At 61.5% G+C, this 415,144-nt stretch carries 399 protein-coding genes (1 of these 399 running past the window's edge); 202 read left to right on the top strand and 197 right to left on the bottom strand.

Translation table 11 applies throughout. From position 1 onward, the window contains the following. The first annotated feature begins 139 nt into the window (after positions 1-139). Entirely contained in the window at positions 140-1,681 is a 1,542-nt protein-coding gene (locus AC2A1F_RS12035) for a lipopolysaccharide biosynthesis protein (RefSeq protein ID WP_484208987.1), read from the top strand. Here the strand turns inward: AC2A1F_RS12035 and AC2A1F_RS12030 are convergent. Both AC2A1F_RS12030 and AC2A1F_RS12025 read right to left on the bottom strand, forming a co-directional pair. Continuing rightward, entirely contained in the window at positions 1,678-2,550 is an 873-nt protein-coding gene (locus AC2A1F_RS12030) for a glycosyltransferase family 2 protein (protein ID WP_484208986.1), read from the bottom strand. The genes AC2A1F_RS12035 and AC2A1F_RS12030 overlap by 4 nt on opposite strands. Beyond that, positions 2,547-3,287 carry a methyltransferase gene (locus AC2A1F_RS12025; protein WP_484208985.1) on the bottom strand — a complete coding sequence of 247 codons (741 nt, stop codon included), beginning with the start codon at positions 3,285-3,287 and terminating at the stop codon, positions 2,547-2,549. The genes AC2A1F_RS12030 and AC2A1F_RS12025 overlap by 4 nt, the downstream gene beginning before the upstream one ends. Here AC2A1F_RS12025 and AC2A1F_RS12020 point away from each other — a divergent pair. Then, positions 3,269-4,201, top strand: a complete 933-nt coding sequence (locus AC2A1F_RS12020; RefSeq protein ID WP_484208984.1) for a retropepsin-like aspartic protease — start codon at positions 3,269-3,271, stop codon at positions 4,199-4,201. The two genes, AC2A1F_RS12025 and AC2A1F_RS12020, sit on opposite strands and share 19 nt — an antisense overlap. Before the next feature lie 64 nt (positions 4,202-4,265). Then, on the top strand, positions 4,266-6,107 hold the full coding sequence (locus tag AC2A1F_RS12015) for an ABCB family ABC transporter ATP-binding protein/permease (RefSeq protein WP_484208983.1): 1,842 nt from the start codon (positions 4,266-4,268) through the stop codon (positions 6,105-6,107). A gap of 130 nt (positions 6,108-6,237) precedes the next feature. On the opposite strand, the gene AC2A1F_RS12010 is transcribed toward AC2A1F_RS12015, so the two are convergent. Further along, positions 6,238-6,438, bottom strand: coding sequence for a DUF1737 domain-containing protein (locus AC2A1F_RS12010; protein ID WP_484208982.1), 201 nt, complete (start codon positions 6,436-6,438; stop codon positions 6,238-6,240). Between the two features lie 78 nt (positions 6,439-6,516). Between AC2A1F_RS12010 and AC2A1F_RS12005 the strand changes: the two genes are divergently transcribed. Continuing rightward, positions 6,517-7,914 (top strand): peptide MFS transporter, encoded by a 1,398-nt coding sequence (locus AC2A1F_RS12005; protein ID WP_484208981.1) that lies wholly within the window; start codon positions 6,517-6,519, stop codon positions 7,912-7,914. A 21-nt stretch (positions 7,915-7,935) separates the two neighbouring features. On the opposite strand, the gene AC2A1F_RS12000 is transcribed toward AC2A1F_RS12005, so the two are convergent. From AC2A1F_RS12000 to AC2A1F_RS11985, 4 genes are all read right to left on the bottom strand, one after another. Further along, on the bottom strand, positions 7,936-8,340 hold the full coding sequence (locus AC2A1F_RS12000; RefSeq protein WP_484208980.1) for a GFA family protein: 405 nt from the start codon (positions 8,338-8,340) through the stop codon (positions 7,936-7,938). 54 nt (positions 8,341-8,394) lie between these two features. Next, positions 8,395-9,696, bottom strand: a complete 1,302-nt coding sequence (hslU, locus tag AC2A1F_RS11995; RefSeq protein WP_484208979.1) for an ATP-dependent protease ATPase subunit HslU — start codon at positions 9,694-9,696, stop codon at positions 8,395-8,397. Positions 9,697-9,792: 96 nt separating this feature from the next. Further along, positions 9,793-10,368, bottom strand: a complete 576-nt coding sequence (gene hslV / locus AC2A1F_RS11990; protein ID WP_484208978.1) for an ATP-dependent protease subunit HslV — start codon at positions 10,366-10,368, stop codon at positions 9,793-9,795. 45 nt (positions 10,369-10,413) lie between these two features. After that, a complete protein-coding gene (locus AC2A1F_RS11985; protein ID WP_484208977.1) occupies positions 10,414-10,905 on the bottom strand; it encodes an outer membrane protein assembly factor BamE in 492 nt (163 codons plus the stop codon). A 239-nt stretch (positions 10,906-11,144) separates the two neighbouring features. Between AC2A1F_RS11985 and AC2A1F_RS11980 the strand changes: the two genes are divergently transcribed. Genes AC2A1F_RS11980 through AC2A1F_RS11970 form a run of 3 tightly spaced genes read left to right on the top strand, consistent with a single transcriptional unit; the run spans position 11,145 to position 13,676 of the window. Next, entirely contained in the window at positions 11,145-11,663 is a 519-nt protein-coding gene (locus AC2A1F_RS11980) for a ubiquinol-cytochrome C chaperone family protein (protein ID WP_484208976.1), read from the top strand. After that, a complete protein-coding gene (locus tag AC2A1F_RS11975; protein WP_484208975.1) occupies positions 11,660-12,187 on the top strand; it encodes a YceD family protein in 528 nt (175 codons plus the stop codon). Before AC2A1F_RS11980 ends, AC2A1F_RS11975 begins: the two co-directional genes overlap by 4 nt. A gap of 16 nt (positions 12,188-12,203) precedes the next feature. Then, the gene (locus tag AC2A1F_RS11970; protein ID WP_484208974.1) at positions 12,204-13,676 is read left to right on the top strand and encodes an MATE family efflux transporter; all 1,473 of its coding nucleotides are present in this window, start codon (positions 12,204-12,206) and stop codon (positions 13,674-13,676) included. Here the strand turns inward: AC2A1F_RS11970 and AC2A1F_RS11965 are convergent, their stop codons facing one another. From AC2A1F_RS11965 to AC2A1F_RS11945, 5 genes are all read right to left on the bottom strand, one after another. Continuing rightward, positions 13,677-15,344, bottom strand: a complete 1,668-nt coding sequence (locus AC2A1F_RS11965; RefSeq protein ID WP_484209037.1) for an ATP-binding protein — start codon at positions 15,342-15,344, stop codon at positions 13,677-13,679. 136 nt (positions 15,345-15,480) lie between these two features. After that, positions 15,481-16,260 carry a TIGR02186 family protein gene (locus AC2A1F_RS11960; protein WP_484208973.1) on the bottom strand — a complete coding sequence of 260 codons (780 nt, stop codon included), beginning with the start codon at positions 16,258-16,260 and terminating at the stop codon, positions 15,481-15,483. Next, entirely contained in the window at positions 16,257-17,171 is a 915-nt protein-coding gene (locus tag AC2A1F_RS11955) for a sulfite exporter TauE/SafE family protein (RefSeq protein WP_484208972.1), read from the bottom strand. Before AC2A1F_RS11955 ends, AC2A1F_RS11960 begins: the two co-directional genes overlap by 4 nt. 85 nt (positions 17,172-17,256) lie before the next feature. Beyond that, complete coding sequence (locus AC2A1F_RS11950) at positions 17,257-18,354, bottom strand: hypothetical protein (RefSeq protein WP_484208971.1); 1,098 nt, start codon at positions 18,352-18,354, stop codon at positions 17,257-17,259. Continuing rightward, the gene (locus AC2A1F_RS11945) at positions 18,351-19,784 is read right to left on the bottom strand and encodes a glycosyl transferase family protein (RefSeq protein WP_484208970.1); all 1,434 of its coding nucleotides are present in this window, start codon (positions 19,782-19,784) and stop codon (positions 18,351-18,353) included. The genes AC2A1F_RS11950 and AC2A1F_RS11945 overlap by 4 nt, the downstream gene beginning before the upstream one ends. Positions 19,785-20,139: 355 nt before the next feature. Here AC2A1F_RS11945 and AC2A1F_RS11940 point away from each other — a divergent pair, with 355 nt between their 5' ends. Next, positions 20,140-20,595 carry a Dps family protein gene (locus tag AC2A1F_RS11940; RefSeq protein ID WP_484208969.1) on the top strand — a complete coding sequence of 152 codons (456 nt, stop codon included), beginning with the start codon at positions 20,140-20,142 and terminating at the stop codon, positions 20,593-20,595. 171 nt (positions 20,596-20,766) lie between these two features. On the opposite strand, the gene gspN is transcribed toward AC2A1F_RS11940, so the two are convergent. From gspN to AC2A1F_RS11900, 8 genes are all read right to left on the bottom strand, one after another. Further along, positions 20,767-21,405, bottom strand: a complete 639-nt coding sequence (gene gspN / locus AC2A1F_RS11935) for a type II secretion system protein N (RefSeq protein ID WP_484208968.1) — start codon at positions 21,403-21,405, stop codon at positions 20,767-20,769. An 83-nt stretch (positions 21,406-21,488) separates the two neighbouring features. Continuing rightward, the gene (gene gspM / locus AC2A1F_RS11930; RefSeq protein WP_484208967.1) at positions 21,489-21,989 is read right to left on the bottom strand and encodes a type II secretion system protein GspM; all 501 of its coding nucleotides are present in this window, start codon (positions 21,987-21,989) and stop codon (positions 21,489-21,491) included. Then, entirely contained in the window at positions 21,989-23,077 is a 1,089-nt protein-coding gene (gene gspL / locus AC2A1F_RS11925) for a type II secretion system protein GspL (RefSeq protein WP_484208966.1), read from the bottom strand. The genes gspM and gspL overlap by 1 nt, the downstream gene beginning before the upstream one ends. A 39-nt stretch (positions 23,078-23,116) precedes the next feature. Next, entirely contained in the window at positions 23,117-23,584 is a 468-nt protein-coding gene (gene gspG, locus AC2A1F_RS11920) for a type II secretion system major pseudopilin GspG (protein WP_484208965.1), read from the bottom strand. A 17-nt stretch (positions 23,585-23,601) separates the two neighbouring features. After that, positions 23,602-24,831 carry a type II secretion system inner membrane protein GspF gene (gene gspF, locus AC2A1F_RS11915; protein ID WP_484208964.1) on the bottom strand — a complete coding sequence of 410 codons (1,230 nt, stop codon included), beginning with the start codon at positions 24,829-24,831 and terminating at the stop codon, positions 23,602-23,604. After that, positions 24,831-26,336, bottom strand: coding sequence for a type II secretion system ATPase GspE (gene gspE, locus AC2A1F_RS11910; protein ID WP_484209036.1), 1,506 nt, complete (start codon positions 26,334-26,336; stop codon positions 24,831-24,833). Before gspE ends, gspF begins: the two co-directional genes overlap by 1 nt. 40 nt (positions 26,337-26,376) lie before the next feature. Further along, positions 26,377-28,587, bottom strand: coding sequence for a type II secretion system secretin GspD (gene gspD, locus AC2A1F_RS11905; protein ID WP_484208963.1), 2,211 nt, complete (start codon positions 28,585-28,587; stop codon positions 26,377-26,379). A gap of 47 nt (positions 28,588-28,634) precedes the next feature. Then, entirely contained in the window at positions 28,635-29,474 is an 840-nt protein-coding gene (locus tag AC2A1F_RS11900) for a type II secretion system protein N (RefSeq protein ID WP_484208962.1), read from the bottom strand. A gap of 221 nt (positions 29,475-29,695) precedes the next feature. On the opposite strand from AC2A1F_RS11900, the gene AC2A1F_RS11895 reads away from it, so the two are divergent. Next, positions 29,696-30,160 (top strand): NUDIX domain-containing protein, encoded by a 465-nt coding sequence (locus AC2A1F_RS11895; RefSeq protein ID WP_484208961.1) that lies wholly within the window; start codon positions 29,696-29,698, stop codon positions 30,158-30,160. Here AC2A1F_RS11895 and dinB read toward each other — a convergent pair. Then, positions 30,139-31,275: a DNA polymerase IV gene (gene dinB, locus AC2A1F_RS11890; protein ID WP_484208960.1), complete on the bottom strand. Its 1,137-nt coding sequence runs from the start codon at positions 31,273-31,275 to the stop codon at positions 30,139-30,141. The genes AC2A1F_RS11895 and dinB overlap by 22 nt on opposite strands. 74 nt (positions 31,276-31,349) lie before the next feature. Here dinB and AC2A1F_RS11885 point away from each other — a divergent pair, with 74 nt between their 5' ends. Beyond that, complete coding sequence (locus AC2A1F_RS11885) at positions 31,350-32,627, top strand: multidrug effflux MFS transporter (RefSeq protein WP_484208959.1); 1,278 nt, start codon at positions 31,350-31,352, stop codon at positions 32,625-32,627. Between the two features lie 9 nt (positions 32,628-32,636). Here AC2A1F_RS11885 and AC2A1F_RS11880 read toward each other — a convergent pair whose 3' ends face one another. The 3 genes from AC2A1F_RS11880 to apaG all read right to left on the bottom strand — a co-directional run bounded on the left by AC2A1F_RS11880 (position 32,637) and on the right by apaG (position 35,954). Next, a complete protein-coding gene (locus AC2A1F_RS11880) occupies positions 32,637-34,679 on the bottom strand; it encodes a putative bifunctional diguanylate cyclase/phosphodiesterase (RefSeq protein WP_484208958.1) in 2,043 nt (680 codons plus the stop codon). A 66-nt stretch (positions 34,680-34,745) separates the two neighbouring features. Next, positions 34,746-35,543 (bottom strand): LysR family transcriptional regulator, encoded by a 798-nt coding sequence (locus AC2A1F_RS11875; protein WP_484208957.1) that lies wholly within the window; start codon positions 35,541-35,543, stop codon positions 34,746-34,748. Between the two features lie 12 nt (positions 35,544-35,555). Further along, a complete protein-coding gene (apaG, locus tag AC2A1F_RS11870) occupies positions 35,556-35,954 on the bottom strand; it encodes a Co2+/Mg2+ efflux protein ApaG (RefSeq protein ID WP_484208956.1) in 399 nt (132 codons plus the stop codon). Positions 35,955-36,050: 96 nt separating this feature from the next. On the opposite strand from apaG, the gene recO reads away from it, so the two are divergent. Genes recO through AC2A1F_RS11855 form a run of 3 tightly spaced genes read left to right on the top strand, consistent with a single transcriptional unit; the run spans position 36,051 to position 38,895 of the window. Beyond that, the gene (gene recO, locus AC2A1F_RS11865) at positions 36,051-36,659 is read left to right on the top strand and encodes a DNA repair protein RecO (RefSeq protein WP_484209035.1); all 609 of its coding nucleotides are present in this window, start codon (positions 36,051-36,053) and stop codon (positions 36,657-36,659) included. 40 nt (positions 36,660-36,699) lie between these two features. Beyond that, complete coding sequence (gene leuB, locus AC2A1F_RS11860) at positions 36,700-37,758, top strand: 3-isopropylmalate dehydrogenase (RefSeq protein WP_484208955.1); 1,059 nt, start codon at positions 36,700-36,702, stop codon at positions 37,756-37,758. A 12-nt stretch (positions 37,759-37,770) separates the two neighbouring features. Then, positions 37,771-38,895 (top strand): glycosyltransferase, encoded by a 1,125-nt coding sequence (locus tag AC2A1F_RS11855; RefSeq protein ID WP_484208954.1) that lies wholly within the window; start codon positions 37,771-37,773, stop codon positions 38,893-38,895. Between the two features lie 139 nt (positions 38,896-39,034). Here the strand turns inward: AC2A1F_RS11855 and AC2A1F_RS11850 are convergent, their stop codons facing one another. After that, a complete protein-coding gene (locus AC2A1F_RS11850) occupies positions 39,035-40,369 on the bottom strand; it encodes a phospholipid carrier-dependent glycosyltransferase (RefSeq protein WP_484208953.1) in 1,335 nt (444 codons plus the stop codon). A gap of 52 nt (positions 40,370-40,421) precedes the next feature. Between AC2A1F_RS11850 and AC2A1F_RS11845 the strand changes: the two genes are divergently transcribed. After that, a complete protein-coding gene (locus AC2A1F_RS11845; RefSeq protein ID WP_484208952.1) occupies positions 40,422-41,630 on the top strand; it encodes a trans-sulfuration enzyme family protein in 1,209 nt (402 codons plus the stop codon). On the opposite strand, the gene AC2A1F_RS11840 is transcribed toward AC2A1F_RS11845, so the two are convergent. The 4 genes from AC2A1F_RS11840 to AC2A1F_RS11825 form a co-directional block, all read right to left on the bottom strand. Beyond that, positions 41,603-41,926, bottom strand: coding sequence for a hypothetical protein (locus tag AC2A1F_RS11840; RefSeq protein WP_484208951.1), 324 nt, complete (start codon positions 41,924-41,926; stop codon positions 41,603-41,605). The two genes, AC2A1F_RS11845 and AC2A1F_RS11840, sit on opposite strands and share 28 nt — an antisense overlap. Positions 41,927-42,009: 83 nt before the next feature. Further along, on the bottom strand, positions 42,010-42,261 hold the full coding sequence (locus AC2A1F_RS11835) for an accessory factor UbiK family protein (RefSeq protein WP_484208950.1): 252 nt from the start codon (positions 42,259-42,261) through the stop codon (positions 42,010-42,012). Between the two features lie 77 nt (positions 42,262-42,338). After that, entirely contained in the window at positions 42,339-42,893 is a 555-nt protein-coding gene (locus AC2A1F_RS11830) for a TspO/MBR family protein (protein ID WP_484208949.1), read from the bottom strand. Positions 42,894-43,027: 134 nt separating this feature from the next. Continuing rightward, positions 43,028-43,810, bottom strand: coding sequence for a TlyA family RNA methyltransferase (locus AC2A1F_RS11825; protein WP_484208948.1), 783 nt, complete (start codon positions 43,808-43,810; stop codon positions 43,028-43,030). A 70-nt stretch (positions 43,811-43,880) separates the two neighbouring features. Between AC2A1F_RS11825 and AC2A1F_RS11820 the strand changes: the two genes are divergently transcribed. The 3 genes from AC2A1F_RS11820 (at position 43,881) to AC2A1F_RS11810 (ending at position 47,012) form a co-directional block, all read left to right on the top strand. Then, the gene (locus AC2A1F_RS11820) at positions 43,881-44,360 is read left to right on the top strand and encodes a hypothetical protein (protein ID WP_484208947.1); all 480 of its coding nucleotides are present in this window, start codon (positions 43,881-43,883) and stop codon (positions 44,358-44,360) included. A gap of 418 nt (positions 44,361-44,778) precedes the next feature. After that, a complete protein-coding gene (locus AC2A1F_RS11815) occupies positions 44,779-45,879 on the top strand; it encodes a branched-chain amino acid aminotransferase (RefSeq protein WP_484208946.1) in 1,101 nt (366 codons plus the stop codon). A gap of 224 nt (positions 45,880-46,103) precedes the next feature. Further along, entirely contained in the window at positions 46,104-47,012 is a 909-nt protein-coding gene (locus tag AC2A1F_RS11810) for an SDR family NAD(P)-dependent oxidoreductase (RefSeq protein WP_484208945.1), read from the top strand. Between the two features lie 87 nt (positions 47,013-47,099). Here the strand turns inward: AC2A1F_RS11810 and AC2A1F_RS11805 are convergent, their stop codons facing one another. From AC2A1F_RS11805 to argH, 4 genes are all read right to left on the bottom strand, one after another. Continuing rightward, a complete protein-coding gene (locus tag AC2A1F_RS11805; protein ID WP_484208944.1) occupies positions 47,100-47,879 on the bottom strand; it encodes a precorrin-2 dehydrogenase/sirohydrochlorin ferrochelatase family protein in 780 nt (259 codons plus the stop codon). Between the two features lie 218 nt (positions 47,880-48,097). Then, a complete protein-coding gene (gene lysA, locus AC2A1F_RS11800; protein ID WP_484208943.1) occupies positions 48,098-49,357 on the bottom strand; it encodes a diaminopimelate decarboxylase in 1,260 nt (419 codons plus the stop codon). 8 nt (positions 49,358-49,365) lie between these two features. Next, positions 49,366-49,617, bottom strand: a complete 252-nt coding sequence (locus AC2A1F_RS11795; protein ID WP_484208942.1) for a hypothetical protein — start codon at positions 49,615-49,617, stop codon at positions 49,366-49,368. Then, a complete protein-coding gene (argH, locus tag AC2A1F_RS11790; protein WP_484208941.1) occupies positions 49,614-51,023 on the bottom strand; it encodes an argininosuccinate lyase in 1,410 nt (469 codons plus the stop codon). The genes AC2A1F_RS11795 and argH overlap by 4 nt, the downstream gene beginning before the upstream one ends. A 19-nt stretch (positions 51,024-51,042) precedes the next feature. Here argH and AC2A1F_RS11785 point away from each other — a divergent pair, with 19 nt between their 5' ends. From AC2A1F_RS11785 to AC2A1F_RS11770, 4 genes are all read left to right on the top strand, one after another. Then, entirely contained in the window at positions 51,043-51,606 is a 564-nt protein-coding gene (locus AC2A1F_RS11785) for a TlpA family protein disulfide reductase (protein WP_484208940.1), read from the top strand. A 227-nt stretch (positions 51,607-51,833) separates the two neighbouring features. After that, on the top strand, positions 51,834-52,973 hold the full coding sequence (locus tag AC2A1F_RS11780) for a phosphoserine transaminase (RefSeq protein WP_484208939.1): 1,140 nt from the start codon (positions 51,834-51,836) through the stop codon (positions 52,971-52,973). Positions 52,974-53,088: 115 nt separating this feature from the next. After that, the gene (gene serA, locus AC2A1F_RS11775) at positions 53,089-54,675 is read left to right on the top strand and encodes a phosphoglycerate dehydrogenase (protein ID WP_484208938.1); all 1,587 of its coding nucleotides are present in this window, start codon (positions 53,089-53,091) and stop codon (positions 54,673-54,675) included. Between the two features lie 212 nt (positions 54,676-54,887). Next, complete coding sequence (locus AC2A1F_RS11770) at positions 54,888-56,006, top strand: ATP phosphoribosyltransferase regulatory subunit (protein ID WP_484208937.1); 1,119 nt, start codon at positions 54,888-54,890, stop codon at positions 56,004-56,006. 828 nt (positions 56,007-56,834) lie between these two features. Here AC2A1F_RS11770 and AC2A1F_RS11765 read toward each other — a convergent pair. Then, complete coding sequence (locus AC2A1F_RS11765; protein ID WP_484208936.1) at positions 56,835-57,764, bottom strand: alpha/beta hydrolase; 930 nt, start codon at positions 57,762-57,764, stop codon at positions 56,835-56,837. A 172-nt stretch (positions 57,765-57,936) separates the two neighbouring features. Then, complete coding sequence (locus AC2A1F_RS11760) at positions 57,937-60,108, bottom strand: TonB-dependent receptor (protein WP_484208935.1); 2,172 nt, start codon at positions 60,106-60,108, stop codon at positions 57,937-57,939. Between the two features lie 78 nt (positions 60,109-60,186). On the opposite strand from AC2A1F_RS11760, the gene AC2A1F_RS11755 reads away from it, so the two are divergent. From AC2A1F_RS11755 to AC2A1F_RS11695, 13 genes are all read left to right on the top strand, one after another. Next, positions 60,187-62,004, top strand: a complete 1,818-nt coding sequence (locus AC2A1F_RS11755) for an ArnT family glycosyltransferase (protein ID WP_484208934.1) — start codon at positions 60,187-60,189, stop codon at positions 62,002-62,004. A 232-nt stretch (positions 62,005-62,236) separates the two neighbouring features. Beyond that, positions 62,237-63,010, top strand: coding sequence for a glucose-1-phosphate cytidylyltransferase (gene rfbF, locus AC2A1F_RS11750; protein WP_484208933.1), 774 nt, complete (start codon positions 62,237-62,239; stop codon positions 63,008-63,010). Then, positions 63,011-64,114, top strand: coding sequence for a CDP-glucose 4,6-dehydratase (rfbG, locus tag AC2A1F_RS11745; protein ID WP_484208932.1), 1,104 nt, complete (start codon positions 63,011-63,013; stop codon positions 64,112-64,114). It abuts the gene before it with no gap. Then, entirely contained in the window at positions 64,111-65,487 is a 1,377-nt protein-coding gene (gene rfbH / locus AC2A1F_RS11740; RefSeq protein ID WP_484208931.1) for a lipopolysaccharide biosynthesis protein RfbH, read from the top strand. The genes rfbG and rfbH overlap by 4 nt, the downstream gene beginning before the upstream one ends. After that, on the top strand, positions 65,484-66,422 hold the full coding sequence (locus AC2A1F_RS11735) for an NAD-dependent epimerase/dehydratase family protein (protein WP_484208930.1): 939 nt from the start codon (positions 65,484-65,486) through the stop codon (positions 66,420-66,422). The genes rfbH and AC2A1F_RS11735 overlap by 4 nt, the downstream gene beginning before the upstream one ends. A gap of 67 nt (positions 66,423-66,489) precedes the next feature. Then, positions 66,490-67,608, top strand: coding sequence for an N-acetylneuraminate synthase family protein (locus tag AC2A1F_RS11730; RefSeq protein WP_484208929.1), 1,119 nt, complete (start codon positions 66,490-66,492; stop codon positions 67,606-67,608). 67 nt (positions 67,609-67,675) lie between these two features. Further along, complete coding sequence (locus AC2A1F_RS11725; protein ID WP_484208928.1) at positions 67,676-69,529, top strand: thiamine pyrophosphate-binding protein; 1,854 nt, start codon at positions 67,676-67,678, stop codon at positions 69,527-69,529. Continuing rightward, on the top strand, positions 69,529-70,230 hold the full coding sequence (locus AC2A1F_RS11720) for an HAD family hydrolase (RefSeq protein ID WP_484208927.1): 702 nt from the start codon (positions 69,529-69,531) through the stop codon (positions 70,228-70,230). Before AC2A1F_RS11725 ends, AC2A1F_RS11720 begins: the two co-directional genes overlap by 1 nt. After that, the gene (locus tag AC2A1F_RS11715; RefSeq protein WP_484208926.1) at positions 70,230-72,176 is read left to right on the top strand and encodes an SLBB domain-containing protein; all 1,947 of its coding nucleotides are present in this window, start codon (positions 70,230-70,232) and stop codon (positions 72,174-72,176) included. The genes AC2A1F_RS11720 and AC2A1F_RS11715 overlap by 1 nt, the downstream gene beginning before the upstream one ends. After that, on the top strand, positions 72,173-73,255 hold the full coding sequence (locus tag AC2A1F_RS11710) for a GumC domain-containing protein (protein WP_484208925.1): 1,083 nt from the start codon (positions 72,173-72,175) through the stop codon (positions 73,253-73,255). Before AC2A1F_RS11715 ends, AC2A1F_RS11710 begins: the two co-directional genes overlap by 4 nt. After that, a complete protein-coding gene (locus AC2A1F_RS11705; RefSeq protein ID WP_484208924.1) occupies positions 73,252-74,211 on the top strand; it encodes a glycosyltransferase family 2 protein in 960 nt (319 codons plus the stop codon). The genes AC2A1F_RS11710 and AC2A1F_RS11705 overlap by 4 nt, the downstream gene beginning before the upstream one ends. Next, a complete protein-coding gene (locus AC2A1F_RS11700) occupies positions 74,211-74,639 on the top strand; it encodes a GtrA family protein (RefSeq protein ID WP_484208923.1) in 429 nt (142 codons plus the stop codon). Before AC2A1F_RS11705 ends, AC2A1F_RS11700 begins: the two co-directional genes overlap by 1 nt. Continuing rightward, positions 74,629-75,984, top strand: coding sequence for a hypothetical protein (locus AC2A1F_RS11695; protein ID WP_484208922.1), 1,356 nt, complete (start codon positions 74,629-74,631; stop codon positions 75,982-75,984). The genes AC2A1F_RS11700 and AC2A1F_RS11695 overlap by 11 nt, the downstream gene beginning before the upstream one ends. A gap of 10 nt (positions 75,985-75,994) precedes the next feature. Here the strand turns inward: AC2A1F_RS11695 and AC2A1F_RS11690 are convergent, their stop codons facing one another. The 12 genes from AC2A1F_RS11690 to AC2A1F_RS11635 form a co-directional block, all read right to left on the bottom strand. Further along, positions 75,995-77,158, bottom strand: a complete 1,164-nt coding sequence (locus AC2A1F_RS11690; protein WP_484208921.1) for an FkbM family methyltransferase — start codon at positions 77,156-77,158, stop codon at positions 75,995-75,997. A gap of 104 nt (positions 77,159-77,262) precedes the next feature. Next, positions 77,263-78,069 carry a class I mannose-6-phosphate isomerase gene (locus AC2A1F_RS11685; protein WP_484208920.1) on the bottom strand — a complete coding sequence of 269 codons (807 nt, stop codon included), beginning with the start codon at positions 78,067-78,069 and terminating at the stop codon, positions 77,263-77,265. Then, on the bottom strand, positions 78,066-79,106 hold the full coding sequence (locus tag AC2A1F_RS11680; protein ID WP_484208919.1) for a mannose-1-phosphate guanylyltransferase: 1,041 nt from the start codon (positions 79,104-79,106) through the stop codon (positions 78,066-78,068). Before AC2A1F_RS11680 ends, AC2A1F_RS11685 begins: the two co-directional genes overlap by 4 nt. 83 nt (positions 79,107-79,189) lie before the next feature. Continuing rightward, positions 79,190-80,428, bottom strand: a complete 1,239-nt coding sequence (locus tag AC2A1F_RS11675) for a glycoside hydrolase family 130 protein (protein WP_484208918.1) — start codon at positions 80,426-80,428, stop codon at positions 79,190-79,192. Positions 80,429-80,459: 31 nt separating this feature from the next. Beyond that, a complete protein-coding gene (locus AC2A1F_RS11670; RefSeq protein WP_484208917.1) occupies positions 80,460-82,874 on the bottom strand; it encodes a glycosyltransferase family 4 protein in 2,415 nt (804 codons plus the stop codon). 169 nt (positions 82,875-83,043) lie between these two features. Further along, complete coding sequence (locus tag AC2A1F_RS11665; protein WP_484208916.1) at positions 83,044-83,784, bottom strand: TonB family protein; 741 nt, start codon at positions 83,782-83,784, stop codon at positions 83,044-83,046. 58 nt (positions 83,785-83,842) lie between these two features. After that, complete coding sequence (gene fdhD, locus AC2A1F_RS11660; protein WP_484208915.1) at positions 83,843-84,628, bottom strand: formate dehydrogenase accessory sulfurtransferase FdhD; 786 nt, start codon at positions 84,626-84,628, stop codon at positions 83,843-83,845. Beyond that, the gene (locus tag AC2A1F_RS11655; protein ID WP_484208914.1) at positions 84,618-84,842 is read right to left on the bottom strand and encodes a formate dehydrogenase subunit delta; all 225 of its coding nucleotides are present in this window, start codon (positions 84,840-84,842) and stop codon (positions 84,618-84,620) included. The genes fdhD and AC2A1F_RS11655 overlap by 11 nt, the downstream gene beginning before the upstream one ends. Beyond that, on the bottom strand, positions 84,839-87,691 hold the full coding sequence (gene fdhF, locus AC2A1F_RS11650) for a formate dehydrogenase subunit alpha (protein ID WP_484208913.1): 2,853 nt from the start codon (positions 87,689-87,691) through the stop codon (positions 84,839-84,841). Before fdhF ends, AC2A1F_RS11655 begins: the two co-directional genes overlap by 4 nt. Then, positions 87,681-88,214, bottom strand: a complete 534-nt coding sequence (gene mobA / locus AC2A1F_RS11645) for a molybdenum cofactor guanylyltransferase (RefSeq protein WP_484208912.1) — start codon at positions 88,212-88,214, stop codon at positions 87,681-87,683. The genes fdhF and mobA overlap by 11 nt, the downstream gene beginning before the upstream one ends. Before the next feature lie 118 nt (positions 88,215-88,332). After that, positions 88,333-89,871 carry an NADH-ubiquinone oxidoreductase-F iron-sulfur binding region domain-containing protein gene (locus AC2A1F_RS11640; RefSeq protein ID WP_484208911.1) on the bottom strand — a complete coding sequence of 513 codons (1,539 nt, stop codon included), beginning with the start codon at positions 89,869-89,871 and terminating at the stop codon, positions 88,333-88,335. Next, the gene (locus AC2A1F_RS11635; protein ID WP_484208910.1) at positions 89,868-90,281 is read right to left on the bottom strand and encodes an NAD(P)H-dependent oxidoreductase subunit E; all 414 of its coding nucleotides are present in this window, start codon (positions 90,279-90,281) and stop codon (positions 89,868-89,870) included. Before AC2A1F_RS11635 ends, AC2A1F_RS11640 begins: the two co-directional genes overlap by 4 nt. 259 nt (positions 90,282-90,540) lie before the next feature. Between AC2A1F_RS11635 and bioB the strand changes: the two genes are divergently transcribed. Genes bioB through bioD form a run of 3 tightly spaced genes read left to right on the top strand, consistent with a single transcriptional unit; the run spans position 90,541 to position 93,370 of the window. Beyond that, complete coding sequence (gene bioB / locus AC2A1F_RS11630; protein WP_484208909.1) at positions 90,541-91,605, top strand: biotin synthase BioB; 1,065 nt, start codon at positions 90,541-90,543, stop codon at positions 91,603-91,605. Then, positions 91,605-92,753, top strand: a complete 1,149-nt coding sequence (locus AC2A1F_RS11625) for an 8-amino-7-oxononanoate synthase (protein ID WP_484208908.1) — start codon at positions 91,605-91,607, stop codon at positions 92,751-92,753. The genes bioB and AC2A1F_RS11625 overlap by 1 nt, the downstream gene beginning before the upstream one ends. Further along, positions 92,750-93,370, top strand: a complete 621-nt coding sequence (bioD, locus tag AC2A1F_RS11620) for a dethiobiotin synthase (protein ID WP_484208907.1) — start codon at positions 92,750-92,752, stop codon at positions 93,368-93,370. Before AC2A1F_RS11625 ends, bioD begins: the two co-directional genes overlap by 4 nt. Before the next feature lie 213 nt (positions 93,371-93,583). Here bioD and AC2A1F_RS11615 read toward each other — a convergent pair whose 3' ends face one another. From AC2A1F_RS11615 to AC2A1F_RS11600, 4 genes are read right to left on the bottom strand one after another with little or no spacing between them, the layout of a single operon-like run. Further along, positions 93,584-94,363 (bottom strand): cyclase family protein, encoded by a 780-nt coding sequence (locus AC2A1F_RS11615; protein WP_484208906.1) that lies wholly within the window; start codon positions 94,361-94,363, stop codon positions 93,584-93,586. Beyond that, positions 94,360-95,517 carry an alpha/beta hydrolase family protein gene (locus AC2A1F_RS11610; protein ID WP_484208905.1) on the bottom strand — a complete coding sequence of 386 codons (1,158 nt, stop codon included), beginning with the start codon at positions 95,515-95,517 and terminating at the stop codon, positions 94,360-94,362. Before AC2A1F_RS11610 ends, AC2A1F_RS11615 begins: the two co-directional genes overlap by 4 nt. Positions 95,518-95,520: 3 nt before the next feature. After that, positions 95,521-96,423 carry a VOC family protein gene (locus AC2A1F_RS11605; RefSeq protein ID WP_484208904.1) on the bottom strand — a complete coding sequence of 301 codons (903 nt, stop codon included), beginning with the start codon at positions 96,421-96,423 and terminating at the stop codon, positions 95,521-95,523. A 23-nt stretch (positions 96,424-96,446) separates the two neighbouring features. Continuing rightward, positions 96,447-97,562, bottom strand: coding sequence for an FAD-dependent oxidoreductase (locus tag AC2A1F_RS11600; protein WP_484208903.1), 1,116 nt, complete (start codon positions 97,560-97,562; stop codon positions 96,447-96,449). Between AC2A1F_RS11600 and AC2A1F_RS11595 the strand changes: the two genes are divergently transcribed. The 10 genes from AC2A1F_RS11595 to AC2A1F_RS11550 all read left to right on the top strand — a co-directional run bounded on the left by AC2A1F_RS11595 (position 97,525) and on the right by AC2A1F_RS11550 (position 107,358). Continuing rightward, the gene (locus AC2A1F_RS11595; protein ID WP_484209038.1) at positions 97,525-97,803 is read left to right on the top strand and encodes a hypothetical protein; all 279 of its coding nucleotides are present in this window, start codon (positions 97,525-97,527) and stop codon (positions 97,801-97,803) included. The genes AC2A1F_RS11600 and AC2A1F_RS11595 overlap by 38 nt on opposite strands. Positions 97,804-97,848: 45 nt before the next feature. Beyond that, complete coding sequence (locus AC2A1F_RS11590) at positions 97,849-98,376, top strand: hypothetical protein (RefSeq protein WP_484208902.1); 528 nt, start codon at positions 97,849-97,851, stop codon at positions 98,374-98,376. A 278-nt stretch (positions 98,377-98,654) separates the two neighbouring features. Beyond that, positions 98,655-100,976 (top strand): TonB-dependent receptor, encoded by a 2,322-nt coding sequence (locus tag AC2A1F_RS11585; RefSeq protein WP_484208901.1) that lies wholly within the window; start codon positions 98,655-98,657, stop codon positions 100,974-100,976. 79 nt (positions 100,977-101,055) lie between these two features. Then, positions 101,056-102,273, top strand: coding sequence for an amidohydrolase family protein (locus AC2A1F_RS11580; protein ID WP_484208900.1), 1,218 nt, complete (start codon positions 101,056-101,058; stop codon positions 102,271-102,273). Next, on the top strand, positions 102,270-103,787 hold the full coding sequence (locus AC2A1F_RS11575) for a bifunctional 3-(3-hydroxy-phenyl)propionate/3-hydroxycinnamic acid hydroxylase (RefSeq protein ID WP_484208899.1): 1,518 nt from the start codon (positions 102,270-102,272) through the stop codon (positions 103,785-103,787). The genes AC2A1F_RS11580 and AC2A1F_RS11575 overlap by 4 nt, the downstream gene beginning before the upstream one ends. Next, the gene (locus AC2A1F_RS11570) at positions 103,784-104,212 is read left to right on the top strand and encodes a GlcG/HbpS family heme-binding protein (RefSeq protein ID WP_484208898.1); all 429 of its coding nucleotides are present in this window, start codon (positions 103,784-103,786) and stop codon (positions 104,210-104,212) included. The genes AC2A1F_RS11575 and AC2A1F_RS11570 overlap by 4 nt, the downstream gene beginning before the upstream one ends. Continuing rightward, positions 104,209-105,117, top strand: a complete 909-nt coding sequence (locus tag AC2A1F_RS11565; RefSeq protein WP_484208897.1) for a VOC family protein — start codon at positions 104,209-104,211, stop codon at positions 105,115-105,117. Before AC2A1F_RS11570 ends, AC2A1F_RS11565 begins: the two co-directional genes overlap by 4 nt. Positions 105,118-105,217: 100 nt before the next feature. Next, complete coding sequence (locus AC2A1F_RS11560) at positions 105,218-106,051, top strand: fumarylacetoacetate hydrolase family protein (RefSeq protein ID WP_484208896.1); 834 nt, start codon at positions 105,218-105,220, stop codon at positions 106,049-106,051. Positions 106,052-106,074: 23 nt separating this feature from the next. Further along, on the top strand, positions 106,075-106,521 hold the full coding sequence (locus tag AC2A1F_RS11555) for a hypothetical protein (RefSeq protein ID WP_484208895.1): 447 nt from the start codon (positions 106,075-106,077) through the stop codon (positions 106,519-106,521). Positions 106,522-106,527: 6 nt separating this feature from the next. Continuing rightward, positions 106,528-107,358: an alpha/beta hydrolase gene (locus AC2A1F_RS11550; RefSeq protein ID WP_484208894.1), complete on the top strand. Its 831-nt coding sequence runs from the start codon at positions 106,528-106,530 to the stop codon at positions 107,356-107,358. Here the strand turns inward: AC2A1F_RS11550 and AC2A1F_RS11545 are convergent. The 6 genes from AC2A1F_RS11545 to AC2A1F_RS11520 form a co-directional block, all read right to left on the bottom strand. After that, on the bottom strand, positions 107,345-108,691 hold the full coding sequence (locus AC2A1F_RS11545; RefSeq protein WP_484208893.1) for a family 1 glycosylhydrolase: 1,347 nt from the start codon (positions 108,689-108,691) through the stop codon (positions 107,345-107,347). The genes AC2A1F_RS11550 and AC2A1F_RS11545 overlap by 14 nt on opposite strands. Before the next feature lie 93 nt (positions 108,692-108,784). Next, positions 108,785-109,696: a LysR family transcriptional regulator gene (locus AC2A1F_RS11540; protein WP_484208892.1), complete on the bottom strand. Its 912-nt coding sequence runs from the start codon at positions 109,694-109,696 to the stop codon at positions 108,785-108,787. A 43-nt stretch (positions 109,697-109,739) separates the two neighbouring features. Then, the gene (locus AC2A1F_RS11535; protein ID WP_484208891.1) at positions 109,740-113,123 is read right to left on the bottom strand and encodes a glycosyl hydrolase; all 3,384 of its coding nucleotides are present in this window, start codon (positions 113,121-113,123) and stop codon (positions 109,740-109,742) included. Between the two features lie 36 nt (positions 113,124-113,159). Further along, on the bottom strand, positions 113,160-114,449 hold the full coding sequence (gene rhaI, locus AC2A1F_RS11530; RefSeq protein ID WP_484208890.1) for an L-rhamnose catabolism isomerase: 1,290 nt from the start codon (positions 114,447-114,449) through the stop codon (positions 113,160-113,162). Beyond that, positions 114,446-115,369, bottom strand: a complete 924-nt coding sequence (locus tag AC2A1F_RS11525; protein ID WP_484208889.1) for an alpha/beta hydrolase — start codon at positions 115,367-115,369, stop codon at positions 114,446-114,448. The genes rhaI and AC2A1F_RS11525 overlap by 4 nt, the downstream gene beginning before the upstream one ends. A 22-nt stretch (positions 115,370-115,391) precedes the next feature. Continuing rightward, positions 115,392-117,500 (bottom strand): bifunctional rhamnulose-1-phosphate aldolase/short-chain dehydrogenase, encoded by a 2,109-nt coding sequence (locus AC2A1F_RS11520; RefSeq protein ID WP_484208888.1) that lies wholly within the window; start codon positions 117,498-117,500, stop codon positions 115,392-115,394. Between the two features lie 123 nt (positions 117,501-117,623). Between AC2A1F_RS11520 and AC2A1F_RS11515 the strand changes: the two genes are divergently transcribed. Genes AC2A1F_RS11515 through AC2A1F_RS11500 form a run of 4 tightly spaced genes read left to right on the top strand, consistent with a single transcriptional unit; the run spans position 117,624 to position 122,109 of the window. Next, positions 117,624-119,054 (top strand): FGGY-family carbohydrate kinase, encoded by a 1,431-nt coding sequence (locus tag AC2A1F_RS11515; RefSeq protein ID WP_484208887.1) that lies wholly within the window; start codon positions 117,624-117,626, stop codon positions 119,052-119,054. Further along, positions 119,051-120,196 carry an FMN-dependent L-lactate dehydrogenase LldD gene (lldD, locus tag AC2A1F_RS11510; protein WP_484208886.1) on the top strand — a complete coding sequence of 382 codons (1,146 nt, stop codon included), beginning with the start codon at positions 119,051-119,053 and terminating at the stop codon, positions 120,194-120,196. Before AC2A1F_RS11515 ends, lldD begins: the two co-directional genes overlap by 4 nt. Positions 120,197-120,234: 38 nt before the next feature. Beyond that, on the top strand, positions 120,235-121,308 hold the full coding sequence (rhaT, locus tag AC2A1F_RS11505; RefSeq protein WP_484208885.1) for an L-rhamnose/proton symporter RhaT: 1,074 nt from the start codon (positions 120,235-120,237) through the stop codon (positions 121,306-121,308). Positions 121,309-121,332: 24 nt separating this feature from the next. Then, on the top strand, positions 121,333-122,109 hold the full coding sequence (locus tag AC2A1F_RS11500; RefSeq protein ID WP_484208884.1) for a DeoR/GlpR family DNA-binding transcription regulator: 777 nt from the start codon (positions 121,333-121,335) through the stop codon (positions 122,107-122,109). Between the two features lie 9 nt (positions 122,110-122,118). Here AC2A1F_RS11500 and AC2A1F_RS11495 read toward each other — a convergent pair whose 3' ends face one another. Continuing rightward, a complete protein-coding gene (locus AC2A1F_RS11495) occupies positions 122,119-122,745 on the bottom strand; it encodes a TetR/AcrR family transcriptional regulator (RefSeq protein WP_484208883.1) in 627 nt (208 codons plus the stop codon). Positions 122,746-122,893: 148 nt separating this feature from the next. Here AC2A1F_RS11495 and AC2A1F_RS11490 point away from each other — a divergent pair, with 148 nt between their 5' ends. The 3 genes from AC2A1F_RS11490 to AC2A1F_RS11480 all read left to right on the top strand — a co-directional run bounded on the left by AC2A1F_RS11490 (position 122,894) and on the right by AC2A1F_RS11480 (position 127,695). After that, positions 122,894-125,248: a TonB-dependent receptor gene (locus AC2A1F_RS11490; protein ID WP_484208882.1), complete on the top strand. Its 2,355-nt coding sequence runs from the start codon at positions 122,894-122,896 to the stop codon at positions 125,246-125,248. 88 nt (positions 125,249-125,336) lie between these two features. After that, positions 125,337-126,656 carry a glycoside hydrolase family 1 protein gene (locus AC2A1F_RS11485; RefSeq protein WP_484208881.1) on the top strand — a complete coding sequence of 440 codons (1,320 nt, stop codon included), beginning with the start codon at positions 125,337-125,339 and terminating at the stop codon, positions 126,654-126,656. A 79-nt stretch (positions 126,657-126,735) separates the two neighbouring features. Continuing rightward, a complete protein-coding gene (locus AC2A1F_RS11480; RefSeq protein WP_484208880.1) occupies positions 126,736-127,695 on the top strand; it encodes an alpha/beta hydrolase in 960 nt (319 codons plus the stop codon). Between the two features lie 42 nt (positions 127,696-127,737). Here AC2A1F_RS11480 and AC2A1F_RS11475 read toward each other — a convergent pair whose 3' ends face one another. Together AC2A1F_RS11475 and AC2A1F_RS11470 are read right to left on the bottom strand one after the other, a co-directional pair. Continuing rightward, on the bottom strand, positions 127,738-130,050 hold the full coding sequence (locus AC2A1F_RS11475; RefSeq protein ID WP_484208879.1) for a putative bifunctional diguanylate cyclase/phosphodiesterase: 2,313 nt from the start codon (positions 130,048-130,050) through the stop codon (positions 127,738-127,740). A 32-nt stretch (positions 130,051-130,082) separates the two neighbouring features. Further along, the gene (locus AC2A1F_RS11470) at positions 130,083-130,727 is read right to left on the bottom strand and encodes a cupredoxin domain-containing protein (RefSeq protein WP_484208878.1); all 645 of its coding nucleotides are present in this window, start codon (positions 130,725-130,727) and stop codon (positions 130,083-130,085) included. A 122-nt stretch (positions 130,728-130,849) separates the two neighbouring features. On the opposite strand from AC2A1F_RS11470, the gene AC2A1F_RS11465 reads away from it, so the two are divergent. Then, complete coding sequence (locus AC2A1F_RS11465) at positions 130,850-131,758, top strand: DUF3034 family protein (RefSeq protein ID WP_484208877.1); 909 nt, start codon at positions 130,850-130,852, stop codon at positions 131,756-131,758. A 13-nt stretch (positions 131,759-131,771) separates the two neighbouring features. Next, positions 131,772-132,338 carry a group I truncated hemoglobin gene (locus AC2A1F_RS11460; protein ID WP_484208876.1) on the top strand — a complete coding sequence of 189 codons (567 nt, stop codon included), beginning with the start codon at positions 131,772-131,774 and terminating at the stop codon, positions 132,336-132,338. Between the two features lie 3 nt (positions 132,339-132,341). On the opposite strand, the gene mutM is transcribed toward AC2A1F_RS11460, so the two are convergent. After that, entirely contained in the window at positions 132,342-133,154 is an 813-nt protein-coding gene (gene mutM / locus AC2A1F_RS11455) for a bifunctional DNA-formamidopyrimidine glycosylase/DNA-(apurinic or apyrimidinic site) lyase (protein ID WP_484208875.1), read from the bottom strand. A gap of 60 nt (positions 133,155-133,214) precedes the next feature. On the opposite strand from mutM, the gene AC2A1F_RS11450 reads away from it, so the two are divergent. The 3 genes from AC2A1F_RS11450 to AC2A1F_RS11440 all read left to right on the top strand — a co-directional run bounded on the left by AC2A1F_RS11450 (position 133,215) and on the right by AC2A1F_RS11440 (position 136,750). Continuing rightward, a complete protein-coding gene (locus AC2A1F_RS11450; RefSeq protein ID WP_484208874.1) occupies positions 133,215-133,952 on the top strand; it encodes a class I SAM-dependent methyltransferase in 738 nt (245 codons plus the stop codon). A 4-nt stretch (positions 133,953-133,956) separates the two neighbouring features. Next, complete coding sequence (ubiB, locus tag AC2A1F_RS11445; RefSeq protein WP_484208873.1) at positions 133,957-135,519, top strand: 2-polyprenylphenol 6-hydroxylase; 1,563 nt, start codon at positions 133,957-133,959, stop codon at positions 135,517-135,519. Positions 135,520-135,643: 124 nt separating this feature from the next. Further along, complete coding sequence (locus tag AC2A1F_RS11440; protein WP_484208872.1) at positions 135,644-136,750, top strand: acyltransferase family protein; 1,107 nt, start codon at positions 135,644-135,646, stop codon at positions 136,748-136,750. Here the strand turns inward: AC2A1F_RS11440 and AC2A1F_RS11435 are convergent. After that, positions 136,747-137,145: a hypothetical protein gene (locus AC2A1F_RS11435; RefSeq protein ID WP_484208871.1), complete on the bottom strand. Its 399-nt coding sequence runs from the start codon at positions 137,143-137,145 to the stop codon at positions 136,747-136,749. The two genes, AC2A1F_RS11440 and AC2A1F_RS11435, sit on opposite strands and share 4 nt — an antisense overlap. Before the next feature lie 103 nt (positions 137,146-137,248). Here AC2A1F_RS11435 and AC2A1F_RS11430 point away from each other — a divergent pair, with 103 nt between their 5' ends. Beyond that, positions 137,249-138,541, top strand: coding sequence for a bifunctional phosphopantothenoylcysteine decarboxylase/phosphopantothenate synthase (locus tag AC2A1F_RS11430; protein ID WP_484208870.1), 1,293 nt, complete (start codon positions 137,249-137,251; stop codon positions 138,539-138,541). Beyond that, positions 138,528-138,995 (top strand): dUTP diphosphatase, encoded by a 468-nt coding sequence (gene dut / locus AC2A1F_RS11425; RefSeq protein WP_484208869.1) that lies wholly within the window; start codon positions 138,528-138,530, stop codon positions 138,993-138,995. The genes AC2A1F_RS11430 and dut overlap by 14 nt, the downstream gene beginning before the upstream one ends. 79 nt (positions 138,996-139,074) lie before the next feature. Here dut and AC2A1F_RS11420 read toward each other — a convergent pair whose 3' ends face one another. The 4 genes from AC2A1F_RS11420 to secB form a co-directional block, all read right to left on the bottom strand. Then, positions 139,075-139,797: a DUF4136 domain-containing protein gene (locus AC2A1F_RS11420; protein WP_484208868.1), complete on the bottom strand. Its 723-nt coding sequence runs from the start codon at positions 139,795-139,797 to the stop codon at positions 139,075-139,077. Between the two features lie 202 nt (positions 139,798-139,999). Then, positions 140,000-141,019 (bottom strand): tryptophan--tRNA ligase, encoded by a 1,020-nt coding sequence (trpS, locus tag AC2A1F_RS11415; RefSeq protein ID WP_484208867.1) that lies wholly within the window; start codon positions 141,017-141,019, stop codon positions 140,000-140,002. Between the two features lie 10 nt (positions 141,020-141,029). After that, the gene (murJ, locus tag AC2A1F_RS11410; protein ID WP_484208866.1) at positions 141,030-142,601 is read right to left on the bottom strand and encodes a murein biosynthesis integral membrane protein MurJ; all 1,572 of its coding nucleotides are present in this window, start codon (positions 142,599-142,601) and stop codon (positions 141,030-141,032) included. Between the two features lie 50 nt (positions 142,602-142,651). Beyond that, a complete protein-coding gene (gene secB, locus AC2A1F_RS11405; RefSeq protein WP_484209034.1) occupies positions 142,652-143,170 on the bottom strand; it encodes a protein-export chaperone SecB in 519 nt (172 codons plus the stop codon). Between the two features lie 293 nt (positions 143,171-143,463). Between secB and AC2A1F_RS11400 the strand changes: the two genes are divergently transcribed. From AC2A1F_RS11400 to AC2A1F_RS11390, 3 genes are read left to right on the top strand one after another with little or no spacing between them, the layout of a single operon-like run. After that, the gene (locus AC2A1F_RS11400; RefSeq protein ID WP_484208865.1) at positions 143,464-144,147 is read left to right on the top strand and encodes a Tim44/TimA family putative adaptor protein; all 684 of its coding nucleotides are present in this window, start codon (positions 143,464-143,466) and stop codon (positions 144,145-144,147) included. A 15-nt stretch (positions 144,148-144,162) separates the two neighbouring features. Continuing rightward, a complete protein-coding gene (gene mltA / locus AC2A1F_RS11395; protein WP_484208864.1) occupies positions 144,163-145,380 on the top strand; it encodes a murein transglycosylase A in 1,218 nt (405 codons plus the stop codon). Next, positions 145,380-145,955: a Smr/MutS family protein gene (locus AC2A1F_RS11390; RefSeq protein ID WP_484208863.1), complete on the top strand. Its 576-nt coding sequence runs from the start codon at positions 145,380-145,382 to the stop codon at positions 145,953-145,955. The genes mltA and AC2A1F_RS11390 overlap by 1 nt, the downstream gene beginning before the upstream one ends. Here the strand turns inward: AC2A1F_RS11390 and AC2A1F_RS11385 are convergent. After that, a complete protein-coding gene (locus AC2A1F_RS11385; RefSeq protein WP_484208862.1) occupies positions 145,952-147,214 on the bottom strand; it encodes an RsmB/NOP family class I SAM-dependent RNA methyltransferase in 1,263 nt (420 codons plus the stop codon). The genes AC2A1F_RS11390 and AC2A1F_RS11385 overlap by 4 nt on opposite strands. Positions 147,215-147,287: 73 nt before the next feature. On the opposite strand from AC2A1F_RS11385, the gene AC2A1F_RS11380 reads away from it, so the two are divergent. Continuing rightward, complete coding sequence (locus tag AC2A1F_RS11380; protein ID WP_292631990.1) at positions 147,288-147,464, top strand: DUF1674 domain-containing protein; 177 nt, start codon at positions 147,288-147,290, stop codon at positions 147,462-147,464. Here AC2A1F_RS11380 and AC2A1F_RS11375 read toward each other — a convergent pair. The 4 genes from AC2A1F_RS11375 to dksA all read right to left on the bottom strand — a co-directional run bounded on the left by AC2A1F_RS11375 (position 147,461) and on the right by dksA (position 150,598). Beyond that, entirely contained in the window at positions 147,461-147,901 is a 441-nt protein-coding gene (locus tag AC2A1F_RS11375) for a DUF4112 domain-containing protein (protein ID WP_484208861.1), read from the bottom strand. The genes AC2A1F_RS11380 and AC2A1F_RS11375 overlap by 4 nt on opposite strands. A 5-nt stretch (positions 147,902-147,906) precedes the next feature. Next, complete coding sequence (locus AC2A1F_RS11370; protein ID WP_484208860.1) at positions 147,907-149,388, bottom strand: ABC transporter substrate-binding protein; 1,482 nt, start codon at positions 149,386-149,388, stop codon at positions 147,907-147,909. 211 nt (positions 149,389-149,599) lie between these two features. Beyond that, positions 149,600-149,959, bottom strand: coding sequence for a PilZ domain-containing protein (locus AC2A1F_RS11365; RefSeq protein ID WP_484208859.1), 360 nt, complete (start codon positions 149,957-149,959; stop codon positions 149,600-149,602). Positions 149,960-150,139: 180 nt separating this feature from the next. After that, positions 150,140-150,598: an RNA polymerase-binding protein DksA gene (gene dksA, locus AC2A1F_RS11360; RefSeq protein ID WP_484208858.1), complete on the bottom strand. Its 459-nt coding sequence runs from the start codon at positions 150,596-150,598 to the stop codon at positions 150,140-150,142. A 321-nt stretch (positions 150,599-150,919) separates the two neighbouring features. Here dksA and AC2A1F_RS11355 point away from each other — a divergent pair, with 321 nt between their 5' ends. Further along, positions 150,920-151,264 (top strand): SEL1-like repeat protein, encoded by a 345-nt coding sequence (locus AC2A1F_RS11355; protein ID WP_484208857.1) that lies wholly within the window; start codon positions 150,920-150,922, stop codon positions 151,262-151,264. Between the two features lie 86 nt (positions 151,265-151,350). Then, the gene (locus AC2A1F_RS11350) at positions 151,351-153,033 is read left to right on the top strand and encodes a DCC1-like thiol-disulfide oxidoreductase family protein (protein ID WP_484208856.1); all 1,683 of its coding nucleotides are present in this window, start codon (positions 151,351-151,353) and stop codon (positions 153,031-153,033) included. A gap of 434 nt (positions 153,034-153,467) precedes the next feature. Here AC2A1F_RS11350 and AC2A1F_RS11345 read toward each other — a convergent pair whose 3' ends face one another. Genes AC2A1F_RS11345 through AC2A1F_RS11320 form a run of 6 tightly spaced genes read right to left on the bottom strand, consistent with a single transcriptional unit; the run spans position 153,468 to position 156,988 of the window. Beyond that, positions 153,468-153,770 carry a ribbon-helix-helix domain-containing protein gene (locus AC2A1F_RS11345; protein ID WP_484208855.1) on the bottom strand — a complete coding sequence of 101 codons (303 nt, stop codon included), beginning with the start codon at positions 153,768-153,770 and terminating at the stop codon, positions 153,468-153,470. A 26-nt stretch (positions 153,771-153,796) separates the two neighbouring features. Next, on the bottom strand, positions 153,797-154,927 hold the full coding sequence (locus AC2A1F_RS11340) for a GNAT family N-acetyltransferase (RefSeq protein ID WP_484208854.1): 1,131 nt from the start codon (positions 154,925-154,927) through the stop codon (positions 153,797-153,799). A 7-nt stretch (positions 154,928-154,934) separates the two neighbouring features. Further along, complete coding sequence (locus AC2A1F_RS11335) at positions 154,935-155,714, bottom strand: glycerophosphodiester phosphodiesterase family protein (RefSeq protein WP_484208853.1); 780 nt, start codon at positions 155,712-155,714, stop codon at positions 154,935-154,937. Next, positions 155,695-156,162, bottom strand: a complete 468-nt coding sequence (locus AC2A1F_RS11330) for a RidA family protein (protein ID WP_484208852.1) — start codon at positions 156,160-156,162, stop codon at positions 155,695-155,697. The genes AC2A1F_RS11335 and AC2A1F_RS11330 overlap by 20 nt, the downstream gene beginning before the upstream one ends. Further along, complete coding sequence (locus AC2A1F_RS11325; protein WP_484208851.1) at positions 156,159-156,788, bottom strand: HAD family hydrolase; 630 nt, start codon at positions 156,786-156,788, stop codon at positions 156,159-156,161. Before AC2A1F_RS11325 ends, AC2A1F_RS11330 begins: the two co-directional genes overlap by 4 nt. Then, positions 156,785-156,988 (bottom strand): DUF3572 family protein, encoded by a 204-nt coding sequence (locus AC2A1F_RS11320; protein ID WP_484209033.1) that lies wholly within the window; start codon positions 156,986-156,988, stop codon positions 156,785-156,787. The genes AC2A1F_RS11325 and AC2A1F_RS11320 overlap by 4 nt, the downstream gene beginning before the upstream one ends. Positions 156,989-157,136: 148 nt before the next feature. Between AC2A1F_RS11320 and AC2A1F_RS11315 the strand changes: the two genes are divergently transcribed. Both AC2A1F_RS11315 and AC2A1F_RS11310 read left to right on the top strand, forming a co-directional pair. Then, positions 157,137-157,499, top strand: coding sequence for a response regulator (locus AC2A1F_RS11315; protein ID WP_484208850.1), 363 nt, complete (start codon positions 157,137-157,139; stop codon positions 157,497-157,499). A gap of 306 nt (positions 157,500-157,805) precedes the next feature. Continuing rightward, positions 157,806-158,522, top strand: a complete 717-nt coding sequence (locus AC2A1F_RS11310; RefSeq protein ID WP_484208849.1) for a hypothetical protein — start codon at positions 157,806-157,808, stop codon at positions 158,520-158,522. Positions 158,523-158,541: 19 nt separating this feature from the next. Here AC2A1F_RS11310 and AC2A1F_RS11305 read toward each other — a convergent pair whose 3' ends face one another. Beyond that, positions 158,542-159,150 (bottom strand): Pycsar system effector family protein, encoded by a 609-nt coding sequence (locus tag AC2A1F_RS11305; RefSeq protein ID WP_484208848.1) that lies wholly within the window; start codon positions 159,148-159,150, stop codon positions 158,542-158,544. 147 nt (positions 159,151-159,297) lie between these two features. Between AC2A1F_RS11305 and AC2A1F_RS11300 the strand changes: the two genes are divergently transcribed. The 3 genes from AC2A1F_RS11300 to AC2A1F_RS11290 all read left to right on the top strand — a co-directional run bounded on the left by AC2A1F_RS11300 (position 159,298) and on the right by AC2A1F_RS11290 (position 161,657). Further along, the gene (locus tag AC2A1F_RS11300; protein ID WP_484208847.1) at positions 159,298-159,537 is read left to right on the top strand and encodes an acyl carrier protein; all 240 of its coding nucleotides are present in this window, start codon (positions 159,298-159,300) and stop codon (positions 159,535-159,537) included. A gap of 123 nt (positions 159,538-159,660) precedes the next feature. Then, positions 159,661-160,860 (top strand): serine palmitoyltransferase, encoded by a 1,200-nt coding sequence (gene spt, locus AC2A1F_RS11295; RefSeq protein ID WP_484208846.1) that lies wholly within the window; start codon positions 159,661-159,663, stop codon positions 160,858-160,860. Continuing rightward, positions 160,860-161,657 carry an SGNH/GDSL hydrolase family protein gene (locus AC2A1F_RS11290; protein ID WP_484208845.1) on the top strand — a complete coding sequence of 266 codons (798 nt, stop codon included), beginning with the start codon at positions 160,860-160,862 and terminating at the stop codon, positions 161,655-161,657. Before spt ends, AC2A1F_RS11290 begins: the two co-directional genes overlap by 1 nt. Before the next feature lie 2 nt (positions 161,658-161,659). Here AC2A1F_RS11290 and AC2A1F_RS11285 read toward each other — a convergent pair whose 3' ends face one another. Next, positions 161,660-162,268, bottom strand: coding sequence for a pseudouridine synthase (locus AC2A1F_RS11285; protein WP_484208844.1), 609 nt, complete (start codon positions 162,266-162,268; stop codon positions 161,660-161,662). A gap of 174 nt (positions 162,269-162,442) precedes the next feature. Here AC2A1F_RS11285 and AC2A1F_RS11280 point away from each other — a divergent pair, with 174 nt between their 5' ends. Next, a complete protein-coding gene (locus AC2A1F_RS11280) occupies positions 162,443-163,318 on the top strand; it encodes a MipA/OmpV family protein (RefSeq protein WP_484208843.1) in 876 nt (291 codons plus the stop codon). Here the strand turns inward: AC2A1F_RS11280 and AC2A1F_RS11275 are convergent. Then, a complete protein-coding gene (locus AC2A1F_RS11275) occupies positions 163,315-163,956 on the bottom strand; it encodes a YqaA family protein (RefSeq protein WP_484208842.1) in 642 nt (213 codons plus the stop codon). The genes AC2A1F_RS11280 and AC2A1F_RS11275 overlap by 4 nt on opposite strands. Positions 163,957-164,184: 228 nt before the next feature. Between AC2A1F_RS11275 and AC2A1F_RS11270 the strand changes: the two genes are divergently transcribed. The 19 genes from AC2A1F_RS11270 (at position 164,185) to AC2A1F_RS11180 (ending at position 180,098) form a co-directional block, all read left to right on the top strand. After that, the gene (locus tag AC2A1F_RS11270; protein ID WP_484208841.1) at positions 164,185-164,682 is read left to right on the top strand and encodes a hypothetical protein; all 498 of its coding nucleotides are present in this window, start codon (positions 164,185-164,187) and stop codon (positions 164,680-164,682) included. Positions 164,683-164,734: 52 nt separating this feature from the next. Next, positions 164,735-165,994, top strand: a complete 1,260-nt coding sequence (locus tag AC2A1F_RS11265) for a DNA-packaging protein (RefSeq protein ID WP_484209032.1) — start codon at positions 164,735-164,737, stop codon at positions 165,992-165,994. A gap of 79 nt (positions 165,995-166,073) precedes the next feature. Further along, on the top strand, positions 166,074-167,237 hold the full coding sequence (locus AC2A1F_RS11260; protein ID WP_484208840.1) for a phage portal protein: 1,164 nt from the start codon (positions 166,074-166,076) through the stop codon (positions 167,235-167,237). Continuing rightward, positions 167,234-167,542: a DUF6127 family protein gene (locus AC2A1F_RS11255; protein WP_484208839.1), complete on the top strand. Its 309-nt coding sequence runs from the start codon at positions 167,234-167,236 to the stop codon at positions 167,540-167,542. The genes AC2A1F_RS11260 and AC2A1F_RS11255 overlap by 4 nt, the downstream gene beginning before the upstream one ends. Further along, positions 167,539-167,970, top strand: a complete 432-nt coding sequence (locus tag AC2A1F_RS11250) for an HK97 family phage prohead protease (RefSeq protein ID WP_484208838.1) — start codon at positions 167,539-167,541, stop codon at positions 167,968-167,970. Before AC2A1F_RS11255 ends, AC2A1F_RS11250 begins: the two co-directional genes overlap by 4 nt. Before the next feature lie 96 nt (positions 167,971-168,066). Next, on the top strand, positions 168,067-169,212 hold the full coding sequence (locus AC2A1F_RS11245) for a phage major capsid protein (protein ID WP_484208837.1): 1,146 nt from the start codon (positions 168,067-168,069) through the stop codon (positions 169,210-169,212). A gap of 101 nt (positions 169,213-169,313) precedes the next feature. Then, positions 169,314-169,865 (top strand): head-tail connector protein, encoded by a 552-nt coding sequence (locus AC2A1F_RS11240; RefSeq protein ID WP_484208836.1) that lies wholly within the window; start codon positions 169,314-169,316, stop codon positions 169,863-169,865. Then, on the top strand, positions 169,862-170,023 hold the full coding sequence (locus tag AC2A1F_RS11235) for a hypothetical protein (protein WP_484208835.1): 162 nt from the start codon (positions 169,862-169,864) through the stop codon (positions 170,021-170,023). Before AC2A1F_RS11240 ends, AC2A1F_RS11235 begins: the two co-directional genes overlap by 4 nt. A 4-nt stretch (positions 170,024-170,027) precedes the next feature. Continuing rightward, positions 170,028-170,423, top strand: a complete 396-nt coding sequence (locus tag AC2A1F_RS11230) for a DUF3168 domain-containing protein (protein ID WP_484208834.1) — start codon at positions 170,028-170,030, stop codon at positions 170,421-170,423. A 28-nt stretch (positions 170,424-170,451) separates the two neighbouring features. Next, the gene (locus AC2A1F_RS11225; RefSeq protein WP_484208833.1) at positions 170,452-170,859 is read left to right on the top strand and encodes a phage major tail protein, TP901-1 family; all 408 of its coding nucleotides are present in this window, start codon (positions 170,452-170,454) and stop codon (positions 170,857-170,859) included. After that, positions 170,859-171,173, top strand: coding sequence for a gene transfer agent family protein (locus AC2A1F_RS11220; protein WP_484208832.1), 315 nt, complete (start codon positions 170,859-170,861; stop codon positions 171,171-171,173). The genes AC2A1F_RS11225 and AC2A1F_RS11220 overlap by 1 nt, the downstream gene beginning before the upstream one ends. Further along, positions 171,170-171,367, top strand: a complete 198-nt coding sequence (locus AC2A1F_RS11215) for a phage tail assembly chaperone (RefSeq protein WP_484208831.1) — start codon at positions 171,170-171,172, stop codon at positions 171,365-171,367. The genes AC2A1F_RS11220 and AC2A1F_RS11215 overlap by 4 nt, the downstream gene beginning before the upstream one ends. Further along, the gene (locus tag AC2A1F_RS11210) at positions 171,357-171,932 is read left to right on the top strand and encodes a tail tape measure protein (RefSeq protein ID WP_484208830.1); all 576 of its coding nucleotides are present in this window, start codon (positions 171,357-171,359) and stop codon (positions 171,930-171,932) included. The genes AC2A1F_RS11215 and AC2A1F_RS11210 overlap by 11 nt, the downstream gene beginning before the upstream one ends. A gap of 16 nt (positions 171,933-171,948) precedes the next feature. Continuing rightward, the gene (locus AC2A1F_RS11205; protein WP_484208829.1) at positions 171,949-174,288 is read left to right on the top strand and encodes a DUF2460 domain-containing protein; all 2,340 of its coding nucleotides are present in this window, start codon (positions 171,949-171,951) and stop codon (positions 174,286-174,288) included. After that, positions 174,285-175,100: a DUF2163 domain-containing protein gene (locus AC2A1F_RS11200; RefSeq protein ID WP_484208828.1), complete on the top strand. Its 816-nt coding sequence runs from the start codon at positions 174,285-174,287 to the stop codon at positions 175,098-175,100. The genes AC2A1F_RS11205 and AC2A1F_RS11200 overlap by 4 nt, the downstream gene beginning before the upstream one ends. 418 nt (positions 175,101-175,518) lie before the next feature. Next, positions 175,519-177,711, top strand: a complete 2,193-nt coding sequence (locus tag AC2A1F_RS11195) for a GTA baseplate fiber-binding domain-containing protein (protein WP_484208827.1) — start codon at positions 175,519-175,521, stop codon at positions 177,709-177,711. Between the two features lie 25 nt (positions 177,712-177,736). Further along, positions 177,737-178,198: a DUF2793 domain-containing protein gene (locus tag AC2A1F_RS11190; RefSeq protein WP_484208826.1), complete on the top strand. Its 462-nt coding sequence runs from the start codon at positions 177,737-177,739 to the stop codon at positions 178,196-178,198. Between the two features lie 189 nt (positions 178,199-178,387). Then, a complete protein-coding gene (locus AC2A1F_RS11185; protein ID WP_484208825.1) occupies positions 178,388-179,467 on the top strand; it encodes an OmpA family protein in 1,080 nt (359 codons plus the stop codon). 181 nt (positions 179,468-179,648) lie between these two features. Continuing rightward, entirely contained in the window at positions 179,649-180,098 is a 450-nt protein-coding gene (locus AC2A1F_RS11180; protein WP_484208824.1) for a superoxide dismutase family protein, read from the top strand. Between the two features lie 4 nt (positions 180,099-180,102). Here AC2A1F_RS11180 and AC2A1F_RS11175 read toward each other — a convergent pair whose 3' ends face one another. The 7 genes from AC2A1F_RS11175 to AC2A1F_RS11145 form a co-directional block, all read right to left on the bottom strand. Then, entirely contained in the window at positions 180,103-181,695 is a 1,593-nt protein-coding gene (locus AC2A1F_RS11175; RefSeq protein ID WP_484208823.1) for a spinster family MFS transporter, read from the bottom strand. Next, positions 181,667-182,368: a 7-cyano-7-deazaguanine synthase QueC gene (gene queC / locus AC2A1F_RS11170; protein ID WP_484208822.1), complete on the bottom strand. Its 702-nt coding sequence runs from the start codon at positions 182,366-182,368 to the stop codon at positions 181,667-181,669. Before queC ends, AC2A1F_RS11175 begins: the two co-directional genes overlap by 29 nt. Positions 182,369-182,515: 147 nt before the next feature. After that, positions 182,516-182,854: a DUF3617 domain-containing protein gene (locus tag AC2A1F_RS11165; RefSeq protein ID WP_484208821.1), complete on the bottom strand. Its 339-nt coding sequence runs from the start codon at positions 182,852-182,854 to the stop codon at positions 182,516-182,518. A 237-nt stretch (positions 182,855-183,091) separates the two neighbouring features. After that, a complete protein-coding gene (gene hslO, locus AC2A1F_RS11160) occupies positions 183,092-183,994 on the bottom strand; it encodes an Hsp33 family molecular chaperone HslO (protein WP_484208820.1) in 903 nt (300 codons plus the stop codon). A gap of 15 nt (positions 183,995-184,009) precedes the next feature. Further along, complete coding sequence (gene argF / locus AC2A1F_RS11155) at positions 184,010-184,936, bottom strand: ornithine carbamoyltransferase (protein ID WP_484208819.1); 927 nt, start codon at positions 184,934-184,936, stop codon at positions 184,010-184,012. Continuing rightward, a complete protein-coding gene (locus AC2A1F_RS11150) occupies positions 184,933-186,126 on the bottom strand; it encodes an acetylornithine transaminase (RefSeq protein ID WP_484208818.1) in 1,194 nt (397 codons plus the stop codon). Before AC2A1F_RS11150 ends, argF begins: the two co-directional genes overlap by 4 nt. A gap of 187 nt (positions 186,127-186,313) precedes the next feature. Next, the gene (locus AC2A1F_RS11145) at positions 186,314-187,138 is read right to left on the bottom strand and encodes a cold-shock protein (RefSeq protein ID WP_484208817.1); all 825 of its coding nucleotides are present in this window, start codon (positions 187,136-187,138) and stop codon (positions 186,314-186,316) included. 335 nt (positions 187,139-187,473) lie between these two features. Here AC2A1F_RS11145 and AC2A1F_RS11140 point away from each other — a divergent pair, with 335 nt between their 5' ends. From AC2A1F_RS11140 to AC2A1F_RS11125, 4 genes are all read left to right on the top strand, one after another. Beyond that, the gene (locus tag AC2A1F_RS11140) at positions 187,474-187,908 is read left to right on the top strand and encodes a protein tyrosine phosphatase family protein (protein ID WP_484208816.1); all 435 of its coding nucleotides are present in this window, start codon (positions 187,474-187,476) and stop codon (positions 187,906-187,908) included. A gap of 11 nt (positions 187,909-187,919) precedes the next feature. Then, positions 187,920-188,369 carry a hypothetical protein gene (locus AC2A1F_RS11135; protein WP_484208815.1) on the top strand — a complete coding sequence of 150 codons (450 nt, stop codon included), beginning with the start codon at positions 187,920-187,922 and terminating at the stop codon, positions 188,367-188,369. After that, entirely contained in the window at positions 188,366-189,256 is an 891-nt protein-coding gene (locus AC2A1F_RS11130; RefSeq protein ID WP_484208814.1) for a sterol desaturase family protein, read from the top strand. Before AC2A1F_RS11135 ends, AC2A1F_RS11130 begins: the two co-directional genes overlap by 4 nt. Before the next feature lie 78 nt (positions 189,257-189,334). Continuing rightward, on the top strand, positions 189,335-189,643 hold the full coding sequence (locus AC2A1F_RS11125; protein WP_484208813.1) for a hypothetical protein: 309 nt from the start codon (positions 189,335-189,337) through the stop codon (positions 189,641-189,643). A gap of 228 nt (positions 189,644-189,871) precedes the next feature. Here the strand turns inward: AC2A1F_RS11125 and AC2A1F_RS11120 are convergent, their stop codons facing one another. Continuing rightward, entirely contained in the window at positions 189,872-190,483 is a 612-nt protein-coding gene (locus tag AC2A1F_RS11120) for a TetR/AcrR family transcriptional regulator (RefSeq protein ID WP_484208812.1), read from the bottom strand. Positions 190,484-190,648: 165 nt separating this feature from the next. On the opposite strand from AC2A1F_RS11120, the gene AC2A1F_RS11115 reads away from it, so the two are divergent. After that, positions 190,649-192,994: a TonB-dependent receptor gene (locus AC2A1F_RS11115; protein WP_484208811.1), complete on the top strand. Its 2,346-nt coding sequence runs from the start codon at positions 190,649-190,651 to the stop codon at positions 192,992-192,994. 315 nt (positions 192,995-193,309) lie between these two features. Beyond that, complete coding sequence (locus AC2A1F_RS11110) at positions 193,310-194,065, top strand: YkgJ family cysteine cluster protein (protein WP_484208810.1); 756 nt, start codon at positions 193,310-193,312, stop codon at positions 194,063-194,065. 178 nt (positions 194,066-194,243) lie between these two features. Here AC2A1F_RS11110 and AC2A1F_RS11105 read toward each other — a convergent pair whose 3' ends face one another. From AC2A1F_RS11105 to AC2A1F_RS11095, 3 genes are all read right to left on the bottom strand, one after another. Beyond that, entirely contained in the window at positions 194,244-194,789 is a 546-nt protein-coding gene (locus AC2A1F_RS11105; protein WP_484208809.1) for a hypothetical protein, read from the bottom strand. A 114-nt stretch (positions 194,790-194,903) separates the two neighbouring features. Next, positions 194,904-195,902: an SDR family NAD(P)-dependent oxidoreductase gene (locus tag AC2A1F_RS11100; protein ID WP_484208808.1), complete on the bottom strand. Its 999-nt coding sequence runs from the start codon at positions 195,900-195,902 to the stop codon at positions 194,904-194,906. A 174-nt stretch (positions 195,903-196,076) separates the two neighbouring features. Continuing rightward, the gene (locus AC2A1F_RS11095; protein ID WP_484208807.1) at positions 196,077-197,402 is read right to left on the bottom strand and encodes a nucleotide sugar dehydrogenase; all 1,326 of its coding nucleotides are present in this window, start codon (positions 197,400-197,402) and stop codon (positions 196,077-196,079) included. Between the two features lie 106 nt (positions 197,403-197,508). Here AC2A1F_RS11095 and wecB point away from each other — a divergent pair, with 106 nt between their 5' ends. Both wecB and wecC read left to right on the top strand, forming a co-directional pair. Then, positions 197,509-198,630, top strand: coding sequence for a non-hydrolyzing UDP-N-acetylglucosamine 2-epimerase (gene wecB, locus AC2A1F_RS11090; RefSeq protein ID WP_484208806.1), 1,122 nt, complete (start codon positions 197,509-197,511; stop codon positions 198,628-198,630). Next, positions 198,620-199,924: a UDP-N-acetyl-D-mannosamine dehydrogenase gene (wecC, locus tag AC2A1F_RS11085; protein ID WP_484208805.1), complete on the top strand. Its 1,305-nt coding sequence runs from the start codon at positions 198,620-198,622 to the stop codon at positions 199,922-199,924. Before wecB ends, wecC begins: the two co-directional genes overlap by 11 nt. A gap of 127 nt (positions 199,925-200,051) precedes the next feature. Here wecC and AC2A1F_RS11080 read toward each other — a convergent pair whose 3' ends face one another. Continuing rightward, complete coding sequence (locus AC2A1F_RS11080) at positions 200,052-201,044, bottom strand: agmatine deiminase family protein (RefSeq protein WP_484208804.1); 993 nt, start codon at positions 201,042-201,044, stop codon at positions 200,052-200,054. A gap of 13 nt (positions 201,045-201,057) precedes the next feature. Beyond that, a complete protein-coding gene (locus tag AC2A1F_RS11075; RefSeq protein ID WP_484208803.1) occupies positions 201,058-202,725 on the bottom strand; it encodes a M28 family metallopeptidase in 1,668 nt (555 codons plus the stop codon). A gap of 113 nt (positions 202,726-202,838) precedes the next feature. On the opposite strand from AC2A1F_RS11075, the gene glnE reads away from it, so the two are divergent. The 11 genes from glnE (at position 202,839) to AC2A1F_RS11020 (ending at position 214,212) form a co-directional block, all read left to right on the top strand. Beyond that, positions 202,839-205,550 carry a bifunctional [glutamate--ammonia ligase]-adenylyl-L-tyrosine phosphorylase/[glutamate--ammonia-ligase] adenylyltransferase gene (gene glnE, locus AC2A1F_RS11070; RefSeq protein WP_484208802.1) on the top strand — a complete coding sequence of 904 codons (2,712 nt, stop codon included), beginning with the start codon at positions 202,839-202,841 and terminating at the stop codon, positions 205,548-205,550. Next, positions 205,547-206,020: a peroxiredoxin gene (locus AC2A1F_RS11065; RefSeq protein WP_484208801.1), complete on the top strand. Its 474-nt coding sequence runs from the start codon at positions 205,547-205,549 to the stop codon at positions 206,018-206,020. The genes glnE and AC2A1F_RS11065 overlap by 4 nt, the downstream gene beginning before the upstream one ends. Positions 206,021-206,064: 44 nt before the next feature. Next, positions 206,065-206,916 carry a ferritin-like domain-containing protein gene (locus AC2A1F_RS11060; RefSeq protein ID WP_484208800.1) on the top strand — a complete coding sequence of 284 codons (852 nt, stop codon included), beginning with the start codon at positions 206,065-206,067 and terminating at the stop codon, positions 206,914-206,916. A 133-nt stretch (positions 206,917-207,049) separates the two neighbouring features. Further along, positions 207,050-207,769: a M23 family metallopeptidase gene (locus tag AC2A1F_RS11055; protein WP_484208799.1), complete on the top strand. Its 720-nt coding sequence runs from the start codon at positions 207,050-207,052 to the stop codon at positions 207,767-207,769. A gap of 355 nt (positions 207,770-208,124) precedes the next feature. Then, on the top strand, positions 208,125-208,835 hold the full coding sequence (locus tag AC2A1F_RS11050; RefSeq protein ID WP_484208798.1) for a CoA transferase subunit A: 711 nt from the start codon (positions 208,125-208,127) through the stop codon (positions 208,833-208,835). Continuing rightward, complete coding sequence (locus AC2A1F_RS11045; protein ID WP_484208797.1) at positions 208,832-209,761, top strand: hypothetical protein; 930 nt, start codon at positions 208,832-208,834, stop codon at positions 209,759-209,761. Before AC2A1F_RS11050 ends, AC2A1F_RS11045 begins: the two co-directional genes overlap by 4 nt. Before the next feature lie 33 nt (positions 209,762-209,794). Further along, the gene (locus AC2A1F_RS11040) at positions 209,795-210,454 is read left to right on the top strand and encodes a CoA transferase subunit B (RefSeq protein ID WP_484208796.1); all 660 of its coding nucleotides are present in this window, start codon (positions 209,795-209,797) and stop codon (positions 210,452-210,454) included. A gap of 26 nt (positions 210,455-210,480) precedes the next feature. Beyond that, entirely contained in the window at positions 210,481-211,029 is a 549-nt protein-coding gene (locus tag AC2A1F_RS11035) for a glutathione peroxidase (protein ID WP_484208795.1), read from the top strand. 207 nt (positions 211,030-211,236) lie between these two features. Further along, positions 211,237-211,920 (top strand): glutathione S-transferase family protein, encoded by a 684-nt coding sequence (locus AC2A1F_RS11030; protein ID WP_484208794.1) that lies wholly within the window; start codon positions 211,237-211,239, stop codon positions 211,918-211,920. 82 nt (positions 211,921-212,002) lie between these two features. After that, the gene (locus AC2A1F_RS11025; RefSeq protein ID WP_484208793.1) at positions 212,003-213,223 is read left to right on the top strand and encodes an MFS transporter; all 1,221 of its coding nucleotides are present in this window, start codon (positions 212,003-212,005) and stop codon (positions 213,221-213,223) included. Then, the gene (locus AC2A1F_RS11020; RefSeq protein ID WP_484208792.1) at positions 213,223-214,212 is read left to right on the top strand and encodes a sugar phosphate isomerase/epimerase family protein; all 990 of its coding nucleotides are present in this window, start codon (positions 213,223-213,225) and stop codon (positions 214,210-214,212) included. The genes AC2A1F_RS11025 and AC2A1F_RS11020 overlap by 1 nt, the downstream gene beginning before the upstream one ends. Before the next feature lie 321 nt (positions 214,213-214,533). On the opposite strand, the gene AC2A1F_RS11015 is transcribed toward AC2A1F_RS11020, so the two are convergent. The 3 genes from AC2A1F_RS11015 to sucC all read right to left on the bottom strand — a co-directional run bounded on the left by AC2A1F_RS11015 (position 214,534) and on the right by sucC (position 217,709). After that, positions 214,534-215,463: an electron transfer flavoprotein subunit alpha/FixB family protein gene (locus AC2A1F_RS11015; protein WP_484208791.1), complete on the bottom strand. Its 930-nt coding sequence runs from the start codon at positions 215,461-215,463 to the stop codon at positions 214,534-214,536. 99 nt (positions 215,464-215,562) lie between these two features. Beyond that, positions 215,563-216,309, bottom strand: coding sequence for an electron transfer flavoprotein subunit beta/FixA family protein (locus AC2A1F_RS11010; RefSeq protein ID WP_484209031.1), 747 nt, complete (start codon positions 216,307-216,309; stop codon positions 215,563-215,565). A 200-nt stretch (positions 216,310-216,509) separates the two neighbouring features. Then, positions 216,510-217,709 (bottom strand): ADP-forming succinate--CoA ligase subunit beta, encoded by a 1,200-nt coding sequence (gene sucC / locus AC2A1F_RS11005; RefSeq protein WP_484208790.1) that lies wholly within the window; start codon positions 217,707-217,709, stop codon positions 216,510-216,512. Positions 217,710-217,919: 210 nt separating this feature from the next. On the opposite strand from sucC, the gene AC2A1F_RS11000 reads away from it, so the two are divergent. Further along, entirely contained in the window at positions 217,920-218,696 is a 777-nt protein-coding gene (locus tag AC2A1F_RS11000; protein WP_484208789.1) for a 3'(2'),5'-bisphosphate nucleotidase CysQ, read from the top strand. A gap of 91 nt (positions 218,697-218,787) precedes the next feature. Here the strand turns inward: AC2A1F_RS11000 and AC2A1F_RS10995 are convergent, their stop codons facing one another. Then, positions 218,788-219,783, bottom strand: coding sequence for an aldo/keto reductase (locus AC2A1F_RS10995; RefSeq protein WP_484208788.1), 996 nt, complete (start codon positions 219,781-219,783; stop codon positions 218,788-218,790). 156 nt (positions 219,784-219,939) lie between these two features. Continuing rightward, complete coding sequence (locus tag AC2A1F_RS10990) at positions 219,940-220,632, bottom strand: YiaD family glycine zipper/OmpA-like lipoprotein (RefSeq protein WP_484209030.1); 693 nt, start codon at positions 220,630-220,632, stop codon at positions 219,940-219,942. A 195-nt stretch (positions 220,633-220,827) separates the two neighbouring features. On the opposite strand from AC2A1F_RS10990, the gene AC2A1F_RS10985 reads away from it, so the two are divergent. Beyond that, positions 220,828-222,156 (top strand): hemolysin family protein, encoded by a 1,329-nt coding sequence (locus AC2A1F_RS10985; protein WP_484209029.1) that lies wholly within the window; start codon positions 220,828-220,830, stop codon positions 222,154-222,156. Between the two features lie 173 nt (positions 222,157-222,329). Here AC2A1F_RS10985 and AC2A1F_RS10980 read toward each other — a convergent pair whose 3' ends face one another. The 4 genes from AC2A1F_RS10980 to AC2A1F_RS10965 form a co-directional block, all read right to left on the bottom strand. Continuing rightward, the gene (locus tag AC2A1F_RS10980) at positions 222,330-223,763 is read right to left on the bottom strand and encodes a glutamate synthase subunit beta (RefSeq protein WP_484208787.1); all 1,434 of its coding nucleotides are present in this window, start codon (positions 223,761-223,763) and stop codon (positions 222,330-222,332) included. Positions 223,764-223,776: 13 nt separating this feature from the next. Further along, on the bottom strand, positions 223,777-228,417 hold the full coding sequence (gltB, locus tag AC2A1F_RS10975) for a glutamate synthase large subunit (RefSeq protein ID WP_484208786.1): 4,641 nt from the start codon (positions 228,415-228,417) through the stop codon (positions 223,777-223,779). A 297-nt stretch (positions 228,418-228,714) separates the two neighbouring features. After that, a complete protein-coding gene (locus AC2A1F_RS10970) occupies positions 228,715-230,736 on the bottom strand; it encodes a hypothetical protein (RefSeq protein ID WP_484208785.1) in 2,022 nt (673 codons plus the stop codon). A 47-nt stretch (positions 230,737-230,783) separates the two neighbouring features. Then, positions 230,784-232,010 (bottom strand): TIGR04063 family PEP-CTERM/XrtA system glycosyltransferase, encoded by a 1,227-nt coding sequence (locus tag AC2A1F_RS10965; protein WP_484208784.1) that lies wholly within the window; start codon positions 232,008-232,010, stop codon positions 230,784-230,786. Between the two features lie 66 nt (positions 232,011-232,076). On the opposite strand from AC2A1F_RS10965, the gene AC2A1F_RS10960 reads away from it, so the two are divergent. From AC2A1F_RS10960 to AC2A1F_RS10950, 3 genes are all read left to right on the top strand, one after another. Then, positions 232,077-232,238 carry a hypothetical protein gene (locus AC2A1F_RS10960; protein ID WP_484208783.1) on the top strand — a complete coding sequence of 54 codons (162 nt, stop codon included), beginning with the start codon at positions 232,077-232,079 and terminating at the stop codon, positions 232,236-232,238. Further along, positions 232,231-233,598 (top strand): putative O-glycosylation ligase, exosortase A system-associated, encoded by a 1,368-nt coding sequence (locus AC2A1F_RS10955; protein ID WP_484208782.1) that lies wholly within the window; start codon positions 232,231-232,233, stop codon positions 233,596-233,598. The genes AC2A1F_RS10960 and AC2A1F_RS10955 overlap by 8 nt, the downstream gene beginning before the upstream one ends. 80 nt (positions 233,599-233,678) lie before the next feature. Further along, complete coding sequence (locus AC2A1F_RS10950) at positions 233,679-234,140, top strand: MaoC family dehydratase (RefSeq protein ID WP_484208781.1); 462 nt, start codon at positions 233,679-233,681, stop codon at positions 234,138-234,140. Here AC2A1F_RS10950 and AC2A1F_RS10945 read toward each other — a convergent pair. Both AC2A1F_RS10945 and AC2A1F_RS10940 read right to left on the bottom strand, forming a co-directional pair. Then, the gene (locus tag AC2A1F_RS10945) at positions 234,121-235,086 is read right to left on the bottom strand and encodes a glycosyltransferase family 2 protein (protein WP_484208780.1); all 966 of its coding nucleotides are present in this window, start codon (positions 235,084-235,086) and stop codon (positions 234,121-234,123) included. The two genes, AC2A1F_RS10950 and AC2A1F_RS10945, sit on opposite strands and share 20 nt — an antisense overlap. A 317-nt stretch (positions 235,087-235,403) precedes the next feature. Beyond that, a complete protein-coding gene (locus AC2A1F_RS10940) occupies positions 235,404-235,724 on the bottom strand; it encodes a hypothetical protein (RefSeq protein ID WP_484208779.1) in 321 nt (106 codons plus the stop codon). Between AC2A1F_RS10940 and AC2A1F_RS10935 the strand changes: the two genes are divergently transcribed. Further along, positions 235,723-236,367 carry a family 16 glycosylhydrolase gene (locus tag AC2A1F_RS10935; protein ID WP_484208778.1) on the top strand — a complete coding sequence of 215 codons (645 nt, stop codon included), beginning with the start codon at positions 235,723-235,725 and terminating at the stop codon, positions 236,365-236,367. The two genes, AC2A1F_RS10940 and AC2A1F_RS10935, sit on opposite strands and share 2 nt — an antisense overlap. A gap of 150 nt (positions 236,368-236,517) precedes the next feature. On the opposite strand, the gene AC2A1F_RS10930 is transcribed toward AC2A1F_RS10935, so the two are convergent. Further along, the gene (locus AC2A1F_RS10930) at positions 236,518-237,774 is read right to left on the bottom strand and encodes a polyhydroxyalkanoate depolymerase (protein ID WP_484208777.1); all 1,257 of its coding nucleotides are present in this window, start codon (positions 237,772-237,774) and stop codon (positions 236,518-236,520) included. A 174-nt stretch (positions 237,775-237,948) separates the two neighbouring features. Between AC2A1F_RS10930 and AC2A1F_RS10925 the strand changes: the two genes are divergently transcribed. The 9 genes from AC2A1F_RS10925 to ribA all read left to right on the top strand — a co-directional run bounded on the left by AC2A1F_RS10925 (position 237,949) and on the right by ribA (position 245,907). Beyond that, the gene (locus tag AC2A1F_RS10925; RefSeq protein WP_484208776.1) at positions 237,949-239,763 is read left to right on the top strand and encodes an ABC transporter transmembrane domain-containing protein; all 1,815 of its coding nucleotides are present in this window, start codon (positions 237,949-237,951) and stop codon (positions 239,761-239,763) included. Between the two features lie 42 nt (positions 239,764-239,805). Beyond that, on the top strand, positions 239,806-240,627 hold the full coding sequence (locus AC2A1F_RS10920; protein ID WP_484208775.1) for an undecaprenyl-diphosphate phosphatase: 822 nt from the start codon (positions 239,806-239,808) through the stop codon (positions 240,625-240,627). A gap of 136 nt (positions 240,628-240,763) precedes the next feature. After that, positions 240,764-241,030: a GlsB/YeaQ/YmgE family stress response membrane protein gene (locus AC2A1F_RS10915; RefSeq protein ID WP_484208774.1), complete on the top strand. Its 267-nt coding sequence runs from the start codon at positions 240,764-240,766 to the stop codon at positions 241,028-241,030. 71 nt (positions 241,031-241,101) lie between these two features. Next, positions 241,102-241,371, top strand: coding sequence for a hypothetical protein (locus AC2A1F_RS10910; protein WP_484208773.1), 270 nt, complete (start codon positions 241,102-241,104; stop codon positions 241,369-241,371). A 252-nt stretch (positions 241,372-241,623) separates the two neighbouring features. Beyond that, the gene (gene rpmG / locus AC2A1F_RS10905; protein ID WP_054106051.1) at positions 241,624-241,791 is read left to right on the top strand and encodes a 50S ribosomal protein L33; all 168 of its coding nucleotides are present in this window, start codon (positions 241,624-241,626) and stop codon (positions 241,789-241,791) included. A gap of 103 nt (positions 241,792-241,894) precedes the next feature. Next, positions 241,895-242,566 carry a LolA family protein gene (locus AC2A1F_RS10900; protein ID WP_484209028.1) on the top strand — a complete coding sequence of 224 codons (672 nt, stop codon included), beginning with the start codon at positions 241,895-241,897 and terminating at the stop codon, positions 242,564-242,566. Between the two features lie 826 nt (positions 242,567-243,392). Next, complete coding sequence (locus AC2A1F_RS10895; RefSeq protein WP_484208772.1) at positions 243,393-243,683, top strand: HigA family addiction module antitoxin; 291 nt, start codon at positions 243,393-243,395, stop codon at positions 243,681-243,683. Positions 243,684-244,054: 371 nt separating this feature from the next. Next, entirely contained in the window at positions 244,055-244,846 is a 792-nt protein-coding gene (locus AC2A1F_RS10890; protein WP_484208771.1) for an exodeoxyribonuclease III, read from the top strand. Further along, positions 244,843-245,907: a GTP cyclohydrolase II gene (ribA, locus tag AC2A1F_RS10885; protein ID WP_484208770.1), complete on the top strand. Its 1,065-nt coding sequence runs from the start codon at positions 244,843-244,845 to the stop codon at positions 245,905-245,907. Before AC2A1F_RS10890 ends, ribA begins: the two co-directional genes overlap by 4 nt. 47 nt (positions 245,908-245,954) lie before the next feature. Here ribA and AC2A1F_RS10880 read toward each other — a convergent pair whose 3' ends face one another. The 6 genes from AC2A1F_RS10880 to AC2A1F_RS10855 all read right to left on the bottom strand — a co-directional run bounded on the left by AC2A1F_RS10880 (position 245,955) and on the right by AC2A1F_RS10855 (position 249,201). Next, positions 245,955-246,260, bottom strand: a complete 306-nt coding sequence (locus tag AC2A1F_RS10880; RefSeq protein WP_484208769.1) for a hypothetical protein — start codon at positions 246,258-246,260, stop codon at positions 245,955-245,957. Positions 246,261-246,311: 51 nt separating this feature from the next. After that, positions 246,312-246,650 carry a hypothetical protein gene (locus AC2A1F_RS10875; protein ID WP_484208768.1) on the bottom strand — a complete coding sequence of 113 codons (339 nt, stop codon included), beginning with the start codon at positions 246,648-246,650 and terminating at the stop codon, positions 246,312-246,314. A gap of 40 nt (positions 246,651-246,690) precedes the next feature. Then, the gene (locus AC2A1F_RS10870; protein WP_484208767.1) at positions 246,691-247,692 is read right to left on the bottom strand and encodes a right-handed parallel beta-helix repeat-containing protein; all 1,002 of its coding nucleotides are present in this window, start codon (positions 247,690-247,692) and stop codon (positions 246,691-246,693) included. 79 nt (positions 247,693-247,771) lie between these two features. Beyond that, positions 247,772-248,062 carry a hypothetical protein gene (locus AC2A1F_RS10865; RefSeq protein WP_484208766.1) on the bottom strand — a complete coding sequence of 97 codons (291 nt, stop codon included), beginning with the start codon at positions 248,060-248,062 and terminating at the stop codon, positions 247,772-247,774. Then, the gene (locus AC2A1F_RS10860; protein ID WP_484208765.1) at positions 248,062-248,280 is read right to left on the bottom strand and encodes a type II toxin-antitoxin system antitoxin; all 219 of its coding nucleotides are present in this window, start codon (positions 248,278-248,280) and stop codon (positions 248,062-248,064) included. Before AC2A1F_RS10860 ends, AC2A1F_RS10865 begins: the two co-directional genes overlap by 1 nt. A gap of 12 nt (positions 248,281-248,292) precedes the next feature. Continuing rightward, entirely contained in the window at positions 248,293-249,201 is a 909-nt protein-coding gene (locus tag AC2A1F_RS10855) for an SPFH domain-containing protein (RefSeq protein ID WP_484208764.1), read from the bottom strand. A 440-nt stretch (positions 249,202-249,641) separates the two neighbouring features. On the opposite strand from AC2A1F_RS10855, the gene AC2A1F_RS10850 reads away from it, so the two are divergent. Together AC2A1F_RS10850 and AC2A1F_RS10845 are read left to right on the top strand one after the other, a co-directional pair. Next, positions 249,642-249,818: a DUF465 domain-containing protein gene (locus AC2A1F_RS10850; protein ID WP_484208763.1), complete on the top strand. Its 177-nt coding sequence runs from the start codon at positions 249,642-249,644 to the stop codon at positions 249,816-249,818. A gap of 61 nt (positions 249,819-249,879) precedes the next feature. Continuing rightward, positions 249,880-250,908, top strand: a complete 1,029-nt coding sequence (locus tag AC2A1F_RS10845) for a TerC family protein (RefSeq protein WP_484208762.1) — start codon at positions 249,880-249,882, stop codon at positions 250,906-250,908. Between the two features lie 108 nt (positions 250,909-251,016). Here AC2A1F_RS10845 and recQ read toward each other — a convergent pair whose 3' ends face one another. The 6 genes from recQ to AC2A1F_RS10815 form a co-directional block, all read right to left on the bottom strand. After that, positions 251,017-252,819, bottom strand: a complete 1,803-nt coding sequence (gene recQ / locus AC2A1F_RS10840) for a DNA helicase RecQ (protein WP_484208761.1) — start codon at positions 252,817-252,819, stop codon at positions 251,017-251,019. Between the two features lie 127 nt (positions 252,820-252,946). After that, positions 252,947-254,170 carry a cation:proton antiporter gene (locus tag AC2A1F_RS10835; RefSeq protein WP_484208760.1) on the bottom strand — a complete coding sequence of 408 codons (1,224 nt, stop codon included), beginning with the start codon at positions 254,168-254,170 and terminating at the stop codon, positions 252,947-252,949. 270 nt (positions 254,171-254,440) lie between these two features. Beyond that, on the bottom strand, positions 254,441-257,083 hold the full coding sequence (metH, locus tag AC2A1F_RS10830; RefSeq protein ID WP_484208759.1) for a methionine synthase: 2,643 nt from the start codon (positions 257,081-257,083) through the stop codon (positions 254,441-254,443). Between the two features lie 94 nt (positions 257,084-257,177). Beyond that, a complete protein-coding gene (locus tag AC2A1F_RS10825; RefSeq protein ID WP_484208758.1) occupies positions 257,178-258,239 on the bottom strand; it encodes a homocysteine S-methyltransferase family protein in 1,062 nt (353 codons plus the stop codon). Beyond that, a complete protein-coding gene (gene metF, locus AC2A1F_RS10820; RefSeq protein ID WP_484208757.1) occupies positions 258,236-259,192 on the bottom strand; it encodes a methylenetetrahydrofolate reductase [NAD(P)H] in 957 nt (318 codons plus the stop codon). The genes AC2A1F_RS10825 and metF overlap by 4 nt, the downstream gene beginning before the upstream one ends. Beyond that, positions 259,189-260,229, bottom strand: coding sequence for an ArsR/SmtB family transcription factor (locus AC2A1F_RS10815; RefSeq protein ID WP_484208756.1), 1,041 nt, complete (start codon positions 260,227-260,229; stop codon positions 259,189-259,191). The genes metF and AC2A1F_RS10815 overlap by 4 nt, the downstream gene beginning before the upstream one ends. 206 nt (positions 260,230-260,435) lie before the next feature. Between AC2A1F_RS10815 and AC2A1F_RS10810 the strand changes: the two genes are divergently transcribed. Next, positions 260,436-260,732, top strand: coding sequence for a hypothetical protein (locus tag AC2A1F_RS10810; RefSeq protein WP_484208755.1), 297 nt, complete (start codon positions 260,436-260,438; stop codon positions 260,730-260,732). Positions 260,733-260,754: 22 nt separating this feature from the next. Continuing rightward, complete coding sequence (locus AC2A1F_RS10805; RefSeq protein ID WP_484208754.1) at positions 260,755-260,973, top strand: hypothetical protein; 219 nt, start codon at positions 260,755-260,757, stop codon at positions 260,971-260,973. Here AC2A1F_RS10805 and AC2A1F_RS10800 read toward each other — a convergent pair. From AC2A1F_RS10800 to AC2A1F_RS10790, 3 genes are all read right to left on the bottom strand, one after another. Next, a complete protein-coding gene (locus tag AC2A1F_RS10800; protein WP_484208753.1) occupies positions 260,943-261,221 on the bottom strand; it encodes a ribbon-helix-helix domain-containing protein in 279 nt (92 codons plus the stop codon). The two genes, AC2A1F_RS10805 and AC2A1F_RS10800, sit on opposite strands and share 31 nt — an antisense overlap. A gap of 164 nt (positions 261,222-261,385) precedes the next feature. Beyond that, positions 261,386-262,108, bottom strand: a complete 723-nt coding sequence (gene phbB, locus AC2A1F_RS10795) for an acetoacetyl-CoA reductase (RefSeq protein WP_484208752.1) — start codon at positions 262,106-262,108, stop codon at positions 261,386-261,388. Positions 262,109-262,298: 190 nt separating this feature from the next. After that, positions 262,299-263,132, bottom strand: coding sequence for a hypothetical protein (locus AC2A1F_RS10790; RefSeq protein ID WP_484208751.1), 834 nt, complete (start codon positions 263,130-263,132; stop codon positions 262,299-262,301). 600 nt (positions 263,133-263,732) lie between these two features. Here AC2A1F_RS10790 and AC2A1F_RS10785 point away from each other — a divergent pair. The 6 genes from AC2A1F_RS10785 to AC2A1F_RS10760 all read left to right on the top strand — a co-directional run bounded on the left by AC2A1F_RS10785 (position 263,733) and on the right by AC2A1F_RS10760 (position 269,865). After that, complete coding sequence (locus AC2A1F_RS10785; RefSeq protein ID WP_484209027.1) at positions 263,733-264,140, top strand: DUF3576 domain-containing protein; 408 nt, start codon at positions 263,733-263,735, stop codon at positions 264,138-264,140. A 49-nt stretch (positions 264,141-264,189) separates the two neighbouring features. Next, positions 264,190-266,727 carry a leucine--tRNA ligase gene (leuS, locus tag AC2A1F_RS10780; RefSeq protein WP_484208750.1) on the top strand — a complete coding sequence of 846 codons (2,538 nt, stop codon included), beginning with the start codon at positions 264,190-264,192 and terminating at the stop codon, positions 266,725-266,727. A 58-nt stretch (positions 266,728-266,785) separates the two neighbouring features. Then, positions 266,786-267,217 (top strand): LPS assembly lipoprotein LptE, encoded by a 432-nt coding sequence (gene lptE / locus AC2A1F_RS10775; RefSeq protein WP_484209026.1) that lies wholly within the window; start codon positions 266,786-266,788, stop codon positions 267,215-267,217. Positions 267,218-267,237: 20 nt separating this feature from the next. Continuing rightward, entirely contained in the window at positions 267,238-268,272 is a 1,035-nt protein-coding gene (gene holA, locus AC2A1F_RS10770) for a DNA polymerase III subunit delta (RefSeq protein ID WP_484208749.1), read from the top strand. A gap of 188 nt (positions 268,273-268,460) precedes the next feature. Further along, positions 268,461-268,964 carry a hypothetical protein gene (locus tag AC2A1F_RS10765; RefSeq protein ID WP_484208748.1) on the top strand — a complete coding sequence of 168 codons (504 nt, stop codon included), beginning with the start codon at positions 268,461-268,463 and terminating at the stop codon, positions 268,962-268,964. Further along, positions 268,876-269,865, top strand: coding sequence for a sugar transferase (locus AC2A1F_RS10760; RefSeq protein WP_484208747.1), 990 nt, complete (start codon positions 268,876-268,878; stop codon positions 269,863-269,865). Before AC2A1F_RS10765 ends, AC2A1F_RS10760 begins: the two co-directional genes overlap by 89 nt. A 101-nt stretch (positions 269,866-269,966) precedes the next feature. On the opposite strand, the gene AC2A1F_RS10755 is transcribed toward AC2A1F_RS10760, so the two are convergent. Beyond that, positions 269,967-270,899: a PDZ domain-containing protein gene (locus AC2A1F_RS10755; protein WP_484208746.1), complete on the bottom strand. Its 933-nt coding sequence runs from the start codon at positions 270,897-270,899 to the stop codon at positions 269,967-269,969. A 56-nt stretch (positions 270,900-270,955) separates the two neighbouring features. Between AC2A1F_RS10755 and AC2A1F_RS10750 the strand changes: the two genes are divergently transcribed. After that, a complete protein-coding gene (locus AC2A1F_RS10750; protein WP_484208745.1) occupies positions 270,956-271,402 on the top strand; it encodes a glucuronosyltransferase in 447 nt (148 codons plus the stop codon). After that, positions 271,399-271,887 (top strand): glycosyltransferase, encoded by a 489-nt coding sequence (locus AC2A1F_RS10745; protein ID WP_484208744.1) that lies wholly within the window; start codon positions 271,399-271,401, stop codon positions 271,885-271,887. Before AC2A1F_RS10750 ends, AC2A1F_RS10745 begins: the two co-directional genes overlap by 4 nt. On the opposite strand, the gene AC2A1F_RS10740 is transcribed toward AC2A1F_RS10745, so the two are convergent. Continuing rightward, complete coding sequence (locus tag AC2A1F_RS10740; RefSeq protein ID WP_484208743.1) at positions 271,843-272,490, bottom strand: hypothetical protein; 648 nt, start codon at positions 272,488-272,490, stop codon at positions 271,843-271,845. The two genes, AC2A1F_RS10745 and AC2A1F_RS10740, sit on opposite strands and share 45 nt — an antisense overlap. A 350-nt stretch (positions 272,491-272,840) precedes the next feature. Here AC2A1F_RS10740 and AC2A1F_RS10735 point away from each other — a divergent pair, with 350 nt between their 5' ends. Both AC2A1F_RS10735 and AC2A1F_RS10730 read left to right on the top strand, forming a co-directional pair. Continuing rightward, on the top strand, positions 272,841-273,557 hold the full coding sequence (locus AC2A1F_RS10735; protein WP_484208742.1) for a polysaccharide biosynthesis/export family protein: 717 nt from the start codon (positions 272,841-272,843) through the stop codon (positions 273,555-273,557). A 79-nt stretch (positions 273,558-273,636) separates the two neighbouring features. Then, complete coding sequence (locus AC2A1F_RS10730; protein ID WP_484208741.1) at positions 273,637-275,832, top strand: GumC family protein; 2,196 nt, start codon at positions 273,637-273,639, stop codon at positions 275,830-275,832. A 239-nt stretch (positions 275,833-276,071) separates the two neighbouring features. Here AC2A1F_RS10730 and AC2A1F_RS10725 read toward each other — a convergent pair whose 3' ends face one another. Next, positions 276,072-277,370, bottom strand: coding sequence for a lipopolysaccharide biosynthesis protein (locus AC2A1F_RS10725; RefSeq protein ID WP_484208740.1), 1,299 nt, complete (start codon positions 277,368-277,370; stop codon positions 276,072-276,074). 170 nt (positions 277,371-277,540) lie between these two features. On the opposite strand from AC2A1F_RS10725, the gene AC2A1F_RS10720 reads away from it, so the two are divergent. Next, entirely contained in the window at positions 277,541-278,443 is a 903-nt protein-coding gene (locus AC2A1F_RS10720) for a glycosyltransferase family 2 protein (RefSeq protein WP_484208739.1), read from the top strand. Between the two features lie 214 nt (positions 278,444-278,657). Then, positions 278,658-279,572 (top strand): acyltransferase family protein, encoded by a 915-nt coding sequence (locus AC2A1F_RS10715; RefSeq protein ID WP_484208738.1) that lies wholly within the window; start codon positions 278,658-278,660, stop codon positions 279,570-279,572. A gap of 26 nt (positions 279,573-279,598) precedes the next feature. Here the strand turns inward: AC2A1F_RS10715 and AC2A1F_RS10710 are convergent, their stop codons facing one another. Then, positions 279,599-280,600, bottom strand: coding sequence for a glycosyltransferase family 2 protein (locus AC2A1F_RS10710; protein ID WP_484208737.1), 1,002 nt, complete (start codon positions 280,598-280,600; stop codon positions 279,599-279,601). 16 nt (positions 280,601-280,616) lie between these two features. Then, positions 280,617-281,117, bottom strand: coding sequence for an acyltransferase (locus tag AC2A1F_RS10705; protein WP_484208736.1), 501 nt, complete (start codon positions 281,115-281,117; stop codon positions 280,617-280,619). Between the two features lie 256 nt (positions 281,118-281,373). On the opposite strand from AC2A1F_RS10705, the gene AC2A1F_RS10700 reads away from it, so the two are divergent. Next, a complete protein-coding gene (locus AC2A1F_RS10700) occupies positions 281,374-282,483 on the top strand; it encodes an acyltransferase family protein (protein ID WP_484208735.1) in 1,110 nt (369 codons plus the stop codon). On the opposite strand, the gene AC2A1F_RS10695 is transcribed toward AC2A1F_RS10700, so the two are convergent. The 8 genes from AC2A1F_RS10695 to AC2A1F_RS10660 form a co-directional block, all read right to left on the bottom strand. Beyond that, positions 282,461-283,870, bottom strand: a complete 1,410-nt coding sequence (locus AC2A1F_RS10695; protein WP_484208734.1) for a hypothetical protein — start codon at positions 283,868-283,870, stop codon at positions 282,461-282,463. The genes AC2A1F_RS10700 and AC2A1F_RS10695 overlap by 23 nt on opposite strands. A 75-nt stretch (positions 283,871-283,945) precedes the next feature. Beyond that, entirely contained in the window at positions 283,946-284,782 is an 837-nt protein-coding gene (locus AC2A1F_RS10690) for a 2OG-Fe(II) oxygenase (RefSeq protein WP_484208733.1), read from the bottom strand. A gap of 99 nt (positions 284,783-284,881) precedes the next feature. Further along, positions 284,882-285,286 carry a VOC family protein gene (locus AC2A1F_RS10685; protein ID WP_484208732.1) on the bottom strand — a complete coding sequence of 135 codons (405 nt, stop codon included), beginning with the start codon at positions 285,284-285,286 and terminating at the stop codon, positions 284,882-284,884. Between the two features lie 7 nt (positions 285,287-285,293). Beyond that, a complete protein-coding gene (locus AC2A1F_RS10680) occupies positions 285,294-286,340 on the bottom strand; it encodes a hypothetical protein (protein ID WP_484208731.1) in 1,047 nt (348 codons plus the stop codon). A 7-nt stretch (positions 286,341-286,347) separates the two neighbouring features. Further along, entirely contained in the window at positions 286,348-287,901 is a 1,554-nt protein-coding gene (locus AC2A1F_RS10675) for an MBOAT family O-acyltransferase (RefSeq protein WP_484208730.1), read from the bottom strand. A 15-nt stretch (positions 287,902-287,916) separates the two neighbouring features. Further along, positions 287,917-288,849, bottom strand: coding sequence for a class I SAM-dependent methyltransferase (locus tag AC2A1F_RS10670; RefSeq protein WP_484208729.1), 933 nt, complete (start codon positions 288,847-288,849; stop codon positions 287,917-287,919). Positions 288,850-288,902: 53 nt separating this feature from the next. Further along, positions 288,903-290,807, bottom strand: coding sequence for an HAD-IIIC family phosphatase (locus AC2A1F_RS10665; RefSeq protein WP_484208728.1), 1,905 nt, complete (start codon positions 290,805-290,807; stop codon positions 288,903-288,905). A 40-nt stretch (positions 290,808-290,847) separates the two neighbouring features. Further along, the gene (locus AC2A1F_RS10660) at positions 290,848-291,105 is read right to left on the bottom strand and encodes an acyl carrier protein (protein WP_484208727.1); all 258 of its coding nucleotides are present in this window, start codon (positions 291,103-291,105) and stop codon (positions 290,848-290,850) included. 302 nt (positions 291,106-291,407) lie between these two features. Here AC2A1F_RS10660 and AC2A1F_RS10655 point away from each other — a divergent pair, with 302 nt between their 5' ends. Both AC2A1F_RS10655 and AC2A1F_RS10650 read left to right on the top strand, forming a co-directional pair. Beyond that, entirely contained in the window at positions 291,408-291,677 is a 270-nt protein-coding gene (locus AC2A1F_RS10655; protein WP_484208726.1) for a spike base protein, RCAP_Rcc01079 family, read from the top strand. Continuing rightward, positions 291,677-296,101, top strand: coding sequence for a hypothetical protein (locus tag AC2A1F_RS10650; protein ID WP_484208725.1), 4,425 nt, complete (start codon positions 291,677-291,679; stop codon positions 296,099-296,101). Before AC2A1F_RS10655 ends, AC2A1F_RS10650 begins: the two co-directional genes overlap by 1 nt. On the opposite strand, the gene AC2A1F_RS10645 is transcribed toward AC2A1F_RS10650, so the two are convergent. From AC2A1F_RS10645 to rfbA, 5 genes are read right to left on the bottom strand one after another with little or no spacing between them, the layout of a single operon-like run. Then, positions 296,023-296,805, bottom strand: coding sequence for an SGNH/GDSL hydrolase family protein (locus AC2A1F_RS10645; protein WP_484208724.1), 783 nt, complete (start codon positions 296,803-296,805; stop codon positions 296,023-296,025). The genes AC2A1F_RS10650 and AC2A1F_RS10645 overlap by 79 nt on opposite strands. A gap of 4 nt (positions 296,806-296,809) precedes the next feature. Then, a complete protein-coding gene (gene rfbB / locus AC2A1F_RS10640) occupies positions 296,810-297,871 on the bottom strand; it encodes a dTDP-glucose 4,6-dehydratase (protein ID WP_484208723.1) in 1,062 nt (353 codons plus the stop codon). Next, positions 297,864-298,724: a dTDP-4-dehydrorhamnose reductase gene (gene rfbD, locus AC2A1F_RS10635; protein WP_484208722.1), complete on the bottom strand. Its 861-nt coding sequence runs from the start codon at positions 298,722-298,724 to the stop codon at positions 297,864-297,866. The genes rfbB and rfbD overlap by 8 nt, the downstream gene beginning before the upstream one ends. Continuing rightward, positions 298,721-299,266, bottom strand: coding sequence for a dTDP-4-dehydrorhamnose 3,5-epimerase (rfbC, locus tag AC2A1F_RS10630; RefSeq protein ID WP_484208721.1), 546 nt, complete (start codon positions 299,264-299,266; stop codon positions 298,721-298,723). The genes rfbD and rfbC overlap by 4 nt, the downstream gene beginning before the upstream one ends. Further along, positions 299,263-300,204 (bottom strand): glucose-1-phosphate thymidylyltransferase RfbA, encoded by a 942-nt coding sequence (rfbA, locus tag AC2A1F_RS10625; protein ID WP_484208720.1) that lies wholly within the window; start codon positions 300,202-300,204, stop codon positions 299,263-299,265. Before rfbA ends, rfbC begins: the two co-directional genes overlap by 4 nt. 204 nt (positions 300,205-300,408) lie before the next feature. Here rfbA and AC2A1F_RS10620 point away from each other — a divergent pair, with 204 nt between their 5' ends. Beyond that, positions 300,409-301,209: a hypothetical protein gene (locus tag AC2A1F_RS10620; protein ID WP_484208719.1), complete on the top strand. Its 801-nt coding sequence runs from the start codon at positions 300,409-300,411 to the stop codon at positions 301,207-301,209. 41 nt (positions 301,210-301,250) lie between these two features. On the opposite strand, the gene AC2A1F_RS10615 is transcribed toward AC2A1F_RS10620, so the two are convergent. The 5 genes from AC2A1F_RS10615 to AC2A1F_RS10595 form a co-directional block, all read right to left on the bottom strand. Continuing rightward, positions 301,251-301,526 carry a PqqD family protein gene (locus AC2A1F_RS10615; RefSeq protein WP_484208718.1) on the bottom strand — a complete coding sequence of 92 codons (276 nt, stop codon included), beginning with the start codon at positions 301,524-301,526 and terminating at the stop codon, positions 301,251-301,253. Further along, positions 301,523-302,356: a hypothetical protein gene (locus AC2A1F_RS10610; protein ID WP_484208717.1), complete on the bottom strand. Its 834-nt coding sequence runs from the start codon at positions 302,354-302,356 to the stop codon at positions 301,523-301,525. The genes AC2A1F_RS10615 and AC2A1F_RS10610 overlap by 4 nt, the downstream gene beginning before the upstream one ends. 32 nt (positions 302,357-302,388) lie before the next feature. Beyond that, positions 302,389-303,513 (bottom strand): methyltransferase domain-containing protein, encoded by a 1,125-nt coding sequence (locus tag AC2A1F_RS10605; RefSeq protein WP_484208716.1) that lies wholly within the window; start codon positions 303,511-303,513, stop codon positions 302,389-302,391. Positions 303,514-303,547: 34 nt separating this feature from the next. Next, entirely contained in the window at positions 303,548-303,796 is a 249-nt protein-coding gene (locus tag AC2A1F_RS10600; protein ID WP_484208715.1) for a hypothetical protein, read from the bottom strand. A 388-nt stretch (positions 303,797-304,184) separates the two neighbouring features. Continuing rightward, entirely contained in the window at positions 304,185-306,071 is a 1,887-nt protein-coding gene (locus AC2A1F_RS10595) for an asparagine synthetase B family protein (protein ID WP_484208714.1), read from the bottom strand. Between the two features lie 361 nt (positions 306,072-306,432). Here AC2A1F_RS10595 and AC2A1F_RS10590 point away from each other — a divergent pair, with 361 nt between their 5' ends. From AC2A1F_RS10590 to AC2A1F_RS10570, 5 genes are all read left to right on the top strand, one after another. Further along, the gene (locus AC2A1F_RS10590) at positions 306,433-306,804 is read left to right on the top strand and encodes a lasso peptide biosynthesis B2 protein (RefSeq protein ID WP_484208713.1); all 372 of its coding nucleotides are present in this window, start codon (positions 306,433-306,435) and stop codon (positions 306,802-306,804) included. 149 nt (positions 306,805-306,953) lie between these two features. Next, positions 306,954-308,204, top strand: a complete 1,251-nt coding sequence (locus AC2A1F_RS10585; RefSeq protein WP_484208712.1) for a nucleotidyltransferase family protein — start codon at positions 306,954-306,956, stop codon at positions 308,202-308,204. Positions 308,205-308,513: 309 nt separating this feature from the next. Further along, a complete protein-coding gene (locus AC2A1F_RS10580) occupies positions 308,514-308,768 on the top strand; it encodes a hypothetical protein (protein ID WP_484208711.1) in 255 nt (84 codons plus the stop codon). Positions 308,769-309,196: 428 nt separating this feature from the next. Further along, entirely contained in the window at positions 309,197-310,549 is a 1,353-nt protein-coding gene (locus tag AC2A1F_RS10575) for an O-antigen ligase family protein (RefSeq protein WP_484208710.1), read from the top strand. Next, positions 310,549-311,253: a hypothetical protein gene (locus AC2A1F_RS10570; RefSeq protein WP_484208709.1), complete on the top strand. Its 705-nt coding sequence runs from the start codon at positions 310,549-310,551 to the stop codon at positions 311,251-311,253. Before AC2A1F_RS10575 ends, AC2A1F_RS10570 begins: the two co-directional genes overlap by 1 nt. 51 nt (positions 311,254-311,304) lie before the next feature. On the opposite strand, the gene AC2A1F_RS10565 is transcribed toward AC2A1F_RS10570, so the two are convergent. The 3 genes from AC2A1F_RS10565 to AC2A1F_RS10555 all read right to left on the bottom strand — a co-directional run bounded on the left by AC2A1F_RS10565 (position 311,305) and on the right by AC2A1F_RS10555 (position 313,217). Beyond that, a complete protein-coding gene (locus tag AC2A1F_RS10565; protein WP_484208708.1) occupies positions 311,305-311,853 on the bottom strand; it encodes an LptA/OstA family protein in 549 nt (182 codons plus the stop codon). Positions 311,854-311,914: 61 nt separating this feature from the next. Further along, positions 311,915-312,559: an LPS export ABC transporter periplasmic protein LptC gene (locus AC2A1F_RS10560; RefSeq protein WP_484208707.1), complete on the bottom strand. Its 645-nt coding sequence runs from the start codon at positions 312,557-312,559 to the stop codon at positions 311,915-311,917. Between the two features lie 40 nt (positions 312,560-312,599). Continuing rightward, entirely contained in the window at positions 312,600-313,217 is a 618-nt protein-coding gene (locus AC2A1F_RS10555) for a ribonuclease D (protein WP_484208706.1), read from the bottom strand. Positions 313,218-313,363: 146 nt separating this feature from the next. Between AC2A1F_RS10555 and AC2A1F_RS10550 the strand changes: the two genes are divergently transcribed. Beyond that, positions 313,364-313,636: a DUF2061 domain-containing protein gene (locus tag AC2A1F_RS10550; protein ID WP_484208705.1), complete on the top strand. Its 273-nt coding sequence runs from the start codon at positions 313,364-313,366 to the stop codon at positions 313,634-313,636. A gap of 62 nt (positions 313,637-313,698) precedes the next feature. On the opposite strand, the gene AC2A1F_RS10545 is transcribed toward AC2A1F_RS10550, so the two are convergent. The 3 genes from AC2A1F_RS10545 to AC2A1F_RS10535 are packed head-to-tail and all read right to left on the bottom strand — an operon-like array spanning position 313,699 to position 315,740. After that, positions 313,699-314,547 carry a metallophosphoesterase family protein gene (locus AC2A1F_RS10545; protein ID WP_484208704.1) on the bottom strand — a complete coding sequence of 283 codons (849 nt, stop codon included), beginning with the start codon at positions 314,545-314,547 and terminating at the stop codon, positions 313,699-313,701. Between the two features lie 34 nt (positions 314,548-314,581). Then, positions 314,582-315,424: a diacylglycerol kinase family protein gene (locus tag AC2A1F_RS10540; RefSeq protein ID WP_484208703.1), complete on the bottom strand. Its 843-nt coding sequence runs from the start codon at positions 315,422-315,424 to the stop codon at positions 314,582-314,584. A gap of 49 nt (positions 315,425-315,473) precedes the next feature. Continuing rightward, positions 315,474-315,740 (bottom strand): hypothetical protein, encoded by a 267-nt coding sequence (locus AC2A1F_RS10535; RefSeq protein WP_484208702.1) that lies wholly within the window; start codon positions 315,738-315,740, stop codon positions 315,474-315,476. 268 nt (positions 315,741-316,008) lie between these two features. Between AC2A1F_RS10535 and AC2A1F_RS10530 the strand changes: the two genes are divergently transcribed. Continuing rightward, the gene (locus tag AC2A1F_RS10530; protein WP_484208701.1) at positions 316,009-316,386 is read left to right on the top strand and encodes a UrcA family protein; all 378 of its coding nucleotides are present in this window, start codon (positions 316,009-316,011) and stop codon (positions 316,384-316,386) included. 82 nt (positions 316,387-316,468) lie between these two features. Here AC2A1F_RS10530 and AC2A1F_RS10525 read toward each other — a convergent pair whose 3' ends face one another. Further along, complete coding sequence (locus tag AC2A1F_RS10525; protein ID WP_484208700.1) at positions 316,469-316,963, bottom strand: winged helix-turn-helix transcriptional regulator; 495 nt, start codon at positions 316,961-316,963, stop codon at positions 316,469-316,471. Between the two features lie 168 nt (positions 316,964-317,131). Here AC2A1F_RS10525 and AC2A1F_RS10520 point away from each other — a divergent pair, with 168 nt between their 5' ends. The 5 genes from AC2A1F_RS10520 (at position 317,132) to AC2A1F_RS10500 (ending at position 321,401) form a co-directional block, all read left to right on the top strand. Continuing rightward, a complete protein-coding gene (locus tag AC2A1F_RS10520) occupies positions 317,132-317,497 on the top strand; it encodes a DUF8200 family protein (RefSeq protein ID WP_484208699.1) in 366 nt (121 codons plus the stop codon). Further along, positions 317,466-318,320 (top strand): hypothetical protein, encoded by an 855-nt coding sequence (locus AC2A1F_RS10515; RefSeq protein ID WP_484208698.1) that lies wholly within the window; start codon positions 317,466-317,468, stop codon positions 318,318-318,320. The genes AC2A1F_RS10520 and AC2A1F_RS10515 overlap by 32 nt, the downstream gene beginning before the upstream one ends. A 46-nt stretch (positions 318,321-318,366) precedes the next feature. After that, positions 318,367-318,765 carry a peptide-methionine (R)-S-oxide reductase MsrB gene (gene msrB, locus AC2A1F_RS10510; protein WP_484208697.1) on the top strand — a complete coding sequence of 133 codons (399 nt, stop codon included), beginning with the start codon at positions 318,367-318,369 and terminating at the stop codon, positions 318,763-318,765. Positions 318,766-318,914: 149 nt separating this feature from the next. Continuing rightward, a complete protein-coding gene (locus AC2A1F_RS10505) occupies positions 318,915-321,077 on the top strand; it encodes a transglycosylase domain-containing protein (RefSeq protein ID WP_484208696.1) in 2,163 nt (720 codons plus the stop codon). 81 nt (positions 321,078-321,158) lie between these two features. Further along, positions 321,159-321,401 (top strand): hypothetical protein, encoded by a 243-nt coding sequence (locus AC2A1F_RS10500; RefSeq protein WP_484208695.1) that lies wholly within the window; start codon positions 321,159-321,161, stop codon positions 321,399-321,401. A 4-nt stretch (positions 321,402-321,405) separates the two neighbouring features. Here AC2A1F_RS10500 and panC read toward each other — a convergent pair whose 3' ends face one another. Further along, positions 321,406-322,293, bottom strand: a complete 888-nt coding sequence (gene panC / locus AC2A1F_RS10495) for a pantoate--beta-alanine ligase (protein WP_484209025.1) — start codon at positions 322,291-322,293, stop codon at positions 321,406-321,408. Positions 322,294-322,393: 100 nt separating this feature from the next. Here panC and AC2A1F_RS10490 point away from each other — a divergent pair, with 100 nt between their 5' ends. The 6 genes from AC2A1F_RS10490 (at position 322,394) to AC2A1F_RS10465 (ending at position 331,057) form a co-directional block, all read left to right on the top strand. Next, entirely contained in the window at positions 322,394-323,245 is an 852-nt protein-coding gene (locus AC2A1F_RS10490) for a division plane positioning ATPase MipZ (RefSeq protein WP_484208694.1), read from the top strand. Further along, positions 323,245-323,535 (top strand): J domain-containing protein, encoded by a 291-nt coding sequence (locus AC2A1F_RS10485; RefSeq protein ID WP_484208693.1) that lies wholly within the window; start codon positions 323,245-323,247, stop codon positions 323,533-323,535. The genes AC2A1F_RS10490 and AC2A1F_RS10485 overlap by 1 nt, the downstream gene beginning before the upstream one ends. 7 nt (positions 323,536-323,542) lie before the next feature. Next, positions 323,543-324,949: a phosphoglucomutase/phosphomannomutase PgmG gene (pgmG, locus tag AC2A1F_RS10480; RefSeq protein WP_484208692.1), complete on the top strand. Its 1,407-nt coding sequence runs from the start codon at positions 323,543-323,545 to the stop codon at positions 324,947-324,949. Between the two features lie 70 nt (positions 324,950-325,019). Continuing rightward, a complete protein-coding gene (locus AC2A1F_RS10475; protein WP_484208691.1) occupies positions 325,020-326,750 on the top strand; it encodes an Hsp70 family protein in 1,731 nt (576 codons plus the stop codon). 31 nt (positions 326,751-326,781) lie between these two features. Beyond that, positions 326,782-328,620 carry a hypothetical protein gene (locus AC2A1F_RS10470; RefSeq protein WP_484208690.1) on the top strand — a complete coding sequence of 613 codons (1,839 nt, stop codon included), beginning with the start codon at positions 326,782-326,784 and terminating at the stop codon, positions 328,618-328,620. Between the two features lie 22 nt (positions 328,621-328,642). Further along, a complete protein-coding gene (locus tag AC2A1F_RS10465; protein ID WP_484208689.1) occupies positions 328,643-331,057 on the top strand; it encodes a ligase-associated DNA damage response DEXH box helicase in 2,415 nt (804 codons plus the stop codon). A gap of 113 nt (positions 331,058-331,170) precedes the next feature. On the opposite strand, the gene AC2A1F_RS10460 is transcribed toward AC2A1F_RS10465, so the two are convergent. Beyond that, complete coding sequence (locus AC2A1F_RS10460; RefSeq protein WP_484209024.1) at positions 331,171-331,380, bottom strand: hypothetical protein; 210 nt, start codon at positions 331,378-331,380, stop codon at positions 331,171-331,173. Positions 331,381-331,424: 44 nt separating this feature from the next. Beyond that, positions 331,425-333,959, bottom strand: a complete 2,535-nt coding sequence (gene gyrB / locus AC2A1F_RS10455; protein ID WP_484208688.1) for a DNA topoisomerase (ATP-hydrolyzing) subunit B — start codon at positions 333,957-333,959, stop codon at positions 331,425-331,427. 193 nt (positions 333,960-334,152) lie between these two features. On the opposite strand from gyrB, the gene AC2A1F_RS10450 reads away from it, so the two are divergent. Both AC2A1F_RS10450 and AC2A1F_RS10445 read left to right on the top strand, forming a co-directional pair. Continuing rightward, the gene (locus AC2A1F_RS10450) at positions 334,153-335,598 is read left to right on the top strand and encodes a M20/M25/M40 family metallo-hydrolase (RefSeq protein WP_484208687.1); all 1,446 of its coding nucleotides are present in this window, start codon (positions 334,153-334,155) and stop codon (positions 335,596-335,598) included. Between the two features lie 235 nt (positions 335,599-335,833). Further along, a complete protein-coding gene (locus tag AC2A1F_RS10445; protein WP_484209023.1) occupies positions 335,834-336,391 on the top strand; it encodes an HNH endonuclease in 558 nt (185 codons plus the stop codon). A 74-nt stretch (positions 336,392-336,465) separates the two neighbouring features. Here the strand turns inward: AC2A1F_RS10445 and AC2A1F_RS10440 are convergent, their stop codons facing one another. Further along, positions 336,466-337,713 carry an MFS transporter gene (locus AC2A1F_RS10440; RefSeq protein WP_484208686.1) on the bottom strand — a complete coding sequence of 416 codons (1,248 nt, stop codon included), beginning with the start codon at positions 337,711-337,713 and terminating at the stop codon, positions 336,466-336,468. Positions 337,714-337,718: 5 nt separating this feature from the next. After that, on the bottom strand, positions 337,719-338,744 hold the full coding sequence (locus tag AC2A1F_RS10435; RefSeq protein WP_484208685.1) for an NAD(P)H-dependent flavin oxidoreductase: 1,026 nt from the start codon (positions 338,742-338,744) through the stop codon (positions 337,719-337,721). A gap of 303 nt (positions 338,745-339,047) precedes the next feature. Here AC2A1F_RS10435 and AC2A1F_RS10430 point away from each other — a divergent pair, with 303 nt between their 5' ends. Continuing rightward, positions 339,048-339,752, top strand: a complete 705-nt coding sequence (locus AC2A1F_RS10430) for a pentapeptide repeat-containing protein (protein WP_484208684.1) — start codon at positions 339,048-339,050, stop codon at positions 339,750-339,752. Positions 339,753-339,837: 85 nt separating this feature from the next. Here the strand turns inward: AC2A1F_RS10430 and AC2A1F_RS10425 are convergent, their stop codons facing one another. Together AC2A1F_RS10425 and AC2A1F_RS10420 are read right to left on the bottom strand one after the other, a co-directional pair. Then, complete coding sequence (locus AC2A1F_RS10425; RefSeq protein WP_484208683.1) at positions 339,838-340,626, bottom strand: porin family protein; 789 nt, start codon at positions 340,624-340,626, stop codon at positions 339,838-339,840. Positions 340,627-340,834: 208 nt separating this feature from the next. Next, entirely contained in the window at positions 340,835-342,091 is a 1,257-nt protein-coding gene (locus tag AC2A1F_RS10420) for an aspartate kinase (protein ID WP_484208682.1), read from the bottom strand. Between the two features lie 84 nt (positions 342,092-342,175). Here AC2A1F_RS10420 and ubiG point away from each other — a divergent pair, with 84 nt between their 5' ends. Both ubiG and AC2A1F_RS10410 read left to right on the top strand, forming a co-directional pair. Continuing rightward, positions 342,176-342,913: a bifunctional 2-polyprenyl-6-hydroxyphenol methylase/3-demethylubiquinol 3-O-methyltransferase UbiG gene (gene ubiG, locus AC2A1F_RS10415; protein WP_484208681.1), complete on the top strand. Its 738-nt coding sequence runs from the start codon at positions 342,176-342,178 to the stop codon at positions 342,911-342,913. 3 nt (positions 342,914-342,916) lie between these two features. Beyond that, positions 342,917-343,099, top strand: coding sequence for a hypothetical protein (locus AC2A1F_RS10410; protein ID WP_292629705.1), 183 nt, complete (start codon positions 342,917-342,919; stop codon positions 343,097-343,099). Between the two features lie 110 nt (positions 343,100-343,209). Here AC2A1F_RS10410 and AC2A1F_RS10405 read toward each other — a convergent pair whose 3' ends face one another. After that, the gene (locus AC2A1F_RS10405; protein ID WP_484208680.1) at positions 343,210-343,617 is read right to left on the bottom strand and encodes an acyl-CoA thioesterase; all 408 of its coding nucleotides are present in this window, start codon (positions 343,615-343,617) and stop codon (positions 343,210-343,212) included. Positions 343,618-343,687: 70 nt separating this feature from the next. Then, positions 343,688-344,401: an NAD-dependent deacylase gene (locus AC2A1F_RS10400; protein WP_484209022.1), complete on the bottom strand. Its 714-nt coding sequence runs from the start codon at positions 344,399-344,401 to the stop codon at positions 343,688-343,690. A 35-nt stretch (positions 344,402-344,436) separates the two neighbouring features. On the opposite strand from AC2A1F_RS10400, the gene dapB reads away from it, so the two are divergent. Genes dapB through AC2A1F_RS10385 form a run of 3 tightly spaced genes read left to right on the top strand, consistent with a single transcriptional unit; the run spans position 344,437 to position 346,272 of the window. Beyond that, positions 344,437-345,165: a 4-hydroxy-tetrahydrodipicolinate reductase gene (dapB, locus tag AC2A1F_RS10395; RefSeq protein ID WP_484208679.1), complete on the top strand. Its 729-nt coding sequence runs from the start codon at positions 344,437-344,439 to the stop codon at positions 345,163-345,165. Between the two features lies 1 nt (position 345,166). Continuing rightward, positions 345,167-345,871, top strand: a complete 705-nt coding sequence (gene nth, locus AC2A1F_RS10390; RefSeq protein ID WP_484208678.1) for an endonuclease III — start codon at positions 345,167-345,169, stop codon at positions 345,869-345,871. Beyond that, a complete protein-coding gene (locus tag AC2A1F_RS10385; protein ID WP_484208677.1) occupies positions 345,868-346,272 on the top strand; it encodes a hypothetical protein in 405 nt (134 codons plus the stop codon). Before nth ends, AC2A1F_RS10385 begins: the two co-directional genes overlap by 4 nt. 188 nt (positions 346,273-346,460) lie before the next feature. Here AC2A1F_RS10385 and AC2A1F_RS10380 read toward each other — a convergent pair whose 3' ends face one another. From AC2A1F_RS10380 to AC2A1F_RS10370, 3 genes are all read right to left on the bottom strand, one after another. Beyond that, complete coding sequence (locus AC2A1F_RS10380; protein ID WP_484208676.1) at positions 346,461-347,780, bottom strand: dicarboxylate/amino acid:cation symporter; 1,320 nt, start codon at positions 347,778-347,780, stop codon at positions 346,461-346,463. 250 nt (positions 347,781-348,030) lie between these two features. Continuing rightward, the gene (locus AC2A1F_RS10375; RefSeq protein WP_484208675.1) at positions 348,031-348,321 is read right to left on the bottom strand and encodes a type II toxin-antitoxin system RelE/ParE family toxin; all 291 of its coding nucleotides are present in this window, start codon (positions 348,319-348,321) and stop codon (positions 348,031-348,033) included. 1 nt (position 348,322) lies between these two features. After that, positions 348,323-348,568 (bottom strand): type II toxin-antitoxin system ParD family antitoxin, encoded by a 246-nt coding sequence (locus AC2A1F_RS10370; RefSeq protein WP_484208674.1) that lies wholly within the window; start codon positions 348,566-348,568, stop codon positions 348,323-348,325. A gap of 241 nt (positions 348,569-348,809) precedes the next feature. Here AC2A1F_RS10370 and AC2A1F_RS10365 point away from each other — a divergent pair, with 241 nt between their 5' ends. Then, positions 348,810-349,511, top strand: a complete 702-nt coding sequence (locus tag AC2A1F_RS10365) for a YfbU family protein (RefSeq protein WP_484208673.1) — start codon at positions 348,810-348,812, stop codon at positions 349,509-349,511. A gap of 213 nt (positions 349,512-349,724) precedes the next feature. Here the strand turns inward: AC2A1F_RS10365 and AC2A1F_RS10360 are convergent, their stop codons facing one another. Continuing rightward, positions 349,725-349,913, bottom strand: a complete 189-nt coding sequence (locus AC2A1F_RS10360) for a hypothetical protein (RefSeq protein ID WP_484208672.1) — start codon at positions 349,911-349,913, stop codon at positions 349,725-349,727. Positions 349,914-349,943: 30 nt separating this feature from the next. Further along, on the bottom strand, positions 349,944-351,011 hold the full coding sequence (aroC, locus tag AC2A1F_RS10355; protein ID WP_484208671.1) for a chorismate synthase: 1,068 nt from the start codon (positions 351,009-351,011) through the stop codon (positions 349,944-349,946). Positions 351,012-351,099: 88 nt separating this feature from the next. Here aroC and AC2A1F_RS10350 point away from each other — a divergent pair, with 88 nt between their 5' ends. From AC2A1F_RS10350 to AC2A1F_RS10330, 5 genes are read left to right on the top strand one after another with little or no spacing between them, the layout of a single operon-like run. Next, positions 351,100-351,411: an antibiotic biosynthesis monooxygenase family protein gene (locus tag AC2A1F_RS10350; protein ID WP_484208670.1), complete on the top strand. Its 312-nt coding sequence runs from the start codon at positions 351,100-351,102 to the stop codon at positions 351,409-351,411. Continuing rightward, positions 351,408-351,755 carry an arsenate reductase gene (locus tag AC2A1F_RS10345; protein WP_484208669.1) on the top strand — a complete coding sequence of 116 codons (348 nt, stop codon included), beginning with the start codon at positions 351,408-351,410 and terminating at the stop codon, positions 351,753-351,755. The genes AC2A1F_RS10350 and AC2A1F_RS10345 overlap by 4 nt, the downstream gene beginning before the upstream one ends. Next, a complete protein-coding gene (locus tag AC2A1F_RS10340; RefSeq protein ID WP_484208668.1) occupies positions 351,740-352,804 on the top strand; it encodes a glycerophosphodiester phosphodiesterase family protein in 1,065 nt (354 codons plus the stop codon). The genes AC2A1F_RS10345 and AC2A1F_RS10340 overlap by 16 nt, the downstream gene beginning before the upstream one ends. After that, on the top strand, positions 352,801-353,364 hold the full coding sequence (pnuC, locus tag AC2A1F_RS10335) for a nicotinamide riboside transporter PnuC (protein WP_484208667.1): 564 nt from the start codon (positions 352,801-352,803) through the stop codon (positions 353,362-353,364). Before AC2A1F_RS10340 ends, pnuC begins: the two co-directional genes overlap by 4 nt. Next, on the top strand, positions 353,337-353,876 hold the full coding sequence (locus AC2A1F_RS10330; RefSeq protein WP_484208666.1) for an AAA family ATPase: 540 nt from the start codon (positions 353,337-353,339) through the stop codon (positions 353,874-353,876). The genes pnuC and AC2A1F_RS10330 overlap by 28 nt, the downstream gene beginning before the upstream one ends. Before the next feature lie 66 nt (positions 353,877-353,942). Here the strand turns inward: AC2A1F_RS10330 and AC2A1F_RS10325 are convergent, their stop codons facing one another. From AC2A1F_RS10325 to AC2A1F_RS10305, 5 genes are all read right to left on the bottom strand, one after another. Continuing rightward, positions 353,943-354,383, bottom strand: coding sequence for an ExbD/TolR family protein (locus tag AC2A1F_RS10325; RefSeq protein WP_484208665.1), 441 nt, complete (start codon positions 354,381-354,383; stop codon positions 353,943-353,945). Positions 354,384-354,427: 44 nt separating this feature from the next. Then, positions 354,428-354,916, bottom strand: coding sequence for an ExbD/TolR family protein (locus tag AC2A1F_RS10320; RefSeq protein WP_484208664.1), 489 nt, complete (start codon positions 354,914-354,916; stop codon positions 354,428-354,430). A gap of 167 nt (positions 354,917-355,083) precedes the next feature. Then, positions 355,084-355,833: a MotA/TolQ/ExbB proton channel family protein gene (locus AC2A1F_RS10315; protein ID WP_484208663.1), complete on the bottom strand. Its 750-nt coding sequence runs from the start codon at positions 355,831-355,833 to the stop codon at positions 355,084-355,086. A 104-nt stretch (positions 355,834-355,937) separates the two neighbouring features. Further along, a complete protein-coding gene (locus AC2A1F_RS10310) occupies positions 355,938-356,600 on the bottom strand; it encodes an energy transducer TonB (protein WP_484208662.1) in 663 nt (220 codons plus the stop codon). 251 nt (positions 356,601-356,851) lie between these two features. Next, on the bottom strand, positions 356,852-357,055 hold the full coding sequence (locus AC2A1F_RS10305) for a hypothetical protein (RefSeq protein WP_484208661.1): 204 nt from the start codon (positions 357,053-357,055) through the stop codon (positions 356,852-356,854). Here AC2A1F_RS10305 and AC2A1F_RS10300 point away from each other — a divergent pair. Together AC2A1F_RS10300 and AC2A1F_RS10295 are read left to right on the top strand one after the other, a co-directional pair. Next, positions 357,054-357,851: a hypothetical protein gene (locus tag AC2A1F_RS10300; RefSeq protein ID WP_484208660.1), complete on the top strand. Its 798-nt coding sequence runs from the start codon at positions 357,054-357,056 to the stop codon at positions 357,849-357,851. The two genes, AC2A1F_RS10305 and AC2A1F_RS10300, sit on opposite strands and share 2 nt — an antisense overlap. Positions 357,852-357,952: 101 nt before the next feature. Further along, a complete protein-coding gene (locus AC2A1F_RS10295; protein ID WP_484208659.1) occupies positions 357,953-359,260 on the top strand; it encodes a homoserine dehydrogenase in 1,308 nt (435 codons plus the stop codon). A 14-nt stretch (positions 359,261-359,274) separates the two neighbouring features. On the opposite strand, the gene AC2A1F_RS10290 is transcribed toward AC2A1F_RS10295, so the two are convergent. Further along, positions 359,275-359,682: a hypothetical protein gene (locus AC2A1F_RS10290; RefSeq protein WP_484208658.1), complete on the bottom strand. Its 408-nt coding sequence runs from the start codon at positions 359,680-359,682 to the stop codon at positions 359,275-359,277. A 271-nt stretch (positions 359,683-359,953) separates the two neighbouring features. On the opposite strand from AC2A1F_RS10290, the gene glpX reads away from it, so the two are divergent. Beyond that, positions 359,954-360,961 (top strand): class II fructose-bisphosphatase, encoded by a 1,008-nt coding sequence (gene glpX / locus AC2A1F_RS10285; protein ID WP_484209021.1) that lies wholly within the window; start codon positions 359,954-359,956, stop codon positions 360,959-360,961. A gap of 93 nt (positions 360,962-361,054) precedes the next feature. Here the strand turns inward: glpX and AC2A1F_RS10280 are convergent, their stop codons facing one another. From AC2A1F_RS10280 to rpoB, 3 genes are all read right to left on the bottom strand, one after another. Then, on the bottom strand, positions 361,055-362,857 hold the full coding sequence (locus tag AC2A1F_RS10280; protein WP_484208657.1) for a methyl-accepting chemotaxis protein: 1,803 nt from the start codon (positions 362,855-362,857) through the stop codon (positions 361,055-361,057). A gap of 192 nt (positions 362,858-363,049) precedes the next feature. Further along, positions 363,050-367,336, bottom strand: coding sequence for a DNA-directed RNA polymerase subunit beta' (gene rpoC, locus AC2A1F_RS10275; RefSeq protein ID WP_484208656.1), 4,287 nt, complete (start codon positions 367,334-367,336; stop codon positions 363,050-363,052). 89 nt (positions 367,337-367,425) lie between these two features. Then, positions 367,426-371,598, bottom strand: a complete 4,173-nt coding sequence (gene rpoB, locus AC2A1F_RS10270) for a DNA-directed RNA polymerase subunit beta (RefSeq protein ID WP_484208655.1) — start codon at positions 371,596-371,598, stop codon at positions 367,426-367,428. 605 nt (positions 371,599-372,203) lie between these two features. Between rpoB and rplJ the strand changes: the two genes are divergently transcribed. From rplJ to AC2A1F_RS10255, 3 genes are all read left to right on the top strand, one after another. Beyond that, positions 372,204-372,716 (top strand): 50S ribosomal protein L10, encoded by a 513-nt coding sequence (gene rplJ / locus AC2A1F_RS10265; RefSeq protein WP_292629681.1) that lies wholly within the window; start codon positions 372,204-372,206, stop codon positions 372,714-372,716. A 72-nt stretch (positions 372,717-372,788) separates the two neighbouring features. Beyond that, entirely contained in the window at positions 372,789-373,160 is a 372-nt protein-coding gene (gene rplL, locus AC2A1F_RS10260) for a 50S ribosomal protein L7/L12 (RefSeq protein ID WP_264421051.1), read from the top strand. A gap of 149 nt (positions 373,161-373,309) precedes the next feature. Next, entirely contained in the window at positions 373,310-373,786 is a 477-nt protein-coding gene (locus AC2A1F_RS10255) for a hypothetical protein (protein ID WP_484208654.1), read from the top strand. A gap of 4 nt (positions 373,787-373,790) precedes the next feature. Here the strand turns inward: AC2A1F_RS10255 and AC2A1F_RS10250 are convergent, their stop codons facing one another. Continuing rightward, positions 373,791-375,221, bottom strand: coding sequence for an ATP-binding protein (locus AC2A1F_RS10250; protein WP_484208653.1), 1,431 nt, complete (start codon positions 375,219-375,221; stop codon positions 373,791-373,793). Between the two features lie 169 nt (positions 375,222-375,390). On the opposite strand from AC2A1F_RS10250, the gene AC2A1F_RS10245 reads away from it, so the two are divergent. From AC2A1F_RS10245 to groL, 3 genes are all read left to right on the top strand, one after another. After that, a complete protein-coding gene (locus AC2A1F_RS10245) occupies positions 375,391-376,770 on the top strand; it encodes an MATE family efflux transporter (RefSeq protein WP_484208652.1) in 1,380 nt (459 codons plus the stop codon). A 144-nt stretch (positions 376,771-376,914) separates the two neighbouring features. Continuing rightward, positions 376,915-377,202, top strand: coding sequence for a co-chaperone GroES (groES, locus tag AC2A1F_RS10240; protein WP_231466322.1), 288 nt, complete (start codon positions 376,915-376,917; stop codon positions 377,200-377,202). Positions 377,203-377,302: 100 nt separating this feature from the next. Beyond that, a complete protein-coding gene (gene groL / locus AC2A1F_RS10235; RefSeq protein ID WP_292937178.1) occupies positions 377,303-378,946 on the top strand; it encodes a chaperonin GroEL in 1,644 nt (547 codons plus the stop codon). Between the two features lie 108 nt (positions 378,947-379,054). Here the strand turns inward: groL and AC2A1F_RS10230 are convergent, their stop codons facing one another. The 6 genes from AC2A1F_RS10230 to AC2A1F_RS10205 form a co-directional block, all read right to left on the bottom strand. Then, positions 379,055-379,573, bottom strand: coding sequence for a GNAT family N-acetyltransferase (locus tag AC2A1F_RS10230; protein WP_484208651.1), 519 nt, complete (start codon positions 379,571-379,573; stop codon positions 379,055-379,057). Continuing rightward, the gene (locus tag AC2A1F_RS10225) at positions 379,570-380,775 is read right to left on the bottom strand and encodes a DUF445 domain-containing protein (protein WP_484208650.1); all 1,206 of its coding nucleotides are present in this window, start codon (positions 380,773-380,775) and stop codon (positions 379,570-379,572) included. Before AC2A1F_RS10225 ends, AC2A1F_RS10230 begins: the two co-directional genes overlap by 4 nt. A 104-nt stretch (positions 380,776-380,879) precedes the next feature. Further along, positions 380,880-384,110: an efflux RND transporter permease subunit gene (locus tag AC2A1F_RS10220; protein WP_484208649.1), complete on the bottom strand. Its 3,231-nt coding sequence runs from the start codon at positions 384,108-384,110 to the stop codon at positions 380,880-380,882. 21 nt (positions 384,111-384,131) lie between these two features. Further along, positions 384,132-385,310 carry an efflux RND transporter periplasmic adaptor subunit gene (locus AC2A1F_RS10215; RefSeq protein WP_484208648.1) on the bottom strand — a complete coding sequence of 393 codons (1,179 nt, stop codon included), beginning with the start codon at positions 385,308-385,310 and terminating at the stop codon, positions 384,132-384,134. Positions 385,311-385,704: 394 nt separating this feature from the next. Then, complete coding sequence (gene sciP / locus AC2A1F_RS10210) at positions 385,705-386,004, bottom strand: CtrA inhibitor SciP (protein ID WP_292629673.1); 300 nt, start codon at positions 386,002-386,004, stop codon at positions 385,705-385,707. Position 386,005: 1 nt separating this feature from the next. Next, positions 386,006-386,344, bottom strand: a complete 339-nt coding sequence (locus AC2A1F_RS10205; protein ID WP_484208647.1) for a hypothetical protein — start codon at positions 386,342-386,344, stop codon at positions 386,006-386,008. Between the two features lie 158 nt (positions 386,345-386,502). Here AC2A1F_RS10205 and mnmA point away from each other — a divergent pair, with 158 nt between their 5' ends. Beyond that, positions 386,503-387,681: a tRNA 2-thiouridine(34) synthase MnmA gene (gene mnmA / locus AC2A1F_RS10200; protein ID WP_484208646.1), complete on the top strand. Its 1,179-nt coding sequence runs from the start codon at positions 386,503-386,505 to the stop codon at positions 387,679-387,681. Here the strand turns inward: mnmA and AC2A1F_RS10195 are convergent. Further along, the gene (locus AC2A1F_RS10195) at positions 387,639-388,007 is read right to left on the bottom strand and encodes a hypothetical protein (RefSeq protein ID WP_484208645.1); all 369 of its coding nucleotides are present in this window, start codon (positions 388,005-388,007) and stop codon (positions 387,639-387,641) included. The genes mnmA and AC2A1F_RS10195 overlap by 43 nt on opposite strands. 31 nt (positions 388,008-388,038) lie before the next feature. On the opposite strand from AC2A1F_RS10195, the gene AC2A1F_RS10190 reads away from it, so the two are divergent. Continuing rightward, a complete protein-coding gene (locus AC2A1F_RS10190; protein ID WP_484208644.1) occupies positions 388,039-389,163 on the top strand; it encodes a serine hydrolase domain-containing protein in 1,125 nt (374 codons plus the stop codon). A gap of 181 nt (positions 389,164-389,344) precedes the next feature. Here AC2A1F_RS10190 and AC2A1F_RS10185 read toward each other — a convergent pair whose 3' ends face one another. From AC2A1F_RS10185 to pdxH, 3 genes are read right to left on the bottom strand one after another with little or no spacing between them, the layout of a single operon-like run. Then, the gene (locus AC2A1F_RS10185) at positions 389,345-390,157 is read right to left on the bottom strand and encodes a PhzF family phenazine biosynthesis protein (protein ID WP_484208643.1); all 813 of its coding nucleotides are present in this window, start codon (positions 390,155-390,157) and stop codon (positions 389,345-389,347) included. Further along, the gene (locus tag AC2A1F_RS10180; protein ID WP_484208642.1) at positions 390,154-391,128 is read right to left on the bottom strand and encodes a cation diffusion facilitator family transporter; all 975 of its coding nucleotides are present in this window, start codon (positions 391,126-391,128) and stop codon (positions 390,154-390,156) included. The genes AC2A1F_RS10185 and AC2A1F_RS10180 overlap by 4 nt, the downstream gene beginning before the upstream one ends. Before the next feature lie 11 nt (positions 391,129-391,139). Continuing rightward, positions 391,140-391,763: a pyridoxamine 5'-phosphate oxidase gene (gene pdxH, locus AC2A1F_RS10175; RefSeq protein WP_484208641.1), complete on the bottom strand. Its 624-nt coding sequence runs from the start codon at positions 391,761-391,763 to the stop codon at positions 391,140-391,142. Positions 391,764-392,006: 243 nt separating this feature from the next. On the opposite strand from pdxH, the gene AC2A1F_RS10170 reads away from it, so the two are divergent. The 3 genes from AC2A1F_RS10170 (at position 392,007) to fabI (ending at position 394,846) form a co-directional block, all read left to right on the top strand. Further along, positions 392,007-392,963 (top strand): DnaJ C-terminal domain-containing protein, encoded by a 957-nt coding sequence (locus AC2A1F_RS10170; protein ID WP_484208640.1) that lies wholly within the window; start codon positions 392,007-392,009, stop codon positions 392,961-392,963. Between the two features lie 78 nt (positions 392,964-393,041). After that, the gene (locus AC2A1F_RS10165) at positions 393,042-394,046 is read left to right on the top strand and encodes a YihY/virulence factor BrkB family protein (protein WP_484209020.1); all 1,005 of its coding nucleotides are present in this window, start codon (positions 393,042-393,044) and stop codon (positions 394,044-394,046) included. Beyond that, complete coding sequence (gene fabI / locus AC2A1F_RS10160) at positions 394,043-394,846, top strand: enoyl-ACP reductase FabI (RefSeq protein ID WP_484208639.1); 804 nt, start codon at positions 394,043-394,045, stop codon at positions 394,844-394,846. The genes AC2A1F_RS10165 and fabI overlap by 4 nt, the downstream gene beginning before the upstream one ends. Before the next feature lie 92 nt (positions 394,847-394,938). Here the strand turns inward: fabI and AC2A1F_RS10155 are convergent, their stop codons facing one another. The 9 genes from AC2A1F_RS10155 to AC2A1F_RS10115 all read right to left on the bottom strand — a co-directional run bounded on the left by AC2A1F_RS10155 (position 394,939) and on the right by AC2A1F_RS10115 (position 402,390). Continuing rightward, positions 394,939-395,490 (bottom strand): hypothetical protein, encoded by a 552-nt coding sequence (locus AC2A1F_RS10155; RefSeq protein WP_484208638.1) that lies wholly within the window; start codon positions 395,488-395,490, stop codon positions 394,939-394,941. A 190-nt stretch (positions 395,491-395,680) separates the two neighbouring features. After that, positions 395,681-396,193, bottom strand: coding sequence for a demethoxyubiquinone hydroxylase family protein (locus AC2A1F_RS10150; RefSeq protein WP_484208637.1), 513 nt, complete (start codon positions 396,191-396,193; stop codon positions 395,681-395,683). A 1-nt stretch (position 396,194) separates the two neighbouring features. Further along, positions 396,195-396,683, bottom strand: coding sequence for a disulfide bond formation protein B (locus tag AC2A1F_RS10145; protein ID WP_484208636.1), 489 nt, complete (start codon positions 396,681-396,683; stop codon positions 396,195-396,197). Between the two features lie 13 nt (positions 396,684-396,696). After that, the gene (locus tag AC2A1F_RS10140; RefSeq protein ID WP_484208635.1) at positions 396,697-398,040 is read right to left on the bottom strand and encodes a S41 family peptidase; all 1,344 of its coding nucleotides are present in this window, start codon (positions 398,038-398,040) and stop codon (positions 396,697-396,699) included. Positions 398,041-398,161: 121 nt separating this feature from the next. Beyond that, on the bottom strand, positions 398,162-399,379 hold the full coding sequence (locus AC2A1F_RS10135) for a murein hydrolase activator EnvC family protein (RefSeq protein ID WP_484208634.1): 1,218 nt from the start codon (positions 399,377-399,379) through the stop codon (positions 398,162-398,164). 8 nt (positions 399,380-399,387) lie between these two features. Beyond that, a complete protein-coding gene (locus AC2A1F_RS10130; protein WP_484208633.1) occupies positions 399,388-399,813 on the bottom strand; it encodes a 23S rRNA (pseudouridine(1915)-N(3))-methyltransferase RlmH in 426 nt (141 codons plus the stop codon). Positions 399,814-399,966: 153 nt separating this feature from the next. After that, a complete protein-coding gene (gene rsfS / locus AC2A1F_RS10125; protein ID WP_292629652.1) occupies positions 399,967-400,359 on the bottom strand; it encodes a ribosome silencing factor in 393 nt (130 codons plus the stop codon). A gap of 109 nt (positions 400,360-400,468) precedes the next feature. Continuing rightward, positions 400,469-401,149, bottom strand: coding sequence for a nicotinate-nucleotide adenylyltransferase (locus AC2A1F_RS10120; RefSeq protein ID WP_484208632.1), 681 nt, complete (start codon positions 401,147-401,149; stop codon positions 400,469-400,471). Beyond that, on the bottom strand, positions 401,113-402,390 hold the full coding sequence (locus AC2A1F_RS10115) for a glutamate-5-semialdehyde dehydrogenase (protein WP_484208631.1): 1,278 nt from the start codon (positions 402,388-402,390) through the stop codon (positions 401,113-401,115). The genes AC2A1F_RS10120 and AC2A1F_RS10115 overlap by 37 nt, the downstream gene beginning before the upstream one ends. 268 nt (positions 402,391-402,658) lie before the next feature. Here AC2A1F_RS10115 and AC2A1F_RS10110 point away from each other — a divergent pair, with 268 nt between their 5' ends. The 3 genes from AC2A1F_RS10110 (at position 402,659) to AC2A1F_RS10100 (ending at position 405,002) form a co-directional block, all read left to right on the top strand. Then, a complete protein-coding gene (locus AC2A1F_RS10110; protein WP_484208630.1) occupies positions 402,659-403,810 on the top strand; it encodes a M23 family metallopeptidase in 1,152 nt (383 codons plus the stop codon). Further along, complete coding sequence (locus AC2A1F_RS10105) at positions 403,794-404,168, top strand: bactofilin family protein (protein WP_484208629.1); 375 nt, start codon at positions 403,794-403,796, stop codon at positions 404,166-404,168. The genes AC2A1F_RS10110 and AC2A1F_RS10105 overlap by 17 nt, the downstream gene beginning before the upstream one ends. Positions 404,169-404,297: 129 nt before the next feature. Beyond that, positions 404,298-405,002: a DUF1013 domain-containing protein gene (locus AC2A1F_RS10100; protein ID WP_484208628.1), complete on the top strand. Its 705-nt coding sequence runs from the start codon at positions 404,298-404,300 to the stop codon at positions 405,000-405,002. Positions 405,003-405,210: 208 nt separating this feature from the next. Here AC2A1F_RS10100 and AC2A1F_RS10095 read toward each other — a convergent pair whose 3' ends face one another. Continuing rightward, on the bottom strand, positions 405,211-406,209 hold the full coding sequence (locus AC2A1F_RS10095) for an NAD(P)H-quinone oxidoreductase (protein ID WP_484208627.1): 999 nt from the start codon (positions 406,207-406,209) through the stop codon (positions 405,211-405,213). 83 nt (positions 406,210-406,292) lie between these two features. Between AC2A1F_RS10095 and AC2A1F_RS10090 the strand changes: the two genes are divergently transcribed. From AC2A1F_RS10090 to AC2A1F_RS10060, 7 genes are all read left to right on the top strand, one after another. Next, a complete protein-coding gene (locus AC2A1F_RS10090; RefSeq protein WP_484208626.1) occupies positions 406,293-406,523 on the top strand; it encodes a DUF1192 family protein in 231 nt (76 codons plus the stop codon). Positions 406,524-406,691: 168 nt separating this feature from the next. Next, positions 406,692-409,055 (top strand): ATP-dependent Clp protease ATP-binding subunit ClpA, encoded by a 2,364-nt coding sequence (gene clpA / locus AC2A1F_RS10085; RefSeq protein WP_484208625.1) that lies wholly within the window; start codon positions 406,692-406,694, stop codon positions 409,053-409,055. A 133-nt stretch (positions 409,056-409,188) separates the two neighbouring features. Beyond that, positions 409,189-410,196: a ligase-associated DNA damage response exonuclease gene (locus AC2A1F_RS10080; RefSeq protein WP_484208624.1), complete on the top strand. Its 1,008-nt coding sequence runs from the start codon at positions 409,189-409,191 to the stop codon at positions 410,194-410,196. Positions 410,197-410,305: 109 nt separating this feature from the next. Beyond that, positions 410,306-411,901: a cisplatin damage response ATP-dependent DNA ligase gene (locus AC2A1F_RS10075; protein WP_484208623.1), complete on the top strand. Its 1,596-nt coding sequence runs from the start codon at positions 410,306-410,308 to the stop codon at positions 411,899-411,901. A 185-nt stretch (positions 411,902-412,086) separates the two neighbouring features. Continuing rightward, on the top strand, positions 412,087-412,275 hold the full coding sequence (locus tag AC2A1F_RS10070) for a hypothetical protein (RefSeq protein ID WP_298282072.1): 189 nt from the start codon (positions 412,087-412,089) through the stop codon (positions 412,273-412,275). 70 nt (positions 412,276-412,345) lie between these two features. Further along, positions 412,346-412,756, top strand: a complete 411-nt coding sequence (locus AC2A1F_RS10065; protein ID WP_484208622.1) for a group II truncated hemoglobin — start codon at positions 412,346-412,348, stop codon at positions 412,754-412,756. Positions 412,757-412,918: 162 nt separating this feature from the next. After that, complete coding sequence (locus AC2A1F_RS10060) at positions 412,919-413,572, top strand: YoaK family protein (protein ID WP_484208621.1); 654 nt, start codon at positions 412,919-412,921, stop codon at positions 413,570-413,572. On the opposite strand, the gene AC2A1F_RS10055 is transcribed toward AC2A1F_RS10060, so the two are convergent. The 3 genes in view from AC2A1F_RS10055 to hemB are tightly spaced (each overlapping or abutting the next) and all read right to left on the bottom strand, a layout consistent with a single transcriptional unit that may run on beyond the window. Beyond that, on the bottom strand, positions 413,553-413,837 hold the full coding sequence (locus tag AC2A1F_RS10055) for a DUF167 domain-containing protein (RefSeq protein ID WP_484208620.1): 285 nt from the start codon (positions 413,835-413,837) through the stop codon (positions 413,553-413,555). The two genes, AC2A1F_RS10060 and AC2A1F_RS10055, sit on opposite strands and share 20 nt — an antisense overlap. Then, on the bottom strand, positions 413,818-414,384 hold the full coding sequence (locus AC2A1F_RS10050) for a gamma carbonic anhydrase family protein (RefSeq protein ID WP_484208619.1): 567 nt from the start codon (positions 414,382-414,384) through the stop codon (positions 413,818-413,820). Before AC2A1F_RS10050 ends, AC2A1F_RS10055 begins: the two co-directional genes overlap by 20 nt. Then, positions 414,385-415,144, bottom strand: the 3' portion of a protein-coding gene (gene hemB / locus AC2A1F_RS10045; RefSeq protein ID WP_484208618.1) for a porphobilinogen synthase. Its footprint extends 233 nt past the window's final position; only the last 760 of its 993 coding nucleotides appear in the window; its start codon lies off the right edge, out of view — the gene reads right to left on this strand; the stop codon is at positions 414,385-414,387. It lies immediately after the preceding gene.

Genomic DNA, 415,144 nt, shown 5'->3' with positions numbered 1-415,144 from the left:
GTCGTTTTGACTTTTTTCTGAAATTTCTCACTTTGCCCCCGTTCGGCCCTATCCAAACCGTGTGGCGGCAGGTGGCCAGCTACCCGCCACGCTGGCCGTAACACCGGGTTAACGGCCCCTGCTGTAGAGGCGGTGAGGCATGAACAAGATATCGACACCTGCAATAACGCCAACGCCCCCTCGTGAGTCGTTCGAACCTGCACAGCTTGCCGGGCAGGAGTCACTCGCGGGTGATGTAAAGAAAGCAATCATCTGGCGATCAGGCAGCCAGATTGCCGCGCAGATCGTCAGCTGGTCGTCCACATTGATCGTGATGCGGCTACTGTCACCTGCAGACTATGGCCTGTTTGCCATGTCGCTCGTCATGCTGAGCTTCCTGACGTTCCTCAACGGCTATGGCTTTGCCAGCGCCCTTATACAGGAGCGCAATCTCGATCAGTTCCGCATCCGACAGGCATTCGGCCTGCTCCTGTCAGCAAATGCGCTGATTGCCGCTGTGCAGTGGTTTTCGGCTCCGTCAGTCGCTGCGTACTACGGCCAACCTGTCGTCGCCGATATGCTGCGCGTGCAGACGCTGATCTATATCTCAACGCCTTTCATCGCGATTCCCGAGGTATTGATGGGCAGACGCCTCGATTTCCGCAGCCAAGCCGTGGTCAATCTCACATCGGCCATGACGGGCACAGTTATCTCGCTGGCCATGGCTTGGGCATACTTTGGCGTGTGGACGCTGGTCTATGCGCCGATCGTGATGTTCTGGGTGCGCGCCATCGGCCTGACGATCCTTGCGCGATCGCTGGTTTGGCCAAGTTTCGACTTTCGCGGGTGCGGGAATATCTTCCGCTTTGGCCTTGCCATCCTGTTGACCCAACTGTTCTGGCTCGTGCAGACGCAGAGCGACATCTTTGTGATTGGGCGCAAGCTGACCCCGCACGAAGTCGGCGTTTATTCACAGGCCGTGTTCCTGGCGACGATCTTCTATTCGCGTTTCGTGCCTCCGCTTAACGAAGTGGCGTTCCCGGCCTATTCGCGTTTGCAGGACGATCTGCCAGCGCTGCGCTGGTCCTTCCTGCGGTCAGCCCGCCTGATTATGCTGATTGCCGCGCCGCTTTATGTGGGCATGGCTGTGAGTGCCAAGCCGCTGGTCGCGACTCTGTTCGGCCCGACGTGGATCGAACTTCCGCCGCTGATCGAGTTCATGGCTTTGGCAATGCCCTTCATGACATTGCAGATCCTGTTTGCCCCAGCACTCAATGCCATCGGCAAACCGGAGGTGCCGGTACGCACGGCGATTGCCGGAGCCGTGATTTTCGCTGCCTCATTCATCGGTGCCGCGCAATTTGGAATTATGGCGGTGGCTGCGATCTGGTGCGTGGCGGCACCCCTGCTGCTGCTAGCAACCATTCTGCTTTCGCGCCCGGCGCTGGGTATAGGCCTTATCGACATGTGGGGGCCGCTGGCTTTGCCAGTGGGTAGCAGCATCGCAATGGGCGTAGTTGTGTGGGCCACAGATCGCTGGGTGATCGCGACTCGGCTCGATGCTCTGCCCTTGCTGCATCTGGGCTTGCTCGTGGCAATCGGCATCGCTGCCTATGCAACGGTCATCCACACCACCGACCGACAAGCGCTTGCCCAAATCTGGGCGCTGATCCGCCGCAAGCCCGAAGCGGCGGCTGCCTAAGGCGCGCTTGCCTGCATCCGGGCGAGAGCGCGCCGGTCAAACCAAGACCATAGGCCACCGCGCGGCTTGAATCCGGTTAGATGCTGCGGATAGAGGCTAGCCAGCCGTTCCGGCAAGCCGTTCGGCCCTCGATCACGCAAAACGTGAGTAATGATGCGGTCCTGAAAGTGGCGCACCGCATAGTTTATCATGCGGCCATGCTGCATGCGCCAGCTGCGCAGATTGAGCGGAGCAAACGGCTCACACCGAAAGCCTGCCGTCATCACCGGACACACCCGGTCTTCATGCCATTGCGAGAGCGGGCCAAGATCGGTCTTCGCGAGCGCACCGACAAGGCCATCGTCACCGACAAGGTCGACCGGCAAGCGGATGCCGCTGGTACGCAGCCTGTCCACAAAGCTGCCGCGCAGGGCATAAAGATCGCCGAACACACCGTGCGATTGGACCATGAGGCGACGATAGTAATCAGCACGGCGGCCATTGAGAGGCGGCGCTGAGGCCAGATTCGCTTCGGGGTGTGTATCAAGCGCAGCCAACAGGGCAGGAATCGATCCGGGCGCAACTTCAGCATCGCCATCGACTAGCACCACTGCGGGCGAATCGGACGGCAGTGTATCGAGGACAATGCGGTTCCAACTGCGTGCCTTGCCCGGCTCGGGCAAATCATGCAGCGTCAGATTGTTGTGCTGCGCGGCAATACTGGCAACGATGGCCGCCGTATTATCGCGCGCGCCATTGACGACCACATGGATCGCAAACCCAGCATAAGACAGTGGTAGTGTTGCAAGGCAGCGGGCAATGCGGCGCTCCTCATTGTGCGCGAGGACAACCACTGCGACTGGCGCAGCATCTGCGCCGCCGTTGGTCATACTTCAGCCATTGCCCAGATCGTCACCGGGAAACGCTCATCATTGGCAAAACGCTTTTGCCACCCCGCACGCGCCCAGCGGAACAGGTTGCCCCGCACCGCAGCAGCATTGCCCCAGCCACCGGTCTCGATTTTGGCCGGATCAAAGCCGCACTCTTCAAGGAAATGCACCATCCCCAACTGCGTCCAGCGCGAACAGTCGGTGGGGATAGGGTGATAGCGGATCAGGAACGGCGTGATGTTGATGAACACGCCGCCGGGCTTCAGCATCGCGCGGACGTTCTTTGCCGCGCGATAAGGATACAGCAAATGCTCCCACACATTGTCGGCGATGATCACGTCAAACTTGGCGTCCATCACATCGTTGCAGATGTCATGCTCGGGCCAGTTCATTTCGGTATAGCTGCCCCACTGGCGCTGCCGCCACTTCCAGCCCGCTGAAATCTCCAGCGCATCCAGGTTTTGGGTGCCGCGCCGATCAAGCCAGGCATCGATCTCGCGATAGGCCACCACACGGGTAATATGCGTCTTGTCATACCCCACGGCGCGCGCCGCCGTTTCTGCCATGCCTATGGCGCGCGCGCGCCAATTGGGTGATGCCGAATCCATGCTCATGCTGCCCAAATAGCGGCAGGGGGTTGCCACGGCGTTAAGCACCCGATCGAACAGGCTGGTGGCATTGTCAAAACCGGCGTAAACTTCTCGCCGGGAGACGTAAGATGCGCTTGGGATTGGCATGGTGGACTGCAGTTGCGATGTTGGCGAATGCGCCAGCACTGGCGGCTGACGATCCGCTGCTTCCGCCGGGCCAGACCGATCTGGTCAAGATAACCGACGACCGATACGACCGGATGACCGTGCCCGTGCAGATCGGAACGCACGGCCCGTTCCGCTTTCTGATCGACACAGGCTCTGAACGCACCGTGCTTTCCCGGCAAGTTGCCACCACCATGGGCTTGCCTGTTTCCGGCAATGGCGTGGTGGTGGGCGTGGCCGGATCGCAAGCAGTCGAGCTGGTCGATGTGGACGAGATCAGCCTGGGCAAGCGCACCTATTACACGCTGACCGCGCCGCTGCTGGAACAGCAGCACATCGGGGCGGACGGCATTGTCGGGCTCGACAGTCTGCAGGAACAGCGCGTCCTGATCGATTTCCCGAAGGATACGATCACCATCGGCGATGCCGCATCACTGGGCGGATCGAAGGGGTTCGAAATCGTCGTCAATGCCCGGCGGCGTTCGGGCCAGTTGATCATGACCAATGCCGTGGTCGATGGCGTGCGCACCGACATCGTGATCGATACCGGGTCTGACAGTTCGATCGGCAACATGGCACTGCGCAATGCGCTCACGCGGCGTCGCAAGGCCGAACAGACCGTACTCTATTCGGTCACCGGACAACAATTGAGTGCCGATCTGATCATGGCCTCCACCATCGAGGTTACCGGACTGCAAATGCACAACACATTCCTTGCCTTTGCCGATTCGCCTGCGTTCCACCGGCTGGGGCTGGCAAAGCGTCCGGCGATGCTGATGGGCATGGCGCAGTTGCGCATGTTCCGGCGCGTGGCGATAGACTTTTCAACGCGACGCATCCTGTTCGATTTGCCCACCGGCATTGCCAGCGCAGATCGCGGGAGCCTTAACTATTGATGCGGCAACCCTGAGCTTGCCCAAAGCTCTGGTATAGTTGCGCACGGCCCCTATGTGAGAAGCCATGCCACCCGATACCTATACGAGTCCCAAGGACGCCCGCCACGATGGCTGGGCCACGCTCAAGCGCTTTCTGCCCTATTTGTGGCCTGCCGATAACGCAGTGCTGCGCCGCCGGGTGGTGGGCGCGCTGCTGATGGTGCTGGCGGGCAAGGCGACGACGCTCGCCCTGCCCTTCGCCTACAAAAAAGCGGTTGATGCCATGACGCTTCCGGCCGGTCTTGGGCGAGAAGGCGCACAACCCGCGCTGACGGTAGCGATGGCGTTCGTGCTGGCTTATGCGCTGGGGCGCTTTGCGGGCGTGTTGTTCGACAACTTGCGCAACATCGTGTTCGAACGCGTCGGCCAGGACGCGACCCGGCATCTGGCCGAAAACGTGTTCGGGCGGCTGCACCGCCTGTCTTTGCGCTTCCACCTCGCCCGCCGCACCGGCGAGGTGACCAAGGTGATCGAGCGCGGGACCAAGAGCATCGACACGATGCTCTATTTCCTGCTGTTCAACATTGCGCCGACCGTGATCGAGCTGACCGCCGTGATCGTGATCTTCTGGATCAACTTCGGGCTCGGGCTGGTGGGCGCGACGGTCTTGGCCGTGATCGCGTATGTCTATGTCACGCGCACGATCACCGAGTGGCGCTCTGCCCTGCGCGAGAAGATGAACCGGCTTGATGGGCAAGCCTTGTCACGCGCGGTCGATTCGCTGCTCAATTACGAAACGGTGAAGTACTTCGGCGCGGAGTCGCGTGAAGAAGCGCGCTATGCCTCAGCCGCGCGCGCCTATGCCGATGCGGCGGTGAAGAGCGAAAACAGTTTAGGCCTGCTCAACATCGCACAGGCTGTAATCGTCAACCTGCTGATGGCAGGCGCGATGGCGTGGACGGTGTGGGGCTGGTCGCAGGGGAAGCTCACTGTGGGCGACCTCGTGTTCGTCAACACCTACCTTACCCAGCTTTTCCGCCCACTCGACATGCTGGGCATGGTCTATCGCACGATCCGGCAGGGCCTGATCGACATGGCCGAAATGTTCCGCCTGATTGATACCCCAGTCGAAGTGGCCGATGTGCCGGGCGCACCGGCACTGGTCATCCAGCGCCCAAGCGTGACTTTTGACAATGTCGTGTTCGGCTATGATCGGGACCGCGAAATCCTGCACGGTCTCTCGTTCGAGGTGGCTGCTGGCAGCCGTGTGGCTATCGTCGGCCCCTCGGGCGCAGGCAAATCCACCATCGCGCGGCTGCTGTTCCGCTTCTACGATCCATGGGAAGGGCGCATCCTGATAGACGGGCAGGATATATCGCACATCACGCAGGCCAGCCTGCGCGCTTCGCTGGGCATCGTACCGCAGGATTCAGTGCTGTTCAACGACACCATCGGCTACAACATCGCCTATGGCCGCGATGGCGCGGGCATGGCCGAAGTCGAAGCCGCCGCGCGCGGTGCGTCGATTGGCGAATTCATCGCCCGCCTGCCCAAGGGCTATGACACCGAAGTCGGCGAACGCGGCTTGAAGCTCTCGGGCGGCGAAAAACAGCGCGTGGCCATTGCCCGCACGTTGGTGAAGAACCCGCCCATCGTGCTGTTCGACGAGGCGACCAGCGCCTTGGACAGCCGCACCGAGCAGGACATCCTCACCACGATGCGCGATGTTGCCAGTCAGCGCACGACGATCTCGATTGCGCACCGGCTCTCGACTATCGCGGATTCGGACACGATTCTGGTGCTGGATCAGGGGCGTCTGGCCGAACAAGGCAGCCATGCCGACCTGCTGCGCCGTGATGGGCTCTATGCCGAAATGTGGGCTCGGCAGGCGCAGGAAAGCGCCGAGGTCAGCGAGGCGGCGGAGTAAGCTTACGACGAACCCAAAAACTCTCGTCGCCGCGGACTTGATCCGGGGCCACCTTTTTTGGCCATGGCCGAAAGAACAAGGGAGGATCACGGATTTAGTCCGGGATGACGAGAAATTGAATGCATGAAGCCTACTTCACCACATCAGCCTCATGCCACACCACGGCCTGCGCGACCTTTATACAGTCCATGCCTGCGTCAAAAGTCATCGCGGGTGAGCCATAGAGCTGCCAGCCTTGCTCCAATGCTTCGGACACGCGCTCGCAAAAGGCGCGGTCGTCCTTGCCGGTGAGAAGGCGGTATACGGGGCGGTCTTCTGGAGTCTGGTACATCGCCTGAATCATAGCAGCCTCATACATACTGGCAATTCTTGGCTTGCGCACTTGCCCGGCGCAGGTCACGAAACAGACATGACAAAAAGCAGTCACGATACTGAACGGTTCGGCCAGCCAAAGGGCCTGTGGACTCTTGCCGGCACCGAGTTCTGGGACCGCGTGTCGTTCCACGGCATGGTCTCGATGCTGGTGCTCTATATGACCGGTGATCTCCTCGTGGGATCGCGGGCAGACTCGGTTGCCGGGTTCGCTACCTATCGAGATTTTCTGCAGAGCCTTGGGGTAGACATGACCCCCACGGCTATCGCGACGCAGACATTTGCGTTCTATTTCGCCGGTGTAACCTTCTTGCCGCTGGTCGGCGGCTGGCTCGGAGACAGGGTGATCTCGCGCCGATTTGCCGTGGCGGCTGGTGCGCTGTTGATGACTGCCGGGCATTTCTGCATGGCATACGATGCCACTTTTCTTCTGGCGCTACTGCTGCTGGTGTTTGGTGCAGGCTTGCTGCGCGGCAATCTGATGCCGCAGATTCGTGCGCTCTACGCAGACGGCGACCGGCGCCTCGCCGATGCGTTTCAGGCTTACAGCTTCTGCATCAATATCGGAGCGTTTCTGGCACCGCTTGCCAGCGGTGCCGTGGCCAAAGTCTATGGATGGCACGCCGGATTCGCGGTGGCTGGCCTCGGAATGTTGGTGGGGCTGGTCTGGTATCTGGCAGGATCGCGCCATTTACCGCTGCAGCCGACCCGCGCACAACGCAAAGGACCGCGCGCAGCCTTCACGCCAAGGGAGCGGCGCGGCTTGATCGGCTTGGCGCTGGTCTGGCCAGTCAGCCTCGCCTTCTGGACGACGCAAGCCCAAGTCTGGAATGTCTACAGCATCTGGGTGCGAGACCATATTCGCATGGAATTTGGCAATTTCGCCGTTCCCATTCCCTGGCTTCAATCGCTCGATGGGCTGGCCCCCGCCATTGCCGCGCCGATCCTGATCGTGCTGTGGCGCTGGCAGGCCGCCCGCGGCACGGAACCCGCAACCTTGACCAAGGCGGCTTTCGGCTGCCTGATAATGGCGGGTTCTACACTCTTGCTGGCTCTGGCCCCCCTCTTGGCAGGCCCTGACGGACGCGGACCACTGTGGCTCGTTGTCCTGTTCCACATGATTTCAAATTTCGGAGCCATCAGCTTTGCCCCTGTGATTCGCTCGTTCTTTGCCGAACAAGCGCCGGAATCAATCAGGGGCACCGTGATTGGCCTTGAGTCTCTATCGGTAACCGGTGCCAGTCTGATCAGCGGCCTCATGGGTGGATGGTATCAATCGGTCTCACCGCCGGTGTTCTGGGTGGTAAGTGCATCGATTGCTGGAACTGCCGGCATCGCGCTGCTGATCGTGCGTCATGGTCTGGTCCGCTGGATCGTGGGTGATACCGCCGTTCAGACCGACGAACCCTCGCAACCGGCGAATGCGCCAGCTTGAAGCAGGATTTCAAACTTCTTCCTATTCCTCCCCGGGAAACCGGGCAAACTCGGGCAGTCTGTGCGCATGCACCACCCAGCCCAAACGTTCTGCCGTCTGGATATGGACTTGCGCGGGTAACTGATCGGGATCGTCGAACGTGGCGGATTGCACATCGACGATGCCGGGCAGGTTGTCTTCATTGGTGAAGAACAGTCCGGTCCCGCATGTCGGGCAGAAGCTGCGCAGCGAAGCGCCCGAGGAATTGAAGGTCGTTACTGCCCCTTGCGTCAGCGCGAACTGATCTGCTTTGAACATCGCCCATGAAACCATCGGCGCGCCCGCGCTCTTGCGGCAATCGATGCAGTGACAGATTGCCACGTGCATCGGCGGGCCATCCACCGTGTAACGCACTGCGCCGCATTGGCATCCACCGGCAAGTTCCATCAACGCTCTCCCATCCGAGTCGGCGATAAGAACATTAAAAGAACAAACCAACCCTCACAAGATATACTTGGAAAGGTCTGCGTTACCCGCCAGCGCGGTCAGCTTGCCTGCTACATAGGCCTCATCGATCAGCACTGTCTCGCCCACGCGGTCTTCGGCTTCGAAGCTCACTTCTTCCAGCAGCTTTTCCATCACCGTCTGCAATCGCCGCGCGCCGATGTTCTCGACGCTTTCGTTCACTTGCGCCGCTGTTCGGGCAATCGCGCGGATGGCTTCGGGCGTGAACTCCAGCGTCACGTTCTCGGTGGCAATCAGTGCGCGGTATTGCTCAACCAGATTGGCCCGCGTTACCGAAAGGATGCGCACGAAATCGTCTTCGGTCAGCGCCTGCAATTCCACGCGGATCGGCAAACGCCCCTGCAATTCGGGCAGCATATCGCTCGGCTTGGCCACATGGAAAGCACCGCTGGCGATGAACAGCACATGGTCGGTCTTCATCGGGCCATACTTGGTCGCCACGGTCGTGCCCTCGATCAGCGGCAGCAGATCGCGCTGCACGCCCTCACGGCTGACCGACCCACCGCGCACATCGGACACGGCAATCTTGTCGATTTCATCCAGAAACACGATGCCGTTGGTTTCGGCATTGCGGATCGCCTCACGCTGGACATCATCCTGATCCATGCGCTTTTCGGCTTCTTCCTCGACCAGCTTGTCCCACGCATCGGCCACGCGCATCTTGCGGCGCTTGAGGTTCTGCTTGCCGAATGCCTTGCCCATCATGTCCGACAGATTGATCATGCCAACACCGCCGCCCATGCCCGGAATCTCCATCGGCATCGAAGGCGCATCTTCCACCTCGATCTCGACCTCGACCTCGTTCATCGAACCATCGGCCAGCCGCGCCTTGAAGCTTTCGCGCGTCGCCTCGCTCGCGCCATCGCCGACCAATGCTTTGAGCAGCCGGTCCATCGCGGCCTTGCTGGCAGCCTCGCGCACCGCATCGCGGCGGCGCTCCTTTTCCAGCCGGATCGCCTCTTCCACCAGATCGCGCGCAATCTGCTCCACATCGCGGCCAACATAGCCGACCTCAGTGAACTTGGTCGCCTCGACCTTGATGAACGGCGCGTCGGCCAACTTGGCCAGACGGCGGCTGATTTCGGTCTTGCCGCAACCCGTCGGCCCGATCATCAGGATGTTCTTCGGCGTCACCTCGTCGCGCAGTTCGGCCGACAGGCGCTGCCGCCGCCAGCGGTTGCGCAGCGCCACGGCGACGGCCTTCTTGGCGTCGGTCTGGCCGACGATATGCTCGTCCAGCGCACGGACGATGGCTTTGGGGGTAAGGAATTCGGTCATGGCAATCTCACAACATCCGTTCGTGTCGAGCGAAGTCGAGACACTTCGGCGCTCGCGTGTCTCGACTTCGCTCGACACGAACGGGGACAGATCGGATTAGATTTCTTCCAGCGTCACTCGGTCGTTGGTGAAGACGCAGACTTCGGCGGCCACTTGCATGGCACGGCGGGCGATCTTTTCTGCATCGTCTTCGTAATCGGTCAGCGCTTTAGCTGCGGCGAGCGCATAGTTGCCACCCGAACCGATGGCAGCGATCCCGCCTTCAGGCTCCAGCACGTCGCCGTTCCCGGTCAGGATGAGAAGCGTCTCCGCATCGGCCACAATCATCAGCGCTTCAAGATTGCGCAGATACTTATCGGTGCGCCAGTCTTTGGCAAGTTCCACTGCGGCCCGCATCAGCTGGCCGCGATGCTGCTCCAGCTTGCGTTCCAACCGTTCGAACAGGGTGAAAGCATCAGCGGTAGCGCCGGCAAATCCGGCGATGACCTTGCCCTTGCCGCTTTCATCCAGCGCGCCAATCCGGCGCACTTTGCGGGCATTGGGCTTCATCACCGTGTTGCCCATGGAAACCTGACCGTCACCAGCGATGACGGTGCGGCCGTTCTTCTTCACCGCGATGATGGTGGTGCCGTGCCACTGGATAAGGCCGTGGCTCGCCCTGCTATCGTCCATGCTCTGCGATATGAGGCGCAGTGCATGGATTTCAAGCGGTACTGATTAGCTGCCGTTCGGACCAGTGCCGCCCGGAGCCTGCCCTTGCCCGCCCGGAATCGCGCCGACCGCGCCGATATTGCCGAACAGATCCTGGAAGAATGACCGGTCACGGCCCAGCGTCTCGGTCTTGTCGCTCTCGGGCGAAAGGCGGGCGACCTTTTCCATGCCTTCGCGGCTGAGCGAGGCGACATTGCCCTTGGGGTCAAAATCAACCACCAGAATGCTCTGGTCCGAAGTGCGCGGGCGGTTGAACGGGCGCTGCTTCGTGTTCATCGCCACGTAGTACCACGCTTCCTTGCCATACTGGCTCGTGAAGGTCGGGCGGCCAAGCGCGCGTTCCACCGATTGCTTGTTGTCCACGCCTGGCTGGACCGAGGACACCAGCACTTCATCGATGATGTAGCCGCGGTGGTCCTTGATGCTGGTGCAACCTGCCGCCACCACGCACAGTGCGATCATTGCCGCACCCTGCACCATCAGCCGACTGTTCCGCATTCGCAAACTCCGCTCTTTACTTGGCCTGTGTCATGCCCATTTGCATAGGCAACAGACAGTCACTATCGCCCATTTTTTCGCCAGGCCCAATTTCAGGACCCTTAGGGTCCAATCGGGATTACCGCAATGCCAGCCGCACAAGCATCAACCCCGCATCAACAAGCGCGTGCTGGACGGCATTGATTTAATCGCCCCTGAACAACCAAAGCTGAACGGGCGAACACCAAGGATCAAGCGTAATGTCAATTTTAGGAAAGCTGTTCGGACAGAAGGACGATGACCGCGCCGTGGCCCGTCCGCTGTGGCATCGCACGGTGGAGATTGCGCGCGAGAAGGAATGGTACCGCGATTGCGGCGTGGCCGACACGGTGGCCGGACGCTTCGACATGATCACCCTGATCCTATCCATCGTGATGATCCGCATGGAGCGGGATGCCGAACTGGTCGAGCCATCCGTTCGCCTGACCGAACTGTTCGTGGATGACATGGACGGCCAATTGCGCGAAAGCGGCGTGGGCGATCTGGTGGTGGGCAAGCGCATGGGCAAATTGATGAGCGTTCTGGGCGGCCGCCTTGGGGCCTATCGCGAAGGGCTCACCTCAAGCGATGAAACCGTGATGGCCGATGCTGTCCTGCGCAATGTCAGCCTGCACGAAGGCACCGATCCGCTGCTTGTCGCCCGCCGCGCCCGTGCCTTTGCAGCCGGACTTGATCTTGTTCCCGCCTTTCGCGTTCTGGACGCAGAGATCGGAAAATGAGCACGCATAATCTGCCAGAGCAGGAATTCTCGCATGTTCTTGATTTGCGCCAGATCGGGGATGCGCCAGTGCTGCTTGCACCCAATGAAGACGACCGCCGCCGCCTTGCGGGCCGCTTCGGCATCACCGCTATCGATTCGATGCGCGCGGAACTGCGTCTGACTGTCGACGGGCAGAATGTGGAGGCCAAGGGCCATCTGAGTGCCAGCATCGTGCAGATGTGCGCCATCTCGGGCGAGGACTTCCCAGTAAAGGTAAGCGAACCTGTGGCCTTGCGGTTTGTTCCCATCAGCGCGCCGAGCGCGCCTGATGAGGAAATCGAGATCACCGCCGACGATTGCGACGAGATAGAATACGAGGGCACCACGTTCGATCTTGGCGAAGCGGTGGCGCAAAGCCTTGCTCTTGCGATCGATCCTTTTGCCGAGGGGCCCAATGCCGAAAAAGCGCGGGCCGAACATAAGCTTGGTGGCGATGTGGCTTCCGGCCCCTTCGCGGCGCTGGCTGCGCTGAAAAAGGACTGAGCAGTTGGCAACCACCATGACAGACCACGGTCCAACCGGCACCCGGCCAGCGGGTAGATCGGGTGGCCGTGACCTGACCAGTGGTCCGATCCTGAAGACGCTTGTACTCTTTGCAGCTCCCACCCTCGCATCCAATATCCTGCAATCACTAAACGGTTCGATCAATTCGATCTGGGTGGGCCAATTGCTCGGCGAAGGCGCGCTGGCCGCCACGGCCAATGCCAACGTGGTGATGTTCCTGGTGTTTGCCGCCGCATTCGGTTTCGGCATGGCTGCCACAGTCAAGATCGGACAGGCCTTTGGCGCAGGTGACGTGCTGGCAGCGCGCCGCACGTTCGGTTCTGCTGTGGGCTTTTGCGTGCTGCTTTCGCTGGTGATCGGCGCGCTGGGGTGGATCTTCGCGCCAGAACTGCTGACCGCGATGGCTGCGCCGGGCGAGACGTATGGCATGGCGCTCATCTACTTGCGCGTGATCTTCGTGGCGATGCCCGCATCGATGATCACCGTGATGCTGGGCATGGGCCTGCGCGGCGGGGGTGATGCGGCCACGCCTTTGAAGTTCATGATCCTGTCGGTCGTCCTCGATATCGCGCTTAATCCGCTGCTGATTGCAGGCTTCGGCCCGGTTCCGGCCATGGGCATTGCCGGATCGGCGCTCGCCACCGCCATCGCCTCGATCGCATCAATGATCGGCATTGTCGGCTATGTTTACTGGAAGGACCTGCCGCTGCGCCTGCGCGGAGCGGAATGGGCATGGCTTTGGCCGCGCCGGGATGAGCTGGGCTATATCCTGACCAAAGGCCTGCCGATGGGCGCACAGATGCTGGTGATTTCAGCGGCTGGCATCGTCGTCATTGGCCTTGTGAACCGCGAGGGCTTGCTGATCAGCGCGGCTTATGGCGCGGCGTTGCAGTTGTGGACTTATCTGCAGATGCCCGCGATGGCGATTTCCGCTGCCGTCAGTGCCATGGCCGCACAGGCAATCGGTGCGGGCCTCAACGCACGGCTTGGCCGGATCACGCGCTGGGGCGTCTTGCTCAACCTGACTGTCACCGGCCTGTTGTGCGCGATGATCCTGCTGTTTGACCGCCCTGCGCTCGAACTGTTTCTTGGCGCAGGCAGCCCGGCGGTGGACGAAGCCCGGCATATCCAGATCCTTGCCAGCTGGAGCTACATCCTGTTCGGCGTGACCGTTGTCCTGTTCGGCACGATGCGCGCAGGCGGCGTGGTCTGGACGCCGTTGATTATCCTGTCGTTCGTTATGTATCCTGTGCGATTGGGCTTTTATTACGCCCTGTACCCACAGATCGGTGCGGATGCGCTGTGGCTGGCTTTCCCAGTCAGCTCATTGGTCGCCGTCGCGCTTTCCGCCTACGCATACAGCAGGCCGCAATGGCTTCAGCGCGCGCGCGTAGTGCCTGCAAGCCAATGTGAGGAAGAGACGAAAGCGGACGCCGATCCTGCAGGCAGGATGGCACCCAACCTCTGACTACCTGCTTTGCGCGCGCCAGCGCTGGACCGTGCGTTCCACTGCGCGCTCCTCGCCCCCGCTCTTGCTCCACAGTTCATAAAACGAAGGATCGTTTGAAGCCGGGCGCTTCATCACTTCAAGTTCATCGAACGAGACTCGCATCGGGATCGAAACGCCCTCGCCCGAAATGATGCATTCGCGGTTTCGCAGCGCCGGAATCGTATCAACAAAGCCACGCGCGCCTTCAGGCATGGCCGCCTTGACGAACGCCTGATCGCGATCATTGTTCAGGCGCATCGAAATGATCGTGCCGCACTGCGACAGCACACCTTCGGCCAGATCGGAGGGTCGCTGCGTGATCAGGCCCAGCGAAATGCCGTACTTGCGCCCTTCCTTGGCGATGCGCGAAAGGATGCGGCCCACCGATGAGCCATCGGAATTCCGCTCGTTCGGAACGTAACGATGCGCCTCCTCGCACACCAGCAGCACGGGCCGCGTCTCTTCCTCACGCGCCCAGATCGCATAGTCGAACACCAGACGGCTGAGCACGGCGACCACCGTTGTGGTGATTTCCGATGGCACGCCCGAAACATCGATGATCGAAATCGGCTTGCCGTTGGCCGGCATACGGAAAATGCGCGAGATGAACTCCACCATCGTATCGCCCACCAGCATGCCCGAGAACATGAACTGATAGCGCGGATCGCTGCGGATCTCGTCAATCTTGGCCTTCAGCCGCATATAGGGGATCGAATTGGTGCCCTTGTCCAGGCGGCCCATTTCATTTTGCAGGATAATCAGCAGATCGGACAGCAGATAGGGGATCGGCGAATCGACCGTGATCTTGCCAATCTGTTCGGCCAGCCGGTTCTTGCTGCGCGCAGCCAGCAAGCACTTGGCTAGAATGTCCGAATCCAGCTGGCGTTCTTGCCCGGTGGTAGTGATGAACACCTCGCAGTGTTCCTCGAAATTCATCAGCCAATAGGGCATCTGCAGGTTTGATACATCGAGCAGCTGGCCGGTCGTCTTGAAGGCACTGCCATATTCGCCATGCGGATCGATCATCACGATGTGGCCCGAAGGAGCCATTTCGCAAATCCGGTGCAGGATCAGCGCGGCGGCAGTCGACTTGCCTGTCCCGGTCGATCCCAGCAAAGCAAAATGCTTGCCCAGCAGAGCGTCGACATAGATCCCGGCACGGATGTCACGTGTGGGGAAAACTGTGCCTACCGATATGTTGGTGCGCCCGTCACTTGCATAGATCTGCCGCAGATCGCTGGATGTAGCGGGGTAGACCAATGCGCCGGGGACCGGAAACCGCGTAATGCCGCGGCGGAACCCATAGATGCGCCCGGTCAGCCGTTCTTCTTCGCCCTCGCCCAGAAAATCGATCATCGCGACAATGCCGCCTTCGACAGACGTGTCCTGCCGCTGGGTGCGTACGCTGGCGAGCAGCCACGAATTGCCGACGCGAATTTTGATTTGGCTGCCAACTTTGCCTGAAAGCGCAATCGAAGGATCGGTATCGTTAGAGCACTGTTCCAGCCGCGAAAGATCGAGCGCGATGGCCGAACTTGACCCTGCAATCTCGCGGACATGGCCAATAGGAATGTGCGAGTTCTCCGATATCGGCGCGTCCGCTGGCAGGATACGCGGCGCACGCGCATCGGTGCGCTCGGTGCCCATGTCGTCACGCGTTGTAAAACCCTGCATCCCCATTTCGGACATTACGCGTCAAACCCCTTGGCCGGATGTGGCATGTGGGCAAAGCATATCGGCGCAGGGTTAATAACGGCTAAACCTTAGATAGTGCGCCGAGCCATCAGACCAGCGCAAAGAGTCGTCCGGCAATCCATCCCATGCCCACCGAAAGGAGCACAGCAAACAGGCCATAAATCCAGCCATTGCGATCGGCGGCTACAGCCACGAAGCGCTCGAAACCCTGCTTCCTCACCTCAACCCGCGTGATCGCCGAAGCCACCACCTTGCCACCGCGAATGGCAAAGGTCTCGGCCGTGTAGGTGCCGGTCTGAACGCTGGAAGGCAGGCTGATCCGGGCCTGATAGAGCACTTGGCCACTGATCTTCACGCCGCCCTGTTCCTCGCGATAAAGCCCTTGGCGGCGCATCAGATCAACCAGCCCTTCCGAAAAGCGCCGCTGCTCCTTGGGATCAATCACGCCAATCGGGGAAAGCTGCAGCCATTTCAGCCCCAGTTCGTAAATGGCAGCCGTCTTGTCATCCACAATCTCGGCAATTGGCCGCGATGAAGCTACCGCAAAATAGGCAGGAGCCGACCGGAATTCGAGCGAATCGGCATTGATCCAGATCCCGGCAAGTTTCTGCTTTTCGCGCAAGACGATCGATTGCAACGGCCCTTCGAGGACCACCACAATGTCGTATTCCTGCGCCGCACGGCTGCCTTCGGGGCTAAGGATCGCGCCGAACAGCAGCAGATCAGCCCCCGTGAAGCCCTGACGGACCTGAATTTCGTGCTGCGAGATTTCCGGCACGAGAATCGGATCGCGTGCGCCAAGCAGAAACATGCACACCAGCAGCGCGATCAACCGCAACCGCCCGCTGGCCTGCGCCTTTGCGATCATAGCGGCACCACGGAATATATCTCGTCCGGGCGATAGCCGAGGCGCAGCGCCATTTGCATCGCCACCAGCAGCACGATGGCCGCCAGAATCAGCCGCAGATGTTCTGGCTTGGCCTTCTGCGCAAACTGCGCGCCAACCTGCGCACCGGTGACTGATCCGATCAGCAGCATCACCGCCAGCACGATGTCCACCGCGCGTGTGGTCAGTGCATGCATCATCGTGGTGGCCATGGTCACAAACAGGATCTGGAACAGCGATGTGCCCACCACCACGTTTACCCCCATGCCAAGGATATAGAGCAACGCGGGCACGAGGATGAAGCCACCGCCGATGCCCATCAGCATGGTCAGGATGCCGGTCAGTATTCCCAGCAGCAGCGGCGCGAGCGGAGATATGTACAACCCGGACCGGTAAAACCGCCAGCGCAGCGGCAGGCTGGCCACCAACGGATGATGCCGCCGCTTGCGCGCGGGCATCGGCAGCCCGGATTTCTGCGCACGCAAGGTCGTAATGCTCTCATGCGCCATCAACCCGCCGATGCCGCCCAGCATTAGCACGTAGAGGATATTGATCACCGTATCGATCTGCCCCAGCGATTGCAGCAGGCGGAACAGCAGCGAACCAAGGCCAGTGCCGATTACGCCTCCTGCCACCAGCACCGCACCGATATGATAATCGATCCCGCCGCGCCGGGCATGGGCAAAAGCGCCTGAAACGCTTGCACCTGTCACCTGGCTTGCTGCGGATGCCGCGGCCACGGTGGGCGGCACACCATAGAATATCAGCAGGGGCGTGGTCAAAAAGCCGCCGCCGACACCGAACATGCCGGACAGCAGCCCCGTCAACGCGCCCAGACCTATGATCACCAGCCCGTTGACCGAAAGGTTCGCGATCGGAAGATAAACATCCATTGCAACACTGACGCTAGGCCCGGTGTGCGCTGCCAGCAACCCCGGCGGGCTGCTTTTGCGGCAAAAAGCTGTAGCTGGTCTCACGTCAGAACGATGATGCAACCGTCAAAGCAGGCCCGCTGGCCGGTCGGGCATTGCCGGCAAGGCGGAACCGCCAGTCAATCGCGATCCGTGCGGGGTTGGTATCGCCCAGATCCAGCCGAAAAGAAGCGCGCGGCCCTGCATCAAGGCGCACCGCCCCTTCTTGCCCGCCCGACCAGACACCTGCGCCAACGCGCACATCACGCGTGGGGCCACCGATCCCGGGAAGCGCACGCTCCACAACCAGTTGCGCATCATAGAATGCCGTTGCTTCGCGCCCTCCAGCATAGCCCGCCTGCGCATAGGCTTCAGCCGTAAATCCAAGCGGCAAGGCTTTTGGGGGCAGTTCCGTAATCACAGTCGCCACCGGGCGCATCTGCATCGGGCTGGCCACCGTATCTTGCAATCGCACCTCGGCCAGCACCCGTAGCGGCAGCCGCACGATGGGCCTTATACCAAAGCCAAGCGCGATTTCCTTGTCCTTGCCCGGCGCGTTGATCGCAAGCGAAGTGCGCAGATAGCCATAGCTTTCGTGCAGTTCGCCTCGCCCCAAACGATAGCGCACGACAGCGCCAGCCTGGCTCGCCCCATAGGACGCAGCCCCCGGCGCTTGCGCTGCCGCGCCACTACCAGCGCGCATCAAAAGCCAGTTGTCTCCGCTCCAGCGCGGATCATCCTTTACAGATGCCCGTGGCGGTTGCGGGTCCGATAGAGCCTCGGTTTTTTCTGTTATTACGCTTTTCAGCCTGCGGGCAGGCGGTGACAAGGCTGGGTTGAAGTTGCTCAGGAAGCTGATCTTTACCAACGCAGGAAACGCCTGCCGACTTTCGTTGCTTGCAACTGGCGCAGCCTTGGGCGGAGCGCTACCTTGCAAGCGTGCCGACTTTTCAAGAGCAACCAACTGCGGCTTCACCTCAGGCGTCAGGGTGCGAAGCAAAGGCCGCGCAGCGGGTTTCATGAACCCGGTTCGCACCACACCGCTGCTCTCGTCGCGCGCTTCACCCTTCCAGATGGACACTCTTGCACCAGTCCAGACCATCACGACCAGCGCCAGCACAGCAACCGGCTGGCCCTGCCATTGGCGCTCACCCGGCCCCATCACGCGGTTGGCAGCGGGATGGCCGCAGCGTCGGCTTTGCCCCCACACACTTGGGCAACATGCACACGGTGCACCGTATGCTCCCAGCGCAGTCGCCCCCCGGCCAACACGCGCAGATAGGCGATCAGCGCGCGGCGTGTGGCGATGATCGAGATGATGTTGCCCACCGGGAACCGCAGCACGGCCCGCACACCCTCAGGCCAGCCATATTCCCGCCCGGAAAAAAACGCGCGCATGGCCAGTCGCCAGATCAGACTGACAATGTTGAACGCCAGCAATCCCCGCAACACGCTGTCAGGCTGAACCGGCCTCACTAGCCCAAAAGCTTCGAGCACAAGCATGATCGGCCACAGCCCAACAAGCAGATAGGCTACGGCCAGCACCATCGCGACCAATGGCCCGCGCCTGTCACGCAATCGCATCCACAGGTCGCTGGGCCGTCGGTTCCAGCCCAGCCTGTCCCAACCCTGAAACGCGATGCCGTGAATCCAACGGGTCTTCTGGCGCACAGACGTTGTCAGCGAGCCGGGAAAATATTCGCGCGTGGCGATCAGTGCGCCGTGCTCGTCGCGCATGCGCAGAAAGATCGATTGCCCCCCTGTCTCATTCACCAGCAACCCGCACTCGTAATCTTCGGTGAGGCATTCTGCAGCGAAAGGCTCGGCACTTGCCCGGTGTTGCAGAATGCGATCAATCGCAGCGCGTGAAAATGCACAGCCGACCCCGGCAGCGGGCAACGCCGCACCGATCCAGTCGCGCACCACCATGTCGCGCGCATGCGCTTCGGCGAATTCATCGCAATAATGCCCGCCAATCCAGCGCGATTGCGCATCTGGTTCGGGCCGCACCGGCAGTTGCACAAAATCGGCGTGATCCAGTGCCCGGTCCATCAGCGAGAGCGCCGAGGGATGCACCATGTCTTCGGCATCATGCAGGATCACCGCACGCACCCGCTGCCCGCTGCGCCGCTCATCCTCGCAAATTGCGCGATAGAGCCGGTTCAGACAGTCGGCCTTGGTGGTTGGCCCATCGCAATCGTGCAACACCACACGAAGACGTTCGTCTCCACCTGCCGCGACCAATGCCGCCAGGGTGGCCTCGTCATTGCGATAGCATCCCACATAGATGCGCAATTTGCGCTGTGGCCACGATCGGAATGAATGGCGGACCATTTCGCCGATCACACCAAATTCCTGCCACGCCGGAACCAGCACGGCCGCCATTCCGGTCAATTCCTCAAGTGCGGGCGCAGATAGCTGCTGCGCGCGCAGCCCCCCGGTGAACCGCAACCGGAACCAGATGATATCAACCAGCAATTCGTCGATCGCAAAAACGGCAAACCAGATTGCCGCAAACAGCAACAGTTCATGCTCGGCAACAGCGAGCCATTGCAGTGCGGTGTAACATGCCCCGGGTACAACAGGCCCTGACATGAAAGGCCCAGATATGGACGGACACGCCAGCAAGATTCTGACCCCGTTTGACGCGCCGCATCACCAACAGCACAAAATCAACGGTATGCCTGCTTGGCACCGTTCAGGAACCAAGGGATGATTCGAAAATGGCAGAATTTAAGCGGAGCCAGTCAATGCGGCAGCGACTGGAAACAAAACCTTGCATCCTTGGCAGGCACGCCGCGGAGCACGCCTTAACTGCGGCAATTTGACGAAAAATTCACTGAATGATCGTCTGTGTCGATCACCCTTTCCGCAACATTGCATGAAACCTTTTGCGACTTTCGCCGTATGGAAGTCTCTAGCAAACTTAATCTGAGTTAAGGGGAACATCATGCCAGGCGATAATGCGAAGAAGGCTCTGATTGACAGCCTCAACGGCCTGCTGGCCGATTACTTCACGCTCTATCTCAAGACCAAGAACTACCACTGGCATGTTGCCGGACCGCAGTTCCACGATCTTCACCTCCTGTTTGATACGCAAGCAACCGAGCTTTTCGCGCTGACCGACATTATCGCCGAACGCGTGCGCAAAAATGGCGGCGCTACGCTGACCGGCATTGGCGCAATCGCCGACAAGGCCAGCATCAAGGACGACGACCGGGCCAAGGTTGATGCGATGGACATGGTCAAGGCCCTGCGCGACGATAACGTGGCGCTGGTGAAAGCCATCCGCGCAGTCAAGGACGCAGCCACCGCCGCGGGTGACAATGCCACCGAAGGCATGGCCGATGACTGGACCGATCAGGCCGAACAGCGCGCCTGGTTCCTGACGCAGATCGCGGCCTGAGTCACCGCACCCAAATAACAACCCCGCACCCCCGCGCAGGCGGGGGCCTCGTGGTTGCTACAGAAAATCTGCAGAAATTGCCTGAGGCCCCCGCCTGCGCGGGGGCGCAAGGTTCGGCAAAATCATTGAATCCATTCGTGTCGAGCGAAGTCGGGATACGGACCTGCCCGCTCAAAACGTCCCGCTGGTCGCAATACCGATCCCGCCGGGCCGCGTATCAAATCCGCCCGCGCGCAAAGCATCTGCCGTCTCTTGCGACAGCCCGGACAGTGTCAGATCAGCCTGCCAGCGCCCATCTCCGGTCAGGCGCAGCGTCAGTTGCTCCATGCCTTGCGCGCCGCGCATCGGCACCACCAGCGCGCCCTTTTCGCACCGCGCCTTGCCCGACAGCATGATAGCATCGGGCAACAGCGGCCCAAGCGAGGCCAGCGTCAGGCCCAATGTGCCTTCGGCTTGCACGCAGGTTCCACCTGCAAATCCGGCTGAGAAGTCGGTAAAGTTGATCGCCGTCACTGGCAGACCGCCCAGCCCGCCCGGCAGGGCAAGGCTACCATTGGCGCGTGAAACTCCGCCCCCGGCATAAGCCGTGGCCGAAAACTCTTCGCGCATGACCGAAAACTGCGCGCGCCCGATCAGCAAAGGCAGCGGATCCAGCCCTGCTTCGACCGTACCCAGCGGCAACGGCCCCAGATTGAGATCGGCGATTCGCCCATCCCACACGGTCCCTTCAACACTGCGGGCTGAAACATTCTCCGGCGCAGCCAGCCCCAGCACCAGCCGCAGCGGCAACAGCACAATCAGCGCCAGCACTACCGCCCCGACCAGGGCAAATCTGCCCCAACGGCTCCCTGAGCCCTTTAGCGCGGCATCGCGCACAAATATCCAGCGCCCGATCACGATCCGCCCCGTCCAGCACTTTGGCTACCCACCCGGCGCAACGTGACGTTGACCGAGATCGTGCCATCGGGCGCAGGCGTCATCGTCAATTGCTCCACCGCCAGCCCTTGCCCGCCCAGTCCATCGAGCCACGCGAGGGCTGCGGTGGCGCGGGCCGTTGGGATCGTCAGCACCACCATGTCGCTGCCCTGCCGCTGGCTGGACTGGACGACAAACCCTGCGGCCTGCGCGCTGGCACCGGCTACTTGCTCAACCGGCCCGGCCAGCGCCGCAGCCTTGGCTGCAGGCGCGCGCTTCAACACTTCAATTCCCGCGACGATGCGCCCGGCGCGCATGGTCACCTCGCGATGGCGCAGGGCGGCTTCGTTCAATGCGGTGCCCAGCGGCAGGATAATGCCATAGACCAGCACGATCAGCGCCGTCAGCCCGACCGCTACACCAACAAGCCAGCGCTCACGCCCGGTCAAGCCGATAAACCACGCAGAAACCCGGCCCATCATGGTGCCCTTACCGTAATGGCGGCAACCGTTGCGCCGGTAGGATCAGGGGCCAATGATGGTGGCACGGTCACTTTCCAGCCCTGATTTTGCAGCGCGATCAGCACGGCATTCACATCATCGGCGCGCGGCGCTGCGGCGGTAAAGCGCAATGTGCCGTCTGCGCCATAACCCAGATCGCGCAAGGTCACCCCCGGAACGTCGCGCAGAATATCCAGCAAAGCCGCAGCGGGCGCAACAAAGCTTGCCCCGCCTTCGCCGCGCTGAGCAAGCTCGGCATTCAACAGCCGTTCTGCCGCATCAAGATTGGTCGCCGCCGGGAACCGCACTTGTGCCAATTCCAGCGCGCGCGCCTCTTCGGCATTGCTGTCGATGTTCCACTTCACCACCCACACCAGCATCAGTGCCAGCGCCAGCAGCGCCGCAATGGCTGCCATGCGGGCAAGGCCGATCCAGTTGGCACTGCGGAACACTGAAACCCGGCGCGGCGCATATTGCCCTTGCCGCAGGTTCAGCGGCGGCGCTGTATGCAATGCGGCCAAGCGGCCCAGCAGTTCATCGCCGGTCAGCGCCGATTGCTCCTGCCCCTCGGCCAGCACGGCCACCAGACCCGGCTCTGCCGCAAAGGCCGCCTCGGCCGTACGCGCCACCAATTTCCCGCCCAGATCAGCCAGCATCAGGCCACGCTCTGGGCGCGGTAGCAAAAGGGCCGCTGGCACAATCGCCTGCGGATCAATTCCCCGCTCCGCCAGCAATGCCAGCCAGCGGTCCATGGTGGCGGTGCCAACACGGCAGGCAAGCAAGCGCCCTTTGTCTGCGCCCACGGCCAGATGCTGCACGGCTTCAAGCCCGCCCTGCGCCAGCCCAAGCCGCTCTGCCGCCAGCGCTTGCGCCACCGGCATATCAGGCAAGGGTTTGTCGATCACCGGGGTGTCTGCCGCCGGAACCAGCACCGTCACCGCACCATGATCGCCCCACGGCGCCGCCTCGGCAGCCGCATCAAACGCCATTTCGCGCCCAACGCCGCCCTGCCCAACGCGCCACCAGTGCCAAGGCGCGTCAGCCTGTGCAGGCAGCAAAACGATCAAGCCGTCAGTTACAGGTGGGGCAGCAGCCATCGCAGGCGTTCAGTTCTGCCCGGCGTAGATATCGGCGTTCAGATCGGTCCCGCCCGGCTGGCCATCGGCCCCCAGCGAAAAGATCTCGAACGGCTTCCCGTCACGCCCGGGCACCTGATACTGATAGGGGCGGCCCCATGGATCGTTCGGCACGTCTTTCACATAGCCGCCCGAACGGTAATTCTGCGGCATCGAAAGATTGGCAGGCGGCGTCCGCAACGCATTCAGCCCTACGCCTAGCCCTGGATAGCTGGACAGATCGAGCCGGTACATTTCCATGCCCTGTTCCAGCGTGGCAATATCGCTGCGCGCCTTCACCACCATGGCCTTGTCCTGGCTTGGCAGCACGTTGATCAGCACCACGGTTGCCAGCAGGCCGATGATGAAGATCACCACCATCAGTTCGACAAGGCTGAAACCGTTGCGGCGGCGCTTGTTTTCGGGTTCGGGTGTCTGGGTTGCGGTATTTTGAGTCATGATCCCATTTGGCATAATCAAAGTCCGGTAAGGTTCTGAAGCTGCAAAATCGGCAGCAGGATGGCGAGGATGATCAGCGCCACCACCGTGCCCATCACCACGATGATCGCAGGCTCAAGCAGCGCCATCGCAGCGGCGGTAAAGGCTTCGAATTCGCGCTCAAGATAATCGGCGGCGCGCTCCAGCATCGGCCCAAGCTGGCCCGCTGCCTCCCCGCTCGCCGCCAGATAGACCAGCAGCGGCGGGAACGTGCCTGCTTCACGCAATGCGGTGGACAGTGATCCGCCTGCCCGCACTTTCTCACTGATCCCGGCCAGCGATTGCGCCTGCACGGCGTTGGAAACAGTGCGAGTCGATAGCCGCAATCCGTCCACCAGCGGCAACCGGGCCTCAATCATCGTGGCCAGTGTGCGCGCCAGCGATGCGGCATGAACATCGCGGATCAGCTTGCCGATAAAGGGCAGGCGGAGCAGACCGCGATCGAACCGCAGCTTGAACGCTGGTTGGCGCAAACCGCGCACAAACCCCAGCACGCTCAGCGCGATGAGCAACAGCAATGCCCACCACCATGCACTAAGGAACTGCGAAATCCCGATCACCAAGCGCGTCAGCATCGGCAATTGCCGCGCGGCGTTGTCAAACTGCTCCACCACGCGCGGCACGACTGAAACCATCAGCCCGACGACGACGCCGATGGCCACCAGCGACAGCACGATGGGATAGGCCAGCGCTGCGATGATCTTGCCGCGCACTTGCGCCTGTTTTTCCAGCATGTCGGCCAGCCGGTCGGCAATGGCGGGCAGGCTGCCCGAGTTCTCGCCTGCAGCAATCATCGCGCGGTAGATCGGCGGGAAGCTCGGCTCCTCCCGCCGCATCGCCTCGGCCAAGGGCAAACCCTCGGTCACCCCGGCATGGACGTTGGCCAGTATGCCTTGAGCCTTGGGTTTTTCGGTCTGCCGCGAAATCGTGCGCAGCGTTTCCTCCAGCGGGCTGACCACCATCAGCGATGACAATTGCCGGGTAAACAGCGCGAGCTGCTTGGCCGAAAGCTTCGTGGCGAACCACGCGATGCCGCTGGTGCTCGTCGCCGCGCGCCGGGCCGATGTGGCGGCATCGGCGCTCACGCTGACAACGTAATACTCCCGCGCCGCCAACTTCTCGCGCGCCGCAGCCTCGCTCACCGCTTCAATCGCGCCGCGCCGTTCGGTCCCTTTCGGGTCAATCGCGTGATAGGCAAAGCGCGCCATCAGCCGTCCCGCCGCATGATGCGCGCGGCTTCTTCCGCACTGGTCACGCCATCGCGCACCATGCGCCGCACCGCCTTGGCCAGTGTGGGCGAATCGGCAAAGGCGTGGCGTGCAATCGCCGCTTCATCGGCATTATCGTGGATCATCTGGCGGATGGTGTCATCCACCCGCACCGCCTCGAACACGCCAACACGGCCCTGATACCCGGTCTGCGCGCACTGATCACAGCCCTTGGCCGTCCACACCGTGCGCACTTTTTTCAGGCCCAGCACTTCGGCCATGCCTGCATCGATCTCACGGCTTTCCCGGCAATGCGGACACAGCCGCCGCACCAGGCGCTGCGCAATCACCGCGCGCAAGGTGGAGGCGAGCAGGAACGGCTCCACCCCCATATCGCGCATCCGCGTGATCGCCCCTGCCGCATCGTTGGTGTGCACGGTGGACAGCACCAGATGCCCGGTAAGCGATGCCTGCACCGCGATGTCCGCCGTCTCCTTGTCGCGGATTTCGCCGACCATCACCACGTCCGGGTCCTGCCGCAGAATGGCACGCAAACCGGCGGCAAACGTCAGTCCCACCTTGGAATTGACCTGCGTCTGGCCCACGCCATCCACAGCATATTCCACAGGGTCTTCCACAGTCAGGATATTGCGCGCGCCATCATTCAGCCCGCGCAGCGCGGCATAGAGCGTCGTCGTCTTGCCCGATCCGGTGGGGCCGGTCACCAGCACGATGCCGTTGGGTTCGGCCAGCGCGCGGCGCAGCGTGTCTTCGGCCTTCGGATCAAGGCCCAGCTGGACCAGATCGATCCCGGCGTTGTCCTTGTCCAACAGGCGCATCACCACGCGCTCGCCCGCGCGGTTGGGCAGGGTAGAGACGCGCACGTCCACCAGTTTTCCGCCCAGACTCAGTGATATGCGCCCATCCTGCGGCACGCGCCGCTCGGCAATATCGAGCCGCGCCATCACCTTGATGCGGCTGACCAGCACCGGCGCAACGTGCGGCGGCATCCGCAATTTCTCGGTCAGCACGCCATCGACGCGCATCCGCACCACCAGCGCGGTTTCATAAGGTTCGATGTGAATGTCCGACACGCCTTGGCGCAGGCTTTCGGCGATCAGACCGTTGATCAGGCGGATCGCAGGAGCATCGTCGGCACTGTCCAACAGGTCTTCGGCCGATGGCAGACCGAGCGCGAGCGGGTCCAGCCCATCGCCTGCAATCCCCATGTCACCGGCCACTGCGGCAGCCGCACCGTCGACCGCGTAAACATCGGACAAGAGGCGTTCAAAGTCGGCTTGGTGCACTTTATGTGCAGTTAGGTGTCGTTCAGAAACGCGCCTGATTTCGAGCAAGGCCAGCGGATCGCCCCCTTCACGCATGGCCACGACCACTTCGGTGTCGGTCACGCTTTCCACCAGCACACCCCGGTCCCGCGCAAAGGCATAGGGCACAGAAATAGGCACCGAGAGCGGCACTATGCTGGCCACCGCATCCGGCACCATCACGGTCAGCCCTGCAATGTCCTGCGCTTCGTCCATCGGCTCAATTCTGCGCGTTGCTGGGAGGAAGTTCGGCCTGTTCCAGCGGCGCAGGCGTTGCGCGCGGGCGGATCAGCGTATCGCCGGGGGCCACCACCGCCACTTGCGCCGTAGGCGCGGCCGGCAGGGTTGCGCCCATGTAATCAACGATCAACTCGTCGATGCTGGGTTCCCGCTTGGGTTCAAAGGCAACCTGCGCATCACGTACCGTGCCATAGCGGCGGGCAGACAGCGCCTGACGATCTGCAGCATTGCGCAGGATCGTGGGGCGGATGAACACCATCAGATTCGTCTTCACCCGGCTGCGCGCGCGCGATTTGAAAGCCTCACCGATGATCGGAATGTCGCCCAGGAACGGCACTTTCTGCAAAGTGCGCTGTTCGTTATCGTCCAGCAAGCCGCCAAGCGCCACGATCTCGCGGTCACCCACGGTCACCGTCGTCTTGATCTCACGCTTGTTGATGATGAGTTCGTTCGAGGTGCGCGATACAGTGCCCGCAATCGAGCTAACTTCCTGCCGCAAGTCCAGCCGCACAAGGTTTCCGGCATTGATCTGGGGCGTCACGTCCAGCTCGATACCCACGTTTTGCCGCTGGATCGTGCGGAAGGTATCGCTGAAATTGCCGCCCGAAAGCGCCTCTCCGGTGGTAATCGGCACTTCCTGCCCGAACAGGATCGAGGCGGGAACATTGTTGTTGGTGGTGATGTGCGGGGTGGAAAGGATGTTGGAATCCTTGTCCGTCTGCACCGCTGTGATCAGCGCGCCGAGGTAGGTGCTATTGCCAAGATCGGTCAGGAAGCCGGAATAGCCACCGCGAGCCGAGCTGATGGCATTGACCGCATTCTGGCGCAGCAGATCGCCTGCTGCGCTGTTGGTAGAGGTGGTGACGGTCTGCCCGTTGATCAGCGTGGTCGTCTGGTCAAAATTGTCGGCCAGCAAACCGCCTGCAATATCGATGATGTTGGGCGACGAGTTGGAGAAGTTGGTGACGGTGAACGGCTTGTTTTCCCCACCGAACAGAAGCTGGACACCCAGTTCGCGCGCCACATTGTTGGAAACTTCGACGATGATCGCTTCGACCAGCACTTGCTGCTGCGGAATATCAAGCTGGCGGATCACTTCGGAAATGCGGCGCTGTTCATCGGCCGGCGCGGCGATGATGATCGCGTTGGCCCCCGGATAGCGCGTGACCGTGGCATTGCCGCGCCCGTTGGCTAACTTGATCGGGCCGCTGCCCAGCCCGCCTGCAGTTGCGCCGATGGGACTGGTGGCGTTGCCTCCCGTGGCCGCAGAAGGCCCGGTGGAGCCTTGCGTTCCGGCAGAAGACGTGCCGCTGCCGCCCACGCCGCCAAGCGAAATGGGGGCCGCACTGGCCGAAACCACCTCGCCGCCGCCCTGCCCGCCAAGCAAGCGTTCGAGCACCGGCACCAGTGCCGCGGAATCGGCATGGTCGAGCCAGACGACCTTGATTTCGCCGCCCAAGGCCGCCTTTTCATCCAGTTGGCGGGCCATGGCTGCAAGCTTTGCCAACGTGGCCGGTTCGCCGCGCATCAGCACGGCATTGGCGCTGTCTACCGCAACGACTGTGGCCAGCGAACGCCCGCCTTCACCGCCTGCGGGCACCAGTTGCGTGAGCGCCGTGGCAATTTCGCGCGCGCCAGCGTGTTCGAGCATCACGGTCTGCGTGGCGGCATTATCCCGATCGATGTCGGCCAGCAGTGCGCGGATACGGCGCATGTTGTCGGCGTAATCGACCACGACCAGCGAATTGCCCGATTTGTTGGCGGTAATCGCCCCGTCCTTGCTGATCAATGGACGCAGCGTTTCCACCGCTTGCACCGCATCGATGGCGCGCAGGCGGATCACTTCGGTGACCATCTGGCTTTGCATCGCGCCCCGGCTGCCGATGCGGCTTGGATTGCTGGCCGCACCATCGGCGGGCTGAATGCGGAACGCGCCATTACCGGTAGGCACCGCGATCAGGCCATTGGCGCGCAGGGTGGAGAGGAACACCTCGAAATACTCCGACCGGCTAAGCGCCCGGTCGGACACGACACTGACCTTGGTCTGCACGCGGCTGTCGACAATGAAAGTGCGCCCGGTGACTTCGGCGGCATCGGCCACGAAGGCCCGAATATCCGCCTCACGCACATTGAGCGTATACTGCGCCAATGCGGCCTGCGGAACGGCAAGCGCGAGAGCGGCGGCACCCAACAGAAGTTTCGGAGAGCAAATTGAGCGCATTTTCATGGTGAAGTCGTTCATGGCGCGAGCGTGATCGCAAGGGGAAGCTGGCGATCACCGCGCTTGACGGTGACCGCAATCGAAGCGCCGGGACGCAGCGCGGCAGACAGGGTGGCAGCATCGGGAGCACCGGTTATCGGCTTGCCATCGATGGCCTGGATCACATCGCCCGGCTGAAACCCTGCAGCACGGAAGGTAGCACCATCGCCCGATGACAGCACTTCAAGGCCCACCACACGGCCCCCTTCGGCGCGCGGGCCGAAGTTCACCCCGGTACGCAGCGCTTCCACGCTGATGGGGCCACCTGCAGAGCTGGCTCCGGGCGGCGGCGCAACGGGGTTTGCCGCAACCACATTGGCCGCATCGGGCGCGGTGCCGGACTGATCAAGATAGAGCAGTTCCTTGGCACCATTATGTGCAAGTTCAACATGATCGAAGGCCACAGCCGCAAGCGTTACTCCCGGCTGGACTTCGGCCCCCACGCGGTAGACCTGCTGCATGCCATCCGCTCCGGCGATGATGGCAGTGCCGCCCCCACCGGGCGTTGCGCGCGTGGCAAAGAGCGTGAGCGAAAGTGAAGTGACCGCGCCGCTCGATTCGGCCTGAGCCGCAGGTGCGGCATTGCGGTTGAAAGGATCGACGCTGGCAAACAGGGCCGCGCGCGCAGAGGGCGACATGATTCGCACGCCCTGGGGCAGCCATTGGCCCACCGGCGATACGGGGGTGACGATAGCCCAGAACAACGCTGCACCAAGCACGGCGATAGTCACAGCCAGCAACCACCACAGCACCGCGTGCAGTGATGGCAGACCCGGCGCATTGCCCGGCTTTATCAGCGTGATTCCCCCGAATCTCAAACGCGTTTCCCTTCCGATGGGACAGGCATAGCCGCGTGGCGCCGATTCACAAACGCCTGCCGCCAATCGATCTTCCAACTGGCCCAAGCAGCCATTTGCTACGGTGGTGTGACAAGACCGTGGCAATCGCGGCTGGGCGGTCTCTGGCTGGATGACAAGCCGCTTAGGTTAGGCCAGACATACCTGCGATGCTACATTTCCTGCCCTTCCCGGTTCATCGCATGGCGCTGCGCACGGCCCACGCCCTGCGCCTGCGCTGGTGGCGGCTGACAAAGCGGACGGTGCGTGGCTGCAGTGTGATTGCCATCGATTCAGAAGGCCGCATCCTGCTGGTGCGCCACAGTTATCACGCCTGTGATACATGGATGTTGCCGGGCGGAGGCGTGGGCCGGGACGAAAACCTGCTGTCTGCCGCGGTGCGCGAACTGGCCGAGGAGACCGGCTGCGTTCTGACAGGGGCTGCACATATCGGATCGGTCACTCTGGACCGCAGCGGATGGACCAATCTGATCGAATTGATCTGCGGTCACGCGGAAGGCAAACCTGCGCCGGACGGGCGCGAGATTGAGGAGGCGCGCTTTTTTGCGCCTGATGCCCTGCCTGAGCGGACGAGCGGGCCGACTCACCAAATGATAGCGAAGTGGCAGGATTACAAAGCGAAGCTTCAAAACGGCAATTCGGCCTGAAGCACCGGCAGCGCCGCATCCTGTGCGGCTTCGTCGGCCTCTTCCCCTTGAAGCGCGGACAGCGTTAATCCCATCAGGCGGATCGGTTTGGGCAGCGGCAATTGCGCATCGAGCAGATCGCGCGAAAGAGTGGCAAACTCAGCCTTGTCTGCAATCACGCGCGGCAGCGATTTGGCCCGGGTGCAGGGGGTGAAATCGTTGAACTTCATCTTGAGCGTGACCGTCCGGCCCTTTGCCCCACTGCGTTCGATCCTCTCCCACACGATCTCGATGATGTGCTCCAGCGTCTCACGCAGGGCCGAACCTGACGAGATATCCCGCTCGAAGGTGCGTTCGCCGCCCACCGATTTGCGGGCGCGGTCTGCTTTCACCTGCCGCAGGTCAATGCCGCGCACAGCGCGATAGAGGTAATCGGCCTGACTGCCGAAGTTTTCGCGCAGGAAGGCAAGGTCTTTGGCGCGCAAGTCTGCCCCGGTTTCGATGCCCAGCCTGGCCATTTTCTCCGCCCCGCGCGGGCCGATGCCGTGGAAGCGGCGGACCGGCAGGGCCGCAACAAAGGCAGCGCCCTCACCGGGACGGATCACGCACAGGCCATCGGGCTTGTTCTGATCGCTGGCGATCTTGGCCAGAAACTTGTTGTAGGAAACGCCCGCGCTGGCGGTAAGGCCCGTTTCGGCGTGAATGCGCTGGCGGATCAGTTCGGCGATGCGGGTGGCAGAGCCGATGCCGCGAATGTCATCGGTCACATCGAGATAGGCCTCATCGAGCGAGAGCGGTTCGACATGCGGGGTGAAGTGCAGGAAAACGCTGCGGATCTGCTGCGACACCGCCTTGTAAACATCGAATCGGGGCCGGCAAAAGATCAGGTCGGGGCACAGTTGCACCGCGCGAGCCGACGGCATGGCCGAGCGCACACCAAACTTGCGTGCTTCATAGCTGGCGGCGGCCACAACCCCGCGGCCCGATGATCCGCCAACCGCCACTGGCAATCCGCGCAACGACGGATCATCCCGCTGTTCCACGCTGGCAAAGAATGCGTCCATATCGACATGGATGATCTTGCGGATGCCAGTGGCTGTCCGGTCGGGTTCAAGATCATCGGGTGAGAGCGCCATTCGGGCACGATACGCTGTTTTGCAACGCAACATAAAGGGTAGGAATCATCCGCGATCTGGGCCACTAGATCGTTATGTCTTCGAACAAAATTCCAGATACCTCACTGGCAGTGGGTCCGCGCGCAATGGGGGAGCGGGAGACCATTGCGATGATGGCGCTGGTCATGGCGCTGCAGGCTTTGGCGGTGGACGCAATGCTGCCTGCGCTGGGCTTCATCGCTGGCGATCTGGGGGTGACCGATCCTAACCAGCGGCAACTGGTGATCGGCGCATTCATGCTGGCCTCGGGCTTTGCATCACTGTTTCCCGGATCGCTGGCGGACCGTTACGGGCGCAGGCCCGTGCTGCTTTCATGCATCGGACTGTACATTCTGTTTTCGCTGGGCTGCGCGCTCGTGACATCGTTCGATGCACTGCTGGTGATGCGTGTGCTCCAGGCGATTGGCTGCGGTGGCCTTGCCGTGTTGCCGGGCGCAATCATCCGCGATCGGTTTTCGGGCGATCAGATGGCCAAGCAGATGTCGATCATATCGATGGTGTTTCTGGTGGTGCCAATGCTGGCCCCCAGCATTGGTCAGATCGTGCTGCTGTTTGCCGGGTGGCGCTGGATCTTTGTGTTTCTTGCCGTCATGGCCGTGTTGATGGCATCATGGGTGTTCATCCGCCTGCCAGAAACGCTGCATCCTGAATTTCGCCAGCCGATCCGCCCGATGGCGATTGCGGTGAACATGGCGGGAGCCGCCACCAATCGTTCGGCCATCGGCTATGTGCTGGGCGGGGCAATGACGTTTGGCGGGCTGATCGGCTACGTGAACTGTTCGCAGCAACTGGTGGCCGAGCACTTCGGCGCAGGCGAGACATTCCCGCTGCTGTTCGGCCTTTCGGCGCTGATGATGGCGATGGCGAACTTTTCAAATTCGCGCATCGTGGAGCGGTTTGGCGCACGGCGCGTGTCGCACACGGCGGTTCTGGCGTTCATCGTGGTCAGTGCGGTGCAAGTGTGGTTTGCCAGCGGAACGGGCCAGACACTGTGGCAGTTCATGCCGCTGATGATCATGAACATGATCCTCATCGGCTTCATCGGTGCCAACTTCGGATCGATTGCTCTGCAGCCCTTTGCCAGCACGGCGGGATCGGCCAGTTCGATGCATGCTTTCTTGCGCATGGTCATCGGATCGGTCATCGGCATTGTTGTGGGCCAGGCTTATGACAACACCGCCCTGCCGCTGGCCATTGCCCTGCTGGTGTCCGGTCTGATCAGCCTTTCGCTGGTGATGTACAGCGAGAAGGGGAAATTGTTCCGCCGTGTCCACCCGCCGGGCACGCCGCGCCCAATCGTGCTGGAGCATTGAGCGAGAGCTTCAAGCGCTCCCGGTCATCGCCGTTTTCGGCAAGCGAGAATGCACCGCGCAGGCCTGCATTGCTGCAACAGCAGCTTCGGCGGTGTCTGGTCGGCCAAAGTGGAAGCCCTGGACCAGCCGGATACCCAGCGCGTGGGCTGTTTGCGCCTGAGTTTCATCTTCGACACCTTCGATCGTGCAATCGATACCAAGCTGCCATGACAACGAGATGATCGTGCCGACCAGTGTGCGCGCGCCCGGATCGGTCACAAGGGCGCGGGACAGCTCCTGATCGATCTTGATCATGTCAAGCGGGAGCCGGTGCACCTGGCTGAGGCTGGACCAGCCTGCGCCGAAATCATCGAGCGCGATGCGGAAGCCCTTGGCACGAAACGTCTGCAATTGCGCCTCGGCGCGCTTGGCATCGGCCAGCAGAGCCCGCTCGGTCACTTCCAGAATGATGGACCCGGCAGGCGCGCCAGCCTCTTGCGCCAGCCGCCACAGAGCGTCTGCCGTGCCAGACCGCATCACATCACGCGGGGCAAGATTGATCGAAAGCGTGCGGCCATAGTCCCACGCGCGACATTCGTGCAGCGCGCGGGCCATGATCATGCGAGTAAGTTCGCCGGTACGCCCCGTGGCTTCGGCCAGTGCCATGAACTGCCCCGGGGCCAGCCAGCGTTCGCCATCGGGGCTCCAGCGGACGAAAGCTTCGTACCCGGAAATTGCCCCTGATTGCCCATCGATTATCGGCTGGTAAAGCAGGCGCAAGCGGCTGGCCAGATCGCTGTCGTTGAACAGCCTGGTAATGGCAGCGCGGTTTTGCAGTTCCGCTTCATCATCCGGGCTGAACACCACTACTGTGCCGTCGGATTGCTCCTTGGCCTTGTAGAGCGCGGCATCTGCCCGTTCAAGGCAATCGCTGGCGCTGGGGCCATCCATGCGATGCACGCCGACTGAACCGGACAGACGCAAGACAACCCCGCCGTGCAGAACGGGCGCACGCAGCGCTTCGGAAAGCTCCGTAGCCAGCTTATGAACCATTTGCTGATCGAGATCGGCATCGAAAATCGCTGCGAACTCATCTCCGCCAAGGCGGCCGAAGCAGCGAATGCGTTCAAACGTGGCCAGACGCTGTGCCACAGATGCAAGGACCGTATCGCCGGCAGCGTGGCCATAGGTATCGTTTATGTGCTTGAAGCCATCAAGATCGATTAGCGCAAGCCATGCCTTGCCTGCTTCGTGGCGCGGAGCGACAAGCTCCTGATCCAGCCGGGCGAGTATCGCCCGCCGGTTGAGCGCACCTGTCAATGGATCGATAGTCGCTTGCTGAAGGTTTTCATGCGCCAGTTGCGCCGCTTCACGCTCACGCCGGGCAAGCTGCTGGCGGGACAGTTCAAGCCGCACGAAATCGCGATGGTGGCCATTGGTGACAAGCAGCAGGATCGAGGTGATGACGACCTGCACCAGCAGCACCATTAGCGTGTTCGGATGGCCGCTGAACAGGATCTGTCCAGTTGTCGGAATCGTGATCGCGATGGCAATACGCAGGGCCGTGAGTGGGGAGTGGCCGAGCCCGAGAATTCCAGAAAAAAGCGTTATGGCAGTTACATAGTGAATGAAAGACTGCTGGGCTGTATCGCCATGAGCGTAAAGGAGCATAGTCCAGCCAGCGAACACAAATGCGGAAACGGCGCCGACCCAGCTCATGGCGCGCAGATCGCGGCGCAAGATGGCCAGTGGCCGTTTTTCCACGGCCCCCGGTCGCCAATGGATCGCTCTCCATGCTGCGAAGCTGCCGATGATCGTTGGTCCGAACAATGTAAGCCAGACCGGAGCGTGCCCGTAAAACTTCAGTGAAGTTAAAGACGTGATGAACACCACAACCGTGTAAAGCAGCGGCAGGCGATGGGATAGGCTTCTGGCATAGGCAATGGTGAAGCCATCGCCTTTGTGCATATCCCATCGGCTGAAGGATCCCCGCCCAAGCCGGAACAACCGGCCCAACACGCCCGACCGCGCAGGACCGTTGATATGAGCAAATAGGTTTGGCCGCGTGGTCATTCCCGCGCGGTCTAGCAGGCTCTGGTTAACACTGGGTAAGGGACAAATACTTGGAAAAACGCGAGTCTATTGTGAGAGAGCTTCGACCAGCGCTTTGACTTTTTTCTGTCGCCACTGCGGCAATGGTGCCACCAGCCAATACCCGCGCCGTGATCGTTCAGCCTCGCCAATGGTCACAACTCGGCCCGAACTGATCGAACCTTCGGCCAGCTGAAACGGCACATGCGCCCGGCCCAGCCCCGCCCGTGCAGCGCTTATGGCAGTACCGGCATCACCCACCGAAAAGCCGACATCGCCTCCACCCGGCGCAGGATCGCCGGGCCAGCCGATCCAAGGACAATCTGCGGCCGCATCTGGCGCGCACACCGTGACCATCACCGGTTGCCCAAGAGCAATCCCTTCAAGATCACCGGGCCCTTCGGACCAGCGCACCGCAAGATCGAGGTTCGCTTCGGTGAAATCAATGTCAGCATCACCGCCTACAAGCGAAAAGCGCATCTGCGGATTGCCTGCCCGAAATGCCGCAAGCCGGGGCGAAAGCCACGCGGCAAAGAAATCGCGTGGGCAGGCAATGGTGTAGACGTGGCTCGATTGCCCCGCCTGCATGGATTGCACGCCTTCTTCAAAACGCAGAAAGCCTTCACGGATGGCATCGAGTCCGGCACTCGCCTCGTCGGTCAGCTCCAGTCCTTTGGACGTGCGGCGGAACAGGACCACGCCCAGCAGATCCTCAAGCGCGCGGATCTGCTGGCCAACGGCAGCAGGCGTTACCGCCAGTTCGTCTGCCGCGCGGGTAAAAGACAGATGGCGCGCCGCTGCGTCCAGCACGCGCAGGCCATTGAGGGGGAGATGTGTCCGCTTCATTGCGAACCGGCTTTAGTTGGCAGGAGCGGGCGCTGCCAGCGGAAAGAACGGTATGGCCACATCAAACAGCGAACCATCGGCGCGCTGCATTGTGTAATGCCCCTCCATGCTGCCGTGATGCGTGCCGAGCGGACAGCCGGAGACATAGTCATGGCTTTGCCCTGGCTGGAGCACCGGCTGTTCTCCGACCACGCCATCGCCATCAACGAAATTCACCATGCCCCGCCCATCGGTGATCCGCCAGTGGCGTGAGAGCAGGTGCACGGGCTGATCCGAATCGTTTTCGATGCGAATATGATAGACCCAGAACCACTTGCCGGCCTCTACCCGTGATTGTTCGGGCAGAAAGTTGACGGCGACTCGCACCGTGACCCCATCGGTCATCGCGGCATGCTGAAAAAGCTGCTTCATATCCCCTAAACTATCGCAGAACGCCGCGCGTTCCAATCCGCTTGTGCAACTTTGTGGCGCTTGCCCGAAAAGGCAATGCAGCGCAGAGCAGAGGCGATGTTGATCCGCGCGTCTGCCATTGTCTGTTCGGTCCGCCCTCACGGTGAACATGGCGCAATCGTGCGGGTAATGACCTCCGAGCACGGCCTGGCCGCCGCATTCGTATCGGGTGCGCGCGGACGGGAGTTGCGGCCTGTGCTGATCCCGGGAAACCTGATTACCATCGAAGTGCGCGCACGCGCCGGAGCGCAACTGCCCTCTGCCCGAGTCGAACTGGTGGCTAGCCGTGGGCCGTGGCTGTCTGAACCTCTGCCGAGCGCCGGGATTACGTGGGCCTGCACCTTGACTGCATCCACCCTGCCCGAGGGCCACGCCTATCCGCTGCTGCATGATTCGCTGGCGGCACTGCTCGATGCCATTTGCCACGCGCCCTCCGCGCGCGGTTGGGCGCGTGTCATGGCTGGGTATGAAGTTCTGCTGCTGCGCGAAGTTGGTTATGGCGCGGCTCCGGCCCCACCGCCTGAGGAAGATTGGGAGAGCCTGCTCGCGCGGCTGGAACGGCAGGGCAAGGCCATTGCCAACCGCCTGCTTGCCGAACGGGCGCGCGATGTTATGGGGGCGCGCACGATTCTGCTGGACCGCCTGCGCCGCATCGGCGGCGGGTGAAGGCCGAGCGGCTGACGGGAACGACAAAAAGGGGTCGATGATGAAGATTGCGGTTCTGCCGGGCGATGGCATTGGCCCCGAAGTGACACATGAAGCCGTGCGCGTGATCGAAGCACTGGGCATTGCCGGGATCAAAATGACGCAAGGTCTGGTCGGCGGCGCGGCTTACAAGGCCCGTGGCCACCCCTTGCCTCCCGAAACACTCGATATTGCGCGCGAAGCTGATGGTATCCTGTTCGGCGCGGTGGGTGATCCCGATTGCGACGCGCTGGACCGTCATCTTCGCCCCGAACAGGCGATCCTTGGCCTGCGCAAGGCGCTGACCCTGTTTGCCAACCTGCGCCCGGCCAAAGTCTTTGCAGGGCTCGAAGGCCACTCCGCGCTGCGCCCCGAAGTGGCAGGTGCCATCGACATGGTGATCGTGCGCGAGCTGAACGGCGATGTCTATTTTGGCGAAAAGGGCTTCCGCACCGCCGCCAATGGCGACCGCGAAGGTTATGACGTGATGTCCTATTCGGAAAGCGAAGTGCGCCGCATCGCGCATGTCGGCTTCCGCACCGCGATGGGCCGCGCCAAGCGTCTGTGCTCGGTTGATAAGGCCAACGTGTTGGAAACCAGCCAGTTGTGGCGCGATGTGGTGGTCGAAGTGGCCAGGGACTACCCCGAAGTCGCGCTCGAACACATGTACGTCGATAATGCCGCGATGCAGCTTGTCCGCGCGCCGGGCAAGTTCGACGTGGTGCTGACCGGCAACCTGTTTGGCGACATCCTCTCGGATCAAGCCTCGATGTGCGTCGGCTCCATCGGTCTTCTCGCATCGGCCTCGCTAGGTGAACGTGAAACGGCATACGGCACGTTCGGCCTTTATGAACCGATTCACGGTTCTGCCCCAGACATTGCGGGTCAAGGCCTTGCCAACCCGATGGCGACGATCCTTTCGGCGGCCATGCTACTGCGCCATTCGCTCGGCCTTGCTGCCGAAGCGGACCGCGTGGAAGCCGCAGTGGCGAAGACTTTGGCCGATGGCGTGCTCGGCGGCGACCTTGGCGGGACGGCGGGCACCACAGAAGTTGGTGACGCGGTGCTTGCAAGGCTCTAAGGGCCGCGCACTATGCTCCAGCTTGCCGTCATACTACCCACCTATCGCGAACGCGCCAATATCGCGCCAATGGTCGCGCGCCTTGATGCCGCGCTGCAGGGCGTGGTGTGGGAAGCGATCTTCGTTGATGACAACAGTCCTGATGGCACCGCCGAGGAAGCGCGCCGCATCAGCCTGTCTGATCCGCGCATCCGCGTGATCGAGCGCATCGGACGGCGGGGCCTCGCCTCTGCCGCCATCGAGGGCATGTGCGCCACCGCCGCGCCGATTGTGGCGGTGATGGACGCCGACCAGCAGCACGATCCGGCGCTGCTGCCGCAGATGCTGGCCGCAGTTGCAGGGGGCGAATACGACATCGCCTATGCCTCACGCTTTGCCGAAGGAGCGAGCACCGCAGAATGGGGGCGCCCAGACCGCGTGAAGGCATCGGGCCTTGCCAACCGCATCGCCAACAAGGTGACCGGCGTGGAACTGTCCGACCCGATGAGCGGTTACTTCATGCTGCGGGCTGAAACCTTGCGCGCCGATGCGCACCGCCTTTCCGGTGTTGGGTTCAAGATTCTGCTCGACATTCTGGCCACGGTGGACAAGCCGCTCAGGGTCAAGGAATTCCCCCTCAATTTCGTCGCCCGAACCGAGGGTGAGAGCAAACTGGACCAGACCGTGATCTTCGAATTCCTGGTAGGCCTTTACGACAAGTGGCTGGGCCGCATCATTCCGACACGCTTTGCTCTGTTTGGAACCGTGGGTGCGATGGGCGTTGTCGTCCAGTTGGGCGCTCTATGGATACTGCTAAAGCTCGTTGCGGGCGAGCGCTTCGTCTATGGCAACTGGTCGGAGAGCGCTACGTTCAACACCGCCAACACGCTGGCGGCGATCATCGCGATGAGCTTCAACTTCGTGCTGAACAACGAACTGACCTATTCCGACAAGCGTCTGCGCGGCTTTGGCCCGCTGCTGCGCGGCTGGGCACAGTTTGCGCTCACCTGCTCGCTTGGGCTTTTGACCAACGTGGGATCGGCCGCTGTGCTGAAAACCATCGGCTTTCCGGCGGTCATCGCCGTGATCGTGGGCATTGTGCTGGGTTCGGTGTGGAACTTCGCGCTGTCGTCACGCTTCGTCTGGGGCAAGTACTAAGCCTTGGTCTCCTTTTTTGCGCAACCTGCAGGACCTTCGACATTTGCTCCAGGTGGAGCCGAAAAGTGTGATTTCCGAGCACTGGAGCGCAGGACATCGTGCTTCGCAGGCCCGCATGGGGCGAATGTCGAAGGTCCTGCTACTTCCAGCTATCGAGCCAGGTGTAGTCCCGGTACGAATCCCTGCGTGGCAGTTCTGCGGCTGAGATGATCGGGTAGAAGCCGATGAACAGGCCGAAGGCGAGGACCAGCGTCACTTTGGCAGGCCAGCGCAGGCCAATGTCCCACCATTCCGCCAGCACCAGCGCCAGCGCGGCATAGAGGAAGCAACTGGCCAGCATGTAGTGGTAGTAGAACTGCACCGGCTTGCCATTGATCGCCCAGAACCCAACGAGCAGAGCATAAGCGGCAAACACCAGCAGGCGCAGGCGGTTACCTTTGAAGCCATCCCATGCGCAGAACAGCAGCGCGGGCAGGCCGGCCAGCATCGTGAACGGATTGCCCAGCATCAACACGCCGCGCTGCGCGCCGTCGACATTTTCATAGAGGAACCAGATCGGCCGGATGTTGGCCATCCACTGCCACCACACGCTCATGTAAGTGTGGGGCTTCTTCACACTGTCCTGCAATTGCAGCATATATTGCTGCCATTCGATCAGGCGGCCCACCGTCATCGGGTCCTTGTCATAGAAGAATGCAGGCAGGAACGTCGCGAAATAGACCAGCAGCGGCAGCCCGCCCAGCCACAGTGCCGCCTCGATCAACGACACGCCGGGGATGGGCCCCGCCTGCCGGGACACCCAGAGCAGACCCATGCGGCGGCCTTTCAGCGCTTCCCAGCGGTTCAGCGCAAAGATCAGCCCCGGCAGCGGCACCAACAGCGCTCCGTTCCACTTGGCCCCCAGCGACAGGCCCATGAACAGGCCAGTGAGCATCAGATGCATCCGCGCGCGACCGATCCGCCCCGATGGATTGCGCCAGGCCAGCGCCCATTGCCACATAGCCAGCGCCATGAACCCGCCCATCGCCATGTCGAGCAGGGCAATGCGCGACATAATGAACCAGATGAAATTGGTAGCCAGCAGCAGGCCGAACACAATCGTGGCAGTACGTGAAAGGCTCGCCCACCACAGGCTGCGCATCATCGCCCACAGGCCGATCACGCCCAGCAAGGCTGAAGGAAAGCGCCAGCCGAACGCGGTATCGCCGATCAGTTGCATCGACCACGCAATCAATTGCTTGGCCAGCAGCGGGTGTTCGGGATTGAGCCGCTCTGTCAGTTCGATCAACCGCCGCGCGGCGGGAAGATAGTGAATCTCGTCAAACATCATCGTCGAAGGGATGGCGATGCGGTGCATCACCACGACGAAAAATGCAGCGGCGATGCCCGCACACCAAAGGGCGGGGTCATTTTCGCGCGGACGATCAGTAGAGGAGAGCATCATCTGCGCGGTGGAATAGGGCCGCCACGCCAAGTTCGCAATCCTGCTGCTTGCGCAGGCCCCCGCGCAAAACTAAGGCAGGCTCATGAAACGCACCACCGGCCAGGACCGTTCGATCACCCGCAATTGGCGCCCCGCAACGCAAGCCATCCGTGGCGGCACGTGGCGTTCGGAAATGGGCGAGACGTCCGAAGCACTGTTCCTGACCTCGGGCTTTACCTACGACGATGCCGCCACCGTCGCCGCGCGCTTTGCGGGCGAGGCTGAGGGCATGACCTATTCGCGCCTGCAGAACCCCACCGTGCAGATGCTGGAAGAGCGAATCGCGCTGATGGAAGGGGCCGAGGCCTGCCGCACGCAGGCCACCGGCATGGCCGCGATGACCACCGCCCTACTATGCCAGCTTTCGGCAGGCGATCACATAGTTGCCGCCAAGGCCGCGTTTGGATCGTGCCGCTGGCTGGTGGATAACCTGCTGCCGCGCTTCGGCATCACCGGGACGACCATCGACGCTTCGGATAACGCTGCGTGGGAAGCCGCAATCCAGCCCAACACCAAGGTATTCTTCTTCGAAAGCCCCGCCAACCCGACGATGGACGTGGTCGATCTGGAGTTCGTCTGCGGTCTGGCCAAAAGCCATGGCATCACCACCGTGGTCGACAACGCCTTTGCCACTGCCGCGCTCCAGCGTCCGATGGACTTTGGTGCCGATGTCGTCGCCTATTCCGCCACCAAGATGATGGACGGTCAGGGCCGCGTGATGGCAGGGGCGGTCTGCGGATCGGCGGACTGGATCAACAATGTGCTGCTGCCGTTCCAGCGCAACACCGGCCCGAACATCGCCGCGTTCAACGCATGGGTAGTGCTCAAAGGCCTCGAAACGCTCGACTTGCGCATCCAGCGGCAGAGCGAGAATGCGCTCAAGGTCGCCAGCTTCGTCGAGGCCCGAGTGCCGCGCCTGCTCTATCCGCACCTGCCCAGCCACCCGCAGTATGATCTGGCAATCAAGCAGATGAAAGCAGGCGGCACAATCTTCTCGTTCCACCTCGATGGCGGACTGACACAGGCCCATGCGCTGCTCGATGCGCTAGAACTGATCGACATTTCCAACAATATCGGCGATTCGCGTTCGCTGATGTGCCACCCGGCCTCGACCACGCACTATGGCGTCGGCCCCGAAACCCGCGCCGACATGGGCGTGGGTGAGGGCATGCTGCGATTGAACGTCGGACTCGAAGACCCGGATGACTTGATTGAGGATCTCGATCAAGCGCTGCTTAAGGCAGGGCTTTGATCTTCAGCGACTGATCGTTGCCCGAGCGGAGTTTGATCAAGTGCGCCCTCATCTGGGTGCGCATCTGCAGCGTCCATTTTGTCCTGCGTGATCAGGCAGTTCTCTGCTCGCCCCATCGTCCAGTTCTTGCCAAGACGCACCTTGGCATTTGGGGCACACCAGATTTCCCCGGATTCATCCAGCGCGGTGACCCAGATCAGATTGTGCTCCTGCCCATAATCAATCAGGCCAATGGCATAGCCGTCCCCCTTGCCAAGCACGTGCAGGGGGATCGTCGGGTTGAGTTGAGTGAACACGGACCGCTCCTGACCGCCCAGAACGGGCAGTCTTTTGCTCGATCAATCCACAAAATCGGTGGGAAGTTCCCACCGGTTTGCAATCACTCGGTTCTGGCGGCAGCTTCCAGCGCTTCGATGCGGGCTTTCAGCAGTTCCACTTCTTCGCGCGCCGTAGCGGCAAGTTCCTTTACCGCGTCAAATTCCTCGCGGCTGACCAGATCGAGGCCACCGAAAATCTCGCGGGCTTTTTCGCGTGCGTTTTCTCCCGCTTCGCGCCCCATCCCCGCAATCGTTCCGGCGGCGCTGTTCAGCAGCTTGACGAAATCGGCGATCACGGGGTTTTCACTTTGCATCGGGCTTAGGTCCTGCTTGGCGTTGTAGCTGCTATGTGGGCAGGAAGGCCGCGCGTCGCAAGTGCCAATCAGTGCAATCAGATTTCTACCCGGACCGTGTTGGAGGGCCCGAACTTACCATCAGCATCGGGGTTCAATTGCACAAACTGGTATGTGAGCACCGCCGCAAAGCAGACCCAAGCCAGATAAGGCAGCATCAGCATCCCGGCGACAGGACGAATCCGCCAGAACAAGGCAATCGTGATGACGATGGCCACCGCCATCGCAACAGTGATCCAGAACGCCGCGGTAATCTGGTGCAGCGCAAAGAACGTGGGCGACCACGACAGGTTGATAATCAATTGCACCACGAAGGCTGCCGCCGCCATTGCCCGCCCCTGTGCACCGCGCGCCGAAAGGATCATCGCCAAAGCAATGCCGATCATCACGTAGAGGATCGACCAGACGATCCCGAAAGCAGCCGGGGGTGGATAGATCGACGGCTTTTGCAGCGCATCGAACCACGGATTGCCTGGCCCGCTGCCAGCTGCCTGGCCGGACAGAAAACCAAGGGCGACAACGAGCGGCACCGTGAACAGAGACCAACGCAGAAGGCTGGCACGAAGTTGGCCGGAAGAAGCAAGGTAGTTCATGTCACCCGTTGGTTGTGCGCCTGTTCACCATCATGCGGCGCGATTCGCTGCCGATATTGGCCGGGTGCAGCGTCGTGCGCAATGCGAACTCGATCCTGCCGCAATCCCGGACGGATACAATAACGGGGGAAAACTCAGCTCCGTTGCGCACAGATAAGAAATTCGACGTTTCCTTCCGGGCCCGTGATCGGGCTTTGTACGATACCCTGCACCACCCAGGTGCCGCTTTCCAGCCAGCCACGCACTTCGTTGCAAACACGGTCATGCAAAGCGGGATCGCGCACGACGCCTCCTTTACCAACTTCGACCTTCCCTACTTCGAACTGCGGCTTGATGAGCGCGACCAGTTGTGTAGGTCGCGCTGCCAGTGCCAAAGGTACTTCCAGCACCTTGTGAAGCGCAATGAAGCTGGCATCGCAGACAACCCATGTTGCCGGGCGATTGATGTGTGCCAAGGTCAGTATCCGCGCGCTGGTCTGCTCCAGCACTGTCACGCGCGGATCCTGACGCAGCTTCCAGGCCAGTTGGTTTGTGCCTGAATCCACAGCAAAAACATGCTCTGCGCCACCCTGCAGCAGCACATCGGTAAATCCGCCGGTCGAACTGCCGATATCCATCGCGGTCACGCCTGCCGGATCAAGTCCGAAGTGCGCGATTGCGTGCGCCAACTTTATCCCGCCGCGCGAAACCCACGGGTGGTCGCGTCCGCGCACGTCCAGTGGGGCTTCAGCCGGCAGTAGTTGCCCGGCCTTGGCGATCTTTGTTTCGCCCGTGAACACCAGCCCCGCAAGGATCAGCGCCTGTGCGCGGGCACGGCTTTCCACAAGGCCGCGTTCGACCAGCAACTGGTCCACGCGCATTTTGTGTTTTGGGGAATGGGTTGAGGTCACGCTGCATCCCTTCCATACCTGCCCCATGAAAATCAATCGCGCTCCACGCCTCGCCCCGTTTTTTTCGTCCCCCGCTTTTTCCTGTGCGTTGGCCCTGTTGGCAAGCGCGTGCAGCACGCCGCAGGTTGTGCCGCCGCCTGCGCCGCAACCTGCATCTCGCCCCAAAACACCCCCGCCACCCATTCCGCAATCACCGCCTATCAAGGACTGGCGCGATGCGCCGCAGACTCCGGGCGACTGGCGTTACGAGGGCGGCACCGCGCAATTCGGTTCGGCAACATCAACCTTGTTCGCACTTCGCTGCAACCGCGCCAACCGCGCGATCAGCGTCATCCGCACCGGAAATGCACCGCAAGACCTGCCGATGACCATCTCAACCACCAGCGAAACCCGCTCACTTTCAGCCACCCCGCAAGGGACGGTGCAACTGGTAGTGCCTCTGCCAGCCAATGATCGGCTGCTCGATGCGATGGCCTTTAGCCGGGGCCGCTTTGCGGTAGAGGTCAACGGCCTGCCAACGCTCTATCTTCCAGCCTGGCCTGAAGTGGCGCGCGTGATCGAGGATTGCCGGAGATAACACGCGATTGCGGGGGCGTTTCGCAACTGCGAAGGCGCGCATACTGACGCCAAAATAATTTCATGCAAGACTTGTTGTTTGCGAGCGAATGAATCACATTCGAACCAAGTCAGCCAGTCAATGCACCGGCGGCCCAGCAGCCTGAAAGGGCTGCGATTTGGCTCAACAGCGCGAAAGGAGGTGATCCGATGTCTCATGGTTCAGCACAGAGGTCGGTACAGTCCCGCGCGAGGCATTATCGCTAAGTTTCGATTAAGCGATAGAGGCTTCGTGGGCGGCACTTCCGGCCGCTGACCATGCGAAGGGCCGCTTCGGATTGACCGACGCGGCCCTTCACATTTATTACATTCCTCTTGCGTTTCACGCAACAATAGTTCACGGCGCGGCATCTTCGATTCTAGCGCAAGGACTGCCTCTCATGGCGAGCATCGCCGAAAACAGCCTCACCTTTACACACCATCCGCACCCTGCCCCGGTTGCTGCGGACGTGCGCGAGGCTGTGCTGGCCAACCCCGGCTTTGGTGCTGCCTTCACCGATCATATGGTCGAGATCGACTACACCGAAGGGTCCGGCTGGCACGATGCCCGCGTAATTCCTTATGGCCCGATCGCTCTCGATCCAGCAGCAGCCGTGCTGCACTATGCGCAGGAAATCTTTGAAGGCTTGAAAGCCTATCGCCTTGCAGACGGGGGCATCTCGCTGTTCCGGCCCGAAGCCAACGCCGAACGCTTCAACGCCTCGGCCCGCCGTCTCGCCATGCCAGAACTGCCCGAAGACCTGTTCATCGAGGCGGTGCGTCAGCAGGTGCTGGTCGATAAGGACTGGTTCCCCACCGTCGAAGGCGGTTCTATGTACTTGCGCCCCTTCATGTTCGCCAGCGAAGCCTTCCTCGGCGTGCGCCCGGCCAAGCAGTACAAGTTCATGGTCATCGCCAGCCCGGCAGGGAACTACTTCAAATCGGGCGCGCCTGCGGTGTCGATCTGGGTTTCGGACTATACCCGCGCAGCACCGGGCGGCACGGGCGCGGCCAAGTGTGGCGGCAACTACGCCGCCAGCCTCGTCCCCACAGCCGAAGCATTCTCGCGCGGGCACGATCAGGTGCTGTTCCTGGATGCCGCCGAACACAAGTGGGTCGAGGAACTGGGCGGCATGAACCTGTTCTTCGTGTTCGATGACGGCTCGATTCTTACGCCGGAACTCACCGGCACGATCCTGCCCGGCATCACCCGCTCCAGCCTGCTCAAACTGGCCGCTGAAGAAGGCCTGACGGTGCGCGAAGGCCGCTACAGCCTTGACCAGTGGCAGGCCGATGCTGCTTCAGGGCGTTTGCTGGAAACCTTTGCCTGCGGCACGGCGGCAGTGGTCACCCCGGTGGGCAAGGTCGCCAGCCAGACGGGCGAATTCACCATCGGATCGGGCGGCCCCGGCCAGTTGACTCAAAGCTTGCGGAGCAAGCTCGTCGGCATCCAGCGCGGCGAAATCACCGACACGCATGGTTGGGTAAAGCGCATCGCCTGAAGGCCAATCCGCAAACTACACACGCAAACAAAGCACCTTGCGCCCCCGCGCAGGCGGGGGCCTCAGGCCATTTACGCCAATGTTCCGCAACACCCCTGAGGCCCCCGCCTTCGCGGGGGAGCGGAGTTGCAGGATGTTTTGATGCGGTTGCCTTGCCGCGAACGTCATGGCATCGCTGCGCTTATATTAGACGCTCAGTTAGCGCGTCTACGGAGTCACAGCACATGAGCATTTCCTTCGAAGGCCGCGTGGCCATCGTCACTGGCGCAGGCGGCGGACTTGGCCGGGCCTATGCGCTCGAACTGGCGCGTCGCGGCGCGAAGGTGGTGGTCAACGACCTCGGCGGATCGCGCGATGGCACCGGCCATTCGGACGCGGCACTGAAAGTGGTCGAGGAAATCGAGGCCGCTGGTGGCGAGGCGATGCCGAACGGCGGCTCGGTCAGCGAGTACGAACAGATGGTCGAGATGGTCGCCCGCGCAAAGGAACGCTGGGGCGGCGTCCACGTGCTGATCAACAACGCCGGCATCCTGCGTGACAAGAGCTTCACCAAGATGGACCCCGCCGATTTCGAAACGGTGGTCAAAGTCCACCTGATCGGCTCAGCCTTCGCCACCAAGGCGTGCTGGGACCTGATGCGCGAACAGAACTACGGTCGCATCCTGATGACCGCCTCGTCCTCCGGACTGTTCGGCAACTTCGGCCAAGCCAACTATGGCGCGGCCAAACTCGGCGTCGCAGGCCTTGCCAAGACACTGTACCTTGAAGGCGCAAAGAACAACATCAAGGTCAACACGCTGGCCCCCGTCGCCGCCACGCGCATGACCGAGGACATCTTCCCCGAAGAAGCCTTCAAGCTGTTCAACCCCGAGAGCGTCGTCCCCGCCGCGCTGTTCCTCGTCTCCGAAGACGCCCCCACCAACGCCATCGTCGGCGCAGGTGCAGGCGGCTATCATTCGGCGTGGGTGACGATGAACAAGGGCGTGCTCTTGGCACCGGCTGAACAGACCGTCGAAGGCTTCGCCGCCAACTGGGGCAAGATCAGCGACCGAGCGGATGATTTTGTCCCCCGCTCCGGCCCCGAACAGGCACATGTGATTATCAGCCAGTTGCAGGCGGCGATGAAGGGCTAGCGCCCCATCCCCCAACCCCGTTCGTGTCGAGCGAAGTCGAGACACGATACGGAGTGTCTCGACTTCGCTCGACACGGACGGATGTCTCTAGGTTAGCCGCAACACCACCACGATCCCACCCTCAGGCACCTGCCCCCCCGCCAGCACCCGCACCGCATCGGCCCTCGCCCGCGCCAAAATCTCCGGCGCAATGCCAGCATCATGCACCACAACGTCCGCCTGCCCCAGCAAGCGCGCCGCGCGCAGCGTCAGGTCTTCAGGATCGTTAGAGGCCAGCACAATTTCGAACCGCCCGGACTGCCCTTCCGCACCCGATGCCAGCCACTCCCCCACCTTCGCCTCGCTCCCGGCCCGGAACAGGTCCAGTTCTCCGCCCTCATCCAACGCCGCGTCCAGCGCGCGCCGCCGATCCGCCACCGAAGCCCAACGCGCCCGCATCCCCTCGCGCGCCTCTTCCAGCGCGCGGGCGAGCGCGCCCAGCCCTTGCGGCAACAGGCGCTCCAGCCGCAAGCGCAGGATTTTGGCCAGCCCTGCCGAAGCCCCGCCCGTGCCCACCGCGATCAGGACCGGATCGCGGTCCAAAATCGAAGGCGTGGTGAAATCGCAAAGTTCGGGCCGGTCGACCACATTGACCAGCAGCCCCGCACAGCGCAGCCGGATCGCATCGCCCTGCGCCATGTCGGGGTTGTCGTGTGCAATGAAGGCAAGGCGCGCGCCGTCGTCGATCCCGGCATTGATCTCGCGATAGATCACCCCGCCCGCGCGTTCGATCAGGCGCTGCTTGGCGGCGGCGGCGTCCCCCTCGCCCAGCAGGATCACCGGCTGGCCCGCGATGCGGTGGAAGAGGGGGAGGCTGTGGAGGGTCATGGCGTTGCAATCGCGGTTTGCGCCAGCGTCCTTCGACAGGCTCAGGACGAGCGGAGGTGGGTTCTCGATTCCCTTATCCGCTCATGCTGAGCTTGTCGAAGCATCCCGCGCAAGGCCAGCGTCCTTCGACAAGCTCAGGACGAGCGGATATTGAGGCACACTTCTGTCTCAAACCCGCTCATGCTGAGCTTGTCGAAGCATGCTCGCACCAACTCGCATCAGGCAAGCCAATCCGGCACCCGCTCAGCCGCAAGAATCGTCGCCGGATCGATCCGGTCCGCCACCACGGCCCACTTGTCCCCATCGACCATCACTTCGGGCACCAAGGGCCGCGAGTTGTAGGTATTGGCCATCGTCGCGCCATAAGCGCCCGCAGTGCGAAACACCGCCAGATCGCCGCGCTCCACCGCGTCGATAGTCCGCGCCATCGCAAAGGTGTCCGAGCTTTCGCAGATCGGGCCGACGATGTTGGCCTCGAACGTCTCGCCCTTCGGTTCCACCGCCGCGAAATCGTGCCACGCATCGTACATCGCAGGCCGTGCCAGATCGTTCATCGCGGCATCGACCACGACCCACGGCGCGCCTGCGCCTTCCTTCACGCGGATCACTTGCGTCAGCAGCACGCCGGTGTTGCCCGTGATCACGCGGCCCGGTTCGAACATCAGCGTAACGCCCCAGTTGCCGGTCACGCGCGCGACCATCGCCGCATATTCATCGGGCTGCGGGAACACCTCGCCCGCCCGGTAGGGCACGCCGATCCCGCCGCCCAGGTCCATGTGCGTGACGGTATGACCCGCCGCGCGGATCTCTTCCATCAGCCCGCCGACCTTGGCGAACGCGGCTTCCAATGGCTCTAGCTTGGATAGCTGGCTGCCGATGTGCAGCGTCAACCCACGCATATCCAGCCCCGGCGTGCCCGAAAGCCGCGCATAGATCGCCGCTGCCCGGTCAAACGGAACACCGAACTTGTTTTCCGCCTTGCCCGTGGAAATCTTGCCATGCGTTCCTGCATCGACGTCGGGATTCACGCGCAGTGCAGCAGACGCCACCTTGCCCATCGACGCGGCAATTTCCGCAAGTTCCAGCCCTTCTTCCTCGCTTTCGAGGTTGAACTGCCCGATCCCCGCCTCAATCCCTCGGCGCATTTCGGCAGCGGTCTTGCCCACGCCGGAAAACACGATGCCATCGGGGTCCATGCCCGCCGCCAGCGCGCGTTCCATCTCGCCACCCGAAACCACGTCTGCGCCATAGCCTTCTGCCGCCAGCACTTTCAGCACCGACAGGTTGGGATTGGACTTCACCGCAAAGGCGATCTTCGCATTGCGCAAGATGCCCAGCGCATCGCGGAACACGCGGGCATGGCGCGTCAGCGTGGCGCGCGAATAGACATAGACAGGGGTGCCGACTTCTGCGGCAATCACCGGCAGCGGCACGTTTTCGGCATGCAGCACGCCGTTCTTCAATTCAAAATGGTCCATCGGAAAACTCAGCCTTCGGGTGGCAGATCAAAAGGATCGTCTTCACGATCCTGCGAGCGGCGACGCGGCTCGACATTGCGCGCAGGGGCGGCCTGCGCGGGAGGTTTGAGCAAATCATCCGCACCCGGCTGCACTTCGCGGCCATAGGGGATCGGCGGCGAGGTCTGGTCCGGGGCCAGCTTCAACTCAGCCCGGTTGCCACACGCGCCCAGGGCAAGCGCGGCCAGCGTAACAACCAAAGATGTGCGCAAAACGCTCAAGCCGATTCCTCCAGACCCAGCGCCACACGCGCCTCGGCCACGCGCTTCCTTACTTCGTCCGGCGCAGTTCCGCCATGGCTGCAACGGGCCGCTACGCTCGCCTCCACCGAAAGCGCGGCATAGACGCGGTCGTCGATGCGCGCGTCGACGGCTTTGAGGTCGTCAATCGAGAGCTGATCGAGCGCAATCCCGCGCGATTCGGCCAGCTTCACCGCGCTGCCGGTGATGTGGTGCGCTTCACGGAACGGGATATTCGCCTGCCGCACCAGCCAGTCGGCAAGGTCCGTTGCCGTGGCATAGCCCAGTTCGGCAGCAGCGCGCATCCGGTCAGTGCGGAACTTCGCCTCGGCCACCATCCCGGTCATCGCCGCGATAGACAGCGCGAGCAAGCTGGCGGCTTCGAAAACCGGCGGTTTGTCGTCCTGCATGTCCTTCGAATAGGCCAGCGGCAGGCCCTTCATCGTAATCATCAGCGCGGTCAGGCACCCCACGATCCGGCCCGAATGGCCGCGCACCAGTTCAGCGGCATCGGGGTTCTTCTTCTGCGGCATGATGCTGCTGCCGGTCGAAAGACTGTCAGGCAGCGTCACGAAGCCAAAGGGCTGGCTCGCCCAGATGATGAACTCCTCAGCCAGCCGCGAAAGGTGCAGCGAGCATTGCGCGGCGGCCATCAGGTAATCGAGCGCGAAATCGCGGTCGGACACCGAATCGAGGCTGTTGTCGGTCGGCCCGTCAAAGCCCAGCGCCTCTGCCGTGCGAAAGCGGTCGATGGGAAAGCCTGTTCCGGCCAGCGCCGCTGCGCCCAGCGGGCTGCGGTTCATCCGCACCCGCGCATCGGCAAAGCGCGAACGATCCCGCCCAGCCATCTCGTAATAGGCCATCAGATGATGCCCCAGCGTCACCGGCTGCGCAGTCTGCAAGTGCGTAAACCCGGGCATGATCGACGCGGCATGTTCGCCCGCACGGCCCACCAGCGCCCCCTGCAACTGCTTCAGGCCAAGCTCTGCCTGATCCATCGCATCGCGCACCCACAGGCGGAAATCGGTCGCCACCTGATCGTTGCGGCTGCGCGCAGTGTGCAGGCGTCCCGCCACCGGGCCGATCAATTCGGCAAGGCGGCTTTCGGTGGTCATGTGAATGTCTTCGAGGTCCCAGTTTTCGGGCACCCCGTTGGCTTCATATTCGGCAGCAACCGCATCCAGACCATCAGCAATGGTGGCCGCATCCTTGGCTGAAACGATGCCTTGCGCGCCCAGCATGGCCACATGGGCCTTTGACGCAGCGATATCTTGCCGCCACAGCGCCTTGTCGAAGGGAATCGAGGCGTTAATCTCGCGCATGATCGCCGAGGGACCGCCTGCGAAGCGCCCGCCCCACATCTGGTTGGAGCCTGAATTGCCGCTCATATCCGTCCGTTCGCCCCAAATGGTGGTCTTGGTTGCAGCGCTTGCCGCAGCGGGGTGCGATAAGCAAGCCACGCCCGACTCGCAACCGCAGAGCAGCGTGACGCCAGCGGAATCTGCGCCGAAGAATGAATTCAACGGCACACTCGACATCACCAATCGCGGCAAGGCCATGCCCGATTTCACCGTGACCGACCCATCGGGCAAGGCGCTCAAGCTGACCGACCTCAAAGGCACGCCGGTTCTTTTGAACGTCTGGGCCACTTGGTGCGGCCCCTGCAAACTGGAAATGCCGGAGCTGGACAAGCTGGCTGTCGACAACGTGGGCAAGCTTCGCGTCCTCACGGTGTCACAGGACATCGACGGCGCAGCCAAGGTTGCGCCCTACTATGCCGAAAACAAGTTCGCGAAGCTGGAGCCCTGGCTTGATCCCGAAAACAACGTCGGCTTCTTTTACGAAACCGGGATGTTGCCCACAACCGTGCTCTACGACGCGCAGGGCAAGGAAGTGTGGCGCATGATCGGCGCGCGCGACTGGTCGGGGCCACGGACGGCGGCGATGCTGGCAGAGACTTTGGGGAAGTAGAGGCTAAGCAAAGGGCCCACCCCCGACCCCTCCCGCAAGCGGGAGGGGAGCAAGACAGCGCGACGTTCGCATTCCCCTCCCGCAAGCGGGAGGGGGCAGGGGTGGGCAACAGCACCCCACCCGAAAGACCACCCAACAACAGTTTGACAAAACCCACCGCGCCGCTAGGGCCGTAGACGGGCCACGCGGTCCCAACGCCGCGCGTGCTCTCTGTAAGGAGAGACTACATGACTGTTGCTGTACCGGCTCGTAAGCCTGCGCGCCCCTTCTTCTCGTCCGGTCCCTGCGCAAAGCCGCCCGGATACTCCCCCGAAAAGCTCGCCACTGAATCGCTGGGCCGGTCACACCGCGCCAAGATCGGCAAGGCGCGTCTGCAGTACAGTATCGATCTGATGCGCGAAGTGCTGCAACTTCCCGATACGCACCGCATTGGCATCGTTCCGGGGTCTGATACCGGCGCTTTCGAAATGGCGATGTGGACGATGCTCGGCGCTCGCCCCGTCACCACGCTGGCATGGGAATCGTTCGGTGAAGGTTGGGTCACCGATGCGGTAAAGCAGCTCAAGATCGATCCCACGGTCATGCGCGCCGATTACGGCCAGATTCCCGATCTGAACGCCATCGACTGGAGCAATGACGTGCTGTTCACCTGGAACGGCACCACCTCTGGCGTGCGCGTTCCCAACGCTGATTTTATTCCCGCCGACCGTGAAGGCCTGTCCTTTGCAGACTCCACCTCGGCAGTTTTCGCTTACGACATCGACTGGTCGAAGATCGACGTCGCCACCTTCTCCTGGCAGAAGGTGCTGGGCGGCGAAGGCGGCCACGGCGTCCTGATCCTTGGTCCCCGCGCAGTCGAACGGCTTGAAACTTACACCCCCGCATGGCCCCTGCCCAAGGTGTTCCGCCTCGTGTCCAAGGGCAAGCTGACCGAAGGCGTGTTCAAGGGCGAGACAATCAATACGCCCTCTATGCTTGCGGTCGAAGATTCGATCTTCGCGCTAGAATGGGCCAAGGGCCTCGGCGGTCTCGAAGGCCTCAAGGCCCGTAGCGACGCCAATGCAGCAGCGCTCGACAAGATCGTGGCAGAACGCTCGTGGCTCTCGCACCTCTGCGACGATGAAGCGACCCGGTCAAAAACCTCGGTCTGCCTCTCGGTCGAAGGCGCGGATGCGGACTTTATCAAAAAGTTCGCAGGCCTGCTCGAAAAGCAGAACGCCGCTTATGACATCGCCGGATACCGCGATGCCCCTGCGGGCCTGCGCATCTGGTGCGGCGCGACCGTCAATGCCGAGGATATCGAAGCCCTCGGCCCATGGCTCGACTGGGCCTATGCGACGGTTCAGGCCGAACTGGCTGCCGCATAACTTCTCTACCCTCTTGGCGTCACCCCGGACTTGATCCGGGGTCCCGCTTTCTTTTCTCCGCCCGCGTGAACAAGCGGGACCCCGGGTCAAGCCCGGGGTGACGAAGGAATTTCCAATGACAAAGCCCAAAGTCCTCATTTCCGACAAGATGGACCCCAACGCCGCCCGCATTTTCACCGAAATGGGCTGCGACGTAGACGTCATCACCGGCGAAACCCCCGAACAGCTGATCGCCCGCATCGGCGAATACGATGGCCTCGCCATCCGCTCCTCGACCAAGGTGACCAAGGCCATCCTCGATGCCGCCACCAACCTGAAAGTCATTGGTCGCGCTGGCATCGGCGTTGATAACGTCGATATCCCCTATGCCTCGGGCAAGGGCGTGGTGGTGATGAACACCCCGTTCGGCAACTCGATCACCACGGCTGAACACGCCATCGCGATGATGTTTGCCCTCGCCCGCCAGATCCCCGAAGCCAATGCGCAGACCCAAGCTGGCTTGTGGCCCAAGAACGGCTTCATGGGCATCGAAGTGACCGGCAAGACGCTGGGCCTGATTGGCGCAGGCAACATTGGTTCCATCGTCGCCAGCCGCGCATTGGGCCTCAAGATGAAGGTCGTCGCCTTCGACCCGTTCCTGACGCCCGAACGCGCTGTGGAAATGGGCGTGGAAAAGGCCGATCTCGATACGCTGCTGGCCAAGGCAGACTTCATCACGCTGCACACCCCGCTGACCGACCAGACCCGCAATATCCTGTCGGCGGAAAACATCGCCAAGTGCAAGAAGGGCGTGCGCATCATCAACTGCGCGCGTGGCGGGCTGATCGATGAAGTGGCGCTGAAAGCCGCACTCGATTCAGGCCAGGTCGCAGGCGCTGCGCTCGATGTGTTCGAAACCGAACCCGCCAAGGAATCGCCGCTGTTTGGCACGCCAAACTTCATCTGCACCCCGCATCTGGGCGCCAGCACCACCGAAGCGCAAGTAAACGTCGCGCTGCAAGTGGCTGAACAGATGGCCGATTTCCTCGTCACCGGCGGCGTCACAAACGCGCTCAACATGCCCTCGCTTTCGGCTGAGGAAGCGCCCAAGCTCAAGCCCTACATGGCGCTGGCCGAAAAGCTGGGCAAGCTGGTGGGCCAGCTGGCGCATGACAACCTGACCAAGATCGCTATCGAGGTCGAAGGTGCCGCCGCGCAGCTCAACCAGAAGCCGATCACCGCCGCCGTGCTGGCCGGTCTGATGAGCCAGTATTCGCAGGCCGTGAACATGGTCAACGCGCCGTTCCTCGCCAAGGAGCGCGGGCTGGACGTGCGCGAAGTGCGCCATGATCGTGAAGGCGTATACCACACGCTGGTTCGCGTCACCGTCAGCACCTCGCAGGGCGATCGTTCGGTTGCGGGCACGCTGTTCGGCAACAGCCAGCCGCGCCTTGTCGAAATCTTCGGCATCGGCATCGAAGCCGATCTCGATGGCGACATGCTCTACATCGTGAACTCCGACGCACCGGGCTTCATCGGCCGCATTGGCACGCTGCTGGGTGAAAACAGCATCAACATCGGCACCTTCCACCTCGGTCGCCGCGAAGCCGGTGGCGAGGCCGTGCTGCTGCTCTCGCTCGACAATCCGGTGCCGCAGGACGTGCTCAAGCAAGCCTGCGACCTGCAGGGCGTGCGCACGGTCAAGGCGCTGAAGTTCGTCTGACGACGTTTCAGATGAGCGGGGCTGGTTGACTGCCAGTCCCGCTCATCCTGAGCTTGTCGAAGGATGCCCGCCCTGCGCCGGATGGTTCGACAGGCTCACCATGAGCGGGCCTTTGCGCCACACTCACCCACTCCGCTCATCCTGAGTTTGTCGAAGGATGCACACGCACCCCTTCATCGACACGCCGCCAAGTTCAAGCTAAGCGCCCACCCATGACCGACCTCGATTCCAGCCTCCTGCCCGAAGGCCTCGAAGACCGCCTGCCCCGAGAAGCAGCGACCGCCACGCGCGTGATGCGCAGCCTTCAGGATGTGATGCACGGCCACGGCTATGATCGCGTGCTGCCGCCGATGATCGAGTTCGAAAAGAGCCTCGCCACGCGCATGGCGGGCATCCAGTCACGCCGCATGTTCCGCTTCACCGATCCGTCCAGTTTGCGGATGATGGGCCTGCGGTCAGACCACACCCCGCAGATCGGCCGCATCGCGCAAACCCGCCTTGCCGAAGCCGCGCGCCCCTTGCGCCTGATGTATGCAGGGCAAGTCCTCACCATCAAGAGCGACGGGTTGAACCCCGCACGCGAAAAGCTGCAGTGCGGTGCCGAACTGATCGGCGCAGACAATGTCGCCGCCGCCACCGAAATCGTCTCGCTCGCGGTCGAAGCCTTGCAGGCCACCGGCATTTCCGGCGTGAGCGTCGATTTCACCCTGCCCGATCTGGTCGATACGCTGGCCGCCAAGGCCTTCCCGCTCGAACCCGGCCAGATCGAGGCGGTGCGCCGCGAACTCGATACCAAGGACGCAGGGGGCCTGCGCGATGTGGGCGGCGAGGCTTACGTGCCCCTGCTCTACGCTACCGGTGAATTCGAAAGCGCCATCGAAAAGCTCTTCGCCATCGATGCTGGCGGAGCGCTCGCCAGCCGCATCCGCGCCTTGCGCGAAATCGCCGCCAGCCTCAACGGCACCGCCCGCCTCACGCTCGACCCCAGCGAGCGCCACGGCTTCGAATACCAGACCTGGTTCGGCTTCACGCTCTATGCAGCAGGCGTGCGCGGCCCGGTCGGCCGCGGCGGCACCTACCGCATCGCCGGGGCCGGTGAGGGCGAAGTCGCCACCGGCTTCTCACTCTACCCCGACGCCCTGATCGACCTCCTCTCCGCCAGCGAACCCGCCGAAGACCGCGTATTCCTCCCGCTGGGCCACAACCGCGCCGAGGCTGCACGGCTTCGCGCGATAGGCTGGCGGACGGTTGCGGCTTTGACGGAGGCAGACAGCGCGGAGGCGTTGGGCTGCACGCATGTGTTGGGGGCTAGTGGGCCGGAGAAGGTTTGAAATTCAGCGGTCGGCTTTGGCCAAGGTTGCAAGTTAGCAGATATTCCGATGACGACCCCATTGCTGACATTCGCAACGGGTGGCATCTTCAAAATTCGCGGCATAAGCATTGTCGGAGGTGGTCGACCCAAGCCATGTATAGCAACGACTACTCAGCCTACCCTCAGATACTCGGTTACACGATCGGAATCGCGCTCGTCGGCGGCAGCGCAATAGCCCTTATTCCCAAAGATCGGCTCAGAAAATTGTGCGCGACAGCGCTTGGCCTAGTTCCCGTATTCATGGTGATATACGTTCTGATCATGGAGCAGATTACGGATTTGTACGTGATTGGCCTCTCAGTAGTGGTCAGCCTTTTCTTTATGACCGTTTGGTGTTTACCTGCGCTAGTGTCGTACAAGCTCGTTAGACATTTCTGTCGACGGATTGCTCGAAGACATCAAAAACTGAACTAGGGTCCGCCTACCATCCATCAACAGTCATTTTGATCCACCCGGCGCGATCTTGAAATCGACTCGGCAACGTCGGCAGTTCTTTCGCCAAAACCTGATTTCTTCCAACCGACGCGGTGGCGGACGTTGCCTACAAGAAAAAATCCACATCCTCGTCGCCCCGTGCTTGACACGGGGCTTGGCTACCTTTCAGCGTGGCCTTGTTGCGCTCCCACCACCGGATATCGCTGGTCCCAAAGGTCCAGCCAATCGGGATTTTCCGCCTCGATCAGCGCCATCGGGCTGTTGTGCCAAACGTGAGGTCGCAAGGGAAGCCAAGCCCCGTGTCAAGCACGGGGCGACGGAAGGTTTGTTCGAGGGTTTGGTCGAACCAAACCTACACCCCAAACACTCCCTTCAACCAGGCATCCATAACCGGCGTCGCCGCATAGTCCGGTTCGCCCAGCTTGCGGTTGATCTCGGCGTGGCCCTGCAGGCCCTTGCCCGGAAAGCTGCCCACTTCCACGCTCGATCCGCCGCGTTTCAGGGCCGCCGCCAGTTCACCCGCCTGCGCCACGCCATCCTCGCGCTGCACGTGCAGCAGCAGGAAGCGCGGTGCGTTGGGGGCGGCGGCATGGAACACAGGCGAAAGCGCCTTCTGCCGCGCTGGATCGGTGCCGAAGGCCTGCTTGTAGGTTTCACCCATGAACCGGCCCGCCTGCGCCATCTGTTTGGGCACATCATAGGCCGCGCCATCATTGGGCATCACGCCGTCCACATCGGCAAACGATAGCCCCGCCTTGCGCAGATACTGCTCGTCCGTGCCCACCAGCGCCACCAGATGCGCGCCCGCGCTGTGGCCGGTGATGACCACGCGGCTGCGGTCGATCCCCAAGCCCGCCGCCTTGCCCAGCACGAAGGCCAGCGCCTGCGCCACGTCGCTGGCCTGCTGCTCCACCGTGGCTTGCGGCACCAGCCGGTAATTGATCGAGGCAAAGGCATAGCCCTGCCCCACCAGATGCCCCGGCAGCGCATTGCCCATCGCGGTGTCCTTGCTCCCGCGCTTCCACCCGCCGCCGTGGACATAAAGCACCAGCGGTGCAGCATTCGCGCCCTTCGGGACCCAGAGGTCCAGCACTTGCGCCGGATCGCTGCCATAGCTCAGCGTCTGCGCGCCCGGAGCGCGGCGCTTTTGGCCCTCGCCCTGCGCGCGCTGCTCCATGCGTTTGGCAATCCGCTCGCGCAGCCGCTCACCGGGTTGCGCTTGCGCAATACCGACAGAAAGGACCGCCACGCCCAGCAGCCCGGCCAACCATGCTTTTGCCATAAGATCACCTCACCGTCCCTGACCTTCGAGCGAAAACTGCGCGCGGTCAGCTTTACGATGGGTGAACCGCAGACCAACGCAACTCCCGTTCGTGTCGAGCGAAGTCGAGACACCACGCGCGGTGTCTCGACTTCGACCCGAACGGGGGTTGGGTCAATCCAAAGTCATCGCGTCAGAAACTAAACCGCGCGCTCAGCCGGAAATCGCGGCCGAACAGCGGGGCCACATCCTTGAGGAAGCTGGTGTGGCGGCGTGCCTCCACATCAAAGATGTTGTTCGCCTGCAGCATCAGCGTGGTCGGTGACGCAGCGCCAAACGGCTTCCACGAAACACTGGCGTTGACCATCGTCCATGCCGGAGTCTCGGTTTCGAACGCGGTAATGCGGCGTTGCGCGGTGGCATGTTCCACTTCCACACGGCCGCCGATGTCACCACCGCCGGCCTGCAGCCCGCCGATCAGGCGCAGCGGCGGAATGCGCGGCACCGCGCCGCCCCCGTTCAGCACATCGGCGCGCGTGTAATCGACCAGTCCCGTGGCCTCCACCTTCGTATCGCCCGTCTGCGCCAGCGTGACCGCGCCTTCCACTTCAAAGCCATAGAAGCGCGCATCAACCTGCGTGTATTGGAACACGTCCAGTCCATCCTCTTCCTCTCCGGTCGGATTGAGGAAGATGTAATTGTCGAACCGGTTGATGAAGCCCGCCACTTCGATCCGCCAGCCATCACCGCGCCCGCGCAGCACGGCTTCTGCGCCCAGCTGGCGCTCCTTGCGGAAATCGGGATTGCCGATTTCGAACGCGCGTGTGGCGGCATGGGCACCATTGGCGAACAGCTCTTCTGCTGCTGGCGCACGTTCACTGCGCGCGCCGCTCAGTGCCAGACGGAAGCCACTGCCAAGATCGACTGAGCCACCGAGCGAAACCGAGATCGAATCGAATGTGCGTTCACGTCCGATCAGGGCAGATTTTATATTGGTATGCTCGTACCGCGCACCGCCTTCAAGCCGCGCAACGCCCAGATCGAACTCCTGCAGCGTGAACAGGCCAATCTGCCGCGTTTCGTTGGCCGGGATATAGTCTTCGCCCACCGTGCTGAAATTGCGGCTGAAATACTGTACGCCGCTGGCTCCCTGCCAGCCGTTCTGTTCAGCTTGCACCAGTTCCACGCGCGCTTCCCAGCTCCTGTTGAAAAAGCTGGTGCCGATCTCACCCGTCGATTCGATCTCATCATGGCGGTAATCGGCCCAGCCGCCGCGCAGCTTCAGTTCCTTGAACGCACCACCCAGCGGCACCGCACCGCGCACATCGACGCGGGTCTGGCGCATGTTCAGCGTGATGTCTTCGTGGCTGTGGCCCTCTTCGTGGTCATGATCTTCCTCATGATCATGATCATGGTCCTCATCTTCGCCATGCTCATCGTGATGTTCGATCTCAAGGCCGTTCGGAATGCCATAGCGGTTTTCCAGATGGCTCACCGCAAAGCCGAAGTTCGCACCATCCTGCCCGATCCAGCCAAGGCCACCCGCAATGTCCCACGTGCGCGCCGCCGTATTGCCCAAACGCCCGCGCGCCTGCGCCTCTTCGGCCACTTCGCCGCCCTCTTCGGCAGCTTCATCGCGCAGGTTCCGGCTGAACACGAAGCCCCCGGTGCGGTAATTGCCCGATTCAAAGAAGCTGCCATCCAGATGCGCCACGAACCCGCCACCCAGCGGTGCATTGACCGAGGCGGCAATGTTGCGCTCCTCCGCTGCCGAGGCGACGCCCGCCACGGCATCCACGTGCGGCCCTGCTTCGGGCACTTCACGCGGGATGCGCAGATCGCGCATGTTCACCACGCCACCAATCGCGCCCGAGCCATAGAGCAGCGCGGCAGGCCCACGCAAAATCTCGATCCGGTCCGCCAGCAGCGGATTCACCGCCACGGCATGGTCGACCGAAGTGTTGGACACGTCAAAGCTGCCGATCCCATCAGTCAGCACGCGCACCCGCTCTGCATCCAGCCCGCGCAGGATCGGGCGCGAGGCATTGGGGCCAAAGAACGTGGACGATACGCCGGGCTGCCGCGCCAGCGTCTCGCCAATGGTAGACCGCTGCTGCAATTGCAGATCGTCGCCCTGCAGCACGGTAACGGCGGTGGCCACGACCTGCCGATCCCGTTCATAAGGAGCAGAAACCACGATTTCGGTGGATGTAACGGAGTGACCATCAGCCCGCCCATCGACCCCCTTGGCAGTCTGTTCAGATTCTGCCGCAGCGACTGCGGTAGGTGCCTCAGCAGCATAAGCATGGGATGCGGTGGCTAGGCCGGCAATGGCCGAACCTGCGAGCAGAGCGATCAAACGCATGAAATCCTGACCTTTCGGAAGAGCTTTATTGACAACCAGGCGTAGCGCGCCGCCGGGCCGCATAACGGCTTCGTTGTATTGATACAAGATATCATAACAAAAAAGATGGAAGGATTCCGACCATCTGGCGACACTCGGTCGGCGCGCCGCGCCACAAGTTGCTCCGATCCGAAGCGATCAACTCTGCAGAAATCCAAATGTACCGCTACGCCAATGGCCCAAGCAGGCCGGTCGTTGAAGATTGGTGTGTATTTCTTGCTAAACTTGGTACCGATGCTCTTGAAACCGCGCTTCTTGCTGGTTGTCATTTTGCTGGTTGCGGCGCTGTTTCGGCTTCATCACATCGGCTTTGGCCTGCCTGCGGTAAACGACCCGGATGAACTGATGTTTGAACTTGGTGCCTTGCGCATGCTGCGCACGGGCACGCTCAACCCTGGCTGGTTTGGACATCCGGCCACGACGACTATGTACGGCCTTGCCCTTGCCAACGTGGCCACTTTTGCCGTCGGCCGGCTGCTGGGCTGGTATCAATCGCAGCGTGAATTTGCGGATGCGGTTTTCGCCGATCCCACGCTGATTGTCCTGCCCGGCCGCGTCCTGATGGCTGCGTTCGGTGTGTTGACTGTAGGTTTGACGGCGCGCTTGGGAATGATGCTGTGGGATTGCAGGACAGGTCTTGTAGCCGCCCTGATCCTCGCAATCAGCCCGGTTGCAGTGCAATGGTCACAAGTGATCCGGTCAGACATGATGGCCTGCGCCTTCATGCTGCTGTGCCTTATTTCAACCCTGCGATACGCCCGCGACGGGTCGTTGCGCGCACTGGTAGTTAGTGCAACCTGGCTTGGCATTGCTGTGGCAACCAAATGGCCTTTTGCGATTGCCGGATCAGCCATGCTGACCGTGCTTATCAGCGAATTTCGCGCAGGATCGGCATCATCCCGGCAAACAGTGGTTCGCGCCATAGTGTTTTCCGGGGTGACCCTTTCGACACTCCTGCTCATCTCGCCCTATCTTGTGCTCACCCACGATGTGGTCATACGCAATCTTCTGGGCGAGGCGCAGCAGCAGCATCTTGGCGCGACGGGGGGATCGCCGGGATACAACGCGATCTGGTACTTGAAAGGGCCATTCCTAGTCGCACTAGGCTGGAGCGGCACAATGATGTCAATCGTCGGGCTGGCCTTGTCATTCCACCTTTATGCTGCGCGGATCACCCTGTTGCCGGTCCTGGCGCTATTTGTCCTTGTGCTTGTTTCGCAAAGCCTTGTCTGGGAGCGCTGGGCATTGCCACTGCTTCCCATCATGGCGCTGTTGGCGGCCGTTGGTATCCTGCGAATTGCAGCATGGCTGGGCAGACGCTTTGGTAACCGGCATGGCCACAATGCAATGATCATCACAGCGCTGATGATCATCATAGCCCTGCCGCCGGCCATCACAGCAACGCAGCAAGCTAGGGCGCGGGCAAATGACACGCGCCAGTTGGCTTCGCGCTGGGCCGCAGATCATATTCCACCGGGATCCACTGTTCTGATCGAACACTTTGGCTTCGACCTTTATGACAAACCCTGGCGGATTCTCTTCCCGCTCGGAAAAGCTGGATGCGTCGATGCCAGGGCCATGCTGGCAGGCAAGATTGATTACGCCAAAATTGAAGAGGCCAGAGGTGACCGGTCAAATGTTGATTATGGCACTGTCGATCCAAACCTTGCCCGCAGTTGCCGATCGGACTTTGCCATAATCACGCAAGCGGATCGCTACTTTGCAGAAAAGGATCGCTTCCCGGCGCAAGCAGCCGCCTATCGAAAGCTCATCCTTGGTGGAAAAACAAAAGCCACGTTCCACCCTTCTGATTGCCGATCGCATGGGCCTTTTACAAGAATAATCCAATATCAATAGAGTTTGTTCCAATTCCGATGTGGATAAATAAATATCGGTAATGGGTAGTGTTGAAGGTTCAAATCCGACTTATTTTTTTACGTGTTATTGAAAGAATCTTTTGGAATAATTGAAATCTCACTTTCTTTCACACCAAACCGAACCAATAGCTATTTGCATTTCAGACCTCAAAACTTATTCGCAGTGCAACATCCATCGGTAGCGATGAAGCAACTGTTTGTGCGAGGCACTGTTGACGAAAGCGGTTATCCTTGCTGGCGGATTGGGGACGCGTCTGGGTGAGGAAACCTCACTCCGCCCAAAGCCTATGGTCGATGTTGGCGGGATGCCCATCCTCTGGCACATCATGAAACTCTATGCCGCGCACGGCGTGAATGATTTCGTGATCTGTCTTGGCTACAAAGGCTATGTAATTAAAGAGTTCTTTGCGAACTACTTCCTTCACGCCGCCGACGCCACGATCGATCTGTCGGACAACAGCATTCAGGTTCACCGCGCCAAAAGCGAGCCGTGGAAAGTCACACTGGTCGATACAGGTCCCACCACGCAAACCGGTGGACGCCTTAAGGCCGTGCGCAGTTATCTGAATGAAGGCGAGCCGTTCTGCTTCACTTACGGTGACGGCGTGGCAGACATTGATATCTCTGCCGAAATTGCCTTTCACAAAGACCATGGCCAGAAGGCCACGATCGCTGCCGTCGCGCCCCCGGGCCGGTTTGGTGCGCTGCAGTTCAAGGGCAACCGCGTTACCGACTTCATGGAAAAGCCAGCCGGAGACGGCGGGCTCATCAACGGCGGCTTTTTCGTGCTCGACCCGTCAGTGATCGATCTGATCGAAGAGCCGGGCACGATCTGGGAACAAGGCCCGCTGGAGACACTTGCCCGTAGCGGCGAACTGGTTGCCTTTCACCACGCCGGCTTCTGGCAGCCAATGGACACGCTGCGAGACCGTCAGTTGCTCGAACGCCTGTGGGCAGAGGGCACAGCCCCTTGGAAAGTCTGGTAAGTGCCAGTGCCAGTCGTTCACGATTCAGGGTTCTGGAACAAACGTCGTGTGCTCCTGACAGGGCACACCGGCTTCAAGGGCAGTTGGCTGGCGCTCTGGCTTAAACAGATGGGAGCGCAGGTTACCGGCTTGTCGCTCCCGGCTGAACCCGTCAGCCTGTTCCGTCAGGCCCGGATTGAAGGGTTGGTCCACCATCACGAAGCCGACATTCGCGATCTGGAAATGGTGCGCCGGGCGGTCGATCAGGCAGCGCCCGAGGTGGTCTTCCATCTGGCCGCACAGCCACTCGTGCGGCTGTCCTACGATCAGCCGGTAGAAACATTTGCTACCAATGTTCAGGGCACTGTCCACGTGCTGGAAGCCTGCCGCAAGGTGCAAGGTCTGCAGGCCATCGTCTGCATTACATCGGACAAGGCTTATGAAAACCGCGAATGGGTGTGGCCCTATCGCGAGAGTGATCCGATGGGCGGGCATGATCCCTATTCTGCCAGCAAGGGTGCGGCAGAACTGGTGATCGCCGCCTACCGGCGCAGTTTTTTCAGCCACGCGGGCGCACCACTGATCGCTTCGGTGCGGGCAGGAAACGTGATCGGCGGGGGTGACTGGGCACAAGATCGCCTGATCCCCGATATCATCCGCGCCCTTGCTGCCAATCGCATGCCTTTCATTCGCAATCCGGCTGCAGTGCGCCCTTGGCAACACGTGCTCGAAGCCTTGGGCGGTTACCTGTTGATCGCACAAGCATTGGCCAATGGCGACGATTGGGCCGCCAGCGCATGGAACTTCGGTCCGGCCGAAGATGACACAAGGCCCGTGGCCTGGATCGCTGATCGATTGACGCAAGCATGGGGTGCACGCGGTTGGGATAGTCCCGAAATCGCATCCGGCCCGCATGAAGCAAACCTGCTCACGCTCGATTGCGCAAAGGCCCGTAGCACGCTCGGCTGGCGCCCGGTCTGGCGGCTCGATGAAGCGCTGGGGCGCATCGTGGCCTGGCACAAAAGCGTCCTCTCAGGCGCTGATGCCCGCACTGTGACCTTCCAGCAGCTCGAAGAATACCGGGCATGTTTCAACCAATTTGACCGGGTGGCTATAACGGCATGACCAGCACACTGACCGCATCCCTCGACACACTGGTAAACACTGCCGTCGGCACCACCGACGAAGCCCAATTGCGTGAATTGATCGTCTCTCTATCGGGCGAATATGCCCGCCGGTATCACGCGCCCCGCACATTCATCCCCGGCGAAAGCATGGTGCCGGTTTCGGGCAAAGTCGTGGGTGAGCGCGAACTTGCCAACCTCGTCGATGCCAGCCTCGACATGTGGTTGACCACTGGTCGCTACAACACGGAATTCGAACAAAAGCTGGCTGCACGCATGGGAGTGGCCCACGCACTGACCACCAATTCGGGCTCCTCAGCCAACCTTCTCGCGCTCGCTGCGCTCACCTCGCACTATCACCGATCCGAAGCGCTCAAACCGGGCGATGAAGTGATCACGGTGGCCACAGGTTTTCCCACCACGGTCAACCCCTCGCTCCAGTATGGCCTCGTCCCGGTCTTCGTCGACGTTGATATTCCCACCTACAACATCAAGCCTGAAATGATCGAAGCGGCTGTCTCGGAAAAGACCCGCGCCATCATGATCGCTCATACGCTCGGCAACCCGTTCAACCTGGCCGAAGTGATGCGTGTGGCGGAAAAATACAATCTGTGGGTGGTTGAAGACACCTGCGATGCCCTTGGCGCAACCTATGATGGCAAGCCTGTCGGCACATTTGGCCATCTCGGCACACTTTCGTTTTATCCCGCCCACCACATCACCATGGGTGAAGGCGGCGCGGTGTTTACCGACAAGCCGCGGCTCAAGCGGGTGGTCGAATCAATCCGTGATTGGGGCCGCGATTGCTGGTGCGCCCCGGGGCAGGATAACACCTGCGGCAAACGCTTTGCCCGCCGCCTTGGCACCCTCCCGGTCGGCTATGATCACAAATACACGTACGGCCATGTCGGCTATAACCTGAAGATCACCGACATGCAGGCTGCCGTAGGTCTTGCCCAGCTGGAAAGCCTTGACGGGTTCATTGCCGCCCGCCAGCGCAACTTCGAAAGCCTCAAAGCGCTGCTTGCCCCGCTTGAGGATGTATTCATTCTTCCGCAAGCCACACCGCGTAGCAATCCGTCGTGGTTCGGCTTTCCGATCACGATCCGGCCGGGAAGCGGGATCGATCGCGAAGATCTGGTGCAACATCTCAATGAAATGAAGATTGGCACTCGCCTGCTGTTCGGCGGCAATCTGCTGCATCAGCCGTACATGAAAGGCCGCAATGTCCGCGTGGTCGGTGATCTGACCAATGCTGATCTGGTCACCACCAACACTTTCTGGATCGGCGTCTATCCAGGTCTTACCGAAGATCACCTCAGCTATATGTCTGATGTGCTGGCCAAATATACTGCAGGGCACCGTAGCCGTTGAAGCCTGCACTGCGCCTTGATCCACATATACGCATCGTCCTGACCGGGCCTTCGGGCTGGATCGGACAGGCGATGCTGGCGCATCTGGCGAACCGCCTGGGCCCAGACAATGAAGCGCGCAGCCTTTCAAGACAGGTCATCGCCTTCGCTTCGACCGAGCGTGAGATGATGCTTCCGTGGGGCGAGGCTTTGCACGTCCGCGCGCTCAAGACCATCACGCCCGAGGATGTCGCTGGCGCGCATGTCTTTCACCTTGCTTATCTGACCAAGGAAAAGGCCGATCAACTGGGCGAGCGGCACTTCATTGATGCCAACCTTGCCATCGACGATGCGCTGATGGCCGCCATCGATGCCAGCCGCCCCGTCAGCCTTTTTGTGGCATCATCCGGCGCAGCCAAGCTCGCCGCACAAGGCATGGATCTACATCCTTACGGCTTGGCCAAGCTTCGTCAGGAAGCCCGCTTTCTCGACTGGGGAAGGCGCAACGGCATCCCGGTCATTGCCGGGCGGATATTCAATCTTGCCGGGCCTTATATCAACAAGGTCGGCGCCTACGCCCTTTCGAACATGCTGATCGAAGCAATGGAACAGCGCTCGATCACCATTGCAGCCCGCGTGCCGATTTTCCGCTCCTTCCTTCATGTCGATGATCTGTGCGGTTTGATGTTGAATGCTGCAATCGGCGGCATCGGACGGCACACGCCAATCGATCTTTGCGGCGCGCAGATTGTCGAGATGGACGATCTGGCCATGGCCATCGCCAAGCAAGTCGGCGGCTCTGTAACAATCACTCGCGGCCCGTTGGATACCGCCGAGCCGAGCGCCTACCTCGGCGATTTTCCGCAGACGAAAGTACTGGCCATCGAAACAGGCCATACGCTTCGGCCATTGGCAGCTTGCATCGAAGATACGCAGCAATGGTTGGCAAACCCATGATCAGCCACCTGCACCACTAAACGCGAACGCAGAATTCGCGAGACAATACAAGAAAGCCGGTAAGACCATGACTCAAGAAATTTTCGAAGACTTGTTCGTTCTCGAACTTGCCAACAACCATTGGGGAAAGCTCGAACGCGGGCTCAAGATCATTGATGATTTTGCCGAAGTGGTAGCGCGCAATGGCATAAAGGCATCAATCAAGCTCCAGTTCCGCGATGTCGACAGCTTCATTCACCCCGCTTATCGCGACCTGTCGGACGTCCGCTATATCAAGAAAACGCTTGCCACGCAGATGCCGTGGGAGAACCTGCGCAAAATGGTGGATGCGGTGCGCGACCGCGGCATGTTGACGATGGTTACGCCTTTCGATGAAGCCTCCGTCGACAAATGCGTCGAATTCGGCGTCGACATCCTTAAGATTGCCAGCTCCGATATCCGCGACAAGACCTTGTTGCGCACGATCGCCTCAACCGGAAAGCCCGTGATTGCATCATCAGGCGGCGCGGCCGAACACCACATCGACAAGCTGGTGTCCTTCTTCACGTCTCGCGACATCCCCTTCGCTCTCAACCACTGCGTTTCGCTCTATCCCTCGCAGGACAGCGATCTCGAACTGAACCAGATCGATTATCTGCGGGCTCGCTATCCCGGCGTCACGATTGGCCTGTCCACGCACGAACAACGCGATTGGCACGATTCCATCCTGATCGCTTATGGCAAAGGTGCCCGCACATTCGAACGGCACATCGATATTGATTACGAGGGCGTGCCCGTCAGCGCGTATTGCACCAGGCCGGAACAGGCCGACATCTGGTTCAAGGCCTTTTTGACAGCCAAGGAAATGTGCGGGGGTTCGCCCTACGTGCGCCGGGAAGTTCCTGCAGAAGAACGCGAATATCTCGATGCACTGGTGCGCGGCGTCTATCTCAAGCACGATGTCCCCGCAGGCCACGTGTTGACCGAGGACGACGTGTTTCTCGCCGTTCCGCTGCTGCAGGGACAGATTTCCACGCGCGAATTCGAAAGCGGTGAAAGGACCAAGGCTCCGCTCACGGCCCACGCCCCGGTCCTGCTTGAGGCCATCGAGGCCCCCTACAGCAGCGACATCGAAGTCCGAAATCTGGTCCCCACACGCGGCCTTGCCCCCACAGCATCGGCGCATGTGGCCACGGCTGTCGGCTGACGGCGCATACCGACCAATCAAAAGTGCAAGGCCCGACACGAGGCCGCTGCTTCAGGAATTGCCACAAATGCCCACCGTTCGCTTGTCTGATTACGTTGCTCAGCGCCTGCACCAGCACGGCGTGCGCCATGTCTTCATGCTCACGGGCGGCGGGGCTATGCACCTGAATGATGCGATGGGCCGCGTGGATGGGTTGCAATATGTGTGCTGCCATCACGAACAGGCGCTCGCCATGGCGGCCGAAAGCTACACCCGGCTTTCCGGCCGCCTTGCTGCCGTCAACGTAACGACCGGGCCCGGCGCCATAAATGCGCTCAACGGCGTGCATGGTGCCTTCACCGATTCCATCGCGATGTTCGTTGTGTCGGGTCAGGTAAAGCGCGAGACTCTGGCCAGCCGCGCGCCGGTGCGCCTGCGTCAGCTTGGCGATCAGGAAGTGGACATCGTCTCGATGGTCACCCCGATCACGAAGTTTGCGGTTACTGTCACCGATCCCCTTGATATCCGCTATCTTGTCGAAAAAGCATTGTGGCTGGCCGAAACCGGTCGGCCCGGCCCAGTCTGGCTCGATATTCCAATCGATGTGCAGGCCGCGCCGATTGACCCTTCGGTCCTGCGTGGATTTGATCCGGTGCGCGAAGGCTATGGCCGACCCTTCGCCCTGCCCGCCGAATATGGCTGGCTTCAAGGTCCGGCACTGGATGCTGCCGCCCGGCAGGTTGTAGCAGCCATCGCCGCGGCGGAACGACCGGTTCTGCTTCCCGGCACCGGCATCCGCATCAGTGGCGAATACGAAACTTTCCTGCGCGTGGCCGACATGCTGGGCATTCCGGTGGCTCCGGCGTGGAACGCGCAGGATTTGATAGCAGAAGATCACCCGCTCTATGTCGGGCGTCCCGGAACTGTGGGTGATCGCGCGGGCAACTTTGCCGTACAGAACGCAGACTGTGTGCTGGTGCTGGGTTGCCGGCTGAACATCCGCCAGATCAGCTATAACTATGCGTCCTTCGCGCGTGCAGCAATGAAGATCATGGTTGATGTCGATGCGGCTGAACTCGCCAAACCCACCCTTTCGATCGACATGCCTATCCATGCCGACCTGAAGCAGTTCCTGCCTGCGATGGAGCGCGCACTTGCCGGATATTCCACCCCGGCTCCCCACCGCAACTACCTGAACTGGGCAATCGAGCGCCGCCGCAAATACCATCCGGTGCTGCCCGAATACTGGGACACGAAAGGCGTGGTGAACCCCTATTGCTTCACCGAGGCGCTGTTTGACCAGCTTTCCGAAGATGACGTGATCGTGATGGCCGATGCCACGGCAGCCGTAGTCACCGTGCAGGCCGCCCGCCTGAAGCAGGGGCAGCGCCTCTATTCCAACTCGGGCGCGGCTTCCATGGGTTATGATCTTCCGGCAACCATCGGCGCTTGGCATGCCATGCCCGCCGGATCACTCCGCGTAATCTGCATGGCCGGTGACGGTTCCATCATGCAGAACCTACAGGAATTGCAGACCATCGTCGGCCAGAAGATTCCCGCCAAAATCTTTCTTTACAACAACTCCGGCTACCACTCGATCCGTCAGTCCCAGCAAGCACATTTTGCCGGCTTTTCGGTAGGCTGCGGGCCGGATTCCGGCGTTACTTTCCCCGATTTTGAAAAAATCGCCACCGCCTTCGGCTTTGCCTACCGCCGCACCAGCGACCACGCCGATATCCGCGCGGCGATTGCCGAAACACTGGTCGCCGATGGCCCGGCAATCTGCGAAATCATGGTCGACAAGGAGCAGGCCTTCTCGCCCAAGCTTTCATCGCGCCGCCTTGATGATGGCACGATGGTCACCGCCCCGCTCGAGGATCTTGCCCCGTTTCTTCCCCGGGACGAATTCATGGCGAACATGCTGATTGCGCCGATGAGCTGATGCCAGCCCCTGCGCCCCTCCTCTTCGATCTTGACGGCACACTTGTGGACAGTGCGCGTGGCATCGCCGCTGCGCTGACCATGGTGATGGACCAACGCGGCGGCGACCATGTCAGGCCAGAACACGTACGCCCGCTGGTCAGCCAAGGCGCTGACGTGCTGGTAGCAACGGTGCTGGGCGATCTGGCTGGTGATCCACAGGCCGATTTGGCTGCATTCCGCTCCGCTATTGTCGCACAGCCCGCTGATCACACCGATCTCTATCCGGGGGTGGGCGACACACTACAGGCGCTGCGTGCTGCCGGGCATCCAATGGCCGTCGTGACGAACAAGCCGGAAGCCCTTGCTCGCAGTCTGTTGCGCCAAGTCGGCCTCTATGGCCTGTTTGGCGCAATTATCGGGGGCGACACATGCACTGCACCCAAACCATCCGCCCTGCCGCTGCAGATGGCCCTCGTCACCATCGCCCCCAATTGCGAACCGCGCGATGCGATCATCGTGGGCGACAGCGATGTTGATGGCCTTGCTGCACTGGCTGCGGGTTGCCGGTTCATCAGCTTCGATGGTGGCTATGGTCCGGTAACAGCAGGCCGCTACCCGTTCCATGCCCGGTTTTCATCGTTCGCTCATCTGGCCGCCATGCTTGTCGCACAACAGCCATTGGCCGGATCAGGCCTGCAAGTCACAGTCAGGACCGCATGATGAACACGCTGTATCTCAGCCGGGCTGCCATGATGGCCCTCGTCTGCATGGCATCACTGGTGCTGCCGCAACGTCCGGTCCTTGCGCAAATCAATATTCCCAGCGGGTCTCCTCTGGCGATTGGTCAGGTCAGCCAAAGCGAAGACCCACGCATGCCAAGCAGCACTGCAGGAGGCTATGCCGTTGGCGGATCGGACTATGAACCATACGCCGCCGTCAACATCAACGATGCCGAAAGCAGCCGCACCTCGCCCACTCCCGGGCCCGACGGCACATCTGGCCGCAATAACGGCACAGGGATTCTCGAATCGCAGGGCAAAACCCTCGTCAAACCCGCCAAGCCGGGCGAATACGAACGCTACATCGAAAGCGCTGTCGGCCGCAAAGTGCCACGCTTTGGTGCCAACTTGCTGACCGAGGCCGCACGCGATTTTGCTGTTCCGGCGCAGGCCACCATTCCGCCAGACTATCCCATCAATGTCGGCGATACGATTGCCGTCTCGCTGACAGGCTCGGTCGAAGGCAGCGCAAATTTCGTGGTTGATACCGATGGCCGGATCACCATCCCAAAGGTAGGGCCAGTCTCGCTTGCCGGAGTGCGCTATCGCGACGTGCGCGGCCGCATCGCCACCGCCATCGGCCGCCAGTATCGCGGCTATGAAGTCAGCGTCAGCATCCCTCGGCTGCGCGGATTACGGGTCTATGTCACCGGCTTTGCCAGCAGCCCCGGTGCCTATTCGCTGAACAGCCTGTCAACGCTGGTCAACGCCGTGCTGGCGGCCGGAGGCCCGAACGCCGGTGGCAGCTTTCGTTCGGTCCAGTTGATCCGCAATGGACAGGTCGTGGCTGATTACGATCTCTATGATCTGATCCGCAGCGGTGACCGTTCGCGCGATCCGGTGCTGCAGAACGAAGATGTGCTGTTCATCCCGCCAGTTGGCAAACAAACCGCTGTCATCGGCAGCGTGAATGAAGAGGCCATCTATGAATTGAGGGCCACTGAAAACGTGGGCGATGCCTTGGGTTTTGCTGGCGGCGCCAATGCACTGGGCGATGCCACTCGCGTGATCCTGTATCGCTTGTCCGAAAAGCAGACGCTGGGCAGCCGCGAAGTGCCCTATGCGCAAACCGCCGACTATACCATCGAGGCAGGCGACATCGTGCAGGTTTTGTCCCAAGGATCGCTCATCATGCCGTTGGAACGCCAGCAGGTCATCGTGCGGATCGAAGGGGAAGTGAATCGGCCCGGAAACTACTTCGTCGCGCCCAACACGCCGCTGGCCACGGTGGTTGAAATGGCGGGCGGGCTCACCCCTCGGGCCTATGTTTATGGAACCCAGCTCACGCGGGGCAGCATCGCAGCCCAGCAGCGCGTGTCATTGAAAGAGGCCATAGACCAGTTCGAAGTGGCCCTCACCACTGCGCCGCTTACCAACACCTCTGTTGCCAGCAACGCGGCCAATCGCACCGATCAATTGTTGGCTGGTCGCATGATGCTTGAAAAACTGCGCAGTGCCGAACCCGATGGGCGGCTGGTCCTGCCAATCGATTATGGCGCAAATGCGCTCCCCGGTGACCTGCTGCTCGAAAACAATGATCAGCTGATCATTCCGCCGGTTGTTCCCACGGTCGGTGTATTTGGCTCGGTCTTCCGTCCGGCGTCGTTTCTGCTGGATGTCGCCAATCCGCCGCGCGTGAAGGACATTGTCGAAAAGGCTGGCGGTGTTCAGCGGGCGGGCGACAAGGGTGCGATCTTCGTCGTGCGCGCCAATGGTGATGTGGTCACCCGCAGCCGCGGCGCGATGAGCGCGCGCGTGCAGCCCGGCGATGTGGTTTTCGTTCCGGTAAAAACCCAATCGACATCGCTGCTCGAAAGGCTGACGGCGATCAGCCAGATAATCTTCCAACTGGGCTTGGGCGCTGCAGCCGCAGTTGCAATCCAATGACCAAGCGCCCCGCAAGCCTGATGAGCATGATTGGCAGCGCGCTCTCTCCGGGAAGGCGCCGCATCCTTTTTGCTACAGCCTTTTTGGTATGTGCGGTGCTGGCACTCTTCCCAGAGAGATATCGCGCCGTTGTATCACTCACGCCCACCGATCCCGGCAGCCTTGGATTGTCGGGAACCTTGGGCCAGCTTGGCGCGGTGCAGAGCGTCTTTGGCAATCAAGCCGCCATTGAAGTCAGCCTTAAAGTTGCCAATGGCGACTACGTGCGCGGGTCTGTCGCAGATAAACTCGGTCTGGAGCAAACCTTGGGCAAGGATCGAGTGCATACGCTGCGCTGGCTTCAGGACAAGGTCGATGTCTACGCCTTGCGAGGCGGCATCATCGAATTCGAAATGAAGCATGATGATCCGCAAATGGCCAAAAAAATTGTAGGCCAATATGCAGACGCGGTACGCGAACAGCTGGGCAAGGTTTCTCGAAATCAGACCACTTACAAGAAAAATATCTTAAACGGGTTGGTGGAAGAAGCCAGCCAACGGCTGGCGGAGTCGCGTGCCGCTTACGATACCTTCCGCCTCCGCACTCGGTACAGTTCGCCCCAAGCTGCCATCATGGCTGTTGGCGATCGTGTTCCCAGACTGGAGAATGAGATCAAGAACAAGCAGGTGCAATTGAACGCAGCCCGCGAATTCTTTACCGAAGACAACCTGCAAATCCGGCAAATTGTTGCAGAAATCAGCGCTCTCAATGCTCAGCTTGAAAAGGCCCGCTCGGTCTCTCCGGTAGACGTGAACTCCGTCGGCAGCGTCGTCCGGGAATCCACCGAAGCGGACAAGCTGCGCCGCGATCTCGATCTTGCCCAGGCACTCTACGATACATACCAGCGGTATCTGAAAGGCACGTCTGCCGAAGAAATGACGGCCAATGCCAATGTCCGCATTCTCGAGCCTGCGTACGTTGACAGCAAAAGGCAGTATAACCTGCCATTCATCATTCTGGCAGCCCTGATCGCACTGCTGGCACTTGCTGTCGAAGCCTACGCGTTGAGACCATCGCCATCATCGCGCGCAAGCCAATGACGAAAACGCAATCTGCTACCACCCCGGATATCTCGGTCATCATTCCTTGCTTCAACGAGGAGGAGAACGCTGAAGCGATCTGCGCCGCCGCCGTGCACGAGCTTGAAGCTGCAAAAGTGAGCTTCGAGATCATATTCATCGACAATCATTCCGCCGATTCCACTGTGCCGATCATCAAGCGCCTCTGCGACGCTGATCTGCGCATCAAGCTGATCGTCAACAGCCGGAATTTCGGCCAGATGCGCTCGCCCACACATGCGATCTATCAGGCCCGTGGACGCGCCGTTATCGGCCTCTGCGCCGATTTTCAGGACCCACCTGCGATGATCCCCCAGTTCATCGAACGCTGGCGCGCGGGGGCAGATATCGTGCTGGGTGTACGTCACGAAGAAAAGGTTAGCGTTTTGCACGCCGCCTTGCGCAAACTGTCCTATGCACTGGCGAGCAAATTCGGCGACTACCCGATCGTGCCGCAGGCCACGGGCTTTGGCCTATACGATATGCGCGTAGTTGATGCCACGCGGGGTCTGGCAGAGCCTGAGCCGTTTTTCCGCGGCATGCTGGTGGAAACAGGCTATCGGCTCGAAACGATTGCCTACAATCGCCCACCACGTGCGGCTGGAGCATCGAAGAACAACTTCTTTGCACTGTTCGATTTTGCAATGTCAGCCCTTGCCGGGTCATCGAAGAAACTGCTGCGCGTGCCGATGTACATCGGCGCTTTCGGCATCGCGATGACCGTTCTGATGCTGCTAGGCGGTTTGATCGCATTTTTTGCTGGCCGTCCAATTGCAGGCTGGCTGATCGCATCGGTGGTACAGTTTGAATTCGCGCTGCTGTTTGCGTTCCTCGGCCTGCTGGGAGACAACGTGCGGATCATCTCGGAACGCACCCGCCGCACCCCGCTGGTGATAGAACGCGAACGGGTCAACTTTACCGACCATGGCAACGCCTGATGCCGGGCAAGGGCACATTCATTGCCAAGGCACGGCGCGTGCTGAACTGGCATGAATTGCGGCAGATAGCGCGATTTTATCAGGCCGCCATTGCCAATACCGTGTTCGGCTTTTCCCTTTATGCTCTGCTGGTCTGGCTTGGCATGAACCTGTTCGCCGCACAGGCACTTTCCCATGTGCTGGGCACAGCCTTCAACTATTTCACATATTCCCGGCACGTTTTCACCGGGACGAACCCCGTCAAATCTCGCTTTGTCGCGTCCTACATCGGCTCCTACCTGCTAAGCCTTGCGGTGCTCTTCGCGCTCTCACAGTTGATCGCATCGCCTTACTTTGGAGGCGTGCTGACAACGCTGGTCGTATCGGCGACAAATTATGTTGTGCTGCGTCACCTCGTGTTCCGAAGGCGGGCGCGCGATGGCAACTGAAACCGCGCGGCGACCGTACAACGTCTATGTCGAGTATCTGCTGGTCCTCACGATATTCGCCGGTATCGCCCATGTGGCGTGGTTCTTCTTCGAATATGGATATCTGCGCCAGCCGTTCTTCTATGAGCCCAGCGGTACGTGGATGGACTGGTTCTCGCTCAGCTACTTTTCGCACCACTTTGGTGCCTACGATGTTGAACGGACAATCTATCCGCCGCTGTCGTTCGTCCTGATGAAGATATTCGGCATAAGCCAATGCTATGTCGACAATGGATCAGAACCTGTACGCGAATGTGATTGGCTGGGCCAAGTCGCGCTGATTTCGTTCTACGCCATGCTGATCCCTGTCGCAGTATTCACGTTCAGGAAGATTGACCGGGCAACCTATATCCCCCGATCCCTTTGCGTCATTTTCGGGTTCCCTACCCTGCATGCGTTCGAACGGGGAAATCTGATCTTTCTCGCGCTGTCATTTTATCTGCTGGCTTATGGGCCGCTGCTCGCCTCTGCTCGTCTTCGCTGGATTGCAGCAGCTGTCGTGGTCAACCTGAAGATCTACATGATCGCCTCCGTCTTCGCGACGCTCACCAAACGACGCTGGCTGGCATTCGAAGGCACCATCATCGCCATCCTTGGAGTATACCTTGTCACCTGGCTCATTCTGGGCGAAGGCAGCCCTAGCCAGATCTTGCGCAATCTCGTCGGCTACTCTGAAACATTCGGCGCACAGCGCGTACTCGACCTGTGGTTTGCGTCCAGCCTCGTCCCTGTAAAGACGCTGGTTTCGGGAAACTTCCCGGTTTTTTCGGTCTTCAGTTCCCAGCAGGTTGTTCTGATCTATGTCTTTGCCACGGCTTACACACTGTTGACGCAAGGCATGGCAATTGCAGCACTAGTGGCAACCTACCTTAAGCCCGAAGTCGTGCCGGTCCACCGCGTCATCTTGTTCGGAGCCATTGTCGCAACATCGGCAAAGGAGGCAGGCGGCTATACCGAGATGTTCCTGATCGCCTCGATCATGATGGAGAAATGGCGCGGTGTCGGGCGGATAAGCGCCATTGTGATCGCTTATTTGCTGTCGATCCCGGAAGACATCGTCATTCCCATTGGCGTTCCCCCGATGCTCCGCGACAGCTTTCTGGGAGGACGCAGGGTTGCCACGGAATATGGCCTGGGCCTGTTCTCATTGCTTCGGCCTGTTGCGATGTTTGCAGCATGCAATTGCCTCGCCGCGGTAACGCTGGCGGATGTCTGGCGAGATGCCACAGCCAGCGACCAGACCGTCAGAAAGCGCTTTCTACGTGACGCGCGTCTATTGCCCCACTGGCTCGGCAAGCACGCGTGAACTGCCCCACTCAATCCCAATCGGCGTAAAGCACCGTATCGTACCCGTTGTAGCCATGCTGGCGCAGCGCATAACGCCCGCCCGGCAGCATCGCATCGATCTTCAGCGGCAATTCCCACAGATCAGTAGGCTTGTGGTAAACCGCTATAGCAATGCGGGGCCGATGCTGTTTTAGCAGGCCGGCCATCCCATCCAGCGCATCGGCTTCGAAGCCCTCGATGTCCAGCTTCACCATGTCGAGCCGGTCAAGCGTCAGCACATCGTCCACCCGCACCACCGGCACCACTTCAGCATCGGCATCCGCCGCCGGATCAGCCGCGCGCGATGCGTCGGCATTGCCCGAAGCAAAAGTAATCACCCCGGTCTGTGCGCCAACGCCGCAGGGAAACAGCACCGCCTCACTCAGATCGGCCTGACGCGATTTCACGAAGGCCACAAGATGGCGGAAATTTGTCCGATCGGGTTCAAAGGCATACCACCTGCCCAGCCGCACCCCGGCCTTCGCCGCCGTTTCCAGCAGGTCACCGGGATAGGCGCCGCAGTCGATCACCGCGATATCTGCCTTGGTCATCGGCAGGTCTGCGGGAAAGTACTGCCAGTCCCGGTCTACAGCCGGATGCTCGTCGGGCTGCCCGGTGATGCGATAAGCGATAAGTTGCCGTAGCACCGTGCGCGAAGCATCGTCAGCCAGCAGCGCAGCAAAGCGCGCAATCCGCTCCTTCTGATCCACGGCTAGCGTGCGAGACGCCTGCCAGTAATTGCCCAGCGCCGGATCGACCAGATCGGGCAGTTCGGGCACGAACACCAGTTGGGCAAACCTGCTCGCCCGCGCCCAGCTAACCACTTCGTCCACCGGGGTGCGGAAGTTGTTTATGGCAATGACCAGCACGGCCTGCGCTGCCCGCACGCTATCAACGCCGCTCCGCATCATCACAGGGAAACCATCGATCAATTGATCGGGCGCAGCGTTGCCATCAATGAAACCCTGCACGAGGTAGCCGTGCTGCGTCAGGCTTGCTGCCACCTGACGGCCATATCCCCCTGCGCCATAGATCAGGCAGCCCTCGTCCTGCATCGCCTGTTGCAAGACCGCGCTACCCCGGTGCGCCATCGCCCAGGAAAAGCGGTCCTCGATCAACTGCTCGATTGTCATCTGCCCGCAAGTCTCGCCCATTTTTGATCCCTGCGCGCAGCGGCATCAAGGATCGAACGCCCAAGATAATCAGGCCTATGGGGTGGGTCTGGATGTTGTCCAGAACACTTGGCACGGGATCGGACCTAGATCGGCTGGCGCACCACGATGCAATGGCTTTCAGCGCTGAACACGATGTCGCAAGCATCGGAGACACAGGCTGCCTCACCGGGCTTCACACTGCAGCCATCCACCACAGCATCGCCGTAAACAGGGATCACAATGCACGGAACCCTGCCCAATTGCAGCGTAGCGGCAGCCCCCGGTCCTGAAACCAGATCGGCGTAGAAATAGCTGCCGCGCACGATCGCAGCTGCGCCTTGTTCGGGCCAGTTCAGCTTCGTGCCACCGGCAAAAGGCTCACCCTTGGCAACCGTCAACCCGCGCTCCAGATGCAATTCGCGGGGGCGTCCGTAATCAAACAACCGATAGGTAATGTCGCTGGCCTGCTGGATCTCGATCAGGCTAACGCCCGCGCCAATCGCATGAACGGTGCCTGCGGGAATATAAAAAAAGTCCCCCGCAGCCACCGGATGCCATTGCATCAGGTCTTCGATGCTGCCGTCCAGCGCCGCCCGGCGCATCGCCGCTTCATCCAGCGGTTGCTTGAACCCGATGCCCAGAACCGCATCGGGTTCGGCATCAATCACGATCCAGCATTCCTCCTTGCCACGGTCGCTTTCGCCCAGTGCCACCGCCTGCTCATCGCTGGGGTGGACCTGCACTGAAAGCTTCTCGCTGGTGAACAGGTACTTGATCAGGATATCGGGCAGTTCGGTCGGCGGTTCGAACCACACCTCACCGATCCGCTTGCCCGCCGGTGCTGCAAATGGGGGCGGAAGCACATCCTTGCCCCAAGGCTTTTCCACGATCCTCGTGGTCAGCAGTTTCACTGGTTGGCCGCCCCGGAAAGCTTGCCCACCTGCTGGGCTCCAGCAGGTGTGCAGACCAGCACTTCTGTACCATCCACCACCACGATCAAATCCGATGCCCCCACAACCGAAACACGCGGCCCGTCAGTCATCACCAGAACATTGCTGCAATCGCGCAATTCCGCCGATCCGACCGTAGCATTGCCCGCCTCATCGCTGTCCAACGCTTCGTGCAAAGCCTGCCAGTTGCCGATATCGGACCACGCCATGACCGCCGGGACCATGGCGGCACGATGGGTGTTTTCCATCACGGCATAGTCCACCGATTCGCTGGGCACCTTGGCAAAGGCGGCGGCATCGGGAAGGAACCGCTGCCCATCATTTTGCCCGGCGGCCACGGCGGCGCGCACAGCATCCAGAATTAACGGGCGATGCCGCCCCAGTTCCTCCAGGAACGTGCCCACGCGGAAGCCGAAAATGCCGCCATTCCAAGCGTATTGTCCGCTTTGCAAAAACTCCAGCGCGCGTGCCAGATCGGGTTTTTCAACAAAGCGTTCCACTTTGAACGCGCACGATCCCGCGATCGGTTCACCCTGCTTCAAATAGCCAAAACCGGTTTCAGGCGCGGTTGGCATGATTCCGAACGACACCAGCCAACCTTCTGCCGCCAGTCGCGCTGCCTCCTTTGCAGCGGCCCGAAAGGCATCGCCATCACCAATATGATGGTCGCTCGGGCAAACCAGCATCACGGCATCTTCGGGCAGGCACAACGCTGCCAATGCAATGGCAGCGGCCGTATTGCGGCCTTCGGGTTCAACGATGATCCGGGTGTTGTCCCGGTCAGGCAGCTGTTGCTCGACATGATCGAGATGGGCCGCTCCGGTCACAATCATCGGCGCCGCAAAGCCGTGCTCGGGCGGGCAGCGCAACACCGTGGCCGTAAACAGCGTGTTATCGCCCACCAGTTGCAAAAATGGCTTGGGTTTGGGCCGACGTGACCGCGGCCAGAGGCGTGTGCCACTGCCGCCGCAAAGAACAACAGGAACAATTTCGATCATGTTCGGCCCGGACAAGATTGTGACTTTCTGGATGACCTGTTGGTCTTTGCTTTTCTGCATGCTGCAAATCGACGCTAGGCGAACTATCTCATCTGCGCCAACAAGTCTGCTACCGATTGGGTTGCAAACCCTACTGCACTGTCAGAGATTCCATATGGTACAAATATTTGCTCACCCACCAACAGCGCTCCACAAGTATAGACCACATTTGGCACGTAGCCGAAGCGATCAGCATCGGTTGCAGTGAGCAAGGGTTTGGTCGAGCGCGCGATTACCTTCGATGGATCATCCCGGTCAAGCAGTGCGCACCCAAGCGAATAGCGGCGCATTGCGCCCACCCCGTGTGTAAGGAGCAGCCAGCCCTCGTCAGTCAGCAAAGGACTGCCGCAGTTGCCGATCTGCACAAACTCCCATGGAAATTCGGGCTCCATCAGCAGCACGCCCTCATCATCCCACCGCTCAAGGCGGTCAGATTTCAGCAGATAGAGGTTCTTGCCGTCCTGCCGGCCAACCATGCAGTATTGCCCGTCGATCTTCTGCGGGAACAGTGCCATGCCCTTGTTGCGTCCTGCGCGGCCCTCGATGGGCTCGAGCATGATGCTCCGAAAATCGCGCGTCCTCAGCAGTTCGGACCGGATGGCAGAGCCGGAATAGGCAGTATAAGTCCCGATCCATTCATAATCCCCGCCACCATGATCAAAGCGGACCAGCCGCAGGTCTTCCAGCCCGCCAGCCTGCTTTTCGGTAATCGGAAAGATCACGCTGTTTGAAAGGGTGCTGTCAGGATCACGATGCACCGTAACGGCGCATTCCCCGCCCTTGCAGGCAACACCGCTGTCATCGGGCAACATTGATGTGGCAAAATGGCTTTGCGGCCAAAGATCGAACTTGCCATCTGCCGTCGCAATGCCTTCGCGAAACGCGATGGAACTGATGTGCCCTTCGCCCACTGCGCGCAGGCTCATCACAAACCGCACGGCACCGTCGTTCATGCCGGACTGGTCGGGATGTGGCACGATGCTGGGGTTCATCAAGGCAGCGGCCGCATAAGTGTACTCGTGGCAGAAATAAGCCCCGATCAACCGCTTGCGCGCCAACGAAACCTGTTGACCCTGCAATTCCAGCATCGCCTCGATTTCGGCATAGCGATCTTCGAACAGCTTTTCAGTCTGCCAGTGCCGTTCGGCAAAATCGCGCAGCACTTCGGCATACTCGTCCGCCGCCTCATCCTCGGTCAGCGCGATGATATCATCCACCAGCTTGGCCGCGCGGGCACGGTCGCCGCCCATGCCCTGCCAGCCTAGATGAAACGGTCGAAGCACAACCCGCGATGGATCAGCGTGCAATCTTAGATCAAGCACCTGCAAGATTGTGCGCACCTTTTCTGTTTACTGGTTCGGTTTTTATCGCCTCAGCCATACCGGCACGCAATGATCTGGCTGGCGGTCTGGCACTTCCTTGGTCGGTCACGCCCAGTCCCAGAACATGTTGAGCGCCCGCCAGTTGGCGCAGGCTGCAAAGCGTATAGTGTGCCAACTGAAAAGCCAGAATGGATTCTGCTCCACAGTTGAGGTTGACCCCTTGCGGGGTCACACCATCGCGGCAGCGCCCGCTGGCAAAATCGGCCAGCACCACACCGCGGTCATTGCTGCCCATAAACCAGCGGAAGGCCGTCTCCGCATAGCTCAGCCAAGCCTCGTTGCCCGTGGCCGCCCACGCAGCGGCACTCACATCAACTGCCGCCCATGCCTCGACCGGCTGTTGATCAAACGGCAAGGCTTCACGACATTTGCCAAATGTGTCTGATCCCACCGGGCGGAAATGCCCTTGGGCGGACTGCTGCTGATCGGCCAGAAAGCCAAGGGCGGCAAGCCCGCGTTCCAGCCAGGTGTCATTGCAAATCACACCCGCACCCGCAATCAGCGCCTGAGCCATGCGGGCGTTGTCATATCCCAGTCCGGCCTCAAACCAATCCCATCCGGTCCGGCGCGATGTATCGTACAACCTGCACAATTCGGTCCCGCCTAGCTCCAGTGCCATTCGCGCGCCTTTGTGCGCAGGATTTGCCTTCAATGCCTCGACACACCCCAACATGACAAACGCGATAGTGCGCGGTGATTTCAGCGTCGCTACCGATGGCAGCGCAATGTCGAACCACTGCGCCGCCCAGCCACGCAGGCCCTCGTCTGGTGCATTGATCATGGCGCTGCCCAGCGCCCATATCGCCCGGCCATTGCTGTCTTCAGACCCGATGCTTTCGCACCACGTGCGGTCATAGTTCATGAAGTTGCGGAACAGGCCAACATCAGGATTCCACGCATATTGTATGAATGCGGCGTAGATTGTCGCCCAGCGTTGGCGCTCGGCCAGCGGCACTGCATCGGCCACGCCCATCAGCATCAGCGCGCGCACATTGTCATCCAGGCAATAGCCATGCCGGCGATCAGGGATCGTGCCAATGGCGTGCTGCAACATGCCGGTCGCATCAGACATGGCAGCCACACCCGCAAATCCCGGCGTTGCCAGCAATGGCATCGGCCGCACGGGCCTTGGCACCACACTATCGACCAGCGCCTGCGTAGCTTCGGCAAAGCGCGGCCAGATCGTTTCGCGCCCCTTTTCCCAGGCCCGTCGCTGCATGGCCTGCAGGTTTTCGGAATTATCCAGAAGTCCGTTAACCGCCTGCGCAATTTGCCCGGCACTGTGCGGTTCAACCAGCACCCCCACGTCATCGGCCAGGAGTTCGCGCGCATGGACATACGGCGTGGAAACTACTGCCTTGCCCAGCGCCACGGCATAACTCAGCGTGCCAGAGGTTGACTGTTGCAGGTTATGGTAGGGCGTCAGGTAAACGTCGCAGGCTTCTAATTGGTCGAGCAGTTCATCGTTATCGAGAAAGCGATTGTCCCACTCCACGTGTGCGGCAACGCCCAGCCTGTCGGCCAGTGCCGCCAGTCTTTCGCGATAACGCTCGCCCTCGCTGGCCAGCAGATTGGGATGCGTGGCACCCACAATGCGATAAAGAACATCAGGGTGCCGCTCTACGATTGCCGGAAGCGCCCCAATGACAGTCTCCAACCCCTTGCCCGGGCCAAGCAGGCCAAAGGTCATCAACACCTTGCGCCCGCTTAACCCCGCGCTGGCCTTGAATCCCTCACCGCGCCCAAACGGGCGATCCGGTGCGCCATGCGGGATAACCACGATCTGTCTGGAATCCACCTGATGGCGGTCCTGTAGCAGTTGCGCAGACTGCTGCGACATAACCATCACTCGGGATGCGCGGCGCAGGATATGTTCCAGCACGGCACGCTGTTCCGGGGAAGGTTCGGCCAATACGGTGTGCAGCGTCACGATCAGCGGGGCGGCCAGGCGGTCCACAAGTTCCAGTACCATCGCCCCGGCCTCTCCGCCGAAGATACCATATTCGTGCTGCAGCCACACGGCATCCACACCATCGTCATTGATGATGCGTGCAGCCGTACGGTAATCGTTGATATTATCGGCGCAAATCGTATTGCGCACGCCTTCATAGATCAGGCCGGAACGCCCATCGTCGATCACATGCAGGTCAATTTCCGAAGTGCCGCAAGATGCACCTAGCTGCACATAGATATCGGTTGTGAAGGTTGCGATGCCACATTTGCGTGGCCTGAACCCCCCAATCAACGCAATCCGCCGCACACCTTTGGCGCGCGGGTGGTTGCGGAAGGAAAGCACATCTGCGGGTAGCGCGCTGGCAAAACCCGACACATCGTTGCTGGCAATCATGGACAGTGGTCTTCCAATGGGCAGGCTGTGCCGTGCTGGCAAAGCCCTTGACCGTCACTGACCAAACGCTGCTGGCCCCGCCCGGTTGCAACACTTTGCAACAAGCAGTCGATTTTTCTGTACGATCCACCGCAAAGCTGTGCGGAAACCCTGTAAATTCAGGCTTCAATCACGGTGCGAACCAGCGCTGTTCCCAGCCATAGCTGGAAGCCACCGGATTGCCAGCAGCATCGGTGGCGGGGCGAAAGCGGAACCGCTCCCGTGCCAGCTTGCAGGTGATCGCATCGGCCTCGGGTACCCCGCTTGCCCGCCAGACTTTGCACTCCGACACTCGCCCATCGGCTTGAACTGTAAGGAGAATGACCACCCGTTTGCCAATACGCGCATCGCGGCTGGCGGCGGGATAATCGCGGGTAGAGCGGATATCGCCCGCAATTTTTTCAGCCTTGCGCGCCAATCCGCCGCCCGATCCACTGCCACTGGCACCGCTGCCGGTTCCCATACCTGCACCCCCGCCGCCAGTCCCCTGCCCCTGCGCTGCAGCACCCGATTGATCGGAATTGCCGGTGGATGCGACCGGTGGAGCAGGCTTGGGCTTGGCGGGAACACGCGCCTTGGCAATAACCGCCTTGGCCACCGCCTTCTTCCCTTCAGCGCCAGATGCACCCGCCGGTTCGGGTGTGGTTGGGGTGGGTTTAGGTGTGGGTTTTTCCAGCGGCACATCAAAGGTTTGGGTGGTAAAGCGGTCTTGTTCCAGCAGGGGCAGCACTGGCACACCGCCAAAACCATGCACCACACCCCAGATGACCAACAAGTGCAGGACGACTGCCAGCCCGGTTGCGGCCATGCGGCTTTGCCCGGACCCGGTCTGGTCGGCATAGCGCGGCGAATCGGATCGTTGCTCTCCCACAATACCTGCTTAACGCAGATTGCCGCGCTTCTGCTCCAAAGGAATGGTCTGACGCGGATCAGGATTCCAGCATGCTGTCTTGCCGCGCCAGACTCACTAGCCGCAGCCCATGCGCCGCGGCCTGCTCCACCGCCAGCGTCGATGCGGCAGAGATCGTGACCAGCAGCGGCACGCCTGCGATTACCGCCTTCTGCACCAGTTCAAAGCTGCACCGCGCGGTTAGCAGCACAAAGTGTTCCGCCGGTTCAAACCCCGCCCGCGCCGCTGCACCCAGCAGCTTGTCGAAGGCGTTGTGCCGGCCCACGTCTTCGCGCACCAGCAGGATCGTGCCATCGGGCGCGCAGAGCGCCGCTGCATGCGCCGCACGGGTTTCGCGGCCCAGAAGCTGGTGCTCGCCGAGAGCTTCGACCGCCCGAAACAGGGCCGCGCTTTCAACGTCCAGCTTTGCGGTGACGGGCAACAAGGGCCGCATCACCTGCTCTAGGCTCTCGATCCCGCACAGCCCGCAACTGCCCTCGGACAGCCGTAGCCGCGCGCGTTCGAGCAACGGCCCCGCGCCAGATGCAGTAAGTTGCACACGCAGCATCCAGCCGCCTGCCTCAACCGGCGCGGCGTCGGCAGACAGGAATTCGTCAGCAGAAGCAATCAACTGTTCGGAAAGGCAAAAACCCAGCGCATAATCGTGCAAATCGGTTGGCGTTGCCATCATCACAGCATAGCCCACTCCGTTGATCTCGATGGCTACAGGCGCTTCTTCTGCCAGGGCGCGGGTTATCTCTTGCGCAGGGCGGTCATCGGCAAAATGTTCGCGGAACAGAAAAGGGCGCGCGCCCTCAACCGGCATGAGTTGCCCGCATCGCCTTCACCCGCTCCATCGCTTCTGCCGCCACTGGCTCCAGCGCCGAGGTGCCTTCGGCCAGCAGCGTATCGATCATGCGCGGTGTCCAGAAGGTGACGATATGGTCTGCCACGGCGGCCACCGGCGCTGCATCAAAACCCAAATTGCGCGCGATCTGGTTGACCATATAGGCCAGCTTTTCCGCCGTCTGCCCGCTCATTCAGCAGGCTCCATCGCAGTGCCAGCAATCCGGCGCGAGCGCATGGCTTGCGCATCATAGTCTTCCTGCCATTCGGTCGGCCCATTGCTGGGCGTGATCTGCACGGCGGTAACCTTGTATTCCGGGCAATTGGTGGCCCAGTCAGAATAATCGGTGGTCACGACATTGGCCTGCGTGGCGGGGTGGTGGAACGTGGTGTAGACCACGCCCGGAGCCACGCGATCGGTCACCGTCGCGCGCAAGGTCGTTTCGCCCGAACGACTGGCGAGCTTTACCCAGTCGCCCGATTTGAGGCCCCGGTTTTCCGCATCGGTCGGGTGGATTTCCAGCAGATCTTCCTCGTGCCAGATCACGTTAGCCGTGCGCCGCGTTTGCGCGCCGACGTTGTACTGGCTGAGGATGCGGCCCGTGGTCAGCAGCAGCGGGAAACGCGGGCCAGTGCGCTCGTCAGTCGGCACGTAGTCGGTGACGACAAACTTGCCCTTGCCGCGCACGAAGCCATCGACGTGCATGATGGGGCTGCCATCGGGTGCCTTGTCATTGACGGGCCATTGCAGCGACCCTTCGGCATCGAGCCGCGCATAGTTCACGCCCGCAAAGGTGGGCGTCAGCCGCGCAATTTCGTCCATGATTTCAGACGGGTGGGTGTAGTTCCAGTCCAGCCCGACGGCGCGGGCCAGTTCCTGCGTGACCTGCCAGTCTTCATACCCGTTGAGCGGTTCCATCACCTTGCGCACCGGCTGAATGCGACGTTCGGCGTTGGTGAAAGTGCCGTTCTTTTCAAGGAAGGTCGATCCCGGCAGGAACACGTGTGCATAGTTCGCGGTCTCGTTCAGGAACAGGTCGTGGACGATCACGCATTCCATCGCGGCCAGGCCAGCCATCACATGCTTCGTATCAGGGTCGGACTGCAGGATGTCCTCGCCCTGAATGTAGATCGCCTTGAATTCCCCATCGGTGGCGGCATCAAGCATGTTGGGGATGCGCAGACCCGGTTCGGGATCGATCGGCACGCCCCATTCGGCTTCAAACAGCGCGCGGGTGGCCGCATCGGACACGTGGCGGTAGCCGGAAAGCTCGTGCGGGAAGCTGCCCATATCGCAGGCGCCCTGCACATTGTTCTGGCCGCGCAAGGGGTTCACGCCCACACCGCGCCGCCCGATATTGCCGGTCACCATCGCCAGATTGGCAATCGCCATCACGGTCGAAGAGCCTTGGCTATGCTCGGTCACGCCCAGCCCGTAGTAAATCGCCCCGTTGCCGCCAGTCGCAAACAAACGCGCCGCTCCGCGAATAGCCTCGGCATCCACGCCGATGACGGGTGCAAGAAATTCCGGGCTATTTCGCTCTGCCGAAACGAACTCGGCCCAGTGCTGGTATTCGTCCCAATCGCAGCGTTCGCGAATGAAGGCCTGGTCGGCCAGCCCTTCGGTGACGATTACATGCGCAAGGGCGGTCAGGATCGCTACATTGGTGCCGGGGCGTAGCGGCAGGTGGAAATCCGCCTCGATATGCGGCGAGCGCACCAGATCGGTGCGGCGCGGATCGATCACGATCAGCTTTGCGCCTTTGCGCAACCGGCGCTTCATGCGGCTGGCGAAGACGGGGTGGCCGTCGGTCGGGTTCGCGCCGATCACCAGCATCACATCGCTGTCTTCGACGCTGTCAAAGTCCTGCGTGCCTGCCGACGTGCCGAAGGTGGTCTTTAGCCCGTAGCCGGTCGGCGAATGGCACACCCGCGCGCACGTATCGACATTGTTAGTGCCAAAGCCCGCCCGGATCAGCTTCTGGACAAGGAAGCCTTCTTCATTGGTGCACCGGCTCGACACGATCCCGCCCAGCGCATTGCGGCCATAAGTATCGCGGATGCGGTTGATCTCGCGTGCAGTGTGGGACAGCGCCTCTTCCCACGAAACCTCGCGCCATGGCTGATCGATGCACTCGCGGATCATGGGTGAAAGCACCCGTTCCTGATGCTGGGCATAGCCCCAGGCGAAGCGGCCCTTGACGCACGAATGGCCGCGATTGGCCTTGCCGTCTTTCCAAGGCACCATGCGGACCACCTGCTCCCCGCGCATTTCCGCGCGGAAGGTGCAGCCCACCCCGCAATAGGCGCAAGTCGTGATGACCGAGCGTTCGGGCTTGCCAATCTCTTTGACCGCCTTTTCCTGCAAGGTCGCGGTCGGGCAGGCCGAGACGCAAGCCCCGCACGAAACGCATTCGGACGACAGGAAGCTGTCCGAAGTCAGCCCTGCCGAAACCTTCGAATCAAACCCGCGCCCGTCGATGGTCAGCGCCAGCGTGCCCTGCACTTCGTCGCACGCACGCACGCAGCGCGAACAGACGATGCACTTGCTGGGGTCGAAGTCGAAATAGGGGTTAGAAATATCGGGCATCTCGCCCAGATGGTTCTCGCCCTCATAGCCATAGCGCACATCGCGCAGGCCGACGGCGGCGGCCTGATCCTGCAATTCGCAATCGTTGTTGGCGCTGCAGGTCAGGCAATCGAGCGGGTGATCAGAGATGTAGAGTTCCATCACGCCCTTGCGCAGCTTCTGCAGCTTGGGTGTCTGGGTGTGGACTTGCATTCCCTCAGTCACCGGCGTGGTGCAACTGGCGGGCGTGCCGCGCATACCGTCAATCTCGACAAGGCACAGGCGGCAGGAGCCGAACTGCTTTAGGTTATCCGTCGCGCACAATTTGGGAATCGATCCGCCGGTCAGCGCGGCGGCGCGCATCACGGTGGTGCCAGCAGGGACGGTGACTTCGCGCCCGTCGATGGAACAGGTGACCTGCGTGTCCGAACGGACCTCTGGAGTGCCGAAATCGGCCTGACGTTCATAACCCATGCGATCGCCTCTCCGCAGACTCAAGGTCTGCCGGTGTATTGATGTTATCAGGAATCGTAGCAAAGCGCACGGCCCGTGCGCCAAGGCTTTCCGCAAAAGCGCGCATCGAGTGGCGGCCCTCGCTGGTCAGCATCGCGTCCAGCATGGCGGATGCACTGGCAGGCCAGAGGCCGATCACCGGCTGGCTCTCGCAATAGGCAGGCGCAGGCAGCAATTGCGCAACAAGATCATCGTCCAGCCCGACGCTATCGACCGAACATGTCAGCACATGCGCGTAACCCGCATCGCGCGCGTGGTGGAGCGCTGCGGCGATCCCGCCCAGCGGCCCCATATCGGCGCGGGGCCAATCGGGCAGCGTCGGCGCAGGTGCGGTTTCGCGTCCAATGACCACCACGGCATCACAGTGGCCTTCCAGAGCTTCCACCGCACGCGCCAACAGCGTGCGCCCGCCAAGCTCGGCCAGCGCCTTGTCGCTGCCGAAACGGGTGGACCGGCCACCGGCAAGGACGGCGCCTAGGATCACTTCTGACGTGCCCTTGCGCCAGCATGCTTCGACAGGCTCAGCATGAGCGGGGTTGGAATAGCAGTCTCAACCAAGATCCGCTCATCCTGAGCCTGTCGAAGGATGCCTGCACAACCCATCACTCCGCCGCCTCTTTGGCTACATCCACCCCGAAATCCTCCGGGAAGTTCCGCAGCGCCGACAGCACCGGATAGGGCGTGAAGCCGCCCAGCGCGCAGAGGGAGCCGAACTTCATCGTCTCGCACAGGTCCTCCAGCAGTGTGATTTCATCTGCCAGCGAGCGTTCCACCTTGCGCGCGTTGTGCATCTGGGGAAGCGCCTCAACCCGGTCGGGCTGGCGAGCCGAACGCGCACGGATGCGGTCGATAAGTTCCACGCCGCGCGTGGAGCCAATGCGGCACGGCGTGCACTTGCCGCACGATTCCACCGCGCAGAATTCCATCGCAAAGCGCGCCTGCTTGCTCATGTCCACGGTATCATCAAACACCGTGATCCCGGCGTGGCCGATCAGCCCATCGTTGGCGGCGAAGGTTTCGTATTCGAACGGCAGGTGGAATTCAGCGGGCGTGTGATAGGCCCCCAGCGGCCCACCCACTTGCACTGCACGCACCGGGCGGCCTGATGCCGTGCCACCGCCTACTGTCATCACCAGTTCGCCCAGCGTGACGCCAAAGCCCACTTCGAACAGCCCGCCGTGCTTCACATTGCCCGCGATCTGGATCGGCATCGTGCCCTTTGACCGGCCGTATCCAACCTGTGCATAGGCAGCTGGGCCATTGGCCATGATCCACGGCACCGCCGCCAGTGTCAGCACGTTGTTGACCACGGTCGGCTTGCCGAACAGGCCTTCGAGCGCAGGCAGCGGCGGCTTGGCGCGCACTTCGCCACGCTTGCCTTCAAGGCTGTTGAGTAGGGAGGTTTCCTCGCCACAAACGTAGGCCCCTGCACCCACGCGCACTTCCAGTTCGAAAGGTGCAATCAGATGCGCGCTGGCCCGGATTGCTGCTTCCATCTTGGCAATCGCGTGCGGATATTCGCTGCGGATATAGACATAGCCCCGGTGCGCGCCCACCGCGAGCGCGGCAATCGCCATGCCTTCGACCAGCATGAAGGGATCACCCTCCATCACCATGCGGTCGGCAAACGTCGCGCTGTCACCTTCGTCGGCGTTGCAAACGATGTATTTTTGGGACCCTGCGGCCTTGGCTACCGTGGTCCACTTGATCCCCGCCGGAAAGCCCGCCCCGCCCCGCCCGCGCAGGCCGGATTCGGTCACTTGCGCTATGGTGGCTTCCGGGCCGATTTCGCGGGCTTTGGTAAGGCCGTGCCAGCCACCGTTGGCGGCGTAGTCTTCAAGGCTCAAAGGCCGCGTCTTGCCTGCCCGCGCAAAAGTGAAGCGCTGCTGCTTGGCTATGAAAGGGTGGTCTTCGATCCGGCCAATCGCCTTGGCGCTGGTTCCGGCCAGCACATCGGCCACGTCCGAAGGCTCCAGCGGCCCAAAGCCCTCGCCCTCGATATCAACCAGCGGTTCAAGCCAGTGCATCCCCCAAGATGACACCCGCTCCACCACGCAACCCGCCGCCACAAAGGCCGCGGCGACTTCATCTGCCCCACAGGCCAGCGCAAGCGCATCGTCGCTGATCCGAACGAGAGTCATGCGAGCGCCTCCACCAACGCACCCAGTTTGGCTGCATCCAGTCGCGCGTGCACCTTTGACCCCACCATGGCATTCGGCCCCACGGTGCAAAGCCCGAGGCAATAGACGGCCTCCACATTCACGCGCGGATTTTCCGCCAGCCCCGCCACCAGCGCCTCAACCCCGCGCGCCTGACACGCCTCGGCCCGGCACAGCTTCAACACGGGCCGCGCATCGGGTTCTGCGTGGAAATCATGATAGAAGCTGACTACCCCATGCACTTCTGCCCGGCTCAGGTTCAGCGCCTGCGCAATCGCCCGCACCGCCTCTTCCGAAACATGCCCATATTCCACCTGCACATCGTGCAGGATTGGCAACAAGGGGCCTTCCCGCCCGGCATGGGCAGCGATGATCTGGTTTAACCTCTCCATGACAACCAGAATACTCCGATCAGCTTTTGTAAGCAACACATACAAATTGACACGCGCGGGCCTTGCGCAACTTTCTTCGAAGCGCCTCAGGATAGCCAGCAGGCACGCTGCAACATACCATCCCGCGATGGCAACGCTGCAGGCATTCCGACAGGTGAAATGCAAAGTCCGGTTTCGCAGCTTTGCGATTTCACTTGAGCATGCTTGCCAGATTTGGGTTAAGGGCCGCAAGATAAGCAGATTCCAAAGGACACCCGCCGTGCAAGACACCCTGCTCCGCCAACGCGAACACACTACCCAAGCAGGCGTGCGAACCGATTGGACACGGGAGGAAATAGCCGCGCTGTTTGATCTGCCCTTCACCGAACTGCTGTTCCGCGCCGCTGAAGTCCACCGCGCCCACCATCGCGCGGGCGAAGTGCAACTTTGCACGCTGCTTTCGATCAAGACCGGCGGCTGCCCCGAAGATTGCGGCTATTGCTCGCAATCGGTGAAGGCTGACAGCGGCATCGAAGCGACCAAGCTGATGGAAGTGCAAAGCGTGCTGCAATCGGCCGCACAGGCCAAGGACAATGGCTCCAAGCGATTCTGCATGGGCGCAGCCTGGCGCAACCCCAAGGAGCGCGACATGCCCGCCGTGATCGCCATGATCAAGGGCGTGCGCGAAATGGGCATGGAAACCTGCATGACGCTGGGCATGCTCACGCCGGGGCAGGCCACGCAGCTGGCCGAAGCAGGTCTCGATTACTACAACCACAACATCGACACCTCGCCCGAGCGCTATGAGGAAGTCATCACCACCCGTACCTTTGCGGACCGGTTGCAGACGCTCGACAATGTGCGGCAGGCCGGGATCAACGTCTGCTCGGGTGGCATCGTCGGCATGGGTGAAACCCGCGCCGACCGCGTCGGCTTCGTCCACGCGCTGGCCACTTTGGAACAGCACCCCGAAAGCGTGCCGGTAAACGCGCTGGTGCCGGTAAAGGGCACCGTGCTGGGCGATATGCTGGCCGATACGCCGCTGGCCAAGATCGACGATATCGAATTCGTGCGGACTGTCGCCGTCGCGCGGATCACCATGCCACTGTCGATGGTGCGCCTTTCCGCTGGGCGTGAGAGCATGAGCGAAGCCACGCAGGCGCTGTGCTTCATGGCAGGCGCGAACTCGATCTTCACCGGCGACAAGCTGCTCACCGCCGCCAACGCAGGCGATGATGCCGACGCCGCAATGTTCAAGCGGCTGGGCCTCAAACCGATGGAAGGCGAAGAGCCACTTCGTGCCATGAAGGCCGTTGGAGGCTGTTCGGGCGGCTGCGCGGCGTAATGACCGAGGCGACCACCCGCACCGGAAACTTGTGGTCGGCTCACACGGCTGACCTTGCGGCGCTGGGCGAAAAGGCCCGGTTGCGCGCGCTGGCCCCCCGGCGCGGGGTAGACTTCGCCTCGAACGACTATCTCGCCATGTCCTCCAGCCCGCGCCTTGCCGCAGCGGTGCTAGACGCCATCGGGCGCGGGGTGCCGCTCGGTTCGGGCGGGTCGCGCCTGCTGCGCGGCAACGATCCAGAACATGAGTTGCTGGAAGAGGAGGCGGCACGCTTTTTCGGCGCAGAATCCGCGCTGTTCTTCTCGGCCGGCTATGCCGCCAACGTTGCTTTGCTTTCCACGCTGCCACAGCGCGGGGACCTGATCGTCTATGACGAACTGGTCCACGCCTCGATGCACGAAGGCCTGCGCCTCACCCGCGCCACTGCGGTCAGCGCGGCGCACAATGACGCGCAGAGCTTTGACGATGCGGTGCAGGAATGGCGCGCCAAGGGCAATCCGGGCCGGGTGTGGCTCGCCTTCGAAACGCTCTATTCGATGGATGGCGATATGGCCCCGGTGGCCGACATGGCCCGCGTGGCGCAGCGCCACGACGCGATCATGATGATCGACGAGGCCCATGCCACCGGTGTTTTCGGCCCTGACGGACGCGGCCTTGCCGCCGAACTCGATGGCCGCCCCGACACCATCGTCCTGCGCACCTGCGGCAAGGCGCTGGGCTGCGAAGGCGCGCTGGTCCTCGCCCCGCGCGTGGTGCGCGATTTCATCGTCAACCGGGGCCGCCCGTTCATCTTCTCCACCGCGCCCTCGCCGCTGGTCTGCGCCGCCGTACGCGAGGCGCTGCGCATTCTGGCCGATGAACCGCAGCGGCGCGAGGCGCTGCACGATCTGGTGGCCCACGCCGAACAGGTACTTGCCCCGCTGGGCGCAGATATCAGCGGATCGCAAATTCTGCCGCTGATCCTGCATGAGGATGCGCGCACGATGGCGGTTGCCGCTGCGCTGCAGGCCCAAAGTTTTGATGTGCGCGGCATCCGCCCGCCCACGGTGCCGCAGGGCACCAGCCGCTTGCGCATCTCGCTCACGCTCAATGCGACACGCAATGATGTGGACGCGCTTGGTGCGGCGCTGAAACAGGCGCTCCAATGACCGCCTTCGTCGTCACTGGAACCGATACCGGCATCGGCAAGACCGTGTTCGCCGCCGCTCTCACTGGTGCGCTGGGCGCGCATTACTGGAAGCCGGTGCAAGCGGGGCTAGACGATGGCGCAGACCGCGATCATGTCGCCCGCCTGTCCGGCGTGCCTGCGGAGCACATCCTGCCCGAAGCCTATCGCCTGAACACACCCTGTTCCCCGCACCGCGCCGCAGAGCTTGATGGCGTGGCAATCGATCTTGCCAATCTCGCCCTGCCCCCGCAGCGCCCGCTCGTGGTCGAAGGCGCAGGCGGCGCGCTCGTTCCGGTGACGCGCAGCACCACGTATGCTGATGTGTTCGCCGCGTGGAACTTGCCGGTGATTGTCGTCGCGCGCACAGCGCTTGGCACGATCAACCACTCGCTGCTGACATTCGAGGCATTGCGCTCGCGCGGGGTGCCAATCCATGGCGTGGCCTTTGTGGGCGATGCCAATGAAGACAGCGAAGCCACGATCTGCGCGATGGGCGGGGTAAAACGCCTTGGCCGCTTGCCAATGCTGAAAAGGCTGGACCGGCAGAGCCTCGCCATCGCCTTTGCGCGGGAGTTCCAAGCCGAAGACTTCCGCTAAGCCCTCACATCATTCCCGCGCAGACGGGAATCCAGCGCCTGAAAAAGATGTCCCGCTGTGCCGCTCTGGATCCCCGCCTGCGCGGGGATGACGAGTTACTGGAAAAAAACGCCGCCCCCTCTGCGTTCGTCATTCCCGCGCAGGCGGGAATCCAGCGACAAACACCATCGCGCAGCGCCACTCGCCCCCCGCTTCGTGCGGATGACGAACTGCTCAATCCTCGAAAATAGCCACTGCGCGCGTCCAGCCGGCCGATGCACCACGGATCTTGTGGGGAAAGCAGCTGACGGTAAAGCCATGGGGCGGCAGCACTTCGAGATTGTGCAGCTTTTCCAAGTGGCAATAACCGATGTCGCGCCCGGCCTTGTGGCCTTCCCAGATCAGCGACGTGTCGCCGGTTTCCTTCACCTTTTCAGCGGTGTGGACAAACGGCGCGTCCCAGCTCCACGCATCGGTGCCGGTCACGCGCACCCCGCGTGAGGTGAGATACATCGTGGCCTCATATCCCATGCCGCAACCGATGCTGACATAGTTGGGATTGCCCACGGCCTTGCCCGCGGCGGTATTCACCAGCACGATTTCCAGCGGCTGCAATTCGTGCCCGATGCGCTTCAATTCGTCTTCCACGTCTTGCGCGGTGACCACGTAGCCATCGGGAAAGTGCGTGAAATCAAGCTTTACGCCGGGCTGGAAGCACCATTCCAACGGCACTTCGTCGATGGTCATCGACGGCTCGCCACCGTTCATCGTGGGATGAAAATGCCACGGCGCATCCAGATGCGTGCCGTTGTGCGTGGTCAGCGTCACGTTTTCCACTGCGGCAAAGCCTGCGCCATCGGGCGTGTCTTCGGGTGTCACGCCGGGAAAGAAGAACCCCAGCTCCGGCATCGTCTCGCCATGCTTCTGGTATTCGATCTTCGGCCGCAAAAACGGCGGATCAGTGATCACGTCGTTTTCAAGATAGATCGAAAGATCGACGAAACGGCGAGTCATGCAGTGTGCCCTCCCAGCGTTTCGGCAAACCAGTCAGCAATCAGGTCACGCCCGTATGACATGTTGTCGGCCCCCACATGCTCCACTCCACCTTCGCGCGCGGTGAAGATCACCTTTTCGCGGCGCGGCGAATTGACCAGCTGGTCATAGAGGTCATCGGCATAGGACACGCTGATTTGCCGGTCGTGCGCGCCATGCGTCACCAGGAACGGCACCTTGATGCGGTCCATGTGGCCGTTGAGGTTCATGTCGGTGCTCTTGGCCATGAAATCGTCCATGTCCTTTGCGCCGAACGCCCACATCACGTGTGCCCAGTAATGCGGTACGGGGTTTTCACCCTCGCGCTTCATGCGCTTGTCCTGAACCTCGCGCCAGTTGTGGTTGGCACCCCACACCGCGCCGCTGGCAAAGCGTGGTTCATAGGCCACCGCGCGCGGGGCAAAGTGGCCGCCCAGCGAAATGCCGGTCATGCCAATGCGCGCAGGGTCCACATCAGGTTGCGTTTCCAGCCAGTCCACTGCCTTACTCGCCCAGTTTTCGCTGTGCGGATCGGCGGGCAGGTTCTGCAACCGCAGCGTTTCGCCCGAACCCGGCTGATCGACGCAGAGCGTGGAAATGCCGCGCCGTGCCAGTGCCTCGGGCAAGCGGCTCCAGTAAAGCAGCTCCTTGCAGCTATCGAGGCCGTTGCAATAGACCAACACCGGGTGCGGACCTTCGCCCGCTGCGCGGGTGTAGAGCGCGGGCATCGTGCCCGTGGCCAGCGGAATTTCCACCCGTTCGCGGTTGATCTTGCCCAGCGCGGTAGACTTGGCAAAGGCATCGAGCGCCTTGGCATAAGTCGCCTCGCGCCCCGGTGCGCCGTGGCCCTGCATGCGTTCGGCCACCAGCAGATAAAGCGATGCGCGCTCCAGCTTGTCCGATGCGGAAAACGCGCGGCCCTTGGCCTCGTCCTCTGCGGCCAGTTCAATCAGCTTGTCGCCATAGGCAGCCCACTGCTTCATGAACTGCGGAGTGCCCGCATCGCCGCCATTGGCCGCCGCCGCGATGATCGGCTGGCACATATCGACGATTTCGCCGATCCGCCCGCCGCTTTCCATCGCGATCGAGACCGACAGGTTCCAGATGTAGTTTGGGAAGGGTTCGTAAAGCGCCATGGATCAGGCCTCAACTGTCTGGAACAGGCCAGGATTGGCATGCGGATGCGGCAGCGTTTGCGGTCCACCGGTGCCAATGCCCCACTGGTCCATGACCATCGGTGCGGGCACGTGAACCTTGTGCTCGTGCGTGTCGAAATCGACCTCTTCCAGCTCCGAGGTATACTCGACCGTGAAGCCGCCCGGCGTTACGAAATAGCTGAAGGTGTTGTTGCCCGCAGTGTGTCGCCCCGGCCCCCAGCCGATGTCCATGCCCTTCACCTTCAACCGGTGAATGCCGCGCATCATGTCATCCACGCCCAGCATGTCATAGGCCACGTGGTTCAGACACGGCGGCCCGGGCAGAATGGCGATGCGGTGATGCGCCGAATTGCAGCGCAAAAAGCACATGAAATCGCCCAGCCAGTCAGACACTTTCATGCCCAGCACATCGGTGAAAAACTTCACCGCTTCCTGATGGTTGGGCGAATGCAGCACGATGTGGCTGATCTTTACCGGCACGCCTTCCCAGTGGGCCAGTTCGCGCTTGCTACCGCGCGCCACGTCGCTCGAAATCTCGAACAGCAGCCCGTCGGGCGAAAAGAAGCGGAAGCCATAGCCACCGCCCGGAGAGGTCAGCTCGGCCGGTTCGCTGGCTACGCGGCATCCGGCAGCTTCCACCTTGGCGCGCAAGCCATCCACATCGGCGCGGCTGTCGGCTGCCAATGCGATAACATCCACGCGGTTTTCGTCGGCCCGGCGCAGTTGCACCACGTGGTGCTCGTCGTGGCCCTGCGCCTTGAACCAGGCCTGCCCCTCAGCCTCACCCACGGGCTCAAGCCCCCAGACATCGGCATAAAACGTCTTTTCGGCGTCAAATTCCTTCACGCCATACCCGACATAGCGGATCTCGGTAACGCGGCTCATATGTGTCGTCCTCAAATACGAAATCAGATCGGTTGCGCGACCACGGCGAACATTTCTGCCGTAGCCTTGTGATTGTCGACCATCGGGCCCTTGCCCAACTGGCCGTGGCAGATGGCAAGGCTGCTCTCGACGATATAGCGGCAGCGTTCAAACCGCCGGTCGCGATAGGCCACCAGCGCCGCCTCGACATCGTCATGCCGCTCCAGTTCTTCGGCCAGCACGATCGCGTCCTCGATCGCCATGCCGGCACCCTGCCCCAGATGCGGCGTGGTGGCATGCACGGCATCGCCCAGCAGGCCCACGCGGCCATGATGCCACGCCCCCCGCACCAGCACGCCTTCAAGCGGGCGATAGACCACGCCTTCATCATCGGTAATCTGTTCGCCCAGTTCGCGGATCTGGGGTGAACACCCGGCCACCTTGGCACGCATTTCCGCGGCAATGCCTTCCTTGGGATAGCGCGGATTGTCCGGTTCGGGCGTGGTGACATACATGTACATCACCTCGGCGCTCATCGGCACAAGGCCAACGCCGGTTGGCCCGTTGTAAACCTGCAGCGCATCCAGACCTTCGCTGCGCGGGAAGTTGTAGCGCCACACGGATTGGCCGGTAAATTCCGGCTTTTCAGCATCAGGCAGGATCACCGCGCGGGTTTGCGAATAAACGCCGTCAGCCCCGATCACCGCATCATAGCTGCCGGTCGTGCCGTCAGAAAAGGTTACGTGGACCTTGGCGCCATCATCTTCAAAAGCTTGCGCCGTCACCCCCAGCCGCAGCTGCGTGCCCAATGCCTTGGCGCTGTCGCCCAGCACTTTCTGCAAGGCGCGGCGGCCGATACCGACGTTGGACGGACGCCCTTCCACCAGCCGGGGCGTTGGCACGCGCGCCACTTTGGTGCCATCGGGCGTGAAAATCTCCACCGCATCAAAGCCACAGGCCGCATCAAGGAAACTGTCGAGCACGCCCAATTGCTCCATCGCGCGGATCACATTGGACTGCTGGATGATACCCACGCCATAGACCGACCACGATGGATCGCGCTCGATCGCCGTCACGCCAAAACCCTTGCGCGAAAGCGCAATTGCAGCAGACAAGCCGCCGATGCCGGCGCCGATCAAAAGAATTTCAAGATTTTTCATTACTTTATCAACGCATCCAATCCTGCGAGACCCCCTGCCGATCTCAAGTGCCGATGATAAGCAAATCCCGGCTGAAATGATGATTAGAAGACGGCGTCCAATTTACAAAACAAGTATTTTTGATAGAGAACCATCCGTAAAATTCATGGGTTCTGTTTGTTTTAACGAAGTCCGCCATAAGCCGTCTGCCAAATGCACCAGGCGTGGGTTGCCTTGCCAGCATGTGATGGCAGGTGCGTGAAGCGCCGTTGTTGACAACCAAATCGCGCTGTAGCAGCACTTGATAATGGTCAGACACAGATTGAGGATTGGGGCGGCTGCAGCAGGTTTGGCGTTCGCGGCCTTCACCGCGTTGCTGCCCATTCACGATGCCGATGCTGCCAACAATGCCAAGCCTGATCAGGTAGTAAAGGATCTCTTTTCGGCGATCGAGCGCGGGGATGAGGCCGCCATCAATTCGCTGATGGCAACCAATGGCAGCATCGTTGAGCAGGAAATTCCTGAAACCGGCGAGCCGTGCAGATTGAAAGACTGCACCAACACGATGAAGGCGCGTGAATTCAGCAGCGATGTTGGCTTTGTTGCGCCACTGAAAGCCCGATACAAGCTTTCGAAGGCGAAGACCAAAAAGGAAACGTCAAGCGTCTCTGGGCCGTACAGCTTCATCACACCTGCTGATGCGACCGACCCGGCCAGCATCTTCAAATGCGGCGATGCAACCTTCACGCTGATCAAAGCTGATGGCCACTGGCTGGTATCGGGCTTTATTTATACCAACCAGATCGACACATCGCGCTGCAAATTTCGGGATTGAGGGGTTTTGCTTCCCAATTTCCTGAAGCACTGACTGTCCACCTGCCTACACTCTTTGAATTTATAAAGGCTGCCATGTGGCAGGCGAGTGCCTGTGCACGATCATGAAGATGGCTAGCGAACGATCCTGACATGGTTTGGCAGCGGTCAAACCATAGTCCCAGCCTATGCTAACATAGGATAATTGCGACTTTTCTGATTGGTCCACCCGTTTATGAAAGCGGCTGGAAACAAGGCGTCGAAGCGCGCCTGAACAACACCTATGGGGAGGGTTGAACAATGATCAGTCTGAAATCGCTCGCGATCAGCACCGCCAAAATTTGCACCGTATCACTTCTGGCGCTGGCAACTGCCACCCAAGCTGCCGATGCATTCGCACAAGACGCAGGCGCTCCGCAGTCCGCCGACGAAACAGCCGCCAGCAGTGATTCAGCCATCGTCGTCACCGCGCGCCGCCGGGTGGAAACCCTGCTGGAAGTGCCGGTTTCGGTATCGGTCGCCACCGCAGAACAGCTGGCCCGCGATCAGATTTACACGCTTACCGATCTGCAGCGCATCACCCCTGCGCTGGAAGTGAGCCAGACTTCGGGCGGCGAAAACAACGGCGGCGCGCGTCTGCGCGGCCTTGGCACAGCGGTGTTCAACTCTTCGGTGACGCCTTCTGTCGCCTTCGTGGTCGATGATGTGCCGCAGGGCAACCTTGCCTTCCCGCAACTGTTCGACATGGGTCAGGTCGAAGTGCTGCGCGGCCCGCAGGGCACGTTGTTTGGCCAGTCAGCTTCAGCTGGTGTGGTCAATGTCCGCTCGGTCGCGCCCAGCCTTGATGGCTACAGCGCGCAGTTTGGCGTCGATTTTGCCGACAAGGGCACGGGCGGCGCAGAATATGGCCTGCTGGTGCTGCGCGGCGCGATCAACGCCCCGCTGTCTGACAAGATCGCGGTGCGCATCGCCAGCCAGCTGCGCGAGGAAAAGGGTCTGCAGCGCAATGTCCGGCTCGGCAACGATTCAAACATCCGCGATATCGGCTTGCGTGGGCGCATTCTGGCCAAGCCGACCGAGACGCTGACGGTGAACCTGACGGCTGAATACAACAACAACCGCACGCGCGGCACGAACTTCTTCGTCCTCGCCATCGCGCCCACCGGACAGGCCAACAGCACGGCGTCGAACAATGCCTTCACCAATCCGGCCGGAAACTGCGGCATGGTGATCAGCGCGCGGGCAGAACAATATTGTTCCGAGCTGGAGCCTGCGCAGAGCAGCGAAGTGTTGAGTCTGTCGGGCATGCTCGATCTCGAGCTGGGCGATGTCACGCTCACCTCGATCACCTCCTATCGCAAGCTGGACCGCGAAGTCGTCCGGCAGGACTTCACCCGGCTGGCGGGCGCGGCATCGGCCCGCAGCGAAAATCTGCTGCAGAACGTCAACCAGTTCACGCAGGAAGTGCGCGCCAATTACAGCGGCAATGGCTTCGATGTGATCGGCGGCGTGTTCTATGCCAAATACAACTACGATCAGCTGCCGCTCGGCGGCACTTTCGGCGCGCGCACACCCGCTGATCGCGTCGGCTTCAGCATCTGCAATGCAGGCGGCACATTCTGCATCCCCGGCGCTGGCACCCCCACTTTCACCCGCGAAGATACGCAGAGCACCACATATGCCGCCTTCGCCGATGTGACAGTCAATCTGTCTGATCAGATCGATCTGTTCGGCGGGCTGCGCTATACCGATTTTGATACCTCGCTCGGCATCGGCCTGAACCGCGTTACCACCACCAACCGGTCATCGATCAAGGATGATAACCTGTCGGGCCGGATCGGCTTGCGCTATCAGCCCAACCGCGATCTGAATATCTATGCGTCCTATGCCCGCGGCTACAAGACGCCCGCGCTGGTGGTGAATGCCGATCCCAGCGTGGCGACGGTGAACCTCAAGCCGGAACTGGCCGATGCGTTCGAAGTGGGCGTCAAATACGCGGTCACCCCGGACATCCAGCTGGAAGCCAACGCCTATTACAACAAGACCAAGAATTTCCAGAGCCAGACGCAGCAGCTGATCAACACCCAGCTGGTGTCGGTGGCCAACAACATTCCCTCGGTCACCTCGCGCGGGATCGAGCTGAGCGCGTTCGGACGAGTCAGCGAAAACCTGACCTTCAACGCTGGCTACCAGTTCAATGTTGTCAAATATCCGGCAGGCTTCCTGTCAGATGATGGGGCCAACATCGGCGGCGAGCAGCTGGTCTTTGCGCCGCGCCACAAGGCCTCGCTCTCTGGCGAATATTCGCGCGGCGTCTTTGGCGATGTGCAGGCCTTCCTCAACGCCAACGTCGTTTACAAGAGCGCGACCTTGCTCGCTGCGCGCGTTGACCCGCGCTATCGCTTCCCGGCCCATGCCACTATCGGCGGGGCCATCGGTATCCGCGATGAAGAGAACGCATGGCGCGCCTCGATCTTCGTGCGCAACCTGACCAAGCAGCGCGAACCGACCGCCTACCTTGCCAACTCGTTCGCAGGCTCGATCGATGGCGGCATCCGCGCATGGCCGGTTGGCGGCCTCACCGCGCGCGTGGTGGGCCTATCATTCGATGCAAGCTTCTGAACCCGCCTTGGGGCAGCATCGTGCTGCCCCACACCACGACGTTTGAGTTTTACCGCACCAACACGCAGCCGGAGTGAGCATGGCAACGCTGATACGCAACGTCCGGATTTTTGATGGCGAAGGCCTGCTCGAAGGCAAACATTCCGTAGTGATCGAAGGGGACCGCATCGCCTCGGTCGTGCCAGCCACTTCGCAGGTCGACGTCGCTGGTGCTAATGTGATCGAAGGCGCGGGCCGCACGTTGATGCCCGGCATGGTCGAAGCGCACGCCCACCTGACGTGGGGTTCCTCGGTCGAAAAAATCTACCACCAGTTCATTCTGCCGCCCGACGAGCTGAAGACCGCCGCATGGCGCAATGCGCGCGTCCTGCTCGATCACGGGTTCACCAGCGCCTATTCCGCAGGCGCGCTGGGCGATGGCATCGAAGTGGACCTCGCCCGCGCCATCGAAGCCGGAGAAACGCCGGGACCGCGCCTGATCCCCTCCACGCTGGAACGCAGCCCCGAAGGCGCTGAAGGCGTTGAAACGGGCGATGTGTTCAACGGACGCGGGCCCGACGCGATCCGCAATTTCGTCAACTATTGCAAGGATCAAGGCATCGGCTCGATCAAGCTGGTCGTCTCGGGCGAGGATGCGCTGAAGCCGGGCACGGCCAAGGAAGTGCTCTACACCGACGAAGAAATGGAAGCCGCGGGGCAGGCCGCGCGCGAGGCGGGGTTATGGATTACCACGCACGCCTATTATCCCAAGGCCATTGATCTGGCGCTGAAGGCCGGTGCGCGGATCATCTATCACGCATCCTATGCTGATGAGGCCGCCGCCGATGCGATGATCGCGGCCAAGGACGCCACGTTCTATGCCCCCTCGCCCGGCGTCTCCATCGCCGCGCTCGAAGCCACGCCGCCCCCGCACATCGACATGAGCCACATGAAGGCCAGCGCGGCTGAGCGGATGGAGCTTGAAGCAAAGCTTGTTCCGGCACTCAAGGCGCGCGGCATGCGCATCCTGATTGGCGGGGATTACGGCTTTCCCTTCAATCCGATAGGCCGCAATGCGCGCGATCTGCAGATCTTTGTCGATCACTTCAGCTTTACCCCGGCTGAGGCGCTGACGGCCGCAACCGCACTGGGCGGCGAACTGATGGGGCTTGATGTCGGGCGCGTGAAAGAGGGCTGGCTGGCCGATCTGCTGCTGGTCGATGGCGATCCGACGCAGGACGTGAGCATTCTTCAGGACAAGGCGCGCATTGCCATGATCATGAAGGGCGGCGCGCTGCACAAGGCACCTGCCGCATGATCGACGTTGCCATCATCGGTTGCGGCCCGGTTGGTGCCATGGCGGCCAACCTGCTGGGAAGGCTCGGCCTTTCGGTCGTGGTGCTGGAAAAGGAAGCCGATCACTACCCCCTCCCCCGCGCCGTCCACCTTGATCACGAAATGATGCGTCTGTTCCAGAGCGCGGGCGTGATCGACCGCGTGGCGCCCGACATGATCGCTACCGACGGGCATTTGCACGTCGGCGCTGACCATGGCGTGATCCGCTATATGGGCACCGTGGGCAAGCCCAAACCGTTCGGGTGGGGCAACGATTACTTTTTCTACCAGCCCGAATTCGAAACACACCTGCGCGCCGCCTTTGCCGAAAATGGTGCCATAAAGCTGCTGAATGGAGCCGAATTTTCCAAACTGGAACAGTATGATAGCCATGTTCGCGTGCGCTATTTCCTGAACGACACCAAGATGCACCTAGAACGCACAGAACAGCACCTGGATGCGCGCTGGGTGATCGCAGCCGACGGTTCACGCAGCCCGGTGCGCAAGGCGCTGGGCGTGACGCTGGACGATCTGGATTTCGAGGAGCCATGGCTCGTCGTCGATGCCGAAGTAGAAGGCCCGGTCACCTTCCCGCCGATCACCGGCGTGCCCGAAGGCGCGGATTTGCAGCGCCTGTCGGTGATGATGTGCGATCCCGCGCGGCCCGCCACGGTGGTACCCGGCAGGCGCAATCACCGGCGTTGGGAATTCATGCTGCTTCCCGGTGAGGACGATGCCGAGATGATGCGCGCGGAGAATGTCGCGGCACTGGTCGGCGCGTGGATGAAGGACATTCCGCACACAATCGTGCGCGCGGCGACTTATCGCTTTCATGGGCTGGTGGCCGAGCAGTGGCAGGTGGGCCGGGTATTTCTCGCAGGCGATGCCGCGCACCAGACTCCGCCGTTCTTTGGCCAAGGCATGTGTCATGGCCTGCGCGATGTGGCGAATCTGGCGTGGAAAATGGCGGCGATCGTAAAAGGCGGCGCGGATGAGGCGATCCTCGATACCTATCAGCCCGAACGCGATCCCCACGTGCGCGGAGTGATCGGCGCGGCGGTGTCGGCGGGGCGCTATATCTGCGAGCTTGATCCGGCCAAGGCCGCAGCGCGCGATTCCGCGATCCGCGCCCAGTCTGCGCAGAAGGCGGGCGAGACGGCGGCGGACCTGATCCCGGCGATTGCCACAGGTTTCATCCTGTCGGGCTCCCCCGCTGCCGGAACCCGCTTTATCCAGCCCGCACTGGACGATGGGCGCAAGCTCGACGACCTGACCGGCCAAGGCTGGCGGCTGTTCGTGCGTAGTGCAGGATCAGATGGCGGTATCGTGGCTGAAGACCTGCCCGATGGCGGAGCAGTGGCGGCATGGCTTGATGCCCATGGCGCGCAGGCCGTGCTGGTGCGGCCCGATCATTATGTTTTCGGAACCGGAAGGGCGGCAGACCTGTTGGCTGCGCGCGACCGGATGCTGGGGCTGCGGCAGGAATTGGCGGCATGAGCCTCTCCTTGAACGCAGCGCAGACGATCATCGCTGCCGCACAGGCCGAAGCCCGCACCCGCCATGCAAAGCCGCTGGCCGTGATCGTGCTGGATGCTGGTGGACATCCGGTAAGCTTTGCCCGTGAAGATGGCGCGACGATATTTCGCCATGATATCGCCCGGGCCAAGGCACTGGGCGCCATCGGCATGGGTGATGACACGCGCGTGATCGCCGAGCGCGCCAAGGGCAATCCGGCGTTCTTCCAGAGCGTTACAGCTGTGGTCGGTGGCAATATCGCGTTCTCCCCCGGCGGCGTGCTGATCCGTGATGGGGGCGCGGTAATCGGTGCCGTGGGCGTGAGCGGCGATACCGGCGATTGCGATGAAGAATGCGCTCTTGTCGGCATTCGCGCCGCCGGGTTCAATCTGGAGACAGCGAAGTGAAATTGCGCAGCATCGAACTGGCCCTGCCCGATCCGGCAGGTGCGGCGGCGTGGATGGTGGATGTGTGGGGCCTGTTCCCGGCAGAGGTACGTGGTCACACCCACTATCTGCGCGGCACCGGCACCATGCCCTATCTGGTGGCGTTCGAGCAGTCTGACGAAGAATTCGTACGGTCCACCACCTTCACTTGCAGCGATACGGAACTTGGCGCGATCCGGCGCAAGGTGGCGGAGCACGGCTGGCCAGCCTGCGCGGTAGCATCGGACGATCCCGGTGATGGCGCTGGGCTGCTGGTGGAACTGCCCGAAGGCACGATCCTGCGCTTTCTGGCAGCAGCGTCCGAAGTTGCGCCGTGCGAAGGCTTTACCAAGGCCAGCAAGCGCGTGGCCCCGGTCAAGCTGACGCATGTGGTGTTCAATTCTGCCGACGCCGAACTGCTGGGCCATGCGGTGGAAGATGTGTTGAACTTCCGCGTCTCGGACCGCACCAAGGGCATGGTCTTCGTGCGCTGCAACGACAGCCATCATTCCACTGCCTTTGCCCGCGCAGGCTTTGCCAGCCTGAATCACGTGGCGTTCGAGATGGACGATCTGGACGCGGTGATGCGCGGCATTGGCTGGATGCGCGACAATGGCTTTGCGCCCGCATGGGGGCCGGGACGGCATGGACCGGGCGACAATGTCTATGCGTATTACATCGCGCCGTTCGGCCCGGTGATCGAGTATTCGACCGCCGTAGAGAAAGTGCCCGCCCATTACCGCACTGGCGAGCCGGACGACTGGACGTGGCCCGAACAGCGGATTGACCAGTGGGGCGTTTCGGACAAGGATTTCGCCGGGCTTCGCGTGGCGGAAGAACGCTTTCGCTGCCGCCGGGACTGGCAGTCCCAAGACCTTGCACTTTGATCGACGGACCTTTGTTGCCAGTTCTGCTGCAGCAGTCCTGATCAGGGCGAGTGGCAGCGCGGCTGCAAGACCATCAACGGATTTGGGGAAAGACAGGACAATGGCCCAATACATCAGCTTTCGCCGCCCCGACGGCACCGCCAGCTTTGGTCGCGTCGATGGCGATAGCGTGCTCGATCTGGGCGCGCCGGGTGCCGACGCCTGGCTGCGCGACGTACTGGACGCAGACCTTGCCACGCTGACGGCAACCGGCACCTTTGCCCGCGCCGATGTGCGCCTGCAGCCGGTTGTACCCAATCCCGGCAAGATCCTGTGCGTGGGCCTTAACTATGCCACGCACGTGGCCGAAACCGGGCGCGAGCAGAAGGAATATCCCGCCATCTTCACCCGCTGGGCCGATAGCCTGATCGCCCACGGCGACCCGCTGGTCCGCCCGCGCGAGACGACGCGCTTCGATTATGAAGGCGAGCTGGCCGTTGTCATCGGCAAGGGCGGCCGCCGCATCCCGCGCGCCAAGGCGCATGAACACATCGCCGGTTATTCAGTGTTCAACGATGGATCGGTGCGCGATTGGCAGCGCCACAACATCCAGTTCACCCCGGGTAAGACCTTCCCCGGCACAGGCGCGTTCGGCCCGGCGCTGATCACCCCCGATGCTGTGCCAGACCTTGGCAACCAGCGCGTGCAGACGCGGCTGAACGGCCAACTGGTGCAGGATCAGCCGATCTCGGACATGATCTGGGACGTGGCCTTCGTGATCGAATACTGCTCCACCTTCGCGCCGCTTTCTCCGGGCGACGTGATCGTGACCGGCACCCCCGGTGGTGTGGGCGACAAGCGCAATCCGCCGCTTTACATGAAAGCCGGAGACACCTGCGAGGTATCCATCGGCACAATCGGCACGCTGTCAAACCCCGTGGTTGACGAAGGCTGAGTGGCGCGACACACGTGCAAGCCATGGACTTTACCACTATTCTCAAACGCGAACGGCTCGTCAGCACAGCGATCAATGTGGTGCTGAGCGCTGCGTTCTTTCTGCTGGTATTTGGCAGTCGCAACCGCGTGTTGAGGTTTGCTGCGCCCGATGCCTTTGCGCTCGACTTCCTTGCACAAGGTGCCGCCATTTCTATCATGGCCGCACTCGTGCCATCGCTGCTGGTGCGAAAGACCTTGCGCAAGGGCGGAGCGCAGAACTTGCCGACGACCGAAGCGATCATCGGACAGGTCGCAAAGATGCTCTTGGCCGGGCTAATGGTCGCCGGTCTTCTGACAGCACTATGCTTACTGGGGCCCGTTTCGAGCCTGAACTGGACAACCGCGCTGGGCATCAAGCTGGCGTTTGGTGGGCTGCTGGGCTTTGCCGTAACGCATGTGGCGCTGCTGCGACTGTTTGCGCAGAGGTAAGGCTTTATGGGGCAAAACCGGCAAGACGCCATCGCTGCAATGGGGCTGGAACTTGGCCCGCAGGTGGTCGAAAACTGCCGCGCGCTTTATGCCGCAGACCATACCGCACTGGCTGCACAAGTGCCGCTGCTGGTCGCCGATTGCGACTATGGCCTGCATGAAAGGCAGCGACTGGACCTTTATCGCATCGCGCCTGCAGGCGATGTGCCGGTGGTGCTATTCGTCCACGGCGGGGGCTTTCGCGTGGGCGACAAGGCGGGCGGGGCCAACGTGGCGCGCGCGATGGCGCAGGCTGGTTTTCTGGGCGCTGCGATGAACTACCGGCTCTTGCCCGATGCGCGCTGGCCGCAAGGAGGCGAGGATGTGGTGGCGGCGGTCGAATGGCTGCGCGCCCACGCAGCGGCCCATGGCGGCAATCCCGCGCGCATCGTGCTGATCGGCACTTCGGCGGGAGCGGTGCACATCGCCACGGCACTGAGACTGCGGCCCAATTTGCCACTGGCGGGCGCGGTGCTGCTTTCAGGCCTTTATGGCCACACCCCACTGGATGCACGTGACGAGGCCTATTACGGGCCGGACGCTGACTATCCACAACGGATGCCGCGCGTGGCGGTGGCGCAAACCACGATTCCGCTGTTCGTGGCCTGCGCGCAATACGATCCGCCGCGCTTTCAGGCGGAGTTTCTGGGCCTGATGCACGACCGGTTGCATGAGCACGGCACGATGCCCGCAGGCATGATCGTGCCGGGCCACAACCACTATTCGCTGCCCATGCATATCGGCAGCGCCGACCGCCGACTGACCGATGCCATCGTGGGCTTTATCAGGAGCCTGTAAGCGCGTTGGCCCGCGCAATCGCACCAAGGACCGCAGCGCTTGGCTTTGGCGTGCGAACGAAGCTAACCGGATCGACACTGGCAAGGCCGAACTTTGGCTTATAACCGAAAATCCATTCGAAATTGTCGATCAGCGACCAGTGACAATAGCCCAGCACCGGGACGCCATCATCGATAGCCTGCTTCAACCCGGCCAGCGCTGCTGGAATGAAAGCGGCGCGCACACGATCATCTTCGGTGCCGACGCCATGTTCGGAAACGAGCACCGGGCGCCCGGTTGCAGCGTGGGCATAGCGGACTGCGCCTGCCAGCGACCCCGGCCAGATCTCAGTGCCCGACCAGTTCAGCGTGCTGCCCGGCGGCGGGGCAACGCGGCCCTTGGCATCCCAGATCGCGCGTTCATAATTCTGCACGCCGATGAAATCGTCTGCCTTGGCCAGTTCGAGCCATTCACCGTAAAGTTCACTGCGGATGCTGTCACGGATGGAATTGCGGCCAACTGCCTGATCATCAAGCATGGCCAGCGACACCCCGACGGGCAGCGCAGCGCGTTCAGCCTTGATGGCCTTGCGCGCGGCGGTGTGGGCAGCAAGCAGGCCCTGCTGCAGCGCGGGAAGGTCTTCGATCCCAGCCACATTGGCGCAGACAAATTTTTCCACACCAAGGCGGCGCGCGGCGGTTTCGTTGGTCAGCTTCTGAATGTCCCACACCTGAGGAGGCAGCATTGGTTTGAGAATGCGCAGGATATTGGGTTCATTCAGCGTGATCACCGAATGGATCACATCTCCAAGCGCCTTCGTAACGCGCGCGGCATAGCGGGAAAACAAGTCGGAGCTTTCAGGATTGGTCCAGCCCCCTTGCGCGCTGAACCAGCGCGGTGCGGTGAAGTGGCTGTAGGTAACGACCGGGGCCAGCCCGCGCGCGCGGCAGCCTTCGATCACGCGGCGGTAATGATCGATCATGGCGCTGCTGAACTGGCCCTTTTCCGGTTCGATCCGCGCCCATTCAATGCCAAAGCGATAGCAATTGAGGCCGATATTCTTGGCCAGATCGAGATCGCGCTCCCACAGCAGAAAGCTGTTTGCTGCATCGCCGGAAGGTTCGGCAAAGATCGTGGGCTGCTGGTTTTCAATAAACCACAAGTCCGATGCCGTATTGTTGCCTTCGGTCTGGTGCGGAGCGGTGGCTGCGCCCCACAGGAAACCTGAAGGAAAGGCCGGGCTGGCAGGAGCGCGGCCCGAAGAGCGGTGCTGCTTTGCGGCGGCATTGGCGGCGGGGGAGAGCGAAATGGCACTGGCCATTGCGCCGGACATCAGCGTGCGACGGTCAATCAACTTTGCTCTCCCCAAAGGCTTTGCTTCGGGTCTGGCTACAGCTTTGGATGCTTTAACGAAAATAGTGATTTCTGTGGCTTCCATAGTCCAGCGCTATGTCTGGGCCAAAATCTCCAGCAGCGCGCGGGCCATGACCGGCAGTTTGCGATCGGCCAGATAGCGCACGCCAATGCTGCGATCGAACGCGGCTTCTGCAATGGTAATCGACCGCAACGTGCCCATGGTCAGCTCTGTTCTGGCAACGGTGCGCGGCAGCACGGTGATGCGGTCGCTTTCGCGCACGATGGCCTGTGTCGTCAGCAGCGAATCGCAGCGGATCACATTCTGCGGCACCGGCACCCCGGCATTGAGGAACAAGGCATCCACCTGTCGCCGGAACGCGCCTTGCGCGGCTGGCAGGACCCAGGGCAAGGCCGAAAGATCACGCAGTGACACGATTTCAGGCAGGGCATCGTGGGCGCGGCCAACGATCAGCCCAAAAGGATCGCGTGCCATCGTCACCTCGACCAGATCGGGTGGGCATTCGACGATTTCGGTGGTCATCACGGCAAGATCAAGCGCGCCGGTGCGCAGCAGATCGGCCAGTTCGGCATCGGGCCGTTCCACCACGCTGAGCGCAAAGTGGCCGACTTTGCATTCAAGCTGCGCCACGGCCTTTGGCAACAGGCTGACCAGCGCGCCGGGGGTGCCACCAACCTTCAGCGGCCCGGCAATGGCGCGGGCGGCGTGATCCACCTCTATCGCGGCACTTTCCAGCAAGTTGACCATCGCCTCGGCCCGGTCCCGCAGCGCCTCGCCCTCACGCGTCAGGACAATGCCATTGCGCGAGCGAGTGAACAGCGTGACGCCAAGCCGTTGTTCCAGCAGCGCCACGGTGTTTGACACGGAAGGCTGTGATAAGTTCAGCGCGCGTGCCGCCGCACTGATCGACCCGGTTTCGCACACCCGCCAGAACACGGCAGCGGCGCGCGGATCGATGCGGTTGCGATAGGGGGGTGCGGTCATCCCCTGCGTGGTAGCCGATGGGCGGCCTGCTGCTCAAGCTGGATCACGGCGCAGGCACGGTCTCGATCACCACCGGCCCGGCAAGGCCCGATGGGCGCAACGATGCATCGGGGCGATAGGTCGGCACGGTGGTGAAGGTGATCTTCTGCGCACCCGGTTGCCCCTGGCTTTGCGCATCGCCAATCAAGCGGTTGACCCACAAGTTGGCCACGCGCACCTGCAGCGTGTTGCGCCCGCGCTTTGCCGCTGCGGAAATGTCGACGCGCCACGGCTTGTGCCAGGCGTGGCCAGCCAGCTTGCCGTTGACGGTGACCTCGGCAATCTCGCCCACCTGCCCCAGATTGAGCCACAGCGCCTCTCCCGGTTTTGCGGCCTTGGGCAGGGTGAAGGTGGTGGAGTAGGTGGCAATGCCGGAAAAATGCTTCACGCCCGCATCGGCATGCTGTTCCAGCGGGGCGAGCTTGGGCAAGGTGATAGAGGCAGGCGCGCCGCGGCCGGGCTGAAACGCCACGGTCCACGCGCTGTCCAGTGTGGCGAGCGTGACCGGCGCGGGGCTGGTCAGTGTCACTGCGGGCTTCACCGCCGGTTTGCGGAACACGACGAAGACCGCGTCTTCGGGCAGGAGCGACAACGGCACCACTGTGTGGCCGCTTTCGCTGCGGTAGGGCAGCGGCTCGGCCTTGCCGGTTTCGGCGCGCCATACCTCGGGCTGAAGGCCGGTGATGCGGAAGCGTGCTTCGCCTGTAACAGTGGCATTGCGGCGGTTGTTGAGAAACCAGACTTCGCCATCGGGACGCCTGCGGTGGACGAACATGACGTCGCCAGTTGCTGCTCCGGACATGGCGAAATCGGGCGCGATCCCGGCCTGTTGCAGGCCAGTGTCAATGGCCTGCGTGGCAACGACCCGGCCCTTTCCGGCATCTCCTGACCACAGCGCATCGGCCAGAGCGGCAAAGCGTGTGGCATCATCGGCCTTGCTGGGCGTGGCGCGGGGCTTTTCACCGATCAGCGTGGCACCGCCGCGCACCAGTGCGGCAAGCCGCTCCAGCGTGGGCAGCGTCATGGCTTGCGATGTGCCGCCAAGGTAAATCGCGCGATATCGTGCGCCGCCGGTGGAGACGACTTCAGCCCCTTCGTTGCGCAGCGCATCGGCCAACATCGCGGCGTTCACAAAGTCCCACGCATGGGACGTGGGCAGGTTGGCCGGAATCTTGTCCGCATAAAGTGCAGTGACCGGCGAATCCTCGCCGATGAACCACGCCACGTCGGCCACATTGCGCCCCTGCTGCAGCATCAGCGACGTGCGCGCGATGTAATCGACCCAGGGCTTGGCGAGTTCGGCCCAAGCCTCGTGCCGGTTGAAATACTGGCCGAAGATCGCGAGTGAGAGGCCGGGCTGCTTGTCATCCGCTGGCTGGTGAACCGAGGTGTGGATGACCGGGCGGTTGATGCCGCTGGCAAATTCCAGATCGATCACCTTCTTAAGGTTCGATGGCGCGAAATCCCACGGCGCGTTGACGGCGGTCATCGATTCTGCCGCCACGAATGGCTTGCCATAGACATGCGCAACAGAAGCCGCGCCGCGCATGTCGCCCAGCAGGGTGGTTCGCAGCTTGCTCTCGTCAGCATAGGTCCACAGCGCAGCCATCGGCACATCGGCATGGGCGCGCATGGCCAGATCATCGCCCAGCATCGGGCGCTTGTCCTCCAGCGCCTCGCCATAGACTTTCAGGCCCTGTTCGTGCGCGACTTGCGCAATTGTGCCGTAATGCTTGTCGGCAAGAAGCTCTGCCAGCGTGGTGCGGAAATCGAAGAGAAACCGTTCGGACTGCGCGGGCGATCCGATCACGGTTCCGGCCAGCACAGGCAACCAGGGCCGCAGCGCATAGCCGCGCCGCTTGGCAAATTCGGCCTCCATTGCGCCCGTCCAGTTGGCGTTGCCGGCCTCAATGGAGTCCGTCAGCAGCGCCTGCACTCCGCGCTTGCCGATCAGGTCCGGCCCCACCGCATCGCGGTACATACCAAGGTAGGTTTCGATGTAGCGGCGCACAGCGGCGGCATCGTACTTGTCCACCTCAAGCCCGGTGGCTTCGGGCGGAGCGGGGTGGTTGGTCTTGCCGGTGAGCGACCAGCCAAAGCGCAGGATGCGCCAGTTGCTGCCTTTGGGCGCGGTCCAATCGAGCGTGCCATCGGGGCGGACGCGATCGGTCAGGTCGATCACGCGGGCAGGTTCCGCAGCGATGGCGCTGGAGTCCGTGCTGGCAATGGCGTGGTAATCCAGAACGGTTTCATAACCCGCCTTTTCCTCCGCCCGGTCCACCCGCGCATCGGTAAAGAGCTGAAAATCGGCCAAAGTGACTGACGTCAACGGGCCGGTATCGAAGAAGTTGATGGCAACCGCGCCGGGCGCGGCATTGAGCATATCGAGATTGCCCTTGTCGCCACTATCGGCAAGGGCCAGTCGGAATTCGCTGCCCGTTGTGGCCGGAAAGCTGCGGGTGGTGGGCACGCTGCCCAGCGGAATGTCGGCAACCTTGCGCCAGCCTGCGCCTTCGCGCACTTCCAGCGCGGCCTTGATCGGCACGCCCCGGAACGGCAGCTTGATCCCCGGCAGGAACAGGCGGAGCGATCGCACCGTCACCGCACGCGGGAAGCGCACCAGCACTGCGCCAGACAGGCTGGAATCGAGCGTCACCTTCACCACGCTCTGCAGAAAGGCATCGTTGAGGGTGGCGGCATGGAGCGCGGTTCCATCGGCCAGCGTATAGGCCGCAAGCGGCAATGCCGGTTCGGCCACTGGCACGGCGATCACGGCCACTTCGCCTGATGCACTGGGCTGCACGCCCGCCACGGCGGAATGGCCGGGCATGTTTTCCACCAGCGGCGCTGTCTGGAATGGGCCGGTCACCTGCGGCAGGGCTGGCAAGGCACCTTGCAACCGCTTACCACCGGCCACTGTCATTTCCGACCACACCAGCTTTTTCATGCCATCTTGCGGCTTAACCCAAGGCCCGCCGGTTTCCGACCAGCCGGGCGATGCCGCGATGGCCAGTTCCAGCCCCAGCCGGTCTGCTTCACTGGCGGCAAAGCGGAAGGCGTCCTTCCATTCGGGCGTCATGTAGACCAGCCGCTTGTCCACCACTTGCGGGGTATCAAGATTGGCGTCGAAGTTCTGCAGGCCACCAATGCCCACCCGCTTCATCCATGCAAGGTCCTTGGCGATGCCATCCTTGCTGATATTGCCGTTCATCCAGTGCCACCACACACGCGGGCGCGCTTCGGATGGCGGATCGCGGAATTGCTGTTCGAGCGCGTCGGCCGCGACCGCGGTTTGCGACGCAGGCGCGGTCTGGGCCAAGGTGGCCGGAGTGAGCAACGTGGTGGTCGCAAGGATAGTGGCGGCGGTGAGGCCTTGGCGGATGGTCATGCTGCTCTCTCCGGTGTTCTTTTGATTGTCAGGCGATCAAACGATGCCCGCGCCCAGCCCCACGGCCTTGCGCTCTTGCGCCTTGCGGCTGCGGTACTGGCTGAGGCGATAGGCCTCCAGCACATCAATCGCCCCGCCCACTTCCATGCGCGCCTTGGCGAGGATCGGGGCGACATCCATGTTATAGGCGCGGCGCAGGGCCTGAAACGCCATCATCGTGTCATTGGCTTCCTGCGCTGCGTGGAGCGCTATGCGGTCAACCAATTGCGCCTTGGCGAAGCATTGGGTGATCGTCTCGGCGCTGGACAGCATCGATTCGATCGGGTCGGTCACATTGTGCGACTGGTCGATCATGTAGCTGGGATTGAAGCCCTCTTTCGGGTTCAGTTCGGCTTCCACCAGCTCGTTGAACACCAGAAACAGCTGGTGCGGGTTGATTGATCCGCTGTCGAGATCATCGTCGCCATACTTGCTGTCGTTAAAGTGGAACCCGCCAAGCTTCCCGAAGCGATGCAGGCGCGCCACGATCTGTTCGATGTTCACATTGGGCGCATGGTGGCCCAGATCGATAAGGCATTTGGCCTTGGGGCCAAGCTCCTGCGCGGCGAGGATCGAAGAGCCCCAGTCACTGATCACGGTCGAATAAAACGCCGGTTCGAACATCTTGTGTTCCAGCAGCATGCGCCAATCATCGGGCAGCGCGGCGTAGATTTTGCTCGCGGCCTCCAGATAGCGATCAAGGCTGCGGCCCAGATCCTGCTGACCGGGGAAATTGGTGCCATCGCCCACCCATACGGTGAGGTCGGTCGAGCCAAGCTGCACGCCAATCTCGATGCATTCGATGTTGTGATCGACAGCCTGTTGGCGCGTGGCCGCATCCTGCGCGGCAAGCGAGCCGTTGGCGTAAGTGTGCGCTTGACCCGGCTGATCCTGAAACGTGTTCGAATTGACCGCATCGAAGCCAAGGCCAAGGCTGGCAGCCTCTTCACGCAAGCCCTTATAGTCGCTGACCTTGTCCCACGGGAAGTGCGGCGAAACGCGCGGGGTTACGCGGCCAAGCTGCTGAATGACCGCGCAATCCTCCAGCTTTTCGTGAATGTTGGTCGGCTCGCCCGGAATGGGAAACTTGGCAAAGCGCGTGCCGCCACGTCCCGCACCCCATGAAGGCACGGCAACCGAAAAGCCCGCAACCCGGTCCTTGATCGCATCGATATCGATGCCAGTGCGCGAAAGCTTGCGGCCCAGAGCCGCGTAATCGTCCTCCAGCGCTTCGGCGTGGGCTGCATTGCGTGTCGCAATCAGGTCTGCGGAAATCGGAAGGGTCACTTGCTGTCCTTTCGCGTAAGGAAGCCCTGCATGCGCAGCCACGCGGTGAACTCGTCAATCATCAGCGTGGTGGTGGTGCCGGGCAGGCCAAGGCCAAAGCCGTGGTTGCCGGTCTGGTAGCCGTGGATTTCCACCGGGCGCTTGGCTTCGAGATAGCTCTGCGCAATCGCGAAGCCCTTGTTCGGAAACAGCGCATCGTCCAGCGCGATGGCATTGAACAAAGGCGGCGCATTGGCGGGAATGGGCTCAGGGTCCTGCGGCCCGTAAATGTAACCAAGGAAGGCCGGGCGGACCGGCGTATCAGCATCAAGCCCGACACGGCGCGCGGTCATGGCTCCTGCCGAAAAGCCGATCATGCCGATGCGTGCAGGATCGATGCCGTACTTCGCAGCATTGGCATGGACCCATGCGATAGCAGCCTTGCCATCTGCTGGTGCGGCCGATTTGCCAAGCAAGTCACCGCTCATTGGCCGGCCAACTTCTTTCATCAAGGCCTCGCCGATGTACTTGCCCGCCTCGGCTTCGTCCTTCGGGGTGGGGTTCAGGCGGTATTTGAGGACGAACGCGGCAATGCCCCGATCAGCCAGCGCGCGGGCAACCGACCAGCCTTCGTGATCCATCGCCAGAATCATGAACGCGCCGCCCGGTGCCACAACCACCGCCGCCCCCGTCGCCTTCGCAGGATCAGGCAGAACGGGCGTGATGGTGGGGCGCGTGACATTGCGGGCCGCCAGATCGCGGCCCATGAACTTGACCCACTGTTCCGAAGCGGACGTGCCGGGGGTTTTGTCACCATAAAGCGGGATCGCATCGGGTTCTGCCGGAGCGGCAACAGGCACGGACGGTGGCGGACCATTCTGCGCCGTGGCCGGTGCTGCCACCATAAGCGCGAGGGCGGATGCCAGAAATCTTCTTTTCATTATCTTATCCTCTCCCGAATGCTCAGCGCGTAAAAGCCTGCGCATTGCCTGCATCGACGTTGATCATGTTGCCGGTGGACTTTGCGCTCATGTCCGATCCAAGGAAATAGACCGCTTCGGCGATGTCTTCGGGCAGGACATCGCGCTTCAGCATGGAACGCTGACGGTAGTGCTCTTCCAGTTCCTTGCCGCTGTCGATGCCGTGGGCGCCTGCGCGTTCCTTGCGCCAGTCGCCGTCCCAGATCTTGCTACCCTTGATCACCGCATCGGGGTTGACCACGTTCACGCGGATGCCATGGGGCGCGCCTTCCAGCGCCAGACAGCGGGCAAGGTGGTTGGCCGCAGCCTTGGCGCTGGCATAGGCGCTGGCGTTGGTCGCCGCCGCCACGCCGTTCTTCGAACCGATGAATACGACCGAGGCCCCGCCCTGCTCCTTCATCCGCTTCATCAGCGGCCATGCGGCGCGCGCGGTGAGGAAGTAGCCTTGCGCCAGCACATCGTAATTGCGGTTCCACAGTTCCAGCGTGGTCTCCTCAATCGGCGCGGACGAGGCGATGCCGGCATTGGCGACGAGGATATCCAGCCCACCAAACTCGCGGGCCGCAATATCGATGGCAGTCTGCACTTGTGCTTCGTCGGTCACGTCGCACACGGCGGTGCGCACCACGTCCTTACCGAACTGCTGGGCGAACCCGGCGCGCACATCTTCCAGTGCATCGGCGGCGCGATCAGCCAGCACCACACAGGCGCCTTCGCGCAGCAGGCGGGCGGCAGAGGCTGCGCCGATGCCCCCTGCACCGCCCGTGACCAGCGCGATTTTGCCGACCAGCGGCTTGGGCGCGGGCATACGTTGCAGCTTGGCTTCTTCGAGCAACCAGTATTCGATGTCGAAAGCTTCCTGTTCGTCGAGCGCGATATATTCACCGATGGCCTGCGCCCCGCGCATCACGTTTATGGCGTTGCCATAGAACTCTCCGGCAAGGCGTGCGGTGGTCTTGTCGGTGGCGAAGGTGATGCGGCCCACGCCGGGCACCAGCACGACGACCGGATTGGCATCGCGCATCGCGGGGCTGTTCGCCCGCTTGCAGCGTTCGTAATAGGCCGCATACATCGCGCGGTAATCGGCAATCTGCTGCGCGAGGTAGGCGTCATCCTGCAACCGTGCAGGATCGAGTGTCAGCGGCGCGATCTTGGTGCGCAGGAAGTGATCGGGGCACGATGTGCCAAGCGCTGCCAGGCGTTCAAAATCGGCAGACCCTGTAAACTCGAGCGCCTCGGCATCGTCCGAAAAGTGACCGAGCTTCTGGCGCGCCCCGGTCATAAATCCGCGCAGACGGGGCATCAGATCGGCGGCTATGGCTGCACGGTCGGGATGGGGCGCAACCTTTTGCCCGCCGAATGCCGGTTTGCCCGCCAGCTTGCTGTTCAGATAGCTTGCAGCATCAGCGATCAACTGCACGGTGTGCTCGTAACAGGCCTTAGCGCTGTCTGCCCAGCAGATGATGCCATGGCCCGCCAGCATCACGCCTGCGACGCCCGGATTGGCCTTCACGTAATCGCGCAGCATGACGCCTAGCGTGTAACCGGGACGCTTCCATGGCAGCCAGCCGATCTTGCCGCCCCAGATTTCCTGCGTTGCTGCCTCGCCGCCGGAAGACGCCGCCAGCGCGATGATCGCATCGGGATGGACATGATCGACATGGGCGAAAGGCAGCAGCGAATGCAGCGGCGTGTCGATGCTGGCCGCGCGGCCATTCAGGTTGAACGTGCAGTGCGGCAGGAAGCCCACCATTTTGTCGTCATCATCCGGCCCCGCATAGTGCCCCTCCAACTCCAGCAACTTGGCCTGATAGAGCGTGGCAAAGCCATCAAGCTTCATCGACCCAATGTCGCCGCCCGAACCCTTGACCCACAGGACTTCGACTGCCTTGCCCGTCAGCGGATCGATCTCCTGCAGCTTGGCCGAGGTATTGCCGCCGCCGAAATTGGTGACGGTAAGGTCACTGCCGAGGAGGTTCGAGCGATAGAGCAGCAGCTGCGCCGGGCTGAGCGTGGCGGCAACCGATTCGTCCCACCGACTTGCTGGCACGGCAAAGGGAAGAGCGGCGGAAATCGGGGTGTGGGCGTTCATGGCATCCCTGCGAGTTGGCATATCGGCATTGTGCCGTTCGCGAGGGTTGCTAACATTTGCGCTGGAAATGATCAAGAATGATTGTTATTGATCATTTGTAATCACAAAACAGGGAGAGCGCGCTTGGCCTCAGGCGCAACCAAAACCGGCGCAACAATCGTCATTGATCTGGGCAAGACGTTGAGCAAGGTCAGCCTGTGGGATGCAGGCGGGCTGATGCTGGACCGGCAGGTGCGCGCCAATGTATCATTGGAAGTGGGCGGGCTGCGGCGGCTTGATGCGCCTGCCATCGGGCCGTGGCTGATCGAAACGCTGAAACGCTATGCCGGGATGCCGGTGGCGCGGATCGTACCGGTGGGACACGGCGCGGGCATTTGCGCGCTGGTGGACGGCGCACTGGCTTTTCCTCCGATCGATTACGAACAGGCCGTGCCCGATGCGGTCATTGCGGCCTACCGCGCGCAGCGTGATCCCTTTGCGCTGACAGGATCGCCTGCCCTGCCCGATGGTTTGAACATCGGCAGCCAGTTGTTCTGGCTCGACCGGCTTTACCCAGAGACCATGGCGCGCGCCACGCTCTTGCCCTGGGCGCAATACTGGGCGTGGTTCCTGACCGGCAACGCAGTGAGCGAGGTGACCAGCCTTGGCTGCCATTCGGACCTGTGGTGCCCGCAAGACGCTGATTTCTCGCCGATGGCCAAGCGCCGGGGTTGGGCCAGCCGCTTTGCCCCGCTGGCCTGTGCGAGCGATGTGGTGGGTACGTTGCGGCCCGAGATCGCGGCGGCGACCGGCCTTTCGCCCGATGTGGAAGTCCTGGCGGGCCTGCACGATTCCAATGCCGCCCTACTGGCCGCGCGCGGTTTTTCCGAGATTGCGCAGAACGAGGCCACCGTGCTTTCCACCGGCACATGGTTTATCGGTATGCGTCTGCCCGCATCGCCGGTGAACACGGCAAGCTTGCCCGAAGCGCGTGATTGCCTGGTCAATGTCGATGTTCACGGGCGCGCCGTGCCATCGGCCCGCTTCATGGGCGGGCGCGAGATCGAGACACTGATCGAAATCGATACGCGCCGCGTGGACATAAAGCCCGATCAACCGGCATTGCTGGCCGCCGTGCCCGAAGTGCTGCGCCAAGGCCGCCTGATCCTGCCCTCGCTGATGCGCGGCTTCGGACCAAATCCACAGGGCCGCTTTGGCTGGATCAACCGGCCCGAGGACTGGTTTGAATGCCGCGCCGCTGCTTGCCTTTATGCCGCACTGGTGGCTGACACCGCGCTTGATCTGATCGGTGCGAAGGAGCGGTTGCTGGTCGAAGGGCGCTTTGCCGAGGCGGAAGTCTTCGTCCGCGCACTCGCCGCCCTGCGACCGGATATGGCCATCTACACCGCGAACGCGCACAATGATGTGTCGTTTGGCGCGCTGCGCCTGACCGACCCGACGCTGACGCCAAAGGGCCAGCTTGTCCGCGTCGAACCGCTCGAAGGCGACCTTGCAGGCTACCGCACGCGCTGGCAGGCCGAAGTCACCGCCTCTGCCGAAAGCCCCCCTGCATGATCGCCGCCTCGATCCCCGATTTCCGCGAACTCGCCCGCCGTCGCCTGCCGCATTTCCTGTTCGAATATATCGACGGCGGATCATACAGCGAAACGACACTGAAGCGGAACGTCGAGGATTTGCGGGACATTGCCTTGCGCCAGCGCGTGCTGCGTGATGTGTCGGCGCTGGACCTTTCGACCGAACTCTTCGGCCAGAAGCTGCGCCTGCCGGTGGCGCTTGCACCCATCGGCCTTGCAGGCATGAACGCGCGGCGCGGCGAATGTCAGGCGGTGCGTGCAGCAGAAACGGCTGGCGTGCCGTTCACCCTTTCGACCGTATCGGCCTGTTCGCTTTCCGAAGTGGCCAACGCTGCATCCAAGCCGTTCTGGTTCCAGCTTTACATGACCCGCGACCGCGGGTTCGTGCGCGAGTTGTTGCAGGAGGCGGTGGAGCTGAAATGCTCGACACTGGTTTTCACTGTCGACATGCCTATCCCCGGCAGCCGCTATCGCGATTACCATTCGGGCCTTGCCGGGGCATCCGGCATGAAAGGCGCAATCCGCCGTGCGCTGCAAGGCGCGATGAGACCCCACTGGGCGTGGGACGTGGGGCTGATGGGCCGCCCGCATGCGCTGGGCAACGTGGTGCGCAAACTGGACGGCAAGACCGGGATCGAGGACTTCTTCGCTTGGATGCGCGAAAATTTCGACAGCTCGATCGCGTGGAAGGACCTCGATTTCATCCGCTCGGAATGGAAAGGCCCGCTGGTGATCAAGGGCTTGCTCGATGCGCAGGATGCGGTGGAAGCCGCCAACCTTGGTGCGGACGGGATCGTCGTTTCCAACCACGGCGGCCGCCAGCTCGATGGCGTGCCATCCACCGCCCGTGCGCTGCCTGCCATTGCCGATGCCGTGGGCGACCGGCTGACCGTGCTGGCCGATGGCGGTGTGCGCTCCGGCCTTGATGTGGTGCGCCTGCTGGCGCTGGGCGCAAAGGGCGTGCTGCTGGGCCGCGCATGGGTTTTTGCGCTTGCTGCGAACGGACAGCAGGGCGTTGAACACATGCTGCGCCTGATCGAGGCCGAAATGCGCGTCGCCATGACGCTGACCGGTGTGAAAAGCATTGCCGAGATCGACCGTTCGATCCTCGTGAACCGATAAGCCTCGTAAACCGATAAGAACGACAAGGGACAGGATCGATGGGCGCAAACCCGCTGCTGGGCGTATTGTTTCACTGGATCGGGGGCTTTTCCTCGGCCAGCTTCTATGTGCCGTACAAGCGCATCAAGCTGTGGTCATGGGAAGTGTTCTGGCTGGCGGGAGGCCTGTTTTCTTGGGCCATCGCCCCGTGGTTCTTTGCCTCGATCCAGACCAACGATCTGCTCGGTGTTCTTGCCGCCACCCCGCGCGAAACGCTGCTGTGGTGCTGGTTCTGGGGCGCGATGTGGGGCTTTGGCGGGCTAACCTTCGGGCTAACCATGCGCTACCTTGGCCTGTCGCTGGGCATGGCGGTGGCGCTGGGCCTGACGACCGTGATAGGCACGATGGGACCGCCGATTTTTGAAGGCACGCTGGGCCAGATCGCGGCAACCACCAGCGGTAAGCTCACGTTGCTGGGCATTCTGATCACGCTGGTCGGCATCATCGTCGTTGCCCGCGCAGGTAATGCCAAGGAGGCTGATCTTGGCGGCGCAGCATCCGAAGGCGTGGCCGAGTTCAATTTGCGCAAGGGCTTGGCTATCGCCACGTTCTCGGGCGTGATGTCGGGCTGCTTTGCCTGGGGGCTGGCAGCGGGGCAGCCGATCCGCGATCTGACGCTGGCTGCAGGAACCGATCCACTAAGCCAGGGCTTGCCGGTGCTTTGCGTGGTGCTGGCGGGCGGGCTCACCACCAATGCGCTGTGGTGCGCCTACCTCATTACGAAGAACCGCAGCTTCGGCCAGTTCTTCGGTTCCGCACCCGCCGATTCCGCCCCCGGCGAACGCCCCAATCTGCTCGCCAACTGGCTGCTGGCGGCGCTGGGCGGCACGCTGTGGTACGGCCAGTTCTTCTTTTACACGATGGGCGAAAGCCAGATGGGCGCTTATGGCTTCTCATCATGGACGCTGCACATGGCCTCGATAATCCTGTTCTCCACGCTCTGGGGCTTTGCGCTGAAGGAATGGGCCGGTTCCTCTGCCCGCACGCGCCGTTTGGTGTGGAGCGGCATCGGCCTGCTGGTGGGAGCCACCGTGGTGATCGGCCTTGGCAACATGCTGCAGGCCGGCGCATAAGCGGCCACAAGGAGATCGTGGCGGATGCACGCAGCGGAACGTGAAAGACGGATACTCGAAGCCCTGCGCCCCACTGGCTTTGTCAGCTATCGCGATCTCGAAGTCCTGCTTGATGCCTCACCCGCCACGATCCGGCGGGATCTGACCCGGCTTGAAGAGGCCGCGCAGATCGTGCGTGTCCACGGCGGGGCGAAGCTGCCCGAGGGCGAAGATAGCGCCGCCCCGCGCCTGATGGGCACGCCGTTCGACCAGTCAATCACGCAGCATCTGGCGGCCAAACAGGCGATCGGCCGCGCTGCAGCCGCGCTATGCTCACCCGGCGAAGGGGTGATGATTGATGGCGGCACCACCACATTGCAGATGTGCCCGCATCTCGACGGATTGGGCCTGCAAGTGCTCACCAACTCGCTGCACATCGTCAACGCACTGCTGCCGCAAGCGGGCACGCGCATCCTGCTGCCATCGGGCGCGGTGTTCCGCGAACAGAACATTATCCTTGCCCCGGCGGGTGAGGAATCGATGCCCCGCTTTCACGCCCCGCGCCTGTTCATGGGCGCCGCCGCAGTTGGCCCGCAAGGCGTGATGCAGGCCGATCCCGTGCTGGTGGCTGCCGAACGCCGCCTGATCGACCGGGCAGATGAAGTCATCCTGCTGGTCGACAGCAGCAAGTTCCGCACCCAGTCGGGCACCATCGTGTGCGAGCTGAACGAGATTGATACGGTGATCACCGACAGCGGCCTGCCGCATGACCTGAACAGCCATCTCACCGCCAGCGGCGTGAGGGTGGTGATTGCCGACTGACCGGCACTCTCAATCAGGCTGTGAAGTGAGCTGCTGCAATGGTTCAACCGCACCATCGGGTGAGACAGCCAGCAACATGTTGGCAAGCAGATTGACCGCACCCATGGTTGCCTGCCGATCAGGCAGGATCATATCGGATAGCGTCAATCCGCGAATGGCCCAGACCATCAAGCGCATTACCGAACGTGCGGTTGCTTCATCGCCACCATATTCTTCGCGCAACTTGCTCAAAGCCCCTTCTTCGGCGGCCTTTTGCGTGGGCCCGACCATGCGGGCCAGATCAGGATCACTTCGCGCGGCCTGAAGGATTTCAAGCACGGCAATGCCCGATGGCCGGGACAATACCGACCAGAGGATACGCGGCCATTGCGATAGGTGATCCATCTCCGGCGATTGCACAATGTTCTGATATTGCGCCATTTCATCGTCGAAAACCATCTTGACCACGGCTGCCATCAATTCGGCCTTGGTATGGAAGTGGTGCAGAAAAGCCCCGCGCGAAAGGCCCGCACGTTCAGAAATGATCGCTGTCGTAACTGCAGCATAGCCAAGGTCATGAATCGCAGACACCGTGGCTTGCAGCAGCGCCGCTCTGGTTTCGGTAGATCGCTCTTCCTGTGTGCGACGTATCTTCAAGCCCTGATCCCTCTGGCTGCAAGCGGCACCCCGCTATTCCACGCATCCACCGAATTGTTCAAGGCATAGAAATAACATTCATGCTTGAACGAATGTTTTATCGGCTATAAGCGCGCCGCAAGTTCACAGGAACTGCAGGGAGAGTGAAATGAAGGCGTTGAAACTGATTCTGGGCGCAAGCGCCGCCGCGATTGCCATGCCGGTCTGGGCGCAGGACGCCAGCGATAGTGCTGAAGGCGCAGTGGGCGAAATCGTGGTAACCGCGCAGCGCCGCAGCGAAAGCATTCAGAAGATCCCGGTCAGCCTGACCGCCGTCGGAGCCGATGAACTGCGCACGCGCCAGATCAACGATCTGGTCGGTGTGTCGCAAGCCGCTCCAAGCCTGCAGATCGGCACCGACGCCAGCTTTGCCGTGCGCGGGGTTGGCACGCTGGCCTTTGCAGGAACGATCGATTCGAGCGTGGCGCTGGCCATCGATGAAGTGAACCTTGGCCGCCCTGCGTTGGGCACCCCGCTGCTGATGGATGTGGAGCGGGTCGAAGTCCTCAACGGACCGCAGGGCCTGCTGTTCGGCAAGAACGCCTCGGCTGGCCTGCTCAACATCGTCACCGCCAAGCCGCGTCTGGGCGAATATTCGGGCGGCAGCGATGTGGAAGTGACCTTCCGCGAAACGCCCGGCGCGGATCGCAACGCGCCCGGCATCATCGCGCGGCAAGTGTTGAACATTCCGGTCACCGCCAATTCGGCACTGCGCATCAATGCGCTTTACGGATATCAGGAACCACCGGTCACGCGCATTGATACCATCTCGCCGGGCTTCCGCGACGATCTCAACCGCCGCAATGTGCAGTTGAAGGCCAAGTATCTGCTCGAAGCCAGTGATGCGATGTCGCTCTATGTCATCGGCGATTACAACAAGCTGACCGGAGCAGGCGCGTTCTTCGACAAGACTTGGCGTTCATTCGGTGAAGGCAGCACCCGCCAGGAGGTGTATGAAAACGCAGGCGGCACAGCCGGCCCCGACAATTTCCTGCTGACCGGCGATGGCGGTGCCTTCCGTGATATCGATACCGGCGGCGCGCAGGCAACAATCAGCTATGCGCTGGATTCAGGCCTCGAACTGTCGAACATCTTTGCCTGGCGGTACTATTCGAACAACCAGAACCTCGATGTCGATTATCTCCCGGTTGCCGAAGTCAATGTGAACGCCACGCAGGCGCGCTATGACCAGTACTCGAACGAGCTACGCCTTGCCCTTCCCGCCGATGCCCCGCTAAGCGGGCAGGTGGGCCTGTTCTACTTCAAGTCCACGCTTGATCAGTCCAGCGAGATTTACGGCAACACCGGCTTCCCGGCCTTCCTGCTGCCGCAATATCCGTTTTGTGTTGGCGCGGTGGCCACGCCCGGAGCGCCTCCGGGAACCTGCTCGGTCAGCAACAGCTTCTTCCTTGGCCGCGATACCGATTTCGTGCTTGATACACAAAGCTACGCCGCCTTTGGCCAGCTGACCTATGAACTGTCGCCCGGCCTGCGGCTAATCGCCGGTGGACGCTATACGCGCGATGAAATCCGCCTCGACCTCAGCCATGGCCGCCGCAACTACTTTGTCCGGCTGTCAGGCCCCAACGGGCGCTATCAGGAAGCCTTCAACGCCAACAACTTCAGCTGGAAGCTGGGCGCGCAATATCAGGTGACGCCCGATATTCTGCTCTTCGGTTTTCAGGGCCGTGGCTACAAGGGGCCGGGCTTCAACGATACCGCCATCGCCGCCGCAAACGGCACGGCTTTTGTTCCGGCCATCCGTCCCGAAATCTCGAACACCACTGAACTGGGTATCAAAACCGCGTTCTTCGATCGCAAGCTGACGATGAATATCTCGGTCTACCGCACCACGTTCGAGGATTATCAGGTCCAGTCGCTCGACACCGTGCTGCAGACATTCGTGGTGCAGAACGCGGCAAAGGTGAAGACGCAGGGCGTCGAAGTGGGCTTCACCGCGCGTCCGGTGTCTGGGCTTTCGATCAACGGCGGCATGTCGTTCCTCGATGCCAAGTTCGAAAGCTTCCCGGGCGCGCAGTGCTATTCGGGCCAGCCTGTCCCGAGCTGTTCAACATCGGGCACGTTCGATGCCGCAGGCCTCAGGCTGCCGGTTTCGCCCAAGTTCACCTCCACTGTTCAGGCGATATATGATCTGCCGGTCAGCGGCGATGTGGTGCCGTTCCTGCAGGGCAATTGGTATCACCGCTCTTCGGTGAACTACATCCTCAACGGCGCCCCCGGCGGCTTCTTCCGCGCGGTCGATACGTTCGGCGCAAACATCGGGGTAAAGTTGGGCAGCACCTTGCAGGCCAGCCTGTTCTGCAAGAACTGCACGAACGAGCACGTGCCGCAGAGCATCGGGCTTGACGCGGGCGAGGAAAACGATGGCATCGGATCGTATGGACAGACCTTCGGTCTGGATTCGGTCCGCTCCTTCGGCCTATCCCTGTCGTTGCGGTACTGATCATTGGCGGGCCGGGGTGTAAACCACTCCGGCCCGCTGCGCACCGGCCCTATTGGCCTGCCCAACTCAACAGCGAGTTTCCAGAACCATGATGATCACCCGCCGCGCTTTTTCCGGCCTTGTGGCAACTGCAGCACTGGGCGCTGCCAGCCCCGCGATCAGCGCCGCCACCAAACCGCGCGCGCAGTTCCCCAAGGGCTTCCTGTGGGGCGTGGCCACGTCGGGGCATCAGACCGAAGGTGACAACACAGCCAGCGATTTCTGGTGGATGGAACATGCCAAGCCCTCGCTTTTTGCTGAGCCTTCCGGCTCTGCCACCGCCGCCTTCGATCTGTGGCCCGCTGACCTCGATCTGGTGCAAAGTCTGGGCCTCAATACCTATCGCTTCTCGCTCGAATGGGCGCGGATCGAACCTGAAGAAGGCCAGTTTTCCGATGCGATGATCGCCCACTACCGCCGCATCATCGAAGGCTGCCGCGTCCGTGGCCTGGCACCGGTCGTCACCTTCAACCACTTTGCCTGCCCGCGCTGGTTTGCCGCGCGCGGCGGATGGACCAACCCTGCCGCGCCAGACCTGTTTGCGCGCTATTGCGAACGGGCGCTACGTGGCTTGGGCTCCGGCATCAGCCACGCCGTAACTCTGAACGAGCCGAACCTGCCCACGATCCTGTCATGGATCGGCCTGCCCCCTGCGCTTTATGCAGGCCATGCCGCCATGCTCAAGGCCGCAGGCGCAGCGCTTGGGAGCGAGAACTTTTCGGCCGGTTTCATGATCGCGCGCGACGGCCATCTGCCCATGATCCCCATTATGGGCGCAGCCCACCGCAAGGCGCGCGCCGCGATCAAGTCCGTACAACCAGACCTGCCAGTTGGCCTCAGCCTTGCGGTATCAGACGATCAGGCCATCGGCGCCACCACGATCCGCGACCGGAAGCGAGCCGAGGCTTATGAGCCATGGTTTGCATTTGCCGCAGACGATGATTTCATCGGCGTGCAGAATTATGACCGGACGCGCTTCGACGCCAAGGGCGCGCTCCCGCCGCCTACCGGGGCCGTGCTGAACCAGATGGGCGCAGAGATCCATGCGCCCTCGCTGGGCGGTGCGGTGCGCTATGTCCATCAGGCATCGGGCAAACCGGTTCTGGTCACCGAACATGGCGTTGGCATCGCCGATGATGCGATACGCGCGCCATTCATCGTCGATGCGATCAAAGGCCTGAAAGCCGCCATGACCGATGGCGTGGACGTGCTGGGCTACATCCACTGGTCACTGCTCGACAACTTCGAATGGTATTCAGGCTATGCGCCCAAATTCGGGCTGGTGGAGGTTGACCGCACAACCTTCAAACGCACGCCAAAGCCGAGCGCCTTCGTGCTGGGGGCCATTGCCAAGAACAACGGCAATTGAGGGATACTGCAACCGCTCCGCTAAACTCGGAAGCTGCATGACAACAAGTCTAGATATAACAGCAAATGGGAGAGCATGAATGCATTGGCAGCCAATGATTGTGATCGGCACTTTGGGTGCGGTCCTTTTCAGTCCAGCTTTCGCGCAGGACAAGGCCTTTCAACTTCCACCTGTCGTGGCCATTGATGCCCCTGCCCAACCCGGCGCCTTGCCGCTCTATGCCAAAGGTGCGCCACATGTCGCAGGCGCTGCTGTCCGCGAACATTGGGGAAAGATGCTCGATGAACTGATCGTCCGCAACGTTAGCCAACCCACGATCACACCGTATTTGCCTGAACCCGGCAAGGCGACGGGGGCGGCGGTCATCGTTGCGCCCGGCGGAGCATTCATGCAGCTATCGATGCGGTATGAAGGCGAAAAGGTCGCCCAGTACCTCGCCAGCCAGGGCATTGCCGCGTTCGTTTTGAAGTACCGACTGGAGCCAACCCCGCCAGCCGAAGCGGACTATGCGCGCGTCATGGCAGAAAGGTTAGCCACAGCGGCGCATTCCGATACGGAACAAGGCCCTCCGCCATCATTTCAGCCTGCAATTGATGATGGCGCTGAGGCCATCCGTTATGTGCGCACGCGTGCCGCACAGTATGGCATCGATACCAAGCGCGTGGGCATGATCGGATTTTCGGCCGGGGCAATGGCAACGCTGGGCGTCACTTTGGCAAACGAGCCGACCTCGCGGCCGGATTTCATCGGGTTGATCTATGGCCCGATGACAGCGGTAAAGGTGCCAGCCGATGCGCCGCCGATGTTCGCAGCCATCGCGGCGGATGATCCTCTGTTCGGAAAGAGTGGCTTTGCCATCGTAGATGCTTGGCGTGCGGCGCGCAAACCGGTGGAATTGCATGTCTACCAAGCAGGCGGACACGGGTTCGGCATGCACGATACGCACACCAGTGCGGTGCTTTGGCCGGGCCAATTTGTGGAGTGGCTGCGGACCAACCGGCTATTGGGTCAGCACCCGCTAAAAGCCTGGGATCAATGATCGGCTGATCACCAGCCGACAATGTGACGACAAAGGCTCCGCTCATGCCGCAATGACTGCTGCTACCTCTGGCTGAAGCGTGCCCAACAGGCGCTTTACATCGCCACCGGGGATGGGGCGGCTGATCAGATAGCCCTGAATCATGTCGCACCCTTCGGCCTTCAGCGCGTCTGACAGTTCCTGCGTTTCCACGCCTTCTGCCAGCGTTTCCATGCCCAGCGCATCGGCCAGCGTGGTGATGGCGCGGATGATGGCATGGGCGCTGCCGCCCTCTTCCAACGCGCGAACGAAGCTCTGGTCGATCTTGATCTTGTCGAACGGGAATGACCGCAAATAGCTGAGCGAGGAATAGCCCGTCCCGAAATCATCGAGCGCCACTCGCACGCCGAGCGACTGCAGCGAGTGCAGGATCTTCAGCGTCCGTTCCACGTTGCCTATGAACACGCTTTCGGTGATTTCAAGTTCCAGCCGCTCTGCCGGAAGCCCGCTTTGCGCCAGCGCCTGCGCCACACACGTGGCCAGTCCATCGGCCACGAGCTGCCGGGGCGAGATATTGACCGCCACCGATATGTCATCGGGCCATTGCGCCGCCTGACGGCAGGCCTCGCGCACGGCCCATTCGCCCAGTTGCACGATCATTCCCGAATCCTCGGCAATCGGGATAAAGGTCAGCGGACTGATCATCCCGTGTTCCTTGTGCGGCCAGCGCATCAGCGCTTCAAAGCCCTTCACCCGGTTTTGCGAGATCGAGAACAGCGGCTGGAAATACAGCTCAAAGTCGCCATCGCGGATCGCGCGGCGCAGATCGATTTCCATCCGGCGGCGACGGCTGGCTTCGGCATCCAGTTCGGGTTCAAAGAAGTGATAGGCACCCTTGCCGTCGCTCTTGGCCCGATAGAGCGCAAGGTCCGCGCTCTTCAACAGGGCATCAGATGTATCGGCATCGTTTGGGCCAATGGCAATGCCAACGCTGGCTGAAACCAGTATGCTACGGCCATCAATGGTCATCTCGCGGTTCAGCGTGCTTTCCAGCGTGCGCGCCAAAGCGGTAAAGTCTGTCGCCGGGTTAAGCCCATCCAGCAACAGGCCGAATTCATCGCCGCCAAACCTTGCGACCATCGCACCTTCGAACTGATCCTGCAGCCCTTGCGCCACGCTGCGCAGCAAGGCATCGCCAAAGGGGTGGCCCATGGCATCATTGATCGCCTTGAAATCATCAACATCGATGAAGGCCACCATCGTGCGGTTGGTTTCATTCTGCCGCACCACGGCGCGGTCCAACTTCTCTATGAAGAACCGTCGGTTGGGGAGCCCCGTCAACGCATCATGGAGCGATGCGTGCATGATCTGCTGTTCGCGCTCTTCCACCGCATCGACCATCGCGTTGAAGCTGACGGCAAGCGAACGCACTTCGATCGCGCCTTCAACCTTGACCTTCGCCACCGCACCACCACCATAGGCGCGTGCAGCTTCGGCCAACGATTGCAGCGGGCGCGCAATGCCGCGCGAAAGGCGGACCGCTGTCCATGCCCCGGCCAGCACCCCGATGGCGCTGATCAGCAACAAGGCCATGCGCAATCCCGAATAGCGCGCCAGAGCAGCACTCAACGAATGGGCCAGCACCAGCCGGGGTTCGCGCCCGTCCTGCAAACTGGCAATGGCCGAAACCCGCACCAGCCGTTCGCCTTTGCTGCCGTCAACTTCGGTAATTTGGCCCAATGCTACGTTGGCCAGCTTCTGGCTCAGGCCCGCCCGGTCAACCACCCGTGCTTCCACCGGCACGGCCGAAAGCTTGGCCAACTGCGCCATGTCATCGGGGCCAAGCCGGTTAACCAGCACCAGCCAGCCCGCCAAATCGGGCATGTTGATGGGCACTGCCGCAGCGAGCGCTTCGGCCCCGTCCAGTGTTACAACGCCTCGCTCCTGCCCGTTTTCAAGGCGGGAAAGCATCGCCCCGCCATCAATCGCGCTCCCTGATCCCGATCCGATCACACTGCCATCCAATTGAACAATCGCAGCCTCGCTCACGCGTGCGCGGTCGCGCAAGCTTTGCAGGGCCGAGGCCAGTGTGGGCGCGTCACCAATGGCAAAAGCCTCGCGGAAACCGAAATCGCGGGCCAGAACTTCGCCCGCATCGTCCATCTGATTCTGGCGTGTGTCGATGATCTTGTCGAACACGCGGGCATTTGCGGCCAGATCGCGCTCTGCGGTTTCGCGGGCAAACATGCTGATGCCAGAACTGGCCACGATGATAGTGGTGCCCATCACCAACGTCAGCAGCACCACGTAAAGCAGCGCGATCCGGCTGCCCAACGTGCGCGAGCGCTTGCCCACGAAAACGCGGACACGCTTCATCATCTGCTGCAAACCGCTTTGGCTGGCCACATTCATTTGCCAGACCCCGGGCGCACAGGCACCACCATTTTCAGGCGGTTTCCGGGCTGCATTACCAGCTTCCCACGCCATTCCCCGCCCGCCCCGCGGATACGCGGGTGCCACACCACCACATCATAACTGCCCCGGCCCAGCCCTTCGATATCGGCCAGACCGTTCAGATCGGTGCGCGCAGCAAAGGGCGTGTCAGTCACGCGGATATAGCCCTGCATCTTGTCGTGAATGTTGCACCCCAGCGCAATCGTGCCAGCAACCTTGAATTGCTGGGTGCGCGTCTGATCCTGCCCATAGAGGTCGATCTTGAACGGGCCGGGCTTGGAAAAGCTGTAGATCGAATGGCGCACGTTATCGAAATTCGGAAAGGCCACCACCGCACCTTTGCCCACGATCAACGTGCCGGGTACGAACGTCTGATTTTTCTGCGCCATGGCATTGCGCCACTTGAACGCTGGCTTGCGTGCATCACCTGCCGGAGCCACAATTTCGATCACCGCATCGCGCACAGGAACGCCCGCCTGATCCACCACTTGCACTGCCAGTTGCGCAGGCGAGGTGGCAGAGACCAAGAGCGGCAGGGCGCCGAGTAGCCAGACAGCGGAGATCGGTTTTGCGACTCGATAGAAAGCAGCTTTAGCCATGATGCGGTTCTGCCGAAAATTTCCTAATAAATTCAGAATGAACCGTAGTGGTGATTTAGGATTTCCTAACGAATCGTGGTTAACTTCGTGCGAAATGTCTCCACAGTAGTGATCCGATCTCCATGCCGAACCAACCTGCAAAGCACGCAACATCCGGGATCAAGAGCGCCGCCCTTGTGGTCTCCTCGGCCTGCGGCCTGGCCTTTGGCAATCCCGCATTTGCAGAACCGCTGCTCGATGGGGGCAAATTGGTGCTGACCAACGGTATCAGCACGATCGAAGGCGCAAGCGGCGGCGGCCTTGCCAACTGGGCCACGATCGCGGGCATGGAAACCGACCGTGGCGTGGGCATTTCCGCGCATGTCACCGGCATCGAACTGGCCGACTATGGCTGGCAAAGCCACGGCATCTCCGTCGGCATCAAGGACCGGATCGAACTGTCCTATGCGCGCCAGAACTTCGATACGCGCAAAGTGGGCGCAGCATTGGGCCTTGGCGAAGGGTTCCGCTTTAATCAGGACATCTTCGGCGCAAAGGTCCGCCTTGTGGGCGATACCGTCTACGGCTCGCCGTTGCTCCCGCAAATCAGCGTAGGCGTGCAGCACAAGCGCAGCCTTGATGGTGCCATCGTGCGGGCCGTGGGTGCTGCCTCATCCGAAGGCACCGATTTCACTGCCAGTGCCACCAAGCTGGTCCTGTCCAAAAGCGTGCTGGTGAATGCCACGGCACGGCTGACCAACGCCAACCAGTTCGGCCTGCTCGGCTTTGGCGGCCCGAACCAGACCGATCGCACGCTGCAGTTCGAAGGCTCGGTCGCCTACATGCTCACCCCGCGCCTTGTCGTTGGCGGCGAATATCGCACCCGCCCCAGCAACCTTGCCATCGCGCGCGAGGATGATGCCCACGATCTGTTCGTGGCCTGGGCCTTCACCCGCAACGCCACGCTCACCGCCGCCTATGCCGATGTCGGCTCGGTCGCCACGTTCGATGGCCAGCGCGGCGGCCTCGTCTCGCTCCAGTTCGCATTCTGAAGGAGGCCCAGACATGCCCTTCGCACTCGCATTCGCCCTGCTCGCCGCCCAGCCTGTCACCGAAGCGGCGCAGGAAGACCCCGCCGCACAGGAAGACCTCTCAGGCGTCGATTGGGAAAAGGAGTTCGGCGTCGAAAAGAAGGTGCGCGATCCCGTAACCGGTGAACTCCCGGTCGATCCCTACACGCAAAGCCCCGCCAACGCGGGCGCAACCCCGTTCAACGGGGAAAGCATGGCCAAGGCATTCGGCGGGCAGGACGGCATCCGCAAGATCATCGGCCGCCTTGTGGACCTCAGCGAAGCCGACCCGCGCATCTCCGATATCTTCAAAAATCAGGACACCGTCCGCCTGCGCCGCACGCTGACCGAACAGGTCTGCTACCTGCTCGATGCCGGCTGCACTTACATCGGGCGCGACATGAAGACCGCACACAAGGACCTAGGCGTCACCCGCGCCGATCTGAACGCCCTGGTAGAAAACCTGCAGCAGGCCATGCGCGAAGCCAAAGTGCCCTTCCCGGCCCAAAACCGCCTGCTGGCAAAGCTCGCCCCCATGGACCGGGATATCGTGGAGCGCTGAAACTTACTTCTGGCACTTGCCGCAAAAGAAGCTCGACCGCCCGCCCTGCGCGATCCGCAGCACCGTACCGCCGCAGCCGCAAGCCTCACCCTCGCGCCCATAAACGCGCCAGTCCTTGGCGAAATAGCCCAGTTCGCCATCGGGCTGCACATAGTCGCGTAAAGTTGATCCGCCCGCTGCAATCGCCTCGTTCAGCACCTCACGGATCAACGGCACCAGCCGGTCAATCGCTTTGCGGCTGACCTTCCCGCCCTCACGCTCAGGATGAATCCCCGCCCGATTCAGCGCCTCGCACACATAGATATTGCCCAGCCCCGCAACGATCCGCTGATCAAGCAACAGCTGCTTCACCGCCGCGATCCGGCCCGCAAACGCCGCCGCCAGATGCTTGGCACTCAACCCTTCGCCCAAAGGCTCCGGCCCCAGCAACGCAAACGGCCCCCACGCGTCCAGTGCATCGCTATCCACCAGATCGACCGAACCAAACCGCCGCGCATCGTTCAGTGCAAGCACGCGCCCGTTCGCCGTTTCCAGCACCAGATGATCATGCTTGCCGATATCTTCGGGATCGATTCGCCAACGCCCGGACATGCCCAGATGAAACACCATTGTGCGCGCGCGATCGGTATGGATCAGCCCATACTTCGCCCGCCGCCCCATACCCGTCACCCGAGCCCCGGTCAGCGCCTGCGCCAGATCGACCGGGAAAGGCCGCCTCAGATCGGCCCGGTTCACAGCCACACGCGCAATAACCTGCCCGTCAAGCACGGTTGCAAGACCGCGAACGGTCGTCTCTACCTCTGGTAACTCCGGCATATCCTCTTCACCCCTAACAGGCTTTGCCGTTCGGGCAATTCCCCACTAAAGGGCCAAGGCATGAGCACATCTGAAACCGCATCATTCGGCTACGAAGACATCCCGGCAGAAGAGAAGGAAGAGCGCGTCGGCGCAATCTTCTCCGGCGTCGCGCGCAAGTATGACGTGATGAACGATGCAATGTCGGTCGGCATGCACCGGTTGTGGAAAGACAAATTCGTCCGCCGCGTCCGTCCGCAAAACGGCGAGACGATTCTCGACATGGCCGGCGGCACGGGTGACATCGCCTTCCGCATGGCTCCATCGGGCGCGGCCATCACCGTGTCCGACATCAATCAGGATATGCTGGATGTCGGCATCGAACGCGCGGCCAAGCGCGGGATCGAACACCTCGAATGGTCGCGCCAAAACGCCGAGGAACTGAGCTTCCCTGAGCGTGTCTTCGATGCCTACACCATCGCCTTCGGCATCCGCAACGTAACGCACATCGACCGCGCTTTGGCCGAAGCGCACCGCGTGCTAAAATTCGGCGGCCGCTTCTTCTGCCTCGAATTCTCGACCACGCAATGGCCCGGCTTCTCCGAAATCTACGACGCCTATTCGCACAAGCTGGTGCCCAAACTCGGCCAGATGATTGCAGGCGATGAAGATTCCTACCGCTACCTGATCGAATCGATCCGCCGCTTCCCCACGATGCCCGAATTCGAAGCGATGATCCGCGATGCCGGGTTCAAGCGCACGAAGGTCGAACCGATTCTCGGCGGACTCGTCGCCATCCATTCGGGGTGGAAGGTCTGATCGCTTGACCCTCCCTGCAACGCATATTCGCCGCCTGCTCGGGTGGGGCCGAACGCTTGCCCGCCACGGCGCACTGCGCGGGATCGAGAACGATCCCAACACGCCTGCCCCCGTGCGCACGCTATGCAAAGTCGCGCGATTCGGCACGATCCAGCCTAAGACGCCCGACTACGCCGGAGCCTTCCGCGCCATCGGCCCTGCCGCCATCAAGCTCGGCCAAACCCTCGCCACCCGGCCCGATCTGGTGGGTGAGGAAGCGGCGCACAATCTGCTCGCGCTGCAGGACAAACTCCCCGCTGTTGATTTCGCGCTGATCCGCCGCGAGATCGAAAGCACCTTCGGCAAACTGCTCGAATCGCTGTTCGCCTCGTTCGATCCCGATCCCATAGGCGCCGCCTCGGTCGCGCAGGTCCACAGCGCTGTCACCACCGATGGCCGCAAGGTTGCGGTCAAGATCCTGCGCCCCGGCGTGCGCGAAAAGTTCACGCGGGATATTGAGACTTACGAATGGGCCGCCGCCCACTTGGAAGCTTTGGGCGGCGCAGAAGTCAGCCGCCTACGCCCGCGCATGGTCATCGCCAATTTCAAACGCTGGACCGTGCGCGAACTCGATTTGCGCCGTGAAGCCGCCTCGGCCTCGGAACTGGCCGACACGATGCGCGCCCACGCCGGTTACCGCATCCCGGCGATTGACTGGGACCGCACCAATGGCCGCGTGATGACGCTCGACTGGATCGATGGGATCAAGATCAGCGATACCGCCGCGCTCGATGCAGCGGGCTTTGATCGCGCCGATCTGGCCCAGCGCCTTGTTCTTGCCTTCCTCACGCAGGCCATCAACGGCGGCTACTTCCACGCCGACATGCATCAGGGTAACCTGTTCGTCGACAAGGACGGCACCATTGTCGCCATCGATTTCGGCATCATGGGCCGGATTGATCGCCGCGCGCGCCAATGGCTCGCCGAAATCCTCTATGGCCTGACCACCGGCAACTACCGCCGCGTGGCCGAAATCCATTTCGAAGCGCAATATGTGCCGAGCTACCACTCGGTCGACGAATTCGCCACGGCGCTACGCGCGGTGGGTGAACCGATGCGCGGCAAGCCGGTGTCCGAACTGTCGGTCGGCCAGATGCTCGATGGCCTCTTTGCCATCACCCGCGATTTCGACATGCAGACCCAGCCGCACCTGCTGCTGCTGCAGAAAACCATGGTCATGGTCGAAGGCATCGCCACGCAGCTCGATCCCGCCATCAACATGTGGGAAACCGCCGCCCCCTTCGTGCGCAGCTGGGTGCGCGATGAACTCGGCCCCGAGGCCGCGATATCTGACCGCATCCGCGAAGACACGCAAACCCTGCTGCGCATCCCGGACCTGATCCGCCGCATCGAAGACCGCTTCCCCGCCAAGGGCGGCGCTCCCGAAGCCGCCCCCCTGCCTAAAGTCGAACTGATGTGGGAACGCAAACGCCGCAAGCGCGGATCGGGCCTTCTGGGGCAGCTCGCCATTTTTGCGGCAGGCGGCGCGCTGGTAATCGGCACCCACGCGCTGGGCTGGTGGGGCTAGGCGACCCGTTTGACCAAGCACCACCTCCAGTTCGTGTCGAGTGAAGTCGAGACACACAAGCCTAGCGCTCTCGTGTCTCGACTTCGCTCGACACGAACGGATGGTGTTTCGGGTTAAATCTCAGTTGCCTGACAGCGCATCTCTTTCGCACCTGCGCGCGCCAAAGCGCCACTTCCACGCGCTCGACCTGTCGCGCCTGCTGGCCGCGATCATGGTGCTGTTCTGGCATTATCAGCACATCTTCGTGCCGCCCGTGCCTTATCATGTGAACGTCGACCGCGCGATCCAGCCTTGGTACGAATGGCTTAGCTGGTTCTACAACCACGGCCACACCGCCGTGCAGTATTTCTGGGCGGTCTCGGGCTTCGTCTTCGCCCACGTCTATCTGGCCGATGCGCACTACAAGGCCCGCTTCTGGCCCGCCCGCATCGCCCGCCTTTGGCCGCTGCATCTGCTGACGCTGGGCCTGATGGCCATTCTGCAAAGCCTCTACTTCGCCCGCAGCGGCACCGAATTCATCTACCACGTCAACGATATCAAGCATTTCCTGCTCTCGATTCCGCTGATGCACTATTGGGGCTGGCAGGAGAACCAGTCGTTCAACGGTCCCTCGTGGTCCCTCTCGACCGAGATCCTCGCCTACTTGGCGTTCTTCGTGATGCTCCCCGCCCTGCGCCGCGCGCCGCTTGTGCTGGCCGCGGTGCTGGGCACATTGTTTCTGTGGGTGATGCTGATCGAAGGCCCCAACAAGGACGTCCTGTCCTGCCTCGGCTACTTCTTCCTCGGCTGCGCGGCCTACGGAGCGCTGCTCAAAGGCTGGCTGCGCCCGGCCACGCTCCTGCCATTGGGCGCGGCTCTGCTGGTCGGCGCGTTCTGGTTCAAGGCCACCTACCGCGCAGGCGATGCTGCCACCATCGCGGGCACTTTCGCCGTCCTGTTCCTCACGCTCACGCTTGATCTGTCTGACGAAAAAGGCCGCCTGAAATTCGGCCAGAAGCTGGGCGATGCCTCCTATGGCATCTACCTCTGGCACATTCCGATCCAACTCGCGCTGGTCCTGCTGATCGATTCCACCGGCAACAGCCGCAACATCGCGCGCGAACCGTGGTTCCTGATCTTCTACGTAACCCTCGCCATCGCCGCAGGCTTCATCAGCCACGCCAAATTCGAACGCCCGGCCCAGCGCGCGGTGCTGACGCTGTGGGCCAAGTGGAAAGCGCGCAAAGCCTAACCTGCAATCTCGCGCAGTTTGTGGTGCGGCAGCATCCGCCAAGCGGCCAGCATAAGCAGCACGTGCCCCGCCTCCACCACCATCGGCACGGGCCAGCCGGGATAGCTGCCGGACACCGCCAGATTGATCGCGCGCCCTACGAACGATGTGCCAAACAACAGTGCGGGCACCAACAGCAGGTCGGCATTGCGCCGCCACGCGCCCCACATCATGCAGAACGCTGCAACGCCAAAGAACGAGGTGAAGTCGGCCCGGATCGTCGAGATCCCGCCCACTCCGGTTGCCGCAATGCCAAAGCCGGTTGCTGCATCCTCCGGCCCGGTCAGGAAACTGATGGCCAGGAACAGGTCGAACATACCCGCCACGAATACGAGCGCCGTCAGGATCAGTCGCATGTGCAGGTCCTCGCTTTTTGATATGTTGCCAGACTGTGCCCCAACAGCCGTCCTTGCGCAAAAGGATTGCGCCAAAGCGCCTGCCATTGCACAAGCCCCATCCATGAACGGCACCCTCAACGGTAAGCGTATCCTGCTCATCATCGGCGGCGGCATAGCGGCCTACAAGGCTTGCGAACTGGTGCGGCTGATCCGCAAGCAGGGGGGCGATGTCACTTGCGTGCTGACCGAGGGCGGCGCACATTTCGTCACCGCGATGACGCTGGCCGCGCTCAGCGAAAATCCCGTCCATACAACGCTGTGGGACCTCAAGAACGAGGTTGAAATGGGCCACATCCAGCTTTCGCGCCAAGCCGATCTGGTCGTCGTCTGCCCCGCCACGGCAGACCTGATGGCGCGCATGGCGGGCGGCATTGCCAACGATCTGGCCACCACGCTGCTGCTGGCCACCGACAAGCCGGTGCTGGCAGTCCCCGCCATGAACGTGCGCATGTGGCAGCATCCGGCCACCGTTCGCAATGTCGCCACGCTGCGCGGCGATGGCGTGGCCGTGATGGAGCCGGATGACGGCGCAATGGCCTGTGGCGAGTTTGGGCCGGGACGGTTGCCGGAACCGCCTGTTATCGTTGCGGAAATTGCGCGGATGTTGGCGCTGAGTGCTTCGACAAGCTCAGCACGAGCGGAGGAGGGAGAGGGTATCTCTCAAAACTTCGCTCATCCTGAGCCTGTCGAAGGGGCTGAGCCTGTCGAAGGATGCCTATCCGGCAAGCATATCCTGATCACCGCAGGCCCCACGCACGAACCCATCGACCCGGTGCGCTACATCGCCAACCGCTCCAGCGGCAAACAAGGCTTCGCCATCGCCGCCGCCGCCGCAAAGGCAGGCGCAAAGGTCACGCTTGTCGCTGGCCCGGTAAATCTTGAAACTCCGCAAGGGGTTACTCGCGTAGACGTTGAGACCGCGCGCCAGATGGCCGCTGCCGTAAATGCCGCGCTCCCCGCCGATGTGGCGATCATGGTCGCTGCCGTGGCGGACTGGCGCAGCTCCGGGGAAGCGGCGCAGAAGATCAAGAAGGACGGAAGCGGCCAGGTTCCACCGCTGCAACTGGTTGAAAACCCGGATATTCTCGCCACGCTCTGCAAGTCCGACCGCCGCCCCGCGCTGGTCGTCGGCTTTGCGGCGGAAACCAACGACGTGCTGGACCACGCCCGCGCCAAGCTGGCCCGCAAAGGCGCGGACTGGATCGTCGCCAATGATGTTGCAACGCATGCAATGGGTGGGGAAATCAATGGTTTGCACATCGTCAGCGCCAGCGGCGTCGAAAGCCTGCCCGAACTGCCCAAGGCCGCAGCGGCTGCCGCTCTGATCGAAAGAATCGCAAATGCACTCGCCTGAAGTCCCCATCCTCGTCAAACGCCTGCCTCATGGTGAAGGCCTGCCCCTGCCCGCATATGCCACCGATGGCGCTGCCGGGATGGACGTAGTTGCGGCCGAGGATCTGGACCTGGCGCCCGGTGCGCGCCACGCGGTAACGACCGGGCTTTCCATCGCGATTCCAGCGGGTTACGAAATTCAGGTGCGCCCCCGGTCGGGCCTTGCGCTCAAGCACGGCGTCACCGTGCCCAACACGCCCGGCACCATCGACAGCGATTATCGCGGCGAGTTGAAAGTCATCATGATCAACCTCGGACAGACAAGTTTCGCAATCCGCCGGGGTGACCGCGTGGCGCAACTCGTGCTCGCGCCAGTCACGCGCGGGACGTGGTTGGAAGTCGAAGAACTCGATGCCACCGCGCGCGGCGAAGGTGGGTTTGGATCGACCGGCGGGCTGGCAGCGCTAAAGGGCTGAAAAAAGGGGCCTCGCATCACTGCAAGGCCCCGTGTCGTGCGATTAGGTGCTGTTAGGTGCATCTAGGTGCACTTCAGGATCAGTCGACCTTCTTCACCGTCTTCTTCTCGGGAGCGATTGAAATCCTTACGGTTTCTCCGTTGTTTCCGGGGAAATCAGTGAACATCGCTTCGACGAGGTTGGGCACCACATAGGACAGCCGGTTGGACTGCGAAGCCGCCTCGGCTTTGCCTTCAAACAGGCGCTGGCCATCTGCGCGGCGATCGATTTTCAGGTCGATGCCAGAGGTGTAGACGGTGACCACGTCAACGCCGCCGCCCCAGCCGCCACCGCCGAAGAAGAACGGATCGTTCCATCCCCAGCCCCAGCCGCCGAACCTGCCGAAACCACGGCGGCCCCAGCCGCCTCCCCAGCCCGGGCCCCAACCGCCCCAACCACCCCAGCCGCCCCAGAACGGGTCGTTGAAGCCGGTGTTACGCACGCGATCACGCCCGCCGTCGATGCCATAATCGAACTTGACGATCAGATCGGCGACATCGGCATTGGCCGGGCGATACCCCAGCTTTTCCATCTGACGCCCGACGAGCGAGGCATATTGGGCGAATTCCAGCCCGCCTGCATCGCGCGGATCATCCGCCACGACCGTGAAAGTCTGCCCGGTGGGCGCGGGAAGCTGCGCCTGAAAGCGCTTAACATCGGCCTTGAACGGCGTGGTGCAGCCGGCCAACGTGACCATCATGAGCGAGACTGCCGATAGCCCGAGCAATCTGCGCCGGGCGGGCGAACTTGGCTTGTTTTGCATTACGGATTCCATCCTGCGACTCCTATCATGCGGTCCGCCGCCCCATGGTTCGCTGCGGACCCCTTGGTCTGCCAACGAACATGCCGGACGCAACTGTGCTTAGCATGCCGTCTTTCTGGACAGGAAGTGCTGAATGCACGTTGAATGGTGTGTGCAACATATGTTGCACACACGTAACGTTTTGCAACAACGTCACCGCAAATCAGCCCCTTACGAGGCCAAGCGCCTGATATGTGCGGGCCAGAGTCGGCGCGGCAAGATCACGCGCCTTCAACGCGCCTTTGGCCAGAATCGCATCCAGCGCCTCGCCATCTTCGCGCAATTCGCGATAGCGCGCCGCCATCGGGGACAGGGTTTCAACCAGCAGTTCGCCAAGCGCTGGCTTGAACTGGCCGAAGCCCTTGCCTTCGAACTGCGCCAGCACATCAGCCGGAGAAGTGCCTGCCATTGCAGCATAAATGCCGACGAGGTTGTTGGCTTCAGGGCGGCCCGCCAGCCCCTCGACCGTTGCGGGAAGCGGTTCGGGATCGGTCTTGGCCTTCTTCACTTTCTGCATGATCGCGTCGGCGTCGTCGGTCAGATTGATGCGGCTCATGTCCGAAGGATCAGACTTGCTCATCTTGGCGCTGCCATCGCGCAGGCTCATGATCCGTGCGGCTTCGGGTGGGATGATCGGATCGGGCAGGGTGAACAGCGGATCGCCCTCCGCGCAGAAATCATTGTTGAATTTCTGGGCAATATCGCGCGCCAGTTCCAGATGCTGCTTCTGGTCTTCACCCACCGGAACGTGGGTGGCCTGATAGAGCAGTACGTCGGCGGCCTGCAGAACCGGGTAGGTGAACAGGGCGACGGACGCGCCTTCGCGGTTCTTGCCCGCCTTGTCTTTCCACTGCGTCATGCGGTTCAACCAGCCCATCCGCGCGGTGCCATTGAGCAGCCATTGCAGTTCGACATGGGCGGGAACCTGCGCCTGATTGAACAGGATCGACTTGTCGGGATCGATCCCGCAGGACACCAGCGCGGCGACCATTTCGCGCGTGTTGGCGGCAAGTTCAGCCGGGTTGTGCGGCATCGAAATGGCGTGGAGGTCTGCCAGAAAATAGAGGCACTGCTCGCCCTTGGCCGACCATTCGTCCTGCATGCGCACCCAATTGCGAATCGCGCCAAGGTAATTGCCAAGGTGCAGATTGCCGGTGGGCTGAATGCCGGAGACGATACGCATTGCAGTGCCTTCAGTTTGCGCGGCGACGCCGCAGGAGAAGCTTGAGGTCGCTCACCCGGAAAGCCCCGGTGAGGACCGCGGCGAGGCCATAGACGACGACCCCGCTGCTGACCAGAGCAGCCATGGCGGCAAGGCGTATGACCCAAGTGCCCTGAACATAGGGCATGACCAGCCCTTGGCCGGCCCACAAAACCACGCCCATCGCCACAGCAGCCAGCGCCAGCCGCCAGACCCGGCGCTTCAAGCGCGTATCGGCCACGAAATGCCCGCGCTTTGCCAGCGTGACATAGAGCAGCACGACATTGACGGTAGAGGCCAGCGCGGTGGCCAGCGGCGGCCCCATGTGGCGCAGGGGCACGATCAGCAGAAGGTTGCCGACAAGGTTCACCGCCATCGAAATCATCGCAAAGCGCAAGGGCGTTTTCGTGTCCTGCCGGGCATAGAAGCCCGGCGTCAGGACTTTGACCAAAATGTAGCTGGGCAGCCCGATGGAAAATGCCGCCAGCGCCTGCGCGGTGTAGAACGTGTCGGTTGCATCAAACTTGCCATATCCGAACAGCGCCGCCGTAATCGGCACACCGCACAGCACCAGTGCCACGGTGGCGGGCAGCGTGAGCAGCAGCGCCAGCTCCATGCCGCGGTTCTGCGTGTCCATGGCCGCAGCGTCCTCGCCGCCGCCCAATTGGCGCGAGATCGTGGGCAGGAGCACAGTCCCGAGGCCAATGCCGATCAGGCCCAATGGCAACTGGTTCAGCCGGTCCGCCATGTAGATATAGGTGACCGAGCCTGCATCGAGCAGCGATGCGGCAAGGGCTGTGGAGACGACGAGGTTGATCTGCACCGCGCCTGCCCCGGCTGCAGCAGGCAGAATCAGCTTGAGCAAGGCGCGCACTTCAGGCGAGAGGCGCGGGGCTCGCAGCTTCAGGCTGACGCCATTGCGACGGCACGCCAGCGCCAGCCACGCCAATTGCAATGCGCCCGAAACCGAAACGGCAATCGCCTGATTGCGCGCAGTGACCAGCGGATCGTCGGAATGGAAGCCCAAGAGCGCGACGATCAGCGTGACGTTCAGCAGGATCGGCGCGGCAGCATTGATCCAGAATTTTTGCAGCGAATTCAATATTCCGCCCAGCAGCGACACCAGGCTGATCAGCATCAGATAGGGGATCGTCCAGCGCGACAGCTCCACCGCATAGGCGAATTGCGCCTCGCTCACCCCGTTGAACCGGCCCGACAGCACGAGCGTGACCGGCCAAGCGAAGACCTCAAGCAGCGCGGTCATCACCAGCAGCACCGGCAGCAACACGGCAAGGGCCGCTTCGGCAAAGTCCAACCCATCGCGCAGGCCCTTGCCTTCCGGGTCAGCCACGCGCTTGTTGAACATCGGGATGAAGGCTGAAGAAAACGCGCCTTCGGCAAAAAGCGCGCGGAACATGTTGGGCAGGCGGAAAGCGACGAGGAACGCGTCGGAGGCAAAGCCTGCGCCGACATAGCGAGCAAACAGACTGTCGCGCACCAGCCCGAGGATGCGGCTGGCCAGAGTCAGGCTGCCGATGGAGCCGATGGCCTTGACGAGGTTCATGGATGCCTCCGCCCGACCACCGGCCCGGTTATCAGATCAGGCCCGACCGATCAGGCCTGACCGGCCGGAGTTGCTTCTGCCGTAGCCTGTGCCTGCGCCAGTTGCTGAATATACAACCCGTTGAAATCAATCGGTTCCAGCAGCAGCGGCGGGTAGCCCAGATCGCGCACGGCATCGGCGATGACGCGGCGGGCGAACGGGAACAGGATGCGCGGGCCTTCGGCGAAGAGGAACGGATGGGCCTGCTCTTCGGGCACGTTGCGCATGCCGATGAGGCCGCAATAGGCCAGTTCCACGATGAACGCGGTGCCTTGCGGGCCCTTTGAGGTGATGTTGATCTTCAGTTCGATTTCATGAATTTCGGGCTGAATCAGGCGTGCCGAAATGTTGAAATCCACCGCCATTTCAGGGACATCGGTCCACTGATAGGAATCCGGCGCATTCGGGTTCTCTACCGAAAGGTCTTTCACATATTGCGAGATCAGGCCGATCGCAGGCGAGGTATCTTCCCCGTTGGGAACCGGACCATCAAGGTTGAGATTCGAGATGATGTTGCCTTCGTCGGCCATGAGAGTGCGCTTTCTGATCGGGTTTTGCTCAAGCCGCGCGCCTAGCACCGTGGCGTTTCCCTCGCAATCCGCCATTGCCATGGTGGTCTCCTGCCATTGCCTTTGCCATTGAACCCGTACCCATCACCCTTGTTTGCAGCGTAAAGGCAACAACTCGGCCAGAAATTTGCCCACGTGATCCGCCCAAAGGGCCATGCACACGTTGTTCATTTGTAATCCGTACTTATTTGAGGCAGGTTGGCATGGCGCTCCTCGTCCAAAGCGGGCGAGCGGGCAGTATCGGGAACTTGCACGTGATTGTTCAGATTGTGATCCTGGCGATGATTGCAGCCTTTTTGGGCCTGCGACTCTACTCCGTCCTCGGCCGCAGGCCCGAGCATGACGAGGAACCGATGCGTCGCCGGATCGAGCAGCCCGATCCTTCTTCGCAAAATCGGCAGCCGCCGGTTTCGCGCGGTGCCGAAGGGAGCCAGTTGGCCCCGCGCCCGCGTGATCTGGCGCAGCCTGAACCCAATACGTTTGACCACAGCGCCGAAGCAGGCGTGCGCGCAATCATTGCTGCGGACCGCCGGTTTGATCTGGCGCAGTTCCTTGCCGGATCGAAGGCAGCCTATGCGATGGTGCTCGAAGCATTCTGGCGCGGCGACAAGGAAGAACTGCGTCAGCTTTGTGATGATGACGTTTACGCCGGTTTTGAATCGGCCATCGATGCCCGCGTGGCCGCAGGCGAAACCATTGTTGCGCGTGTGATTCGCATCGAAGAAGCGCGCATCGTGGCCGCTTCGATTGAAGCTAAGACGGCGCGCATTACCGTGCGCTTTTTGGCTGATATCGCCTCCGTCACGCGCGATGCCGAAGGCCACGTTATTGCTGGGTCACTGGATGACGCGGTGGAAACCCGAGATCTGTGGACGTTCCGCCGCGATATCACCGCCCGCGATCCTGACTGGGTGCTCGACGAAACCGACGAGGCCTGAGCCTCGACGCACATCGTGGCGGGCATTTTTTCAAGTTTTGGCACAAGCAAGAGCGCCGCAGGCATTGCGGCGCTCTTTCTGCTTGGTGGGTGCTTGCGGCTGGTGCCCGAAGCGCAAGGGCCGCGCCCGGGTGTGCCCCCGCGCCCCGGCACGAGTGCGCCAACAGCTGCGCTGGCCGGGGTTTCCCGTGGGCCTGTGGTTTCAGGGCTTGGCTTCAAGGGCGAAAATGCCGCCGCGGCCTTGCGCAGTTTTGTGGTTTCGTGCCCTCGCCTGACCAAGCGCAGCGATACGTCGGGTTTGACGCAGCCGTCTGACTGGGCACCGGCGTGCGCTGCTGCCACCGGGTGGCAGGTAAGCGAGGCGGCGCGGTTTTTTGCGACCTATTTCGAAAGCGCCGAAGTGGCGGGTGGTGAGGCCTTTGCCACCGGATATTTCGAGCCTGAAATCGCCGGAGTGCGCGCGCGAAGTCCCGGCTATGACGTGCCGGTCTATGCCCTGCCGCCCGATCTGGTGCGGGCACGGCCCGGCGATGCACAAGTGCTGCCCGATGGGCGCTTGCCGCTGGGCCGCTATGACGAGGCAGGCGTGTTCACCGCCTATTGGGACCGCGCGCAGATCGAGGCTGGCGCGCTGGCGGGCAAGGGGCTGGAAATCGGCTGGGCGGCCGATCCGGTGGAAATGTTCTTCCTTCAAATTCAGGGGTCTGGCCGGTTGCGCGCGCCCGATGGCAGCGTGATCCGCATCGGCTTTGCCGGGCAGAACGGCTATCCCTATACCGGCATCGGCACGCTGATGCGCGAACGCGGGCTGATTGGTGGCGGGCCGGGGCAGTATGACGGTTCGCTGCAAGGCATCCAGCGCTATCTGCGCGAAAAGCCTGCCGAAGGTCGCCGTTTGATGCAGCAGAACCGCAGCTTCGTGTTCTTCCGCGAATTGAGCGGGCCGGGGCCAGTGGGCGCACTGAATGTGCCGGTGACGGGACAATCGACTGTGGCTGTGGACCCGGCCTTCGTGCCGCTGGGTGCGCCGGTGTGGCTTCAGGTGGACCGCAAGGAAGCCAACGGGCTGTGGGTGGCGCAAGACACCGGCGGGGCGATCAAGGGGGCCAACCGGTTTGACACGTTCTGGGGCGCAGGAGCCGAAGCGCGGCGCATTGCAGGCGGCATGAGTGCGCGCGGGCGAGCGCTGATTCTGCTGCCAAAGGGCGTGCTGGCGCGGCTGGAGCAGCGCTGATGCGTGCGCCACGGGGCTTGTCTACAGCAGAAGCGGAACTGTGGCAGAAAGTGGCCGCGACGATCACCCCGATCCATCCGGTGCGGCCAAAGGCGAAAGCCGCCGACGTAATCGCATTGGCTCCGCCAATGCCCGCACCCCCACCAAAGCGGATCAAGGGGCGCGTTCCGCCGCCTCTACCCGCGCCTGCACCATCTCCGACAGCGGCCAAGCGTCCGTTGGAAGCACATGGGCTGGATTCGAGCTGGGAACGCAAGCTGGCGCGCGGGGCGATTGCGCCGGACGTGACGATTGACCTGCACGGGATGGGGCTGGACGCCGCGCATGCCCGGCTCAACGCCAGCATTGCCCAAGCGCTGGCGATGGGCGCGCGCGTGATGCTGCTGATCGCGGGCAAACCGCGCCCGCATGATGCGACAGATGCCAGAGGCAACCAGCGCGGGGTGATCCGTGCAAGGCTGCTAGATTGGCTGGCACATAGCCCGCATGCCAGCCGCATAGCCGCCGTGCGCCCGGCGCAACCTCGCCATGGCGGCGCGGGCGCGGTTTACATCATCCTGAAGCGGCCGCGCTAAGATTTCATCCAGCGGGCGGCGAAGAAGCCGTCGATACCGCCATGATCGGCCAGCATGCCCGGATCGGAGCGGAAGTGGCCATCGCTGGCGGTCAGGCCTTCGGGCAGTTCAGCATCGCTGATGGGCGAAGGCGTGAGGCCGGTGAAAGTTGCGGCCTGCGCCTCGCCCTCTTCCCGCTCCAGCGAGCACACCGCGTAGACCAGCGTGCCACCCGGCGCGAGCCAAGTAGCGGCGCGTTCGAGCATGGCTGATTGGAGCGTCGTGAGGTCTGCCATCGCGGCGTGGCGGTGCAGCACATCGGGGTGGCGGCGGCATGTGCCGGTGGCGCTGCAGGGGGCATCGAGCAGGATCGCATCGAACGGCGCATCGGGCGTCCATGTCAGCACATCTGCCACCACGACATCAACGGAGAGGCCGCTGCGCTCAAGATTTTCGGCCAGCCGTTCATTGCGGCGGGCGGATTTGTCGAGCGCGGTGACGGTCCACCCGGCGGCGGCGAGTTGCAGCGTCTTGCCTCCCGGCGCGGCGCACAGATCGAGCGCGCGGCGGCCTTCACCTGTGCCCAGCAAGCGGGCAGGCACGCTGGCAGCAAGGTCCTGCACCCACCATGCGCCTTCGCTGAAGCCATCAAGTGCCTCGATGGCACCGGCGCGGGCAAGGCGGATATGGCCGGGAGCCAGAGAGTGGCCGCCCAACCGCTCTACCCACACCGCCGTTTGCGACGCATCGCGCAAGGTGAGGTCGAGCGGGGGTGGCACGGCAAGGCCAGCGCTGATTGCTTCGACCCGGTCAGGCCATGCAGCTTGCCAGCGGATGGCGGCAGCGGGGGGAAGCGTGGGGGCATCGGGCAGCTTGGCCGCGCCCTTGGTCACCGCCGAAAACACACCGTGGGCCAGGCGGCGCGGGCCACCGGTGAGCAGCGGCAGGCCGGTGGAGACGACGGCATGGCCGGGCAGGTTCAGCCGCAAGGCTTGGGCCAGCATGATGCGCAGGACGGCACGGGCCTTGGCATCATCGGGCAAGGGCTGCGCGGTGGCCGCATCGATCAGCGCATCAAGATCGGCCATCCAGCGCAGCGCTTCGTGCGCAATGGCAAGCGCGAGCGCGCGGTCATCGCCGCGTTCAATCCCGCGCAGGATCGGCGGCGCGGCCTGATCCAGCGGGTCGCCCCGGCGAAGCACAGCATCAGCCATGCGCAGCGCGGCGCGGCGGGCGGGAACGCCGGGAATTTCATCATCGGGAGCAGAAGTACGGGCCATGGCAGCGGCCTATCGGCGCTTGTGCCCCAATATGCAATTGCAACCGCGCGGCGCAGCGCCCATTTGCTGGGGCATGGACAAGCCCACACCCCGCGCGACAAAGCGACCAGAGACCTTCGCCCGGCCCGAGCACTGGACCAATGACCCGGCACCTGCGCCCAAGGCCATTGAGCGCGGCGATGATCCAGACGGCATCGATCCCACCCGGTTTGGCGATTGGGAGAAGAACGGTATCGCGATAGACTTTTAGCCTTCGATCACGCGCGCCTGCGGGTGATGCTTGTCGAGATGCTTGCGCAGGATCTTCAGGTTGCGTGTGTTCGAGCGGAAGAACAGGTCGAAGGCATCGCCGACCAGCGGCACCGCGCCGATGGCTGTATCGAATGCCACATTTGCGCCCATGCGCCACAGCTTCCATTTGGGCAGGCCAAGGTTGCGCGCTTCCCATACGACATAGGCGCCCATCGCCGCGGTCAGCACATCGCCCAGCACCGGCACCAGCCCGGCGATGGCGTCAAGGCCGACATCGCGGCGCAGGATTGGGATCGTGAAGCTGCGTTCGAGCAGGCGCTCCATCATTTCGATCCGCTGGCGCACTGATGCGGCATCGGTGCCAAGGCCGGGGATTTCGGCCCTGAGGGGTTGAGGGCGGGCAAGGCGCGGCCGGGCAGGATGGGGGTCGTTCATCCCTCTTATCTGGGAAGCCATGCCAGCGGCGGCAAGGGATGCCAGCCCCATGGGTTTTGCGCAAAGCCGGTGGTGCCAGAGCGAACCATCGACCAGCGCAAGGGCCGGGCTATCGGAATAAAGCCGTTGGCGGCCGTAATCTCGGCCTCGGCCTCGGCCAGCAGAGCGGCGCGTGCGGCAGGATCTAGTGCGCGGCGGGCCTCGGTCACACGCTCATCCCCCACCGGGCTGCACACTGCTTTCTGGACCGTGCAGGACAGCTGATTGAGGAACCACGTGGCACGGCCATAGCGCGCCGTCACATCGATCAACCGCAGATCGCCACGGTCCTTTTCAGGCACGCGGCGCACCGCAATGCCGATCCGCGCAAAATCCCCGCGCAGAGCATCGAATACCAGCGATGATCCCAAGCCATCGGGCATGGCCACATTCAGCGTTGGCAAATCGCGGCCTGCGCCTCTCCATGCGGTGACGCGCGAGGCGGCCTGCGCCTGACGGTCTTCCACGCTCATCCCCTGCCAACGCTCACCGATGGTGCCCAGATCATCTTCGGCATCAGGCGATACGATACGCGTGGTAGGCTGCCATCCGCCGATGTTGAAGCTGGCCAGCAAAGCCCCGCGATCAATCGCCATGGCCAACGCCTCGCGATTCGCAGCATCGCCAAGGAAACCTTCCGTGCGGGTCACCAGCAGCCCGAACAGCCCCGTTACGGGATCAAGCTGCACATTGCCCCGCGTCAACCCGATACGCCCGGCCAGCGGCACCGTATCGATCTTTCCGCCTAGCAACACATCGATATCGCCTGCGTCGAACATTTCCACAGCCTTGGCCGGCGCTGCGAAATTCACCGCGAGCGGACGCGCGCGCCGCGCAAAATCAGCCTGTTCAGGCAGACCCCGCTGGGCTGGAGGAATGAGACTGAAATTAACGGGACCATTTTTCGAAGGTGCGACCTTCATCGGTCCGGTCCCGCTCCGCCTGCCCTTGGCCGATTGCCATGTCAGCGCCATTTCGGGCTGGGCAAGCAGGATCAGCAGTTCAGGCACCGGGGCGACCAGATCAATCTCTACCACGCGATCAGCCATCACGCGCACTTCATCGATGGCAGCCAGATCAAGGCCAAGTGCGGTGCCTTTCAGCCCGGCAATGGCTTTGCGCAGCAAAGCAACCGCAGCATCTGCACCGATTCGCTTGCCATCCGGCCAGGTTCCATCGCGCAGGCGGAAGATGTAGCTTTGCCCATTGTCGGTCACGATCCAGCGATCGGCCAGTGCCGGGACAACACGGCCGGCTTCATCAAACCCCACAAGACCTTCATGGGTTGCTGCACGAATCAGCTGAGCCGGGCCCGACAGGCGGACGCCGCGTTCGTTCATGGCTGCGGCATCGCCCATCACAGCCACGCCCAGCGTACCGTCGCCGCTCTTCCCGCAGGACGAGAGCAGCAATGCAAACAGGGGGATTGAGGCGCGCCAACCAGCCATCACCGCATGACTAGGGCAGCGCAACGCATGCGTCCAGAACGCACCCGCGCCAGCGGCGAATTAAAGCCAGCTGGCTCTAGTGCGGTGGAAACGAAACGGTTGCTTAAGCAAAAGACGACGTCGGCCCGTGCTTGGCACGGGGCGACGGGGAAGTTTCACGCAACTAACTTCAGTTCCAGATGGCTAGCCCGAAAAAATCAGATCTTGCGCGTCAAATCTTTCTTAGGGGACCGACCGGAAGGGACCGGATCGGAGGCTTGACAAACCGGGGCGTGGATTCGCCCAGACCGACCGGCGCACGCGCGAGTTTTGGATCGATTTCGTCGTGAAAGGCAATGCCGAAACGGTTGTCCTGAATCCACGCGACAACGCCTTCAACCCAGCCAATATTGCGCAGGTTCACTTCGATCTGCGTACCGCGCAGCACTTTAACCGTACCTTCGGCCATCATGCCGCCAGCAGAAAGGTTGCGCACCTTCACCCGGTGCTCGGCCTCTGAACCGGGCGAGCGCACTTCTGCCATGAGAAACAGGCTGTCACGCCCGATATGCCGATGGTCGATCTCAGTCACCAGAGGTTCCGCCAATCCCATGAATGCAATACCCAAACGGCTTAAACCTTGTCCGTTTGAAAGAGTATCGCACCTAAACCTGCCTGTTTTCTAAACAGCCAAGGTTAATTCAGCGTTACATCTGGCAGATGTTAACCGCGAAGACACCGGGTCTGACCCTGCTTTTCGGCACTGCACAAATCACATGTCGCGGGAAATTTTCTCTCTACGTTCATGGGCTTCCTGTGCTTCGACGGTCATCGTGGCGATAGGCCTTGCTATCAGGCGACCAAGGCCGATCGGCTCGCCGGTCACTTCACAGTAACCATATTCGCCCTCATCAATGCGGCGCATCGCAGAATCGATCTTGGCGATCAGCTTGCGCTGACGGTCCCGCGTACGCAGTTCGATGCCCCAGTCGGTTTCACTGGATGCGCGGTCATTAAGGTCCGGTTCGCGAATCGGGCCATCCTGCAGCGCCGAAAGCGTTCCTGCCGCAGCCGACAGGATCGATTTTTTCCATTCCAGCAGCAGGCGGCGAAAATAATCCTGCTGCGCTTCATTCATATAGGGTTCGTCATCGCCTGGCACATAGTCGCCCGGAAGAGCGCGTCGTGCCTTGGCAAGAACGTCAATCTCGTCACTCAAAACCCCAGCCATACGGCCCTCCGCAAAACAAGCTATCCGCCCCTCCCGGCCTGCATTCATCCCACCGGATTCCGCCGGTCGGCGCGCAGACTCTTGTGCTGGCGCGCCTATAGGATTGGCCCGTGAACCGCACAAGCGAATAGGCGCATATCGCGCATTAAGGCTGCGTGAAGTACAGACAATCGCGCTTGGCTTTTTGCAGATTGTCCTCGCACCAGACACACAAGCTTTGCTGTTAACCATTTATTGACCAAGAATTGTGACTGTCTGCCAGTCGGAGGCTCCCCCCGCAAAAGGGCTTGGGGAATGGCTTCCTGAAGGGGGTTAGGCATTATGACTCAAGCATGGATCAAACTGGTGGCTGACGAGAGCATGCCAGCCGCTGTGGCCGAATCACACGAATCTGCAGATTTGCTGGTTGCCACGTGCCTTGCCGCTGCTGCCAACGGCGATGCCAGCGCGCTGTTCGATTTGGGCGTTGCCTATTCCACCGGCAGCCACGGCGTGGACTGCGACCTGATCGAAGCGCACAAGTGGTTCAACCTTGCCGCTGTGGGCGGACACGATGAAGCCGCGCAGTGCCGCGCTGATGTGGCCGACGAGATGACCGCACGCGAGATTGCCGAAGCCCAGCGCCGCGCGCGGGAATGGCTGCGCAGTGGCCGGGCGGCTGCCTGAGGTATAACGATCACAGTTCCAGCAAACGTGCATTTCTATCGATGTTGCTGATGCCGTAAATCCAAGCATGACCCGGAGCGATTGGCGTGATCCGCATCTTCTATGACGGCGAGTGTCCGTTCTGTTCGCGGTATGTGCAGATGGTGCGCCTTCAACGCAGCGCGCAGGTACAGCTTGTCAATCTGCGCGAGCATGATGCCCTGCGCGATGAACTTATCGCAGCAGGCTTCGACCTTGACGGCGGCATGGTGGTGGAAGACGGTCAGGCACGCTATTCGGGCGACAAGGCAGTGGCCTACATCGCCTCGCTCACCACGCCCTCTGATGCGTTCAACCGGCTGAATCGCTGGATTTTTTCAAAACCTGCATTGGCCGCGTGGCTCTATCCGATCCTGCGCAGTGGCCGCTGGTTTATACTGTTTCTGATGGGGCGCAGTTTCATTACCGAAACCGCTTCGCCAAACAGCGCCCGGCGCGAAATTTTTTCGACCATCTTTGCGCTCTTTTCCATTTTCCATGTCTTCAACTACGCTTTTGAATATGAGCGTTTCCCGCCTTCAGCAGACATGCTCGTGCTGCTGGTGGCAGCGCTTTCCCTGCTGTTTCGCCCCTCGTCCGAGCGGCTGCTGTTTGCCCTGATGCTGATCAGCACGATCAGCACCGTGCTGCAGGCTCCGGTCAATTCCAATCACACGATTGTAAGAGCCGCCGCATTGCTGGGATACTGGCTGTCGTTTGGCACCGCGATGGTGCGCAACGATCCTTTTGCGCAGATTTTCCAACGCTTTGCACCTGCAGGCGCGGCCGCCTTGCTGGTGATGTACTTCTTCGGCATCTTTCACAAGATCAACACGGATTTCCTGAACCCGATCAGCAGTTGTGCGGTTGTCTTGTGGCGGCTGATGCCCTGGCCGCTGTCGGCGATACATGGCCCAGCAATTGATGCCATGACGATCTATGGCACCTTCGTAGTCGAAGGGCTGATCGCCACTGCGCTGTTGACCAGACGTTTCAGGCACTATGGCATTGCAGCGGGGATGGCGTTTCACTTGCTGCTGAGCCTCAGCGCCTATGCGATGTATATCTCCTTCACCACGCTTTCGATTGCGCTCCATTCCTTGTTCCTGAGCGAGCGTGCCGCCCGACAAACGCTTTCGTCACCAATCCTGTGCATGGTTCGCGCCAAGTTTGCCCAGCCGATCTACAAGGTGGCCGTATTGGGCATCAGCCTGTGGCTCGCCGTGTTTGCCTTTGACGGGCATTACACGCTGGTCACACTGGTTGCGCTGCCGCTGGTTTTGCCATTTTGCTGGGCAGTGTTGCGCTATGGCGCGGCACCCGATCAGGCCAAGGGGCATGTGCCAGTGATCGGCATGATTGTCGGCGTACTATTTTTTGCCAATTGCGCGATGCCCTATCTCGGCCTGAAAACCGCGCAGAGCGTCAACATGTTTGCCAATCTCAGGCTGGAGGCAGGGGGCAGCAATCATCTGATCTTCAGCAGCCCGCATCGCCCATTCCACTATCTGGATACTGTCGTCACGATGGAAGACACCGGGCAAAAGCGGGTCCTTTACGATGTGCTTGCAAAGATGCGACGCAATCCCGACTGGTCGGTAACCTTCACATTGAATGGCAAGCGGTACGAAAATGCCAATGCACGCATGTTTGCGCAGGAGATTGAGCGCCTGGTGATGCCGGAATGGGTCAACAAATGGTTCCATTTCCAGCCGGTTGACCTCGATCAGCCAGAAGTTTGCGGGGCGTAAACGGCCAAGATCGCCTTCTCAAAGTCTGCTTCCCCAGAGGAAATCGATTTGTTGATAGCTGATTGAAGAAAGCTTGAAGGTGGTAGGCCGAGACTACGAAGACCGGACGAGTTATGCCACTCCGTCTCAGCAAAATTCCTCTTTCAGCCGTAGAATCCTGTGCATCCGTTCGTGCATGATAGTGGCAATGCCGATCCACCCGTCCTCAAATTCACGCCAATAGATGAAATGGTGTTCGTGTCGGCAAAACCTGCCGTTTATCCCCAAGTCTGCCGGGATCGGCCTCCACAAAACATTGCGCCGGACAATCACACTGAACTTGTCGAATAGCCCGCGCACGTAGGTTTCGGACTTATGTTCGCCTCATGTATCGCGGGGGTAGTGGTAGATTTCGTCCAGACGGGCCGCGGCAAGGGACGAAAGCCGATGCCCTGTCACGATATGCGCCGGTTCCGGGCAGTTATATCGTCAGCGCTAAGTTCGATATATTCGGATGCGGGTGTAGCAAAGGCTTGCGTAAGTTCGGCTTTTAACCGTGCGAAAGCAGCCTGATCGGCACGTTCCATATCCCGCCTGATGAGGTCGCGAACGTATTCGCTGACGTTCTCATACGCGCCGGAATCACCCACATTCGATGAGACGAATTCGCTCAAGGCTCCGCCCACGCGGACATTGAGAGTTACGGATTTGCCCAATGCAACCTCCAGAGCGTCCACAACTTGTTCAATATTCTGCACACATAAGGGTGCTTGCAAGCAATCCCTCACCCCTTCCTGAACGGCGTCCGCGTGCCCAGCACCAGTTGGTCCTGCGCGATGCCTGCGCGTTCACGTTCCAGAAAATCGGCCACGGCGCGGCGGAAGTTCGGGTCGGCGATGTAGTGGGCCGAGAGGGTCTGGACGGGTTCGTAGCCTCGTGCCAGCTTGTGTCCGCCTTGTGCGCCTGCCTCTACGCGAGAGAGGCCCAGCGCTATGGCGGCGTCTATCGCCTGATAATAGCACAGTTCGAAGTGGAGGAAGGGCTTTTCCACCAGCGCGCCCCAATAGCGGCCATAGAGTGCATCCTTGCCGATGAAATTTATCGCGCCTGCCACAGGTTGATCATCGAGGAAGGCCAGCACCAGTAGCACCTTGTCGGCCATGCGTTCGCCAATCAGGTCGAACGCTGCGCGCGTAAGGTAAGGGCGGCCCCATTTGCGCAGGCCGGTGTCCTGATAGAACAGCCAGAAGGCATCCCAGTGTTCAGGGCGGATCGCATCGCCGCTTAGCTGGCGGATTTCGATGCCGTCTTGCGCCTTCGCACGCTCCTTGCGCAGGTTCTTGCGCTTGTCAGATGACAGCACGCCAAGGAAATCGGTGAAGCTGGCGTAGCCGCGGTTTTCCCAGTGGAACTGGATGTCGCTGCGCGGGAGCCAGCCAGCCGCTTCGAACAGCGGCATCTGTTCGGGCGTGATGAATGTGGCGTGGGCCGAGGATAAGCCATTGGTATCGCACAATTGCTCTGCCGCGCGCAGCAGGGGCGTGGCAAGGTCCGGGCGGTCCCCCAGCAGCAGGCGCGGGCCAGTGGCGGGGGTAAAGGGCGCGGCAATCTGCAGCTTCGGATAATAGTCCCCGCCCGCGCGGTGCCAGGCGTCTGCCCACGCATGGTCAAACACATATTCGCCCTGGCTGTGCGTTTTCAGATAGGCGGGCAGTGCAGCCGCAGGCTTGCCATCTTCGCCTTCGATCACAATGGGCAGTGGCGACCAGCCGGAGCGGCCGCCGACCGAGCCTGAATCCTCCAACAGCTTCAGGAAAGCGTGGGAAACGAAGGGGTTGCCATCGCCCGCCAACCGATCCCATTCTTCGGCGGCGATTTCCGAGACGGCCTTATGGATGCGCGCGGTGTAAGTCACGATGGGGTCATGCCCCGACGCCGGGGCCTTCGGCAATAGGTCCATCGGCACAGTCCGCTGCACGCGCGGCGTGTTCGGCAGAGCGAACGGTCCATGTCAGCACCGGGAAACCGCGCCAGCGCTGTGTGGCGACGAACTTGCTGGGCAGATCGCGCACGTCCCACGCAAGGAACAGAGGGCGGGCCTGCCAGAAGGCCATGTGGAGTTTCAGCGTGGCGGGCAAGGTGCGGCTGCCGTTTTCCGTCACCACAAGGCCGTGGACGATATGCGGCGAATGGCGCGCGAACCAGCGGCTGACGCGCGGATCAAAGCTCATCACCGCCACTTGGCCCTGATAGCCCTCCAGCGCGCGGCGCACCGCAAGGCACAGCGGGGCGACGCGGATTTCCTTCTTGGACTTCAGCTCGATCAGCACCGGAACCTGACCCGCTACCTGATCGAGAAAGGCGCGCAAGGTGGGGATGCAATCGGTGCCGCCAGTCAGCGGGATCTTCGCCAGATCATCGGCGCGGCGGTCTATCACTGCGCCGGTCTCACCGGTCAGGCGGTCTAGCTCCCAATCGTGGAACACCACTGCCTGCCCATCGACCGTGCGCTGCACATCGCATTCGATGCCAAGGCCGCGTTCTATCGCCAGCGCGAAAGCCTTGGGCGAGTTCTCGGGGACGCCATGCCCGTCTATGGCCCCGTGCAGCCCGCGATGGGCATAGCTGCGCCCTTTCAGCCAGCCGACTCGCGCGTCCTTGGGCGCGGGGACGAGGAAGCGGTCAAGCAGGGCGAATGGCAAGGATAGCATCGACTTCCACCGCAGCGCCCAGCGGCAGCACCGGCACGCCCACTGCGCTACGGGCATGCTTTCCGGCGTCGCCAAAGGCGGCCACCATCAGTTCGGACGCGCCGTTGGCCACCTTGGGCTGATTGGTGAAGGTGCCGGTCGAAGAGATGAATGCGCCCAGCTTTACCACGCGCTCCACCCGGTCGAGCGAGCCCAATGCCGCCTTGGCCTGCGCCAGAATCATCAGCGCGCAGGCCTGTGCGGCGGCGGTGCCCTGTTCGAGCGAAACGTCCTCGCCCAAGCGGCCGGTCACCAGTTTGCCATCGATAAAGGGCAATTGGCCCGACACGTGCAATAATCCGCCCACTTCCACCGTTGGCACATAGGCGGCGACCGGTGCGGCTGCCTGTGGCAGAGTATGGCCGAGGTCAGCCAGCCGGGCTACAACGCTATCACTCACGCATCTTCTCCATGAATTTGTTCGATAATCCAGGGCAGCGCCGCTTCCCAATCGTCAATACGAGCATGGGCATGGCCCGCCTGATGCGCGCAATCAATGTGCGGGGCAAGCAGCGGTTCCCCGCACAAGTGCAGGCGGATCACGTCCGGCGTCAGTTGCGAAACCGAATCGTGGTGCTGCGGCAGATCGTCGATGAACAGCGCGCGCGACGGCTTGTATTCATCAAGGATCGCCTTGAGCGCCGGGCCTTTCGGCCCCTGATTGGTGAAGACGCGGGCATTGATGCCGACATCGGCCAATTGCTTGGCGCGGGTTTCACGGCGGTGATCGTTAAGGTTCGTCAAGATCACCACATCGGCACCTTCCGCCACCGCGTTAATCCCCGCAACCGCGCCCGCAATGACTTGCTGACGATACATTTCGGTGTCGAAGAACTTGTTGAGCAGGCTCCAGATTTCCTCGGTCGGCACCAGAGAGCCGTCCTTGGCAAAGCGCATCGCCTTGGAAAAATCGGCGCTGTCCATCTTGAAGGTGATGCCCTCCTTCTCCCCCAACCAATCGCGGAAGGGGGCGACCATGTGCAGCAGCACCTCATCACAATCGCTGACGATCAGGGGGCGGCTCATGACAATTCCTTTCGGGCGGCGATGATCGCCTCGGGCGAGATGTCGAGCGCGAAGGCCGCGTTGACAAGGTCTGCTTCGTGATTGGCGAGAAATTCCAGAACTGCCCCCAGAATGGCGGGATCGGCAATTCCGGCGCGCAATTCATCGGGTGTCAGGCCGGTGAGATCGAGGAACCTTGCGGCGCGGGGACCATCGGACAGGACCCAGCCGAGCGCTTGCAGCGCGATGGCGGCGGCATCTGGCGGGGGGGAAGGCTCGCGGATGATTGTCAGGGCCTTTCGCGGGGCATAAGGGGCGTTTAGGTGCAGTTAGGTGCTTCTAGGTGCAGTTCGGGAAACAGGCGTGTCAGTGGCAAAAAGAATTCTGGTTGTCGAGGACAACGACCTCAACCGCAAGCTGTTCTGCGACCTGCTGCGCGCCAAGGGATTCGAGGTGGAGCCAGTGGCCGACGGGCGCGTGGCGATCGAACGCACGCGCCAGTTCATGCCGCATCTGGTGATCATGGACATCCAACTGCCCGACATTTCGGGCATGGACCTGATCGAGGCGCTGAAGTCAGACGAAGAGCTCAAGTCCATCCCCATCCTCGCCGTCACCGCCTATGCCGGCAAGGGCGATGAAGAAGCGATCCGCGATGCGGGCGCGGAAGGGTATCTGGCCAAGCCTGTATCAATCGCGCCGTTCATGGTGGCGGTCAATGCGCTGATTTAGCTATTTATGAGAATTACTTTTTGAGTGAGGTTCATTTTTATTCCAGATTCAGGAAAAATATCAAATGTATAGGGGCATCATTTGCGATCTATTCGACTTTTTGTAGCATGTGCGTCGCTAGCTGTAGCCTCTTGCGGTGGCGAATCGGGTAGTCAAAGCCCGATAACCATTCCGACACCGAGCCCCTCGCCGTCGCCAACAGCATCGCCGACGCCTCTCCCCACTTATCCTGCTTTTGCCAGCGTCGGCTCGAACCTGACTTTTGGAGGTGGCTGTGCAACCCTTGGCACTGTCGGCGGAGACGGCATGCCGTTGCCGAGCAGCGCGGACGGTGGCCTTGGCTACATCAGCAGCACTCAAGCATATCACGCAATTGCCCCGGATGGAGAATTTCGGACTGGCACGTTCCTGCCGTCCGACAAGACCCTCGAAATCAGTTCTGAGGTTGCTTTCTCCAAGACAATTGGCAGTGACAGCACAATCGGTTCGCTTCGATTGATCAGACCCGCAAGCTCGTATGAGTATTCACGCATTTCGGCATTCAATATCCGAACGCCATCAACCGGGTACGAGACGACAACCTTCTGTGCAGTTGGTGTACCGACGCGCGTAAACGATATTCCGACTTCTGCCACTGTAAGCTTCACTCAGTTCGCTATCGCTGGGGTTGCTTATGATCGGTCAGGTGGCTCAATCGTGGTCTATACCCTTTCGGCGGCGGTATCGATGGGTGTGGATGTCAGAAACGGTGTGTTTCAGTCGACGGTCGCACTTGTCGGGACAAGCGCAAATGGGGCAACATTGAACTTGGGAAGTTACATTCTGGCTGGCACGATCAACCAGACCGACGGCACTTTCTTTGCGAGTCAGGACGTTGCAAATAGTACCGGCTTTCGGATCAGCGGTCAGTTCTTCGGCCCTCAGGGCAAAGAGTTCGGGTACAGCTTTGAGCTTCTGCGCTACAACAGTAACAATTCCAACTTCAATCGCGTGATTAAGGGGGCGATAATCGGCGGGCGCTAAGGTGAAATCAGGGCCTAGTCTATGTCGCTAGGGCAACACCCTGAGCGTGTTCAATCATGAAAGTGATGGCTGTCAGACACAGGCCGAGCATGAAGATGCGATAGGCCATCGACAGGTAGCGGTACTTCTTGCGCTGCAGGATCTGCCCGTTCTGGTACATATCGTGCAGCATCGTGCGAAATATGGCTTCATCGCTGCGCAAGTCTTCAAGCACCGACTGCGTCCATTCCTCTTCGTCCATGTGCGTAAAAAAGCCGAAGAACAGCTTGTTGGATTTGCCATCGTTGAGTTTCGCCGCGCTTGGCCCGCTAATCGACGGCAGCACCGTGAACATCGCGCAGATGGCCGAGACGAATGCGAAGAAGGCCAGCATTCCCAACGAGATTGGCATCTGCCCGCCCTTTGCCTGCCCCACCGCGATGGTGAACACGACGAATGTGGCGCCCATCAGCATTGAAGCCTTGGAATCGGCCATCTGGCTGAGCGTGAGATTTATCTGCTGGGTCGTGCGGACAAGATGAATGGCGTGATTGGAATAGCCTGACGGCGACGGCACGGAAGGCGCAGAGCGCGGCGATGCTGGCATCGGATCGTTCAGGCGTTCAGCCTGCGTTACAGTCTCTGCCATGATTCCCCCGCAGGTGCATTTCCAGCATCTTTCGCGGATAACAGGGATGGCACAAGGGGCGAACGCTTGACAAGCAGGCCTATTGGCCGCTTTTCGGCCTTAATCGTCTGGCAGGGGCGCGTTTGATCGCCCGATGGAGAACACGTAATGGATCGCGCCGCAACCGCCGAAAAGATTGCCGAACTGATCGGCCCCTTCAACAAGAAGGGCATCGAGGTTACCGATGCGACGACTTTTGCAGGCGACCTTGAATGGGACAGCCTGACCGTGATGGACTTTGTGGCGGCGATTGAAGACGAATTCGACATCATCATCAGCATGAACCAGCAGGCCGAGATCGAGAATTACGGCCAACTGGTCGATGCGGTGACGAAGCTTCAGGGTTGAAGCGATAACGGCTACCCCATCCCGCTCATGCTGAGCTTGTCGAAGCATATGGCGCTGCGCAAGCGTCCTTCGACAAGCTCAGGACGAGCGAAGAGGCGTGGATTTCAGGATTAGAGATCGAAGATGACCGACCTTTTTTCAAAGTTCGACCCGCTGATCGAACAGCGCCGTGCATTGCTGGCGGGCGGCGTGGAAGACCCGTTCAATCTGGTGATGGAGCGGGTGATTTCGCCCACGGTGGCGGTGTGCAATGGGCGCGAGACGATCCTGCTGGGCACCTACAACTACATGGGCATGACCTTTGACCCGGACGTGATCGCCGCGGGCAAGCAGGCGCTGGACGATTACGGTTCAGGCACGACCGGCAGCCGCGTGCTGAACGGCACTTATGCCGGGCACCGGGCCTGCGAAGAGGCGCTGAAAGAGTTTTACGGCATGGACCACGCAATGGTCTTTTCCACCGGGTATCAGGCCAACCTTGGCATCATCAGCACGATGGCCGGCAAGGGCGATTACATCATCCTCGATATCGATAGCCACGCCTCCATCTGGGACGGCTGCAAGATGGGCGATGCCGAGGTTGTGCCGTTCAAGCACAACGACATCGTGGCGATGGAAAAGCGCCTGAAGCGCGTGCCCGAAGGCGCGGGCAAGCTGGTGATCCTTGAGGGCGTCTATTCGATGCTGGGCGATATTGCCCCGCTGAAGGAAATGATCCGCGTGGCCAAGGAACACGGCGCGATGGTGCTGGTGGACGAGGCGCATTCGATGGGCTTTATCGGCCCCAATGGGCGCGGCGTGGCCGAAGATCAGGGCTGCCTGGATCAGGTAGACTTCGTGATCGGCACGTTTTCCAAGTCGGTCGGCACAGTGGGTGGTTTTTGCGTTTCCAACCACCCGAAGTTTGAAATTCTACGGCTGGTGTGCCGCCCTTACGTGTTCACAGCCTCCCTGCCGCCCAGCGTGATGCACACAGCCACGACCAGCATCCGCAAGCTGATGCACGGTGAGGCCAAGCGCGCGCATTTGTGGGAAAATTCCCGCACGCTGCATCAGGGCCTGCGCGACAAGGGCTTTTCGCTGGGCACGCCCGAGGCACAGAGCGCGATCATTGCGGTGATCATGCCCGATCTGGAGCGCGGCGCGGCGATGTGGGAAGCGCTGCTGCACGAAGGCCTTTACGTGAACCTCGCCCGCCCGCCCGCCACACCCGCCGGGATGACACTGCTGCGCTGTTCGCTGTGCGCGGAACATTCAGCCGATCAGGTGCAGACGATCATCGGCATGTTCGAGCGCGCCGGGAAGGCTGTGGGGATTATCTGATGCGGTTTGGATTGGCCGCATTGCTGGCGTTGGTAGCGACGCCGGCAATGGCGCAGAATGGGCCGCCTGCGGTGGTGACGCCGCCGGGCGAAGGCATGATGGACAAGCCCTGCCCTGCCGACCAGCGCGCGCTGAACTTTGCTCATCCATATGTCCGCCAATACGACTGGGCGTGGCAGTGCCGCTTCGCCGAAGCGGACAAACAACTGGCGCAAGCCCCGCGCGTGGTGTTCATCGGCGATTCGATCACCGAGGGCTGGATCGGCCTTGCGCCATCGCTGTTCGTCAGCGGCGCGGTGGGGCGTGGAATCAGCGGGCAGACCAGCCCGCAGATTCTGGTGCGGTTCTATCAGGATGTAGTGCGGCTGCGGCCAAAGGTTGTGCACATCATGATCGGCACCAACGATATCGCGGGCAATACCGGCCCCAGCAGCGCCGAAATGTACACCAACCACATCGCCGCGATGGTCGATATGGCGCGGGCCAATGGCATTGCCGTGGTGATCGGCAGCATCCTTCCAGCGGCGAAGTTTCCGTGGAAGCCGCAGCTTGCGCCTGCAAAACAGGTGGTAATGCTGAATGCGTGGCTGAAGGACTTTGCCAAGCTGCGCGGCGCGGTGTTTGCCGATTATCACTCCGCGCTGGTCAATGCCGAGGGCGGGATGAACCCGGACGTGGCGCCGGATGGGATACACCCGAACGCGAAGGGTTACGCCGTGATGGAGCCGATTGCGCGCGCGGCGATTGCCGAGGCGGAGAAGCTGGGCGTCAAGAAGCAGGTGGCCGGGAAGCGCTGAGTCTAGCGGTTTCGGGTAGGTGCGGGTGCCCCTCCACTATGCTGCGCATGGTCCCCCTCCCCGTGCCGGGTAGGAATTTCGCGCCATTCGCCGGGGGCGAGGCCTTCGAGGGACCAATCTCCGATTTGCCAGCGGACGAGGCGCAAGGTGGGGTGGCCCACCGCAGCGGTCATGCGGCGGATCTGGCGGTTGCGGCCTTCGCGGATGGTGAGACGTACCCAAGTGTCCGGGATGGATTTGCGCACGCGGATCGGCGGGTCGCGCGGCCAGAGCGCGGGGTCTTCTATCAGGTTGGCCTCGGCGGGGAGAGTCAGTCCGTCTTTGAGGCGCACGCCTTTGCAAAGGGCATTTAGTGCAGCGTCGTCGGGCACGCCTTCGACTTGCGCGAGGTAGGTTTTGGGCAGTTTAAAGCGCGGGTCCGCAATGCTGGCTTGCAGGCGGCCATCATCGGTCAGCAGGAGCAGGCCTTCGCTATCATGGTCCAGACGGCCTGCGGGGTAGACGCCGGGATAATCTATGAAGTCTGCCAGTGTCGGACGTGGCGGGCCGGTGCGTTCATCGGTGAACTGGCACAGGACGCCGAAGGGTTTGTTGAATGCGATAAGGGCCATGGCGCTGCATAGGCGGCAAGACGTGGTGCGGCAATTGCGTTCGAAGGGGATTGGCAGCGGGCCGGGCGCGCTAGTGGCCTTGGCCATGTTTCGATACAGAGACGACAAGTCCGGTTCAGGTTGCCCGGTGCATAGCGCTGGCAAGCGTCTTACTGACATCAGGGAGAATAAGGCATGCGTTTGGTTCAGGCAGCAATTGCGCCACTGCTGGCATTGGCCATGACGCAACCGGTTCTGGCACAGACCGCGCCTGCTTTGCCTGCGGGCGCTCCTGCAGCGGCGGGCGCGCGGCCTGCTGGGCCGCCGATGCAGCCGCAGGGTTGGACCATGACGGTGGGCGTGGCCCCGCTGTTCGGGATGGCGTGGCAGGGATCAAAGGACACCGCGCTTTCGGTTTTTCCCGATTTGCGCATCAATTACAAAGACACGCTGTTCCTCTCCGTGCCCGATGGACTGGGCTGGAACGCGGTGAATGCCGATGGCTGGAAGGCTGGGCCGCTGGTGAAGCTGCGGTTTGGCCGCAATGAGAGCAACGGCGGATCGCCCTTTCAGCTGGCAGGGGGCAGTGATGCGCTGATTGGCATGGGCGATATTGGCGTGGCCGGTGAGGCAGGCGGCTTTGTGGAAAAGCGCTTTGGCACCAGGCAACAGTGGCGCGCGCGTGCCGAGGTGCGGCAGGGCTTTGGTGCGCATCAGGGCGTGGTGGGTGATGTTCAAGCCACTTATTCCGGGCGCACGGGCAAGGTGATCTATTCGGTGGGACCACGCGCCACTTTTGCCACGACGGATTACATGCAGACCTATTTTGGGGTGGACGCTGGGCAGGCGGCGCGGACCGGCCTTGCCGTTTCGCGGCCTGATGGCGGGCTCGTGTCCTATGGCATTGGCGGGAACGTGATTCGCCCGCTCGACCGGCGGCGCGTGGTGACACTGTTTGCAGGCATGGACCGGCTGGGCGGGGAACCTGCCGGATCATCGCTGATCCGCGAGCGCGGGCAGCGCACGCAGTTTACGGTTGGGCTGGGATACGGTTTCCGCTTCGGGCTTTAGGCTGGATTGATTGGCGCGGCCAACTCGCACTTGGCCTTGGTTTCCGCCGATTCGCCGCCGCCGAGCATGGTGACGGCGAGGAAACCGCCGACGACGAGCAGCACGAAGCCGATGGTGACAAGGCCCAGATACTTGTCGATGAAGCGCTTGATCGGGGCACCGAACAGGCGGAACAGCACGCCCACGATCATGAAGCTGATCGAGCGACTTACAATGCTCGAAAGGATGAACGGGACCAGCGGCATCTGGATGAAGCCGGCGGTGATCGTCAGCAATTTGAACGGGATGGGCGTTGCGCCCTTGAGCATGATGATCTCCGCCCCGTATTCGCGCAGGTAACACGCGGCTTTGGGGAAGCTTTCGGCCAAGCCCAATGCGGCGAGCAATTGTGTGCCGACGGTATCATAGAGGCCGTAGCCGATTGCATAGCCGAGCATGCCGCCCATGACCGAGGCGATCGTGGCGATAGCAGCAAAACGGACGGCCTTTTTGGGTTCTGCCAGGCACATCAGGCCGAGCAGCGGGTGCGGCGGGATCGGGAAGAAGCTCGCTTCCATGAACGCGAATAGTGCCAGCCACCATTCGGCGTGGGGGTGCGCGGCCTTGGCCATCGTCCATTCATAGAGGCGGCGAAGCATCAGGCACCCGTCCGTTGTTGCACTGCGGTATGGGGCGGCATTTAGGGCAGTGTCGCGCTTTCTGCCAGCGGAAATGCCATGAACCTATTTGGCACTTTTTGATTGACATCGTCACGCTCATTCGGTACATAACAGGAACATCGCGAAAGACCGAGTCGCTCCGGGAGACGGAGGACGGGCTGCGAAGTGCCTTTTGACCAGTTCACCCAAATTCAAGGATGGGCACGCATGGCCGGATCGACTCCGCCTGCGTCCGGCAAGAACCGGACGCGGATTTCTGCTGCGCACAGGACATCGGACAAACCGAACAATCGCCATTGGAGAACGCATTTTCTGGCCGCGCTGGCAGAGACATCAAATGTGAGCGCGGCGGCACGGGCCGCCAAGATCGATCCCAGCCACGCCTATAAGCTGAAGCGGACCGAGCACGAATTTGCCGCGCAATGGCGCGAAGCGCTGTGCGAGGGATACGACCTGCTGGAGATGGAAGTGCTGCACCGGTTGCGCTTTGGCGAAGCCAAGGATGGGGAAGCCAAGTTCGACAATGCCACTGCGCTGCGGCTGCTTTCGCAGCACCGCGAGACGGTGGCCAAGGAGCGGGCGATCCGCGACAATTCCGACGTGGAGGTGGTGCGCGCATCATTGCACAAGCGGTTGCTGGACATGCGCGATGAGGTGCTGGCGAGCCGCAAGGCTGCTTTGAGCGAAGGTGCATTGGGTGACTAACGGCTTTCTGACGTGGCTCGCAGAGGCCAGCCACGAGCAGATCGCCGCGCTGATGAAGCGCATTCCAAAGCAGGAGATCGAACAATGGCCCTATGACTGGAAAGTCTGGGGGCGGGCAAGCCAGCAGGCTCCGGCAGGGGACTGGCGCGTGTGGCTGGTCATGGCGGGGCGCGGGTTTGGCAAGACGAGGCTGGGTGCCGAATGGGTGCGCAAGGTGGCCGAAGCCGATCCTGATGCGCGGATCGCGCTAGTGGGAGCATCGCTGCACGAAGCGCGCAGCGTGATGGTGGAAGGCGAAAGCGGACTGCTTTCCATCGGTGCACCTTGGAAAAGGCCCGTGTTTGAAAGTTCGGTGCGGCGGGTGGTGTGGCCAAACGGGGCGCAGGCGTTCCTCTATTCCGCAGGGGAGCCAGAAAGTTTGCGCGGGCCACAGCACAGCCACGCCTGGTGCGACGAGATTGCCAAGTGGGACAACAGTTCAAACCGCGCGATGGCAATGTGGGACAACTTGCTGATGGGGCTTCGGCTGGGCGACGATCCCCGACTGGTGGCGACGACAACGCCGCGCCCGGTGCCGCTGGTGACGCGGATCATTGGCGATGGCGATGATGTGGTGGTGACGCGCGGCAGCACGTTCGACAATGCGCGGAATCTGCCCGCACGGTTTGTGCAAGCCATGCAGCGCAGCTTTGGCGGGACCACGCTGGGGCGGCAGGAATTGCTGGGCGAGATGATCGAGGATCTGGCAGGCGCGCTATGGAGCCGCAGCCTTGTCGAATCTGCCCGCGAAGATGCGGCACCGCCGATGATGCGTGTGGTGGTGGGGGTTGATCCGCCTGCCAGTGCGCATGGCGATGCCTGCGGGATCGTGGTCTGCGGGATCGGGGATGACCGGATTGCGCGGGTGCTGGCCGACTGTTCGGTGGAACAGGCCAGCCCCGAGCGATGGGCCCGCGCCGTTGCAAATGCCGCCCGCGCCTGGTCAGCCGACCGGGTTGTGGCCGAGGCGAACCAAGGGGGCGAGATGGTGGGCGCAGTGTTGCGCGCTGCCGAAGCGACGCTGCCTTTGCGCCTTGTCCATGCGAGCCGAGGCAAGACGGCGCGGGCCGAGCCGGTGGCGGCGCTTTATGAAGCAGGGCGCGTGCGCCACGCAGGGATTTTTCCGAAGCTGGAGGACGAGCTGTGCGGATTGATGCCGGGCGGTGAGTATCAAGGGCCGGGGCGATCTCCTGACAGAGCTGATGCCTGTGTCTGGGCGCTGACCGAGCTGATGCTGGGGCAGCAGGCGGAGCCGCGCATCTGGTTTGATTGAGGGGTTGGGCAACATGCCCTCCCCCGACCCCTCCCGCAGGCGGGAGGGGAGTTTTCAGTTCTATTGCGAAAGGGACATCATGTCGTTCTTTCAATCGCTTGCCGCTGCCTTCAAGGGTGAGGCGGTGACGCCGCGTGCGCCGCTGGGGCGCAGTTTTATCTCGCCTTGGGTCGCCGCTTCGGATTGGCGCGGGGACACCGCGAGAGGGCCGATCAACTATCCGGTGGCGATCCGCGAGGCCTATTTGCGCAATCCGGTGGCGCAGCGGGCGGTGCGGCTGGTGGCCGAGGGAATCGGTGGTGCGCCGGTCAAGGCTTCGGACCCGGCGTTGCTGGCGCTGGTGAGTGAAACCAGTGCGGGGCAGCCATTGCTGGAGACGCTGGCGGCGCATTTGATGCTGCATGGCAATGGCTATGTGCAAGTGCTGCGCGATGCCGATGGCGTGCCGGTGGAGTTGTTTGCGCTACGGCCCGAGCGGGTGACGGTGATCCCCGATGCGGGGGGATGGCCTGCAGCCTTTGCCTACAAAGTGGGCGAAAAGGCGATGCGAATAGAGGCGCTGGACGATTTCGGACGGGCCAATCTGATCCATGTGAAGCACTTTCATCCGGTCGATGACCATTACGGTGCGGGCTGCCTGGAGGCGGCGGAAGAAGCCGTGGCTATTCATAACGCTGCAGCACGTTGGAACCGGGCCTTGCTGGAAAATGCGGCGCGGCCATCGGGGGCGCTGGTCTATGATCCGGGTGAGCCGGGGGCGGCGCTGACCGCCGACCAGTTCGAGCGGATCAAGGGTGAGCTGACCACGGCCTATTCGGGCATGGGCAATGCCGGGCGGCCGATGCTGCTGGAAGGCGGGCTGCGCTGGCAGGCATTGGCGCTGACCCCGGCGGACATGGACTTTGCCACGCTGAAAGCGGCGGCGGCACGCGACATTGCGCTGGCGTTTGGCGTGCCGCCAATGCTGCTGGGGATTCCGGGCGACAATACGTATGCCAATTACCGCGAGGCCAACCGGGCGCTGTGGCGGCTGACGCTGCTGCCGGTGGCGGGCAAGATCTTGAGCGCGCTGGCCGAAGGGCTGAAGCCGTGGTTTGCCGATGCAAACCTGACGGTAGATCTGGATGGCGTTCCGGCGCTGGCCGAAGACCGGGAGCGGCTCTGGGCGCAAGTGGCGGGGGCAGATTTCCTGTCTGCTGACGAAAAGCGCGGGCTACTCGGGCTTGATCAGGTGCAGGCATGACCCGCGAGGATATGCTGGCGCGGCTGATTGCGCAGGCGGGTGACGAGGGCACCGATCTGGTGACCTTGCGGGCTATCGTCGAGGAAGCATCGGACATGGGCGCGGTGCGGGCGCTGAACCGCATGGGGCTGGGCGATGATGATGCGCATAGCGATCTGGCTGAATTGCGCCAACTGCTGGGCGCGTGGCGCGATGCCAAGGCGAGCGCGTGGAAGGCGGCGATTGGCTGGGTAGTGCGGGCAATGCTGGCGCTGCTGCTGTTTGCCATCGCGGTGCGGCTGGGTTCGGCGGAGCTGGTGCGATGAAGGCGCCGCTCCGGTTTGCCGGATACGCGGCGGTGTTCCGCAAGCGCGACAGCGGCGGCGACACGATCATGCCCGGCGCCTTCAAGGGCAGCCTTGAGCGGCGGCTGGCCGAAGGGCTGCGCCTGCCGCTGCTATGGCAGCACCGGCCCGACCAGCAAATCGGCTGGATCGAAAGCGCTGGCGAGGACGAGCGCGGCCTGCGCGTGGTGGCGCGGGTGGATGCGACCGATTCTGCTGCAGCGCGAGCGTTAAAGCAGGGCGCAGTGGACGGGCTTTCGTTCGGATACCGCGTGTTGCACGGCCGGGCGCTACCGGGCGGGCGCGAGCTGAACGATCTGGAAATCATCGAGGTGAGCCTGGTGACCCGGCCGATGCAGCCGCTGGCACGGGTGCATTACGTGGAAGACGGTGAGCAGGCTGCGGCCTGATCGGCACCGACCCATCCCCTTTTTGAAGACAACCGAAGTCCCCCTCAGGCCGACCGTTGCGGCGACCTGTTTCATGCAGAAAGGACGATTAGCCACATGGAAAATCTGGACATCGAGACCAAGGCGGATGCGCTGACTGGTTCGTTTGACATTGTCGAGCGGCAGGAAGCCCATGATGCCGCGATTGCTGCACTGCGCAGCGAAGTGGAGGAAGTGAAGGGTCGCATCGAGAAAGCGGGGCGCGCGGCAGTGCGTCCGATGCTGGGTGGTGCAGCAGATGCCGGGCGTGATCTGACCGGCTTTATCGACGGTTATGTCCGCACGGGCCGCGAGACCGAACTCAAGGCGCTTTCGGGCACAGTCGGTGCCGATGGCGGCTTTGCCATTCCGCAGCAGATCGACGCGATGATTGCGCGCCGTCTGGTGGAAATCAGCCCGATCCGCAGTGTGGCCAGTGTGGTGCGCACGGGCACTTCGGGGTTCCGCCGTCTGGTTTCAACCGGTGGTGCGGCTTCGGGCTGGGTGAGCGAAACCGGCGCTCGCCCCGAAACGGCCAGCCCCAAGCTGGCCGAGATCGTGCCGCCATCGGGTGAGCTTTATGCCAACCCCTCGGCGACGCAGGCCATGCTGGACGATGCGGCGTTTGACGTGGAAGGCTGGCTGGCCAATGAAATCGCCACCGAGTTTGCCCGCGCCGAAGGGGCGGCATTCGTCAATGGCACGGGCGTGAATCAGCCGCGCGGCTTTCTGGCTGCGCCGACCAGCACGGCAGGCGATGCGGCCCGCACCTTCGGTTCGCTGCAGTTCATCGGATCGGGCAATGCCACCGGGTTCGATGCATCGCCCGAGGCCAAGCTGATCGATCTGGTGTTCCAGCTTAAAGCTCCGCTGCGGCAGGGTGCGGCATGGGTGATGAATTCGGCCACGCTGGCGGTGATCCGCAAGCTGAAGACATCGGATGGCGCGTTCCTGTGGCAGCCGGGCCTGATCGAAGGTCAGCCGGACCGTTTGCTGGGTTATCCCGTGGTCGAAGCCGAAGACATGCCGGATGTGGCGGCAGGTGCCTTCCCAATCGCATTCGGCAACTTCCGAGCGGGGTATCTGATTGCGGAGCGTCAGCAGACCACGATCCTGCGCGATCCCTACACCAACAAGCCCTACGTCCAGTTCTATGCCACCCGCCGCGTGGGTGGGCAGGTGATGGACAGCGACGCGATCAAACTGCTGCGTATCGCGGCCTGATGGTGATGACCGGGCGCGCATAATCGCGCGTTCGGTTGGCCTGCAGCGGTTCCCCCTCCCGCTGCAGGCCCCCTTTTTTCCCACTTTGACCGGAGATTGCCATGATGCGGGCAATTGTTGCGCCGCCAGCCTTGGCTTCGGCCGCGCTGAGCGAACTCAAGGCCTGGCTGGGAATCAGCCGGTCGACCGACGATGCAGAACTTCTGGCCCTGCTGCGCACTGCGCTGGATCTGTGCGAGGGCTTTACCGGCACGATGCCGCTGCAAACGGGCTGCGAGGAAGTGCTGGCAGCGCGTGGTGATTGGCAGGCGCTTTCAGCACAACCTGTTCACGCGATTACGGCACTGGCCGCGCTGGACACGGCTGGAGCACGGACAGCGCTGGCGGCGGGCGATTATGAATTCGACATTGACGCTGATGGGCGCGGGCTGGTGCGACTTGCGCGGCCAATCGCGCAGCGCCGGATGATCGTCACTTATACCGCAGGGCTGGCTGATGACTGGGCGGGCCTTCCCGAAGCGATCCGGCACGGCGTGATCCGGCTGGCCGCCCACCAGCATCGCGCGCGCGATGACGAGAAGAAATCGGAAGCCCTACCACCTGCGGCCATCGCCGCGCTGTGGCGTCCGTGGCGACGGATGCGGCTGGCATGATCAGGGCAGAAGCAACGCAGATCGGACCGCTGGTGCAGCGGCTGATCGAGAAAGCCGAAGCGCTGGCCAAGGCGCGCGCGGTGCTGATGGCACGGCGGCGCGATGCGCGCACTTTGCGCAAAGCGCGCCTGTTGTGGCCGCTGTTTGGAGAGGATTAGACTTATGGAAATCCCCTTTCGCGCGGTGCTGATTGGCTGGCTGGCGAGTGATCCGGCATTGTCTGGCGCACTGAACGCGGTGGTCGAAGAAGCGCCGTTACGCACCGCCCTGCCCTGGCTGGCACTGACCACCAGCGCGAGCACCAACTGGGGCACCAAGACGCTGGCGGGGCGCGAGATCCGCGTGGCGCTGGAGCTGAATTTCCGCAGCGATGATCCGCTGGGCGGCGCGGCGCTGGTTTCGGCCATCGAAGCGCGGGTGGAGGGCCTGCCCGCGGACCAGTCTGCCGCCGGATTTCGTGTGGCCAGCCTGAACCTGTTGCGGGCGCGGGCCGAGCAGCGTGGCGAGGCGCTGCGCGTGGTGGTGCTGGAATACCGGGCGCGCGTGATGGCGGCCTGAACACCCATTCTTTCAAAGGAGAACTGACATGGCAGCCCAGAAGGGAAGCGCGTTTCTGCTGAAGATCAGCGATGGCGCGGCAACGCCGACTTACAACACCGTAGCGGGTCTGCGCACAACCCAGATGTCGATCAACGGTGAAGCGGTGGTGATTACCAGCAAGGATTCGGGCGGCTGGCGCGAATTGCTGACCGGTGCGGGCACACGATCGGTAACGGTGAGCGCGGCGGGGATTTTCCTGGGCAGTACAGCCGAGGGCCAAGTGCGGGGCAATGCGCTGGCGGGCACAATCGCCGACTATGAGCTTTCGTTCGAAGGCGGTGAGCGGATGCGGGGCAAGTTTCTGGTCCAGCGGCTCGATTATTCCGGCGATTTCAATGGCGAGCGCAATTACACAATGACGCTCGAAAGCTCGGGCGTGGTGGCGCAAGTCTGATGGTGGACGCAGCAAATCCCCATCGCGGGGAAGCGGTGCTGATGCTGGGCGGGCAACCGCTGGTGCTGCGCCCGACATTTGGCGCGCTGGTGGCGGCCGAAGAAGAGCTTGGGCCGCTGTTTGCGCTGGTGGAGCGGGCAAGCGCGGGGCAGTTGCGTTTGGGCGAAATGGTCGCGCTGTTCTGGCACTGCCTGCGCGACCGCAGCGGGCTGGAGCGCGCCGACTTTGCCGAGGCGGTGGCGCGCGAAGGCCTTGCCGCCTGCACGCCGGTGCTGCGTGCACTGATCGTGCAGGTGCTGAAGGGCAGCGGATGAGCGCGCGGTTCGGGGCGGCGGCGGCGAAGCTTTCGGGCCATGCCGCGCTGCTGCTGGGCTGGACGCCTGACACGTTCTGGAGCGCAACGCCCGAGGAACTGGCCACGATACTGATCGCATTGCGCGCACCTGAAGGTGAAGCGGTGGATCGCAGCACAATCGATAGACTGATGGAGGCAGACCGTGGTGGATGAACTCGACACGCTGATGATCGATGTGCGCGCAAATACCTCGGGCTTCACGGCTGATGTGGCGCAGATGCGGGGCAGTTTTGATTCGATCCTGGTGGACGGGTTCGGGCGCGCCGGGGACACGCTGGAGCGCGGGCTTCTAGGAGCAATTCGGCGTGGGTCACTGGGGTTCGAAGACCTGCGGCGTGTGGCGTTGAACGTGATGGGCGATATTGCGGCGCAGGCGGTGAGCGCCGGGATCGGATCATTGGGTGGCGGTGCTGGGGGGCAGTCTGCCGGGATCGGCGGGCTGCTTTCGGGGCTGGTCGGATCGATCTTCGGGCTGCCAGGACGCGCGACCGGCGGTCCAGTGGCACCGGGGCGCGGCTATCTGGTGGGTGAGCGTGGGCCGGAGCTGTTTGTGCCGACATCGGCGGGGCGGGTCGAGCCTTCACTGGGCGGCAAGGGGCGGGACGTGAATGTCTCTATCCGCATCGTCAGCCCGCAAGGCAGCAGCCAGCCGGAAAGCCTGCGCCGTTCGGGCAAGCAGGTGGCGCAGGCAGTGCGCCGGGCGCTGAGCGACTTCTGACAGCTAAGGACATGGCATGACATACTGGCTGGCCAAGCGCCGAACGGTGCAGCAGACCGATACGATTCAGCGCTTCGATCCGCGTTTCTGGACGGTGAACTTTCCAAGGCCCGCAATGGCATCGGTGGTAACGACCGCACCCGATGCGCTGCGGGTGGATGCGGTGTTCCGCAAGGCCGATGACCTGATCGGGCTGATCTGGGAATCGGAGGACAAGTGGGACCATCCGCTGCTATCCTATGAAACGAAGCGCGATTATTCGCGGCTGACGCTGTCGTTTCGCTGGCGATCGGCAGGTGTATTGCCGCTGGATGCGGTGAACGGGCCGACACTGACCATCGAAGGCCGCGATGCGGCGGGCAATGCGCGGGCGTGGTATGTTCGGCTGTGGAACTATGCGCAAGGATCGCCGACCGATGCACTGGTGACACTGCGGTTTTCGGAGCTGAGTGGCGGGTTCTTGCTTCCTTCAGAGGCCGATCCAGTGCATCCGGCAGACATCGACCGGTTGTTCATTTCATTGGTGGCTCCGGGGTATGGCGCAGGCAACGTGGCACCCTTTGCCCCGTCGGTTGAGGGCTGGGTCGAGCTGACAGACGTGTCCTGCCAAGGGCACAAACCGATGCTGGCATTGGGCGATGTGATGGTGCCGCCGCACGGGCTTTCGATGTGCACCGGCTATGACGATGCCTACAACCTAAGCCCGGCGCGCGTGCTGCGACAGATCAGAGGTTTGGGTTATCGCGGGAGTATCAACCATTACATCGGGATGAGCCACTTCTATGCGATGGTGCCAGATGGTGCCGGAGGGTTTGTGGTGGACCCGGCTTTGCCTGCAATGAACTCGGCAGCGCGGCGCTGGCACGCAGCGTTTATGGCGGGTGCGGCAGCGATGGGGCACACGGTGATTGCCTCGCAATCATACGAATTGCTGGCACAGAACTGCCCGCCTGCCTGGCAACAGCGCGCTGAAAACGGCGATCCTGCGCGGACGGGCTGGGTTCCGCCATCGGCGCTGCTATCGCCTGCAAATGCGCAGGCTGGGGCTTGGCTGCGCAAAGTGGCTTTATCGCTGGTTGATCTGATGCAGGATGCAGGGCTGCCGGTCAGGTATCAGGTGGGTGAGCCGTGGTGGTGGATGACGCTGGATCGGCGAATCTGCATCTATGACGATGCGGCCAAGGAAGCGTTCGGCGGCAATCTGGTGAGCATCCCCGACATGGGGGCAAACCTGAACGCGGCACAAAAAGCGTTGCTGGATCAAGCCGGTGCCACGCTGGCGCAATCGACCGCCGACCTTTGCGCAGCTGTGAAAGAAGCCGCAGGTGTGGCGGGGGCTGAGACGCTGTTGCTGGCATTCCTGCCGACTGTGCTTGATCCTGTAACGCCCGAAGCCCTGCGTGCGAACCTGCCAGTGGGTTGGGCATCGCCCGCATTCGATACACTGCAGTTAGAGGATTATGACTGGGTTACGGCGGGCAAAGATGCATTGCGGGCGCAGGCGCGGGCAATAGCCGAAGCGCGGCTGAATTATCCGCGTGAACGCCAGCATTACCTTTCGGGCTTTGTGCTGTTGGCAGAAAATGCCGCGACAGAATGGGCGCGGATCGATGATGCGGCCAATGAAGCTGTGGCACTGGGCGTGGCCGAGACATTCGTCTGGGCGCTGCCGCAAGTATCGCGCGACGGATACACCCGCCTTCCGGGAGCCAGTGGAGAAGACACCATGCAATCCTTTGACGATGTCCTGTTCCCGCTGGCGCTGGGACGGGATGCTTCGGTGACGCCGGAATTCTCGACCAATGTGACGATCACGGCATCGGGCTTTGAACGGCGCAACAGCCTCTGGTCGGATGCGCGGATGCGGTTTGATGTAGGACCGGGCGTGCGATCCGATGCAGAACTGGGAGAGCTTATCAGCTTTTTCCGGGCGCGGCGCGGGCAGGCACGCGGGTTTCGGCTGCGCGATCCTTCGGACTTCAGCTCGAATGGCATGACCGGAACCCCGACCCCTGCCGATCAGGTAATTGGTAGCGGCAATGGTGCGACGTCTCACTTTGCGCTGGTGAAGCATTACGGGGAGAGTGTCGATGCGCAGCGTCGCCGAATAACCCGGCCAAGATCCGAGACCCTGCGCGTGAGCATAGATGGGACCGAAACCGGCGACTTCACCCTGGAAGCGCGCGGAATCGTCGCGTTTACCAACGCTCCTCCTACAGGCAGCATTATCAGGGCTGGCTTCCTGTTCGATGTGCCTGTGCGGTTTGCCGAGGATAGCATCGATATCTCGGGGGCGGAATTTGCAGCAGGCGAAGCGCCTAGCGTTCCACTGGTTGAACTGCGAGAAGACGCATGAGCAGGACCTGGTTCAGCCAGCCTCTGGAGACAGTGGCGACATGGTGGCGGATCGAGCGGCGAGATGGAATTGCCCTCGGCTTTACCAGCCATGATCGGGACATCGTTTTTGCCGGCCTGCGCCATCGCACTGCTCCGGGAATGGTTCCATCGGCGATGCGCAAATCAGCATCGCTCGAACTGGATACAGCAGAGATCTCCGGCGCGCTTAGCCATGATGCGATCAGCGAAAGCGATCTGGTCTCCGGGCGTTTTGACGGTGCCAGTATCACCATGGGCTTGGTCGATTGGGAAACGCTTGAAGCAGACAGCCTCTTTGCTGGAACCATTGGCTCAGTCGGGCGGGAGGGTGCGCAGTTTTCGGCGGAACTGGCATCCTTGAAACGCCAGTTGTACCGGGAGCTTGTGCCGCGCACATCGCCGACATGCAGGGCAGAATTCTGCGGCGAGGGCTGCACCCTAACAATCGCGGGCTATACGCATGAAGCCGCGATGACTGGACTGAGCAACGAACGCCTGTGGACAAAGGTGTCCAATCCGCATGCAACAGATTTTCGCTTCGGCTGGTTGAGGCCGGTCGATGGTCCTGACGCAGGCGCACCCTTTCGGATAAGAGCCACACATGAAGACTGGCTGGTGCTTGACCGCCCTCTTTCCGCCGGGACTGAAACCGGAATGCGCGTCATCTTGAAGGAGGGTTGTGATCACACCCTTTCAACTTGCGCACAACGATTTGATAACGCAGTAAATTTCCAGGGCGAACCATTCATGCCAGGGAACGATCTGCTCACGCGTTATCCGGCTGCACAGTAATGCAGCAAGCTTTCGAATGCGCTGCCCGGGAGTTAATTGGCGCTCCATTCAGGTTGCATGGCCGGGATCCAGAAACGGGGCTCGACTGCGTTGGGGTCGTAGCGCAAGCATTGCGCGCATCCGGAAGGCATACGTCTGTGCCTGAGGGCTATTCGCTGAGAAGTGCAAGCTTTTCAAGACTGCTACACTTTGCAGCAGAGAACAATCTCGTGCGCGTCGAACAAGACGGACACGTCGTGCTGTGCATGGTGAATCCGATTCAGCCACACCTGCTTGTCCGTGTTTCCGGCGGTTTCGTACATGCTCACGCATCACTCGGCCGCGTCACATTCATGCCTGACCCGCTGCCTTGGCCAATCAGCCTGCAATGGAAGCTGGATGTCCCTACGCAAGATACCAAGTAAGATAGGAAATACTGATGGCAACATTGATCCTTTCTGCAGTTGGCACAGCGATCGGTGGGCCACTTGGAGGCGCGCTGGGCGCCTTGATCGGACAGCAGTTCGATTCTGCTGTCATCGGACGGCGAAAGGTCGAAGGACCAAGGCTGAAAGAACTGTCCGTCCAGACATCAAGTTATGGCTCGCCAATGCCGATGCATTTCGGCACGATACGAGCCTCAGGAAGCGTTATCTGGGCGACAGAACTTGTTGAAAATCAGGAACGTTCAGGGGGCAAAGGACGACCCTCCGTCAACACCTACAGCTACACCGCCTCATTTGCTGTCGCTGTCGCCAGCCGCCCAATAGTCGGCATTGGTCGCATATGGGCTGATGGAAACTTGCTGCGTGGCCACGCTGGTGACTTGAAGGTTGGCGGGACCTTGCGCGTCCACACCGGGCATGGCGATCAAATGCCTGATCCGCTGCTTGTGCAGGCCGAGGGCGAACTTCTGAACCCGGCCTATCGTAATACAGCCTATGTGGTGTTCGAAGATGTGGCGCTGGCGGACTATGGCAACAGGCTGCCGTCGCTCACGCTGGAAGTGATTGCAGATGACGGTGCTGTATCCTTTGCCGACATTTTTCGCGCAGCCGATAATGCTATCGATACCAACAATCTGGATCAGGTAAGCCTTACCGGTTTTACATTCGATCAGGGATCGACTGCCGATATCGTGCCAGTTCTAGGCGAAATTGCACCGATCATCTGCAACGTACGCAATGATCGGCTATCGCTTGGTCTTGCGGATGCCCTTGGTGAAGCCGAGCTTTGCATGCTGCCGCCTCCTTGTGCTGGTGGGGATAGCGCAGAAGACGCACGTCAGGACGGTTGGGCGCGGCGGCGGGATGCATTACCAGCCTCGCAGCAGTGCGTTGTGCGATACTACGATATCTCGCGAGACTATCAGCCTGGCCTTCAGCGCAGCCTCGGTAGAAGTGAGCCCGGCGACGTCGCAGTGATAGAACTGCCCGTTGCCATGAGTGCCACCGAAGCTTCGCTGGTTGCAGACAGGGCGGCACGCAGGCGCACCGAGGCCCGCGACACGCTGCGTTATCGCATCACCGAAATCAGTTCTGATTGCTCGCCTGGAGCAATCGTGAGAACGCCTGTCACGGAAGGCAATTGGCGCATCGAACAGTGGGAGTGGCAGGCCGATGGCGTCATGCTTGATCTGGTTCCTGTGGCTGCTGACAGGCCGCTGTCGATCACTGCCGACCCGGGCCGCGCAAATCCTTCGATTGATCTTGTCTCCGTGCCAACCCGCCTGGTGGCGTTTGAAATGCCTTGGGACGGCACAGGGAACGGTGATGTTGCCGACTTGAAGGTAGCGGCATCCGCCGAAACAGCCGGGTGGACCGGAGCGGCACTTTACATACAAGGCGATGACAATGCGTTGACGCCAATCGGTTCGACTGGCCGCAGGCGCGCAGTCGTTGGACGCGCCCTCACGGCCATGAACACCGGATCACCACTGCTCTTCGATGCATATTCGCGTGTCGAACTCGAACTTGCAGCCGAAGATCTGACTCTTGGCAACGCAACCTGGGCCCAGTTGATGCAAGGCGCGAACCGTGCGCTGCTTGGTAATGAAATCATCCAGTTTGGCCGGGCGGAGCGTGTTGCGGGAAAAATCTGGCAGATTACCGGTTTCCTGCGCGGCCGTGGAGGCACGGAACACGTCGTTGACGGGCACACCGCTGGTGAACCCTTTGCATTGATCGATGATCGGCTGACCAGTGTGAGCAGCCCGCAGGCGGATCTTGCAGCAGGAAACGTAATTGTGGGCATTGGACTGGGGGACAGCGCGCCTGCAAGCTGCACGATTTTGAACCTCGGTCTGACAACCAGACCTTTGGCGCCTGTGCACGGTTCGATTGTCTGGCAGGCTGATGGGTCAGCGCTTGTACGCTGGATCAGGCGAGCACGCGGGTCTTGGGGCTGGCCTGACGGAGTTGAGGCGCCGCTGGGCGAGCCATCGGAATTGTGGGAGGTAGCATTCGGGCCGGATAGCAACCCGACACAGGTCTGGCAGACCGCGACCCCGCAATTGCAGCTGCCGACAGAGCTCGCCCAATCGCTTTCAGCTATGCCAGTCGCGGATTTCTCCGTCAGACAAATTGGCCTGCGATCAAAATCCCTGCCGTTGATCATCGAATTGAACGCGTGACGCGTCGAATCAGAGGAACTACGCTATGAGCGAACCATTGAACTATTCCGCTGTCACACCCCGCATCGGGTTTCCGATGTTGTTTTCTGGCCAAGCGCAAAAAGAAGTTACCGTCAACGAAGCGTTGCTGTTGCTTGACATTGTCTTGGGCGTACGTGTTCACGGTGTTCTGAATGACCCGCCAGCCAGCCCGGTAAGCGGCGACGTTTGGATCGTAGGCGATATGCCAAGCGGTGCGTTTAGCGGACATGCCAACGCCCTTGCAGGATGGACCGATGGAGGTTGGCGCTTCATAGCACCTCAGTCGGGATGGCGTGTCCATGATGTTGGCAATGGCCAAAATCGTGTTTTTTCTGATGGTTGGCAAACTGCAGTGGAACCGCCGGCCCCCTCTGGCGGTGCGCTAATCGATGTGGAAGCACGCGGAGCCATCAATGCGCTAATTCAGGCATTGAGATCAGCAGGAATTTTTTCTGGCAATCTTTAGGAACAAAAATCGTCCCCTCGCATTCCACCACCACATGAGGGCACAATAGAGCTGGTGCGGCACTGCACAATGGGGCAAATCCGTTGTTTTCGTGCAACACTTGGCGTGTTTGTCCGCTTGCATGACCACTTTGGAACCGGTAGACAACCTGCACGACGTGGCATGATGTCGCTTATAGGGGAAACGATGATGCGGAAAATGATCCTTGGCGTAGCCTTGGCCTCAAGTGCCTTGGCAACGCCAGCATTTGCAAAAGATAAAGCCTGGTATGTCGAAGCTGACGCTGGCGCAATGATTGTCGAAGATTTCGAGAATCTGCGTGGCGCTGGGCAGACCGGCGTTCTGGACACACGGACCGGATATGACTTCGGCGGTATCGTCGGATACGATTTTGGCGGTTTCCGTCTTGAAAGCGAAGTCGGCTATCGCCGAGCTAAGAATGAAGCCTTCAACATCGGCACGAACACCTTTGATCGTGCGATTTCGGGCAACGTCGATGCGCTCAGCTTCATGGTCAATGGCCTGCTTGATTTCGGCCCCGATGACGGCCTTCAGGGCTTTGTCGGCGGTGGCGCTGGCGTTAGCCGCGCCAAAGTTCAAGTGGCTACTCCATCGGCGCTGACCAACATCAACGACTCGGACACGGGTTTTGCTTGGCAGGCTCTGGCTGGTGTTCGCGCTCCGCTTAGCGACAGCGTTGATGTCGGCCTGAAGTATCGCTTCTTCAACCAGAACAATGTTGATGTGATCAACGCTGCAGGCACCAATGCCCGCACCCGTTTCCGTTCGCACTCGCTGCTTGGCACGTTGACGTTCAACTTCGGTGGAGCCGAACCAGTGGAAGAAGCGGCACCCCCGCCGCCCCCACCGCCGCCCCCGCCGCCCCCGCCGCCCCCGCCGCCTCCGCCGGCAGTGGTTTGCAACAAGGGTCCCTACATCGTGTTCTTCGATTGGGATAAGTCGGACATCACGCCGGAAGCAGCCACGATCCTTGACAATGCTGTCACGGCTTATGGCAACTGCGCCAGCGTTCCGATCATGCTCGCCGGTTATGCCGACCGTTCGGGTACGCCGAAGTACAATCAGGCTCTTTCGGAGCGCCGCAACGTGTCGGTCCGTTCGTACCTGACTTCGCATGGCATTCCTGATGGCTCGATCACCAGCCAGGCGTTCGGTGAAAACAACCCGCGCGTGCCGACTGCTGACGGCGTGCGTGAACTCCAGAACCGTCGCGTGGAAATCACCTACGGTCCGGGTTCGGGCATGTAATCTCCGAAATTTCGGAAAAATGCAGGAGGGGCCGGAGAAATCCGGCCCCTTTTGCGTTAAGGTCTTCGAAGACGATATTCTCGGAGATCTGGCGATGACACCGCAATCAAGACTTATAGCGCTGACAGGCCTTTTGGCTCTTGCCGCGTGCACGACAGCACCGGACACCAGTTCTGCTGTAATGGCCCAAAGCGTGCTGACCGATGCCAGCGGCAAGGCCATAGGCTCGGCACAAATTCGCCAGTCAGACGCCGACCTCATGCTCAATGCGCAAGTATCTGGCCTTACGCCGGGGCTGCACGGCATACACCTTCATCTCATCGGCAAATGCGAGGCACCGGGTTTCACCTCAGCGGGCGGGCACTTGAACCCTGCCGCGCGCCAGCACGGCACGATGAATGCTGCCGGTCCGCACCTTGGCGATCTTCCCAACATTGATGTCGGCGCAGATGGTAATGGCACGATCAGTGCCAGCATCCCCGGCCCGTCGCCAGAAGTCCTCGCGGCGATAAACGATGTCGACGGCACCGCTGTGGTCGTTCACTCAGGGCCAGATGACTACAAGACTGATCCGAGTGGCAACAGCGGCGGGCGGATCGCTTGTGGCGTTCTTTCAATGACAACAAATTGAAAGGTCACAGGGCCTCACCCGCCGCACGCGCACGGCTTTCAAGGCTGGCCTGAGCGAGCGGGGTGGTTTTGATTGCTGTCAGCAGCAAAGCCAGCCCAATGGGCACGGCCACCAGCGTCGACAAGACACCCATCGACAAGTTGTCGTCGTTCATGGCCGAAACATACCCGGCCATGAACGGACCAAGCGCGAGCCCAACCAGCGTTGTGGCAAGGAAAAAGGTGGCCGTGGCTGTGCCGCGCATCCTTGGCAAGACCAGCAACTGGCTGGTAGCGGCTGCGCCACCCAAAGCGCTGCTCGACATAATCTGGGCCAGAAACGAATAGATGATGAAGGCCGTAAAAGAGTCGGTCGTGTATGCCCCAATCATCGGGGCAATGGGGGCCAGAAGCCCGAACAATGTAACGTAAAGCCTGCCGGCCGGTCCGCGCTCAAAAAGTTTGTCGGCTACGCGGCCACCGAGGATGACACCCAGAAAACCCCCGAGTGCCCCAGTTGCGCCGATGGTAAGGCCGAGGTCGGATTTGGCGATGCCGAACACGCGCTCGGCATAAGGTGCGCCCCAATAGGACGAGGCATAAGCCATGAAGGCCACCATACCGTAACCCAATGTGGTACACAGGAACGCCGGGGTTCCCCAGATCAGGCGAAACGTAGGCAGATCGCGCGACTTGAGCGCCGTTGCCCAGCTGAACACGGCATAGGCGCCGACGCCAACGAACACCCACTGCTGGAGTGTTGAGCGTCCCAGAAGTTCGGACAAGATCAGAACGCCCACGACAATGCATCCGGCAAAAAGTAGGTTGGCAGCTAGCGCCCGGCCACCGCGGCTGGCTGCTCCGATCAGCGTCAGCGGCGGGATCACGTTGAGAAGTTCGGCGGCGAAGCTTTTGAATGGCTGATCCGATCCATGCGTTGCCAGGCCATCAATACCGCCGCGTACCGGTTCGCGAATGGTGAACACCCACAAAGCCAGGAGCATTCCCGGCAACCCCACCGCCATGAACGCAGCCTGCCAGCCCACAAGGCCCAGCGGGCCCCCTTGCGGATAAGCCCCGTTCCAAGTTTCCAGAATCAGCCCTCCGATGAACAACGAGAGGCCGCCCCCGAGGAAAAGGCCGGATGAATAGATCGCCAACGCCGTGGCGCGCAGGCGCTGCGGAAAGTAATCAGATATCAGGGAATAGGCCGCTGGGCTTGCCGTAGCCTCACCAATACCAACACCAATGCGGGCCCCCGTCAACTGCATACCCGACCGGGAAAAGCCGGACACCGCAGTCATGACTGACCACATCGCCAAACCGATACCCATCAGCCTTACGCGATGCCAATTGTCGGCAAGGCGCCCCAACGGGATACCAAACAGCGAATAAAACACCGCGAACGCCGTTCCATAAAGGAAGCCTAGATCTGCGTCAGTGAGTGACAGGTCCCGCTTGATGTCATTGGCAAGAATCGAAAGGATCTGCCGGTCGACAAAGTTCAGGATGTAGACCAGCACCAAAATGAACAGCACGTACCAGCTATAGGCCGTAGCTTCGTTCTGCATCTGCGCGACGGGTTCGCCACTAGTTTGCGCTGTATCGCGTTCCGTCATGCAAGCCTGCCTCTTCAAACCCTGCGCGCCGCAGGCGACAACTGTCGCACAGGCCGCAGGCTCTCCCATCCGGATCGGGGTCATAGCACGACCAGCTTTGTCCTGCTTCCAGCCCAAGTCGCGCTGCTTCTTGCGCGATCTGTGATTTTCTCAAATGCTGTAATGGCGCATGGATCGTGACCGTGCCACCTTCGCTGCCAAAGCGCGTTGCCACGCGGGCCAGACCTTGGAAACCTTCGACGAATTCAGGCCGACAATCGGGATAGCCCGAATAGTCGAGGGCATTGACTCCGATGAACAGGTCTTTTGACCCGGCTGCTTCTGCCCAAGCAAGCGCAAGAGAGAGGAAAACGAGATTTCGCGCCGGGACATAAGTTACCGGGATATCATCGCCCAAACCATCTTTCGGGACAGCCATATCATCGGTCAACGCAGATCCGCCAAACTGGCGCAGGTCAAGCGGAAGGATGACGTGGCGTTCAACGTGCAGGCTGGCTGCGATGGCACGCGCTGCTTTCAGTTCGACCCGATGGCGCTGGTTGTAATCGATCGTCAGGGCAAGTACGCGAAAACCTTGCTCTCGCGCCAGTGCCGCACAGACCATGGAATCAAGCCCACCGGATAGCAGAACAACGGCAAGCGGCGCATTTTCGGCGGAAGTGTTGTCGACCATCAGTAATGGGCTAGCCGCGCCACCGCGCCGATGCAATGGTCTCCCATGCAACTTTCTGTCACGAGATCATGAGACAGTGCACAACCGCGATCAGGTTTGTCTGCAACGGAATCAACACTTTGGGCCAGCACATTGGAAGCTGGCTGTTTAGCGTGAACAGGAACCGATCCGGCGCGCCTCAGCCACGAAATTAAACGGCAGCCCCTTGTCGATGCCCTGCGTTTCAAGCTGTGCAAGCCTGGGATTTTCAAAACGAACACTGGTGTGGCCGTAGCCATTGGCAGGACACGTGTAGTGAACGGTGACCATGGCCGCCGTATCATCGACGACCAACCGCCGACATGCCTCACGCCGATGGCGGATCTGGATCAGTTTGCGCCCGTTATCTATGCATATTTGGGCTGTATCGGCGCTGTCACGGGCACGCACTTCCCACAGGCCGGGTTCCAACCGGTCGAGCATCGCAAGCGCGGGGCCTTGCGCCACACTCGAACTTGCAACGAAGCCCGCAATCGCGCCTGCGAGCAAAACGAGCCCTTGCTTGAAGGAAAAATGAAGGCGGCTTTGGGTTGGCATGATCCAGACTTACACCCCGGATCGCTGCACAGATGTGCAGACGATCATTGTGGCTGCATGATATCATTACAGTGACAGACTTTGAACGCCACAAGCGCTGCCCATTGTGTGAAAATTGCTGTTACCCTCCCGCCAAAATGACTGGGCCTAATGCATTTCGATGGGAAAAATGCGCGAACAGAACGCACAATCGACCTGTATCAAACCGCTCTCGTCCTTCATTTCGGCCAGTTCTGTCGCGCCAAAGCGAGACAACACGTCGCGATAGTATTCGGCCGTGCAACGGCACCCCCGGGTCAGCGCTTGTCCGGCCTCAACCCTGATTTCGCGTTCTTCGTGAAACAGCCGCCAGACGACGCTTTCAAGATCCAACGCCGGATCTACCAGTTCGTCCATCTTAACCGATCCGCCCAATATGGCGACATGCTCCCATTCAGGATGATCAAGTTGGACGTGCAATCGCTCGCGTCCCTCTTCGCCTTCTGGCAAGTGCTGCAGCAGCAGCCCCCCGGCAATGCACCCTGACGCTGTGTTGTGAACGGCGACGCGGATCAGCGTCGGTACCTGTTCGGACTGGAAGAAATAGCTTTGACAGGCCTCTGCCAGCGATGTGCCCTCAAGCGGCACCACACCTTGATAGCGCTGCCCCGTGGCCGCAAGATCGAAGGTAATCGCCAGATAGCCCTCACCAAACAGGGCGAACAGCGACGGCGTTGGCCCGAGTTCGTCGAGCCGGGCACGATCATGCCGTACATGTCCGCGCAGTTCCCCATTGCGGTAGTCGCAGACAAGCAAGTCAATCACCCCGTCCTGCGTCTGCGCCTGAATGGTCAGTTGACCCTCCTGATCCTTCAGCAGCGCACCCAGCAGCGCCGTAACCGCCAGCGCCTCGGCCAGAAGCTGGCGGATTGGCGCGGGATAAGCATGGGCTGAAAGCACCGTGTCCAGCACCGGCCCAAGCCGCACAGCGCGGCCGCGGGCGTTGCGATCCGGCAACGTGAAGTGCAGGACACGGTCATAGCCTGTCGAGTTTTGCGCCTGCTCGGTCACAATCCAATTTGTCCTTCAAAGCTGCCCAAACACCCAGCGCAGAACAGATTTCTGCGCATGGATGCGGTTTTCGGCCTCGTCCCACACAACGGAGCGGGGACCGTCAATCACGGCATCAGTGACCTCCTCGCCACGGTGGGCTGGCAGGCAGTGCAGAAACAGCGCATCGGCTTTCGCCTGCGCCATCAGCGCATCGTTGACCTGATAGGGTGTCATCGCGGCCAGCTTGGCTTCAGCGTGGGTTTGGCCCATCGAGATCCACGTGTCGGTCACCACGACATCGGCCCCGCGAACGGCTTCGGCTGGATCACGCACAACACGCACATTCGCTCCTCCGCTGCGCGCCGTTTCGATAAATCCAGCGTCGTTTTCATAGCCCTCGGGCACACCAATCCGCACGTTGAACTTCATCAGGCCGGCTGCCTCGACAATTGAGTTTAGCACATTGTTACCATCACCCAGCCAGGCCACTTCGAGGCCGGGTAATGCCTTGCCGTGTTCAATCACCGTCAAAAGATCGGCCATGATCTGACAGGGATGGGACAGGTCTGTCAGGCCGTTTATCACGGGCACCGTCGCATAATGCGCCAGCTCTTCGACCTTCGCATGATCGTCGGTCCTCAGCATGATGACATCGGCCATGCGGCTCAGCACGCGCGCGGTATCGGCAATCGTCTCCCCCCGGCCCAGTTGCGTCGTCCCGGCATCAAGCGTGAGCGCTGATCCGCCCAGCTGGCGCATCGCCACATCGAACGAAACGCGCGTACGGGTCGAGTTCTTCTCGAACACCATGGCCAGCACATGGCCCGCCAGCGGCGCGTCAGCATCGGTCTTGCCCTTGGGGAAGCCCGCGCGCGCCGCTTTGCGGTCGATCGCATCGTTCAGCATTGCGGCAATCGCATCGCCGCCTGCATCGGCAAGGCTCAGAAAATGCCGGGTCATGCTGAAACCGCCTCGGGTTGATAGCTGGCCGCTGCTGCCGACAGGCGCTCCATAAACTCGTCGATGTGGCTGTCATCGATGACCAGCGGCGGGATCACGCGGATCGTGTTGTCCCCAGCGCTCACCGTCAGCAGGTGATGATGATCGCGCATGTGCGCCACGAAGGGACGCGGCTCCACTTTCATCATCAGGCCCAGCATCAACCCGCGCCCGCGCACGCCTTTGAACAGATCGGGATAGTTGCCAATGAACTGTTCGATCCGCCCACGCAGTCGCTCACCCTTGGCGCGCACGTCGGCCAGAAACGCCTCGTTCGCCACCACATCAAGCACGGCTTCACCCGCCGCCATCGCAAAGGGATTGCCGCCATAAGTGCTGCCGTGCGTGCCAGCCACCATGCCGCGCGCCGCCTTTTCCGTGGCAAGGCATGCCCCCATCGGGAAGCCGCCACCAATGCCCTTGGCGGTCGCCATGATATCGGGCTCCACGCCATATTGTTCATAGGCATAGAGCGTGCCGGTGCGCGCCACGCCGCACTGTACTTCGTCGAAGATCAGCATCAGATCATGCTCGTCGCACAGCGCGCGCAGGCCCTGGATGAATTCGTCCGAAGCATCGCGGATGCCGCCCTCGCCCTGGATTGGCTCCACCAGAAAGCCCCCGGTATTCGGGCCCATCGCGGCCTTCGCGCCTTCCAGATCATCGAAGTCGACGTACTTGAAGCCTTCCAGCAGCGGCAGGAAGCCCTTGTGCATCTTCTCCTGATTAGAGGCGCTAATGGTCGCCATCGTGCGCCCGTGAAAAGCGTTCTTGAAGGTGATCAGTTCGTACTTGTGGTCGTTGCCCACCGCCGAATGATAGGCGCGCGCCGTTTTCATCGCGCATTCCACCGCCTCGGCACCCGAATTGGTGAAAAATACCGTGTCGGCAAAGGTCAGATCAACCAGACGCTGCGCCAGATGCTCCCCTTGCGGGCTACCATAGAGGTTCGACACGTGCATCAGCGTCGCCGCTTGCTTCTGCAGCGCCGTGATCAGATGCTCGTTCGAATGGCCCAGCAGGTTCACGGCAATGCCGCTGGCAAAGTCCAGATAGCGCGTGCCATCTTCGGAAATCAGGTGGCAGTTCTCGCCTCGCACCGGACGCACGCCGCACCGGGGGTATACGGGCATCAGCGGGGTGATCGACATAGTGCTCTCCTGTTTGGTCACGACAAGTCCGCATGACGGAAAAATAGGGTGTTGTCCGTCTGGAAATAAGTCCGGGTGGGAAAATGGGCATCGCAAACGACAAATGGCGGCCCCAAAAGGACCGCCATTTGTGCGCGTATGTGTTTGCAGGTCGCCGGTCAGATCACCGGAAACGTTGCAATCGGGATCAACCCTGAATCGGCACCAGGTTGACCGCCGAGTGCTTGCCTCGTCGATCGACTTCAAGGTCGAATTCAAGCTTGTCGCCTTCGTTCAGTTCCCGCAGGCCCGAACGTTCAACAGCGCTGATGTGCACGAAGGCATCCGGCTGGCCATCATCGCGCGTGATAAAGCCGAAGCCCTTCATCGCGTTGAAGAACTTGACCGTACCCGTGGCGCGCTCACCCGTCAGCTCGCGCTGCGGTGCGGCAGGCTTTGCCGCAACGGGGATCACATCGCCGACAACCTGAAGATCGGCTGCCGAAATCTTGCCGCCGCGATCCACAAGGTTGAATTCCAGCGTCTGGCCTTCAGCAAGGCCTTCCAGCCCGGCGCGCTCGACTGCGCTGATGTGAACAAACACATCCTCACCACCATCTTCGCGCGAGATAAAGCCGAAGCCCTTCTGACCGTTGAAGAATTTGACGACACCCTTGCCGGTGCCGACAACCTGGGCGGGCATACCGCCGCCGCCACCGCCGCCGCCGCGAGGGCCACCAAAGCCGCCACCGCCGCCAGAGCGTCCACCGCCGAAGCCACCGCCGCCACCGCCGCCAAAGCCGCCACGATCACCGCCGCCGAAGCCACCACGATCACCACCGCCAAAGCCGCCGCCGGAGCGTCCGCCACCGAAGCCGCCGCGATCGCCGCCGCCAAAGCCGCCACGGTCACCAAAACCGCCGCCGCCAAAGCCGCCACCACCGCCACCGCCGTAGGGATCAAAGCCGCCCTCGTCGCCAAAACCGTCGCGCTTGTCTCTGCCGCGACCGCGCCGCCCTCTGTCAAAACCCATAGAAATCAATAGACCTTCAATCCGCCCCAACCTTCACGGCACCGCAGGCCGGACGCGGGAGCCGACGGTGCGACGAGGGAATCAATGGGAAGCCTTACCGGCAAACACCCTTCCTCAGCATCGAAGACTATAAAGCAAAAATGCAGGACCGCTAACGGAATCGTCAAAACCCGCGCATTTCGTCCCAAAAACTGTGGCTTTTGTGCCAATTTCGTCGCTGCAACGATCTGTCAGGCACAACCTTGTGCGGCAGTCTTGCTCCCCGTCGGCGCATTGGGCACTAACAAGGCGAAGCGGTCCGTCCAAGAATCGGACCAGAACCAAGGATGCGCGCGATGTTCCGCAAGATCGATGACAATACATATGCCAGCCCCCAGATCGGCATTGCGGAAGTGGCCTATGCCAAGGCGCTGGGCATCGGCATGATCATCAACAACCGCCCGGAAGATGAATCCGACGATCAGACGCCGGGGGCCGAAATCGAAGCCGCCGCGCAAGCCGCCAGCATTGCTTACATCGCCATCCCAGTCAGCCACGCGGGTTTTTCGATGCCGCAGGTTGAGGCAATGCAGCAGGCACTGGCACAGGCGGGCGACGCGCCAGTTCTGGCCTATTGCCGCTCGGGCACGCGCTCCACATTGCTCTGGGCCTTGGCGCAGGCCCGCTCTGGCATGAAACCGGATGACATCGCCAGCAAAGCAGCGGACGCAGGCTATGACATCAGCCCGATCCGCGCGACGGTAGACATGCTGGCAGCGCAGGCGAATTGATCCGCAGCGCAATGATCCTGCCCTCACTGCAAACTGTTCTGGCGCTGCCCGGCGCAGCCGTGGCACTGCAGGCATTGGCCTCGCTGGCGGCGATCCTCATCGTGGTCTGGCTCACCCGGCGGCTACGTCTGGGCGGCGATCCGCGCATCCTGTCCGAACAGCAGGCCCGCCAACTGGCCGAGGAGGCAATCTGCGGCTTCGATCCGCAGTCCGTGGCGGTTGACCGCGCAGGCATCGGCGCGCTGGCGCGCGATGCGCTGGGCCGGGTGTTGATCATCCGGCAGCACGGCAGCCACTTTGTCGCGCGCCTGCTGGCCAGCCATGCCAGTGTGCGGCTTGATGGACGGTTTCTCACGCTTGCCACCGATGATCGTCGCTTTGGCACGATTACGCTCGATCTGGGCGATCAGGCGCAAGTCTGGGCCGCCAGTTTGCGCCGGTTGGGAGGCGGGGGAGAATGAAGCCCTTCGATATCGTGGCCTATGCCATCCCGGCCTTCGTGCTGCTGGTCATTGCCGAGATGATCTGGGCCGCCCGCCGCGCGCCGGAAAAATACGAACCGCGCGATACTTTCACCAGCCTTGCGCTCGGCCTTGGCAGCACCGTGGCAGGCGCGCTGACCGCAGGCGTGGTGCTCGCCGCCGCCATGTGGCTTTACGATCACCGCGTGTTGACCGTGCCCAACGTCTGGTGGGCGTGGATCGCCTGCTTCGTGCTCGATGACTTCAACTACTATTGGGCACACCGCACCGGCCACCGCGTGCGCTGGTTCTGGGCGAGCCATGTCAACCATCACACCAGCCAGCACTACAACCTGTCCACCGCGCTGCGGCAGACATGGACCGGCTTCTTCGCGCTGTCGTTCATCTTCCGCATCTGGCCCGCCTTCATCGGCTTCCACCCGGCCATGCTGATCACCGTGGGCGGCGCAAACCTTGTTTACCAGTTCTGGATTCACACCGAAGCGGTGGGCCGCATGCCCCGCTGGTTCGAGGCCGTGTTCAACACCCCCTCCCACCACCGCGTCCACCACGCCACGAACCCGCTCTACCTCGACCGCAACTATGCCGGCGCCCTGATCGTGTGGGACCGTCTGTTCGGCACCTTCCAGCAAGAGCGCGACGACCTGCCCATCCGCTACGGCATCATCAAACAACTCGGCAGCTTCAACCTGCTCCACGCCGCCTTCCACGAATGGCACGGGATGCTGAGCGATGCGTGGCACGCGCCGTGGCGGCACAAACTGTCCTACTTGCTGCGGCCTCCGGGCTGGAGCCACGATGGCTCGCGCGAGGGTTCGGATGCGATCCGGGCGCGGTGGCTGGAGCGACGGGGTGAGGTCGGCTAAGGCGCATTGGTATTCAAAAGCTGCCGTTCTGGAAGAGACGCCATTGCGGACGTTGTAGGCTTCGTCCAAATCTGGCGGATGTTTGATCCGCTGTTCCCTATTGCGCTACTCTGCGGGCCACTCGCTTTGGCCATTCTTCTGCGCCTTGAAGCGAACCGCTGCTCGCGTAGCATGTGGCCACGACCTACAAGTGTGCTTTTGGCATTGGTTGCGATGTGGGGGCTTACATATTGGGGACTGATGGTCAGTGTCTTGCTTTTCGGTGAAGGCATGAAGGCGGGCGGATTGGATCGATTGATCGTCCTTGCCATTTCGGTCTCAGTCGCACTCGTGATTGGCGGCTACTGGTTGGTTGTCCGCCATCGAACGCAGGATGTGCCTCATTGATCAGATATCCGCTACCCACCCACAATCAGCCGCAAAACCGCAAGTTCAGATTGCTCAAAATACGTCGTCACCCCGGGCTTGACCCGGGGTCCCGCTTTCCTTTGAAACTGCGGTGAGGCTCGCGTTTTCCATCAAGCCGTCACGTTAACCGCAAGGGAAGCCAAGCCCCGTGTCAAGCACGGGGCGACGATTTGTTTGTTCGGGGAGTTGTCTGCCTCACCCCAAACCCTACCGCACCCCCAACCCCTCACCCAGCAAATCCGCCGCCACCTCGGCAATCTCCTCCACTGGCCGCGCATCGTCCCACACGCCGAAGCGCAGGCCCAGGAATACGTTCATGCCCATGATCGCCCAGGCGCGCACGTCCTGCTGCCCATCGCGCATCACGCCTGCCTGAACCCCTTCGGCCAGACGCGCGGCGATGCGGGTGGCGGTGCCTTCGTAGTGTGCGCGGTAGCTGGCCGGGTCGGCGAATTCGGCCTCGTCGATGATGCGGTAGATTTCCTTGTGCTCGCGCGCAAAGTGCAGGAACCCTGCCAGCGCCTCGCGCTCACGCTGCAGCCCCGTCGCCCCCTCGCTCACCGCCGCCGCTGCCGTGGTCGCCACGCGGGCCGACATATCGCGCACCAGCGCAGTGAAGATCGCGTCCTTCGAGTCGAAATAGGTGTAGAAGCTGCCCAGCGCGGTCCCTGCCCGCCGCGTGATCCCGCTCACCGAGGCTTCGTGAAACCCACGCTCGCCAAATTCCGCCGCCGCCGCATCGAGCAGGCGGCGCAGCGTTTCGCGCCCGCGCGCGGTACGCGGCACTTTGCCCGGACTGGCAGCGCTCATCTCCGCCATCAAACTCTCCCCCGGCAACCCCTGCTCCTACCCAGCCTGTTGCCATTTCGCCACGATTGTTAGCTGCGAAAGTCGATCATCACAACGAGAAGTTGAAAGGTGGTTCAACTTTCAATAATGAAGCTCTCATGCGGTCGAAGCAGTCCGCGAGAGGGAGCCTGAACCATGACCCGAATTTCCACGCGCGCCGCCTTGGCCGCAACTGCCGCTCTGTTTGCGCTGCCCGCCGTCCCAGCCTTCGCGCAGGAAACCCCCGCCGCCGTTGAAGACGCAGCAGTTGAAGACGGGGGCGATGCCGCCAGCGGCGAAATCCTCGTCATCGCCCGCCGCCGCGAAGAGCGCCTGCTCGACGTGCCAATCGCCATCTCGGTCGTCAGCACCGAATCGCTCGAAAAGCTGGGCGGTCGCGATCTCGCCTCGGTTCAGGGCGCGATCCCCAACGTGAACATCGTGCAGGGCCGCGGTTCGGCCAGCAGCGCCAACTTCTACATCCGCGGCATCGGCCAGCCCGATGCGCTGCAAACCTTCGATCCCGCGGTCGGCGTCTATGTCGATGGCGTCTACCTCAGTCGCATCCAGGGCGCGCTGCTCAACCTGTTCGATGTTCAGCGCGTCGAAGTGCTGCGCGGCCCGCAGGGCACGCTCTATGGCAAGAACACCATCGGCGGCGCGGTCAACGTCGTGTCCAAGAAGCCGGACCTGAACACCCTGCGCGGCGAAGCGTCGATCGGCTATGGCAAGTTCGATGAAGTGACCGCCAAGGGCTATGTTTCGGCCCCGCTGGTGACAGACAAGGTCGCGCTGTCGGTCGCAGGCGTCTATGATGACCGCGAAGGCATCGTCACCGATCCGCGCACCGGCCGCCGCTACAACGATCGCAACAACCTCGCTGGCCGCGCCACGCTGCGCGCGCAGGCGACTGACACGGTCGAAGTGCTGATCTCGGGCGATTACACCCGCCAGCGCAACGCCGCCACGCTGGGCTATCTCACCGCCCCGCTTGTGCGCACCGATTTCGGCCTTGGCGCAGTCACGCTCGCCCCTGCCAATCCCTATGGCCCCTACGATTTCCGCGCCTCCACCAGCCTCACCCCCGATCAGGGCCAGAAGCTCGATCACTGGGGCGTTTCGGGCACGATCAACGTTGACTTGACCGACAACGTCCAGCTGACTTCGATCACCGCCTATCGCAAGCTGAAGACCGATTTCTTCATCGATATCGATGCCACGCAGTTCGAAGTGGGCGATGTCTTCGTAGGCACCCGGCAGAACCAGTTCAGCCAGGAACTGCAGCTGAAGTACGATTCCGATCAGCTTAAGGGCGTGTTCGGCGTCTATTACCTCAATGAAAACGTCAGCTCGCGGCAGGAAGCCTATGCCGATGATCTGTTCGGCTTCTTCGGCGGCCCGATCACCTTCCTGCGTACGATTGACGACAAGCAGGTGACCAAAAGCTACGCCGCCTTCGGCCAGCTGACCTATGATTTCACTGAACAGCTCTCGCTCACCGCAGGCCTGCGCTACACGCGCGAAACCAAGACCTACAACCGCTGCACCACCACCGCGTCAACGCTCGGCGCGCTGAACGGGTTGCGCTATTGCTTCCCAGACAACCTGCCCGCGCCCTTCACCGGCGATGATGACGTGACGTACGATGCGTGGACCCCGATGGTCAGCCTGTCGTACAAGCCCACCGACGATACCCTGCTCTATGCCTCGGCCAGCCGTGGCTTCAAGGCAGGCGGCTTCAACGGCCGCGTCAATTCGAACGGCGATATCTCGGTTACGGTAAACGGCGTCACCACCGTCACGCCCAGCTTCGATCCCGAAACCGTGTGGACGTATGAAGCAGGCGCCAAGGGCAGCTTCCTTGATGGCAAGGTCAATCTGTCAGCCGCTGCGTTCTATTCGGATTACAACAACTTTCAGGCGCGCGTCGGCAATGGCACCAATGTCGGCCTTGGCGGAGCCTTCCCCGTGCTCAACGCGGGCAAGCTGCGCATTCAGGGTTTCGAATTCGACATGACAGTGCGCCCGGCCACCCCGGTCACACTGTTCGCCTCGGTCGGATACCTCGATGCAGACTACAAGGAGTTCAACGACCCGCGCCGCCTTCCGCCCGCAGGCGGCGCGGCCTTCAGCTGCAACCCCACCGGCAACGCCATCACCTGCCGCCCTGCCTTCGCTCCGCCGCTCACCCTGCGCCTCGGCGGTGAATACCGCATTCCGCTGGGTGAGGCTTCGCTCACGCTCGGCGGCGATGCCCGCTTCGTCGACAAGCAGTTCCTCTCGGTCGACAACCGCCCCGGCCTTACCGAAGACGGCTACTGGCTGGGCAATCTCTTCGCCCAGGTGGATTTCGACAAGTTCTACCTGCGCGGCACCCTGCGCAACGTGGGCAACACGCTCTACAAGACCGACGGGCAGGAATTCAGCTCGGTCGGCAATATCCAGACGGTCTACTACGGCGATCCGCGCACATGGAACGTCACGCTGGGCGTGCGCTTCTGATCTGACGCACATCGAACAGCAAAAGCCCCGGTCCGCAAAGGCCGGGGCTTTTTGTTTGCTCGATCCCACGCAGACAGCGCGAACCCACCCCCAACCCCTCCCGCTCATCCTGAGCCTGTCGAAGGAGGGAGGGGAGCGAGACTTATTGAGCGATAAGCGAAATTAGTCGCAGCGGGGTGGGCATCCAACCTGTGGTATCAACAAACAACATCCGTTCGTGTCGAGCGAAGTCGAGACACGAACTTTAGACACTATAAGTCCACATCGGTGAAAACTTCACTGTCCTGAATTGAAACATTGCGCTTTACAGCGCGAATGGACTTGCACTTCGACTGTACGCAATGCGGCCGCTGCTGCCATGACTTGCGACTGACTTTATCGGTCGAAGAAGCGCGAACTTGGGCTGCCAATGGCCATCAGGTCGATCTGCTGGCCGAAGGCTGGGCATGGACCGGGGCCGAGGACGAGGCCGATCCCGCCATCCAATGGCGCAAAGCCACCAGCTTCCCCGCCGTGGTCGGCGAAGTGCCGTTCCGCATAAACCTGCGCCTAGTCGCCCGGCACGAAGGCCCCTGCCCCCACCTCCTGCCCGATATGCGCTGCGGCAACTACGAAGCGCGCCCGCGCATCTGCCGCATCTACCCGCTGGAGGCCCGCCCCTTCGAGGCCATGACCCCCGAAAAGCGCCTCTGCCCGCCCGAGGCGTGGGCCCCCGGCCTCTCCGTGCTGGAACGCGATGGCGCACCGGCAGAGCCGCAAACCGCCGACATCCTCAGCCAGCACCGGCAGGCGATGATCGACGATGTCCCGCTAAAAACCAAACTCGCCGCCGCGCTGGGCTTTGCCGAGGCGGCTCTGGCCGGAGAAGGCCTCGCCACCTGCGAACCCTCCCCCACCACGCTCCTTGCCGCGCTGGCCATCTCCGAACAAACCAAAACCGCGCCCCGCCCCAACTGGTCCATCATAACCAACCGCGAAACCACCCGCGCGATGCTGGCCGACCTCGACTGCCCCGTGCGGCTGGTAGCAACGGGCTACGGGTTTTTGTCGGCCTTTGCGGATGAGCGGTAGGGCTGCGGCCCACATGGAACCGACACGCCGGATCGCACCACCCTACCCCTCCCCGATTCGTCATGCTGAAATTGTTTAGCTGCACTGGCCTTCGGCTCGACATCCATTGTGGCCTCTGAGTTGGCACATCAGGAGTATTTTAAAACCAGTTACTCCGCCCCCAATTGCAAGCCAAATACTAAAGAAGCAGCTTCAACAAACTTGGAAAACGGTCACGCAGCCCGCTATCATTCTCAAAATATTTAACGACTCCAATAAAATCATCAATCATATAAATAAAAGCAAATATCGCTATTAATGAAGCACAAAATCGATAAGGTAATAGGAAAAAGTTGTCTAATCTTAGAGAAAACCTTGCATTTGACTTTAATTTCTTCGGAGAAAAAGGCGCTTGCCTATCCTTCTTACTTAGCATTCTCATTTGCCATGCGACATCCAAAGCGTGGCGGATTTTCCTCTTGCGAGCTCGAATTGGAACAAGAGCTTGGGCGTTAAGACTCTCGCTCAAAAATTTCGACAAATAATATCCATAAACTAAAGAAAATCCTGCATATATTATTATTGGATCCTTGATCGAAATTTTTAAACCAACCACTTCTCCCTCAGATGGTTTTATTTCGAGCAAGTGGGCAATAACGAGCATCAAAGCCACGGCGAGTAATTTATGCTTTGCCTTGTGAGCCTCAGCATAATGGGCCGCACCAATGGAGCTATAGTCACTCATGATGAGCAGCTTAACCTATAGAACTGGTTGACGCCAGAAATGTCGAGAGTGATCATCCTTGAAGGGCCATCTTCCCATTTTCAGCGACGCTAGATCGCCACTTTACCAACCCCCTCAAACCCCATGAAATTCCTTATACCACCGCACAAAGTTCGGCACGCCCACATCGATGCTGGTCGTCGGCCGATACCCCAGATCGCCTGAAATCGCGTCGATATCGGCAAAGGACTGGCGCACGTCGCCCGGTTGCATGGGGAGCATTTCCATCTCCGCCTTGCGGCCCAGTTCGGTCTCCAGAATGCCGATCACTTTCATCAGGTGTTCGGATTTGTGGTTGCCGATGTTGTAAAGCCGGTGCGGCTTTTCGCTGCCGCCCGCTTTCACCGCGCCATCATCGGGCGGCGGATTGTCGAGGCAGGCCACCACGCCGCTCACGATATCGTCCACATAAGTGAAATCGCGGTACATATCGCCGTGGTTGAACACCTTTATCGGCTCACCCGCCAGAATCGCCTTGGTAAACAGCCACATCATCATGTCCGGCCGCCCCCACGGACCATAGACGGTGAAGAACCGCAGCCCCGTCAGCGGCAGGCGATAGAGGTGCGCATAGGTCTCGCTCATCAGCTCGTCCGCCTTCTTGGTGGCGGCATAGAGCGACATCGGGTGATCCACCCGGTCCTCCACCGAGAACGGCATCTTGGTGTTCCCGCCATAGACCGACGAGGACGAGGCATAGACCATATGCTCCGCCCCACGATGCCGCGCCACTTCCAGCAGGTTCAGATGGCCAACAAGATTGGCCTGCACATAGGCATGGGGATTCTCGATAGAATAGCGCACACCCGCCTGCGCCCCGAGATGCACGATGCGTTCAAACTGCTTGTCCGCCAGCGCGGCGGTCAGCGCGGGATAATCGGCAAAATCGGTACGGCAGAAGGTGAAGCGCTTGCCCCCCTGCTCCACCAACCGCGCCAGCCGCGCTTCCTTCAGCGCCGGATCATAGTAATCATTGACCACATCGACGCCGACAACCTCGTCCCCCCGCGCCAGCAGCCGGGTGATGAGCGAATAACCGATGAAGCCTGCGGCTCCGGTAACGAGGACTTTCATGCTGGCAACTTACCTTCAAAAATCAACAAACTCAAAAGTCCGTGCTCCCCCGCGAAGGCGGGGGCCTCAGGCAGTTTACGCGACCCTTGCGTAACACCCGGCGTTTTCAGCTACCGTTCCGTAACACGCCTGAGGCCCCCGCCTTCGCGGGGGCGCAGTGTATGATGGAAAGGCTCAAAGCCGCCAATCAGCCCGCTCACCCAGCACACCCTTGAGGTCCGCCAGCGTCCCCCCCGGAGCCACCAGCGCCGCAATCCGCTCAGCCCCAGCGGCAAGGTAATACTTATGCGGCACCGCCAGAAACACCATGTCATAGACCTGCTCAAAGGCATCGCCCGCCAGATGCAGCCCATATTCCAGCAGCGCTTCAGCCCCATCGGCGTGCGGATCATGCACCGCCACCTGATGCCCCAGCGCCTGCAATTCCGCGATCACATCGGCCACCTTGGAATTGCGCAGATCGGGCACGTTCTCCTTGAACGTCAGCCCCAGCACCAGCACGCTGCCCGCCTTGCCGCCGCGCTGTGCGTGCAGTTCACCCGCCAGCCACTTGGCCATGCCATCGTTCACGCCGCGCCCGGCAAGGATCACCTGCGGGTCATGCCCCAGCGCCTCGGCCCGCGCCGACAGGTAATAAGGGTCGACCCCGATGCAGTGCCCGCCGACAAGGCCGGGCGTAAAGGGCAGGAAGTTCCACTTCGTCCCCGCCGCCGCCAGCACGTCCCAGACAGACAGGTCCATCTTGGAAAAAATCTGCGTGATCTCGTTCATGAAAGCGATATTGATATCGCGCTGCGCGTTCTCGATCACCTTGGCCGCCTCGGCCGCCTTGATCGACGCTGCACGGAACACGCCGCCGCTGGTGATCGCGCCATAAAGGTCGGCCACGCGATCCAGCACTTCGGGCGTCTGGCCCGAAACCACCTTGGTGATCTTGTCGATGGTATGCTCCCGGTCACCCGGGTTGATGCGTTCGGGGCTATAGCCAAGGAAGAAATCCACCCCGCATTTCAGGCCGGAAACCTGCTCAAGGATCGGCCCGCAAATGTCTTCAGTCACGCCGGGATAGACGGTGCTTTCATAGACCACCACCGGCGCGCGACCCTCGGCCACGGCAGATGGCAGCATCTTGCCCACCGTGCGTGAAGCCGCCTCCACCAGACACAGATCGGGGCGATTGGCCGCATCAATCGGCGTGGGCACGGTCACGATATAGAAGTCACTCGGCGGGCACACATTGGCATCGCTGATCAGCCCAAGGCTCGATTTCGCCAGCCGCTCGGGCTCGATCTCGCGCGTGCGGTCATGCCCTTCGGAAAGCTCACCGATTCGCTGCGTGTCGATGTCGAACCCGGTCACGAAGAACTGTTTGGCCAGCGCCACCGCCAGCGGCAGCCCGACATAGCCCAGCCCCAGCACAACCACGCGGGTATTCGCTGAAACCAGCGGATCAAGCCCAAGGGCAGAAGCAGGAGCAAGCGGCGGAAACTGAACAGTCACAGGGCAAACGGCCTTTCATGGTTGACGCTCATCCGCGCCATTTGCAGCCATGCTTAAATCCAGCCTCTTATTTCACAGTTAACACTCGCGGATTATTGAACCCACTATGGCAAAGACAATACTCGTGGTGTTCGGCACCCGCCCCGAAGCGATAAAGATGTTCCCCGTGGTCCACGCGCTGCGTGATGATCCGCGCTTCCGCGTGGTCACCTGCGTTTCGGCGCAGCATCGCGGCATTCTCGATCAGGTGCTGGAAATTTCCGGCATCAAGCCCGATCACGATCTAGATCTGATGCGCCCGGATCAGACGCTAGATGCACTCACCGCCGCGCTGCTCACTGGCCTTGGCAAAGTGATGGACGAGGTGCATCCCGATTGGGTCGTGGTGCAGGGCGATACCGCCACCGCCATGTCCGGCGCGCTCGCCGCCTACTACCGCAAGCTGCCCGTCGCCCATGTCGAAGCAGGCCTGCGCAGCCACAACATCTATCACCCCTGGCCCGAAGAGGTGAACCGCAAGATCATCGGCACCATCGCCAAACTGCATTTTGCACCGACAGACGTTTCCGCCGCCGCGCTTCTGGCGGAAAACGTCGATCCCGCCACCGTCCACATCACCGGCAACACCGTGATCGACGCGCTGCACTGGGTCACCGCCAAGATTGAAGCCGAACCGGCGCTGGCCTCAGGCCTTTCCGATATCGAAGCGCGCTTTGTCGGAAAACGCATCATCGGCGTCACCAGCCACCGCCGCGAAAACTTCGGCGGCGGCCTCGAAAACATCGCCGAAGCCATCCGCCGCATCGCCGCGCGCGATGATGTGGCGCTCATCTTCCCGGTCCACCCCAACCCCAACGTGCGCAAGGTGATGGACGCCGCACTCTCAGGCCTGCCCAACGTGGCGATGATCGAACCGCTCGATTACCCGCACTTTGCGCGCCTGCTCTCCATCGCCGAAATCATGCTCACCGATTCGGGCGGCGTGCAGGAAGAAGCGCCTGCCCTTGGCAAGCCTGTGCTGGTCATGCGTGAAACCACCGAACGCCCCGAAGGCGTCACCGCAGGCACCGCAAAGCTCGTTGGCACCGATGTTGACACCATCGTTTCCGAAATCTTCACCCTGCTCGACGATAAGGCTGCCTATGCGGCAATGGCGCGCGCCCACAATCCCTTTGGAGACGGGCAAACATCGCGCCGAATCATGGAGTTGCTGGCGAATGATGGGTGATGTGAAGCCGGACGTCTGTGTTGTCGGCCTCGGTTATATCGGACTTCCAACCGCTGCCATCATAGCGCGCGCGGGCTGCAAGGTGCTCGGCCTCGACGTGTCGCAACACGTGGTCGATACGATCAATCGCGGCGAAATTCACATCGAGGAAGTCGATCTCGATGGCCTCGTCCACGGCGTGGTCCAGCGCGGCCTCCTGCGCGCCTCCACCCAGATCGAACCGGCAGACGTCTTCGTGATCGCGGTGCCCACCCCGTTCGCCAAGGACGGCCACCACACGCCCGACATTTCCTACGTCCTGTCCGCCGCCACGCAAGTCGCCGCCGTGTTGAAGGCGGGCGACACGGTGATTCTCGAATCGACCTCCCCCGTCGGCACCACCGAACAGATGCGCGACCTGATGGTCGGCCTGCGCCCCGACCTGAAGTTCCCCGGCACCACGCGCGAAACGCCAGACGTCTCCATCGCCTATTGCCCCGAACGCGTCCTGCCCGGTCGCATCCTTGAGGAACTGACCAACAACGATCGCTCCATCGGCGGCATCACGCCCCGCTGTGCGCGCAAGGCGCTGGCCTTCTACAAGCGCTTCGTGCGCGGCACCTGCGTCACCACCGATGCCCGCAGCGCCGAAATGACCAAGCTGGTCGAAAACGCCTATCGTGACGTCAACATCGCGTTCGCCAACGAACTGTCGATGGTGGCCGACAAGATGGGCCTCGATGTGTGGGAAGTCATCCGCCTCGCCAACCGCCACCCGCGCGTCAACATCCTGCAGCCCGGCCCCGGCGTCGGCGGCCACTGCATCGCGGTGGACCCGTGGTTCATCGTGTCGAGCGCGCCAGATCAAACCCCGCTGATCCGCACCGCGCGCAACGTCAACGACGGCAAGATGCACCACGTTGTGAAGAAAGCGGCGGAACTGGTAGAAGCCAACCCCCACGCCAAAGTGGCCTGCCTCGGCCTCGCCTTCAAAGCAAACATCGACGATTTCCGCGAAAGCCCTGCCCGCTACGTCGCCGCCAGCCTCGCCCGCCAGTTCGGCAGCCGCATCCACGTGGTTGAACCCTATGCGGGCGCGCTGCCCAAGGAATTCGAAGGGACCGGCGCAGTCCAGATCGATGTCGATACCGCACTGGAAGACTGCGACGTGCTTATCGTCCTCGTCGATCACGACGTGTTCAAAGTCATCCCACTGGCCGAACGCAGCGGCAAGGTGGTCTACGACACGCGCGGCATCTGGCCGGATCAGCCGGGTGCGGAAGCGACCAGCGCAAACCTCAGACTCGCCAGCTAATCCGAGTCAAACAAAACTCGTCGCCCCGGACTTGATCCGGGGCTGGGCTTGGTTGCGGTTTCAGCTTTGGCAAAAAGAAAGCCCAACCCCGGGTCAAGCCCGGGCGACGATAGTGTAGGACGTCCCTTCACGCCGAAACCGCAGGCATCTGCTGGCTCGCACAGTGGAACCCGCCCCCACCTGCCAGCACCGCATCGCCCATCAACCCAATTGTCGCCCGGTCCGGGAACAGCTCCGCAATTGCGGCCACGCCATCGTCATCGTGTGGTGACCCAAACACCGGCACCACCACCAGATGGCTGGTAATCACGAAGTTCATGTAGCTCGCAGGCTGCACCACGCCCGCCCATTCGATCAGCCCCGGCGAAGGCACCTCAACCACCTCAACCCCGGCATCTGTCGCCCGCGCCCTGGCATCGGCATAGATCGCCGCATTCGGATCACCCGGCCCGGTCGCACGCGGCAATGCCAGCCGGTTCGGCCCGACAAACCGCGCCAGATTGTCGACATGCCCGTCGGTATGATCGTTGATCAGCCCATCGCCCAGCCACAGTACGCGATCATACCCCAGATCCCGCAGCAACCGCGCTTCCAGATCGGCACGCGAAAGATGCGGATTGCGGTTCGGGTTCAGCAAACACTGCTCGGTCGTCGCCACCAGCCCGGTACCATCGCCATCCAGCGCCCCGCCTTCCAGAATCCAGTCCGCCTTCGCGCCAACCTTAAGCCCAGCAGACGCCGCCAGATCCGCGCCAATCTCCTGATCGCCAGGCATCAGGTACTTCTCGCCCCAACCGTTGAACCCGAACAACCGCGCGCGTCGCTCGCCCGCGCCATCCAGCACCACCAGCGGCCCGGTATCGCGCAACCACACATCGCCATAGGTCCGCTGCTCCAGCGTCACGCTTGCCGAAACCAGCGACCGCGCGCGCATTTCATTGCCCGCATCGCGCACCACCAGCCGCACTTCCTGCCCGCTGTCGGCCACCGCGCTGGCAAAGGCCGCAATCTGCTCCTGCGCCTTGTCGATCAGGCCCGACCATTCCTCCGCCAGATGCGGAAAGCCCACCCACAGCCAATCCTGCGGGTGCCACTCTGGCGGCATGCGGAAGTGCGTCATCAACCCAAATTCCCTATTTAACTGCAGCCCGGCTCTGGTCCCGGATTGCGCGGAATTCATCGCCCGCGTTCCAGTTCGGCCAGTCAGAACCATCGGCCAGCGGGCGGCCCAGCCGGTAATAGAGGTCCACTTCCTGCACAATCCCGCGCATGTCCCAGGCGTCGGAATATTCATCGCTCGGCTGGTGATAGCGGTTCACGACATAGTCTTCGGCCAGCGCCTTGCCAGCCGCAACGCCGCCATCCACCAGATCGGTGCCGCGCTTCACATAGAACATCGGCACGCCGCGCTTGGCCAGGCTGAAGTGGTCCGACCGGTAGTAATAGCCCTTTTCCGAAGCATCCTCCGGCCCAGTCTTCAACTCCAGTTCACCCGCCACGCGCCCCAGCAACGCCGCCAGCTCAGACTTGTCACCCCCCGACACCGCCACATCGCGGGCAGCGCCACCGGGATACAACGCATCGATATTCACCCCGCCCACCGTCTGCGCCAGTGGGAACAAGGGGTTGCGCGCGTAATACTCAGACCCCAGCAGCCCCGATTCCTCCAGCGTCCACGCCAGATAGACCTGTGTACGCCGCGCAGGCCCCGCCGCCTTGTTCATCTGCGCCAGCGCCACCAGCGCGGCCATGCCGGTGCCGTTGTCCACCGCCCCGTTGCAGATGTTGTCGCCAGTGGTATCGGGCTTGCACCGCCCCAGATGGTCCCAATGCGCCGAATAGAGCACGTATTCATCGGGCGCTTGCGTCCCCGGCTGAATTCCGACCACGTTGCGTGAGGTTGACCGTGTGATTGCGGATTTGAACGACAAGCTGGCCTTCAACCCCAATGGCACCGGCTTGAAACCCTTCTGCCCCGCCGCCGCCGTCATCATCGCCAGATCCTTGCCCGCCGCCTTGAAAATGCTTTCCGCCGCGCCTTTCTGAATCCACGAATTGAACGCCGTCTGGTCCGCGGCATCATTGGGCGTGGCCACAAAGTGCTGATCGCCCGACCAGCTCGATTCCACCACGTTCCAGCCATAAGCCGCCGGGAACGTGTCATGCACCAGAATCGCCCCTGCCGCCCCCTGCCGCGCCGCTTCCTCAAACTTGTAGGTCCAGCGCCCGTAATAGGTCATGCGCCGCCCCCTGAACGGCCCGTCCTCGCTCTCCATCGCATAATCAGGATCGTTGACGAGGATCACCGCCACCTTCCCCTTCATGTCGATTCCGGCATAGTCGTTCCAGCCCAGCTCCGGCGCATTCACGCCATAGCCGACGAACACCAGTTCCGCGTCCTTCACCGAAGTTTCGGGCACCACACGATAACTGCCCGCGACGAAATCCTTACCATGTGAGAACATCAGCGGCTTGCCGCCGCCTTTCACGGTCAAAGGCGAAAACCCCGAAGCCGTCATCGAAACCGTCGGCACATCCTGAAACCAGCTGCCTTTGTTCCCCGGCTCCAGCCCCGCCGCCTTGAACCGCGCCACGATCAGATCCAGCGTCGCCTTCTCTTCGGCACTCGCCGGCCCGCGCCCCGCCAGATCATCTGCCGAAAGCGTCTTGATCACCTCGCGCATCAGCGCCTCATCCACCGGCGGCACAACATTGCCAGCATCCATCGCAAAGGCGGCACTTCCCAGCGAAAGCGCCAGAGCCGATGCAGAAAGCGCGCCAAACGTCTTGCGAAAAGCCATCGGTAATCTCCCGAAAGTATCATCGGCCAAAGCCCTGCCCCTTGCTGACAGACAGGCCCCGCCATCGCAAGCTGACTTGAAGCCGCGCGCCAATGCGGGCATCGCTGATTGCAATGTTCGATTTCAACCACGCCCTCGTCCGCGCCCGCAGCCACGCACCGTTCCTCTCGCGCGCATTGGATCGCCTGCCCGAGCTCGAAGCGCTGCTCGCTACCGGCGATGTGGAGCTGGCCTTGGTTCAGGCCCGCGCAGCAGGCAATGGCATCAACGACACCGCCGTCGCGCTGCGGCGTGAGCGACTGGCGCTCGCGCTGGTCATCGCCATCGGCGATCTTGCCGGAGCCTTCCCGCTTTCCCGCGTGATCACTGAACTGTCCGCCTTTGCCGACCGTTCACTCGATGCCGCCATCGCTGCGGCCATCCGCCGCCGCATGCCCGATGCGCCCTCGGTCGGCTTCAGCGCCATTGCGCTGGGCAAACACGGCGCGCAGGAACTGAACTACTCGTCCGACATCGACCCGATCCTGCTCTATGATCCCGAAACGCTTCCCCGGCGTGAGCGGGACGATCCTGCCGATGCGGCACAGCGCATTGCCCGCACGATCATGCAACTCATGTCCGAGGTGACCGACGAGGGTTATGTCTTCCGCGTCGATCTGCGCCTGCGCCCCGCGTCCGAAGTCAGCCCGCTGGCCCTGCCTTTCGAAGGCGCAATCGCGCACTATGAATCAAGCGCCTTGGCGTGGGAGCGCGCCGCCTTCATCCGTGCCCGCGCCGCATCGGGCGATGTCACCGCCGGGCAGGACTTTCTTGACACGATCCGCCCCTTCGTGTGGCGACGCAGCCTTGATTTCGGCGCGATTGCCGAGATCGGACGGCTCACCACCCGCATCCGCGATCACTATTCCGCAGGGCAGGCCATCGGCCCCGGCTATGATCTGAAGCGCGGGCGCGGCGGTATCCGCGAGGTCGAATTTTTCGCGCAAACGCATCAGCTTATCCATGGTGGCCGCAATCCCGCACTGCGCCTGCGCGGCACCCGCGCCAGCCTTGATGCGCTGGCCGATGCGGGCATCATCAGCACCGAAGACGCCTTTGTCATGGGCCAAAGCTATGACCGGTTGCGGACGCTGGAACACAGGTTGCAAATGGTGGGGGATCAGCAAACGCATTCGCTACCGCAAGACGCGCAGGCGCTTGATGCCGTGGCAAAGCTTGATGGCCTGTCGGGTGCCCCAGCGCTGGTGGCGGAATTGGCCAAGATTTCCGAAACGGTCGGTCGCCGCTTCGATACGCTTATCGAAACCTATGCCCCCACCGGCGCAGTCGCCGTGGAAACTAACCCGCTCGAACTCGAACTCGAAACACTCGGCTTCGATCAGGCTGATGCTCTGGCAGACCGCATAAATGCGTGGGAGGGTGGTCAGTATCGCTGCTTGCGCTCTGCCGAAGCGCGCGATGCCTTTGCCCGCATTCGCCCGCACCTGTTGCGCGCGCTGGCCGATGCCCCCGATCCCGACCGGGCACTGCTGCGGTGGGAGCAGTTGCTCGCCGGGTTGCCCAGCGCGATCAACGTGTTCCGCCTGCTCGAAGCCCGCCCCGGCCTGCTGGCCGTGGTCATGCGCATTCTGGCGCACACTCCGGTGCTGGCCGATGAACTGGCCCGCCGGTCAGACCTGCTCGATACGCTGATAGACCGTTCAGCCTTTGATCTGCCGGGCACTGTTGCCGAAATCGCCGCCGAACTTGCCCGCGGTGAAGCGGGTGACGATTACCAGCGTCTGCTGGATAACGTGCGCATCCGCGTGGGCGAAATGCGCTTTGCCCTGGGCGTGCAACTCATTGAAGGCCCAAGTGAAATAGGAGGGCGTGATCCTCTCGAAGTCGCCGCCGCGCTCAGCCGTGTGGCCGAAGCCGCCATTGAAGTGCTGGGCCGCGCGGCGATTGACGAATTCACACTGAACCACGGTGTTGTCCCCGGCAGCGATCTGGCCATTCTTGGCCTTGGCCGCCTTGGCGGCGCGGCGCTTACCCATGCGTCGGACCTTGATCTGGTGTTCCTGTTCAGCGGGGATCATGCCGCCGAATCCGATGGCCGCCGCCCGCTTGGCGCAACGCTCTATTACAACCGTCTTGCCCAGCGCGTGATTGCCGCACTTTCGGTGCCGACCGCTGCGGGCGCTTTGTATGAGGTGGATACCCGGCTGCGACCGTCAGGCGCGCAGGGGCCGATCTCGGTCAGCCTTGAAAGTTTTGAGCAATATCAGTGCAAAGATGCCTGGACGTGGGAGCATATGGCGCTGTGCCGCGCCCGCCCGCTGTTCGGCACGGCGGCTGACCGCGCGGCCCTTTCCGCGATCATCGCCCGCGTGCAGGAAAGCCCCCGCGCCGAAGCCAAGCTGCGCAGCGAAGTGCTTGAAATGCGGGGCACAATGGCAGAGCACAAACCGCCCAAGGGGCCGCTGGATGTAAAGCTGGCGCGCGGGGGGCTGGTGGATATCGAATTCATGGTCCACTTCCTGCAATTGCGCGATCATGTGGCGCGCACGCCGGATCTTGGGATGGCGGTGCAACTGCTTGAAGAGAAAGCACTTCTTCTCAAGGGCATCGGTGCCGCGCACGATCTGCTGGCGCGCTTGCTCGTGGTGGTGCGGCTGGTTGCCCCTGATGGCATGTTCCCGCCGCCCGCCAGCCGCAGCATCGTGGCGCGGGCGTGCGGGCTGGAAAGCTGGGATGCGCTGCTCGATGCGGTGCAGCAGGCGCGGCAATGCGTGGCGCTGGCTTGGGGCCAAGTGTTTGATATAAAACTGGAGATTGAACGATGAGCGAGCGGATTGGAGTGGGCGAGGCGTTCCCGAATATTGCGATGACGACGCCCGATGATGGCCAGGTCAAAGTGTCCGACTTTGCGGGCAAGCCACTGGTCGTGTTTTTCTATCCAAAGGACGATACGCCCGGCTGCACCACTGAGAACAAGGATTTTTCAAGCCTTTACGCCGATTTTCAGGCCGCTGGCATCGCGGTTTTGGGCGTGAGCAAGGACCCGCCCAAAAAGCACGTGAAGTTTGCCGAAAAGCATGGCCTCACCGCGCCGCTGGCTTCGGATGCCGAGACAGGCGGCGTGTCCGATGCGCTGGGCATCTGGACCGAAAAATCGATGTACGGCAAAACCTATATGGGCATGGAGCGCACAACCTATCTGGTTGATGCAGCTGGCAAAATTGCACAAGTGTGGAACAAGGTAAAGGTCAAAGGGCACGCCGACGAAGTGCTGGCGGCGGCAAAAGCACTGTGATTTCTGAACTACACCTAGATGCACCTAGCAGCACCTAGACGCACATGAACGCCACCTCGGTCGCAGCAGCCATCCGCAAAACCATGCTCACCGCCGATCCGTTCGCCAAGGTCATGAAGACCCGCGAACTGGTCCGGCAGTGGCGTGTTGGAGAACTGGCGTTCACCTTCGATGTGGCGATGCCGGACGCCCCTGCCCGCCCTGAAAAGCCCGAACTGCTCGCACCTGCAGCAATGCCCAAGCGCGGCCGCGGATCGGCGCACGGCCGCCTCGCGCTGCTCCACGCGCTGGCGCACATTGAATTTGTGGCGATTGACCTCGCGCTGGATGCCGCCGGGCGGTTTGGGGCTGGAATGGGGCGGGAATTCGTCGATGACTGGCTGTCGGTCGCCGCTGATGAGGCCATGCACTTCGGCCTGCTCTCGCGCCGTTTGCGGACGCTGGGCAGCTTTTACGGTGCGATGCCCGCGCATGACGGGTTGTGGGATGCCGCGCGCGATACCGCGCACGATGTTGCAGCGCGGCTGGCGATCGTGCCGATGGTGCTGGAAGCCCGCGCGCTAGATGTGACGCCGATGACCGTGGCGAAGTTTGTGACAGCTGGCGATGAACGGTCTGCGCGTATCCTGCAGAGAATCGTTGACGATGAAATTCGGCATGTGCGGTTCGGCACAAAGCATTTCACCGCAGTGTGCCATCTCCGTGGCGAATCCCCGCCTGACCTTTGGAAAACACTGGTCGCACGCCACTTTCACGGCGCCGTTAAGCCGCCGTTCAACGACTCGGCGCGCCGTTCAGCCGGTTTGTCGCGCGAAATGATGGCAGGGGTTGCCACCCCGCCACGCGCCTTACATACCCCAATGCACGAGATGGCGGGGGGTTCCGACCAACTCTGATACTTCCCAAGGCGGCCGGTTTTCATCCTGCCAGCTGCCATCAAACGGGGTCGCACCGGGGGTTTAGAGCGCACCGATCCAGCAGGCCAGAAAGGCCGGATCGGGACGCAAAGAAAAGGTCGTACAGGTCGTAATGTTGTTCAGCATCAAAACCTTCAAGACAGCCTTCAGCGCCCTTACGGCAGTTGTCGCATTCTCCTCCGCTCCGGCTTTCGCCAACAGCGCTGCCTCGGCAGACATCGCCGCCCCGCTTCGCGCCGCCGAAGCTGCAAAGGCAGGCGTATCGGCTGATCGCGGGGACGAAGAATTCCGCCGCCTCTTCGCCAGCTGGCAGCAGCTTGACAACGGCATCCTGCCTTCGGCCAAGCCCGCCACCACCGCCCGCCGCGCAGGGGTTTCGATCCCATCGCTGGTGCCGGTTGCCGTAACTCGCTTGTCGAGCGGTTACGGCATGCGCAACCACCCCGTGCTGGGTGGCCGCCGCGCCCACAAGGGCATCGATCTTTCTGCCCCCACCGGCACCCCGATCCGCGCCACCGCTGATGGCGTCGTGGAAATGGCTGACTGGTTCGGCGGCTATGGCCTCTATGTCCAGCTCGATCATGGCGCAGCGATGGAAACCCGCTATGGCCACATGTCGCGCATCGCCGTGGCGCAGGGCCAGCAGGTCCGCAAGGGTGACGTGATCGGCTATGTCGGCTCCACCGGCCGCTCCACTGGTCCGCACCTCCACTATGAAGTCCGCGTTTCCGGCGAAGCCGTGAACCCGATGCCCTACATGCAGGGCAAGGGCGCAGAACTTTATGCCGCAAATGATCATGGCCATGACGATGTTGGTGGCCCTGAGGAATAATTGTAGCTAAGACCGGAATTGCATCTTGGAGAGGATGCCGAAAAGGGTGCTGGAAACGGCGCCCTTTTCTTTTTGGGCTTTCCTTTTCAAACTGGTGTGATTTGCAAGCGCAGACGTCGTACGCCCACCGCCGACCCCCTCCCACTTGCACGCGCGGACCGAGGCGTATTGAACCAAAGGTGGCATTGCCCGCAGCGGTGCCTTCGTTCGCGTTGTTGCGATTGCAACATCCACACGGGAATGTTGCGCCGCAACGCAGGTCAAGACTTGTTTTTCTCTGGCCCCTGTGTGTTACCAAACCGGGTGTTGGCCCGAACCACGTAATGCAAGTGCCCTCAAGGGGAGCAATTCAACGATGTCCAAGAAGCTTTATCCCGATGCCGCCACCGCATTGGATGGCCTGCTGCGCGATGGCCTGTTGATCGCCTGTGGCGGGTTTGGCCTGTGCGGCATCCCCGAACGGCTGCTGGATGCGGTGCGCGATAGCGGGATAAAGGACCTGACCTTTGCCTCCAACAACGCAGGTATCGACAATGAAGGCATCGGCAAACTGCTGCGCACGCGGCAGGTAAAGAAGATGATCGCCAGCTATGTGGGCGAAAACAAGGAGTTCGAGCGCCAGTATCTTTCGGGCGAACTCGAAGTGGAATTCTCACCCCAGGGCACGCTGGCCGAACGGATGCGCGCTGGCGGTGCTGGCATTCCCGGCTTCTACACCAAGACCGGCGTGGGCACGCTTGTGGCCGAGGGCAAGGAAACCAAGGTTTTCGACGGGCAAGAGTACGTGCTGGAACGCGGCATCTTTGCTGATCTGGCGCTGGTAAAGGCGTGGAAGGCAGACGAAACCGGCAATGTTGTGTTCCGCAAGACCGCGCGCAATTTCAATGTGCCTGCCGCCACCTGTGGCAAAGTGTGCATCGTGGAAGTGGAAGAAGTGGTGCCAGCAGGCAGTCTTGATCCCGACAGCATCCACCTGCCCGGTGTCTATGTGCAGCGCATGTTCGTGGGCGCACCCTATGACAAGAAGATCGAGTTCCGCACCGTGCGGGACCGCGAAGTGGCATGAGGCACGACCGGCGCCCACTGACCACGGTGATTGCGCTGGCGCTGCTTGCAACGCAGCTTGGTGGATGCGTGGCAGTAGCGCTGGTGCCGCTGGCCGCAGGCGGCACGCTGACCGGAAAGCAGCTTCTGGGCCGCAAGTCTGCAAAGGCAAGGGTTGCTGAAAAGGTACCGGTAAAGCCTGTCGTCATTGTCGGCCAAGGCACGCCTGGATCTCCGGTAAGCGCCCCCCCTCCTTCTGCCGCGCCTGCCGAATCCGTTTTGGCAGCAGCGGCACCCCTGCCTGCACTTCCGATCCCGCAAACGCCTGGTAGCCCAATATCCTCTGGTCAGGGCATAGCCGATCCGGTCGGAAGCGAAGATGGCTATGCCACCATGGCTGCTTTCGTGCTGTCGACAGCAGATGAAGGCGCGGACGGAGGAAGGGCAAAAGCCGGTCGCAAGTCGGCGCTGCTCGATCAAGCCTCGCTGGCAGCCGTGCCCCGGATGCTTGCGTGCAAGGACCAGCGTGCCGCATTGCTCATCGATCTGGACACCGGGACCGAACCGTTCAATCTGAACGATCCGCCAGCGCCCGCCCCGGGCCTTGCCGAATATCTGCGCGCGATCCGCGGCACCGGCACCGCGGTGGTATGGATTGCCAGCCTGCCCGAAACATCGGCCAAGCAATTGGGCACGATCCTGAAAGCCACTGGTCTGGATCCGCTGGGCATCGATCCGGTGCTGTTGCTGCGGCGGAACGAAACCCGCAAACAGCAGATCCTGTTGCGCGCCGACGAAGACTGGTGCGTGCTGGCCATCGCCGGTGACCGCAAGTCTGATTTCGATGAAGTGTTCGATTATCTGCGCAATCCCGATGGCCCGGTGGCCGTGGCGCTGGAGCAGAATATCGGGGCGGGCTGGTTTCTGGTGCCGACCCCGATCAAGTGATGCCTTTTCATTATCCGCAGGAAGACCAATACCATGACCACGCATGACGGGCTGAAAGCAGGCTGGAGCCGCGATGAAATGGCCGCACGCGCCGCGCGCGAACTGCAGGATGGCTTTTACGTGAACCTTGGCATCGGCATCCCCACGCTGGTGGCCAATCACGTGCCCGAAGGCATGACGGTGACGCTGCAATCGGAAAACGGCATGCTGGGCATCGGCCCGTTCCCCTATGCCGGTGAGGAAGATGCCGACCTGATCAATGCCGGCAAGCAGACCATCAGCGAACTGCCGCATTCCGCCTATTTCGACAGCGCGCAATCATTCGCCATGATCCGGGGCGGCAAGATCGACCTGACCGTGCTGGGCGCGATGGAAGTGGCCGAAAACGGCGATATCGCCAACTGGATGATCCCCGGCAAGATGATCAAGGGCATGGGCGGCGCGATGGACCTTGTTGCAGGCGTCAAGAAGATCATCGTGGTGATGGAACATGTGGCCAAGGACGGCAGTCCCAAGTTCATCCCTGCCTGCACCCTGCCGCTGACCGGGCGCGGCGTGGTGGACATGATCGTGACCGATCTGGCTGTGTTCCAGCGGATCGATCATCAGTCGCCATTCCGTCTGGTCGAATGCGCGCCGGGCGTCACGCCTGAGGGAGTGCGTGCAAAGACGACCGCGCACTACGTCGAATAAGCCAAGACAACAAAGGAGGATGCGCCATGGCTACTGAACTCACCGCAATTCCACTGAGCCGCATCGACGGCAGCCCAGACACGCTCGGGTATCATGCGGGCAAGGTCCTGCTTGTGGTCAACGTGGCCTCCAAGTGCGGCCTTACCCCGCAGTACGAAGGGCTGGAAGCGCTGTACAAAGCCAAGGCCGACAGCGGCTTCGAGGTGCTGGGCTTTCCGGCCAACGATTTCGGCGCGCAGGAACCGGGCACGCACGAGGAAATCGCCGAGTTCTGCAAGCTCAACTATGGCGTCTCGTTCCCGCTCTTCGCCAAGGCCGATGTGACCGGCCCGGCCAAGCAGCCGCTCTATGCCGCGCTGACGCAGGCTGCGCCCACCAAGCAGGGCCCGGCCGCAGAGTTCCGCGAGCAGCTCAAAGGCTATGGCATGACGCCCACCGAAGATCCCGAAGTGCTGTGGAACTTTGAGAAGTTCCTGATCGGTCGCGATGGCAGTGTTGCCGCGCGATTTGCGCCGGGCGTTGCGCCGGATGACGCGGCCTTGCTGGCTGCGATCGAGGCGGAACTGGCGAAGTAACGCTCCAGCCTTGCGTGTGGATCATGGGGCGTTAGGTTTGCCGCCGGTCTCGCTTGTAAACGCAAGCATCGCAAACCCACCCCCAACCCCTCCCGCCTGCGGGAGGGGAGCGAGACTTATCGAGCCGGAGGCGAGATTAGTCGCAGCGGGGTGGGCTTCCAACCTGTCGAATTTGCAAACGACATAAGCCCCATAGGTTCACGCCCCATGAGCTACACCCTGATCACCGCCAACCGGAACTATTCGAGCTGGTCCTTGCGCCCGTGGGTGCTGATGAAAGCGCTGGGCATCGCCTTTGCAGACCGGATCGAACCGTTCACCAAGCCTTCCAACTACGACGAATTCCGCGCCTTTTCTCCCACCGGCCAAGTGCCGATACTGATCGATGGCGATAGGACGGTATGGGATTCACTGGGCATCACGCTCTATCTTGCTGAGCGGCACCCGGGCGTGTGGCCTGCCGATGACGCCGCGCGCGCCTTTGCCATGTGCGCGGTGACAGAAATGCACGGCGGATTTTCGGCCTTGCGCAATGATTGCACGATGAATGTCGGCGTGCGGGTCAAGCCCCGCGAAATGCGAGCGGCGCTGTTGCGCGATGTGGCCCGCGTGCGCGAGATTTTTGAAGAAGGGCTGGCGCGCTTTGGCGGGCCGTGGCTGGCGGGCGATACCTTCACCGCGCTTGATGCGTTCTTTGCGCCGGTCGCCTTCCGCGTCCGCACTTATGGGCTGAACGTAGGAGCGGGACAGGCATGGGTCGATCACGTGCTGGCCCATCCAGCGATGGTGCAGTGGGAAGCCGAAGCGCTGAATGAAGCATGGCGCGAGGAAAGCCACGAAGCCGAACTGGCGGAATGCGGCGAGGTGTTGGAGGATTACCGGCGCGCCTGACCTGCAACCGTATTCGCGGTTGCGTCTGCCCGCGCTTCCGGCAAGATCGCACGCAACAAGAACGGGGATCGAGGGGCCTGATTTGTTAACGCTATCACTGAAGATCCGCCTGTTCATCATGATGGCGCTGCAACTGGCCGTCTGGGGGGCATGGGCGCCTAAACTGTTCCCCTACATGGGCATGCTGGGGTTCAGTGCAGGCCAGCAGGGGCTGGTTGGTACATGCTGGGGCATCGCCTCGGTGCTGGGTATCTTCTTCTCGAACCAGTTTGCCGATCGAACCTTTGCCGCCGAGAAGTTTCTGGCCGGGAGCCATGTGATCGGCGGGCTGGCATTGCTGGGCGTGGCCTTCAGCACTAGCTTCGTGCCGTTTTTCGTGTGCTATCTGGTCTACAGCTTGGTTTATGTGCCAACGCTTTCGGTGACCAATACCGTGGCCTTCACGCACCTGCCCAACCCGGCTGAATATGGCTCGGTCCGGTCGGGTGGCACGGTGGGCTGGATCATGGCCAGCTGGCCGTTTATCTTCATCCTGAGCGCGCAGGCTGATGCCATGCAAGTGCGTATGATTTTCGTGGTGGCGGCGGTGATCTCGTTCGTGATGGCGGCGTTCTCGCTATCGCTGCCACATACGCCTCCAAAGACGGGCGGCGAAGTGGACAAGCTGGCATGGCGGCGCGCGCTGGGCCTGCTGAAGACGCCGGTGGTGGCGGTGCTGTTCCTCGTGACCTTCATCGATTCAGTGGTGCACAACGGCTATTTCGTGCTGTCCGATGCGTTCCTGACGAACCGTGTGGGCATTGCCGGAAACTTGTCGATGGTGGTGCTGAGCCTGGGACAAGTCGCCGAAATCCTGACCATGCTGGTCCTGGCCAAAGTGCTGGTGCGGCTGGGCTGGCGGTGGACGATGATCGTGGGCATCCTTGGCCATGCAGCGCGGTTTCTGGCCTTTGCGTTCCTAGCAGACAGCATCCCGGCGATCATCGCGGTGCAGTTGCTGCACGGCATTTGCTATGCGTTCTTCTTCGCCACGGTCTATATCTTCGTGGATGAGGCCTTCCCCAAGGACGTGCGGTCATCCGCGCAGGGGCTGTTCAACCTGCTGATCCTGGGCGTGGGCAACATGGTGGCAAGCTTTGCCTTCCCCGCGCTGGTGGCGGGGCTGACCGATGCGCGGGGCGTGGTGGATTACACCACGGTGTTCCTTGTGCCCTCGGGATTGGCGGCGCTGGGTGCGGTGCTGCTGCTTGTGGCGTTTCGTCCGGCCACGCACGGGCCCGCTCATCCGCAGGAGATTCACTGATGTCGCAAGTCTGCGTAAATCGCCGTTCGCTGCTGGCCGCGCTGGGCGCTGTCGGAGCCGTGGCCATGACTGAAACCCCCGTCTTGGCGGGCTTTTCGATGCGCAAACGCGATACGCCGTTCTTCCAGCGCATCGGGAAGCCGATCGGGTTGCAGCTTTATACGCTGGGCGATCTGCCGATGAAGGATCTGGATGGCACTTTGGCCAAGCTGGCGGCGATTGGATTTACCGACATCGAACTGCCGGGGCTTTACAACCGCACACCGGCTGAACTGCGCGCGGCGGCCGAGAGGGCGGGTGTGCGCTTCAGTGCCATCCACCTGAACATGCCGCGTCCCGCAGCCACACCTGAACTTTCGCTGATGAGCGCGCCGCAAGAGATTGCCGATGCGCTGAACGCGCTGGGCGTTTATCAGGCCTATTTGCCGCTGTGCCCCATGCCCGATGGCTTTTCCGTGCCTGAAGGCAAGACGTGGCCCGTTGCAGTGGGTGAGGCGCTGCAGGCAGCGGGCGCGGATCACTGGAAGCGCACGGCAGCGCTGTTGAATGAGCGCGCAGGCGCTCTCAAGCCGTTCGGCATCGCGCTGGGGTATCACAACCACAACATGGAATTTGCGCCACTCGGCGGCGGCATGACCGGATGGGACATTCTGATGCAGGAAACCGATCCGGCGCTGGTCAACTTCGAGCTGGACCTTGGCTGGACATCGGCAGCGGGGCTTGATCCGGTGGTGGAACTCGGCAAACTGAAAGGCAGGGTCAAGGCCGTGCATGTCAAGGACGTGAAGCCCACGACGCAGACGAACTACATTCTGGCGCAAGACCCGACCGAGGTGGGATCAGGGCGGCTCGACTGGGCAAAGATTCTGCCCACAGCGCAAGTTGCCGGGGTGCAGCATTACTACGTGGAGCAGGAGCCGCCGTTCTCGATGGATCGGTTGGCAGCGGTCACAAAGAGCTACGGCTTCCTCTCACGCTTTCCGGCGTAGAGCCGAGAGGGAGGCCGCAGCGCTTCCCGTTTGTACGCTCTGCATACGAGTGAGTTGCACAAAAAAGAAAGGCTGGTCCGAAGACCAGCCTTGGAAAGTTTGGGAGAGGATGCCTGAAAGGCCTGCTCTATGTGTAGTTTTAAGGGTGATTCCGCAAGTGCGAAGGATGATAGCACAGTTGCATGAAATGCAATTAGTGTACTGCGGATTGTGGGCGATAGGGCAAAATGTCTGCCACATAGTCGACCGGAGCGAATACCCCATTTGGAGTGTTTCCCCGGGGAAACGCTCCAAATGGGTTAGCTGGTCAGAGCCTGCCGACTACAGCTTGCTGGTCAGTTCCGGGACCAGCGTGAACAGATCACCGACGAGGCCGATGTCGGCGACCTGGAAGATCGGGGCGTCTTCGTCCTTGTTGATGGCGATGATGGTCTTGGAGTCCTTCATGCCGGCAAGGTGCTGGATCGCGCCCGAGATGCCGACCGCGATGTAGACTTCGGGGGCGACGATCTTGCCGGTCTGGCCGACCTGGTAGTCGTTGGGCACGTAGCCTGCGTCCACGGCGGCACGGCTGGCGCCGATGCCGGCGTTCAGTTTGTCGGCCAGCGGCGTGATCGTGGCTTCGAAGGTTTCGGCATCCTTCAGCGCGCGGCCGCCCGAGACGATGATCTTGGCGCTGGTCAGTTCCGGGCGTTCGCTCTTGGCGATCTCGGCGCTGACGAAAGTGCTGAGGCCGCTGTCGGCGGTGGCGGCGACGGTTTCGACGCTGGCTGATCCGCCGGTGGTGGCGGCCTTGGCAAAGGCGGTGCCGCGTACGGTGATGACCAGCTTGGTGTCCGAGCTTTCCACCGTGGCGATGGCGTTGCCCGCGTAGATCGGGCGGGTGAAGGTCTTGGGGCCTTCGACCGACAGGATATCCGAGACCTGCATCACATCGAGCAGCGCGGCCACGCGCGGGGCGACGTTCTTGCCGGTGGTGGTGGCAGGTGCGACGAAGGCGTCGTAATCGGCCATCAGGCCAGCGACGAGCGGGGCGAGGTTTTCGGCCAGCGCGTTTTCGAGTGCGGCGTCATCGGCTTTGAACACTTTGGCCACGCCTGCGATCTGCGCGGCGGCATTTGCTGCGCCATCGCAGTTCGCGCCTGCGACCAGCGCGGTCACTTCGCCGATTTGCGTGGCGGCGGTGATGGCGGCGAGCGTGGCATCCTTGACGGAGGCATTGTCGTGTTCGACCAGAACGAGTGTCTTCATCTGTCTATCCTCTGATCCGTTCGTCCTGAGCTTGGGCTTCGACAGGCTCAGCCTGAGCGGGACGCGGGAATCTCAATAGGGAAGGAAGTGGGCGCGCCGTCAGGCTACGCCCATTTCCTTGAGCTTGGCGACCAGCGTATCGACATCGGGCACCTTGATCCCGGCGCTGCGCACCGGTGGCTCGGTGACCTTGAGCGTCTTCAGGCGCGGGGCGACATCGACGCCGTAATCGGCGGGCGTCTTGTTGGCCATCGGCTTGGACTTGGCCTTCATGATGTTGGGCAGCGATGCATAGCGCGGCTCGTTCAAACGCAGGTCGGTGGTGACCACCGCGGGCAGCGCAAGGCGCACGGTCTGCAACCCGCCATCGATCTCGCGCTTGACCACGACCGCATCACCTTCGACCGAGACTTCGTTGGCGAAGGTCCCCTGCGGGCGGCCCAGCAGTGCGGCAACCATCTGGCCGACCTGGTTGGCGTCATCATCAATCGCCTGCTTGCCGGTGATGATCAGCGCTGGCTGCTCTTCATCGGCGATGCCCTTGATGATCTTGGCCACGGCCAGCGGCTCGACCTCGTCCTCGCACAGCACCAGAATCGCCCGGTCCGCGCCCATCGCCAGCGCCGTGCGCAGCGTTTCCTGCGCCTTTTGCGGGCCCACCGAAACCGCCACAATCTCGGTCACCACACCCTTTTCCTTCAGGCGAATGGCTTCCTCAACCGCGATCTCGTCAAACGGGTTCATGCTCATCTTCACGTTCGCAAGATCAACACCCGTGCCATCCGCCTTCACTCGCGGCTTCACGTTGTAATCGATCACGCGCTTCACGCAGACCAGGGCTTTCATCGCCAAGCGTCCTTTCCCTTGAAACCAATGCAAGCGGCATAATTCGCGCTTACGTAAACGTCAACCGCGATTGCGCCAGTTCTTGCATTATCGCTGCCGAAGCGAAGGTGCCGATTCGTGCGCGCGGCTGCGACCTGAAAATGCAGAAAGGGACGCTGGTTGCCCAGCGCCCCTTTCGTTCACGAGACTTTTGTGTTGGCTCAGGCGACCGCGCGCACTTCGGCCACGATCTTCTGGGCGGCATCGCCCAGATCGTTGGCGGCGACGATCGGCAGACCCGAGTTTGCCAGAATGTCCTTGCCCTGCTGCACGTTGGTGCCTTCGAGGCGGACGACCAGCGGAACCGAGAGATTCACTTCCTTCGCTGCGGCAACGATGCCTTCAGCGATGATGTCGCACTTCATGATCCCGCCGAAGATGTTGACGAGAATGCCCTTCACCGCCGGATCCTTGAGGATGATCTTGAAGGCTGCCGTCACCTTTTCCTTGTTGGCGCCGCCGCCCACGTCGAGGAAGTTGGCAGGGAATTCTCCGTTCAGCTTGATGATGTCCATCGTGGCCATCGCAAGGCCTGCGCCATTGACCATGCAGCCGATGTTTCCATCGAGCTTGATGTAGGCAAGGTCATACTTGCTGGCTTCGATTTCCGCCGGATCTTCCTCGGTTTCATCGCGGAGCGCGAAGACATCGGGATGACGGTAGAGCGCGTTCGAATCGAAGCTCATCTTGGTGTCAAGGACGAGCAGGTTGCCGTCTTTGGTTTCCACCAACGGATTGATTTCGAGCATGTCGCAATCGAGCGCCACGAAGGCGTTGTAAAGCTGCCCGGAAATCTTGGCAGCCTGCTTGTGCAGTTCACCCGAAAGGCCGAGTGCAAAGCCGACAGCGCGGCCGTGGTGCGGCATGAAGCCTTCGGCCGGATCGATGGTGATCGTGTGGATCTTTTCCGGCGTGGAGTGGGCAACTTCTTCGATGTCCATGCCGCCTTCGGTTGACACGATCATGGCAACGCGGCTGGAAGCGCGGTCCACCACCATCGACAGGTAGTATTCCTTGGCGATATCAACGCCATCAGTCACGTAGAGGCGGTTGACCTGCTTGCCTGCTTCACCGGTCTGGATGGTGACGAGGGTGTTGCCGAGCATTTCCCTGGCGAAAGCTTCGACTTCCTCGATGCTCTTGGCGAGGCGCACGCCGCCCTTGGCATCGGCGGGGAGCTCCTTGAACTTGCCCTTCCCGCGGCCACCGGCGTGGATCTGAGCCTTGACGACATAAAGCGGCCCGGGAAGCTGCTTGGCCGCAGCCACGGCTTCTTCAACAGTCAGCGCGGCAATGCCGGCCGGAATGCCGACGCCAAACTTCGCCAGCAGTTCCTTGCCCTGATATTCATGGACGTTCATGCGTGATCCCCGACTTGAACGGCCCTTGCGGGCCAGGAGGCGCGCCACCAACGGCGCAAAGGTATGCGCCGCCAATGGCGCTTTGAGTCGCTATGCCTTAAGCACAGCACGCAAGGCTTGAAAAGGGGCGTAAATGCGAGGTCGCAACCTATCTTTGATAACAACTCGCAATTGCAGCAATGTGCGCACTGATATGATCCGGGGCACACATTGATCGACTATGATCGCCTTCAAGCCATTGTCCGGGCAGCGGGGGAAATGGCCCTGGCGCTGTGGCCGGGTCATGGCCACGCGCCGAAAGTTTGGGAGAAGACGCCCGGAAGCCCGGTCTGCGATGCCGACATGGCCGTAGACGCGTTCCTGAAACGAGAACTTGGCGCGCTGCTGCCATCGGCGGGCTGGCTTTCCGAAGAGACGGTGGACCATCCCGACCGGCTGGAGCGCGGGCTGTGCTGGCTGGTTGATCCGGTGGATGGTACGCGCGATTTCGTGCACGGGCGGCCCGGTTGGTCCGTCTCGGTGGCGCTGGTGAGCGAGGGGCGCCCTTTGATCGGGGCGTTGAGTGCGCCTGCGCGCGGCGAATACTGGGCAGCAATTGCCGGGCAAGGCGCAACGCGCAACGGCCTGCCGCTTCGGGCCAGCTCGCGCACGGTGCTTGCAGGGTCCCGCGTCCCAGTCGATGTGCTGCCCACAGCCGATGCGGACCTTGTGATCGTGGACAAGCCCAATTCCATTGCCCTGCGCATCGCGATGGTGGGCGCAGACGAGGCCGATCTGCTGGCGACGCTGCGCTGGGGCTTTGAATGGGACATTGCCGCCGCCACCCTTATTGCGCGCGAGGCAGGCGCGGCCACATCCGATGCCTTTGGCAAGCCGCTGGCCTACAATAAGCGCGATCCGCGCGATTTCGGCCTACTGGTCAGCGCGCCTGCAATCCACGCCGCTGCGGTTGAGCGGCTGGCCGAGCGGGCGGCGAAGCTGGTTTGAAGACGTTCGGTTCCGCTCATGCTGAGCTTGTCGAAGCATCTGACGCGACGATGGCGCAGATACCCTTCGACAAGCCCAGGGTGAGCGGACTTCAGGAAAAATCCTCGGTATCAATGGTGGGCAGGATTGCCCCGCCATAGCGGTGGCCTGCGACGGTCTGCTGGTTGATCAGCGCATCGATTTCGGCAGCGGTGGTAGCGGGGATTTCCCAGTCCCAGCGGGCGATGTTCTCTTCCAGATGGGCGATCTTGCCGGTGCCGGGGATGGTGACCACGTGGTCCCCGCGCGAATGCACCCAGGCGAGGCTGAGCTGTGCCGGGGTTACGCCTTCACGCGCGGCGATGGCGTTGAACTGCTGCACCAACGCATAGTTCTTTGGCCAGTTATCGGCGTTCATGCGCGGCATGGCCTTGCGGATATCGCCATCGGGCAGGGCCGCCGGGTCTTGCAGGCCATTGGCGAGCACGCCACGCGCCACCGGTGAAAAGGCCACGAAAGTGGTGCCAAGATCGCGGCAGGCATCGAGCACCGCGATTTCCGCCTGCCGGGTCCACGGCGAATATTCAGTCTGCATTGCCGCGATAGGGTGAACCGCAGCGGCGCGCCGCAGGGTTTCGGCTGACATTTCAGACAGGCCGATGCCGCCGATCTTGCCCTCCTTCACGAGGTCGGCCATCGCGCCGACGGATTCTTCGATTGGCACATTCCGGTCGAGCCGGTGCATGTAATAGAGGTCGATATGGTCGGTCTGCAGCAGGCGCAGCGACACTTCGAGTTCGGCGCGAATCGTATCGGGGTGGCAATCGACGCCGCGTTTTTCGCCGCTGGCAAAGATGCCCATTTTCGACGCGAGGTAGACGTTGTCACGCCGCCCCTTCAGCGCGATGCCGACTTGCGTTTCGTTGTGGCCAAGGCCGTAGAGCCGCGCGGTATCGAAGTGGTCGTAACCGATATCGACCGCGTGCTGGAGCAGGCGGATGCCGTCTTCATCGCTGGGCCGCCCGGAATAGGCCCAGCTCAGCGACATGCAGCCAAGGCCTACGGGATTGACCTGTCGTCCGTTGATGAGGCGGCGCTGAATCGGCATGGGCTGATCTCCTTCTGCAGCGCCGATGCCAGCAGCGCGTAATGAGGGTCAACCGCGAAACGCATGGGACATAACAAAAACGGCGCCACCCGCGAGGGGCAGCGCCGTTTCCGAACTGGGATTTTTGCTTACTGGCCAGATTCTATTTGCCAGAATTTATTGGCCAGTGCGCGCAGCGTTCACATCATCCTGGCTGATCGGCACGATCTTGATTTCGACACGGCGGTTGGCCGAGCGGCCCTGTTCCGTGTCGTTTGAAGCGATGGGCTGCGTTTCACCGAAGCCCTGGCTGCGCATGCGGGCGTAGCCGACGCCGCGCGAAGTCAGGTAATCGGCAACGGCGCGTGCGCGGCGCTCGGACAGGGCCTGATTATACGCGTCAGATCCGGTCGAATCGGTGTGGCCATAAACGTCGATCAGCGAGTTGGGATATTGCACCAGCGACTGTGCGACGCGATCCAGAGTAGCGGCGAAAGCAGGCCGAACGGTCGAGCTGTCGACATCGAATGTTACGCCGTTCGGCAGGTTGACCAGAATGGCGTTGCCGCCGTCAGTCTCAGTCACATCAATGCCCGTGCCTGCAGTCTGTTCGCGCAGTTCGCGAATCTGCTTGTCCTTCTGGTAACCGATGACGCCACCGGCCACGCCGCCAATGCCCGCGCCGACAATGCGCCCGGTCTTGCCGCCGATCAGGCCGCCCAGCAGTGCGCCACCCAAAACGCCGCCGAGGCCGCCGATGGCTGTGCGCGAAACCTTGCGTTCACCGGTGTTTGGATCGGTGACACAGGCAGAAAGGCTGACGAGCGATACGGCACACAAGCTCGACATCATGACTTTGCGAATTGACAGATTTGGGCGAATTTTCATTTTTTGGTCCCCTTTGAACGGCATCCTGAACAAACCTAGCGTCAGGATGACGCAATGACACGATGAAATACGCCCAAAGCGACTGAACGGTTCCCGAACGCAGTTTGCAGCACTCAGTCATGCCCGACAAAATGGTTCCTATTCGCCTTTGCCGGTAAATCTGTTAGGGGCCAAATGGTGACACCTTATCCTTGGTCTGACGTCCTGCTCATTCTGGGCCTGGTTGTGCTCAACGGCTTGTTTTCCATGTCGGAACTGGCGATTGTCTCGGCACGTCCGGCGCGATTGAGAGTTGCTGCAGAGGAAGGCAGCAAGGGTGCGCAAGTGGCGCTGCTGCTGGCATCGGACCCCGGAAAATTTCTTTCGACCGTGCAGATCGGCATCACGCTGGTCGGCATCATCGCCGGTGCCTATTCGGGCGCGAGCCTTGGCGGGCCAACGGCAGAGCGGCTGGTGAACTGGGGATTCCCGGAACGCTATGCCGACGATGTCGGCTTTGCCATAGTGATTGCCATCACCACCTACCTCAGCCTGGTGGTGGGCGAACTGGTACCCAAGCAGCTGGCCCTGCGCGCGGCAGAACCCATTGCCAAGATCGCAGCACCCTTCATGGCGCTGATGTCGAAAGTGACCGCGCCGTTTGTGTGGCTGCTCGACAATTCCTCCAGCCTCATCATCCGTCTGCTGGGCCTGAAACAGGGCAACGATCAGGAGGTAACGGCCGAAGAGCTGCACATGATCTTTGCCGAAGCCACAAGATCCGGCGTGATCGAGGAGGAAGAGCGCGCGTTGATGAGCGGGATCATGCGGCTGGCCGACCGGCCCGTGCGCGAGATGATGACGCCCCGCACCGAACTGCACTGGATCGAGCGCCGCGCGCCTGAGGCCGAACTGCGCGCCGCCATCGAGGACAGCCCTCATTCGCTGCTGCTGGTGGCCGATGGATCGGTAGACAAGATTGTCGGCGTGGTGAAAGTGCGCGATGTGCTCTCCACACTGCTGCGCGGGCGCAAAGTGCAGCTGGGCCGGTTGATGAAGAAGCCCGCGATCGTGCCCGACCAGTTGGATACGATGGATGCGCTGAGCATGATCCAGCAGGCCGAGGTTGCGCTGGCGCTGGTGCATGACGAATACGGTCATCTGGAAGGCATCGTCACTCCGGCTGACTTGCTGGCGGCCCTGGCTGGCAATTTCGTGGCGCATGGCGATGCGGGCGATGGGCCGATGGTGGTAGAGCGTGAGGATGGTTCGCTGCTGATATCAGGCGCCCTGCCCGCAGATGCCATGGCCGAGCGGCTGGGCATCGACCTTTCCGATGACCGGGAATTTGCCACGACCGCTGGATACTGTCTGTCGGTGATGAAGCGCCTACCCAATGAGGGCGATCACTTCCACGATCAGGGCTGGCGCTTTGAAGTGGTCGATATGGACGGCCGCAAGATCGACAAGCTGCTGGTGAGCAAGAAGAAAGCGGCGGTGGTGGCTGCGGTTGAGGGCGACGGGTAACCCGACTGCTACGTTACCTTTGATCCGCTCATCCTGAGCCTGTCGAAGGATGCTTGGTCACAAGCTGGCGTCGCGGGCATGCTTCGACAGGCTCAGCATGAGCGGGGTTGGGAATTAGGGAATAAGAAAGGGCGCCCCCGTGGGACGCCCTTTTTTGCAGCATCTGCGCACGATCAGCGTGGCAGTTCGCTCACACCCATCAGCGCTTCGTCCACTGCGCGGGCGCACTGGCGGCCTTCGCGGATGGCCCAGACGACGAGGCTTTGGCCGCGGCGCATATCGCCACAGGCAAAGACGTTTTCGACGCTGGTCTTGTAATCGACGACATTGCCCTTCACGTTGCCGCGCGGGTCAAATTCCACGCCAGCCTGTTCGAGCAGGCCCTGCTTGCGCGGGCCGACAAAGCCCATGGCGAGCAGGATCAGATCGGCCTTGAGCGTAAATTCGCTGCCGGGCACTTCCTGCATCTGGCCATTCACCCACTCAACATGGACGCATTCGAGACCAGCCACATCGTTTTCGCCCACGACGCGCTTGGTCAGCACCGCGAATTCGCGCTCGCAACCTTCTTCGTGGCTGGAGGACGTGCGCAGTTTGAGCGGCCAGTTTGGCCAGGACAGCGCCTTGTCTTCCTTTTCGGGCGGCTTGGGCATGATTTCCAGCTGGGTGACCGATGCGGCACCCTGACGGTTGGACGTGCCAACACAGTCCGAGCCGGTATCACCGCCGCCGATGACCACGACATGCTTGCCGGTGGCCGTGAGCGAACCGCGCGGCGCGGCGCGCAGTTCATCATCGCCTGCATTGCGCTTGTTCTGCTGGGTCAGGAATTCCATCGCCATGCGCACGCTGGGCAATTCCGCGCCGGGAATACCAAGGCCGCGCGGGTCTTCTGCGCCGCCTGCCAACACCACCGCATCGAAGTTTTCCTTCAGCGACGCGAACGAGACACTCACGCCCACTTCGACCCCGACGCGGAACTGGACGCCTTCGGCCTCCATCTGCATCGCGCGGCGATTGATGTGGGTCTTTTCCATCTTGAAATCGGGAATGCCGTACCGCATCAGCCCGCCGATCCGGTCAGACTTCTCGAACACAGTGACCGAATGGCCCGCACGCGCCAGTTGCTGCGCGGCGGCCATGCCAGCAGGGCCGGAGCCCACGACGGCAACCGATTTGCCGGTCTTCTTGGCCGGAACCTGTGGTTCGATCCAGCCTTCTTTCCACCCGCGATCGACGATGGCGCATTCGATCGACTTGATGGTGACCGGCTGGTCCACGATGTTCAGCGTGCAGGCGGCCTCGCACGGGGCGGGGCAGATGCGGCCGGTGAATTCGGGGAAGTTGTTGGTCGAATGGAGATTGGTCAGCGCCTCGCGCCAATCGTTCTCATAGACCAAGTGGTTCCAATCAGGGATCTGATTGTTCACCGGGCAGCCGTTGTGGCAGTACGGAATGCCGCAGTTCATGCAGCGTGCCGCCTGCCCCTTCAGGCCTGCATCGTCATGCGGAATGACGAATTCGCGGTAGTGCTTCAGCCGTTCCGCAGGCGCATCATAGCTACGATCCTTACGGTCGATCTCAAGAAAGCCAGTTGCCTTACCCATTGTAATCTGACCCTTACTCAGCCGCGACCGACGCGGCTTCGAGGCGCTCGGCCTCCATCTGGCGGAGCGCACGCGCATAGTCGCGCGGCATCACTTTGACAAACTTCGGCAGCGCATCTGCCCAGTTGTCAAGGATTTCGCGGGCGCGTTTGCTGCCGGTGTAGAGGTGATGACGCTCAATCAACACACGCAGGCGTTCCGCGTCGTGATAGAGCATATCGCCCATGCCATAGTCATAGACATCGACGCCGCGCTGCTGAGGACGGCCTGAACCGTTATCCTCGTCACGCTCAGCCGAAACTGGCAGCAGATCGACCATCGCCTTGTTCGCAAGATCGGCAAAGTTGCCGTCCACGTCATAGACATAGGCAATGCCGCCCGACATGCCTGCGGCAAAGTTGCGGCCGGTTTTGCCCAACACGGCAACCACGCCTCCAGTCATGTATTCGCAGCCGTGATCGCCGGTGCCTTCGACGACCGCGACCGCGCCCGAATTGCGCACGGCGAAGCGTTCACCGGCCACGCCGTTGAAATAGGCTTCCCCTGCAATCGCGCCATAGAGCACGGTGTTGCCGACGATGATGTTCTCTGCCGGGTCACGCTCAACATGCGCCGGAGGACGCACGATCACGCGGCCACCCGACAGGCCCTTGCCGACGTAGTCATTGGCATCGCCGACCAGATCGAGCGTTACGCCGTGGGCAAGGAACGCGCCGAACGATTGCCCGGCCACACCCTTGAACGCGATGTGGATGGTGTTGTCGGGCAAGCCCTTGTGGCCATACTTGCGCGCAACATCGCCCGAAAGCATCGCGCCGACCGTGCGGTTGACGTTGATGACCTTGCGTTCAAGGCGCACGGCCTGTCCACTTTCCAGTGCCGGGGCGCTGGCCTTGATCAGATCCTGATCGAGCGCGGCTTCAAGCCCGTGATCCTGCGTGCCGCTCCAGTTCAGGGTCGTGCCGGGGGCTGGCTGAACCTGATGCAACAGCTTGGACAGGTCGATGCCTTCAAGCTTCCAGTGGTGGATCGCCTTGTTCGCTTCGAGACGGTCAACCCGGCCCACCATTTCGGCCACGGTGCGGAAGCCCATTTCGGCCATGATCGCGCGCAGCTCTTCGGCAACGAAGAAGAAGTAGTTGATCACATGCTCCGGCTGACCGGTGAAGCGCGCGCGCAGGACCGGGTCCTGCGTCGCCACGCCCACGGGGCAAGTATTCAGGTGGCACTTGCGCATCATGATGCACCCTGCGGCAATCAACGGTGCGGTGGCAAAGCCGAATTCGTCAGCGCCGAGCAGTGCGGCCACGGCCACATCGCGCCCGGTGCGCAAGCCGCCATCGGCCTGCACGCAGATGCGGCTGCGCAGGTTGTTGAGCAGCAAGGTCTGCTGGGTTTCGGCAAGGCCGATTTCCCACGGAGAACCCGCGTGCGTCAGCGAGGTGAGCGGTGATGCGCCGGTGCCGCCTTCGTAGCCCGAGATCGTCACGTGATCGGCGCGCGCCTTGGAAACGCCCGCAGCCACGGTGCCGACGCCCACTTCGGACACCAGCTTGACCGAGATGCGCGCGGTTGTGTTCACGTTCTTGAGATCGTGAATAAGCTGCGCGAGATCTTCGATCGAGTAGATATCGTGGTGCGGCGGCGGCGAGATCAGGCCGACGCCGGGGGTGGAGTGGCGCGTCTTGCCGATGGTCTTGTCGACCTTGTCACCGGGCAGCTGGCCGCCTTCGCCGGGCTTTGCGCCCTGCGCCATCTTGATCTGCACATCGTCGGCGTTGACGAGGTATTCGGTGGTCACGCCAAAGCGGCCCGAGGCCACCTGCTTGATCGCCGAGCGCATCGAATCGCCGTTGGCCATGGCCTTGAAGCGCGCGGGGTCTTCGCCACCTTCGCCGGTGTTCGATTTGCCGCCGATGCGGTTCATCGCCACAGCCAGGGTGGTGTGCGCTTCCCAGCTGATCGAGCCATAGCTCATCGCGCCAGTGGCGAAGCGCTTGACGATTTCGCTGGCGGGTTCGACGTCTTCGAGCGCAATCGGCTGATCGGCCTTCTTCAGCTCCATCAGCCCGCGAATGGTCAGCTGGCGTTCGGCCTGATCGTTGATCGACTGAGCAAATTCGCGATACTTTTCAGGCGTGTTGCCACGCACAGCGTGCTGCAGGCTGGCGATGTTGGACGCCGTCCACGCATGCTCTTCGCCGCGATTGCGCAGCTGGTACATGCCACCCACGTCGAGCATCTTCTTGTAGATCGGGTTATCGCCATAGGCCGTGGCATGACGGCGCACGGTTTCTTCGGCGATTTCCTTGAGGCCGACTCCTTCGATCGTGGTCGCCGTGCCGGTGAAATAGGCATCGACGAATGCGCTCGACAGGCCGACCGCATCAAAGATCTGCGCGCCGCAATAGGACTGGTAGGTCGAGATGCCCATCTTGGACATGACCTTCAGAATGCCCTTGCCGATGGCCTTGATGTAGTTCTTCTTTACATCCTTGGGCTCAAGCGGAAGCTCCTTGGCCACGCGGATCTGTTCCAGCGTTTCGAACGCCAGATAGGGGTTGATCGCCTCTGCGCCATAGCCTGCCAGCACGCAGAAGTGGTGCACTTCACGCGCTTCGCCGGTTTCCACGACAAGCCCGGTCTGCATACGCAGGCCCTGACGAACGAGGTGCTGGTGCACCGCCGCCGTGGCCAGCGCGGCCGGCATCGGGATACGGCTTTCGCACTGCGCACGGTCCGACAGGATCAGGATGTTCTTGTCGGCCAGCACCGCTTCAGTGGCGGCCCAGCACATTTCCTTGATCGCCATTTCAAGGCCATCGGCCCCGGTGGCAGCATCCCAGGTGGTGTCAATCGTGGCGGTGCGGAACGCGCCATCGAGCGCGGCTTCGACCGAGCGGATCTTGGCCACTTCCTCGTTCGTGAGGATCGGCTGATCGACTTCGAGCCGCTTGTGGCTGCCCGCATCGTGACCCAGCAAATTGGGACGCGGGCCGATCATGCTGACCAGCGACATCACCAGTTCTTCGCGGATCGGATCGATCGGCGGGTTGGTGACCTGCGCGAAATTCTGCTTGAAGTAATCATAGAGCAGGCGCGAACGCTTTGACAGCACCGCAATCGGCGTGTCCGTGCCCATCGAACCCAGCGGATCATCGCCCGCAATGGCCATCGGTTCGAGGAACTTGCTGATGTCTTCCTGCGTGTAGCCGAAAGCCTGCTGGCGATCGAGCAGCGAGGTGGTTTCCACCGGCAGCGCGGCCAATTCAGGCTCGATCACGTCGAGCTTCTTGAGGTTATACTGCGCCTGATCGAGCCATTCTTCATAGGGCTCTGCTGCGGCCAGTTCGGCCTTGATTTCCTCGTCCTCGATGATCTTGCCCTGCTCCATATCGATCAGGAGCATCTTGCCGGGCTGCAACCGCCACTTGCGGACGATATCTTCTTCGCGGAACGGGAGCACGCCGCTTTCCGAAGCCATGACGATGATATCATCGCGCGTGATCGAGAAGCGTGCGGGGCGCAGGCCATTACGGTCCAGCGTGGCACCGATCTGGCGACCATCTGTGAAGGCCACAGCCGCCGGACCGTCCCACGGTTCCATCAAGGCGGCGTGGTATTCATAGAACGCACGGCGCGCAGGGCTCATTAGCGGGTTGCCCGCCCATGCTTCGGGGATCAGCATCATTACCGCGTGAGCAAGGCTATATCCGCCCGCCAGCAGCAGTTCGAGTGCATTGTCGAGGCTGGCCGTGTCTGACTGACCGTGCGGGATCAGCGGCCACATCTTGTCGAGGTCCGAACCGAGCAGTTCGGATTCCATCGTGCGGCGGCGCGCGTTCATCCAGTTCACGTTGCCGCGAACGGTGTTGATTTCACCGTTGTGCGCGATGAAGCGGAACGGGTGCGCCAGCTTCCAGCTGGGGAAGGTGTTGGTGCTGAAACGCTGATGCACCAGCCCCAAGGCCGAGACGCAATCGGGATCGCGCAGATCATCGTAGAACGAGCCGACCTGGTTGGCGAGCAGCAGGCCCTTGTATACGATAGTGCGGGTGGAAAAGCTGGGCATGTACAACTGGGTAACACCCGGCAGGCCGTGCTTTTCGGCCATGGCGGCCAGCGGGTTCTGCGTCTGCTTGCGGATCGCCAGCAGTTTGCGTTCGAATGCGTTCTGATCGGGCGTGCCCGCGCCGCGCTTGATGAAGCACTGGCGGATGACCGGCATCTGTTCGATCACGGTCTTGCCAAGGCCGTCCAATGTGACCGGCACATCGCGCCAGCCGATCAGTTCCTGCCCTTCCTTGGCGATGAACTTTTCGAAGAATTCGGTCACGAACAGGCGCGCGGCTTCATCCTGCGGCAGGAAGCACATGGCCACGGCATAATCGCCCGGCTGCGGCAGTTCGCGACCTTCGGATGCGGCCCATTTGCGGAAGAGCTGGTCGGGAATCTGGATCAGCAGACCAGCGCCATCGCCCAGCAGCGGATCGGCACCCACCGCACCGCGATGATCAAGATTGCGCAGAATTTCCAGCGCCTGATCCACGATGGCATGACTTTTCTGGCCTTTGATGTGAGCAATGAAGCCCACGCCACAAGCGTCATGTTCGTTACGCGGATCGTAGAGGCCCTGAACCTGCGGAAATCCCATTTCGATGATCGTCCTACTTTCGAAGAGTCATGGCAAAAAAAGGCAAAAGCACGCGAATCAAAACGCCCGGAAGCGATTAAAATTGCGCGAAGTGCCCCCATGACTGCAGGAAAGTTATTTTGCAACCGCGCAGGCCAATCAGCCACGCGGTTAAAGCCGGAAATATAGTGGCTACATGGCAGAAAGTGCCGTTTTCCGGGGCTTTGACAGCGCATTTCATGGCCCAAAGGCCACGTGCCCCCAAAGGACACGTGGTCGGGAAATACGTAGGCGTGGGGGCAAGCCCGAGACCGAGGATCAGCCCTGAGCAGTCATCCGTTGCAACGTCGCCAGAGCGGCGCGCAAGGCACGATCGGCCTCCTCTGCATCGACAGCCGAGCCTGCGGGGGCGTCTTGTGACACCATCTGCAATTCTGCCGCACTGCCCAGCGCATCGATCGGGCTTGAGGGCGCAGCCCTTCCCGGTGCGGCAAGCGGTGATCCCGGCACAGGGATGATCAGGTCGGCACTGCCAGCAGTGTGTGCAGGAATTGCGCTTGCGGGACGTTCGAACAGGCGCGGCGTCGTTTCAAAGGAAGAGGACAGCTGCGGCTCCTGGCCTGGGAATACCACCGCTGGCTCGAAGCCATCTTCGTCATTGTTGTCGCTATCTTCGCTCTCGTCGCTCACGAAAAGCGACGTTGCTGTCTGCGCCCGATGGCGGAGTGAGCCGGCACCCATATCGAGCAGGGAGGGATAGCGCTCTTCTGCGACATCAGCTTCTGCGCCACTGGCTTCCCAGACAATGTCTTCTTCGACATCGTCTTCTTCGGCATCTTCTACATCTTCAAAATCTTGGTCCAGCGCTTGCGCATCAACTGCCGGAGCGGGGGTGTTTGTGGCCAGTTGCGGATCACGAACGCGCAAGAAACGTTCAAATTCCGGGGACTCATCATCAAACGCTTCCGGCTCTGGGGCGAAGGGCCGCAGCGCAGTCGGACGAAGCTGCACGACCCGCTCATCATGCGCAGAAGGCTCGGCAGGCCATTCGTCGGTTGTCTCAGGTGCCGCAGCGTCCGGCATCCCGAACCGTGCAATTGGCGCAGCAGGTTGTGGCTGTACCACTGCAAAGCTGGCGACACGCGGCTCGTCATCATGGGTGATCGCAAAATCGTCGGTCGTCGGCGCAGGCACCGGTACTGGTAGCGATTCTGGCGCTGTATCTGCAGGAACAAATGCGTGCGTTGCAGCTGGCTGCCTGCTTTCGGCGCGGGCATGGCGGCGGCCAATGGCCAGAGCCAGGCGCTCGGTCAGCTGGACGAGTCCGAGATCTTCCAGCGGCGTTCGTGATAGCGGCGTTGGGGCCAAAGTCGGGGCCTGAAACAGCGGCGTCTTGATCAGCGGGACGCTGGGCTGCATCGCCTGCGGAACTGGCTGGTCCGCTTCGGGCATCGCCTGAGGTTCTGGCGCCTGCTCAAGCGGTGCATCTGCAGAGGGCTTGCCTGTGACAAACTGGATATCGTCCTGCGGCGAAACCTGCTCGACAACCGTTTTATCAGGAGCACTGGCCTGGAATACCGGCGCATCATAGTCAGACGCTTCATACGCAGGTTCGATGCCTTTGCTGATGACCTCGGCATCGGCAAACAGCAAATCGAGCGCTAGCGGATCATCCAATTGGGCCTGAAGCGGGGCCTGAAACGGGGCTGCTTCGGGCTGCTGGGCCAGACGCGTGACTGCAGTGCCGTCAAGCTCGACCGGTTGATCAAGCGACTCCTCCCACGGCAGGCGCACTTTTTCAGCTGGCTCAGCGGTAAAGTCCATGCCTTCGAGCGCTTGGGGATCGACAGGTGCATAAGTCTCGCCGGAAAACGGCATGCCCATCGGTTCGCCCAGATCTTCGATCGGGTTCAGCGGGCGGCGGTGCGATGACAGCCTTCCTGCAACAGGCCCAGCCTCGGGCATCGCCTCGGGCAATGGCTCAGGCTTGTTGATAGCAACCCTGTCAGCGCCGGCAGTTGCTGCAGTGCGACCGAACGAACGGGCGCGCATTGGCGAATCCGACTTTCCGCCAGCCAGCGCCTTGCCGACGAGATAGCCAGCCAGCCCGCCGACACCAAGCATCACCATCGCCAACAAAGCCCGCACGGTAAAGCCAAGCGGTGGCTGCGCAGCTGGCAGGATGTCAGGAATGCCAAGCGCCACTACCGGCCCTTCAAGCAGCTGCGGGGCCACCGCAAAGCTGCCAAGGCTGAGGAACGCTGCAAACCACAGCGAGGTCACAATCGGAAACAAGGGATGCGCGGTGATTGGCTTGGCTTTGCGCTTGGTCACAGTCACTGGCGGTCGTCCTGTCTTCTACCCTGTCCGGTCCCGCACAATAGCCGCTACGCAGCCAATGCGGGCACTTTGAGACGGGGTAACAGGACTTGGTAAACGGGAAGATAACGCCGCACGTTGATTGCCCAGTCGTGCGCTTCGCCCACAAAGCGCCGCGCCACGGCTCGGCGCTCGTCCCAACCGCTGCGGTCAGACAGCAGGCCCGCCATCGCGGCGGCAAGCCCGGCGGGATCATCAGCCGGAAACAGCGTTCCGGTGGTGCCGTGCCGAATGAGTTCGCGGTGGCCGCCCACATCGGACGCCGCCACCAGCTTTCCCTGCGCCATCGCTTCCAGCGGCTTGAGCGGGGTGACCAGTTCGGTCAGCCGCATGCCCTTGCGCGGATAGCACACGACATCGGCCAGCGCGTAATAGCGATCAACCTCATGATGCGGCACGCGCCCAACGAATCGGATTGCATCAACTGCAGATGATGCCGCAGCTTGCGCCCGCAGGGCATCTTCTGCTGGCCCCCCGCCCACCAGCAGCAGCCTTGCGCCGGGCACCTGCGCAACGATGGCGGGCATGGCTGCGATCAGATCGTCCAGCCCTTCATAAGGATAGAAGCTGCCGAGAAAGCCAATCACCGGGCCATCGCCCAGTGCCAGTTCTTGCGCCAACCGGTCGTCCCTTGGCAACGGATCGCCGAACATGTCCAGATCAACGCCATTGGGCATGATCGCAATCTTTTCAGGGCTGAAGCCGCGCGCAATCAGATCCTCCCGCAGCCCGTCACAGATTGTCACCACCCGGTCTGCGCCGCTGACAACATCGTTTTCCAGAACGCGCGTCAGCCAATACTTCGCCGATCCTTCGCGCCCGGTGCCGTTACCGACCGCAGCATCCTCCCAGAACGCACGGATCTCGTAGACCACAGGAATCCCCAGCCTGCGCCCGGCTTTCAGCGCCGCCATGCCGCACATCGCGGGCGAATGCGCATGCAGGATATCCGGCCGCCATTCCCCGGCAAGCGCCACAATCCTGTCGGCCAGAGCTGCCACTTCGCTCCATTCGCGCACCAAAGGCAGACCTCGCACAGAGCCGGTTGTGCGATGGAAGATCAAGCCGTCAACCTCTTCGGGGTCTCCTCCGAACGGGCCTTCCTGCCGCAATCCGGTCACCCCGCGCACCTCCAGCCCCATGGCCTGTTGCGCCTTCAAAATGGCGCGCGTGCGAAAGGTATAGCCGCTGTGCAACGGCAGCGAATGGTCGAGAACATGAAGCACGCGGGTCATCTCCCGCTTTGTGCCAGACAAGCCTTAACGCCGCGTCAACCCCGATGGCTTAAGCGTCTGTCCGCCATGATCGACAAGTTCACGCTTTTCCTGCCGCACCTGCTGATGGCCATTGCCATCTGGCGGCTGCTCAAGCGTGATGATCTTGACGATGATCCCTCGCTGCCCAGCCGTCGGGCGCCGTTCCGCAAGGCCACGAGACGGGCAAGCGAGCGCACCGATGCTTGATCTGTTCCTGCTCAGCTTCGTGCTGGCATTCATCGGGGCGGGCTTCCGGCGGCCATTCATCTTCGTGCTGGCCTATGTCTATATCGACGTCGTTTCGCCGCAGAAGGTCAGCTGGGGCATCCTGACGCAGATCCCGATATCGCTGATCGCATTCCTGTTTGCCTTCGGAGCGTGGTTCGTGGCCGAGGACAAGAACGGCACGCGCTTTTCGCTGCGGCAATTTCTGATGCTGATGCTGCTGATCTACTGCGGCATGACCACGCAGCAGGCCGATTTCCCGCTGGAGGCGGGTGAAAAGTGGTCATGGGTGTGGAAGGCGCTGGTCTTTGCGATGTTCCTGCCGCTGACCTTGCGCACGCGCCTGCGGATCGAGGCGCTGACGTTGATCATGGTGATTTCGGTAGGGGTCATCGTGATCGGCGGGGGGATCAAGACGCTGGCAGGCGGCGGCGGTTATGGTGAATTGCGGCTGCTGGTAGACAACAACACCGGGCTGTATGAAAGCTCGATCATATCGGCCGTGGCCATTGCGGTGATCCCGCTGGCGCTGTGGCTATCGCGCTTCGGCACGATCTTTCCGCCCGAATGGCGCGTGAAGGCCTTTGCCTGGGCGCTGTGCTTTTCCTGCGCGCTTATGCCCATCGGCACGGGCGCGCGCACCGGCCTGGTCTGCGTAGTGGTGCTGGCCGCGCTGATCCTGCGCACGGCTAAGCGCCGCGTGATGATCCTGTCGTTGATGGCCGCAGGAGCGCTGATCACCGTGCCATTGCTTCCGGCTGAATTCGTCGCGCGGATGAGCACCATCGGCAACCACCAGTCCGATGAATCCGCCTCCACCCGCGTGGCGGTGTGGATGTGGACGCTCGATTTCGTCAAAAGCCGCCCGTTCGGTGGCGGGTTCGATGCCTATCGCCAGAACAAGTTGGAATACAACGCGGTTACCGCAGAGAAGGCGGGCGACAACAACACAGCGCTGGAATACCGCCCGGTGGTCGATCAGGCCCGCGCTTATCATTCCAGCTATTTTGAGATGCTGGGCGAACAGGGCTATCCGGGCCTTGCCATGTGGCTGGCGCTGCACCTGCTGGGCCTGTGGCAAATGGAGGTGCTCAGGCGGCGCTTCCGCAAGGATGAAAGCGAGGCGTTCCCTTGGGTGTCGCCGCTTGCCGAAGCCTTGCAGCAGGCGCAGGTCATTTACCTTGTGGGCTCCACCTTTGTCGGCATTGCGTTTCAGCCGTTCTGCTACATGCTGGTAGGGCTGCAGTGCGGATTGTGGGCCTATATCCAGCGCGTAAAAGCGGCGCAGCCGATACCGTTCCGCAAGGAAGCGCAGCGCAACCATACGCCCGCCACAGCTTAACCGACTGCTTAAACCAGCTTGCGCTATTATAGCCTTGCCGCCATTCTTGCGTCACGCAATTCGCAGGAGAAGGCAACGCCATGACCAGATTCATCCCGGCTGAACAGATTCAGGCCATGGTTGGCCAAGTCGTCGGCACATCGGGCTGGGTCGAGATCACGCAGGATCGGGTCAACAAGTTTGCCGAGGCTACCGGCGATTTCCAGTTCATCCATGTTGATCCCGAAAAAGCCGCGCTCACCCCGTTTGGCGGCACGATTGCGCACGGCTTCCTCACCCTGTCACTGATCCCCTTGTTGACGATGGAAAGCGATTGCCCGCGCGCCGAAGGGATCAAGATGGGCGTGAATTATGGCGGCAACCGCACCCGCTTCCTTGCCCCGGTGCGCGTGGGCAAGCGTGTACGCGGCGTATTCAAGCTATTGACGATGGAAGAAAAGCGGCCCGGCCAATGGCAGCAAACGATGGAAATCACCGTGGAAATCGAAGGTGAGGACAAGCCTGCACTGATGTGCGAATGGGTTACGCAGTTTTTCGTGTGATCCACCGGCGCAAGTGATGCGCCAAATGGCGCAGGATCACACCCGCCCTGCCCCACATCAGCACCGGCGACAGCAGCAGTCCGTGGGCTAGCATATCGATGCGCGGGTCGATCCGGCTGGCCAAACCGTGTTCGACCAGCGCCCGCGCGCGCAGTTTGCGATCCTGCACCAGTGCAAGTTCGCGGCGCAGGATTTGTGCGCCCAGTCGGTGAATGGTCAAAGCTTTGCGATCGGTCAGGCTCGCATCGTGCCGACGATACAGGTAAAGGTCTTCATCCAGCGTGACGAACCGAAACGAGCGTGCCGCGCGCAGCCAGAAATCGTAATCTTCCACGCCGAACAGGCTCTCATCGTACCCGTGCAAGGCCTTTGTCACTTCCGCGCGATAAAGGAACGCTGCACCGATGCGGTTGCCCAGCAGCAGTTCCGACACCGGGCCGACCTTCTGAAACCCGGTTACGCGGCCCGTCGCATCAATCACACTGTAATCGGCATGGGCAATTGCTGCATCGGGACGAGCATCGAGTGCGGCCACCAACCGCGCCAGCATCTGCGGGCGCGCAATGTTATCATCCGAAGTCCAGCAATGCAGCGCACCACGCGCCACGGCAAAACCGGTGTTCAGCGCACCGGGAAGGCCCTTGTTCGGCCGGTTGGTAATGATCCGCACCCGACTGTCGGTTTTGGCATAGTGCATCAATTTGGACGGGGTGGAATCGCTTGATCCATCATCGACGCAGATGAGTTCAAAATCGCTGAATGTCTGGTCAAGGATCGATTGAATCGCCTGATCAAGATAGGCTTCACCGTTGTGAACCGGAAGGATCACGCTAACGCGCGGTGCCTCACGCTCGGGCTGCACGTCCGCGTCCCCCCAATCCGATGCTTGCGCGCTCCACGCCTCGGCCCCTTGAAACAGCATGTCCATGACCAGATTGATTGCCATGCTCACGCATCGCGCGGTTTTCCCGAATGTTGCGGTCTGTTTCAAGGAACCAAAACTGGGCGGATCGGCGAGAATCCGTCAGCCTCGTGTCTTTTCGGCACACCTTTTCGTTGGCAAGCCTGCACGCCACAGGGGACCAGGTCCGATATCAGAAGATTCCGGCACCAATCGCCGCGAATGAGTGAGGCCGCATAGTGCAATCACGCATGGGAATTGTCATAAAACAAATCACCTGAATTATCTTTGCAGATTACCGGGATTTCAGATTGCCCATAACTGTAACGTTACGAAATTACCTTTCATCAGCCCCGATATTCTTAAATTCCGCTAACAATATAACTGCACGCTTTTGCCATTTCCTGACCGGAAGATGCGCTTGTCTTGCAGGAGTTTGTGATGAAAGCGCGTTTTCGACTTTTGGCTTCGGCTATCATTATCGGTGCAACTGGCGCATTTGCCGCAACTGCACCCTCGACGCAGACTCTGGTTTCCTCCAGGGCATCGTCAATTTCCAAGCCTGCCGCTGTTGTGGTATTATCGCAAAGCGCTTCGCTTTCGGCACCTGCCATCAATCCCACGCCCGCTTCTGCGGCCACGCCTGTTGCCGCAAAGCTTGCTCCGCTTGATCTGTCGGACATGCGTTTGTGGAATTATGCTGGGAAATGGCATGCTTCCGAATGGGCAAGCGCGCTGAGCTTCACCCCGTGGAAATTCAACCGCGTGACGAAGTTGCAGAATGGAGATGTCCGGTTCCTGCTGGATTCCACCGGAGCACCGGAACTGAAGGCAGGAACGGGCATACAAGCTGCGATGAGCGGGCTTTGGGAGACGGAAGTGACATTGCCCACGATGCGCGATGGTTTGGTTGTCGCCCCGTTATGGCTCTATAACAATTCCACCAAGGACGAGATCGACTTTGAATTTGCCGGACGCAAAGGTCTGGACGTAACGGTCCACAAATACGTCAACGGCCTTCACCTTTCCAAGACCGTGCGCCTGTTCAAAGGTGTCGACATGTCTGGCCAACGCAAGCGCTTTGGCATCAATGTGTCGCAGGCAGAGGGCAAGATCAGGATGTATGTGGACAGCAAACTGGTCCACACGTTCGACAGGCAGGAACTGGGCTTTTTCCCGACATCGGCGTTCCGTCCCCTCATCTCCATGTGGCCAGCACGTTCTGACTGGAGCAACTTCGTGCAGTGGGTCGGGCGGTGGACCCCGCTGAAGTCTGGCCAGCAGATCGTGCTGCGCGCGCATGGCTATGGATACACGGCGTCCTGACCCGCGTGCTTCGGACTGCAGCAGGTGTTGTTGCACTGTCCGTTGTGGCAGTCGCTCCAAACACCTGCTGCGGGCCAGACGCCTACACTGCAAAAGGCCTCGTCCGGCAGTAGGTCCCGTCCCGTTACAGGGCCTCGTGTAGTTGAAGGATCAGGCCACCACGCTCAATTTGCGGCCTTTGGCCTTCTTTTCAAAGGTGGCAATCCACTGATCCACCACCGGCGCAATGTTTGTACGCCAGCGCGACCCGTTGAAGATGCCGTAGTGGCCGACTTCGGCTGCCAGAAGATACTGCTTCATGTCATCGGGCAGGTTTGGCGTCACCTTCAGCGCGGCCTTGGTCTGGCCGATGCCGGAGATATCATCGCGCTCGCCCTCGATGCACAGGATCGCGGTGTCGGTGATCGTCCCCAGATCCACCGCCTGTCCGCGGTGCACCAGTTCACCCTTGGGCAGGGCATGGCGCTGGAATACCACATCCACCGTCTGCAAATAAAACTCTGCTGGCAGATCGCAGACCGACCGGTATTCATCATAGAACGCACGCGCGGCATCGGCGCTTTCATCGGCGCCTGCATTCATGTGCTGGAACAGCTTGTAATGGCTCATCATGTGGCTGGCCATGTTCATCGACATGAAGCTGGCGAGCTGAACGAAGCCGGGATAGACGCGCCGCCCCACGCCCGGATAGTTGGCAGGCACGGTGGTGATCACGTTGTGCTTGAACCATACGTGCGGCTTGGTGATCGCATGGTCGTTCACCGCCGTGGGGCTTTCGCGCGTATCGATCGGGCCGCCCATCATCGTCAGCGTAACCGGACGGCAGGGGTGCTTGTTCGCGCCCATGATCGCCGTGGCGGCCAGCGCCGGGACCGAAGGCTGACACACCGCCATCATGTGCGCACCTTCCCCGATATGCTCAAGGAAGCCAGTCAGATAGTCGATATAATCGTCAAGGTCGAACACGCCTTCGGCCAGCGGCACATATTTGGCATCGGCCCAATCGGTGATGTAGACCACGCAGCGTTCCAGCATCCGCTCCACTGTGCCGCGCAGCAGCGTGGCAAAGTGCCCGCTCATTGGCGCAACAATCAGCAAACGCGGCGCATTTTTGGGCAAGCCATCGTGCGTAAACATCTTCAGATCGCCGAACGGGCGGGTGATGACAGTTGTTTCTTTCACAGCATGGGCCGTGCCATCGACATGGATCACCTTGATCCCGAAAGCAGGCTTTCCACGCGGCGCTGCAGCATGGGCAAATACGTCGAGAGCGTTGGCCATGGTTTGCGATTGCCCCATCCCGGCAAACGGATTGCGCGGATCGGTGAGAGCATCGGCCATCATCGAGGCCCAGGCGCTGCTCGCATTCATCAGCGAGCGCTGGATTTCATAAGCTTTGTACAGCACTGCGAACACCTTTTTGGTTGTTGCCCGCCACCGGCGGAAAGAACCGGCGGCAAGAGTCGTTGGGCACAGATTGCCCCGATTCGCCAACTTGTGCAACGCAACAAAGGTCCAGTCAGGTTGACACCACACCAATGCCCCCTTTCGGCAAGGCGTGGCTTGGGCTAGGCGGTGCGCATGGACGAGCAGACCCCGCAGCTAGACGCGCAGATCGAAACGCCAGCAGAAACGGCCCCCAAGGCGAAAAGCCTTGGCCCGCTGCGCATGATCTGGGACGAAGCCGCGCGCTATCCGGGCCGCGTTGCCGCCGCCACAGGCGCGCTCGTCGTTACGTCGGCGGCCACTCTGGCCATTCCGTCCGGGTTCAAGCTGATCATTGACAAGGGCTTTGCCGCAGGAGCCGATGTCGATCAACTGGGCCGCTGGTTCCAGTATCTACTGCTGATCGTGCTGGTCCTGGCCATCGGCACGGCCTGCCGGTTCTATTTCGTGTCGTGGCTGGGTGAGCGCGTCGTGGCCGATGTGCGGCTGAAAGTGCAGGCCAATTTGCTGCGGCTGCCTCCGTCGTTCTTTGAAACGAACAGCCCCAAGGAAATCGCTTCGCGCATGACCTCGGATACGGCGGTGATCGAACAGGTTGTGGGCACCACCGTGTCGGTCGCGCTGCGCAATACCATCACGGCCATCGGCGGCATTGGCTATCTGCTCTATCTCGCGCCCCGGCTTACCGTGATCCTGCTGGTTGCCATCCTGTTCATTGTCGTCCCCATCGTGTTCATCGGCCGCCGGTTGCGCAATGTCTCGCGTTCCAGCCAGGATCGTGTGGCGGGCATCGGCGTGATCGTGTCCGAAGTGTTGGGTGCAATGAAGATCGTGCAGGCCTTCGGGCAGGAAAGGCGCGAGCTTGAGCGGTTTGGCGAAAAGGTCGAAGCCACCTTCCAGACGGCGCTGCGCCGCATTTCGATCCGCGCGGGGATGACCTCGATCGTCATTCTGTTGATCTTTGGCGGCATCACCATGCTGGTCTGGGAAGGCGCGATTGGCGTTGCCAATGGCACGATCAGCGGCGGCACGATCTTTGCCATCGTGATCACCGCAGGCCTCGTAGCAGGGGCGCTGGGCGCGCTGTCTGAAGTCTATGGCGATCTGTTGCGCGGGGCAGGTGCGGCTGGACGCCTGAACGAGCTGCTGCGCGAAGAGCCGGACATTGCCCCGCCTGCCCGCCCGACTGCGCTGCCGGTGCCTGCACGTGGCCAGCTGGCGTTCCAGAACGTCGCGTTCCGCTATCCTTCGCGTCCAGAAGTGCTTGCGCTCGATGATTTCTCGCTGACGGTTGAACCGGGCGAAACGGTGGCTATCGTTGGCCCATCAGGCGCGGGCAAATCCACGTTGTTCCTGCTGGCGCAGCGGTTTTACGATCCGCATGGCGGCACTGTGCGCATCGATGGCGTGCCGCTGACGAGCGCCGACCCGGCCGAAATCCGCGCCCGCACTGCGCTTGTCCCGCAGGACGCCACGCTGTTTGCAGCCTCGGCGCGCGACAATTTGCGCTATGGCAACTGGAACGCTTCGGACGAGGCGATCTGGGAGGCGGCCCGCGCTGCCAATGCCGAACAGTTCCTGCGCGATCTGCCGCAGGGTCTCGATACGTTTCTGGGCGAAGACGGCGCGCGCCTTTCGGGTGGCCAGCGTCAGCGCATCGCCATTGCCCGCGCGGTGCTGCGCAATTCGCCGATCCTGCTGCTCGATGAAGCCACCAGTGCGCTCGATGCCGAAAGCGAACGGTTGGTGCAGGACGCGCTCGACCGGCTGATGAAAGACCGGACCACGCTGGTCATCGCGCACCGCCTTGCCACAATTCGCGCGGCTGACCGTATTGTGGTGATGGATGGCGGCCGGATCGTGGAGCAGGGCACCCACACCAGCCTGAGCGCTGCCGATGGCCTCTATGCCCGCCTTGCTCGCCTGCAATTCGATGGAATGGCCGCTTAACCCTTGACTTGATGCTGCGCTGCGGCGAACCCCGGAAGCATCATGGATTCGATTGTCACCGCCATCCTGCTCGGCATTGTCGAGGGCCTTACCGAGTTTCTCCCGGTATCCTCCACCGGCCACCTGATCCTTGCAACGGAACTGTTCGGCTTTGATCCGCACCAGTGGGCCATGTTCAACGTGGTAATCCAGCTGGGCGCGATTATGGCCGTCGTCGTGCAGTATTGGCGCACGTTCTGGGCCGTGGGCATGGGCCTGATGCGGCTTGAACCGATCAGCTTGCGCTTCCTGCGCAACCTGCTGGCTGCGTTCATTCCCTCGGCTGTCTTTGGCCTTGCGCTCAAGGACTATATCGACGTCCTGCTCGGCAGTCCTGCGGTGGTGGGTTGGGCGCTGGTGATTGGCGGCATCGCCATTCTGGTGATCGAGAAATATGCCAAGCCCGGCGAATTGACGGGCATTGGCCAGCTTCCGCTCAGCCAAGCGCTTGGCGTGGGCTTTGTACAGTGTCTCGCGATGGTGCCGGGCGTCAGCCGTTCGGGCGCAACGATCATGGGCGCGCTTGCGATGGGGATCGAGCGGCGGACAGCGGCGGAATTCAGCTTCTTCCTGGCCATTCCCACCATGCTGGGGGCTACCGCGCTCGAACTGTTGGACAATCGCGAAGCCATCATGTCCGGCACGCTGGGCGCAGGCGGCGTGGGCTGGGCCGAGATCGCGGTAGGTTTTGTTGTTTCGTTCGTCGTGGCGCTTGCGGTGATCCGCTTTTTCGTCGCCTATGTCAGCCGCGCAGGATTCAAGCCCTTTGCCTGGTATCGCATCGTGGCTGGAACAATCGCTATTATCTGGTTGGCAATGCGCTGATTTTGCGCAATTTCTTTGGTACTTGCCACATCGCCCCACCGCACCCTTGGAACCAATCGCCTCTCCCTGAATTGACTCCCCAGAACGCCAATATTGGCAAGCCAGCCGCAAACGGCTGAAATCTTAGGGGTAAATCATGGGTCTTATCATTCTCCTCGTCGTGGGCGGCATTCTTGGCTGGCTCGCCAGCATCGTCATGCGCACAGATGGCCAGCAGGGCATCCTGCTCAATATCGTGGTCGGTATCGTCGGCGCGTTTCTGGGCGGGTTCCTGCTGGCACCGCTGATCGGTGGCGGCAGCATCACGCAGGGCATCTCTGCCGGTACGCTGATCGTTTCGTTCCTTGGCGCGGTGATCCTGCTTGCGATCATCAACCTGATCCGTCGCGGTTCGGTTCGGTAAACCAGAGCGACACAGGTTTCAGGAGGGCGGTTTGCAAAGACCGCCCTTTTACACATCCGAAAGGGTCAGCAATGAAAAACGCATTCAAACACACAATGATTGTTCCGGCTCTGGCACTAAGCCTCGGCCTTGCCGCCTGCGACAGCCCGCAGGAAAACGCAGCCGAAGATAAGGCCGAAGTCGTGCGCGAAAATTCCGAAGCCGCGGCCGACACGATGGAAGATCAGGCTGACGCCATAGGCGGCGCATCGGAAGATGCGATGGAAACCAAGGCGCAAGAGGTCCGCAAGACCGGCGAAGCCAAGGCTGATGCCATGGAAGACAGCGCTGACAAGATGTAAGTCCAAGGTCTGACATGTTGTAATGGCGCGCAAAGGCCCGGCACCTTTCCAAAGGTGTCGGGCTTTTTCCCAATACCGGTTGCAAACGAAACCGGTATCATGTTCAGCCCAGCCGGGCAAATTGTGCTCGTGCCGACTGGTCGCTTGACTTTGCGCCGATTCTACCCCAACGGCCCCACCCTGTGACGGCGGCGTGGGAACGCGCCGCTACATTCGTTTTCAGATTCGCGCGCGAAATTTCAGGATAGAGCAATGGCAAAGCCCACCACCGTCAAGATCCGTCTGGTCTCGACCGCTGACACCGGCTTCTTCTATGTCACCAAGAAGAACCCCCGCAACACGACCGAGAAGATGGTCTTCCGCAAGTACGATCCCGTCGTGCGCAAGCATGTCGAGTTCAAGGAAGCGAAGATCAAGTAACAGCGCCTTTTGCGCTTTCCCCGTTGAGCCCGTCCCGCCATTGATGGAACCGGGACGGTTCACGGTGAGTTCAACGCCAGCACCTCAAGGAACGGCGATGAACATGATCAACACCACTTTTCGCAAATTGGCCAAGCTCCGCAGGCTAAAACGCCCTGCAGCGGCCCTCTCGCTTGTCTTCGCCGCAGCCGCACCGGCCATGCTCGCAGCCCCTACGACGGCACAAGCGCAGGCATCAGACATTGACCGCGCTGTAACGGCCTTGCGCGGCATCACCACCTTGCGTGCCAACTTTGTGCAGACGGATCGCTCGGGCCAGATGATCTCGGGCGTGCTGACGATGAAGCGCCCAGGCAAGATCCGCTTCCAGTATCAAAAGGGCGTGCCGCTGCTGATCGTCGGCGATGGCAAGGCGCTGACCATGATCGACTATGAAGTGCGGCAGGTGCAGCGCTGGCCCATCGGCAACAGCCCGCTGGGCGCGCTGCTCGATCCGAACAAGGACGTCGCTCGCTTTGCCAAGCAACTGCCCACCGGCGATCCGGGCGTGATCAGCCTGCAAGTGCGCGATCCCAAGCATCCCGAATATGGCACGATCACGATGATCTTCGTGCGCAACGCAGGCGCGCCCGGCGGCTTCCAGCTCGATTCGTGGGTCGCGCTCGATTCGCAGAACAAGCGCACCACCGTCCGGCTGACCGGCCAGCAATATGGCATCGCTGTGGATGACAAGACTTTCCGCTGGACCGACCCGCGCACCCCGACGCGGCGTTGAGCGGCTAACCTCAAAGCGAAAGGCAGCGCCCCCGCGAAGGCGGGGGCCTCAAGCCGCGTTGCGAAACCCCTCCGGCAGGCAGCAGCGCTCGACCGCCCGAGGTCCCCGCCTTCGCGGGGAAGCAAAAGTCTTCGCCCTTGCCTCTACATTCTTCGTCACCCCGGGCTTGACCCGGGGTCCCGCTTTACTTCGCAACGTCAGAAAAGAGCCATACCCCGGATCAAGTCCGGGGCGACGATTCTGGAAGCGTGAGCAAACCTGAACCACGCCTCCGACGACCCATCGCCGCCAAGCACCACCTCACCCCTCAACCGTTCGCCCCTTGCGACAAATTACGACAAGCCTGTCATAACCGTTCATCAGGGGGCAAGCGTGCAGCCCCTAAAACGGTCGTCGACGAGGCGGTTGAGACAGGTTTCCCCCCTGTTGCCAGTCTCCTAGTGACCTCTCGTCAAGCGTGACGAACGCGAATGGAACCCTCGGACCAATGCCCCCGGTCCGGGGGTTTTGTTTTTGGGGTCCGGGCTTCCCCCCAGAGACGGCTGCGGATAGCGAATTTCTGTGCTTCCGGTTTTCACAAAAACCAAGCCCGCTCACCCTGAGCCTGTCGAAGGGTGCGCGCCGGTTCTCGAAATCCACCATCCTCGCTCGCCTCTGAGGAAACCCCGAACCCCAAACCCAGCGCCAATCCGCAGTCCCCCTGAACTTGTTTCAGAGTCCATTTCCCCGCATAAGCGGTGACGCGATTTCAAAATCAACGGTGCAAGGTCATGGACGACTCGACACTATAAAATGGCAGTCGATTGTAATGACCACCATTTAGGCCATGACCATGATGCACAACCCTCCCCATCCCGGCGAACTGCTTCGTGACGAAGTGATCGGAGCGCTGAACCTGTCCGTCACCGAAGCTGCCAGCCGCCTCGCCATGTCGCGCGTCGCCCTCTCTCGCGTGCTGAACGGCAAGGCCGGGATCAGCCCCGATCTGGCCTTGCGGCTGGAGCAGGCAGGCGCAAGCACGGCGCGGGCGTGGCTGGCGATGCAGGCGAACTATGATCTGTGGCAGGCGCGGCAGCATGTGCAGCCAGTCGTTCGGCGGTTGCAGGAAGCAGCGTGACGTTGCAATAAAGCAAAGATCGCGTCAAAGTTCACTCATGACTTTTCGCAGGCCAATGGTTCCTTCTCACATACCAGAGTTGGCAGTTTTTGGCGTTGCTGCGTTGGGCGTTCTTTTCGTAGCCGTATATGCTGTTTGGGCGGCATCAAGGGAGTTACTCGCTTGGCACGAAGTCCCAGCTCTGACTATGTTGATGGCGCTGGGGTCATTGCCGATGTTGGCGATGGGGCTATGGTTTCGGCGACAGCGACTAAAAAAGACAGCTGAACTGAAAAATTATGAGAGCATTCTCGCAGCAGCGCGTGATCCCAACTAGCCCACCCCCACATCCCATCTAGCCATCGCCCCCCCGCAACCCTAAAGCCAAGCGCATGATCTCGGTTGCCACATGGAACATCAATTCGGTCCGCTTGCGCGCCGATCAGGTCGAACGCTTTTTGCTGCAGGAGGCGCCCGATGTGTTGTGCCTGCAGGAGATCAAGACGCCGGAAAACCTGTTCCCGCACGAGGTGTTCGAAAAGCTCGGCTACACCCACCGGGCGATCCACGGGCAGAAGGGCTACCACGGCGTCGCCACCGTCAGCCGCATCCCGTTCCGCGATTTCAGCAAGCATGACTGGCAGGACAATGGCGAGGCGCGGCATATCGGCGTTGAACTGCTTGGGCCGGGCAACGGGTTGATCATCGAGAACGTCTATATCCCCGCAGGCGGCGATGTGGCCGACCGCGAGGTGAACCCCAAGTTCGGCCAGAAGCTCGATTTCCTCGAACGCATGACCCGCTGGGCCGAAAAGATCGAGCGCCCCACGCTGATCGTCGGCGATTTCAACATCGCGCCGCTGGAATGCGATGTTTACAACCACAAGGCCCTGCTCAAGGTCGTCAGCCACACCCCGCTTGAAGTCGAGACGCTGCAACGCTTCGCCGATGCCCACGGCTGGGTGGACCTTGGTCGCAGGCACATCCCCGCGCCGGAACGTAACTATTCGTGGTGGTCCTACCGCTCCTATTGGCGCGCCAAGGATCAGGGGCGGCGGCTTGACCACATGTGGGCCTCGCCCGAAGCTGCGGCGCAAACGCGCAGCCACCGCTTCGTGGAAGAAACGCGCAAGTGGGAGCAGCCTTCCGACCACATCCCGCTGATCACCGAGCTGGATCTGTGAGCGAATCGCGAAACGTTGCTAAAGCGCTCGACGCGCTGCGCCACGGCTGGGCGATCCGCGTCACCGGCACTGATGGCGCGCTGGACTTGCTCCCTGCCGAAACCGCCTTCGTCCAGCCCGGCATCTACGCCGCGCGCATGCTCATCTCCGCCGCCCGTGCCGCCACGCTGAAGCTCGCCAACCAGCGCGATGCCGCCGTGCCCGAAGCCCCGGTCATGATCCACGGTGCAGAACCCTTCAGCCTCTCTGCCGCGCGCAAGCTGGCCGATCCCGCCGAAGATTTGCGCAACCCATTGCGCGGTCCGTTCAAGGCCGACCCGATCGAGGCCTATGACGCTGCCACCGCCGCGATGGACATGGCGCGGCTGGCGGGCATTCTCCCCGCCTTCCTCATCTCCACCGGCGTAGACATTGCGGCGGAAGTCTCCACCGCCGATCTCGCCGCGTTCAAGGACCCGCTTAACCTGACGATCCAGGCCCGCGCCCGCCTGCCCGTCCACGCTTGCGAACACGCCGAAATCATTGCCTTCCGCGCCCGCGACGACTTGCGCGAACATGTCGCCCTCGTCCTCGGCACGCAAACCAGCGAGCGCACGCCGCTGGTGCGCCTGCACAGCGAATGCTTGACCGGCGACGTGCTCGGCAGCCTCAAATGCGATTGCGGCCCGCAACTTGATGCAGCGCTCGCCCAGATGGCGCAGGAGGCCAGCGGTGGCGGATGGGGCGTGCTGCTCTACCTGCGGCAGGAAGGGCGCGGGATTGGCTTGATCAACAAGCTGCGCGCCTATGAACTGCAGGATCAAGGCTTTGATACGGTGGACGCCAACGAGCGGCTTGGCCTGCCCAGTGAAGCGCGTGACTTTCCCGTGGCTGCGCGGATGCTCGATCTGCTCGGCGTCTCCCGCCTGCGCCTGCTGACCAACAATCCGCAAAAGGTCGCTACGTTGCGAGACCTTGGCCTTGATGTGGTAGAGCGCGTGGCCCACCAACTCCCCGCCAACCCCCACAACCAGCGCTACCTTGAAACCAAGCGCGACCGGACGGGACACCTGTTGCGCTAGGGGCGAGGGCACACCCCCCCCGCCCCCTGATTTCGCCCCTCGTAACCTCAAACCGGCGCGCCAGCGACAGCCAGCAACACCAGCGCTGCCACCACCGCGGCAAAGACCAGCGCGCGCGCCATGTCCTTCACGGTGAACCGGTCGATGTGCTCGGCCCTGAACGCGCGATACCCGCGTTGTGCCGCCGAATTGCTGGCCACCAGCGCCACATCGAGCGAACTGGCTTCGCGTTTGAACCAATTGATCAGCAAGCCGCGCTCTTCCGGCGTAACATCGGGATAGGCGGTAAGCAGCGCTTCCACGTGCGCGCGGCGGGCATCCACGGCGGATGCGATAGTCGAACTGTTTGACATGATAAATGTCCTGACATGCGTTTCATCAGCGCCCGCAGGCGCAGCGGCAGGTCAGGAAATCGGCGGTGCCCTTGGGGCAGGGCGTAGCAGTAATGGTGCTGGCGCAGGGGGTGCGGTTTGCGGCGGCCAGAAATGCGCCGCCTGCTCCACTAGCGGGACGACAGGCGCAGGCACAGCCACCGGCCTTGGAGGCGAAACCGGCACCATCGCCTGCTGCACTTGCAGTTTGCGTTCAGGCGCCACCGCCAGATCCACGGTCGCCGCGCTGAACGCCGATCCGCTGCGCGCCTGCAGCGGGGCCTCGAACGGCACTGTGGCATGCGTCAGCGCGGTCAGGGCCAGCAACAGCGCCCATATCCGCCCGGCAAGGTTCAGGGAAAGACGGCTCAACACCCCGTCAAAGTAGGGGCCGGTTCCGTAAACAGCAACCTCAGCGCTTCTCGAACTTCGTCAGCCCGCTGCCCAACGTATTGGCACCAATCGACAGCGTATCGCCCGACCAGTCCGCCACGAACACCGATCCCCACGGCACACCCGGTGCAAAGCGCGCGTCGTTGCCGCTGACCAGCAGCCCGGCCGAGCTGTTCGCCCGCCCCTCGGCGGCGACAGCGATGAACGCGCTGTGGTTTTCCTTGTCGGCCCCTTGCACGAAGGCATTGTCCACGATCCGCCCGGCAGCGCCTGCCGACAGGTCGATCATGTAGTTGGTGGTCTTGCCCGCACTGTCGTCAAAGCTCGATTGCGAAACGTCCACGCGCGCGGCACGGGTCTTCACATAGTGCCCGCCGCGTCCGGCCTCGAACCGGCTGCGCCGGATCGTCAGGCTGCCGTAATCGCCAAGATAGATCGAATGCGCGCAGGAAAGGCCCCGATCACAACGGCCCAGCCGGGTGAAGGTCGATTGTTCGATCAGCACCGCGCCGGTCGGGTCATTGGCTGAAAGGATGCCCTGCTCACTGTCGCGGAACCACGATTGCCGCACGGTCAGGTTCCCACGCTCCAGCCGGATGCCCGCGCCATTGGCATCGGGCACGCGCACGTTCTGGAAGATCAGGCCTTCCACGCGCGTAGAGCGCCCCCGCACCACCAGCGTGGCCTTGCCTTCGCAGGCTGCGCCATCGAACACGGTCTGCCCCGGCACTTGCGCCACAAAGCCAACGTCGCCTGCACCCTGCACCGCACAATCGCGATAGACGCCGGGCTCGATCTGCACGGTGCCCGATCCTTCACCGATGGAATTGACCGCCTCCTGCAACGCGGAAAAGCTGCGCCCGGTTTCAGTCACCTTGTAGGGCATGCGCTGACTTTGGCCTTGCGCAAGCAAAGCGCTGGCCGGAATAGCTGCAACCACCGCCACGCCCAGCAGCAGCGTAGTAAGGCGCTGACCCTGATGGCGGCGCTCCTGAAGGGCAAAGGGGTTCTTCATTTTCATATCCGCTCCCGGCGTTTACTGCACCGGGATAAGCGAAAATGATTGACAGGCCCTTGCGTTCCGCCGCGTGACCTTTCGGTCAGGCCCGGCTTCCCCAGCGCCACTTCCACCCACCGCGCGTATGGCGCGCCGCAATCCAGGTGAAGGCCAGCGTCGCTGTGATAGTAATAGCCACCCCTCCACCGCGCGCCGTGTGGTTCAGCCAAGCTGCGCCGCCCACTACTGCAAGATAGCTCGCCAGCAAGGCCCAGCCCTGCCACCGGATCGGCCACCCAGCGCCATAGCCAAAGCGCTTCTGCGAAAACCAGGCACCATCGTCTGCGGGCACCTCTTCCTTGGGAGGCCGAGTCGTGTAGCGCGGATCAACCATCACTGCTCTCCTTGGGCGGCGTTCTCTTTGGGTGGGCGCCCGCGCCGCACTGGTTCGGCAGCCCCCAGCTTTACCCCGCGCCGCAAAAGCGCCTCACGCAGCAGCACTTCGATCTGGACATTGGCAGAGCGCAAGTCAGCCGCCGCCGAACGCTCGATCGCGGCAAACAGCGCCGGATCGATGCGCAAAGGGAAAGCTTTCTTGGGCGCAGGTGCCATGCTTGCCCCGCCTTACTGGTACAGCGTGCCGGCGTTAACCACCGGCTGCGCATCGCGCTCACCGCACAGCACCACCATCAGGTTCGATACCATCGCGGCGCGACGCTCGTCGTCCAGTTCGACCACGTTCTTTTCCGAAAGCTGGGTCAGCGCCATTTCCACCATCGAAACCGCCCCTTCGACCAGTTTCTTGCGCGCGGAAATCACCGCTTCGGCTTGCTGGCGGCGCAGCATCGCGCCTGCAATTTCAGGCGCATAGGCAAGGTGCGTCAAACCGCATTCGTCCACCGTAATGCCTGCGAGCACCAGCCGTGCGTTCAGTTCGGTGCGCAGTTCGGCGTTGATCTGATCGTGGTGGCTGCGCAGCGTCACTTCCTGATGCTCGATATCGTCATAAGGATAGCGCGAACCGATAGACCGCACAGCGCTTTCGATCTGCACAAACACGAAGGCCTTGTAGTCGTCCACATCGAACAGCGCCTGCGCCGTGTCCGAAACGCGCCATACCACGTTGGCCGCAATCTCGATCGGATTGCCACGCAGGTCGTTCACTTTCAGCTTTTCGGAAACCACGTTGTTGGCGCGCACTGAAATCTTGGTTTTGCTCATCCACGGCCAGACCCAGCGAAGCCCGTGGTTGCGGTCGGTGCCACGATAGGCCCCGAACAGCCCGATGGCCGCAGCCTGATTGGGCTGGATCATGTAAAAACCAGATGCGATCAGCACGATCAGCGCCGGCCCGATGAAAATGGTGGAGAGGAACGGCAGCACATCGGAATCAGCCGGATTGCTCCCGGCAAAGCCCAGCACACGCACGCCGGTGAGCATGACCAGCGCAATCAACGCGATCAGCATCGCATAACCATTGACCGACCAGGCCCCGGTTTCCCTGCTTGCCGAATGAGTCCGCGAATCAGCCATCGAACCTACCCCTCTAAATTTGATATCACTTTAATATCAGATTGAGTGGTAGTGGCAAGCGGTTCAGGGCGGCTTTGTTCGAGCATGCTTCGACAAGCTCAGCATGAGCGGGATAGCGTCGAGCGCAAGCATCCACTCTAACCTCGTGCAGACAACCCGCTCATCCCCCAGCCTGCTCATCCTGAGCCTGTAGAAGGATGCCCACACGCTCAGCGCAACAACCCCCTTGCATTCCAGACCGAATCGCTCCAAATAACGCGGGCGGACCGGGCCCCTCTGGCGCGGCGTTTTTGCCCTATCAGGAAAAACGCCTCGTGATGTCGGACCGCATCGGGTGATGCCGATGCTTTGGGTCCGGGTCTTTTCCCCTGTTCCTGACCATATGGGTCCAACGCGCGGCATCTCCGATCGAACGCCACTGCTTTCGAAGGGTTATCCTGATGTCCGACCGTTACTTTCATCTGCTCGAACGCCACCAGAAACTGGACGCGGCACTCCGTATCGCGCGCGATCCGTTTGATGTGCTGCGCCTCGCTCGCCTCAAGGCCGTGGTAAAGGCCCGCCTCTCAGGCCTGTTCTTGCGTCGCCCCGAAGCGGCCCTTCTGGCAACAGTATGAAATAAGGGAACCACGCCTCCTCTCGAAGCTTTCGGGAGGCGGTAGGGTGCGGAGAGTATAGATGGAATTCCTGTTTGCAGACTGGCTGATGTCTGATTGGCTGGGCACACCCGCCTGGTTCTGGCTCGCCTTCATCGGCCTCGTCGTGGCGCTTACTGCGTTCGATCTTGGCGTCCTCCACAAGGAGGACAAGGCCATGGGCATCGGCGAATCGCTGCGGCTGACCGCCTTTTACATCACTATTGCGCTGTTGTTCGGCGTATGGGTTTGGGCCGAAAAGGGCGCAGACCTTGGCATGAAGTACTACACCGGCTTTTTCATCGAAAAGGCGCTATCCATCGACAACGTCTTTGTGATCAGCCTGATCTTCACCTTCTTCGCGATCCCGCCAAAGTATCAGTATCGCGCCCTGCTTTGGGGCATCGTAGCCGTAATCTTCCTGCGCGGCGCGATGATCGCGGGCGGTGCGGCGCTGGTGGAACAGGCCTATTGGGTGCTTTACATCTTCGCCGCGTTCCTCGTGTTCACCGGCATCAAGATGTTCTTCGCCAACGATCATGATCCCGACATCGGCAACAACCCGGTCGTCCGCTGGATCAGCCGCCACATGCGCGTGACCAAGGAACTGCACGATCAGCATTTCTTCGTGAAAGTGCCCGATGAAAAGACGGGGAAAATGGTGCGCGCTGCCACCCCGCTGTTCCTCGCGCTGGTGGTGATCAACCTGGCCGATCTGGTCTTCGCGGTCGATTCGGTGCCTGCAATCTTTGCTATCACGACCGACACCTTCATCGTCTATACCTCGAACATCATGGCCATCCTCGGCCTGCGCGCGCTCTACTTCGCGCTGGCTGCAATGATCGACCGGTTCGCCTACCTCAAGTATGCGCTGGCCGCCGTGCTGGTGTTCATCGGCAGCAAGATCTTCGTTGCAGATTTCCTGCTGGGCGGGGCCAAATTCCCCCCGGCGCTCAGCCTTGGCGTCACCTTCGCGATCATCGCTGGCGGCGTGGCGTTCTCGCTCTGGAAGACCCGCGGCATGCCGCTGCACGATCCTGAAGAACCGATTGCACAGGGCACTGTGAACTGAGGCCTAAGTTTATGCCGCGTCATTCCCGCGCAGGCGGGAATCCAGCAACAAAGGACTCGCAGCAACTCTCTGGATCCCCGCCTGCGCGGGGATGACGAAGCTTTTAATTCAAAACTGCCGCAAAACCTCCAGAAACCGGTCGCCATAAGCCTCCAGCTTGCGCGCGCCCACGCCACCAATCTGGCCAAGCTCAACCGAAGTCCCCGGCCGCGAAGCCGCCATCTCGCGCAGCACCGAATCGTGGAAGATCACATAAGGCGGCACACCAGCCTCCCGCGCCAGATCACGGCGCAGCGCGCGCAGCGCATCGAACACCGGATCGCCCACGGGATTGAGCGCGGCACCATCGCCGCCCCGCCCGCGCCTACTAGTCCGGCCCTCTTTCTTGAGCACCAGCACCAGCGGCACCTCGGCCTCGCCCTTCAAAATCGCCCGCGCCTCTCCGCCCAGCGCCAGGCCGCCGTGTTCGGTCGCCACGAGCGCCCCGCGCGCCTGCAACGCCCGCGCCAATGGCCGCAGCAGCGGCGCTTCATCGGCGGTGACAATCCCGAACACCGATAATTGATCGTGCCCACGCTGCGTCACGCGTTCATCAGCAACGCCGGTCAGCACCTTTTCCACATAGCCAAAGCCAAACGATTGCCCGGTGCGATAGACCGCCGACAGCAGCTTGCGCGCCACCTCGGTCGCATCGGTAACCCCCGGCGCATTCAGGCAATTGTCGCAATTCCCGCAAGACGGCGGCGGATTCTCGCCAAAGTGGCGCAGCAACAGCGCGCGGCGGCAGTGCGGGGTTTCCACAAGCCCCGCCAGCGCATCGATCCGCGTCCACTCCCCTGCGCGGCGGTGTTCCTCAACTTCCGCAATCCGTTGCCGCGCGCGGATAAAATCCTCCGCACCCCACAGCATCACCGCCACTGCCGGATCGCCATCGCGCCCGGCGCGGCCCGTCTCCTGATAATAGCCCTCAATGCTTTTCGGACAGGCGGCATGGGCCACAAAGCGCACATCGGGCTTGTCGATGCCCATGCCGAAGGCGACCGTCGCCACCATCACCATGTCTTCGGATTCCACAAACGCCGCCTGATTGGCCGCGCGTACTGCCGCATCCAGCCCCGCGTGATAAGGCCGCACCTCGCGCCCGCCTGCGGCCAGTTGCCCGGCCAGCTTCTCGACCTGCGCCCGCGTCGGGGCATAGACGATGCCGGGACCGGGGTTCTCGGCCATCACCGCCATCAGCTGCCGCAGCGGATTGTCGCGCGGCACGATGGCATAGCGGATGTTGGGCCGGTCAAACCCGGCAACGATCAGTCCCTCTTCGGGAATGCCCAGCTGCGTCAGGATATCCGCCCGCGTGTGCCGGTCCGCCGTGGCCGTCAGCGCCAGACGCGGCACATCGGGGAACGCGTCCATCAGCGGGCGCAACAGCCTGTAATCAGGGCGGAAATCGTGGCCCCATTCCGAAACGCAATGCGCTTCATCAATCGCAAACATCGCCACGCGGCCCCGGCGCAGCATCTCGAGGAAATGCGGCTGGCTGGCGCGTTCCGGCGCGACATAGAGCAGGTCGAGATCGTCCGACAGGAACCGCTCGATGGTCTGCCCGCGGTCCAGATCCACGCTGGTCAGGGTCGCGGCGCGGATGCCGTTGGCAGTTGCGCTGCGCAACTGATCGTGCATCAGCGCGATCAGCGGCGAGACAACCACACAGCACCCCGGCAGCATGACCGCAGGCAACTGATATGTCAGCGATTTCCCGGCCCCTGTCGGCATGACCGCCAAGGTTGAGCGCCCCGCCAGCACCCGGTCCACTACATCGGCCTGCACACCACGAAAGGCGGAGAAGCCAAACACCGCATGCAGGCGGTCGAGCACAACAGACGGGGCAAAATCGAGGGCAGAGAGCGTCACTCGGTCGCTATGGCAGATCAGCCGCCATCACGCCAAGGATGTTCGGCCATTTATCACGTCCAGCGTGCTTGCTGGCGCAGGCTGAAGGCCGATCGGTGCTGCCAGGTGTCGTTCAGAATGCGCCAGATCAACGAACCGTTCGAGATCGCTGTGTTGACCCACTCGCCATCGCACCGGTCAAGCGGCGCAGCTTTGGCGTGACCATCGGCACCGTCAGCATTGTGCTGAGGACGGCCATCAGCAGCAGCGCAGTGAACGTCTCGTTGGTGACGATGCCCTTGTCCAGCAGCACATTGACGAAGATGATCATGATCAGCGCCTTGGTCTGCAGCAGCCAGCCGATGATCGAGGCTTCACCCTTGGCCCAGCCGAGCAGGCGGCCTGCAAGCTGGATGCCTGCCAGCTTTCCGGCAACCGAAGCGGCAAGGAACAGGAAGGCAGCGCCGAATACGGCAACGCCGCCCACGTCCCATTTGGTGCGAAGGCCCGTGGACAGGAAAAATACGGGCATGACCGCCAGCAGCAGGAACTGGCGGAAACCATCGAGCCGATCACGCGAGAACCAGGGCGCATCCAGCACGGCTCCGGCAAGGAATGCGCCGACCATGAAGTGCAGGCCCGACCAGTCCGCCGCAAATCCGACCAGAGCGAGCCAGACGAGCGAGACGTACCACCGGTCGTTTTCTTCCAGGCGCCGGAACAGCGCGCGCACTGCCCATGAGGCGAACGAGAAGGCTGCGAGGAAGATGACCTGTCGGCCCACCCGCTCCCAATCGACGAGGATCAGCGCCAGCACGCCCCAGATCGCAATGTCGTCCAGGCTGGCATAGCGCAGGATGCGCTGGCCCAGCGGTTCGCGGAAGATGCCGAGCTTTTCCATCAGCAGCACAAGGATGGGCAACGCGGTGACCGCGCAGGCCATGCCGATGCCGAGCACGACCTGCCCAAAATTGCCATTCGGCCCGATCCAGCCGGGCGTCTGCAGCAGCAGCGCAGCCGCGGCAGCGCCGAATACCAGCGGCGTGATCAGCGCGCACGACGCGGTAATCGTCGTCTCACGCCGGTTGGCCCAAGCGTCCGATATGTCGAGTTCCAGCCCCGCCACGAACACGAACATCATCACGGCCCACCACGCGATGCCATTTAGCGATCCGATGACCTGCGGGTTAAACACGAAAGCGTAGTAATCGGGAAAGGCCGCGCCCAGCACGCCGGGGCCGAGCAGGATGCCGCCAACGATCTGCACCACCACCAGCGGTGCCCAGTAATCGGTGCGCAACAGCCGCCACGCAAGGTAGGGCACGGCAAGGATAATCGTTAGCGCGATCAGGAAGATTTCGGTGGTGCCCATGGTGTATTGGTAGCGCTGCCAAGCCCTGCAAGGCAAGCCGGGACGAAGGGGCGTTGCTGCTTTGGCTGAGCGTGGTGCGAGGCTCAGCGTTCTTCGACAAGCTCAGGACGAGCGGGCGGGGAGTCGTGCGCCCCCGCGAAAGCGGGGGCCTCAGGCGGTTTACGCTGACGTTCCTTAACACCACCGAGGCCCCCGCCTTCGCGGGGGAGCGGTTTTTTCGTTGGTGAGGGCGAAGAACCCCTCCTTCGAAGAGGAGGGGGCCTTCAGGGATCAATCGAGGTTCGGGCGGAGCCAGCGTTCCATGACGGCCAAGTCCATGCCCCTACGGACGGCGTAGTCTTCCAGCTGATCGCGACCGATGGTGGCAACGCCGAAGTACTGGCTTTCGGGGTGGGCGAAGTAGAAGCCCGACACCGCCGAGGTGGGCAGCATGGCCTGCGATTCCGTCAAGGTGATGCCAGCCGTTTCGGTCGCATCGAGCAGATCGAACAGGATCGGTTTTAGCGTGTGGTCCGGGCAGGCCGGATAGCCGGGTGCCGGGCGGATGCCCCGGTATTGTTCCTTGATCAAGGCTTCGTTGGTCAGCTGTTCACCCGGCGCATAGGCCCAGAGCGTGGTGCGGACATATTGGTGCAGGCGTTCGGCAAAGGCTTCTGCGAAACGGTCAGCCAAAGCTTTGAGCAGGATGTCCGAATAGTCGTCGTTGTCCGCCTTGAAACGGGCCAGATGTTCATCGATGCCGTGGATGCCCACCGCAAAGCCGCCGATCCAGTCACCCTGCGGATCGATGAAATCGGCAAGGCTGAAGTTCGCGCGGTCACGGCTCTTTATCACCTGCTGGCGCAGGAACGGCAGGCGGACCGAGAGTTCATCGTCATGCGGGTGGATCACCACATCATCGCCATGGCGCGCACAAGGCCAGAACTGGGCGACGCCGCGCGCCGTCAGCCACTTCTCCGAAATGATCTTTTCGAGCATCGCGCGGGCATCGGCATAGAGTCCGCGCGCGGATTCGCCGATTACTTCGTCTTCAAGAATACCCGGCCAGTTTCCGGCCAGTTCCCACGAACGGAAGAACGGCGTCCAATCGAAGCAATCGACCAGATCATCCAGATCCCAGCTGTCAAACACATGGCGGCCAGGTTGTTCGGGCGGCGGGGCCTTTTCTGAAAAGTCGGGTGCATAAGCATTAAGCCGCGCATCTTCGAGGCTGAGCAGCTTTGCCGCCCCCCTTCCCGCGCGCGCATCGCGTACATGCTGATAATCTGCCGCCGTCGCCTTGATGAACGGATCGGCCTGCGTATCGGACAGCAGCTGCGAGGCGACGCCAACCGCGCGACTGGCATCGAGCACATGAACAACCGGGCCGTCATACGCCTGATCGATGCGCAGTGCGGTGTGGACCTTGCTGGTGGTGGCTCCGCCGATGAGCAGCGGAATGCTCATTCCGGCGCGCTTCATTTCCTCAGCCACGGTGACCATTTCATCCAGCGACGGCGTGATCAGGCCGGACAGGCCAATGATATCAACACCTTCCTTCTGCGCGGTGTCAAGGATCGTGGACCACGGCACCATCACACCAAGATCGAGCACTTCGTAGCCGTTGCACTGCAAGACCACGCCGACGATGTTCTTGCCGATATCGTGAACGTCACCCTTGACCGTGGCCATGATGATCTTGCCCTTGGCCTTGGCCCCGGGCTGCTTGGCGGCTTCGATGAAGGGGATTAGGTGGGCCACGGCCTTTTTCATCACGCGGGCGGATTTGACCACCTGCGGCAGGAACATCTTGCCCGATCCGAACAGATCGCCAACCGTGTTCATGCCTTCCATCAGCGGGCCTTCGATCACTTCGATCGGGCGGCCACCGCGTGCGTCGATCATAACGCGCGCTTCTTCGGTGTCTTCGACGACATAGGCGTCGATGCCCTTGACCAGCGCGTGTTCAAGGCGGCGCACGACGTCCCAGCCGCGCCATTCCTCGGCGGCCTTTTCGGCGATAACGTCCTTGCCCTTGTAGCTTTCAGCCAGTTCGATCAGGCGTTCGGTGGCGGTCTGTTCGCCTTCGGCCACCTTGCGGCGGTTGAGCACGACGTCTTCACAGGCTTCACGCAGCACCGGGTCGATCTGGTCATAGATGTCGAGCTGGCCAGCATTGACGATGGCCATGTCCATGCCCGCCGGGATCGCGTGGTAGAGGAACACTGAATGCATCGCGCGGCGCACGATCTCGTTGCCACGGAAGCTGAACGAGAGGTTGGAAAGGCCGCCCGAAATATGGACGTGCGGGCAGCGCGCCTTGATCTCGCGCGTGGCTTCGATGAAATCGAGGCCGTAGTTGTCATGCTCTTCGATGCCGGTGGCGACGGCGAAGACATTGGGATCGAAGATGATGTCCTCGGGCGGGAAGCCGATGCCGACCAGCAAATCATAGGCGCGGGCGCAGATTTCAACCTTGCGCTCCTTGGTGTCGGCCTGACCCTTTTCGTCGAAGGCCATGACGACGACGGCAGCGCCATAGTCCATGCATTTGCGGGCGTGAGTGAGGAAGGCTTCCTCGCCTTCCTTCATCGAGATCGAATTGACGATGGGCTTGCCCGAAACGCATTTCAGGCCTGCTTCGATCACGTCCCACTTGGAGCTGTCGATCATTACCGGCACGCGGGCGATGTCCGGCTCGGCGGCGATCAGCTTGAGGTAGGTGGTCATCGCTTCGACCGCGTCGAGCAGGCCCTCGTCCATGTTGACGTCGATCACCTGCGCGCCGTTTTCCACCTGCTGGCGCGCGACTTCGACGGCCTTGGGGTAATCGCCGGAAAGGATCAGCTTTTTGAACGCGGCAGAACCGGTGACGTTGGTGCGTTCGCCGACGTTGACGAAGCGGGAGCCGGATGGGGTGTTGTTAGCAGTCACTGTATTTTTGTCCGTTCGTGTCGAGCGAAGTCGAGACACGTTGGTGCGCCCGTGTCTCGACTTCGCTCGACACGAACGGGAGAGGTGGATGCCGTCACGCAGCCATGATGAACGGTTCGAGGCCTGCCAAGCACGTGACTGTTTCGGGCACAGCCATCTTGCGGGCGGGCAAGCCCTGCACCGCCTGCGCCATCGCGGCGATGTGTGCGGGTGTGGAGCCGCAGCAGCCGCCGAGGATGTTGACCTGTCCATGGTCGGCCCATTCCTTGACGAGCCCCGCTGTGGTGGCGGGCATTTCGTCGTACTCGCCCAGTTCATTGGGCAGGCCGGCGTTGGGATAGACCATGATCAGCGTGTCGGCGATTTCGGACAGCGTCTTTACATGCGGGCGCAATTGGGTGGCACCGAACGAGCAGTTGAGGCCGATGGTGAGCGGCTTGGCATGGCGGATGGCATACCAGAACGCTTCGACCGTGTGGCCAGAAAGGTTGCGGCCCGAAAGGTCGGTCAGCGTCATCGACATCATGATCGGGATTTCTCGGCCGAGTTCCTTTTCGACCTGACGGACCGACATGACGCCTGCCTTGGCGTTCAGCGTATCGAACACGGTTTCAATCAGGATGAAGTCTGCGCCGCCTTCGACCAGCGCCCGGACCTGCTCGGCATAGACATCGACCAAGTGATCCCAATCGATTTCGCGATAGCCGGGGTCGTTGACGTCCGGCGAAAGCGAGAGAGTCTTGTTGGTCGGGCCGATGGCCCCGGCGACGAAGCGGGGGCGACCATCCTTGGCGGTGAATTCGTCAGCGACGCGGCGAGCAAGTTGCGCCGATTGCACGTTGATTTCGCGCACGAGGTGTTCGGCGGCGTAATCGGCCTGGCTGATGCGGTTCGCGCTGAAGGTATTGGTTTCGGCGATGTCCGCCCCGGCATTGAAATAGGCGCGGTGGATCGACTCAGGCACTTCGGGCTTGGTCAGCGCGAGGATATCGTTGTTGCCCTTCTGATCCTTGGCCAGGCCCAGCGTTCCGGCATAGTCGGCTTCGGTCAGCTTGAAGTTCTGGATCTCGGTGCCGAATGCACCATCGGTGATGAGGATGCGCTGGTTTGCCTGTTCAAGGAAGGCGGCGCGGGCAGTTGATGGGGTAAGACTCACGCGGCTTTCTCCAGCGCAGGACGGGTCGGGCGAAGGCCAAGGAGGTGGCAGATCGCGTACGACAGCTCGGCGCGGTTGAGGGTGTAGAAGTGGAAATCGCGTACGCCACCCGCATAGAGGCGGCGGCAGAATTCGGCGGCGATGGTGGCGGCGACGAGCTGGCGCGAACCGGGGTGCGTATCGAGCCCTTCGAACAGGCCGTCCATCCACGCCGGGATCGCAGCGCCACAGGCGGCGGCGAATTTGCGGGTTTGCGCCACGTTCGACACGGGCAGGATGCCGGGGAGGACCGGGGCATCAATGCCAGCAGCGGCGAGCTTGTCGCGGAAGCGGAAGAAGGTTTCGGGTTCGAAGAAGAACTGGCTGATGGCGCGGGTGGCCCCGGCATCAAGCTTGCGCTTCAGGTTGTCGATATCGGCGTGTTGGCTGGGCGAATCGGGGTGCGATTCGGGGTAGGCCGCCACCGAGATTTCGAACGGGGCGATGGTCTTCAGCCCTGCGACCAGTTCGGCAGCGTTGGCATAGCCTTCCGGGTGCGGGGTGAAGGGAACGCCGGGAGCGCCCATGTCTCCGCGTAGGGCGACGATGTGGCGCACGCCTGCTTCCCAGTAGCTTTCGGCCACTTCGCGGATTTCGGCCTTGGTGGCATCGACGCAGGTCAGGTGCGCGGCAGCGGGAAGCTTGGCGTCCTTGATAATGCGGGCAACGGTGCCGTGGGTGCGATCGCGGGTGGAGCCGCCCGCGCCATAAGTCACCGATACGAAGTGCGGCGCGAACGGGGCGAGCGTTTCCACCACGTCCCACAGCTGCACCATCAAGGCATCAGTCTTGGGCGGGAAGAATTCGAACGACACGTTGATATCGCCCGGAAGCCCTGCAAATAGCGGGGTATCGAGCGCGGTGCGGGCTTCGCGTAACTGATCGTAGCTGGTTTTGATGGGGCTGGCGTTCATTGTGATTTCCGGTTCTGGCGCGGTTCAAGCGTGGTCACATTGTCTTCAGTCACAGTGGTTTCGCGCCGGGTAGCGGTCCACAGCTTGACGACGAGTTCGTGGCCCGCCAGCGCGCGGGTCTGCTGCGGGATAAATCCTGAATCGCGCAGCATGGCTTCGATCTGGGCATCAGAGAAGCCAAGGCGTGCGTGGGCGTGAGTCTGGCGCAGGTCTTCGCGGTCATGCGCGGCGAAATCGACGATGGCGATGTGACCGCCCGGAGCGGTGACGCGGGCCGCGCCGGCCAGCACGGCCTCTGGCGCTTGCGCATAATGCAGCACCTGATGGAACAGGACGGTATCGAAACTGCGCGCGGGGAACGGCAATTGCGCAAAATCGCCTTGCGCCAATTCCACGCTTTCCGCGGGCAAGTGTTGCAGGCGCGCACGTGCGATGCGCAGCATGTCCGGGCTTTTGTCAAAGGCGACAACATGTGCGGCATGGGGGGCCAGCAGTTCGGCGATGCGCCCGGTGCCGGTGCCGACATCAAGCAAGCGGCCCAATTGGGCTTCTTCAGAACGCCCCGCATTGCCCGCAAGGCCAAGCAGCATTTCGGTGAGCGCGGCCTCGACCGGGCCATCGGCGATGTGGAGCGAACGCAACTCGTCCCACTCTTCGGCATGGCGGGAAAACCATTCGAGTGCGTGGGTCTGACGGGCAGCGCGGATCGCATCCAAGTGCTGGCGATCTTCTGCACAACGGCGGGCAAACGACGTATCTTGCAGTTCGGCGACATCGAGCAGGCGGGCGATGGCGGCGGTCAGCGGATTGTCAGAGCTTTCGGCAAGGCCACTGCGCAGGAACACCCACGCGCCTTCCTTGCGCCGTTCGGCAAGACCCGAATCGCACAGGATCTTGATATGGCGGGAAACGCGCGGCTGGCTTTGCCCCAGCACTTGCGCAACTTCGCCAACCGCCAGTTCCATGCTGGCGAGCAGGCGCAAAATGCGCAGGCGCGTTGGATCATCAAGCGCGCGAATGGCGTCGTGAATGGCCATGAACAAGGGATATAAAGAAATCTTTATACGTGTCAACGGATATAAGGATCGCTTTATATAGACTGTTAGCAACACATACTAATGGCAAGGCATCGGCATGTTGCGTTTGCCTTGGCCGCGCCGCGCCATTAGAACGCAGACACTTGCCGGTCCAGCCAGCCTGCACCGGATCGGCCCTGCCCGTGGGCCACAGGAAAGGTGATTTGATGAAGAAGTACCCAAGTCTGGCAATCGTCGCTGCCGCTGCCCTTGCCCTTTCAGCCTGCGGCAAATCGGATGACGCTTCTGAAGCGGCGCAGGAAGATACTGTCGAAATGCCCGCCGATGAACTTCCAGCCATGGAACCTTCGGCAGCAGCGCCTGCCCCGGCCCCGGTGGTGGATGCTTCTGCTGCGGCCGATGCCGAAGCCAATGCCGTGCTGGATACTGCCAATAACGCGGCCGCTGTTGCCGCCGCCGCTCAAGCTGCTGCCGAAGAGGGCGAAGCGGCACCAGCGCAGTAAATATGGAAAAGGCACGGGCCACATGACTGCCAAACGCACTCTGCACATCTCGCTATTGGCGGCGATGTTGGCGGCATTCGCAAGCTGTGGCCCAGCCGAAGACAAGACCCCCGGCGGCGTTTCGCCGGATGAGGCCAAGGCGCTGGATGCTGCGGCCGAAATGCTGGACAAGCGGCCATTGCCGGACCTGCCCGAGGCTACGGTTCCGGCTCAGGACGTGCCAGTGCCGGTGGCGTCTTGACGCGCGTGACCATCGGCAAGGTTTCGTGGTGATACCAGCCAGATGCGAATGGCTCCAGCAAGGCCGGGCGGCGTGGCGCTGACAATCCGTTCCGCATCAATCCGCGCAACAAGCGCATTGACCGGCACACCTTCTGCCGCTGCCGCCGCTCGAAGCATTTCCCAGAACAAGGGTTCAAGGCTGATCGAGGTCTTGTGACCTGCGATTTCTACCGAACGCTTGACGGGTGGATGATAGGGCGTGGGCAAAGATCCTCCCTGTTTTTACGGAGCACAAACGGGGAGGTGGCAGACGCCGGAGGCGGCTGACGGAGGGGTTTACCGTTCAGAAGCCCCTCCACTACCCCGGAACACGTTCGGGATGGTCCCCCTCCCCGTTTGCACTTAGTGAAAACAGGGAGGCTCCTTGTTCATCAATACATATGCTGGCCGCCGTTGAGCGACATGGTTGAGCCCGTCACAAAGCCACCATCTTCTGCGGTCAGAAATGCCACGCCCCGCGCAATTTCATTGGCCTGACCAAGACGGCCAACCGGGATCTTGGCCACGATCTTTTCCAGCACAGCAGGCGGGACGGCAGCGACCATATCGGTATCGATATAGCCCGGCGCGATGGCGTTGACGGTGACGCCATATTTTGCGCCTTCTTGCGCCAAGGCCTTGGTAAAGCCGTGGATACCTGATTTGGCGGCGGCATAGTTGACCTGACCATACTGGCCCGCTTGGCCATTAATCGAACCGATGTTCACGATGCGGCCCCAGCCACGTTCGCGCATGCCGGGGAAAGTGGCCTTGGCCATGTTGAAGCATCCGCCCAGATTGATGCGCATGACCTCGTTCCAATCATCGAAGCTCATCTTGTGGAGCACGCCATCACGGGTGATTCCGGCGTTGTTCACGACAATATCGATGTCGCCCACTTCGGCGGCAATCCGCGCACAGCCATCGATCGTGGCCTGATGATCGCCCACATCGAAGCGGTAGGCAGGGATCCCGGTTGCTGCGGTAAAGGCCTGCGCCTTTTGCTCATTCCCAGCATAATTGGCGACCACGGTGCGCCCGTGCGCTTTGAGCGCCAAACATATGGCTTCACCAATGCCGCGCGTACCACCGGTGACAACTGCAACTCGCGCCATTCACAACCTCCCAAGTTTCCACTTGTCGTTACGGTAGGTTGGTGAATGGGATGCGACAAGTTACGAAATGCGCAAATGCTGCGGTCGCAGCATCGAATTGCTGCAAAGCAACGCGCAGCAACACAACGTGGCAATCAAAATTTATCGAAAAAAAGGAAGAGTCAGAGTGCAGCCTATATTGCTGCAACAATCAGAACCGGAACTGGGTTCCGACATAGACGGCCTGATTGTCCTGCTTGCCATCAGTCAGCGGCAGCAAGCGATCGCGTTCAGGGGAATAACGCACACCAGCGGTCACGTTCAGGTTGCGCGTCAGACGGTAGCTGCCGCCGAGATCAACCTGATAATCGCCCTGACCTTCGAGCGTATGCGGCGCACGACCTGCCTGATCGCGGCCTTCAGCCTCAATCCGGGGGGCAAAGCGGCTGGGCTTTGAAGCGGGTGTCACAACCTTGAACTTGGCAAGATCAGGCATGGCGATCCGGGGAATGTTGCCAAGGCTGGAACTGCCGGTTGCTGAAATCAACGAAGGCGCCGCAGGCGAGGCGAAGCTGGCATAACCGCGCGCCATGCCAAGGTTGAACGCCATCGGCGCGATCCGCACCGAAGAAGCCGCAGCAGGCGCAGCGCCCTCAGTCACACCCTGGCGGACCGAGAACGCACGCGAACCGAGCGAATCGACACGCACGGCGACCGTGACAGAACGATTCGGACGGCTGTCCGAACCTGCAGGAGTGAAACGGAACAGTTTGCCGCTTTTCAGCGCCCGCACCGTAATCTGTGAGGCCAGCCGCTCATCCACCGAAGCGGGAGTGAACGAACCAATACCGCCGCGTGCGGCAAGGCTCACAGGCGCGGCATCAAAGCCGCTTGAAAATGCAGAAGTTACAGTAGGCGCAGCGAGCAGGCCACCGCCCATGGCAGCACCCAGAACGAGCGAGTTGCGCAGGGCCGCGTTCCAGGCAGCAGGCAGGCGAAGGCGCTTTGCACCCTTTGCCGCCGAATTTTTGCCCTTGCCGAACATCGCTTTACCCTATGACCCTAACCCTGGTTCCTGCCCTTTACCGGACCGCTCGCGCGGAACTGGTGCAGACAGGTCTTATATCGCTGCTTTGGTTGCGATCACATGAACTCCGAACTGGGGATTCATGCAAGCGCTTTATCTAATACGGCACTACGCACGAACGCGGCAGGTTTCCAGCCTGCTGGCACTACTTTTTGCACTTTTTCGGACTCTTGCCGCTGGGGTGTGGCGCATTCTCCACAGAATCCGGCATAACAAAGTCCGGCATGGGCGCTTTTCTTTCCGGTGTGCACCTCCCAACCCTTGGCGCCACATGTGCCAATTTCAAATTCATCGAGGGCAAAATTCAGCGCTGGTTCAGTTGGACACCGGCCTTTGTCCCTGTGCGCTGGCGGCCTGCGTTCATCGTGCTTGCCGCAGGGCGCGCGCCGGTGATAGAGGCTCTGTTCGATAACGCGCGCTCACACGCGCGCAAACCTGCGGCAATGCCCCGTGCCGGGCACGTGCCAAGCCAAGGACTGTTTAGTAGTGACCAAGACGACCACTGCCCCTGCCATCAATGCCCGGCACCAAACCCGCAAGATGATCCTTCGGGGTATCATGATCGGCGCGATGGCCGTTCTGGCCACTGGCTGCGGCAAGAAGGAGCGCCCCAAGGCCGATCTGGCGGCAAGCCAGGTCACTACCATCGGGGTCAACGCCTATCTGTGGCGTGCCACGCTGGACGCACTGTCGTTCATGCCGCTGCTGCAGACTGACAGCAACGGCGGCGTGATCGTGACCGATTGGTACACCAATCCGAAAAACCCCGTTGAGCGGGTGAAGGTTACCGTCTCGATCGTCGATCAGGATCTGCGCGCCGATGCGCTGCGCGTGGCGGCCAGCCGCCAGACGTCGCAAGGCGGGCAGTGGGTGGATGCACCGGTGCAGGCCGCCACCGTGCAGAAGCTGGAAGACATTATCCTGACCAAGGCCCGCGATCTGCGCCGCGCTTCTGTTACGGGCTGATTGCAGGCGAATCTTGCGCGAGTGATGCGCGCTGCCTAGAGGAGCGCGCATGACCGAGAACACCGCTACTCCCGAGCGCTTTGACCCTGCAACTGCTGACACTCGCTGGCAGCACGTGTGGGATGAACAACAATCGTTCCGCGCTGATGATGCCAGCACGAAGCCCCGCAGCTATGTGCTTGAGATGTTCCCCTATCCCTCTGGGCGCATCCACATCGGCCACGTGCGTAACTACACGATGGGCGATGTGCTGGCGCGCTATAAGCGGATGCGCGGGTTTGAAGTGCTGCATCCGATGGGCTGGGACGCCTTCGGCATGCCGGCCGAAAACGCGGCGATGGAAAAGGGTGTCCACCCCGGCGGCTGGACGCGCGACAATATCGCCAACATGAAAGCACAGCTGAAGCGGCTGGGCTTCGCGCTCGACTGGAGCCGCGAAATCGCCACGTGCGAGCCGGAATACTACGGCCACGAACAGGCGCTGTTCCTTGATCTTTACGCTGGCGGTCTGGTCTATCGCAAGGAATCGACGGTCAACTGGGACCCGGTCGATCACACGGTACTGGCCAACGAGCAAGTGATCGACGGGCGCGGCTGGCGGTCTGGCGCGCTGGTGGAGAAGCGCAAGCTGAACCAGTGGTTCCTGAAGATCACCGACTTTGCCGACGAACTGCTCGAAGGCCTCTCCACGCTCGACAAGTGGCCCGAGAAGGTCCGCACGATGCAGGAAAACTGGATCGGCAAGAGCCAGGGCCTACAGTTCGGCTTCACGCTTTCGACCGGCGAAAGGCTTGAAGTTTACACCACCCGGCCCGACACCATCTTTGGCGCGAGCTTTGTGGCCGTGGCGGCGGACCATCCGGTCGCTCAAGCGCTTGCCGCAAATTCCGCGGAGGCGCAGGACTTCATTGCACTGTGCAAGAAGGGCGGCACAACCGCCGCCGAACTGGAAACGGCGGAGAAGCTGGGCTTCGACACCGGCATCACCGCCAAGCACCCGTTCACCGGCGCGGACCTGCCGGTCTACATCGCCAACTTTGTGCTGATGGAATATGGCACCGGCGCGATCATGGCCGTGCCGGGGCATGACCAGCGCGACTTTGATTTCGCCACCAAGTATAGCTTGCCGATCCTGCGCGTGGTGGCCGCCGATCCGGCCGATGCTGACAAGCCTTTTGCTGGTGATGCCGAGGCAGGGGACGGCGTGCTGGTCAACTCGGGCTTCCTGAACGACATGAGCGTGGCCGACGCCAAGTTCGCCGTCATTGCCCGCGCGCAAGGCGAAGGCTGGGGCGAAGGCAAGACGGTGTGGCGTCTGCGCGACTGGGGCGTGAGCCGCCAGCGCTATTGGGGCACGCCAATCCCGTTCATCCACTGCGAGGTGTGCGGTGTGGTGCCGGTGCCCAAGAAGCACTTGCCGGTGACTCTGCCCGAGGACGTGACGTTTGATGTGCCCGGAAATCCGCTCGACCGGCACCCGACGTGGAAGCATGTTGATTGCCCGCAATGCGGCCACCCCGCCCGGCGCGAGACCGATACGCTCGACACATTCGTTGATTCGTCTTGGTACTTCCTGCGCTTTGCCAGCCAGCCCGAAGACCGCCCGTTCGACCCGGAAGCGATCAAGCGCTGGTTGCCGGTGGAGCAGTACATCGGCGGGATCGAGCATGCGATCCTGCACTTGCTCTACGCGCGGTTCTGGACGCGTGCGCTGGCCCGCATCGGCAAGATCGAGGTGACCGAGCCGTTCGGCAGCCTGTTTACGCAAGGCATGGTCACGCACGAGACTTATGAGCGGAAGAACCTCGAAAACGGCCAGCCCGTCTTCTTCTCGCCCTTTGAAGTGGAGCGCACCAGCGAAGGCGCGACGCTGAAGGCCGATGGCGCGCCAGTTGACGTTGGCCGCGTCATCAAGATGTCCAAGTCCAAGAAGAACGTGGTGGACCCGGACGAAATCGTCGCCAAGTACGGGGCTGACGCGATCCGCTGGTTCATGCTTTCGGACTCTCCGCCCGAGCGCGACCTGCCTTGGTCCGAAGCCGGGATCGAGGGCTGTGCACGCTTCGTGCAACGCCTGTGGCGCTTGTTCGGGCAGTATGATGCCAACGCGACCGGCGAAGACAAGCCGCTTGACCGCAAAGCGCACCAGACCGTTGAACTGGTGGCGTCGGACATCGAAGCGCTGGGCTTCAACAAGGCCGTGGCGCGAATCTACGAACTGACCGGTGCGATTGAAAAGGCCGCGCCTTCGGCCAGCCGTTCCGCCGCAATTCAAAAGGTGCTGCTGCTGGTCGCGCCGATGATGCCGCACTTGGCCGAAGAGACCTATGCGCGATTTGGCACAGGCCTCGTTGCCGATGCCGCCTGGCCCGAAGTGGACCCGGCGCTGCTGGTGGATGATGAAGTGACCGTCGCCATTCAGGTCAAAGGCAAGCTGCGCGATACGCTGACCGTAGCCAAGGGCACGCCCAAGGAAGAGCTTGAGCGCCTTGCCCTTGCGTCCGAGAAAGTGCAGCGTGCGCTGGAAGGGGCGGAGATCAAGAAGGTGATTGTTGTGCCCGACCGTCTGGTGAATCTTGTTGCCTAAGCGCTTGGCTTTGCTGGGCGCGCCGCTGCTGCTGGTGGCAGGATGCGGGTTGCAGCCGATGTATGCGGGCGGGGGCAACGGTGCGGTTGCGCGCGCGCTTTCCGATGTGGCGATTTCACCGATAGAGGGGCAATCCGGCTGGCTGGTGCGCAATGCTCTGGCTGACCGGCTGGGCGCTGGCGCGAAAAGCGAAGGCACGCGCTACCGGCTCGATATACGTCTGGATGACAAGGTCGAAGGGCTCGGCCAGCTTTCCAACGACACGATTACGCGCGAACGCCGGACGTTGCGCGCGCGCTATCAACTGGTCGATCAGCAAAGCGGCGAAGTGCTGCTCGATGCCACGGCCGGATCCGATGCCGGGTTTGATGTGGTCAACAGCGAATATGCGGTTATCGCCGCTGAACAAACCGCGCTCGAGAATATCTCGCAGGAGGTGGCCGATCAAATCGTCACCCGGGTGTCGGTGCGTCTGAGCCAGCCGCGCTAAGGGCCTGTGGTGAAGCGCCCGTGAAAGTTACCCAAAAGACATTTGCATCTAGCGCTGCGCGGGCCGCAAAAGACTGCCGCATCTTCTATTTCTGCGGGCCGGATGAATCCGGGGCGAGTGATGCGGCGGCCAAAATCGCCAATCTGATTACCACGGCCTTAGGCGTGGCGGAGAAGGTCGATCTGACCGGTGCCGAGCTGAAACGCGATCCGGTACGACTGGCGGACGAAGCGCGGTCAGTTTCTCTGTTTGGCGACAAGCGAATCATCCACGTACGCGTCACCGGCGATGATGCGCATGACGCGGTGGAAGCTTTGCTGGAAAGTCCCGTCGGCGGCTGGCCGGTCATCATCGTGGCCACATCCGCTACTGACAAATCGCGGATAGCCAAGCTGCTGGATAGTCGTGCCGATGCCATGATCGGCATGTTCCATCCGCCCGATCTGAAGGCCATTGCCGGCAATGTGCGGCAGGTGGCTGATGCGATGGGCGTGCGTATGAGCGATGAGCTTGCCGAACGCGTCGCCCGATCCGCCTCGCTCGACACACGTCTTGCGCGTTCGGAAATCGAAAAGCTGGCGCTCTATCTGGATGCCAGCCCGCAAAGCCCGTGTACGGCCACTGCGGCAGCACTGGACGCTGTTTGTGCAACGCACGAAGATGATGGCATGATGCCGCTGGTCAACGCCGTCCTTGGCGGAGAAACCCGGCGCATCCCGGCCGAGTTATCCCGCATGCGCGAACAGGGCATCAACCCGGTTGGCCTCGTCCTCGCCCTGGAACGTCGCGCGGCGCAACTTGTCCAGCTATCTGCCCGCATGGGGGAACGGGGCAACGTCAACACCTTCATGCAGCAGGAAAGTGATGCACGGCGGGTCTTCTTCCGTGATCGCGCCGATCTGACCCAGCAACTGACACGCTGGCGCGGTGCGCGGCTGGTGCGGCTTTGCGAACGACTCGTCATGCTGCACCGCAACCTGATTTCCGACAGCCGGAATGGTGAACTTGTTTTGGCACAGGGCCTTGCGGAGATAGCGCGTGCCGGGGCGCGATAGACTGTGGCCGATTTCCGCCATGCGGTGTGCCGAACGTCACTTTGCCACCAAAATGGACTTGCTATAGTAATAGCGCTAGGTATTTTACCGCAGTGCAACAAGAGCTGATCGTTCAGCACTGGTACGCGCTTGGAACTGCCTGTTGATTCTGTACAGGCCGATCCCGGCATGAGGGGCAGCAATTCGCAATGACGAAGCACATTCCGGCAAGCGAAATGCGCGAGTCAAAAGAACGCAAACGCGTTACCCTGCCACTTGCCCCTTCGCTTGAGCAACGGCGGCTGCAACTCTACATCGCCTTGCTGCTGTTCGATGCCATTGCCATCTTTGCAGGCACGGGCACGGCAAGCTGGCTATACCTCGGCAACTTTTTGGAATCTGACTCGCTGCTCCATGCACAAGTCATGGTGCCGCTTTACTGGACGCTGGCGCTCAGCTTGCAGGTCTATACGCTAACTTCACTGCGCCGAATCAATTTTGCGCGCCGCCGCGCGCTGATGTCGATGCTGGGGGCAGAAGCGGCTTTGCTGTTTGTCGGCTTTGCCACCAAGAGCACCGAAGAATTTTCGCGCGTGTCGGCTATACTTGGCCTTTTTTTTCAGCATGTTCCTGCTGGTCTGGCTGCGTTCGCTGGTCCGCCCGCTGATCCAGGCGCGCTGTGGCGAGGCTGCAACCAATACGCTGCTGATTGACGATAGCGGCCCTCCCTTACGCGTCGCCCATGCCTTTCACATTGATGCGCGCGAACATCACCTTGCACCCGATTTGGGCGATCCGCACATGATGGACCGGCTTGGGCTTTACATGCTCAACATGGATCGCGTGCTTGTCAGCTGCCCTCCTGATCGGCGTGCGGCCTGGGCGCTCGTGTTCAAAAGCGCAAACGTGTCGGGTGAAATCGTCGATCCTGAAGTGCGCACGCTGGGCGTGATCGGCGCGCGGCGCGACAAGGACTACAGCGCCCTGATCGTGGCCAGCGGCCCGCTTGGCCTGCGGGCACGCGCGGTGAAGCGGGCATTCGACTGCGCGGTTGCAGGCAGTGCCGTGATCGCCCTCGCGCCGCTGCTGCTGCTCGTGGCCGTGCTGATCAAGCTGGAAGATGGTGGCCCGGTGTTCTTCGTGCAGAAGCGCACGGGGCGCGGCAACCGGTTCTTCCCCATCCTGAAGTTCCGTTCGATGCGGGTGGAAAAGCTGGACGCTACCGGCAACCGTTCGGCCAGCAAGGACGATGACCGCATCACCCGGATCGGGCGTTTCATTCGCCGCACCAGCATCGATGAACTGCCGCAACTGTTCAATGTTCTGCGCGGCGAAATGTCGATCGTGGGGCCTCGCCCGCACGCCATCGGATCACTGGCCGGGCAGAAACTGTTCTGGGAAGTCGACCACCGCTATTGGTTGCGCCACTCGCTCAAGCCCGGACTGACGGGGCTGGCCCAAGTGCGCGGCCTGCGCGGTGCGACCGATACGGAAAACGATTTGGCCCATCGCCTTCAGGCCGATCTGGAATACCTTGATGGCTGGACGATCTGGCGCGATCTGCACATTATCTTCAACACCGCCCGCGTCCTTGTGCACGACCGCGCGTTTTGATTGCCCAGCCCATATTGGTGCCTGTTGCCGACATGTCGCAGATCACTCCATCAGCCATAGCGGTGTGCGGACCTGATCAAGTGCGCTTACTGCCCGGGGCCTTACTGCACAGGATTGGGCGTTGGCGGGCAGGCCAGCGAGGGTATCTCATTGGTCAGCCGCTCCAGCCGCTTGCCAAAAGAGCGATGCGTCGGCGCCCGCAGGAAGCCGAGCCAGTCACGCGTCTTGAGCCGATCGAACAGCATCACACCGCGCGCAGCATCGTAGCGGGCACAATGCAGCAGCTGCAATCCCAGGGAATCCGCCGCGTCCTCCATGCGGCGGCGCTTGCCGATCCCGCCGCCCTTGCGATCTCCATGAATGATGTGCGCCAGTTCGTGCGCGGCAGCCATGGCCAGTTCGTCATCGCTCTGCGCAAGGGTTACCAGCCCTGTGGAAACCGATACGTTGCGAGTGTCGCTATGGGCATTGACGCTGCTGTCGGTCTCCAGCACCAGCCGTGCCGCGCAGTGCCAGACCGGGGTGATCAGGATATCGGTCTCGATGCCCCCGCGCCGTACGGTAAGGGCAATTGCCTGATCGGGCGCGGCCACGGCGATCTGTTCGAGCATGGCCTCGGCAACAAGCGGGCCGGGGTTGCGGCGGGCGACAATGGAAGCAACCGGAACCCCCGCAATCGCCACGATCTCGTCACCGGGCAAAAGCCCGCTGCGGGCCGCAGGTCCATCGGGAGCGACCGAGGCCACCACCGGCCATTCCCCCATGCCCAGCGTCTGCGCCAGCAGCGGCCAATCCTTTTTCGCATAGGCTCGCCGGTCATCAATCGCGATGCCAATATCGGCCGCGCTCTGGCGGCACAGGCCATCAGCCGCCTGGCGCAGCCGCCATTCAACCTGCTGCACCCGCGCCATGTCTTGCCGCAAGCGCACGCTCCATGGCATGTCCTGCGCTTTGGCAGGAACGGCCGAGGGCCCGAATGCGAGCCCGATGCTGGCCATCGCTACGATCAACCGATGCGGAACAATCACGATCATGCTGGCCCCATGCTACTGATTGACCGGGCCTTCAAGGGCCGCAAATGGAGTTTGCAATGACAAAAGTACTCGCTGCCGCTTCGGCCGGGGGGCATTGGGAGCAAATGATGCTGCTGCGCCCGACATTGGAACAGTTCGATGTGCATTTCGCCACAACGCACCCCGACCTGCCGCGCCGGGCCGGAATTGCTGCGGCCACCATCTTGCCCGATTGCAATCAGGACCAGCCGCTCAATTCTCTGCGCTGCCTGTTTGCAGCCTTTGCGCTGGTGCTGCGCCAGCGGCCCGACGTGGTCATTTCCACCGGCGCTGCACCCGGATTTTTCTGCGTGCTGGCCGGACGGCTGACAGGCGCGCGCACGCTGTGGATCGATAGCGTGGCCAATGCGGAAAAGCTTTCGATGTGCGGGCGTCTCTCGCGCATCATTTCAACCCGGTGCATCACCCAGTGGGAGCATCTGGCTGATAACGGCCGGCCGGGCTACGCGGGGAACCTGCTGTGATTCTGGTAACCGTCGGCATGCAGCTGGGCTTTGACCGGCTGATCCGGGCAATCGATGAACTGGCGCCCGATCTGCCGATGCCGGTTGTGGCCCAAACCGGCAAGGGCACGTATCTGGCCCGGAACATCAAGACGCTGGAAAGCATCTCTCCCAGCGAATTTGACGGTATGATCAAGCAGACCAACCTGTTGGTGGCCCACGCCGGCATTGGCACAGTGTTGACCGCGCAGCGCTTCAACAAGCCGTTGGTGCTTTTCCCGCGCCGCGCCAGCTTTGGCGAACATCGCAACGATCATCAGCTGGCAACCGTCGGACAGCTTGATGGCAGGCCTGGCATCATCGTGGCGCGCGAAGAGAGCGAACTGCGCGATGCCATCACGCGTGGTCTGGCCATGGAGTTGGGCAGCGTGGCCGATGAAACCGCCGCGCGCCGTTCGCGGTTAACGTCGGCGGTCGATCAGTTTATCCGCACTGGCGTGATCTGAATGCTGCGTGCGCCGCATCTTTGCCGCAACCTTGCCCAGTTCAGCCGGGTATCGCCACGCGAAGGCAAACACGGCGACAGTGGCACCCATGTCCACCACCCAGTTCAGTTTCGGTCCGCGATAAAGCAGCATGTCGAGCGCGTGCAGCGACACCATCCTAATCGCAATGAGCACGACCATTACGCAACAGGCGGCCGCAGCCAAGAGCACTTCGCGCGAAAGGCCGCGGCGGGCCAGCACCCCGGATTGCTGCACCCGCCATGCACCGAAGATCACGCCCAGCGCCAGGGCAACAATGATGGCACTTGCTGCAACAGACTGAAACTCGCGCCGCGCATCATAAACCCGTTCGTCCTGCAGTTCACCGCGCAAGGCCGTGCGAAGCCCTTCCTCGATGCCCAGCAAACGAGAAAGCGCACACAAGGCGAACAGGGCTGCGGCAAACAACCAGATGCGGCCATGCCACTGCGGCATCATACGGACCATCGCAGGCCTGCGCGTGGCTGCCCATGCGCGCAATGCCAAGGCAGCCGTCCCGCCATAGAACAGCACAGCCACCATGCTGATGGCGCCCGGCAGATGCAGTCCAGACTGTGGCAACATGTTTCTTCAAAACTCCGGTCAAGACCACAGGCTTCAACCGAAGCTCCGGTTCCGCCCGAGGACAAACGATCACCCGCCATATGCCGCAACAGGCACGCCTGGCGGCAAAAAGTTCGCTATCACAAACAGCGGCATGGTGCAGCGCACAATGCACGGTGCGAAATGTCCTTGCGTTGGCCGTTGCGGTATCAATCCGGCTGCTCCCTGTCCAGAAAGGACAGTCCTGTTCAAGGGCCTGTTCAAAAGGCGGACAGGTGCCGAGACTTGCGCTTCTGTGGGCTGGGCGGTATGCGGATATTACTTAATTTCCAAAAGTTTTGTCTGAACAGTTTCTCAGGGTAAATGCCGGCATGACAACACCAAAGGTTCGCTGCACCGCAAAACTTGCCCTGTCCACCGGCCTTGCCGTAGTGCTTGCCGGGTGCAGCGCAGGCCCCGGCCCGCGGGTTGGCCTCGTGGATCAGACGTCGTCTGCAGCATTGGGCCAGCAAGACTATACCGCAATCGAATCGAGCACCTACATGCTGCGCCCGTCCGATGTCGTGTCGGTCACGGTATTCCTTGAACCCGATCTTTCCATCGCAAGCGTCCCGGTGGGCGCAGATGGCAACCTGTCGCTGCCGATGATCGGTTCGATCAAGGTTGATGGGATGACCACCCGCGAACTGGAAAAGACAGTCACCGAGCGGCTTATCAAGGCGGATATTCGTGAACCGCGCGTATCGGCCAATGTCATGCAGTTCGGCTCGCACCTTGTCACGGTCGAAGGTTCGGTTGAAAAACCCGGCATGTATCCGTTCAAGCCAGGCACGCGGCTTTCTGGCGCAATTGCCTTGGCCGCTGGCCTGAAGCGTGAGGCCAAGCTGAGCGAAGTGGCCGTGTTCCGCCAGACCGGACGTGGTATGGCCGTGGCCAAGTTCGATTACGGCGCCGTCCGATCGGGCACCATGCTCGATCCGGTTTTGCTGCCAAGTGACAGGATCGTGGTCGGCACTTCGGGCCTTTCGCTGTTCTGGCAGGACCTGCTCAAGACGCTGCCAGCCTTCGCGCTGTTTACCAACCTGTAATGGCCTGATCGGGTGGGGTTGACCTTTGGTGGCCCCGCCTAACCGACTGCACGCTGATTTCTAGAAGGTTTCTCCCGGAATGAACAACGCCACTTACAGTCGATCGCCCGCAGAGCAGGCCCTGCTTGACGATGGCGAGACCGGCGGATCGTTCAGCAATCTGCTGAACATGACCATGATCCGGGGCATTCTTTACCGGCAGCGCTTCATGCTGCTCGGCATTGTCGGCCTTGCCATGGTCGGCGCGCTGGTTGTCACCCTGCTCACGCGGCCAATCTACAGCGCTTCTGCAACCGTGCAGATTGAACCCTATGCGGCCTATATCTTCGAAGGGCAGAACATTTCGCCTGATGTCCCGGTCAACGAGATTGACCGTTTCATGAAGACGCAGGCCACAGTCATCACCAGCCGCCGCATCGCCTATCAGGTGGTTGATGCCCGCAAACTGGCTGATCGTGAAGATTTCCTCGGTGAACTGGCCACCCAGCGTCCCGAAGGCATGAACGACAAGCAATGGCAGAACGCCCGGCGCGAAGCTGCCGCGGCCATGGTTTCCAGTGGAACGCAGGTAACCATTCCGATCGAAAACCGGGTCATCACCATCAGCTATTCCTCGCCCAGCCCCACCATTGCGGCCGAACTGGCCAATGCCGTGACCGATGTCTTCGTGCAGGAAGATCTGCGCCGCAGCCTTGAAACGAATGAATATGCGCAAACCTACCTGAAGGATGAAATCACCAAACTTCAGACCCGGCTGCAGCAGGCAGAAGAAGCAACCAATTCCTATGCCCGCCAGAACGGCATCGTGGCGCAGGCACCAGTGGTATCGCAAGCGACCGAAGGTCAGGACAGCATTGCCCAGACCGTGACCGTCGCCACACTGGCCAGCGTAAACGAAACCTACACCGCAGCGCGCGCCAAGCGGATCGCCGCCGAACAGCGCTGGAACGCCATCGCCAATATGCCCGCCACCCAGCTGCCCGAAGTGCAGCAGAACAATGCCATCCAGACGATGGTGTCAGAGCGTTCGAAGGCAATCACCGAAGTCTCGCAGCTGCGGCAGCGGTATGGCGATACCTATCCCCGCCTGCGCGAACTCAATGCACAGGTGACTTCGCTGACCTCACAGATCACTCGCGCCTCGGCTGACGTGAAGAACGCCATTCGCGATGAATTCGTGATTGCGCAGCGGCAGGAACAAGCCCTTGAAGGCGAACTTTCAAAGGTTTCGGGCAAAACGCTGGAAGAGCAGGACCGCCGCGTCCGCTTCAACATGCTTGACCGAGAAGCGTCTGCCCTTCGCACACAGGTCGCGTCGCTGCTGACCCGCTATAACGAGATTTCCGCTGCGGCGAATCTCAAGTCCGGCAGCAGCACCAAGCTGGATCTGGCGCAGGTTCCCGATGGCCCTGTGTCTCCCAGCCTGCCCAAGAACATGCTGATCGGCCTGTTCCTTGGTGGCGCGCTCGCTCTGGCTGTCGCGATCCTGCGTGAAGCCTTCGACGATCGCCTGCGCACGACCGAAGACGTTGAGCGCAAGCTCGGTCTGCCGCTGCTGGGCTACACGCCCGACATTTCGGATCGCAATATTGCCGATGAAGTGTCCGATCCGTTCAGCGTGCTGATGGAGGCTTACTCGTCAATCCGAACGTCGATAGACTTTGCTGTACCGGGCAAGAACCGCGTACTGCAGATCACCAGCAGCGAGCCGTCGGAAGGCAAATCGCTCACCGCTGCGACCATTGCCCGCAAGTATGCGCAGCTTGGCCGCAAGACGCTGCTGATCGACGCTGACTTGCGCAAGCCATCGCTGTTTGCCCTGTTCGGCCAGACCCGCCCGAAGGTGGGCTTTGTCGAAGTGCTGCTGGGCGATGTCCGGTTTGAAGACGCCTTGATCAAGGGCACGCCTGAAAACCTTGATGTGATCCCGGTGGCCCAGTCAAAGGTGAACCCGGTCGAACTGCTCTCCTCGCAGGTGCTGATCGATTTCGTCGAGAAGTACCGGCAGGAATATTCCCTGATCATCTTCGACTCGGTCCCCGTCATGGGCTTGGCGGACGCACCGCTGCTGTCGCGTATTGCCGATGCCACGGTATTCATCGTCGAAGCCAACCGCGCCCACTATGGCCAAGCCAAGACCGCAATCCGCCGTCTGTTGGGCGCAGGCGCCAAGATCGCAGGCGTCGTTCTGACCAAGTATCGCGCGGCAGATGCCGGCATGTCCTACGATTACCACTACCAGTACTACGCTTATGGTGAGCGTCCGAAGGACTGATCATCAGGCCAACTGGTCCGAAACAGGAAAGCCCGCGTAGACCATATGGTTTGCGCGGGCTTTTTGGTGGTTGAAGATGACCGGTGCAGCGAAGCAGGTTCAATCGCGGAACACTTAACTGTGCCAATCCCAGAACCTCTCTGAGGCCGGTTTCCACCGTTCCTCACCCCGTCCCTGCTCCCAGACAGCGCGCAGCGACATGCCCGACGAGGTAGCTGCCAGTCTCGTCGTTTTCGTCATCAGGCAGCATGCGGTTGTCGTTCCATGGCACGGATGAAGGCTCGGTTGGCCAGCAGCAGTGCACCTGCGCGGCCCAGAATGGCCAGCGTGATCGCCATGGCTGCGCCGGTCAGATCGTAAAGCGGGATCAGAATCAGGAAGAGCCCGATCGTCACCACTGTCACGCCAATCTCGATCCGCATGGCAATATGTTCGCGGTGCGCCATGTCGAGCACGGTGCCGATCGGACCGACCGTCACCGCGATGAACTGGCCAATCCCCAGAATGACCAAAGCGGGCGCGCCGCGCACAAATCCCGGGCCAAACAAGCCGAGCAGCCACTCCGGGAAAACCATGATCAACACCAGCAGCGGCAGGCACAACGCGCCGCCTATCAGCCCGGTCTTGCGCGCAACGCCCAGCATCTCGCGGTACTGTCTGTCGGCATAGCGCGCAGCAATGTGGCTGCCGACCATTTGATCAAACGAATTGCGCACCAGCGTGAACAGCAGCCCAAACTGCACCGCCACGCGATAGACACCTGCTTCTGCCGGGCCATGCCAAGTGCCAAGCGTGACGACCGCGATCCAGTCACAGAAATAGGCCGCAAGGTAGATCACCATGATGCGCAAGCCGGATTTCAGCGAAAGAGACTGCTCGCCCACAGGCCAGCCGCTGGTCAGTTTGTGGATGCGCGTCAGGCCAAACAGCATGACCAGCACGCACGATCCAGCATAGACAATTTCCGGGGCAAGCAATGGCAGATCGCCACGCCACAGCCACAACCCGCCCAGCGTCAGCAGCGTCAACCCGGTGTAGGAAATCCCGTCAAGCGATTGGGAAAGCAGCACATTGCCGGTGGCGCGAATCGAAGCGGAAATGGTGCGCACCATCGCGATCGACGGCACGGCAATCGCCATGATCATCACCGGCACCAGCAATTCGGGCTGACCCATCAACAGGTGCGTCATCGGCCAGGCAAGTAATGCCATGGCAAGACCGATGCCCGCCCCCAGCATGGCCACGACCCGCAACGCTCGCACAATGGCGGCGCGCGCCATGCCCAGATCACCCTTGCGCCACGCAACTGCCACAGATCGCAGCACCACGGTATCAAGGCCGATGTTCGATGCGACCGCGAGCAACGTCGCTGTGGCCAAGGCTATCTGGTACACCCCAACGCCTTGCGCCCCCATTGCCCGCGAAATCAGCAGGTTAAGGCCGAAGCTAGCCACCGCGCCGGTGCCCTTCAGGCCAAGGCCGATCAGCAGGTCCAGGGCAATGCCGCGCTGCATCAGCGCCTTGATCCTGTCTCGCATCGTGATGGCCCGGTTCCCTTTACCCCGGTGACGCTGGGAGCTGCGCCACTGCGCTGCGGGTCTTACACATATGCTGCGCTGCAACCAAGCCTGTTGCGGGCAAATCCTGCACCGGCTAAGCCATTCAGGCCAAAGTGTTTGGTCAGCTTTCAAACGTGCGGGACAGGTTCATGACAGCAACGCAGCACGCCTACTCCGTGGTCATTCCCGCGCACAACGAAGCTGCTGTAATCGAGCGCTGCCTGCGTGCGCTGCTGGACGATCCGCAAGGTCCGGGTGAGATCATCGTGGCCTGCAACGGCTGCACGGACGATACCGCCGCCATCGCGCGCCGCATTGCACCTGCGGCAACCGTGCTGGAGATTGCCAGGGGATCAAAGATTCTGGCGCTGAATCAAGGGAATGCCGCAGCTGTGGCGACGCCGCGATTCTTTGTTGATGCCGATATCGTGGTTTCGGGAAAGGCGCTGCGGGCGGTGGCGGAACAGCTGGACGATGCCACGCAAATCCGCGCTGCCGCGCCGGCGTTACATGTTGATTTAGCGGGATGTTCTGGGCCGGTGCGGTCTTATTACAAGGTGTGGATGCAGCAGCCCTATGTGCTGGTGGGGATGGTGGGATCGGGCATTTTTGGTTTATCTGCCAAAGGCTTAGCCGAAGTTGGGACCTTCCCCGACATCATCGCCGACGATCTTTACGTCCGCACCCGCTTTGCGCCCGAGCAGCGGTTGCGGGTGGAGCGGGATGGGGCGGGGGATGCGGTGCGGTTTACGGTGTTTCCGCCGCGCGATTTGCCGACGCTGATCCGCATCGAGGGGCGGCGGCGGGCCGGAGATATGCAACTGGATCAATCACATGCGACCGACCATTCGAAGCGCACGACGACTGGCGGGACGCTGCTGAGCGCGTTGGGCAAGGGCAATATCGGGGGCAATATCGGGGGCAGGGTCGGGCTGATTGACCTTGCCTGGTACATCGTGATCAAGACCATTGGCCGGATCAGCGCGCGCAAAAAGCTGAAGGCCGACAAGCCCATCGCATGGGCGCGCGATGACAGTTCGCGGCAGGTCTAGCCGCGCGTCAGACACGCCCAGGTGCAGTTAGGTGCTTCTAGGTGCATCTAGGTGCACTTCAGAAAACAGCACGCAGAGGCGCATTTTAGCCGCTCTTACCGCGCGGCATGCTGCAGGGCTTTCAGACCACGCTTGCGGCAGTGCAACATGCTTTTCCTTCTCTTTGCTCCAGAATGAAGTATGTCTGCGTCGATCGATCCGGGAGACAACGACGGTGGCAGAGCGGCAATCCAGTCTGGAAGTTTTGCGCTTGGCCAGTGCCGCTGGCATCGTGTGGTTCCACGCGGCGGTAACGGGTTCCCAAATCGGCTACATCGGCCTGACGGTGTTCCTGATTCTGACGCCGATGTTTGAGCTTGGCCCGAATGCCAACCGGATCACGCCATGGGCACAGCATGCGAAGCGGTTGCTGATACCGTTCGCGTTCTGGTCAATCGTCTATCTTCTGGCCAATATCGTCAAAGGCAAGCCGCCGATCAACACGGACCACGGTTTGCTGCTGGGCGTTCTGGCAGGCCCTTCGATCCATTTGTGGTATCTACCGTTCATGGCGATGGCGCTGGCGCTGACCAATGCGCTGAAGGTGACGCTGAAACCGCGGGCCATTTTGTGGAGCGCCACCGCCGTGCTTGGCCCGCTTCTGGCGCTGCATCATTTCACCAAGGACGCGGTGGTTGCGGCAGGCCCGCCTTTGCCGCAGTGGTTTCATGCCCTTACCCCGCTGGTGCTGGGGATCATTTTCGGCGCATCTTTCCGGGCAAAACGCATTTATCGAATACCGGCCGAGCTGATCCTGCTTGCAGCAATGCTGTGGTGGCAGGAAATGAGCGTCGTGCAATTCATGGCAGGAGGGCTGCTGGTGGAAGCGGCCAGCATGATCCGGTGGAGCAATCAGACGGTCAACCGGCTGGCAAGCGCCATGATGGGGGTCTACCTCGTCCATCCTTTGGCACTGACGGTATTCAGGCCGGTAGAGCCCTATTCGCAAGCGGCTTTTGTGCTGGGCGCATTTGGCGCGAGTATGATCGGCGTGATGATTGCAGCGCGACTGGCTCCATCGCTATCGGCAAGGCTGCTGGGAACGCCAGTTCCGAAGGGGCAACAGAGCCTGACTGACCAACCCACCTGATCGGCAGGGCTGCCCGGCAATCGCGTCTATTTCGTGGCTATGCGCTGCGCTGGCCCGTTGCGCCATTCATCGCGGCGGCGCCAGGCGTTGGTCCATTGCTCTGCAGCCTCGCCATGGCGTGAAGAAATGCGTGCCGCGATGCGATAAACGAACGAGCGCCAACCAGCCCAGAACAGCGTCATGAACCTGCCATACCACTTCAGCCCGCGTGGGAAGTAACGGTTGATCATGCCAACGCGGCTGCCAAGGATATATACGATCTTGTTGGCGAAAACCTTTGTGCTGCGGCCACCGAAATGCACGATCGTCGCTTCGGGCGTCATCCGGGGCTGCGCACCGCTTAGGCGCGCACGTGCGCAAAGATCTGCTTCTTCGCCGTACATGAAGAAGGCCCGGTCAAACCCGCCGAGTTCATCCCAGAACGCTTTTTCGATCAGGAAGAACGATCCCTGAACAATATCCACGTCACGTTCGGTTGCGCGGTCCCAGCCGCCGTAGCCTTCAGGGTTGAATATGGCGCTGCTCTTCGCTGCCTTGGCAAGACCCGTTGCCATGCAGGTCACGCTCCACGGTGTAATCCGGCCCCAACATGATGTTGGATTGAGCGTGCGGTCCTCGAACAAGGTCCGTCCGCCCCAGATCTTCGCCTCGGGACGCCGTTGTGCAAACGCCACCAGCCGGTCGATGGCTGAATCGAGCACGAGCGTATCGGTGTTCAGCAGCAGAACATAACGCCCCCGCGCACGCTCTACCGAAATGTTGGTAGCAATGGCAAAACCGTGATTGATGTTCTCTGCCATCAGGACAACTTGCGGGAATTCGGCGGCAATCGCCTCGGCCGAGCCATCGTGCGAGCCATTATCGACCACGATGACTTCGAACGGCACTTGGCGGGTTTGCGCATAGACGGTGCGCAAGCACTCCAGCGTCATTTCGCGGGTGTTCCAGTTGACCAGCATGATCGAAACCAGCGGCGGTTCGCCGGGTTTGGCGTTGGTGATGGTCGGATCGATGGTTGCGTCGCTCATGGGTGCGGCCTGCTGTTCAATTCTTGCCGAGGAACTTGTCGGGCAAGGCTCCGGCGTCTGGATCGGTAGCGCGGAGCGTCCGCTCCTTGTCATCGGCATCAAGAAACCGGCCATAGCGACCGACTTCGATTTCCGAGCGGATCACCTTGGCCGGATTGCCTGCGACGATGGAGTTTGGCGGCACATCGCGGGTCACGATGCTGCCCGCGCCGATCACGCAATTGTCGCCGATGGTTACGCCCGGCAGGATCATGCTGCGCCCGCCGATGAAGCAGTTTCGGCCTATGCGCGTATGCAGATAGAGGCCGCGCGTCCGGTCATGGGTAAGGATGCGAGATTCGAAGGCGAGATAGGTATATTCGCCGACATGGACGCCCTTAGGGAAAGTCATATCGAGCGTGGCAGAAAGCGACATCTGCACGGTAGGGTGGATGTCCATGCCAAAGACACGCGTGAAGAAGCGCCGCCGTAGCGAGACCAGAAAGTTCCGCAGTCCCGAAAGTTTGTTCAGGCTCATTCACGCCTCTCAAAAGTTGGCAATCCGCGTTGTGCCAACAGCGGGATCGGGGCCTTGACTGACTGCAACATGGCGTTTTGACAGTCGGGGGCGAAATGCCAAAACATGCTCAAGGGGCCAGTACCATCTGTCAGGATCGTGTGATTGCACTTAAGCAATTGCACGGATATGGTGTGCACTGCAACAAAGCCGTTGTCCAGTTTTCTGCGCCGCAACCGTGCGGGTAAATGATATCAGTGCGCTGCGAGGGAAGCTCATGCACAAGGATGCCACGTCACCCTCTGGCGCGACGGATATTCGTTTTCTTTCAGGTGAGGAAACCATCGGTGATCGGATGGATGGCCCCTTGGCTCGCCAGAATGCTTTTGATTCACTGCGCCTGATTGCTGCGCTTTCGGTCATCGCATCGCATTCCTTCATATTGACCACCGGCAACTACGCGCTGGAGCCGTTGTTTTGGGCGAGTTCCGGCCAGATCACCGTTGGCACACTTGCGGTTGGCATTTTCTTTGTCATCAGCGGCGTGTTCATTTCCGCCAGTTTCGAACGGACACGCAGCAAGTGGGATTTTGTCCGCAATCGCGCGCTCAGAATCATGCCTGCCCTGATCGTGGTAACCTGCCTGCTGGCGCTGGTCGTGGGTCCAATCGTGAGCACGACCGCGCTGGGAGAATACTTCGCCAACCGGGACACCTGGCTCTATTTCCGCAACATCGGTTTCCTGCCGATGGCGTGGCGTCTCCCCGGGGTATTCGAGAGCAACACGCTTCAAACGGTCAACGAGAGCATTTGGACGCTGAAGTTCGAAGTGGCCTGCTACATTGTTGCGGGCCTGACCTTGATGATGACGAGGCTTGCGCGCCCGCTGGTGTTGGCGGGCTGGCTGGCCAGCTTTCTGATCGTCCGTTACTGGCCCAACGCCAATGGTGTGGGTGGCGCAGAATACTACATTGTGGCCATTGCCCGCATGTTTCGCTTTTTCGGCGCGGGTATGCTGATCTATCTTTATCGCAACCACATCCCGCTTAATCGACGGCTGGCATTGCTGTCGCTGCTGCTACCTCTGCTGTTTCTGCAAACGAGCTGGTTTGTTGAGGCTATAGCATTCTTCGGTTCGTACAGTGTTATCGCATTCGGATATCTGGCCCCGCAAGGTTTTCGTGGACTGACAGCAAAGGGCGACGTGTCCTATGGAGTTTACATCTATGGCTGGCCGTTGCAGCAATTGCTTTGGCCGGTTGGCTCAGGCCTTTCGCTGCATTGGCTGATCAACTCTGTGCTGGCCGTGCCATTGGCGCTGGCCATGGGCTGGGCATCATGGCTGCTGGTCGAGAAACCCGCGCTCAACCTAAAGCGGCGGACCTAAGCGTATGGCGCAACGGCGCGGCTCGGTTGCGATTGACCGGAACGTCAGCAAGCCCGCCCGCCATACCTACCAAGATGATAAGCCATGCCATATCAGCCCCCCACGGTGCAGATGTCAGCAGTGATACGATGGTGGTTGATAGCGCAATAACGATGCCAGCGGCCATCCGACGCCCCTTCAACGATCCCAGTTCTGGCTTGCGCGCTGAAAGGCCAAGTTTGAACATGTTCAACAACGTGCCCAGCAGCATCATGATCGCGCAAGGAACCCCGTAACGCAGTGCCTGCAATAGCCAATAATTATCGACACTGTCGCTAACCATCCAGGCAGGGCGTTCATAGGAATTGAACAAGCCAATGCCGATCCATGGCGATTTGGCAACGCTTGCCACGCCATAATCCCAAATGAGCAAGCGGAAATAGCCGGTCTGTGGGTTGAGTGCTGCGTATCGAATCGCGAACTTCAAGAAGCCGCCCTGCGACAGCACTTCTATCATGACTGCGATGATAAAGATTGCGCCAAGCACAGGAGGCCAGCCAATGCGCAGGCGCTTCTGCAAAGCTTCATAGATACACAGGGCAATGCCGCCGAAGATGGCAACGATACCCGCCGAACTCCAGCCGAAAATGCCCCCGAAGCACGCAAACAGGCCAAGCCAGCGGCGCTTTGGCAAATCGGCTGTAATGAACAGCGGAGTCAACGACCCGAAGAACAGGCCCGCCGCGATGGGGTGCAGAAATGGCCCGGTGGCACGCAAAAGACCGACACGGATTTCGTAAATGCGGTTCAACGCCGCATCGGGCGAGTATCCCGTGATAGCCGAAACCGCAGGCCTGAAGAGGTATCGATGGCTGACGCTTTCGGCAACCATGACCAAGGCGACCCCGAGCAATAGCGGCGCAATACGATACAGAAACCTGCGAACATCAAGCGACGTACGGAAAAAGCTGCGCCCGAACAGGTAGGCCAAGACATGATCGAGCGTAACCGCGCCACCCGTCTTCAACGAAACATCGAGCGGATAGTGAAGCGAGGTTGCCACGAACATCATGACGCCCGATCCGATCACTAGCAGATCAGCCAAGCCGAAGCGGACCGGTTCTCGGGCTATACGCAGGATGATGGAGGGTATCGAAAGAATCAGCGCCAGCCGATAGGGATAAAGCTGGAAACCGACGAAATCGATGCGTGCTTCCGGCGACATCAGGATCGAGGCGAAAACCAGAATTGGAACCCAATCGGCCTTTGCTGCGATCAGCTTGAACGCTTCACGCCGATGCTTCGCCCATGCCTGACGGCGACTGAGCAAAGTGCCGCGCATGCTATCAGCCCCGGCTGGGCCTGAAGCTTCCTGACCAATGGCAATCGCAGGTGGGGCTGAACTCATTGCGCACCTATAGGGCGTCTGCCCTCGGTTGGCCATCGCCAAGCCGAGGGGCGGGACGCATCGTTGCGCAGAGTATCAATCTGCTGCACTGGATGACGACATCATGCGCTGGACGGCGGGGGGTGCCCAGTCCTTCCACATGTGCTGAGCGCGAACTTTCCAGTCCTTTCGGTCTGCCGTGCCGGGGCGTTCCTTGAAGACGGTGGTGCGCTTTGGCAGGCTGGCGATGCCTTCGAGCGGGGCCGTGTAATAATACGTGGCGATCGAGCGGCGCGCACGTTCAGGCGGGCAGGCCAGTGGATCGGGGTGGCCGTGGAAGCTATCAAGATCGGTGTTGAACACCACGGCGCGGCCGATCAGCGGGGCGACCTTGGTGGTGCAGCCCTTCATCTGCCGGTCCCACAGTTCAAGGTGGCCGCCCCATGATTCATCCCAATCATCGTTAAGATAGATCAGCAGGTTAAGGCGGCGTTGCAGCTTCATCTTGTTGTGCACATTGAAATCGGCGTGAACGCCCAGATGGCCGCCCCGCTTCGTTTCATGCAGGCCCCCGCCCAGATAGTATGGATCGGAAATCAGGCCCTTGATCCCGGTCATACCCGAGAGGAATGACAGGAAGGCCTGGCTGTTAAGCTCTGCCAGCAGATTGCGCACGCGCGGGCCGCATTCCTGCGGGTGATACTGATACTTGAAGCGTTCCTGATCCCGATCGAAAAATTCATGCCCTTCGCTGCTGGGGAATTCGGTGAGCAGTTCGCGCAGGATGGGCGTGGGCACGAAATCGTCAATCGCGATGTGGGGGAACGGCTGCGCCGACTGATAACGCTCGGCCAGCTGCTTGCCAGCTTCGGCGCACTGCGCCTCGTCAAAGGCGTAAAGACCCCCGCGGTCATGAAGTTCAAGGACGGTCATCGTATGTGCCTCATGCAGATCGGAACATTCAGGGATCGGGTATTTACTTAAGGTATATTGCAGGTGCGAGCAAGCCGCTGCGCCACGGGAGGCGGCCGGTCAAAGCGGTTGGACCAGCTCAATCTGGATGCCGCGGGTGGCCACCGGGTTGATGAAATTGCACATGAAATTGCCCGCGCCCTTGATAGGGGCCGGTTCCAGCAGCGACATGTCAGCCCGGGCGCACCATGCGCGGACTTCATCCCAATCGTGGATCTCGTAGGCGAAGTGGTGGACGCCGCCGACGCCGCGGTTGAACTTCAGCAAGGGGCCTGCATCGGCCACGACGAGTTCGATTGCGGTGCCACCATTGCTGTCGGGCTTGGTGAAGATGCACCAGCAGTGCCACTGATCGACATAGCCGCGATAGTCCTCGACCAGGCCGAACTGTTCGATATGGCGCTCGGCCGCTTCGAGATCGGGGATGACGATGCCGACGTGGTGCAGCTTGTACTGGGCAAACATCGCGAGATCACTCCGGCTTTAGAGGGGCGGTGGCGGGCGGCGGGAGCGTGGCGGTGATCTGATCGGCAAGCCAGGCGTTGAATTCGGGCAAGGCGCGATCGGAGGGATGGCCGGCGTCTCGGAAGAAATCGGGATTGTCCATGTGCGCCAGGTATTTCCACACCGGGCCATACTGGCTGAGCCAGGACTCTTCGACCGGAGCCGATGGCCCCTTGTAGTAGGGCTGGAACAGGAACACGAGCTGCGCGCCGTGCGCCTTGGCCAGAGCGGAAAGATCCCGCACCGACTGTCGCGATACGCCGAATTCCACATCTGTAAGCGAAGATGGCAGCAGCGGCGGCGTTGAATCCTTGGCGCGGAAGGCGGATTCTTCATCGAGATCGCGGGCGTGGGCCGGTGTGCCGACGGGGTGCGCAGGCACTTGCGGCTGCCAGCCGGGCATCTCCTTGTACCCGATGGACGAGCCGGGATAGCGAGCAGGATCAAAGACGGGGTTGACGCCGAAGGCTGCTGGCGCGGCGGTCTTGGCAAAGAGCATCATCTGGCGCATCGGCAGGGCGAACCAGGTCTTGGGCAGATTGCGGTTGATCAGGACGGGGCTTTTGACCACATCATCGACCGCAGCGAGGCTGGCGAAGGCCTGATGCCCATCGCGCGGCAAGGCCTCGACCACGGGGATCACGATCATGCTGATTTCTGGATGAGCGCGCAAAGCCTCACGCGCTTCGACGAGGCGGATGTCCATGCCGGCCGCAGGGAGCGACATGTTCAGCACCCGCAACGAACGGCCGCGGCTGGCGAGCCCCTCTTCGAGCAAGCGCGCATTGATGCCCACTTGCGTGCGCGACGATCCGATCACCAGCACATTGACCGGGGCAGGATCGAAATGCAGCCGTTCGTAGAAGTAGGCCGTGCTTTCGAACATTGTCCCCTTTAGCGACTGCCAGCGCAGGTAGGGGTTGTGCGGAAGCGCGACTGCGCCGCAGCAAAGCGCAACCAGACCCACCGCTACCAGAGCGAAATAGGCGCGGATCGAAAGGCGACGAGCGAGCATCCGGGCCTCAGAAATTGAAGTAGATGAATTCGCTTTGCCCGCGCGAGATGAAGGCAATGGCGAGGAACAGGGTGGCGGTCATGACAATGGCCCAGCCGAGAGTCGGCCGCCATACCAGCGGGACGACCGGCGGTGCGATCTTGCGCCAGCGGTCCCACCCGACCACCGGCTGATAGCGCTGCATGAACTGCTGCGTGTTCGGCATCAAACCAATAATGGCAAAGCCGACAATGGCGAAGACCAGCGGCTTGGTGATGATCTGCGCCCCGTTGACCGGAATCATAGCGAGAAGCGTATCAAGCGTGCGCAGATCGAACATGCCACGCCAAACGGTTACCGCATCGCCGATAGATTCCGCGCGGAAGACCACGTTGGCAAACATGACGGCAAACAGCGTGAGCAGGCGATAGCCGATCATGGCATAGCGGCCGGGTGGCCCCTTTTGCCGCCGGACCTTGCGCTGGCGCTGCTGCCAGTATTCGTTCACCGAAAGATAGAAGCCGTGCATCGCGCCGAACGCCACAAAGGTCCACCCCGCGCCGTGCCAGAGACCGACGACCACGAAGATCAGAAAGGTCGGCAATGCCACGGTGACATAGAAGCTGGCCTGCTTGCCCAGCCGCCGCTCAGCCGCAAAGCGCGCGAGCGGGAGCACCACCGGCTGATACATGTATGACACGATGAATTGCTGCAGCGTGATGTGCCAGCGCCGCCAGTAATCGACAATCGAGGCGGCGCGTAGCGGTGAATGGAAATTGGGCGGCAGCTTGATACAGAACATCCGCGCGATGCCGACGGCCATGTCTGAATAGCCCGAAAAATCGAAATAGAGCTGGATGGTGTAGGTTATCGCCGCCATCCACGCATCGGCCATAGCGATGGATGCGCCAGCATGGGCGCTGTCAAACACGGGCGAGGCATAGAGCGCGGCTGAATCTGCAATGACCGTCTTCTTGAACAGGCCAATGGCAAAGATCGTCAACCCGACAAGCATGTTGGCACTGGCGAAACGCCCAAGCCCGCGCCCGAAGAATTGCGGCATCATCTCTTTGTAGTGGACGATGGGGCCCGCGATCAGTTGCGGGAAGAAAATCACGAACGTGGCATAGCGGAAAATGCCGCCCGAACTGACATCGCGCCGCCGGATATCGACGAGATAGGCCACTTGCTGGAACGTATAGAACGAAATCGCCAGCGGCAGGATGATCTTGCCGATCGAATATCCCGTGCCAAACAGGGCGTTGACGTTATCTACGAAGAAGTTGGCATATTTGAAATAGGCCAGCACAGCGACGTTGACGACAATCCCGGCAAAGAGAATGTAACCTCCCGTCTTGCTGTCGTTATGACGCTCTATCTGCTTTCCCAGCAGATAGTTCACGGCCATCGAACCGATCAGGAGCAAGCTGTATTTCGGGGCCCAAAAGCCATAGAATACGAGCGAGCAGACGACCAGCCACACAAACAGAAAGCGCTGCAGCCCGAACTTGATCAGCAAATAATAGCCGAGCAACGATACCGGGAGAAAAGCCAGCAGAAACTCGAACGAGTTGAAGAGCATGTACGCGTCTTCCGCTTAGATGGGTCGGGCGAACATGCACACGGAAACAGTGACGGCGTTCTTCAGCGCTTTTTCCAGCTTCATGCCCTGGGTGGCAAACATGGCCTCAGACACGATCTCGAACCCGTTCTGCCGCACCAGATCACGCGCCTCATCAGGTGTGCGCATCAGATAGAGGTGATCGGGCGAAGGGCTGTTGATTGGCACGTTGACGAAGACCAGCCCTTCAGGAGCAATGATCGCACGCAATTTGCGCATCACTTCGGCCGGGCTTTCAATGTGTTCAAGAACTTCGCTCAACACGATGAAATCGAACTTCTCGTCGGTCTCGGAAACGCTCAGTGCATTGCGGACTTCGCAGTTCACGGTGTTGACGCCCAGTTTGGCAAGACCGCTGCGGGTGTGCTCCACCGAAACGGGCGACAGGTCCCAAGCAGTGGCCGAAGCCAGCCCGAAATCACGCACGGCAAGGTAGGTCATCAGCCCATGGCCCGGCCCGATTTCAAGCATGCGCGCATTGGGCGTGATCAGTGTTGGCGTGTGCTTGAAGTAGTAGGTGCAGCTTGCCACGTGGTTATACCAGATGACCTGGCTGAGCAGCAGGCCATCGACATAGCGCTCCATGTAATCATGATTCGAATAGACTTCGGCATCCGCCTCTTCGAAGGTTGTCAGGCGGTAGCGCCCCTCACGATGGAAAAACAATTCCTCGTCACGCAGGCGATCACAGGTCCAGCGGTAGTTTTCAGCCAGTTGCGGGAGACGTTCACCTTCAAGCGTCAGCGCAGCGTTTGCCAGAATTTCGGTCGTTTCAAATTCTTCGGCGCTACGGGCGGCAAAGCTCTTTTCAAGATAGCGGGAGTGATCCGGCCAGGCGTCCAGAATCGCTTTGGCAATCTTCAGCGTTGCAGGGCGGTTTCCGATAACATCTGCCAGCTCTTCGTGCATCTTTGGATCCTGCCTGATTGATGAAGGAGTGCCTTGGTTCAGCGGAACGGCGATCATGCTGCAACGGTCTTTGCAGCAATCGTCATCGGCAGCACAGGCACCGAGTATACATCCAGATCGAGCGACCAGAGGGTGCCACCGCCTTCGCGTTCGCCCGTGCAGGCAAAGCCGAGCTTTTCGAAATGCTTTTCGACCAGCACGTTCTTGGCCGTGGGAATATATTCACCGGTGAGGCGCGCGGCCCCGGCGGCCTTTGCTGCTGCGGCGACGTGGGCGAGGACGGCTTCTTCAACACGGCGGCCCAGAACGCGGCAGCTCATCAGCCAGGTGTCACAGTGCCACGCCTGCTCGCCCTGGTCGAAGATCACGACCGAGATCATGCCGTTATCACCGAAGCGATCAACCAAACGAACCTGCATCGTGAACTTGGCCGGGTCTGCCTGAATCGCGGCAACGTCAGCCTCGGTATAGCGGCGCGTGGTGAGATTAAATTGGTTCGATTTGTTGATCAGCTGCGCAATGCGTGCGCGGCCAAGATCGTCGAACGGCGCAATGGTGCATTCCATGTCGAGCGAGGTGAGATATTCGTCGAGATTGCCGACTTTTTGCAGGGCCGAAGCGCGCTGCGCATTGGCCTGATACATATCGGCGCGCTTGCGGTCTTCATCATTGAAGGCGACGGCTTCGAAATATCCGGCGAGCGAGAGCAGGCGGACATAATCGGAAGGTTCATCGCCCACTTCGGGCACAGCGACTTCAGGCAGCTCCTGCCGCACACGTTCACGCTCTGCCGGGTTATCATCGAGAAATACGAGTGCATCGGTGCCGATGTTCAGCGCCTGCGCGATGGCCCTGAGGTTGGTCGCCTTGTCGGTCCAGTTGGCGACGAAAACCGAAATGTGGTCTTCCTTCAGCACCATCTCATCATGTTCGCGGAACGGCATCAGCGCAGCGGCTTCCTCGTTCTTGGAACAGACGGCAAGGATGATGCCACGCCGACGCAGATCGAGCGCGAGGGATTGGACAGCAAGGTGCGCCTCCCCTTTGGCCGAGCCCTGTCCGAGCTTGATGCCATCGACGCCATCGTCGCCGATGATCCCGCCCCACAGGGTGTTGTCGAGATCGAGCACGAGGCACTTGCGCGAAAGCCCACGCGCAGCAGCGAGCAGGCGGCAGAGGTGATCGGCATAGAGTGGCACTGCATCCAGCGCACAAGGCAGCTTGGCATCGTGCCAGCGCAGCGGATCGTGCCAGCGGGCAAGGCCGACGGTTTCAGCCAGCGCGGCCATACCGAGCAGGAGATCGGCGGGACCGGCAACCTCTTCGGCCAGCCGCTGATTGAAGCGGGCGATCAGCCAGCGGACTGAGCCGGGGACGCGGGCATCATAGCTGCCAAACAAGCTTTCCGCCGGGGTGGCCAGTGTGTGCAGCACAACGCCTGCGCCGATGTTGTTGCGCACGCCATCACGCAGCGAGGCCACGTAATCGAGCGCAGACTGTACCGCCTCATGCGCGGCTGCGGCTTCGAACTGCGGGCGCGCAAGGCCCAAGGCCGCCGCATCGAGCGCGAGGAGCACAAAATCGGGCTTTGCCTGTGCCAGCGACGAAGCTGGATCGAGCACCGCCTGCGCAAGCTGGCCGTAATCGGTCTGCACTGTATCGACCAGCAGGCCATGCCGTACAGCGGTAGCCGGCAGGGCATCGGCCACAAGATCGACAGTATGGGTTGCAGCAATGCCAAGCAGCACCGGACGCAAGCGCCCCTCGGCACGCAAGGCACCGCGCCGGGCATCGACAATCTTGCCCAGCGATCCAAGCTGCGAAAGATCCAGCGAACATGCAGCAAGTGCAGCAAGTTCGGCCGCTGAAACGGTCTCAGCGGATTTCAAACCGCGCACGCGGGTGCGGAAATCTGCAGGCGCCGGGAGCAACCACGGCAGCGAAAGAACATCGGACATGATCAGGCGGCCCTTGGCAAATGCTGCCGTTCAACCACGATCAGGCAAGCTTTTGCTGGATCAGGTCAACCATTTCGCCAACGTTGTTCAGGCTTTCGATTTCGCTGTTGGAAAGGCGGAAACCGAATTGCTTTTCCACTGCGACCATGAAACGGATGTTGGACAGGCTGTCCCATTCCTCAACATCGGCAGCGCTGAGATCATCGCGATAATCCAGTTCATCGAGGTCGAAGACGTCGATCATGATTTCGGTCAGCTGCTCGGTGATTGCGGAACGTTCCATCTGATCCTTCTTCATCTTGCGGGACGAGCCCTGACTGGCAAGGCGCCATGCACGGCCCAGAACATGAGTCGGCATATAAACCCTTACGCATATGTCCATAGTGGTGATTCCTGACATTCGCAACTGCAGCATAGCGAACTGCCTACGCAATTTTGCTGATGCAAAATCCCTGAAAAACGATGATTTTTTGCCAAACTTTAACACATAAGGGCCGCGCTCCGGCCAAATTCTGAAGCTCTCAAGATTCAACTTTCCTACAAAACAACGCTCGTGTTAGCCAAATGTTCTTATTTTGTTCATTTGGTGGAGCGCGTTCTATGGAGAATGATTTTTTTGCTGGTTCAGCCAACAGCCTGACTTCTCCTGCCGAAGACTGCTTCGTCATTGTGCCAAGCGATAGCGAAAATCTGGTTCAGGCAAGCAAGGCAATCTTCATCGGCCAAGGTGGTGACGTTCGGCTTCTGCCGTTGCGAGGATCCGAGCCGGTCACGTTCATCAATCTCGCTCCGGGATCCATGCTTGACGTGCGCACGCGCAAAGTGATGGCGACCGGAACGACAGCAGCCGACCTGATCGGTCTGGTCTGATGGCGGGCTTTGGCTTTGGCTTCGGGCGGATCAGCCGACGCAGGACGGGGCGGCGCGAAACCGGGCCGTTGCCGGTCAGAATCCTGCCTTCATCCCAGTGGAATGGCACAGCCGGAAGCGGATTTGCAGGGACAGCGGTTCCTGCCGATCCGCAACGCCTGACAGCAAAGCCTGCAATGCGGTTGCTGGTGCCTTCTGACCAGTTTTATTCCGGAAGTCTGTTCGTGGGTGTGGTCGCCGGTGCGAACAACGGTGGATCGTTGCTGCAGAACATGGGCCTTGCCGGCGTGATGGTGCATTGCGAAGGCACCCAGAAAATGATCACGCAGCCGACCTGGCGCACCTACCGGGACGTTAACGGCACGGTCCGCACCTGTTTTGGCTGGTGGGCGCAACTGGCCAACGATGGACGCAGTGGCGCAGCGCACGTCTATTTCGAAGCCATACCGCTTGACCCGGCAATGCAGAGCCGGGTGATCGGGCCGATCCGCTTTTATCCGGCGCAAACCCTGCATGATCGCTCGCTGACGATCGAGCAAGACCTTCCAGCGATCGCCGGCAGCCGCTACCCGTCGATCGGACTGGCGCTGGCTTATCTTGCATCGGTTGGGGCAGAAAATCCGCTGATTACCATCCGTGGCGGTGGAACAATCGATATCGGTCAGGGTCCGTCCAACACGTATACCCCTGCCGGTTATTGCACGATCAGAGCCGATCAGCCTGTGGTGATCGCCAAGTCCGGCTTTACCACCGAGGCCGCGGCGGCAATCAGGACCCGGTTTGACGGGATGCGTTTCAGCGGCAGCAATATCACAATTGATGGTCGCTTCATCTCAAGCATCTTTCAGGAAGACCCGGGCGGGCGCCAGCACTGGCTGGATGGCGTGACCATCATCAACTCTGGCGGACGCGACGAAATGTGGCGCAGTGCGCCGCGCAAGCTTTCGCAATTTGTGCGCAATGCAGCGTGGTTCACCGAGTGCACGACCGATGGTTTGCCGAACATCATGAACGGCGCAACCCTGGTGCGGAACTGTTCGCTCAACAATGGCTATCAAGATGTGGTCAGCGATGCCGCGTGCGTTGTGCATACGCGCACCACGGATTGGGATTCTTCGTTCTGGGCGCAGGACGTTCCCGCGTTGACCGTGACCTATACTGGTCCCGAAGCTACAGCGACAATCGAACTGGCGGGCAACAACGAAGCGCTCACCCGCGCGTTCACGGCACGCTGGGGAGCGAACAGCGCTACATTTACCGTGGGCACATCAGAAGCGATGGAAGCCAGCGGGAACTACCGCAACAGCGATGTTGCAGCCTGGCTCAACGGACTTGGCGTGGGCTTTGCAGCGGCCGTGCAGGATAATTCGCGCAGGGCGGCGGCTTGTGCACTGGCTGGAACGGCAGGACGCCCGTTCACGGCGCAGAATGTGAAGAATACAGTGCTGCAGATCGTGACGCAATTTGACGTGCACAGCGACTGGCATCAGCAAAACACCGGACGCATCACGGAAAACTGTGTGCTGGCCAACAATATTGCCACGGATCTGGTGACTCAGAATATCTTCCTGACGGCGAGCGGCGGCGCACGCGACTTTCTGGTTTTCAACAATGCATTCCACAACAAGACGTTGGGTGGAACCTACAACAGCTTCACTTCGATCAGCAGCCAGTTAGCCAATGCAAAGAGCCACGTGGTGATCGCGCACAACAGCCTGGCATCGCAAGGCTTTGTGTTGCGTGGGGATCAGGCTTTTACAGGCGATCCATGGTGCCTGGTGGCCAACAATGCCTTCCGCGACATTTCGTGGCCCGGTTCACGGGCCAACACGGATCTGGTGCGCGACAACCACGTGCAGGATGGAGCCACGGGCACGAATATCGGGCTGCGGACATTTGCAGGTGGAACACGCGAACAGAATTTCATGGCCAGCGAAAGAGGCGACTTCAGCGTTCGCGACACCCTGCACGCGATCCGCCGAACACCGGTGATCGCGTTTGACCGACTGGGCAATCCGCGCACCCAGCCCGAAGCTGCAGGCGCGCAGGCAGCTCAACCGATTGTCATGAGTGTGCCTTCAACGATTCCCGCGCCAGTGGCCTTTGGCGGGGTGCAGTTCCCAGCGTTCAATCGGCAATATCCGGGCCGGGCAGGCAACATTGCCTATCCCAGTGAAGGCATTGCTGCATCACCTTTGCTGAAGTTCGATGTGCCCGGCGCCTTTTTCATCATGGTCCAAGTGCCGTATGAGCGGACCAATCTGAACCGCGAATCCCGCGTCATCGGCAATGGCGCAAGCGGTGCTGCATCAACCTTCAGTCTGATACACTATGGCGACGATCACTTTGAAACGGCGCGCCATGACGAATTCCGATGGCGGGCCAGAGGATCCACCAGCGAGGCCATAGACCTGTCGGTCGACATTCAGCTTCGTGGCAGCCGTTGGCAACTGATCGTGGTATCATGCAACGGTCAGGGTGGGTACGCGATCAGCAGCTTTGCCCGTGGCGAAGCAAAGATTGCCGGAACCACCCAGACGAGCGCCAACGCGCAACTGAACGCTTTGGTCGGCACGCACGTGCTGCTGGGCGATGCAGCGTCTACCCCTGGCGCGTTGGGCGCATTGACTGCTCCTGCCGGCGCGTTTGATGGCGCGGTTGCATTTCATGGATTTGTGCTTGGCACAGCAGGCAACGATGCGGCGTGGCAGGCCATCGCCGAAGGTGCAGACATTGTGGCGAGCCTGCCGGACGCAACGGCCTTTCGCCTTATGCGCGATTACCGCCGCACGGCTGATCCTGCAAGCGGGCTGGCAGCCTATGCCCCGGGTGATGCGTCGGTTTCCGGCACCATTCACGGCACGGTTACCACTGCAGGTACATGCAGCCATCAACCCGAAGCGTTCCTGCATATCGACCGCTTGCCCGATGGCTATGTCGCCTGCCCCAAGGACGGAGAGCCCTTGGCAGAAATAGCGCTGCGCGGTGCGAGCCGCGGGATTTCCGGCGCGCTGTTTGCCCGCGTGGTTTCGACCAACGGTGAGCAACTCGTACCGCCTTTCGTGTGCAGCGGCACTGGCCCTGTCATGCCGGTTGCGCTGCGGCTTCCGCCATTTTCTGGCTGGGGCCATCTGGAATTCTGGCCCGAGAGCGATCCTGACGTTGTGTTTCGCATGAACAGCCGGGTGGGTTGTGGTCACAAGCTGAGCGTGATCGGGCAAAGCCAGTGCGACATCATGCTTTATGCGACCGCGATGACGCAGACACCTTCAGGTCTGACCTCATTCTGCGGGTACATTGGCTTGCGGTCTGATCCTGCGGACACGGGCACTGTCCCGGTCAGGCGATTCAGCACGGCAAGCCGTCCGCAGCTGTTCGTGATCGAACCGGAAATGACGAACACGTTCAATGGCGTAACGGCCATTGCCTCGCGCATCGAACCCTTTGGTTCGGGTCAGGCCCTATGCGTGATCGACACCTGCATTCCCGGCTCAAGCGCGCTTGACTGGATCCGGGATTCGACCACGGCACGCCAATGGGCGCTTGATGTGGAAATGGCGGGCCTCGCCGGAACCGACCGCGTGCCGATATGGCAATGGTATACGTCTGATGCGGGAAGTTATCCCGCCTTGCTGGACGGTGTGGTGCACGGCACCGGCAGCCTGACAGGCAATTACCGGTTGTTTGACGGAACGATCAATGCCCCCGGTTACAAGCTGGGCATCTGCCTGCCCACGCGCGCGACGACATCCAACGCAGGCCCGACCGCAGCAGATGATTTCGGAGTCGCACGAAGCGGTGCGCAGGCAGGGCAACTGCAATGGGCGGCGGCCAATCCGACGATCAGCGCCATCGGCCCTGCGGTGACCGACATGGCGATCGACAACCTTGCAACAGGAACCCCAAGCGGCCCCAACGTGAATTTGGGCGGGCCGCACCAGAGCCAAGTTCTGCCCGAAGGCGTGATTCGGCTGGGGACGCGCATTGGCGAGACCTACCTGCGGGCGCGCGGCCTTAGTCCATCGCCGGGCAATGCCCGGCTGGACAAGGCCAGCGCGATCATTGCCGCAAACCGGACCGCGATTTCGATCAAGGCCATTTTGCCAAATGGTGGGACATTGAGAACGCAGGACGGACGTGCTGTGGCAGGCTTCGAATATTCGCTGAATGGCGGCACGACGTGGCTTCGCAGCAGTATCAACGCAACGATCACCGCGCCCGACACGGTATCCTTGTCGCTGACCAGCGGGCCTTGGCCTGCTGGTGCCAGAATCAGTTATCTGCGGGGAGGCCCCTTCAGCTATGGCACGGCTGAGGAACTGACCGCGCACTACAAAGGCAGCCTTTATGATGGCTGCGAAGCGGACGCCGGGCTGGGTTTCCCGGTCCTCGAACTCTCCGCAGCAGACGCGCTGATCGTCTGATCTGCCAGCCAGAGGCCCAGTTGATTCTGGGCCTCTGGTGTCAGATGCACGGCATCGCGCTGCAACCGATCGGCAGCAGGATTGGCAGTAAAGGCTGCAGCCGAATCGCGGAAAATGCTGGACGTGGCGCGTGCCACGTCTTGTGCCGCAAGACGGTAAGGATCGAGCCGATGCTGCATGGCGCGGCTTCCCAATGGCGGCGGCGCGAGGAGCACGATCCGTGCCCCCTTTGCGCGCAGTCTGGTTACCAGTTCGATCAGATTGGCACGATAGGCGCTCAAGGGAACGCGGCGCTTGGTTGAAAGCCATGCGCGCGGAGCGGCATCGTTTGTGCCCAGCATGATGAAGGCAAGGGACACATCGCCTTCGGGCAGTGGACGAATGAGCACGTCACGCACGGTAGCACCGCCGAATGCGTGGACTTTGACCGCCCGATTGGCGGTCATCGCTTCAAGGAACGTGGCGGGATAGGCGAAACGCACGCCACCCACACGCGAGCCTGCGGTATTGCTGTCTCCGACGAAAAGGATTGTGCCTGTTGTCGGCAAAGCAATCGGGCCGACAGGCACGGGTTCGATCATGGACGGCATAACCATCCGCGTCCCGCCGATCGTCCAGCGCGGCAAATCGCCTGTGGCAACACCTGATCCGACAGCAAGCACCAGAACCGCCGCTGATATCCCGGCAATCCGATGCCAGCGCACCAGCCTATCCCTGCCGATTTACAAGCGGCTGCCACCAGCCTTCGTTTTCGAGATACCAGCGCAGGGTATTGCGCAGGCCATTTTCGAAATCATGCTGCGGCACGTAGGCAAGCTCTGCGCGCGCCTTCGTCTCGTCAATCGCGTAGCGGCGATCATGGCCTTTGCGGTCTTCGACGAAGGTTTTGAGTTCGCTGGTTGCGCGTCCTTTGGCCGCAGGGGCATCGGGGTAGCGGGCGGCAAGGCCATCGATCTCGGCAAAGGCGCGGTCAACTTCGGCACAGATACGGTCGATCACAGCCATGTTCGGCAGTTCCTCGCCTCCACCGATGTTATAGGTTTCGCCTGGCTGGCCGTTCAGCAGCGCCGCTTCGATACCCCGGCAGTGGTCCTCGACATAGAGCCAGTCACGCACATTCATGCCATCGCCATAGATCGGCAGCGGCCTGCCCGACAGCGCATTGAGAATGAACAGCGGAATCAGCTTTTCAGGGTAATGATAGGGGCCGTAGTTGTTCGAGCAATTGGTGGTGGTGACGTTCAGCCCGTAAGTGTGGTGATAGGCCCGCACCAGATGATCCGAAGCCGCTTTTGATGCCGAATAGGGCGAATTCGGCTGGTACTGGGTTGTTTCCGCAAAGGCTGGATCATTGGGGCCGAGCGAGCCGTAGACCTCGTCGGTAGAGATATGGTGGAAGCGATGATCGTGGCCCGAGCCTTCGTCCAGCCACACCTTGCGCGCAGCCTTCAGCAGGCTGTTTGTGCCAAGGATGTTGGTGTCGATAAACGCATCAGGCCCGGTGATTGAGCGGTCAACGTGGCTCTCTGCCGCAAAATGGACCAGCGTTGCCACATCGCGCGTGCGCAGCAGGGTTTCAACCAGGTCGGTATCGCGGATGTCACCCAACACCAGTTCGGCTTGCGCCACATCCGCAATGGTGGAGCGGTTGCCGGCATAAGTAAGGCAATCGAGCACAATGATCGTGTCATCCGGGTGCTGCTTGGCCCAGTAATGGACGAAGTTTCCGCCGATAAAGCCGGCGCCGCCGGTGACAAGCAGGTTAGCCAAGAGTCGATTCCTCTATCAGCATGGTCTTGAGATGGGTGCGCCAGTGAACATGCACATCACCCAGCAGTGCGCGAGTTGACGATACGTCGAGCACAGAAAATGCGGGGCGTTTTGCAGGCGTCGGATAATCGGCAGTGGCAATCGGCGTGACCGAAGGCACGCGCGGCAAAAGGCCAAGGGCATGGCCTTCCTCCGCAATGGCCACGGCAAAATCATACCACGATGCAACACCGGCATCGCGGTGATGATAGATCCCCGGCTGGTCCTTTGCAGCAAGCCCCCACAAAGTTTGCGCAAGCCCGGCAGCCCAGGTGGGGGAACCGATCTGATCGGCCACCACACGCAGTTCATCCCGCTCACGCATCAGGCGCAGCATGGTGCGCACAAAGTTGGCTCCGCCTGCAGCATGGACCCAACTGGTCCGCACGATGATCGCGTCCGTCCCAGCTGCATCTTCGCCCGCAGCCTTGGTCTGGCCATAGACCGATTGCGGGTTTCTGGCGTCATCAGGGCGATAGCCACATCCGCTGGTGCCATCGAAAACGAAGTCTGTAGACACCTGCACCAATCGGGCCGCCGATCCGGCAAGCGCGCGAGCGAATGCACCGGGTGCGGCAGCATTCACCGCCATGGCCAGATCAGGTTCGCTTTCGGCGCGGTCGACCGCGGTATAGGCTGCAGCATTGAGCACAAGATCGGGTTGGACCTGACCCATCATCCGCGCGATGGCATCGGTATCGGTGAGGTCGAGCGCGGCCCGTTCCACGGCAACGCACTCCCAGCCCTCTGGCTGCGCGGCCAGCAGCGCCTTGCCCAACTGGCCGTTGACGCCTGTAACGAGCGCCTTTTTCATGCAAACGCCTTTACATCGGCCAGCGGCACGCCCTCGGCATCCTTGGCCGACAGCTTGATGTCCAGCCCAGCCAGCGGCCATTCGATGCCAACGGTGGGATCATCCCAAGCAAGGCTGGCTTCATGCTGCGGCGCATAAAGCGCGGTGCATTTGTAGAGAAAATCGGTATCGTCTTCGAGCGTCAGGAAGCCATGCGCAAAGCCCTCGGGCACCCAGAACATACGCTTGTTCTCGGCCGAAAGTGTGACGCCCGTCCATTGGCCGAAAGTGGGCGAAGAACGGCGCAGATCGACCACAGCATCGAACACCGCACCGCGCACCACGCGCACGAGCTTGCCCTGCGGCCCCGGGTTCTGAAAGTGCATCCCGCGCAGCACGCCTTTTTGCGAGCGGCTGTGATTGTCCTGCACGAACGTGAGATCCAGTCCCGCTGCAGCAAACGCCGCCGCATTCCACGTCTCCAGAAAGAAGCCGCGCTCATCACCAAAGACCCGCGGTTCGATTATCAGCGGTCCGGGGATATTGCATTCGACGATGTTCACAGCCTGCCCCCCTGCGCCAGCAATTGCAGCAGGTATTCGCCATAGCCTGATTTGCGCAAGGGCTGAGCAATGGCTTCCAGTTCGGCGTCGGTGATAAAGCCTTGCCGCCACGCAATTTCTTCGGGGCAGCAGATTTTCAGACCCTGCCGCTCTTCGGTGATGCGCACATAAGTGGCTGCATCCAGCAAAGACCCGTGCGTGCCGGTATCGAGCCAGGCAAAACCGCGCCCCATGATTTCAACGGAAAGTTGGCCTTCGTCCATGTAGAGCCGGTTGAGGTCGGTGATTTCCAGCTCGCCGCGCGGCGAAGGCTTCAGGTCGCGGGCGCGGTCAACCACTGTTTCATCGTAGAAGTACAGGCCGGTGACGGCATAGTTCGATTTGGGCGCGGCAGGCTTTTCCTCGATTGAGCTGGCGCGGCCATCGGCATCGAACGCCACGACGCCATAGGCTTCGGGATTGTTGACGCGATAGGCAAAGACGCTGGCGCCGCTGCGGCGCTCATTGGCGTTCTGCAGCAGTTCGGGCAGGCCGTGACCGTAGAAAATGTTGTCTCCAAGCACCAGCGCGCTGGGGCTACCGCCGACGAAATCGGCCCCGATATGAAAGGCTTGGGCAAGGCCTTCGGGTTTTGGCTGCACAGCATATGTCAGCGATATGCCGAAGTCGGACCCATCGCCCAGCACGCGATGGAATTGGGCGGAGTCCTCAGGAGTCGTGATGATCAGGATATCACGGATGCCGGCCAGCATCAGCGTGCTGAGCGGGTAATAGATCATCGGCTTGTCGAACACCGGCATCAACTGCTTAGATACGCCGCGTGTGAGAGGATAGAGCCGCGTGCCCGACCCTCCGGCGAGAATGATTCCCTTGCGATCGGAGGTGCGATCGGAGGTGCGGTCGGAGGTGCGGCCGGATGAAGGTGCCGGTTGCGTCATATATACGTCTCTCCAAGGTGCCCGCAGACGAGGCATGTCGCCGTTGCGAATGCCGCACGGCTTTTCCGCATTGCAGCATAAAAATGCAAGACCAATTCCGAGTTGTCGTGACAACCCATGTTTGCGGTGCAGTGCGAATGTTGCAACGCCCCTAACCCAGTCATTCAGCGTGACGATTTGCCAAATTCGTGCTAGTTATGAAGGATGCAAGAGACCGTCGATGCTCCACCCGCTCTGGATTGGTATGATTCGCTTTGGCTGCGCCAGTACTTCGAGGCGAAGGACATTATCGCGAAGGTGGCCCCGCACCGGCTGGAGGAATTCGAAGGCGCAATGTCGGTTTTCAAAGCCGACCCTGATTTCGAAGTAAAATACGTGTCCGAATTCCTGAATGCGGCACGGCTTATGGAATTGAGAGAGATCATTGCCGCAATTCCGCGGGAACATTTGACGTTATATGAAATGCGCAAGTTTGGCCGCCTGATCGTTCACGATTGGCCACCGTTCACGCAGATGCAAAATGAGATAACGGATTTCGTGTCCGAACTGGCAGGCGAACAGGTTGAGCCACGCTACAATTTCTTGTCACTCTATTCGCGGCGCGGCATTTGCGAACCACATCTTGATACGCCGTCAGCCAAGTGGACGTTCGATCTTTGCATTTCGCAAAGCGATCCGTGGCCGATCAGTTTCACCTCGATCATCGACTGGCCCGACAGCCCTGAGGATCTGGTAGATGATTGGCGCGCCGTAAAGGCAGGGCGATCAAACCACGCGGTGAGCACGTTGACGCTTCAAGAGGGTGATGCCCTGCTTTTCACTGGTGCGAACCAGTGGCACTGGCGTGATCAGATCCCGGGCACGCAAGCGCGGGCCTTTTGCGACTTGCTGTTTTTCCACTACATCCCGATTGGCACTCTTGATCTGGTTCGTGCGCGCAACTGGGCGGAGATTTTTAATATCCCCGAACTGGCCGACATCACCAATGTCGACCGGGAATACTAAGGATCAGCCCGCCACGCCCTTGCAGCGGCGGGCCGCCTCCATCACGCGGCTAAAGACATCAGCCCCTTGCCGGTCATATCATCAAGCAATGCTGCCAAATCAGCATCCAGAATGGCCTCTGCAACATCGAACTCAGCCAGCAAAGCATCGCGCGCCTCGCTGACACTACGTCCCTCTTCAAGCAGCTGCCAGAAGCGGCCGCCGACCGGATTGAGGCCGAAGTAGGTCCCGCTGGCAAGATCAAGCAGCATCGTTTCCTCGCCCACTTCGCGAGCAACGACATCTTCGGACAGTAAGTAGTTCTGGGCAAAAGTCATGGCTGGCATCCTATCTTTCGGGCATGCAATACGATGTCGGATACAATTTCGGAGATCCGCGTCAGATTGCGCGGATAATCCATCCGAAACATGGGGAAGGTTTCAGCCAGTTCCGCCATGGTGCGGAAATGATTGCGGATACGCGGCTTATCCTGCGAATCGAGCAAGAATGAATTTTTAAGCAACGCATCAAGCCCGGCTGACGCTGTGAGAAGCTCGAATGTTGCCGTGCTCGCGCCGGCATCTTCCAGCACATAGATCGCCTTCAGCGGCGCAGGTGCAGCAGCGTGGGGCAGCAGGGCGCTTGCAACAATGCGCGATTTGGGTGCCCATTCGCCATCATCCGGTTCGGCCACTTCTGCACCGCCAAATAACGCGTCCCTGCTGTCTGGCATCAGCCGGACAGAGGGAAGATAGGGGCGGACCTGGAGTCCTGCATCAGTGTTTTCAATCAGCATGCCGTCATCGGTCAGGAAGGCATGGCCATGGCTGGCAAAGGCAGCGGCTAGCGTTGATTTGCCGCGCCCGCTTGGCCCGAGAAATCCATAGGCAAAGCCATCGATTACCACGCAACTGGCGTGGAGCACCGGTTTGCCTTCGTATGTCCAGACTAGGGGCATGATCTGGTTGCTGAAGATATTGCGTACGTAGTCTTCGGAGACTTCCGGCAACGGCGTACACCTTACGGTGCGGCGCGCCAGATCGATCTCGAAATCCGCACCTTCCAGAAATCGCAGCAGAAAGCCGTCATCAGTGCGATGAAAGGTCGTCGATGCCTCGCCATCGTCTTCGCGCCAACAGTCGAAGGGTTCTGCGGCGATATCATCCATCTGCTTCGCCGGACACCAAACAAGCGAATAGCTCATTCTGTATAGTCCGAGAGGACATCCTTCACGAAGCGGGCGACCTCGGTTTCGCTGGGCATGAGTTGTGGATGATCACGAATCACTGCTAGTTCGATTTCAGGACCGTTGCGTGTGCCATCCACATAACCAAGCACGATCTTGAGCGCTTCGGCACGATCGTTGGCCTTGCGGGGAGAAAGCGCCGGAGCCAGCTTGCGGCTGGTCGAAAGTGGCAGCGACGCCCAATTGGAATAGCGCTGCAACCGTCCGCTTTGCGGGTCACGCGCGGTCCAGGCGACGATGCCAGTGACATGATTGAACTTCACGGTCACATCGACCGTGTCACCTGCCTTGACAGTCAGAGGAGCATCGAAAGCGAGGAAGATCTGGTGGCGGCTCATGGCTTCACGCGCTAGCGGTGAATTCGTCATGCGCACGCCGCCGCCCAGTTCGCACCCAAACCAGCCACCGATACCGTCAAGTACGCCATCTTCGTCGATGACTAGGCTGGCCTTGACGCTGATCACATCGGGGGCGTCTTCACCAAGCGTGTGCGAGCCGACCTGTACAGGCTCGGTCGCGATCTCGGTCGGCACAAAGTCGACGACATGCTTGGTATTGACAGCATAGCTACGCAGCCAAGCATATTCGCCCGGAATGTCGCTGGTCTCCCAGACGCCGAGCAATTTGCGGCAGTTTTCAGATCTGATGCCTGCAAGGAACAGATCAATCCGCTGCGGGATCATCTTTCCGCCCGGCTTCAGGAAGCGCTTGCGGGCATCGGCCATCAGATTGATGATGCCATAGTCGATGCCGAAATAGCCGACGTGATCGCAGATCAGTAGATCCACCAGTTCCGGCAATTCTGCGCGGAACGTAACGTCGCCAATGCAGCCGTAGACATCGCCAAAACCGGCCCGGTCAGCCGCTTCTCGGGCAATATCGATGGCGTCGGTCGAATCGATACCCCAAACGCGAGCGGCTCCGGCCTTCAGGCACATCAGCCCGAAAACGCCGAAGCCACAACCAAGGTCAGCAACCTTGTCGCCTTCAGAAAGTACCTTTGCGATTGCACGGTCGTACAAATCTGCACGACGCGTATCGATCAGGTAACCCCGGTGCTCTTCCAGCGTATCTGCCACAGACAAACCTATTCCAGATACCCAGAAGAAACGATTACCTCATCATGAACATGAGCATGGCATCAGAGCCGGTTGCGCTCATCCCGCCGGTCAGTTCACGCACCGAACCATATACCGTAAGCGAAGGACGAGCATAGGAACGACGAGCCTTGGGGGCGTTCGGATTGCGATCAGTCACAGCACTTCTCCTTAAATCGGTTGCGCTTTCTTTCTTTTCCGCAGACGACTGGTCATCGCCTCGGAAAAGCAAGAAAAACGTCAAACAACGAATGGTTTCTTCCATTTTGGAATAACTTATCCGTTGTATTGAGGCAAGTTTTTTTGCAATGCACAAGATTAGGTGTCCGAGCTGCGCCCTTGTAGAGAGCATATGCAAACGGCTGAAAAAGAACTATTTATTTGCAATCAGCGGCCCGAGTTGCGTCGTTGATATTAACCTAAGTAAATATAACGTCATTGATTAATCATTACCTAAGTTAGTCTTTTTATCCATACGCGTATAACTTTCGTTTACTTCTAAAGTAATAGCGAGCCTTGGATTCGAAAGAATTTTCAGCTTTGCTCAAAGCACTTTCACCGAATCGCGCAAAGAAGGCGCGGTATCATGCAATGCGTCGGGACCGGGAAGGGTCATTTCCCGGTGCAAAAACTCCGCATCTGAGCAGCAAACTTCAAGGTTGCAAGGCGCGGAGGCGATACCAGCCGTAGATGCGCCACAACTCCCATATCCCTTCGCGGGTGGACAGGTAATGCTCCCACAGACGCGTGAGCCCCGGAAGATTGATCTCCTCTGGGGCCTCGGCGGGAATCTCACGCTCGAAGACATGTCGAATGCTCTCGATCTGCTGCTCGAACGTAAAGCTGAACTCCGCCTTCGAACGGCGTTCAAGCACCGATCTGGGCAAGTCCCCCTGCAGAGCCTGCAGATGGATATGTTTCCCATAACCATTGCGCAGCAGAATCGATTCCGGCACGGCGCTGATGAATTCAAAGTAGCGCTTGCTATACATCGGCGTGCGCATTTCGAGGCCGAAACGCGCGATCAGCCGTGCAGCGCTATCACGAAACCCGTCATAGATCGGATCGCACAGTTCGCGCCACAGCCGCCGTTTGGACGGATTGCGGATCTGCCAGATGTCATCAGCTTGCCTTGCGGCCTCCCGCCTTTCTGCCAGTTCGGCCAGAAGCGGTTCGGCCACCCAATGCTGTCCCTTGCCCAAATGTTCAGCCCAAGGCCTGCGATTTCGCCGCAACTCTCGCAAGGCCGCGTCGAACCACAGTGGAGCAAATGGCCGCAGACCATTGCGGAATATGCGCTTGCCAACATAGCCGATGCCATATTCTGACCGCATGAACTTCAGTTCGTGCAAAAGCGTCGCAAAACGGCCTTCACGCAGCATTTCATGGATAAAGTAGTTCGATCCTCCGGCAAACTCGTCACCACCTTCGCCGTCCAACAGCACCCTGCAGCCTTTGCTGCGCACCAGTGCTGCCTCGGCGGCCATGGACTGGGTGTTGGGAAAGTCGGGCATATCGCGATCAACCGCGATATTTCGCTCAAACCACGCAATTTCACCCACAGAGCGGTCCGCTTCGTGAATTGGCACGCCCAGAAAAGTGCCAACATCACGCGCATAGGCAATTTCGTCCGAGACCGACCCTGGCGTCCCGGCCAGCGTGAAGCCCAATGAATCCGGCGCCAGCAGCCTGCCGCTTTTATGAAGACGCCGCGATAGCGCGAAGATCGCCGATGAATCGTGCCCGCCGCTGACCTCGCAGGCAATGGGCAGCGGCGAGCGCGAGGCTCGGCGAACGCTGTCCATCAAAACCTCGCGATAGTGCTCGAAATAGTCATCCTCGTTTTTGTACCGGACCGAAAGATCGAGCGGCAAAGTCCAATAGCGCCACGTCTTCGGCCCCGACGCTTCGACCGCCATCGCTGTTGCCAGAGGCAGCCGATGCACCCCGGACCACGCGGTTTCATCGGGAAGATAGCACTCGCTTGCAAGGTTTTCGGCCATGCGTCCGCGATTGAGCTTTTGCGTGAAGTCGCCGGCCGCCAGCACGCCCGAGACGTCGCTGGCCAAAAGCAACCGCCGTCCGTCCCATTGCCAGTGCAGCGGTCGCATGCCGAGATGGTCGCGCAAACAGAATACTCGCTTGCGCCGTGCATCATGAATGACGACTGCGTATTCCCCTTCAAGCTGAGAGGCGCATGCATCGCCCCATTCAGCATAGGCATGCAGGATCAGTTCGGCATCGCAAGGCACCCGGATACGCGCCTTGCGATCCTTCAGCGCGACCTGCAGTTCTTCTGCATTGGCCAGCCACCCGTCCATCACAATGGCAACCATGCCATCTTCGCTGAACAGCGGCTGGGGTGCCTCGGCAGAACCCGGAGTGGTATGAAATGCGCAATGTCCCAGAGCGACCCCGGCACTGACGTGATGAAACAGCCCGTCAGACCCGCGAAAACGCATCGCTTCGGTCATGCGCCGGATGGCCGCAGCATCGGCGGGCTGGCCATCGAAACGGATTATCGCTGCAAAACCACTCAAGCAATTTTCTCCGCACAGGCGCGGGCCTGCCGCTACAGGAGTATGATCATACCGCAACCCCCCGGGCCGACCAGACCGTGGCGACACAGGGTTTGATTCATGACCTCCGGGTGATAATCAAGGCAGTCTGATCTTGAAACTGGATGTGAAAGTTTGGCCGATCTTGCCTTTGTTGCCTCCTGACCCCCCGCTTGAAAAGCAAAATACACCTGCCTCGTTGGGCAACAGGGGCATGGTGCGGCCACCCGAAACGAAGGTGCAGTCAAAGCGCATACTCGGTGAAATCCCGAAGCTTGTGCGACTGGACCCCCGGCTTGCGGCATACTTGCTGCGGGCTTGTGCAGAACTTGCCTTTGCCCGGATGCTGCTGTCTGCCAAGACAGTGCGCGATCTTGGGATTCCCGATCCGGTCCCGGTCGACCACAGTGGCGGATCGATGACTTCGGTCACAAGCGGACATGTCGAAGAAATTGGGCGGGTCAGCAAGGCCATTGCAATTGTCGCGCCACGCGTTCCGTGGCGCTCCGATTGCTTGGTGCAGTGTCTCGCAGGTCGGCGCTGGCTGGCCAGACAGGGAATTGCAGCACGCATCAGCATCGGGGTGAAACAGGAAAAAGCGCCTGATGGCTCCGATTGTCTGCTTGCCCATGCCTGGCTTACTGCCGACGATATCATCGTAACCGGTGGCGATGTGGCGCAATTCGATGCGTTTCCCATGCCGCGCAGGCCCTGATTGCGGATGAACCCTGATTGCGGTCAAACCGTCACATCTTTACGCGTTGGTCCAAAGACCATAATCTTTACCGGCCTGCCACACTCTTCACATCGAAGAATCGGCCTGCATTAACCGCGTTGCGCAAGTGTTGAGGCGATCAAGACGACATGAACGATGATGAAGCGCGAGGCGTTTTGGCCAGTTCGCGCACCTCGACAATACTGTTGCAAGTTTGTGCAGCACCCGATTGCGACCACACTTCCCGTTTTGCCAGCCTCACTGAAAATGAATGGTACGATCTGGTCGAACAGGCGGTCGCAAAGCGAGTCACAATCGTGCTGGACCGGGCAATTGCCCGGGCCGAGGCGGTGTCTGGACAGGGCATCGTTCTGCCCGAGGAATGTCGGCACGAGATTGAAGTTCAGCGCCGGCGGATCAAAATGTCCAGCTTCGGTCATATGATCGCCTTGATCGAGGCAGTGCGTTTCCTGAAAAGCCATGGCATCGATCCCATAGCGCTGAAAGGCGTACGGCTGGCGTATAGCGATTATCCCGATGCGCAGTTGCGCCCCTTGCGCGATCTCGATCTGCTGGTTCCGGCAGAGCAAGCCGAACTGGCGCAGAGCGCAATGATTGCCAGCGGCCAGTATGAAGTTGCGTCATGGGCTGAATTTTACGGCATAGAATTCGGCCACCAGATGCCCGAACTGCTAGACAAGCAGCACGGCGTTTCGATCGAGATCCATCACCGGCTCAATGCCCGCGGCTGGGTGCAGGAGCCGCAGTTGGTGAAGATGGTGGCTGAACAAGCCGAAACCGTGGACATCGGCGGCACGCCGGTGCGCGTACCGTCAATTCATGCAAATTTCCTTCATCTGGTCGAACATGCAACCCTGCATCACATGTTCGAAAACGGCCCGATCACGCTGACCGATCTGCACTTTGTCGTACAGACGGGCAAGATTAACTGGCCCCTCCTCATAGCCCAGGCCGAAACGATGGGGTTGACGCGGGCACTTCATCTGGTGGCTGCGCTGGCAATGCAGAACGGCGCTACCTGGGTGCCGGATCAACTGCGCCAAACACCGTCAGATGTACTGGAAAATCTTGGTGTATGCATCAACGCAGTCCTCAGAGATGAGTCCCTCACCGAACACGCCGCCATGTTGCGCGGGATTGCCATGCGCAAAGGGCAAAGCCCCGGCTGGTCAGCGGCCCTGCGCGCGGCAGTCACACCAACACCGCTAAAGCTTGCCAGCATCATGCGGGTGAGCGGAGCCAATCCCTTGCGCTGGCTGGCCTATCCGGTCTGGCTCGTGCAGCGCGGCCGGGCCTATATTTCTGCACGTCTGGCGGTCGACAATAACGATACCAGCCTGCGCGAAGCAGCCACCATGCTCTGGCTGAAAGACAGCTAGAATCAGTACCCTCGCCAAACCACAGTCATGAAAGTCAAGCGAATTCATGCAGGTGCAGTGCGCTGCAATATCTTCCGTAATGCTGCGCCTTGCATTTTTCCCGCGGAACGCTTTCAAGAAAAAATCAATATAAGCATATATTTAGGCAAAAACACCCCATCCGCCGGCATCAGGTCTGAATCGAAAGTTAAGCCAATGGCGCATCAAATTGCGGTTAATACCTAGTTTTGGTTGCGAATCATTTTGCATTGCGGTATCGAACCGTCGAGAGGGCGGTACACGGAAGCGATACTGCTTAGGAGATTGAGCATGAAGATTGCACGCATTGCGTCGGCATTTGCCGCAACGGCTCTGATGGCCGCACCGGTGATGGCCGAAGCTGGCACTCGTGCCACCAGCTCGCAGGTCTATCCGGCCGCCAGCTATTCGGCAAACCGCGCAGCTACTTCGGTTGAAGCGGAAAACAACCTTGCACCTTACGCATGGATCCTGATCCTCCTTGCTGGTGGTGCAGCGGCTTACGGTATTTCGCGCGCGGTGGACAACAAGTCGCCTGGCGCCTGATTTACTGAGAGTTAAAAAAGGCCCGGTTGCTGCAAAGGCAACCGGGCCTTTTTTATGTGCGCCTGATTCTTGACGATGAATGATGCGTTGCAATTATCGGTGTGGCCGGCCTCTGGCTCGCGGCCAGCTCTGGCAACGTGTTTCGCGCAGAAAAGCCAACCGGCCTGTGCAGACTTTCCACGCACAAATTTGCGCCCACAACAAATGGGCACAATTTACAGGCACCAGGCTGAAGGCGAACGCCGCGCTCTAAGGACAATCCGCCTTTCCATTCCCGGTCCCTTGCCAAATTCCTGGCAACCGCCCCCCCACCGCGCGGTGATGAAGTGCGCCCAAGGCCGATCAAGCCCATGCAGCATTTCGAAAATGCGGCGCGATAACTGCGGTAAATGCTTGACCTGTCGATAGCGAGATTCAATTACCCCGCCATGCACAAGAACCCCGGCGTCATCGTTTTGGTCCTTCTACTCGTTGCATGCCTCTTCGGAGGTGGCGGTGTCGCCTATGGCGTCTCCAATCTTGCCGTGCAAATAACTGCCATTGCCGCGCTCGCGCTGAACGGTGATGCCGTTTGGCAGTTCGTAAGCAAGGGATCGCGACCGTTGGTTGTGCTCGTCGCGTGCAGTCTGCTGCTCCCGCTGGCGCAACTGGTGCCCTTGCCTCCCGAGGTCTGGCACAACCTGCCTGGTCGAAACCTTGTGGTCGAGACGTTGGCCGCATCGGGCCAGGATGCGTGGCGCCCGTTGACCGTAAGTGCAGCCCGCACTTTCGTGTCCTTCACCGGACTGATTGCGCCTTTTGCCGTCATCGTCTTCGGCTGGCGCAGCACCCACGATGCGCTTCAGCGGGTCGTGATCACCACTGTCGGTGTGGGTTTTGCCAGCGTGCTTCTGGGCACATTCCAGGTTTTGGGGCGAAACAAGTTCGGGCTGCTTTATCCAGAAATCGAGATGCCCGGCGTTCTGTTTGGATTTTTCGCCAATCGTAATTCAACGGCAGTCTTTCTTGTGTCGTGTTTGCTGCTCCTGTGCAGCCTGCCAAGCTACAGATTTCTGTCTTCGCGCTGGCTGACCAAAGTGATCGTGGCTGTCATGCTGATCACCGGGACGATCCTGACACAATCCCGCACCGGTCTGGTGCTGCTTGCCTTGCCTCTCGCCTTGTGTGTGCTGCAAAGCTTTGTTCGCTGGAAAGAGGGCGGCTCACGCACCCATGCTGCAAACTGGTCTTTGAAAGCTGCTATCATGGCGCTCGCCGTCATCATTATTGGCGGCGGCGCACTGGCCACTTTGCCGGGCAGTCGGCTTGAAACCGTCATGGCTAGGTTCGAAAAGACACAAGAGCAGCGCCCTGCCATCTGGGAAGATGCCCGCTTTGCAGCCGAGCGGTACTGGCCCGCAGGTTCGGGCATGGGCACGTTTGATGAGGTATTCCAGATTGACGAATCCCTGGAAAACATCAGTCCAAGGCGTGCCGGGCGGGCTCATAATGATTACATCGAACTTGGTATCGAAGCCGGGCCCTTTGCTCTGCTGATCGTGCTTGCCTGGGCCATATGGACCTTGTCGTCGGTCTGGCGCGGGCTTTCTGAGGCGGGATCAAGCCGCTGGCCAACGCTGGCATGCGCAGGCGTACTGCTTGCTGTAGCCCTGCAATCGTTGCTTGATTATCCGCTGCGCAATCAGGCCATGCTTTGCGTGACGGCGCTGGCTGTCGTGGTGCTGGCGCGGCAGGGACGCCACCCAGATCCAACAACTTCAGCAAAAGCGGAGACCGCCTGATGCGCGTGATCTGGACTGTTTTGATGATCATGCTCGCAGCCCTTACCGCCAGCGCGCAGATTGATCGCGCCTCACGGCGGCAGCCGTCGCTGGCAGCCATAGTTCCGCCCCCGATGCGCACATTTGCGCAGGAACGCACCACCATGGCGACAGTCAGGTCGGCCACGCCTGAAGTTGCGCTTGCCGAAGCATCGAGGCTGACAGAACGAAGCCCTCTTCCCGCCGAACACCTCACTTTGCTTTCCATTGCGCGCGAACGCAGCGGCGACCGTATCGGTAGCGGAGTAATCATCCAACGTGCCGCACAGCGCGGATGGCGTGATCCCATTGCGCAGCAGGTAATGTTCGAGATCGCCTTTTCAGCGGGCGACCGTGCTGAGGCCGCACGCCGGTTGGCTGCGCTTTTTGGCATTCAAGAAGAGCAAGCACCGATCAAGGACATGACCAAACGCCTTCTGGCAACTCAGGAGGGGCGCAAGGCCATGATCGGAGCACTAGTCACAGGTGGCAATTGGACCCGCGCTTTTCTAACCAGTGCGGCGGCCGACACATCACCCGCCATGGTGGAAACCATTGTCGGGGCACTGCGCGCAGGAGCAAGGATTGAATGCCGTACTGCGGCAATCCTGACCCGGACCTACCAGCAGCAAGGCATTGCGTTCGATCCGACCTTGTTCGAAAGGTGCACCAAGCGGCGCGCTTAAGGCAGGATCAATACGCAGCTGCAACTTGCAACAGGTCCTTGATCGTTCACATCAGTTGGACTTGCGAACCTGAAAAGTGCCGGTAACCCGCCCGCCGCTGCCTGCAGCCGCTCCGGCCCGGCCATCCACGCTTGAAAGGCCTGAATCAAGATCAATGACGAGCCGCCCGCCGTTCAGCGTGTCTGCACCACGGCGCAGCGCTACATTGCCGGTCATAGTGATCACGTTGCGGTTGAAATCATAGACCGCCACATCGCCACGCGCCTGTTCGGCTCCCCGGTTCACCTGGACGCCGCCTGTGGCATCGATCCGATCAATCTGGATCTCGCCATTGTCGGTATAAGCCACGGTGGTGCGCGCCGCCTGCATGCGTAAATCGGACTGGTTGATGTCGACATTGCCCGAAAGCACCACACGCTTGGCCTTGTCCTGCACTTCAATCCGATCGGCAGCGTACTCCACTGGAGCCTTGCTGTTATGGCTGGCAATGTTCTGCGCAGCCAGATGCTGCGCGCCTGCAACAAAAGCCAGCGACCCCGCAAAACCCGCCATGCCCCAGCGCAAAGGCCGTGCAGCGCGGATGATGTCGATCTTGTTCATGCGGACGTACCTTGCGCTGTCGGTGTCATTATCGGGCAATTTCATTCGGGCATTTTCAGCTTCAGGGCATTTTCATCTGGCCGGGCACCATGCGAAGCCGCGCATTGCCATCCAGCGTCACCGACCGTTCGGAAAGATCTGCGCTGATCCGGTCGGCGGAAAATGTCCCTGCAGGGATGCGGCCTTCAACCGCTCCTCGGCTTTTCAGACGCTTGGCGCCCAGGTCAATGTCGACATTGGTGGCGGTCATGCGATAGCCGTTCGATGTCTGGAAGTTGATTGGCCCGACGATATCTACGATTTCCCGGCCAAAGTCATAATCACCGTTGCCTGCCGTCAACAGTGCAGGACCATCATCCAGCATGATACGCGCCGTCAACTGCTCCAGTTCAATCATCTCACGCGTTTTTGTGCGCTGCACTGCAGAGCCGGCGGTGATCGAGAAATTGCGCCCCTCATCATCCTGCCCTCGATACATCGCGCTGGAAACCTTCATCCGGTCATCCAGCACGGCCACCTTGCGACGGTCGAGCAGAAAGCTGATTTCCCCGCGCGGTGACAGCGGCGTCAGGATCATCACGGCCAGCAAAGCCCCAACAGCTGCTGGCAGGGCGCGGGCCAGAAACTGCACCAGCCGATCATGAAAACCGCCGGGTGCAGCAAAGCCACGCCGCTGGATCCGCATCACATCAGCCTGCACAGTCATGGTCGCAGCCCCAAAAAAGCGTTCCTTGTCAGTACCAACCTTACTCGTGGCTGAAGATATCGCGCTCAGCCCACCCGGCAAGGTCCAGCCGCGCGCGCATCGGCAGAAAATCAAAGCAGGCCTGTGCCATTGCCGTACGCCCTTCGCGTTCCAGACGCTCGGCCAGAATCACCTGCATCGCGTGCAGATAGCGCACGTCAGATGCGGCATATTCTTGCTGGGCATCGGACAACACCGGGCCACCCCAATCGCTCGATTGCTGCTGTTTGGAGATTTCCTTGCCCAGCAGTTCGCGCACAAGATCTTTTAGGCCATGGCGATCTGTGTATGTCCGCACCAGCTTGGAAGCGATCTTGGTGCAGAACACAGGGGCCGCAACGACGCCAAGGTAATGCTCGATCGCGGCAAGATCGAACCGGGCAAAGTGATAAAGCTTTACCCGCGCAGGATCGGCCAGCACCGCCTTCAGGTTTGGTGCGGCAAAGTCACTGCCCGGCGAAAACCGCACAAGATGTTCATCCCCACGTCCGTCGGAAATTTGCACCACGCAAAGGCGATCACGTGGAGTAATCAACCCCATCGTCTCGGTATCGACAGCAACCGCCCCGGGCGCAAGCACGCCTTCTGGCAGATCTTCTTCATGGAAATAAACGGCCATTGGTGTCGCTTAGGCCGTCAAACCACGGCCCGCAAGCATTCAGTCCGGCCTACGGCATATATCCAGTGTGTCGGAAACGCACCTTCAATCCGCTTTGACGACAGGTCATGCCGATCTATTCACGGTGTCCGAAGGGGGCCTCACCAATGATTCTGTTTCACGGACACGAAGCGCACGCGCGCTCTGTGGTAAAGGCCATCAGTTGGCGCACACTCGGGAGCATCGATACTTTCCTGCTCGGTTGGCTCTTTACAGGCAGCGTCAAAGCGGCCGGAGCCATTGCTGGCACCGAAGTGATTACCAAGATCGGGCTTTATTACTTTCACGAACGGGTGTGGAGTTCAATCCACTGGGGCATCAAGCGCGCGCCCACTCCCGAAGAAGCTGGCGATCCTGACGGAATCTCTCCTGCCGCCTGAAAACAACCAGTCAAACCGGGGACCGGCGGCAATGCACAAGCCCTGTCGTTGGCCCCGCCTGCTCAGTAAAGCGGTGGGTCGATTGGTGGCACTGCTCCCACAGGAGCTACGGGATCGCCCTGCGCTCTTGGCGGCATGGCGTCTTCTGGCACATCGTCAATCATCATGTCACGCGATGGCACATGTTCAAGATTACGGACGCGGACCGAGATTTGACCATTTTCAAGCGTCAGTTCGTTGAAGCCCGGCGGAGTGGAACGAACCCGCTGGCTTAGTGTTCCGGCTCCGATCATGCGGACCGGACCGTTTCTGGTCGGGTGGATCAGATCAAAAGCATCGTGGACGTGGCCCGAAAGGACCGCCAGCACATTGCGGCTGGCCAGCGCTGCCAGCGCGCGATTGCCGCCGCGGGTCAGCGCCTTGCCGCGCGTGCCCGCTTCCACCAACGGGTGATGGCAGGTGACGATGGCGCGGGTGCCCTGGGGCAGCGCGTCTATGGCGGCAAGGGTTTGTTTCAGCGCGGCTGAGCCGACATTGCCTTTCGACCAGTTGAGCCGCAACTGGGCGCGGGCGGTCGTTTTCAAAGGCACCACGGCAACACCGGGCAGATCAAGCTCACGCTCGAGCATCGCCTCGATGGAGCGAAAGCGGCGATAGGGATTGGTAAAGCGTTCGATCAGATTGAAGTATGGCAAATCGTGATTGCCGACCTCCACGGTAACCGGCACGTTCAGTGCCAGTATCCACTTGCAGGCCGCGGCGAATTCGCGGTGGCGCGCCCGCATCGTCAGGTCGCCGGTGATAGCCACGGCATCGGGCTTTTCCCGCGCGATGCACTGCGCCACCCAATCGAGTGCGCGGCGATCTTCAAGTCCGAAATGGATGTCGCTGATGTGGAACAGGCGGGTCATCGGGCCAGCGTGATCAACGCTGGTGCTGCGGCGGTCAAGTATCAACCGGACGCGTCGCGACGAAATCGAGCGCGATTTCCTCGCACGTAAAGCGTTCTTCCACTCCGCCCTGTCGGCGTTCGCCGTCGATCATCAGCGCAAGCGCGGCGGTGCTGCTGACAGTTACGGCAGGGAATACGCCGATATCGTCGTGCGGCCCTTCGCGAAAGTTGCGCTTGATCAGCATGGCAAAGCCTTGCGCGGCAAATTCGCCAAAGTCTGCAAAGTCGTATCCTTCAACCAGCACACAATCACCCTCGGGCGCAAGCAACACTGCCCGATAGCCTTCAGGCCGTCCTTCAGGCGGATCCGACAAGCGCACGGCAGGCCCGGCGCGGGTTTCACGCAGAGCATCGGCAAAGGTCTCAGCCATCGCTGCAAAATCAAGCTCGCGCACGCTTTCGCGCACGTCGGCCCACATCGCGCCGGGGCCAGCCAGCACCTCAATCAGCGACATGCCTTGCGAAGTGCGGATGCCGCGCCGGCGCAGGCGGCGGGCTTTGGGCAAATCTGCAAGAATGGCGTCCAACGTGCGGTCACCGTGCAGGGCCTTGGACAGCAGATTTTGCGTACCACCCGGCAGCACCAGCAGTGCCCCGTTCCAGCCTTCCTGCGCGGCTGCCGCTGCGTTGACCGTGCCATCGCCTGTAAACACAGCGAGGGTCCCGACCCCTGCTGCTTCCAGATCGGAACGGGTCGGCAGGGGTTCTTCGGGGAAGACAATGGTCCGCGCAGGCTTCAACGCCGCATCAATCGCCTCAACCGCCGTCGGGTTGTTGCTCCCGCTCGCGGGGTTGGTAACAAGCCAGATGGGTGGCGACGCCGCAGCATGAATCATGACCTGCACAACCTGCCGCAGCCGTCCGGGTTCCGCAGGTTCTGCACAATCAGACCCTGTCCGTCAGAATCAGCCATGCCGAAAAGCTGTTCATTACCGAATACACGACATAGGCGATCGGCCCCGTGACATCGCCTTGCGCTGCAAACATCAGCGCGGCGAACAGCAATAGGAATTCCACCACCATCGTGAAGCGCCCGCCCAGCAGATGCACGAACCACGGCATGCGGCCCAGCAGGGGATGATCGCTGTCCATTACCGCACGGTGCAGTGCAAAGTTCCCTATGCCAAGCAGGAAGATGATCAGAATCGCCATGTCTGACGCTGACCTTATGGCATGCAGGTGCCCTTGTCACATGCCCATGCAATACCCGCAGGTGCGGCCTGATTGGCCTGCACGCATGGGCCGGTCGTGCTGTTCATAGGTGAAGGTTGGTGGTTCGTCGGGTCAGGTAATGCTTTGTCGGAATTGATATATTTCTGGTCGAAGCCCGCGCGCACTGGCGCAATGTGATGCCTAGACAGACTGCATGCGGTGGCCGGACAGGAAGCTTTGCCCCTGATCTCGATGACCCCCGACGACCTTGGGCAAATGCCGCCCGGTCACCGCAACCATGCAAACCTGTCGGAATGTCTCCGGCAGACATCCGAAAGAAACAGCCATGTTCAAAAAGACCATCGCAATGGCCGGCCTCATTGGTCTCTCCCTATCCGCCAGCCAGCCTGCTTTCGCCAATACCCGCATCGTCAACTACGCCGATCTTGATCTTGGCACCAAGCAGGGGCAGGCAGAGCTGAACAAGCGGCTGGCCAAAGCGGCAAAGCATGTTTGCCGGCTGGATATCGCGGACTACCATGGTGCGGAATTTGCCGCGGCGCTGCAGTGCTTCCACAAAAGCTATGCGCAGGCAAAAAAGGCACAGACTGGTGTGATCCAGATGGCAAGTGCCGCGGCGCGCTAACCCGTTCGCAAGTCAGCCTGGCGGACATCAGTCCCCCGCCGGGTAACCTCACGGGTCGCCGCTGCAACCGGCGGCCTGCTTTTTACGGAACCTTGCGCAGCGGCTCAAACGCGATCGCAGCGTCAAGCTCTGATCGGTCTCGCCAGGTCAGATCATCGGGCGAAAGCGTTCTGCCATCTTGCGCGGTAATGCCGATTGGCCTGATCGGCAGGCCATCGCGGCAGTCGCACAGCACCGGATTTGCAGGCACGCCCAGCTGCCACTTTTCCCCCCATTGGCGCAGCGCCAGCATGGCCGGAAGCAGGTCCATCCCCTTGGGCGTCAAGCGATATTCAATGCGGCGACGATCATCAGCGCAATGTTCGCGCTTTAGGATTCCGGCCTCAACCAACCTTGACAGACGGTTGGAAAGAATATTTCGGGCAATGCCCAGTGCTTCGAGGAAATCCTCGAAATGTCGCACCCCATTGAATGCTGCACGCAGAATCATAAATGACCAGCGCTCGCCCATGGCTTCTAATGCCAGCGGCAGGCCGCACTGGGCGATCTCGCTCAAAGGTTCGCGAAGCTTGTCCATAAGGTCCAGTCTGTATCCTATCCCAAGGATGAATTTAAGTTTCTAGTTGCAACTTAAAACCTACTCGGATAAGTAGTGATTCGCAACGGAAATAGCATCCTCTCCAAACGCCCGTTTCCGCAGCTTCAAACAACGGTTGATGAAAATCGTCGATTCAGGGGAAACATCATGATTCTTGCCAAGAGCGCTGAAACACGCAGAGTCGCGCGCCAACTCCTTCCCGCCGTTTTGGCGCTTGCCGGAACCGTCGCCAGCTTCGCGATGACCGCCGCTCCGCTGCGCGCCGCTGCCACTGGCCCATTCTATTCCGCCACGCTCTCCCGTCCGATGGATGGCACGCAAAAGCTGGTGCAAAAGGGCCTGCTGTGGAAATGCGAAGGCGCTGAATGCACCGCCGCACGCGATACCTCGCGCCCGGTGATCGTCTGCGCGCGGCTTGCCCAGAAGGTTGGCCCCGTTGCGCGCTTTGCCACACCGCAGGGCGAACTGGCCGCCGAAGACCTTGCCCGCTGCAACGAAGCCGCCGCTGGCTGAAACACCGCCACTCTCCAGCGCGCGCCAGCAATCCACCCTGCATGGCACGCCAAACCTGACCGTCAAGGTCATGGGCCGCGAACGGTTATCCTGTTCGCGGCCCCTTTTTTTCGGCTATAGTCAGGCCATGCACAAGCTTGCCCTGATGCCCGCCCTGCTTTTTGCAGCATCACCCCTTTTGGCCCAACTTTCTGGCCCAACCACTGGCCAATCTGCACCCACATCGCTGAGCCAGACGCAACGCGCAGAACTGCGCTGCGCCGCCGCCTTTGCCATCGTCGCCATGGAACAGGCGCGCGGCCAGGCCATGCCCGGCTGGCCACCGCTGGCGCTGCGCGGCAAGACCTTCTTTGCCGAGACCGGCGCGCGGGTAATGCGTGAGGCTGGGCTATCACGCGAAGCGGTGGGCGCACTGCTGACCGCCGATGTGCAGGCGCTGCAGGCCGCCCCCGATCCCGACGCCGCGCTCACCGCGCTGGCAGGTCCGTGCGTGACGCAGTTGGACGCCACAGTGCCACCCTTGACAGTGCCGGACCTTGGCCAGTGCGCCGCCATTCTCGACCTTGCCTATGAAGAAGTTCATGCGCGCGAGGGCATGAGCGCCACGGCGCGCGATCTGAAAACGCTGGCAATGGTGCTGGCAGACCGGCAGCGCAAGGCTATCACAAAAAATGGTAGCAGCAGCGCCGCCGCAGACATGGCGCTGGCACAGGCACGCGCGGTGATTGAGGCTGATGCTGCGGCAGGCGGTGCTGGCGCCACCCAATACGATATCGCCCATTGCTATGACCTCGCAAAGCCTGAGGCAAAATCGCACTATTGAGCGTAAGCATGGCGCAACCCATATGGGTGCGCAAAGGAGCCTCCCCATGTCCGACAAGCTGAACCTGACCGAAGCCGAATGGCGCGAACGCCTCTCGCCCGAACAGTACCACGTGCTGCGGCAGGGCGGCACCGAACGCGCTTTCACCGGAGCCTATGAAAAGAACAAGGCCAAGGGAGAATACCACTGCGCGGGATGCGGCGCGCCGCTGTTCACGTCCGACACAAAGTATGAAAGCGGGTCAGGCTGGCCCAGCTTCTATGCGCCGGTCGATGCTTCGGTGGTGGATGAACATACCGATATGGCGCACGGCATGGTGCGCACCGAAGTGCGCTGCGCGCGATGCGATGGTCATCTTGGCCACGTGTTCCCCGATGGCCCAGCGCCTACCGGCCTGCGCTATTGCATGAACAGCGCCTCGCTAGACTTCACGCCCGAAGATTGAGGGCCAAAAATCGACAGCCGAAGCATGGGCAAGGCCGTTCGGCGATTTGCGGTTAACCCTGTGTTACGTTTCGCCTATGCAAAGCCGCATATGAACGCGCCGGGGCTTTGTCTGCCCCCTGTCGGAATGAGGGAAGCGGTAAAAGACTGATGGCCAGACGGGACATTTCCCGCCCCCGCGATGGCGGGCGGTCCGATCCGCAACCCAAAAGCGGCTCCAGGCTCCGGCGCTGGCTTGGCCGCCTGATCGTATGGGGCGCAGGCTTTGCCCTGCTCGGAGCGGTCGCGCTGGCCGTGGCCGTAGCCGTCACCATGCGCTCACTGCCCGGGTATCAGGAACTGAAGTCCAGTCAGACCGGGCAGATGATCGTGGTGCGTGCCACCGACGGTTCGGAAATCGTCACTTTGGGGCCTAGCTACGGCAAATGGGTTCCGTACGAGCGTATTCCGCAGGTCATGCGCGATGCGATGGTTTCGGTCGAGGACCGGCGTTATCGCAGCCACTGGGGCGTCGATCCCATCGGTATCGTGCGATCGCTGATGGTGCGGGTGGAAAGCGGCACGTGGCGTCAGGGCGGATCGACCATCACCCAGCAGCTGGCACGCAACATCTTCCTCAACAACAACAAGACTTTCGCCCGCAAGGCGCGCGAATGGGTGCTGGCGCTGGCGCTGGAACAGAAGTTCTCGAAGGACCAGATCCTCGAACTCTATCTGAACAAGGTCTATTTCGGCGGCGGTGCTTATGGGATCGACAGCGCGGCACGCAAATTCTTCGGCCATGCCGGGGAAGAGATCACCCTGCCCGAGGCAGCCATCATCGCAGGCCTGGTCAAGGCACCTTCGCGCTACTCACCCACTGCCGATGCCAATGCTGCGGTCACGCGCGCCGGGGTGGTGCTGCAAACGATGGAATCCAACGGCTATCTGACTGCGCAGGAAGCACAAGGCGTGGACCTGAAGAAGGTCAAAATGGTCGAAGACCGCGCCGGGCAGAATTCGGCCCGCTACTTCACCGATTGGGCATTGCCGCAGCTCGATCTGATCCTGCCTGAAAATGACAAGCCGATCGAAGTGTGGACCACGCTCGATCCGGTCATGCAAAAGACCGCCACCAGCGCGATTGCGGGCTTTGCGCCCAAGGGTGCCCAAGGCGCGCTCGTCTCGCTTGATCGCGATGGCGCGGTGCTGGCCATGGTTGGCGGCACGGATTACGTGACCTCGAACTACAATCGTGCCGTGAACGCCGTGCGCCAGCCGGGTTCGGCGTGGAAGCTGTTCGTCTATCTCTCGGCGCTCGAAGCAGGCTACACCCCAGATGACCGCGTGGTTGATGAACCGGTGACGGTCGATGGCTGGACCCCGCGCAATGATGGCGGGCGCTATGCCGGCGAAATCGATCTGCGCACCGCCTTTGCCTATTCGAAAAACACCGTGGCGGCGCAGTTGGGCAACGAGGTTGGCTTTGGTCAGGTGGCCAATATGGCGCGCCGCTTTGGCATTACCACGCCGATCAATACCCTGCCCTCAATGGTGCTGGGATCATCGGAAACGCGCGTGATCGATATGGTCCGCGCTTTCGCCTCGGTCCAGGCAAAGGGCATGTCGGTGCAGCCCTATGGCATCCGCAAGGTCACGACGACCGATGGGGAAGTGCTCTATCGCTATCGCCCTGAATCTCCGCAGCAGCTTGTCCCACCCTATGTGGCCGCGGGCATGACCGATCTGATGCAGACCGCGGTCAATATCGGCACGGGCCGCGCGGCACAGATCGGGCGGCCCGTGGCGGGCAAGACCGGCACCACATCGTCGAACAAGGATGGCTGGTTCCTGGGCTTTTCCAGCGGCGTCACCACCGGCGTGTGGATGGGCCGCGATGATGCCAAGGCCGTGCCCGGCCTGCAGGGCGGTGCAGCGCCTGCACGCGCCTTTGCCGCTTTCATGAAAGTCGCTACGGGCAAGCGTCCGGTCGAAAAGTTCGATACCGAGCTGAAATTGCCCGAATGGCAGCTTGAACCTGATGATGAGGCCATGCTCGGCAGCCCGGACGATTACTTCTACGTCGATGAACAAGGCAACCTGATTGACCCAGCGCAACGGCGAAACGGGCGTCGCCCGCCCGAAGAGGAAGCCCCGCCGTTCGATCCCGATGCCGCGCCCGAGGGTTTTCCTCCCAACGCTCCGCCTGCGGCAAACGACGATTTCCTGAACCGTGCCACCGGGCGGCGGGAAAATGAAAATGCACAAGGGGTGAATGTTGCCCGGCCCCGGGCCACACCCACCCCGCGTCCTCCGGTCGTCACAATTCCCTGAACCTTTTCAGGCACTCATGCGTTGTCTTCCTGATGGCAGCCTCGCCAATGGTGTTGGGGCTTTGCCGATAGGAGATTGTCCATGGGCTTGTTGCAATGGGCCGTCGCGGGTGCGGCGGGATATGGAATTTGGCGCTTTGTAAATCGCCAGCAGGAACAGCACGCGCCTGCGGCCTTTGCCGAAGGGGAAAACACCAATGACAATTTCTCGAAGGTGCGCTCCGCCGGGGTTGAGGGCATGCGCTCTGATCCCCAGCGCTGGGACAAGATCGATGAAGCTTCGGACGAAAGCTTTCCTGCCAGTGATCCGCCCTCAACCTATTGAGGCGTCAGCCAACTGCCATATTGTCGATCAACCGCGCTACACCGATCCGCGCGGCGACGAGGAGGCGGGCCTTACGCCCGCCCCTCTCGGCGCCCCAATCGAATAGCGTCTCCAGCGTCTGCGCATCGCGCAAATCGGCATAATCGATTGAGGTGAAACCGGCGGAGAGAATTTCGGCTTTCATCGAGTCAAGGCTTTGCTCAAGCTCCGCACCACTTTCGATGGCAGCAATTGCACGACGCATCGCCACCGATAACTGCGCGGCCTGATCGCGTTCCTGCGCCGTCAGGTACTGATTGCGGCTGCTCATGGCCAGGCCACTGGCCTCGCGCACGGTTTCCACGCCGACGATGTTATCCACGTGCGGCTGCGACAAGTCCAGATCGCGGGCCATGCGGCGGATCACCGCCAATTGCTGCCAGTCCTTTTCCCCAAACAGCGCCACATCGGGGCGCACCTGATTGAACAGCTTGCAAACCACCGTGGCCACGCCATCGAAATGGCCGGGCCGCGAAGCTCCGCACGCCACTTCGCTCACGCCTGAAACGCTGATGTTCGTGGCGTATCCATCAGGGTACATCTGATCCACGGTTGGCGCCCAGAGAATCGCCACGCCCTCTGCCTCCAGCAGCGCCGCATCGGCAGCCATCCGGCGCGGATAGGCGTCCAGATCCTCGGTAGGGCCGAACTGGCGCGGGTTGACGAAGATCGAGGCGACCACATGGTCTGCCCGCGCATGCGCCTCACGCACCAGCGTCAGATGCCCTTCGTGCAACGCACCCATTGTGGGCACGAAGGCGATTGTCTGGCCTGCGCCGGCGGGGCTTTTTCCCCCGTTTTTAAGCGCATCGACCGCCTTGCGTAGGTCTTCCAGCCGGTTGATCGTTTGCACCTTGGCATCCACTCCACTAAGTCGGAATGTGTGGGCGATAGGGGGGCAGAGCGCCTCTCGCAAGCCTGCGCCGGTCTGACACAACAGAGAGTATCCCGCCTTGTCCAATGGCCCGCATCGTATTGTCTTCGCCAACGAAAAGGGCGGAACCGGCAAATCCACCACAGCGGTCCATGTTGCCATTGCGCTGGCCTGTCAGGGTGCGCGCGTGGCGGCAATCGATCTCGATGCCCGCCAGCGCACGATGCACCGCTATTTCGAAAACCGCGCTGAAACCATGCGCCGCCGCGCCATTACGCTGCCAACCGCCACGTTCGAAGTCTATTCGGGCGACAGCATCGAGGAACTCGACGCGATGACCGCGCGGCTGGCGGAATCGCATGATTTCATCATCTTCGACACGCCGGGCCGCGATGATCCCCTCGCCCGCCACGTCGCCACCCGCGCCGATACGCTGGTGACGCCCTTGAACGACAGCTTCGTCGATTTCGACCTGATCGGGCAAGTCGACGCCGAAACCTTCAAGGTTCGCCGCCTGTCCTTCTACGCCGAACTGATCTGGGAAGCGCGCAAGAAGCGGGCGATGGCCACGATCAAGGATGCGCGCCGGGAGATGGACTGGGTGGTCGTGCGCAACCGCACCGGCTTTACCGAAGCGCGTAACCAGAAGCGCATCGACACCGCGCTGACCGAACTGTCCAAGCGTGTCGGCTTCCGCGTGGCGAGCGGCCTTTCGGAGCGCGTGATCTACCGCGAACTGTTCCCCAGTGGTCTGACTTTGCTGGATAAAGGCCACCTTGGCGAACTGGGCACCAGCCACCTCGTGGCCCGTCAGGAACTGCGCACTTTGGTGGGCGGGTTGAACCTTCCGCCAGTTGTTTCCAGGCCAAATCCTGAACTGCACCTAGATGCACCTAGCAGCACCAAGACCGCACTTGAGAGCGCCGCCTGATGATCAAACTGCTCACACTGGTGGCCCTGGCGAGCCTTGCCTGCAAGCTGCTCGCCGGGCGCTGGCCGTGGGAGCTGTTGCAGGGCAATCCGCGTGACCGGAACGAGAAAAAGGCGCGCAATCTGCTCGGCCTGAAATCCGATGCCGGGTACGAAGACGTGATCGAAGCGCACCGCCGCCTGATTCAGCAAGTCCACCCCGACCGCGGCGGCACCAACGAAGCCGTCCACGAAGCCAACGCCGCGCGTGATCTGCTGCTGGCCCGCCTGTCGGACCGGCGCGGGTCCTGACCCTCAAATGTCGGGGCACCGCTTCCACCCCTCGATCCTGCGCGAATACGATATTCGCGGGGTGTTCGGGGAAACGCTTTCGGTCGACGATGCTCATGCCGTGGGGCGCAGCTTTGGCACGGTAGTGCGGCAGCGCGGCGGCACGCGAGTGGCCGTAGGCTATGATGGGCGGATCAGTTCGCCGGTGCTGGAACACGCGCTGGTTCAAGGACTTGTGGCCAGCGGCGTAGATGTGGTGCGGATCGGGCTAGGCCCCAGCCCGATGCTCTATTTTGCCGCGACGCCTGCGGCAGCGGCTTTAATTCCAGAGGTTCAGGGCGGCATTCACGTAACCGGCAGCCACAATCCCGCCAATCACAATGGCTTCAAGATGGTACTTGAAGGGGCTCCGTTCTTTGGAGCCGACATAATGGATCTCGGGCGGATCGCCGATGAAGCCGCGTGGGTTAGCGGAAGTGGCAGTATCAGCGTGGCCGATATGGCCGGAGCTTACGTCGATTGCCTGCTCAGCGCGCTCGACGGGATTGACCCCATTGCGCTCAACGCCCTGCGCATCGGCTGGGACGCCGGAAACGGCGCGGCTGGTCCCATCGTTGACACGCTGACTGCGCGCCTTCCCGGCACCCATGTCCTTCTTCATACGCGTGTGGACGGCCATTTTCCCAACCATCATCCTGATCCGACTGTAGAATCCAATCTCACCGATCTTCGCGCTGCTGTCGTGGAGCATCACCTCGACTTCGGAGTTGCATTCGACGGCGATGGTGACCGGATCGGTGCAGTGGACGGCAAGGGCCGGGTGGTGTGGGGCGACGAACTGCTGGCGATTTTCGCGCAGGACTTGCTGAGAGACCGGCCAAACTCCACGATTATCGCCGATGTGAAGGCCAGTTCCACGCTGTTTGCCCGGATTGCCGAGCTGGGCGGAATGCCGCTGATGTGGAAAACCGGGCATTCGCCGATAAAGTCCAAAATGAAGGAGACAGGTGCGCCACTGGCAGGCGAAATGAGCGGGCACATGTTTTTTGCCGACCGCTATTTCGGTTTTGACGACGCGCTTTACGCCGCCGTGCGCCTGATCGCCGCCATTATCCGAATCGGAACGAGCCTGACCGCGCTGCGCGATGCGATGCCCGAACGCGTGGCAACGCCCGAACTGCGCTTTCAGGTGGACGAGACGCGCAAATTTGCCGCCGTGGATGAAGTCCTGGCCGACCTGATCGCCGATGGGGTTTCGGTAAATCAGACCGATGGCGTGCGCGTGGACACGCCAGACGGCTGGTGGCTGCTGCGCGCATCCAACACGCAGGACGTGCTGGTGGTGCGCGCCGAAAGCCGCAGCGACGACGGCCTTGCGCGGCTGCTTGGCGAAGTGGACGCCCGGCTGGCCGCTGTCGGTCTTGCGCGCGGCTGAAACGCTGCTTTGCGCTTGCCAAATCGGCGCTGGCTGACGCATCACCCCATGCGCAAACACGGGAAGACGAATGCTTATCGGAATCGATCTGGGAACCACCAATAGCGCGGTGGCCCTATGGCAAAGCAATGAGAACGGCGGCGGTAACGGCGGCGGGGCGCAACTGGTACCCAATGCGCTGGGCGGTTTGCTGACGCCGTCTGCCGTATCGGTGCTGCCCGATGGCAATACACTGGTGGGCGCTGCCGCGCTGGAACGCGTGGGCCTGAAAGACGGGGCGACCGCGACCAGTTTCAAGCGGTTGATGGGCACCGACCGCAAGCTGCGGCTGGGCAAGAAGGAGTTTTCCGCCGAAGAGCTTTCCGCGCTGATGCTGATGTCGTTGCGCGATGATGTGACAGCCCATACCGGAACCCGCCCGACCGAGGCGGTGATCACGGTGCCTGCCTATTTCAACGACCGGCAGCGCAAGGCCACGCGCCGTGCGGGCGAGCTGGCAGGCCTTACCGTACGCCGCCTGATCAACGAACCCACCGCTGCTGCACTGGCCTTTGGCCTGCAGGACAAGGAAGAGCGTGAGCCGTTTCTGGTGTTCGATCTGGGCGGGGGCACGTTTGACGTGTCTATCGTCGAAATGTTCGAAGGCATCGTGGAAGTGCGCGCCTCGGCGGGCGACAACCGGCTGGGCGGCGATGATTTCAACAGCGCGATTGCCACAGCGGTGCGCGGGCGGCTCGATCCCGATGGCCTGCTGGGCAAGATTGACGAACGCCGGACCGAAGCGCTGCTGTTGCAAGCGGCTGAGCGCACCAAACGCGCTTTGAGCGATGGGCAAGAAGCCGAATTTGCGCTGACCGTGGATGGTACGCGTCTGTCCACCACGGTCACCGCCAGCGAGTTTGAAGCGCAGGCCGAAGGGCTGATCAAGCGGTTGCGCGATCCGGTGGTGCGCGCGCTGCGCGACAGCCAGATCGATGCGGCATCTTTGAGCGAAGTGGTGCTGGTGGGCGGGGCCACGCGCATGCCGCTGGTGCGCAAGGCGATTACGCGGCTGTTCGGGCGCTTCCCCAATTCCACGATCCATCCCGATCACGCCGTGGCGCTGGGTGCGGCCATTCAGGGCGGGCTGATTGCGCGCGATGGCGGCCTTGAGGAAATCCGCATCACCGATGTGTGCCCGTTCACGCTGGGCATAGAAACGGCGGAGCATTCGGCCCGGGGCACGGTGCAGGAAGGGCTGTTTTCCCCGATTATCGAGCGCAATACGCCAGTGCCGGTCAGCCGGTCGGGCGTCTACAGCACGATGGGCGAAAAGCAGAAGCAAATCTCGGTCAAGATCTATCAGGGCGAAGCGCGCGAGGTTTCGAGCAATGTCTTTTTGGGCGAGCTGAAAGTGCCGGTGCCGCCGCGCCCCGCAGGCGAAGTGGCGATTGATGTGCGCTTTTCCTATGACAGTTCGGGCCTGCTGGAAGTGGATGTAGAAGTGCCGCTGACCGGCACGAAGCACAATCTGATGATCATCGACGAGGAAGACCGCAAGGCCGCCAAGGATCTGGACGCCCGGCGCAAGGCGCTCGCCGCACTGAAGCATCACCCGCGCGAAGAAGCCACCAACCAGATGCTACTGGCGCGGGCAGAGCGGTGTTACGAGGAGTTTCTGGGCGATGTGCGCGCGGTGGTGGGTGACCGCACCAGCCAGTTCGTCGCCGCGCTCGACAGCCAGGACCCGCGCCGCATTGCAGATGCGGCTGCCGATCTTGCCGGACTGCTCGACATGCTTGAAGCCCATCCGCCGCTGTGACGCCGCCTGTCACGCCCCTTGGGACGCCCCAATGACCCCATCGCAGGCCTGGACCGTCCTGAAAATTGCCAAAACGCCCGATGTGGCGGCAATTCGGCGCGCCTATGCCGAACGGTTGAAGGCGATGGACATCGACCGCGACGTTGATGGCTATGCCCGCCTGCGCGAAGCCCGCGACGCGGCGCTGCGCTGGGCGCGGATGCAGGCCAAGCCGGAAGCAGCCGAAGAGTTCGATCCGTTCGCCGGAATAGCGCCGCTGGACGGGGCGGCGGACCAGCCTGATCGTTTCGCTGAAGCGAACCTCCTTGCAGAGGTAGACATCCACCCGGATGTGACACCCCAACCCGAAACCTCAAGCTGGCTCTATGCGGCACCGGCGGCAAGCGGCGAAGCCGATCCAAGCCTGACAACACGCCTTTCCGGTGCATCGCCCAAGCTGGACGTCACCACCGGGTTTTCGGCAGCGCAGGCCCCGGCGCAGCAAGCGATTGCCGTGGCGCGCGATCCCTTTACGCGGCCCGTGCTGCTGGGGCTTGAGGCGACGTCCGATGCGGTCATGCCCGCGTGGGCGCACGAACAGGCGCTGTATCGCCTGTTGTTGACCGATCTTCCCGACCAGAATGATGGGGCGGAGGACCTTCCCCCGTTGCAGGGCTGGGAAGAGGCGATGGCGCTGGGCCATCTGAAAGCCGTGCTGCGCCATGCCGAAACCGCCAGCGTAACCGCCTTTGACGAGATCGATAACTGGCTGGCCCGCATTCTGGCCGATGCCTGGCCCCGATCGGCCCCGCTGCTGGAACCGGCAGCGGCCGTGTTTGGCTGGGAAGGCGAGCGCGGGCAGGTTTCCGAGCGGCCTGCCGTGGCCTTTCTGAATGCGCGCCTGCGGGGCTTGCGGTTCCGTGAAAAAGTGCTGGACCCCCAGCATCCGCTGCACAAGGCATGGGCGGAACTGACCAAGCCCGCACAGCAAGGCAGCCGCAAGGGCTGGTTCGTAAAGCGCGCGGACGTGGTGCAATTGCTCGATGGCGTGCGCAAGAACTTCCCTGAACTGGAGCACCATTTCGATCCGTGGCGCGTGGCGCTGTGGGACAAGCCCGAAGGGGACGAGGTTGGCACCGGCTGGTTCAGTAAGGGACGGCTGTGGCTGTTTGGCGCGATCATCCTGTTCCAGATTCTGCGCTTTGCCTTTGCCGACCGCACGCCAGATGCCTCGGCCCCGCCGCCGCCAGTAACGCTGTCGGCCGCCGAAATTGCGCAAGATGGCAAGATCATTGGCAATGCCATAGCCGTGATCTTTGGCCCGGAAATCACGCTGGAGGGCCTCAAATCGCTGCAGCCAGACCTGGCCGCGCTGTTCAGCGCCAACCGCACCATCGCCCGCAGCGATGGCAGCGACGAGGCGGCCTATCGCGCCAAAGTCCACGATCTGGTGCGCGAGCGGATGTATATGACCGCGCTGGTGGAAAAGGGCCCCTTGCTGGCCGATGTGCAGCGCCTGCGCGCCGATCTCTATCGCGCCGCGCGCAAGGCTGGCGCGGCGCAATGCATGGCCTTTATCCGCACGCGCCGCCTTGATCGGCAGGTGGTGGTGCCTGATGCGGTGCTGGGTGCCGAGCGGAAACTGGCCTTGCGCATGCTTGATGGCCACCAGCTTGGCCCGCCACAGCGCATTGCACCTGGCAATGCCAAAGTGCCCGGCGAACTGGTGGAAAAGGTCATCACGCTGACCGGCATCCCTGACGAGCGTGTGCGCAAGGCGATGAACGGCAAGGGATCGGATGCCGATCAATGCGCGGTGACCATTGCGCTGATTGATGCAACGTTGGGCTGGAAGGGCAAGGAGCGCGAGGGCATCCTTTCGGTTCTGTGAGCGCGCGCCTACATAGGGGGTGATGACCCTCCCCTCCTCGATCACCCAATGGTTCAGCGCGCGGGGATGGCGCGTGCGGCGGCATCAGATTGAGATGCTGGAGGCCGCGCGTGCAGGCGATCATGCGCTGCTGGTGGCCGATACTGGCGCGGGCAAGACGCTGGCGGGGTTCATGCCGACGCTGGCGGACTTTGCTGGCGATGTACCTCCCAGCGATGGGCTGCATACGCTCTATGTCTCGCCATTGAAGGCCTTGGCGCATGATGTGCAGCGCAATCTGTTGACGCCGGTGGATGAGATCGGCCTGAACATCAGGATCGAAACACGCAGCGGCGATACGCCGTCTGACCGCAAGGCGCGGCAGCGGGCCAAGCCGCCGCATGTGTTGCTGACTACGCCCGAATCGCTGTCCTTGCTGCTGAGCTATCCTGAAAGCGCGACGATGTTTGCGGGACTGAAGCGCGTGATCGTGGACGAAGTGCATGCCTTTGCCACGGGCAAGCGGGGCGATCTGCTGGCGCTGTCGCTGGCGCGGTTGCAGGCGCTGGCCCCGGATATGCGCCGCGCCGCGCTATCGGCGACGGTTGCCGATCCGCAGGACTTTTGCGCGTGGCTGGCACCCGGTGGCGATGCCGCTTCGGTGCGGCTGGTTGAGGGAGAGGAAGGCGCAAAGCCCAAACTTTCGATCCTGCATCCCGAAGACCAGCGCGTGCCGTGGGGCGGGCATGCCGCAGCCTGGGCCGTTCCGCAGCTTTATGACGAGATCCGGCGCAACAACACCACGCTGATTTTCACGAACACGCGGTTTCTGGCCGAGTATATCTTCCAGCTGCTGTGGGACATCAACGACGACAAGTTGCCCATTGGCATTCACCACGGATCGCTGTCGAAAGAAGCGCGGCGCAAGGTGGAAAGCGCGATGGCGCGCGGCGAATTGCGCGCACTGGTGTGCACCGCCAGCCTCGATCTGGGGGTGGACTGGGGCGATGTTGATCTGGTGGTGCAGATGGGTGCGCCCAAGGGATCATCGCGCCTGTTGCAGCGGATCGGGCGGGCCAATCACCGGCTCGATTGCCCGAGCCGTGCGCTGCTGGCACCGGGAAACCGGTTCGAGTTTCTGGAGGCCTTTGCCGCGCAGGAAGCGGTGCATGAAGGCAAGCGCGATGGCGAGGATTTCCGCCCGGGCGGGCTGGATGTGCTGGCGCAGCACGTGATGGCCACGGCCTGTGCGGGGCCGTTTGACGAGGTGGCGCTGCTGGCCGAAGTGCAATCGGCCCATCCCTATCGCTGGATCGATCAGGCGCAGTGGACGCGCGTGTTGGAATTCGTGGCGACGGGGGGGTACGCGCTGCGCGCCTATGACCGGTTCAAGCGGATCGTGCGTGACAAGCATGGCACTTGGCGGCTCACGCATCCTGAACATGCAGCGCGGTTCCGGCTGAATGCGGGGATCATCGTCGATTCCGAAATGCTCGAAGTGCGATTCAAGAACGGGCGTTCGCTGGGCAAGGTGGAAGAGAGTTTCGGGGCGACGCTATCGCCCGGCGATACGATCCGTTTTGCGGGCATGGACCTTGAGGTTGAGGGCGTTCGCGATCTGGAACTGATCGTGCGCGCGGCCAAGAAGCCGGGGCAAATCCCCAGCTACATGGGCACGCGGCTGCCGCTGACGACGCATCTTTCGGAGCGGGTGCGGGGACTGATGGTGGACCGCGCAGGCTGGGCGCGGTTTCCCGATGATGTGCGCGAATGGCTGGAAATGCAGGACTGGCGCAGCAAGCTGCCGGGGCCGGGCATGCTGCTGGCGGAGAGTTTTCCGCATCAGAACAAGCACTACACCGTTTATTACACATTCGAGGGGTGGAACGCGAACCAGTCGCTCGGCATGCTGATCACGCGGCGGATGAACGAGCGCGGACTGGTGCCGCTGGGTTTTGTGGCCAATGACTATTCGCTGGCGGTGTGGGGCGCTCGGCCGGTGGCCGACCCGGCCCCGTTGCTATCGCCCGATATTCTGGCGCATGAATTTGTGGACTGGGTGCAGGAATCGCACATGCTGCGCCGCGCGTTTCGCGAGGTGGCGGTGATATCCGGGCTGGTCGAACGACAGCATCCGGGCAAGCGCAAGTCGGGCAAGCAGGTGACGTTTTCCACCGACCTGATCTATGACGTGCTGCGCAAGTATGAGCCGGACCACCTGCTGATCGAGGCGGCGTGGGCCGATGCGCGGGCGCGGATGACCGATGTGGGGCGCTTGGGCGACCTGCTGGATCGCGCGGTGGGGCAACTGGTGCATGTGGAACTGGACCGCGTCAGCCCGCTGGCGGTGCCGGTGTTGGTGATGATCGGGCGCGAAACCACGCCTGCGGGTGCGGCGGATGATGAGCTGTTGGTGGAAGCGGAGTCGCTGGCGGCGGCGGCGATGCGGGCGGATTGATCGGCTGCGTTTCAGAAAGCGGGACCCCGGGTCAAGCCCGGGGTGACGAGGAAAGGGATAGCGCATCTCAACCTGTCACCCCAGGCTCGACCCGGGGTCCCGCTCAATTTCCCTCAGTTCGTTTCCCGCGCCAGCCGGTCAGCCAATTCGGCGATTTCAGCAGGTTCGAGCAGCCACGTGCGCGTGGCGCGGCCTTCGCGATGGATCGGTTTGGTCAGCAGCACGCGCGCATTGTCTTTCGCGTGCGGCTTGTAGAGGCCATAGTGCAGCGCGCAGTCGCGCACCGTGCCGATGATCGGCGCGCGGCCTTCAAGGTCGATCATCGTGGCGGGCTGGTCCCACGGGATTTCGTCGGTAAACGCCACGATTAGACGTCCAAGTTTGCCACGTTCAAAGCGTTTTCCTGAATGAATTCGCGGCGCGGTTCGACGATGTCGCCCATCAGGCGGGTAAAGATTTCATCGGTAATGTCGGCGTCCTCAACCTTGACCTGCAGCAGCGAGCGGATGTCGGGGTTCAGCGTGGTTTCCCACAGCTGATCGGCGTTCATCTCCCCCAGCCCCTTGTAGCGCTGGATCGAGAGGCCCTTGCGGCCACCGGCAAAGACCGCGTCGAGCAGTTCGGACGGGCGCGTGATCGCGTCCTTGACCCGGACTGCTGGAGCGGCGGGTGGTGCTTCTTCCTCGCCCTCACCCTCGGAGGCAACGACTGCCACTTCAGGTTCGGGTGCCGCCGTGCTGGCGCGCACGAGCCGGGCCATGCCGGCGTAGACATCGGCGTTTTCAGCTGCGAGCTTGGCCATCTTGCGTGCCTCGGCGCTCATCAGGAAGCCGGCTTCGATCATGTGGTGATCGGTCACGCCGCGCCACAGACGTTTGACGTGATAGCCGCCCTCTTCGGAGACTTCCACGCTCCAGCGGGCTTCGAGATCGCCCCGGCCCAGCCAGTCTGCCGCGCGGGCCAGTGCCGCATCGCGTACCGCCGCAGGCATCGCCTGTTCGAGCGAACCGGACAGCGCCAGCGCTTCGATGATCGCAGGGTTATAGCGGCGCGGCACGAAGGCCATCAGGTTGCGCAGGCGCAGCGCATGTTCGACCAGCGCTTCCAGATCAGGCCCGCTGCGCGCACCGCCGCTGGTTTCCAGCACGCGGCCCGCAAGGCCTGCTTCGACCAGATAGCGATCGAGCGCGGCGTTATCTTTGAGGTACACCTCGCTGCGACCCTTGGCCACTTTGTAGAGCGGAGGCTGCGCGATGAACAGGTGCCCGGCCTTGATGATCTCGGGCATCTGGCGGTGGAAAAACGTGAGCAGAAGCGTGCGGATATGCGCGCCGTCAACGTCGGCGTCGGTCATGATCACGATCTTGTGGTAGCGCAGCTTTTCCAGGTTGAATTCATCGCGCAGGCCGGTGCCCATCGCCTGAATCAGCGTGCCCACTTCCTTTGACGAGATGATCCGGTCAAACCGCGCGCGTTCCACGTTGAGGATCTTGCCCTTGAGCGGCAGGATTGCCTGCGTCTTGCGGTCACGGCCCTGCTTGGCGCTGCCGCCGGCGGAGTCACCCTCGACCAGGAACAGTTCGCACTTGGCGGGATCACGCTCCTGACAATCGGCGAGCTTGCCGGGCAGGCTGGCGATGTCCATTGCGCCCTTGCGCCGGGTCAATTCACGCGCACGCTTGGCCGCTTCGCGCGCGGCGGCGGCATCAATCACTTTCTGGATGATCGATTTGGCATGGCCGGGATTTTCCTCAAGCCATTCCGACATCTTGTCTGCCATCAGGCTTTCCAGCGGCTGGCGCACTTCGGAGGAGACCAGCTTGTCCTTGGTCTGCGAGGAGAACTTCGGATCGGGCAGCTTGACCGAGACGATGGCGGTAAGGCCTTCGCGCATGTCATCGCCGGTTAGCGACACCTTTTCCTTCTTCAACATGCCCGAACGTTCGGCATAGTTGTTCAGCGTGCGGGTGAGCGCGGCGCGGAAGGCGGCCAGGTGCGTGCCGCCATCGCGCTGCGGGATGTTGTTGGTGAAGCACAGCACGTTTTCGTAGTAGCTGTCGTTCCATTCGAGCGCGACTTCGATGCCCACGCCATCGCGTTCGGCAGAAATCGCCACCGGTTCAGGCATCAAGGGCTGCTTGTTGCGATCGAGGTACTTCACGAAGGCCGCAATGCCGCCGACGTAATAGAGATCGTGCTCCTTCACATCCGCATGCCGCTTGTCACGCAACAGGATGCGCACGCCGGAATTGAGGAAGGCCAGTTCGCGGTAGCGGTGCTCGAGCTTGTCAAAATCGAATTCGAGCACGTTTTTGAACGTTTCGTGGCTGGCCGAGAAGGTCACGCGCGTGCCCTTCTTGACGCCGCCTTTGCCGTTATCGGGCGCGGGACCGCGCACGATCAGCGGCGACACCGCATCGCCATGCGCAAACTTCATCCAGTGTTCCTGCCCATCGCGCCAGATGGTGAGTTCCAGCCATTCGGACAGCGCGTTGACCACCGAAACGCCCACACCGTGGAGTCCGCCTGAAACCTTGTAGGCGTTATCGTCAGACGTGTTTTCGAACTTACCGCCCGCGTGGAGTTGGGTCATGATCACTTCGGCGGCGGACACGCCCTCTTCGGCATGGATGCCAGTGGGAATACCGCGCCCGTTGTCTTCGACCGAAACCGACCCGTCGGGGTTCAGTTCGATCAGCACCAGATCGCAGTGACCGGCCAGCGCTTCGTCAATCGCGTTGTCCGAAACTTCGAACACCATGTGGTGCAGTCCCGATCCATCATCGGTATCGCCGATGTACATGCCGGGGCGCTTTCGCACCGCATCGAGCCCTTTGAGAACCTTGATGGAATCGGCGCCATATTCGTTGGCGTTGGGGATGTTTTCATTCGTACTGGCCATCATTTGCACATAGGCACGAAAGGGCAAAAACCCAAGCGAATCCGGCCCGTTTTGCACAACGACGGGCGCAATATAATCCATCGTGGAGAAGGCCGGAACCGCAGCGCCCAACAAGGCGCTTTGAAGCCGTGCGGAAACGTGGTGAATTGTGGGCAGACTCGCCCTTGGTGGCCACCAGATCCGGGACTTTTTCATGAACGTCACGCGCGCAAACAGGACGGCAGCCACCTTCGTTGCCACTGTGTTGACCACCACATTTCTGGCCACCTCCGCACTGGCCCAGCAAGCGCCGCTGCGCCCCGATCAGCAGGCCTATCGCGCGCTGCTGAAAGAGATGGTGGAAACCGATACCTCAATCACCACCGGCAGCTGCACGGCTCTGGCTGAGAAGATTGAAGGCCATTTGCGCAGCGCCGGTTTCACCAGCGCCGAGATCCATCGCTTTGCCGTGCCCGAATTCCCGAAGGAGGGCGGCATTATTGCCATTTTGCCCGGCAGTTCGAAGAAGGCCAAACCGATCCTGCTGCTCGGCCACCTCGATGTGGTCGTGGCCAAGCGTGAGGATTGGACCCGCGATCCTTATGCCTTCATCGAAGAGGGTGGCTATTTCTATGGGCGCGGCGTGGCCGATATGAAGGCGATGGACGCGACATGGGTCGATATGCTGATGCGCTGGCGCAAGGCGGGTAAAGTGCCCAAACGCACGATCAAGCTGGCGCTCACCTGCGGCGAGGAAACCAGCACCGCCTTCAACGGGGCCGATTGGCTGGCCAAGAACCGCCGCGAACTTATCGATGCCGAATTTGCGCTGAATGAAGGCGGTTCAGGCCGCACCGACAAACCGCTGGAAGACGGTGGCCGCGTCGTCGTCCAGACGATCCATGTGGGCGAAAAGACCCCGGTCAATTACGGGATCGAGGCCACGAACCCCGGCGGACACAGCTCCACTCCGGTCAAGGAAAACGCGATTTACGAACTGGCCGATGCCGTGGCGCGCATTCGCGATTTCGATTTCCCACTGATGCTGAACGACACGACGCGCGCCTACTTCTCAAAGGCTGGTGCCGCACGAAGCGATGCCATGGGCAAAGCCATGGTCGCCATTGCGGCCAACCCGGCAGACAAACAGGCTGAAGCGCTGCTCAATACTGACCGGGCGTTCCATTCGATGCTGCGCACCACCTGCGTTGCCACGCTGCTGGACGGCGGCCACGCCAACAATGCGCTGCCGCAGCGCGCCGGGGCCAATATCAACTGCCGCATCTTCCCCGGTGTTTCCGCTGAAGACGTGCGCAAAACGCTTGAAACGGTCATCGCCGATCCGAAAATGACCGTCGTCCGCACCGACAATCGCGGCCCTGATGCCAAGGCGCCGCCGCTGAACCCGGCCATCATCGGCCCTGCAGAAAAGCTGGTGGCAAAGTATTATCCCGGCGTACCGATGGTGCCGGTTATGTCCACCGGCGCCACCGATGGCGTGTTCCTTTCGGCCGTCGGCATCCCCAGCTATGGCCCGCCCGGCTTCTTCGGCAACCCCGATGGCAATGGCGTGCACGGCTTGAACGAGCGGGTTTCGATCCAATCGGTGTTTACCGGGCGCGATCTGCTGACGGAGTTGGTCACGGCTTACGCATTCTGAAGACGACAGGCTGTGGAATCTGCCCTCCGTGCCCCCTTGACGGAAGCGGGGCGGCGGTGTTCCTTACGGCCATGCGTAACACAGAAGTCATGCGGCTCAGCCATGACTGCCTTTGCCGGGGCGAACATGCTTCGATGTGCAGGGACCGGAACGGGACGTGCTTCATAAGGCGCTGATAGAGCAGGCGGCTTCGGCCAAGCCTAATTGCGGTGATAGCGCCGCGTTTAACGACGTTTTGCATAATGACCGGCATCTGGCCAATTGCCCCGCTTTGGTCCTGAACGCCGATTATACCCCGCTCAGCTACTATCCACTGAGCCTCTGGCCGTGGCAGACGGCGATCAAGGCGGTGTTCCTTGAGCGGGTGGACATTATCGAAACCTATGACCGCGAGGTGCACAGCGCCAGCTTTGGCATGAAGCTGCCCTCGGTCATCGCGCTTCGCCAATATGTGCGGCCCAGCGAATATCCGGCCTTTACCCGCTTCAACCTGTTCCTGCGCGATGGCTTCCAATGCCAGTATTGCGGCACGAGCGAGAACCTGACGTTTGACCACATCGTGCCGCGCCGTCTGGGCGGGCGCACTTCGTGGGAAAACGTGGCCGCTGCCTGCGCGCCGTGCAACCTGAAGAAGGGCGGGCGAACCCCGGAGCAGGCCCGCATGCGACTGATGAACCGCGCCATCCGCCCCACGACATGGCAATTGCAGGACCGGGGCCGCGCCTTTCCGCCAAACTACCTGCACGAAACGTGGCGCGACTGGCTTTACTGGGATGTTGAGTTGGAGAGTTGATGCCGGTGTTGATGCTGGTGCTTCGACAAGCTCAGCATGAGCGGTTTAAAGGGGGCACCACACAAAACCTCCGCTCATCCTGAGCTTGTCGAAGGATCGCGCTCCAGCAGCGACGCCCCCTTCAAGAACAGCAGCAGCACCACAACCGCCACCGCAGAGGCGATGACCAGCGGCATGGCCGGAAGCTGCACCGCCGCGCCCGGGCCGCTGAACCGCTCCAGCGCTTGTGCATAGACCGGTGGGCCGATGATCTGCGCAATACTGCCGATGGATTGCACCGCGCCCTGCAATTCGCCTTGGCTGCGCGCGTCCACCGCACGGCTGTTGAACGCCAGGATCGGTGATTGTACAAAGCCTTGCAGCGAACCGACGGCTATCGCCACGTAGACCTGCCATGTCTCCACCGCGAGCATATAGAGCACGGTGGAAAGGCACACCCCTGCCACGCCCAGCATCACCGCGCGCCGCTCTCCAAGCGCAGGTAGGAACAGGCGCAGCGCCAGCCCCTGCACCAGCGCGCTGCCAAGGCCGACCATGGCCAGCGCTAGCCCCACTTGCGCCGTATCGAAACCATAGGCGGCAATCGCAAAATAGGGCCAGATCGCAGGGTACACGATGTGCGCCAGCTGCCACATGCCCAGCGCCGCCACAAACCACAGCACCGTGGGGCTTTGCCCTTTCAGCACTTGCAACGCGGCAAAGGCATTGGCCCGCCGCCAGTTGAACGGCCTGCGGTTTTCAGGAGTCAGCGATTCCTGCAGGAAGAAGTATCCGAACGCCGCATTGGCCAGCGCAAGGCCGGCAGCGGTGTAGAACGGCAGGCGTGCGTCAATCGATCCCAGCAATCCGCCCAGCGCTGGCCCCACCACAAAGCCGATGCCGAAGGCCAGCCCCATCGTGCCGAAAGCAGCCGCGCGCTTTTCGGGCGGGGTGACATCGGCGATATAGGCGTAAGCAGCGGAGAAGCTTGCACCGGTTATGCCGGCCAGCAGCCGCCCGGCGATCAACCAGCCGAAGTTTGGGGCGAGCGCCTGCAACAGGTAGTTCAGCCCCAGCATCAGCACAGCAGCCAGCAGCACCGGTCTGCGCCCGAACCGGTCAGACAGGTTGCCGATCACCGGGGCGAAGGCAAACTGCATCACCGCATAGCCCGCGCCAAGCCACCCGGCATAGCCGGCTGCGGTGCTGATATCGACGCGGGTCAGGTCCATGATCAGGCCCGGCAGCACCGGCGAGACGATGCCAAAGCCGAGCATATCGATCATCACGATCGCAAAGACGATCCCGAAGGACGTGCCTGAACCTCCCCGGGCCTTTGCCATGGCAATCAGCGCCGGGTCAGCGCGGCTTCGCTTTCGGTCATCAATTGCGCGATGATATCAGCCACCGGCTCTTCCTTGTTCACCATGCCCACCGATTGCCCGGCCATGACCGAGCCACGCTCCACATCGCCATCGATCACCGCGCGGCGCAGCGCGCCTGCCCAGAAATGCTCGATCTCAAGCTGCGCCTCACCCATGTCGATCTCGCCCGCATCAAGCTTCTTGGCCACTTCAACCTGCTTGGCGGTGAATTCCTCGGTGCCCTTGTTCTTCAGCGCGCGCACCGGGATCACCGGCAGGCGCGGATCGACCTGCACCGAAGCAATCGCATCGCGCGCATTTCCGCGGAAGAACGCCGCTTTGAACGCCGGGTGCGCAATCGATTCGGTAGCGCAGGCAAAGCGCGTGCCGAGCTGAACGCCGCTCGCGCCCATTTCCAGATAGCTGGCGATCATCTCGCCCCGGCCAATCCCGCCTGCCACGAACACCACGTGATCTTCGGCCAGCGCGGGCAGGAATTCCTGCGCAAGGACCGAGGTGGATACAGGGCCAATATGGCCGCCTGCTTCGGAACCTTCGATCACCAGCGCGTCCGCGCCAGAACGCAGCAGCTTCTTGGCCAGCGCCAGCGTGGGGGCAAAGACGATGACTTTTGCGCCAAACGCCTTGATCGCCTCGACGCTGCCCTTGGGCGGAATCCCGCCTGCCAGCACCACATGGCCGACCTTGTGCTTGGCGCAGACGGCAATCAGATCGAACAGCATCGGGTGCATGGTGATCAGGTTCACGCCGAACGGCTTGTCGGTAAGCGCCTTGGTTGCCGTGATCTCGGTGTCGAGCAGGGCAGGCGTCATCGCGCCGCAGGCAATCACGCCAAAGCCGCCCGCGTTGCTGATGGCCGAAACCAGATTTCGCTCCGAAACCCAGCTCATTGCGCCGCACATGATGGCATGGTCCGTGCCGAGGAATTCGGCACCGCGGCGCATCATGCCAGACGTTTTGGGGGCAGAGGTTTTGGGTGTAGCGGTCATTCGTGTGCGTCCCGTCCAATAGTCCGGCGGGCGCTTTAGGGCCGCATCGTGTCGGCAACAAGGCATCACTTTTGCCGCATGATCGGCAGAAGCGATATCTCTGGGCGTTTTAATGCGTTTTACCGATTTTGAGTGATGGCGTAGAAACACTTCATCAAGTGGGCTCCCCCTCACCCACGAGCCCTGAGCCGCCATACAATCTCCTGGCAGGCACGGGTCGCACCCCGCCTTTCGGTTCCTGGATCGGACCGGAAGGCGGGGTTTTGCTTTTGCTTCAGGCAGGCACTGGCCTATGCCCCTGCGATGACAGCTACCCCCACCCCCCTCGTTTCCGACCGGTCGCTTGGCCGCGCCGATCTTTCAGCCATGGCCAATCAGTCAGAGTTGCCGGGCAAGGGCGCGCACCATTTGGTGGCTTGCGATCTGGATGAGGCCGACCTTTCAAAACTGGACCTGACAGGCTGGACGTTCGAGCGCTGTTCATTGCGGCACACCGACCTGTCGGGCGCAAAACTCGCGCGCACCGTCTGGCGCGGCTGCAAGGCCCCTTTCGCCAACCTGACCGGGGCCGATCTTGAAGAGGCGCAAGTGTCCGCCTGCGATTTCAACAATGCCGCCCTGCGCCGCGCCAACATCGGTCAGGCACGCTTCGTCTCCACCCGTATGACAGGCGCCGATCTGCATCTGGCGCGCGGCATGGGCTTCACTTTCGAGGAAGTCTTGCTGGTCGGCGCGCGGCTGCCAGGCCTGTCGTTCCGCAAGGAAAAGCTGGTGCGGCTGGACATGGCGCAAGCCGATCTGACCAAGGCCGATTTCCGCGATGCCGTGCTCGAAGGCTGTTCCCTGCGCGAAGCCAACCTTGATGGCGCACAGTTTGCAGGTGCAGACTTGCGCGGAACGGACTTGGGCGGGCTGCAGCTTGAAGACGCGCGGGTATTCCGGGGCGCAATCATTTCGCGCGAACAAGCAGAGCAGCTTCTATCCGGTTGGGGCCTGCTGATCCGCTAGGAACAGCAGCGCCACCTCCACAGTCGCCCCGCCCCCGGTTATCAAACGAACCGAAGGCGGGGCGCTGGAGGTTATACCAGTCCGGTCAGAAGTGGACCTTCAACCCGGCCCGCACCGGCACATCAAGCCGGTCGCCAACTTCGTTGATCGAGGCCAGACCCAACCCGCCAATCGCGCTGTCATCACCACGCAGGCCGGTCGTGTATCGCAGGCCCACTTCGCCGATCAGATCGACATTGCTGCCAATCTTGTAGCTGAGGCCAAGATCGCCACCGGCCACGAACGAGGTGCTCGACCGGTAGAACGGCACATCGGCGATGCGGATGTCGGCATCGGGAATCACGAAAGTGGCGTTGATCGAATCGGTGAAGGCCGCACCGACGCGCCCTGCGATATAGGGCTTCAGCGCGCTGGAACCGAAGAACTGCCGATACCCCACTTCGATGGCGTAGGATTTAAGGTCACCGAATGTGCCGTTCACCGGCAGCGTGGTGTTGAGCGCGGGCACGAAAGCTCCGCCCACCTGCACCGTCCCCTGATTGCCTTGCTGATAGCGGAACTGGCCAAACAACTCGGCATTTTCGCGAATGCCATAAGCAAGCTCTGCCCCGATGTTCCAGGTGGTGCCATAGATCTGATCGAAGCTGCGCGAGCCGATGCGCAATTCGGCATCCACACCTGCCAAATCAGGATTAAGCGGCCCAAGGTCGGGCACGCCCGCCGTGGCTCCGCCATGCACATCGCCGCTGATTGGGAAATCAGCACCGCCAATCACGGTTATGGACAACTTGCCCGGTGCGGTCTGGGCCTGTGCGATAGCAGGAAAAACAAATGCTGTTGTGGCTGCAAGAGCCAGCATCGATACTGTTTTCATTACGCTGATCCTTTCTACACCCCCTCCTCGTCGGGTCGTGTAATATTCGGCAGGAACAGGGTCGTTCAGCTGTCCCTTGGTGTATCTTTTTGATATTAAGACATAATATGGAAATAGTTGGGCTTCTTGGAAAAGCCCGGAAACGCCTTGCAAATAAAAAGGCCCCAGCTGTTACCGGGGCCTTTCGCGTTGATCAGGCGATGTGTGCTTACTCGCCGTCCATCTCATAAGCCGTGTGCAGCACGCGGACCGCCAGTTCGGTCTCGTCCTCGTCGATCAGGACCGAGACCTTGATCTCGCTGGTGGTGATCGCCTGGATGTTGATGCCACGGTCGGCCAGCGACCGGAACATCGTGGCAGCAACGCCTGCATGGCTGCGCATGCCGACGCCGACAACGCTGATCTTGGCGACCTTGCTGTTGGCCAGCAGACGGTAGTAGCCAATCGTGTCCTTGCGCTCTTCCAGCAGGGCCTGCGTGCGCGCCAGATCGGCGATGGGCACGGTAAAGGTCACGTCGGTTTCGCCACGATCCTTGGCGATGTTCTGGATGATCATGTCGACGTTGATATTGGCCGCAGCCAGCGGGCCAAAGATCGCGGCCACCGCACCGGGGCGGTCGGCAATGCGCGTCAGGGTGATCTTGGCTTCGTTCTTGTCGGCAGCGATGCCGGTGATCAGCTGGCGTTCCATATCCAATCCTTCGAGCTCTTCGTCAGAGACAATCATCGTTCCGGGAATTGTATCGGCGGCGGGCGCATCGTCATCGATGAAAGATGACAACACCTGCACGCGCACGCCCTCCTTCATCGCAAGGCTGACCGAACGGGTCTGCAACACTTTCGAACCGACCGAGGCCAGTTCGAGCATTTCCTCGTACGTCACGTTCTTCAGCTTGCGCGCCTTGGCCACGATGCGCGGGTCGGTGGTGTAGACGCCGTCGACATCGGTGTAGATGTCGCAGCGATCGGCCTTCACCGCCGCCGCCACGGCCACTGCCGAGGTATCAGAGCCGCCACGGCCCAGCGTGGTCACGCGCCCTGCGGGGGACACGCCCTGAAAGCCCGGAATAACCGCAATCTCACCCAAAGCCATGCTGGCCATCAGCGCCTCAGCGTCAATGTCCTCAATCCGCGCCTTGGCGTGGGCATCGTCGGTCTTGATCGGCACTTGCCAGCCGAGCCACGAACGCGCTTTGCAGCCCAACGCCTGCAAATGCATCGCCAGCAGGCCCGAGGTGACCTGTTCACCGCTGGCCACAACCACATCGTATTCGGCGGGATCATAAAGCGGATCGGCCTCGCGGCAGAAGTTTACAAGGCGGTCGGTTTCCCCCGCCATGGCCGATACGACCACCGCAACCTCGTGCCCCGCGGCCTGCTGGCGCTGCACGATGCGCGCCACGCGGCGGATGCGCTCGGTTCCGGCCATCGAGGTGCCGCCGAATTTCATCACGATGCGGGCCAAGGGCTTGCTCCTGAAGTCTTGCGCGTAAGAATCTTGCCCGCAAGGCCGATGGACCTTGCAGCGCGGGCGCTTTAGGGAGGGCTTATGAGCAATGCAACCTCTGCAATCACCATAAGGCCCGATGAGGCCTCCCACTTTGGCAAGCTGGCGGCAGATTGGTGGAACCCCAAGGGTTCATCGGCCATGCTGCACAAGCTGAACCCGGTGCGGTTGGGCTTTATCCGCGAGGCCATCGACGCGCACTTCGGCAGCGATTCGCGCGGGGCCAAGCCGCTGGCCGGGCGGCGCGCGCTGGATGTCGGCTGCGGTGCGGGCCTGCTTTGCGAACCGCTGGCCCGGCTGGGTGCGGCCGTGACCGGCGTGGATGCGGCAGAGGAAAACATCGCCGCCGCGCAGCTTCATGCCGAAGGGTCGGGCCTGTCGATAGACTACCGATGCGGCGATGTGGGCGAACTTGGGCTTGGCGGATACGATCTGGTCACCTCGATGGAAGTGATCGAGCACGTGGCCGACAAAGCCGCCTTTATCCGCGCTTTGGAAGCCGCGCTTGCACCCGGCGGGCTGATGATCCTGTCCACCCCCAACCGCACCACCCGGTCGCGCCTGCTGCTGGTGCAAGGCGCAGAAACGCTGGGCATGGTGCCCAAGGGCACGCACCACTGGGACGATTTCATCACGCCGGTGGAATTGCACGACCTGCTCGATGCGACGGGCCTCAAAATGGGCAACCCCATGGGCATCGCGTGGAGTGTGTCGAAAGGGCTGCACCTGTCAGACGATCTGGCGCTGAACTACATCGCCACCGTTACACGAGAGGACTGAGCCATGGCCGCCGAACGCTTTGAACGCCACAAGCAGGCCTGGACCGCCGACGAAATCCAGAAACTGCACACACTGGCCAAAAAGGGCATGGCGCTGAAAGCCATTGCCAAGGCGCTGACCCGCAGTGAAGAATCGGTGAAGTTACGTGCGAAAAGTGATAGTTTAAGCATCGCCAAATTGCGCTAGGCCAACTCGCGCATTACCCCGCTCAACCTGAGCTTGTCGAAGGATGCCAACCCCGCGCCATATGCTTCGACAAGCTCAGCATGAGCGGGGTTGAGTTTGACTGCTCCGGGTCAACCCACCGAGGCAGGCAGGAACCTCTCGATTATCTCGCGCGTCAGCCGTGCCGGGCGCAGCGTTTCGGCATCAAGGCAGCACCAGCTCGATTTGACTTCAGCGAGCACTTCTTCTCCGCGCCTGATGATCGTCTCATAAAACGCGCGCGCGCCCTGCACCCGTTCGAGAATGACATGTGCGATAACCGCATCATCCAGGAAAGTCGGGCGGCGATAGGTAATTTCGTGCTTCAGGGCGACCCACAGATGGGCGTCCACAGCATCCGCAGGGGCAAAGGCGCGCCAATGGTTGATGACCGCATCCTGCACCCATTTCAGGTAGGACGCATTGTTGACATGGCCCATGAAATCAATGTCGATCGGATCGACGGTGATGGGGACGAGGTGGGGAAGGGCGTTGCTCACAACAGTGTAGATAACATGATTCGGATCATACCGGTAGCATCCCATGCAACCTTTTCAGGCTCGTAATCAATCAGGACGCCAGAAGTTCCTCCACCCATTGTGGCACCACCTGCGTGGCCGGGCCAAGCCGGGTTTCATCGAACCACGATGACCCTTTGGACCGCTCCAGATTAAGCTCCAGCGTCTGCATGCCAAGCTCACGCGCCGTGCGCACCAGACCCGCCGCCGGATAGACCGCGCCCGAAGTGCCGATGGAAACGAACAGGTCAGCGGTTGAAACCGCCTGATAGATCTCGTCCATCCGATAGGGCACCTCGCCAAACCACACCACATCCGGCCGCAGCGCGGGCGTCGCGCAAGCTGGGCATGGCGGGCGGTGGATTAGCGGCCCGGTCCAGCGGTGGCGCACATCGCAAGCGGTGCACCAGGCCTTGAGGTGCTCGCCATGCATATGCAGCACATTCAACGCGCCGCCGCGTTCATGCAGATCATCCACGTTCTGCGTCACGATCAGCACTTCGCCGCCCGCCCGCTTGGGCCATTCGCGGTCCAACCGCGCCAGCGCCACATGCGCGGCATTGGGCTCCTTCGTTTGGATCGCCTCGCGCCGCATGTCGTAAAAGCGCAGGACCAGATCGGGATCGCGCGCAAAGGCCTCGGGCGTGGCAACGTCCTCCACCCGGTGCTTTTCCCACAGACCTCCTTCACTCCTGAAGGTATCGATGCCGGATTCGGCGGAAATTCCCGCTCCGGTAAGAATGACAATATTGCGCGGTTTGATCATCGCGACCATGAAGCACGCCTGCAAAGGGACAGGCAATGGCAAGAATCGGGATCATCGGCAGCGCTGGACGAATGGGCAATGCACTGCAGGCAGCAGTCGCCGCCGCAGGGCACGAATACGCTGGCGGGATCGACAAGGGTGGCGATCCACAGGCGCTGGCACAGGCAAGCGATGTGCTGGTCGATTTCTCCGCACCTGGCGCGCTGGAATTCAATCTGGACGCCGCAATCCACGCCAACATCCCCATCGTCATCGGCACCACCGGCCTCGAAGAGCGCCACCACTGGCTGATCGACGCCGCCGCGGTCAGCATTCCGGTGCTGCAAACCGGCAACACTTCGCTGGGCGTCACCCTGCTCGCCCATCTGGTGCAGGAAGCCGCCGCGCGGCTTGGCGATGATTGGGACATCGAAATCGTCGAAACGCACCACCGCATGAAGGTCGACGCCCCCTCAGGCACCGCCATGCTGCTGGGCGAAGCCGCCGCCAAGGGACGCAGCGTGCGCCTGGCCGACGAAGCCGTGCGCGGGCGCGATGGCATCACCGGTGCGCGCGTCCCCGGCACTATTGGCTTTGCCTCTCTGCGCGGTGGATCGGTGGCGGGGGACCACTCGGTCCACTTCCTCGCCGACAACGAACGCCTGACCTTCTCCCACCTCGCCGAAAACCGCGGCATCTTCGCCAAAGGCGCTATCCGCGCGGCAGAATGGCTGCTGGACAAGGCACCGGGCCGCTACACGATGCCCGAAGTTCTGGGACTCTAAGATGAAGAAGGCCGACGCCTTCGAATTCTTCCGCCGTCTGGCCGAGGCCAACCCCTCGCCCGAAACCGAGCTGGAATTCGGTAACGTCTATCAATTGCTGGTGGCCGTCACGCTATCAGCGCAATCCACCGACGTTGGCGTGAACAAGGCCACGCGCAAACTCTTCGCCCAAGTCAAAACCCCGCAAGACATGCTCGATCTGGGCGAAGAGGGCCTGAAGAGCCACATCAAGACCATCGGCCTTTACAACGCCAAGGCCAAGAACGTGATGGCCATGGCCGAAATTCTCGTGCGCGATCATGGCGGCGAAGTTCCGGCGGATCGCGATGTGCTCACCACCCTGCCCGGCGTAGGGCGCAAGACCGCCAACGTGGTGATGAACTGCGCGTTCGGGGCAGAAACCTTTGCAGTCGACACGCACATCTTCCGTGTCAGCAATCGCACCGGCCTTGCGAAGGGAAAGACGCCGCTGGCCGTTGAGAAAGGGCTGGAGAAAAACGTCCCCCAACCCTTCCGCGTGGGATCGCATCACTGGATGATCCTGCACGGGCGCTATATCTGCAAGGCCCGCACGCCTGAATGCTGGCACTGCGGACTGGTTGACCTTTGCGCGTTCAAGGGCAAAGTGTTGGAGAAGGGGGCGAAACCTGCGGTGGCGGCGAAAAAGCCGTCGCTCACGCGGAAACGCAAGGAGAGCAAAGCATGAAGCGCATGACTCCGTTCCTGATCACAACCGTTGCCCTTGCGTTGGGCAGTTGTGCCGCTGGCAACAACACGAGCAACAACGGCCGCCGCGCCGATATTCCCAAGGCCAAAGTCACGGGCAAAGCCGTCACTTGCCTGCCGATCCAGACCATCCGCGAAAGCATTGTCCGCGATGACTGGACCATCGATTTCCGCACAAACGGCAACCGGTGGTATCGCAACGCTCTGCCCAACCGTTGCAACGGCCTGGGGATGGAGCGCGCCTTTTCCTACACCACATCGCTCACGCAGCTGTGCAATGTGGATATCATCACGGTGATTGCCAACAATGGCGGCATGGGCCCAATCAATCGCGGGGCGTGTGGTCTGGGTCAGTTCACGCCGGTCGAGCTGACGAAGTAAGGCTGCCAAAAGCCCCACCCTTTTTCGTCACCCTCGGGCCACGTTATCACCCCAGCCCCCTTTCGTCACCCTCTCCCCCCTTCGTCACCCCCGCGAAGGCGGGGGTCCAGCCCGCAATAAACGTCGTCGCAACGCGACGGCATTTCCGACGCTGGATTCCCGCCTGCGCGGGAATGACGAAGTGTGGATCAGCTCTCGTAGTTCACCGGATCAAGGTTCAGCCCCCGCCGCCCATCGGCCACCGTGTTGGCAGGCGCATGCGGCGGCTCGGCATCAGGGTCCATCGGCGGCTGCAGCATGCCTTCCCACTTGGTGATCACCGATGTCGCCACCGCATTGCCCACCACGTTGGTCGCCGTGCGGCCCATGTCTAGGAAGGTATCCACACCCAGCAACAGCGCGATGCCCTCCAGCGGCAGGCCGAACTGCGTTAGCGTCGCCGCAATCACCACAAGACTCGCGCGCGGCACCCCGGCAATGCCTTTGGACGTGACCATCAGCGTCAGCAGCATGGCGATTTGCTGCCCGATGGAAAGCTCGATGCCATAGGCCTGCGCGATGAACATCGTGGCAAAGCTGGTGTACATCATCGATCCATCGAGGTTGAAGCTATACCCCAGCGGCAGCACAAAGCCCGATATGCGGCGCGGCACGCCAAACCGGTCAAGCTGCTCGAACAGCTTGGGCAGCGCACTCTCCGAACTGGCGGTCGAAAACGCCAGCAACAGCGGCTCGCGGATATAGCGCGCAAGCGTGAACACGCGGCCCTTCAGGAATATCCCGCCAAGGCCGAACAGGATGATCCACAGCAGCAGCAGCCCAAAGTAGAACTCCGAAACGAACACGCCATAGGTCACCACGATGCCAAGGCCCTTGGTGGCAATCACCGAAGCCAGCGCGCCAAACACCGCAAACGGAGCAAAGCGCATCACGTAATCGGTGATCTGCAACATCAGATGCGCCAAAGCCTCGGCCCCGCGCACAATCGGCGCACCCGTCTCGCCAATGGCCGAAAGCGCCACGCCCGCAAACAGCGAGAAAACGAGGATCTGCAACACGTTGTTCGATGCCATCGCGTCCAGCACGCTGGTCGGGAAAATCTCCAGCACAAAGTGGCGCAACGTAAAGTCCGCCGTGGCCAGATCGCCCACCGGCCCTGCGGCAGTAAACTCCAGCCCCACACCGGGCTTGAACAGATTCACCAGCACCAGCCCCAGACTGATCGAAATAAGGCTGGCCGTAATAAACCACCCCAGCGCCCGCCCCCCAATGCGCCCCAGCGCGGCAGAATCGCCCATCCCCGCAATGCCCGATACCAGCGTGGCCAGAATCAGCGGCGCGATGATCATCTTGATCAGGTGCAGGAAGATATCGGGCAGCAGCTTGAAATAATCGGCAATCTGCGCGAGATTTTCATCGCCCTGCGGGTAAGTGGTGTTGAGCCAGTACCCGGTCAGAATGCCCAGCACCATGGCGACAACGATATAAAGCGTAAGGCGCTTGGCCAAAAGAATGCTCCCCGCAGGATTGTTGCGCTGGTGACTATCTGGCGAGACTAACGGCGTTTCACGGGCGGCTCAACCGTTGTGGGAGACTTTATGGTGGGGGGTGAAGGGGGTGTGAACCTATGCCCACCCGCCTACACTACCATTTCTCGTCACCCTGAACTTGTTTCAGGGTCCATCCATCCACCCAAACGGCAGCTAGAATTCAAAAATGGATGCTGAAACAAGTTCAGCATGACGGTGAAAGGCAGTGTTAAGGGGCCGAAATCCAATCTTCGCGCCCATGCCTGACGCGAAGAATAAGAACACCATCCTCCGTTTCATCGTAGACGATGATATGCGCCTTGAACGGGTGGGCACGGACTGGCGGGCTTAACTCCTCCCGCATCCGCGCGGCCCGAGGCGTTTCGGCAAGAAACGCAAATGTGCGCTCAAGACCATCATGATAACGGTCGGCCTGATCGACGCCGAACTGTTCCAATCCCGCCAGGTAGATAGCCAAAAGATCGTCAGTGGCTGCTTTCGTAAATCGATACGCTGACACGTCAGGCGTTCAATCCGGCTTGCTTCAGGGCAAGAGCGCGAATGTCGCCCATTGTGAGGTCACTTATGCCGCTGGCCCGCGCTTCATCGACAAGGCGCTGCATCTGCGCGATCTTGTCACCACGCTCCTGCTCCCGCCGGATCAGGTCGCGCACATAATCGCTGACATTGCTGTAGCGGCCTGTCTCAGCCTGCGCTTCCACCCATTGCTTCATGGGATCGGGCAGAGAGATATTCATAGTTGCCATCTGCAAGCCTCCTTGCCCGAAACATGGTGTAGTATGGCAAAGTTTGTCAATCTTCTTTTGAAATTTGAGATTGGTTTAATCCGAACTCCGCGCCGAACATGTCGCGTCTTCATTAGCTGTCCGCGTGGCGTTCTACGCACGAGGGCTAACCGATTTGACGCGACCACACATAAGCAGGCTTGCCAAATCCAACAACCATCGCCATGTATTGCTTTACGGACAACTATACGGAACTACGGATATGGCTACGGAACGATTTGAAATGAGGATAGATAGCGAGTTGTTGGAGAGGCTTGATAACTGGCGCGACGCTGAAGACGATACGCCGTCACGGGCTGAGGCGGTGCGCCGCCTTATGGAGGCAGGGTTGGCTCACGACACGCGGGGAAGGCAACCTCACCTCAGCGACGGCGAAAAGCTAATCACGCTTATGCTAACGGACGTGATCGAAAAGCTCGGCATCGAAAAAGACACAAACATTAGTCTGATACGCAATGTGATCCACGGTGGTCACTATTGGGCGTTGGGCTGGGAAATGCCCGGTATCTTTCATGGCCATATTGACAAGCGCAGTCGCGTCAGTTTCGTCGTTGACGTTCTCGATATGTGGGATTTTCTCGAAGAGGCTTTCGAAAAGTTGGGCTCCGACGAGAAGGTACGTCTAGGAGAACTATCGGACCCTTGGGGCAAGCATGTGCGGTTCCTTGGTTTCGACGGAAACAACGAGACCGAATTTTTGAGCATCGCACGGTTTCTAATCACCGATCTAAGTCGGTTCAGCCGCTTTCAGGATCGCAAGCACGACCTAAATTCACATCACCCGACACTCGAAACATATAGGAAGATGTACCGAGCCTTCGAGCCTATCCGCAAGACACTTATCTTTGGTAAGGCCATGTCGGTGGAGCAGCTGGCGGAGGTGCTGAACGCGCGCAACGCTTGAACAGGGATTTACAGCGCCGGTGCTCTCATTGCGCGAATTCAAATTCGACGAAGCTAACCGAACTACCAATTAAACTGGGGAAACGGTCAAGTCAGCACTTGCAGGCCGTGCTTCTCGACGATGCCGAGCAGCTTCAAAGCCATGCCGCTTGGCTCCGGTTTCCCACTTCTCGACCGTGGACTCGCTGGTGTTGAGGTAGCGCGCAAACACGGCCTAGCTGACCCTGTTGGCCTCGCGCAGCCGCAGAATGTCCTTGGGCGCATAGGCTAACGGTGCCGTGAGGCACGCAGCGTCGAAATCGCACATGCTTGCCTTGGTGATTCCACCCACTCGGTGCATCGCTATTGCCGAACGGTGGATCGCCTCGAAGGCTTCACTCTTGTAGGTTCGCCTAGTCATCATCGTTGCTCGGGCTTGCACCCAAACCACCCTTCACCCACACTGCCCACGATGCAGCAGCTTCTGGTCGGCCAGCACCAGCGCCATCATCGCTTCCACCACCGGCACGCCGCGGATGCCGACGCAGGGATCGTGGCGGCCCTTGGTGAACAGGTCGGTGGCCTCGCCCTCTCGCGTGATCGTGGGCACGGGGGTGAGGATCGAGGATGTGGGTTTGAAGGCCACGCGCACGCTCACCGGCTGTCCGGTGGAAATGCCGCCTGCGATGCCGCCTGCGTGGTTGGCGAGGAATTCCGGGCCGCCCTCGCCCGGCCGCATCGGATCGGCATTGCCTTCGCCGGTGTTGCGCGCGGCGGCGAAGCCATCGCCGATTTCCACGCCCTTCACCGCGTTGATGCCCATCATTGCGTGGGCCAGTTCGGCATCCAGCTTGGCATAGAGCGGCGCGCCCCAGCCTGCCGGAACGCCGGTGGCCACGCATTCCACCACCGCGCCCAGCGACGAGCCGGATTTGCGTGCATCATCCACCAGCGCTTCCCAGCGCGCGGCGGCGGCGGCATCGGGGCAGAAGAACGGGTTCTGGCCGATCTGCGCGGCATCGAAATTGGCCGGACTGATCGCGTCCCCGCCAATCTCGCTCACCCACGCCAGAATCTGCACTTCGGGCAGGACCAGCCGCGCCACGCCGCCCGCCGCCACCCGCGCCGCCGTCTCACGCGCGGAGGAGCGCCCGCCGCCGCGATAATCGCGGAAGCCGTACTTGGCGTCATAAGCATAGTCGGCATGGCCGGGGCGATAGGCCTTGGCGACATCGCCATAGTCCTTTGACCGCTGGTCCACGTTCTCGATCATCAGGCTTATCGGAGTGCCGGTCGTGCGCCCTTCGAACACGCCCGAAAGGATCCGCACCTGATCCGGCTCCTGCCGCTGCGTGGTAAAGCGCGATTGGCCGGGGCGGCGCGCATCGAGGAACGGCTGGATATCCGCCTCGGTCAAGGCCAGCCCCGGAGGACACCCATCCACCACCGCGCCCAGCGCCGGCCCGTGGCTCTCGCCCCAGGTGGTGAAACGGAAGAGATGACCGAAACTGTTGAGGCTCATGACGGAGCGCTTTGTCGCAGATGTGCGGAAAAGTCCACAGGTCCCCTGCACCCTTCCAGATGCGGCATTGCCGCGCTATCGCTAGGGAATGTTCCTCGTTGTATTTCGCAACCGCAAGCGCGCCGATGTCGATGCCGCCGCCTATGCCCGCGATGCGCAGGCAATGGAGCGGCTTGCCGCGCAGCAGCCCGGCTATCGTGGCTTCAAATCCTACACTGCCGACGATGGCGAGGTGATTGCCCTGTCCGAATGGGCGGACGAGGACGCGGCGCTGGCGTGGCGGCGCGTGGCGCATCATGCTGAAATGCAAGGCAAAGGCCGCACCGAGTATTACGAAAGCTACACCCTGTTCGCAGGCACACCATCGCGCATTCATCACTTCAAGCGGGACGAGACATGAGCATCACGGTTTACGGCATCCCCAATTGCGACACGGTGAAGAAGGCCCGCAACTGGCTGGATTCCAAGGGAATCGCCTACACTTTCCACGACTACAAGAAGCAGGGCGCGGACCCGGCGAAGATTGCGGAATGGATTGCGGCGGCCGGGTTGGACAAAGTGGTGAACAAGGCGGGCACGACCTATCGCAAACTCGATGAGGCGCAGAAGACGGCGCTGGGTGGCGATGGGGCTCCGGTGGTGCTGGCTGAACATACTTCTGTCATCAAGCGGCCAATTTTGGAGCATAGCGGCGGAGTGCTGGTAGGCTTCAGGGAAGTGGATTGGGAATGCGCTTTGACGTGATCTTGCGGACGTTTGGTGTCGTCTCGGTGCTTTTAGGTGCAGTTCAGACTGCGCCTGAATCCTGCGCCCAAATCCTCATCGCGCATCGCGGTGCGAGCGGAGAGCGGCCCGAACACACCCTGGCCGCCTATGAGCGCGCGATTGATGCCGGGGCCGATTTTATCGAGCCTGATCTGGTGCCTACCAAGGACGGCGTGCTGGTGGCGCGGCACGAGAACGAGATTTCCGGGACGACCGATGTGGCCGAGCACCCCGAATTTGCGAGCCGCCGCAAGACGGTGACGATTGATGGCGAAACGCTGAGCGGATGGTTCACCGAAGATTTTACGCTGGCCGAACTGCGCACTTTACGCGCGCGGGAGCGGCTGCCGCAGGTGCGCCCCGCCAACACGCGGTTTGACGGGCTGTCGCAAGTGCCGACTTTTGCCGAAGTGCTAACGCTGGTGCGCGCGAAGGAAGCGGAGACCGGGCGGCGGATCGGGATCTATCCTGAACTCAAGCACCCGGCGTGGTTTGCCGCGCAAGGAATTGATGCCGCAGCTATCCTGCTGCCGATGTTAGACAAGGCTGGATATCGGACGGCGCAGGACCCGGTGTTTATCCAGAGTTTTGAGGCCGGGCCGCTGGAACGGCTGCGACCGTTGACGAAAGTACGGTTGGTGCAGCTGATGGCTAGCGCAGGCGGGCCACCCGATCGCGCGAGCGTGACCTTTGCCGAGATGGCGCGTGGCGAAGGTTTGAAGAAGCTCGCTCTGAGCGTTGATGCCATCGGGGTTGAGACCTTGATGGTGCTGGCTGCAGACGGGCAACCGACGCGGCTGGTGGCCGATGCGCATGCAGCGGGTTTGAAAGTGCATGTGTGGACACTTCGGTGCGAGAATGCTTTTTTGCCGCCGAGTTTGCGCAAGGGCTCCGACCCACAGGCCAAGGGCGATTGCGCCAAGGCGTGGCAACACTTGGCCGCCGCAGGGGTGGACGGAGTGTTCACAGACAATCCGCGCGAGGCACAGGCTGCGCGGTCTGGCAGGACAGGAGCGGCGCAGCGTTGAATTCGTTCGAGATTGCTGCAAGCCTGCTGGGTTTGGCCAACATTGCCTTTCTGGTTCGGCGATCTGTATGGAATTTCGCGTTCGCGCTTGGGTCAGTCACCTGCACCGGGGTGGTGCTTTACGCTGCACGCCTTTATGCTGAGACTGGATTGCAGGCGTTTTTCTTTGGCGCAAACCTGTGGGGCTGGTGGCTATGGCTGCAGTATAAGGGCGCGGATGAAAGCGTGGTCCCGGTTGGCTGGATGAGCGGACAGGAACGCTTGCTGTGGAGCCTGGTGACCTGCACGCTAAGCCTATCGCTTGGCTGGCTGCTGCACCGATTTACCGATGCGGCTTTGCCGTTTGCGGATTCCGCAGTTGCGGGTGCAAGCATCGCCGCGCAAATCCTGCTGTCCTTGCGCCGGATCGAAAACTGGGTGCTGTGGGTGGTGATCGATGTTGCCGCCATTGCGCTTTACCTATCGCGCGGTCTGCCGGTCCTGGCGGCGCTTTACGGCGCATTTCTGGTGATGTCAGTGTTGGGCCTGCGGGAATGGACGAAGGCGGCGCGGGCGTGCTGACCGTCTGCTTGCATGGCGCAGAGAGCACGGGAAAGTCCGTGATGGCTGCACGGCTGCATGATCGCTTTGGCTGGCCCGTGGTTGCCGAATATGGGCGAGAATATTGCGAAGAGCATGGAACTGACCTGACGATGGCCGATCTGCTGGCAATTGCGCAGGGCCATGCCGAAGCCACCGCCGCTGCAGCACAATCACAACCGGACGTGCTGCTGCTGGACACTGATCCGCTGATGACCGCTGCGTGGGCACAGATGCTGTTTGATAGCATCCCGCCAGCCCTGATGAAGTATCCGAAGGCAGACCTTTATCTGCTGTTCGAGGCCGATGTCCCCTGGATTGCGGACGGCACGCGTTTCTTTGGACAAGCAGCAGAACGTGAACGCTTTGCGGAACTGTCCGAGGCGGTGTTGCGACTGGCGAATGTTCCGTGGGCACGCGTTTCTGGGTCTTGGGAAGAACGCGAGACGCAGATCATGTTGGCCATCAGGACGGCGCTGGCAACTGCATCCTGAACGACAGAAAAGGGAGTGAATTGCTCCACTCCCTTTTTCGATAACGCAGCTTGTGGCGGTTGCGACTTACTGGCCAGCCTTCTGGAAGGTGGCAAAGTTTTCGTTACCGACGAAGCCGAACTTCGTGACCTTTGAGTCCGTGATAACTTTCATCACCCGGTTCGCGATCTCGTAGCTGGCATATTCTTCGGGCTGGAACTGGAGTTCCGGCTCGGGATTCATGCCCTTGGTTGCCTGCAGCAGCGAGACCAGCTGGCCCTCAGTAGTGGGCACGCCGTTCCAGAGAATCTGACCTGCATTGTTCAGGATCAGCTTGTTCTTGATCGGGTCCACCTGCTGATTAGGCGATGGCGGCGATGGCTGCGGAAGGTCGATGTTCACCGCGTGGGTGGCCACGGGGATGGTGATGATGAACATGATGAGGAGAACGAGCATGACGTCGATCAACGGCGTCGTGTTCATTTCCATCATCGGCTCGTCATCGCCTTTACCGGCGCTCATTCCCATGATTTTTACTCCTGTTCGCTCTCTGGTCCGGTCGGAAGCGGGGTTTAGCCGTTTGGATCGACCGGGGTAGAGATGAAGCCGACCTTCGGATAGCCAGCTGACTGCACGTTGTAGATCGCCCCGGCAACGCACTTCCAAGGGACGTTAACGTCACCACGAATGTGCACTTCAGGAATCTTTTCCGGGTCGATATTCTCGGCGCCGCCTTCGCGCTTCACGATCGCATCAAGACGATCAAAAGCCTTTTGGTACAGTTCCGTGTTGTCAACCGGCGTGGTGTTGTTGAAAAAGACGCGGCACTGGCCAGAGCGAGAGGAACCGGAATAGCCGGGCTCCTTCGGGCTACGACCCGCATCGTCGGTAGAAACCACCGAAAGCATCAGGTTTTCGACCTTGTCAGCCGATTCTTCGCTGGGAAGCACCGGCACCTTGAGCTTTTCGATGGTCTGGATTGCGACCGGCACCGCGATGAGGAAGATGATCAGCAGCACCAACATCACGTCCACGAGCGGTGTGGTGTTGATGTCGGACATCGGGCGTTCTTCTCCGCCACCGCCGCCTACAGACATTGCCATGTGTTACATCCTGTCCGTTATGATCCGCGGAAGGTGCCGGAGCGGTTTCGGGTGAAACATGCTCCGGCGGAAGTCCCGCGTTTCCGGAATGGGGCAGCCCGCAAGCGGTCTGCCCGTCTTCATGATTACTTCTTCACCGGTGCAGCCGGGGTTGCCGGTGCAGCCGTGACGGCTGGCTTTACAGCGCCCCTCGACGTGATGTTCGCAAGAACGTCGGTCGAGAAGCCCGAGAGCAGTTCAGCGATCTTCTTATTGCGGGCCTGCAGCCAGTTGTAAGCAAGCACAGCAGGCACAGCCACGAGCAGACCGAGCGCGGTCATGATCAAAGCTTCACCGACCGGACCTGCAACCTTGTCGATCGAAGCCGAACCAGCAAGGCCGATGTTGATCAGAGCGCGATAGATGCCGACCACGGTGCCGAACAGACCGATAAACGGCGAGGTAGCACCCACGGTTGCCAGGAAGGGCAGACCGCCAGCAAGCTTCGAGTTGATCGCAGCTTCAGAGCGAGCGAGCGAGCCGTGCAGCCAGTCGTGCGCTTCAAGCGAGTCGGTCATCTTCGAGTGCTGGTCTTCAGCAGCGATACCGTCTTCCACAAGCTGGCGCCAGGCTGAGTTCTTGTCGAGCTTGGTTGCTCCTTCGCGCAGGGTCGGCGCTTTCCAGAACGTGGAGCGGATGCTCTTATACTGGCCAAGGATCTTGTTCTGTTCAAAAAACTTCGTGAACAGAATGAAGAACGAACCAAACGACATGACCCCTAGGATCACGACGGTGGCATAGGCGATGAAACCGCCCTGCTCAAGCGCTTCGGCGAAACCGAACTTGTTCTGCGGCGCAGCGCCAGCGGCGGCAGCGGCCAGAGTGTAGATGGACATTGCGAGTCTTCCTCTTCAAATCAAATCAAAGTGCGTGAAAGCCGTTTAATCGTGCTTTCGTGCCATTCGGTGAGACGATTCCGTTGAATTTGTGCGCGAGGGCATCAATCCTTCGGAATGACCCAGCGGATCGAGTTCGAGTATGAACCGGTGGTCGGGTTCCCGTCTCCGTCCGTTGCAGGCGCAAAGCGCGCACGACGGCGGATATTGGCACACGCGGCTTCGTCCAGATCCGGGCTGCCCGACGAACGGGTAACCTGGCAGTCCGTAACCTTGCCATCAGTTCCTACAGTGACACGGAAACCCGTGGTCCCTTCACGCTCTTCGCGAAGCGCACGCGAGGGGTAGTCGTTTGATGTCGCCCAGTTACCGGGGTTGCCCTTTGGAGCGGCACCCTTCGGCGTGAAACGCGGCGGTGGCGGAGCGGCAGGCGGCGCAGGAAGAGCAACCGGTGCCGGGGGTGCCGGAATCGGAGGCGCTTCATTGACCGTCTGCACCTGCGGAGCCGGTGCGTTAAAGCTGATCGGCGGCGGAGGCGCGACGATCGGCGGGGGCGGTTGATCCTGCTTGGGAGGGGGCGGCGGTGGCGGCTCCTCCGGCGGCTTCTCTTCCTCGATGTTGACCGCCGAGGTTACTTCCTTGACCTTCTGTATCGCCTCGTACGCGAGCCCTGTGACAAGCGCGTAGCCGACGGCGACATGAAGAATCGCAACGATGATGAGCGCGGTGATCTTGTTACCGCTCATCTGTTGGTCAGCGTATGCCATTCAGCTCCAATACTCCTGATCGCCCACCACAGCACAGACCGCGTAAGCAGCCCATACCATGGAGGTGCCGCACGCATAGGATCACCGTCCCACCCGCAGGCCAATCCAGCAAAATTCAATCCACCCTGCCGGCAACCCGGTCCGCCGACATCAAACCAGGGGGTTTGGCGGCGGCAAGCGTCGGGCTGCTTGTTTTTGGATTGCCCGAACGGGTGCATCTTTAACGGCGAAGCCAAAGGCGCGCAAATGCTTTATCGGTTAACTAACGATTCAGGGTTGCGCTGGCTGAAACTGGCGAGAAACAAAGGGCGGCTGCCGATGCAGGTGCCATTCGGAGATGCAAGAATGCCCAAGTTTGACCCCAAGTTTGCCAGAATTCCAGTTTTTGTTGCCCCGGTGATCGCATTGGCCATCACCGGATTCGGCGCAAGTGCGGGTGTTGCCCAGAACGCCATGATTCGCGGTGATGCAAGCGTTGTCACTCGCGATGCTGACGCTGGCTTGACCTATGCCGATCTGGCCAACCTTTCCGAAGCGTCGGAGCTTGTGCTGCGCGCGCAGATCAGAAAGACGAGCAGACTAAAGCCCGAACAGACTCCGGGCCTTGCGCCGGGCATGGCTCGCCTGCTGATCGAGGCGCGGACGCAAACCGTGCTCAGCGGTCCTGCGCTGGGAGAGACTGTGCGCTATCTCGCCGACGTACCGCTTGACGCCAAGGGCAAGGTGCCCAAGCTCAAGAAGCAAGTTGTGTTGCTGTTTGCGCGAACCGTTCCCGGGCGCGCTGGCGAACTCCGACTGGTGGATGGCGGTGCGCAGATTCCGTGGTCTGGCAGCGCGGAAATGCGCACGCGCGCGATCCTGACTGATCTGCTTTCACCTGATGCACCGCCGCGCATCAAAGGCGTGCGCGAGGTGCTGTATGTTCCGGGCAATCTGGTGGGCGAGGGCGAAACGCAGGTGTTCTTGCAGACCGAAAACAACGCACCTGTTTCAGTTTCGGTCGTGCGCCGCCCTGGCATGCCCAAATCGTGGGGCGTGAGCCTGTCGGAGATTGTCGATCAGGCCGCCCAACCGCCGGAGCGCGATACGTTGACATGGTACCGACTTGCCTGCTTCCTGCCGCGCGCACTGCCGCCGGGCGCAAGCCTGTCTGGCAGCGCAGACCAGATCCGGGCTGCAGCGCAGGACTATGCTTTCGTGATCGAACAGCTGGGCGAATGTTCGCGCAGCCGTCCTTCAGTGCCGCAATGACAGTCTGCCCCCTCCCTGCAAACGCGGATGTTGCCCCGATGCGCACTGTCGCCTAAGGCCCGGCCCGCAGATTCTTGCACTTTTCAGCAGACGGGACTGACATGAGCGAACCTTTGCGCATCGCACTGGCCGGGCTTGGTACGGTGGGCGGCGGAGTGATCCGGTTGATCGAGGCCAATGCCGCACTGATCGCCCGGCGTGCCGGACGGCCGATCGTGATCACCACGGTCAGCGCGCGCAACCGGGGCAAGGACCGTGGCTTTGACGTCTCGCGCTATGCTTGGGAGGATGACATGGTCATCCTGGGCGAGCGGCCTGACGTGGACGTGGTGGTTGAACTGGTCGGAGGGGCGGATGGCCCGGCGTTGGCTCTGGCACGCACGACGTTCGAGGCGGGTAAGGCGCTGGTTACAGCGAACAAGGCGATGATCGCGCACCACGGCGTGGAGCTTGCCACGAAGGCCGAAGCGGCCAAGGTTGCGCTGAAATTCGAAGCCGCGGTCGCGGGCGGCATCCCGGTGATCAAGGGCCTGAAGGAAGGCGTGGCCGCCAACGAGATTGCGCGGGTCTATGGAATTCTCAACGGCACCTGCAATTATATTCTTTCCACCATGGAAGATACGGGCCGCGATTTTGCCGATGTGCTGGCCGAGGCGCAGGCCAAGGGCTATGCTGAGGCCGATCCCAGCTTTGACATCGACGGCATCGATGCGGCGCACAAGCTATCGATCCTGTCATCCATCGCATTCGGCACGGCGGTGGATTTCAAGCCGGTGGCCGCAACTGGCATTCGCCGCGTGGCTGCTGCTGATATCGCGCAGGCCGATGCGCTGGGCTATTACATCCGCCTGATCGGCATGGCTGAGACCGAGATCGATGCTGCGGGCAACCGCCGCCTGTTCCAGCGGGTGCATCCGCATCTGGTGCATCGCGATCATCCGCTTGCCCATGTCGATGGCGCGACCAATGCGGTGGTGGCCGAGGGCAATTTCGTCGGCCGTCTGCTATTTCAGGGTGCAGGCGCAGGCGATGGACCAACGGCGAGCGCCGTGGTGGCCGACCTGATCGACATCGCGCGTGGTGACATTGGCGCGCCGTTCTCCATCCCCGTGGCCGAACTGGACAACGCAGCCCCTGCCGAAACCGGTCACCGCCGCGGCAAGGCCTATATCCGCTTCAACGTGGCCGATCGCCCCGGTGTGCTCGCGGAAATCACCGCAGCCATGCGAGATGCAGGGGTTTCAATTGAAAGCCTGATCCAGAAGGGCAATTCGGACAATGCGCAGGTCATGGTGGCGATGGTCACGCATGAAGGGCCGGAAAGCGCGATTGCCGAAGCGCTTCGTTTGCTCGACGGGTCTGCCGCGCTGGCCGATCCGCCGCTGGTCATGCACATTCTTGGGGACTGACGATACCCGGCGCCTCAGGGTGCCGGTATCTCTCCCTTGGCAATGCGATCTGCGTCAGATCCTGGCGGCGGGGCGGGCAAGGCCTTGATATCAAAATAGTACATCGGTGCAGGTACGCCGCCCAGACCGATGCAGCCACGGCTGCAATCGCGCAGGCCCGAAACGTTGGGTGCGCGCGGCACGCCCGTGTCTGTCGATTGTGCACCATCTGTTTCATCACGCAAAGGGATGCGTTCGCGCTCGCTCGCTTCCTTCCCGCCGCAGACCACGATGGTGCCGTCCGAGCGTTGCATCGGTCGGCAGCGCTGGGTCTGAGATGTAGACATCAGGTTGCGCGCCAGTTCTGCATCGGAAGACGGAGCGTTTGGCGCAGCCGGGCCCTGCACCGCACCACCGCTGGAGGCTGTGGATTGCTGGGCCATGGCAGATGAAGCGCCAAAAAGAAGCGCAAAGACTGCCAGAACTGTTACTGTTCGTCTCGACAAGACCCGTCCCTCGCGTCTAGTGCCAGGTCACACCGATGTCATCTGTGCAACGCAATGCCAACTGCATGAGCCTATGACGTGAATGCATACGTTTGCACAGTCCCAGTGTGTCGTCGAGCCGGACTTGCCGGGTTGATGCTGCACGGTGGCTGAACCGATCGAGAATTATCGCACCTACCCGTCATCACAAGACCAAGCTGGAGCCAAAGTGACCGACCAGACCACCACCCCCGCCGAATCTCAGGTCCCCGCCTCGCAGGTGCTGGACCGTGTGCTTGTGCTCGAAATGGTCCGCGTGACCGAAGCTGCAGCCATCGGCGCATCGCGGCTGATCGGGCGCGGTGATGAAAAGGCGGCTGATGCCGCGGCGGTTGAGGCGATGCGCGCTGCCTTCAACGAACTGTACATGGACGGTACGGTGGTGATCGGCGAGGGTGAGCGGGACGAAGCGCCGATGCTCTATATCGGTGAAAAGGTCGGTGCCGCTCCCGGCAAGGGGCCAAAGATCGACATCGCGCTCGATCCGCTGGAAGGCACCACGATCACCGCCAAGGCCGGGCCGAACGCGCTAGCCGTGCTGGCCGTGGCCGAAGAGGGCGGGCTGCTCAACGCGCCTGACGTTTACATGGACAAGCTGGCCGTGGGGCCGGGCTATCCTGATGGCATCATCAATCTGGACAAATCGCCCAGCGAGAACGTGCGTGCCGTGGCCGCGGCCAAGGGCGTGGAGCCCGGCGATATCATCGTGTGTGTGCTCGACCGTCCGCGCCACACCGCCCTGATCGACGAATTGCGCGCACTGGGTTGCGGTATCAGCCTGATCCCGGATGGCGATGTGGCTGGCGTGATCGCGGTAACAAATGAAGATACCGGCATTGACATGTACATGGGCACTGGCGGCGCGCCTGAAGGCGTGCTCGCAGCAGCCGCATTGCGCTGCGTGGGCGGGCAGTTCAAGGGCCGCTTGCTGTTCCGCAACGAAGATGAAAAAGCCCGTGCGCGCAAGTGGGGCATCGAAGACCTGAACAAGCAGTATGACCTGAAGGAACTGGCCAAGGGCGACTGCATCTTTGCTGCCACAGGTGTGACGGATGGATCGTTGTTGGCTGGCGTGAAGGTCCACAAGAACGGCGTGATGACCACCGAAAGCGTGGTGATGCGCGCATCATCGGGCACGGTGCGCTGGGTCAAGGGAGAGCACCGCAAGGGCCGCTGAACCTTTCATTCTTACACGATTGGCCACGGCCCAGTTGACTGAGCCGTAGTTGGCAGAGGCCCGGTTTGCAAAAGCACGCCGGGCCTTTTTGCATCAGGTGCCGTAGCGGACAAGCACGGGGATCGACCGCTCTGCGTCAACCGCAGAATCGCGGCGCAGGCTCTTAGGATCGCTGACCTGCCCGGGGCGTGAAGCAACATCGCGCGTACGAAAGCCGGAGACGAGGTCGGTCAGCGCTTCCGCCTCGGTCGACAGGCTGCGCGTGGCCGCCGAAGATTGCTCCACCATCGCCGCGTTGGCCTGTGTCATGTGATTCATCGCAGCGACAGCAGCGTTGACCTGCTCGAGGCTCTCGGCCTGGCTGGCGGCAGCTTCCGCGATGCGGGTTACCAGCCCGTCAACGGTAGCAATCTGATCGACAATGCCCGTCAGCCGTTCGCCAGTCGCGCCAACCAGGCGAACACCTTCACCGACCTGGTTCGTGCTGTTTTCGATCAGCGTCTTGATGTTCTGCGCCGCCTCGGCAGAGCGCTGAGCCAGTGCCCGCACTTCTGTGGCGACAACGGCAAAGCCTTTGCCGGATTCACCCGCACGCGCAGCCTCCACCCCGGCGTTTAGCGCAAGCAGGTTGGTTTGAAAGGCAATGCCATCAATCACCGTCGTGATCTGGCTGATTTCCTGTGCAGATGCTTCGATCTGGTCCATCGCTACCACCGCCTGCCGCACGACATCGCCCCCGGCATTGGCCTGTGCTTGTGCCAGAGCAATCGCGTCCTGCACGCTCTTTGCTCCAACGGCGGTTTCGCGCACGCTACTGGTCACGCCGTTCATGGCACCTGCTGTTTCCGCCAGGCTCGATGCCTGCTGTTCGTTGCGCATCGCCAGATCATCTGTTGCTGCCCGGATTTCGGAAATCGAGCTCAAGACGCTGGAGGCGCCAACGCGAACCGTACGCATGGCAGACGACAGTGCATCGCAAGCCAGGTTGTAATTCTTGCGCAACTCTTCGTAGCCTTCGGGGAATGCCTTGCTGATACGGAACTCAAGGTTCTGCCGCGCCAGGCAATCGAGGCCGGAAGAAAGCGCAGCAACCACCTCGCGCTGGTCAAGCTCTGCCTTCTGCCGGGCCACGCCGTTGTTGCGGAACACAGCCATCGCGCGGGCCATGATCCCGATCTCGTCCTGCCGATCAGCCCCTTCAATGGATATCGTATAGTCCCCTTCGGCCATCTGCTCCATCACGAGAGCGGTTTGCACCAGCGGGCCGACCACCTTGTTGCGGATGATGCGTCCGGCCTGATGCACGAGGGCAAGAATGGCGAGTGCCACAATCACAAACAGGCCCAACAGCGAAAGCACCAAAGTTTCGGCAAAATCCATCAGTTCAGCGCGGTATCTGCCCGATTCCGCGACGAGTTGAGTAACCGCATCATGCTGCTTGCGATAGGCCAGCGTCAGTTCTTTTGTATGAACGCGGCGCATGGTTGCCATGTCACCGGCCTTCATGGCGGGAAGAAAGCTACGGTCCAGCGCGGACCAGAAGCTGTCTGCCGTGCCGATCGTGGCGGCAACCTCCTTGCGCAATTCCTCGGGCACTGGCGCGCTTGCCCAATAACGCTTGCGCTGTTCGAACAGGGTCCGCTCTTCGGCCAGCGCCGTTGCAGCCTCTTGGGCGTGGGTTGGATCGGCGATTGCCCAGGTTGTATGGAGATAGGGTTCGACCACGAATGCCGGGGGCGGCAAGATGTCTGCCAGCAGTTCATCCTGCAACAGGTTCTGGCGATGCAGTGGGCCGCCAAAGCGAATGTAGCCGATGGCAAACGCTGCCAGCATGATGGCAACAATGATCATGCCAAGAACAATCTTGGCCCCGATGGCAGTGCGTTCCCTGATCATGAAAGGGTTCCTTGCGGAAGGTGATATTCCGCAAATCTAGGCGATCAGGGTTAACTATGGTCAGTCATGGCGTTTCGCCGAATGCTTAGGATAAAGTAAAACAAGGATAAATCTGCGCGACCAGAAAAACAATGCCCCGCCGGATCTCTCCGACGGGGCCGTGTTTAATTGATATCAGGTCACTTCAGAAGCTCAGGCCTCGTCATCACCCTTGATCAGGTAATCACCTGCATCGGCATCAAGACCGTGGGTTTCACCCTCAACTGCTGCCAGCGGATCATCGCCGATAGCGGCTTCTGGTCCCTGCGCCAATTCCGCAGCATGCTCTTCAGCCGCTGATGCCGGAGCGATCAACGATTCCTGCAGCTTGCGGTACGAAGCGCGAAGGGCGGCATCGCGGCTGGAGGCCGCAACGCGCAAGCGGTTCATGCCCGCGCCGGTACCGGCGGGGATGAGGCGCCCGACGATCACGTTTTCCTTCAGACCGATCAGCGAGTCCTTCTTCCCTTCAACCGCCGCCTGCGTGAGCACGCGGGTAGTTTCCTGGAACGAAGCGGCCGAGATGAACGAGCGCGTCTGCAGCGAAGCCTTGGTGATGCCCAGCAGCACCGGCTTGCCTTCGGCGGGCTGCATGCCATCCTCCAGCTTGCTGTTGACTTCGTTCATTTCCTCGAAGTCGACCTGTTCGCCCGGCAGCAGGGTGGTGTCGCCACCATTGGTGATTTCAACCTTCTGCAGCATCTGGCGAACGATCACCTCGATGTGCTTGTCGTTGATCTTAACGCCCTGCAAGCGATAGACTTCCTGGATTTCAGCAACGAGGTATTCGGCCAGAGCCTCAACGCCCATCACTTCCAGAATGTCATGCGGATCAGGCGAACCCGAAATCAGGTTATCGCCCTTCTTGACATAGTCGCCTTCTTGCACGTCGATCACGCGGCTCTTCGGCACCAGATACTCGACCGGTTCACCCTCTTCCGGGATAATCGCGATCTTGCGCTTGGCCTTGTAGTCCCGCACGAATTCGATGCGGCCGGCAATCTTGGCGATGATCGAATTGTCTTTCGGCTTGCGCGCTTCGAACAGTTCGGCAACGCGCGGCAGACCGCCGGTGATATCACGGGTCTTGGCAGCTTCGCGCGAAGCACGGGCAAGAATGTCACCCGCTTCAACCTTCTGACCATCTTCGACCGAAAGGGTCGTGCCCGGTGCCATAAGATAGCGTGCTGCTTCACCCGAATCGTCGTCAAGCAGGGTCAGACGAGGACGCAGATCCTCCTTCTTGCCCCGGTTGCCCGCGCGGTTTTCGGTCACGACACGGCTCGACATGCCGGTGGCTTCGTCGGTCGCTTCGGTCAGGGTCTTGCCATCGACAAGATCCTGATAGCGCACGATACCCGGCTTTTCGGTGATGACCGGCGTGGTGAACGGATCCCACTCGGCCATGCGATCACCCTGCGCAACTGTTGCACCGTTTTCGTGCAGCAGGTGCGTACCATAAGGCACTCGGTGGATCGCGCGTTCACGGCCATCGGTATCCATCAGCACGATTTCACCGTTGCGGGCCAGCGACAGACGACGGCCGCGCTTGTCGGTGATCGTCGGGATATCGCGGTAAACCACGGTACCATCGCTGATCGCTTCAAGGTGTGACTGTTCGTTCACCTGCGCTGCACCACCGATGTGGAACGTGCGCATGGTCAGCTGAGTGCCCGGTTCACCGATCGACTGTGCAGCGATAACGCCGACAGCTTCACCGATGTTGACCGGCGTCCCACGGGCAAGGTCGCGACCGTAGCACTTGCCGCATACGCCTTGCTGGGCTTCGCAGACCAGCGGCGAGCGAATGCGGGCCGACTGCACGCCAGCCGCTTCGATGCGGGTGATTGCAGCTTCGTCCAGCAGATCGCCCTTGTGTGCGATCACTTCGCCGGTCTTGGCCTCGATCAGATCTTCGGCGAGTGTCCGGCCCAGAATACGCTCACCCAGCGAGGCGATGGTAGCACCGCCCTGAACGATGGCGCGCATTTCCAGCGCACGTTCGGTGCCGCAATCTTCCTCAATTACGACGCAGTCCTGCGACACGTCGACCAGACGGCGGGTCAGGTAGCCCGAGTTTGCCGTCTTGAGCGCGGTATCGGCCAGACCCTTACGGGCACCGTGGGTTGAGTTGAAGTATTCAAGAACGGTCAGACCTTCCTTGAAGTTCGAGATGATCGGCGTTTCGATGATCTCGCCCGAAGGCTTGGCCATCAGACCGCGCATACCCGCAAGCTGCTTCATCTGCGCCGGAGAACCACGCGCACCAGAGTGGCTCATCATGTAGATCGAATTGATCGGTTTCAGGCGGCCGGTTTCCTCATCGACGGGTTCGGCACGAATTTCGTCCATCATGGCGTTCGCCACCTGATCGCCGCAACGGCTCCAGGCATCGATGACCTTGTTGTACTTTTCCTGCTGCGTGATCAGGCCGTCCTGGTACTGCTGTTCGTAATCAGCAACCAGTTCCTTGGTTTCGCCTACCAGCGCATCCTTGCTGTCAGGGATGATCATGTCATCCTTGCCGAACGAAATACCGGCCTTGAAGGCGTGCTTGAAGCCGAGCGACATGATCGCGTCGGCAAACAGCACCGTGTCCTTCTGGCCGGTGTGACGATAGACTTCGTCGATCACGTCGCCGACGTCCTTCTTGGTCAACAGGCGGTTGACGACATCGAACGGCACCTTGAAGTTCTTCGGCAGACACTCGCCGATCAGCATTCGGCCTGGCGTCGTTTCGAAACGCTTGAGGTATTGCTTGCCGTCTTCGTCAGTCTGCGGAACGCGGGCGATGATCTTTGAGTGCAGCGTTACCGCCTTCACTTCCAGTGCCTGATGCACTTCGGCCATGTCGGCCAGCATCATGCCTTCGCCCGGCTCACCGGGGCGATCCATCGACAGGTAATAGATGCCCAGCACCATGTCCTGCGAAGGAACGATGATAGGCTTGCCGTTGGCGGGCGACAGGATGTTGTTGGTCGACATCATCAGCACGCGCGCTTCAAGCTGGGCTTCCAGCGAGAGCGGGACGTGGACGGCCATCTGGTCGCCGTCGAAGTCGGCGTTGAAGGCCGAGCAAACCAGCGGGTGCAGCTGGATCGCCTTGCCTTCGATCAGCACGGGTTCGAACGCCTGGATGCCAAGACGGTGCAGCGTCGGCGCACGGTTCAGCATGACCGGGTGTTCGCGGATCACTTCGTCCAGGATGTCCCAGACTTCCTTGCGTTCCTTCTCGACCCACTTCTTGGCCTGCTTCAGGGTCATCGACAGACCCTTGGCATCAAGCCGCGCGTAGATGAACGGCTTGAACAGTTCGAGAGCCATCTTCTTGGGCAACCCGCACTGGTGCAGCTTCAGTTCCGGCCCGGTCACGATGACCGAACGGCCCGAATAGTCGACGCGCTTGCCGAGAAGGTTCTGGCGGAAGCGGCCTTGCTTGCCCTTGAGCATGTCGGACAGCGACTTCAGCGGACGCTTGTTGGCGCCGGTGATCACGCGGCCACGGCGGCCGTTGTCAAACAGTGCGTCTACGGCTTCCTGCAACATGCGCTTTTCGTTGCGGACGATGATGTCCGGCGCGCGCAGCTCGATCAGGCGCTTCAGGCGGTTGTTGCGGTTGATAACGCGGCGGTAGAGGTCGTTCAGGTCCGACGTGGCGAAGCGGCCACCATCCAGCGGCACCAGCGGGCGCAGTTCTGGCGGGATGACCGGCACGACATCAAGGATCATCCATTCCGGGCGGTTGCCTGAATCGATGAACGATTCCACGACCTTAAGGCGCTTGATGATCTTCTTGGGCTTGAGCTCGGACTTGGTGGTCCGCAGCTCTTCCATCAGATCGTCCCGCTCCTGAACCAGATCGAGGTTCATAAGCATGTGCTTGACGGCTTCTGCGCCGATGCCGGCCGAGAAGGCGTCTTCGCCATACTCGTCCTGCGCGTCGAGCAGTTCGTCTTCGGTCAGCGTCTGGTACTTTTCGAGCGGGGTCAGGCCCGGCTCGGTGACCACATAGCTTTCGAAATACAGGATGCGCTCAAGGATCTTTAGCTGCATGTCGAGCAGCAGGCCGATGCGCGAAGGCAGCGACTTGAGGAACCAGATGTGCGCAACTGGCGCGGCCAGTTCGATGTGGCCCATGCGCTCGCGGCGCACCTTGGTGACGGTAACTTCGACGCCGCACTTTTCGCAGACGACGCCCTTGTACTTCATGCGCTTGTACTTGCCGCACAGGCACTCGTAGTCCTTCACAGGACCGAAGATGCGGGCGCAGAACAGGCCATCACGCTCGGGCTTGAACGTGCGGTAGTTGATGGTTTCCGGCTTCTTGATTTCGCCGAAGGACCAGCTGCGAATACGCTCAGGCGAGGCAAGACCGATCTGGATCTGGTCGAATGTCTCAGGCTTGGCGATCTGGTTGGTGAATTTGGTCAGTTCGTTCATTTGGTGCCGTTCCCTGCCTCGCATTGAGGCGTTGGACGTGAATTTCGGTGCGGAGACGCGGGCGGCGGACTTGCCGCCGCCCGTTGGCCTTATTCCGCCGCGATCGCGACGCCGTCGTCCGTATCGTCAATCGACGACAATTCGACGTTGAGGCCGAGCGAGCGCATTTCCTTGACGAGCACGTTGAAGCTTTCGGGAATGCCGGCCTCGAAAGTATCGTCGCCCTTGACGATCGCTTCGTAAACCTTGGTGCGGCCGACCACGTCGTCCGACTTCACCGTAAGCATTTCCTGCAGCGTATAGGCCGCGCCATAGGCCTGGAGTGCCCAGACCTCCATTTCGCCGAAGCGCTGGCCACCGAACTGCGCCTTACCACCCAGCGGCTGCTGCGTGACGAGCGAGTACGGCCCGATGGAACGTGCGTGGATCTTGTCGTCAACAAGGTGATGCAGCTTGAGCACGTACTTCATGCCCACCGTCACCTTGCGGTCGAACGATTCCCCGGTACGCCCGTCGAACAGCGTCACCTGGCCCGATTCATCGAGCCCTGCCAGACGCAGCATGTCGGTAACGTCAGCTTCCACCGCGCCATCGAACACCGGCGAGCCCATCGGCACGCCAAGGCGGACCGACTGGGCGAAGTCGATGATCTGTTCGTCGCTGCGGGCGGCGATTTCGTCGGTGTAGTTGCTGCCATAGATTTCCTGCAGCAGTTCGCGCACCGCTTCGGGTGGCTGGCCAGCTTCTGGGTTCGGGTTGGCTTCGCGCCATGAATCCAGAGCTGCACCGATCCGCTTGCCAAGGCCGCGTGCGGCCCAGCCAAGGTGCGTTTCGAAGATCTGCCCGACGTTCATGCGCGAAGGCACGCCCAGCGGGTTCAGCACGAAGTCCACCGGCGTACCGTCTTCGAGGAACGGCATGTCTTCCTGCGGCAGGATGCGGCTGATGATGCCCTTGTTGCCGTGACGGCCGGCCATCTTGTCGCCCGGCTGCAGCTTACGCTTCACCGCCACAAAGACCTTGACCATCTTGAGCACGCCCGGTGCCAATTCGTCACCGCGCTCCAGCTTCTCCTTGCGGTCTTCGAACTTCTCGCTGATCGCCTTGACCGCCGTATCGTACTGCGCCTTGACCGCTTCCAGCTGCTGCTGGCGCGCATCGTCGGCCACGGCGAACTTCCACCATTCGTAACGCTCGACATCGGCCAGCGTCTGCTCGTCGATGACTTCGCCCTTCTTGATACCCTTCGGTGCTGCAGCCGAAACCTGGCCGATCAGCATGTCCTTCAGGCGGTTGAAGGTGGCGCGGTTGAGAATGGCGCGTTCGTCTTCACGGTCCTTGGCGAGGCGTTCGATTTCCTCGTTCTGGATCGCGCGGGTACGGTCATCGATTTCGATACCGTGGCGGTTGAAAACGCGCACATCAACGATCGTACCGGCAACGCCCGGCGGCAGACGCAGCGAGGTGTCGCGCACGTCACTGGCCTTTTCACCGAAGATCGCACGGAGCAGCTTTTCTTCCGGCGTCATCGGCGATTCACCCTTGGGGGTGATCTTGCCGACGAGGATGTCACCAGGGTGAACTTCTGCACCGATATAAACGATGCCCGCCTCGTCGAGGTTGCGCAGGGCTTCCTCGCCGACGTTGGGAATGTCGCGGGTGATGTCTTCTGGCCCAAGCTTGGTATCGCGGGCCATGACTTCGAACTCCTCGATATGGATCGAGGTGAAGACGTCTTCCTTCACGATGCGTTCGCTGATCAGGATCGAATCTTCGTAGTTGTAGCCATTCCAGGGCATGAACGCGACGAGCACGTTGCGGCCCAGCGCCAGTTCGCCGAACTCGGTCGAAGGACCATCAGCGATGATATCGCCCTTCTCGATCAGATCGCCCACCTTCACCAGCGGGCGCTGGTTGATGCAGGTTGACTGGTTAGAGCGTTCGAACTTCTGCAGGCGATAGATATCGACGCCCGACTGGCCGGGTTCGATATCGCCACTGGCGCGGATCACGATGCGGGTGGCGTCCACCTGATCGACAATGCCCGAACGCAGCGCCGAAATCGCAGCGCCCGAATCGCGCGCTACGGTTTCTTCCATGCCGGTGCCGACGAAAGGCGCATCCGCCTTGATCAGCGGCACGGCCTGACGCTGCATGTTCGAGCCCATGAGCGCGCGGTTTGCGTCGTCGTTTTCCAGGAACGGAATGAGCGAAGCGGCAACCGAAACCAGCTGCTTGGGCGAAACGTCCATCAGCGTAACCTGATCGCGCGGGCTCATCACGAATTCGCCGTTCTGGCGGGCCGAGACAAGTTCGTCAACGAACGAACCGTCAGCCGTCAGTTCAGCCGAAGCCTGCGCAACGGTGTGCTTCTGTTCTTCCATTGCCGACAGATAGATCACGTCACCGGTGACCTTGTTGTCGATCACCTTGCGGTACGGCGTTTCGATGAAGCCATACTTGTTGACGCGGGCAAAGGTGCTGAGCGAGTTGATCAGACCGATGTTCGGGCCTTCGGGCGTTTCAATCGGGCAGATGCGGCCATAGTGCGTGGGGTGAACGTCGCGCACTTCGAAGCCTGCGCGTTCGCGGGTAAGACCGCCTGGCCCCAAGGCCGAAACGCGGCGCTTGTGCGTCACTTCGGACAGCGGGTTGGTCTGGTCCATGAACTGCGACAGCTGCGAGGAGCCGAAGAATTCACGCACTGCTGCCACAGCGGGCTTGGCGTTGATCAGGTCGTTCGGCATAACGGTGGAGACGTCAACCGACGACATGCGCTCCTTCACCGCGCGTTCCATGCGCAGCAGGCCGACGCGGTACTGGTTTTCCAGCAGTTCGCCCACCGAACGCACACGGCGGTTGCCGAGGTTGTCGATGTCGTCGATTTCGCCCTTGCCGTCCTTCAGGTTCACCAATTCCTTGACCACGGCGAGGATATCCTCGGTGCGCAGCGTGGTGATGGTGTCTTCGGCATCAAGGCCCAGACGCATGTTGAGCTTGACGCGGCCCACAGCCGACAGGTCATAGCGGTCACCATCGAAGAACAGGCCGTCAAACAGCGCTTCGGCGGTTTCACGCGTCGGCGGCTCGCCCGGGCGCATGACGCGATAAATATCGGCCAGCGCGTGATCACGATCCGGCGCCTTGTCGGCCTTCAGCGTGTTGCGAATCCACGGCCCGGTCGACACGTGATCGATATCCAGCAGTTCGAGGCTGTCGATCCCGGCCTTGTCGAGCAGATCAAGGTTTTCCGGCGTTACTTCATCACCGGCTTCGATCCAGATGCGGCCCGTCGTCTCATCGATCAGATCGCGCGCAGCGTAGCGGCCAAAGATTTCGTCTGTCGGGATCAGCAGTTCTTCCAGACCGTCCTTCAGCGCCTTGTTGGCAGCGCGCGGGGAAATCTTGGTGCCAGCAGGGAAGATCACCTCACCCGACTTGCCATCGACGATGTCGAACGCAGGCTTGCTGCCGCGCCACTGTTCAAGCACGAACGGCACCTTCCAGCCGCCCTCAGCCCGCTCCCACTTCGCGAGGTCGTAGAAGTGATGCAGGATCTGTTCGTCAGCGAGGCCAAGCGAATGCAGCAGCGCGGTGACCGGCAGCTTGCGCTTGCGGTCGATACGCACGTTGACGATGTCCTTGGCGTCGAATTCAAAATCGAGCCACGAACCGCGATAAGGAATGACGCGGGCAGCAAACAGATACTTGCCCGAGGAGTGGGTCTTGCCACGGTCATGGTCGAACAGCACGCCCGGCGAACGGTGCATCTGCGACACGATCACGCGCTCGGTGCCGTTGATGAAGAAAGTGCCGTTTTCGGTCATGAGCGGGATATCGCCCATGTAAACGTCCTGCTCCTTGATATCGATAAGCGACTTCGTCTCAGTCTCGGAGTCCACTTCGAACGTGGCAAGCTTGAGCGTCACCTTCATCGGCGCAGCATAAGTGATGCCGCGCTGGCGACATTCGTTCACGTCATACTTGGGCGCTTCAAGGACGTAACCGTCCTTTTCCTTGATATCGAGGCTGGCGGTGCCGGCAAAATCCTGGATCGGAAAAACTGACCGCAGCGTCTTTTCCAGGCCCGAAACATAGCCAATCGACGGATCGGAGCGAAGAAACTGCTCGTACGATTCGCGCTGAACTTCGATCAGGTTGGGCATCTGCACGACTTCGTGGATGTTCCCGAAGATCTTGCGGATGCGCTTCTTCACGCCGGGACGGCTGGGAGTCCGGGTAGACGTCGCCAAAGTAGCCATAAAGGTTACGAGCCTCTTCTCAAAAACTGCCGGAAACCCGGCGAAAACTTGCCACGCTGCGGTGATGGCGCCACCCAACAGGAAAAGGCCGCACAGCGCACGGCATCCCGTTTAACGGTAGCCATGGCCCGCAGCCTTTTGCGTCAGATGGTAAGTCCTTTCGCTTCCTTCCGTGGCCATCCCCCGCGCATGGGACAGCCTTGCTCGAAGCTAAGGCAGACAAAGCATATAGGAGCGGCATACTGCGAAGTCAAAGCCTGCGTTGCAAAGGGGGGACATGTCAAATGTGGCTGCGCGGTTGACTCTTTGCCTTGCTTGCCCCATTGGCCCTCCCGGACCGGCATGCAGCGATGCGCGCCGATCATCCGTCCGAGACAGTTGGTGTGCGGGATCTGCCTGCACTTAATTTCCAGCCTAGACGGGGAAAAGAGTTTCAGGCTCCTTCAGGTCCCAAGCCGGACCCATGGTGCCTCTCGCGCACTAAAGCTCCGGCTTTCGGCGCATCTCCTTCCCTTGTCACGGACTCGCCGGTGGTCTTCGGGCCACCGACAAACGTAGCCGATTGTCCGGTTTGTACCGTACAATCACATGTGAAGGAGTTAGGCATGGATCGTTCGCAGAAAGCCGATTCGGTCGCCTTCCTGAGCGGTGTCTTCAACGAGGCCGGCGCGGTGGTCATCACCCGCAACCTCGGCATGACGGTGGCCCAGTCCTCCGCCTTGCGCAACAAGATCCGTGAAGCGGGCGCGACCTACAAGGTTGCGAAGAACAGTCTTGCCAAGCTTGCCATCGCGGGCACCGATTACGAAGGTCTGGGTGATCTGTTCACCGGCCCTACCGCAATCGCAGCGTCCGCCGATCCGATCGCTGCCGCCAAGGCCGTGGTCGAATTCGCCAAGACCACCGACAAGATCGAAATCGTCGGTGGTGCAATGGGAACGCAGGTCCTCAACGAAGCTGGTATCCGGGCGCTTGCCACGATGCCGAGCCTCGATGAACTGCGCGGCACGCTCATCGGCCTCATTCAGGCTCCGGCCACGAAGATCGCCCAGCTCACGACTGCTCCGGCAGCCAAGCTGGCCCGCGTCTTCGGTGCTTACGCCAAGGAAGCCGCATAAGACTGATCGTTCGATTTGCGTCTGCCGCGCCACACGGGCCGGCGGGCACCATTAAATCAGGAGTGAAATACCATGGCTGATATCGCCAATCTCGTTGCCGAACTGTCGAAGCTGACCGTTCTTGAAGCCGCTGATCTTGCCAAGGCTCTCGAAGAAGCATGGGGCGTTTCCGCCGCTGCTGCTGTCGCTGTTGCTGCAGCCCCTGCTGCTGCTGCCGAAGCCGTTGAAGAAAAGACTGAATTTGACGTGATCCTCACCGGCGACGGTGGCAAGAAGATCCAGGTCATCAAGGAAGTCCGTGCCATCACCTCGCTCGGCCTGACCGAAGCCAAGGCCCTTGTCGAAGCAGCTCCGAAGGCTGTGAAGGAAGGCGTGTCGAAGGCTGAAGCAGAAGACATCAAGAAGAAGATCGAAGAAGCCGGCGGCACCGTCGAAATCAAGTAATCTGGCGAAATCCAGTGATCTTCTGAACAAGTTTCGCGGGTGTCTTGAAGCGCCCGCGGATGGGAAAGGCGGGGCTTCGGCTCCGCCTTTTTCGTTTGTGAACAGCCCTCGTCGCCGCCATCGTTGCGTTGCACACGCAGGGAGACATCATGGCTGCCGACATTGAACGCTATCGCCGATTTGCGCAAAGCAGGGTCGAACAGCTTGAGCATGAGGACCAAAGCCTGCGCCGCTGGCTGATCATGGTGCGTGCTGGCAGCTGGCCATTGCAGATCGTCAGCATTGTCTTTCCGGTGGCGGCAGGATCGTTTTCGTTGGCCAATCTCCCTGCCGATTCCACGCTTGTGCCCATGTTCAGCTTTATCGGAGCCGCTGCGGTGGCTCTCAACCGGGGCCTCAATTGCGATGCTTATCTGAGCGCGTACAAGCGAACGACACAGGCCGTCCGCAGCATCATCGAGGATTATGAGTGCATATTGGCGCTGGCCGATGAAAAAGTGGCCGACGCCCTCAAGAAAGCCGAAGCGCGGCTGCATGAACTGCGCGCCACCAGCAACGATGTCCCGCCCCGCCGCCGCAAAATCTTGCAACAGCGCGATGCCTCGACCACTGCATCGTTAACCTGACCGATCAGGCCGGTTCGCCCGCCACCGGCACGGTCACCGTCACTTGCAGCCCGCCACCGGGCGCGCGCGCAAAGGCGAGCCCGCCGCCAAAGCGCTGCAGCAGGCGGTGTGCGGTTGGGATGCCCAAGCCAAACCCGGCGGTATCGCGCGCTCTGGCTTCGTCGATGCGATAAAACGGCGCAAGAATGCGCTCATACTGGTCTTCGGGAATGCCGGGGCCGGAATCGGTGATGATCACCTGCCAGCGGCCTTCACCATCTGGCTGCACGGCAATACGGGCCATGCCAGCATGGTGCACAGCATTCTCGATCAGGGGATGCAGTGCCAGCAGCAGCGGCTCGCGCCAGGTGCGCACCACCGCGCCCGGGGCGGCATCGACCACCACCTTGCCGTGATAAACGCCTTCACCAAGATCGGTTATAGCCAGCCCGAGATCCATGATCGCCGGCTCTGTCGCAATGTGCTGCGCGCGCAAATACTGCTGCAGCGACATCAGCATCGCTTCCATCTCGTGCGTACTTTCGCGCACGAGCCCCGCAATTTCATCATCGTCAATCAGATCGGCGGCAATAGTCACGCGGGACAGCGGCGTGCGCAGATCGTGGCTGATCGCCTCAAACGAGCGGGCCTGATCCTCCATCGTTGCAGCAATGCGCGCCTGCATGCCGTTCATCGATCGGGCCAGCGTGCGCAGATCATCCGGGCCGCTTTCCTGCACCGGCACCACCAAGCCCTGTCCAATCGCGTCAGCCGCATCAGTCAGTTCGCGCAAGGGGCGGGTGATGATCCGCAACGACCACAGCGCCAGCGCAAAGCCGACAACCGCGGTAATCAGCGTCAACACCGTGGCGCGCAACGCTATCGGCCAACCCGAGGTGACATCGAGCGAGCGGAAATTGAGCCAGTGCCCATCACGCAATTGCATCGCGCCCACCAGATTGCCGTAGCCGAACCGCGAAGGCTCAAGCCCCAGCACAAGCCGCTTGCCGGCCAGTGTAGGCTCCCAATGCAGGATATGGCTGCGGATCTCGGCAACAATTTCGTCGCTACTGCCTGAAATGGCGCGCGGTGCATTGGCCAGTTCCACTTCAAGGTGGCTCGTGCTCATCGTGCGGCCGAGGTCATTTGGCGCAATTTCGTGCAGACGGTTGCTAACCACCAGCAGTTCCGCCACGCGCCGGGCGTGATCTTCGCGCAGCGTTTCCTTGTCGATCACATTGTAAAAAGCCATGCTGGCGACGGCCTGAACTGCCGCCAGCACCAGCAAAAGCGTGGCTGCGCGCACCGCAAGACGCGAAAGATTTGGCCCGTGTTGCCAATAGCTTTGCAGGCTGTCGCGCAACTTGCGCCAAGGTCCGCGCCCTCGCGCGTTACCCGTTTCGACTGGAACAGTAGTCCCGCGGGCTTTCAGCACGGAGTCGGCAGCTCTTTCCATGGTTTTTACGCTGTCACTACAGGACAATACGGTCAACAGGCACGGGCACTCGGACATGTTTTGTGACATGCTGCGCACCTTCGGACATGAGCGATTGTGTGGCCAAACATTCTGCCAGCCGGACATTGCGCTTTCTTTGCCGCCGCTCTCAACCTATGCCGCGCCCGCCATGTTCGAGAAACCACCCCTCCGCTGGATCGATGAAATGCGCGCGATGCTGCGGCTTGCCGCGCCGCTGGTTGGTGCAAATCTGCTGCAGATGGCCGTGTTTGCCGTTGATGTAGTGTTCGTGGCGCGGCTCGGGCCTGAGGCACTGGCCGCATCGTCGCTGTCGGTTTCGCTGTTCGGCCTGCTGATCTGGTCGATGAGCGGACTGGTCGGCGCGGCATCACCGCTGATTGCAGCAGAACTGGGCAGCCGCCGCCATGCCGTGCGCGAAGTGCGCCGTACCGTGCGTATGGCCGGTTGGGCTGGCCTGCTGGCAGCTTTCGTGGCCATGGGAGTGTGCCTGCTTGGCGGGCCGCTGATGCGGGTGACCGGGCAAGACCCTGGCGTCATCGCGCGCGCCATTCCGTTTCTGGCAGTGCTAAGCTTCGCCTCCATCCCGGCTGTCATGGCTGCCTTGCTGCGCACCGTAGTGGCCACATTGGGCCGCCCCGGCATTGGCACAGCCATCACCGGCATGGCTGTGGTGGTAAATTCGCTGGGCAACTGGATGCTCGTGTTCGGCAATCTTGGCGCGCCCGAAATGGGCCTGCAGGGTTCAGCCATTTCCAGCGTGATCACCAGCACCGCGATGCTGATCGCGTTCATGCTCGTGATCCGCTGTGACCGGCGCCTGCACCGCTATCGCCTGCTCGGCCGCTGGTGGAAGCCCGAATGGAAGCGCTTTGCCGATGTGCTGCGCATTGGCTTGCCAATCTGCGGCACAATCATTGCCGAGGCTGGCATGTTCAATGGCGCGGCGTTCGTCATGGGCCGGATCGGCGAGGTGGAACTGGCCGCCCACACCGTGGCGCTGCAATTTGCGGCCATCGCGTTTCAGGTGCCGTTCGGCGTGGGTCAGGCAGCCACGATCCGCGTCGGCCTGGCGTTCGGCGCGCGCGACAGTGCGGCAATTGCGCTGGCAGGCAAAGTTGCGACTCAGCTTGGCATCGGGTTCATGGTGATTTCCGCAGGCATCATGCTGGCCTTCCCCGGCCAGCTTCTGCACCTTTATATCGACCCCGCCGCGCCTGAAAATGCGCGCATGGTGCAACTGGCGCTGCAATACATGGTCGTGGCCGCCGCATTCCAGTTGTTCGATGGTGCCCAAGCCGTTGCCGCAGGCATGCTGCGCGGGCTGCAGGACACCCGCTTCCCGATGCTGATTGCGATATTCGGCTATTGGGTGCCGGGCGTTGGCACGGCCTTATGGCTGGGGCTGTTCACATCGGTCGGCGGGCTTGGCGTGTGGATTGGGCTACTGGTCGGGCTGCTGTTCGTCGCTGGGCTGCTGCTGTGGCGGTGGAGTATACGCGCGCGTCTCGGGCTGCTGCCTGCCGGGTAACCGCCGAAACCGTTCATCAGCGTGAAAAGAATCTGCGTCACACCCATTGACGCCCCACTGGCATGCGACCATATCCCGCTCGCTGGCACTCTCCCCCTGAGAGTGCCAAGCCCCATTTTTTAGTATGGAAGAGGGAGAAAACCCATGTCATTCCGTCCGTTGCACGATCGCGTGCTGGTACGCCGCGTCGAAGCCGAGGAAAAGACTGCCGGCGGGATCATCATCCCCGACAGTGCCAAGGAAAAGCCCGCTGAAGGCGAAATCGTCGCCGTTGGCACCGGTGCGCGCGCCGAAAACGGCACGATCACCCCGATGGATGTCAAGGTCGGTGACCGCGTTCTGTTCGGCAAGTGGTCCGGCACCGAAGTCAAGGTTGGCGGGGAAGACCTGCTGATCATGAAGGAATCGGACGTTCTTGGCGTGATCGGCTGATCACCAACCACTGAATATCGCTCCCCCGCGCAGGCGGGGGTCTCAGGCCTGAGGTCCCCGCCTTCGCGGGGACTCGCTGAAATTAGAAGGATTAATCATCATGGCAGCCAAGGACGTAAAGTTCGGCCGCGACGCGCGCGAACGCATTCTGCGCGGCGTCGACATTCTCGCTGACGCAGTCAAGGTTACGCTCGGCCCCAAGGGTCGCAACGTGGTCATCGACAAGAGCTTCGGCGCACCGCGCATCACCAAGGACGGCGTCACCGTCGCCAAGGAAATCGAACTCAAGGACAAGTTCGAAAACATGGGCGCCCAGATGCTGCGCGAAGTGGCTTCGAAGGCCAACGACGCAGCCGGTGACGGCACCACCACCGCCACCGTTCTGGCACAGGCTATCGTTCGTGAAGGCATGACCTCGGTCGCTGCCGGCATGAACCCGATGGACCTGAAGCGCGGCATCGATATCGCTGTCCTCAAGGTCGTCGAAAACCTCAAGGCACGTTCGACCCCGGTAACCGGTTCGGCTGAAATCGCACAGGTTGGCATCATTTCGGCCAATGGCGACGTGGAAGTGGGCGAAAAGATCGCTCAGGCCATGGAAAAGGTCGGCAAGGAAGGCGTGATCACCGTTGAAGAGGCCAAGGGTCTCGAATTCGAACTCGATGTCGTTGAAGGCATGCAGTTCGACCGCGGTTACCTCTCGCCCTACTTCATCACCAACCCTGAGAAGATGACGGTCGAACTCGAAAACCCGTACATCCTGATCCATGAGAAGAAGCTGTCGTCGCTCCAGGCGATGCTGCCGATCCTCGAAGCGGTTGTGCAGTCGGGCCGTCCGCTGCTGATCATCGCCGAAGACATTGAAGGCGAAGCGCTCGCAACGCTCGTTGTCAACAAGCTGCGCGGTGGCCTTAAGATCGCTGCCGTCAAGGCACCGGGCTTTGGTGACCGTCGCAAGGCGATGCTGGGCGATATCGCCACGCTGACCGCTGGTGAAATGATCTCCGAAGACCTCGGCATCAAGCTTGAAACCGTAACCCTCGGCATGCTCGGTCAGGCCAAGAAGGTCACGATCGACAAGGACAACACCACGATTGTCGACGGTGCCGGTTCGGCTGACGAAATCAAGGGCCGCGTTGAGCAGATCCGTGCGCAGATCGAAGTCACCACTTCGGACTACGACCGTGAAAAGCTGCAAGAGCGTCTTGCCAAGCTTGCTGGCGGCGTTGCCGTGATCAAGGTCGGCGGTGCTACCGAAGTAGAAGTGAAGGAGCGCAAGGATCGCGTTGATGACGCGCTTCATGCAACCCGCGCTGCTGTCGAAGAAGGCATCGTCCCCGGTGGCGGTACCGCTCTGCTCTATGCAACCAAGGCTCTCGAAGGCCTCAAGGGTGCAAACGACGACCAGACCAAGGGCATCGACATCGTGCGTCGCGCCATCCAGACGCCGCTGCGCCAGATCGCCACGAACGCTGGCCACGATGGCGCGGTTGTCGCTGGCAACCTGCTGCGCGAAAACGACGAAAATCAGGGCTTCAACGCCTCGACCGACGTTTACGAAAACCTCAAGGCCGCTGGCGTGATCGATCCTACCAAGGTCGTTCGCACCGCGCTTCAGGATGCTGCATCGGTCTCGGGCCTGCTCATCACGACGGAAGCTGCCATCAGCGATCGTCCTGAAGACAAGCCTGCCATGCCCCCGATGGGTGGCGGCATGGGCGGTATGGGCGGCATGGACTTCTAAGTCTAACGCACTTTACGCCAAACACGATCAGGGGCTGGAGGGGAAACCTTCCAGCCCTTTTTCATGATTGGTATTTTGCAGTGTGCGGCAGAGAGTGCGGCGCGGTTGCTACGTCTTGATCCGCTCGAACAGATCAACAGTCGCGCCATCATCAAGCGCATGGTCGGCATAGCGCACAAACCGGAGCTTCTGTGCCAGCCTCATCGATGCGGCATTTTCGGGTTCGATCATGCAGGCAATGCGGTCCTGCCCTTGCGTCTTGTCGAACAAATCCAGCGCGGCGCGCATGCCTTCTTCGGCATAGCCCCGGCCCCAGTGCTCGCGCGCCACGATCCATGCGGCCTCGGCGATATCATCCATCCCTTTGCCGAATCCGCGCAAGCTGTGGAACATGCCAAGCTGGCCAACGAACGCGCCGCTGGCCTTTTCGTGGGCGATAAACATGCCATAGCCATAGAGCTGCCACGATCCCGCCGCCCGCATCGCGCGGCTGAACATTTCGGTGGTCAGATCTTCCGGCTGAGGGCCAAGGAACCGATGCACCGCAGGATCGGCCACCAGATCGCGCAGCAGCAGGTAATCGTCACGCTCCGGCAAGCGCAGCACGAGACGTTCGGTTTCGATCACATCACTACGTCCAGAACGTGCAACAACAAGCCCACCAGTCCGCCAACCAGCGTGCCGTTGATGCGGATGAATTGCAGATCGCGCCCCACCGCGCCCTCGATGCGGTCGGTCACGGTGCGCGCGTCCCAGCGCTTGACGGTTTCAGACACGAGCCGGACGATTTGCGCGCCATAGCGCGTGGCAACGCCCACCATCGTGCGCCGGGCAAAGCGGTTGACCATACGCTGCAGCTGCACATCGCGCTGCAAGGCATGCCCCAGTTCGGCAAGGCTCGCGCCAAATTGCCCGCCGAGTGCGCCCTGCGGATTGCGCACCGTGTGCAACAACCGGGTGCGGCCCCGCTCCCACAAGGCATCCAGCCACCGAGCAAAGGCAGGATTGGCCAGCACTTCGCGCTTCAGCGCTTCAACTTTTGCCCGCGTGGCCGGATCATGCACCAGATCGTGGGCCAGCGTTTGCAATCCATCCTCGATCTTGCGCCGCAAGGGGTGATCGGGGACCACTAGTGTCTCGGCCAGAAGCTTGTACAGTCCGTCAAGAATGCTGTTGGCAAGCTTTTCGTCCAGCCCGGTCCAGCGCAGAATAGCATTGGCTCGCTCATGGATCGTTTCCTGAATCAGCGCCTCATTGGCCTCCAGCGTCTCTGCCGTTTTGCGGATCAGGCTTTCGATCACCGGCATGTGCCGCCCATCAGCGATGGCAGCGCCGAGCAGCTGGCCCAGCAGCGGCGAAAGCTCAAACTTTTCCAGCTGCCCGCGCAGTGCGCCCTTGGCCAAGCCGCCCAGCTTTTCCGGGTCGAGCGATTCAAGAACATCGGCCACCAGCCCCGCCGCGCCATCGCGCAACCGGCTTTCCCCGGTGCGCGGGTCGGCCAGAAATGCCCCCGCCGCAGCCGCCGTGTTGACCGCCGCCATGCGCCGCGCCACCACACCGGGCGTCAGAAAATTGTTCTGCAGGAACGCCGCCATCGTATCGGCGATGCGGTCCTTGTTTTCGGGAATGATTGCGGTGTGCGGGATGGGCAGGCCAAGCGGATGGCGGAATAGGGCCGTTACCGCAAACCAGTCTGCCAAGCCGCCCACCATCGCTGCTTCGGCAAAGGCGCGGATATAGCCGACCGCTGGGTGCAGCCCTTCATACTGCCGTGTCACGATATAGACTGCCGCCATCGCCAGTAGCAGGCAGGTGGCCACGATGCGCATGCGCCTGGCTCGATCAACTAAGGGCAGCGCGCGCCTCAACCTAAAGCGGCCAGCAAGGCTGTTGGCAGCAGCTGTAGTTTCGACAGGTTCAGGGCGATCAGCGGTCACTCCGCTGGGAATGCCTCGTGCTCCGGTTCGTTCCTGCGCGCAGCAACGGGTGCTGCATGCGCCGGGCCATGATGCGCCCCGGCAGGTGCAGGTTCAATAGCAGCCACAGGCTCATGGCCCAGCACGTGCCGCGCCAGCCATGGGCCAATCCGCTTTTCCAGACCATCAGCGAGGCTGAACCCGGCAGGCACGATCAGCAGCGTCAGCGCCGTGGACAGTGTCAGCCCGCCGATCACGACAATACCCATCGGTGCGCGCCAGCCGCCATCGCCGCCGATCGAAACCGCCGTCGGGATCATGCCGGCAACCATAGCCACGGTGGTCATGATGATCGGCTGCGCACGCTTGTGACCGGCCTCGGTGATCGCCTCAAGCTTGGCCTTGCCCGTCGCCATTTCCTCAATCGCAAAGTCGATCAGCAGGATCGAGTTCTTGGCCACAATGCCGAACAACATCAGTATACCGATAAACACTGGCAACGACAGCGACTGCCCCACGATCCAGATCGCAATCAGGCCGCCCAGCGGAGCGAGGAACAGCGATCCCATGTTGACCAGCGGCGATATGAAGCGCCGATAGAGCAGCACCAGCACCGAGAACACGAGCAGAATCCCTGCGGCCACGGCTATGACGAAGTTGTCCAGCATCTCTTGCTGGAACTTGTCTTCGCCCGCCGCCGTGTTTGAAACACCTTGCGGCAGGTTCTTCATGACCGGCAGCTTCATGATGGCTGCCATGGCATCGCCCTTGACCACGCCGGGCTGCAAGTCGGCCCCCACAAACACGCGGCGGCTCTGATTGTAACGCTGGATTTGTGTCGGCCCAGATCCGAACCCGATTTCCGCAACGCGCGATAGCGGCACCGATCCTCCGCCAGCAGTAGGCACTGGCAGATTTTCGATCACCGACAGATCGCGCCGCGATTCCTCGGGCAGCTTGACGCGGATCGGCACCTGCCGGTCTGACAGCGAGAACTTCGCGCTGTTCTGATCAATCTCACCCTGCGTGGCGATACGGATGACCTGACTGAGCGCCTGCGTTGTGATGCCAAGGTTTGCGGCCAGATCGAGCCGGGGCTTGATGATCACTTCAGGCCGGCGCAAATCGGCACTGATACGTGGCGCAACCACCGAAGGCAGCGTGCTCATCTGATCGACCAGGGTCTGCGCGGTGTTCTGCAACAGGTCTGGATTGGACCCGGCGAGCATGATGCTGATCGGTCGGCCCGATCCGCCGCCCGGACCGCCCGGACCCTGCGCCTGAAAATTCACGCGAACATCGGAAATCTTCTGCAGTTGCGGCGTCAGTTCGCGTTCGAACACAAGGCTGGTGCGCTCGCGATCCTTGCGCAAGTTGACGTAAATGTTCGCTTTGGCTTCGCGCACAGAGGCAAGCTGCGATTCCACTTCCTTCTGGCTGCCGATCAGCGCCACGATCTCGGCCACCTTGCGCTCAGTCTGTTGCAAGGTGGTGCCGGGCACCATCTCGATCGTGACCGTGCTCTCATCGCTGTCGGTGTCGGGGAAGAACTGCGACGGGATCACGAAGAACATGGCCAATGTCATCAGCAGCGCGACAAAGCCGACGCCCATCATCCACAACCGATGGTCGTGCAGTCGCGCCATGAAACGGCGGCGTGGGTGCTGTGCGCGATAGGCCTTGGCCTTCGAGGTATCGAGCGACCAGCTCAACACCTTCATGTATTTGTCCATCCATGGCCCGCCGCCATGCTCAGCCTCGCCATGCGCTTTCAGGAAATATGCGGCCACCATCGGCGTGATCATGCGCGCAACCAGCAGCGAGAACATCACCGAGATCACCACGGTCATGCCAAAGTTCTTGAAGAACTGTCCCGAAACGCCGGGCATCAGAGCCACAGGGAAGAACACCGCGACGATCGAGAATGTGGTTGCCACCACGGCAAGGCCGATTTCGTCAGCGGCGTCAATTGAGGCCTGATAGGCGCTTTTGCCCATGCGCATGTGGCGCACGATGTTCTCGATCTCCACAATTGCATCGTCAACCAGCACGCCCGCCACGAGCCCCAAGGCCAGCAGCGACATCTGGTTGAGCGTGAAGCCCATCAGATCGAGCACCCAGAACGTGGGGATCGATGAAAGCGGGATGGCGATGGCCGAAACGATTGTCGCGCGCCAATCACGCAGAAAGAAGAACACCACGATCACCGCCAGCACGGCGCCTTCGACCATGGCATTCATCGACGAGCGGTATTGATCCTGTGTGTAAGTCACCGAGGTGAACAACAGCTCGAAATGGATCTTGCCGCCCTGCTCCGCCTCGATCTTCTTCATCTCCTCCAGCGCGCCTTCATAGACGGACACGTCGGATTCGCCGCGCGCGCGCGACATGGAGAAAGTGACGACCGGCTTGCCATTGAACTTGGCGACAGACGTCAGCTCGCTGTACGCATCGCGAACGTCTGCCACATCGGCAAGGCGCACGGTGCGATTACCGGTGATCTGGATTTCGGTCTGCGAAAGATCGAAGGCCGATTTGGCGTTGCCCAGCACGCGCACGGACTGGCGTGACCCGGCAACCTCAGTACGGCCACCTGCCGCATTGATGTTCACCTGACGCAGCGCGGCGTTGACCTGGCTTGCAGTCACACCCATCGCGTTCATCTTGGCCGGATCAAGCGTAACTGCAATCTCGCGGTTCACCCCGCCAGACCGGCTCACTTCGGCCATGCCCGGCACGGTCAGCAAGCGCTTGGCAATCGTATCGTCGATGAACCACGAGAGCTGTTCCAGCGTCATGTCATCGGCGGCAACCGCGAAGTAGGCAATGGGGTTCGACGATGTTTCGACCTTGAACACCTGCGGCTCAAGAATGCCCTCGGGCAGATCAGACCGGATCTGGTCAACCTGATTCTTGACCTCGTTGACCGCGGCGTTGATGTCCTGCCCGATCTTGAACTGGACTTGCGTCTGGCTGCTGCCTTCTGACGCGGTCGAAGTCAGCGTATCGACACCGGCAATCGAGCGCACGGCCGATTCCACACGCTGGGTAATCTGGTTCTCGATTTCGGTCGGCGCGGCCCCCGGTTGCGATATCTGCACGATGACCACCGGAAACTCGATATCCGGCGTATCCTGCACCTTCATCTGCATGAACGAGACCAGCCCTGCCAGCGTCAGCCCGATGAACAGGACAATCGGCACCACCGGGTTGCGGATGCACCAGGCTGAAATGTTCTGGAAGTTCATGGCATATCCCTACTCAGGGCCCTACTTCGCAACTACCGGCTGGACTTTGTCGCCCGCATTCAGGAAGCCGCCTGCGCGCAGCACGATCCGCTCCTTGCCCGAAAGCCCTTCGATCACCGCAATCCCGCGCTCACTGACCTCACCGGTCTTCACCGCACGGCGCTGCACCTTGTCATCGTTGCCGACGACATAGACGAATGAGCCCTTCTCATCGCTCAGGATCGCCGATTCCGGTAGCAAAGGTGCGGTAACAGTGCCCGAGCGCAGCTTTGCGCTGGCAAAGCCACCGGGCCGCAGTGCCTTGTCATACGGCAGCGCGATCCGCGCAATACCTTCGCGCGAGGTCTGATCGATGGTGGGCGACAACTGCCAGATTTCACCGCTGAAAGTGCGCTGCGATCCCACCGGAATCACATCTGCCGTTGACCCGATCGACAGGCGGGCAAGGTCGAATTCCGAAAGGCGCGCCTGCATTTCCATCTGCCCATCGCGCGCCATCGAAAACAGCACGCCCGTGCCGGGGCTAACGATCTGGCCCGGCTCTGCCGCGCGCGTCAGCACAAGGCCGGCCGCAGGCGCCACGATGTTCAGGCGCGCGGTACGCTCTCGCAATTCGCCGAGGCCCGCGCGCGCAACGCCCACCCGCGCCACGGCAGCATCGCGCGTGGCGGTCAGCCGGTCGACGTCCGCCTTCGAGATGAAGCCACGCTCAACCAGCTTGAGCGCGCGATCGAGGTTGGCTTGCGCCAGACGGGCATCGGCTGCGGCAACTTCAACGTTGGCGGCTTGGCTAGCCAGTTGCTGCGTTTGAACGGCCCGGTCGATCACGGCCAGAACCTGTCCGGCCTGGACCCAGTCTCCGGCATCCACCAGCACGCGGACCACCTGTCCACCTTCACCGGCCACGCCCACCGGCATTTCGCGGCGGGCCGCAATCGTGCCGCTGGCCGAGATCACGTTGGCGATGGTGGTCTGTCCGGGCACGATCACCGAGACGACTTGCGCCTGTGCTTCACCAGCTTCGTTCGTCGAAGTCGCACCGCCGTTGTGCATGGCATACCACGCCCCGATCAGTACCGCGATGACCACCGCAGCGATGATCCAGAGGCGCCGACGCCCTGCGCGTTCGCTATCGCGATCTTCGTTCAAGCCGTTCAGGGCCAGCGCGCCATCGGCCTCAATGGTCGTTTCGTAGTTCATCGTCTATCCCGCCATCGTCCTTCCACGGTGCTTTGCCGAATTGGCAACCTTCCGCGTTGGAACAAGGACCGGCCCCTTTTGTTCGAGTAAGTGCATCATATTCACAACGCACCGGCATAACGCACCAGCCATGGATCTGGCCCCCGCACCTTGGCAGGTCAGCGTCTTGTAATAGACCGCCTTCCGACGAGGTGCAATTCAGTCTCGACGAAGGACTTACGCCAAATTGGCGCACGTGTCTTTCGTGCACCTGTATCTTTCTGTAACGGCCCCAGACAGCAGTTCATTCAGTCATGCGTCCTGCCGCGATGCGGGAGCGTGTAACAGATGGCCCAAAGAGCAGCGGCCGCTTCCCGAAGGAAACGGCCGCTTAAACTCATCGGGATTGATAAGGTCAGTATTTCAACTGACGCTCATACAAGTCACGGTAATGCTGAATACGGGTCACGCGCAGGCCCTGCATGCCGGAACGATCGACCGCGCGTTGCCACGAAGCGAACTCTTCAAGCGTCAGATTGTAACGCTCGCACACTTCGTCAATGGTCAGGAGCCCGCCGTTAACAGCCGCCACGACCTCGGCCTTTCGGCGTACCACCCATCGGGTGGTAGAAGGCGGCGGGAGGCTGTCGATCGTCAACGGCTCACCAAGCGGGCCGATTACTTGTGCCGGGCGGATTTTCTGGTTTTCGATCATATCAATCTCGTGCTTCAGCGTGGCCCGTCCAGACGCTCGTCATTGCGTCGTCGGATGTGCACAAAAGTGGTTTTCCATTCGCTGAAGAGGTTGGGTTAACGCCCTGTTTACGAATCGCCTTCTGCGCCGGACCGACCGAAAATCCCGTTGCAATGAGCCGTGCGGTGGCTCCATCAAAGCTGCCACCAGGACTATTGTCCGACGCGCCAGAGATGTGCGCCATCGACCGTCGCAGATCCTGCAGCGCGGTAATCTGCGCGCAGAGTCCGTGCCACGTCAGCGGCCGAAGGCCGGGTGCCGTTTCGCCGGGAAGCAGAAAGGCAGAATTCTCGAAGCTCATGTCCATCGCCAAACGTTTTAGGCCCGAGATGGCTAAGGTCCGGTAAAGGCGACCATTACCTTTTGTTCAGCGATTGCATTTTTGGCTCGGTTCGTCGTGTTTCGGTCATCTGATCCCAGATTTTGCGCTGCGGTCGGTTTGCGCCTATGGGGCTGGCGATGATCGCAGACTCCCTGACCACCAATCTTTTCGACCTCGCCGGGCCGCTTTCCGCACGGCGCATCGTCGTGGCCATGTCGGGCGGCGTGGACAGTTCGGTGGTGGCTGGTCTGGCCGCGGCGACCGGTGCCGAAGTGATTGGCGTTACACTCCAACTCTACGATTATGGCGCAGCTACGGGCCGCAAGGGCGCGTGCTGCGCAGGGGACGATATCCGTGATGCGCGGGCCGTAGCAGATCGCCTCGGCATCGCGCACTACGTGTTCGATCACGAATCGCGCTTCCGCGAAGATGTGGTTGAACGGTTCGCCGATGATTACCTGAACGGCCGCACACCGATCCCCTGCGTCCGCTGCAACATGGGGCCAAAGTTCACCGACCTGCTCGATATGGCGCGCGAACTGGGGGCCGATTGCTTGGCCACCGGCCACTATGTGCGCCGCGTCATGGGCGCAAACGGCGCCGAACTGCACCGCGCTATCGATCCGGCGCGCGACCAGTCGTACTTTCTCTATGGCACGACCGAAGAGCAGCTTTCGTACCTGCGCTTCCCGCTGGGCGGCCTGCCCAAGACCGAGACGCGCCGCATGGCGCAGGACATGGGCTTGGTCGTCGCCACCAAGCCCGACAGCCAGGACATCTGCTTCGTGCCCGATGGCGATTATGCCAAGATCGTGCGCGCGGTGCGGCCCGAAGGCGATGCACCGGGCGAGATCGTCCACGCCGCCACTGGCGAAGTGCTCGGCACCCATCGCGGCATCATTCACTACACCGTCGGGCAGCGGCGCGGTCTTGAAATAGGCGGCTTGGCTGAGCCGCTTTATGTCGTCGGCCTTGATGCTCCAACGCGGCGCGTGCTCGTCGGCCCGCGCCCGATGCTGGCCGTGGGCAGTGCCGTGATCATAGAAACCAACCGTATCGGCCCGCTGCCCGAAGGCCCTCTCATGGCCAAAGTGCGCTCAATGGCAAAGCCGGTGCCGGTCACGCTCGAAGGCCCATTCGGTGATGGCGCCAGCGCCACGATCCGCTTCACCCAGCCCGAATATGGCGTCGCCCCCGGACAGGCAGCGGTGATCTATGCAGGCGAACGGGTGATCGGCGGGGGCTGGATCGATTCGACTGAGCGCTGGGAAGCCTATTCCCAAGGCTCCAACACGCAGCCCCAGCCCTCCTTGTAAGTTGCGGTCTGGCTGAATATCAGCGCGAATCGGGCGGTTACACTTTTGGCACTGGCATCTTCGCTCAGGCTCACCATTTCCATGCCGGGCTCGAAATCCTTGGTACAGTCTGACAGGCTGCGTCCCCCGGCATAGCGGCACGAACAGGCGACCCGCGCGCCATAACTGGTGCCGGTCATCCCATAACTGCGGATGGTGGACCAGAAAACCGCCAGTGCAATCGCCCCCAGCAGTAGCGCGCCGAGCGCGATGCGGGGCCACCAGCGCCGATTCGGTCCAATCGTGAGTGACGGAGCTGTGGGGGAACTGTGGTTGCCGGTTGCCATGACTGCCGATTCTGGTCGAAGGACAGGCCTTATGGCCCGCCGTTCGCTCTCCCTTATAATGTCGCTCGCGCTGCTGCCAGCCCTGGCCAGCTGTTCGCAGGGGACGAACGCGCCCGAAGGCCCGCCGCCCCTGTCCGATCAGGCACTTGAAGCGGTGGTGAAATCACCGGGGGCAAACCGCGAAAAGCTCGCCCGCGCGATTGATACCCTGTTTGCCCAAGACATGGGCGAGACCCGCGCGGTGATCGTGATGAAGGGCGGGCGGATCGTCGCCGAACGCTATGCCGAAGGCTATCACGAGAATACGCGCTTCGTCAGCTGGTCGATGGCCAAATCGGTCACCGGCGTGATGATCGGCATGCTGGTGTCCGATGGCCGCCTGCGACTGGACGAGACCGCGCCGGTCCCGGCATGGCAGCGCCCCGGCGATCCGCGGGGCGAGATAACCTTGCGCCAGTTGCTGCAGATGCGCTCGGGCCTGCGCCATTCCGAAGCTATCGAGCCGGTCTATGAATCCGATGAAGTGCGCATGCTGTTCCTCGATGGGCGCAACGATATGGCCCGCTATGCCGAGGATCAGCCCCTGGAGGCAGAGCCCGGCCGCAAGTTCGAATACTCCAGCGCCACCAGCGTGATCCTTGCCGATCTGGCTGCACGAGTGCTGACCCCAGCCCCCGATCCCGAAAGCCGCCGCAATGCCGTGGCGGACTATCTGCGCACGCGCCTGTTCGAACCGGCGGGGATGAAATCGATGCTGCCCGAATTCGACCGCGCAGGCACGCTGGTCGGCGGGTCACTGATTCACGGCACCGCGCGCGATTGGGCCAAGTTCGGCGAATTTCTGCGCAACAAAGGTTCGGTCAAAGGCGCACAGATCATGCCGCGCCAGTGGATCGATTTCATGGTCACCCCCTCCCCGCGTGAGGCGCAGTACGGCGCGCAGATCTGGCTGAACCGCAAGGCCACGACGGGCGAATCCTCGCTGTTCCCCGATCGCGGGCCGAAGGATCTGTTCGCCTGCATCGGCCATCTCGGGCAATATGTGCTGGTCAGCCCATCGCGCGGGATCACCGTTGTGCGCCTTGGCAAGACGCAGGATGATCAGGGTGGACGGGTTGTCGATGGACTGGCCGAAGTTGTGGCGCTTTACCGCTAGGGCCTTGAAGGATTGCTGCCATCTTCCGTTCGTGTCGAGCGAAGGCGAGACACTTGCGCGCGGTGTCTCGACTTCGACCTTTTAGGTCGAAGTTTATCCCGAGCCAGACGAAGGGCTCGACACGAACGGGGTTTGGGTGTGGCATCGCGCAAAGTCAAAGTGCACGTAAGGTCAAAGTGATCTAGGGAAGCCGGAACAGGCCTTCGACCACGGTCACGCAATCCCCGCCCAGCAACACACGATCCTCTTCAAGACGGCACGCAAAATCCGCCCCGCGCGCCGAAGCCTGATGCGCGGCAAAGGCTGCGCAGCCCAGCTTTTGCGCCCAGATCGGCGTCAGCGCCGCATGGGCCGAGCCGGTGGCGGCATCCTCATCAATCCCGCCGCCGGGCACAAACACGCGGCTGACCACATCCGCGCCCGATGCATGGCCCGTGCCGGATGCGGTGGCGATAAACTGAACGTCGCCGAACGCCAGCAAAGCCTTGAAATCAGGCGCAAGGGCCAGAACGTCATCGGCGCTGGCATAAACAAACACGTTGTAACCATCGCACTGCCAGACCTCGTGCGGCACCGGCGTGCCGAGCAGAGGCACGGCGGCATCGAATGCGCCGAGCCCGGTCTTCACGGCAGGTAGCGACAGGACATAGCGATCACCGTCACGCACCACTTCCAGAATGCCAGCCTTGCGCGTGGCGAAGGTCACGCGCCCCAACATCGGGTCCTGTTCCAGCACAACATGGCCCGAAGCGAGCGTAGCATGGCCACACATCGCCACTTCCACCGCAGGGGTGAACCAGCGAAGTTCAAAGTCCGCAGCGCCGGTGTGATCAGGCACCAGAAACGCGGTTTCGGCAAACATGTTTTCCGCGCCAATGGCCTGAAGCGTCGCATCATCAGGCCACGCCTCCAGCATCATCACGGCGGCCTGATTGCCAGACAGCGCCTGCGCGGTGAAGGCATCGACGTGGAAATAGGGGGCCTTGCTGCTCACTTAACCGGCGCTCCTTGCGCAAGAAGGGCGGGGCTGGTCGCGTCTGCATCGGGCGCGAGGAGGTTTTCGGCACCCATGGACTCTTCATCCACCAGTCCTTCGGGATCGGGATGAATCAGAATCTCAACGCCCGGAAACGCCGCCATCAACTTGTCCTCGATCTCGTCCATCACCCGGTGCGCCTCGGTCACCGTCATCCGGCCATCAATCCAGACGTGGAACTGCACGAAATCGCGGTTGCCGCTGGTCCGCGTGCGCAGATCGTGCAGGCCCTTCAACTCAGGGTGCTGCGAGACGAGTTCGAGAAACCGTTCGCGCTTTTCCAGCGGCCATTCGTGGTCCATCAGCTGATCCACCGCCACTTGCGAGGCACCCCATGCGCCCCATGCCAGCCACAGCGCGATGCCGAACGCGAACACCGCGTCGGCACCCGTGATCCCGAGATAAGTATCGAGCACCAGCGCCGCGATGACCGCAAGGTTCAGGAACACGTCGGACTTGTAATGTACATTGTCGGTGCTGATCGCGAGGCTGCCAGTCTGGCGAATCACGTGCCGTTGATAGACCAGCAGCACAAAGGTGGCAGCCAGCGCGATGGTCGAAACGATGACCCCGGACTCCGCTTCGGCCACACGCGCGCCGCCAAAGAACTGGCCGACCGCGCGGAAGGCAAGGCCGATGGCTGAGATCGAGATCAACACGACTTGAAACATCGCCGCCAACGCCTCGGCCTTGCCATGGCCGAACCGGTGGTTCTGGTCATCGGGCTGTGAGGCTATCCAAACGCCCAGCAAGGTGGCCAGACTGGCGACGAGATCAAGCGCCGTATCGGCAAGGCTCCCCAGCATCGCGGTGGACCCGGAAGACAGGACCGCCCAAGCCTTCATCCCCACCAACAGCAACGCCACCGCAATGCTGGCCATCGCGGCCTTTCGGTTCAGATCATTGTGAGTGGTGGTGGTCGCGTTCATATCCTGCGTCTTTACGGGTAAAGCAGGCTGCTGGTCCAGCCGCCCTTTCCATCGGCGACGAAACGGCGGCGTTCGTGCAGGCGATAGTCGCGGTCCTGCCAGAATTCGATGGCGCTCGGCGTGACGCGATAACCCGACCAGTGCGCCGGGCGCGGCACGTTGCCATCGGGATAATCTGCGCGCAGCAAGGCCACGCGATCAAGATAGGTCTGCCGGTCAGGCAGCGGGCGCGACTGGGCCGAGGCGGCAGAGCCCAGACGCGATTCAGGATGGCGGCTGTTGAAATAGGCATCAGCCTCGGCATCGCTGACTTGCGCAATGGGGCCTTCGATGCGGATCTGGCGGCGCAGCGATTTCCAATGGAAGAGCAGAGCGACGTGGGGGTTGGCAGCGAGTTCCCCACCCTTGCGGCTGTGGAAGTTGGTGTAGAACACAAAGCCGTCCGGCCCATGGCCCTTCAGCAGCACCATACGCACCGAGGGCATTCCATCGGGCGTGGCAGTGGCCAGCGCCATGGCATTGGGATCGTTCAGTTCGGTTTCCTGCGCCTGTGCAAACCACGATTCGAAAATGCCATAAGGATCAGCGTGGGGAATCGCATCATGGCCTTCCGGCGAATTCTGTTCAGCGTTCACGGCAGTTTCCTGAATAAGTTTACAGTGTTTACAGAGTCCTGAGGAGAAACAGTCAGGGGCTGGCTAAGGGTTGCGGTGACGGCCTGAGGTCCCTGCCTTCGCGGGGACGCTGGCTGGTAGCTCTGCCCGCAGTAGTGCGTTTTTCCATGGCGGCGCGCAAATTCATGCAAGCCGCCTACTCCCCTTGACCAAAGTAGGAAAGCCAACCTTGCGGGCAGGGCCGCGCCGCCCTAGCTATGGGTCATGGCTGATCCGTATTCGACATTGGGCGTTCCCCGCAGCGCAAGCGAGAAGGACATCAAGTCTGCCTATCGCAAGCTGGCCAAGGAATTGCACCCGGACAAGAACAAGGACAACCCCAAGGCCACGGAGCGGTTCTCAGAAGCAACCCGCGCCTATGACTTGCTGTCGGACAAGGACAAGCGGGCGAAGTTTGACAGGGGCGAAATCGATGCCGACGGCAACCCGATGGGTCCGTTCGGCGGGGGCTTTGGTGGGGGCGCTGGAGGCTTTCGCGGCAACCAGGGCGGGTTTCGCCACGATGGCGGGTTTGAAGGCGGCTTTGGCGGTGCGGCCGAAGGCATCGACATCGGCGATATCTTCGAAGGCCTGTTTGGCGGACGCGGAGGAATGGGCGGTGCCGGAATGGGTGGAGCCGGAGCCCGCCGCGGCCCGCCGCCCAAGGGGGCAAACGTCAGCTATCGCCTGAAAGTGTCGTTCGAGGATGCCGCAACCCGCGCCAGCCAGCGCATCACCCTGTCCGATGGCAAGACCATCGACCTCAAGCTTCCCGCAGGTATCGAAAACGGCCAGCAGATGCGCCTTCCTGGTAAGGGTGAACCCGGTCCCGGCGGCAGTGGCGATGCCATCGTGACCATCGAGATCGGTGCCCACAACTTCTATGAACGTGAAGGCGACAATATCCGGCTCGACCTGCCGATCAGCCTTTCCGAAGCTGTTCACGGCGGCAAAGTGAAAGTCCCCACCGTCGATGGCCCGGTCATGCTTACGGTTGCACCGGGCAGTTCCAGCGGGCGGACCTTGCGTCTCAAGGAGCGGGGCTTTTCCCGCAAGGATGGAACGCGGGGCGATCAGTTGGTGACACTGCAGATCGATATTCCTGCCGATGACATGGATCTGAAAGCACGTCTCGAAGGTTGGGCTGACATGCGCAATCTTCGTGGCAAATTTGGTGGCTGAGGATACGAGCCGGACATGAACAAACCCGGTCAGCCAGCGCCGGGTGAAAGTGTGCCTGCACCGCAAGCGCCTTTCAACATGCCCAATCTTTCGCCCGAAGCTCGCCGAAGAGAAGCCTTGCGCTCGCGTTCAAGGCCAAGCCACACCAGCCACCCGGAACGGTCCAGCGCACGCAAAAAAGCTTGGGAAGTGGTCAAGCGCGTGTGGATCGGCGTTTTCAACGATGGCTCCATCCACGCAGGCAACCTTGCCTACATGATCGTCATCGCAATCTTTCCGTTCTTCATCGCCAGTGCCGCGCTGTTTTCGCTGATCGGTGAGGCTGGACAGCGTGCGGCAGCCATCGATGCCGTGCTGATTGCCTTGCCCCCGGTTGTTGCGGTCACCATAGAACCCGTTGCCCGCAGCGTGATCGAGGCGCGCAGCGGGTGGCTGCTTTGGATCGGTGGAATCTTCGGCCTTTGGACGGTCGGCAGCCTGGTGGAAACCATTCGCGACATTTTGCGCCGGGCTTATGGCACGCAGTGGGAACATGCTTTCTGGCGCTATCGACTGGCCTCCACCGGAGTCACGCTCGCCTCCGTCGTGCTGATCTTGCTGGCCATCTTTGCGCAGGTTTTGATTGGCGCGGCACAGGAAGTGATTGCCGCGTTCCTGCCGCAATTCAACAATCTCGTTTCGAGTCTGGCCCTTTCGCGCTTTATCCCGGCGCTGATTTTGTATGGTGCGCTGTGGCTCCTGTTCATATCGCTGACGCCCGGCGCCTATCGCGGACGCAGCTATCCCAAATGGCCCGGAGCCCTGTTTGTGACGGCATGGTGGATTGCGGTCACCACCGCCCTGCCCGGCCTGTTGCGCACCTTTTTCTCCTATGATCTGACCTATGGCAGCCTTGCCGGGATCATGATCGCCCTTTTCTTTTTCTGGCTGGTGGGCTTAGGGATGGTGGTAGGAGCTGAACTCAACGCCGCGCTTGCCGAAACGCCAGAAGAACGCGACATGCTGGGCCAAGCAGACAATCGGGCGCGTGCCAGCATGGCAAGCGGCGGAATCGACACTAAAAGCGAGAACAAAGACGCATGACCGGACTTATGCAAGGCAAGCGCGGACTGATCATGGGCCTGGCCAATGACAAGTCGCTGGCCTGGGGCATCGCCCAGAAGCTGCACGAACACGGCGCAGAACTGGCCTTTTCCTATCAGGGTGAAGCGCTGGAAAAGCGCGTGCGCCCATTGGCGGCCAGCCTTGGCAGTGATTTCCTGATCGAATGCGACGTGTCCGACATGGACGCGCTGGACCAGACGTTCGAGACACTGAAGGCGCGCTGGCCGACCATCGATTTCATCGTCCACGCCATCGGCTATTCCGACAAGACCCAGCTGCGCGGCAAGTATTACGATACCACGCTCGACAACTTCCTGATGACGATGAACATCTCGGCCTACAGCCTTGTCGCTGTCACCAAGCGGGCGATGGAGATGATGTCTGCGGGTGGTTCGATCGTAACGCTGACCTATTACGGCGCGGAAAAGGTTGTGCCCCATTACAACGTGATGGGCGTGGCCAAGGCGGCGCTGGAAGCCAGCGTCAAGTATCTGGCCAACGATTGCGGCCCTGCAGGTGTGCGCGTGAATGCCATTTCCGCCGGGCCGATCAAGACATTGGCCGCCAGCGGCATCGGCGATTTCCGCTACATCCTGAAGTGGAACGAGCTGAACAGCCCGATGCGCCGCAATGTGACCATTGATGATGTGGGCGGCGCAGGGCTCTATCTGCTGTCCGATCTTGCATCAGGCGTCACGGGTGAAACGCACCATGTGGATGCGGGCTATCATACCGTGGGCATGAAACAGGAAGACGCCCCGGATATCGCGCTGGGGTGAACTGAACCATCTTTCGACAGGCTCAGGATGAGCGGCGTTCTGGGTTCGTTTGCCCCTACACTCCCCGCTCGCCCTGAGCTTGTCGAAGGGCGTTAACGCTGCGGCGCAGGCGCAGGCACGCCATCACGCTCACGCTTCAGCCTTGCCTCATATTCGCGTTCGATCTGTTCGACGCGGGCCTGTTCGGCGGCGGCATCGGCATCAATCGTGCTGAGCCGCTTTTCGCGCTCTTCCTCGATCATCTGGCCAAACTGCACATCGGGGCCGGTCTTCTTTTCGGCATAGGCGCGGTCGATCAGCCGGGTCAAACAGCCGGTCGCCCCGCCGCCACCTACGGCAGAGCAGGAATTCGTGCCGAAATTGCCAACCGTTTCATAGGCGCGCACCCGATCGGTCCAGGCACGGTTGGCAGGCGATTCAAGATTATCGCGGAACGGTTTGGGAATGCGGAAACGCTCTTCCTCTTCCTTGCGCGCGCAGACGGTGATCGTGTTGCCATCAGACTTGGGGCAGGGATCATCGCCATAGATGATCAACTGGTTCACCCGCTCTCCCGAAGGATCGACCAAGTTCTGATCTTGCGCCAAAGCCGGAGCGGCAAGCGCGCTGGACAGCAGCAGGGCGGCAGGAATCAGGCGCTTCATTGTGAATCTCCAGTCAGGCTTGCTCCGATATAGGGCGCGCTTGCCGTGAATGGTAGATGAAGGGCGCGGTTCCCCACTGCCGAACGCCCCGCCTAACCCCCGCTCATCCTGAGCCTGTCGAAGGATGGATGTGGCGCGACATGCTTCGACTAGCTCAGCATGAGCGGGCACGTCGGGTTTGGCGTGGCGTTCAAATTCGCTTCGAAACCGCAATCGCCGCGCGGCAGCCAAGGCGGATGGCGTGGAACAGGACCGGATAGGCTGGCGCCTGCTCCGCGCCTGCGGCCAGCGCCGCATCGCGGTGTTCGCGTTCGTCATCGCGGAATTCGCGGATCATTTCGGACAGTTCCGGGTCGCTGTCGCCCAGTTCTTCCAACTGTTCGGTATAGTGCTTGTCGATCTCGGTCTCGATCGCAGCGGTGCAGGCCATGGCGGCCTTTGGCCCGATCAGCGCCGTGGCTGCACCGAGTGCAAAGCCGGCGATGGACCACACCGGACGCAGAGCTGTGGGGCGCACGCCGCGCCTGATCAGCAGCGCATCGAAGCGCTGGTTGTGGCCCGCTTCCTGTTCGGCCATCGCCGCAATCTCGGCCGAATGCGGCGCGCGGTTGCCCATCACTGCCAGTTGCCCGGCATAGATGCGCGTTGCGCCGAATTCTCCAGCCTGATCCACGCGCAGCATTTCAGCGGTTTTGACCGTCATCTCAAAGTCCTTTGCGGCCCGGATTGCGGGCCTTGCCGAGCAGCGCAAAGACGAGCACCGCACCGCTGATCGATAGCATGAAATTGAACCCCGCGAGGCTGATTCCAAAGAGGGACCATGGTGCAACGTCGCACCGCACGACCGGCGCGTTCATGATCGCATCCAGCGCATTGCCATTGCCCGAAGCCACCGTGGCGCAGGCCGTGATGCCCTGCCACCAGCCATATTCAACGCCTGCATGAAACGCACCGATCAGCCCGGAAATACCGACGGCGATGGCGGCAAGGATCACGGCCATGTCGCCTGACCCTTTACCCTTCATCGTGAAAGCCAGCAGTGCCAGCACGATGGCGGCGATGTGCGGATAGCGTTGCCACCAGCACATCTCGCACGGATAGAGGCCGAAGACATACTGCGAGACCAGCGCTCCGCCCATCAGGGCTGCGGGCACGGCAAGGGCAAGCGCATAAGCGGCGTTGCGGGAATTCATGCCTTGCGCCCTATTACCGCTTCGCCTTGACCGCAAGCGTGCCGCGCGGTGCCGTACGGCCCAAGGCTTGCACCGCATAATGTAGCTGGAAGTCCTTGATATTCTTGGCCTTCAGCTCTTCGGCTGTCATCTTGAAGCGGGGATCGTCGACCTTGTCCTTTTCAAGATCCTTGTCCTCCATCTTGATCTCGTTGATCAGATGGCCACGCAAGTCGCTCTCACGATAAGACCGTGCCTGCCTCTTGCGCAGATCGGGATCGGAAATCTGGGGCACGGCGATATCGGGATCGATGCCGCCTTCCTGCACCGAACGGCCCGATGGCGTGTAGTAGCGTGCGGTGGTCAGCTTTACTGCGGTATCCTTGGTCAGCGGGATCAGCGTCTGCACGCTGCCTTTGCCAAAGCTGCGCTGGCCCATCACGACGGCGCGATGCTGATCCTGCAGCGCGCCCGCCACGATTTCAGACGCAGAGGCGGAGCCTTCGTCAATCAGCACGATCATCGGCGTGCCCTTGGCGATATCGCCCTTGGTATCGATTTCCGCCGGATAAACCTCAGTATCGCGCGCATAGCGGCCACGCTGCGAGACAATGGTCCCGCGTTCCAGGAACAGATCGGACAGGGCAATCGCCTCGTCCAGCAGCCCGCCGGGATTGCCGCGCAGATCAAGCACGAGGCCCGAGACATTGCCGCCTGCTTTCGCTTTCGCCTCTGCCCAGGCCTTCTTCACCGAAGCGCCTACATCAGCGCTGAAGCTGGAGACCGAGATCACCGCGACATTGCCCTGCAGTTCCCATTCGACCGGCTTCAGCTCGATGATCTTGCGGGTGATGGTCACGTCAAAGGGTTCATCGCGGCCGGGACGGAACACGCTGAGCTTTATCGAGGTACCCGGCACCCCGCGCATCTGATCCACCGCTTCATCAAGCGAGCCGCCGTAGATCAGTTTGCCATCCAGATGCGTGATGAAATCGCCCGCCTTGACCCCGGCAAGATCGGCGGGGCTGCCTTTGGTCGGCGCAATGACTTTGACCGCGCCATCATCAAGCGTGACCGACAGGCCAAGCCCGCCATAAGACCCTTCGGTCTGGGTGCGCAGGTTTTCAAAATCGCGGGCATCCAGAAAGGCGCTGTGCGGATCGAGCGTGGCCAGCATGCCATCAATCGCGCCCTTGAGCAGTTTGTCGTCCTCAACCGGTTCGACGTAGTTCGATTTGATCCGCTCATACACCGCCAGCAGCTTGCCGAATTCGGGACCGGTCTTGGCATCGACAGCGGCAAGGCCCGAGGTGGCTACCGGAATAAGCGCAACAGCGGAAACTAGCGCGGTTACGCGCAGAAGAGGAGCGAACTTCATTGCCCTTGGGGCCTTTCGCGAAGAACCATGCATTGGGGGACAGTGTATAGCCGCCAGGGAATTAACGCCAGATGAGGTTTTGGTGCAGTCCGGGACAGTCTGCGGGTTGTCATCGAGCAAGTCAGCTGCCTTGCTGCTCCAGCGGATTGACCGGCGCACCATCGCGCCGCAGCTCCACGCTCAGCACAGGTCGGCCCGGTCCGGCAGTGCCGATGGGTGATCCTTGTACCACTTTTTCCCCCACGGTTGCGGCAATCCGGCCCAGATTGGTAACCAGCGTTGTCCAACCGCCATCATGTTCGACGATCACGATGGTGCCATAGCCGCGATAGGGCCCAGCAAAGGCCACGCGGCCATCGGCGGGCGAGACCACTTGCGCGCCCGCAGCCGGGGCCAGCGTTACTCCGGTGGTAAGCCCGGTTGGCGATTGCGTGCCAAATCCCGATACAAGCCGCCCGCTGACCGGCATGATCCACGGAAGACGCTCGGCATTCGTGACCAGCAGTGGCGGCGGCGCATCAACCACTTGCAGCACATCTCCAGGGCGCGAAGGCGGCAGGATCGGGCCCGGCAACGCGGCCAGTTGCTGGCGCAGCGAACCGTCTTCTTCCAGCCGATTGAGCAGCGATGACAAGTCGCGCGTCTGTTCGGCCAGCGCCATGGCCCGGTCCGCTTCACGGCTTGCCACACCTTGCGCATTGCGCGAGGCGAGGCGTTGACGGCTTTCCAGCGCGGCCAATTCCGTGCGGCGGGCGAGCAACGACTTCTCTCCCTCACGACGCTCGTTCGCTGCCCTTTGCGCATCAGCCTGCAGTTTGCGGCCGCGCTCGATCTCGGCGCGCAGGCCAGCCGTGCGGCGGCGCACTTCGGGCAACATGGTTTCCATCACCGCGCGCAAATGCACCGTATCGCGCAAGGATTCGGCCCGCACGAGGCTGAAGGCCAGCGGGCGACGCGCCATCATCTGCAGCGCGGCTGTCAGCCGCACGACCGGCTCTTGCCGCTGCGCCATGCGGGTGCGCAAGGTTTCGCGCTGGCGTTCGATGAGATCGACTTTGGCCTGCGCCACCTGAATTTCGGCTTCGGACTGCTGGATGCGCGCGGCCACTGCTGCGGCCTCGCGCGCAGTGCGGTCGGCCTCGGCTGTGGCCTTGCGCGCGGCCTGTTCCAGTTGCTCAGCCCGCGCGCGCGTCTGGCTCAACGCCTGACTTGCCCGGCGCAGCACTGCTCCTGCCTCATCCGCATCGGCATAGGCCGTGCCCTGTTGGGCACTGACCTGCCATGCGGCAAAGCCAGCAAGCGCCAAGCACAGAGAAAAGAGCGCAAAGCGTGACGTCATGCCGCCGCTTATCCCTCGCGATGATAGGGATGGCCAGCAAGAATGCTGGTGGCCCGCCACAGCTGTTCAGCCAGCATCGCGCGCGCCAACATGTGTGGCCAGGTGGCCTTGCCGAATGCGATCAGCAGATCGGCAGAATCGCGCAGAGGCTCGTCATGCCCGTCCGCCGCGCCGATCAGAAACCGCGCCTCGCGCACGCCATCATCGCGCCAGCGCCCTAGGATCGCGGCAAATTCGCTTGAAGTGAGGTGCTTGCCGCGCTCGTCCAGCGCCACGGTGCGAGACGGTGTTTGTGCAGGCGACGGAATGGTGCCCCCACGATCAGGCAGTTCCGTAACCTTCAGGCCCCACGCAATGCGCTTGGCATAGCGATCCACCAGATCCGCCTCGGGCGAACGGCCGATTTTCCCGCGGGCGATGATGTGGAGCAGCATGGGCGGGCTCTAGCGCGGATTGCAGGCGAACTGAATCCCCCGAAGGAAAAACACAAATCGCGCACGGATCGCAAAGGACGCAGAGAGAAATGGCGTTGCTTTCTCAGCGTCCTTAGCGATCTCTGCGCGAGCTTCTTTGAAGCCTTGCGGGCGTTACGCCGCGCCAGCGTCTCCAAAGTTCCACATGCGTTCAAGGTTGTAGAACGTGCGCACTTCAGGGCGGAACAGGTGGATCACCACGTCGCCCGCATCGACCAGCACCCAGTCCGCCGCAGGCAGGCCTTCGATCCGCACGTGGCCGAAGCCGCCGTGCTTGATCCGCTCGGCCAGCTTCTGCGCCATTGTGGCAACCTGGCGCGTCGAGCGGCCCGAGGCGATCACCATGTAATCGGCGATCGAGCTTTTGCCTTCGAGCGGAATGGACACGACCTCCTGCGCCTGATCATCGTCAAGCGAGGCCAGCACGAGATCGTGCAGCGCGGCAGGGGTGTAGGGGGTCTTGCTGGCTGTGTCGGCTTTGGCCGACAGCGGTTGAACACTGGTCATGGTGCGCGAAAAGGCCTCCGTAGCTCAAGAGTCAAGTGATAACGATTGGAACGCGCAAGAGTTTCGGTGCGCCACAGTAGGGCAATAACCGGAACAAGTGCTTGCGCAATCAGCGTTTTTCTCGGGAAATAGGGCGATGAGTGACAGCATCGCGCAGGCCCGCTGTTTTGCTGCGGGCCGCCCAATTGGGGTCATTTGCGCGAATCGCGCTGGCCGAACGGGCATCAGGATCGAAGCGAAGCAGGGTCAGCGCAGGTGCGCTCCGCCTTGCGCCGGAAACGTGCTGTCCGGGCCGCTGGCGCCAGCGGCGCAGCCAAGCCATGGCAGGGCTTGCCAAAGCATCCGCATCATATCCCGGACGCGCGATCACCGCAATCGGCATCTGCCACGCGATATCGCGCCAATCCTTCCACTTGTGGAATTGCGCCAGATTGTCTGCCCCCATGATCCAGATGAAACGCCGCTTGGGATAGCGGCGCTGGATTGCGCGCAGGGTGTCGATGGTGAACCGCGTGCCCAAGGCCTGCTCTATCGCGGTGGCGCGGATCGGCGCGCGCCGTGCCATCGCCTGCGCCGAGGCAAGACGCGCTGCCAACGGAGCCATACCTTCGGCGGGCTTTAGCACATTGCCCGGTGAGACCAGCCACCACACCTCATCCAACCCCAACGCTTCCAGCGCAAACAGGCTGACCCGGCGATGGCCGCCATGTGCAGGATTGAAGCTGCCGCCAAACAGGCCGGTCAGAGGGCCTTTCAGGGCCTTACCTGCCCGGATCCACGCACCAGCCACTTATAAGTGGTCAGCCCTTCCAGCGCCACCGGCCCGCGCGCGTGCAGTCGCCCGGTGGCAATGCCGATTTCCGCGCCAAGACCAAACTCGCCGCCATCAGCAAATTGGCTGGAGGCGTTGTGCATCACGATGGCGCTGTCCACCTCGGTCAGGAAGCGGTCGGCCACGGCCTGATCCTGCGTCACCACGGCGTCGGTATGGCCCGATGCGTGGGCGGCCACATGCGCCAGCGCCTCGTCAATCCCGTCCACCACCGCGACCGAAAGAATCGCATCAAGGTATTCGGTATCCCAATCGTTGGCAGCGGCAGGCAGAATACGCGGATCGATGGCGCGGGCGCGGGCATCGCCACGCAGTTCGCAGCCTGCATCCAGCAGAGGCTCCACCAGCCCGTGCGGATCGGGGTAGGTCGCGTCGATCAGCAGCGTTTCCATAGCCCCGCAAATGCCGGTGCGGCGCATCTTGGCGTTCAGAACAATCTCCTTGGCCATAGCCGGATCGGCTGCCGCGTGGACATACGTGTGGTTGATTCCGTCAAGGTGCGCCAGCACCGGCACGCGCGCATCGGCCTGTACCCGCGCCACCAGGCTCTTGCCCCCGCGTGGCACGATCATGTCGATCAGGCCGGCGGCCGCCAGCATCGCACCCACGGCGGCACGGTCCTGCGTGGGCAAAAGTTGCACCGCTTCTGCAGGCACGCCGCCTTCGACGAGGCCTGCCACCAGCGCCTTGTGAATCGCGCGATTGGAATGCACCGCTTCGGACCCGCCGCGCAGGATTGCCGCGTTGCCCGACCGCACGCACAACGCGGCGGCGTCTGCCGTCACATTCGGCCGGCTTTCATAGATGATGCCGATTACGCCCACCGGAATGCGCAGGCGCTGCAGCACCATGCCGTTGGGCCGCGCAGCTTCCGAAATCACCTCACCAACCGGATCGGCCAGCGAGGCAACCTGTTCCACTGCATCAGCCACACCCGCAAAGCGTTCCGGCGTCAGCTTCAACCGGTCAAGCATAGCGCCGGTCAGCCCGTTCGCGGCGCCATTGGCCATGTCCTGGGCGTTGGCGACCAGAATCTCGGCCTCGGCCGCGCGCAAGGAAGCGGCGGCGAGTTTCAGCGCGCGCTCTTTTGCAGGAGCGTCCATCCGCGCCAACACGCGCTGGGCCGCGCGCGCGGCTCGGGCAAGGCCTTCAACCAATTCGGTCACGGATTCGGCGGGGATGGCAGGCTGTGTAGACATGGGTGCGCTCTAACATCTGGTTTTGGGGATGTCATCCATGGGCACGACTCGACATTGTGTCCAAGTTGCGATCAGTGCCTCGGATCACACCCTTACAATCGATTCATCGGGGGAGTCACACGCCTCGGCGCGGATGGCAGGATTCCGATTCGCCAGCCGGGAACCAGAACGCTACCGCCCGGCGCGACGGGAAAACTAACCAGAAGACGACGGGGGTCGCCAGACTGTGCCAACTTTAAAGCCAGTCCGCTTGCGGATACGCGATGCTGTGCTCACGGCCATCGCTCAGGCGCGCGCATGGTTTCCTGAGCGCGAGTTCTTCATGCGCTCGGACGGGCAGGTCCGCTTTATCAAGGTTTCCTCGCGCCTGCAGATGGGCGTGGCTGGCGGCATCGCTGCGGCTGTTTTGATCTGGCTTGGCGCAATGGGCGTGGCCTTGATCTCGCAGTTCACGGCTGCGCGCGATCACGCGGCACTGCTGGAACGCGAAGCTGCTATCGCCAGCGCAGAAAGCCGTGTGGCCAAATATCGCGGCGGGCTTGAAGGTGTGGCCGATGATCTCAGCCGCCGTCAGGACTTTATCGAAAAGGCCATCGAAGGCACAATTGGCGCGCTGCCCAAAGATCTGCCGCAGGGCAACGTTTCAGACAGCAGCGCCGAAGCGGCCAAGACCGTGCGCAAGATTTCGATGGAACTGCCCGAGGCCAAACGATTGGCCGAGGTGGAAGCCCGCCAGCTAGCCTTCATCGAACGTCTTACCCGCTTTGCCGATGCCCGTGCATCGCAAGCCGAAACTGCGATCCGGCGGGTGGGCCTGAACCCCGCTTTGTTGCGCGCGTCGGCACGTGAAGCGCAGGGCGGCCCGTTGATCCGCCTGTTTACTGGCGCTGACAGTTCGGTCGACCCACGCTTTGCCCGCCTTGGTGCCAGCCTCGAACGCATGGCCGCGCTGGAAAAGGGCCTGGCCCGCATTCCCAACACCCTGCCCGCAAGCCTTGAATACATCTCCAGCGGATTTGGCTATCGCTCTGATCCGTTCACCGGAGGCCCAGCCTTCCACGCCGGGCTGGATTTTCGTGGGCCTGTGGGTGCGCCGATCTATGCCGCTGCCGCAGGCACTGTCAGCTTTGTCGGCGTAAAACAGGGTTATGGCCGCGTGGTGGAAATCAGCCACGGCAACGGATTGATGACCCGCTATGCCCACATGTCGCGCACCGGCGCGCAACCGGGCCAGAAGGTTGATGCCGGAGCTGCCATCGGCCAGATCGGCAGCACCGGCCGATCCACCGGCCCCCATCTCCATTTTGAAGTGCGGATCAATGACCGTCCGGTCAACCCGCGCCCCTTCCTTGAGGCAAACAGGCATGTTCAGGAAATCAGCGCCGGAAACGTCGCGCAGCACGATGACCACGGGGAGTAACGGCGGCATGGCGGCGACATTTTCCATTCTCGGTGCCGATGTTGCCATCAAAGGCGATCTTTCCGCCAGCGCCGACCTGCACATCGACGGCACCGTAGAGGGAGATATCACCTGCGCTGCGCTGGTTCAGGGCGAGAAAAGCACTGTGACCGGGGCGATCAAGGCGCAGAGCGCGCGGCTTTCGGGCACGGTCAAAGGGTCAATCGAGGCAGGCGAACTGGTGATTCTCAAATCGGCGCGTATTTACGGCGACGTAACCTATGATGCACTGACCATCGAACAGGGCGCGCAAGTGGACGGCAAGTTCGCACACCGCTTGCCACTGAACGAAGAAGCGCCGCTCGCCTTGGTCAGTTGAGGGCCCAAACAAAAACTTGCCGATTCGTCATTCGCAGCTTACATCGGCGTCGTTCAAGGCCGCTCCGCAAGGGGCGGCCCTTATTGTATCCGCTTTTCGCGGGTCTGTTATTTTTTCGGGAGATTGTCCGTGAGCACCCAGCCCACGTATCCGCTGATGCCGCACGCCACTGCGTCATGGCTCGTCGACAATACCGCGCTGACTTTTGAGCAGATCGCGGGTTTCTGCGGACTGCATATTCTTGAAGTGCAGGCCATGGCTGATGATCTGGCCGGGCAGAAGTACACCGGGCGCGATCCACTACATTCGGGCGAACTTAATCAGGCCGAGATCGACAAGGGTCAGGCCAACCCCGAATACAAGCTGAAGATGCAGCGTGCGCCTATCTCGGTCAGCCGTACCAAGGGCCCACGCTACACTCCGGTGTCAAAGCGTCAGGACAAGCCCGATGGCATCGCATGGATCCTGCGCAACCACCCGGAAGTGTCGGATGCACAGATCGGCAAGCTGATTGGCACGACCCGCACCACCATCGCCGCGATTCGCGATCGCAGCCACTGGAACATCGCCAACATCAACCCGAAGGACCCGGTGACGCTGGGCCTGTGTTCGCAGCGCGAACTCGATTCGCTGGTGGCTAAGGCTGCCAAGAAGGCTGGCATCGAAGACGATGGTTCAGCCGCCGTTCGCCTTGGCACCGATCGCGATGCCCTGATCGAAGAACTGCGTGCCGAACGTCAAGCTTCGGTCAAGGCTGCTTCGGAAGCCGCGCAGGAAGCCGAAGCGGCCGCGTGGCTTGCCGCCCGCCGCGCCGAGGGTATCTCTGACAGCTGAGCATTGGTTACAAGCTGAATTGAAAAGGCCGCCCTTGCGAAGGGGCGGCTTTTTTCATGGCTTGCGCCAATGCCCACCCCGCTGCGACTAACTTCACTTCGTTCAGCAAGTCTCGCGGCCCTCCCGTAAACGGGAAGGCAAGAGAGCACGGTCTTTCCCCCCTCCCGCTTGCGGGAGGGATCGGGGGCGGGCATCGCGCGCAGCGCGATTACACCGCCAACACGATCTTCCCGATATGCGCGCCCTGCTCCATGCGCACATGCGTCGCTGCTGCTTCGGCCAACGGAAATGTCTGATCCATGATCGGGCGCAGTTCGCCGGTTGCCACCAGCGGCCACACCGTTTCGCGGATTTCCGATGCCAACGCGGCCTTGAACGCTTTTGAGCGTGGGCGCAGCGTTGATCCGGTCAGGGTCAGGCGGCGGCGCATCACCTCAGCCATATTGATCTCGGCCTTCAGCCCGCCCTGCACAGCGATGGTCACGTGGCGTCCGTCTTCGGCAAGACACTTGATGTTGCGCGCCACATAATCGCCCGCCACCATATCGAGCACCATGTCCACGCCCCGGCCTTCGGTGATGCGCGCCACTTCGGCAACGAAATCCGCCGCCTTGTAATCAATCGCATGGGCCGCACCGATCTTCAGCGCCTGCGCGCATTTGTCAGGCCCGCCGCACGTAACGATCACGGTCACGCCAAACAGCTTGCCCAGCAGAATTGCCATTGATCCGATGCCACTGGTGCCGCCGTGAACCAGAATGGTCTCACCCGGCGCGGTCATCCCGCGTTCGAACACGTTATGCCACACGGTGAACAGCGTTTCAGGGATAGCCGCCGCCTCTTCCAGCGAAAGCCCGGTTGGCACCTGCAGGCACTGTGCAGCCTCGGCGATGCAATATTGCGCATAGCCACCGCCCGCCACCAGCGCGCAGACCATCGTGCCGGTAAAAGGCCAGGTCACCCCTTCGCCCATGGCCACAACTTGCCCTGAAACTTCCAACCCCGGCAAAGGCGAGGCATCGGCCGGTGGCGGATAGAAACCCTGCCGTTGAATCACATCAGGGCGGTTGACCCCGGCAAACGCAACTTTGATCAGCACTTGCCCCGGCCCCGGCTGCGGCACTGGCACCGACTCGGGCCTCAAAACCTCTGGTCCTCCCGGCGCATCCCATCCGATGGCCATCATCGTTGCCGGTATGACAGTCATCAAATCGCCCCTGTAAGCCAAGAAAACCCTTAAGCGCTGGGTTAGCCACGCAGGGCGTTGACAGCAAGGCATTGCAGCGCACAATGTGGCCCTTAATGGACATAGACGAGCGCCCTCGCCCGAAAGGGGATTTGGCCAGCCAGCTGGCAACAGAGGCGCTCGACCCTTATTCGCATGACGAACTCAACACCCGCATCCAGCTGCTGGAGCGTGAGATCGTGCGGACTGTTGCCCATCGCGACAAGGCCAGCGCCCACCGCGCCGCTGCCGAAGCGCTGTTCGGCAAGCCTCCGCCTTCAGGTGAAGCAGGATGAATCGCGACGCCCTTTCTTTTGCGCAAGGGCGTTCCCATATCGTGCCATATACCGATGCCTTAGGGGCATCTGGTTTCACACCCACACGTGGTTTAGCCTCGGTTAATAACGCGTGTGCACTCTTCCTATCAAGGAACCCATCGGCGCCAGCCAGAAAGTAGCCGCACCATGCCAAGTTTCGCCCAGAGCCTCGAAAAGACGCTGCACACCGCGCTCGCCAATGCGTCCGAGCGCAGCCACGAGTATGCGACGCTTGAGCATCTCCTGCTTGCCCTGATCGACGATGCGGACGCAGCGCAAGTCATGCAGGCCTGCGGCGTTGACCTTGGCGATCTGGGTGACGTGGTGCGTCAGTACCTCGATCAGGAATACCAGTCGCTCAAAACGCAGGAAAAGGCCGATCCCCAGCCCACCGCTGGGTTCCAGCGGGTGATCCAGCGCGCCATCCTTCACGTGCAGTCCTCGGGCAAGGACACCGTGACGGGCGCCAACGTGCTGGTCGCGCTGTTTTCCGAACGCGATAGCTACGCCGTCTATTTCCTGCAGCAGCAGGACATGAGCCGCCTCGACGCCGTAAGCTTCATCAGCCACGGCATCGGCAAGGGCGGCCGTCAGGTCGAAGGTCGCAATCCCAAGGGAGCGGAAGACGACGCTCCCAAGCAGCAGGAAGAAAAGGCCGATTCCAAGGGCCAGAAAAAGGAAACCGCGCTCGACCAGTTCACCGTCAATCTCAACGAGAAGGCGCTGACCGGCAAGATCGATCCGCTGATCGGGCGTGGTCCCGAAGTGGACCGCACGATCCAGATCCTTTGCCGCCGCAGCAAGAACAACCCGCTCTATGTGGGCGATCCGGGCGTGGGCAAGACTGCCATCGCCGAAGGTCTGGCGCGCAAGATCGTCGAAGGCGACGTGCCAGAAGTGCTGACCGAGGCGGTGATCTACTCGCTCGACATGGGCAGCCTGCTGGCCGGAACGCGCTATCGCGGTGACTTTGAAGAGCGGTTGAAGCAGGTGGTTTCCGAGCTGGAAAAAATGCCGCACGCCGTGCTGTTCATCGATGAAATTCACACCGTGATCGGCGCTGGTGCCACCAGCGGCGGCGCGATGGATGCGTCAAACCTCCTGAAGCCCGCGCTTTCGGGCGGGACGATCCGTTGCATCGGGTCGACCACCTACAAGGAGTTCCGCAACCACTTCGAAAAGGACCGCGCCCTGCTGCGCCGGTTCCAGAAGATCGATGTGAACGAGCCGACCATTGAGGATACGATCAAGATCCTGCGGGGCCTGCGCACCGCATTCGAAGATCATCACAAGGTCAAGTACACGCCCGACGCGATCAAGACCGCGGTCGAACTATCGGCGCGCTACATCAATGACCGCAAGCTGCCCGACAAGGCGATCGACGTGATCGACGAAGTGGGCGCGATGCAGATGCTGGTGCCGCCTTCGAAGCGCAAGAAGACGATCACCGCGCGCGAGATCGAGCAGGTCATCGCCACGATGGCGCGCATCCCGCCCAAATCGGTGTCGAGCGACGACAAGAAGGTGCTCGAACATCTCGACCGTGATCTGAAGCGTCTGGTGTTCGGTCAGGATCGCGCCATCGAAGTGCTGTCTTCGGCCATGAAGCTCAGCCGTGCAGGCCTGCGCGATGCGGACAAGCCCATCGGCTCGTTCCTGTTCAGTGGTCCGACCGGCGTCGGCAAGACCGAAGTTGCCCGCAGCCTTGCCCAGATCATGGGCATCCCGCTGCAGCGCTTTGACATGTCCGAATACATGGAGCGGCATTCGGTTTCGCGCCTGATCGGTGCGCCTCCGGGCTATGTCGGATTCGATCAGGGCGGTCTGCTTACCGATGCCATCGACCAGCAGCCGCATTGCGTGCTGCTGCTCGACGAAATCGAGAAGGCCCACCCCGATCTGTTCAACATCCTGCTGCAGGTGATGGACAATGGCCGGTTGACCGATCACCACGGCAAGACCGTCGATTTCCGCAACGTGGTGCTGATCATGACCACAAATGCGGGCGCATCGGACATGGCGCGTCAGGGCATCGGCTTTGGCGACGTGTCGAAGGCCGACGCGGGCGATGAAGCGGTGAAGAAGATGTTCACCCCTGAATTCCGCAACCGTCTCGATGCTATCGTGCCGTTCAGCTATTTGCCAACCGAAGTTGTCAGCCGCGTGGTCGACAAGTTCATCCTGCAGCTCGAACTCCAGCTGGCCGATCAGAACGTCCACATCCAGTTCGACGCCGACGCACGCAGCTGGCTGGCCAAGAAGGGCTATGACAAGCTCTACGGCGCCCGCCCGATGGCCCGCCTGATTCAGGAGAAGGTCAAGAAACCGCTGGCCGAAGAACTGCTGTTCGGAAAGCTCGCCAACGGCGGTGAAGTCCACGTCAGCCTGAAGGAAGACGCACTGTCCTTCGAACTGACCCCGGCCGCGCCGAGGCTGGTCAAGAAGAAGGCGAAAAAGGGCAAGGCCGGTTCTGCCGCAACGGAAGAGCCGAACACCGACGACGCCGAATAAGCTTCGGCCCACTGCCAAAGATCAAGGCCTGCCCGCAAGGGCAGGCCTTTTTCTTGCGCCAAAGTTGCGCGGCGCAACTTCACGTCACCAAGGACACTGGAACCGCGCGCGGCATCCGGCCATTGTCACACCGATGGCCCCACCCTTCACCTGGCTCAAACCCGAACCTTACGGGCTCTATGTCGCTCCCGCTGACGCCTGGATCGATCCGGCGCGTGCGGTGGACACGGCGCTGGTCACCCACGGTCACGCCGATCATGCGCGCGGCGGCCACGGCCTGACCGTCGCCACGCCCGAAACGCTGGCGATCATGGCGCTGCGCTATGGCGTGCAGGAAGCGGGCGCGCAGGCCGTGCCTTATGGCGAGACGGTGACGCTGAAAGGCGGCGTTAAGGCGACATACGTTCCCGCAGGCCACGTCCTCGGCTCAGCCCAGATCCTGCTCGAACACGCGGGCGAGCGGGTGATCGTGACGGGAGACTACAAGCGCCGCGCCGATCCCACCTGCCCACCGTTTCAGGTGACACCGTGCGATGTGTTCGTGACCGAGGCGACCTTCGGCCTGCCCGTCTTCCGCCACCCGCCGATTGCCGATGAAATGGCCAAGCTCCTCGCAGCGCGCGAGAACGAGCAGGGCCGCTGCGTCCTCGTCGGCGCTTATGCCCTCGGCAAAGCCCAGCGGGTAATCGCCGAATTGCGCGCCGCCGGATACCGCGACACCATCTGGCTCCACGGCGCGATGGAGCGCATGTGCCGCCTCTATGAAGACCACGGCGTCGATCTGGGCGATCTGCAACCCGCGGCTGGCGTGCCCAAGGCCGCATTGGCCAATGCCATCATCATCTGCCCACCTTCTGCGCTCAACGACCGCTGGAGCCGCCGCCTGCCCGAACCGGTCACCGCGATGGCATCTGGCTGGATGCGCGTGCGCCAGCGCGCCCGGCAGCGCGGCGTGGAATTGCCGCTGATCATCTCGGACCATGCTGACTGGGACGAATTGACCCAGACCATCACTCAAGTGAACCCCACCGAAACATGGGTCACCCACGGCCGCGAGGAAGCGCTGCTGCGCTGGTGCGAACTCACGCAGCGCAAGGCTCGCGCACTGGCGCTGGTGGGATATGAGGATGAGGATGATTGATGGGTCGCGCTAAGGGCCTTCGACAAGCTCAGGCCGAGCGGGTCTTATTCAAGACCAAAAGTTCCGCTCATGCTGAGCTTGTCGAAGCATGCTGCACAAGGGCCGCGCCATGAACCGTTTCGCCGCCCTGCTCGACGCGCTCGTCCTCACGCCTTCACGCAATGCCAAGTTGGCGCTGCTGGCCGATTACTTGCACGACACGCCTGACCCGGACCGGGGCTGGGCTCTGGCCGCACTCACCGATGGGCTGGACTTCCCCGCTGTAAAGGCCAGCCTGATCCGCAGCCTGATGGCCGAGCGGGTAGACCCGGTGCTGTGGACATTGAGCCGCGACTACGTGGGCGATACGGCGGAAACCGCCAGCCTGCTCTGGCCCGAACCGCTTGGCCAGCGCCTCCCCGCCCCAACCGTCGCCGAAGTCGTCGCCACGCTCCACGCCACCACCCGCACCACCGCGCCGGTCATTCTGGCCGAATTGCTTGACCGTCTTGACGTCAATGGTCGCTATGCACTTCTGAAGCTTGCGACCGGCGCGATGCGCATCGGCATCTCCGCGCGCCTCGCCAAAGTCGCCTTCGCGCAGGCTTTCACCGTCAGTGTCGAGGACGTGGAGGAATACTGGCACAGCCAGACCGCACCCTACACCCCGCTGTTCGATTGGGCTGCGAACGGCGCACCCCCGCCGCGCACCGATCTGCTCCCCCTGTTCCGCCCCTTCATGCTCGCCCACCCGCTCGAAGCCGAAAGCCTCAATCTTTCCGAATATGCCGCCGAGTGGAAATGGGACGGCATCCGCGTGCAGATTGTCCATGTAGCGGGCGAAACCCGCGTCTATTCGCGCAGCGGTGACGATATCTCCGCCACTTTCCCCGAAGTCACCACCGCACTCACCACGCCCTGCGTTCTGGACGGCGAACTGCTGGTGCGCGGCGCACATCAAGGCGGCGAGACCGGCGGCGCAGCCAGTTTCAACGCGCTGCAGCAACGTCTTGGCCGCAAGACCGTGTCCAAGGCGATGCTGGCCGAATCTCCAGCCTTCGTCCGCCTTTACGATCTGCTGATCGAGGACAAGGAAGACTTGCGCGAGTGGGCGTGGGAGCAGCGCCGCGCCCGCTTGGAAGCGCTCGTCCCGCGACTTGACGCCACCCGCTTCGACATATCGCAGGTCATCCCGGCCAAGGACTTTGACGATCTGGCCGAAATCCGCAGTCGTGCGCGGGATGAGGCCATCGAGGGCGTCATGCTCAAACGCCGCGATTCCCCCTATGTCGCTGGCCGCCGCACGGGTTTGTGGTACAAATGGAAGCGCGATCCGCTGCTGATCGATTGCGTGTTGATGTATGCCCAGCGCGGCAGCGGAAAACGCTCGTCGTTCTATTCCGATTTCACCTTTGGCTGCTGGAATGGTGATCCCGATGCGGGGGCTGAACTGCTGCCTGTGGGCAAGGCCTATTTCGGCTTCACCGACGAGGAACTGAAATTCCTCGACCGTCACGTTCGCCAGCACACCGTGGGCAAATTCGGCCCTGTGCGCGAGACCGACAAATCGCTGGTCTTCGAAGTCGCATTCGATTCAGTCCACACCAGCAAACGCCACAAATCGGGCGTCGCCATGCGCTTCCCTCGCATCAGCCGCATCCGTGCCGACAAACCCGCGCACGAGGCCGACCGGCTCGATACATTGAAGGCGCTGATTGCCGATTGAGACAACGCTCCTCAACCCCCGCTCATCCTGAGATCCTGAGCTTGTCGAAGGGCGAAGGATGTTTGCGCCGGGATTCGCATCCTTCGACAGGCTCAGGATGAGCGGGGTTTTGCTTGGACATCCGCCTCGACAGGAACCCAGCCCAGCCATCCCCGTTATCTGCAAAACAACGGGGAGAGAACGACGTGCCAAGTCTGCTGCTGGCCGCACCTGCTGTGGTGCTGGGTAAACTTGCGTGGGTTTCGCTGCGTACGGGCGGTGAATGGATGCGCCATCGGCAATGGGATGCGGTGGCGACCCATCTTGCCATCGGGGCTGCGCTTGGTGGGATGGCAGCGGGCCTTGCGGTGATGGCTTTGCCTGAGCGGGGTTGATCACGGTCAATGTTGGTAGGCGCTCCGCCCGGCACACCTGAGGCTCCCGATCCCCAGCTGGAGCTGCCCTGTGTCCACCCAAGTCGAAGCCGCCGCGCCTCTTGCAGCCACCCCTTATGAACGGATCGGCGGCAGCTCGGCCATGCGCCGAATTGCCGAACGGTTCTATAATCTCATGGACACGGACCCCGCTTACAAGGCCCTGCGCGCCATGCACGCGGCTGACCTTTCGCCAATGCGCGAATCGCTTCCAGCCTTTCTGGCGGGATGGTGCGGCGGTCCGCGCGATTGGGCGCAGGCCAACCCCGGCAAGTGCATGATGTCGATGCACAAACCCTTTCCCATCACCCGCAAGACCGCCCAGCAATGGGCCGATTGCATGACCCGCGCCATCGCTGACGCCGGTGGGGAAGACCGCGAAATTGCTGATGCCTTGACCGACGTGCTGGCGCGCATTGCCATGAGTATGGCGCGGGACTGATCTTCTCGCTTACCTGTTTTTCAAACCGCCCCCGTCCGTCATGTCAGCGCCGGGTGTCTCGACTTCGTGCCAAAGCACGAAGTTTATCCCGAGCTCGTCGAGGGGCTCGACACGAACGGGGACGGGTTTGTTGCAAGGGGAGTGTAGGCTAAGCTTGATCCCATGATCGAATATGACCGCCCGCGCCGCCGCTTTGCCATCGCGCTTGCCGCCATGGCGGGGTTCATCGATGCGGTCGGGTTTCTGTCGGCAGACGGCTATTTCGTGTCGTTCATGTCGGGCAATTCCACGCGGCTTGGCGTTTCGCTCGGCACCGATCCTGTGCATGCGGCCATGCCCGCGCTGCTGATTGCCGGGTTTCTGGGCGGGGTGACAGGCGGCGCGCTGCTTTCGCACCGGGCAGGGCCACAGCGCAAACCCGTTGTGCTCTCGCTGGTCGCGCTAATGCTGCTGATTGCGGCGATCGGGCGCATGATCGGCCTGCCAGCCCTGATGCTCGGCGGGCTGGTCGTGGCGATGGGCGCGCTCAACAACACCTTCCAGCGCGGCGGCGAAGTGACCGTGGGCCTGACTTACATGACCGGAGCGCTGGTTAAACTGGGACAAGGCATCGCCAATGCTCTGGCGGGCAAGCCCAACAGCGGGTGGCAAGCCTGGGCCAGCCTGTGGGGCGGATTGCTGACAGGCGCGGTGTTGGGCGCTTTCCTGCAGGACCGCCTGCCCACCGGGTGTCTGTGGCTGGCCGCAGCTTATTGTGCGCTGATGGTCGCCGTTGCCCTGAAGCTACCGCCCGAAGCTACCCTCGCGGAATCCTGAACAGCTTTTCGCGCGAAGTTGCGCCGCGCAACATTTCCACTTGCGATGGTGCAACGCCCAGCGCCTGCGCAAGCAATGCCAGCACCGCCGCGCTGGCTTTGCCATCTTCAGGCTTGGTGCGGACTTTCACCAGCACCTTGCCGTTCACGATCTCCACACCTTCGCTCCGCGCGCCGGGCGTCACGCGCACGGCCAGCCGTCCCGCAGCATCAGCCAGTGCTTGGAGATCAGCCGCTGCGGGCAGATCAGCCTTCGGGCGTGCCAAGAACCGCGGCCTTGTGCGCCTGCCCATTGCGGACGTAATGCTGCACGCCGCGTTGCATATCAGCAATCGCCGCGTCGTTCAGATCGCGCATGTAGGATGCAGGTCTGCCGCTCCATAGCTGGCGAGAAAGCACGCGCTTGCCGCCGGTCAGCATCGCGCCAGCCGCCAACATGCCGTCGCTTTCTATCACGGCCCCGCTCATCACGATGGCTCCCAGCCCCACGAAGCCGCGATCATGGATCACGCAGCCATGCACCATCGCCAGATGGCCGATCAGCACATCCTCGCCGATGATGGTGGGGAAGCCGTCGGGCTTTTCAGGCCATGCGCTGTCAACATGGATCACGCTGCCGTCCTGTACATTGGTGCGCGCGCCGATGCGTATGCGGTTCACATCGCCACGCAACACGCAATTGTACCAGATGGACACGTCGGGACCGATCTCGACATCGCCGATGATCCGGCACCCTGGCGCAATGAAGGCGCTCTCGTGAATGCGCGGGGTCTTGCCGTTCAGCGTGATGATCGAAACATCGGGGTAGGTCATTTACTTGCCCATCAGCCGCGCCGCATGGGCCGCATGATAGGTCAGCACGCCCGAACAGCCCGCGCGTTTGAACGCCAGCAGCGTTTCCAGCACCATTGCATCGCGATCAGCCGCACCCGCCGCCACAGCCGCTTCGATCATCGCGTATTCGCCGCTGACCTGATAGGCGAAGACGGGCACGCCAAACGCCTGCTTCACGCGCACCGCGATATCGAGATAGGGCAAGCCGGGCTTGACCATCACACTGTCCGCGCCCTCAGCCAGATCCATTTCCACCTCGCGCAGCGCCTCTTCGGCATTGCCCGGGTCCATCTGGTAGGTCTTCTTGTTGCCTTTCAGCAGACCGCTCGAACCCACGGCATCGCGGAACGGGCCATAGAAGGCCGAGGCGTATTTGGCGGCATAGGACATGATCTGGACGTTGGCGTGGCCCGCCTCTTCCAGCGCCTCGCGGATCGCACCGATGCGGCCATCCATCATGTCGGACGGCGCGATCACGTCTGCGCCTGCTGCGGCCTGATTCAAGCTTTGCCCCACCAGTACGTCTACTGTTGCATCGTTGAGGACATAGCCGTTCCCGTCGATCAGCCCGTCTTGCCCGTGGCTGGTATAGGGATCGAGCGCGACATCGGTCAGTACGCCGATATCATCGCCACAGGCATCCTTGATCGCGCGGATGGCGCGGCACATCAGGTTGTCGGGGTTCAGCGCCTCTTCGCCGTTTTCGCTGCGGCGGTCGGGCTGCGTGTTCGGAAACAGC

The sequence above is a fragment of the Novosphingobium sp. HNCC26BN242 genome, assembly GCF_057180525.1.
The sequence above is the reverse complement of the archived record's forward strand: the minus strand, read 5'-3'. Positions and strand labels throughout refer to the sequence as shown.

Bases quoted from the DNA above. Each gene is read 5' to 3' on its own strand.
- AC2A1F_RS10935 (WP_484208778.1), top strand. From the start codon at position 235,723: ATGCGTTTGTGGAATTATGCTGGGAAATGGCATGCTTCCGAATGGGCA.
- AC2A1F_RS10730 (WP_484208741.1), top strand. From the start codon at position 273,637: ATGAACAACGCCACTTACAGTCGATCGCCCGCAGAGCAGGCCCTGCTT.
- AC2A1F_RS10095 (WP_484208627.1), bottom strand. From the start codon at position 406,209: ATGACTGTCATACCGGCAACGATGATGGCCATCGGATGGGATGCGCCG.
- AC2A1F_RS11810 (WP_484208945.1), top strand. From the start codon at position 46,104: ATGAGCATTTCCTTCGAAGGCCGCGTGGCCATCGTCACTGGCGCAGGC.
- AC2A1F_RS11640 (WP_484208911.1), bottom strand. From the start codon at position 89,871: ATGACTCTCGTTCGGATCAGCGACGATGCGCTTGCGCTGGCCTGTGGG.
- AC2A1F_RS11955 (WP_484208972.1), bottom strand. From the start codon at position 17,171: ATGGATGTTTATCTTCCGATCGCGAACCTTTCGGTCAACGGGCTGGTG.
- gspF (WP_484208964.1), bottom strand. From the start codon at position 24,831: ATGGCGCGCTTTGCCTATCACGCGATTGACCCGAAAGGGACCGAACGG.
- AC2A1F_RS11015 (WP_484208791.1), bottom strand. From the start codon at position 215,463: ATGAAGACACTCGTTCTGGTCGAACACGACAATGCCTCCGTCAAGGAT.
- AC2A1F_RS10140 (WP_484208635.1), bottom strand. From the start codon at position 398,040: ATGAAGTTCGCTCCTCTTCTGCGCGTAACCGCGCTAGTTTCCGCTGTT.
- AC2A1F_RS11115 (WP_484208811.1), top strand. From the start codon at position 190,649: ATGACCCGAATTTCCACGCGCGCCGCCTTGGCCGCAACTGCCGCTCTG.
- AC2A1F_RS11880 (WP_484208958.1), bottom strand. From the start codon at position 34,679: ATGACCACGCGGCCAAACCTATTTGCTCATATCAACGGTCCTGCGCGG.
- AC2A1F_RS11500 (WP_484208884.1), top strand. From the start codon at position 121,333: ATGCACGCAGCGGAACGTGAAAGACGGATACTCGAAGCCCTGCGCCCC.
- AC2A1F_RS10410 (WP_292629705.1), top strand. From the start codon at position 342,917: ATGGCCGCCGAACGCTTTGAACGCCACAAGCAGGCCTGGACCGCCGAC.
- AC2A1F_RS10735 (WP_484208742.1), top strand. From the start codon at position 272,841: ATGACAACACCAAAGGTTCGCTGCACCGCAAAACTTGCCCTGTCCACC.
- AC2A1F_RS10805 (WP_484208754.1), top strand. From the start codon at position 260,755: ATGACTGCCAAACGCACTCTGCACATCTCGCTATTGGCGGCGATGTTG.
- AC2A1F_RS10430 (WP_484208684.1), top strand. From the start codon at position 339,048: ATGACAGCTACCCCCACCCCCCTCGTTTCCGACCGGTCGCTTGGCCGC.
- AC2A1F_RS10365 (WP_484208673.1), top strand. From the start codon at position 348,810: ATGGCTACGGAACGATTTGAAATGAGGATAGATAGCGAGTTGTTGGAG.
- serA (WP_484208938.1), top strand. From the start codon at position 53,089: ATGACAAAGCCCAAAGTCCTCATTTCCGACAAGATGGACCCCAACGCC.
- AC2A1F_RS12005 (WP_484208981.1), top strand. From the start codon at position 6,517: ATGACAAAAAGCAGTCACGATACTGAACGGTTCGGCCAGCCAAAGGGC.
- AC2A1F_RS12020 (WP_484208984.1), top strand. From the start codon at position 3,269: ATGCGCTTGGGATTGGCATGGTGGACTGCAGTTGCGATGTTGGCGAAT.
- apaG (WP_484208956.1), bottom strand. From the start codon at position 35,954: ATGAAGCAGCTTTTTCAGCATGCCGCGATGACCGATGGGGTCACGGTG.
- AC2A1F_RS11140 (WP_484208816.1), top strand. From the start codon at position 187,474: ATGTTCCGCAAGATCGATGACAATACATATGCCAGCCCCCAGATCGGC.
- AC2A1F_RS11595 (WP_484209038.1), top strand. From the start codon at position 97,525: ATGCCGGCGCCGATCAAAAGAATTTCAAGATTTTTCATTACTTTATCA.
- AC2A1F_RS10250 (WP_484208653.1), bottom strand. From the start codon at position 375,221: ATGGAAAGAGCTGCCGACTCCGTGCTGAAAGCCCGCGGGACTACTGTT.
- AC2A1F_RS10425 (WP_484208683.1), bottom strand. From the start codon at position 340,626: ATGAAAACAGTATCGATGCTGGCTCTTGCAGCCACAACAGCATTTGTT.
- AC2A1F_RS10895 (WP_484208772.1), top strand. From the start codon at position 243,393: ATGACCATGATGCACAACCCTCCCCATCCCGGCGAACTGCTTCGTGAC.
- dut (WP_484208869.1), top strand. From the start codon at position 138,528: ATGCACTCGCCTGAAGTCCCCATCCTCGTCAAACGCCTGCCTCATGGT.
- AC2A1F_RS10400 (WP_484209022.1), bottom strand. From the start codon at position 344,401: ATGATCAAACCGCGCAATATTGTCATTCTTACCGGAGCGGGAATTTCC.
- AC2A1F_RS10195 (WP_484208645.1), bottom strand. From the start codon at position 388,007: ATGGCAACCGGCAACCACAGTTCCCCCACAGCTCCGTCACTCACGATT.
- rpoB (WP_484208655.1), bottom strand. From the start codon at position 371,598: ATGGCTACTTTGGCGACGTCTACCCGGACTCCCAGCCGTCCCGGCGTG.
- AC2A1F_RS11120 (WP_484208812.1), bottom strand. From the start codon at position 190,483: ATGGCGGAGATGAGCGCTGCCAGTCCGGGCAAAGTGCCGCGTACCGCG.
- AC2A1F_RS11960 (WP_484208973.1), bottom strand. From the start codon at position 16,260: ATGATCGCAAAGGCGCAGGCCAGCGGGCGGTTGCGGTTGATCGCGCTG.
- AC2A1F_RS11430 (WP_484208870.1), top strand. From the start codon at position 137,249: ATGAACGGCACCCTCAACGGTAAGCGTATCCTGCTCATCATCGGCGGC.
- AC2A1F_RS11035 (WP_484208795.1), top strand. From the start codon at position 210,481: ATGGCTACTGAACTCACCGCAATTCCACTGAGCCGCATCGACGGCAGC.
- rfbA (WP_484208720.1), bottom strand. From the start codon at position 300,204: ATGACGCAACCGGCACCTTCATCCGGCCGCACCTCCGACCGCACCTCC.
- AC2A1F_RS10685 (WP_484208732.1), bottom strand. From the start codon at position 285,286: ATGTTTGCCCAGTACAAGCTGCACCACGTCGGCATCGTCATCCCCGAT.
- AC2A1F_RS11075 (WP_484208803.1), bottom strand. From the start codon at position 202,725: ATGGCTTTTCGCAAGACGTTTGGCGCGCTTTCTGCATCGGCTCTGGCG.
- AC2A1F_RS10980 (WP_484208787.1), bottom strand. From the start codon at position 223,763: ATGGGTAAGGCAACTGGCTTTCTTGAGATCGACCGTAAGGATCGTAGC.
- AC2A1F_RS10280 (WP_484208657.1), bottom strand. From the start codon at position 362,857: ATGATCAGGGAACGCACTGCCATCGGGGCCAAGATTGTTCTTGGCATG.
- AC2A1F_RS10090 (WP_484208626.1), top strand. From the start codon at position 406,293: ATGTGGCCCTTAATGGACATAGACGAGCGCCCTCGCCCGAAAGGGGAT.
- AC2A1F_RS11130 (WP_484208814.1), top strand. From the start codon at position 188,366: ATGAAGCCCTTCGATATCGTGGCCTATGCCATCCCGGCCTTCGTGCTG.
- AC2A1F_RS10340 (WP_484208668.1), top strand. From the start codon at position 351,740: ATGCGCTTTGACGTGATCTTGCGGACGTTTGGTGTCGTCTCGGTGCTT.
- AC2A1F_RS11450 (WP_484208874.1), top strand. From the start codon at position 133,215: ATGAGCACATCTGAAACCGCATCATTCGGCTACGAAGACATCCCGGCA.
- gspM (WP_484208967.1), bottom strand. From the start codon at position 21,989: ATGGGCCGGGTTTCTGCGTGGTTTATCGGCTTGACCGGGCGTGAGCGC.
- AC2A1F_RS11040 (WP_484208796.1), top strand. From the start codon at position 209,795: ATGACCACGCATGACGGGCTGAAAGCAGGCTGGAGCCGCGATGAAATG.
- dinB (WP_484208960.1), bottom strand. From the start codon at position 31,275: ATGGCGCTCTCACCCGATGATCTTGAACCCGACCGGACAGCCACTGGC.
- leuB (WP_484208955.1), top strand. From the start codon at position 36,700: ATGAAGATTGCGGTTCTGCCGGGCGATGGCATTGGCCCCGAAGTGACA.
- AC2A1F_RS10845 (WP_484208762.1), top strand. From the start codon at position 249,880: ATGGAATTCCTGTTTGCAGACTGGCTGATGTCTGATTGGCTGGGCACA.
- mnmA (WP_484208646.1), top strand. From the start codon at position 386,503: ATGATCGCAGACTCCCTGACCACCAATCTTTTCGACCTCGCCGGGCCG.
- AC2A1F_RS11700 (WP_484208923.1), top strand. From the start codon at position 74,211: ATGCCGGGCAAGGGCACATTCATTGCCAAGGCACGGCGCGTGCTGAAC.
- AC2A1F_RS11205 (WP_484208829.1), top strand. From the start codon at position 171,949: ATGACATACTGGCTGGCCAAGCGCCGAACGGTGCAGCAGACCGATACG.
- AC2A1F_RS10370 (WP_484208674.1), bottom strand. From the start codon at position 348,568: ATGGCAACTATGAATATCTCTCTGCCCGATCCCATGAAGCAATGGGTG.
- AC2A1F_RS11765 (WP_484208936.1), bottom strand. From the start codon at position 57,764: ATGGCAAAAGCATGGTTGGCCGGGCTGCTGGGCGTGGCGGTCCTTTCT.
- AC2A1F_RS10145 (WP_484208636.1), bottom strand. From the start codon at position 396,683: ATGAATTCCCGCAACGCCGCTTATGCGCTTGCCCTTGCCGTGCCCGCA.
- hslV (WP_484208978.1), bottom strand. From the start codon at position 10,368: ATGGACGATAGCAGGGCGAGCCACGGCCTTATCCAGTGGCACGGCACC.
- AC2A1F_RS10720 (WP_484208739.1), top strand. From the start codon at position 277,541: ATGACAGCAACGCAGCACGCCTACTCCGTGGTCATTCCCGCGCACAAC.
- rplJ (WP_292629681.1), top strand. From the start codon at position 372,204: ATGGATCGTTCGCAGAAAGCCGATTCGGTCGCCTTCCTGAGCGGTGTC.
- argH (WP_484208941.1), bottom strand. From the start codon at position 51,023: ATGAGCGGCAATTCAGGCTCCAACCAGATGTGGGGCGGGCGCTTCGCA.
- AC2A1F_RS12000 (WP_484208980.1), bottom strand. From the start codon at position 8,340: ATGGAACTTGCCGGTGGATGCCAATGCGGCGCAGTGCGTTACACGGTG.
- dksA (WP_484208858.1), bottom strand. From the start codon at position 150,598: ATGGCTGGGGTTTTGAGTGACGAGATTGACGTTCTTGCCAAGGCACGA.
- AC2A1F_RS10940 (WP_484208779.1), bottom strand. From the start codon at position 235,724: ATGTCCGACAGATCAAGCGGAGCAAGCTTTGCGGCAACAGGCGTGGCC.
- gltB (WP_484208786.1), bottom strand. From the start codon at position 228,417: ATGGGATTTCCGCAGGTTCAGGGCCTCTACGATCCGCGTAACGAACAT.
- AC2A1F_RS11435 (WP_484208871.1), bottom strand. From the start codon at position 137,145: ATGCGACTGATCCTGACGGCGCTCGTATTCGTGGCGGGTATGTTCGAC.
- AC2A1F_RS11855 (WP_484208954.1), top strand. From the start codon at position 37,771: ATGCTCCAGCTTGCCGTCATACTACCCACCTATCGCGAACGCGCCAAT.
- fabI (WP_484208639.1), top strand. From the start codon at position 394,043: ATGACCGGACTTATGCAAGGCAAGCGCGGACTGATCATGGGCCTGGCC.
- lldD (WP_484208886.1), top strand. From the start codon at position 119,051: ATGATCGCCGCCTCGATCCCCGATTTCCGCGAACTCGCCCGCCGTCGC.
- AC2A1F_RS11725 (WP_484208928.1), top strand. From the start codon at position 67,676: ATGCCCACCGTTCGCTTGTCTGATTACGTTGCTCAGCGCCTGCACCAG.
- AC2A1F_RS10325 (WP_484208665.1), bottom strand. From the start codon at position 354,383: ATGGGAATGAGCGCCGGTAAAGGCGATGACGAGCCGATGATGGAAATG.
- AC2A1F_RS11590 (WP_484208902.1), top strand. From the start codon at position 97,849: ATGGTCAGACACAGATTGAGGATTGGGGCGGCTGCAGCAGGTTTGGCG.
- AC2A1F_RS10535 (WP_484208702.1), bottom strand. From the start codon at position 315,740: ATGGCGATTCTGATCATCTTCCTGCTTGGCATAGGGAACTTTGCACTG.
- AC2A1F_RS11835 (WP_484208950.1), bottom strand. From the start codon at position 42,261: ATGCAAAGTGAAAACCCCGTGATCGCCGATTTCGTCAAGCTGCTGAAC.
- AC2A1F_RS11615 (WP_484208906.1), bottom strand. From the start codon at position 94,363: ATGACTCGCCGTTTCGTCGATCTTTCGATCTATCTTGAAAACGACGTG.
- AC2A1F_RS10675 (WP_484208730.1), bottom strand. From the start codon at position 287,901: ATGCTCTTCAACTCGTTCGAGTTTCTGCTGGCTTTTCTCCCGGTATCG.
- AC2A1F_RS11695 (WP_484208922.1), top strand. From the start codon at position 74,629: ATGGCAACTGAAACCGCGCGGCGACCGTACAACGTCTATGTCGAGTAT.
- AC2A1F_RS11245 (WP_484208837.1), top strand. From the start codon at position 168,067: ATGGAAAATCTGGACATCGAGACCAAGGCGGATGCGCTGACTGGTTCG.
- AC2A1F_RS11715 (WP_484208926.1), top strand. From the start codon at position 70,230: ATGAACACGCTGTATCTCAGCCGGGCTGCCATGATGGCCCTCGTCTGC.
- AC2A1F_RS10560 (WP_484208707.1), bottom strand. From the start codon at position 312,559: ATGACTGTGCAGGCTGATGTGATGCGGATCCAGCGGCGTGGCTTTGCT.
- AC2A1F_RS11420 (WP_484208868.1), bottom strand. From the start codon at position 139,797: ATGCAAAACAAGCCAAGTTCGCCCGCCCGGCGCAGATTGCTCGGGCTA.
- AC2A1F_RS11105 (WP_484208809.1), bottom strand. From the start codon at position 194,789: ATGAGTGACTATAGCTCCATTGGTGCGGCCCATTATGCTGAGGCTCAC.
- AC2A1F_RS10130 (WP_484208633.1), bottom strand. From the start codon at position 399,813: ATGCTGCTCCACATCATCGCCCGCGGGAAAATCGGCCGTTCGCCCGAG.
- wecC (WP_484208805.1), top strand. From the start codon at position 198,620: ATGATGGGTGATGTGAAGCCGGACGTCTGTGTTGTCGGCCTCGGTTAT.
- AC2A1F_RS11355 (WP_484208857.1), top strand. From the start codon at position 150,920: ATGACTCAAGCATGGATCAAACTGGTGGCTGACGAGAGCATGCCAGCC.
- AC2A1F_RS10965 (WP_484208784.1), bottom strand. From the start codon at position 232,010: ATGACCCGCGTGCTTCATGTTCTCGACCATTCGCTGCCGTTGCACAGC.
- AC2A1F_RS11285 (WP_484208844.1), bottom strand. From the start codon at position 162,268: ATGGCCCTTATCGCATTCAACAAACCCTTCGGCGTCCTGTGCCAGTTC.
- AC2A1F_RS10060 (WP_484208621.1), top strand. From the start codon at position 412,919: ATGATCGAATATGACCGCCCGCGCCGCCGCTTTGCCATCGCGCTTGCC.
- AC2A1F_RS10995 (WP_484208788.1), bottom strand. From the start codon at position 219,783: ATGCCGATTCAGCGCCGCCTCATCAACGGACGACAGGTCAATCCCGTA.
- lysA (WP_484208943.1), bottom strand. From the start codon at position 49,357: ATGGACCATTTTGAATTGAAGAACGGCGTGCTGCATGCCGAAAACGTG.
- AC2A1F_RS11585 (WP_484208901.1), top strand. From the start codon at position 98,655: ATGATCAGTCTGAAATCGCTCGCGATCAGCACCGCCAAAATTTGCACC.
- AC2A1F_RS10310 (WP_484208662.1), bottom strand. From the start codon at position 356,600: ATGGCATACGCTGACCAACAGATGAGCGGTAACAAGATCACCGCGCTC.
- AC2A1F_RS10450 (WP_484208687.1), top strand. From the start codon at position 334,153: ATGAACGTCACGCGCGCAAACAGGACGGCAGCCACCTTCGTTGCCACT.
- gyrB (WP_484208688.1), bottom strand. From the start codon at position 333,959: ATGGCCAGTACGAATGAAAACATCCCCAACGCCAACGAATATGGCGCC.
- AC2A1F_RS10545 (WP_484208704.1), bottom strand. From the start codon at position 314,547: ATGACCCGCCTGTTCCACATCAGCGACATCCATTTCGGACTTGAAGAT.
- AC2A1F_RS11265 (WP_484209032.1), top strand. From the start codon at position 164,735: ATGAAGCGCATTCCAAAGCAGGAGATCGAACAATGGCCCTATGACTGG.
- AC2A1F_RS10080 (WP_484208624.1), top strand. From the start codon at position 409,189: ATGGCCCCACCCTTCACCTGGCTCAAACCCGAACCTTACGGGCTCTAT.
- AC2A1F_RS11815 (WP_484208946.1), top strand. From the start codon at position 44,779: ATGGCGAGCATCGCCGAAAACAGCCTCACCTTTACACACCATCCGCAC.
- AC2A1F_RS10500 (WP_484208695.1), top strand. From the start codon at position 321,159: ATGGGCTTGTTGCAATGGGCCGTCGCGGGTGCGGCGGGATATGGAATT.
- AC2A1F_RS10170 (WP_484208640.1), top strand. From the start codon at position 392,007: ATGGCTGATCCGTATTCGACATTGGGCGTTCCCCGCAGCGCAAGCGAG.
- AC2A1F_RS10815 (WP_484208756.1), bottom strand. From the start codon at position 260,229: ATGGCCATTCACGACGCCATTCGCGCGCTTGATGATCCAACGCGCCTG.
- AC2A1F_RS10205 (WP_484208647.1), bottom strand. From the start codon at position 386,344: ATGAGCTTCGAGAATTCTGCCTTTCTGCTTCCCGGCGAAACGGCACCC.
- AC2A1F_RS10620 (WP_484208719.1), top strand. From the start codon at position 300,409: ATGCAAGAGACCGTCGATGCTCCACCCGCTCTGGATTGGTATGATTCG.
- fdhD (WP_484208915.1), bottom strand. From the start codon at position 84,628: ATGCCGGTTGAGGGCGCGCGCCCTTTTCTGTTCCGCGAACATTTTGCC.
- AC2A1F_RS10580 (WP_484208711.1), top strand. From the start codon at position 308,514: ATGAAGATTGCACGCATTGCGTCGGCATTTGCCGCAACGGCTCTGATG.
- AC2A1F_RS10320 (WP_484208664.1), bottom strand. From the start codon at position 354,916: ATGTCCGACATCAACACCACACCGCTCGTGGACGTGATGTTGGTGCTG.
- AC2A1F_RS11980 (WP_484208976.1), top strand. From the start codon at position 11,145: ATGTCAATTTTAGGAAAGCTGTTCGGACAGAAGGACGATGACCGCGCC.
- AC2A1F_RS10700 (WP_484208735.1), top strand. From the start codon at position 281,374: ATGCACAAGGATGCCACGTCACCCTCTGGCGCGACGGATATTCGTTTT.
- AC2A1F_RS11180 (WP_484208824.1), top strand. From the start codon at position 179,649: ATGGCCCAAAGCGTGCTGACCGATGCCAGCGGCAAGGCCATAGGCTCG.
- AC2A1F_RS12015 (WP_484208983.1), top strand. From the start codon at position 4,266: ATGCCACCCGATACCTATACGAGTCCCAAGGACGCCCGCCACGATGGC.
- AC2A1F_RS10465 (WP_484208689.1), top strand. From the start codon at position 328,643: ATGACCCTCCCCTCCTCGATCACCCAATGGTTCAGCGCGCGGGGATGG.
- AC2A1F_RS11785 (WP_484208940.1), top strand. From the start codon at position 51,043: ATGGTGGTCTTGGTTGCAGCGCTTGCCGCAGCGGGGTGCGATAAGCAA.
- msrB (WP_484208697.1), top strand. From the start codon at position 318,367: ATGTCCGACAAGCTGAACCTGACCGAAGCCGAATGGCGCGAACGCCTC.
- rsfS (WP_292629652.1), bottom strand. From the start codon at position 400,359: ATGACCAGTGTTCAACCGCTGTCGGCCAAAGCCGACACAGCCAGCAAG.
- AC2A1F_RS11375 (WP_484208861.1), bottom strand. From the start codon at position 147,901: ATGAACGACCCCCATCCTGCCCGGCCGCGCCTTGCCCGCCCTCAACCC.
- AC2A1F_RS10290 (WP_484208658.1), bottom strand. From the start codon at position 359,682: ATGGCCCAGCAATCCACAGCCTCCAGCGGTGGTGCGGTGCAGGGCCCG.
- AC2A1F_RS10755 (WP_484208746.1), bottom strand. From the start codon at position 270,899: ATGATCGTGATTGTTCCGCATCGGTTGATCGTAGCGATGGCCAGCATC.
- AC2A1F_RS10115 (WP_484208631.1), bottom strand. From the start codon at position 402,390: ATGTCTACACAGCCTGCCATCCCCGCCGAATCCGTGACCGAATTGGTT.
- AC2A1F_RS11020 (WP_484208792.1), top strand. From the start codon at position 213,223: ATGTCGCAAGTCTGCGTAAATCGCCGTTCGCTGCTGGCCGCGCTGGGC.
- AC2A1F_RS10315 (WP_484208663.1), bottom strand. From the start codon at position 355,833: ATGTCCATCTACACTCTGGCCGCTGCCGCCGCTGGCGCTGCGCCGCAG.
- AC2A1F_RS11385 (WP_484208862.1), bottom strand. From the start codon at position 147,214: ATGGCCCGTACTTCTGCTCCCGATGATGAAATTCCCGGCGTTCCCGCC.
- AC2A1F_RS11260 (WP_484208840.1), top strand. From the start codon at position 166,074: ATGTCGTTCTTTCAATCGCTTGCCGCTGCCTTCAAGGGTGAGGCGGTG.
- AC2A1F_RS10570 (WP_484208709.1), top strand. From the start codon at position 310,549: ATGCGCGTGATCTGGACTGTTTTGATGATCATGCTCGCAGCCCTTACC.
- murJ (WP_484208866.1), bottom strand. From the start codon at position 142,601: ATGAACCTCGTCAAGGCCATCGGCTCCATCGGCAGCCTGACTCTGGCC.
- AC2A1F_RS10790 (WP_484208751.1), bottom strand. From the start codon at position 263,132: ATGTTCGGCAAGGGCAAAAATTCGGCGGCAAAGGGTGCAAAGCGCCTT.
- rpoC (WP_484208656.1), bottom strand. From the start codon at position 367,336: ATGAACGAACTGACCAAATTCACCAACCAGATCGCCAAGCCTGAGACA.
- AC2A1F_RS10650 (WP_484208725.1), top strand. From the start codon at position 291,677: ATGGCGGGCTTTGGCTTTGGCTTCGGGCGGATCAGCCGACGCAGGACG.
- spt (WP_484208846.1), top strand. From the start codon at position 159,661: ATGACCGACCTTTTTTCAAAGTTCGACCCGCTGATCGAACAGCGCCGT.
- AC2A1F_RS10350 (WP_484208670.1), top strand. From the start codon at position 351,100: ATGTTCCTCGTTGTATTTCGCAACCGCAAGCGCGCCGATGTCGATGCC.
- AC2A1F_RS10475 (WP_484208691.1), top strand. From the start codon at position 325,020: ATGCTTATCGGAATCGATCTGGGAACCACCAATAGCGCGGTGGCCCTA.
- AC2A1F_RS10300 (WP_484208660.1), top strand. From the start codon at position 357,054: ATGATTCGCGGTGATGCAAGCGTTGTCACTCGCGATGCTGACGCTGGC.
- AC2A1F_RS10330 (WP_484208666.1), top strand. From the start codon at position 353,337: ATGGACGAAGGCGGCGCGGGCGTGCTGACCGTCTGCTTGCATGGCGCA.
- AC2A1F_RS11275 (WP_484208842.1), bottom strand. From the start codon at position 163,956: ATGCTTCGCCGCCTCTATGAATGGACGATGGCCAAGGCCGCGCACCCC.
- AC2A1F_RS11305 (WP_484208848.1), bottom strand. From the start codon at position 159,150: ATGGCAGAGACTGTAACGCAGGCTGAACGCCTGAACGATCCGATGCCA.
- AC2A1F_RS10255 (WP_484208654.1), top strand. From the start codon at position 373,310: ATGGCTGCCGACATTGAACGCTATCGCCGATTTGCGCAAAGCAGGGTC.
- AC2A1F_RS11220 (WP_484208832.1), top strand. From the start codon at position 170,859: ATGGTGGACGCAGCAAATCCCCATCGCGGGGAAGCGGTGCTGATGCTG.
- gspG (WP_484208965.1), bottom strand. From the start codon at position 23,584: ATGACTCAAAATACCGCAACCCAGACACCCGAACCCGAAAACAAGCGC.
- secB (WP_484209034.1), bottom strand. From the start codon at position 143,170: ATGGCCGACGAAGGCAACATCATCTCGAATCTCAACCTTGATGGTCCG.
- AC2A1F_RS10135 (WP_484208634.1), bottom strand. From the start codon at position 399,379: ATGACGTCACGCTTTGCGCTCTTTTCTCTGTGCTTGGCGCTTGCTGGC.
- AC2A1F_RS11150 (WP_484208818.1), bottom strand. From the start codon at position 186,126: ATGTCGATCACCCCGCTGATGCCCGTATACCCCCGGTGCGGCGTGCGT.
- AC2A1F_RS10850 (WP_484208763.1), top strand. From the start codon at position 249,642: ATGTCCGACCGTTACTTTCATCTGCTCGAACGCCACCAGAAACTGGAC.
- groL (WP_292937178.1), top strand. From the start codon at position 377,303: ATGGCAGCCAAGGACGTAAAGTTCGGCCGCGACGCGCGCGAACGCATT.
- argF (WP_484208819.1), bottom strand. From the start codon at position 184,936: ATGACCCGGCATTTTCTGAGCCTTGCCGATGCAGGCGGCGATGCGATT.
- queC (WP_484208822.1), bottom strand. From the start codon at position 182,368: ATGGTCGACAACACTTCCGCCGAAAATGCGCCGCTTGCCGTTGTTCTG.
- AC2A1F_RS11065 (WP_484208801.1), top strand. From the start codon at position 205,547: ATGAGCGAGCGGATTGGAGTGGGCGAGGCGTTCCCGAATATTGCGATG.
- AC2A1F_RS11370 (WP_484208860.1), bottom strand. From the start codon at position 149,388: ATGGCTGGTTGGCGCGCCTCAATCCCCCTGTTTGCATTGCTGCTCTCG.
- AC2A1F_RS11100 (WP_484208808.1), bottom strand. From the start codon at position 195,902: ATGAAAGTCCTCGTTACCGGAGCCGCAGGCTTCATCGGTTATTCGCTC.
- AC2A1F_RS10525 (WP_484208700.1), bottom strand. From the start codon at position 316,963: ATGGACAAGCTTCGCGAACCTTTGAGCGAGATCGCCCAGTGCGGCCTG.
- AC2A1F_RS10665 (WP_484208728.1), bottom strand. From the start codon at position 290,807: ATGTCCGATGTTCTTTCGCTGCCGTGGTTGCTCCCGGCGCCTGCAGAT.
- AC2A1F_RS10225 (WP_484208650.1), bottom strand. From the start codon at position 380,775: ATGCGCATCGTGGCCACCTGCCTGCTACTGGCGATGGCGGCAGTCTAT.
- AC2A1F_RS11690 (WP_484208921.1), bottom strand. From the start codon at position 77,158: ATGGGCGAGACTTGCGGGCAGATGACAATCGAGCAGTTGATCGAGGAC.
- AC2A1F_RS11550 (WP_484208894.1), top strand. From the start codon at position 106,528: ATGGGGCAAAACCGGCAAGACGCCATCGCTGCAATGGGGCTGGAACTT.
- AC2A1F_RS10440 (WP_484208686.1), bottom strand. From the start codon at position 337,713: ATGGCAAAGGCCCGGGGAGGTTCAGGCACGTCCTTCGGGATCGTCTTT.
- AC2A1F_RS11055 (WP_484208799.1), top strand. From the start codon at position 207,050: ATGTTGTTCAGCATCAAAACCTTCAAGACAGCCTTCAGCGCCCTTACG.
- AC2A1F_RS11520 (WP_484208888.1), bottom strand. From the start codon at position 117,500: ATGAACGCCCACACCCCGATTTCCGCCGCTCTTCCCTTTGCCGTGCCA.
- rplL (WP_264421051.1), top strand. From the start codon at position 372,789: ATGGCTGATATCGCCAATCTCGTTGCCGAACTGTCGAAGCTGACCGTT.
- AC2A1F_RS11060 (WP_484208800.1), top strand. From the start codon at position 206,065: ATGAACGCCACCTCGGTCGCAGCAGCCATCCGCAAAACCATGCTCACC.
- AC2A1F_RS11945 (WP_484208970.1), bottom strand. From the start codon at position 19,784: ATGTCAGGGCCTGTTGTACCCGGGGCATGTTACACCGCACTGCAATGG.
- AC2A1F_RS11570 (WP_484208898.1), top strand. From the start codon at position 103,784: ATGAGCCTCTCCTTGAACGCAGCGCAGACGATCATCGCTGCCGCACAG.
- AC2A1F_RS11050 (WP_484208798.1), top strand. From the start codon at position 208,125: ATGTCCAAGAAGCTTTATCCCGATGCCGCCACCGCATTGGATGGCCTG.
- AC2A1F_RS10220 (WP_484208649.1), bottom strand. From the start codon at position 384,110: ATGAACTTCCAGAACATTTCAGCCTGGTGCATCCGCAACCCGGTGGTG.
- AC2A1F_RS12035 (WP_484208987.1), top strand. From the start codon at position 140: ATGAACAAGATATCGACACCTGCAATAACGCCAACGCCCCCTCGTGAG.
- AC2A1F_RS10215 (WP_484208648.1), bottom strand. From the start codon at position 385,310: ATGAACTACGAAACGACCATTGAGGCCGATGGCGCGCTGGCCCTGAAC.
- AC2A1F_RS11560 (WP_484208896.1), top strand. From the start codon at position 105,218: ATGGCCCAATACATCAGCTTTCGCCGCCCCGACGGCACCGCCAGCTTT.
- AC2A1F_RS10585 (WP_484208712.1), top strand. From the start codon at position 306,954: ATGAACGATGATGAAGCGCGAGGCGTTTTGGCCAGTTCGCGCACCTCG.
- AC2A1F_RS11525 (WP_484208889.1), bottom strand. From the start codon at position 115,369: ATGAAAAGAAGATTTCTGGCATCCGCCCTCGCGCTTATGGTGGCAGCA.
- AC2A1F_RS10690 (WP_484208733.1), bottom strand. From the start codon at position 284,782: ATGACCGTCCTTGAACTTCATGACCGCGGGGGTCTTTACGCCTTTGAC.
- AC2A1F_RS10505 (WP_484208696.1), top strand. From the start codon at position 318,915: ATGGCCAGACGGGACATTTCCCGCCCCCGCGATGGCGGGCGGTCCGAT.
- AC2A1F_RS11200 (WP_484208828.1), top strand. From the start codon at position 174,285: ATGAGCAGGACCTGGTTCAGCCAGCCTCTGGAGACAGTGGCGACATGG.
- AC2A1F_RS11280 (WP_484208843.1), top strand. From the start codon at position 162,443: ATGCGTTTGGTTCAGGCAGCAATTGCGCCACTGCTGGCATTGGCCATG.
- AC2A1F_RS10835 (WP_484208760.1), bottom strand. From the start codon at position 254,170: ATGGGCACCACCGAAATCTTCCTGATCGCGCTAACGATTATCCTTGCC.
- AC2A1F_RS11600 (WP_484208903.1), bottom strand. From the start codon at position 97,562: ATGAAAAATCTTGAAATTCTTTTGATCGGCGCCGGCATCGGCGGCTTG.
- AC2A1F_RS11605 (WP_484208904.1), bottom strand. From the start codon at position 96,423: ATGAGCCGCGTTACCGAGATCCGCTATGTCGGGTATGGCGTGAAGGAA.
- AC2A1F_RS11670 (WP_484208917.1), bottom strand. From the start codon at position 82,874: ATGATTGCCAGCAACGATGTGTCGGGTTTTGCCAGCGCGCTACCCGCA.
- AC2A1F_RS10860 (WP_484208765.1), bottom strand. From the start codon at position 248,280: ATGGCACCTGCGCCCAAGAAAGCTTTCCCTTTGCGCATCGATCCGGCG.
- AC2A1F_RS11080 (WP_484208804.1), bottom strand. From the start codon at position 201,044: ATGACGCACTTCCGCATGCCGCCAGAGTGGCACCCGCAGGATTGGCTG.
- AC2A1F_RS10590 (WP_484208713.1), top strand. From the start codon at position 306,433: ATGCTGCTGTCTGCCAAGACAGTGCGCGATCTTGGGATTCCCGATCCG.
- AC2A1F_RS10540 (WP_484208703.1), bottom strand. From the start codon at position 315,424: ATGATTCATGCTGCGGCGTCGCCACCCATCTGGCTTGTTACCAACCCC.
- AC2A1F_RS11610 (WP_484208905.1), bottom strand. From the start codon at position 95,517: ATGGCGCTTTACGAACCCTTCCCAAACTACATCTGGAACCTGTCGGTC.
- rfbH (WP_484208931.1), top strand. From the start codon at position 64,111: ATGACCAGCACACTGACCGCATCCCTCGACACACTGGTAAACACTGCC.
- AC2A1F_RS10765 (WP_484208748.1), top strand. From the start codon at position 268,461: ATGACGAAGCACATTCCGGCAAGCGAAATGCGCGAGTCAAAAGAACGC.
- bioD (WP_484208907.1), top strand. From the start codon at position 92,750: ATGACCGCCTTCGTCGTCACTGGAACCGATACCGGCATCGGCAAGACC.
- AC2A1F_RS10880 (WP_484208769.1), bottom strand. From the start codon at position 246,260: ATGTCAAACAGTTCGACTATCGCATCCGCCGTGGATGCCCGCCGCGCG.
- dapB (WP_484208679.1), top strand. From the start codon at position 344,437: ATGGCAAGAATCGGGATCATCGGCAGCGCTGGACGAATGGGCAATGCA.
- fdhF (WP_484208913.1), bottom strand. From the start codon at position 87,691: ATGGGTTATGAACGTCAGGCCGATTTCGGCACTCCAGAGGTCCGTTCG.
- AC2A1F_RS10870 (WP_484208767.1), bottom strand. From the start codon at position 247,692: ATGAAAATGAAGAACCCCTTTGCCCTTCAGGAGCGCCGCCATCAGGGT.
- sciP (WP_292629673.1), bottom strand. From the start codon at position 386,004: ATGATCGAAAACCAGAAAATCCGCCCGGCACAAGTAATCGGCCCGCTT.
- AC2A1F_RS11535 (WP_484208891.1), bottom strand. From the start codon at position 113,123: ATGACCATCCGCCAAGGCCTCACCGCCGCCACTATCCTTGCGACCACC.
- AC2A1F_RS11030 (WP_484208794.1), top strand. From the start codon at position 211,237: ATGAGCTACACCCTGATCACCGCCAACCGGAACTATTCGAGCTGGTCC.
- AC2A1F_RS11380 (WP_292631990.1), top strand. From the start codon at position 147,288: ATGGACAAGCCCACACCCCGCGCGACAAAGCGACCAGAGACCTTCGCC.
- AC2A1F_RS11460 (WP_484208876.1), top strand. From the start codon at position 131,772: ATGCCCTTCGCACTCGCATTCGCCCTGCTCGCCGCCCAGCCTGTCACC.
- lptE (WP_484209026.1), top strand. From the start codon at position 266,786: ATGTATGCGGGCGGGGGCAACGGTGCGGTTGCGCGCGCGCTTTCCGAT.
- AC2A1F_RS11895 (WP_484208961.1), top strand. From the start codon at position 29,696: ATGGCGCTGCGCACGGCCCACGCCCTGCGCCTGCGCTGGTGGCGGCTG.
- AC2A1F_RS11625 (WP_484208908.1), top strand. From the start codon at position 91,605: ATGACCGAGGCGACCACCCGCACCGGAAACTTGTGGTCGGCTCACACG.
- AC2A1F_RS10785 (WP_484209027.1), top strand. From the start codon at position 263,733: ATGATCGGCGCGATGGCCGTTCTGGCCACTGGCTGCGGCAAGAAGGAG.
- AC2A1F_RS11580 (WP_484208900.1), top strand. From the start codon at position 101,056: ATGGCAACGCTGATACGCAACGTCCGGATTTTTGATGGCGAAGGCCTG.
- hslU (WP_484208979.1), bottom strand. From the start codon at position 9,696: ATGACCGAATTCCTTACCCCCAAAGCCATCGTCCGTGCGCTGGACGAG.
- recO (WP_484209035.1), top strand. From the start codon at position 36,051: ATGTTGATCCGCGCGTCTGCCATTGTCTGTTCGGTCCGCCCTCACGGT.
- AC2A1F_RS10345 (WP_484208669.1), top strand. From the start codon at position 351,408: ATGAGCATCACGGTTTACGGCATCCCCAATTGCGACACGGTGAAGAAG.
- AC2A1F_RS10750 (WP_484208745.1), top strand. From the start codon at position 270,956: ATGACAAAAGTACTCGCTGCCGCTTCGGCCGGGGGGCATTGGGAGCAA.
- wecB (WP_484208806.1), top strand. From the start codon at position 197,509: ATGGCAAAGACAATACTCGTGGTGTTCGGCACCCGCCCCGAAGCGATA.
- AC2A1F_RS11470 (WP_484208878.1), bottom strand. From the start codon at position 130,727: ATGGCTAAAGCTGCTTTCTATCGAGTCGCAAAACCGATCTCCGCTGTC.
- AC2A1F_RS11875 (WP_484208957.1), bottom strand. From the start codon at position 35,543: ATGAAGCGGACACATCTCCCCCTCAATGGCCTGCGCGTGCTGGACGCA.
- AC2A1F_RS12030 (WP_484208986.1), bottom strand. From the start codon at position 2,550: ATGACCAACGGCGGCGCAGATGCTGCGCCAGTCGCAGTGGTTGTCCTC.
- AC2A1F_RS10910 (WP_484208773.1), top strand. From the start codon at position 241,102: ATGAAAAACGCATTCAAACACACAATGATTGTTCCGGCTCTGGCACTA.
- AC2A1F_RS10485 (WP_484208693.1), top strand. From the start codon at position 323,245: ATGATCAAACTGCTCACACTGGTGGCCCTGGCGAGCCTTGCCTGCAAG.
- AC2A1F_RS11975 (WP_484208975.1), top strand. From the start codon at position 11,660: ATGAGCACGCATAATCTGCCAGAGCAGGAATTCTCGCATGTTCTTGAT.
- AC2A1F_RS10245 (WP_484208652.1), top strand. From the start codon at position 375,391: ATGTTCGAGAAACCACCCCTCCGCTGGATCGATGAAATGCGCGCGATG.
- AC2A1F_RS11940 (WP_484208969.1), top strand. From the start codon at position 20,140: ATGCCAGGCGATAATGCGAAGAAGGCTCTGATTGACAGCCTCAACGGC.
- groES (WP_231466322.1), top strand. From the start codon at position 376,915: ATGTCATTCCGTCCGTTGCACGATCGCGTGCTGGTACGCCGCGTCGAA.
- AC2A1F_RS11985 (WP_484208977.1), bottom strand. From the start codon at position 10,905: ATGCGGAACAGTCGGCTGATGGTGCAGGGTGCGGCAATGATCGCACTG.
- AC2A1F_RS10165 (WP_484209020.1), top strand. From the start codon at position 393,042: ATGCCCAATCTTTCGCCCGAAGCTCGCCGAAGAGAAGCCTTGCGCTCG.
- AC2A1F_RS10900 (WP_484209028.1), top strand. From the start codon at position 241,895: ATGATCAACACCACTTTTCGCAAATTGGCCAAGCTCCGCAGGCTAAAA.
- AC2A1F_RS10150 (WP_484208637.1), bottom strand. From the start codon at position 396,193: ATGACGGTCAAAACCGCTGAAATGCTGCGCGTGGATCAGGCTGGAGAA.
- AC2A1F_RS11185 (WP_484208825.1), top strand. From the start codon at position 178,388: ATGCGGAAAATGATCCTTGGCGTAGCCTTGGCCTCAAGTGCCTTGGCA.
- AC2A1F_RS11830 (WP_484208949.1), bottom strand. From the start codon at position 42,893: ATGAACTACCTTGCTTCTTCCGGCCAACTTCGTGCCAGCCTTCTGCGT.
- AC2A1F_RS11680 (WP_484208919.1), bottom strand. From the start codon at position 79,106: ATGATCGAAATTGTTCCTGTTGTTCTTTGCGGCGGCAGTGGCACACGC.
- AC2A1F_RS11190 (WP_484208826.1), top strand. From the start codon at position 177,737: ATGAGCGAACCATTGAACTATTCCGCTGTCACACCCCGCATCGGGTTT.
- AC2A1F_RS11845 (WP_484208952.1), top strand. From the start codon at position 40,422: ATGAAACGCACCACCGGCCAGGACCGTTCGATCACCCGCAATTGGCGC.
- AC2A1F_RS12010 (WP_484208982.1), bottom strand. From the start codon at position 6,438: ATGTACCAGACTCCAGAAGACCGCCCCGTATACCGCCTTCTCACCGGC.
- AC2A1F_RS11635 (WP_484208910.1), bottom strand. From the start codon at position 90,281: ATGGAGAGGTTAAACCAGATCATCGCTGCCCATGCCGGGCGGGAAGGC.
- AC2A1F_RS10360 (WP_484208672.1), bottom strand. From the start codon at position 349,913: ATGATGACTAGGCGAACCTACAAGAGTGAAGCCTTCGAGGCGATCCAC.
- nth (WP_484208678.1), top strand. From the start codon at position 345,167: ATGAAGAAGGCCGACGCCTTCGAATTCTTCCGCCGTCTGGCCGAGGCC.
- phbB (WP_484208752.1), bottom strand. From the start codon at position 262,108: ATGGCGCGAGTTGCAGTTGTCACCGGTGGTACGCGCGGCATTGGTGAA.
- AC2A1F_RS11310 (WP_484208849.1), top strand. From the start codon at position 157,806: ATGCCGTTGCCGAGCAGCGCGGACGGTGGCCTTGGCTACATCAGCAGC.
- AC2A1F_RS10190 (WP_484208644.1), top strand. From the start codon at position 388,039: ATGGCCCGCCGTTCGCTCTCCCTTATAATGTCGCTCGCGCTGCTGCCA.
- AC2A1F_RS10105 (WP_484208629.1), top strand. From the start codon at position 403,794: ATGACCACGGGGAGTAACGGCGGCATGGCGGCGACATTTTCCATTCTC.
- gspE (WP_484209036.1), bottom strand. From the start codon at position 26,336: ATGGTGCCGGATGCGGTGGCCAGCATAGTGCCGCTCTCGGTGCCTATT.
- AC2A1F_RS10555 (WP_484208706.1), bottom strand. From the start codon at position 313,217: ATGGCCGTTTATTTCCATGAAGAAGATCTGCCAGAAGGCGTGCTTGCG.
- AC2A1F_RS11325 (WP_484208851.1), bottom strand. From the start codon at position 156,788: ATGAGCCGCCCCCTGATCGTCAGCGATTGTGATGAGGTGCTGCTGCAC.
- AC2A1F_RS11825 (WP_484208948.1), bottom strand. From the start codon at position 43,810: ATGGGGCAGGTATGGAAGGGATGCAGCGTGACCTCAACCCATTCCCCA.
- leuS (WP_484208750.1), top strand. From the start codon at position 264,190: ATGACCGAGAACACCGCTACTCCCGAGCGCTTTGACCCTGCAACTGCT.
- rpmG (WP_054106051.1), top strand. From the start codon at position 241,624: ATGGCAAAGCCCACCACCGTCAAGATCCGTCTGGTCTCGACCGCTGAC.
- AC2A1F_RS11255 (WP_484208839.1), top strand. From the start codon at position 167,234: ATGACCCGCGAGGATATGCTGGCGCGGCTGATTGCGCAGGCGGGTGAC.
- AC2A1F_RS10865 (WP_484208766.1), bottom strand. From the start codon at position 248,062: ATGGTTGATCCGCGCTACACGACTCGGCCTCCCAAGGAAGAGGTGCCC.
- sucC (WP_484208790.1), bottom strand. From the start codon at position 217,709: ATGAACGTCCATGAATATCAGGGCAAGGAACTGCTGGCGAAGTTTGGC.
- AC2A1F_RS11710 (WP_484208925.1), top strand. From the start codon at position 72,173: ATGACCAAGCGCCCCGCAAGCCTGATGAGCATGATTGGCAGCGCGCTC.
- AC2A1F_RS11540 (WP_484208892.1), bottom strand. From the start codon at position 109,696: ATGACCGCACCCCCCTATCGCAACCGCATCGATCCGCGCGCCGCTGCC.
- AC2A1F_RS10920 (WP_484208775.1), top strand. From the start codon at position 239,806: ATGGATTCGATTGTCACCGCCATCCTGCTCGGCATTGTCGAGGGCCTT.
- AC2A1F_RS11230 (WP_484208834.1), top strand. From the start codon at position 170,028: ATGGAAATCCCCTTTCGCGCGGTGCTGATTGGCTGGCTGGCGAGTGAT.
- AC2A1F_RS11235 (WP_484208835.1), top strand. From the start codon at position 169,862: ATGATCAGGGCAGAAGCAACGCAGATCGGACCGCTGGTGCAGCGGCTG.
- AC2A1F_RS10565 (WP_484208708.1), bottom strand. From the start codon at position 311,853: ATGAACAAGATCGACATCATCCGCGCTGCACGGCCTTTGCGCTGGGGC.
- AC2A1F_RS10760 (WP_484208747.1), top strand. From the start codon at position 268,876: ATGTTCCTGCTGGTCTGGCTGCGTTCGCTGGTCCGCCCGCTGATCCAG.
- AC2A1F_RS10710 (WP_484208737.1), bottom strand. From the start codon at position 280,600: ATGAGCGACGCAACCATCGATCCGACCATCACCAACGCCAAACCCGGC.
- AC2A1F_RS10075 (WP_484208623.1), top strand. From the start codon at position 410,306: ATGAACCGTTTCGCCGCCCTGCTCGACGCGCTCGTCCTCACGCCTTCA.
- AC2A1F_RS10600 (WP_484208715.1), bottom strand. From the start codon at position 303,796: ATGGAAGAAACCATTCGTTGTTTGACGTTTTTCTTGCTTTTCCGAGGC.
- AC2A1F_RS11240 (WP_484208836.1), top strand. From the start codon at position 169,314: ATGATGCGGGCAATTGTTGCGCCGCCAGCCTTGGCTTCGGCCGCGCTG.
- AC2A1F_RS10305 (WP_484208661.1), bottom strand. From the start codon at position 357,055: ATGGCGTTCTGGGCAACACCCGCACTTGCGCCGAATCCGGTGATGGCC.
- AC2A1F_RS11145 (WP_484208817.1), bottom strand. From the start codon at position 187,138: ATGGGTTTTGACAGAGGGCGGCGCGGTCGCGGCAGAGACAAGCGCGAC.
- AC2A1F_RS11965 (WP_484209037.1), bottom strand. From the start codon at position 15,344: ATGGGCACCGAGCGCACCGATGCGCGTGCGCCGCGTATCCTGCCAGCG.
- AC2A1F_RS11730 (WP_484208929.1), top strand. From the start codon at position 66,490: ATGACTCAAGAAATTTTCGAAGACTTGTTCGTTCTCGAACTTGCCAAC.
- AC2A1F_RS11770 (WP_484208937.1), top strand. From the start codon at position 54,888: ATGACCGACCTCGATTCCAGCCTCCTGCCCGAAGGCCTCGAAGACCGC.
- trpS (WP_484208867.1), bottom strand. From the start codon at position 141,019: ATGCGTATCGTCTCCGGCATTCAGCCCACCGGCAATCTGCACCTTGGC.
- AC2A1F_RS10615 (WP_484208718.1), bottom strand. From the start codon at position 301,526: ATGACTTTTGCCCAGAACTACTTACTGTCCGAAGATGTCGTTGCTCGC.
- AC2A1F_RS11780 (WP_484208939.1), top strand. From the start codon at position 51,834: ATGACTGTTGCTGTACCGGCTCGTAAGCCTGCGCGCCCCTTCTTCTCG.
- AC2A1F_RS11290 (WP_484208845.1), top strand. From the start codon at position 160,860: ATGCGGTTTGGATTGGCCGCATTGCTGGCGTTGGTAGCGACGCCGGCA.
- AC2A1F_RS11215 (WP_484208831.1), top strand. From the start codon at position 171,170: ATGAGCGCGCGGTTCGGGGCGGCGGCGGCGAAGCTTTCGGGCCATGCC.
- pgmG (WP_484208692.1), top strand. From the start codon at position 323,543: ATGTCGGGGCACCGCTTCCACCCCTCGATCCTGCGCGAATACGATATT.
- AC2A1F_RS10575 (WP_484208710.1), top strand. From the start codon at position 309,197: ATGCACAAGAACCCCGGCGTCATCGTTTTGGTCCTTCTACTCGTTGCA.
- AC2A1F_RS12025 (WP_484208985.1), bottom strand. From the start codon at position 3,287: ATGCCAATCCCAAGCGCATCTTACGTCTCCCGGCGAGAAGTTTACGCC.
- rfbD (WP_484208722.1), bottom strand. From the start codon at position 298,724: ATGAAAAAGGCGCTCGTTACAGGCGTCAACGGCCAGTTGGGCAAGGCG.
- AC2A1F_RS10915 (WP_484208774.1), top strand. From the start codon at position 240,764: ATGGGTCTTATCATTCTCCTCGTCGTGGGCGGCATTCTTGGCTGGCTC.
- AC2A1F_RS10695 (WP_484208734.1), bottom strand. From the start codon at position 283,870: ATGAGTTCAGCCCCACCTGCGATTGCCATTGGTCAGGAAGCTTCAGGC.
- AC2A1F_RS10295 (WP_484208659.1), top strand. From the start codon at position 357,953: ATGAGCGAACCTTTGCGCATCGCACTGGCCGGGCTTGGTACGGTGGGC.
- clpA (WP_484208625.1), top strand. From the start codon at position 406,692: ATGCCAAGTTTCGCCCAGAGCCTCGAAAAGACGCTGCACACCGCGCTC.
- AC2A1F_RS10945 (WP_484208780.1), bottom strand. From the start codon at position 235,086: ATGGCAATCAATCTGGTCATGGACATGCTGTTTCAAGGGGCCGAGGCG.
- rhaT (WP_484208885.1), top strand. From the start codon at position 120,235: ATGGGCGCAAACCCGCTGCTGGGCGTATTGTTTCACTGGATCGGGGGC.
- AC2A1F_RS11270 (WP_484208841.1), top strand. From the start codon at position 164,185: ATGGCCGGATCGACTCCGCCTGCGTCCGGCAAGAACCGGACGCGGATT.
- AC2A1F_RS10550 (WP_484208705.1), top strand. From the start codon at position 313,364: ATGATTCTGTTTCACGGACACGAAGCGCACGCGCGCTCTGTGGTAAAG.
- AC2A1F_RS10655 (WP_484208726.1), top strand. From the start codon at position 291,408: ATGGAGAATGATTTTTTTGCTGGTTCAGCCAACAGCCTGACTTCTCCT.
- AC2A1F_RS11300 (WP_484208847.1), top strand. From the start codon at position 159,298: ATGGATCGCGCCGCAACCGCCGAAAAGATTGCCGAACTGATCGGCCCC.
- AC2A1F_RS11125 (WP_484208813.1), top strand. From the start codon at position 189,335: ATGTTTGATCCGCTGTTCCCTATTGCGCTACTCTGCGGGCCACTCGCT.
- AC2A1F_RS11490 (WP_484208882.1), top strand. From the start codon at position 122,894: ATGAAGGCGTTGAAACTGATTCTGGGCGCAAGCGCCGCCGCGATTGCC.
- AC2A1F_RS11720 (WP_484208927.1), top strand. From the start codon at position 69,529: ATGCCAGCCCCTGCGCCCCTCCTCTTCGATCTTGACGGCACACTTGTG.
- AC2A1F_RS10925 (WP_484208776.1), top strand. From the start codon at position 237,949: ATGGACGAGCAGACCCCGCAGCTAGACGCGCAGATCGAAACGCCAGCA.
- AC2A1F_RS10435 (WP_484208685.1), bottom strand. From the start codon at position 338,744: ATGACCGCTACACCCAAAACCTCTGCCCCCAAAACGTCTGGCATGATG.
- ubiG (WP_484208681.1), top strand. From the start codon at position 342,176: ATGAGCAATGCAACCTCTGCAATCACCATAAGGCCCGATGAGGCCTCC.
- AC2A1F_RS11250 (WP_484208838.1), top strand. From the start codon at position 167,539: ATGAAGGCGCCGCTCCGGTTTGCCGGATACGCGGCGGTGTTCCGCAAG.
- AC2A1F_RS10740 (WP_484208743.1), bottom strand. From the start codon at position 272,490: ATGTTGCCACAGTCTGGACTGCATCTGCCGGGCGCCATCAGCATGGTG.
- AC2A1F_RS11135 (WP_484208815.1), top strand. From the start codon at position 187,920: ATGATCCTGCCCTCACTGCAAACTGTTCTGGCGCTGCCCGGCGCAGCC.
- AC2A1F_RS11465 (WP_484208877.1), top strand. From the start codon at position 130,850: ATGCCGAACCAACCTGCAAAGCACGCAACATCCGGGATCAAGAGCGCC.
- AC2A1F_RS10670 (WP_484208729.1), bottom strand. From the start codon at position 288,849: ATGCACGAAGAGCTGGCAGATGTTATCGGAAACCGCCCTGCAACGCTG.
- AC2A1F_RS11390 (WP_484208863.1), top strand. From the start codon at position 145,380: ATGCGTGCGCCACGGGGCTTGTCTACAGCAGAAGCGGAACTGTGGCAG.
- AC2A1F_RS11485 (WP_484208881.1), top strand. From the start codon at position 125,337: ATGATGATCACCCGCCGCGCTTTTTCCGGCCTTGTGGCAACTGCAGCA.
- AC2A1F_RS10960 (WP_484208783.1), top strand. From the start codon at position 232,077: ATGATCGACAAGTTCACGCTTTTCCTGCCGCACCTGCTGATGGCCATT.
- metF (WP_484208757.1), bottom strand. From the start codon at position 259,192: ATGAACGCCAGCCCCATCAAAACCAGCTACGATCAGTTACGCGAAGCC.
- AC2A1F_RS11175 (WP_484208823.1), bottom strand. From the start codon at position 181,695: ATGACGGAACGCGATACAGCGCAAACTAGTGGCGAACCCGTCGCGCAG.
- AC2A1F_RS10950 (WP_484208781.1), top strand. From the start codon at position 233,679: ATGACCAGATTCATCCCGGCTGAACAGATTCAGGCCATGGTTGGCCAA.
- AC2A1F_RS11475 (WP_484208879.1), bottom strand. From the start codon at position 130,050: ATGAAGCGTGTCCGCGTTTTCGTGGGCAAGCGCTCGCGCACGTTGGGC.
- AC2A1F_RS10955 (WP_484208782.1), top strand. From the start codon at position 232,231: ATGCTTGATCTGTTCCTGCTCAGCTTCGTGCTGGCATTCATCGGGGCG.
- AC2A1F_RS11655 (WP_484208914.1), bottom strand. From the start codon at position 84,842: ATGAGCGGGCAGACGGCGGAAAAGCTGGCCTATATGGTCAACCAGATC.
- AC2A1F_RS10460 (WP_484209024.1), bottom strand. From the start codon at position 331,380: ATGATCGACCTTGAAGGCCGCGCGCCGATCATCGGCACGGTGCGCGAC.
- AC2A1F_RS10155 (WP_484208638.1), bottom strand. From the start codon at position 395,490: ATGAAGCGCCTGATTCCTGCCGCCCTGCTGCTGTCCAGCGCGCTTGCC.
- AC2A1F_RS10385 (WP_484208677.1), top strand. From the start codon at position 345,868: ATGAAGCGCATGACTCCGTTCCTGATCACAACCGTTGCCCTTGCGTTG.
- AC2A1F_RS11885 (WP_484208959.1), top strand. From the start codon at position 31,350: ATGTCTTCGAACAAAATTCCAGATACCTCACTGGCAGTGGGTCCGCGC.
- glnE (WP_484208802.1), top strand. From the start codon at position 202,839: ATGTTCGATTTCAACCACGCCCTCGTCCGCGCCCGCAGCCACGCACCG.
- AC2A1F_RS11705 (WP_484208924.1), top strand. From the start codon at position 73,252: ATGACGAAAACGCAATCTGCTACCACCCCGGATATCTCGGTCATCATT.
- AC2A1F_RS10705 (WP_484208736.1), bottom strand. From the start codon at position 281,117: ATGAGCCTGAACAAACTTTCGGGACTGCGGAACTTTCTGGTCTCGCTA.
- AC2A1F_RS11575 (WP_484208899.1), top strand. From the start codon at position 102,270: ATGATCGACGTTGCCATCATCGGTTGCGGCCCGGTTGGTGCCATGGCG.
- AC2A1F_RS10680 (WP_484208731.1), bottom strand. From the start codon at position 286,340: ATGCTCGCTCGTCGCCTTTCGATCCGCGCCTATTTCGCTCTGGTAGCG.
- AC2A1F_RS10660 (WP_484208727.1), bottom strand. From the start codon at position 291,105: ATGAAGAAGGATCAGATGGAACGTTCCGCAATCACCGAGCAGCTGACC.
- AC2A1F_RS10725 (WP_484208740.1), bottom strand. From the start codon at position 277,370: ATGCGAGACAGGATCAAGGCGCTGATGCAGCGCGGCATTGCCCTGGAC.
- AC2A1F_RS11760 (WP_484208935.1), bottom strand. From the start codon at position 60,108: ATGCGTTTGATCGCTCTGCTCGCAGGTTCGGCCATTGCCGGCCTAGCC.
- AC2A1F_RS11805 (WP_484208944.1), bottom strand. From the start codon at position 47,879: ATGACCCTCCACAGCCTCCCCCTCTTCCACCGCATCGCGGGCCAGCCG.
- AC2A1F_RS11480 (WP_484208880.1), top strand. From the start codon at position 126,736: ATGCATTGGCAGCCAATGATTGTGATCGGCACTTTGGGTGCGGTCCTT.
- AC2A1F_RS11225 (WP_484208833.1), top strand. From the start codon at position 170,452: ATGGCAGCCCAGAAGGGAAGCGCGTTTCTGCTGAAGATCAGCGATGGC.
- AC2A1F_RS11010 (WP_484209031.1), bottom strand. From the start codon at position 216,309: ATGAAAGCCCTGGTCTGCGTGAAGCGCGTGATCGATTACAACGTGAAG.
- AC2A1F_RS10890 (WP_484208771.1), top strand. From the start codon at position 244,055: ATGATCTCGGTTGCCACATGGAACATCAATTCGGTCCGCTTGCGCGCC.
- AC2A1F_RS10810 (WP_484208755.1), top strand. From the start codon at position 260,436: ATGAAGAAGTACCCAAGTCTGGCAATCGTCGCTGCCGCTGCCCTTGCC.
- AC2A1F_RS10610 (WP_484208717.1), bottom strand. From the start codon at position 302,356: ATGGATGATATCGCCGCAGAACCCTTCGACTGTTGGCGCGAAGACGAT.
- AC2A1F_RS10180 (WP_484208642.1), bottom strand. From the start codon at position 391,128: ATGAACGCGACCACCACCACTCACAATGATCTGAACCGAAAGGCCGCG.
- AC2A1F_RS11555 (WP_484208895.1), top strand. From the start codon at position 106,075: ATGGACTTTACCACTATTCTCAAACGCGAACGGCTCGTCAGCACAGCG.
- AC2A1F_RS11110 (WP_484208810.1), top strand. From the start codon at position 193,310: ATGGACTTGCACTTCGACTGTACGCAATGCGGCCGCTGCTGCCATGAC.
- AC2A1F_RS10520 (WP_484208699.1), top strand. From the start codon at position 317,132: ATGATTCTTGCCAAGAGCGCTGAAACACGCAGAGTCGCGCGCCAACTC.
- AC2A1F_RS11045 (WP_484208797.1), top strand. From the start codon at position 208,832: ATGAGGCACGACCGGCGCCCACTGACCACGGTGATTGCGCTGGCGCTG.
- AC2A1F_RS10470 (WP_484208690.1), top strand. From the start codon at position 326,782: ATGACCCCATCGCAGGCCTGGACCGTCCTGAAAATTGCCAAAACGCCC.
- AC2A1F_RS11195 (WP_484208827.1), top strand. From the start codon at position 175,519: ATGGCAACATTGATCCTTTCTGCAGTTGGCACAGCGATCGGTGGGCCA.
- mutM (WP_484208875.1), bottom strand. From the start codon at position 133,154: ATGCCGGAGTTACCAGAGGTAGAGACGACCGTTCGCGGTCTTGCAACC.
- AC2A1F_RS10050 (WP_484208619.1), bottom strand. From the start codon at position 414,384: ATGACCTACCCCGATGTTTCGATCATCACGCTGAACGGCAAGACCCCG.
- aroC (WP_484208671.1), bottom strand. From the start codon at position 351,011: ATGAGCCTCAACAGTTTCGGTCATCTCTTCCGTTTCACCACCTGGGGC.
- AC2A1F_RS11970 (WP_484208974.1), top strand. From the start codon at position 12,204: ATGACAGACCACGGTCCAACCGGCACCCGGCCAGCGGGTAGATCGGGT.
- AC2A1F_RS10855 (WP_484208764.1), bottom strand. From the start codon at position 249,201: ATGGCTGATTCGCGGACTCATTCGGCAAGCAGGGAAACCGGGGCCTGG.